The following is a 435301-nucleotide window of genomic DNA, read 5'->3' on the forward strand; positions in this document are numbered from 1 at the left end:
TCGACCAGGAGGCCGGGGCTGCCGCACAGCATCACGCGGTCTTCCTTCGGATCGAGCGGCGGCAGTCCGAGGTCGTCCGTCAGCTTGTTGGTCGCGATCAGGTCGGTGATGCGGCCCATGTTGCGGAACTCCTCGCGCGTCACCGTCGGGTAGTAGAGCAGCTGCTTCTCGACCATCTCACCCAGGAATTCATGCTTGGGCAGGTGGTCGATCACCAGGTCGTGGTAGGCCAGCTCGTCGATCTGGCGCACGCCGTGCACCAGCACGACCTTCTCGTACTTCTCGTAGGTCTCCGGGTCGCGGATGATGCTCATGAACGGTGCGAGGCCCGTTCCCGTGCCGAACAGGTAGAGCCGCTTGCCCGGCAGGGTGTAGTCGATCAGCAGCGTGCCGGTGGGCTTGCGGCCCACGATGATGGTGTCGCCCACCTGGATGTGCTGCAGCTTCGAAGTGAGCGGTCCTTCCTCGACCTTGATGCTGAGGAACTCCAGGTGCTCCTCGTAATTGGGGCTCACGATGCTGTAGGCGCGCAGCAGGGGCTTGTTGTTGACCTTCAGGCCGATCATCGTGAAGTGGCCGTTCGAGAAGCGCAGCGCCGGGTCGCGCGTGGTGGTGAAGGTGAACAGTCGGTCGGTCCAGTGGTGGACGCTCAACACACGTTCTTCGCTGAATGCACTCATAGGAATCAGGGCTGGTTGTGGACGAAAAAACGCGCACGGACGGGGTGCGCGGTGACGCGGAGCCGAACACCGTCAGTCTGCCGCAACCCCTCGATTGTCGGCGACACCTGAGAAAACACCATTGCAAGCATCGGGTCTGTTTGCTACATTGACTTCATGTAGCGATCACCACATGAAGTTGTAGTGAATACTACACAAAGCGAAGTTCCAGCACAAGAGCGCCCTCCGGCCCATTTGTTGCACCCCGCCGCCACGAATTTCACGGGAAGCCCGCGATGACCGAACACACCAAGACAGACGGATTGCCCGGCATGGACATGCCGGTGCTACCCGAGGCCACGGGCCGCTCGGCCCCGCGCAACGAGCGCATGAGCACCAGCAAGGTCGAGTGCAACGCCTGCCCGGTGCTGTGCCAGATCTCCGAGGGGCGCACCGGCGCCTGCGACCGCTATGCCAACCGCGAGGGCGTGCTGGTGCGGGTCGATCCGGTGCTGCTGCTGCGCCGGGAGCTGGTTGGCGAATCGCCGGCGCTGGTGCCCTTCGCGCGCCCGGCGGCCGAGCCGGCCGCGCCCGGCGCCGAGCCCGACTGGAACGGCGATCTCCTCCATGCCGACGAGGTCTTCGTGACCGGCGTGGGCTCCTCCACCACCTACCCCGACTACAAGCCGGCGCCCTTCATCGTCGCCTCCAAGGCGCAGGGCGTGGACATGGTGACGGTGGTGACCGAGGGCATCTTCAGCTACTGCAGCTTCAAGGTGAAGATCGACACCGATCGCTTCCTCGGCGCCGAGCAGGCCAACGTGCGCTACCGCGGCGAGGTGGTGGGCCATGTCACCACCGCGGAGTACGGCTCGCAAATGCTGTCGCTCGGCGGCGTGCATCACCTGACCGGCGGCAGCAAGAAGGAAGGCCGGATGACGGTCGAGCTCATGCAGCTGCTGGGCAACAAGAAGCCGGCCGAATGCGTGATCGACGGCGGCGCCAGCATGGTGATCCAGGCCGGCCGGGCCCCCATCGTCAATGGCGTCGAGGAAAAGCGCATGCGCGTGGGCTGCGGCTCGGCGGCAATCGGCATCTTCGCGCGCCAGCTCTTCGGCCAGGCCGACGAGGTGGTGGTGGTCGACGACCACATCACCGGCGTGCTCACCGAGCACCAGGCCGGGCGCTGCCTGGACATGGCGCCCTCGGGCATCCAGATGCGCGGGCGCAAATCCACGCCGGGGCGCTACTTCCAGGTGGCCAATCCGGGCAACGGCTGGGGCGGCACCGACATCGACGACCCGCTCTCGATCATCGAGGGCTGGGAGGAGGGCGTGGCCCGGCCCGGCCTGCGCCTGCTGATGACCTCCACCACCGGCGAGCACGCGCAGTGGTACGTGCTCGACGATGCGCTCAAGCCGGTCGAGCAGCCGATGCCGGCCGAGGTGCGCCGGGTCGTCGAGCGCATCGGGGAGAACTGCGAGCCCTCGATGTGCACCGTGCTCTTCCTCGGCGGTGCCGGCGGGTCCTTGCGCGCGGGCGTGACCGAGAACCCGGTGCTGCTCACGCGCGCCATCAAGCGCGCGCTGGTCAACGTGACCTGCGGCGGCGCACCGGCCTACGTGTGGCCCGGCGGCGGCATCACCGTGATGGCCGACGTGCTGCGCATGCCCGACAACAGCTTCGGCACCGTGCCCACGCCGGCCATCGTCGCGCCCATCGAGTTCAGCATGCGGCGCGAGGACTACGCCGCGCTGGGCGGCCACATGGAGCATGTGTTTTCGCTCGAGCAGGCGCTGGCCCGCGGCGCCTGGCAGAACGACGGCGCACCGCTGGCGCGCCAATGGCGTCGCATGGACGATGCCAACCCGTGGCCGCTCGGCCGTCCGCCCATGCTCGGCTGATCGGGGTTTCCATGACGGCCCAACGCAGCGCTCTCGAGGGAGGCCGCTGGCATTTCAACCACGGCCCGATCGACATCGTGGCCGAGGCGCATGGCGACGAGGTGGAGGTCGCGGTCGCCCACGAGCATGCCTGGCGGCGCTTCGGCACGGTGCTCGACGAACTGGTGGGCGAGTTGCGCCTGCTGCGCCAGCCCGTGGGCGAGACCTGTGCGCTGCAGGGCCCGATCGCACGGCGCATGTGGCAGGCCTGTGCCCCCTTTCGCGCCGGCTTCATCACGCCGATGGCCGCGGTGGCGGGCGCCGTCGCGCAGGAGCTGATTGCCTTCTACCAGCGAGAGGGCATCGAGCGTGCGTGGATCAACAACGGCGGGGACATTGCCTTGCACCTTGCGCCGGGCCAGTCGGCGCGCGTCGGCCTGTTCGCCGACCTGGCGCGCTTCGACCTCCGAGATGGCGGGCCGCTCACCACCGACGGCCAGTTCGAGCTGCGCGCCGAGATGCCCGTGCGTGGCGTCGCCACCAGCGGCTGGCGCGGCCGCAGCTTCTCGCTGGGCATTGCCGACAGCGTGACCGTGCTCGCGGCGACGGCGGCCGAGGCCGATGCGGCCGCCACGGTGATCGCCAACGCGGTGAACGTGGAAGACGCGGGCATCCATCGCCGCCCGGCCGGCGAATGCAAGGACGACAGCGACCTCGGCGACATCCCCGTGACGGTCGATGTCGAGACGCTCGCGCCCGCGCAGGTGCAGCGCGCACTGGAGGCGGGCGCTGCCCGTGCGATGGCCCTGCAGCGCTCGGGGCTGATCGGGTCGGCCATGCTGGTTTGTCAGGGGCAATGGCGCCTCGTGGAGCCTTTAAGCTCGCCTGCGTCCGGCATTTCCGCGCTCGTGAATTCGCCGCAGGCCGCGGCAGTTGGTTCAGTATTTGCTTAACGAAAAGCAGGACCCTTCGATGATCGATATACGCCGTGTTTTCACCCAGGTCGAGACCATCTACCACGAGTTCGGCCCGCGCGCAGCGACGCCGCTGGTGCGCGGTGCGATCAGTGCGGTGCTCGCCAACCCCTTCGCCGGCCGCTACGAGCCTGACATCCTGCCGATGATGAGCCTGCTCGATCCGGTGGGCCTCGACATGGCGAAGCGCCTGCACGCGGCCATGGATGTGCCGCTTGCGCGCATCGCGACCTACGGCAAGGGCGCCATCGTCGGCGCCGCCGGCGAGCTGGAGCATGGCGCGCTGTGGCACGTGCCGGGCGGCTATGCAATGCGGGAGCTGCTGGGCTGGAAGGGCGATCGCGCGGCCTACACCGCCGGCACCGTGGACGAGAAGAAGACCGGGCAGCCGGGCAATGCGCTCTCGATCGTGCCCTCGACCAAGAAAGTGGGGCCGCCGGGCGCGACGCTGGACGTGCCGCTCACCAACATCAACGCCAGCTATGTGCGCGGCCAGTTCGACGCCATCGAAGTGCGCGTGCCCGGTGCGCCGGCGTCCGACGAGATCGTCTTCATCCTCGCCATGAGCACCGGCTACCGCGTCCACGAGCGCGTGGGCGGACTGCGCGCCGAGAACATCGCCAAGTGGGACGGATTGAGATGACCCACCCCCGTTGCTTGCTCACTTCGTGTAGCCGCCTCCCCCCTCGAGGGGGCAACACCAGCGGCCCGGCCCTTCGCCGGGCTCAGGACAGGCCAAGCCCGGTTCCGCGGTGTTCCCCGAACAAGCATCGCTGCGCTCGCTGCAGCAAGTGACAGAAACAGGAGATACAGATGCCAGCCAACATCCGCAAGCTCGTCGTGCAGCTCGACGAAACCCGCAAGGAAATGGGCAAGACCATCGAGCCGCCCACGCGCCGTGCCGTGGCCATCGCCGTCATCGAGAACCCGTACGCCGGCCGCTACAGCGAATCGCTCGACGAGCTGATCGCCATCGGCGAGGAGCTGGGCGCGCTGCTGGGGCAGAAGGCCGTCCAGGCGCTGGGCATCGAGCCCGCCCGGGCGCAGAGCTACGGCAAGGCCGCGATCGTCGGCGAATCCGGCGAGCTGGAGCATGCCGCTGCCATCCTGCATCCCAAGCTGGGCGCGCCGCTGCGCCGGGCGGTCGAGAAGGGCGCTGCGCTGGTGCCTTCGGCCAAGAAGCGCGGCACGCTGGGCACCGCCATCGACGTGCCGCTGGGCCACAAGGACGCGGCCTTCGTGCGCAGCCACTTCGATGCCGTGGAGGCGCGTGTGTCCGATGCGCCCCGCGCCAACGAGATCGTCGTGGCCGTCGCCGTGACCGACAGCGGCCGCCCGCTGCCGCGCATCGGCGGACTGCAGGTCTCCGAAATCAAGGGCGAAGACGGACTTCGTTGAGCCGACACGCCACCTTCCCGATTTTTCACCGTTCGACCCCAAGGAGCTTTTCCATGAATCCCCTGCGTCATGTCTTCAGTGCGGCCGCCGTCGCTTCGCTTGCTGCCACCGCGCTCGTCCCCGCGCATGCGCAGGGCGTGATCAAGATCGGCGAGATCAACAGCTACAAGGCGCAGCCCGCCTTTCTCGAGCCCTACAAGAAGGGCATGGAGCTGGCGGTCGACGAGATCAACGCCGCGGGCGGCGTGAACGGCCGCAAGATCGAGCTCATCAGCCGCGACGACAACGCCAACCCCGGCGACGCGGTGCGCGTGGCCGAGGAGCTGGTTTCGCGCGAGAAGGTGGACCTGCTCGCCGGCACCTTCCTGTCGAACACCGGCCTGGCGGTCACCGACTTCGCCAAGCAGAAGAAGTTCTTCTTCCTGGCCGGCGAGCCGCTCACCGACAAGATCACCTGGCAGGGCGGCAACCAGTACACCTTCCGCCTGCGGCCAGGCACCTACATGCAGGCCGCGATGCTGGTGCCCGAGGCGGCCAAGCTCAAGAAGAAGCGCTGGGCCGTGGTCTACCCCAACTACGAGTACGGCCAGTCGGCGGTGGCGGCCTTCAAGAACCTGCTGAAGCAGGCGCAGCCCGACGTGGAGTTCGTGGCCGAGCAGGCCACGCCCCTCGGCAAGGTCGACGCCGGCAGCGTGGTGCAGGCGCTGGCCGATGCCAAGCCCGATGCGATCTTCAACGTGCTCTTCGGCGCCGATCTCTCGAAGTTCGTGCGCGAGGGCAACACGCGCGGCCTCTTCAAGGACCGCGAGGTGGTCAGCGTGCTGACCGGCGAGCCCGAGTACCTGGACCCGCTGAAGGACGAGGCGCCCAACGGCTGGATCGTGACGGGCTACCCGTGGTACGGCATCACCACGCCCGAGCACAAGAAGTTCGAGCAGGCCTACCAGGCCAAGTTCAAGGACTACCCGCGCCTGGGCTCGGTCGTGGGCTACAGCATGATCAAGTCGGCCGCAGCCGGCATCGCCAAGGCCAAGAGCACCGACACCGACAAGCTGGTCGCCGCTTTCAAGGGCCTGCAGGTCGACACGCCCTTCGGGAAGATCAGCTACCGGCCGGAAGACCACCAGTCGACCATGGGCGCCTTCGTGGGCCGCACCAAGAACGAAGGCGGCAAGGGCGTGATGGTCAACTACGTGTACCTCGACGGTGCCGATCCCAAGTACCAGCCGCCGGTCGAAGAGCTGAAGAAGTCCCGCGCCAACGACTGACCCACAGGCGGACGAGTCATGAGTTTTTCAGGTTTCATCGTCCAGCTCCTCAACGGGCTGGCGAGCGCGTCCTCGCTGTTCCTGGTGGCGGCGGGGTTGTCGTTGATCTTCGGCGTCACGCGGATCGTGAATTTCGCGCATGGCTCGTTCTTCATGGTCGGAATCTACGTCGCCTACACGCTGGTCGAGCGGCTGGGCACCGGCTTCGGCTTCTGGCCGGCGCTGGTCGTGGCGGCGTTGGCGGTGGGCGTGCTCGGCGCCTTGATCGAGGTGGTGCTGCTGCGCCGCATCTACAAGTCGCCCGAGCTGTTCCAGCTGCTCGCGACCTTCGCGCTGGTGCTGGTGATCAAGGACGCGGTGCTGTGGCTCTGGGGGCCCGACGAACTGCTGGGGCCGCGTGCGCCAGGGCTTTCCGGCTCGGTCGCCATCCTCGGGCGCCAGTTCCCGTCCTATGACCTGTTCCTGATCGTGGTCGGCCCGGTGGTGCTGGGCCTGGTGTGGATGCTGCTCACGCGCACCCGCTTCGGCACCCTGGTGCGCGCCGCCACGCAGGACCGCGAGATGGTCAGCGCGCTGGGCGTCAACCAAGCCTGGCTGTTCACGGCCGTGTTCGCCCTCGGCGCCATGCTGGCGGGCCTGGGCGGCGCGCTGCAGCTGCCGCGCGAGCCGGCCACGCTGGAGATGGACCTCAACACCATCGGCGCCGCCTTCGTCGTGGTGGTGGTGGGCGGCATGGGATCGATCCCCGGCGCCTACGCGGCCGCGCTGCTGATCGCCGAGATCAAGGCCATCTGCATCTGGCTGGGCGTGGTCGATGTCTTCGGCGTCAGCGTGTCCTTCTCCAAGCTGACGCTGGTGGTGGACTTCCTCGTGATGGCGGTGGTGCTGGTGTGGCGTCCCTGGGGCCTCTTCGGCCGGCCGCAGGCGCCCAGCCGCTACGTGGGCATGCAGGAGGAGCCGCTGCGCCGGCCCGGCAGGACCTACCTGGTGGCCGCGGCCGTCTTCGGCCTGGTGCTGGCGGCGGTGCCGATCTTCACCGCCGACTCGCCCTACACCACGGTGCTGATGATCGACCTGATGATCGCCGCGCTGTTCGCCACCAGCCTGCACTTCATCATGGGCCCGGCCGGCATGCATTCCTTCGGGCATGCGGCCTACTTCGGGCTCGGCGCGTACGGCGCCGCGCTGCTGGTGCGCACGAGCGGCATGCCGATGGAGCTGGCACTCGTCCTTGCGCCGCTGGTGGCGGCGGCCGGCGCCTTCGTCTACGGCTGGTTCGCGGTGCGGCTGTCGGGCGTGTACCTCGCGATGCTGACGCTGGCCTTCGCCCAGATCACCTGGGCCGTGACCTACCAGTGGGACACGTTCACCGGCGGCAGCAACGGGCTCACCGGCGTGTGGCCGGCGGCCTGGCTCTCGGACAAGCGGGTGTACTACTGGCTCACGCTGCTGCTGGTGGCGCTGGGCGTGCTGTGGCTGCGGCGCGTGTTGTTCTCGCCCTTCGGTTACGCGCTGCGCGCGGGCCGCGATTCGGTGCTGCGCGCGGACGCGATCGGCATCGACGTCAAGCGCATGCAGTGGGCTGCCTTCGTCATGGCCGGCGCGGCGGCGGGGCTGGCGGGAGCGCTCTATGCCTTCTCCAAGGGCAGCATCTCGCCGGAGTCGCTGAGCGTGGGCAAGTCGGTCGACGGGCTGGTGATGGTGTTGCTGGGCGGCATCCAGACGCTCGCAGGGCCGGTGGTGGGGGCCGTGACCTTCACCTGGCTGCATGACACGGTCGCGCGCAACACCGATTACTGGCGCGCGATGCTGGGCGGAATCATCCTGCTGCTGGTGCTGCTGTTCCCGCAGGGAATCGCCGGCTTTGCGAAGCAGCTGTTCGACAGGCGGCGGCATTCGAAGGATCCGGCCGAACTCAAGGAAGCCAAGGCATGAGCCTTCTCAAAGTCACGGAACTCGGCAAGTCCTTCGGCGGCGTCAAGGCCGTCGACGGCATCAGCTTCGAACTCGCCCCCGGCGAGCTGCTGGCGCTCATCGGCCCCAACGGCGCCGGCAAGTCCACCACTTTCAACATGGTCAACGGCCAACTGAAGGCCGACCGCGGCTCGATCCTGCTCGATGGCCAGGAGCTCGTGGGCCGCAAGCCGCGCGAGATCTGGCGCATGGGAGTGGGCCGCACCTTCCAGATCGCCGAGACCTTCGCCTCGCTCACGGTGGTGGAGAACGTGCAGATGGCGCTGCTCTCGCACGACCACAAGCTCTTCGCGACCTGGCGCCGCGCCGCCGACCACAAGCGCGAGGAGGCGCTGGCCCTGCTCGACCAGGTCGGCATGAAGGCCCAGGCCGACCGGCCCTGCAGCGTGCTGGCCTACGGCGACGTCAAGCGCGTCGAGCTCGCGATCGCGATGGCCAATTCGCCCAAGCTGCTGCTCATGGACGAGCCCACGGCCGGCATGGCCCCCAAGGAGCGCAACTCATTGATGGCCCTGACAAAGCAACTCGTGATCGACCGCGGCATGGCCGTGCTCTTCACCGAGCACAGCATGGACGTGGTCTTCGCCTATGCCGACCGCATGATCGTGCTGGCGCGCGGCCGCCTCATCGCGCAGGGCAAGCCGCTGGAGATCCGCGACCATCCCAAGGTGCAGGAGGTCTACTTCGGCAGCGGCAAGACCTTCGAGAAGATCGCCGAGAAGGCGGCCGCGGTGAACGCGGCGGTGGGAGAGCACGCATGAGTTCGCACGAGATGCTCCTGGAAGCCAAGGCGCTCTGCGCCTGGTACGGCGCCGCGCAGATCCTCTACGACGTCGACCTCGAAGTGCGGCGTGGCGAGGTGGTCGCGCTGATGGGCCGCAACGGCGCCGGCAAGTCCACCACGCTCAAGGCGCTGATCGGCATGCTCACCAAGCGCCGCGGCGCGGTGCGCTTTCTGGGCCACGACCTCTCCAAGTGCGAGCCGCACCAGGCCGCCAAGCTGGGCCTGGGCTTCGTGCCCGAGGACCGGCGCGTGTTCACCGACCTCACGGTGATGGAGAACCTCGAGGTGGGCAAGCAGCCCGCGCGCCGCTGGGCCGACGGCAGCGAGGCGCCGCTGTGGACGCCCGAGCGCCTGTTCACGCTCTTCCCCAATCTCGGCGAGATGCCGCAGCGCGCCGGTGGGCGCATGAGCGGCGGCGAGCAGCAGATGCTGACCGTCGCGCGCACGCTGATGGGCAACCCCTACCTCGTGCTGCTGGACGAGCCCTCCGAGGGCGTGGCGCCGGTGATCGTCGAGCAGATGGCCAACATGATCCTCGAGCTCAAGGCGCAGGGCGTGAGCATCCTGCTGTCGGAGCAGAACATGCACTTCGCCGAGCTGGTCTCCGATCGCGCCTACGTGCTGGAGAAAGGGCAGATCCGCTACCAGGCCTCGATGGCCGACCTGGCGACCAACGAGGAAGTACGGCGGGCCTACCTGTCCGTCTGAGCCAGAGCTTTTTCATCAACGAGGAGCGAACACCATGCACAACACGCACCGCAGAATCTTTCTCCAATCCGCCGCGGCATTGGGTCTGGCCGGCCTTTCGGCGCCGCTGTTCGCGGCGGCGAAGATCAGGCCTTCCGACAGGTCGGCGCTGATCGTGGTCGATGTGCAGAACTGCTTCGTCGACGGCGGCACGCTGCCGGTCAAGGGTGGCGCCGATGTGGTGCCGGTGATCAACAAGCTCTCCACCGCGTTCCAGAACATCGTGCTCACGCAGGACTGGCACACCCAAGGCCATGCCTCCTTCGCGAGTTCGCATCCGGGGCAGAAGCCCTTCAGCAGCATCAAGCTCGGCTACGGCAACCAGGTGCTGTGGCCCGACCACTGCGTGCAGGGCACGGAAGACGCCGCGCTGCACAAGGACCTGAAGCTGCCGAGCGCGCAGCTGATCATCCGCAAGGGCTACCACAAGGGCGTCGACAGCTACTCGGCCTTCGAGGAGGCCGACCGCAAGACGGCCACCGGCCTGGGGGGCTATCTCAAGGCGCGCGGCATCAAGACCGTGTTCGTGACCGGCCTGGCCACCGACTTCTGCGTGGCCTGGACCGCGCTCGATGCGCGCAAGGCGGGCTTCGAGGCCTATGTGATCGAGGACGCGACGCGCGCCATCGACCTGAACGGCTCGCTCGCCAAGGCCTGGAAGGAGATGCAGACCAAGGGCGTCAAGCGCATCCAGTCCACGGACATCGAGATCAGCGCCTGAGGAGCCCGCGCGCGCAATGCAGGAACTCGCACTGAAGGTCAACGGACGCGAGCGTGCGCTGTCGGTCCCCGAGGCAGCCTCGCTGCTGCACGTGCTGCGCAACGACCTCGCGCTCAACGGCCCCAAGTACGGCTGCGGGCTGGGCCAGTGCGGCGCCTGCACGGTGTGGGTCGACGGCGTGGCGGCGCGCGCCTGCGTGATCCCGGCGCATGGCGTGGCGGGCCGCGCCATCACCACGCTGGAAGGGCTCGGCTCGCGCGAGAAATGGCATCCCGTGCAACGGGCCTTCGAGGAGGCCCAGGCCGCGCAATGCGGCTACTGCCTCAATGGCATGGTGATGCAGGCCGCCGCGCTGCTGGCGCGCGAGCCGCACCCCGGCGGCGAGCGCATCCGCGCCGAGCTCTCGGGCAACTTGTGCCGTTGCGGCACGCATGTGGAGATCCTGGCCGCGGTGCAGTCTGCGGCCGAGCGGTTGGCAAAGGGCGAGCCCTCGTGAGCGCCGCCCGGCCGGCCGAAGGCGCTCGCAGCGCAGCCGAAGGCGAGGGTCGCCGATGACCCGGCGCGCCGAACAGCCGCGCACTCGCAGCGACTTCCTGAACGCCCGGGACGTCCTGGTGGTGGTGCGCGAGACGCCGCCCGCGCCGCCCGCAGCCAATGGCCAGCCCGCGGTGGTTGCGGGCAATCCCGCCGAAGGGCCCGAGATCCTGCTCGCGCTGTGGAGCGACGGCAGCGCGACTGCGCTGAACGGCCACGTGGACCTGGGCACCGGCATCCGCACCGCACTGGCCCAGGTGGTGGCCGAGGAGCTCGACCTGCCGCTGTCGCAGGTGCACATGGTGCTCGGCGACACGGCACGCGCGCCCAACCAGGGCGCGACCATCGCCAGCGCCTCGCTGCAGATCCACGCCGTGCCGCTGCGGCTGGCGGCGGCGCAGGCACGCGCCTGGCTGCTCGCGCAGGCTTCGGAGCGCTTCGGCGTGCAGCCTTCGCTGCTCGAGGTGCGCGAGGGCCGCATCCATGCCGGCGAGGACCCGGCCTTCAGCGTGCCCTTCGGCGAGCTGGTGGCCGGCACGCGCACCGTGCTGCAGCTGGACGGCGCGGCCCGGCTCAAGGACCCGAAGGACTACCGGCTCGTGGGCACTGCCGTCCCGCGCGTCGACATCCCCGCCAAGCTGGCGGGCGAGACGGTGTTCGTACACGACATGCGCGTGCCCGGCATGCTGCACGGCCGCGTGGTGCGCCCGCCCTACGCGGGCGCGGACCACGGCGACTTCATCGGCAACACGCTGGAGTCGGTCGACGAGTCGTCCATCGCCCACATTCCCGGCATCCGCGCCGTGGTGGTGATTCGCGATTTCGTCGGCATCGTGGCCGAGCGCGAGGAGCATGCGGAACAGGCGCTGCGCGAGCTGCGGGTGCGCTGGAAGGCCTGGCCGGGGCTGCCCGCACTCGATGACCTCGAAGGCGCGATCCGCGCCAACCCCGCGACACAGCGCCTGCTGGTCGACGAGGGGCGGGTGGACGAGGCACTCGCCAACGCCGCCCAGCCGATGCTGCGCACCTATGTGTGGCCCTACCAGATGCATGCCTCCATCGGCCCCTCGTGCGCGCTCGCGCACTGGCAGCCGGAGGGCGAGGCGGGCGTGCAGCTGCGCGTGTGGGCCGGCTCGCAGAACCCGCATGTGCTGCGCGCCGATCTTGCGAAGCTCATGGGCCTGGAGGACCTGGCGGTCGACGTGGTGCGCATGGAGGCCGCCGGCTGCTACGGCCGCAACGGCGCCGACGACGTGGCGGCCGACGCGGCCCTGCTCGCGCGCGCGGCCGGCGCGCCGGTGCGCGTGCAGCTCGCGCGCGAGCAGGAGCATGCGTGGGAGCCCAAGGGCGCCGCGCAGCTGATGCAGGTCAACGGCGGCCTCGACGCCGAGGGCGGCGTGGCGGCCTACGACTTCGAGACCTCCTATCCGTCGAACGGCGCGCCGACGCTGGCGCTGCTGCTGACGCGCACGGTCGAGCCGGTCGCGCAGGCCTTCGAGATGGGCGACCGCACCGCGCGACCGCCTTATGCCTACGAGAACCTGCGGGTCAAGGTCAACGACATGGCGCCCATCGTGCGCGCCTCCTGGCTGCGCGGCGTCTCGGCGCTGCCCAGCTCCTTCGCGCACGAGTCCTACGTCGACGAGCTGGCGACCGCGGCCGGCGTGGACCCGGTGGCCTTCCGCCTGCGCCACTTGCGCGATCCGCGCGCGGCCGAGCTGGTGCGCGAGACCGCGCAGAAGGCCGGCTGGCGCATGCGCACCGGGCCGCAGGAGGATGCCGACGGCGATCATCCTTCGAGGCCCGCCGATGCACGCGTGGGCCCGGGCGGCGACGTGCTCTTCGGCCAGGGCTTCGCCTACGCCCGCTATGTGCACAGCAAATGGCCCGGGTTCGGCGCGGCCTGGTCCGCCTGGGTGGCCGACGTCGAGGTGCACAAGAGCACCGGCGAGGTCCACGTGCGCCGCGTGGTGGTGGGCCACGACGCGGGGCTGATGGTGAACCCGGCCGGGGTCGAGCACCAGATCCACGGCAACGTGATCCAGACCACCAGCCGGGCCTTGAAGGAGCGCGTGCAGTTCGCGCCGCCCGCGCAGCCGTCCGGCGGCGAGACGCGGCCGGGCGTGCTGCCCGCGGGCGTGGTCGCGAGCCGCGAATGGGGCAGCTACCCGATCCTCAGCTTCCGCGAGGTGCCCGTGATCGAGGTCGTGCACATGCAGCGGCCGGGCGAGCCGCCGCTGGGAGCGGGGGAGTCGTCCTCGGTGCCGGGGACGGCGGCGATCGCGAATGCGATCTTCGATGCGACGGGCGTGCGCTTCAGGGCGCCGCCGTTCACCCCGGAGGTGGTGAGGGCTGCGCTGAATCCGCTGGCGTCTCCCGAGGCGCAGAAGGCCCCGCCGGGGGAGGGCGGCGGTGGGGGCAAGCGGGCGGTCGATGGTGGCGCCGTCGCGCCCCCATCCCAGCCTTCTTTCGGAGGGCGAAGGAGCAAGACCGAGGCGCCGTGGCCCCGAGGACGCGGTCTTCGGGCCACGGCCAGTGCCCTCGTCGTCGGCGGCCTCGGCCTCCTCGCGGGCCTCTTGGGCTGGCGCTCCACCATCGCCCCCGTCAGCCTGAGCGCCCCCGTCTACAGCCAGGCCACCATCGACCGCGGCCGCACCCTCGCCGCGCTCGGCGATTGCGCCGTCTGCCACACCGCCCCCGGCGGCACGCCCAATGCCGGCGGCCGCGCGATGGACACGCCCTTCGGCACCATCCATACCACCAACCTCACGCCCGACCCCGACACCGGCCTCGGCCGCTGGTCCTTCAGCGCCTTCCAGCGCGCGATGCGCGAGGGCATCTCGCGCGATGGCCACCATCTTTACCCGGCCTTCCCCTACACCGCCTTCGCCAAGACCAGCGACGACGACCTGCAGGCGCTCTACGCCTACTTCATGTCGCTTCCGCCCGTGCAGGCGCCCACGCCGGAGTCCGCGCTGAAGTTCCCCTTCGGCATCCGTCCGCTGATGGCCGGCTGGAACGCGCTCTTCCACGATCCCGCCCCCCTGCAGCCCAACCCGGGCCAGAGCGCCGAATGGAACCGCGGCGCCTACCTGGTCAACGGCCTGGGCCACTGCGGCGCGTGCCACACCCCGCGCAACGCCCTGGGCGCGGAGAAGGGCGGCAGCGCCTACCTGTCGGGCGCGATGGTCGAGGGCTGGGAGGCGCCCGCACTCACGGGGCTGTCCTCGAAGTCGGCCGTGCCGTGGAACGCCGAATCGCTCTACCGTTACCTGCGCAACGGCCACAGCCCCCAGCACGGCACGGCCGGCGGCCCGATGGCGGAGGTGGTGCGCGAGCTGGCCCAGGTGCCCGACGCGGACGTCCGCGCCATGGCCACCTACCTGGCCTCCTTCAACGCCCCTACCGGCGAGACCGAGGCCCAAGCGCAGGCGCAACGCGCGGTCGCCACCGCCGCCGCGCGCCAAGGCCAGCTGCTCGGCCCGGCCCAGCGCCTGTTCGACGGCGCCTGCGCCGCGTGCCACCACGACGGCAACGGCCCCACGCTGCTCGGCGCCAACGTGCCGCTCGCGCTCAACAGCAACCTGACGAGCGCGCGTCCCGACAACCTGCTGCGCACCATCCTCGACGGCGTGCGCGAGCCGGCCACGCGCGACATCGGCTTCATGCCCGCCTTCCGCGAGGCACTCGGCGATGCGCAGATCGCCGAGCTGGCCGGCTACATGCGCGCGCGCTTCGCGCCGCAGGAGCCGGCGTGGAAGGACCTGCAGTCGGCGGTCGCGCGAATTCGAAGCGGCGAATGACGACGGCCGACCGGAACGCAAAGGTTTCGGGAACGACGCGAGAAAGACATACAGAATGGTCGTCCTGAATTCCTTTACGCCTTTCGCAAAGCCTTCGCGTCCTCGGCGCCCGGTACCCCATTTCTTGGAGACAACATGCCCCAGCCCCTTTCGCTCGCTACCAGCCTTCCCCGCGATGCCGGGCGCGCCGCACTCATCGGCCGCCTCTGGCAACCCGATGTCGGGCCCACGCCGGTGGTGGTGCACGAAGGCGGCCTGCACGACCTGACGCGCCTCGCACCCACCACCAGCCAGTTGCTCGAGCTCGACGATCCCGTCGGACTGGTGCGCCAGGCCCTGCGCGACAACGACGCGCCGCGCATCGCGGCGCTCGACGTTTCGCTGGCCAACAGCGACGACGCCGCGCGCGATCCGGAGCTGCCGTGGCTGCTCGCGCCCTGCGATCTGCAGGCCGTCAAGGCCAGCGGCGTGACCTTCGTCGCCAGCCTGCTGGAGCGCGTGATCGAGGAGCAGGCGCGCGGCGATGCCTCCCGGGCCGAGACCATCCGCGCGGCGCTCGGCGGCGTGCTGGGCGACAACCTCGCGGGCATCGTGCCCGGCTCGCCGCAGGCGGCCCAGGTCAAGGAGGTGCTGATCGCGCAGGGCGCCTGGTCGCAGTACCTCGAAGTCGGCATCGGCCCCGATGCCGAGATCTTCACCAAGGCGCCGGTGCTGTCGGCGGTGGGTACCGGTGCCGACGTCGGCATCCATTCCGGTTCGGTCTGGAACAACCCGGAGCCCGAGGTGGTGCTGGCGGTCGACAGCCGCGGCCGCACCCTGGGCGCGGCGCTGGGCAACGACGTCAACCTGCGCGACTTCGAGGGCCGCAGCGCGCTGCTGCTGGGCAAGGCGAAGGACAACAACGCCTCCTGCGCGATCGGCCCTTTCATCCGCCTGTTCGACACGCATTTCGGCATCGACGACGTGCGCCGCATCACGGTGGCCCTGCGCGTCGCCGGGCCCGAGGGCTTCGTGCTCGAAGGATCGAGCTCGCTCGCGCAGATCAGCCGCGACCCGCTGGACCTGGTGTCGCAGGCGATCGGGCCGCATCACGCCTACCCGGACGGGCTGATGCTTTTCCTCGGCACCATGTTCGCGCCGACCCAGGACCGCCATGGCCCGGGGCAGGGCTTCACCCATGTGGTGGGCGACCGCGTCACCATCTCGGCGCCCGAGCTCGGCGCGCTCGAGAACCGCGTGGTGCATGCCGACCAGGCCGCGCGCTGGTCCTTCGGCATTGGCGCGCTGATGCGCAACCTGGCGGGGCGCGGCCTTCTCTAGCAACCAGATAGCAATAAAATCTAGCAACCGGAATACAATAAAACCTAGCAGTCAGTTTCAATCAAACCTGGCACTCGGCTGAGGCTGGCTCCGGGCGCAAGCAAGCAGGCGGAAATCATGGCAACGACCCGGCCTTCCAGCATCCGCGCGGCCACTCCCGCGCAGCGGCGCTTGGCTGCGGGCCTGGAAGCCTTGCACGCGTTGCAACAGCAGGGGCAGTCCGTCTTCAACACGAATGCGTTCTCGCGGGCCGACCGTGAAGCGCTCGTTGGAGCCGGGTACCTCCAGCCCGTGATTCAGGGTTGGTACATGTCCGCCAGCCCTTCGGCGAAGGCCGGCGACTCGACGCCATGGATCGCCGGCATGAAGGACTTCATTGCCGCCTATTGCAACGCCAGGTTTGGCGCGGACTGGTGCGTGGCCGCGGACTACTCGCTGAAACTGCACGCCGGCACCACGTTGTTGCCTCAACAGGTCGTCGTTCACGCGCCACTCGGCAAGAACGGCGTACTGGCCTTGCCGAACGGCTTCTCGCTCATGGACTACCAGGCGAGAGATTTTCCGGCGCCGGACCGGCGCGACAGCGTCGGCAACATCCGCACGATGACGCTGCCCCAGGCGCTCCTGAAGGCGCCCGAGAACTTCTTCAGGGCCTGCGCCCAGGATGCGCAGGTTGCATTGCTGTCGATCAGCGACGCATCGGAGCTCAGCCGTCTGCTCGCGGAAGGCAATCACCGCACGATCGCCGGTCGCCTGGCCGGTGCCTTCCGCGCGGTGGGCCGTGACGCCATTGCGGACGACATCGTCGGATTCATGCGCGCGCTGGGCAACCAGGTCGTCGAATCGAACCCGTTCGAGAGTTCGCCGCGAATCGTTCCAGGCGATCGCATCGAGTCGCCCTATGTCTCTCGATTGCGGCTCATGTGGGCTTCGATGCGCGAGGACGTGGCCCATGCCTTCCCGCGCAAGGAGCCGGGACTTCCGAGGGACATTCCGGCGTTCATGCAAGCCATCGAAGATGTCTACGTCACCGATGCCTACCATTCCTTGTCGATCGAGGGCTACAGAGTCACGCCGGAACTGATCCGTCGCGTGGCGAACGGGGACTGGAACGAAGACGCCCACGAGCAGGACCGGCAATCGAGAGACGCGATGGCGGCGCACGGCTACTGGCTGGCGCACAACGAAGTCAAGGCGACCATCCAGAAGATCTTCGCGGGTGCAAATGCAGGCGACGCCCTCAAACGGGATCACGGCGCCTGGTTCCGAGCCATGTTCTCGCCGAGCGTGACAGCCGGACTTCTCGCGCCGACCGACCTCGCCGGCTACCGTGGCCATCAGGTCTACATTCGCAACGCCCAGCACGTACCTCCGCCGCGCGAAGCGGTGCGGGAGATGATGCCCGTACTGTTCGAGTTGCTGCGCGAGGAGCCATCGGCCGTGGTGCGTTCGGTGCTGGGCCATTTCATGTTCGTTTTCATCCACCCGTACATGGACGGCAATGGACGGCTTGGGCGCTTCATCATGAACACGATGCTGGCGTCCGGCGGATTTCCCTGGACGGTGCTGCGGCTGGAAGACCGCGAGCGCTACATGTCGGCGCTGAACGCAGCGAGCAGCCAGGGCGCCATCAAGCTCTTTGCAGAATTCGCCGCTCAGAGCATGGCCGATGGCAAAAGAAGGGTGCGGACCGACGCGCCAGGGCCATGAGGCAGGTTTGCCGAGCCCCGCGGTGACCGCGCACCACATCCGCACCTTCGGCATCCAGCACAGCAGATAGCGGAGCCCAGTAAGACAATTTCCTCAAGGGTTTCTTCCCGAACGGGCCAGGGGCAAGGTTGGTAACAATTGTTCACAACTGTGCCGCGCATTTTCAGCCCGGCCCCTCTTGGAAGAGCCCATGAAAACCGTGCGAGTTCTCTGCTGCGCTGCTGCGCTCGTCCTGAGCGCCGCGAATGCAACAGCCCAGATCCTGATCGGCCAGTCCGCCGACATGTCGGGGCCCGTCGCGGCCAGCGTGAGGGAGACCATCGCCGGCTCGCAACTGGTCATCGACCACGTCAATGCACAGGGCGGCATCCACGGCGAGAAGGTCGAGGTGATCCGCCTGGACGACGGGCTGGACCCGAAGCGCTCGGCGGAGAACTCACGCATCCTGATCGAGGACAAGAAGGTTCTCGCGCTGCTGCTCAACCGCGGGACGCCCAATGCGCTGGCCGTCATTCCGCTGCTCGACAAGAGCGGCACCCCGCTGATCGGGCCGTCCACCGGTGCCATGTCGCTGCACAAGCCGGTGCAGAAGCTCGTGTTCAACGTCCGCTCCACTTACCAGCGCGAGGCCGAGAAGGCGGTCCTGCATCTGCACACCGTGAGCATGCAGCGCATCGCCGTGGTCCAGGCCGACGACTCCTTCGGCAAGGATGCGATGGAAGGTGCGATGAAGGGCTTCGACAAGGCGGGCCTGAAGCCGGTCGTGCTGGCGCTGGCCGATCGCAACAAGCCCGACTACGCCACCATCGTGCCCAAGCTCACTGCCGCCAACGCGCAGGCCGTGCTGTGGATCGGCTCCGGCACCGCCGTCACCGAAGGCATCAAGGCGCTGCGCGCGGCGGGTTCCGCGGCGCAGGTCATCACGCTGTCGAACAACGCCGCCTCGGGTTTCATCAAGGAGCTGGGCAACGCCAGCGGCGGCGTGGTGGTCATGCAGGTGCTCCCCTCGGAGCGCGCGATGGCGCATCCGCTGATCAAGGAGGCCTCGGACCTGGCCAAGGCCAAGGGCGACATCGAGCTCTCGCCGGCGCTGCTCGAAGGTTTCGTCGCCACCAAGGTACTGGTCGAGGCGCTGCGCCGCACCGGCCCGAAGCCGACGCGCGCCAAGCTGCTTGCGGTGCTCAACGACTTCCGCTACGACACGGGCGGTGGGCTGGAGGTGGCTTACTCGCCGCAGGATCACACGGGGATTGACTACGTCGACCTGTCGATCATCAGCGGGGGGCGGTTCAAGCGCTGAGTTGTCGCGTGCGTTGTTTCATGCCGATGCACGCGCGAACGAGGAAACATCGGCAAAGGATCGGCAACTGCAGGTCCCACGCTCAGGCGCCCACCTGCAACGCACGCCGGTACTGCACCGCCTCCGCCACATGCCCCGCCTGCACCGTGCCGGCGCCGGCCAAGTCGGCGATCGTGCGGGCCAGCTTGAGCGCGCGATGGGTGCCGCGCGCCGACCAGCCCAGCCGCGACGCCGCCGCATGCAGGAACTGCAGCGCGGCGGCATCGAGCTGCGCGTGGCGGTCGATCTCCGCGCCTTGCAGCGCCTGGTTGGCCTTGCCCTGCCGGCGAATGGCGCGCTCGCGGGCTTCGACCACGCGTACACGCACCTCGGCGCTGGCTTCGCCCGCGGGGGTGTCCAGCAATTCGGTCGCCGGCAGTGCGGGCACCTCGATGTGCAGGTCGATGCGGTCCAGCAAAGGCCCGCTGAGCTTGCCCTGGTAGCGCGCCACCTGGTCCGGCGTGCAGCGGCAGGACTTGAGCGAGGAGCCGAGCCAGCCGCAGGGGCAGGGGTTCATGGCCGCCACCAGCTGGAAGCGGGCCGGGAACTCGGCACGCCGCGCCGCTCGCGCGATGGTGATGTTGCCGGTCTCCAGCGGCTCGCGCAGCGCCTCGAGCGCGCTGCGCTGAAACTCGGGGAACTCATCGAGGAACAGCACGCCGTTGTGCGCCAGCGAGATTTCTCCCGGCCGGGGCGGCGAGCCGCCGCCCACCAAGGCCACCGCACTGGCGCTGTGGTGCGGGCTGCAGGTCGGCCGCACGCGCCAGCGCTCGACGGCAAAGCGGCCCTGCAAACTGGCCACGGCGGCGCTCTCCAGCGCCTCGTCCACGCTCATCTCCGGCAGGAGGCCGGCGAAGCGCTGGGCCAGCATCGACTTGCCGGAACCCGGCGGGCCCACCATCAGCAGGCTGTGCTGGCCTGCCGCGGCGATCTCCAGGGCGCGTCTCGCACCCGCATGACCCTTGACCTCCGCCAGATCGGCGACGGCCGCCGGCGGCCCGGCGGGGGCGGGCAATGCCCGGTGCCAGCCATCGTCCGCCGCCTCGCCCGGCGCCGGTCCGCCCGGCAGGAACTGCCGCACCACATCGAGCAGGTGGTCCGCACCGTAGATCTCGGCACCGGGCACCAGGGCGGCCTCGCGCGCGCTTTCGGCCGGCAGCACCAGCCGCGTCGCGACGCCGCGGCCATGCAGCGCCAGTGCCATCGCCAGTGCACCACGCACGGGCCGCAGATGCCCTGACAGCGAGAGCTCCCCCGCGAACTCGTGGCCGGCCAGCCGTGCCGCCTCGATCTGCCCGGCGGCCGCCAGGATGCCCAGCGCGATCGGCAGGTCGAAGCGGCCCGAGTCCTTCGGCAGGTCGGCCGGCGCCAGGTTGACGGTGATCCTCTTGTTGCTCGGGAATTCGAGGCCGGCGTTCTGGATGGCGGCGCGCACGCGCTCGCGCGCTTCCTTCACCTCCACATCGGCCAGGCCCACCAGCGTGAAGCTGGGCAGGCCATTGGCCAGATGCACCTCGACCGTGACATTCGCCGCTTCCAGGCCCAGCAAAGCACGGCTTTGCACCAAAGACAGACTCATTTTTCTCCCTTTTCACCAAGATGGTGCAACCATCATTCGTTCATGCGTCTCCATGCACCTCTCTCAGGCTCCGCGGCTCGCGGCTGCGAGATTTGGCACGCTCCCTGCTTTGAAGCGGTATCCAACCATTTCAAAACCGACCGAGGAGTCTCCCGATGATGCACCGTAAAACCGCGTCCGCCTTGGCAGTGGCCGCTTTGGCAGCCCTTCCAATGCTGGCGAGCGCCCAGCTGACGGGGAACGTTTCCCTGACCAGCAACTACAAGTTCCGGGGCCAGGACCAGGACGTCCTCGGCAGCGGCGGCTTCGCCAAGACCAAGGGCTTCAAGCCCGCCATCCAGGGCGGCTTCGACTATGCGTTCGGCGAGAGCGGCTTCTACATCGGCAACTGGAACTCCAGCGTCAACTGGCTCAACGGCAACAGCATCGAGAGCGACATCTACGGCGGCTACAAGTTCAAGGCCGGCGTGTTCGACCTCGACTTCGGTGTCCTCAGCTACATCTACCCGGGCAACGCCCGCGGCAACACCACCGAGCTGTACGGCGCAGCCACCTATGCCAACGAGGCCGTCGGTTCCTTCACCTTCAAGTACTCGCACACCGTCTCCAAGGACTACTTCAACTACGCCGGCGAGCGCGACGGCTCGGGCCTCAAGGGCCGCAACACCGGCTACTTCAATCTCGCCTACACCAAGGAGATCGTGCCCAAGGTCACGCTGAAGGCGGCGGTGGGCTACACGCACATGAGCAGCGACATCCGCAGCCTGGGCTACAAGAGCTACGTGGACTACAACGTGGGCGCCTCCTACGACTTCGGCAACGGCCTGTCGCTGGCCGGCTCGGTGCAGGGCGCCAACAAGAAGAGCTCGTACCTGCTGGTGTCCAGCCCGGGCATCGACGTGGGCTTCGGCCCGGTCGGCCAGCAGACCTGGTCGCCCAACAAGGCGCGGTTCATCGTTACGCTGACCAAGACGCTCTGACGCGGCCACGCGTCCCGTCCCGATCCATCCTGAGGAGAAACATCGTGAAATCTGTGGGGGAAACATCATGAAGCTGGTCACAGCCATCATCAAACCATTCAAGCTCGACGAAGTGCGCGAGGCGCTTTCGACGATCGGCGTGCAGGGCATCACCGTGACGGAGGTCAAGGGCTTCGGTCGCCAGAAAGGCCACACCGAGCTCTATCGCGGCGCCGAGTACGTGGTCGACTTCCTGCCCAAGGTCAAGATCGAAGCCGCCGTGGCCGACGATCTGGTCGAGCGCGTGATCGAGGCGGTCGAGAGCGCCGCGCGCACCGGCAAGATCGGCGACGGCAAGATCTTCGTCTACGACCTCGAGCAGGTCGTGCGCATCCGCACAGGGGAAACCGGCCGCGAAGCCCTTTGACTTCGAGGCACGAAAGAAAAGATCCAATGAAAAAACTGCTTGTCTCTCTCGCCCTCGGGCTGAGCGTGCTCGTCGCCGGCACCGCCGGCTTTGCCCAGACCCCGCCGGCGCCGGCCGAAGCGCCTGCTGCCTCGGCCCCGGCTGCGGCCGCGCCGGCGGCACCCGCCGCAGCGGCTCCGGCCGCCCCGGCCGCCGCAGCGCCCGCCGCCGATGCAGCGGCGGCAGCGCCCGCGCCTTCGTTCAACAAGGGCGACACCGCCTGGATGCTGCTGTCGACGCTGCTGGTCATCATGATGACCATCCCCGGCCTGGCGCTCTTCTACGGCGGCCTGGTGCGCAGCAAGAACATGCTGTCGGTGCTGATGCAGATCATGGTCACCTTCTCGATGATCGTGGTGCTGTGGCTGATCTACGGCTACAGCCTGGCCTTCACCGAAGGCAATTCCTTCATCGGCGGCTTCGACCGGCTCTTCATGAAGGGCATCTTCGACTCCGCCACCGGCACCTTCGCGCCGGCCGCGACCTTCAGCAAGGGCGTCTACATCCCCGAGCTGCTGTTCGCCGCCTTCCAGGCCACCTTTGCCGGCATCACCTGCTGCCTGATCGTGGGCGCCTTCGCCGAGCGCATCAAGTTCTCGGCCGTGCTGCTCTTCATGGCGCTGTGGTTCACCTTCAGCTATGCACCGATCGCGCACATGGTCTGGTTCTGGATGGGCCCGGACGCCTATGCCAACAAGGACGTGGTCGACGCCATGAACGCCAAGGCCGGCCTCATCTGGCAATGGGGCGCGCTCGACTTCGCCGGCGGCACCGTGGTGCACATCAACGCGGCCGTCGCAGGCCTGGTCGGCGCCTTCCTGATCGGCAAGCGCATCGGCTACGGCCGCGAAGCCTTCACGCCGCATTCGCTGACGCTCACGATGGTCGGCGCGTCGCTGCTGTGGGTGGGCTGGTTCGGCTTCAATGCGGGCTCCGCACTCGAAGCCGGCACCAGCGCCGTGCTGGCCTTCATGAACACCTTCTCGGCCACGGCCGCGGCGGTGCTGGCCTGGTCCATCGGCGAAGCGCTGATGAAGGGCAAGGCCTCGATGCTGGGTGCCGCTTCCGGCGCCGTCGCCGGCCTGGTGGCCATCACGCCGGCAGCCGGCAACGTCGGCCTCATGGGCGCGATCATCATCGGCTTCGTCGCCGGCTTCGCCTGCCTGTGGGGCGTCAACGGCCTCAAGCGCATGCTCGGCGCCGACGACTCGCTGGACGTGTTCGGCGTGCACGGCGTGGGCGGCATCGTCGGCGCATTGCTGACCGGCGTCTTCAACACCCAGGCGCTCGGCGGCCCCGGCCTGGTGGGCGACTGGGTCACGGCGGGCATCGTCTCCAACGGCATCGGCACGCAGGTCTGGATTCAGCTCAAGGCCGTGCTGCTGACCGTCGTCTGGTCCGCCATCGTCTCCTTCGTCGCCTTCAAGATCGTCGACCTCACCGTCGGCCTGCGCGTGAGCGAAGAGGAAGAGCGCGAGGGCCTGGACATCTCGTCCCACGGCGAAACCGCCTACAACCGCTGAGGCGAATGCGGGCCGCGACGCGCGGCCCGCATCCATCGACTGCAAGAACAATTCAAAGCAAGAGTCTCCTTTGGATGTTCGGCCCGCAAGCGCCCCGGCGCGAGCGGGCCTTTTTTTTGGCTAAGCTGCCGGCATGTGGACCGCCCTCGACGACAGCCTCTGCCAGCTCGGCGAATCGCCCTTCTGGCACCCCCATGAGCGCTCGCTCTACTGGCTCGACATTCCGGGCCGCGCCGTGTTGCGCACCCGCGGCGAGATCGCGGGCAAGCCGACGGTCGAGCGCTGGAGCCTGCCGACCGAGCCCGGCTGCATGGCGCCCGCGGCCCGCGGCGGCCTGGTGATCGCACTGCGCGACGGCATCTACCGTGCGCGCAAATGGGGCGGGGCGCTCACCGTTCTCGCGCACGTGGACCACGACGCGCGCAGCATGCGCTTCAACGACGGCAAGTGCGACGCGCAGGGCCGCTTCTGGGCCGGCACGCTCAACGAGGCCAAGGACCGCGCCAGCGGTGCGCTCTACTGCCTCGATGCGCGCGGTGGCCGCGCGCCGCAGCTGACCCGCATGGCCGAAGGCGTCACCACCGCCAACGGCCTGGCCTTTGCGCCCGGTGCCGACGCGATCTACTGGGCCGACACCGCCGCGCACTGCGTGAGCGTGTGGGATTGGGATGCAAAGGCCAATCGACTCGCGCGTCCCCGCGTCTTGCGCCAGTTCGAAGCCAAGCCAGAGGGCTGGCTCTCGGCTTCCGCGAAGCGCTACCAGGGGCGGCCCGATGGCGCCACCGTCGATGCCGAGGGCTGCTACTGGGTCGCCATGTTCGAGGGCGGGCAGTTGCTGCGCTTCTCGGCCTTGGGCGAACAGCTGTCGGCGCTGCCCGTGCCGGTGCAATGCCCCACCATGCCCTGCTTCGGCGGCGACGATCTGCGCACGCTGTTCGTCACCAGCGCGCGTCGCGGGCGGCCTGCCGATGAACTCGAGCAGAGGCCGGCTTCCGGCCAGGTGATCGCGATGCGCGCGGAAGTGTCAGGGCTGCCCGTCCATTTCTTCGCGGAATGAAGCCGGCAGTGGGCGCTACCATCGCCCACATGGATCCAGCCCTTCGCCAGATCGCCGAGCGCATTCGCGCCGCCGCCGCCGAGCGCACGGTGCTGCGCATCCGTGGGGCCGGCACCAAGGACTTCTATGGCGAGCCGCCGCGCGGCGAGCCGCTTTCCACCGGCGAGCTCCGGGGCCTCGTGAGCTACGAACCCAGCGAGCTCGTGGTCACCGTGCGCACCGGCACGCCGCTGGCCGAGCTCGAAGCGGCATTGGCGGCGCAGGGCCAGTGCCTGCCTTTCGAACCGCCGCGCTTCGAGGAAGGGGGCACGGTCGGTGGCATGGTCGCCGCGGGCCTCAGCGGCCCCGCGCGCGCCAGCGTCGGCGCCGTTCGCGACTACGTGCTGGGCGCCCAGCTTCTCAACGGCCGCGGCGAGCTGCTCAGCTTCGGCGGCCAGGTCATGAAGAACGTCGCCGGCTACGACGTCTCGCGCGTGCTGGCCGGCTCGCTGGGCGTGCTGGGGCTGATCGCGGAAGTCAGCCTGAAGGTGCTGCCCGTGCCGCCGGCCGAAGCCACGCTGGTCTTCGAATGCCACCAGGCCGATGCGCTGCGCCTGCTCAACGGCTGGGGCGGTCAGCCGCTGCCGCTCGATGCCAGCCGCTGGACGCATGAGCAGGGCCAGGGCCGGCTTTGGCTGCGCCTGCGCGGTGCGACCGCCGCGGTGGCGGCGGCCTGCACCCGCCTCGGCGGCGAGCGGCAGGACGATGCGCAGGCCCGCAGCGACTGGGAGGCGGCCCGCGATCACCGGCTGCCCTGGTTCGACGCGCGCCAGGGCCAAGAGCTGTGGCGCCTCTCCGTCCCGCAGACCGCGCCGGTGCTTCCGCTGGAGGAGCCGCCGCTGATCGAGTGGCATGGGGGCCAGCGTTGGTATCGGGTGGTGCCCGGCGAGGGCGAGCGGCTCAGGGAAGCGGCCCGTTCCGCGGGCGGGCATGCAACCTTGTTCAGAACCGCCGACGGCGCCGGCACCGCGACGCGCCGCTTCGATGCCCTGAGCACGCCGCTCAAGCGCATCCACGAGGCGCTGATGCGCGAGTTCGATCCCCATGCCGTGTTCGATCGCGCACGGCTCTTCCCCCCAGCTTGAGATGCAAACCGAACTCGCTCCCGAATTCAAGGGCACGCCCGATGGCGAAGAGGCCGAAGCCATCCTGCGCAAGTGCGTGCACTGCGGCTTCTGCACGGCCACCTGCCCGACCTACCAGCTGCTGGGCGACGAGCTCGACGGCCCGCGCGGGCGCATCTACCTGATCAAGCAGGTGCTCGAAGGCAAGACGCCGACGCGCAGCACGCAGCTGCACCTGGACCGTTGCCTCACTTGCCGCAATTGCGAGAGCACCTGTCCGAGCGGCGTGCAGTACGGGCACCTGGTCGATATCGGCCGCAAGATCGTCGACGAGAAAGTGCAGCGGCCGCCGCTGGAAGGGGCGCTGCGCTGGACGCTGAAGGAGGCGCTGCCCTCGCCGCTCTTCGGTCCTGCGATGAAGCTCGGCCAGTCGGTGCGCGGCCTGCTGCCGGCCAAGCTCAAGGCCAAGGTGCCGGCGCCGCAGCCCGCCGGGGCGTGGCCCACGCGCAGTCATGCGCGCAAGATGCTGATGCTCGCCGGCTGCGTGCAGCCCTCGATGGCGCCCAACATCAACAGCGCGACCGCGCGCGTGCTCGATGCCGCGGGCATCGAGGCGGTGATCGCGCCAACCGCCGGTTGCTGCGGCGCGGTGAAGTTCCACCTGAACGACCAGGAGGGCGGCAAGGCGCAGATGCGCGCCAACATCGATGCGTGGTGGCCCTATGTGGAAGAAGGCGCGGTGGAAGCGATCGTGATGAACGCCTCCGGCTGCGGCGTCACCGTGCGCGAGTACGGGCATGTGCTGCGCGACGAGCCGGCCTACGCGCAGAAGGCCGCGCGCATCGGCGCGCTGACGCGCGATCTGAGCGAGCTGTTGCCCGAACTGGTGCCGCTGTTGAAGGACCGCGTCAAGGCGCCGCCGGGCGTCTACGCCTACCACCCGCCGTGCACGCTGCAGCACGGGCAGAAGCTGCGCGGCGGCGTCGAGGTGAATCTGCGCGCGCTCGGCTTCGACATCCAGGTCGCGAAGAACGAGTCGCATCTTTGCTGCGGTTCCGCCGGCACGTACTCCGTGCTGCAGCCCGAGCTGGCCTATGCGCTGCGCGATCGCAAGCTGGAGCACCTGGACCAGCTACGGCCCGCTGGCATCCTCTCGGCCAACATCGGCTGCATCACGCATCTGCAAAGCGGCAGCGGGCTGCCGGTGCGGCATTGGGTGGAAGTTTTTGACGAAGCACTGCGCTCCTGACTGCGTTTATCCGAACTGCCCTTGAGTCGTCGCAGCCCTCAGCGGAGTCAGCGCACCGGTGTGATCTTGCGGATCGCGTGGTTGCCCGCCTCCGAGACGTAGACATTGCCGCTGGTATCGATCGCGAGAGGAGGTGACGCATTCCGTTCTGTCAGCGCAACGGACTGATCTTGCGAACGCTGTAATCGTCGAGCACGTAGACGTTGCCGCTGGCATCCACGGCGACGTCCAGCGGATCATCAAACTGGGCTGTGGCGCCGAGGCCGTTTTCCGAGCCGCTCGTACCCGAGCCGGCAAGCGTGGAGACAACGCCGTTCGGTGTGATCTTGCGCAGCTTGTTGTTGCCGGAGTCCGCCACGTAGACATTGCCGCTGGCGTCGATGGCGAGACCCCATGGGTAGTCGAATTGCGCGGCGACGCCGGTGCCATCCGCGAAGCCTCTCGTCGAGCCGGCCAGCGTGGTGACGACACCATCGGGCGTGATCTTGCGAATGCGGTGGTTGGAGGCGTCGGCCACATAGATATTGCCCATGGCGTCGACCTTGAGCGCATTCGGCCGGTTGAACGAGGCAGCCGCACCTTGGCCATCGGCGTCCCCTCGGCTCCCGGAACCGGCCACGGTGGTGACCGTTCCGTTCGGCGTGATCTTGCGGATCATGTGGTTGTCATAGTCCGCGACATAGACATTGCCGCTCGAATCGACCGCCAACCCTGACGGTCCGTTGAATTGGGCATCGGCACCGGTGGCATCGGCCCAGCCCTCCGTGGAGCCGGCCATGATGGACGCATCGCCGTTCGGCGTGATCTTGCGTATCACGTCGTTGTCGTAGTCCGCGACGTAGACATTGCCGCCGGCATCCACGGTCACGCCAACGCCGTAGCCGGGCACCGTCGAACCGGCCAAGGTCGTGACCTCGCCGGTCGGCGTGACCTTGCGAACCACGAAGTTGTCAGTGTCCATCACATAGATGTTGCCGTTGCCGTCCATCGCCATGCTTTGCGGGCTGTCGAACCCTGCTGCACTGCCCGTGCCGTCGGCCGAACCCGTCACCGAAGAACCCGCCAAGGTCGAGACCAGCGCCTGCGCTTCGGCGCAGGACACCGAGACATTGCTGACGTCAGCGACGGCGGTGCCATTGCCGTTGGCCACCTGGCAGGCTTGCCACAGAGGCTGGGAGGCGATCGTCACTGCGTAGCCGGTATTGAAGGTCACGGGCGCCGCGAAGCTGAAGGCCCCATTGGCTGCCAGCGTCAGCGCGTCGCCTGCGTTGTTCAGCAGGACCAGCTTGCCGTTGGCGGGCAGTCCTGTGAGCGAGCCGCCAATGACGTAACTGGGAGGGGTCGCACCGGGCGCCGCCGGAGTCTCGGTCGAGGGCGGCGTTTCGGTCGAAGGCGGGTTTGTCGGCGACGTGGGCGGCTGGGCCGTCGAAGGGTCTGCGGATGCGCCCGCCAGGGAAGCCCCGAGCCCGCAGCCTCCGCAACCGCCATCGCCGCCTCCGCCGCAAGCAGCCAAACACAAGGAGAAGATGGCCGCGGCAAGGATGCGGAGTGGCAGGGCGCGATAACTGATCATGGGTTTGTTCGAAGGCATGGGGTCGGCGCCGACTTTGCTGATGCGCGCGGCGCCAAGGCGAAATTCGAAGTGTGGCGAGCGGGCGCGGATTGCTTGCGGTCTTGCGACAATTCGTCAGATTGGCGTGCGTGAGCGGCGCGTGCCCAGCGACGGTTTGATCGCACAAGCGAAGAAGCGCTGGTCCGACCCGGGCCGGGTGGCAGCGCGGCACGATACGCATGTCTTCACTTCGGGAGCAAGAACATGCTCAACCGCCCTCTCCACACCCTGTTCTGCGGCGCTGCGCTCGCATGCGCCTGCGCCGCGGGGACGCTGGCGTCGCACGCGCAGACCGTGGACCCCGGCACCGGCACGCTGCCTGCGATGAAGGTGCAGGGCAACGCGCGCTTCGCCTGCGGCGGCATCGGATCGGACGAGTCCAACGCCATGCGCGCCGCGATGAAGGATCATCCGCTCGCGCTGCTGTTCGCGCGCGCCGGCGGCGAGTACCTGGCCAACGTGGAGGTCACCATCAAATCCGCCGGCGGCGACACCGCGCTCGAGATGCGCGCCTCCGGCCCCGTGTGCCTGGTCGACCTGCCGGCGGGCCGCTACACCGTCGAGGCCCGCACCGAGGGCATGACCAAGACGCACACGGTCATGGTCGGCCGCGGCTCGCAGACCGCGGATTTCCGCTTCTGAGCGAAGCGGCTCAGGACGCCAGCGCCGCCTCGATGTCGCGCGTCATCGAGGCCGGCGTGTCCAGCGGCGCGTAGCGCTTGATGACGCGCCCGTCCTTGCCGACCAGGAACTTGGTGAAGTTCCACTTGATGGCCGTGCTGCCCAGCAGGCCCGGCGCTTCCTTCGCCAGCCACTTGTAGAGCGGCGTGGCGCCGGGGCCGTTGACCTCGATCTTCTCCATCATCGGGAAGCTCACGCCGTAGTTCTGCACGCAGAAGGCGCCGATCTCCTCGTTCGTGCCCGGGTCCTGGTTGCCGAACTGGTTGGACGGGAAGCCGAGCACCGCGAGGCCTTTTCCGGCGTATTTCTTGTGGAGCGCCTCCAGGCCCTCGAACTGCGGCGTGAAGCCGCACTTGCTCGCGGTGTTGACGATCAGGAGCACCTGGCCCTTGTACTTGGACAGCGGCACCTCGCTGCCGTCGATCTGCCGGGCCTCGAAGTCGTAGATGCTGGTCATGATGGCTTGTCCTCCAGGATGCGGGACTGCCGATCATCCTCGCCGCCGTTCGATCGCGCAAACGAGGACCACAGGGCCGCCAGCACGATCAGTGCGCCGCCGGTCCAGATGCGGGCATCCAGCGTGGCCGCGCCCAGCGCCACCGAGGAGACGCTGGCGAACAGCACCTCCGACAGCATGATCACCGCGGTGGCGCTGGCGGCCAGGCGTGCGGCGCCGTACTGCAGGCAGACGTTGGCGAAGACGAAGCCCACGCCCAGCAGCGTCGCCCAGCCCGCCCACCCTGCCACCGCCGGAGGCTGCAGCGGCGGCGGTGCGATGGCGCCGAGCGCGCTGCCGGCCGTCGCGGTGAGCCCCGCCACCAGCGCGCAGCCGGCGAACATGGCGAGCGCGCGCGATTCGCCGGGCGCCGGCCGCAGCCGCCGCAGCAGGATGTTGGCCAGCGCGAAGCTGAAGCCGGCCGCCACGCCCAGCCAGTCGGGCAGGCTCGCCGGCACCGGCCAGTCGGTCCCCGGCGTCTTGAGCACAACCGCCACGCCGGCGAGCGCGAGCGCCATGCGCGCGAGTGCCGAGGCGCTGGGCCGCTCGCCGAGAAAGATCCAGGCCAGCAGCACGCTCCACAAAGGCATCAGGTAGAACAGCAGCACCACCCGCACCACGTCGCCTTGCGTCACGGCCCAGTTGAAGCCCACGTTGGTGAAGCCGGCCGCCAGCCCCAGGAGCCACAGGCCCGGCCACGTGGCGAAGGCTCGCCACGCATCGCGGCGCAGCCATCCCATGGCCACGACGATCAGCGCGTAGATGAGTGCCGTGGCCCACACGGGATGCAGGCCATGCGCCTCCATCTGGCGGAAGGGGAACCAGGAGACGCCCCAGACGAAGGCGTTGAAGACGAGCGCGAGAGCGGGCAAGGCAAGGGCTGGTTCAGTGGTGCTTGTCGCTGCGTGCGATCGCGAGCAGGTGCTCCACCTCTTCCGGAAAGCGCTGCAGGTTGTTGCGATGCCAGCGCTTGATCAGCCACATGAAGCCCGCCACCACCAGCCCGAAGGCGGTGATCGCCGAGTAGGCCGAGAGGCCCAGGCCGGTGCAGGCGCTGTAGAAGGCACCGAGGATCAGGATGCAGGCCTGTTCGTTGAAGTTCTGCACCGCGATCGAGCGGCCGGCACCCATCAGGTTGTGGCCGCGGTGCTGCAGCAGCGCATTCATCGGCACCACCAGGAAGCCGCCCAGACCGCCCAGCAGGATGAGGAAGGGCACCGCGATCCAGATGTTGCCGATGAAGTTCATCCCGATCAACAGGATGCCCATGCTGATGCCCAGCGGGATCACGCGCGTGGCCATGTCCAGGCGCATGCGCATCGACGCCACCACCGCGCCCACGGCGGTGCCGATCGCCACCACGCCGGTCAGCGATGACGCCTGCGCCGTGCTGTAGCCCAGCGCCAGCGAAGCCCAGGCCAGCACGATGTACTTGAGGTTGCCGCCGGCGCCCCAGAACAGCGTGGTGGTCGCCAGCGAGATCTGGCCCAGCTTGTCGCGCCACAAGCGCGAGTTGCAGTGCCAGAAGTCCGGCAGCAGCGCCAGCAGATTACGCAACATGCCTTGCTGCGCATTGGCGCGCAGCGGCCGCATCTCGACGCCGGTGTCAGGGATGCGCGTGTTGAACCAGGCCGCGATCATGTAGACGAGGATCAGTGCGGCAATCGCGGCCTCGGGCGGGGTGTCGATGCCGGTGTCGATCAGCGGCAAGTCCAGCCCGAGCAGGCGGGTCGACAGTGCGTGCCCCACCAGCTGCCCGCCGAGCACGATGCCCAGGATGATCGAGGCGATGGTCAGGCCTTCGATCCAGCCGTTGGCCTTGACCAGCTGCGAGGCCGGCAGCAGCTCCGTCAGGATGCCGTACTTGGCCGGCGAGTACGCCGCCGCACCCAGGCCGACCACGGCGTAGGCCCAAAGCGGATGACCGCCGAACAGCATCATCACGCAGCCCACCACCTTGATCGCATTGCTGATGAACATCACGCGGCCCTTGGGCAGCGCGTCGGCGAAGGCGCCGACCAGCGGCGCCAGTGCCACGTAGAAGATGGTGAAGATCGGGACCAGCGCCGCGCGCTGCCACTCGGGCGCGCCGCCGCTTCGCATCAATTCCACCGCCGCAACGAAAAGCGCGTTGTCGGCCAGCGACGAGAAGAACTGGGCCGACATGATCGTATAGAAACCGCGCTTCATCGATGGGCTGGCTGGCCAGGAGTCGGGCTGCTGGCAATAGTTGAAATTGGCCGCGGTACTGGCGGAAATGCGCGGTTATAGCATGGGGGTGCAATGTCAAAATGAGGTCGCGCCCCATGCTTTCCGGGTGTTTGTCCTCATGTCCTGATCGGGTTTCACCTTGCCTCGTCCCATCCTCGCCACCATCCACACCGCCGCCCTGGCCCACAACCTCGAGCGCGCGCGCCGCGCTGCCGTCGACGCCCGCGTCTGGGCGGTGGTCAAGGCCAATGCGTACGGGCACGGCATCGAGCGCGTCTTCGAGTCCTTCCGCGCGGCCGACGGCTTCGCGCTGCTCGACCTGGCCGAGGCCGAGCGCGTGCGCGCCCTGGGCTGGCGCGGGCCCGTGCTGCTGCTCGAAGGCGTGTTCGAGCCGCGCGACCTGGAGCTGTGCTCGCGGCTGGAGCTCTGGCACACGGTGCACTGCGACGAGCAGATCGACATGCTGGCCGCCCACAAGACGCAGGTGCCGCAGCGCGTGTTCCTCAAGATGAATTCCGGCATGAACCGGCTGGGCTTCTCGCCCGAGCGCTTCCGCGCCGCCTGGACGCGGCTCGACGCGCTCCCGCAGGTCGACGAGATCTCGCTGATGACCCACTTCAGCGACGCCGACGGCGCGCGCGGCGTGGCCCACCAGCTCGAGGTCTTCGAGCGCGTCACGCGCGACCTGCCGGGCGAGCGCACGATCGCCAACAGCGCCGCCACCCTGCGCCATGCCGCCACCACGCGCGCCGACTGGGTGCGCCCCGGCATCCTGCTGTACGGCAGCGCGCCCGACTTCCCCGAGCACGATGCGGCGCATTGGCAGTTGCAGCCGTCCATGACGCTGTCGACGCGGCTGCTCTCGGTGCAGACGCTGGCCCCGGGCGACACCGTCGGCTACGGCTCGCGTTTCACCGCCGAGGGCCCGCTCACCATCGGCGTTGCCGCGGTCGGCTACGCCGACGGCTATCCGCGCCATTGCGACACCGGCACGCCGGTGCTGGTGAACGGCGTGCGCACGCGCATGGTCGGCCGGGTCAGCATGGACATGATCACGGTCGACCTCACGCCGGTGCCCGATGCCGCGTTCGGCAGCGAGGTCACGCTGTGGGGGCGCGCCTCGAACGGGGCCGTGCTCCCCATCGACGAGGTGGCACGGTCGGCCGGCACCATCGGCTACGAGCTGATGTGCGCGGTGGCGCCGCGCGTGCCCGTCGCGGTGGACTGAGGCAAGCGCAGGCCGCTTGAAGATCCTGTCCAACTGGCGCTCGGTGCGCCTCTGGGAAACGCAGGTCGAGCGCGACTTGTCGTTCCGCGGCGGCACGCGCCCGGCCGGTGGAGGCCACGGCGCCGGCGACCTGGAGCCGACCGACGCCTCCGCGAGGGCGCAGGGATCTGGGTTCGAGCGCGTTGGTTGTGTTGAACTGCGAACACAACCAAGTAACAAGCGCAGCGAAGGCGTTGCACGAGGTGCCGCTTGCCGGCACGCGTCTCAAGCGGCCGGGTACAGGCCGTGCATGCGGGCGTGCAGCCGCGCGAGGCCGAACAGTGCGTCGGTGAAAGGTATGTGCACGCCGGTCAGATCGCCGAGTTCCTTCACGACGCCCACCAGCGCGTCGAGCTCCACCTGGCGCTGGGCTTCGACATCCTGCAGCATCGAGGTCTTGAAGGCCCCCAGCTTGCGCGTGACCGCGTGCCGGTCCTCGGGGCTCTCGGCGATCGGCACGCCGATGCGCTCGCCGATCTCGCGCGCCTCCAGCATGATGGTCGAGATGAAGCCGCGCACCAGTTCGTCGTTGAGGATGAGGTCGGTGGTGGCGCCGGTCAACGCGCTGATCGGGTTGACCGTCATGTTGCCCCACAGCTTGTACCAGACGTCTTTCTGGATCCGAGGCGAGAGGCGGGCCTCGAAGCCGGCCTGCTCGAGCAGCGCTTCGAGCCGCTGCGCCCGCGGCGTGGCCTCGCCCGAGGGCTCGCCGATGATCAGGCCGTTGCCGAAGTGGTGCCGCACCACGCCCGGCGCATCCAGCGAACAGCTCGCATGCACCACGCAGCCGATCACATGCTGCGCGGGGATGGCGGCGTCGATCTTGCCGCCCGGGTCCACCGCCTCCAGCTGCGTGCCGGCGAGCGGGCCGCCGAAGCCGCCCTGCAGGAACCACCAGGGCACGCCGTTCATGGCAGTCAGCACGATCGTGTCGGGACCGAGCAGCGGCGCGATCTGCGCGGCGACGGCCGGCAGCGCCGGTGCCTTCACTGCGATCACCACCAGGTCCTGCGCGCCCAGGTCGGCCGGGTCGGCCACCGCATTGACCGCGAAGCGCATGCGCTGGTCGCCCCGCATCACGCTCAGCCCATCGCGCTGAAGCGCCTCCAGCGTCGCGCCGCGTGCCACCACATTGAGCCGGCTGCCGGCCTGCGCGAGGCCGGCGCCGATCCAGCCGCCGATCGCGCCGGCGCCGTAGATGCAGACTTTCATCGCTGTTCGCTCAGTGCTTGTAGGAATCGTCGATGCGATCGACCTGCCGCACCAGCGCGTCGAACACGTCCTGCCCGCCGCCGTGCTTCGGGTTGAACTGCAGCGCATCGCGCGTGCACTTGCGCGCGATCTCTTCCGAGACGGGGATGGGCGTGCCCATCGACAGCGTCGCCATCTGGATCTCGCAGGCGCGCTGCAGCGTCCAGAGGATGGCGAAGGTCTGCGGCAGCGTCTGGCCCCAGGCCAGCAGGCCGTGGTTGCGCAGGATCACGGCAGGCTTGTCGCCGATGCTCTTCAGCAGCCGCGGCCCTTCGTCGGCATGGATGGTGATGCCTTCGAAGTCGTGGTACGCCACCATGCCGTGCAACTGCGCGGTGTAGAAGTTGGTCTGCTGCAGGCCGCCCTGCAGGCAGGCCACCGCCACGCCGGCGGTGGTGTGCGTGTGCATCACGCAATGCGCATCGGGCAGGCCGTCGTGGATCGCGGCATGCACGGTGAAGCCGGCCGGGTTGACCGGGTGGCGCGAGCCGTCCAGCACCTTGCCCTGCAGGTCGATCTTGACCAGGTTGCCGGCCGTGACCTCGCTGTAAAGCAGGCCGAAGGGGTTGATGAGGAACTGCTTCTGCCCGCCCGTCACGCTGTCGGGCAGCCGCACCGTGATGTGGTTGTAGATCATCTCGGTCCAGCCCAGCATCGCGAACACGCGGTAGCAGGCGGCCAGCTGCAGGCGGGCCTCCTGTTCGTCGGGATGGATGGCGGGGCGGGCCGCGGCGGCGGCCGGGGTGGCGAGCGGAGTATTCATCGAGCAGTTCCTTTGGGAGTGGGCTATTGCTCCGCGGTGAACCCGATCTGCTTCACGATCGGCGCCCACTTGGCGGTGTCTTTCTTGAGCAGTTCCGTCAGCTCGCCGGGCGACGAAGACATGGCCTCCAGCCCGAAGGTGGCCAAGCCGTCGATCACGTCCTTCTGGGCCAGCGCCGTCTTCATCGCCGCATTGGCGCGCGCCACCACCTCGGGCGAGGCCTTGGCCGGCAGCAGGAAGGCGAACCATTCGCTGTGCGTGACGTTCTTGATGCCCTGCTCCTCGAAGGTCGGCACATCGGGCGCGAAACGGCTGCGCTTGGCCCCGGAGACGCCGAGGATGCGCACCTTGCCCGAGGCCAGGTGCTGCGTGATGTCGCCGATCGGCCCCGACACCGCCGCCACGTTGCCGCCCAGCAGGTCGAGCATGGCCGGCTGCGTGCCGCGGTAGGCGGCGTGCTTGAGATCGACGCCGGCGTTCTTGCCCAGGAGCGCGCCGATGAAGTGCGGCGTGGAGCCGGCCGCGGGCGAGCCGTAGTTGGCGCCGGCCGGGTTCGTCTTGGCCCAGGCCAGGAACTCGGGCACCGACTTCACGCTCGCCGGCACGGCCGGGCCGACCGCGAAGCCGAAGTCAAACTGGCAGGCGATCGTCAGCGGCGTGAGGTCGACCAGCGGGTCGTAGGGCAGCTTCTTGTAGATGTGCGGATAGATGGTGAGGATGGAAGTCGGCGTCTGCAGGATCGTCGCGCCGTCGGCCGGCTGGCCCTTGACGTAGGTGACGGCGATCTGGCCGCCCGCGCCGGTGCGGTTCTCGACCACCACGGCCTTGCCGTAGTCGGGCTGGAGGCGGCTCGCGACGCGGCGGCACAGCGTGTCGGAGGTGCCGCCGGCGGCAAAGCCGGTGATCAGGCGCGCGGTTTCCAGAGGCTGGGCCTGTGCGAAGGCCTGCTGGCCCAGGCTGGCGAGCAGCGCCGAGGCGCCGGTGGTCTGCAGCAGGTGGCGGCGGGTGAGGGTCATGATGAGCTTGTCTCCGTGTGAGTGCTTCAGGATTCGTCGCGCAGCCAGGTGACTGCGCCCGAATGGGTGACGGCGCCCTGGTGGCTGGGGCGCACGGTGAGCGCATATTTTTCCAGCAAGCCGGTATGCCGCACCCCCGCGTTTACCTGACGTTGCGCCAGCCTCGCGGCGATTTCCTGGTGGCTCAACTCGACGCCGATGCTGCGGATGTCTGCGCGTGCGTCGATGGCGACGATGTCGCCGTCGCGCAGCGCCGCGATCGGTCCGCCTTCGGCCGCCTCGGGCCCCGCGTAGCCGATGCACAGGCCGCGCGTCGCGCCCGAGAAACGGCCGTCCGTCAGCAGCGCCACCTTGTCGCCCATGCCCTGGCCGTAAAGCAGTGCGGTGATGCCCAGCATCTCGCGCATGCCGGGGCTGCCCTTGGGCCCTTCGTTGCGGATGACGATCACGTCGCCGGCCTGGTAGCGGCGGTTCTGAACGGCGGCCTGCGCTTCTTCCTCCGACTCGAAAACGCGCGCCGGTCCACGGTGTACCAGCGTCTTCAGGCCTGCAGTCTTGAGCAGGGCTCCGTCGGGACACAGGTTGCCCTTGAGCACCGCGAGGCCGCCGTCGCGCGTGATCGGATCGCCGGCCTTTCGCACCACGCGGCCGTCCGGCGCCGGCGCATCGGCGACTTCCTCGGCCAGCGTGCGGCCGGTGAAGGTGAGTGCATCGCCCTGCAGGAAGCCCTGCTCCAGCAGCGTGCGCAGGATCACGCCGGCGCCGCCGATGTAGTACACGTCGCGCGCCAGGTACTGCCCGCCCGGGCGCAGATCGGCGATGAGCGGGGTGCGCGCGAACACCTCGGCCACGTCGTCGAGGTGGAACTTGATGCCCGCCTCGTGCGCGATCGCCGGCAGGTGCAGCGCCGCGTTGGTCGAGCCGCCGGTGGCCGAGACCAGCGCGCAGGCGTTCTCCAGCGCCTGGCGCGTCACGATGTCGCGCGGCAGCGGGCCTTCGCCCATGACGGCCTTCATCAACTGCTTCGCCGCGCGGCGCATCAGCGGCGCGCGTTCGCTGAACACGGCGGGCACCATGCTGGAGCCGATCGGCGCCAGGCCCAGCGCCTCGGACACCATGCCCATGGTGTTGGCGGTGAACTGGCCCGCGCAGGCGCCGGCGGTGGGCAGGCAGGCGCGGCTCATGGCGTCGAGCTCCTCGTGCGTGGCGTCGCCGGCCAGCACCTTGCCGATGGTCTCGTAGGTGTCGACCACGTTGAGGTCGCGCCCGTCCGGCCCGGGCATCTGGCCGGGCAGCGCCGAGCCGCCATGCACGAACACGCCGGGCACGTTGCAGCGGACCATGCCCATCATCAGCCCCGGCAGGTTCTTGTCGCAGGCGCCGATGGCGAAGATGCCGTCCCACTGGTGGCCGCGTGTCGAGGCTTCGACGCTGTCGGCGATCAGCTCGCGCGAGATCAGCGAGAAGCGCATGCCCGAATGCGCCATCGTCAGGCCGTCGCTCACCGACACCACCGGGCATTCGTGCGGCGTGCCGCCGCCTGCATAGATGCCGGTCTTGGCATGCTGCGCCTGCTCGCGCAGGTTGAGGTTGCAGGGGCTCATCTCGCCGCCGGTGTGGAACACGCCGATGTGCGGGCGTGCGATGTCCTCCTCGTCCTGGCCCAGCCCATGCAGGAAGCTGCGCGTGGTGGCGCGGATGGTGCCCTCGCGGATGATCGCGGAGCGGAAGCGCTTGGGATCGCTCATGGCCGATGGACTCAGTAGGTGCCGCCGCCCGATGCCGGCTTCGCACCGCCCTTGAAGCGCGCGGCCAGTGCATTGGTGCTGCGCACCAGCAGGTTGGTGTCGAGGCCGACGGCGACGAAGAGGGCGCCCAGCTCCAGGTATTTCTGCGCGAGCGTCTCGTCCGGCGTCAGGATGCCGGCGGCTTTGCCGGCGCGCTGGATGCGGGCGATCGCGTCCTCGATGGCCGCCTGCACCTCGGCGTGGTTCGAGTCGCCGACATGACCGAGCGAAGCCGACAGGTCGGCCGGGCCGATGAAGACGCCATCGACCCCCTCGACGCCGGCGATTGCATCGAGGTTCGCCAGCGCTTCGCGCGACTCCGCCTGCACCAGCAGGCAGACCTGTGAGTTGGCCTCCCTGGCATAGCCCGGGTAGCGGCCCCAGCGCGAGGCGCGCGCCCCGCCCATGCCACGGATGCCCTGCGGCGGATAGCGCATGGCGCGCACGATGGCCTGCGCCTGCTCGGGGGTGTCGACCATCGGCACCAGCAGGGTCTGCACGCCCAGGTCGAGGTACTGCTTGATCAGCGCCGTGCCCCCGTCGCCGTGCCCCACCGGCACGCGCGCGATGGCGTTGACGCCCGGATAGGCCGCGATGGCCTGCGCCTGCTGCAGCACGCTGCGCAGGCCGTTGGGCGAATGCTCGCCGTCGATGAGCAGCCAGTCGAAGCCGGCGCCGGCGCAGATTTCCGCGCTGTAGGCGTCGGCGAGGCCGAGCCACAGGCCGATCTGCGCGCGCTTCTCGACCAGGGCTTGCTTGAAGGGATTCGTGGGAGTTTGCATGGGTGTTCTTCTTCAGACGAAACGAAAGGCGATGGAGCCCAGCGGACCGTAGTCCGCATGGAAGGTGTCGCCGGGCTTGGCATGGGTGGGCCGGGTGAAGGACCCGCCGAGCACGACCTCGCCGGCCTCCAGGCATTCGCCCCAGGGCGCAAGCTTGTTGGCCAGCCAGGCCACGCCGGTGGCCGGATGGTTGAGCACGGCCGCGGCCAGGCCCGACTCCTCGAGCACGCCGTTCTTGTAGAGCAGCGCGCCGACCCAGCGCAGATCCACCGCGTCGGGCTTGACCGGCCGCCCGCCGGTCACGATGCCGGCATTGGCCGCGTTGTCGGCGATGGTGTCGAAGACCTTGCGCATGGCGCCGGTCTCGCGGTCGAACTGCTCGATGCGCGCGTCGATGATCTCGATGGCCGGCACCACGTAGTCGGTGGCCGCCAGCACGTCGAAGAGGCTGACGTTCGGGCCTTGCAGCCGCTTGCCCAGGACGAAGGCGAGCTCGACCTCGATGCGTGGCGCGATGAAGCGGGTGAAGGGAATGTCGCCGCCCTGCTCGAAGAACATGTCGTCCAGCAGCGTGCCGTAGTCCGGCTCGGTGATCTGGCTGGCCTGCTGCATGGCGCGCGAGGTGAGGCCGATCTTGTGGCCGCGGACCACGCGGCCCTCGGCCAGCTTGGATTTGACCCATTCGCGCGAGATGGCGTAGCCGTCCTCGATGCTCATCTCGGGAAAGCGCTTGGAGAAATGCTCGACCTGCACGCGCGACTTCTCGCTCTCGTGCAGCTCTGCCGCGAGTTGCTGGATCAGCTTCTTGTCGAGCATGTCAGGGCTGCTGAAAAAGAGAATGCAGGTTGCCGCATTTGCCGTCGTACACCTGGCCGGGGCTTTCGTCGATCTGCAGGGTGATGCCGACGCGGCGCTTTGCGAGCAGGGGCTCGACGTGCCGTTTCAACCGTTCAAGCAACGCATCGCCGACGCGCTTCTTCACCGCGTCGGAACGCCCCGTTGCCATGCGCAGGTTGAGGTAGACGAAGCCATGCTCGCCCGAGCCGTCGGCCACCGCGCAGTGCGCGGCCGGATAGGCCAGCACCCGCGTGCCGCCGACCGGGAAGACGGGGCGCTCCTGCTCGTCGCGCTGCGCGAGCATGGTGTCGGCCAGGGCGCGGCACAGCGCCGGCATGTCGGCGTCGGCTTCGACGTCGGGCGTGTAGAGGATCACGAGATGGGGCATGGCGGCGTTCCTCAGGCGGTCGCAGGCAGCGGCGTGACCGGGAAGATCGCATTGATCTGTCCGGTGCCCGAGCTGCCGAAATACGGCGTGACGATCTCCGCCGGCGCGGTGTAGCGGTCCCACCCCAGCAGGCCCAGCAGCATCGCGGTGTCGTGCATGTCGCCTTCGCCCCAGCATTTGTCGGCATACATCGGCAGCATGCCGACGAAGGTCTTCCATTCGCCGGCCTCCCACAGCTGGACCACGCGGCGGTCGACCTGCTCGAGGAAGGGGTCGTAGACCTTGTGCATGAACTCGGGTGCGCGGCCGTTGTCGGCGAAATGATGCGACAGCGAGCCGCTCGCGAACACCGCCACCGTGCCCTCGTAGCGCTCCTCGATGGCGCGGCGCACCGCCAGGCCGAAGCGGCCCGACTCGGTGAGGTCGTGCCAGTCGCACCAGCCGCTGACGCTGATCACCTTGTAGTGCTGGTCGGCGTTCATGTAGCGCATCGGCACCAGCGTGCCGTATTCGAGCTCCAGCGTGGTGTCGCTGTGGGCGCGGCTCTTCACGCCCATCTCGTTGGCCACGTCGGCGATCAGGTGGCCCAGCGCCGGGTTGCCCGGATAGGCGAAGGGCATGTTCTTGATGAAGTGCGGCAGTTCGTTGCTGGTGTAGGTGCCTTCGAACTTCGGGCCGCAGTTGATGTGGTATTCGCTGTTGACCTGCCAGTGCACGTCGAAGACCACGATGGTGTCGACGCCGAGTTCGCGGCAGCGACGGTCGATTTCCTTGTGGCCGTTGATCGCCGCCTCGCGGCAGCCGAAGTTCGGGCCGGGAAACTCCGACAGGTACATCGAGGGAACGTGCGTGATCTTGGCGGCGAGTGCGAGCGTGCCCATGGTCAGACTCCCCAATGCGGGATGTGATGCGACCCGAGCGACACCGCGACGTTCTTCGGCTCGCAGAAGACCTCGTAGCTCCAGGTGCCGCCCTCGCGCCCCGTGCCCGAGGCCTTGGTGCCGCCGAAGGGCTGGCGCAGGTCGCGCACGTTCTGGCTGTTGACGAAGCACATGCCGGCCTCGACCGCCGCCGCCACGCGATGCGCGCGGCCGATGTTCTCGGTCCAGACGTAGCTGCTCAAGCCGTACTGGATGTCGTTGGCCAGGCGGATCGCATCGGCCTCGTCCTTGAAGGGGATCAGGCAGGCGACGGGGCCGAAGATTTCTTCCTGCGCGATCTTCATGCGGTTGTCGACGTCGGCGAAGACCGTGGGCGCAACGTAGTTGCCGCGCCGCACGCGATCGGGCAGTTGCGGCACCTCGAGCCCGCCGCACAGCAGCGTCGCGCCTTCCTTCGGCCCGAGCTCGATGTAGCTGCGCACCTTGGCCAGGTGGGCCTGCGAGATCATCGGCCCGACGACGGTCTTTTCGTCCAGCGGGTCGCCGACCGCGATGCGCTTCGCGCGCGCGGCGAACTTCGCGGCGAAGTCGGCATAGATCGACTGCTGCACCAGGATGCGCGAGCCCGCGGTGCAGCGCTCGCCGTTGTTGCTGAAGATCATGAACAGGGCCGCGTCGAGCGCACGATCGAGATTCGCGTCTTCGAAGATCACGAAGGGGCTCTTGCCGCCCAGCTCCATGCTGAACTTCTTCAGGCCCGCGCTCTTGACGATGCGGTTGCCGGTGGCGGTCGAGCCGGTGAAGGAGATCGCGCGCACGTCCGGGTGCGCGACCAGCGGCTCGCCGGCCTCCTTGCCGTAGCCGTGCACCAGGTTCAGCACGCCGGGCGGGATGCCGGCTTCGAGCGCCAGCTCGCCCAGGCGCGCGGCGGTCAGCGGCGAGAGCTCGCTCATCTTCAGCACCGCCGTGTTGCCGAAGGCCAGGCAGGGCGCCACCTTCCAGGTGGCGGTCATGAAGGGCACGTTCCACGGCGAGATCAGCGCGCACACGCCGACCGGGTGGAAGAGCGTGTAGTTGAGGTGCGTCTCGGTCGGGTAGGTATGGCCGTCCACCCGCGTGCACATCTCGGCGAAGTAGTAGAAGTTGTCGGCCGCGCGCGGCACCAGCTGCTTGCCGGTCTGCGCGATGACCTGGCCGCAGTCGTTGGTCTCGGTCTGCGCCAGCTCGGGCACGTGGGCGGCGATCAGGTCGCCGAGCTTGCGGATCAGCTTCGCGCGCTGGGGCGCGGGCAGGCCCGCCCATTTCGGGAAGGCCGCCTTGGCGGCGCCGACCGCGGCGTTGACTTCCGCCTCGCCGCCGGCGGCGACCTCGGCCAGCACTTCCTGCGTGGCCGGATTGACGGTCTCGAAATAGTCGGCGCCGGCGACCGGCTTGCCGTCGATGAGGTGATCGATCTTCATGGGGCTTTCAATCCAGTTTGATGTCGCGCGCCTTGATGAGGGCGTGCCACTTCTTGCGTTCCGCTTCGGTGTAGCGGGTCATCTCGGCGGCGTCGGCGGGCGTGGGGTCCCAGCCGGCATCCTGCAGTTTCTGCCGCACGCCGGGGTCGTTCATGGCCTTCATCAGATCCGCGCCGAGGCGGGTCTGCACCTCCTTCGGCGTGGCGGCCGGCGCCACCAGTCCTTGCCAGGCGTAGGCCTCGACGGCGGGGAAGCCGAGCTCCCTGGCCGTCTGCACGTTGGGCAGCTGCGGCATGCGTTCGCCGGACATCGCGATCAGCGGGATGGCCTTGCCCGCCTTGACGGCGCTCACGCCGCTGGGAAGGTCGAGCACCATCAGCGGCACCTGGCCGCCCATCAGGTCCTGCAGGGCCGGCGCACCGCCCTTGTAGGGCACGTGCAGCACCGACACGCCCGCCTCGCGCTGAAACAGCTCCAGCGCCAGGTGATGCGGGCTGCCCAGGCCGGGCGTGGCGACGCTGTACTTGCCGGGCGAGCGCTTGAGCTCGGCCAGCAACGCCTTCGCGTCGGCAAAGCCGGCGTTGGGAGCGGCCGTGATGACGAGCGAGGAACGGCCCATCATGCCGAGCAGGGCGAAGTCCTTCTCGGCTTCGTAGGGCAGCTTCTTGTAGAGCGCCGGGTTGTAGACCAGCACGCCGTTGTCGGCCGAGAAGACGGTGTAGCCGTCACCCGGCGAGCGGGCGACGTGCTCCGAGGCGATGATGGCCGCCGCGCCGGGACGGTTGTCGATGACCACCGGCTGGCCCAGCTGCTGTGAAAGCTGCGCGCCCGCCGTGCGCGCAAGAAAGTCGGTGCCGCCGCCCGCCGGATACCCGACCACCCAGCGCACCTGCTTGTTCGGGTAGGGCTGCGCGGGCGCATCGAAGGCGAGGAGCGAAGCGGCCAGCGCGAGCAGCGCCGCGGCGAAGCGGAAAGTCCGGGTCATGCCTTGTCTCCTGGTTGTGTTGTCACCGGCAGTCGCTGCGAGTTCACGCCTTCTCAGGCCGCAGCGATGGTGTTGCTCAGTGCGCCGATGCCTTCGATTTCCGTCACCACCACGTCGCCGGGGCGGCAGTCCACCACGCCGTCGGGCGTGCCGGTGAGGATCAGGTCGCCGGGCGCGAGCGTCATGAAGCCCGAGAAGTACTCGATGAGGAAGGGCACGTCGAAGATCATGTCCTTCGTGCTGCCCGACTGCGTGAGCTTGCCGTTGACGGTGGTCTGCAGCGCGAGCGCCATCGGGTCGGGCACGTCCTGCGCGTCCACCAGCCAGGGCCCGATGGGCGTGCAGGTGTCGCGGTTCTTGACCCGCAGGTTCGGGCGATACCAGTTCTCGAGGTAGTCGCGGATCGCGTAGTCGTTGGCGACCGTGTAGCCGGCGATGTGGTCGTAGGCGTCGGCGCGGCGCACGTTCCGCGCCGTCTTGCCGATCACGACCACCAGCTCGCATTCGTAGTGCATGAAGGACACCTCGGGCGGGCGCCGCGTCTTCTGGCGATGGCCGATCAGCGTGCTCTGGCCCTTGACGAAGACCAGCGGCTCCTCGGGCGCCTTGAATTCGAGCTCCTTCGCGTGGTCCGCGTAGTTGAGGCCGAGCGCGAGGATGGTGCGGGGGCGCGGCGTCGGTGCCAGCGGCGGCAGCCACAGGGCGTCGTCGAAGGCGATGCTGCGGCCGTCGGCCAGCAGCAGCCGGCCGTCGCGTTCAGTCGCCGTCTGCTCCACGCCTTCGAAGGCGATGCGTGCGTGCTTCATGCAGCTTCTCCCACCAGCGTGTTGGCCAGCGTCTCGAAGCCCGGCGCACTGATCTCGATGCGGTCGCCGGGCCGCGCCGGCGGGCGTCCGGCATCGCAGCCCAGCATCAGCACGTCGCCGTGTGCCAGCGTCATGAACTCGCTCACGTCGGCCAGCAGCTGCGAGGCGTTGCGCACCAGTTGCGAGAAGTCGATCGACTGGCGCAATGCGCCGTTGATGCGCACTTCGAGCCTGAACGCGGCCGGGTCGGCCACCTCCTGCGCGTCGCGCATCGCGGGGCCGATACCGAGAAAGCCGTCCACGCACTTGAACTTGACCGGCGGGCGGAAGAAGCTCGCGTGCGGGATCGACAGGTCGTTCATCGGCACGAAGCCTTCGACATCGCCGTCGGCGCCGATCACCATCGCGATGGTGGCGCCGACCTCGACCTCGGGCACGCGTGCGGGCACCACGATCGCGCTGCCGTGCGGGCTCCAGGTGTTGGCCGTCTTCACGTACAGCACCGGCGCTTTCGGCGGAGCCTTGTAGGGGGGCTGCGTCATCTGGGGCGCCAGCGCCTCGACTTCCGCGCGGAAGTTGAGCAGCACGCCGTAGACGGTGCCGGTGGGGAGAAAGCTCATGGTTGTTCCAGTTCGATCACTTCGTCGAGCAGCACATAGAGCTGCGACAGCTTCTGCTTGCCCAGCGACTTCTCCATCCAGGCGTAGTGCGCCTCGATGCTTTCCGAGAGCTGCTGGACCATGCGCGTGCCCTTGGGCGTGGCCTCGACCACGGTGCGGCGCTGGTCGGCGGGATCGCGCGCGCGGCGGATCAGGCCGTCGCGCTCCATGCGCGCGAGCACGCCGGTCAGGCTGGGGCCGAGGATGAAGGCCTCGCGCGCCACGCGGCCCGTCTCCACCATCCCATGTTCGCCCAGCACCCGCAGCACGCGCCATTGCTGGTCGCTCAACCCATGCTCGCGCAGGCTGGGCCGGGTGTGCGCCATGACGGCTTCGCGCGCCTGCAGCAGCAGGCGGGGCAGGTTGCGGTGGACGAAGGGAGTGCTCATGAAGGGCTCGATTATTTAACATGTTAAATTTTTTGCAAGACCTCTTCGGGGCTGCCTTTGCCGGGTTTTCCCGTAGGCCGGACGCGGGCCGTCGACGCCCGCTCCCTACACTCGGGCGATGGCCAAGGAAAAATCACTCTTCGTCTGCTCCGAATGCGGCGGCACCAGCCCCAAGTGGCTGGGCCGCTGCCCCAGCTGCGGCGCCTGGAACACGCTGATCGAGCAGGTGGCGGCCACGGCGCCCGGCGGCGGCAACAACCGCTTCGGCGCACCCTACGCGTCGCTCGCCGGCACCGCCGAGCTGGCGGTGCTGTCGGAGATCGAAGCCAGCGAGGTCGCGCGCACGCCCACCGGGCTCGACGAACTCGACCGCGTGCTGGGCGGCGGCATCGTCGACGGCGGCGTCACGCTGATCGGCGGCGACCCCGGCATCGGGAAGTCCACCCTCCTGCTGCAGGCAACCGATGCCCTGCAGCGCGCGGGGCGGAACGCGCTCTACATCACCGGCGAGGAAAGCGGTGCGCAGGTGGCAATGCGCTCGCGGCGCCTCGGCCTGGAGCTGTCGCAGGTGCAGGTGCTGGCCGAGATCCAGCTGGAGAAGATCCTGGCCACGCTGGACGCCACGCGCCCGGCGATCGCGGTGATCGATTCGATCCAGACCGTGTATTCGGACCAGCTGACCTCGGCCCCCGGCTCGGTGGCACAGGTGCGCGAATGCGCGGCGCACCTCACGCGCTTCGCCAAGGCCAGCGGCACGGCGGTGGTGCTGGTGGGCCACGTGACGAAGGAGGGCGCACTGGCCGGCCCGCGCGTGCTGGAGCACATGGTCGACACGGTGCTGTACTTCGAAGGCGACACCCATTCCAGCTTTCGCCTGGTGCGCGCCATCAAGAACCGCTTCGGTGCGGTCAACGAGATCGGCGTCTTCGCGATGACCGAGCGCGGCCTCAAAGGCGTGACCAATCCCAGCGCGATCTTTCTGAGCCAGCATGCCGAACCGGTGCCCGGCAGCGTGGTGCTGGTCACGCTCGAAGGCACGCGGCCGATGCTGGTCGAGATCCAGGCCCTGGTCGACAACGGCGGGCCCAGCCCGCGGCGACTGTCCGTGGGCCTGGACCGCGACCGGCTCGCGATGCTGCTGGCGGTGCTGCACCGCCATGCGGGCGTGGCCTGCATGGACCAGGACGTGTTCGTCAATGCGGTGGGCGGCGTGCGCATCAGCGAGCCTGCCGCCGACCTGGCGGTGATGCTGGCCATCACCTCCAGCCTGCGCGGCAAGCCGCTGCCCAAGGGCTTCATCGCCTTCGGCGAAGTCGGGCTGGCCGGCGAAGTGCGGCCGGCGCCGCGCGGCCAGGAGCGGCTGCGCGAGGCGGCCAAGCTGGGCTTCAGTGTGGCGGTGGTGCCCAAGGCCAACGCGCCGCGCAAGGGCGCGAAGGAGATCGAGGGCCTGACGATCCATCCTGTGGAGCGCATCGAGGAAGCGATGAACGTGGTGCGCGGCCTCGACTGAACCGTCGGCCCCCCCGCCGATGCGCCGACGGGTGAGCCAGCCCCGCTTCGACGGAGGCGACAATGCGGCCCATGAATTTCGGCAAAGTTTTCGTGCCTCTCGCAGGCCTGCTGCTGCTCGGCCTGGCCTATCGCGCCTACGGCTGGCCGGGCGTCGCATTCGCGGGCGGCGCCATCGTCATGTTCCTGCTGATGCACTTCAATCGCACCATGCAGGTCCTCAAGCGCGCAGCCGACCGGCCCATCGGCACGGTGCCGAGCGCGGTGATGCTCAACGCCAAGCTGAAGCCCAAGCTGACCCTGCTGCACGTGATCGCAATGACGCGCGCGCTCGGCGAGCAGCGCACGCCGAAGGACGCGCAGCCCGAGATCTACCGCTGGACCGACAACGGCGGCTCCTGGGTCGACGCCACCTTCGTCGATGGCAAGCTGACCGAATGGACGCTGGTGCGGCCGCAGGCGCCCGACGAGGACGCGGCGCAAGCAGCCGATGCGCCGAGCGCCGATGCGGTGAAGCCGGGCGCAGCCGACGCGCTGCGCCCCCCCGTCTAGAAAGGCGCCGACTCGTCGGCCAGCTCTTCGCTGGCGGGCACGGCGGCCTTCGGTGCTGTCGGCTCGGCCGGCGCCGCCCCCAGCTGCATCTCGCCGCCCAGCGCCTCGATCAGCTCCGGTACCAGCTGCCCGAGCTCGCCGGTCGCGATCGCGGCATCGGCATCGAAGTTGTCTTCCTTGGCCGAACCCGGCGCATCGTCGAGCGTGCCCTCGAGGAACACGATCTTGCGCAGCTGCATGCCCTCCGTCAGCTCGAAGGACACGCGGTCGTCCCAGGTCATCGCCAGGCGGGTGGGGCGCTTGCCGTCGGCGATGTGCTGGCGCACCTCGTCGATGTCCAGCGGGTGCTTGGCGTAGCGCACCACGGCCTTCGACTCGTCGGTGGCCTTGAGCTCGCATTCGCGGTCGATGGTGAAGCCCGCCGGCGGCTCCTGCGTCGACAGCCAGTCGGACATGGCGACGGCCGGCTCCACCTGGGTGTTGATCTGCGCCACCGCGAAGCCTTCCAGCGCCTTCACCAGGCTGGTCACGACCTCGTCGGCGCGTGCCGCGTTGCTGGCGTTCACCACCAGCCGGCGCGCGGCCGGATCGATCCAGACGGCGATGCGCACATGGCGCGTGAAGGCCAGCGGCAGCAGCTCCTGCGTGATGTCTTCCTTGAGTTCCTTCTTCTCCTTCTTGCCCGGCTTGCGGCCGGTGGTCGCCTCGATCTGCGCGGCGCGCTCCTCGACCTTGCGGCGCACCACGGAGCCGGGCAGGGTCTTGCTCTCGATCATGTATTCGAGCAGCCACTGGCCGCCGACGGATTCGACCAGCGGCCCATGGTCCTCGCCGCGGGGCTCGACCCAGCCGGCGGCCTTCTCCTGCGATGGGCTGCAGGGCACGAAGCGAGAGGCATCCAGGCGCTGCTCGACGTCGGTGAGCGTTTGCGACCAAGTGGATTCGATGCGATAGACGATGACGTTCTTGAAGACGGACACGGAAACCCTTTTCCTGGCTGTTTGGCAAAGCCGAGCATTGTCGGCGGGACGAGCCCGGCCCGCGCCGTAAAATCGCAAGCTTTTGCGACTTCCCTTCCCCAAAAGGACAAAGACATGAGCGCGCTGCCCCCCGCACTGGACGATCGTGATGGAAAGATCTGGATGGACGGTGATCTCGTGGACTGGCGCGAGGCCAAGATCCACGTGCTGAGCCACACGCTGCACTACGGCTGCGGCGCTTTCGAGGGGGTCCGCGCTTACAAGACGGTCGACGGCACCGCGATCTTCCGCCTGGCCGAGCACACCGAGCGCCTGTTCAACAGCGCCAAGATCCTGCGCATGAAGATCCCCTTCACGCCCGAGCAGCTCAACGAGGCGCAGAAGCAGGTGGTGCGCGCCAACAACCTGGAGAGCTGCTACCTGCGGCCGCTGGTGTGGATCGGCTCCGAGAAGCTGGGCGTGAGCCCCAAGGGCAACCGCATCCACGCGATGGTCGCGGCCTGGGCCTGGGGCGCCTATCTCGGCGACGAGGGCATGAAGCGCGGCATCCGCGTCAAGACCTCCAGCTACACGCGCCACCACGTCAACATCACCATGACGCAGGCCAAGGCGGTGAGCAACTACAGCAACTCGATCCTCGCCAACATGGAGGCGCTGGACGACGGCTACGACGAAGCGCTGCTGCTCGACGCATCGGGTTTCGTGAGCGAAGGCGCGGGCGAGAACATCTTCGTGGTCAAGGGCGGGGTGATCTACACGCCCGACCTGTCGGCCGGCGCGCTGAACGGCATCACGCGCAACACCATCCTGCACATCTGCAAGGACCTCGGCATCGAGGTGGTGCAGAAGCGCATCACGCGCGACGAGGTCTACATCGCCGAGGAAGCCTTCTTCACCGGCACCGCGGCCGAGGTCACGCCGATCCGCGAGCTCGACCGCATCGAGATCGGCCGGGGCTCGCGCGGCCCCATCACCGAGAAGATCCAGAGCGCCTTCTTCGACATCGTGAACGGCCGCAATCCCAAGTACGCCCACTGGCTCACCAAGGTCTGAGAGAAGAAGATGAGTGCCAACGCCGTGATCGAACTGTCGGGCCAGGACCTGAACCACCAGGGCGGGGTGTTCTGCCCGAATCCCAAGGCCAACATGAAGCTGTGGAGCGCGCATCCCAAGGTCTACCTGGACGTGGCGCGCACCGGCGAGGCCAAGTGCCCTTACTGCGGCACGGTCTACAGGCTCAAGGCCGGCGAGGCGCTGGCGCATCGCCATTGAGGGCGGGCGCTGCCCGGCGGCGCGGCACCAGCCCGCGCCACGAATCCCCCGGTTCCTGCGCCAGCCGCAGGTAGACCGACGACATCGACGGGGCTGAGCCCAGCCTCTGCATCGTCCCGACCGAACTGATGTTGATCGCTCAGCGCGATCGGCTGCGCCTGGCAGCGCGCAAACCCTGGGCATGCGGCGCAGACGCACACGCCGCCGCCGTCGCACGAGTTCGCAAGCCCGCAGGAGTGCCGCCACGACGAGAGAAACTTGGGTTAGTCTCCGCGTCCTCGCACGCAAAAAAAAAGGAAAGGCGGACGCGAAGCGGCGCCGATCCATCCAATCAGGGAAATCTCATGCATCGCTCGTCCAGCCACCCGAACCTCGTCATTCGGCGACCGCTCTCGGCCGAGCCGCCACTCCCGTTGCGGCCGCGGTTGAACCCTCTGCTGCCCATCGAAGTGCAGCATCGGGTCGTCTTCGAGCAAGAGGAAGGCTCGCTCGACGTCGTGGAAGGGACGGGCAAAGCCTCCATGCGCTTGCCAAGCGGGTGGAGAGACAAGCAGGCCCTCCTGTCCGTGATCGAAAAGGTGAAGGGCGGGCAAGATGTCTGGATCTCCGCGGAAGCGCTTCACCTGCGCGGGCCTCGGGCGCGGCACATCCTGACCCGGCTGGCCGTGGTGTTGCGGGTGCTCCGCGCCCTCGATGTGTCGGATGAGAAGGCAGCCCTGGACATCCTCCGAGCCACACCGTCGTTGATGGTGGACGCGGCGAAGCAGCCTGTGAAACTCACCCTTTATGAGCATGGCGCGCGCTTGAAAGGGGATGCTCGGTGGCTTCAAAGCCTGATCGCGGACTTGGCGTGTCATTCCCCCTCGCTCGCCTGCCGCATCTTCTTGAACCTGCTGGACCACAGAGCGCGATGGACGCTGTTGTCCCACCATCCCTCCACCTTCGATGCGCTGGTGGCGCGTGTCGAGAACAAGGAAGACCAGGAAGCGTTGCAGGCCTACTTCGAACGTGGGTTGACGTCTGAGATGAGCAAGCCCCGCGGTGCTCGATACATTGCAGTTTGGATGGTGCGCTGCCCTTCATGGGCGGAAGCTTCGCTCAACGGCATCTGGTCGATGCAGAGTGATGAATCCAAAGAGAAATGGCTGAAAGACTACCCCGCGCTCAGCGAAATCTTGGCTCGATGGATGGAGTCTTGTTCGCAGACGTCGGGTGTGGGCATCGACGACGTTGACCGGCAGCAGCCACTGAAAATTGATCTCATCGGGCTTCCGAATCAAGTTAGGCAAGACATCCGCAACCATTTCACGCAGATCTTGCGCATCGCGCCAACCCGAGACAGCGTTCAACCCAGGCACAGCGCGCAAGTCCTGAGTGGCGCGAATATCCGGAAAGAGCAATTCGGCGTGGCGCTGAAGAAGTGTGGTTTGCTTCCTGGCAAGGCAGAGCGGCAGGAGACGCGGCTTTTCTTTCATTGCGCGCTTTCTGCCGTCTCCGCTGAGATGAAGACGACTCAAGTGGTGGAAAGTGAACCGCTTGAGTGGCTGCTGTCCCAACTTTTCAAGGAATTTGCTCGTGACTTCTCTGTCATAGCCTCCTCTGCCCTCGCACATCTGGTGGCTTTCCCATTCACCAAACAGCTGGCATTGGACGGGCAGTCGGGAGACGGGGCTGTTGAGTTTGCAAGCCGACTGCACGTCTGCCAGATTGTGCGCCGCATGATCGGCTGGTGTCATGCAACTCCGGACTTTCAATCAAGACTTCGGCTGCGGAAGGAAGTGAAGGACGAACTGGCAGTGATGGCTGGCGAGGATCCGTTCGTGTGGCTGGCCCCGACCGGTCAGAAAGATGGTTTCACAGAGGCATCATGGAAGGTGCAGTTCCTGTGGCGTGACGAATGGCTGAAAGACAAGGGCATGCCGATCGATGACCATCACCGGTGTATCGAGACGGCAGCCATTCTCAATGCCGCTCTTGACCAGGAGGCTGGTGACGGAATCCAGGAGCAGGACATGGATGACATCGTTTTCTACGTCTTGAAGGACAAGTCTCCCGAGTGGCTCCATTCATTGCTGACGTTGAAATTCATGTGCACCGCGCGCCCAGCCTACAGACGCTTGGTCGCTTGCCTCGCTCTCAAGTGCGCAAATACTGCCTGTGTTGCTGGAGACGAAACGCGGGCGACTGAGTTCATCGCCATGCTTTGCAGATCCCCGTTCTTGTTTGACGATGATCTCGAGAGGGTGGCGTGGTCCGTGACGGCAGTTGTGGCGATCAGCCTCAAGGCCATCAAGCAGCTGCAGAAAGCATTGTCCTCCGATCCGCGCGGGTTGAAACGGATGTATCTGTATCTGTGGACGTATTGCCTTGCACATTCGGAGCAACCCGATCATCGTGATTGGGTGGCGAAGACCGTTGGCTACCTTGATGCCTTGGCCAAGGAGCCCGATTTCGGGTATCTGAAGGAGAGCAGTGCCAAGGTGATGGGCCTCTTTGAGCGGCACAGGTCCGATCCACGGCGCCACGAATCGACGGTCTTGATGTCGCAGGTCGAGGAACAAGAGGGAGGGGCCTTCATGCGATCGTCACCCTCCTGGGAAAACACGGAGCTCCTGTCCGCGCTCAAACGGATCAAGGGTGTTCGGGGTGAACCGTGGATCTCGGGCGGGATGCTTCACGTCCGAGGCTCGCGCGCGGGGTACGTCCTGGGCCGCCTGGCCTTCGTGTGTGAGATGCTTTCCGCCTTGGGTGTGCGGAATGAAGAGGAAGCCCTGCATGTGCTTCTGCGCACGCCAACGTTGATGGTGCAAGCGCGAGAGCCGGGGGTGAAACTCACCGTAGCGGACGGCCGGCCTTGTTTGACAGGGGACGTTCAATGGCTGCAAGCCGTGATCCTCGACCTGGCGGGCCATGCCCCATCCCTGGCTTGCCTTGCGTTCTTGTGCATGACACCCGAGGGCCAATGGACGATGTTGAGCAAGTACTCGCCCACGTTCGACGTGCTGACAGTGCGAATCGACAACGAAGTGGATCGGGAATTGTTGCTTGCCCATTTTTATTCGGGATTGATGTCCGAGTTCGAGAAGGACAGCGATGCGCGACGCATTTCGGTGTGGATCGCGCGCTGTCCTCCGTGGGCGGAAGCGTCGCTTGGTGACCTGTTGAGCAAGCACGGCAAGCAGCACATGGCAGACCAATGGTTCGAGACCGGCGCTTCCGTGACGGCGGCGCCCATTGATGAAGTGAGCCGGTCGTTGAAACCCGATCCCGAGGCGTTGGTGGCTCGTTATCAGCCCGACACCATTCTCGAGCGAGTGCGTAGCGCCAAGTACCCGCAGGAAGGCGGGCTCGCCTGGAGGACCGGCGTGCGCTACATCCGTCACCAGTTCCACGAGATCTTGCGCGGTGCGACCGATCGCGCGCTGCGGTATGGCAACGCCGTGGAGACCATCAACTGTCTTCGGCGTGAGAACCAAGCGGAACTGTTTTTCAGTTGTGCGTTCATCGTTTTTTCCTCCAGTCTGAAGAATGAAGCAGCGCAAGTTGACGCCCTGGATTGGCTGCTGGATCGGCTCTACAAGAACTACGCTCGGCATTTTTCCGCAGCAGCATCCCATGCATTCGCCCGGCATCTGCCCTTGCTGCTGCAGAAGGATCGTTCGCGGCTGTCGGCCTCTACGCCGAGATATGCGTTGCAACTGCCTTGGCAAAGTAAATCCTTGGCGATTCCTTTTGCACAGCTCGATCATGCGACCCAGCTTCTGGCTCAGATGATTGCCCGCTGTCGCGCAGACCGCGCGTTTCAGTTGCAGCTCCAACTGCGGGAAGAAGTGAAGCAAGGACTGATCGCGCTCTTCCCAAGTGCAAGCACCAGCGAGCTGTTGGCGTCACTCGCTCCGGCAGGGTTCCAGGAGGCGTCGTGGAAGGTTCAGCTCCTGTGGCGTGACGATTGGTCAGTTCCAAAGCCCGTGTTTCCGCCCTTGCAGAAAACTCCCCAGATTCTCGATTCGACTGCCGACATTCTCAAGAACGCTCTCGATCAAGGGGGAGGCAAGATCCCAGAGCGTGACATGGACGACATCGTTGCCTACCTCCTGAGCCGCGCGTCTGACGATTGGATCAAGTGCTTGCTTGAAAAATACCCGAAGGACAAAGAATATCGAGAGCTGGTGGTTTGCCTCGTCGTCAAGCGCGCCAGCAGTGCCTATGGAGCAAAGGACTCGCGGGCCACCGGGCTCATCGCACTGCTTTGTGAATCCAAGATCGTGACGGGCAATGATCTCCGTGTCGCGGCCAGGTACATGATGGGGCTCTTCGCAATCCAGCAGCAAGCAATCGAAGTGTTGCTTAGAGAGCTGTCGCGCAGTAATCGTGCGCAGCAACGGGCGTGTTTCTGGATCTATTGCCTTCTGAGTTCAAAGCCAGCTGATCAAGGTGGCGGCATGGCCGATACCTTGAGACAACTCGGCGTTACGTTCGAGGGCTGCGAGTTCACGCATCTGACAACGAGTGAACGTATCGAGGTAACGGAGTTCCTCAAGAAATACAGGTCCGAAAAGGGAAAGCTGCCGAAATGAATTGCGGTTGTGCGCTCGCTTGAAGCACGCGGCACCAAGTTCCCGCGCTGGATGCATCGCCTCAAGCCTGCCCAGGCGACCGCGCATCGCCACTGACGGCGGGCGCTGCACGGCGGCGCGGCACCAGCCCGCGCCACGAATCCCCCGGTTCCTGCGCCAGCCGCAGGTAGACCGTCGACACCCATAGCAGGCTGAGACCGATCTGCGCATCCCGCAGCGCCGAGTTCGCATTCGTCGCGATCAGCGCAATGAGCTGGGCGGCGAAGGCGTAGCGGCCGTACAGGTCGTCGCGCCGCCAGGCCACCCAGACGCCCGTCAGCATGATCGCCAACAGAGTCAACGCCCCCGGAATGCCGGCCTGAGAGCCCATCCACAAGAAGTCGTTGTGCGGCATGTTGTAGTCGGCCAGCAGCTTGGGCCCGCGCAGGTGCCACTGCTCGGTCCAGCCGCCGATGCCCCAGCCGGTGAAGGGCCGGTCGAGGATCATTCGGCCGGTGTCGCGGTACATGTAGTAGCGCACCACCCAGCTGCCCTCGGAGACGGCGCCGGCCTGCGCCTGCTCGAGCTCCTTCACGCCGAGCTCGAACTTCTGCTGCACTGCCGGCGAGTTCCACAGGCCGACGGCCACGATGGCGCCGCCGGCAATCAGCACCAGCGCCAGCACCTTGAGCCGCCCGCGCCATTGGTGGACGCAGGCCGCCGGGATGACCAGCAGCAGTGCCAGCAGCGAGGTGCGCGAAGGCAGGCTGAAGGTGATGATCACGATCACGGCCAGCGTCACGGCAAAGGCCGGCAATGCGCGCAGCGGCCGATGCTCCGACAGCGCCTGCAGGCCGAACACGGCCGCGGTCGCGCCCAGGATGGTGAAGAGCAGCGCGTTGCTGATGGACTTGTTGCCGATCAGGAAGATCACGCCCCGCCAGACCTCCAGGATGGGGAAATACATCTTCAGGGCGACCGCCACCCAGAACATCGCGATCAGGACGATGTTGAAGAGGGCCATCAGCAGGAAGCCGCGCACCGCCCAGATCGCCTCCTCGCGCGTGAGGGCCAGGGCCATGAGCACCGTGGCTGCAATGCGCAGCCCGTGCGCCAGGTTCGAGGGCGTCTGCGGATACTGCGGCTCGAGCGCCAGCACCACCAGCGTCCACACCACGTAGGCCGCCACCGGCCACCACACCGGATTGCTGCGCAATCGCTGCACGCGCTCGCGCCAGCCGCCGGCTGCGAGCAGGGCAGCGAGCAGCAGCAAGGCCGCGAGATAGGGAACGCCGACCGGCATGAACACCGTCAGCCCCCAGAACATGGCTGCGAGGCGGACGAGTTGCGATCTCTGCATGGGGGCGGATTCTAGGGGCGCTGCCTCAGCGCTTCCTGACTCGGCTGCTCAGGCGCCGCCGCCTGGCCATGGCGACGCGCGATGCGCTCCCCCCTGACGATCAGCGGCTATTTCGCCCTGCCCGGTCGCGCACCGTGTCGGAGCGACTGCGACGCCCCGATCCCTGTCCTTCGTTGGATCAGTTCGGCAGCGCGATCACGAAGCTGGCCCCGCCGCCCGGCCGGTCCTCGCAGCGCACGCTGCCGCCGTGCCGCTCGGTGATCGACTTCACCAGGGCAAGCCCGAGGCCCACGCCGCCGTTGCGCTCGCTCGCGCCCGGCAGGCGGTAGAAGGGCTCGAAGATGCGATCGCGCAAAGCGGCCGGGACGCCCGGGCCGCGGTCGTTGACGCGGATCTCCGCTGCGCCGTGCCGGTTGCCGAGCTCCACGCTGATCTCGCCCGCGCCATACCGGCGCGCGTTCTCGAGCAGGTTGCGGATCGCGCGCCGCAAGAGCCGCGGCACGCCGCGCACGGTGAGCGCGTCGCTGCTGGCGTTCTCCGCCACGTCCAGCTCGGCATGGACGCGTGCGCATTCTTCTGCCGCCAGGCCGGTCAGGTCCACCGTCTCGATGGTGCCCATGTCGGCTTCCTTGGCGTCCAGCCGGCTGGCCAGCAGGATCTCGTCGATCAGCTGGTCGAGCTCGGCGATGTTGCGGGCGATCTCGTCGCGCGCGGTCGGGCTGGGCCGGTCGCTCATCAGCTCCAGGCCCATGCGGATGCGAGCGAGCGGCGAGCGCAGCTCGTGCGAGGCGTTGGCGAGCAGCGACTTGTGCGAGCGCACCAGTTCCTCGATGCGAGCCGCGGCGGCATTGAAGCGTTGCGAGAGGTCGGCCACTTCGTCCTGCCCTTCCTCCATCACGCGCGCCGACAGGTCGCCTTCGCCCCAGCGCTGCACGCCGCGCTGCAGCGCCTCCAGCCGCTTGGTGAGCCGCCGCACGATGGGGTAGACGCCCAACGCCACCGCCATGCCGACCAGCGCCACCATCCAGCCCAGGCCGAAGGGCGTGCGCCAGGCCGCGAGGCCGCTGCTGCCTATGGGCCGCGCCCGCGGAGCGACGCGCAGCGACATCGAGCGGCCGTCCTCGAGCGTCACGTCGAACTCCAAGCCCTGGCCGGGCACGCGCACCGCGCTGCCGCTGCCGATGGCGCGGTCCTTGGCGTCGAGCACCACCACCTCGCGCGGCACGATCGACAGCCGCTCGCGTTCGTTCTCGGCCGCCTCCCGCACGATCCAGTTGGCGCACAGGGTGAGGATGAACACGCCGCCCACCACCGCCAGCCAGATGCGGACGTAGAGATGGCGGCGGTACAGGTTGAGCAGCATGGCGCCCCGCCTCCTAGTCTTGCTGCTTGGCGAAGACGTAGCCGACGCCGCGCACGGTCAGGATGCGCTTGGGATTCTTGGCATCGGCCTCGATCGCCGCGCGGATGCGGCCCATGTGCACGTCGATCGAGCGGTCGAAGGCCTCCAGCTCGCGGCCGCGCACGGCTTCCATGATCTGGTCGCGCGTGAGCACGCGGCCGGCGCGCTCGGCCATCGCGACCAGCAGATCGAACTGGTAGGAGGTGAGGTCCGCCAGTTCCCCGCCGACGGTCACGCTGCGCGCGTTGCGGTCGATCTCCAGCGTACCGAAGCGCATCACGGCGGCGGGCGCCGCTTCGCTGCCGCCTTCGCTGCGCCGCCGCAGCACGGCACGGATGCGTGCCAGCAGCTCGCGCGGCTCGAAGGGCTTGGGCAGGTAGTCGTCGGCACCGATCTCCAGGCCGATGATGCGGTCCATCGGGTCGCCCTTGGCGGTGAGCATCAGCACCGACACCTTGGCAAGCGCATGGTTGGGCAGGGCGCGGATGCGGCGGCAGATCTCCAGGCCGTCGGTGTCCGGCAGCATCAGGTCGAGGATCACGAGGTCGGGCGAGCGCTGCTGCAGCATCTCCAGGCCGCTGGCGCCGTCGAGGGCGTGGTGGAAGCCGAAGCCCGACTGCGTGAGGTACTCGCCCACCATCTGGGCCAGGCGGGCGTCGTCTTCGATCATCAGGAGTTGGGGTGTGCTCATCAGGGTCCTCGGCCGGCGCTCACGCCGCTTTGTTCGGCCCGGCAAGAGGCCGGGGAATGCTGAAGCCTAGCGTCGCCGCAGGGCGACAACCAGGCTTGAAGGGTCCGTAAAGTTGGCGTAAACCTCGCAGCCGCGCGTATCCATGGGTGTCAGGCCGGGGCGAACAGCATGGGCGTCGTGCCGATGTCGGGCGGCGCGGCACCGCTGCGTTCGGCCAGGGCGGCGCGCAGGGCCCGGCTGTCCAGGCCCGGGTGCTCGCCATCCGCGCGTTGCAGGATTTCGGCGGCAAGCACCTGCAACTGCTCGGCCGAGGCCCGCAGGCGCGCCTGGAAGGCAGCGTCGTCCAGCCTGTCGCCCAGGCTTCTGTTGAGCTCGGCGAACCACGGCAGCGCGGCCTGGTCCAGCATCACGGCCGGGTTGCGCCTGGCGCTTTGCTTCGACCAGGCGCGCAGGAAGTCCTGCATCGCGAAGTTCAGGCGCTGGCAGTGCTGCAGCTCCTCGCGCAGGCTGCCCAGCAGCGCCAGGTCGGTCAGCCGCTGCTGGAAGAAGATCTGCGAGAGCACGCCCCAGTAGTAGGTGTAGTCCCAGATCACCTTCACCGGCAGCACCTCCGGGTCGCCGAAGAGCGCGTATTGGTCGGTGTAGAGCGCGAGCGTGCTTTCGTAGAAGGAGTGATAGATCTGGTCGTAGAGCCGGGCGCGCGCCTCCACCGAACGGCCGGCGCGGTCGTGCGCGACCAGGTCGGCGATGTAGGTGTTGCTCATCGCGATGAAGTCGCTGCCCGGCGAGTAGAAGGGGTCGAGGAAGAGCCCCGCCTCGCCGGTCAGTGCCCAGCGCTGTCCCGAGAACACCTGCTTGCAGCCGTAGGAGAAGTTGCGGAAGAAGGCGAAATCCTGCAGCAGGTGGCGCTTGCCGTCGAGCTCGTCGTAGAGGCGCGGCTGCCAGGTGCGGAACCAGTCCATCGCCTTGTCGAAGCTGTCCATGCTCTCCAGCGGATGCTGCCGCGGGTCGGCCACGATGCCGACCGAATGCGAGCCCGAGGCCAGCGGGATCAGCCAGACCCAGTAGCCCGTGCCGACCAGGTGGTTGGTCGACAGCCAGCGTGCCTGCGGCTCGCAGCGCGCGCGCCACTCCGCGCTGTCGGACCAGTGGTCGATCGTGATGCGATCGCCGATGCGGAACCAGACCGCGTTGCAGAGATGCGCGTTGGGCTGCGCGAGCCCCAGCTTGCGCTTGAGCAGCCCGGCGCGGCCGCAGGCATCGACCAGCCAGCGGGCCTGGACGTCGTGCGTTTCGCCTTCCCGGGTCCATTCGAGCCGGTGCGGCGCGTCGCCGTCTTCGGCCAGGTCGATGCGGCGCACCAGCGCCCCGTCGATGAAGCGCACGCCGGCGCGCGTGGTCTCCTCGGCCAGGAAGTTCTCGAAGATGCCGCGATCGATCTGGTAGCTGGGCACCGAGAGGTAGCGGCTCGCGCCGATCTCGGTCACCTGGTCGATGTCGCGCCGCCCCTCGCTGAAGAAGAAGCGGAAGCCGAACTTGCGCAGCTGGGCCCCCTGCAGGTGGGCTTTCAGGCCCAGCACCGTGTCGAAGTAGTGCGCGCCGATCTCCACCGAGGACTCGCCGACCTTGTGCGCGGCATGCGGCACCGGATGGGGGCGGCGCTCCAGCACCAGCACGTCGATGTCCTCGAAGCGCCGCTTGAGCTGCAGCGCGAGCGTGAGCCCCCCGAGCCCTCCGCCCATGATGACGACATCGTGGTGGGAGAGCTTCGTGTTCATGGCCCGATCAGCCCTGCGGCTCCAGCCGCAGCCGCAGCGCCAGGCGGGTGCCCAGCGGCAGATCGAGCGATTCCGCTTCGGCGCGTGCCAGCGCTTCGTAGAAGGGCAGCGCGTCGGCCATCGCGTTGGCCTTCAGCGCCGCCGCTGCATCCGACAGCGGGCGCTGCGGCGCCGGCTCGCCCGCGACCAGCGACCACTCGATGGCGGCCACCGTGCGCTCGCTGCGCGCGGGCGCGATCACCAGGGCCACGGCCAGCAGTTCGCGGCTCTTGACCACCGAGCCCAGTGCGCCGACCGACGGGATGTCGAAGCCGGCCAGCAGCACCGCCTGCCGGTCGGCAGCGCATTGCGTCGCGGCTTCCAGCAGGCCGGCCGCGAAGCTGTGCTCGTAGGCCGCCAGCGAATTGCTCGCGGCCGTGCAGCCGGTCCCGATGGTCCAGTAGCCGACCGCGGCGTTGTGCACCGAGTTGTGGAACTTGATCGGCGACAGCAGCTTGGGGTCGCTCGCGAGCGTGGCGGACATGTAGTCGTTGATGCCCAGGTCGCCATGCGCCGAGGCGAACACGCAGGGCAGGTCCTTCGCCGCGCGGCCCGAGGCCTCGACCGCGGCGGCCGCGACTTCGAGCGCGAGCGCGACCGTGTCGGGGGCGCGCCGCCGTTCGGCCGGCGCCAGCATCTGGGGCGAGGGCCGCTTGGCCGGTGGATCGGCCGGCGCCGCCTCGCCGCGGAACACCGCGCGGGCGCTGTGCCAGCCGGGCAGCGTGGCGGCCCAGAAGGCCGGGCCTTCGATGAACAGCGTGGGCATCCTCGCGCTCATAAGGCCACCTCCGTGCTGCGCGCTGCGGTGCTGTTCGAGTCGGGTGCGGCCGGGCGTCTCATGCTGCCGCCCCCTTGCCGAACACCAGCGCGCAGTTGTTGCCGCCGAAGCCGAAGGAATTGGAGAGCGCGTAGCGCACCTCGCCGTGCGCCGGCTGCAGCCGGATCTGCGGACCGCAGCCGGGATCGGGCACGGTGGTGTTGACGGTGCCCGGCATCAGCCCGCGCTCGATCGCCAGCAGGCTGATCACCGCCTCGACGATGCCGGCCGCGCCCAGCGTGTGGCCGGTGAAGCCCTTGGTCGAGCTGGCATGGGTGCCCGGCGGAAAGCGCCGGGCCACCAGCGCGCCCTCGACCTCGTCGTTCTTGGCGCTGGCCGTGCCGTGCATGTTGATGTAGTCGATGGCCTCGGCCGCCAGGCCGGCGCGCGCCAGCGCGTCGTCGAGCGCCCGCTCTGCGCCCAGGCCTTCGGGGTGGGGGGTGGACATGTGGTGGGCGTCGCTCGCCTCGCCGTAGCCCAGCAGCTCGAGCCGGCCCGGGCCGCGCTCCAGCAGCGCGAAGCCCGCCGCCTCGCCCAGGCTGATGCCGCTGCGCTCGGCGTCGAAGGGGCGGCAGGGCTCGGGCGAGACCAGCTCGAGCGAGTTGAAACCGAACAGCACGCTGCCGCACAGCGTGTCGACCCCGCCCACCACGGCCGCGTCGACCAGGCCCAGGCGGATCAGCCGCTCCGCCGAGGCGAAGACCTTGGCGCTGGAGGAGCAGGCCGTGGAGATGGTTTCGGCCGGCCCTTCGAGGCCCAGCGCTTCCTGCACGAACATCGAGAGCGAGTGCGGCGTGTGGACGCGCGGCCGGCGCTGATCCTCGGGGAAACTGCCGTCTGCGTCGAGTTGCGTGTAGGCCAGCTCGGTCTCTCCGATGCTCGAGGTGGAGGTGCCCAGGATCAAGGCGATGCGTGCCGGCCCGTAGCGCTTGCGCGCGGCCGCCACCGCCTCGATGAAGCCGTCTGCCTGCAGCCCGAGCCAGGCCAGGCGGTTGTTGCGGCAGTCCCAGGACGCCAGGTCTTCGGGCAGGTTCGCTTCTTCGAGGCCGTCGACGCGGCCGATCCAGGTGGGCAGCGGCGTGGCGCCGAAGTCGTTGGCGCGCAGGCCGCTTTTCGATTGTTCGAGCGCGCTGAGCAGAGGGTCCTTGCCGACACCCACGGCCGAGGTTGCGGTGAAGGCGCTGATCTGGAGAGGAGGGATGCGGGAGGGCAGCACGGTAAGCGTTGATGCAGGACGTGAAAAGCGTTACAGCCTACCAGCTACTTCGCCGATCGCGGGGCGTGAATGTCCTACGGCGCTGTCAGGACAAGGTGCCCAGGTGCGCCTGGGCCGCCTCGGCGAGCCGGCGGTCGAAAGTGGCGAGCGGCGCCCGGAGCTCGGCGGCCAGCCAGAGATAGGCGGCGTCGTAGGCGGAGAGCCCGTAGCGTGCCGCCAGCTCGTACTGGGCAACCAGGTCGACGGGATGAAGGTCGATGTCGGAGGCGGCGTAGTCGCGCAGCGCCTGCGCGAACGCCTCGGCCGGCCCGCCTTTTTGCCCCTTCTTGAGAGCCACGCTCACGATCTCGTGGTCGAGCAGGTTGGGTGCGTGCAGGCTTCGGCCGACCAGCCGCGCCAGGGCTTCGTCGCGCGCCGGCTCGTCGAAGAGGATGGCGCTCAGTGCGCTGCAATCCACCACGATCGGCGGGCGCACGCTGAAAGCGGCCGGCGGCTCGGCGACGTAGAAGGCCGGGGCCGGTGTGCTCATCGGGCGTCGCGCTCGGCCCGAATGATGTCGACCGCGTCGGGGCCGCCCCGAACGGGTTTCGGGAAGCGCCCCCGGTGCTCGGCCGCGATCTGCTCAATGGTCTTGCTGCCGCGGCGAAAGATCGGTCGACCGCCCCAGCCTGCGCCGACGATGGCTGGCCGCGGAGCGGGTGCCGGGATTGGCTCCGACTCGAAGGCGGCCTGCTCGATGATGGCCATCAACTCGCCCTGCAGGGAGCGGTGGTTGCGCGCCGCGCGTTGCCGCAGCCGCTCAGCCACGCTGTCGGGCACATCCTTGACCGAGAGATTTGCCATGATTGTCTCCAAAATGGAGCCATTATGGCGCCATTGCGGAGCTTATGCCAGCCCGCTGCGCTTGTACCTTTCTCGCCGCCAGCCCCACCAGCAGCAGCACCGGCACACCCAGCGCCGCCGTGGCGGTGAAGAAGGCGTGGTAGCCGTAGGCGTCCACGAAGGCGCCGGAATACCCCGCGATGAACTTGGGCAGCAGCAGCATCAGCGAACTGAACAGCGCGTACTGCGTGGCGGAGTAGCTGACGTTGGTCAGGCTCGACAGGTACGCGATGAAGGCGGCCGAGGCGATGCCCCCCGCCAGGTTGTCGGCCGAGACCACCAGCACCAGCGCCGTCAGGTCGTGCCCGCGCGAGGCCAGCCCGGCGAACAGCAGGTTGCTGGCCGCGCTCAGCACCGCGCCCAGCATCAGCACCCGCATCACGCCCAGCCGCATCGAGAGCACCCCACCCACGAAGGCGCCCGCCAGCGTCATCACCACGCCGTAGATCTTGCTGACGGTGGCCACCTCGTCCTTGGTGAAGCCCATGTCGACGTAGAAGGGGTTGGCCATGATGCCCATCACCACGTCGCTGATGCGGTAGACGGCGATCAGCGCCAGGATCAGCGCCGCCTGCCAGCGGTAGCGGCGGAAGAAGTCGGCGAAGGGCTCGATGAGCACCCCCTCCAGCCATTCGGCCGCGTTCTTCGCCTTCGGCAGCGCCACGCGCGCCGGCTCGGGCGAGAGCAGCACCGTCAGCACGCCCACCGCCATCGAGGCGGCCATCGCGAGGTAGGCCGTCTTCCAGGCGCCGTCCTGGTAGCCGGCGCTGCCGGCGAGCTCGGCCCAGGCCGCGATCCACAGCACGCCGGCGCCGGCCCAGATCATCGCGAGCCGGTAGCCGGTTTGATAGGCCGCCGCCAGCGCGGCCTGCTTGCGCGTGGCCGCCGATTCGATGCGGAAGGCATCCAGCGCGATGTCCTGCGTGGCCGAGCCGAAGGCCACCAGCAGGGCGCACCACACCAGCGGCGCGAGCCCGGCCCGCGGATCGTTGAAGGCCATGCCCACCAGCCCGGCCATGACGGTCAGCTGCGCCAGCAGCAGCCAGCCGCGGCGCCGGCCGAGCAGCGTGGTCAGCGGCGGCACCGGCAGCCGATCCACCAGCGGCGCCCACACCCACTTGAAGCCGTAGGCGAGCCCCACCCAGCTCAGGTAGCCGATGGTGGTGCGGTCGATGCCGGCCTCGCGCAGCCGGAAGCTGAGCGTGCCCAGCACCAGCAGCAGGGGCAGCCCCGCGGAGAAGCCCAGCGCGAGCATGCGCAGGGTCGCGGGTTCGAGGTACACCTTGAGCGCATCGCGCCAGGGCAGGGCGGGGGGAGTCTGGTCAGCCGGGGGTAGGGGCATGAAGGAAGGTCTTTGAGGCTCTCTTATTATTCCCGCATGTGCCTGCACTGCCCCTCCCGCTCCGGCCCCTTGCAGGGTCGGCGTGCCTTTCTCTTGGCGGCCGCCGCCGCTGCGGCCACGCCGGCGCTGGCCCAGGTGGAGGTCGGCAAGTCCTCGGTGGCGCGCAACCTGGTGCCGGCCGAGAACGTCGAGCAGGCCGGCGTGCAGCAGTACGGCGAGCTGCTGAAGCAGGCCCAGGCCAAGGGCGCACTGGCCGGCGAGGGCAATCCGCAGCTGCAGCGCCTGCGCACGGTCGCGGCCCGCATCATTCCTTTCGCGGCCCGGTGGAACGAGCGTGCCGCGCGCTGGAAGTGGGAGATCAACCTGATCGGCAGCAAGCAGATCAACGCCTTCTGCATGCCGGGCGGCAAGATCGCCTTTTTTACCGGCATCCTCGACCAGCTCAAGCTCACGGACGACGAGGTCGCAATGGTCATGGGCCACGAGATGGCGCATGCGCTGCGCGAGCATGCGCGTGCGCGCCTGGCCAAGAGCGCCGGCACCGGCGCGGCGCTGTCGATCGGCGCCCAGCTGCTGGGCCTGGGCCAGGCCGGCGACCTGGCCGCGCGGGCCGGCACGCAGCTGCTCACCCTCAAGTTCAGCCGCAGCGACGAGACCGATGCCGACCTGGTCGGGCTCGAATTGGCCGCGCGCGGCGGCTACGACCCGCAGGCCGCGGTCTCGCTGTGGAAGAAGATGGGCCAGGCCTCCAAGAACCAGGGCGGGCTGAGCTTCCTGTCGACGCACCCGAGCGGGCCGGATCGCATCGCCAAGCTCGAGGCCAACGTGCCCAAGGTCGAAGGGCTGTATCGCGCAGCGAAGCGGAGCTAGATCGCGTTCCCGGGCTTCCCACTTCGCCTTTGCAGGATCGGGCAAGAAGCGCCCCCGAATCGGCTACCGCCTGCAGCCGCCTCGTTCCTAGACTTCGTTCCTGGCCTCGCCGCACTTGCGCCGGGGGCCTTCATCAAGGAGCGCAGCATGCCGGGAATCCAGGAACAAGTCGTCGCCATCACGGGCGCCAGCAGCGAGGTCGGTGCGGCCGCCGCCAGGCTGCTGGCCGGGCGCGGTGCCAAGGTGATGCTGGGCGCGCTCGGGATCGGACGGCTGTATGCGCTCGCCCGCGAGATCGTCGAGGCCGGCGGCTCGGCGCACTACCAGGCGCTCGACGTCACGCAACCCAAGAGCATGCAATGCTTCATCGACGAAGCCACGGAGGTCTTCGGCCGCGTCGATGTGATCCTCCATGCGGGCTCGCCCGCCCCGGCGATCTGCACGCGTGAGTGGATGAGCGGCCGGCGGCACATCGCCATCTCTCCCGAGGCCATCGCGGACGCGATCGTCCTCGCGATCGAGCACCCTGCGGGCGTGCACCCAGGCGAAGTCAAGCGCTCCCCCAGGCTCGCGCTCATGTAGTCGCCACGGCCTGCCGACCGAGCCGCACATGCGGGCCCGGCTCGGCCCGGCTGCACGCACAAGCCCGTATTCACGAAGTAGCCCGCCTACCGCGGGGCCGATTTTCGGCCCCGATCCCGTTGGCACACACCTTGCATCTCATCTTGTACACAAGACAGGATGCTTGATGATGGTGCATGAAACAGCTTCGCCTCGCGGCAAGGCACCGGCAACGGACGGTGAAGCGGCTGCCGCGCTGGCCTGGATCGCGCGCATCGATCCGCCGCTGGCAGGCGCCCTGCACGGCCCGCTCGCCGGGCTGCGCTTCGCGGCCAAGGACAACATCGACGTCGCCGGTGTCCCGACCACTGCCGCCTGCCCGGCCTTTGCGCGCACGCCGGCCGCGCACGCGCATGTGGTGCAGCGGCTGCTCGATGCCGGTGCAAGCCTGGTCGGCAAGACCAATCTGGATCAGTTCGCTTGCGGCCTCAACGGAACGCGCTCGCCCTACGGCGCCGTGCCCAACAGCTTCGATGCGGGCTATGTGAGCGGTGGATCGAGCTCCGGCTCGGCCTACGCGGTCGCCACAGGCGAGGTGGACTTCGCGCTCGGGACGGACACGGCGGGCTCGGGCCGCGTCCCGGCCGGGCTCAACAACATCGTCGGCCTCAAGCCCTCGCGCGGCCTGATCAGCGCGCGCGGCGTGGTGCCGGCCGCGCAGAGCGTCGACTGCGTGTCGATCTTCGCGCCGACCGTGGGCCTGGCGGTGCGTGTGCTGCAGGCCGCGATGGGCTTCGATGCCGAAGACCCCTACGCGCGCCGCCTCGCGCTCGCCACGCGAGCGCTGCCTGCGCGCTTTCGTTTCGGCGTGCCGAGCGCGCCACGCTTCTTCGGCGATGCGCTGTCGGCCGCGGCCTTCGAGCGTTCGCTTGCGCAGATGCGGGCCCTCGGCGGCACGCCCGTCGATGTCGACTACGCGCCGCTCGCCGAGGCGGCGGCGCTGCTCTACGACAGCGCGCTGGTGGCCGAGCGCTATGCCGCCGTGCGCAGCTTCTTCGACGGCAACGAGGAGGCGGTCATCGAGCCGGTGCGCAGCATCCTGGCCGCCGGCCGGCGCTACAGCGCAGCGGACTTCGTCGATGCCCGCGCAAGGCTCCAGGCACTGGGCCAGCGCGCGGCCACGATGTGGGGGGACATCGACCTGCTGCTGGTGCCCACCGCGCCCGCGCATTACACGGTCGAGGCGATGCGCGCGGCACCGGTCGCGCTCAATCGCAACCTCGGCGAATACACCAACTTCGTCAACCTCCTCGACTATGCGGCCCTCTCGGTGCCCGCCAGCCTGCGCGAAGACGGGCTGCCTTTCGGCATCACGCTGATCGGGCCCTGCGGCAGCGATCTGCAACTGGCCGAACTGGGCCAGCGCTTCCACCACGCCACCGGCCTGCCCCAGGGCGCCACGGGCCGACCGTTGCCGGCGCCCGAAGCGCTGCCGCTGGCAGGGCCCGAGCCGCTGGTGAAAGTCGCCGTCGTCGGCGCCCATTTGTCGGGCATGCCCTTGAACGGCCAGCTCGTCGAGCGCGGCGCCACGCTGCTGGCCCGGACCTCCACCGCGCCGCAGTACCGGCTCTATGCGCTGCCCGGCGCGGTGCCGCCCAAGCCCGGGCTGGTGCGCGTGGCGCCGGGGCAAGGCGCGGCGATCGCGATCGAGGTCTGGCAGATGCCGCTCGCGCACTACGGCAGCTTCGTCTCGCTGATTCCCGCACCGCTGGGCATCGGCACGCTCGGCCTGGCCGATGGCAGCAGCGTGCAGGGCTTTCTCTGCGAAGCGCTGGCGCTCGAGGGCGCCGAGGACATCACGCATCTGGGCGGCTGGCGCCGCTACATCGAATCCCGTCAAGCTTCACAAGGAGTTCCCTCATGAGCACACCCCGACCGACCGCCGGCACTTCGCGGCGACGCGTGCTGCAAGCCGGCGCGGCAGGCATCGCCGCCCTGGCCGCCCCGGCAGTGCTGGCCCAGGCCGCACCCAAGATCCGCATCGGCTACTGGCCGGTGGCCGCCGGCCTGCCATTCTTCGCCTCGGTGGACCGCGGCTACTTCAAGGAAGCCGGGCTCGAAGTGGAGCCGCTCAAGTTCGCCGGCGCGCAGCAGGTCATGGAGGCGATGCTCTCGGGCCGCTCCGACGGCAGCTCCAACGGCACCGGCTCGGCCAACCTGGCCATCGGCGAGATCGCGCAGCCGGGGCTCTTCAAGATCTTCTGCACCAACCCGAGCAATGCCAAGTTCGTGCTCGACGAATTCATCGTCGCCAAGGACAGCCCGGTCAAGAGCATGGCCGAGCTCAAGGGCAAGAAGGTGGCCTCCGGCCCCGGCATCCAGAACATGACGCTGTGCAAGACCATGCTGGAGCGCGCCGGCGCCACGGGCGCCGCGGTGTCGGAGCTGCCGATCGGCCAGCACGTGGCCGCACTGGTGGCGGGCCAGGTCGACGCCTGCTACACCCTCGAGCCCACGGGCACCGTGGGCCGCATGAACGGCACCACCCGCGTGCTGGAGGCCGGCGTCGTCGCCAAGTACATCCTCGGCGACCCGATGGCGCCCTGGCACGGCGGCGCCGCGAGCCTCACGAGCGAGTTCATCAAGAAGAACCCCGAGGCGGCGAAGAAGTTCATCGCCGCCTATGCGCGCGGCGTCGACCTGGTGCGCACCAAGCCGGAAGAGGCGCGCACGCACATGAAAGGCTACACCGCGATCGAGGGCGCGCTCACCGCCGAGGTGCCGCTGGCCTCCTACATGCTCTACAACGAGTTCAAGCCCAGCGACCTGGCCCATTTCCAGAAGTTCTACGACCTGTTCACCGAGAAGGGCATCTTCGAGAAGAAGGTGTCGGTGGACGGGTTGATCTACCGGGGCTGAACATGGCCGACGCGAACCCCGGTCCCGCAGCCGGCACGCCCTGGTCGCCGCCCGCCGGCGGCGCCCCCGCGCCGGCGGCAACGAAGAAGTCATCCTGGTCCCCGTGGCTGCCGGCCATCGGCCCCATCGTGCTCTTCATCGTCTGGGACCTGGTGGTGCGCCTGGGCTTCATCAAGCCCATCCTGCTGCCGACGCCGGCTGACACGCTCGCCGCGCTGATCACCGGCCTCGCGGGCGGGCCCTTGCTCACCGACTTCGCGGTCACGGTCTGGCGCACCCTGCAGGCCTTCCTGATCGCCGCGGCCATCGGCGTGCCGCTGGGTGTGCTGCTGGGCAGCAACGAGCGCGCGTATCGCAGCGTCGAGTTCCTGATCGACTTCTTCCGCTCCACGCCCTCGTCGGCGCTGATCCCGCTGTTCCTGCTGATCTTCGGCGTGTCGGACATCAACAAGGTGGCGATCGCGGCCTTCGGGGCCCTGCTGATCGTCGTCTTCAACAGCGCCTACGGCGTGATCAACGCGCGCAAGCAGCGCGTGATGGCGGCGCGGGTCATGGGGGCCTCGCGCTGGCAGATCTTCAAGGACGTGCTGGTGTGGGAGAGCCTGCAGCCTTCTTTCGTGGGCCTGCGCTCGGCGGTCTCGATGGCGCTGGTGATCGTCATCGTGGCCGAGATGTTCATCGGCTCCGACAACGGCCTGGGCCACCGCATCATCGACGCGCAGCAGGTGCTCAACGTCAAGAGCATGTATGCGGCCATCCTGGCGGCCGGGGCGCTGGGCTATGCGCTCAACATCCTTTTCCTGCTGGCGGAGCGCCGCATCGTGCATTGGAGCGGACGATGAGAGCCGTCAACGACACCGTCATCAACGGCCCCGTCTACGCCGACGTGCCCACGCCCGCCTTTCAGCCCGGCCCGGCCGGCACGCACATCACCATCCGTGGCCTCACCAAGTACTTCGCCGGCTGGCCGCTGTACGAGAACTTCGACCTCGACATCCCGAAGAACCGCATCGTCTCTGTCTTCGGCCCCAACGGCTGCGGCAAGTCCACGCTGATCAACATGATCGCGGGACTGATCCCCATCGATGCGGGCGAGATCCTGTTCGACGGCAAGTCGCTGAAGGACACCAAGATCGGCTACGTGTTCCAGAACTACCGCGAGGCGATGTTCCCGTGGATGCGCACCATCGACAACATCGCCTATCCGCTGAAGCTGGAAGGGCGCTCCAAGGCGGAAGTCGACCGCCGCATGGCGGAGCTGGTGGCCTCCTTCGACGTCAAGTTCGACCTGCACCGCTACCCCTACGAGCTCTCGGGCGGTCAGCAGCAGACCGCCTCGATCATGCGGGCGCTGGCACCGAACCCGGAGGTGCTGTTCCTCGACGAGCCCTTCTCGGCACTCGACTTCGAAATGACGCTGTTCATCCGCGAGAAGCTGCAGGAAGTCTTTTTGCAGACCGGCACCACCATGCTGCTGGTCTCGCACGACCTGGAGGAGGCGGTCTACCTGGCCGACCGGGTGCTGCTGCTCACCAAGCGGCCGACCCGGGTGGCCGAGATCCTCGAGTACGGCGATGCCCGGCCGCGCACGCTCGAGACGCTGAGCGCCCCCAGCTTCATCGCGACGAAGAAGCTGAGCCTCGAGATCTTCCAGCGAGAAGTGAAGAGATGAGCTCGGCTCCAGGCTTCGCGCACGCGTTGCTGCCGCGGGCAACGCCATCGGCCCGGCAAATCGGCTCCGCAATGTTCCTGGCACGGTCCTCGCGTAGGTGATGCCAACGAGACGAGAGGAGCGCCATGACACCGAAGCAGATCGAGGCCTTTGTCGATGCCGCCGCAGCCGCGCTGGACCTGCGCTTGCAGCCGGACCACCGCGCAGGCGTGCTGCGCTACTTTGCGCTCGCGGACGAATTCGCGGCCATCGTCGAGGCCGTGCCGCTCGGTCTGCACGACGAGACGGCGGTGCACTTCTCGCCCGTGCCCCCGTCGGAGCTGCGCGAATGACGCCGGCCGCGCTGCTGTTGCAGGATGCCGCGGCGATGGCGCAGGCCGTGCGCTCGGGCGCCGTGAGCGCGGTCGCGCTGGTGCAGGCCAGCCTCGAGCGCATTGCCGCCACCGACGCGCGCGTCAATGCCTTCACCGATGTGGTTCGCGAGCGTGCCCTGCGGCGCGCCCGCCAGGTCGACGCCTCTCTGGCTTCCGAGCACGGCGTGCGAACGCGCGAACTGCCGCTCCTGGGCGTGCCCTTCGCGGTCAAGAACCTGTTCGACATCGCCGGCCTGCCCACCTTGGCCGGCTCGAAGATCGAGCGCGAACGCGAGCCGGCGCGCAGCGATGCCACGCTGGTGCGCCGCCTCGAGAGTGCCGGCGCGGTGCTGGTGGGCGCGCTCAACATGGACGAGTACGCCTATGGCTTCACGACCGAGAACAGCCATGTCGGAGCCACCCACAACCCGCACGACCTGGATCGCATCGCAGGTGGCTCCTCGGGCGGCTCGGGGGCCGCGGTGGCGGCCGGCCAGGTGCCGCTGGCGCTGGGCTCCGACACCAACGGCTCGATCCGAGTGCCGGCCTCGCTCAATGGCGTGTTCGGGCTCAAGCCCACCTTCGGCCGGCTGCCGCGCACCGGCAGCTACCCCTTCGTCTCCAGCCTCGACCACCTCGGCCCCTTCGCGCGCACGGCGCGCGACCTGGCCCTGGCCTACGACGCGATGCAAGGTCCGGAGCGCCTGGCCCCGCGCGATCCCGGCTGCGCGCAGCGCCCCGTCGAGGCGGTCGTCACCTCGCTCTCGCGCGGCGTGCAGGGCCTGCGCATCGGCGTGCTGGGCGGCTGGTTCCGGCAGCGCGCCCTCCCCGAAGCGCTGGCCGCGGTCGATGCCGTGGCGGTGGCGCTGGGCGCGGTCCGCACCGTCGAGCTGCCGATGGTGGAGGCCGGGCGTGCCGCCGCCTTCCTCATCACCAACGCCGAGGGCGCGGCACTGCACCTGGACGACTTGCGCAGGCGCCCGCAGGACTTCGAGCCGCTGTCGCGCGACCGCTTCCTGGCCGGCGCGCTGCTGCCGGCGGCCTGGGTGGCGCGCGCGCAGCGCGTGCGCCGGCTCTACGCGCAGCAGGTGGCACGCGTGTTCGAGCGCTTCGACATCCTGCTGGCCGCGGCCACGCCTTGTGCCGCGACGCCGATCGGCGCGGAGTGGATCGAGTTCAACGGCCAGCGCCTGCCGCTGCGCGCCAACATGGGCGTGCTGACCCAGCCGATCTCGTGCGTCGGCCTGCCGGTCTGTGCGGTGCCGGTGTGGGGCGCGCATGCGCGCCTGCCCATCGGCGTGCAGGTCATCGGCGCGCCCTGGCGCGAGGACCTGGTGCTGCGCGTGGCCGCGGCCCTCGAATCGGCCGGCGTGGTGCAAGCGCCGGTCGCCAGGCTGGGATGAGCGAGCCCATGGCGACACCCGAGATCAACCTCCCCGATGTGCTGGCCGAAGTCACCGCCGCCTTCGCGCGCTACGAGGATGCGCTCGTTCACAACAAGGTCGAGGTGCTCGACGAACTGTTCTGGAACAGCCCGCTGACACTGCGCTACGGCGCCACCGAGAACCTCTACGGCTACCAGGCCATCCAGGCCTTCCGTGCATCGCGCCCTGCGCAGGGCCTGGCGCGCGAGCTGCTGCGCACCGTGATCACCAGCTACGGCCGCGACTTCGCCACCGCCAATTGCGAGTTCCGCCGCGAAGGCGGCACGAAGACCGGGCGCCAGAGCCAGACCTGGATGCGCACCGATCAGGGCTGGCGCGTGGTCGCCGCCCACGTGAGCCTGCTCGCCTGAAGCGCTTCTCCGAATCCCCAGCCACCCCTCACCACTTGGAGCACACCATGAGCCAGTTCAACCGCCGCGATTCCCTCAAGTCCCTCGCCGCGCTCGCGTCGGCCACCACCCTTGGCGGCTGGAGCGCGCTGGCCCAGGCGCAGAAGCCGCTGACGGTGGGCGTGATCTACGTCGGCCCGCGCGACGACTACGGCTACAACCAGGCGCACGCGCAGGCCGCGGCCGAGCTCAAGAAGCTGCCGGGCATCAAGCTGGTGGAAGAAGAGAACGTGCCCGAGACCGCGGCCGTGCAGAAGACCATGACCGGCATGATCGCGCAGGACGGCGCCAAGCTGCTCTTTCCCACCTCCTTCGGCTACTTCGATCCGCACATCCTCGCAGTCGCGCCCAAGAACCCCGACGTGCGCTTCTCCCACTGCGGCGGTCTGTGGGCCGAGGGCAAGCATCCGAAGAACGTGGGCAGCTTCTTCGGCTACATCGACGAATGCCAGTATCTCAACGGCGTGATCGCCGGCCACATGACCAAGAGCAACAAGATCGCCTTCGTCGCGGCCAAGCCCATCCCGCAGGTGCTGCGCAACATCAACGCCTTCACCATGGGCGCGCGCTCGGTCAAGCCCAACATCACCTGCAGCGTGATCTTCACCGGCGACTGGTCGATGGCCGTGAAGGAAGCCGAGGCCACCAACAGCCTGGCCGACCAGGGCTGCGACGTGTTCACCATGCACGTGGATGGGCCCAAGGTGGTGGTCGAGACCGCCGCCAAGCGCGGCAAGATGGTCTGCGGCTACCACGCGAGCCAGGCCAAGCTGGCGCCCAACGCCTACCTGACGGGGGCCGAGTGGAACTGGCTCACCGCCTACAAGACCGCCATCGAGGCGGCGCAGTCCGGCAAGCCTCATCCCAACTTCCTGCGCGGCGGGTTGAAGGAGGGCTATGTGAAGACCTCGGCCTACGGGCCGATGGTGAGCGATGCCGCGAAGAAAAACGCGGAGGACATCAAGGCCAAGATGCTGGCCGGCAGCTTCGACATCTTCCAGGGCGGGCTGAAGGACAACAAGGGCGCGGTCGTCATTCCGGCGGGCAAGGCGCTCAAGCAGACGGACCTCGAACTGGAAAAGATGAACTACCTCGTCGAGGGGGTGGTGGGCTCGGTCGGCTGATCTTCATCGCGAGCCCCGACATGCACAGCGCATTGAAGGAAGCGGCCCTGCCGGTGTTCGCCATTGCGGCGGCGCTGCTGCTGTTCGGCGTCTTCGTCTGGTTCGCCGGCGCCAGCCCGCTGGAGGTCTGGGTGATTCTCTTCAAGGGCGCCTTCGGCGACTGGTTCTCCTGGCAGAACACCTTGCAGCGCGCCGCGCCGCTGATGCTCACCGCGCTGTGCGTCGCGATCCCCGCGCGCGCCGGGCTGGTCATCATCGGCGGCGAGGGCGCGGTGGTGCTCGGCGGCCTGGCCTGCGCGGCCCTGCCTTATGTTCTGCCGCTGCCGCCCAACATCGCCGGTTCGCTCGCGCTGTGCATCGCCGGTGCCGTGGCAGGCGCGCTGTGGATCGCCCTGGCCGGCTGGCTGCGCCAGTACCGCGGCATCAACGAGACCATCAGCAGCCTGCTGCTGGCCTATGTGGCGATCGGCCTCTTCAAGCACCTGGTCGAAGGCGCGCTGCGCGACCCGGCCAGCCTCAACAAGCCGGCCACGCGCTCGCTCGCCGAAGGGCTGGCGATCGGCGGCATCGGCGGCTCGGACGTGCATTGGGGCCTGGTGATCGGCATCGTCGCCTGCCTGGCTTCGGGGCTCTGGCTGCGCGCCACCGTTTCCGGCTTCGCGGTGCGGGTGGTGGGCGGCAACCCGCGCACCGCGCAGCTGGTGGGGCTGCCTGCCGGCCGGCTGATCCTCGCGGCCTGCGGCCTCGGCGGCGCCTGTGCGGGCGTGGCAGGCGCGGTGGAGGTGGCGGCGGTCCATACCAACGCCAATGCCTCGCTGATCGCCGGCTATGGCTATGCGGGCATCCTGGTGTCCTTCATTGCGCGGCACAACCCGGTGGCCGTCATCCCGGTGGCCATCTTGTTCGGCGGCTTCGGCGCGGCCGGCAGCCTGCTGCAGCGGCGCCTGGGCCTGCCGGATGCCTCGGTGCTGGTGCTGCAGGGGCTGGCCTTCGTGCTGATCCTGGCGAGCGAGGGGCTGCGCATGGTCGACTGGAGGGCCTTGGCCCGGAACCGGATGCCGCCAGCCCCCGAGCCCCAGTTGCGCAAGGAGCCCGCATGACGGCAGACCAGTGGGTCGCGCTGGTGGCCGGCATCGTCGGCGGCGCCTTGCGCGTCGGCGCGCCCTTCTTGTTCGTGAGCCTCGGCGAATGCCTGACCGAGAAGTCGGGCCGCATCAACCTCGGCCTCGAAGGCGTGCTGGTGCTCTCGGCAATGGCCTCCTTCGGGGGAGCCTGGCTCACCGGCTCGGCCTGGCTGGGCGTGCTGATCGGTGCGACCTGCGGCGCACTGCTGGCACTGCTGCATGGCCTGCTGTGTTCGCTCGACCGCGTCAACGACGTGGCGACCGGCATCGCGCTGATGCTGTTCGGCACCGGGCTCGCCTTCTACCTGGGCAAGCCGCTGATCCAGCCGCAGGCGCCGCAGCTACCGGCCATCCCGCTGGGCAACTGGAGCGAGAACCCGGTGGTGCGCTCGGCGCTGCAGGTCAATGCGCTGGTGCCGCTGGGCATCGTGTTGGCCATCGTCCTGTGGTGGGCCTTCGCGCGCACGCGCATCGGCCTGCTGGTGCGCATGGCGGGCGACTCGGCCAACGCGACACGGGCGCTGGGCTATTCGGTGACGCGGCTGCGCATCGCGGCGACGACCGCCGGCGGCTTCATCGCGGGGCTGGGCGGCGCCTCGCTCACGCTCTTCTACCCGGGCAGCTGGAACGAGGGCATCTCGAGCGGGCAGGGGCTGATCGCGGTGGCGCTGGTGATCTTCGCGCGATGGAGCCCGCTGCGCTGCATCGGCGCGGCGCTGCTCTTCGGCGGCGCCGGTGCGATCGGGCCGGCGCTGCAATCCATCGGCGTGGGCTGGGGCTACCACCTCTTCAACACGGTGCCTTACGTGCTCACGCTGGTCATTCTGGTGCTGACCTGCAAGCCGGGCAGCGTGGCCGCCGGCACCCCCGGCGAGCTGTCGTCCACACGTTGATGCGAGGCATCGATCGATGAGCACTGAACGCTTCGTTTCCGCCAATCCCTATCGCTGGCCGTACAGCGGCGCGCTGCGGCCCGACAACACGGCCCTGATCGTGATCGACATGCAGACCGACTTCTGCGGCAAGGGCGGCTATGTCGACGTGATGGGCTACGACCTGTCTCTGGTGCAGGCGCCGATCGAGCCCATCGCCCGGACGATGGCGCGCATGCGCGCGCTGGGCTTCCACGTCATCCACACGCGCGAAGGCCACCGGCCGGACCTGGCCGACCTGCCGGCCAACAAGCGCTGGCGCTCGCGCCAGATCGGTGCCGGCGGCGTGGGCATCGGCGACGACGGCCCGTGCGGGCGCATCCTGGTGCGCGGCGAGCCGGGCTGGGAGATCATTCCCGCGCTGGCGCCGCTGCCCGGCGAGGTGGTGATCGACAAGCCCGGCAAGGGCTCCTTCTACGCCACCGACCTCGAGCTGGTGCTGCGCACGCGCGGCATCGAGAACCTGGTCCTCGCCGGCATCACCACCGACGTCTGCGTGCACACCACCATGCGCGACGCCAACGACCGCGGCTTCGAATGCCTGCTGCTGTCGGACTGCACGGCGGCGACGGACCACGGCAACCATCTCGCGGCGCTGAAGATGATCACCATGCAAGGCGGCGTGTTCGGCGCGCATGCCGGCTCGGCCGCGCTGCTCGATGCGCTGGCCGCGATGTAGCAGGGAGCCTTGCTCATGCTCGATGCCATCCAGCAGCAGCAGCCCATCGGCGCCTTGCCCGCCGCCGGCGGCGCGCTCGCGCTCGACACCTACCGCCTGACCAAGCGCTTCGGCGACTTCACCGCCATGGACGGCGTGAGCATGTGCGTCGAGCCCGGCAGCGTGCATGCGCTGCTCGGCGAGAACGGCGCCGGCAAGAGCACGCTGGTCAAGTGCGTGGCGGGCTACCAGCGCGCGGAGGAGGGCAGCATCCTGATCGACGGGCGCGAGCAGGAGATCGCCAATCCGGTGGTGGCGCGCGCCCTGGGCATCGGCATGGTCTACCAGCACTTCACGCTGGCGCCGGGCATGACGGTGGCCGAGAACCTGCTGCTGGCCGGCGGCCGGACGCCGGCCGTGATCGACTGGAAGCGCAAGCGCGCCGAGCTCGAGGAATTCCTGGCGAGCACGCCCTTCCGGCTGAACCTGGACCTGCGCCCTTCGGAGCTGGCGGCCGGCGAGAAGCAGAAGCTGGAATTGCTCAAGCAGCTGTACCTGAAGCCGCGCCTCCTGATCCTCGACGAGCCGACCTCGGTGCTGACGCCGCAGGAGGCGGACGAGGTGCTGGGCCATGTGCGCGCCTTCGCGCAGAGCGGGCTGTGCACGGTGCTCATCATCACCCACAAGTTCCGCGAGGTGACGGCCTATGCCGACAGCGTGACCGTGCTGCGCCGGGGCAAGGCGGTGCATCACGGCCGCGTCGACCAGACCGACCCGGCGCGCCTGGCGGCCGCGATGATGGGCGAAGGCGAGGCGCTGCCGTCCGAGGGCGACAGCGCGGTCGCCGTGCCGGCGGGCCCTGCGCAACCCGCCATGCGCGCCGATGCCCGCGTGGCCCTGCAGGTCGATGCCCTGCGCGCGCAGGGGGACCGCGGCACGCTGGCCGTGCATGACCTGAGCCTCGCGGTGCGCGCAGGCGAGATCCTCGGCGTGGCCGGCGTCTCCGGCAACGGCCAGCGCGAGCTGGTCGAGGCGCTGGTCGGCCAGCGCCCGCGGCTGGGCGGCGAGGTGAAAGTGATGGGCGAGCCCTATGCCGCGCGCCGCGCGGAGAACCGCCGCCTGAAGGTGCGCAGCCTGCCCGAGGAGCCGCTGCGCAATGCCTGCGTGGGTGACCTCAGCGTTGCCGAGAACATGGCGCTGCGCGACTTCGACCAGCCGCCGCTGGCGCGCGCCGGCGTGCTGAACTTCGCGGCCTGGCGCAGCCGTGCCCGCGAGTGGATCGCCGAGTACGGCGTGAAGACCCGCGGCGAGGGCGCGCCGATCCGCAGCCTCTCGGGTGGCAATGTGCAGCGCGCGGTACTGGCGCGCGAGTTGGCTGGAGAGATCAACGTGCTGATCGCCGCCAATCCGGTGTTCGGGCTGGACTTCGCGGCCGTGGCGGAGATCCATGGCCGCATCCGGCAGGTGCGGGCGCGCGGCGGCGCGGTGCTGCTGATCAGCGAGGACCTGGATGAACTGCTGGAGATGGCGGACCGGATCGTGGTGATGAGCGAGGGGCGGATCGTGTTCGAGACGGCGGCGGCAGCAGCGCAGCGGCACGTGCTGGGGGCGCACATGGGCGGGGGGCATCACGCATGACGGTCCCGATTCGTCCCCTTGGAGAAATACCGGAGTCCACATGCGGATAGACGCCAACCCTTTCGTCTTCGAGTGCGACATCGCCCGCACCGCCCTCGTCATCATCGACATGCAACGCGACTTCATCGAACCCGGCGGCTTCGGCGAGACCCTGGGCAACGATGTCTCGCTGCTCCAGGGCATCGTCCCCGCGACGCAGTCGGTGCTCCACGCCTGGCGGGGAAAGGGCGGCCTCGTCGTCCATACGAGAGAAGCCCACCGCCCCGACCTCGCCGACTGCCCGCCATCCAAGCGCAATCGGGGCAATCCGAGCCTGCGCATCGGCGACCCCGGCCCCATGGGCCGCATCCTGGTGGCCGGCGAGCCCGGCAACCAGATCATCGACGCGCTCGCGCCCACCGAAGGCGAGATCGTGATCGACAAGCCCGGCAAGGGCGCCTTCTATGCGACCGGCCTGCAGTCCCTGCTGCAGCAGCGAGGCATCCGCAGCCTGGTCTTCATGGGCGTCACCACCGAGGTCTGCGTGCAGACCAGCATGCGCGAGGCCAACGACCGGGGCTACGACAGCCTTTTGCTGGAAGACTGCACCGAGAGCTACTTCCCCGCCTTCAAGGCCGCAGCGCTGGAGATGGTCCGCGCCCAGGGCGCCATCGTCGGCTGGACCGCGCCGAGCCGGCAACTGCTCGCCGCCCTCGGTGATCGGGACAGGCCCTAACATCTTCGCCGTGCCCACCTCCATCAAGACCCGTACAGCTCCTGCCCGACCCGCATCCGAGGATGCGGCATTCCGCACCCGCGCCGACGAGGTCTACGCCCAGCTCAAGCGCGACGTTGCCGAGTTCAGCCTGGTGCCGGGCGACCGCTTCACCGAAAGCGAGATCAGCGAACGCCTGGGCGTCTCGCGCACGCCGGTGCGCCAGGCGCTGTTCCGGCTGCAGCAGGAGGGCTACGTCGAGGTGCTGTTCCGCAGCGGCTGGCGCGTGCTGCCCTTCGACTTCGACCAGTTCGAGCAGCTCTACGACCTGCGCATGGTGCTGGAGACCACTGCAGTGCATCGCCTCTGCGAGAGCGGCCATCGCGTCGATCGCAGCCTGCTCGACAGCTTGGCCGGCATCTGGCTGGTGCCTGCGGCGCAGCGCAGTGCAGACACCGTGCAGGTCGCGCAATGGGACGAGGAATTCCACTGCGCCCTGGTGGCTGCTGCCGGCAATGCCGAGATGGCGCGCGTGCACCGCGACGTGACCGAGCGCATCCGCATCATCCGGCGGCTCGACTTCACCCAACAGCCGCGCATCGACGCCACCTACGAGGAGCACGCCAAGATCCTCAAGGCCATCCGCAGCAACCGCGGCGAGCAGGCCGCAATGCTGCTGCGCGCGCACATCGAGACCAGCCAGGCCGAGGTGCGCAAGATCACGCTGCATCAGGTGCACATGGCGCGGCAGGCCATGCGCAAGTGAAGACGGAGAGTCTTACTCTGCGGTGATGCCGCCACGTTGAACGACGCTCGCCCAGCGCTGCGCGTCCTTGGCCATCAGCTCCTTGAACGCGCCAGGCGTCGAACTCGCCGGCACCATGCCCTGCGACTCGAAGGCGGTCGCAACCTCGGGCTGCTTCAGCACAGCGGCGATCTCCTTGTTGAGCCGCGCCACCACGGCGTCGGGCGTGCCCTTGGGGGCCAGCACGCCGTACCACATGTCGACATTGCCGCCCTTGATGCCCGCCTCGGCCAGCGTCGGCACGTCGGGCAGCTGCGCCAGCCGCTTGTCGCTGCCGGTCGCGATGGCCTTCAGCTTGCCGGCCTGGATGTGCTGCAGCGCCACGTGCACCGGCAGGAACATGTAGTCGATGCGCCCGCCCAGCAGGTCGGTCACCGCTCCGGCCGTGCCCTTGTAGGGCACGTGCAGCATCTCGGTGCCGGTGCTCTGCAGCAGCATCGCCATCGACAGGTGGTGCGGCGTGCCGACGCCGGGCGTGGCATAGGTGAGCTTGCCGGGGCTGCCCTTGGCCGCGGCCACCACCTGCGCCACCGACGTGGTCTTCTGCACGTTCGGGTTGGTGACGAGCAGTAGCGTGCCCCAGGAGGTGAGGGAGACCGGCGTGAAGTCGTTCAGCGGGTCATAGGCGAGCGACTTGTAGAGGCTCTTGTTCATCACCAGCGTGTTGACCTGCACCAGCAGCGTGTAGCCGTCGGGCTTGGCGCGCGCCACTTTCTCGCTGCCGATGTTGCCGCTGGCGCCTGCTACGTTGTCGACCACCACCGGCTGGCCCAGCACGGCCGGCAGCCGGGCCGAGAGCTGGCGTGCGATCAGGTCGATGCCCGTGCCGGGCGTGTAGGGCACCACCAGCGTGATCGGCTGGTCGGGCCAGGCCTGGGCGGCCGCGGCGCTGGCCGCCAGCAGCAGGGTGGCGAGGATCTTCTTGAAGGAACGCATGTCTAGTCTCCGTAGGCCTTGTGGTTTCAAAGATAGGAAGGTCGCGCCTTCAGAGCGGCCGGGTCGTAGCCCGCGATGCGCTTGTAGTTGTCGGAGATGGCTTGCAGCTCCGCGGTGCTGACGACGTCCTCCAGCCGCTCGAAGCGCTTGCCGCCGGTGCGCTGGAACACCTCGCGCAGGATGGCATCGGGCGGGTTGCTGCGGTTGGTCAGCACCACGTTGGTGGTGGCCTGCACGCGCACGCGGTCGTAGTCTTCCAGCGCCTCGGTGCCCACGCCCAGCCGGCGCAGCGCGCCGGCCAGGTAGCGCGCATCGATGATGGCCTGGCCCGCGCCGTTGGAGCCACGCGGCACCATCGGGTGCGCAGCGTCGCCCAGCAAGGTGAGGCGGCCATGGGTCCACCGCGGCAACGGGTCCTGGTCGACCATCGGGTATTCGAGGATCGCGTCGGAGGAGCGGATCAGCGCCGGCACGTCCAGCCAGTCGAAGTGCCAGTCCTCGAAGGCGGGCAGGAAGTCCTCGAGCCGGCCGGGCCGGCTCCAGTCCTGCAGCGCGGGTTGCGGCGCATGGATCTCGGCCACCCAGTTGACGAGCTGGTTGCCTTCGGCGTCGACGTCGTTGCGGATGGGATAGATCACCATCTTGCCCTGGTCCAGCCAGCCCGCACGCACCATGCTCGCGCCCGAGAGGAAGGGCTTGTGCTTCGCGGTGCCGCGCCACATGTTGACGCCCGAGTAGCGCGGCGCGCCTTCGTTCGGATAGAGCTGCTTGCGCAGCACCGAGTGGATGCCGTCGCAGCCCACCGCCAGGGCGGCGCGCACAGAGGGCAGCGCCGAGCCGTCGGGCGCCGTGAAGCGGGCCGTCACGCCGGTGGCGTCCTGCTCGACGCCGGCGCAGCGGTGGCCGCAGATCACGCTGTCCGCGCCCAGCCGTTCGCGCACCGCATCCAGCAGCACGGTGTGCAGGTCGCCGCGATGGATCGAGTACTGCGGCCAGTCGTAGCCCGCGGCGGTGCCCGCGGCCTCGCGGAACACCAGCTGGCCATGGGAGTTGAAGAACACCGCCTCCTGCGTGCGCACGCCCACTGCGTCGAGCGCCGGCAACAAGCCCAGCTCGCCGAGCTCGCGCGCCGCATGCGGCAGCAGGTTGATGCCCACGCCCAGGGGCTTCAGCTCGGGCACGGCTTCGTAGATGCGGCAGGGGATGCCGGCCTGGTGCAGGCTCAGCGCCAGGGTCAGGCCGCCGATGCCCGCGCCCAGCACGATCACTTGGGTCGAGGTCTCGCTCATGTCTCCGGTCTCTCTTTACGGGAAAAACCGGATTAGACCGGGCTGTAGCTCATATTGGAAATTTAGATGTCGTATGGATTTATCATGATCTCCCATGAATCTGTCCATGCGCCAGATGCGCGCCTTTCTGCACGTGGCGCGCATCGGCAACTTCACGCGCGCGGCCGAGCGGGCCCACATGACGCAGGCCGGGCTCAGCACCCTGGTGCGCGAAATGGAACGCCAGCTGGGCGCCCGCCTGTTCGACCGCACCACGCGCATGGTCAGCCTCACCACGGCCGGCCGGCGCCTGCTGCCGGTGGTGGAGCGCGTGCTGGGCGAACTGGACGAGGTGACCGGCCGGCTGGGTGCCGAGGGCGACGCGGCACGCCAGACGCTGCGCATCGCGGCCACGCCGCTGGTGTCCTCGAACCTGCTGCCGCAGGTCTTCGGTGGTTTTCGCGAAAGCCATCCGCGGATCAAGCTCAAGCTCTTCGATGCCGACCTGCGCGACGTGGAGGCCATGGTGCTGGAGGGCGAGGCCGACATGGGCCTGGGCTTCTTCTTCAAAGCCGCAGCCGGGCTGGAACGCATGCCGGTGGGTCATTTCCAGCTGATGCGCGTGGCGCCTTCCGAGGCTGACCCAGCGCCACCCATCGGCAGCGTCCCCTGGTCTTCGCTGCGCGGCGCGCAGCTGCTGGGCCTTCCGCCCGGCAACCCGATCCAGAAGCTGATCGACGGCCACCTGGCAGCCGTCGGGGCGGCCGATGCCGAGCGCCCGGCCTTCAACTTCTTCGGCACCCTGATCTCGATGGTGGAGGCCGGCTTCGGCAGCGCCGTGATGCCGACCTTCGCGCTGGCGGCCTGCCGGCGCCACCGCTTGCGCACGGACCTGCTGGTCAAGCCGAAGGTGGGACTGGACTTCTACCGGATCACGCGGCGCGGCGTGCAGGAGACCGAGGCGATGCAGGCCTTCTGCAAGACCTTCGTGAAGGCGCTGCCGGCGCTGTCGCGATAACGCCGCTCAGGTCAGAGCGTGATGTCGTAGTCGACCGTGATCGGCGCGTGGTCGCTGAACTTGATGGTCTTGAAGATCTGCTCGCGGCGCGCGAGCTTCGCGATGGCCGGCGTGGCCAGGTGGTAGTCCAGTCGCCAGCCCACGTTCTTCGCGTAGGCCTGGCCGCGATTGCTCCACCAGGTGTAGGCCTCGTCGGTGGTGTCGGGCTTGAGCATGCGATAGACGTCCACCAGGCCCGCGCCCTCGGCGCCCTCGTCGAGCAGCCGCGTCATCCAGGCGCGCTCCTCGGGCAGGAAGCCGCTGTTCTTCTGGTTGCCGCGCCAGTTCTTGAGGTCGATTTCCTTGTGGGCGATGTTGATGTCGCCGCACAGCACGAATTCGCGCTCGCGCTTGAGTGCGATCAGGTGCGGGAAGAAGCCCTTCAGGAAGCGGAACTTCGCTGCCTGCCGCTCCTCGCCCGAGGAGCCGCTCGGGAAATAGCAGCTGATCACCGACAGCTTTCGCTGCGGGGTATCGAAGCGCAGCTCGAGGTAGCGGCCCTCTGCGTCGAATTCCTTGTCGCCCCAGCCGACCGTCACCTCGCTGGGCTCGTGCTTCGTGTAAACCGCAGTCCCGGCGTAGCCCTTCTTCTCCGCAAAATGGAAGTGGCCCTTGAGCCCGGCCATGGCCTCGAAGCGGCCTTCGATGTCGCTCGCCTGGACGCGGATCTCCTGCATGCAAATACAATCCGGCGCCAGTTCGGCCACCCAGTCTGCGACGCCCTTGGTCGCAGCCGAGCGCAGGCCATTGAGGTTGAGGCTGGTGAGTTTGAACACGAGGACGTTCCCGATGGCTGATGAGATGGCGAAAACAGAAGTGGGCGCGCTGGCCCAGGAATTCGTGCAGTTCGCGCTCGAATCCGGGGTGCTGCGCTTCGGCCAGTTCAAGACCAAGGCCGGCCGCATGAGCCCCTATTTCTTCAATGCGGGGCTGTTCGACGATGGCGCCAAGCTCGCCCGGCTGGCGGCATTCTATGCAGACCGGCTGATCGCCAGCGGCCTCGAATTCGACATGATCTTCGGCCCGGCGTACAAGGGCATTCCGCTGGGCGCCACGGTGGCGGCCGAGCTGGCCCGGCGCGGCCGCAACGTGCCTTTTGCCTACAACCGCAAGGAAGCCAAGGACCACGGCGAGGGGGGCACGCTGGTCGGTGCGCCTCTCTCGGGCCGGGTGCTGATCGTCGACGACGTGATGTCGGCCGGCACTGCGGTGCGCGAGTCGATCGCCGCGATCCGCAGCGCCGGCGCCACGCCGCATGCCGTGGCCATCGCGCTGGACCGACAGGAAAAAGCAACAGAGAACGGCGTCGACGTGGACCACAGCGCTGTGCAATATGTCAGACAACAGCTTGGAATGCAGGTCGTCGCGATCGCCACGCTTGACGACTTGTTACAGTATCTGTCGGGACGCGCGGACGACGAGCTGAGCGCCCACCGGCAGGGAGTGCTGGACTATCGGGCGCGCTACGGCGCGGGTTGATCAACCTCGGAAAGGTCGACATTGGCGCGCATGCAGTACATCCGCATCGGGTCCCTGGGTCTCCTGCTGCTCACTGCGGGCGGCGCGCTCCATGCCCAGCAGGCCGCCGCCGGTCCCGGCATCTACACCTGCACCGACGCACGCGGCCGCACCATCACGGCCGACCGGCCGATCGCCGACTGCGCCGACCGCGAGCAGCGCGAGCTCAGTCCCAGCGGCAATGTGCGGCGCAGGCTCGAACCCACCTACACGGCGCGTGAGCAGGCCGAGCGCGAGGATCGCGAGCGCCAGGCGCAGCTGCAGGCGGCCCGGCTGCTCGAGGAACGCCGGCGTGAACGCGCGCTGCTGATCCGCTATCCCAACGCGGCCGCGCACGACCGCGAGCGGGCCGAGGCGCTGGTGCAGATCGATGTGGTGATCAACGCCGCCCGCAAGCGGCTGAGCGAGCTGGCCGAGGAGCGTCGCAAGATCGACGACGAACTCGAGTTCTACGCCAAGGACGTGACCAAGGCTCCCGATTCCCTGCGCCGCAAGTTCGACGACAACAGCAAGAGCATGACGGTGCAGAACCGTTTCATCGCCGACCAGGACGACGAGAAGAAGCGCGTGAACGCGCGCTTCGACGAGGAGCGCACCCGCCTGCGGCCGCTGTGGGCCGGCAACGCGCCGGCCACCTCCACGCGCTGACCGCTAGCCGAGCTTCGCTTTCAGCAGCGCGTTGACCTGGGCCGGGTTCGCCTTGCCCTGGCTGGCCTTCATGACCTGGCCGACCAGCGCATTGAAGGCCTTTTCCTTGCCGGCGCGGTATTCGTCGATGTTCTTCTGGTTGGCCGCCAGCACGGCTTCGACGATCTTCTCGAGCGCGCCGGTGTCGCTCATCTGCTTCAGGCCCTTGGCGTCGATGATCGCGTCGACCTCGCGGCCTTCGCCGGTCCACAGGGCGTCGAAGACCTGGCGCGCGGCGTTGTTCGACACGGTGCCGTCGCCGATGCGCCCGAGCAGGGCTGCGAGCTGGGCGGCCGTGACCGGCGCCCGGGCGATGTCGATGTCCTGCAGGTTCAGCCGGCGCGCGATTTCGCCGGTGATCCAGTTGCTCGCGAGCTTGGGCGCGGCGCCCGCGCGCACGGCCTCCTCGAAGTAGCGGGCCAGCGCCGGGCTCTGGGTGAGCTGCGTGGCGTCGTAATCCGACAGGCCATGCTCGCGCACATAGCGCTCGGCCATGGCGCGCGGCAGCTCGGGCATCTCGCTGCGCACGCGCTCGATCCATTCCGGCGCGATCGCCAGCGGCGGCAGGTCGGGGTCGGGGAAGTAGCGGTAGTCGGCCGCGTCTTCCTTGGTGCGCATGGCGCGGGTCTCGCCGGTCTCGGGATCGAACAGCACGGTGGCCTGCTGGATCGCCCGGCCGTCTTCCAGCTCGCCGATCTGCCAGCGGATCTCGTAGTCGATCGCCTGCTGCATGAACTTGAAGCTGTTGAGGTTCTTGATCTCGCGCCGCGTGCCCAGCTTCGCGCCGGGCCTGCGCACCGAGACGTTGGCATCGCAGCGGAAGCTGCCTTCCTGCATGTTGCCGTCGCAGATGCCGATCCAGGTGACGATCTTGTGGAGCTCGCGCGCATAGGCCACGGCCTCGGCGGTGGAGCGCATGTCGGGCTCGGTCACGATCTCCAGGAGCGGCGTGCCCGCGCGGTTCAGGTCGATGCCCGACTGGCCGACGAAGTCCTCGTGCAGCGACTTGCCGGCGTCTTCTTCCAGGTGGGCGCGCACCAGGCGCACGGTTTTCTTCTCGTCACCGAGGAAGAAGCTCACCGAGCCGCCCTGCACGACCGGGATCTCGTACTGGCTGATCTGGTAGCCCTTGGGCAGGTCGGGGTAGAAGTAGTTCTTGCGCGCGAACACGCTGCGCGGCGCGATGTGCGAGCCCAGCGCCAGCCCGAGCCGGATGGCGCGCTCGACCGCGCCCTTGTTCATCACCGGCAGCGTGCCGGGCAGGGCCAGGTCGACGGCGCAGGCCTGGGTGTTGGGCTCGGCGCCGAAGGCGGTGGAGGCGCGGCTGAAGATCTTGCTCGCGGTCGAGAGCTGGGCGTGCGTCTCGAAGCCGATGATGACCTCGTAGCCTTGCACCAGCGGGCCGGTCGGGCGGCCTTCCTGCGCTTTTTCGAAGGAGATGGCAGCACTCATTTCAAATGAATCCGGTTTGTTCGGGGAACAGGCATGGGGGAGAGCTCATTCAAAGCCCTCCGGCGTGCGCTGGTGCCAGTCGGTCGCCTGCTGGAAGCGGTGCGCGGCGTTCAGCAGCTTCGACTCGCCGAAATAGTTGCCGATCAGCTGCAAGCCGACCGGCATGCCGCCGTCGAAGCCCGCCGGCACGCTCATGCCGGGCAGGCCGGCCAGCGAGGCGGGGAGGGTGAAGATGTCGGCCAGGTAGTCGGCCACCGGATCGCCGCCATGCTCGCCCAGCTTCCACGCGACCGTCGGCGCGGCCGGGCCGGCGATCAGGTCGCACTGCGCGAAAGCCTGCTGGAAGTCGTCGGCGATCATGCGGCGCACCTTCTGCGCCTGCAGGTAATACGCGTCGTAATAGCCGTGCGACAGCACATAGGTGCCGATCATGATGCGGCGCTTGACCTCGTCGCCGAAGCCTTCCTCGCGCGTCTTGGCGTACATGTCGGCCAGATCGCGGTAGTTCTTCGCGCGATGGCCGAACTTGACGCCGTCGAAGCGGCTCAGGTTCGAGCTGGCCTCGGCCGCGGCGATGATGTAGTACACGGGAATGGAGAGCTCGGTGCGCGGCAGCGTGACCGCCACGCGCCGGGCGCCCAGCTTCTCGTACTCGGCCAGCGCGGCCTCGACGGCGGCGCGCACGCCCGGCGCCACGCCCTCGCCCAAGAACTCGCGCGGCACGCCGATGCGCAGGCCTTCGAGCGAATCGCCCAGGGCACGGGTGAAGTCCTCGGCCGGCGCGTCGAGCGAGGTCGAATCGCGCTCCGGGTCGGGGCCACACAGCGCCGAAAGCATCAGGGCGCAGTCCTCGGCCGAGCGGGCGAAGGGGCCGGCCTGGTCCAGGCTGGAGGCGAAGGCCACCATGCCGTAGCGCGAGGCGCGGCCGTAGGTGGGCTTGATGCCGGTCACGCCGCAGAAGGAGGCCGGCTGGCGAATCGAGCCGCCGGTGTCGGTGCCGGTGGCGGCCGGCACCAGGCGCGCGGCCACCGCGACCGCGCTGCCGCCGGAGGAGCCGCCCGGAATGCGCGCGCCGTCCCAGGGGTTGCGCACCGGGACGGCATGGTCGAAGCCCACGGCAGGCACGGCCACGTTCTCGTTGGACGAGCCCATCGCGAATTCGTCGCAGCTGAGCTTGCCGAGGTTGACGGCGCCGGCCTCGGCCAGCTTGCGCACCACGGTGGCGTCGAAGGGCGAGCGGTAGCCGGCCAAAATGCGCGAGCCGGCGGTGGTGGGCAGGTCTGCGGTGGTGAAGATGTCCTTGTGCGCAATCGGTACGCCGGCCAGGGGCGGGGCGTTGCCGGCGGCGAGATGGGCGTCGGCCGCGCGGGCCTGGGCCAGGGCGAGGTCCTCGTCGAGGGCCACGAAGGCGCCGAGGTCCTGGTGTTGCCTGATCCGGGCCAGCTGATGCTGCGCAGCCTCGACCGCCGAGACCTTGCGCTCGCGCAGGGCGCGGGCCATTTCGGCCACGCCCATCTGGTGCAGTTCGCCGCTCATTCGATCACCCTCGGCACCAGGAAGAGCCCGTTCTCGACGGCAGGCGCGCTGCGCTGGTTGAGCTCGCGCCGGTTCGGCTCGCTGGCCACGTCCTCGGCCAGTCGCAGCGTCACGTCCTGGATGGCCGCCACCGGGTGGGAGAGCGGCTCGACGCCGGTGGTGTCGACGGCGCGCATGCGCTCGACCAGCTCGAAGAAACCGTTGATCTGGCCGAGCATGCGTTCGCTCTCGTCCGGCGCGAGTTCCAGCCGGGCGAGCGAGGCGATGCGCGCGATATCTGAAGAAGTGAGGGACATCGGAATGAGCGATGGAAAAGCAGGGCCCCGCGCGTGGCCGAATTGGCGGAAATTGCACGTCGGCGGGGGTCGCCGAAGGCGGGATGCGGAGGGGATTCGGGTATTATCCCGCCTTTGCCGCAACCCCCGCGAACGCGCCGGCATTTGCTGCAAAAACGTCCATCCATCCCGTCTAAAAACGACCCATCAAGAGGGCGACGACATGCCGACGCGCATGCCGTGCTCCAGAGGATTCCAGAATGTTCGGAGCTTTCCGTCGGTACTTCTCGACCGACCTCGCGATCGACCTCGGCACCGCCAACACCCTGATCTTTGCCCGCAACAAGGGCATCGTGCTCGACGAGCCCTCGGTCGTCGCCATCCGCCACGAGGGCGGGCCGCACGGCAAGAAGGTGATCCAGGCGGTGGGCCGCGAAGCCAAGGCCATGCTCGGCAAGGTGCCCGGCAACATCGAGGCCATCCGCCCGATGAAGGACGGCGTGATCGCCGACTTCGTGATCACCGAGCAGATGATCAAGCAGTTCATCAAGATGGTGCACCCGCGTTCGCTGCTCACGCCGAGCCCGCGCATCATCATCTGCGTGCCCTGCGGCTCGACCCAGGTCGAGCGCCGCGCCATCAAGGACGCGGCCGAGGCGGCCGGCGCCACCTCCGTCTACCTGATCGAGGAGCCCATGGCCGCCGCCATCGGCGCCGGACTGCCGGTGTCGGAAGCCAGCGGCTCGATGGTGGTCGACATCGGCGGCGGCACCACCGAGGTGGGCGTGATCTCGCTGGGCGGCATGGTCTACAAGGGCAGCGTGCGGGTCGGCGGCGACCGCTTCGACGAGGCCATCATCAACTACATCCGCCGCAACTACGGCATGCTGATCGGCGAGCCGACGGCCGAAGTCATCAAGAAGAGCATCGGCTCGGCCTACCCCGGCTCCGAGGTCAAGGAGATGGAGGTCAAGGGCCGCAACCTCAGCGAAGGCGTGCCGCGCAGCTTCACCATCAGCAGCAACGAGGTGCTGGAGGCGCTGACCGATCCGCTCAACAACATCGTCTCGGCCGTCAAGAATGCGCTGGAGCAGACCCCGCCCGAGCTGGGCGCCGACATCGCCGAGCGCGGCATGATGCTGACCGGCGGCGGCGCCCTCCTGCGCGACCTCGATCGCCTGCTGGCCGAAGAGACCGGGCTGCCGGTCCTGGTGGCGGAAGACCCCTTGACCTGCGTGGTGCGCGGCTGCGGCATCGCCCTCGAGCGGATGGACCGCCTGGGCAGCATCTTCACCAGCGAATAAATGTTGCTCGCCCCCAGGCCGCGCGCACTCCGTGTCGCGCTCCCCCCGGGGGCGGCGCCGGCGGCCCGGCCCTTCGTCGGGCTCAGGACAGGCTCCTTCGTCGGGCTCAGGACGGGGCGAGGCCGTTCCCGCGGCACCCCCGCAACAGTTCGGCTCGTGGCATAAAGCAGCATGCCGCTCGGCACCCTCGACCGCACTGCGCCGCCCCTGTTCAACCAGGGGCCCTCGGCGCTCAGCAAGCTGATCTTCTTCAGCGCGCTGGCGCTGTTCCTGATGGTGGCCGATGCCCGCTTCAACATCGTGCAGCCGCTGCGCGCCGGGATCGGGGCGGTGCTCTATCCGATCCAGTGGCTGGCCCTGAAGCCGGTGCAACTGGCCCTGGGCGGCGGCCGCTACCTGGAAGACCTGCAGACCGCGCAGGCCAAGGAGGCCGAGGCACGCAAGGCGCTGGCGCTGCAGTCCGAGCGCGCGAGCCAGGCCGACACCCTCGCGCAGGAGAACGCCCGGCTGCGCTCGCTGCTCGAGTTGCGCCAGATCACGCAAACCCCGGGCCGCGCGGCCGAGGTGCTCTACGACGCGGCCGATCCGTATACCCGCAAGCTGGTGATCGACCAGGGCCTGGCCAACGGCATCGCACCCGGCTCGCCGGTGATCGACGAGCACGGTGTGGTGGGCCAGGTCACGCAGGTACAGCCCTTCACCAGCGAGATCACGCTGGTGATCGACCGCGACCTGTCGATCCCGGTGCAGAACGTGCGCACCGGCGCGCGCAGCGTGGCCTTCGGCGATGCCAGTGCCCATGGCGGCGGGCTGGAGCTGCGCTTCACGGCCGCCAACGCCGATGTGCAAGAGGGCGACCTGCTCACCACCAGCGGGGTCGACGGCGTCTACCCGCCGGGGCTGCCGGTGGCGAAGATCGACCGCATCGACCGCCGCGCCGACTCCGCCTTCGCCCGCATCCACTGCCTGCCCATGGCCCATGTGACGGCCGCGCGCTATGTGCTGGTGCTGGCGCCCACCGCCAATCAGATGCCCAAGCCGGCGCCGCCCGCGGCAGCCGACACCAGCGTGGCGGCGAAGAAGAAGGCCGACAAGGCCGGCGCGAAGGGCGACAAGGCCGGGAAAGCCGACAAGCCCGACAAGCCCGCCAAGGCAGAGAAGAAGGAGGGCCGCGCCCCATGATCATGCGCCCCGGCCACCAGCAGCTGCTGCTGCCGGTCAACCCCTTGTTCCTCTGGACCAGCCTGATCGTGGCGCTGCTGATCAACATGGTGCCGCTGGGGCGTGCCGCCTGGCTGCCCGACCTGCTGGCGCTGGCCATCGTCTTCTGGAGCGTGCACCAGCCGGCGCGCATCGGCATCGGCGCGGCCTTCATGTTCGGCCTGCTGATGGACGTGCACCAGACCGCCCTGCTGGGCCAGCATGCCCTGTCCTACACCACGCTGGGCTTCTTCGCGATCATGGTGCACCGCCGGTTGCTCTGGTATCCGCTGCTTTCGCAGGCGCTGCAGGTGTTGCCGCTGTTCGCGATCTCGCATCTGATCGAGGTGGCGATCCGCATGCTCGGCGGCGGCATCTTCCCCGGCTGGGGCTTCCTGGTGGCGCCGGTGGTCGAGGCGTGCCTCTGGCCTTTCGTGACCCTGCTGCTGCTGGCGCCGCAACGGCGCGCCCCCGAACCCGATGCCAACCGGCCCTTGTAACAGCCCGGCCGCCGCCTTGTCCCGCGTCGGCGGTCAGCGTAGGCTTCGCGCGCCATGACCGAACTCCGCAACGTTGCCGCCGACCTCGCGCGCTTCAGGCGCCGCGTGCTGGTGATCGGCCTGGTGGTGCTGGTCGCCTTCGGGCTGCTGTGCGCGCGGCTCTTCTTCCTGCAGGTGGTGCGGCACGAAGACCTGGCGGAGCAGGCCGAGAGCAACCGGACGGCGGTGGTGCCGGTGGTGCCCAACCGCGGCCTCATTCTCGACCGCAACGGCATCGTGCTGGCCTCCAACTACTCGGCCTATACGCTGGAAATCACGCCCTCCAAGGTCGGCAGCCTGGAGGACACCATCGACAGCCTGGGCGAGGTGGTGGAGGTCTCGCAGCGCGACCGCCGCCGCTTCAAGCGCCTGCGCGAGGACTCGCGCAGCTTCGACTCGATTCCGATCCGCACCCGCCTGAGCGACGAAGAGGTCGCCCGCTTTGCCGCCCAGCGCTACCGCTTTCCCGGCGTCGAGATCAAGGCGCGGCTGTTCCGCAACTACCCCAACGGCGAGCTCGCCGCCCACGTGCTCGGCTACATCGGCCGCATCAACCAGCGCGAGAAAACCGCGATCGAGGAGTGGAGCGAGGAGGACCAGGCCAACTACAAGGGCACCGACTACATCGGCAAGCTGGGCATCGAGCAGAGCTACGAGAAGACGCTGCACGGCCACACCGGCGTCGAGCAGATGGAAACCTCCGCCGGCGGCCGGGCGGTGCGCCGCCTGGGCAGCCACCCGGCGACGCCGGGCAACACCGTCCAGCTCTCGATCGACATCAAGCTGCAGAAGCTGATCGAGGACATGTTCGGCGAGCGCCGCGGCGCCCTGGTGGCCATCGACCCCAACTCCGGCGAGATCCTGGCCTTCGTCTCCAAGCCGACCTTCGACCCGAACCTGTTCGTCGAGGGCATCGACGGCGAGAGCTGGGCGGCGCTGAACGAATCCATCGACAAGCCGCTCCTGAACCGCGCGCTGCGCGGCACCTACCCGCCGGGCTCCACCTACAAGCCCTTCATGGCCCTGGCCGCGCTGCAGCTCAACAAGCGCGCGCCCAGCGTGGTGGTCAACGATCCAGGCTTCTACACCTTCGGCGGCCACACTTTCCGAAGTCACGAGGGCGGCCTGGGCGGCGTGGACATGCACCGCGCGATCCAGATGTCGAGCAACACCTACTTCTACTCGCTCGCCGTCGAGATGGGCGTGGACACCATCCACGACTTCATGAAGCCGCTGGGCTTCGGCCAGATCACCGGCATCGACGTGCACGGCGAGGTGCGCGGCCTGCTGCCCAGCACCACCTGGAAGCGCGAGGCCTACAAGCGCCCGGAAATGAAGAAGTGGTACCCGGGCGAAACGGTGTCGCTCGGCATCGGCCAGGGCTACAACAACTTCACCATGCTGCAGCTGGCCGTGGCCCAGGCGACGCTGGCCAATGGCGGCACCAAGTACCGGCCGCACCTGGTGAAGGCCGTCAAGGACACGGTCACCGGCGAGGTCACCGAGCTCGTGCAGCCGCCGGGCGAGAGCCTCGGCTACCAGCGCAAGCACGTCGACCTGGTGCGCAACGCCCTGGTGGCGGTGAACAAGGGCGGCACCGGCACGCGCGTGTTCGCCGGCGCGCCTTACACCTCTGCGGGCAAGACCGGCACGGCCCAGGCCGTGGCGTGGGGCCAGAACACCAAGTACAACGCCAAGGCGCTGGAGGAGCACCAGCGCGACCACTCGCTGTTCGCGGCCTTCGCGCCGGCCGAGGCGCCGAAGATCGCTATCGCCGTCATCGTCGAGAACGCCGGCTTCGGGGCGGCGGCGGCGGCGCCCATCGTGCGCCGGGCGTTCGACTACTGGCTGGCCGACCAGTACCCCAACGAGCAGGACCTGGCGGCCGTGCAGGTCGGCAAGGCCATCGCGCCCATGGGCAAGCCGCGCGTGGCCAGCGAGATGCCCTGGCCGCCCGTCGTGAGCGGCGCCGCGACCGCGCCCTGAACCGCATCGCGGGTTAACCCGGAGTGTTCGAGGGGGATTAGTCCCTCGTGTAGGCTCGCGCCCTTTGTAAACAATCGTTACCAACGATATCGATCCAACACGAGGTCGGAAAGGGTTTATGGACTCCGGGAACCAAGGCGAGCGCCGCTTCGCGCGTTGGCGCGCCGCCTGTGCGGCTGCATTTCTGTCGGCGAGCGCCTCATGGGGCGCGGCGGCCGAGCCCATCGTCGTCGGGCAGGTCGCGCCGTTCACCGGCCCGCAGGCGGTCACCGGCCGGGCCATCCACGCCGGCGCGAAGCTGTACTTCGACGCCATCAATGCCAAGGGCGGCGTGCGTGGCCGGCCGCTCAAGCTGGTGACCCGCGACGACGGGCAGAAGGCGGAGGAGAGCGTGCGCCTGACCCGGGAGATCATCGCCGCCGAATCGCCGGTGGCCTTGATGGGAATGGTAGGCACCACCAACCTGGAAGCCGTCGCCAAGGACGGTGTGCTGGCACAGAAAGGTGTCGCGATGATCGGCGCCGTCTCCGGCGCGAGCAGCGTGGCGCAGGCGCCGGGCATCTACGTGGTGAAGGCGAGCTATCGCGACGAGGTCGCGCGACTGTTCAGCCAACTCGCCGCTGTCGGCGTGCAGCGTGTGGGACTGGTCTACCAGGACGATGGCCTGGGCCAGGATGTGCTGGCCGGCGCCGAGGCGGCCGCCAAGGCCCATGGCATGCAACTGGTGGTGCGCGCCGGCTACCCACGCAACACGGTGGCGGTCGAGAAGGCCGTGGCCGAGATCGCCAAGGCCAAGGTGCAGGTCGTGTTTCTCGGCGCGACCACCGCGGCGGGCATCGAGTTCGTCAAGCAGTACACGGCCGCGGGCGATGCCGGCAGCATGCTTTACGGCCTCTCGATCATCGACACCGACGCGCTGCTCAAGGCGCTCGGGCCCGAACGGGCGCGCGGCTACGCCTTCTCGGTCGTCCTGCCGCAGCAGGGGGACCGCGCCGTGGTGCGCGAGTACCTGCAACTGCGCCAGGCGTCGAAGGACCCGGATCTTTCGGCGCGCTCGATGGAGGGCTTCATCGCCGCCAAGGCGCTGGTCAAGGTGATGGAGGGCGCCGGCACCCTCAGCGCGGCCGGCGTGGGCGCCGCGCTGGCCTCCGCGAAGGCCGTGGACGTCGGCGGCTATGTGCTCGACTTCAGCGCCCGGGGGCAGACGGCCTCGCACTACGTGGACTTCGCGATGTTCGGCGCCAGGGGCAAGCTGGTTCAGTAAGGCGTGGCGCGCGGGCCACGCCCCAGATGGAGGCGCTCTTTGCCCTGTCGGTGCGGAGCTCGGCGAAGGGGCCGCGCCGATCGGCAAAAGAAAAGGCGCCGACCAGCGGCGCCTTGATCAAAAAAACAGCATCTCGTGCGGATGCCTTGTCTATAGCGTGTTCTAGTTCTTCGGCAAGTGTCTCCTCGGTCCCCCGCGCTGCGGGCAGGCCCGTTTGCGAGTGGCTGGACTTTAGGCGGACGCACCGTGCCAGTGCATCGGGGATTACCCGCCGTCTGAAACACCCGGAAACAAGCTGAGGCTACGAGCCGGCGGCGGCCTCGCGAATCCAGCCGGCCGCCTTCTCCGCAATCATCAAGGTGGGGCTGTTGGTGTTGCCGCTGGTGATGACGGGCATGGCGCCCGCATCGACCACGCGCAGCCCGGCAATGCCGCGCACCCGCAGTCGTGAATCCAGCACGGCCATCGGATCACCGTCCGCGCCCATCCGGGTGGTGCCCACCGGGTGGAAGATGGTCGTGGCGATGTCGCCCGCGAGCCGCGCCAGCTCCTCGTCGCTCTGATATTGGAGGCCGGGCCTCCATTCTTCGGGCCGGTACTTCGCCAGCGCGGGCTGGGCCGTGATACGGCGCGTGACACGCAGCGAATCGGCCGCCACCTTGCGGTCCGCCTCGGTGCTCAGGTAGCAGGGTGCGATCGCCGGCGCATCCGAGAAGCGGTGGCTCTTGATCTGCACCGTGCCGCGGCTGGTCGGGTTGAGGTTGCACACGCTCGCGGTAAAGGCCGGAAAGCTGTGCAGCGGCTCGCCGAAAGCGTCGAGCGAGAGCGGCTGCACGTGGTACTGGAGGTTGGGCCATTCGTGCTCGGGCGAGCTGCGGGTGAAGGCGCCGAGCTGCGAGGGAGCCATGCTCATCGGGCCGCTGCGCTTGAGCAGGTATTCGAGGCCGATCCTGGCCTTGCCGTAGTAGGACGAAGCCAGCATGTTGAGCGTGGGCGCGTCCTTGATCTTGTAGACGGCGCGGATCTGCAGGTGGTCTTGCAGGTTGGCGCCGACGCCCGGCGCGTCGAGCATCACCTCGATGCCGTGCCGGCGCAGCAGCTCCGCCGGCCCGATGCCCGAGAGCTGCAGGATCTGCGGCGAGCCGATGCTGCCCGCACACACGATCACCTCGCGCGTCGCGTGGGCGACGACCATCTCGTGGCCGTCCCAAACCTGCACGCCGCTGCAGTGCTTGCGGCCGTCCGGCCCGGTGTCGAGCAGCAGGCGCGACACCTGCGCGCCCGTCCACAGCTCGAAGTTGGGGCGGCCGTAGCAGGTGGGCCGCAGGAAGGCCTTGGCGGTGTTCCAGCGCCAGCCGTTCTTCTGGTTGACCTGGAAGTAGCCCACGCCCTCGTTGCTGCCGCGGTTGAAGTCCGTCGAATGCGGAATGCCGGCCTGCTGTGCCGCCTGGGCGAAGGCATCCAGGACGTCCCAGCGAACGCGCTGGCGCTCGACCCGCCACTCGCCGCCGGCGCCGTGCAGTTCGTCGGCGCCGAGATAGAAGTCCTCGTGCTGCTTGAAGGCCGGCAGCACCTGGTCCCAGCGCCAGGTGTCGTCGCCGGTGAGCGCGGCCCACTGGTCGTAGTCGCGCGACTGGCCGCGCATGTAGATCATGCCGTTGATGGAGGAGGAGCCGCCCAGCGTCTTGCCGCGCGGATAGCGCAGGCTGCGCCCGTTGAGGCCGGCGTCGGGCTCGGTCGTGTAGAGCCAGTCGGTGCGCGGGTTGCCGATGCAGTAGAGGTAGCCCACCGGGATGTGGATCCAGTGGTAGTCGTCCTTGCGGCCGGCCTCGATCAGCAGCACGCGCCGGTTTTTGTCGGCGCTCAGGCGGTTGGCCATCAGCGCGCCGGCGGTGCCGGCGCCGACGATGACGTAGTCGAAGGTGGTGTCGCTCATGGTTGCTTGCTGCCTCCGTAGCCCGCCTCGCGCTGGTGGCGAAGGGCGAGGATTTCCATGCGATGGCCGGCGGGGTTCTCGCGGTACAGCGCGATGTAGCCGGTGCGGCCGCGGGAGATCACCAGTTCGCGCAGGCCTCGCGCGGTCGGCCGCCCGATCGCCGGGTGGCGCTTCAGGACCAGGGCGGCGTCGAAGATGAGCTCTGCGGTTGCCATGGCTGCGGCGCCATCGGTCTGCGCGGGAACGCCGGTCCGGCGATCGAGATCGGCGAGGGCCTGCGCCGAGAAGACGATCGGGCTCACGGTCGGCGCGTCGCGGACTTCGCGCTCGCGGCTTTCAGCGCCCGCGGCCTGCTCGACCTCGATGTGCCGGGGCGAAGCTTCGCCTCGACGTGACGTCGCACCTCGGCCAGGTCGTAGACCGGTCCGCCGGCGTCGATGTCCGCGGCCGCGGCTTCGGCCGATGCTTCGAATCCGGCGCGCGCCTCGAGTCGTTCGATTTCGCTCTCGAGCGTGCTCACCATGAATGCGTGCGTCGAGACCCTGCGCTCGGCGGCGAAATGATGAATGCGTTCTTTCAAGGCGTCGGGCAGCTTGAGGGAGGTGGTGGACATGGCGCCTCCGTGAATCATGGCATGGTGTCACCATGGTAACACCGCGCAAAGCAGCCCCGCGCGGCAGTCCATGGCGCAGCCGCCTACGCCGCCGCGCGGAGATCGGACGTCGCAGCGTCAATCGCCGCGGTTACGATGTCGCGATCTCCGCCCTGCAGAAGCAATCACCCTCCATGCCGATCGAGTCGCCGCCGCCCGCTCACGCGCAAGACGCGCACAGCAGGCGTCCCCGCGTCGAGCAACGCGAGGAGGCCGGCAGTCGCTGGGCGGTCGCCAGCGGTTGCTGGACCGCAATGGCCATGTCTTCCCGGACCAGCTGGGATGCGCTCGAGAAGAGCCTTGCGGGCACACCGGCGCAGGACGGCCGGGCCTGGGACCTGCGCCCGATCGACCAGCTCGACCACATCGGTGCCCAGCTGCTGTGGAACCACTGGCAGCACGCATGGCCGGCGCGGCTGGAGATGGAATCGCAGCACAAGGCCGTGCTCGACCAGGTGGCGCAATACACCTGCCGCCCGCCGGCCGAGCCGGCCAAGACGCTGGCCGAGCGCCTGCACGACTTCGCCCACATCGGCCCGCGCATCATGTTCGTGGCGCGCGACTTCCTGCGCCTGATCGGCCAGCTCACGCTGGACATCGGCAAGCTGCTGCGCGCGCCGCATCGTGCACCGTGGCGTGACTTCTCCGGCCACCTCTATCACTTCGGCGCCACCGCGCTGCCCATCACCGCGCTGGTGGGCCTGCTGATCGGCGTGGTGCTGGCCTACCTGACCTCGCAGCAGCTGCGCCAGTACGGAGGCGAGGCCTTCATCGTCAACATCCTCGGCCTGTCGCTGATCCGCGAACTGGGGCCGGTGCTCGCGGCGGTGCTGATCGCCGGCCGCTCGGGCTCGGCCATCACCGCGCAGATCGGCGTGATGCGGGTGACCGAGGAGCTCGACGCGATGCGCGTGATGGGCATCCCGCACGGCTTCCGCCTGGTCATGCCGCGCGTGCTCGCGCTGGCCATCGCGATGCCGCTGATCAGCATGTGGACCTCGATGGCGGCGCTCTTCGGCGGCATGATCGCGGCCGATCTCACGCTCGGCATCGGGCCGGCCTATTTCGTGACGGCGCTGCCGCGCGCGGTGCCGCTGGCCAACCTGTGGCTGGCGATGGGCAAGTCGGCCGTGTTCGGCGTGCTGATCGCGCTGATCGCCTGCTACTTCGGCATGAAGGTCAAGCCCAACACCGAGAGCCTGGGGCGCGGCACCACCTCCTCGGTGGTGGCATCGATCACGGTCGTGATCCTGGTCGATGCGCTGTTCGCGGTGCTCTTCAAGGGCGTGGGGTTCAGGGCATGAATGGAAGCAACGGCAACGGCGAAGCGGTGGTCGAGATCCGCAAGCTCTGGACCGTGTTCGAGTCGCCCGACGGCGACCAGGTGGTGCACCGCGACCTCGACCTCACGATTTACCGTGGCGAAGTGCTGTCGCTGGTGGGCGGCTCGGGCACCGGCAAGACCGTGCTGCTGCGCCAGATCCTCGGCCTGGAGCATCCCGACAAGGGCGAGGTCTCCGTGCTCGGCCACCCGCCCGGGCGCATGAGCGCCACCGGCGCGGCCCAGGTCGGCATGCTGTTCCAGCACGGCGCGCTGTTCTCGGCTTTCAGCGTGCTCGACAACATCGCCTTTCCGCTGCGCGAGCTCAAGCTGTTGCCGGAGGAGCTGATCCGCGACGCCGCGCTGGTCAAGCTGCAGATGGTCGGCCTGGAGCCGCAGCAAGCGACCAAGAGCCCGGCGGACCTGTCGGGCGGCATGATCAAGCGCGTGGCGCTGGCACGCGCGCTGATCATGGACCCGCCCCTGCTGCTGCTCGACGAACCCACCGCGGGGCTGGACCCCGAGAGCGCCGACGGCTTTTGCGACCTGTTGCGCGGCCTGCACCGCGAGCTCGGGCTCACGGTGGTGATGGTCACGCACGACCTCGACACGCTGTTCGACCTGAGCACCCGCATCGCGGTGCTGGCCGACCAGCGCGTGATCGTCGCCGGCACCGCGCGCGACGTGATCGCCTATCCGCATCCCTTCATCCACGAGTACTTCCTCGGCGGCCGCGGCCAGCGCGCCATGGAGGCCCTGCACGAAGGCGCGCCCTCGGCGCTCGTCGCGGGGCGCCCCGGCGCGCGCCCGGTCCCATCCACTGAAAGGTAGCTGCCATGGAAAACAAGGCCCATGCCATCGCTGCCGGCGCCTTCGTGCTCGGCCTGGCCGCTGCGCTGATCGCGCTGGTGTTCTGGCTCACGCGCGACAACACGGTGCGCAACGTCTACGAACTGTCCACGCGCGACGCCGTCAGCGGCCTCCAGCCGCAGGCCATGGTGCGCTACCGCGGCATCGCCGTCGGCAAGGTGTCGCTGATCGACTTCGACCCCAAGGTCAAGGGCAATGTGCGGGTGCGCATCACGGTCGACCAGCGGGTGCCGCTCACCACCTCCAGCTACGCCACCCTGGCCTACCAGGGCGTGACCGGCCTGGCCTTCATCGCGCTGGACGACAAGGGCGAATCCCAGACGCCGCTGTCGCCCAACAACGACGACCCGCCGCGCATCCCGCTCAAGCCTTCGGTGCTGGCCCAGCTGCAGGAGCGCGGCGAGGCCATCATCGGCCAGATCGAGGAAGTGACGAAGCGTGCGAACACCCTGCTGGGCGACCCCAACCAGAAGCGCATCGCCGATGCGCTGGAGAGCATCGCGCAAGCCACGGCCAGCGCCAACCAGCTCACGCGCTCGCTCGACAACACGGTCAAGAACGGGCTCAACCCGGCGCTGGCAGCGCTGCCGCCGCTGATCGAACGCACCAAGGACACGATGGGGACGGTGAAGGCCGCCGCCAGCGACGTTTCGCGAGTGGCCAACAACGCCAACACCACGGTGACCCGCCTGAACGCCAAGGACGGCCCGGTGGAGCGCCTGAGCGACGGCACCCGCGCGCTGGCGCAGGCAGTCGATTCCTTCAACGCCGCCACCCTGCCGCGCGTGAACCGCGTCGCCGACGACACATCGCGGGCGGTGCGCCGCCTGGGCCGCACGGCCGACAGCATCAACGACAACCCGCAATCGCTGCTCTTCGGCAACGGTGGGGTGGTGGCGGGGCCCGGCGAGCCCGGCTTTTCCGCACCGGCCGCGCGCCCTTGATCGTGACGAACATGAAGAACAACGCACACCCGCATTCGCGGACGCCCGCCCGGCGCCTTCCGATCCTTGCCGTTCTTGCCGCAGGCGCGGCGCTGCTCGCAACGGGCTGCGGCGCGCTGCCCGACAAGCCCGCCCGCGCGACGCTCTACGACTTCGGCCCCAATCTCGCGGCAGCCGCGCCGGCATCGCCGAACCCCGCGGCACTGCCGCCGATCGCGCTGGCCGAGATCGACGCCAGCACGCGACTCGAGGGCACGCAACTGCTCTATCGACTGGGTTACGCCGATTCCAACGAGCTGCGCCCCTACGGCCAGGCGCGCTGGAGCCTGGCGCCGGCCCAGTTGCTGCACCAGCGGCTGCGCGATGCGCTGGCCAGGCGCCGCACGGTGCTCGGCCCGGAGGAGAGCGCCACCATCGCGCGCACCGAAGGCCGGGTGCCCGACACCCTGCGGGTTTCGCTCGAGGAGTTCAGCCACTACTTCGAGTCGCCGGCCTCGAGCGTGGGCCTGGTGCGCTTGCGTGCCACGCTGATCCGAGGCGGCAGCGGCGGCGACCGCGTGCTGGCGCAGCGCAGCTTTGCGCTGCAGCGGCCGGCGCCGAGCGCCGATGCGGCCGGCGGCGTCAAGGGGCTCGCCGCAGCGAGCGATGCGGCGGTGGCCGAGCTCGTGGCCTGGGTGGACCAGGCGCGCTGACACACCCCAGGCCGGCCATGGTCCGCATCGGCCTGATTTCCGACACGCACGGGCTGCTGCGGCCCGAGGCGCTGGCTTTCCTGCAGGGCTGCGATCACATCGTGCATGGCGGCGACATCGGCGAGCCGCGCATCCTCGCGCAACTGGCCGCGCTGGCGCCGCTGACGGCGGTGCGCGGCAACAACGACAAGGGCGCCTGGGCCGGCGCCGTGCCCGCCACCGCGCGGGTGGATCTCGCGGGACTGTGCGTCTACGTGCTCCATGACCTCGCCGAGCTGAAGATCGATCCGGCGGCGGAGGGCGTTCGCGTGGTGGTGTACGGCCATTCGCACCGGCCCAAGGCCGAGGAGCGGGCGGGCGTCTGGTACGTCAATCCCGGCAGCGCCGGACCGCCACGCTTCCGGCTGCCGATCTCGGCGGCCGAGTTGCGCGTGGACGACGGCCTCGTCACGCCGCAGCTCGTCGAGCTGGTGAAGCGCTGACCGCGGTCAGTGCGTGCGCGCCAGCGCCGGGAACAGGGTGGAAAGGCCGTCGGCCATCACCTCCACCGACAACGCCGCGAGGATCAGGCCCATGAGCCGGGTCATCACGTTGATGCCGGTCTTGCCGAGCACCCGCGCGATCGGGTCGGCCAGCGAGAAGATGACGCCGGTCACCAGCCCGACCACGACGCCGTAGCCCACCAGGATCGCGAGCTCCCAGACATGCTGCGTCTTGTCGGCATAGATCACCATCGTCGACATGGTGGCCGGTCCGGTCAAAAGCGGGATGGTCAGCGGCACCACCGCGATCGAGGCGCCCAGCGACGCCTTGATCTCCGCGGCGCGGATCTCCTCCTCGTTGCTCTTCGATTCCGCCGGCTGCGCGTTGAGCATGTTGAGCGAGCTGATCAGCAGCAGCATGCCGCCGCCCACCTGGAAGCTGGCGATCGAGATGCCGAAGAAGGCCAGCAGCTGCAGGCCGAGCAGCGCGCTGATCGCGATCACCACGAAGGCGCTGAAGGCCGACACCCAGGCCGTGCGCTTGCGCTGCGTCTCGGTGTAGCCCTGCGTGTAGTGGATGAAGAAGGGCACGATCGCCAGCGGGTTCACGATGGCCAGCAGCGTGATCATCGGCTTGACCAGGTCCATGGCGGGCGTGGCCATCAATGCCCGCCCGGCCGATCGAAGGCCATTGAGCGACCCCTCGGGGGGCAGCGAACGAAGCGAGCGTGGGGGCCCATCATCGTCCCCCGGTAATGTCCAGGAAGGTGCCGGTGACATAGCTGGCCTCTTCGGTCAGCAGCCAGACGATGCCGTTGGCAACCTCCTGCGCGCTGCCGGTGCGCTTCATCGGCACGGAGGACGCGAGCTGGAAGGCCCGGTCGGGCATGCCGCCCGAGGCGTGGATCTCGGTGTCGATGAGGCCGGGCCGCACCGCGTTGACGCGGATGCCTTCTTCCGCGACCTCCTTGGCCAGGCCGATGGTGAAGCTCTCGATCGCACCCTTGCTCGCCGCGTAATCGACGTACTGGCCCGGCGAGCCCAGGCGCGCCGCGGCGCTGGAGAGGTTGACGATGGCGCCGCCGCTGCCGCCGTGTCTCGTGCTCATGCGCCGCACCGCCTCGCGCGCGCAGACGAAGCTGCCGATCACGTTGATGCGGAGCATGCGCTCGAGCCGCGCCACGGTCATTTCGTCGACGCGCGCCTGCACGTCGACCACGCCGGCGTTGTTGACCAGCGCGCCGAGCGGACCGAACTTGGCGTCGACTTTCTCGAACATCGCCTTCACCTGCGCCTCGTCGCCGACGTCGGCCTGCACGCTCATGGCGCGCCCACCCTGGTCGCGGATCGCGCGCACCACCTCGTCCGCGGCCAGGGAATTGCTGGCATAGTTGACCGCCACCGCGAAGCCGCGCTGCGCGGCGAGCAGCGCAGTCGCGGCGCCGATGCCGCGGCTGCCGCCCGTGATCAAGAGCACCTGTTCCAAATCCCGCCTCCTGCACGAAAGCCGTGCCTCAGTTAAAACCGTCGACGTCGATTACATCATCGAGGAGAGGCCCGTGACCCGCAGCGTCGATTACTACTTCACGCCCCAGAGTCCCTGGACCTACCTGGGGCACGCGCGCTTTGCCGCGATCGCCAAGGCCGCCGGCGCCACCGTGCGCGTGCGGCCGGTCGATTTCGGCGCCATCTTCCCCGTCTCCGGCGGCTTGCCGCTGGGCAAGCGCGCCCCGCAGCGCCAGGCCTACCGGCTGGTCGACCTGGCACGCTTCTCGCGGCACCTGGACATTCCCCTCAACCCGACGCCGAAGTTCTTCCCGGTCGCGGGCGACGACGCCGCCAAGCTGATCATCGCGGTCGACCTGCACGACGGCTGCGAGGCCGCGATGAAACTGTGCGGCGCGGTCTTCGCCTCGGTCTGGGTGAAGGAGTGCAACATCGCTGACCCGAAGGTGCTGGAGGCGCTGGCCGCCGAATGCGGACTCGCTGCCAAGCGCATCGAGCAGTCGCAGAGCCAGACCGTGCAGGAGCGCTACGAGGATTACACGCAGCAGGCCATCGACGCCAAGGTATTCGGCGCACCCAGCTACGTGATCGACGGCGAGATCTTCTGGGGCCAGGACCGGCTGGATTTCGTCGCGCGCGCTCTGAACGCGCATTGAACAACACCCCCCACTCACCATGACAGGAGCATGACCATGGGCCAATTCATCGATCTCACCGCCAAGGATGGCTTCAGCTTTCCCGCCTACGTGGCAGAACCCGCGGGCAAGCCCAAGGCCGCGGTGGTCGTCGTGCCGGAGATCTTCGGCGTCAACTCGCACATCCGCTCGGTGGCCGACGGCTATGCGGCCGAGGGCTATCTCGCCGTCGCGCCATCGACCTTCCACCGCGTCAAGCCGGGCGTCGAGCTCGGCTACAGCGAGGAGGACATGAAGGCGGGCTTCGCGCTGAAGACCGCCGTCGAGGCGCTGCCGGCGCCCGGCGTGCTGCAGGACATCCAGGCCGCGGTCGAGTACGCGGCCCGGGGCGGCAAGGTGGGCATCGTGGGCTACTGCTGGGGCGGCCTGTTGACCTGGCGTGCCTCGGCGAAGGTATCGGGCCTGTCGGCCGCGGCGCCCTATTACGGCGGCGGCATGACCACGCCGGAAGAAAGCGCCATCAGCCCCAAGGTGCCGGTGCTGGCGCATTTCGGCAACAACGATCACTGGATTCCGCTGGACACCATCGAAGCGTTCAAGAAGGCACACCCCGAGGTGGAGGTGCATGTCTACGAATCGGGCCACGGCTTCAACTGCGACCAGCGCGGCTCGTACAACGCCGAGGCGGCCAAGCTGGCACGCGAGCGCACGCTGGCCTTCTTCGCCAAGCACCTGGGTTGAGGAGGGTATCCCCGTGCGTGTTGCCGTGGCCCTGCTCGCGGCTCTTGCATGTCTCGGGGTGCAAGCGGCCGACTACAGCGGACCCCTGTTCGACACGCACCTGCACTACAACCAGGAAGCCTGGGACGGAAACACAGGCCCCTATCCGCCGGCCGAGGCGCTGGCGCGGATGCAGCGCAACGGCGTGAAGGCCATCATTGCCAACTCGCGGCCCAATGCGGGCACGCAGACGCTGGCGGCAGCGCGCGAGACGCGCGAAGCCGGCGTCACGGTGGTGCCTTTCGTGCGGCTCTACCGCAATCGCGACGACTACGGCAACTGGTTTCGCGACGAGAGCATCCACGACATGGTGCAGTCCGAGCTGGCCCGCGGCACGGCCGGCGGGCCATACCGCGGACTGGGCGAATTCCATCTCTACGACAGCGCGAACGCCAACGGCCCGGTGGCGCGCAAGCTGATCGTGCTGGCCGAGCAAAAGAAGCTGGCCGTGCTCGCGCATGTGGACGATGCGGCGATCGACCTGCTGATGGCGCATGCGCCGTCGAAGGGGCAATCGCTGCGGCTGATCTGGGCGCATACCGGCATCGGCGGGCCGCCGGTGGCGCGGGTGCAGGCACTGCTGGAGCGCTACCCGCTGCTGATGGGCGAGCTCTCCTATCGGCCGGGCCTGACTTGCGAGGGCGGCATGCTCTGCCCCGAATGGCGAGCGTTGATCCTCAAGTTTCCCGATCGCTTCGTGGTCGGCTCCGACACCTGGGTCAACCAGCGCTGGAGCGCCTACGACGAGATCATGGGCGCTTACCGCCGCTGGCTCGGCGAGTTGCCGCCGGAGGTGGCGCAGCGCATTGCCTGGGGCAACGCGGCGGGGCTGTTCGGATTGCGCTGAGCGGCCGTGGTGCGCGGCGCCGGATTGTTTCGATCCAGGAAACGCCGTGTCTCTTTTCCAAGTTATTTCTCGAGGGTCTTCGACCGGACACTTCGTCGCACAGGCCAGCCTACGCGAGCCTGGTTTGAAACCGCCTCCGACGAACCCAAGGACCCGAAATGAAGACTTCTCACATCCTCGCCGCCGCCGCGCTCTCCTTTCTGGCCGCCGCCGGTGCCCATGCGGAAACCTACCAAGGCGTGCAAGCGCCGGTGTCCGCGGTGAGCCGCGCCGACGTCGAAGCCGAAGCCGCTCGCACGGCTTCTGCCCCCAACCAGAACGTGGTGCGCGGCTCGCGCGGCGCGGAGCCCTTCAAGGCGGTCGCCAACCGCGACGCCGTCTACGCCCAGGCGGTTGCCACCGCCAATGCGCCGGACCAGAACGTGACCGGCGGCTCGCGCGTCAACAGCCGCGTGATCTCGACCATGCCCAACCGCGCCGACACGTTGCAGCAAGCGCAGAAGCAAGTCGCTCCTGCGGCCAAGTAATCCGCACCGGCCCTTCGGAAGAACCGGGCAGCGCGCGAGCGCTGCCCGGTTTTCTTTTGGCCTATCGGTTCCTCGCGAGAAAGCGCTTGCGCCAGAACACGACGACAAGCAGCAGTGCGATCGAGGCCATCGCACCCATGGCGATCCAGAAGCCGCTGGCCTTGTGCACCAGCGGGACGAACTCGAAGTTCATGCCGAAGATGCCGGCGATGAGGTTCAGCGGGAGGAAGACCGCGGTGAGCACCGTGAGCACCCGCATGATGTCGTTGGTGCGGTGGCTCTGCACGCTGAAATGCAGCTGCACCGCGGTCTCGGCGTTCTGCTCGAGCCGCCGCACGTGATGCACCACGCGCTGGATGTGCTCGAGCACATCGCGGCTGCGCACCATGATCAGCTCGCGATCGCGCGACTCGGCCGTGCCCTCGGGCGCCGGCAGGGTCTCGAAGGCATCGATCCAGTCCTGCACCGCGGCGCGCTGGTCCTCGCAGATCTCGTCCAGGTGGTGCAGCGCCTGCCGCGCCTGCATCAGCGCGCTCCAGTTGGTGAAGTGGCTGCGGGGGTCGATCAGCTCGGCCTGCCAGTGGTCCAGCTGCCGGGTCAGGTCGCGGCGCAGGTCCAGGTAGGCGTCGACGATCAGGTTGATCACGCGCAGCATCAGGTCGGCAGGACTCGCCGGCATGCGGGTCGAGACGGCGCGCACGTCGAGCGCGGGCGGCGCGGTGCCGCCGCGCGCATCGGGCGTCCCCGCGTTCAGCAGGCGGGCGGCGAATGCGTCGCGCACCGCGCCCTCTTCCGGATGCACCGACAGCAGCACGCGGTCGAAGACCGCGAAGCCGACCGGCCGGGTGTCGATTCGCCGCAGCACCGGCGGCCCGCCGCGCGGCAGGCCGGACTCGGCGCCTGCCGAGCCCGCGCCATTGCCGGCGGCGAGCCGGCGAAACACCAGCATGTCGTACTGGGAGGTGTAGTCGTAGCGAGACGGCAGCTGGTCGTTGAGCAGGTCTGCCACGTGAAGGTCGACCAGGTGCGTGCCGCAGAGCGCTTGCAGGGTGCCTTGCACCTCGGCGAGCGTGCTGCGCAGTTCGTCGCGCGTGAGCGACAGCCATAGATAGCCCGCACAGGCGCCGGGCGCGGCCATCGGCGCCAGAGCCGGATGCTCGGTGACGCGGGTGCCGCTGATCTCGAAGATGCGCATGCAGACGGTCCTGTTGTTCTTCTGGAGAGAGGCGGCCCGCGCCCGGGGGCCGTCCTGAAGCCGCGGCCTAGCGCTTGGGCAACAGGCGCGCGGCGTCGAGCGCGAAGTAGGTGAGTACGCCGTCGGCGCCGGCGCGCTTGAAGGCCAGCAGGCTCTCGAGCATCACGGCATCGTGGTCCAGCCAGCCGTTCTGCGCCGCGGCCTTGAGCATCGCGTACTCGCCGCTGACCTGGTAGGCGAAGGTCGGTACGCGAAATTCATCCTTCACGCGGCGCACGATATCCAGGTAGGGCATGCCGGGCTTCACCATCACCATGTCCGCGCCTTCCGCGATGTCGAGGCCGACCTCGCGCAGCGCCTCGTCGCTGTTGCCCGGGTCCATCTGGTAGACCTTCTTGTTGCTCTTGCCGAGGTTGGCGGCCGAGCCCACGGCGTCGCGGAACGGGCCGTAAAAGGCGCTCGCGTACTTGGCGCTGTAGGCCATGATCCGGGTGTGGATCCGGCCGGCCGATTCGAGGGCGCCGCGGATCGCGCCGATGCGGCCGTCCATCATGTCGCTGGGTGCCACGATGTCGACGCCGGCCTCCGCCTGCACCAGCGCCTGCTTCACCAGCACCTCGACGGTCGGGTCGTTGAGGATGTAGCCGGTTTCGTCGAGCAGGCCGTCCTGGCCGTGGCTGGTGTAGGGGTCCAGCGCGACGTCGGTCATCACGCCCAATTCGGGGAAGCGCGCTTTGAGCTGCGCCACCACCCGCGGAATCAAGCCATCGGGGTTGAAGGCCTCGTCGCCGGCCGGGGTCTTGAGGCCGGCGTCGATCACCGGGAACAGCGCCATCACCGGAATGCCCAGCGAGAGGCATTGCTCGGCCACCGGCAGCAGCAGGTCCAGGCTGAGCCGCTCGACCCCGGGCATGGACGACACGGCATCGCGCCGCTTCTCGCCTTCCTGCACGAACACCGGATAAATGAGATCGTGGGTGTTGAGCGTGTGCTCACGTACCAGGTTTCGCGTGAAGACGTCCCGGCGCAGCCGGCGCGGCCGGCCCGAAGGGAAGGGGGCGTGGAGGGTCATGCCGAAAATTGTGCCCCAAGTGCATTTGCGCCACGGTGAAAGCTGAGGATTGCTCGATTTAGTAATACCTTTGGGCTACCGAATCTACAAAAATGCGGCAGAAAATTTAGAACTCGCTTGATCGTACGTAATGCCTTTGCTAAATTCCGCGGTGGGCGGCTTGCCGCTCCCCGCTTTTCCTCCCTGAGCGGGTGCCTTGATGTGTGACAGCAAAAGGGCTTCCCAGCCCGGCGTTTTGGCGCCGGGCTTTTTTTTGCCCTGGCGGTCGGCCGGTCTGCGAAAGGGCCCCACTAAACTGCCGCCATGCTCTGGGTCAAGTCACTGCACATCGTGTTCATCGCCAGCTGGTTCGCGGGGCTGTTCTACCTGCCGCGCATCTTCGTGAACCTGGCCATGGTGGCGCCGGAGTCGGTGGCCGAGCGCGCCCGGCTGATCCTGATGGCGCGCAAGCTGTTCCGCTTCACCACCTTTCTGGCCGTGCCGGCGATCGGCTTCGGCCTCTGGCTCTGGCTGGGCTATGGCATCGGGCGCGGTCCCGGCAACGGCTGGATGCATGCGAAGCTGGCCCTGGTACTGGGGGTTGTCGGCTACCACCATGGGTGCGGGGTGCTGCTGCGCAAGTTCGTGGCTGGACAGGACCGGCGCGGCGAGGGCTGGTACCGCTGGTTCAACGAGGCGCCGGTCTTGCTGCTGCTGGCGATCGTGGTGCTGGTCGTGGTCAAGCCCTTCTGAGCGGTGGCCACGCAGCAGCACAAGTCCGCGGCCCTGCCCCTGGCCTTTGCCTATGCGGCGCTGATCGTCTACGCCAGCCTCTATCCCTTCGCCGACTGGCGCGACCAGGGCATCGCCCCATGGTCCTACCTGGCGGCGCCCTGGCCCAAATACTGGACCGGCTTCGACTTCGGCGTGAACGTGGCCGGGTACCTGCCCCTGGGCTTCCTGGCGGCGATCGCCGTGTTGCGCACGCAGCCCGGCATCGGAGGGGTGCGTGCGGCGCTGGCCGCGACAGTGATCGGCGCCGCCGTCGCCTTCGTCATGGAGACGCTGCAGAGCTATCTGCCGGCACGCATTCCGTCGAATGTGGACCTGGGTCTCAACAGTCTCGGCGCGCTGGCAGGCGCCGTGCTGGCGGCAGCGCTCGAGCGTCTGGGCGCGGTGGCGCACTGGCATCGCACCCGCTCGAACTGGTTCGTGGAGGATTCGCGCGGCGCGCTGGTGCTGCTGGCCCTGTGGCCGATCGCCTTGCTATTCCCGGCCGCGGTCACCTTCGGGCTGGGCCAGGTGTTCGAGCGTCTCGAGGCCGCCATCTCCGAGTGGCTGCTGGACACGCCCTTCATCGACTGGATGCCGGTGCGCCAGTTCGAGCTGGAGCCGCTGGTGCCGGGCGTCGAGCTGCTGTGCGTGGCGCTGGGCGCGCTGGTGCCCTGCCTGCTGGCATTCCTGGTGACGCGGGCAGTCGCGCGCCGGGCCGTGTTGATGCCGCTGGTTCTGCTGAGCGGAGTGGCGGCTTCCGCGCTCTCGGCGGCGCTGAGCTATGGGCCCGAACACGCCTGGGCCTGGCTGAGCCTGCCGGTGCAAGTCGGCATTGCGGCCGCGTTCTTCTTCGGCGTGCTGCTGTTGCCTGCGTCGCGCCGCCTGTGCGCAGCCCTGCTGCTGGTCGCGCTCGTGGTGCACCTGAGCCTGCTCAATCAGGCACCGGAAAGCGCCTATTTCGCCCAGACCCTGGCCACCTGGGAGCAGGGGCGCTTCATCCGCTTCCACGGACTGGCGCAATGGCTGGGGTGGCTCTGGCCCTTCGCGACGTTGGTCTACGTGCTGGCGGCCTTGTCGCGTCGCGCCCGGGCCTAGCCCCTTTGCGGAGCGCGGAGGCGGGTGCTCAATAGAATCAGCCGATGCCCACCTCCAGCACTGCGCCGCCGCGCGGCTATTACGGCCGCCACATCTTCTTCTGCCTAAACGAGCGCAAGAACGGCGAGGAGTCCTGCTCGCAACACAACGCGCAGCAAGGCTTCGACCGATGCAAGAAGCGCGTCAAGGAGGCGGGGCTGGCCGGACCGGGCCATGTGCGGGTCAACAAGGCCGGCTGCCTCGACCGATGCGCGGGCGGGCCGGTCGCGGTGGTCTACCCCGAAGCGGTCTGGTACACCTTCGTCGACGAGGAGGACATCGACGAGATCGTCGATTCGCACCTGCGCGACGGCAAGGTGGTCGAGCGCCTGCTGTTGCCGCCCGACGTGGGGCGCTGAGATCATGAATTCGCAAACCGAGAAGATCCAGATCCAAGGCGCAGCCGGCGCGATCGCCGTGTTGCGCGATGGCGCGGCCGACGGCGTTCCGGCGCGCGGCGTGGCGGTTATCGCCCATCCGCATCCGCTCTTCGGCGGCACCATGGACAACAAGGTCGTGCAGACGGTGGCGCGGGCCTTCGTCGCCTGCGGCTGGGCCGCGGTGCGCTTCAACTTCCGCGGCGTGGGCGGCACCGAGGGCGTGCACGACGAGGGCCGCGGCGAGCGCGAGGACATGCTCCAGGTGATCGAGCAGTTGGCGCCCGAGGGGCCGCTGGCCATCGCCGGCTTCTCGTTCGGCGCCTTCGTGGCGAGCCGCGCGGCCGAGCAGCTGTGGGCGCGGCGGGACATCCGCCAGCTGGTGCTGGTCGGCACCGCTGCAGCGCGCTTCTCGGTGGCGACCTTGCCCGCCGAGGCGCATGAGCGCACGCTGGTCGTGCACGGTGAGCAGGACGACACCGTGCCGCTGGGCGCCGTGCTCGATTGGGCCCGGCCGCAGTCACTTCCTGTTACGGTCGTTCCCGGGGGTGGCCATTTCTTTCACGGACAATTGCCGCTGCTCAAGGGTCTGGTCATCCGCCATCTGCGTGCGGGCTAGTTTTCGTCTCTCTTCGCATCTCCATGAATCGTCTTCTCGGCGCGCTGCGCGCCTTCGCAGCGGCTGCCGCCGCATCCTTCTGCCTCATCGCCGCGGCCCAGGTCCCACAAGCTCCCGAAGTCGCTGCACGCAGCTACCTGCTGCTGGACGTGACGGCCAACCAGGTGCTGGCGCAGAAGGACATCGATACGCCGGTCGAACCGGCCTCGCTCACCAAGCTGATGTCGGCCTACCTCGTCTTCGACGCCCTCAAGGCGAAGAAGATCAGCCTGCAGCAGACCCTGCCGGTCAGCACCCGTGCCTGGAAGATGCCCGGCTCGCGCATGTTCATCGACCCGAAGATGCAGGTGCCGGTGGAAGACTTGATCAAGGGCCTGATCGTGCAGTCGGGCAACGACGCCACCGTCGCCCTGGCCGAGGGCGTGGGCGGAACGGTGGAGCATTTCGTCGAGCTCATGAACGAGCAGGCCAAGGCGCTCGGCATGAAGAACACCGGCTACAAGAACCCCGAGGGGCTGACCGCGCCGGGGCATACGACCACCGCGCGCGACCTGAGCATCCTGGCGACGCGGCTGATGCGCGACTTTCCCGAGTACGTGCATTACTACTCGATCAAGAAGTACCGCTACCCGGGCACCCCCTCGACCAACGACACCAACCGCAACCTGCTGCTGTTCCGCGACCCGACCGTCGACGGCCTCAAGACCGGCCATACGGATGCGGCGGGCTACTGCATGATCGTGACCTCGAAGCGCGATTTCCCGAACCTCACCGGCGGACGGCGGCTGCTCTCGATCGTGCTCGGGGCGACCAGCGAGAACGCGCGGGCCAACGAGTCGCAGAAGCTGCTGAACTGGGGCTACACCGCTTACGACGCGGTGCGCCTGTTCGACGCCAACCAGGCGGTCGCCACCCCGCCGGTCTGGAAGGGCAAGGAGAACACCGTCAAGCTCGGCCGCACCGAGGCCATCGTGGTGGCGGTGCCTGCCGGCTCGGCGAGCAAGATCAAGACCCAGGTGGCGCGCCCCGATCCGCTGGTGGCGCCTTTCACCCGCAACCAGCCGATCGGCTCCCTCAAGATCACGCTTGCCGACCAGCCGGTCGCCGACGTGCCGCTGGTCGCGCTCGAGCCGGTGGAGCAGGCCGGCATCCTCGGCCGCGCCTGGGATGCTGTGCGCCTCTGGATCAAGTAGCGCCGCGGTCAAGCCTATAGGCAGTGCTATACTCGCGGGCTTTTCGGAAAAATCCGAAGGGTTTCACGTTTTCGTCATCTCCCGGTTTCCTCATGTCACGGTGAGGGGTTCGACCGGGGTGTTTTTTGGACTTATTCATTCATGCCAACCATCAATCAACTGGTGCGTCAGGGTCGCGAGGTCGAGAAGATCAAGTCGAAGAGCCCTGCCATGCAGAACTCGCCGCAACGCCGCGGCGTCTGCACCCGGGTCTACACCACGACCCCCAAGAAGCCGAACTCGGCGCTGCGCAAGGTCGCCAAAGTGCGCCTCACCAACGGCTTCGAGGTCATTTCCTACATCGGCGGTGAAGGCCACAATCTGCAGGAACACAGCGTGGTGCTGGTCCGCGGCGGTCGTGTCAAGGATCTGCCCGGTGTGCGCTACCACATCGTGCGTGGCTCGCTGGACCTGCAGGGCGTGAAGGATCGCAAGCAGTCGCGCTCCAAGTACGGCGCGAAGCGTCCCAAGAAGGCTTGAGCCTTCGAATGTTCAATCGGTGTTCGGCGCGCCTGGCGGGTGCATCGAACGAAGTGACCCACTGTCGGGTCGAGTAAGTGAGAACTCTCGTCGGTTCTCGCGGTGTCTCGGCAAGAGGCGCCAACTGAAGCAAAGAGGTTAGAAAAATGCCACGTCGTCGCGAAGTCCCCAAACGTGAAATCCTGCCGGATCCCAAGTACGGCAATGTCGAGCTGTCCAAATTCATGAACGTGATCATGGAAGGCGGCAAGAAGGCAGTGGCCGAGCGCATCATCTACGGTGCCCTCGACCAGATCGAGAAGAAGAACCCGGGCAAGGACCCGCTCGAAGCCTTCACCATTGCCATCAACAACGTCAAGCCGATGGTCGAAGTGAAGTCGCGCCGCGTCGGCGGCGCGAACTACCAAGTGCCCGTGGAAGTGCGCCCGGTGCGTCGCCTGGCGCTGTCGATGCGCTGGATCAAGGAGGCTGCCCGCAAGCGTGGCGAGAAGTCGATGGCCCTGCGACTCGCCAACGAACTCATGGAAGCCACGGAAGGTCGCGGCGGCGCCATGAAGAAGCGCGACGAAGTGCACCGCATGGCCGAAGCCAACAAGGCCTTCAGCCACTTCCGCTTCTAAGAGCCCGTCCTCAAATCAAGTACTGGCTGGAAGCCCGACCCACCGTGTGGTGGGCGGGCTTTCATCCGTTAATGGAGTAATTTCATGTCCCGCAAGACCCCCATCGAGCGCTACCGCAACATCGGTATCTCTGCGCACATCGACGCCGGCAAGACCACCACCACCGAGCGCATCCTGTTCTACACGGGTGTGAACCACAAAATCGGTGAAGTGCACGACGGTGCTGCCACGATGGACTGGATGGAGCAGGAGCAAGAGCGCGGTATCACCATCACCTCGGCTGCCACCACCTGCTTCTGGAAGGGCATGGCGCAGAATTTCCCCGAGCACCGCATCAACATCATCGACACCCCGGGCCACGTCGACTTCACCATCGAGGTCGAGCGCTCGATGCGCGTGCTCGACGGCGCCGTGATGGTTTATGACGCCGTGGGCGGCGTGCAGCCCCAGTCGGAAACCGTCTGGCGCCAGGCCAACAAGTACAAGGTGCCGCGCCTCGCTTTCGTCAACAAGATGGACCGCACCGGGGCCAACTTCCTGCGCGTGCGCCAGATGATGATCGACCGCCTGAAGGCCAACCCGGTCGTGATCCAGATCCCGATCGGCGCCGAGGACAAGTTCCAGGGCATCGTCGACCTCGTGAAGATGAAGGCCATCATCTGGGACGAGGACAAGGGCGTGACCTTCACCTACGGCGAGATTCCCGCCGACCTGCTCGACGTCTGCAAGGAGTACCACGAGAAGCTCGTCGAGGCCGCAGCCGAGTCCAGCGAAGAGCTGATGAACAAGTACCTGGAAGGCGAAACGCTGTCCGAGGAAGAAATCAAGAAGGCCATCCGCGCGCGCACCATCGCCGGCGAGATCCAGCCGATGCTGTGCGGCTCGGCATTCAAGAACAAGGGCGTGCAGGCCATGCTCGACGCCGTCGTCGAATACATGCCCGCGCCGACCGACATTCCCCCGGTCGCCGGCACCGACGAGGACGAGGCGCCGGTGGTGCGCAAGGCCGCCGACGAAGAGAAGTTCTCGGCCCTCGCGTTCAAGCTGATGACCGACCCGTTCGTGGGCCAGCTCACCTTCGTGCGCGTGTACTCGGGTGTGCTGTCCAAGGGCGACAGCGTCTTCAACCCGGTGCGCGGCAAAAAGGAGCGCATCGGCCGCATCGTGCAGATGCACGCCAACAATCGCGAAGAAGTCAGCGAAATCCGCGCCGGCGACATCGCCGCGTGCGTGGGCCTGAAGGAAGTGACCACGGGCGAAACCCTGTGTGATCCGGATGCCGTCGTCACGCTCGAGCGCATGGTGTTCCCCGAGTCGGTGATTTCGCAGGCTGTCGAGCCCAAGACCAAGGCCGACCAGGAAAAGATGGGCATTGCCCTGCAGCGCCTCGCGCAGGAAGACCCCTCGTTCCGTGTCAAGACCGACGAGGAATCGGGCCAGACCATCATTTCTGGCATGGGCGAACTGCACCTCGAAATCATCGTGGACCGCATGAAGCGCGAGTTCGGCGTGGAGGCCAACGTGGGCAAGCCGCAAGTGGCGTACCGCGAGACCATCCGCAAGACCGTCGAAGAAGCCGAAGGCAAGTTCGTGCGCCAGTCGGGCGGCAAGGGCCAATATGGCCACGTCGTGCTCAAGATCGAGCCGCAGGAAGCCGGCAAGGGCTTCGAGTTCGTCGACGCCATCAAGGGCGGCGTGGTGCCCCGCGAGTACATCCCCGCGGTGGAAAAGGGCGTGCAGGAAGCGCTGACGCAAGGCGTGCTGGCCGGCTACCCGGTGGTGGACGTCAAGGTCACGCTGCACTTCGGCTCGTACCACGATGTGGACTCGAACGAAATGGCCTTCAAGATGGCCGCCATCTTCGGCTTCAAGGAGGGTGCTCGCAAGGCCAGCCCCGTCATCCTCGAGCCGATGATGGCCGTGGAAGTCGAGACGCCTGAAGACTATGCCGGCAATGTGATGGGTGACCTGTCGTCCCGCCGCGGCATGGTGCAGGGCATGGATGACATGGTCGGCGGCGGCAAGACCATCAAGGCCGAAGTTCCGCTGTCGGAGATGTTCGGCTACTCGACCACCTTGCGTTCGATGTCGCAAGGCCGTGCCACCTACACGATGGAGTTCAAGCAGTACGCGGAAGCCCCGCGCAACGTTGCCGAAGCCATCGTCGCTGCACGCACCAAGTAAACGTGCGTCCCCAGGAGGGCGAGAGCGGCCTGGCCGTTCTCGTTCTCGCCTCAGTTCTGTCTGCGATCCTGTGCCCTTCGTTGCCCGTGGCGAAGGAATCAGCAACAGGATGCAGACGTAAAACCAACACACGGGCGCGCTCTTTCAAGGATTGAAAATGGCAAAAGGAAAATTCACCCGCACGAAGCCGCACGTGAATGTGGGCACGATCGGTCACGTGGACCACGGCAAGACCACCCTGACGGCGGCCATTGCCACGGTGCTGTCGAGCAAGTTCGGCGGTGAAGCCAAGGCCTACGACCAGATCGATGCGGCGCCCGAAGAAAAGGCGCGCGGCATCACCATCAACACCGCGCACGTCGAGTACGAGACGGCCAACCGCCACTACGCCCACGTCGACTGCCCCGGCCACGCCGACTACGTCAAGAACATGATCACCGGTGCCGCCCAGATGGACGGCGCCATCCTCGTGTGCTCCGCTGCCGACGGCCCCATGCCCCAAACGCGCGAGCACATCCTGCTGGCGCGCCAGGTGGGTGTGGGCTACATCATCGTCTACCTCAACAAGTGCGACATGGTCGACGACAAGGAGCTGCTGGAGCTCGTCGAGATGGAAGTGCGCGAGCTGCTCGACAAGTACGAGTTCCCCGGCGACGACACCCCCATCATCCACGGCTCGGCCAAGCTGGCGCTGGAAGGCGACAAGGGCGAGCTCGGCGAAGGCTCCATCATGAAGCTGGCCGAAGCCCTGGACACCTACATTCCCACCCCCGAGCGCGCCGTGGACGGCACCTTCCTGATGCCCGTGGAAGACGTCTTCTCCATCTCCGGGCGCGGCACGGTGGTGACCGGCGCTGTGGAGCGCGGTGTCATCAAGGTCGGCGAGGAAATCGAGATCGTGGGCATTCGCCCGACCCAGAAGACCACCTGCACCGGCGTGGAAATGTTCCGCAAGCTGCTCGACCAGGGCCAGGCCGGCGACAACGTCGGCGTGCTGCTGCGCGGCACCAAGCGCGAGGAAGTCGAGCGCGGCCAGGTGCTGTGCAAGCCGGGCTCCATCAAGCCCCACACCCACTTTACCGCCGAGGTGTATGTGCTGAGCAAGGACGAGGGCGGGCGCCACACGCCGTTCTTCAACAATTACCGTCCGCAGTTCTACTTCCGCACCACCGACGTGACCGGTGCGATCGAGCTGCCCGCGGACAAGGAGATGGTCATGCCCGGCGACAACGTGTCCATCACGGTGAAGCTGATCAACCCCATCGCCATGGAAGAAGGCCTGCGCTTCGCCATTCGCGAGGGCGGCCGCACCGTGGGCTCGGGCGTCGTGGCGAAGATCCTCGACATCTGATCGAACGCAAAGGAAGCATCATGGCCACCAAGCAAAAAATCCGCATCCGCCTGAAGGCGTTCGACTACAAGCTGATCGACCAGTCGGCTGCCGAGATCGTGGACACTGCCAAGCGCACCGGGGCGATCGTCAAGGGCCCCGTGCCCCTGCCGACCCGCATGAAGCGTTTCGACATCCTGCGTTCGCCGCACGTCAACAAGACGAGCCGCGACCAGTTCGAAATCCGCACGCATCAGCGCCTGATGGACATCGTCGATCCGACCGACAAGACCGTGGACGCGCTGATGAAGCTCGATCTGCCGGCCGGAGTCGACGTCGAGATCAAGCTGCAGTAAAAAGCCACACCGGCTTTGTAGGAATAGGCCCGCCCGCGGAAGCGCTGGTGGGCTTATTTTTTGACTTGTGAATGTGGCATCCTTCGTCGACGGCGATCGGCCGGGCATGGATGCTCTGTGGGGTGACAGATCATGAAGACTTGGTTCCTGCGGAGCTCGGCAGTCGTTGCCGTAGTCGTGCTCGGCGCATGCGGCGGTGGGGGTGGCGGCGGTGGCGGCTTCTTCCCGATCGCGGGCTTGCCGGCTGCAACAACCGTGACCTTGAACGGCAACGTGACTTTTGATTCTGTGCCCAACACCACCGGTGGGCTGAATTACGGCAACCTGAGCGCCAAGCCCGTTCGTGGCGCCGTCGTCGAAGTCCTCGATGCCAATGGAGCCGTGCTGACCAGCACTGCCACCGATGGCAACGGCGCTTATTCCGCCACCGTGCCCGCCAACACGACCATCAGCGTGCGCGTCAAGGCCCAGATGCTGCAGACCGGCTCCGGGGCGAGCTGGGATGTCAGCGTGCGCGACAACACCCAGAGCGATGCCCTCTACTCGATGGCCAGCGAGAGCTTCTCGACCGGTGGCGCGGCGGTGACGCGCAACGTCCACGCACCCTCCGGCTGGAACGGCTCGAGCTACGGCTCGGCCCGCGTCGCCGGCCCGTTCGCAGTGCTCGACACCGTTTACGCGACCCAGACCAAAGTCCTGTCGGTTGCATCGAACACCGCATTTCCGCCGCTGCGCGTTTACTGGAGCGTCAACAATGTGCCGGCTTCCGGTAATCCCGCGATCGGCCAGATCGGAACGACCTTCTTCACCAGTTCGAGCGCGGCGGGTGCAGTGCGTGCCATCTACGTGCTGGGCAAGGAGAACGTCGATACCGACGAATACGACAATTCGGTGGTGGCACACGAATGGGGGCACTACTACCAGTCGGCGTTCAGCCGTGACGACTCGCCCGGCGGCAGTCATTCGTTGAGCGAACTGCTGGATCGCCGCCTGGCCTTCTCGGAGGGCTGGGGGAATGCGTGGTCGGGCATTGCCCTGGCACGCAGCAACTACACGGATTCGACCGGAGCGAATCAGGCCCTTGGGTCCAACCTCGATCTGACCACGGGAACGACGTCCAATCCCGGCTGGTTCCGAGAGGCCTCGATCCAGTCCATCTTCTGGAATCTCAACAGCCAGGTCGGCTTCAAGCCGATCCACGACGCGCTCACCGGCTCTTTCAAGACGAGCACGGCGGTGACCTCGATCCATCCCTTCTCCGTGGCCTTCAATGCCGCGGCACCCGGGAGTGCCTCGGCGCTGAACGCACTGTTGGTTGGACAAGGCATTGCGGTACCGAACAATCAATTTGCCGATAACGAGACGAACAGTGGCGGACTCGGCAGCTTCGCTCTCCCCATGTACAGGACGGCGACGCTTGGTGTCGGTACGCAGGCTTGCGTGACGAACCAGGCCGATCCGGGCCGTGCGGGCAACAAGCTCGGCAGCTACGCCTACTTGCGCTTCACCGCCCCGGCACAACGCAACTACAGTGTCACCATCGCGGTCGCCGGCGGCACTCCCGGCACTGACCCGGATTTCGTGGTCTACCAGGGGCGCCGCGCAGGTCAGGGACTTTCAACGGCCGTCGGCAGCGAATCGGGCGCTGTGAGCCTGTCCGCCGGCGAGGCCGTTCTGGCGCTCAACGACTTCAACAACGTGTCGGCGAACACATGCTTCACCGTCACCATCAATTAAGGAGCACAGCCATGCGTGCATCTCGCAGCCTCGGGGCCGTGGTCATTGCGGCGCTGGCCATGGGCGTGTCCTTGCAGGCCTGTGCCCACAATCCAAAGCCAGGGCAGGCCGCTCCCAAAGGGATGACGGCCGCGCCGACGAAGCCGGGCGGCTCGGGCATCGCCGTTCAGTACCGCATCGACGGCACGCCGCAGGCCGGTAGCGCGGTCCCTGTCGTGCTGAGCTTCGACGGCGTCAGCGATCCTGCTGGCGGAACGGTCAAGCTGAGCGCCGACGGCGGCCTGGCCATCGGCGGCTCGGCCGGCCCGCACGCCTTGCCGGCCGGTAAGACCTCGACCCTGACCGTTCAGGTCATTCCCGACGCCGATGGCACGGGCTACCTGCATGTGTTCACCACCCAGAACGGCGCGACCAGCGCGACCTCGATCGCCGTCCAAGTCGGCAAGGCGCCTTCCGCCATGCCTGCCAGCAGCGGGCTGAAGCAGACGCCCGAAGGCGACAAGATCATCTCGATGCCGGTGAAGTGACGAGCCCGGCCCGCCAGGTCGGCCGGCGGCTTGCGCGTTCGAACTATCGCGGGCTATAATCTGCGGCTCTGCCCAACTTGCGCCTTCCAGGTGCCTTTGGCGCAGAGCTTTATCAACCTTCTTCCGCATACCAAACGCTGTCGCCAATTGAAGTGACAGCGGCGGGAGTTTTGGAGAAAAACCATGAGTCTGAGCAACTCCCTCGGGTTGCTGGGCCGCAAGGTGGGGATGATGCGTCTCTTCACCGATGACGGGGATGCCGTTCCCGTCACGGTGGTGGATGTGTCCAACAACCGTGTGACCCAGATCAAATCCCAAGAGACCGATGGCTACGTCGCACTGCAAGTGACGTTCGGCTCGCGCAAGGCGTCGCGCGTCACCAAGCCCGAAGCAGGTCATCTCGCCAAGGCTGGCGTCGAAGCCGGCGAAATCATCCAGGAATTCCGCGTCACCGCCGATGCGGCCGCCCAGCACAAGGCTGGCGGCGCCATCGTCGTGAGCAGCGTGTTCACGGTGGGCCAGAAGGTCGACGTGCAGGGCACCTCGATCGGCAAGGGCTACGCCGGCACCATCAAGCGCCACAACATGAGCTCGCAGCGCGCCTCGCACGGCAACAGCCGTTCGCATAACGTGCCGGGTTCCATCGGCATGGCGCAGGATCCGGGTCGCGTGTTCCCGGGCAAGCGCATGACGGGCCATCTGGGCGACGTCACCGTGACCACCCAGAACCTCGACGTGATCCGTATCGACGAAGCGCGCCAGCTGCTTCTGATCAAGGGCGCGATTCCCGGTGCCAAGGGTGGCTTCGTCACCGTGCGCCCGGCCGTCAAGGCCAAGCCCACGCCGGCGGCCTAAGGAGCAAAAGAAATGCAACTCGAACTCCTGAACGAACAAGGCCAGGCTGCGTCCAAGTACGACGCGCCCGAGACCGTGTTCGGCCGTGACTACAACGAAGACCTGGTCCACCAGGTCGTCGTCGCCTATCAGGCCAATGCCCGCCAGGGCACGCGCGCTCAGAAGGACCGCGAGCAGGTCAAGCACTCGACCAAGAAGCCGTTCAAGCAAAAGGGAACGGGCCGCGCCCGTGCCGGTATGACTTCCTCGCCGCTGTGGCGCGGGGGTGGCCGCATCTTCCCGAACATGCCTGACGAGAACTTCTCGCAGAAGATCAACAAGAAGATGTACCGCGCCGGCATGGCGTCCATCTTCTCGCAGCTCGCCCGCGAAGGCCGCATCGCCGTGGTCGATTCGATCAAGGTCGACTCGCCCAAGACCAAGGCACTGGCTGCCAAGTTCAAGGCGATGAACCTCGAGTCCGTGCTCGTGATCGCCGAGGAAGTCGACGAGAACCTGTACCTGGCCTCGCGCAACCTGATGAACGTGCTCGTGGTCGAACCGCGTTACGCCGATCCGGTGTCGCTGGTCCACTACAAGAAGGTGCTGGTCACCAAGGGCGCCGTCGACAAGCTCAAGGAGATGTTCGCATGAGCCGCATGAATCCCACGCCTCAGCAGCGTCAGTTCGACGAAGGTCGGCTGATGAACGTGCTGGTCGCACCGATCGTGTCCGAGAAGGCCACGATGGTCGGCGAGAAGTCGAATGCAGTCACTTTCAAGGTGTTGCAGGACGCCACCAAGCCCGAGATCAAGGCGGCCGTCGAACTGATGTTCAAGGTCGAAGTGAAGGGCGTGTCGGTGCTCAACACCAAGGGCAAGACCAAGCGCTTTGGCAAGTCGGTCGGCCGCCGCGACAACGTTCGCAAGGCCTACGTGACGCTCAAGCCTGGTCAAGAGCTCAACCTGGTCGGGGAAGGCGCTTAATCATGGCCGTCATCAAGATGAAACCCACTTCGCCGGGCCAGCGCGGCGCGGTGAAGATCTCGCGGGACCACCTGTACAAGGGTGCGCCGCACGCAGCGCTTCTGGAGCCCCAGTTCCAGAAGGCCGGCCGCAACAACAACGGCCACATCACGACACGCCACAAGGGCGGCGGCCACAAGCACCACTATCGCGTGGTGGACTTCGTGCGCAACAAGGACGGCATCCCGGCCAAGGTCGAACGCATCGAGTACGACCCGAACCGCACCGCCCACATCGCGCTCGTGTGCTACGCCGACGGCGAGCGCCGCTACATCATCGCCCCGCGTGGCCTGGAAGCCGGCGCGACGCTGCTGAGCGGCTCGGAAGCGCCGATCCGCGCCGGCAACACGCTGCCGATCCGCAACATCCCCGTGGGCTCCACGATCCACTGCATCGAGCTGCAGCCCGGCAAGGGCGCGCAGATCGCCCGCTCGGCCGGCACCTCGGCCACGCTGCTGGCCCGTGAAGGCGTCTACGCCCAGGTCCGCATGCGCTCGGGCGAAGTGCGCCGCGTGCACGTCGAGTGCCGCGCAACCATCGGTGAAGTCGCCAACGAAGAGCACAGCCTGCGCCAACTCGGCAAGGCCGGTGTGAAGCGCTGGATGGGTATCCGCCCGACCGTTCGCGGCGTGGTGATGAACCCGGTCGATCACCCGCACGGCGGCGGCGAAGGGAAGACGGGCGAAGGCCGCCATCCTGTCGACCCCTGGGGCAATCTCACCAAGGGTTATCGCACCCGCAACAACAAGCGCACGCAGGTCTTCATCGTGTCGCGTCGCAAGAAGTAAGGGACAGCACAATGACTCGCTCTCTCAAAAAAGGTCCCTTCGTCGACCACCACCTGGTGGCCAAGGCCGACAAGGCCGTGACGAACAAGGACAAGAAGCCGATCAAGACCTGGTCGCGCCGCTCGATGGTCCTGCCCGAGTTCATCGGCCTGACCATCGCCGTGCACAACGGCAAGCAGCACGTGCCTGTCTACATTACCGACCAGATGGTCGGTCACAAGCTCGGCGAATTTGCGCTCACGCGCACGTTCAAGGGGCACCCCGCGGACAAGAAAGTCCAGAAGAAGTAAGGAACGACCATGTCTGAAACACGTGCAGTCCTCCGCGGCGTCCGCCTTTCGGTCGACAAGGGCCGTCTGGTCGCCGACCTGATCCGCGGCAAGAAGGTCGATCAGGCGCTCAACATCCTGCAGTTCACGCAGAAGAAGGCCGCCGTGATCGTGAAGAAGGTGCTGGAGTCGGCCATCGCCAACGCCGAGCACAACGACGGTGCCGACATCGACGAGCTGAAGGTCAAGACCATCTACGTCGAGCAAGGCGCCACGCTCAAGCGCTTCACCGCGCGCGCCAAGGGCCGCGGCAATCGCATCAGCAAGCCGACGTGCCATGTGTACGTGACGGTCGGCAACTAAGAAGGCCTGGAAGAATATGGGACAGAAGATCCACCCCACCGGCTTCCGCCTCTCGGTGAGCCGCAACTGGTCCAGCCGTTGGTACGCGAGCAACCGCGACTTCGCGGGCATGCTGGCCGAAGACATCAAGGTGCGCGAGTACCTGAAGAAGAAGCTCAAGAACGCGTCCGTGTCGCGCGTGCTGATCGAGCGCCCTGCCAAGAACGCGCGCATCACGATCTACTCGGCACGTCCGGGCGTCGTGATCGGCAAGAAGGGCGAGGACATCGAGAACCTGAAGCGCGAACTGGGCAAGCAGCTGGGCGTGCCGGTCGCCGTGAACATCGAGGAAGTGCGCAAGCCTGAAATCGATGCACAGCTGATCGCCGACAGCATCACGCAGCAGCTCGAGAAGCGCATCATGTTCCGCCGTGCCATGAAGCGCGCCATGCAGAACGCCATGCGTCTGGGTGCTCAGGGCATCAAGATCATGTCGGCTGGCCGCCTGAACGGCATCGAAATCGCTCGCACCGAGTGGTATCGCGAAGGCCGCGTGCCGCTGCACACGCTGCGCGCCGACATCGACTACGGGACCTCCGAAGCCAAGACCACCTACGGCGTCATCGGCGTCAAGGTCTGGGTCTACAAGGGCGACACGCTGGGCCGCAACGACCTGCCGGTCGTCGAGACCCCGCGTCCCGAAGAAGAGCGCCGCCCGCGTGGCCCGCGCCGTGACGGCCGCCCCGGCGACCGTCCGGGCTCGGACCGTCGCGGCCCCCGCGCCGGTGCCCGCGGCCCAATGGGCGGCAATGTCGCCCCGGCCGATGGCAGCGACAAGCCCGCCGAAGCTACCGGCGCACAGCCGGGTGCAGACTCGAAACCCGCCGTTAAGCGCGTCCGCAAAGCCGCGCCCGCTGCAGCAGCGGACGGCTCCAAGACCGAGTGATCGGTCTTAGAACTACGGAGTAACAAACATGCTGCAACCTGCACGCAGAAAGTTCCGCAAGGAACAGAAGGGCCGCAACACCGGCATCGCGACCCGCGGCAACGCGGTGTCCTTCGGTGACTTCGGCCTCAAGTCGATCGACCGCGGCCGCCTGACGGCGCGCCAGATCGAAGCCGCCCGTCGCGCGATCTCGCGTCACGTCAAGCGGGGTGGCCGCATCTGGATTCGCGTGTTCCCCGACAAGCCGATCTCCACCAAGCCTGCCGAAGTGCGGATGGGTAACGGCAAGGGCAACCCCGAGTACTACGTGGCCGAAATCCAGCCCGGCAAGGTGATCTACGAGATCGTCGGCGTGCCCGAGGAACTCGCCCGCGAAGCGTTCCGCCTGGCTGCCGCCAAGCTGCCGCTGCGCACCACCTTCGTCGCGCGCCAGCTCGGCGCCTGATCGAGGAGAACACTCATGGCAACACGTAAGAAGAAGGACGCGGCGGCTTCGGCCAAGGTGTCGAAGGCCGCAACGCTGCGCGACAAGGACGTCGCCGCGCTGCAGACCGAAATCAAGGATCTGCAGAAGGCCCATTTCGGCCTGCGCATGCAGAAGGCCACTCAACAGCTGTCGAACACAGCCACGCTGCGCGTCACCCGTCGTGACATCGCGCGTGCCAAGACCATTCTTGCGCAGAAGCAGCAAGAAGCCGCCAAGTAAGGAGTGAACATGACGGAAGCTAAAAAATCCCTCAAGCGCACCCTGATCGGCAAGGTGGTCAGCGACAAGCGCGAGAAGACCGTGACGGTGCTCGTCGAACGCCGTGTGAAGCACCCGATCTACGACAAGATCGTGATCCGCTCGAGCAAGTACCACGCCCACGATGAAAAGGGCGAGTACAAGATGGGCGACATGATCGAGATCACCGAGAGCCGGCCGATCTCCAAGTCGAAGAACTGGGTGGTGACCCGCCTGGTCGAGAAGGCCGTGCTGGTCTGATCGCACAGCGGCAACGCAGCCACAGCGAAAGCGGCCCACAATGTGGGCCGTTTTTCTTTTTCAGGAGCACTTTCCATGATCCAAGTCGGCGACACCCTTCCTTCCGCGACCCTGCAGGAGTATTCCGAGGTCGAAGGCGAAGGCTGCAGCATCGGGCCCAACCCGGTCGACGTGAGCAAGGCCGCTGCGGGCAAGACAATCGCGATCTTCGGCCTGCCTGGCGCCTTCACGCCGACTTGCTCGGCCAAGCACGTTCCGGGCTATGTGCAGAATTACGAGGCGCTCCAGGCAGCGGGCGTCGACGAGATCTGGTGCGTGAGCGTCAACGACGCCTTCGTCATGGGCGCTTGGGCGCGCGACCAGAAGACCGGCACCAAGGTGCGCATGCTGGCCGACGGCAGCGGCGCGTTTGCAAATGCGACCGGACTGACGCTGGACCTGACGGCCCGCGGCATGGGTGTGCGTAGCAACCGCTATTCGATGCTGGTGAAGGATGGCAAGGTCGCCACGCTCAACGTCGAAGGGCCCGGCAAGTTCGAGGTCAGCGACGCCGAGACGCTGCTGAAGCAGGCGCGCGGCTGAGCCTTCCCCGGCTCAGAGATCGACCTTGAGGTAGTGCGCCCCCGGAATGGGGTTGTGATAGTAAGGCGGCACCTCGACGAAGCCCAGGTCTTCGTAGAGGGCCCGGGCCGATTCCATGTCGTCCAGCGTGTCCAGCAGCACGCAGGCATAGCCGGCGCCACGCGCCACATCCAGCATGGCCTCCGCCATCTGGCGGCCGAGCCCGAGGCCACGGAAGGCGGGGCGCACATAGAGCCGCTTCATCTCGGCGGCATTGGGATAGTCGGCCGTGTCCAGGGGGCGCAGCGCACAGCATCCGGCCACGTAGGCCTTGCCGCCCTGCGCGCGCCGGATGATCGGGGCGTCGATCGGCGGCGCGGCCGCACCCCGGCGCTCGGCATCCGCCAGCGCCAGCAGCAGCGCGCCGCGCGGCTCCGCATAGTCGCCGGGCAGCGAGGCCAGTTCCTCGTCGAAGTTCTGGAAGCAGAGGTCGATGTTCAGCGAGGCGGCGTAGTCCCTGAAGATCGCTCGCGTCGCCTCCAGTTCGTGCGCCTCGTCGGGCGTCACCAGCACGATGTCTGGCGTACCTTCGAGCGGAAGCGGGCGGGAGACGGAAAGGCTCATGCTCTGAGCGACGCGATCCACGCCGCGAAGGCGGCGCAGGCCGCGAACACCGCCAAGGCCAGCAGGCGCGACGCGGCGTCGTCGCGGCTCGGCGCAGCGCGGCCGTCCGCGACCAGCTTGTCGCCGGAGATCATCGGCCGCACCAGCCGATGGCCCTTGACCGCCACATAGAAGATCACTGCCAGCACGTGCAGGCTGACCAGTGCGATCACGATCCACTTGCCCAACAAGGTGTGCCAGCCCGTGGCCAGGCTCACCGTCGCGCCCGAGACGAAACGCGTGAGCGGCCCCGCCGACATGACTTCGTCGTCGGCCACGAGGCCCGTCGCCACCTGCAGCGACAGGATTGCCAGCAGCGCGAACACCGAGAAAGCGCCCAGCGGGCTGTGCCCGATGAGATGGTCCGGATGAGGGCGCCCGCGCAGGTAGTTCATCACCGAGCCGGGCGAATAGATGAAGGAGGCGAAACGCGACCAGCGTCCGCCGACGAAGCCCCAGATCACGCGAAACAGCAGCAGCGAAAGCACCGCGTAGCCGATCCGGAAATGCCACTCCATCACCCCGCCGAAGCCGGTCGCCAGCTGGCCGATCACCGCCACCGTGAGGGTCCAGTGAAACACGCGCGTCGGGAGGTCCCAGACACGCGTGCGGATCGCGCTGGCGTCGTCCAGGCTCGCGGGGCGCGTGGCGGACTCAAGGGCGGGGGGCATCGAGGAGAGGCTGGGCGCGAAGCGTCGGAAGGCGCAGATTAGCAAAGTCGGCGCCGCCGCGCCTACGGGTTGTCGCTATGCATGAGGCGCCGTCCCCCCACCCTAAACTGGCCCGCGCCGCCATTCCCGCGGCGCTGCTCCCCCACAACAAGGAACCACGATGAATCGCTTTGCCTCGTTGACCCTGGCCGCGACCGGCGCCGTGCTGTGCCTGCCGGCCCTGGCCCAGTTCGCCAAGACCGAAGATGCCATCAAGTATCGCCAGAGCGCGATGTTCATCCAGAACTATCACATGAGCCGCCTGGGGGCCATGGCCAGCGGCCGCGCGCCCTACGATGCCGCGAGTGCGGCGGCGAACGCCGATGTGGTGGCGGAGATCTCGAAGCTGCCCTGGCTCGGCTTTGCGCCCGGCACGGAAGGCGGCAAGGCCAAGCCGGAGATCTGGAAGGAGCAGGCAAAGTTCAAGGAGCTCAGCGACAAGCTCATCAGTGAGACCGGCAAGCTGCAGGCTGCATCAAAGGCGGGCAACCTGGACGCGCTCAAGACCGCGGTCTCGGCGGTGGGCGAGACGTGCACGTCCTGCCACGACAGTTTCCGTCGCAAATAAAGCAAGGAGCGCGGCCGAATGACGCCGCCCCGCTGCCGGCCTACGCTTCGGCCAGCAGCTTCTCGATCAGCCGGTGCAACTCGGCAAAATCGGGCTCGCCGACGTAGCGCTTCACGATCTCGCCGCGCTTGTTGACGATGTAGGTGGTGGGCGTCAGCTTCACGTCGCCCCAGGCCTGGGCCACCGCGCCGGTGTTGTCGATCGCCACCTTGAAGGGCAGCTTGCGCGTTTGCGCGAAGTTCACCACGTAGCTGGGCGGGTCGTAGCTCATGGCCACCGCCAGCGTGTCGTACCCGCGGTCCTTGTACTTGTCGTAGGTGGCGATCACCTTGGGCATCTCGGCCACGCAAGTGACGCAGCTGGTGGCCCAGAAATTGACGAGGGTGACCTTGCCCTTGAGATCGTCCGTGCTCTTCTTGCTGCCGTCGAGCAGCACGAAGGTGGAGGCCGGCGCGGCCGACACGCCCGAATCGAGGTACACGCCGACGCCGACAGCCAGGGCGATGGCGATTGCGGCGGCGGGGACGAGCTTTTTCATGGGCCAGCGGTGGAGCAGAGCGGGGGGATTTTAGTTCCGTAGGACGGGCCGCGCCTGCCGGAGGGCCTTCCGCAGCAGGGTGCGCGGAGGAGCGGTTCGATAATCGGCCTCCGATGCCCCTTTCGTTCCGTTCCCGATGGGCGCCGCTCATCGTCTTCACAGCGGCGCTCGGCGCTTGCAACCCCGTTTTCAACTGGCGCGAAGTCCCGATCGCGGACGATGGCCTGGTTGCGTTGCTGCCTTGCAAGCCCGACCACGCCACGCGCAACCTGCCCCTTGGCGGCGGCAGCGCATCGGTGGTGGTCGACATGACAGGCTGCGAGGCCGGAGGCGCCACTTTCGCAGTGGCCCATGCCACCGCCGAAGACGCCGCCCAGGCCGACGCGTGGATGCGCGCCTGGCGCGCCGCCACCCGCAGCCAGCTGTCCGGCGCCGCGATCGTCGAGACGCCGGCCACGCTCCCCCGAGCCGCGGTCTCCCCGGCGCCGGTGCGCTTCGAGCTGCCGCAGCAGCAAGGCGCGGGCGGCCCGGCGCCTGCCCAAATGCTCTGGTTCGCCCAGCAGCGGGCCGGCAAAGTGGCGCTCTATCAGGCGACCGTGCTGGGCCGCCCCGCATCGGCCGAGGCACCGGGCGTCTTCTTCGAAGGGCTGCGGCTCCCATGAGCTGCCGGGCGAGCGACCTGCTCACGGGGCACGGGCGCTGTGCGGCGGTCTTCCTCGCTTTTGCCTTCGCCTACTTCCTCTCCACGCTGATCCGCGCCATCACCGCCACCCTCTCGCCCACGCTGACGGCGGAATTCGAGCTGCACGCGCGCGACCTCGGCCTGCTGGCCGGCGGCTACTTCCTGGGCTTTGCCTTCACCCAACTGCCCATGGGCACCTGGCTCGACCGTCATGGTCCCAAGCGGGTGATCCTGTACTTCCTGTCGGCCGCCGTGGCCGGCTGCCTGCTGTTCTCGGCGGCGACCCAGTTCTGGGTGTTGATGGCGGCACGTGTGCTCACCGGCGTAGGCGTCAGCGCCTGCCTGATGGCGCCGCTGACCGGCTATCGGCGGTGGTTCGATCCGCCGCTGCAGCTGCGTGCCAATTCGTGGATGCTGATGGTCGGTTCGCTGGGGCTGGTGGGTGCCACGCTGCCCGTGCGCCTGCTGATGCCCATCACGGGATGGCGGCCGCTCTTCTGGTTGCTCGCCGCCGGGCTGCTGCTCGCCATGCTGTTGATCGCGTGGGCCGTGCCTGCGTGGCGCCCGGCCGGCGGCGAGGCCTCTGCGGCCCCTTCGGACGGGGGCTATTCCGCCGTCTGGCGCGATCCCTTCTTCCGCAAGCTCGTTCCCCTCGGCTTCTTCAACTACGGCGGCTTCGTCGCCATGCTGACGCTCTGGGTCGTTCCCTGGCTCACCCGGGTGGCAGGCTATGCGCCGCACGAGGCGGCCGATGCGCTGTTCCAGATCAGCATCGCGATGCTGGTCACCTACTGGCTGTGGGGCGTCGCCACGCCCTGGCTCGCGCGCCGCGGCGTCCCCACCGACCGGCTGATCGGCTGGGGCCTGCCGTTCAGCATGCTGGCACTGGCCGCCATCCTGGTGCTCGGTCCGGCCGCGGGCACGCTGGCCTGGATGGTCTTTCTCTGCGGTTCCACCGTCGTCGCCCTGGCTCAGCCCGCCGTCGCCATGGCGCTGCCCCCGGCTCTGGCCGGACGGGCGCTCTCGGCGTACAACCTCGTGGTGTTTCTCGGCGTTTTCGTGGTTCAGTGGGGTGTCGGCCTGCTGGTCGACCTGTTCGGCCGGGCCGGCTTCGATGCGCCCGGCGCTTTCCGGGGCGCACTGGGGCTGTTCCTGGGATGCTGTTTGTTATCTTATTTCTACTTCCTTTGGGCGCCCCCGCATAATCGACGAACAAGCCCCTGACCCGCATGAACAGCATTTTCATCGTCGCCCACTCGCCGCTTGCCCAGGCGTTGCGGCAATGCGCGCTGCATGTGTTCCCCGACAGCGAATCCTCGATCGCGGCGCTCGACGTCCTGCCCAACGTCTCGCCCGACGAAACCCTGGCTGCCGCGCGCATCACCCTGGCCCAGCTTCAGCACACGCCGCGCTCGCAGGTGCTGGTGCTGGCCGACGTGTTCGGCGCCACCCCTTGCAACGTGGCGCAGAAGCTGGTCGACGGCGTGCGCTCGCGCCTGGTGGCCGGCGTCAACCTGCCGATGCTGCTGCGTGCCGTAAGCTACCGCAATGAACCGCTGGAGACGCTGGTGCAGCGCGCGCTCACCGGCGGCACTGCGGGCGTGATGCAGGTGGCGGTGGCGGCGCCCCAGAACCAGGCAAGAAGAAAGCACAGTGATCAAGAAATCCGTGACCATCAGCAATAAGCTGGGCCTGCATGCACGGGCCTCGGCCAAACTCACCAAGATCGCGGGCAGCTATCCATGCGAGGTCTGGCTGGCGCGCGGGGACCGCCGCGTCAATGCCAAGAGCATCATGGGCGTGATGATGCTGGCCGCGGGCGTCGGGGTGACGGTCGACGTCGAGACGGACGGCGAGCAGGAGCAGGAAGCGCTCGACGCCATCGTCGCATTGATGAACGACAAATTCGGGGAAGGCGAATAGAGATGGCTCACCTCCAGGCTTTCTCGCCTTCGATCGGCGCGCTGCCCGCGCTTTCGTCCTGAGGGTGCAGCCATGACCTTCGCTGTCCATGGCTTGCCTGTCGCCCGTGGCATCGCCATCGGACGCGCGGTGCTCGTCGTGTCGAGCCGCATCGACGTCGCTCACTACTTCATCAAGCCGGAAGAGGTCGAAACCGAGATCGACCGGGTGCGCATCGCGCGCAACGCGGTCGCCGAGGAACTCCAGAAGCTGCAGGCCAGCGTGGCGCTGATGGGCCCCAACGATGCGCCGCACGAGCTCGCCGCGTTGCTCGAGGTGCACCTGATGCTGCTGCAGGACGAGGTGCTCACCAGCGGCGTCAAGCACTGGATCGTGGAGCGTCTCTACAACGCCGAGTGGGCGCTGACCACCCAGCTGGAGGTGGTCGCGCGCCAGTTCGACGAGATGGAGGACGAATACCTGCGCGAGCGCAAGGCCGACCTCGAGCAGGTGGTCGAGCGCCTGCTGCACCGCATGAAGGGCACGGCCGCAGTGCTGGCGCCGACGCCGCCGCGGCGCAAGCGCACCGACGAGGACGACGACAGCGATCCCACCGCCCGCGATGCGATCGACGCTCCGCTGGTGCTGATCGCCCACGACCTCTCGCCGGCCGACATGCTGCAGTTCAAGAAGAGCGTGTTCGCCGGCTTCGTCACCGACGTGGGCGGGCGCACCTCGCACACCGCGATCGTCGCGCGCAGCATGGACATCCCGGCCGTGGTCGGCGCGCGCAGCGCCAGTCAGCTGGTCCGGCAGGACGACTGGGTCATCATCGACGGCGATGCCGGCGTGGTGATCGTCGATCCCTCTCCCATCATCCTGGCCGACTACGGCTTCAAGCAGCGCCAGGGCGACCTCGAGCGCGGGCGTCTGGCGCGCCTGCGCCACAAGCCGGCCGTCACGCTCGATGGCCAGAAGGTCGACCTGCTCGCCAACATCGAGATGCCCGAGGACACGCTGGGCGCCGTCAAGGCCGGCGCGGTCGGCGTCGGCCTGTTCCGCAGCGAGTTCCTGTTCATGGGCCGCGAGGCCCAGCGCCTGACCCGCCTGCCCGACGAAGAAGAGCAGTACCAGGCCTACAGGCGCGCGATCGAGGGCATGCAGGGCATGCCGGTCACCATCCGCACCATCGACGTGGGCGCCGACAAGCCGCTGGATGGCCGGGCCGTGCGCGACGACGAGGCGCACCTCAACCCCGCGCTCGGCCTGCGCGCCATCCGCTGGAGCCTGGCCGACCCCGCGATGTTCCTGACCCAGATCCGCGCCATCCTGCGGGCGGCCGCGCATGGCGAGATCCTGATGCTCATCCCCATGCTCGCGCACGCCAGCGAGATCCGCCAGACGCTGGCGCTCATCGACTTCGCGCGCGCCGAGCTCGATCACCGCGGCGTGGTCCACGGCAAGGTCAAGCTGGGCGCCATGATCGAAGTGCCGGCCGCGGCGCTGACGCTCAAGATCTTCCTCAAGCACTTCGACTTCCTGTCGATCGGCACCAACGACCTGATCCAGTACACGCTGGCCATCGACCGCGCCGACGAATCCGTGGCCCACCTCTACGATCCGGCCCATCCGGCCGTGCTGCGCCTGGTCGCCGAGACCATCGCCGAGTGCCAGCGCCAGGGCAAGGGCGTCAGCGTGTGCGGAGAGATGGCCGGCGACGTCGCCTTTACGCGGCTGCTGCTGGGCATGGGCCTGCGCAGCTTCTCGATGCACCCCTCGCAGATCCTCGCGGTCAAGCAGGAGGTGCTGCGCGCCGACACGAGCAAGCTCGAGGCCTGGACGCAGCAGGTGCTCGAGGCCGACGACCCGGCCGCCCTGCTGGCGCCCGCGGCCGCGCCGCAATAAAACGAAACACGCCGAAACTGCCGCGAAAGGACTTCGCGGCCGCCGGCTCGCACCATCGAGTCTCCCTGATCGATCCCGATCGCACTGCAAGGAAGACTCTCATGAAAACCTGGTTCAAACGTTCCCTCTTCGGTTTTGCCGGCGCCGCGCTGCTCGCCGGCAGCTTGGCCGGCTGCTCCAGCTATCGCCACGGTTGGGGCGGCGGCTCCGAGCAGGACCGCGCCGAATTCCGCGCCCGCATGGTCGAGCGCGTGGGCAGCAAGCTCGACCTCGACGCCACGCAGAAGCAGAAGCTCAACGTGCTGGCCGAGAAGATCCAGGCCCAGCGCCAGGCGCTGCGCGGCGGCGGCGACCCGCGCTCGGAATTCCGCGCGTTGTTCGCCGGCGCCAAGCTGGATCAGGCGCGGGCGAAGAAGCTGGTCGAAGACAAGACCGCCGCCATCCAGTCCGGCAGCCCCGAGGTCATCGCAGCGGCCGCTGACTTCTTCGACAACCTCAACCCGGCGCAGCAACAGAAGGTGCGCGAATTCATGGAACGCGGTCGCCGCTGGCATCGCCATGGCTGATCTGTCTGCACCAGGGCTGCGGGCCGCGAGGGTGCTCGCCAACCCGCCCTGGGCCGGGCCGGCGGCCGACGCCCGGAACGCCTTGCCCGGCGCCACGCTGGGCGGGGTGCGCATCCTGCTGCGCCTCGAAGGCCTGGCCGTGCTCGCAGCGGCGGTGGCTGCCTACATGCATCTGGGCGCCGGCTGGGGGGCCTTCGCCATGCTGTTCCTGCTGCCCGACCTGAGCTTCCTCGGCTACCTGGCCGGGTCGCGCGCGGGTGCCATCGCCTACAACGCGGCGCACTCGTACATCGGCCCGGTCGCCCTGCTGGGGCTGGGCCTGGCCGGCGACGCATCCGTCGCGCTGGCGCTGGGGCTGATCTGGAGCGCGCACATCGGCCTGGATCGCGCGCTGGGCTACGGTCTCAAGTACGGCAGCGAGTTCGGCGCCACCCATCTCGGCCGCATCGGCCGAGCGGACCCGTGGTGAGCCCGGCGCCGCGGGACCGCGACGGGCTGCGGTCCCGCGGGCCGGCGCTGCGATGGCCGCCGGCCTGATCACCGGCCTGCTCTTCGCCGCTAGGCACAATCACGACCGCATGCACCGCATCCTGCTGATCGACGACGACGAGCACCTGGCCGCGCCGCTGGCGAGCTACTTCGCGCGCTTCGACTGCGTGCTGGAGAGCGCCCAGCGCCCCAGCGAGGGCCTGGCCAAGCTGCGGGCCCACGCTTACGACGCCGCCATCCTCGACGTCATGCTGCCCGAGATGGACGGCTTTGCACTGTGCCGCGAGATCCGCAAGGAGAGCGACATCCCGATCGTGATGCTGACCGCCCGCGGCGACGTGATGGACCGGGTGGTTGGCCTGGAGCTCGGCGCCGACGACTACCTGCCCAAGCCCTTCGAGCCGCGCGAGCTGGTGGCGCGGGTGCAGACCATCCTGCGCCGCCAGCGTGCCATGCCGGCCGCGGCGCCCGCGCAGCGCCGGGTGTTCGAGGGCCTCTCGATCGACCTCGACCGGCGCGAGGTGCTGCGCCAGGGCGAGCGCGTGGAGCTGACCGGCACCGAGTTCGAGCTGCTGGCCCTGCTCGCCGACCCGCCCGGCAAGGTCTGGAGCCGCGACGACATCCTGAACCGCCTGCGCGGCCACGAGGCCGAGCTCTATACCCGCGCCGTCGACATCGTGGTGAGCCGCCTGCGCAAGAAGCTGGAGCCGCTGGACTGCATCAAGACCCTGCGCAACGCCGGCTACATGCTCGCAGTCGGCAAGAGCGATCCGTGAACCCGAATCGCCGGCATCCGCACCGCCACTGGCGCCACCGCTGGCGGCATTCGCTGCGGCTGCGTCTGATCACCGTCTTCGTGCTGCTTGCGATGGCCATGGCGGCGGTGTTCCTGGGCGGCATGCAGCGCGCCTTCTCCACCGGCTGGCGCGGCGCCGCGCAGCCGCTGGTCGGCGACTACATGGACCGCCTGGTGGCCGAGCTCGGCACGCCGCCCGACGTGGCGCGTGCCGAGGCGCTGGCCACGCGGCTGCCGATCTCCATCCGCATCGAGGGCCCGGTGGTCAACTGGGACTCGCATCCGCAGCGCCGTTGGCGCAGTCACGGGCCGGGCAGAGGCGACTGGCTCACGCGCAGCACCGCCGACGGCCATCGCGTGACTTTCGGCCTCGGCACCCTGCCGTGGCAGCGCGAGCCGCACGGCATCGGCTGGATCACGCTGGCGATGCTGCTGGCCCTGATCGTGATCGCCTACGCCTACGTGCGCCGCCTGCTGCGTCCGCTGGACGACATCCGCGCGGGCGCCGAGCGCTTCGGCCGCGGTGCCTTCGACCAGCCCATTCCGCTGCGCCGGCGCGACGAACTGGGCGACCTGGCGCAGCGCATCAACACCATGGCGCACGACATCCGGGGCATGCTCGACGCCAAGCGCGCGCTGCTGCTGGCGCTGAGCCACGAGCTGCGTTCGCCGCTCACGCGCGCGCGCCTCAATGCCGAGCTGCTGCCCGCCACGCCCGAGGGCGAGGCCGAGCGCGCCGCGCTCTTGCGCGACCTGGCCGAAATGCGCGACCTGATCAGCGACCTGCTCGAGAGCGAGCGCCTTGCCAGCCCGCATGCGGCGCTGCAGCGCGAGCCGGTCGACGTGGCGGGGCTGGTGCGCGAGGTGGTGGCCGAGCATCCCGAGGGCGGACGCGTCGTGCTCGACATCGCCGAGGGCCTGCCGGCGTTGCCGGCGGACCGTCTGCGCATTCGGCTGCTGGTGCGCAACCTCCTCGAGAACGCGCTGCGCTACGGCGGCGATGCGCCCGAGCCGCCGCGCATCGCCTTGCGCGCGGAAGGGCAGGGCGGCATCGCGCTGGAGGTGCGCGACTTCGGCCCCGGCGTCGATGCCGATCAGCTCGAGCACCTGACCGAGCCTTTCTACCGCACCGACAGCGCCCGCCAGCGCGCCACCGGCGGGGTCGGGTTGGGCATGTACCTCTGCCGCCTGGTGGCCGAGGCGCATGGCGGCTCGCTCACCGTGCGCAACGCCCACCCGGGCCTGGCGGTCAGCGCCGTGCTGCCTGCCGCCTGAACTCGCCGGGGCTGCAGCCCGAGCGGTCGCGCAGCGATGGCGCTTGCCGGCTGTCGCCTGCGCTACCGCCGCGCCTCGCGGCCGGGGCTACGATGCCTCCCCCGTACATCCCCAGGCAGGAGAGATTCCCATGAGCAGCACCCTCAGCAATCGCCAGGTCCGCCTCGCCAAGCGCCCCGAAGGCGCGGCCACCCGCGACAACTGGCAGTTCACCACCGAGCCGGTCGGCGAACCGGCCGAGGGCGGCGTCCTGGTCAAGATCCTGTCGCTCTCGCTCGACCCCGCCATGCGCGGCTGGATGAACGAGGGCAAGAGCTACATCCCGCCGGTGGAGATCGGCGCCGTCATGCGTGCCGGCGGCGTCGGCCGCGTGATCGCCTCGCGCAACCCGGCCTTCGCGGTCGGCGACACCGTCTACGGCACGCTGGGCGTGCAGGAGTACATCCTCATCCCGCAGGAAGACATCAAGCGCAACGGGCTCGTCAAGATCGACCTGCGCGCCGGCTCCATCACCCAGTGGCTCAACGTGCTGGGCATGCCGGGCATGACCGGCTACTTCGGCCTGATGGACATCGGCGAGCCCAAGCCCGGCGAGACGGTGGTGGTGTCGGGCGCCGCCGGCGCGGTCGGGCAGACGGTGGGCCAGCTGGCCAAGATCAAGGGCTGCCGCGCCGTCGGCATCGCCGGTGGCCCGGAGAAGTGCGACTGGGTGGTCAAGGAACTGGGCTTCGACGCCTGCATCGACTACAAGGCCGGCCCCTCGGCCGTGCGCGACGGCCTGAAGACGCACTGCCCCAAGGGCATCGACATCTACTTCGACAACGTCGGCGGCGAGATCCTCGATGCCGTGCTGGCCCGGCTGGCGCGCGGCGCGCGGATCATCATCTGCGGCGCGATCAGCCAGTACAACAACGCCAACAGCGCTCCTGCGCAGGGCCCGAAGAACTACCTGAGCCTGCTGGTGAACCGCGCGCGCATGCAGGGCATGGTGGTGTTCGACTACGCCGACCGCTACCCCGTCGCCGTGGCCGAGATGGCCACCTACCTGAAGGACGGCCGAATGAAGAGCCGCGAAGACGTGGTCGAGGGCATCGACACCTTTCCGGAGGCGCTGACGCGGCTGTTCACGGGGCAGAACTTCGGCAAGCTCGTGTTGCAGGTGGCGAAGGACTGAGCCGGGCCGTCAAGCCCGGATCCGCGACCCCATCATCGCCGCCGACAGGATCAGCAACGCCGCCAGTGCGATGGTCCAGCTCAGCGGCCGCTGCGTGACCAGCATCAGCAGGGCCGTCGAGGCCAGCGGCGTGATGTAGCTCAGGATGCCGATCTGCCGCGCGTCGCCGCGTTTGAGCGCCATGTCCCACAGGAAGAAAGCCGCGCCCAGCGGCCCCAGCCCGCACAGCCCCACCAGCAGCCAGTCGCGCGCCGAGAGCGATGCTTGCGGTTCCAGCAGCGCATGGCAGGCGAGCGCCAGCGCGCCGGACACCAGCCCGAACAGCCCGATGGCCGTGGTCGGGAAGGCGGCCACCCGCTTCGTCCATAGCGAATAGCTGGCCCAGATGAAGGCCGAGCCCAGCGCGGGCAGGAAGCCCCAGTAGCCGGCATCCGTGGCCGCCGGCCCGGCATTGCGCGCGCCGAGGATCGCGATCGCGGCCCCCGCGAAGCCCAGCAGCGCTGCCGCCAGGTGCAGCGGGCGCAGCGACAGCCCCGGCAGCAGCGCCGGCGCCAGCACGACCATGAAGAGCGGCCACAGGTAGTTCACCAGGTTGGCCTCGACGGGCGGTGCGTGGCGCAGTGCGATGAAGAGCAGGAAATGGAAGCCGAACAGGCCGTAGATGCCCAGCGCGAGCGTGCGCGCCGGCACGGCCCACGCCTGGCGATTGCGCAGCACCGCCGGCCAGCTCATCGCGCTGCCGATCATCAGCGCGAGCCCGGTCAGGAGGAAGGGCGGCAGGTGCGAGAGCGACGTGCCGAGCGAGGCGAGCGTGCCCCAGAGGGCAATGGCAGCGAGGGCGTACAGCGTGGCGGCGGACATGCGCCCGAGCTTAAGCGGCGGGCTCGTCGCGAAACGACGGCGCATCGTCGGGAAACGACGGTCTTCAGCGCTTTCGAAGGGCCGCGGTGAGCGCGGAGGGCGAGCGGTAGCCGGTGCGGCGGGCCGTCTCTGCGACGCTCATCCCGCCCGTGCGCAGCTGCCTGGCCTGCAACAGCCGCTGGCTTCGCAGCCATTGCATGGGTCCCATGCCCTGCTCGTCACGGCAGCGCTGGGCGAACTGGCTGGGGCTCAGGCACGCGACCGCCGCGAGGTCGGCGACGCTCAAGGGCCGGTGCCAGCGCGCTCGTGCCCACGCGGCGAGGGCCGGCCAGTCGATGGCGCGCCGGCGGCCGTTCGGAACCTGGGGCCCCCAGGCCTCCAGCAGCAGCGCCGGTGCGTGATGCAGCGCGGCCGGGGGAGGGGAGGTCTGCGTCACGCACAGCGCGAGAAAGCGCGCCAGCGACAGGAGCTGCGGCGCCATCGGCGTACGTCCGGCGCACTGGGCCCACAGGTCCTGGGTGGTGTCGAGCACGAGGCATCGGCTGCCGGCGCGCGATTCGAAGTCGTGGCGCTCGCCGGGCGTCACCACCCAGCCATCGCCGGCGCCGACGCGGCGGCCGCGTCCCTCGACCTCCAGTTCCAGCACGCCCTCGACGCCGACCAGCACCTGGAAGTGCTCATGCGCATGGCTGCCGCGCGCGGCGTCGTAGCGCCGCAGCGACAGCGCGGTGGAGAAGGGGGCGTGTGCGGGCATGGCTGGCTATTCTCCGCGCGCGGCCGCTGCCTGTCATCCGAGCCGCAGCAGCAGCGCGGAGGCAGCGCAGACCAGGAAGAAGGGAATGCTGATGCGATGGAATTCGCGCAGCCCGTGCGGCACCTTCGCCAGCCGCAGCGCGATCAGGTTGGCCAGCGAGCCCAGCACGCAGCCGAAGCCGCCCACGCTGACGCCGGCGGCGAGCGCGGGCAGGTCGTGCACGTAACGGTCGAGCAGGATGGCGGCCGGCACATTGCTGATGAGCTGCGAGACGCCGATGGCGGCCAGGTAAGCGCGCCAGCCCTGGCCGATCGGCCACTGCTGCAGCAGCGCGGCGACCGCCGGCAGCTCGGCCAGCTGGCGCAGGTCCACGAACATCAGCGCGATGATTGCGAGCAGCGCCCAGTCGATGCCCAGCAGCACGCGCGGGTGCAGCAGCAGGAAGGCGCCGAACACCAGGCCCAGGCCAGCCGCCAGCCAGCGCTGGTCGAGCGCGATCACGAAAGCGATGAAGAGCAGGGCCGACAGCGCCAGCAAACGCGGCTGCACCGGCTCCGCATCGCTCGCGAACTTGAGCTGGATCTCCACGCGCGGCACCAGGAAGCGCACCGCGGCGAAGAGCCAGAACAGCATCACGGCCACGGTCGGCGCCATCATGCCCATGAAGCCCAGGAAGCTCTCGCCCGAGCGGTGCCAGAGGTACAGGTTCTGGGGATTGCCGATCGGCGTGAGGGCTGAGCCTGCGTTGACGGCCAGCGCCTCCAGCACCACCAGGCGCGCCAGCGGCAGGTGGGCTTGCGCCGCCAGCACCCTTGTAAGCGGCACCAGCAGGAACAGGCTCACGTCGTTGGTGACCAGCGCCGAGAGCCCTGCGGCGGTTGCGACGAGGAAGAAGACCAGGTGCCGCAGTTCGGTGGTGCGCGCGAGCAGCCGCGCGGCGACCGACTGCAGCATGCCGCTGCGTTCGACGCCCTGCGTGATGGCGAGCAGGCCGGCCAGGGCGCCCACCGTCTGCCAGTCGACCAGCTGCAGATAATCCAGCGGCGCACGCGGCCGCACCAGGACGAAGACCACGGCCACCGCCAGCAGCACCCACAGGAGGCCGTGGCCGCCGCCATGCTCGGCCGTGGCGGCCTCGGCTTCAGCCGGCGTCGCGCTCACGCAGCTCGCGCTTGAGCACCTTGCCGATCGCGCTGCGCGGGAGCCCGTCGATCAGGTGCAGGCGCGCGAGCCGCTGCGTCTTGCCGAGTTGGGCATTGGCCCATTGCAGCAGCGCCTCGGCGGAGGTTTCGTCGCCGGCGCGCCGCACCACGAAAGCCACCGGCGTCTCGCCCCACTGCTCCGAGGGCACGCCGACCACCGCCGCCTCGGCCACCGCCGCGTGGCCGCGCAGCACGGCTTCGAGGTCGCTCGGATAGATGTTGAAGCCGCCGCTGATGATCATGTCCTTCTTGCGGTCGAAGAGGGTGAGGAAGCCCTCCTCGTCGAAGCGGCCGATGTCGCCGGTGCGGATGAAGCGCTTGCCCGCCGGGTCGAACCACTCGGCCTCGCGCGTCTTCTCGGGCTGGCGGTGGTAGCCGACCATCATGCCGGCCGAATGGCCCACCACCTCGCCGGCCTCGCCGCGCGCGACCTCGCGGCCCGATTCATCGATGAGGCGGATGTCGCTGCCCTCGGCCGGCTGGCCCACCGTGTGCAGCTTGTCGGGATGCAGGTGCGCTTCCAGGATGCAGGTGCCGCCGCCCTCGGTCATGCCGTAGAACTCGACCAGGCCGCCGGGCCAGCGCTTCAGCACATCGGCCTTGAGCGCAGCGCCGAAGGGGGCGCTGGTGCTGAACTTGAAGCGGAAGCTGGAAAGATCGTGCTTGTCGAAGTCCGGATGCGCCATCAGGCGCTGGTACTGCACCGGCACCAGCATCGTGTGCGTCACGCGATGCCGCTCCGCCAGCGCCAGGTAGCCCGCGGCGTCGAACTTCGGCATCAGCAGCACGCAGCCGCCGTAGGCGAGGGTGGGGAAGAAGACCACCAGCGTGGTGTTGGAGTACAGCGGCGTCGACAGCAGCGTCACGGTGTCGGGCCCGTAGCCGTACTTCGCGCCGCGCTGAACGTGGGCCCAGCGCATGCCGTGGCCTTGCACGATGCCCTTGGGCTCGCCGGTGGTGCCGGAGGAATAGATGATGTTGAAGGGCCAGGACGGCTGCGGCTCGACGGCTTGCGCACGCGTGCCCGCCGGCGCCAGCCAGGCCTCGAAGTCCTGCCCGGCCGTGGAGGCGTCGAGCGCGACGCGCGGGATGGCGTCCTTCGCCGGCGCGCCGATCACTTCGGCTGCCGCGGCATCGAGAAAGAGCATGCGTGCCTGCGCGTCGTCGATCATCCGTGCGAGGCTGGCAGGCGTGGAGCCGGGCGCCAGCGGCGCGACCGCGATGCCGGCGCGCAAGGCACCGAGGAAGAGTGCGGCGTAATGCGTGCTCGAGGCGGCGCAGATCGCGATGGCATCGCCTGCCCGAAGGCCGTCGCGCTGCAGGCTCGCGGCCACGCGGTCCATCAGCGCATCGAGTGCGCCGTAGTCCAGCGTGCGTTGGGGATCGGCGAGCGCGGTGCGGGATGCAGCTTCCTGCGCATGCAGGCGGATCAGATCGGCGATGACGCCGAACTCGCGTGCCATCGCGGCGTCGATCGCGCTCATCCGCGGGCTCCCGTCAGACGCCGGCGGCGTGTGCCTGCTGGTCGGCGTGGTAGCTGCTGCGCACCATCGCGCCCACCGCGGCGTGGCTGAAGCCCATCTTGTAGGCCTCTTCCTCGAACATCTTGAAGGTGTCGGGATGCACGTAGCGCCGCACCGGCAGGTGGCTGCTGCTGGGCGCCAGGTACTGGCCGATGGTCAGCATGTCGATGTCGTGCGCGCGCATGTCGCGCATGACCTGCAGGATTTCCTCGTCGCTCTCGCCCAGGCCGACCATGATGCCGCTCTTGGTCGGCACCGTGGGATGCAGAGCCTTGAACTTCTTCAGCAGGTTGAGGCTGAACTGGTAGTCGCTGCCCGGACGCGCCTCCTTGTAGAGGCGCGGCGCGGTCTCGAGGTTGTGGTTCATGACGTCCGGCGGGGCAGCCTTGAGAATCTCGAGCGCGCGGTCGTCGCGGCCGCGGAAGTCGGGCACCAGGATCTCGATCTGCGTTTGCGGAGAGAGCGCGCGGATGTTGCGGATGCAGTCCACGAAGTGCTGGCTGCCGCCGTCGCGCAGATCGTCGCGGTCCACGCTGGTGATCACCACGTACTTGAGGCGCAGCTTGGCGATGGTGTTGGCGAGGTTGAGCGGCTCGTCCTTGTCCAGCGGGTCGGGCCGCCCGTGGCCTACGTCGCAGAAGGGGCAGCGTCGCGTGCACTTGTCGCCCATGATCATGAAGGTGGCCGTGCCCTTGCCGAAGCATTCGCCGATGTTGGGGCAGGAGGCCTCTTCGCAGACCGTGTGCAGGTTGCTCTCGCGAAGGATTTGCTTGATCTCGTAGAAGCGCGTGCTCGGACTGCCGGCCTTGACGCGGATCCACTCGGGCTTCTTGAGCACCTCGCCTTGCACCACCTTCACCGGAATGCGCGAAAGCTTGGCCGCGGCCTTCTGCTTGGCCAGCGGGTTGTAGGTGGCGGGGCCTTGGGCGTCGCGGACGACTTCGGGGGTGCTCATGGGTGCGTGGGCGGGACTCAGGGCGCGAGGTAGATGGCGAGCTTGCTGGCCAGCACCTGCGCGGCTTCGTCCCAGGTTGTTTGAACGCCGATTGTAGAAAGGTCCACGGTTTCCAGGCCAGGGTAGCCGCAAGGGTTGATGCGGGAGAAGGGTTCGAGGTCCATCGCGACATTGAGCGCGACGCCGTGGTAGGTGCGGTGGCGGGTGATCTTGATGCCGAGGGCGGCGATCTTGCCCAGGCCCGCGAACGGGACCGCGGCAGCCTCCAGCCGTGCATGCGAGAACGGATCTTCCAGTCGAACGTAGATCCCCGGCGCACCCGATACGCGATGTCCGGTGACGCCGAAATGCGCCAGCGTGCGGATCACCGACTCCTCGATGCGATACACATACTCCTTGACGTAGTAGCCCGCACGCTTGAGGTCGATCAGCGGATAGGCCACCACCTGTCCCGGCCCGTGGTAGGTCACCTGCCCGCCGCGGTCGGTCTGCACCACGGGGATGCCGCGGGGGTTCAGCACGTGGTCGGCCTTTCCGGCCAGGCCCTGCGTGTAGACCGGCGGATGCTCGCAGATCCACAGCAGGTCGGCCGATTCCGGCGTGCGGCCCTGCGTGAGGCGCTGCATCGCCGCATAGGTGGGCGCGTAGTCGACGTGGCCGAGCCAGTCGACCTCGAGCGTCACAGCACCACCTTGACCATCGGATGCGCGGTCAGCGCAAGATAGATGGCGTCCAGCTGCTCGCGGCTGGTGGCGGTCACCGTGATCGTCACGCCCAGGTAGTTGCCGGCCTTGCTGTTGCGCAGCTCGACGGTGCTGGCGTCGAAGGCGGGGTCGAATTGCTGGGCGATCTGCGTGATGGCATACACGAAGCCGTCGGCCTTGGCGCCCATCACCTTGATCGGAAACTGCGAGGGGTACTCGATCAGCGATTCCTTGCGCGCGTCGATCGAGGTGTCGGAAGGGGGGGTGGTCATGCTGTCACTCCGTGGTCGTGCGCGCTGCGTTGCTTGGCGCGCTGGTAGCCGGCGTCGATGGCCTGGAAGAGCGGGCCCGTGCGGCCCGTGCCGATGGGCTGGCCGTCGAGCGTGACGACCGGCAGCACCTCCTTGGTGGCCGAGGACAGCAGCAGCTCGTCGGCGCCGAAGACCTCGTCGCGCGCGATGCGGCGCAGCGAGAAGGGGATGCCGGCCTCGCCGCAGATGCGCTCGATCAGGCCATAGCGGATGCCCGCGAGCACCAGCTCGTCTTTGGGAGGGCCACTCACCGCGCCATCCTTCACCACCCACACGTTGCTCGACGAGGCCTCGCTCAGCCAGTCGCCGCGGAACATGATGGTCTCGGCCGCGCCGGCCTCCACGCTGATCTGCCGCGCCAGCACCGCCCCCAGCAGGCTGGTGCTCTTGATGTGCGCCTTCTGCCAGCGGAAGTCCTGCGCGCTGACGCAGGCCACGCCCCTGGCGCGCACCGCGTCGGGCACCGGCTTCATGGGGTTCAGCATCACGAACACGGTGGGCGTCAGCCCCTGGGGCATCGCGTGCTCGCGCGGTGCGACGCCGCGCGTGACCTGGATGTAGAGCGCCTGCACCGCGGCGCGCTGCTCGGCGGGGCTCGCCTCGACCAGGCGCATCGTGATCGCGTGCCAGGCCTCGCGCGTGAGCGGGTTGGCGATGCGCAGCTCGGCCAGCGAGCGGTCCAGCCGCGCCATGTGTTCCTCGAAGCAGAAGGGAGCGCCGCCATACACCGGCACCACTTCATAGACGCCGTCGCCGAAGATGAAGCCGCGGTCCAGCACGCTGATCTTGGCCTCGCGCAGCGGCGTGTAGTCGCCGTCGAGATAGCAGAGAGAATCGGGGAGGGCTTCGGCGATCGGGTGCATGAGGGATTATGGTGGGGGCGACTCCTTGCTTTCCAACACATGCCCGGGCGCCCGCGTGATCGGCAAGGACGTTGACAAACCTGACGGGAACCTGGCGGAGGGCCGTGGGTTTCTACTTATAATCAGCGGCTTTGTAGAATTTCTGGGTCGTCATCCGGGCTTCATTCGATATGAAAACAATTGCCCGCGATGCGCATGTTCATGAGGACGCGCAAGACCCGGACGCCGACTTCAAGCCGCTGACTGCCGAGGAGGCCCAGCGGCTGCGCGAGCGGAAGCCGCTGATCTCGCCATGGCGAGTGATCGCGATCCAGGTCGTGGCGGGGCTGCTGGTGGCATTGGCCGCCTGGGGCTTGTCGGGGAGGCAGAATTTGGGGTGGTCCGCCGGATACGGCGCACTGGCGGTGGTGATTCCCTCCGCGGTGTTCGCAAGAGGACTGACGGGGAGGTTTTCTTCGCTGAATGCGGGCACTGCGGTGCTCGGGTTCTTCTTGTGGGAAATGGTCAAGCTGGTCTTGTCGGTGGCGATGCTGCTCGCCGCGCCGAGACTGATAACGGAACTGAGCTGGCCGGCGATGCTGGTCGGCTTGGTGGTGACAATGAAGGCGGCCTGGGTGGCGGTAATGCTGGCGCCCAAACGCCCGAAAATTTAAAGACGAGTAACGGATGGCTGCTGAAAACGCTGCGGAACATGGTCAGACCGCTGGTGAATACATCGTTCACCACTTGACCCATCTTCAAAGCTCCAAGCCGGCAGGTGTTGCCGATTTCTCGGTTTTCAACTTCGACTCCCTCTTCTTCTCGATCGTGCTCGGCGTGCTCGGCTGTTGGCTGCTCTGGCTGGCGGCGCGCAAGGCGACCTCGGGCGTGCCAGGCCGCTTCCAGGCCGCGGTCGAAATCCTGGTCGAAGTGGTCGATCAGCAGGCCAAAGGCATCGTTCACAATGCTCAAAGCCGCAAGTTCGTCGCGCCGCTGGCGCTCACGATCTTCGTGTGGATCTTCATGCTCAACGCGATGGACCTGCTGCCGGTCGATCTGCTGCCGGCGATCTGGGCCAAGATCTTCGGTGCCGCCGGCCACGACCCGCACCACGCCTACCTGCGCGTCGTGCCTACGGCAGACCTTTCGGTGGCGATGGGCATGTCGGTTTCCGTGCTCCTGATCTGCCTGTACTACAACATCAAGATCAAGGGTGCCGGCGGCTGGGTGCACGAGCTCTTCACCGCGCCCTTCGGCAACAAGATCTGGCTGTACCCCTTCAACTTCGCCATGCAGATCATCGAGTTCGTCGCCAAGACCGTCTCGCATGGCATGCGTCTCTTCGGCAACATGTATGCCGGTGAGCTGATCTTCCTGCTCATCGCGCTGATGGGCGGTGCCTTCACGCTGTCGGCCACCGGGGTCTTCCTGGCGCTCGGCCACATCATCGCCGGCACGGCCTGGGCCATCTTCCACATCCTGATCATCACGCTGCAGGCCTTCGTGTTCATGATGCTGACGCTGGTGTACGTGGGCCAGGCCCACGATCACCACTGATTCGCGTTCCTGCGTCTTTTTCCGTTTTCGTTTTTTCTTTTTCTCTTCAACCAAAGTCCTTAGGAGTCATCATGGAAGTTATTAGCTTTGTCGCCCTGGCCGCCGGCCTGATCATCGGTCTGGGCGCCGTGGGCGCTTGTATCGGCATCGGCATCATGGGCAGCAAGTACCTCGAGTCGGCCGCCCGCCAGCCCGAGCTGATGGGTGAACTCCAGACCAAGATGTTCCTGCTGGCCGGTCTGATCGACGCCGCGTTCATCATCGGTACCGGTATTGCGCTGTGGTTCGCCACCGCCAACCCCTTCCTCTCGCAGATCGCCAACCTGCCGAAGTAATCGAGCGCAGGCTTCTCGTCGAAACCGCTGCAGACCTTTCTTCCTCATGAAGAACGGCGCCGGATTTCAATCCCAAAGAGAGGGTGAAAAGTGAGCATTACCGGTACCCTGATCGTCCAGATGATCGTGTTCCTGATTCTTGTCGGGTTCACGATGAAGTTCGTGTGGCCGCCGATCGCCAAGGCGCTGGATGACCGTGCCCAGAAGATCGCCGAAGGCCTGGCCGCAGCCGACAAGGCCAAGGTCGCGTTGTCGGAAGCGGACAAGCGGGTGGAAGTCGAGCTGGGCAAGGCGCGCAACGAGTCCGCGCAGCGCCTGGCCGATGCCGAACGCCGTGCGCAGGCCATCGTTGAAGAGGCCAAGGCCCGCGCCACGGAAGAAGGCAACAAGATCGTGGCGGCTGCCCGCGCCGAAGCCGAGCAGCAGGCCGTGAAGGCGCGCGAGGCGCTGCGCGAGCAGGTGGCCGTCCTGGCCGTCAAGGGCGCCGAGCAGATCCTGCGCAAGGAAGTGAATCCGGCCGTGCACGCCGATCTGCTTTCCCGCCTGCAGACTGAACTCTGAAACGGACGCCATGGCTGAACTCGCCACCATTGCACGCCCCTACGCCGAAGCGCTGTTCAAGGCGTCTTCGTCGGACCTCGCCGGCGCCGGCGCATGGCTCGAGAGGGTCGCGGCCATCGCCGCCAATCCCGAGCTGCAACAGTTCGCCGACAACCCCAAGGCCACGCCCGAGCAGGTGCTGGGCGTGATTGCCGGCGCCAACGGCGCCGCGCTGCCGCCGGCGGCCAACAACTTCCTGATGGCGCTGCTCGAGAACGGCCGCTTCAGCGCGCTGCCGGAGATCGGCAGGCAATTCCGGGCCCTGGCCAATGCGCAGAGCGGCTCGTCCGATGCGGTGGTGTACAGCGCCTTCCCGATCGACGCTTCCTCGCTCAACGGCGTGGCGGCCGCGCTCGAAAAGCGCTTCGGCCGCAAGCTGCAGGTCACCGTCGAGCAGGACCCGTCCCTGATCGGTGGCATCCGCGTGGTGGTGGGTGACGAGGTGCTCGACACTTCCGTCAAGGCGCGCCTCGAACAAATGAAAGTTGCGCTGGCAGCCTGAGGCCGCCAGCCCCCTCAACGAAAGAAGGAAAGAGTCATGCAACTCAATCCCGCAGAAATTTCCGAGCTGATCAAGAGCCGCATCGAGGGTCTTGGCGTCAGCGCGAACATCCGCAACGAAGGCACCGTGGTGTCGGTGACCGACGGCATCGTGCGCGTGCACGGCCTGTCGGACGCGATGCAAGGCGAAATGCTCGAGTTCCCGCCTTCCGCGGACGGCACGCCGTCCTTCGGCCTGGCGCTGAACCTCGAGCGCGACTCCGTCGGCGCCGTGATTCTGGGCGAGTACGAGCACATTTCGGAAGGCGACACCGTCAAGTGCACGGGCCGCATCCTGGAAGTGCCGGTCGGCCCCGAACTCATCGGCCGCGTGGTCAACGCGCTGGGCCAGCCGATCGACGGCAAGGGACCGGTCAACGCCAAGATGACCGACGTGATCGAGAAGGTCGCCCCGGGCGTGATCGCGCGGAAGTCGGTGGACCAGCCGATGCAGACCGGCCTCAAGTCCATCGACTCCATGGTGCCGATCGGCCGCGGCCAGCGCGAGCTGATCATCGGCGACCGCCAGACCGGCAAGACCGCGGTGGCGATCGACGCGATCATCAACCAGAAGGGTCAGAACATGACCTGCGTCTACGTCGCGATCGGCCAGAAGGCTTCGTCGATCAAGAACGTGGTGCGTGCGCTGGAGCAGGCCGGTGCGATGGACTACACCATCGTCGTGGCCGCCTCCGCCTCCGAATCGGCTGCCATGCAGTACGTGAGCGCCTATTCGGGCTGCACGATGGGCGAGTACTTCCGCGACCGCGGCCAGGATGCCCTGATCGTCTATGACGACCTGTCCAAGCAGGCCGTGGCCTACCGCCAGGTGTCGCTGCTCCTGCGCCGCCCGCCAGGCCGCGAAGCCTACCCCGGCGACGTGTTCTACCTGCACAGCCGCCTGCTCGAACGCGCAGCCCGCGTGAACGCCGACTACGTCGAAGCCTTCACCAAGGGCGAAGTCAAGGGCAAGACCGGTTCGCTGACCGCGCTGCCGATCATCGAGACGCAGGCCGGCGACGTGTCCGCCTTCGTGCCGACCAACGTGATCTCGATCACCGACGGCCAGATCTTCCTGGAGACCAACCTGTTCAACGCCGGCATCCGCCCCGCCATCAACGCCGGTATCTCGGTGTCGCGCGTGGGTTCGTCGGCGCAGACCAAGGTCATCAAGAGCCTGTCGGGCGGCATCCGTACCGACCTCGCGCAGTACCGCGAACTCGCGGCCTTCGCGCAGTTCGCCTCCGACCTCGACGAAGCCACCCGCAAGCAGCTCGACCGCGGCGCCCGCGTGACCGAACTGCTGAAGCAGCCCCAGTACAGCCCGCTGCCCATCTCGCTGATGGGTGCCTCGCTGTTCGCGGTGAACAAGGGCTTCATGGACGACCTGGACGTCAAGAAGGTGCTCGCCTTCGAACACGGCCTGCACCAGTTCCTCAAGTCCAGCCACGGCGCGCTGCTCGACAAGATCGAGCAGGCCAAGGCGATCGACAAGGACGCCGAGGCCGAGCTGACGACCGCCGTCACGGCGTTCAAGAAGTCGTTCGCCTGATCGGCCCAAGGAGTTAATCCATGAGCCCCCACGCTCGCATTTGCTCGCTGCCCCCCGAGGGGGTGCGTACCTCCTTGAGGCGGCTCGGCGGAGGTACCAATGGCAGCTGGTAAGGAAATCCGCGGCAAGATCAAATCGGTGGAGAACACCAAGAAGATCACCAAGGCAATGGAAATGGTGGCCGCGTCGAAGATGCGCAAGGCGCAGGAACGCATGCGCGCCGCCCGCCCCTACAGCGAGAAGATCCGCAACATCGCAGCCAACCTCGGCCAGGCGAACCCGGAGTACACGCACGCCTTCATGAAGGTCAACGACGTGAAGGCCGCTGGCTTCATCGTCGTCACGACCGACAAGGGCCTGTGCGGCGGCATGAACACCAACGTGCTGCGCGCCGTGACGTCCAAGCTGCGCGAGCAGCAAACCGCCGGCGTCGCTGTCGAGGCGGTGGCCATCGGCAACAAGGGCCTGGGTTTCCTCAACCGCATCGGCGCGCGCGTGGTCTCGCATGTCACCCAGCTGGGCGACACGCCGCATCTCGACAAGCTGATCGGCCCGGTCAAGGTGCTGCTCGACGCGTATGCCGAAGGCAAGCTCAGCGCGGTCTACCTCTGCTACACCAAGTTCATCAACACGATGCGCCAGGAGTCGGTGGTCGAACAGCTGCTGCCGCTGGCCGCGGATTCCTTGAAGATGGAAAAAGGCCAGCACTCGTGGGACTACATCTACGAGCCCGATGCGCAGAGCGTGATCGACGAACTGCTGGTGCGCTACGTCGAGTCGCTGGTGTACCAGGCCGTGGCCGAGAACATGGCCTCGGAACAGTCGGCGCGCATGGTGGCCATGAAGTCCGCCACCGACAACGCGGGCAACGTGATCGACGAGCTCAAGCTGGTCTACAACAAGACCCGCCAGGCCGGCATCACCAAGGAGCTGTCGGAGATCGTTTCGGGCGCTGCGGCGGCCGCAGGCGTTTGAAGGCCTTCGGTCCCTCGACCTCAACCAGATTTAGTTTTTATCGGAGCAGATGATGGCTCAAGCAAATACAACGCAAGGCAAGATCGTTCAATGTATCGGCGCCGTGGTCGACGTGGAATTCCCGCGCGACCAGATGCCCAAGGTGTACGACGCCCTGCAATACGAGGGCGGCACGCTGACCCTCGAAGTGCAGCAGCAGCTCGGCGACGGCGTGGTGCGCACCATTGCACTCGGCTCGTCCGACGGCCTGCGCCGCGGCCTCGTCGTGACCAACACCGGCAACCCGATCACCGTGCCCGTGGGCAAGGCGACCCTGGGCCGCATCATGGACGTGCTCGGTCGCCCGATCGACGAGCGCGGCCCGGTCGGCCAGGAAGTCACCGCTTCGATTCACCGCAAGGCGCCGGCTTACGACGAGCTCTCGCCCTCGCAGGATCTGCTGGAAACCGGCATCAAGGTGATCGACCTGGTCTGCCCCTTCGCCAAGGGCGGCAAGGTGGGCCTGTTCGGCGGCGCCGGCGTGGGCAAGACCGTGAACATGATGGAGCTCATCAACAACATCGCCAAGGCTCACTCGGGCCTGTCGGTGTTCGCCGGCGTGGGTGAACGCACCCGCGAAGGCAACGACTTCTATCACGAGATGTCCGATTCGGGCGTGGTCAACCTCGAGAACCTCGGCGAGTCGAAGGTGGCCATGGTCTACGGCCAGATGAACGAGCCCCCGGGCAACCGTTTGCGCGTGGCGCTGACCGGCCTGACCATCGCCGAATCCTTCCGCGACGAAGGCCGCGACGTGCTCTTCTTCGTCGACAACATCTACCGCTACACGCTGGCCGGTACCGAAGTGTCGGCGCTGCTGGGCCGCATGCCTTCCGCCGTGGGCTACCAGCCGACGCTGGCCGAGGAAATGGGCCGCCTGCAGGAGCGCATCACCTCCACCAAGGTGGGCTCGATCACCTCGATCCAGGCCGTGTACGTGCCGGCCGACGACTTGACCGACCCGTCGCCCGCGACGACCTTCGCCCACCTGGACTCCACCGTGGTGCTGTCGCGCGACATCGCTTCGCTGGGCATCTACCCCGCCGTGGACCCGCTGGACTCGACCTCGCGCCAGCTCGACCCGCACGTGGTCGGCGAAGAGCACTACAACGTGGCCCGCGCCGTGCAGGGCACGCTGCAGCGTTACAAGGAACTGCGCGACATCATCGCCATCCTGGGCATGGACGAACTGGCGCCCGACGACAAGCTGGCCGTGGCCCGCGCCCGGAAGATCCAGCGCTTCCTGTCGCAGCCCTTCCACGTGGCCGAGGTGTTCACCGGTTCGCCCGGCAAGTACGTGCCACTGGCCGAGACCATCCGCGGCTTCAAGATGATCGTCAACGGCGAAGCCGACCACCTGCCGGAGCAGGCTTTCTACATGGTGGGCGGCATCGACGAGGCCTTCGAGAAGGCCAAGAAGGTCGCCTAAGGCGGCTGCATAGGAATCCAGATGGCAAACACCATTCACGTCGACGTGGTCAGCGCCGAGGAGTCCATCTTCTCGGGCGAGGCCAAGTTCGTCGCGCTGCCGGGTGAAGCCGGCGAGCTCGGCATCTATCCGCGCCACACGCCGCTGATCACGCGCATCCGTCCCGGTGCCGTGCGCATCGAGACGGCCAACGGCGGCGAGGAATTCGTCTTCGTGGCCGGCGGCATCCTGGAAGTGCAGCCCAACACCGTCACCGTGCTGTCCGACACCGCCATCCGCGGCAAGGACCTCGACGAAGAGAAGGCCAACAAGTCCAAGGCCGCGGCCGAGGAAGCGCTGAAGAATGCCAAGAGCGACATCGACATCGCCCTGGCCCAGTCCGAGCTGGCCGTGATGGCCGCTCAAATTGCGGCGCTGCGCAAGTACCGCCAAAAAAAGTAGCTCTCCTCCAGGCTCCGCGCGGACAGGCCAAGGCCGGTTCCGCGGTGTTCCACCAACCACAAGGCCGCCTTCGGGCGGCCTTGTGCTTTTGGTTTGTGCGTTCTGTTTGGTCTTTATTAGGCCGAAGTTCAATCTTGTTCGGCTGAAGCCCTGCGCCTAGTATTCGCCTTCGATCCGGACGCCGCGTCTGCCCGGATTCAAGACGAACAACGGAGACAAGCGCTTGGCACCCTGGAGCGGCCTCACTGCCGACGAGATGGCGCTGCTGGAAACGACCTTCTGGTCTGCCGGCGGCTCGCGCCATGCCATGGCCGAGCGGCTGGGCTTCTCCAAAAGCAAGGCCAATGCGCTGATCGCCGGACTGGTCGAGCAGGGCCTGCTGGCCGAAGCCGGCCTGCAGCGCTCCTCCGGCGGGCGCCGCGCCGAGAACCTTCAGCTGCACGAGGGCCTCGGCGTGCTGGTCGGCGTGGACATCGGCGCCACCAGCCTCGACGTGGCCGTGCTGCGGCCCGACCTGAGCGTGCTGGCCCAGCATGCCGAGCCGGCCGACGTGCGCGAAGGCCCCGGCGTGGTGCTGGCCCGCGTGCGCGTGCTGATGCGCGAACTGCTGGCCCGCTGCGGCTTCGGAGCGAAGCAGCTGATCGGCATCGGCATCGGCGTGCCTGGCCCGGTCAACTTCGAGATCGGGCAACTCGTGAACCCGCCGCTGATGCCGGCCTGGGACAGCTTCTCGATCCGAGACTACCTGCGCGAGGACTACGCGGCCCCGGTCTTCGTCGACAACGACGTGAACCTGATGGCGCTGGGCGAGCTCTGGCGCCTCCGGCGCTCGCTCTCCAACTTTCTCGTCATCAAGGTCGGCACCGGCATCGGCTGCGGCATCGTCTGCCACGGCGAGGTGTACCGCGGCGCGGCCGGCTCGGCCGGCGACGTGGGCCACATCTGCGTCGACCAGGAAGGGCCGCTGTGCCACTGCGGCAACCTGGGCTGCGTCGAGGCGATGGCAGCCGGCCCGGCCATCACGCGCATGGCGATGCAGGCGGCGGAAGCGGGCGAGAGCCGCGCGCTGGCCGAGCGGCTGCGCGCACAGGGCCGCATCGACGCGGTCGACGTCGGCCAGGCCAGCCGCGCCGGCGACGCGGCGGCGAATGCCATCGTGCAGCGGGCCGGCCAGCTGATCGGGCAGATGCTGGCTTCGATCGTCAACTTCTTCAATCCCTCGCATGTGTTCATCGGCGGCGGCATCACCCACATCGGGCCGCTGTTCCTGGCGGCGCTGCGCCAGAGCGTCTACCACCGGTCGCTGGCGCTGTCGACGCGGCACCTGGAGATCCAGTACACGCCGCTGGGCGCGCAGGCCGGCCTCGTCGGTGCGGGCGTGCTGGCGATGCACGAGACGCTCAAGGTCCGGGGGGTCGCGCCGTGACCACGCCGACCCCGAGGCGCAGCGTCGCCGTCGAGTTCGACCAGGTGGTGAAGGCCTTCGGACCGGTGCAGGTGCTGCACGGCGTGAGCTTCTCGCTGGAGCCCGGGCGCGTCTATGGCCTGCTCGGCGAAAACGGCGCCGGCAAGTCCACGCTGATGAAGATCCTGGCCGGCTACGAGCCGATCACCGGCGGCACGGTGCGCGTCAACGGCGAACCGCAGGTCTTTGCCAGCTCGCGCGAGGCCGAGGCGCTGGGCATCGTGCTCATCCACCAGGAGTTCAACCTGGCCGAGGACTTGAGCGTGGCGCAGAACATCTTCCTCGGCCACGAGAAGAAAAAGGGGTTCTTTCTGGACGATGCGGCGATGGAGCGGGACGCCGCCGCCGCGCTGGCACAAGTCGGCCTGAAGGTCGATCCGCGCACCAAGGTGCGCCGCCTGATCGTGGCCGAGAAGCAGCTGGTCGAGATCGCCAAGGCGGTCTCGCGCCACGCCCGCCTCCTGATCATGGACGAGCCCACCGCCACGCTCACGCCCGGCGAGACCGAGCGCCTGTTCCGCCTGATCGCGCAACTGCGCGCCGACGGCGTGACCATCGTCTACATCTCGCACAAGCTCGACGAGGTCGAGCGCGTGACCGACGAGGTGATCGTGATGCGCGACGGCCGCTTCGTCAGCCGAGCGCCCACCGCCGAGCTCACGCGCCACCAGATGGCCAACCTGATGGTGGGCCGCGAGGTGGCCGATTTGTACCCGCCGCGCGACCCGGTCACGGCGGCGCATGCGCCCGCGATGCAGGTGCGCGACTTCAGCGTGCCCGGATGGGCCGACAGCGCCAGCTTCGAAGTGCGCCCCGGCGAGATCCTGGGCTTCGCCGGCCTGGTGGGTGCCGGCCGCACCGAGCTCTTCGAGGGCCTGTTGGGCCTGCGCCCCGTCAGCGGCGGCAGCGTCGAACTCGGCGGCAAATCCGTTCAGCTGCGCAATCCCCGCGACGCCGCGCACCACGGCCTCACCTACCTCAGCGAGGACCGCAAGGGCAAGGGCCTGCACGTCCACCTGGGCCTGCGCCAGAACCTCACGCTGATGGCGTTGGAACGCTATGCGCAGCCCTGGCTCAAGCCCGAGGCCGAGCGCAGCGCGTTGGCCGCCGCGGTGAAGGACTTCGGCATCCGCACCGGCGACCTCGATGCGCGCGCCTCTTCGCTCTCGGGGGGCAACCAGCAGAAGCTCGCGCTTGCCAAGGTGCTGCAGCCCCAGCCCAAGGTGGTGGTGCTCGACGAGCCCACGCGCGGCGTCGACATCGGCGCCAAGCGCGACATCTATTTCCTGATCCAGCGGCTGGCCCGCGAGGGGCTCGCCGTGATCGTCGTCTCCTCCGAGCTGATGGAACTGATCGGCCTGTGCCACCGCGTCGCGGTGATGCGCGCAGGCCGGCTCGTCGCCACGCTGGACGCCGACCAATTGACCGAAGAGGAGCTGATCGCCCATGCCACCGGAACCGCAGCAAGCCACGCCTGAGGCCGCGGGCGCCATGCACCGCAGTGAAACCCGGCCGCGCTGGACCGAGCGCCTGCACGGCCTCGGCCCGGTCATCGGCCTGGTGCTGCTGTGCATCGCGGGCACGCTGCTCAACAGCGACTTCGCCACGCTCGACAATGCGATGAACGTGCTCACCCGCACCGCCTTCATCGGCATCATCGCGGTGGGCATGTGCTTCGTGATCATCTCGGGCGGCATCGATCTCTCGGTGGGCTCGATGGCCGCGCTGATCGCCGGCTGCGTGATCATGTTCATCAACGCCATGGGGCCGGCGCTCGGCTCGCCGCTGCTGGCGGTGCTGCTCGGAGCGCTGCTCGCGGTGGTGCTGGGCGCCGTCTTCGGGCTGGCCCACGGCCTGCTCATCACCAAGGGCCGCATCGAGCCCTTCATCGTCACGCTCGGCACGCTGGGCATCTTCCGCGCCTACCTGACCTACTTCGCCGACGGCGGCGCGCTCACGCTGGACAACGAGCTGTCCGACCTCTATGCGCCGGTCTACTACGCGAGCCTGCTGGGCGTCCCGGTGCCGGTGTGGGTGTTCCTGGTCGTCGCGGTGATCGGCGGCCTGATCCTCAACCGCACCGCCTACGGCCGCTATGTGCAGGCCATCGGCTCGAACGAGCAGGTCGCGCGCTACGCCGCCGTGGGCGTCGACGGCGTGAAGATCCTCACCTACGTGCTCCTGGGCGTCTGCGTGGGCATCGCGACCCTGCTCTACGTGCCGCGCCTGGGCTCGGCCTCGCCCACCACCGGCCTGCTGTGGGAGCTGGAAGCGATCGCCGCGGTGATCGTCGGCGGCACCGCGCTCAAGGGCGGCGCGGGCAGCATCACCGGAACCGTGATCGGCGCCATCCTGCTCTCGGTCATCAGCAACATCCTCAACCTCACGAGCATCATCAGCGTGTACCTCAATGCCGCGGTGCAGGGCTTCGTGATCATCGTGGTCGCTTTCCTTCAACGAGGCCGCCGTTGACGCGGCCGTCCGATTTCGTGTCACTGAACTTTTTCAACCAAGGAGACAAGTCAATGAAGCATCTCACCCGACGCATCGCACTCACCGCGGTCGCCGCTGCCGCGCTCGGAGCCATTCCGGCGCTTGCAGCGGAGAAAGTGAACCTCGGCGTCTCGATTCCGGCCGCGACGCACAGCTTCATGGGCGGCATCAACTACTGGGCCAACCAGGCGAAGAAGGACCTGGAGAAGGAGCACAAGGACCTCAAGATCACCATCAAGACCGCGGCCAACGCGCCCGAGCAGGCCAACCAGCTGCAGGACCTGTCGACGGTGACCAAGATCAACGCGCTGGTGATCTTCCCCTTCGAGTCGGCCGCGCTGACCAAGCCCGTGGCCCAGGTCAAGGCCAAGGGCACCTACGTCACCGTCGTCGACCGCGGCCTGACCGACACCAGCGCGCAGGACGCCTACGTGGCCGGCGACAACACCGCCTTCGGCAAGATCCCGGCCGAGTACATCGCCAAGAAGCTGGCCGGCAAGGGCGAGATCGTCGCCTTGCGCGGCATCGCGACCACGCTGGACAACGAGCGCATGGACGCCTTCAACGGCGTGCTCAAGAACTACCCCGACATCAAGCTGCTCGATGCCAAGTACGCCAACTGGAACCGCGACGACGCCTTCAAGGTCACGCAGGACTACCTGACCCGCTTCAAGAAGATCGACGCCATCTGGGCGGCCGACGACGACATGGCCGTCGGCGTGCTCAAGGCCATCGAGCAGGCCAAGCGCGACGACATCAAGGTCATCTTCGGCGGCGCCGGCGCCAAGGGCATGGTCAAGACCATCCTCGACGGCAAGGACCCGCGCATCCAGGCCGACGTGAGCTACTCGCCCAAGTTCATCTACGACGCCATCAAGCTCACGGCCGAGGCGCGTCTCAAGGGCGAGAAGCTGCCGGCGACGACGATCATTCCCTCGGTGCTGATCACAAAGGAAAACGCCAAGGACTTCTACCACCCCAACTCGCCTTTCTGAGGTTCCGATGCCGGCGACACGAAAGCTGCGCTATGCCATGGTCGGCGGCGGGCGAGACGCCTTCATCGGCGCGGTGCACCGAAAGGCGATCGCGCTCGACGGGCAGGCCGAGCTCGTGGCCGGCGCGCTGTCGTCCAGCGCCGAGAAGGCGAAGGCCTCGGGGCGCGAGCTCTGGCTGGCCGACGACCGCAACCACGGCGACTGGCGAGCCCTGCTGGACGACGAGCTGAAACGCCCCGAGGAAGAACGCATCGACTTCGTCTCCATCGTCACGCCCAACCACCTGCACTTCCCGGTGGCGCAGGCTTTTGTCGAGGCCGGCTTCCACGTGGTGTGCGACAAGCCGCTGGTGCACACCGGTGCGCAGGCCGATGCGCTGGTGGCGGCCGTGGCGCGGCAGGGCACGGTGTTCGCCGTGACCTACAACTACACGGGCTATCCGATGGTGCGCGAGGCGCGCGAGATCGTGAGCAGCGGGCGGCTCGGCGAGATCCGCAAGGTGGTCGTCGAATACAACCAGGGCTGGCTCGCCACCCAGCTCGAGAAGGAAGGCAACAAGCAGGCGGCCTGGCGCAGCGACCCCGCGCGCAGCGGCGCGGCGGGTGCCATCGGCGACATCGGCTCGCATGCCGAGAACCTGGTCGCCACCGTGACGGGCCTCGAGATCGAAAGCCTGTGCGCCGACCTGAGCGCGCTGGTGCCGGGCCGCGCGCTCGACGACGACGGCAGCGTGCTGCTGCGCTTGCGCGGCGGGGCCCGCGGCGTATTGATCGCGTCCCAGGTCAACACCGGGCTGGAGAACGACCTGCGCCTGCGCGTCTCCGGCACGCTGGGCACGCTGGTCTGGCGCCAGGAGCAGCCCAGCGAGCTGCTGCACCTGCCGCATGACGGGCCGCGGCGCGTGCTGACTCGTGGCGCGCCGTGGCTGGGCGAGCCGGCCCGGCGCGCGAGCCGGCTGCCCAGCGGACATCCCGAGGGCTTCATCGAGGCCTTCGCCAACGTGTATGCCGGCGTCGTGGCCGATGTTCGCGCGCGACTCGCCGGGGAGCAGGCCGACGCGCTGGAGGCCGACTACCCCCGCGTGGAGGACGGCGCGCGCGGCGTGCGCTTCATCGAGCGCGTGGTGGCGTCGGCCGGGAGCGAGGCGAAGTGGACGGCTTGGTGAGCCCTCGATCTGCAAGAAGCACCTTCGCCAACCGCGCGAGAGCGGCTTCGGCCGTCGGCTCGACGGCCGTCGAGCAGGCCAGCATCAGGTTCAGGCGCTGGCCCAGCCCTTCCACCATCACGCCGCTGTCGCGCTCCCGCGTGAGGCCCCGTGCATCCTGCGTGCATGCCATGGCCGCGCAGACCCGGCTTGCATAGCTGCCCGCCGGCACGCCGTAGACCACCACGGGCTTGCCCAGTGCAACCGCGAAGCCGACCTCGAACACCGTGCCCGAATCCGGCTCGAGGCCGCGGAAGTCCATCAGGTTGGCAATGACGCCGTCGGCCTGCCGGATGAGCGCGATGTTGCCCTCGTAGATGCGGCGCGCGCGCTCGTCGTCGCTGCCCGCGAAGTCCGCGCCCAAGCCGTCGTCCGAGGGCTCGACGCCCTCCAGGTCCAGGCGCTCGCACGCGGCTTTCAGGTCCCGGTAGATCCGTTCGCAGTCGCGAAAGAAGATGTCCGGGCCGGCAAGGTAGACGCGAGGCCGGGGAGGTCGGGGCTGGTGCATGGTCGCGTTCGTCGTCGGCAACGGTTCACGGGGAAGGGCATGCATTGTCCGGCACGAACGAGCCGGGCGCACGTGCGCCGAAGGCTCGTAGGTCCGGTCCCACAGCAATAACGTCCTTGCGCTGCCGACCCGGCATTGCGAGCGAAATCACCATTCACCATCCGCCCGTGGTTGCTGCTGCATCCGCGGCGCGCACGGACGGTGCTTCGTTGTGAAGGGGAGATGTATGGACGCTGAGAACATGCAAGTCCTATGGGTGCTGGCGATCATCGTGGTTCTTGCCCTGGTCGCGCTGGCCGCCTATTTGTTCTACCGAAAGCGCCAGTCGGGCCTGCTCGCGGCACGCTTCGGCGACGAGTACGAGCTCGCCCTCAAGCAGCATGGCAGCCGGGCCAAGGCAGAAGCCGAGCTCCGGCAGCGCGCCGCGCGGGTCGAGCGCCTGAACATCGTTCCCCTCGCAGCGGGCGAAGCGGCGCGCTTCAGCAGCGCATGGAACCGGGTGCAGGCCGAGTTCGTCGACAACCCGACCGGCGCGGTGACGCAGGCGGACCAACTGGTGCGCGAGCTGATGCAGAAGCGCGGCTATCCGATGGGCGACTTCGAGCACCGCGCGGCCGACATCTCGGTGGACCATCCGGCGGTGGTGAGGAACTACCGCGCGGCGCAGGCCATTCACGCCCGTACCTTGAGCGGCGAAGTCGAGACCGAGGAGCTGCGCAAGGCCGTGGTGCACTACCGTGCGCTGTTCGATGAATTGCTGGAAGTCCGCGTGGAGGACCCGCAGCGAGGCATGCCGGCCAAGCCGGTGGAGGCACGATCATGATCTTCGATACCAAGCGGAACGAGCGGAAGGAGCGGGACGTCGTGGCCCGACCCACGCAGAGCCGGAATGTGGATGCCGGCGTTGTGCCCGACGACATTGCGCCGGACGATCTCGAGCGCCCGGTCGCACAGCAGCCGCCGCAGCGACACGAACCGGAGCCGTCGCAGCTGTCACAGGCATCGCAGGCGGCACGGCAGCCTCAGCAGCCGCCCGTGGAACAGCGGCCGCAGCCGCCGCGCATGGCGCAGCCCGATGGCGCCGACGAGTCGCTGGCGCCGCTTTTCACGCCCGAGGCAGCTCGGGATTTTCGTGCCAGCTGGGATGCCGTGCAGATCGGCTTTGTCGACGACCCGCAGCGGGCCGTGCGGCAGGCCGACGAGCTGGTTCGGCAGATGCTGCAGAACCTGTCGCAGACCTTCTCGCAGGAGCGAGCGGGGCTGGACGCGCGCGGCGACGACGCAGTGGCCGATGCCGCTTCGACAGAGAAACTGCGCGTGGCGCTGCGTCGCTACCGCGCCTTCATGCAGCGGCTGCTCTCGCTGTGAGCCGGAGATCGTGATGGCGCAAAGAAGAACCGAAGCCGGCTCGCCGCCGCGCGAACTCGGCAAGGCCCCCGGCAACAAGCCCTTTCTGCGGCAGCGAGTCGGGCCTGCCGCGCCGAAGCGGCGCTCTTCCGAAGGCGCGAGCACCGGCCGCAGCGCCAGGTCGACGGCCGGCGGCGCCGCCGGCCAGCTGACCGCAAAGGACTGATCACTCGGCGCGGATGTCGTTGTCCTTCACCACCTTGCCGAGCAGCGCGTAGTAGTCCTTGGTCAGCGCGGCCAGCTGCTCGGGCGTGCCGCCGCCGGCATCGTCGCCGCGGTCCGAGATGGTCTTCTGTACGTTCGGGTCTTTCAGCGCGCTGTTCATCGCGGTGTTCACCTTCTTCACGATGTCCGCATTCAGGCCCGGTGGGCCGTACAGGCCGATGAAGGAGATGACCTGGAAATCCTTGATGCCCTTTTCGGTGGCCGTGGGCACGTCGGGAAAGGCCGGCACCCGCTTGGCCCCCGTGGCCATCAGGGCCTTGAGCTGGCCGGACTTGAGGAAGGGCGCGACCACCGAGGACGCGTCGAACATGCAGGGCACGCGGCCGGCGATCAGGTCGGTCATGGCCGGCGCGCTGCCCTTGTAGGGCACGTGACTCATCTTCGGCTTGCCGATGCGCTCGCGGAACAGCTCCATCGTGGTCTGCACCAGGCTGCCCGGCCCGCCCGAGGCGTAGTCGACGGTCTTGCCTTCCTTGTCCTGCGCCTTCACCCAGGCGATGAAGGCGTCGAGGTCCTTCACCGGCAGGCTCGCCGGCACCACCAGCATGAGCGAGGAGGTGAGCAGCAGGCCGATGGGCGTCATCTTGAGCGGGTCCGCCACGGGCGTGTTGCGGTAGGTGTGCGGGTTCAGCACCATGTTGCTGCCGTTGCCCACCAGCAGCCGGTAGCCGTCGGGCGGGGACTTCGCCACGTAGTCGGTCGCGATGTTGCCGTTGACGCCCGCCTTGTTGTCCATCACCACCGGCTGGCCCAGGCTGGCCTGCATGCCCGCGGTGAGGATGCGTCCCGCGAAGTCCGTCTGCCCGCCCGGCGGATAGCCCACCACCAGCGTGACCGATTTGGTGGGCCAGGCTCCTTGAGCTCGAGCGAGTTCGGGAAGCAGTGCGGCCCCGAGGCCGCCGAGGCCAAGTTGCAACAGGGCGCTGCGGCGCGACACAGGGACATCGGGCGCGATCGGCATCATGTTCTCCTCAGGACCTTGGCAAGGTCGGCGGGGCCATCATAGGAGTGCGCCGGATGCGCCACAAGGGCGGCATTGCCATGTCCCCGGGATCTTGCTGCGCGGCGTCGGCGCGCTCCTACGTGCCTCGGCGGCCTGTCCGATCCCGGGCATCGATGTCCGCCGCTCGCCGAGTCTCGGCCCGGCTTCGTAGGGTAGTCCCTCCACGAGCCTGAAAGGAGATCCGCATGAGCAAGCCGCAAGACCCCAAGAGCCCCGACATCCAGGGCGAAGGCAACTACGAGGCAACCCGCCGCTACGACAAGGCCACCACGGACTTCGTGCAGTCGGGCAAGGTCGACCAGGCGGCACGCGATGCGCGTCCGAAGAGCGAGGCCGAGGCCGAGGAGATGAAGAAGGCCGAGCAGGAGGGCAAGTCGCACGCGAAGGGCGAGGACCCGGCGCTGCGCAAGGGCGCGTCGAAGTGAGGGCAGGGGCCGCGCGCCGAAGGGCCGGCTTCGGCCCGGGCGGGCGGCATCCGCCCCGTGAGGCCACAATCCGGCCATGACCGAGCACGAGTTCTCCAACCCCTACACCCACGGCTTCGCCCGCTTGGCCGTGGCCGTGCCGCGCAACCGGGTGGCCGACCCGGTGTTCAACACCGCCGAGACCCTCCGCCTGTACCGCGAGACCGCGGCCGACGGCGCCGTGCTGGTCGCCTTCCCGGAGCTGGGGCTGTCGGCCTACACCTGCGACGACCTGTTCCACCAGGCCGCGCTGCTCGATGCCTGCGAGCGCGCCCTGCTGGAAATAGCCGCCGCCTCGAGCGGCATCGGCGCGATGGCCGTGGTCGGCCTGCCGCTGCGCGTGGACCATCGCCTCTTCAACTGCGCTGCGGTGGTGGCGGATGGCCGGGTCCTGGGCATCCTGCCCAAGACCTACCTGCCGAATTACGGCGAGTTCTACGAGGGCCGCCAGTTCAACGGCTCCGACACCGCGCTCGCGACCGAGGTCGTGCTCGGTGGCCAGCGCATCCCCTTCGGCTCCGACCTGCTGTTCCAGTCGCGCCAGCTGCCGCTCTTCAAGCTGCACGTGGAGATCTGCGAGGACGTGTGGGTGCCCATCCCGCCCTCCAGCTATGCCGCACTCGCGGGCGCGACGGTGCTGGTCAATCTCTCGGCCTCGAACATCACCATCGGCAAGTCGGACTACCGGCACCGGCTGGTGAGCCTGCAGTCGGCGCGCTGCCTGGCGGCCTACCTCTACACCTCGGCCGGCATCGGCGAGTCGACCACCGACCTGGCCTGGGACGGGCAGGCGCTGATCTACGAGAGCGGCGACATGCTGGCCGAGAGCGAGCGCTTCCGCAACAGCTCGCACTTCGTGGCGGCCGACGTGGACCTGGAGCGCCTCTCGCGCGAGCGCATGCGGCAGAACAGCTTCGGCACCTCGGTGCACAAGCACCGCGAGGCGCTGTCGGGCTGGCGCACGGTCGAGTTCGAGCTGCCGGTGCCGTCTCGGGTGCCGCACGGCCTGCTGCGCCAGGTGGCGCGCTTTCCGTACGTGCCCTCGGATGCGGCCACGCGCGACGCGCGCTGCAGCGAGGTCTTCAACATCCAGGTGCAATCGCTGGTGCAGCGCATCGAGGCGGCCCGCATCGGCAAGCTGGTGATCGGCGTTTCGGGCGGCCTCGATTCCACCCACGCGCTGCTGGTGTGCGCGCAGGCCATGGACCGGCTGGGCAAGCCGCGCTCCGACATCCTCGGCTTCACCATGCCCGGCTTCGCGACCACCGGCCGCACGCTGGCGCAGGCGCACCGGCTGATGACCAGCATCGGCTGCACCGCGCGCGAGATCGACATCCGGCCCAGCTGCCGCCAGATGCTGGAGGACCTGGGCCATCCCTTCGCCGAGGGCCAGCCGCAGTACGACATCGCCTTCGAGAACGTGCAGGCCGGCGAGCGCACCAGCCACCTGTTCCGGCTCGCCAACTTCCACGGCGGCATCGTGGTGGGCACCGGCGACCTGAGCGAGCTGGCGCTCGGCTGGTGCACCTACGGCGTGGGCGACCACATGTCGCACTACAACGTGAACGCGAGCGTGCCCAAGACGCTGATCAAGCACCTGGTGCATTGGGTCGAGACCACGAAGCTGCTCGGTGACGAGGGCAGCTCCGTGCTGCGCGACATCCTCGAGACCGAAGTCAGCCCTGAGCTGATCCCGGCCGATGCGCCGGCCGCGGGCGAGGGCGCCTCGGCCCAGCCGGGGCAGCGCACCGAGGACACCATCGGGCCCTACGAGCTGCAGGACTTCCACCTCTACTACACGCTGCGCTACGGCTTCAGGCCGAGCAAGGTCGCCTTCCTCGCGCATGCGGCCTGGGGCGACCGCACGCGCGGCCGCTGGCCCGACGATTTGCAGAAGGAGCGCAACGAGTACGGGCTGGCCGACATCAAGCGCCACCTCGGCACCTTCCTCTTCCGCTTCTTCAAGACCAGCCAGTTCAAGCGCTCCTGCGTGCCGAACTCGCCCAAGGTCGGCTCGGGCGGCTCGCTGTCTCCGCGCGGCGACTGGCGCGCGCCCAGCGATTCGGAAGCCGAGGTGTGGTTGGAAGACCTGAAGCGCGTGCCGGCCTCCTGAAAAGCCGGGCCTGCGAGGCGGATTCGCCGACGAGGCCCTGCATCGTTCGGCCTCAGGTGCTGTGCGCCGGGTTGCGTGTCTTGCGGACGTGTGAGAGCGCCGTGCCGCGGCCCGCCTTCAGGTGCCATTCGATGTCCATGGCGCGGCTGCCGACGGCGCGCACGGCCTCGCGCAGCCGGTCGTGCGTCACGTCGAGCCGGCGCGACCATTTGTCGAGCTCGCGGGCGCTGCTGATGTCGATGCGTTCGGGCGGAGCGCCGCTGCGCACGCCGTCTGCCGGGGTCTTCATGGCTTCGCTCCTGTGCGCCTGTGTTTGGCGGGATGCCCACCGTAGGAGCCTCGGCTCCGCGGCGCTGTAGGAGATCAGCCATCGGGGTTGCCCGCCAAGCCGAACAAGCCGGCCGATCAACTTGTCCGAAATGCCGGCCGCGCGCGGCAAGCAGGACGGCCAAACCCAGGGCCGTGCGCGCGACCCGGGCCTACATGCGCGCCGGGTAGGGCAGGGCTAGCATGGCTTGGCCATGCCTGCCGAAGACCTCGTCATCGCTCGCCCCGAAGGCCTGTACTGCCCGCCCGGCGATTTCTACATCGACCCGTGGCGGCCGGTGGACCGCGCCGTCATCACCCATGCGCACTCGGACCACGCGCGGCTGGGCCACGGGCATTACCTGGCGCACGACGACAGCGCCGGCACGCTGCGCGCGCGGCTGGGCGACATCACCCTGCAGACACTGCCCTACGGCGAGGACATCGACCATCGCGGCGTGCGCCTGTCGCTGCATCCGGCCGGCCACGTGCTGGGCTCGGCGCAGGTGCGGCTCGAGCACGAAGGCCGCGTGTGGGTCGCCTCGGGCGACTACAAGACCGAGCCCGACGGCACCTGCACGCCCTTCGAGCCGGTGCCTTGCGACACCTTCATCACCGAATCCACCTTCGGCCTGCCGATCTACCGCTGGCCGACGCAAGCCGCGCTCTTCGCCGAGATCGACGACTGGTGGCGCGCCAATGCGGCGCAGGGGCGCGCCTCGGTGCTCCTGTGCTACGCCTTCGGCAAGGCGCAGCGCATTCTGCACGGGGTGGACGCGGGCATCGGGCCGATCGTCGTGCACGGCGCCCTGGAGCCGCTGAACGCGGTTTACCGCGCTGCCGGGGTGGCGCTGCCGCCCACGCTGCGGGTGAGCGATCCGGGCGTGAATGCCGCGTTGCTGAAGCGCGCGCTGGTGCTGGCGCCCCCTTCGGCGGCCGGCACGCCCTGGATGCGACGCTTCGGCCAGTACTCGGATGCCTTTGCCAGCGGTTGGATGCAGTTGCGCGGGACGCGAAGGCGCCGCGGCGTGGATCGCGGTTTCGTGATGTCGGACCACGCGGATTGGGCAGGGCTGCACCAGGCCATTGCCGGGACCGGCGCCGAGCGCGTGTTCGTGACGCATGGGAGCGTGGCCGTGATGGTGCGGTGGCTGAGCGAGAGCGGACTGGATGCGCGCGCCTTTCGGACCGAATACGGCGATGAGGACATGGAGGGGGTTGGAAATACTCCGAGCCCCGATCCCGAGCTTTCTCCGGAGGAGGAGCCAGAGCCGGACGCAGAGGGGGCCACGGGGCAAGAGGAAGCAGCCGGGCCATGAAGCAGTTTGCCGCGCTGTACCGCGAGCTCGATGCGAGCACTTCCAACCTCGCGAAGCAGGCGGCGCTGCAACGCTATCTCCAGGCCGCCGCACCGGCGGACGCTGCCTGGGCCGTGTACTTCCTGGCCGGAGGCCGGCCGCGCCAGCTGGTGCCGACCAAGCTGCTGCGGCTGCTGGCCCAACAGGCCGCCGGCCTGCCGGAGTGGCTGTTCGACGAGAGCTACGAGGCGGTCGGCGACCTGGCAGAGACCCTCTCGCTGCTGCTTCCGCCGCCCACCGAGGCACACGATCTGAGCCTCGCGGCGTGGCTCGAGCAACACTTGCTGCCTTTGCGCGGAATGCCGCCCGAGCAGCTCTCCGATGCCCTGCGCGCCCAGTGGCGCCAGCTCGCGCCGGAGGAGCGCCTCGTCTACTTCAAGCTCATCACCGGCGCTTTCCGCGTCGGCGTGTCGCGCCTGCAGGTCACCCAGGTGCTGGCAACGATCAGCGGCCTCGACCCCAAGCGCATCGCGCAACGCCTCATGGGCTACACCCACATCACGGGCCGGCCGCGCGCGGCCGACTTCGCGGCGCTGATCGCGCCCGAGAGCAGCGGCGAGCAGGACCGCCAGACCGGCGGGCAGCCTTATCCCTTTTTCCTCGCGCATCCCTTCGCGCTGCCGGTCGAGGAATTCGATGCGGTGCTGGGTGCGCCCTCGCAGTGGCTGGTCGAATGGAAGTGGGACGGCATTCGCGCGCAACTGGTGCGGCGCGCCGGCCAGGTGTGCCTGTGGTCGCGCGGCGAGGAGCTGGTGACGGACCGCTTCCCAGAGTTGGCCGACATGGGCGGCACCTTGCCCGAGGGCACGGTGCTCGACGGCGAGATCGTGGTCTGGCGGCAGGATCGCGTGCAGCCCTTCGCCGAGCTGCAGAAGCGCATCGGCCGCAAGACGCTGACGCCCAAGCTGCTGCGCGAGATCCCCGTGGTGCTGCTGGCCTACGACCTGCTCGAATGGGAGGGCCGCGACCTGCGCGCGCTGCCGCTGCAGGAGCGGCGCGTGCTGCTCGACGAACTGGTCGCGACGGCGCAGCATCCCTCGTTGATCGCGAGCCCGATGCTGCATGGCGAGAGCTGGCAGCACCTCGCACGCCAGCGCGAGTCCGCGCGGTCCATGGGCGTGGAAGGCATGATGCTCAAGCAGCGCCACGCGGCTTACGGTGTCGGCCGCACCAAGGAGGTGGGCCTGTGGTGGAAGTGGAAGATCGATCCGCTCTCGGTCGATGCCGTGCTCATCTACGCGCAGCGCGGCCACGGCCGGCGCGCGAGCCTCTACAGCGACTACACCTTCGCGGTGTGGGACGCGCCGCCCGAGGTCGAAGGACGCAAGCTCGTGCCCTTCGCCAAGGCCTACTCGGGCCTGAGCGATGCCGAGATGGCGCGGGTCGATGCGATCGTTCGCCGCACCACCATCGAGAGCTTCGGGCCCGTGAGGAGCGTGACGCCCACGCTGGTCTTCGAGCTCGGCTTCGAGGGCATCGCGCGCAGCACGCGGCACAAGAGCGGCATCGCGGTGCGCTTCCCGCGCATGCTGCGCTGGCGCGAGGACAAGCCGGTGGAAGAGGCGGACAGCCTGCAAACGCTGGCAGCGCTGTTGCCGGAAGCGGCATCGACATCGCCATGAGCAAGAGCGCGAGCCGTCTCGATGACTGGTTCGCCTCGCGCGGCTGGCAAGCCTTCGGCTTTCAACGCCGCGTCTGGCAAGCCCTCGCCGAAAACCGCTCCGGCCTGCTCCACGCCACCACCGGCGCCGGCAAGACCTACGCCGTCTGGCTCGGCGCGCTGCAGGCCTTCGCCATCGCGGCCCGGAGCAAGACGCCGCCGCCGCTGACCGTGCTGTGGCTCACGCCGATGCGTGCCCTGGCCGCCGACACTCTGCGTGCGCTGCAGCAAGCCCTGGACGCCCTGCAGCCCGACTGGAGCGCCGGCGCCCGCAGCGGCGACACCACGTCGGCCGAGCGCAGCGCGCAGGACCGGCGCCTGCCGACGGTGCTGATCACCACGCCCGAGAGCCTCTCGCTGCAACTCGCGCGCACCGACGCGAAGGACGTGCTGGGCTCGCTGCGCCTGGTCGTGGTGGACGAATGGCACGAGCTCATGGGCAACAAGCGCGGCGTGCAGGTGCAGCTCGCGCTGGCACGGCTGCGCCGCTGGAATGCGGGGCTCTGCATCTGGGGCATGTCCGCCACGCTGGGCAACCTGCAGGAGGCGATGCGCACGCTGCTGGCCGGCGGCGAGGGTGTGCTGGTGCAGGGCGAGCTGCCCAAGCAGTTGCGCATCGACTCGCTGCTGCCCGGGCGTGCCGAGCGCTTTCCCTGGGGCGGGCACCTGGGGCTCACGATGCTGCCGCAAGTCATCGAGGAGATCGCCGCCAGCGCGAGCACGCTGGTCTTCACCAACACGCGTTCCCAGTCCGAGATTTGGTACCAGGCGCTGCTCGAGGCGCGGCCCGAGTGGGCCGGGCAGATCGCGCTGCACCACGGCTCGCTGGACCGCGCGGTGCGCGAGTGGGTCGAGCTGGGCCTGAAATCCGGCGCGCTCAAGGCCGTGGTCTGCACCTCCAGCCTGGACCTGGGCGTGGACTTCCTGCCGGTGGAGCGCGTGCTGCAGATCGGCTCGCCCAAGGGCGTGGCGCGGCTGCTGCAGCGCGCCGGCCGCTCGGGCCACGCGCCGGGGCGGCCTTCGCGCATCACGCTGGTGCCCACGCACAGCATCGAGATCGTGGAGGGCGCGGCCGCGCGCGAGGCCGTGGCGCGCGGCCACATCGAGGAGCGCCGCTCGCCGGCGCAGCCGCTGGACGTGCTGGTGCAGCACCTGGTCACGGTCGCGCTCGGCGGCGGCTTCGTGCCAGACGACCTCTACGCGGAGGTGCGCGGCACCGTCGCGTATGCGGGGCTGTCCCGCGAAAGCTGGCAGTGGTGCCTGGACTTCGTGGCGCAGGGCGGCCTTTCGCTCGCCGCCTACCCCGACTATCGCCGCGTGGTGCCCGACGCCGAGGGCGTCTGGCGCGTGCCCGACGCGCGGCTGGCGCGCCGCCACCGCATGAACATCGGCACCATCGTCAGCGATGCCAGCATGGCGGTGCAGTACCTGCGCGGCGCAAGGATCGGCAGCGTGGAGGAGAGCTTCGTCGCTCGCATGAAGCCGGGCGACTGCTTCCTCTTCGGCGGCCGGCTGCTGGAGCTGGTGCGGGTGCACGACATGACGGCCTGGGTGCGGCGCGCCAGCGGCCGCAAGCCCTCGGTGCCGCGCTGGAACGGCGGGCGCATGCCGCTGACCAGCACCCTGGCCGATGCCGTCGTGCGGCAGCTGGCGCTCGCGGATGCCGGCCGCTTCGACACGCCCGAGCTGCAATGCGTGCGGGCGCTGCTCGAAATCCAGCAGCGCTGGTCGGCCTTGCCCACGCCCGATACCCTGCTGGCCGAGCGGCTGAAGACGCGCGAGGGCTGGCATCTGTTCCTCTATCCCTTTGCGGGGCGGCTGGTGCACCTGGGCCTGGCCAGCCTGGTCGCCTGGCGCCTCGCGCAGCACCAGCCGCGCACCTTCTCGATCGCGGTGAACGACTACGGCTTCGAGCTGCTCTGCGCGGCCGAGCTGGATTGGCCGTCGCTGCTGCCGCAGGTGCTGGCGCCCGTGGACGAGTCGCAGCTGCTGCACGAGGTGCTCGCCTCCCTCAATGCGACCGAGCTGGCGCGCCGGCGCTTCCGCGAGATCGCGCGTGTCTCGGGCCTGATCTTCCAGGGCTATCCCGGCGAGCGGCGCAGCAACAGGCAACTGCAGGCCTCGTCCTCGCTGTTCTACGAGGTGTTCCGCAAGTACGACCCGGCCAACCGCCTGCTGCAGCAGGCCGAGGAGGAACTGCTCGCGCAGGAGCTGGAGATCGGCCGGCTGCGCGCCGCCCTGGCACGAATGGCCTCGCAGCAGCTGGTGCTGCAGGCGCCCCAGCGGCCCACGCCCTTCGCCTTTCCGCTGATGGTGGAGCTCTTTCGCGAGAAGCTGTCGAACGAGAGCGCTGCCGAGCGCATCGCACGCATGGTCGCGCAGCTGGAGCAAGCCGCAGGCGGCACCGCCGAGGCGGCCGACCCCGAGCGCGTGCGCAAGGCGCTGGCCTTCGAGCAACCCGTCGAAAACGGTGAGGCCGGCACGCAGCAAGGCGCAGTGCGCCGGACTGCACGCGGACGCGGAAAAAGTCCCGGACGCGCGGGTGCGGCGTGACAATTTGCGAGTTTTCGCGGCGCGGGCTTCATGGACACTCGACGCGTGCATGCCGCATCCCCATCCTGCCGGCTCGAAGTTGCCGGCGAATCCATCGAACTCCTCCCCGAGCGGGCGGTCTGGTGGCCCTCTTGCGAAGTGCTCTTCGTCGCCGATCTTCACCTGGGCAAGGCGGCCAGTTTCCGCGCGCTGGGGCAGCCGGTGCCGCACGGCACGACCGCGCAGAACCTGACCCGGATCGAGCGCCTGATCGCGCAGCACCGGCCTCGCGAGCTCGTCGTGCTCGGCGACTTTCTGCATGACGCGCAGGCGCGCACGCCGCAGCTGCTGGCAAGCCTCGAATCCTGGCGCGAACGCAACGCAGGGCTTCGCTGCACGCTGGTACGCGGCAACCACGACACCCGCGCCGGCGATCCCCCGCCATCGCTGTCCTTCGACATCGTCGACGAGCCCTACCTGACCGGCCCTTTCGCCGCCTGCCACCACCCCCGGCCTCATGCCACGCATTTCGTGCTCGGCGGCCACCTCCATCCTGTCTGCAAGCTGCATGGCAGCGGACGCGACAGCCTGCGCATGCCCTGCTTCGTGCGCGAGGAACGGCGGCTGATCTTGCCGGCCTTCGGCGAGTTCACCGGCGGATGGCTGATGGAGCCCGTGCCCGGCCGACGCTTCTATGGCATCGGCGGCGATGCCGTGTGGCCCTTGCCGGCCTGAGATCCGCATCACTTTCTTCATGCCACAAGCCCGCACGCCCCCCCGCCGCAACGATCTGCGCGAACACGCCATCGACCTGATGGTGCAAGCGGCTCCCCTGGCCGGCATGAACCGCGCCGAAGCGGAAGTCGTGATCGACGTCATGAAGCCCTTGCACGTGCTGGCCGACACGCTGCTGTTCGAGGAGGGCGACGCGGACGACAACGACTACATGGTGCTGGTGCTGGAAGGCCAGCTGCGGGCCGTGAGCAGCGCCAGCATTCCCGACGGCGAAGTCGTGATCACGGTGGTCGGCCCCGGCAGCCTGCTGGGCGAGATGGGCGTGATCGACGGCGGGCCGCGCTCGGCCAGTTGCACGGCGCTCACGGACGTCAAGCTGGGCGTGCTCTCGCGCGAGGCGCTGCTGGGCCTGATCGACAGCCATCCGACGGTGGCGGCCCGGATGATGCTGGGCATCTCCGCCGTGCTCGCCGGACGGCTGCGCGAGGGCAACCGCCGCCTGCGCACGCTGTCTCAGGTGTCGCGCGCGCTGCAGCTGGAGCTGGACGCGGTCCACGCGGTCAACCGACGGCTGCTCGAAGAGCAGGTCGGGCGCTGAGCCGGTCGTCCGGCGCCCCTACATCACCACCGGCTCGTTCGGCAGTTCGTTGCGATCGGGCGCGCCCTCGGCCAGCGGGAAGTGCGCGACCAGCAGCGCCGAGACTTCCTCCAGCGCGTGGGTGATGCCGTCCTCGAAGCGACCTTCGCGGAAGGCCGCGGCCATGCGCTTCGCCATCGCCGCCCATTCTTCCGCATTCACATGCGCATCGATGCCGCGATCGGCCACGATCTCGATCGCGTGCTCGGCCAACAGCAGGTAGATCAGCACGCCGTTGTTGTACGCGGTGTCCCACACGCGCAGCTTTCCGAACAGGGTGATCGCGCGCTCGCGCGGCGCCGCGCCTCGCCGAATGTAGGACCACGGCAGCCCGGCCTCGATGCAGATGCGGACTTCGCCGCTGTGCCGGCGCTCGCTGGCGGCGACGCGGGCGCCCAGGCGCTGCAGGGCCTCGGGCGGCAGCGCGCGCTGCACGTCCGCCGCATCGATCCAGCGATGGCGCCACAGGCGCAGCAGCCTGGAGAAGAGGGATGGGGTTGCCATGGCTACCAGTCTCCCGAGGCGCCGCCGCCACCGAAATCGCCGCCCCCGCCCGAGCTGAAGCCCCCGCCCGACGAAGAAGACCCACCGCCCCAGCCTCCGCCACCGAATCCGCCGCCCAGGCCGCCCGCAGCCGTCCCCCAGCCGCCGCGGCCGCCGCGCCGCCCGGCGCCGGCACCGAAGGCGCCCGACAGCAGCGTGAAGAGCAGGGCCGCGAGCCCGGCCAGCACTGCGATGACGAGGCTCGCGGTCAACACCATCACGACGGCGCCCGCCACGCCGCCCAGCGCCAGCGGGCCCAGCACCTTGCCGAGGATGGCGCGCGCGATCGGCGCGCCGATCAGCACGCCGAAGAACAGGAACACCGCCAGGTCGCCCCAGTCGAAGCCCCGCTCCTCCTGGCCGCCGCCGAAGTCGCCGCTTTTCGCATCCACCTCCGGCAGCGCCTCGCCCTTGACGCGCGCGATCAGCTGGTCGGCCGCCGCATCGAGTCCGCCCGCGAAGTCGTTCTCGCGGAAGCGCGGCTTCATCGCGAAGTCGATGATGCGGGCGGCGGCGATGTCGGGCACCGCGCCTTCGAGTGCCTTGGCGACCTCGATGCGCATCTTGCGGTCGTTCTTGGCGACGATCACCAGGATGCCGTCGCCCACCTCCTTGCGGCCGATCTTCCAGGCATTGCCGACGCGGTTGGCAAAGCTCGCGATGTCCTCGGGCGCGGTGGTCGGCACCATCAGCATCACGATCTGCGATCCCTTCTGCTGCTCGAAGGCGGCCAGCTTGGCTTCCAGCGCCTCGCGCTGGGCGGCGTCGAGCGTGCCGGTCTGGTCGATCACCCGCGCGCCGAGCGGCGGCACCGGCAGCAGGTCCTGGGCCCACGCGCCGGCCAGCGCGCAGGCCATCAGCAAGAGGGCTGCCAGCGCGCGCCGGATGCGGGCGGCTGTCATCGCCAGGCTTACTTCTTCGGTGCGCCGAAATCGACCGTCGGCGGCGCCGAGATCTGCGTCTCGTTCTGCACGCTGAAATTCGCCTTGGGGTCGTAGCTGAAGATCTTGGCGGTGATGTTCGTGGGGAAGCTGCGCGCCAGCACGTTGTACTCCTGCACCGTCTGGATGTAGCGGTTGCGCGCCACGGTGATGCGGTTCTCGGTGCCCTCCAGCGTCACGCGCAGGTCGCGGAAGGCCTGGTTGGCCTTGAGGTTGGGGTACTGCTCGGCCACCACCATCAGGCGCGACAGCGCGCTGGAGAGCTCGCCCTGCGCCTGCTGGAACCTGTTGAAGGCCTCGGGGTTGTTGAGCGTCTCGGGCGTGACCTGGATCGAGGTGGCCTTGGCACGCGCCTCGATCACCTTGGTCAGCGTCTCCTGCTCGAAGTTGGCCTCGCCCTTGACCGTGGCCACGATGTTGGGCACCAGGTCGGCGCGGCGCTGGTATTGGTTGAGGACCTCGCTCCAGGCCGACTTGCTGGCCTCGTCGAGGCGCTGGAAGTCGTTGTAGCCGCAGCCCGAGAGCGCGAGCGCCGCGAGGAGGACCAGGAGCCAGCGTTGCACGATCTTCATGTCGAAGCCTCTTCGTCGTTCTTTCGAAAAGGCGAAGTTAGCATAGGCCGATGGCGGTCGACCCTTTCCAGGCATTGCAGGCCGCGAACCGCGCGGCTCCGCCGGTGCGCCGCGACGAAGGCACGCTGCTGATCGCCGGCGCCACCGGGGCCCTGGGCCACGAACTGGTGCGGCGGCTGGCCGGCCGGCATCGCTTCGAGCACACGCGCGTGCTGGCGCGCGAGCCCATCCGCGACGGGCTGCGCGGCGTCGAGACCCTGCTGGCCCCGGGCCCCGACATCGCCCAATGGCCGCGCACGGCGGCCGATGCCGCGCTGGTCTCGTTCGAGCCGCCGCGCCTCTACTACGACCGCGAGCGCGCGCTGTGGACGCCCGAGCCGGCGCAGCTGCCCATTCTCGCGAGCTGGCTGAAGGCTTCCGGCGTGCGCACGCTGGCCGTCGTGCAGCCCCACGACCAGGGCCGCTTGCCCGAGGCGCTCAAGCGCGGGCTGGCCAGCCTCGACGAGGAGGCGGTGGTGGCGCTGGGCTTCGAGCGCGTGATCATCGTGCGCTCGGCGCGCAAGCCTGCCGCCGCGCGCTTCGCCAATCCGGCCGAGCGGCTGGCGGCCTGGATGCTGTCGATCGCCCGCTTCATGGTGCCTGCCAGCGAGCAGCCGGTGCGCGCCGGCAAGGTGGCCGAGCTGGTGGACGTGGCGCTGCGCATCGCGCCGCCGGGCGTGCACGTGGCCGCGCCCGAGCTGGTGTGGCAGGCGGCGCAGGGCGAGCTCCAGGCGGTGGCCGAGGCGTGGCTGGCGGGTCTGCGGAGCTGATGCGCCGGCGACCGGGGCCTTCACGCACCCGAGGCAAAATCCGGCATCCCAAGCCGCAGCCACCATGCCCAAGACCAAACTTAGCGCCGCCGCCCTGGCCGGCACTGCCGACGATGTCGAGGCGACCTTCTACGAGTCCCTGCAGCGGGGCGACATCGATGCGCTGATGGCCTGCTGGGCCGACGAGGACGAGGTGTTCTGCGTGCATCCGGGCGGCCCGCGGCTGGTGGGCACCAGCGCGATCCGCGCGGCCTTCGAGCAGATGTTCGCCAACGGCGCGATCCATGCCACGCCGGCGCACGTGCGCCGGGTGGAGTCGCTGGCCAGCGCGGTGCACAACGTGCTGGAGCGCATCGAGGTGCTGACGGCCGAGGGCCCGCGCCATGCCTTCGTGCTGGCCACCAACGTCTATCACAAGACCGCGCAGGGCTGGCGCATGGTGGCCCACCACGCGAGTCCGGGAACGGTTCATGCGCCCGACGAGTCCGACGGGATACCGCAGACCCTTCACTGAGCCGATGCAGTACGTTGCGCCACTCTGGCTGCCGGGCGGCAACCTCCAGACCATCTGGCCCGCGCTCTGGGCGCGCCGGGTCGAGGCGCCGCTGCCGGCCTACCGACGCGAGCGCTGGACCACCCCGGACGGCGACTTCATCGACGTGGACTTCCTCGCGGCCGAAGGCGAGGGGCCAAAGACGCTGCTGGTGCTGTTCCATGGGCTCGAGGGCTCGTCGAAGAGCCACTATGCCGAAGCCTTCGCGGCCCACGCGCAGTCGCGCGGCTGGGACTACGCGGTGCCGCACTTTCGCGGCTGCAGCGGCGAGATCAACCTGGCGCCGCGGGCCTACCACTCGGGGGATTTCGAGGAGGTGGGCTGGATCCTCGCGCGCCTGCGGGACCGCCATGTGGGCCCGATGCTTGCCGCCGGCGTTTCGCTGGGCGGCAATGCGCTGCTGCGCTGGGTCGAAGAGGCTGGCGCCGAAGCCTCGAAGGTGGTGAGCGCGGCGGCGTCGATCAGCGCGCCGCTGGACCTGGCGGCCGGCGGCGCGGCCATCGGGCAGGGCTTCAACCGGCTGGTCTATACGCGCATGTTCCTCGCCAGCATGAAGCCCAAGGCGCTGGCCAAGCTGGCCCAGCATCCGGGCCTGTTCGATCGCGCGCAATTGCTGGCGGCCTCGGACCTGCATGCCTTCGACAACGTGTTCACCGCGCCGCTGCACGGCTTTCGCGACACCGACGACTACTGGCGCCGCGCCTCGGCCAAGCCGCACCTGGACGCGATCCGGATCCCGGCGCTGGTGGTGAACGCGACCAACGATCCCTTCGTGCCGGCCGCCAGCCTGCCGCGCCCGGAGGAGGCGGGCCGCCACGTCACGCTGTGGCAGCCGGCCCATGGCGGCCACGTGGGCTTTCCGATGGGGCGGCCGCCGGGCCATGTGCTCGGCATGCCCGAACGGGTCGGCGACTGGCTGGCCCGGCACCTCTGAGCGGCGCACGCGGCGTCGTCCGATGGCGCGGCGCCATGATCCGCGCCAGAATCCGCGGCATGGACGACATCGTCAAACAGGCGCTCGCCAAGTGGCCCAACGTGCCGCACTGCTACGGCTGGCTGGGCCTCGATGCGCGCGGCAACTGGTACCTGCGCGACGACCGCACGCAGGCCGCGGGGGCCTTTCCCGCCGCCAAGGGCTCGCGGCTCGAGCACGAGAAGCTGATCGACTTCATCCAGCGCAACTACGAACACGACGAGCAGGGCCAGTGGTTTTTCCAGAACGGGCCGCAGCGCGTGTACGTGGAGCTGGAGGCCGCGCCCTGGGTGTGGCGGATCGGCGAGGATTTCTCGGTGCGCTCGCATGCGGGCGGCCCGGTCGAACCCTCGGCCTGCCTGGTCGACGAGCAGGGCCGGCTCTATTTGGTCGCGCCGCCCGGCCTGGGCCTGGTGCACACGCAGGACGTGGGTCATGCGGCCGAGGCCATCGAGCAGGGGCGCTGGGTGCCGGAGAGCGTGCGCGCGGAGGAATTGCCCGCGCGCTTCGGCCATGTCATGAGCCCGGCCGCGGGCCGTCCCGTCCAGGCCGCGCAGTGAAGGAAAGCGCAGGCCCATAAAAAAAGAGCCCGCATGCGGGCTCTTTTGTCGCAGGGGCCGAAGCCCCGATCACGGCTTGGCAGGCGCCGCGGCCGGCGCCGCTGCTGCTGCATTCGAGGCCGCAGCATCCGGTGCGCCTGCGGTCGCCGGACGGTCCGGCACCGGGAACTTGGCGCCGCCGGAATTGGCCAGGTAGACCACCGCACGGCCGATCTCGACGTCTTCGAAATCGCCGCCGCCCTGCGGCGGCATCGCGCCCTTGCCCTTGAGCGCGTGCTCCAGCAGCGTGGCGTAGCCCTGGCCGATGCGCGGGCCCCAGGCCGCGGCGTCGTTGAGGTGAGGAGCTCCGGGGATGCCCGGTGCGCCGTGGCAAGCCACGCACTGGGCCTTGAACACCGCCTCGCCGGCGGCCAGCGGCCGGTTGGCGTCGCGGATCTCGATCGAGCCGACCTTCTTGAGGCGCTCGGCGGTCTCGCGGTCGCGTTCTTCCTTGGACACGCCGTAGAGCGCCATGCCGGTGCCCTGGACGTCGCCTGACGGATGGTTGGCCGAGGTCACGTACGAGACCAGCCCAACGATGATCAGGATCGGCGCGATGAAGGAGAAGAAGACCGCCAGCAGCAGTTGTTTGGGGTTCTTGATCGGGCCCGTGTGGGCGTCTTCTGTGGCCTGGTAGTGCGCGTCGTCGCTCATTGGGTCCTCAGTGTGGGGGCTCGTCGGGGGCTTTTTCTAATCAACCGGCGATTATAGAGAGGCGCCCGAAAGCGCCCTCTGACGGTCCTCGCCCGCTCAGCGCGTGGCCCATCCGCCGCCCAGCGTCTTGTACAGCACCACCTGGTTCTGCAGCTGCGCGAGCTGGATCTGCACCGCGGCTTGCTGCGCGCCGTAGAGCGAGCGCTGGGCGTCGAGCAGGTCCAGCGCGCTGGCGATGCCGTTGCGGTAGCGCAGGTCCGAGAGCTTGTAGCGCACTGCCTCGGCCTCCGACTGCGCGCGCAGGGCGCGCAGCTGCTCGCCGAGGGTGGCGCGGCCGGCGAGCGCGTCGGCGACTTCGCGGAAGGCGGTCTGGATCGACTTCTCGTACTGCGCCACCGCGATCTCGCGGCCGGCCTTGGCGGAATCGAGCCCCGCCCGGTTGCGGCCGGCGTCGAAGATCGGCACCGTCAGCTGCGGCGAGAAGGCCCAGGCCTTGGTGCCGCGCTCGAACAGGTTCGAGAACTCGTTGCTGGCAGTGCCGATCGAGGTGGTCAGCGTCACGCGCGGGAAGAAGGCCGCGCGCGCCGCACCGATGTTGGCGTTGGCCGCGATCAGCTGCTGCTCGGCGGCACGGATGTCCGGCCGCTCCCCCAGCAGGTCGGAGGGCAGGCCGGCTGGCAGCTCCGCCATCGGCGCGACCGCATCCAGGCCGCGCGCGCCGCCCTCGGTGGCCTCCGGCGGCACCGGCGCGCCGAGCAGCAGGGCCAGAGCGTTCTCGTCCTGCATGCGCAGGCGCCGCTGCTCCGCATAGGAAGCCCGCGCGGTCTCGGCCAGCGAGTCGGCCAGGCGCAGGTCGATCTCCGAGACCACGCCGCTGTCGAAGCGCATGCGGGTGAGCTTCTGCGATTCCTCGCGGGTGGTCAGCGTCTGGCGCGTGAGCGCCAGCAGCTCGTCGTCGGCGATCAGCGTGAGCCAGCCGCTGGCCACGGCGCTGATCAGGCTGATCTGCGTGGCCTTGCGCGATTCCTCGGTGGCGAGGAACTGCGCCAGCGCCTGTTCCTTGAGGCTGGCGACGCGGCCGAAGAAGTCGAGCTCCCAGGCCGTGATGCCGAGGTTGACCGCGTAGCTCGACGCCACGCTGCCGCCCAGCCCCAGCGCCTGCAGGGGGTTCGGGCTGGAGCGCGAGCCGCTGGCCGAGAGATCGACCGCCGGGAACTGCGCCGCGCGCTGGATCTGGAATTGCGCGCGCGCCTGCTCGATGTTGAGCACGGCCACGCGCAGGTCGCGGTTGTTGGCCAGGGCGGTCTCGATCAGCTTCGCCAGCCGCGGATCGGTGAAGTAGTCCTGCCAGGCCAGCGTCGAGGCCGGCGAGGGGCTCGTGGCGGCGGGCTGCGCGCCCGGGTAGCTGGCCGGCACCGGCGCCGCGGGGCGCTCGTAGGTCGGGATCAGCGAGCAGCCGGCCAGCATCAGGGCTGCGGCGCCGGCCAGGACGGTGGAAACGAAGCTCTTCTCAATCATGGGCGGGGCTTTCTTCAATGCCTGCAGCCTGGGCGTGGCGCCTGTCGACCTCGTGCTGCCGGTCGCTGCCCTTGAACAGGCTGCGCACCACCACGAAGAACACCGGCACGAAGATCACGGCGAGCGCCGTGCCGGTCACCATGCCGCCGATCACGCCGGTGCCGATCGCGCGCTGGCTCGCCGAGCCCGCGCCCGAGGCCAGCACCAGCGGCAGCACGCCGAGGCCGAAGGCCAGCGAGGTCATGATGATCGGCCGGAACCGCAGGTGGGCGGCGGCCAGGGCCGACTCCACCACCCCGCGGCCCTGCGCCTGCAGGTCCTTGGCAAACTCGATGATCAGGATCGCGTTCTTCGCGGACAGGCCGATGATGGTGATCAGGCCGACCTGGAAGTACACGTCGTTCGAATAGGCGCGCATCAGCGTCGCGAGCAGCACGCCCAGGACGCCCAGCGGCACCACCATGATCACCGACAGCGGGATGGTCCAGCTTTCGTACAGCGCGGCCAGGCAGAGGAACACCGCCAGGATCGAGAAGACGTACAGGATGATCGCCTGCGCGCCCGCGAGCTTTTCCTCGCGCGACTGGCCCGTCCATTCGTAGCCGAAGCCCGGGGGCAGCTGTGCGGCGAGCTTCTCAACCTCGGCCATCGCGGCGCCCGAGCTGTAGCCCGGCGCGGCCGAGCCCGAGATGCGGATCGCCGGATAGCCGTTGTAGCGCACCGTCTGCTGCGCACCCGTCACCCAGCGCGTGCTGGCGAAGGCCGACAGCGGCACCGGCTCGCCCCTGGTGTTGCTGGCGTTGAGGCGCAGCAGGTCGTCCGGCTGCATGCGCGCCGGCGCATCGGCCTGCACCACCACCCGCTGCAGCCGGCCCTGGTTCGGGAAGTCGTTCACGTAGGTCGAGCCCAGCGCCGTCGACAGCGTGGTGTTGATGGCGTCGAAGCTCACGCCCAGCGCGTTCGCCTTGTCGCGGTCGATGTCGATCTGCAGCTGCGGTGCGTCCTCCAGGCCGTCCGGGCGCACCTGCGTCAGGAGCGGGCTCTTGCCGGCCATGCCCAGCAGCTGGTTGCGTGCGTTCACCAGCGCCTCGTGGCCGGCTCCGCCGCGGTCCTGCAGGCGGAAGCTGAAGCCGCTGGCATTGCCCAGCTCGGGAATGGGCGGCGGCGACAGCGGGTAGATGAAGGCGTCGCGGATGCCCGACAGCCCACCGAAGGCGCGGCCGGCCAAGGCCTCGGCCGAATGGGCAGGGTCGTGCCGCTCCTTCCAGTCCTTGAGCGTCACGAAGGCGAGGCCGGCGTTCTGGCCCTGGCCCGAGAAGCTGAAGCCCAGCACGCCGACCATGCTCTCCACCTCGGGCTGCTTCAGCATGTACTTCTCGACGTCCTGCATCACCGACAGCATGCGTTCCTTGGTCGCGCCCGGCGGCAGTTGCACGTTCACGATGAGGTAGCCCTGGTCCTCCTGCGGCAGGAAGGAGGTGGGCAGTTGCCGGTACACCAGCACCACCGCGCCGATGATGGCCGCGTAGATCAACAGGTAGCGCGCCGCGCGCTTGAGGATGCGCGCCACCAGGCTCTCGTAGCCCTTGGCGGTGCGCGCGAAGCCGCGGTTGAACCAGCCGAAGAAGCCGCGCTTCTCGTGGTGGTGGCCGGCCTCCACCGGCTTCAGCAGCGTGGCGCACAGCGCCGGCGTGAGCGACAGCGCCAGGAAGGCCGAGAAGCCGATCGAGGCCACCATCACCGCCGAGAACTGCCGGTAGATGTTGCCCGTGGAGCCCGCGAAGAAGGCCAGCGGCACGAACACCGAGATCAGCACCACCGTCACGCCGATGATGGCGCCCGAGATCTGGCGCATCGCCTTGCGCGTGGCCTCGAGCGGGGAGAGGCCTTCCTCGCTCATGATGCGCTCGACGTTCTCCACCACCACGATCGCGTCGTCCACCACGATGCCGATCACCAGCACCATGCCGAACATGGTCAGCACGTTGATCGAGAAGCCCAGCGCCAGCAGGACGCCGAAGGTGCCCAGGAGCGCGATCGGCACCACCACGGTCGGGATGAGCGTGTAGCGCCAGTTCTGCAGGAACAGGAACATCACCAGGAACACCAGCGCCACCGCCTCGAACAGCGTCTTCACCACCTCGGTGATGGAGATGTTCACGAAACGCGAGCTGTCGTAGGGAATGGTCCACTTCACGCCCTGCGGGAAGTAGCGCTCCAGCTCGGTCATCTTGGCGCGGATCGCCTTGGCCGACTGCAGCGCGTTGCCGCTGGGGGCGAGCTGCACGCCGATGCCCACCGCCTGCTCGCCGTTGAGGCGCGCCGAGGTCGAATAAGCCTGGCCGCCGAGCTCGATGCGCGCCACGTCCTTGAGCCGCACGGCCGAGCCGTCGGTGTTGGCGCGCAGCACGATGTCGCCGAACTGCGAGGTCGTGGTGAGCTGCCCGTTGACCACCACCGTGGCCGCGATCGCCTGGCCCGGGACGTTGGGCAGGTCGCCGATGGTGCCGGAGGAGACTTGCGCGTTTTGCGCGCGGATCGCGGCGTTGACCTCGGCCGCCGACAGGTTGTAGCCCTGCAGCCTGGCCGGGTCGATCCAGATGCGCATCGCACGCTCGGTGCCGAACAGCTGGGCCTGGCCGATGCCGGCCACCCGCTGCAGCTCGGGCACCACGTTGCGCGATGCGTAGTCGCCCAGCGCCGTCGTGTCGATCGCCGGGTTGTCGGAGGACAGCATCGTGAACAACAGGAAGTTGTTGCGCGACTTGTCCACGCGCACGCCCTGCTGCGTCACCGCCGCCGGCAGCCGCGGCGTTGCGCGCGACAGGCGGTTCTGCACGTCCACCTGGGCGAGATCGGCGTTGGTGCCGGTCTCGAAGGTGATGGTGATGGTGCCGGTGCCGTCGGCCTGCGCCACCGATTCCATGTAGATCAGGCCGGGGGAGCCGTTCATCTCGCGCTCGATGACCGAGAGCACGCTGTCCTCCAGCGTCTGGGCCGAGGCGCCGGGATAGGCGACGTTGACGACGATGGCCGGCGGTGCCACCGGCGGGTACTGCGCGATCGGCAGCTGCGTGATGGACACGGCGCCCACCACGATCACGAACAGTGCGATCACCCACGCGAAGATGGGCCGGTCGATGAAGAACTTTGCCATGCGGGCGCGCTCCTTACGGCTTCGCGGCCGGAGCCGAGGGAGCGTTCGCGGGGGCAGCCGCGGCCGCGGCGGATTGAGGCGCCGGCGCCGTCCACGGCACCGCCTTCACCGGCGCGCCGGGCGGCATCATCATCAGCTTCTGGAAGCCGTCGACCATCACCTGCTCGCCGGCCTTGAGGCCTTCGGTCACCACCCACTGGTTGTTCTGGGCCGCGGTGATCTTCACCGTGCGCTTGTGCATCTTGCCTTCGGCATCGACCACGGTCAGCGTGTCGCCCTGCTGGGTGCGCGTGACCGCCTGCTGCGGCACCGTGATCGCGTTGGTGGCCTGGGCTTGTTCCACCTTCACGCGGACGTAGAGCCCGGGCAGCAGCTCGCCCTTCGGGTTCGGCACCTCGGCGCGCAGCGTGACCTGGCCGGTGGTCGAGTCGACCGTGAGGTCGGAGAACAGCAGCTTGCCGGGCAGCGCGTACTCGGTGCCGCCTTCGAGCTCGATGCGCACGCTGGCGGCGTCGCCGCCGCTCGCGCGCTTGAACTGGCCCGCCTCCATCGCGCGGCGCAGCTTGAGCACCTCGTTGGCCGATTGCGTGAAGTTCACGTACATGGGGTTGATCTGCTGGATCACGGCCAGCGCAGTGGCGTCGCCCTGGCCCACGAGCGCGCCTTCGGTCACCAGCGCGCGGCCGATGCGGCCGGAGATCGGCGCCGTGACGCTGGCGTAGCCCAGGTTGATCTTGGCCGTCTGCACCGAGGCGCGGGCCACCGCGATGTCCGCATCCGCCGTCTTCGCGGCGGCCACCGCGTTCAGGTATTCCTGCTTGCTGACCGCGTTGGCTTCCACCAGCGGCTTGTAGCGCTCGGCCAGGGCCTTGGCCTGCACCGCATTGGCCTCGGCGCGTGCCAGGCCGGCCTGCGCGCTCTGTGCGGTGGCCAGGTAGGGCGCGGGGTCGATGCGGAACAGCGGCTGGCCGGCCTTCACGTCGCTGCCTTCGCGGAACAGCCGCTCCTGCAGGATGCCGGCCGCGCGGGCGCGCACCTCGGCCACGCGCGAGGCCTCGAGCCGGCCGGGCAGCTCGGTCAGCAGGCCGACGTCGGTCGGCGTCGCCACCACCACCCCCACCTCGGGCGGCGGCGGTGCCCCGCCGCCGGCACCGCCGCCCTTTGCGCCGGCGGCCGGCGCTTCGCTCTTGCCGCAAGCGGCGAGCGACAGCATCGCGGCGGTTGCGAGGGCGGCAAAGGTGGTGCGGCGCGACATGGACAACAACGAATGACGCGGGACATGCAGGAGAGGCATGCGATTCCTTTGAAGCAGAGACGGGGAACGGCGCGTGGTCGCAGCGAGTGCCTATAGCAATACGGCGAGCCTGGCCATCAGGAGGGACCCGAGTTTACATACATTCGTGAATGTATAGTCACAACCCTCACGAGTTCGGTTGTTTTACAAGTTTCGAGTCAAAGGAGCAAAGTGGTCCGTCGTACCAAGGAAGAGGCGCTGGCGACCCGGCATCGGCTGCTCGATGCCGCGGAGGTGCTGTTCCAGTCTCGAGGTGTTTCGCAGACCACCCTGCAGCAGATCGCGCAGGAGGCCGGCGCCACGCGTGGTGCGATCTACTGGCACTTCAAGGACAAGCCGGACCTCTTCAACGCCATGATGGAGCGCGTCACGCTGCCGCTGGAGTCGGCCACCCGCGAGGCCAGCGCGGCCAACGATGACCCGCTGGCCGCGATCGAGCAGGTGATGGTGCAGGCTTTGAGCCTGATGACCACCGATCCCCAGGTGCGGCGGGTCTTCGAGGTGGCCACACTCAAGGTCGAGTACACGGACGAGATGGCCCCGGTGCTGCAGCGGCATCGCAGCGCCCGGAATGAATGCGTGGCGGACTTCGTGCATGCGCTGCAGCATGCCGCGAGCCGGGCGGGAATCGAGCTGCCCATACCCGCGAAGACTGCAGCGTACGGGCTGCATGCGGTGATCAGCGGGCTGATCCAGGACTGGCTGCTGGAGCCCGGGGCGTTCGATCTCGTGCCGGCGGGGCGGCATCTGTTCAACGTCTACCTTGCAGGGCTGGGGTTCGAGCGCAGGCCGGGGGTGGGCGCGGGGGCGGGGAACTGCAAGGGGGCTGCGTGATCAGTGATAATGGCGGGCTTCGGCCGCTGGGCCGGAGACCCATCTCGCTGTATTTCAATGGATAGAATTCGGCCCTCCGAAGGCTGAGATCCAGGTTCGATTCCTGGCGGCGGGACCAGAACATCTGCCCGGAAGTTCTCACATCCTCTCAAAACCCGCATGCTGCAAGGCTTCGCGGGTTTTTTGTTGTCCCGCGTAGTCTCGCAACTTAGCATGACATCTCGCGGAAGTACCGTTACTTTTGACGGTATCTCCCGAGGTACCGAAGTCGAGATACCGTTTGGAGGCGGGAATGATGGCACTCAATGACACTTTCGTTCGGCAAGTGAAGCCCACGGGCAAGACTGCTGGCGACAAATACGCCGACGGCGGCGCGATGTACCTGTTGGTCAAGCCGGCTGGGAAGTACTGGCGCATGGACTACAGCCATGGTGGCAAGCGCAAGACGCTGGCGCTGGGCGTTTACCCGGCGGTGTCGCTTGCGAAGGCACGCAAGCGGCGTGAGGAGGCGCGGGAACTGCTGGCAGATGACATCGACCCTGGTGCGGCGAAGCGCGACGAGCGCGTCGCAAAGCTGGAGGCCGCGGCTCACACCTTCGAGGTGGTCGCGCGCGACTGGTTGGACAAGACTTCCAACAAGCGCGCCGGGGTCACGCGCGCAAAAATTACGAATTGGCTTGAGAAGGATGTGTTTCCCTACATTGGGAGGATGCCCATCGCGACCATCAAGGCCAAAGACGTGCTCGACAAGGTGGCTCGCCGGATGGAGGCGCGGGGCATTCACGAGAGCACGCATCGTATCGTGCAGATTTGCTCACAGGTGTTCCGCTATGCCGTAGCTACCGGCGTGGTGGAGCGCGACGTTACAGCCGATCTTCGCGGCGCGTTAGCGACCGTTGAAAAGACCAACTACGCTGCCATCACCGAACCCGGACGGGTGGGCGCCTTACTGCGCTCGATCTACAGCTACCCGGGCCACAAATACACACTGGCAGCCCTCAAGCTGTCACCCATGGTCTTCGTTCGCCCGGGTGAACTACGCGCAGCGGAGTGGAGCGAAGTAGATTTGGACGCGGCAGAGTGGCGCATCCCTGGCGCGAAGATGAAGATGGGCGTCGATCACATCGTGCCGTTGTGCACCCAGGCGGTGGAGTTACTTCGCGATCTGCATCGCGCGACCGGCCACGGGCAATATGTGTTCCCGAGTCTGCGCACTGGCGAGCGATGCATGAGCGAGAACACAGTCAACGCGGCCCTCCGTGGAATGGGCTACGCGAAGGACGTGATGACCGCCCACGGGTTCCGGGCCACGGCCCGCACCCTCATGGATGAGGTGCTGGGCGAGCGCGTTGACCTGATCGAGCACCAGCTCGCGCACACCGTCAAGGACCCGAACGGGCGCGCCTACAACCGCACGACACACCTGCCGGCCCGCCGGGAAATGATGCAGCGATGGGGTGACTATCTCGACAGGCTGCGTGCCTGCAACGTTGTAAGCCTGCCGACGGTGAATCGTGCTGTCAGTGCAGAGGAGTAAGCATGATCGCCAGGAACGTGACCAACGTGTTTCACCTTCACGCGCGTGCGGCAGAGCAGACGGCGCAGGAGGTCTTCCAGAGCGAGCCGCTGTTGACGAAGAGGTGGATCGATGGCGTAGAAGCGACGATGCAGTCTGCCGACTTCGCAGTCGAGCGGCGCCTAGCGCTCGCGATGTGTGCGATGGATGGTCAGTGGTTCGAGCAGATCGCCGGCCTCCCGCGGGAGGCGGCGTTGGGTGTCGCGGCAAATGCGGCCGGGATGCAGGCCCACGTCGAGGCCCGTCGGTCGCTCGCGCACGTGATCGAACGTGCGCATGCGCGCGTGATGATCGGGTTGAACGTCCGCAACGATGCGGCGGAACTGGTCGCCGCCGGTCAAGGCGCCTGACCTCGTGTACGAAGAAAACGCCCGCTGGCTTGCCACGGTGATTCGCCGCGAGGCCGACCCGCTGGCCGCTGACGTGTCCGGGAAGCTGGCGCTGCTTCGCGCCCAGTATGTCGGACGAGGCGACGCCGGAATGATGGACCTGATCCGCCGGGCCGAGGATGCTCGCGCCGCGGCTCTGCAGGCAGCTGACGTGGCATTTCTGCAGAGCCTGATCGACGGCACCGCCGACTACTTCGCTGACGACCTCTACGACCGCCTCGAACCGCTGTATGCCAAGTACGAGAACGACCCGGCGATGCTGGCGATGTTCAACAACGCCGCGACGGTCTACGGCGACGCCGTGGTGGCCGCAGCGCAGTGGGCAATGGCCGGGCTCGATGCACTGGACGCGCTCGGCAGGGCAATGGGCCGCAAGTGGTGGGAATGACAGACCGCAAATCGCCGGCAGACTTGCTGCGCGCTGTTGACGCGCGCCGCGACCGCGACCCGCTGACGACAGCCCTTGCGAAGGCTCTGCGCCACCAACTCGCGATCAATGAGCGCGCACAGGCCGAGGGCGCGGACATGACGGCGACGGCGATCCATTTCGCCGACTACGCCAACCAGATGCAGGAATGGGTGTTTGACGAAGCAGTTCGCCTCGTGAAGCACGCGCGCAAGCAACTACGAGCGGCCGGCTGCACCGCGGATGTGCTCACGCCCTCGCTCCAATCCCTCGACGACCTTCTGCATGAACTCCGGCTTCGCGCTGTACCGAACGACAGGTGGGTAAAAGCACATCTTGGAAAGAGCGCCACCACCGGCAAGGCGCCGCCGGTCGCTCCGCGCGCTCCCGGGGTAAGGCTGACACAGCAGCGCCGGGCGGCGCTTAGCCTCATCGAAGACGCAGAGCGGCGCGGAGAGCCACTGGCGGCCGACGAACTCAGGAAACTCTTGAACGCGAGCAACAGCGCGCACCGCCAAACAGCTCGGAACATGGGCGCTGACCTTGTGAAGAGCGGGTTCGCTCGAATGGACGACACCGGCCGACTATTTTTGCTTCTGGCGAAATAACGAATTTTAATTTCGCCATCCTGGATGCAAGGCTGGTAACGAATCTCTTGCTATTAAAAAGATAGCATCTTCCGGATTTAAAAAATTGGCCAGCCCGGCGACGGGCGGCAGACCGACAGTCACTCCCAAGCCGCCGCTTGAACACAAGCGGGGCTACAGGAGTGAATATGGCAGCAACCACCAAACCGCAGGAGCCCCGCACGCCGGCGTGCTCCGTCCGCCCCAAGGGCGGCGCCGACTTCCTCGGCATCGGCCTCTCGACTTTCTGGCGCTGGAGCCGCGAACGCCACGACTTCCCGAAGGGCATCCGCTTGAGCGCCCGTGCCGTTGTCTTCAACCTCGATGAACTGGCCGCGTGGCGCGACGCGCAGGCCGCGAAGTAGGGGACGCGATGCTCACGTGGAACGACCCTCAGCCGACGCCGAACATTTCGGCGGCGCAAAAAAAGGCAGCCACCCCTTGCGGAGCGGCTGCGAAAGTGACGATGGATCGCCACGCCCCCCGGCGTGACAGCGGCATTGTCGAAGCTGGCGGCGCCTCGAACCCGCCCACCTTTTCCGAAGCAAAGGCCCACGCCACGCTGCAGGCGCGCTTCGCGCTCCACGGTTGGCAACTCGATCCCGATCCCGGCATCGACGGCCGCATGCGCTACATCGTCACGCGCTGGGGCCGCATGCGCGTCCTGACCAACATTTACGACGTGCGTGCGCTGCTGGCGCAGATCGGTGGTGCGCAATGACTCAGGACAAATTCACGGCCGGCGCCGCCCAGCGCAAGCGCATCGTGCGGCTGCTGCGCAAGCGCCCGCGCACGAGCTACGAATTGCGCCGGGCCGGCTGCTACCAAGCCCCGACTCCTGTTTTTGAACTGCGCGGCGAAGGGTTCGACATTCAGACGACTCGCGTGATCGTGGTCGATCTTGACGGCTTCTCGCACGTCGGTGTCGCGCTCTACACGCTGGTCGCGGAGCCGACGGTGAGCATGCAATGAGCATCCTCGTCATGAGCCGTGTGTGGCAGGAATCCAGCCACTCCGGTGCACACCTGTTGATGCTGTTGGCCGTTGCCGATTTCGCCGACGACCAAGGTCGCGCATACCCTAGCGTGGCGACCCTCGCACGGAAGTGCCGCGTGAAGGCGCGCGCCGCGAACTACACCATCAGGGATTTGAAGGACAGCGGCGAACTGGAAGTGAAGCTGGGTGCCGGGCCGCGCGGAACCAACATGTACCGCGTCTTGCTGGATCGCCTCGGCGCTGGTCGCGAGGACCGCGAACCCCTGCATCCCGTTGCACCCCTGCAATCTGTTGCGCCCCTGCACCCGGTTGCACCCCTGCAGGAGAGTGCACCCCTGCAGCCGGGTGCGCAGACCCCTGCAACCGGGTGCATGTCCCCCCTGCAACCGGGTGCAGACAAACCGTCATTGAACCATCAGGAACCGTCAGACGATAAATACACGCATGTCGGCAACCCTGACGTTCATGAGCCGCAGGCCGATGGCGGCGCGCTCCCGAAGGCCGCCCGGAAGCGGCGGGCAGCTTCGCAGTTCGTGACTGCCGAGCAACTGGTGGCCGACGGGGTCCAGCAGAAGCACGCCGAGGACTGGCTGGCGATCCGCGCGGCCAAGAGGTCGCCGCTGACAGCAACGGCGTGGGAAGCCACGAAGGTCGAAGCAGCGAAGGCCGGCATGTCGATCGACGAGGCCGTGAAGCTCTCTGCTGTTCGCAGTTGGGTCGGGTTCCGCGCCGAGTGGGTCGAAGAGTCCGGCCGCCCCGGTTCCAGCCTCACCGAGCGCCGGATCGCAACGATGCGCGGCCTGACCGGCGCCGTCGAGCGCCGCGTCGCAACGATGGCCGGCCTCAAGAACTTCGGAGGAAGCCGCGCCGACCGCCGCGCTGCTACGCGCGCCGAAATGCTTGGCACTGGAGAAAGTCGTGCCGAGCGCCGCGCCGCCCACCTTGCCGACCTTATCGGCGACGACGAGCCCGGCGGTGTCATCGATGTCGCCGGCCGCGTAGTCGGCTGAACCCTACCAGCACCCGACGCCATGAACTTCCCGACTGCTTCGCTTCAGTTCGCACCCATCCCCGCGCAACCCCACTCGCGCCTCGCCGCCGCCGCCATGACCTCACTTGCTTCCGCCCCCATCGCCACCCCCGCCGCCACGCCCGTCGCCGAAACGGGGGGCACCGATCGCGATCATGACCTCGCCGCCCCTGGCCCGCACTTCGCCGGCCTGCTCGCGCCTGCTGGCCGCTCGGCCCTTGTTGATGAACTCGACGAAGCGGGCGACATGCAAGAGGCTGGCCGTGCCCAGTTCATGACCGACCGGGGGCTCACGGCGAAGGTGCTGGGCCACAGGATCGTGATGGCCCGGGAATTGAACGGCCTGTCGCAGACCGAACTCGCGAGGACGCTCGGCTACAAGAACAGCGCGCAATTGAGTCAGTGGGAGCAATGCAAGCGCCCGCCGACGATCGCGGGTCTGATCGCGCTTAGTGATTCGCTCGGAGTGAGCCTGGACTACCTTGCAGGCCGCAGCGACGATCCCGAGCGCGACGTGCGTGCGGTACGCCGCAATGCCTGCCTGCGTGCAGTGCGCACGGCCCTGACGGCTGCAGCCGAGCGGATCGCGGACGCATTCGACACCGACGAGCGCGTGGTCGGCGCAGGCGTCACCGACATCAGGGCGCTTCTGCACGCCGTCGAAACGTGCGTGGCACGGGCCGGTCGCCTGCGCGCTGGGTACGGCGGCAAAGAGGAAATGCTCGACGCGATCGACAGCTTGGAAGGCGCTGCGCTCAAGGTCCGCATCCGCCAGGCACAACACGACGACGAGGACGCCCAGCAGCGCGCCCGCCTCGCAGAACTGGCGGCGAACGACCCGAACGGCGCAGCCTGAGCGCGCTCGCTCGATTCGGAAAAAGACCCATCGTTGATTTACTTGTGTGGCGAAAACTCGACGGTCATGAATCAAACAGATCAAAACACAGCACCCGACTTGGAGCCGCTGATCGACGAAGAAGAACTCGCGCGCGTTCTCGATGTAGCCGACGGCACGCCCGGAAACTGGCGCCGCGCCAAACCGCCCCGTGGCCCGGTGTACATCACCGTCGAGGGCGTGATCCGGTACGCGCCTGCAGATGTGCGCTCCTACCTCGCGTCGCGCCGCCGGCAGACCAGCGAATCCGAGGCAGCCGCGTGATGCTCGACTTCTTCCGCTCGATCCGCCAGCCCGGCTTCACGAAAGCCACCGCGAGCCCCGTGGCTGCCTCGAAATCGCCTTCGGTACCCCAGCGCCACGTCAAACCCCAATCGGCCCTCTACGCGCACGCCAACCACATGCAAGCACCGACCATGTTCGCCCTGACCGACTCGCCCCTGACCCGCTCCGACCTCACCACGGCCCAAGCTGACGCCATGGACGCGGCATTCCGCTCTCCCGCGGTCCAGCGCGCCGCAGCGGCTGTGCGCTTCAAGCTGCAACGTCTGATTGATCTGGCCGGTTACCGGGCGGAAATCAATCGCGCTGTCGCCAGCATCGACCCGGACGGCCTGACCGCCGCCGTTGTCATCGCCGGGCTGAACCAGCGTGCCGAGGAACTCGACGACTTGGCCGAATCTTCGAGGGATGACCATGCTCGCCACGATGCCGCCAGTAAGGCCTGCATTAGCCGCCGCGCGCCCCTGCGCAATGCCGTGAGCAACCGCCTGAGCGCGCTGCAGGTCGAGTTTGATGCGCTGGTTCGCGAGGCCGAAGCGCTACGCCAGCCGCCGGTCGGCTTCGCGAACGCCGCGGAATCGCGCCGGCTGCTGCTGCAGCAAGCAGGATTGGACGCAGATCAGATCGCTGCGCTGAACGTCGGCGCGGCCGGCCCGAGCCGCGAGGAACGCCGCGAGCACGTCCAAGCGCGGATCGCCGAGATCAAGACGGCCATGGAGCCCCTGCGCAAGTTCGGCGAGACGGGCGACGAATCCCTCTTGGCCGACATGCCCGAGTTCGAGGCGCTGATTGCCGCGCGCCGGGCCGTCGAGGCCACCCTGAATTTCTAAAGTAGAAAAGTTTAGAAAATGGCAACGACACGAGGCCGCCCGAAGGGGCAGGCAAAAACTGGAGGCCGCAAGGCTGGCGCCCAGAACAAGGCGACTGCTGACGTCAAGGCCTTGGCTCAGGAGTACACCGGCACCGCCATCAGCACCCTCGCTGATATCGCCACCAACGGCAAAGCCCCGGCAGCTGCTCGCGTGTCGGCCAGCGTGGCATTGCTTGACCGCGGTCATGGCAGGCCCAGGCAGGCCGTCGAGGTCGCGGCTTTCGATCTGACGGACGAGCGCGCAATCGACTTGGTGAAGGTCATGCAGCAGGCTCAGGAGCGTCAGGCGGAAGTCCGCGCGCGTCGTCGTGCCAAGGGCATGGACGGAGAGTGACGATGCCGCACTCTGACTACCCCGTGGCTCTGGTCGAGGAAGCCGAGGCGGCCATGGCCCGCACCGGCAATCTCCAAGCCGCCTGCAAAGAACTTGGCGTCGATCCCCGCACCTTCCTGCCCATGATGATCGAGCGCGATCGAAAATCCATTGTTCATTGCCATGGCGCGCGGCCGGAAGGCGTATTTGTGGCGTGACGTGCAACCGTGGGCGCCTGTTCAATGACCGCTCCACGCATCAAGGTCGGCAACACCGAACAGGCGCTCCGGCGCATTCGCGAGGCTGATCTGACCCGTCGGCAGGGGGCAACCACGATCCTCTCGCCAACGGCCGTTCAGGGCACCACGTCGCCGGCCAAGGTGCTGATGACGACGATCGATGGCGCGGCCCGCCCCCTTACCTCTGACGACTTGGCGCGGTTCCGCGCGCGCATCGCCGAGGTTGGCACGAACTTGCGCGCCGGCATCACCGCGCGCGAGGCCATCGCCATGAGTCGGCCGATCGAACTCAAGCGCGCCCGCGACGAGATTCGTTTCGCGGTCGTGGTGCTCATGCGCGGATCAACGCTGCGCCTCGCTACGGACTCTGGGCCGGCAAGCAAGGTGGCTCGGCATCTCGTCGAAGTGGACTTCCCGAGCTTCACCGCCGCAGTGGCCCGCCCCTCGACGCCGCAGCAGGCCGCCGCGTGGCTGGTGGCCGAGACGCCGATCCGCTGGGACTGCAGTTGTGAAGCGCACACTTTTTGGTTTCGCTACCTCGCGAGCGTCGGTGGCTGGGCATATGGCCGCAAGGAAACCGGCTTCCCGAAGATCAGGAACCCGCAATTGACCGGCGCCTGCTGCAAGCATTCCGTGAGGGCGCTCGATAGCCTTTCCTCGCTGCTGGTGCGCCGCAGGATCGCCGAGGCCATCGAGGGCCCGCGCAAGCAACTTGATCGACCGGGGCCGCCCAAAGTCATCACCGTCCGTGCCACGCAGGCGCAAGCCGACAAAGCCACCGAGCGGAAGACCTCGCGCCGCATCGTGGCGAACCCCGTCCAGCGCGGCGCCAAGCTACCGCCGCCGGCCAGCGCTGCCGACATCCGCGCGGCCATGGCCACATACACCGGCCGCAGCGACCCCAATTCAGCCGCCATCGCCCGCGCGCTCCAGGCGCTTCTCGCGCAGCAAGAAAATGCTCGTGCCTGACATCGCGAAGCACCTTGAGCATGCCGCTCGGCTTCGCACGTTGGTCGCCATTGGCCGCGCCAGCCGCCGCCACCAATCCACCAATCAACCCGGAGCAACACCCGCCATGCAACCCGAAACCTATCCCGAGCGCGCCCCCGACGACCAAGCGCGGGCTCTCGCCGCTGAACTGCTGCAGAGCGTCGCTCTCAACGCCGACGGCCAGCCCTTCGACGACAACAACCCTGACACGTGGGCCGAAGCAGACGCTGCCGAGCCTGAGGTTGTCCGCCTTGGCTCCGCGCGCTTTCGCGTGATCGACTGCGATCCCATTGCACTGGCGATTGCGGCCGGCGCGATCGAAGCGGATTCGCCGCCGACCATGTGCCTGCTGGTGGTGTTCGCTGACGACGAAGGTGCGCCGCAGCCGGCCGTGGGCCAGTACGTGAACGTCGCCACCGATGAGCCGGGCGTGAGCGTCTTGTTCCGTGTGTGGGTCGCCTATGCCAACCTGCACGACCCGGTGGCACCCGACTTCGGCACCGAGGCGCAGCGCGATCCTGCGCTCGACGCGCTGCAGCCCGGCGAGGCACTGCTGGTGCAGGTGCTGCCCAAGGAAGAAAGCGAGGCCGGCCAGTGATCCACGACCAATTTGCACGGCAGACCGCCGAGATCGAGGCTCTGTTGGCCCGCTCGCGCGTGACCACGGCGGCGGTGGCAGCGCAGCGGGCCATGCACGCCGCGGGAGCACCGTATGGCGCCACGCGCATTGCGCCGTGCCGTGTCGATCCGGCGCTGCCGCCCGCGCCGCGCCGTGATCGTTTCATGGACGCGCTCGTCGTCCGCCTGCGCACGAGGGGTTGAATAGGGCGACCATCTTGAAACACGATGCGCAGGGCTTTCTCATCGGCCGAGTTGCTCGGCGGCAATCGCGACCTGCTGCGCGGCCACCAGGCCAGCATGTCCCTCTGGAAGGGCGTCCGCTCCGACGTGTCGGCGATCGTCCGAGCGATCGGCGTGCAGACGCAGGTCGCCGCGCGCTCGCGCCAAGCCTGAAAGGCGACGAGAGGTTCACCCCCGAGCGGCAGGACCGAATCTTCGTGGAGTACCTGACGGGCAAGAAGCGTCCGCAGATCCCGGGCTATATCAAGGGCGCGCATGACAACCTCGCGAGCGCGCAGCTGGCCGGCGCTCAGGAATGGGCGTCCATCGCCGGCCTAAGACTGGCCGGAGCTTCTACGCCGGCAGCGGCAACAACCACGCGGCATATCGGCCGACAAGTTCGCGGGGGGGCCGAACATTGTCCGGGCCAACTACAAGGCACTGATCACGCAGGGCGTTGATTCGGGCGTCCCGTGTTCCACTGCGCTTCTTAGCAGCTCGTCGTCGCCTATTTCGTGGCCGTCCGTGCCGACAGGCGTCTCCGCGAGCGTGCTGCCGGCAGTCCCGCTGAGCATCTCGCCTCTACCGGCCGACAGCTTGCCGACGGCCGTGAATTCAGGTGCTGGCGGCGGGCGCAGAAAGGTGGGAGTTACTGTGAGAAGCGAGATCAGGCAAAACTTGCCGGACCGCAGCGTTGCGCAGGTCATGACGGGCGGGATCGGCGAGGTGTAGCGCGGCCACGCGCGCTGATGTTCATCTTCCACCAGCGTTGCTTGACGAACCGTGTCAATCCGCATTGCGGTAGGTAATCGCTTATCGCGGAGATAGACACGGCCGACGGTGGCCGTTTACAGTGCGCGCCCATGACCTGTTCCCTCGCCCTTGCCCTTCCAGGCCTCAGTCTCGTCGCGGCTGATACTCGGATTTCCCTGTCGATTCCTGGCGTCGACGAGATAGTGCGCAATGACGGCCCGATGGACTATCGCATCGAAGTAGGTGGAGGCGCGTTTGAGACTGTCGTCGCTTTTCACTCAAGGAAGATTCGGCGGATCGGTCGCGCCTGGGGTACGTTTGCCGGCGACTTTCTGATGGGGCGGGCAGCGCTGTCTCTGTTGGCTGCGCGACAGGTTGACGAGTTCGGATCGGCCCGCGATATTCTGATGGATTCGTATTCCGAACTTTCGCGCGAAAGCAGAATTTTGGGCTTTCCAGAAGCGCAGTCGCGATCGACCGCCGTCATGGTCGCGCCATTCGACTCGGGGTCAACGTGGTCGGTCTGCTTTGACGTGCACCGCGCTGGCGCAACAAGAACAACCGGCGATTTCGCGATTAACTTGCCGCCGGATATTTCACCGATTGAAGCTAATTCGACACGGGCCGCGTTGGAGACTCAACTGGCACAGGCTAACAATCTACCGGCCATGATAAGAGCTACAGCAGGTGCGCTTGCTAGGGCAGCGCTCCACGCCGCAAGTTGTAGTCCGGTTGCTCAGATCGGCCTGACCGTGAACATGCGGGGAAGAGGCGTCGTCTCGCACTATGTGAGCGCGGAGGCGACGACGCTTCGGGACGCCTCAGATGTCGATGTACTCGGCCTGCTGGGCCCGTCATGCTGACTTGTTCCTCCAGAGAACTGCATGCGGCCTGCCGTCACGAAAAGTATTTGCCTTCAACTTCGAATCTATTGGGCTTGGGTGCGGTGATTGCGTCGAGATTTTCGCGCTCGCCGCGGCGCTGTTCGACGGTACGACCTCAGTATCGGTTGGACGAGACTCGAGCGATGAGATCTCCGTCAGTGCGCAATGGCGTCACCCTGCGCAGGGCATGGACCATGATGGGCAGCGCACCAGATACCCCCTCAATTTGGGCAAGCCCAGAAGAAGTGACGCTGACATACACGCCTTCTCCCCACACGACGTCCTGCCCGACATCCACTGGTCCACCGTCGCGCCACCAAACGACCCTTGCAACTACCGCGCCTGATTGGTCTAGATAGACCAGCCAATTGTCTGGGTGGGTACGCCAGCCTAGCCGGCTCATCCATAGTGGGCAAATGATGAGTTGATGGGGCGGCACCTCCGGTATAGCGCTGTAGGAGAAACTGCGCACGATCGTCAGTGCCCGCTCGTCGGTTAGGGGGCAGACCCCATTGGCCCAAACAGCTTTGGGAAGCAGCTCAGCCCACTCGGCAAGAGCCTCTTGATCGCCGACTTCCAGGAATGGGGCGCGGATCCTCTCAAGCCAGTAGCTGGCTCGATGAACTTTGCGGATCTCGAAGGAGGAGATTTCGGCGATCACTTTCTCCCCGGGCACGCCCAGTGGGCCAACATCGCTCTCAACCCTCCGAACCCATTCCTCTTCATTATCCTTGTCCCTCCAACTGCTCTCAATCAGAGGGAGCCTTGAAATGAGCAGCGGCCTTGATACTGGCGCAATCAGAGGCAGCGTTGGCGCCGGGTAGTTCATCAAATGCAGCAAGAACGGTGCTTCATGCGCACCGATCATTCCTGCACGCCGCATCTCGCCAGCGACGCGCCGCAAGGCGCGCGCGGCTACCACCACATGCGGTCGCCAGAAAGGCATCCGCATTTCGAGCCGGTGCAGGTCGGTCCTGAGCTTGCTTGTGGCCGTCTTTCCAAAAGCGGCAAGGCCACCCCATTGTTCGATGAACATCCTGGCGCGGTGCCGGACATGCGCTGGACCTACGCCTCGCCGAGCCAAGGAGTTGACCAGCGCAGAGAACATTGCGGTCCACCCCAAGTGGTTTTCGACGCGCATTGCGCCGGAGTCTTGATCGGACAGATCCGGCGACTCGAAGCCTTCGTCCTCGTCTTCCAGAATGAGGCTGTAGAACGCAGGCAGCTCACTTGGAGTCATCGATATCGGGCGACCCCAGCGGCCCGACACGATGGTCGCGGCCTCCGCCACGGCATAGTCGAGGTGGTCCACAAGGGCAGCCAAGGTATCGCCGAGGACGCTTGCCAACGTCTCACGACTGTCCCGCAACAGCAACTGCATGGCTTCCGCAGGTTCGTCCGCATCGCCGGCCAGCAGTGCGCGGACCAGGTGAGCGAAGATGGCCTGACCCCCCGAGATACCGTTGACGCGCTGCGCGCCGACGTGCACGTGCTTCTGTAGTTCCGACAATGGAATAGCCAGCGCCCACCGAAAGATCGCCGCGATCATTTCCTCGTCGGTCATCGCCGGCACCGCTGCCTCGAACGCCCGACCGATGAAGTGCTCGCGGGTTGTGGCGAGCTGCTCGGCCAGCTCATCCCACACAGCGGCCCAATCGGGCGCCTGCGCGATGACGGGCAGGATGTCCTCGATCTCCAGAATGACAGAGGTGATTGATTCGCGGCCGGCCGCCAACGAGCCAACGAAGTTCTCGAAGGCTTGAGGATGGATGCCGGCGCCGTCGAGCTTCACGCGGGCGCGGAAATAGCGCAGAGTGCCGCCGCCCGTCCAGCTGGTCCAGGTGGCAGCGTCATCGGGTACTGCTTCATACTGGGCCACCAGCTGCCGGGCATATTCCGCGTGTCCGGCATTGAGGGCCAGGTCGACGAGAAGGAATCGAGAGCGGGTTTCCGCTTGCAGCACCGGCCACCGCTCGAACAACTCGCGGGCCGCTTCAAACCCGGCGGACGGAGCCACCCGATCGAACGCGCGCGGAGCCTCGTAGCCCAGCCCGTTGGGGTCGCTCTCGTGCTCGAACGCGGCCTTCAATTCGGCGAGGGTCGTAAGCGCGTCGTACTTCATCGCGGTGTACGTGTGTCGCGGGGGCGGCGATTCCGCTTTCCACCGTGCTGCCGCATCGTCCATCGCTGCGCTGGTGCAACCACGTTTGCGTGCGGCAGCGCTTAGCTTTTGCAGCAGGGTGCCACGCTCGTGGGTCCTGCTTTCCGCCTCGATGGCCGCGCGTAGCATGTCGACCAGCGCGGCGACTTCGACTTCCGTCGCTGCGGCGACAGCCGCTTCGATGAATTCGCCCAGATGGCTTTCGCGAAAGTGCGGCTCCATGTAGAAGGGCACTGCTAACGAACACCATGCGATTCCGCAGGCCATCGCCAAGTCCGGTCGGCGCTTGACTACGCCCAGCAGCAGTGCATCCACGAGGTTGGGCCAGCCGATCACACCGCGATCCGACAGCGTGCGAGCGGCCGCCATGCCGGTCGCCGCATCCTGCATGGCTGCTTCCGCGATCAACACAGAGGCGATGCGGTAGGCAGCGGAGCTGCCTTCGGTGTCCATCATGCCGTCCAACTGGCGCATCAGAAAGGCAACGCGCTCCCCACGGCGTGCCGGGTCAGCCGAGTTAGCGTGCGCCAACAGGTCCAGCCAAGTGGCGTACTGGGGGTCTTTTTTTGGGGCGAGGGCGTAGCCCAGACTTTGCCCGTGCACCTGGTACAGCAGCGCGCGGGCGCGTGAAAGGTTGCCAACCTGCGCGAATGCGATCGCCAGGGCCGCGAGGCCATCGAGCTGTTCACTGGGTGTGTTTTCCCGCAGCGATGCGACCAGCAGTTCCAGTCTGCGCGACGCCTCTTCCGAGTCGCCATTGGCCCGATAGATCGCGACGGCGACCTCCCTTCGCAGGTTTGCGCGAATACCGTTGTTTTCCGCCGGCGCCTCGAACGCGCGATCGAACTCGGCCAGCGCGAGCGCGAACTCCTCCTCACCGCACAGCGCTGCGGTCTGGATGAGTGCCCGGCCCAAGACGGGCGTGGCGATCACGATCTGCTGCATCGGGAAGAACTCGTCGCTTCCTCCAGGTTTCGCTTGTGCAAGGTACGCCAATGCCCCGCGCGCGGCACGTGCGACCTCGCCTCGGGCGATGGCGTCGCCGCCGTTGGTCAGGGACTTGCCTAGCAATATGCCGATGGCGTTGGCATGCACCTGCAGGGGCCGCAGCACGGGTCGTTTGGAGGGCGCTACAACGGCCACTGGCCGGCCGAGTTGCGTGGCGAGCTGAGCATGCTCCATCACCGCGCGCGCCATGTGCGCGGGCACGCCGTCGTCGAACTCGTTGTCCAGGGCGGAGATCGCGGGAACGCTGAGACCATCGAAGATGGCGCGTGCCATATCCATCTCGCCCGCGCCCGCCGCGATTAGAGCCGCGTCGCGGCGCCAGGCGTTCGGAACTTGCGAAAAGTTATCGTGGGCAGCCGCTTGGCGCAGCAGCGCCATACCCAGCGCACGCGAATTCTGCTTATGTGCACGCAGGCCGGCGTGGACCAGCAGGTCCGGCAGCAGGTCCATGTCTAGGCCAAATTGCCTGCTGATTTCGCCCGCGTCGGCGTCCGGACGCGCGGCTGTGATCGCTAGGACAACCTCATATCGCAGATTCGCGGCGAGCTCTCCCTCGGCATCATTGCGCTCGCTGGCCACTTGGCCGAGCCCGGCGATCGAAAGACGCTCGATCCCCTGCTTGATCTGCTCGATATCCCTGAAATGGAACACCCGTCGCGCCCACTGGGTGAACTTGGACTCGTTGTGTTGAAAGCCCTCGTTGTCGAGGCGGCCGGTGAGCAACTGCTGCAGCGGCTCCAGCTTGTCGAACAGAACCTTCGCGCGGGCGTCCTCGCCGGCGGCAAGCAGCGCATCGACGACTAGGTAGCCTTCGCTGCCGTACTCCTCCGCGAATGTCTGCGCAGCGTCGATGTCGCCCACGGCCAGCAAGGCCTGCGTGAGGCTCGTGGCATATTCCAGCGCGGTCGATCGCCGGCCGACCTCATCGCGGGCCAGCAGCAGCCGTATGGCGACCGTCGCATCGTGCGTCGCCTTGACGGCGCCCAGCGCTAAGCGAATGTCCGCCTGCAACTCGTTGAAGGGGCGTCCCTCGGCCAGCTGACTCCGGAATCGTGCCGGCTGCGCCAGCTGCAGCACGGCAGCGTTCTCGTGCGCGCGCGCGAGGTAGCGCAACTCCAACCAGCGCTGCGGCGTGTCCGCAGGTGCGGCTCGGGCGAGGCTTGCCAGTACACGGTACACCTGCGCGGAGTAGTCCGTGTCCACCTTGCCGAGCCGGAACCGCCGCTGCTCCAGGACGAACAGCCGGAAGCTGTTGTGAAACACACTCCAACCCAGCGAATTTTGGGTCAGTAGATGGCGGGCGGACTTGAGCGCGCGCTCGATGGCTGACTCGGAGATCGTCTGGGCCAGAAGTTCCAGCGGCATCGGTCCTTCGGCGCGAGCAATGTAGCCCAGCACGTCCCGCGCCTCATCGTCATCCTGGATGTCTCGCCAAGCCGACTGGTAGACGGTCTCGATGTCGCCCGTAAAGATCATGGCGCCGTCCAGCACGGCTTTGCGCCCCTGCGCGTCGGCATCACGCAGCGCCTCGATGAGGTAGCGCGTGACCAAGGGATGACCATGGGACAGTTCGAACACTCGGTCGCGGGGTATGGCGGGATCGAGCGCGAGCAGGTCGGCCATGCGATGGACGGCCTCGCGACTGAGGGGCGAGACGAGAACCTTGCGGCTGACCGCATCGGCTTGATCCCGCACCGCGGGCTTCAGATCTTGCAGATCGAGCCGCTGGGTACCCAGCACAAAAAGAACCCCTTCCGGGATGGATTCGGGCAACGGTAGTTCGGCGAGGAACGAGCGCTGCGGCTTTTCCTCGCGCGAAACGTGGTCCAAGCCGTCGATGACGATCAGCGTGCGCAACCGGTCCCTTTGGTATCGCTCGCCCGCCTGCCGTAGGAGCGTGCCGAACTGCTCGCGCCGCTGATGCAGTGTGTCGTCTCGAAATCGCACGCCTGCCAGTCCGCCGTTCTTGAGCTGAATGGCGATGTCCTCGAGGAAGTCATCGGCTTCACCGCGTCCCACGCCCTGACCCACGTCAGGAACGTAGGCTAGATAGCGCACCACGAGCACTCCGGGTTCCGTCGCAAGGGACGTTTGCAGCAATGTGGACTTACCGGCGCCCGGCGGGCCGACGAGGGCGACATAGCCGTCCTCTGCGCCCCGAATGGCCCGACGCAGCGCTTCCTCGGTGATTGCGTTGCGCTGCACGTGCGCTCCGATCGGGAAGAGATGGCCGTGGCGCGTGATTGCACTGTCGCGCCACCTAAGCTCATGCAGCAGCTCCGCCCGTGTCCAGCAGTCCTTGTCACGTGGATCGGCTACAAGCTGGGGCAACAGCTTCGAGATCTCGTTGGAGAGCCGTGCACCTTCTGCTGAGAGCCTGTGGAGTTGCACAAAATCGGCCGCCGAGCCGTGCAGTAGGCGAAATCCCTGTAGGAATTGCTCGAAGGTGGAGTCGTCCAAGGCGGAGGCGGTGCACAAGGAATTGATAAGGGTTGCCCACCGCGACACGCGCCATTCAGAGAGGGGCCGCCCCGGATGCTGCTCGAACTCGGCAAGGAAAGCCGCGCTATGGCCGCCGATGCCCGTGCCCACCATGTCGCTAGCAGAGGGGTAGTCGTTGGTGATGAGCCGAATCTCCACCGCCTCATTGGGGTGGACACGCTTCAATGACTGCCAAGCATCGGCGAGGGGTTTGAGCAGCCCGTTCGCGCCCATCAGAAGCGTGCCGAGAGTGAACCTGTCTGCGAAGCGAGATGTCTTGAACTGGTGACCGATAACGCGGCCAGCGAAGCCGAGGACCAGGTCGTCCGCGATGCCGGCGGCTCGGTAGGCTAGACCTACCCAGAGGAGATCGCCGCGCTCCAGCTCAGCGTAGATCGCCGCGGCCGCCGATTGGTACTGGCGTCCGTAACCGCGCTGCGCCCGTCGCTCGCCTTCTGCTGGAGGCGTAGCTGCCCTAGTCCCAATCGCTGGGATGGGTGCGGGCGTGTCGGGTCCTTCCGGTACTTCCTGCATTCGAACGTCGCCTGCATTCGCAGGAAATTTGCAATCCAGGCCTCATTGTCTGTGACCAACGAGGGCTACATAGCGAGGACAGGCCACAGCCGGGGGCGTCAGCCGCCAAAGGCCCGTGGGGGGATGCTCGGTCGCAGCGGTGCGTAAGGGTGATGTCGACGCCGACGACCGAAGCCCGCGTACTCAGGTTCTACTGAGGCTAGCGATTTCGTCAATGACGTGCGAGAACCGCGCTTGCTGATCTACAGTGAAGGTGCGCGCCTTAACAGTGTGAAGACCCTCGTCGTTCGGGTCCGACAGCCCCGTCGTGTCCATCAGAGAATCCAGCTCGCGGATGCAGTCCTGAAGGCTCGCGTCCAACGTTGATCGAATGACCCGGTCAAGGCCAAGAGAGGCTTCTGCCATCGCCGTGGCGATGCTGCTTATTTCGCCTTTGACGTGCGGAAGCATGAGAGCCGAGCGGGCGGACGCAAACTTTTCGGAGAGGTAGGACATTGGTCGAGTGGGTGAATGTTGCAGCTGCCGCGGTCGAACGCGTGGCAGAAAAACCGCGGCCACGTTGACGTCGGACTGAGCGGTGGACGTGACCTCGAGGATCGGCGGAGCCGACCCGCATTCATTTTGCCAGAGCCAGCCAATCGGCCCGGACTCCAAAGCCCAGCGAAATCGGGGACGACCTTCCGACTCAGAAGGCGTTGCTGCAGTATTCACGACCGCCAGCGACGCACGATCGACTAACAGCCATGCATGTCAAAGCGGAGACTATCAGCTTTACGGTCAAGAGTTTCACAAAACGTTTTGCCGTCTTTAATTCCGCGGAGGTCGTCGAGCGAAAAGACAAGCAGGTAGACGCCATCACGATCAAAGCGACTTTGAATCTCTCTAAGGGCATCGGCGCCGGAATCGACCCCGGTTACCCCGTTCTTGGAAAATATCACACCTACCCTAGCCTTGCACTTATCAAGCTTTCCCATGAAATCGCGCACCGGGCCGACGCCAACAGGTTTGCTCCAATTTTTACACTCAACGAGGCAATAGCGCCCAAGTTCTTCGAACAAAGGAATGGAACCTCTTGAACGGTCATACTCAATGACAAGATCGATTTCGCTGCTGCGGGTCTGCAAATTGCTGTACTTGCAACGAAGTGAGGGGACGCTATCGAAGAGAAAATGGGCTAGAGCTTCAAGCGACCTCCCTTTTTCTTTATTTGTTGCGGCCCCCTCAACTAGTTCAATTAAGTCAATGAGCACCGCGTCCATCTGAGTTTTTTCAGGAGGTGACGGCGACTGTCCGCTGCGCTCGAGGACACGCAGGATTTCGCCTGCCTGCTCAGAAGATAGCACTCTAAGGTCAAAGTGCTTTGCTTCATCGCCTGACAACAGTATCAAGGTCTCCGGTGAGAGAATAACCCCTGTGTGGCACTGGAAGGCATCAAGATAACGGCGCACTTGGGCGATCCAATCGCCAACGTTGCGCGGCTTCCCCGTCTTTAGCTCAAGGACAACCCAAGGCTTTGATTCAATCGAATTCGAAAGGACCACGTCAGCTTTGAACCGACTACCTCCATATTCGTAAAAGGTCTCCTGTTCTGCATAGTCAAGAAGCTGTACAAGCCGCGGAACGAACTTTTGCGCGAAGTCGATCTCTCGCTCAAACCTCTCATCAGGCAGGTGGCGCAACAGGCGAATCAACTGTTCTTGCGACTCGTGCAAGTAACGCTTGAGGCGTGGTGGGCCCGACGGCGGAATAACGATTCTGCCGTCCCGTTCAAGCTCTGCAGCTCGCTCTTTTGTGAAGCGCCAGGATCGACCCTTCGGAGGTACCTTCCCATGCCACTCGTACCTCAACGAGGGCCGTTCAAACGGCACGGTAACTTCCACAAGTGAATACGGCCCTCTCGGATCGTTGTCCGGATTCTTGTATCTATCTTCTCGAGTGTGTTTTTCGTTATTCATTGAATCGACTCAATTAACAGGCTTTCGGATTATTAAATGAGCGGTTGAAGAGCACGGTTTCCCGCTCTGCGCCATTTTGATAGGGAATTGCAGTGCGAAAGCGCCTCGTCGCCTCGCAGACTGGCGCAGCTCACGTTGCGCGGTCGCCCCTACGGCCAACCAGGCGCGCACGGGCCGCACGCTGCGCGCAAATTCTCCTCAATTGACATTGACGATCGAATAGAAGCGCGTATGCAAGACCGTGAACATGGTTCACCGCACGAGAATATGAAGCGATTAGCCCCGCGCAGAGCATTGCAATAATCATGGGCAGGATCGCGGTTATGAAAAAGCTGCCATTGCTTGCCTCAAATCCTTTTTGAATGAGGTACGCTGTAAACGCCCAGATTGCGCCCGTGATCCACCAAAGCCCCGAAATTCTACGTTGAGTTCCCGCGGCGGCGTGGCCTATGAAGAACTGCACCGGAGCTATATCCGATTCGCTCAAATCGATCAGGGCGGGGCACCGTGCCTTTGCAAATGCCAGGTCGGATGCGCTCCAACCTGAGAAGCCGAGGGCGCTAGGCCGTGCAAGAACAAAGCATAAAGTCAGCAGGCATGACCAAGCAAGAAAATAGGAATCGAGTTCCTTGGCTGGAATCCAACCAGTCGGCTTCGCGATCCAATACGTCGCCGCCGCACTGAGGAGAAAAAGAGAAAACCACGAAAGAAGCGCCAGAAGACTCGGGCGCGCTGCGCTCATTGTGAGTTCCATTGGCAGAGACTGATTCAAGATCCAGCCAAAGACTGGGCTGTTACTTTGGACCGAAGTCGGCCTCCCTCGGGCGATCGCATGTTCGCAAGCTTTCAGAAGGGCGATGGCGATCTGAAATGGCTGCGTCGCCGGAGTTGAATGGGCTGTGGAGATCATGCCTGAGAGCTTGCCTTGGATGCGGAGCGTGGTAGTAGTCATCAACAGAGAGCCGAAACGAAGCTCTTCACGTTCTAAATGCTGAGCATTCACAGCAGTGCTGATATAGCTTTAGCCTGTGTGAGGAAGATTTCGATACGGGCTGATGCATGACCAGCAGGCCGCGCCTTCAGATAGGCGCCCACGTGGTGAACCGCGTTCGGTCCTCGCTTCAATCTGGTGTGGTGAAGCGCCCCAGCTTCGAGAGCCGTGTTCATCGCCTCAAGTGACCTGCTGCTTCGATGGGCAATGTGGTTTCGAATTGCGATGAAAACATTGATAGTCGCCCTCTGAGCTGCATTGAGACTAACAATGCCTGCCGCGTTAGGAGGTGTCAGCCAAACGTCGGATGCATCTTTCAGTGCGGAGTAATTGCTAAATGTTATATTATTACCAAATCTGTCTATTAACTCGATAATATCGGATTTTTTGAGATGCTTGGGAATTGACAGCGTTGCGAAGTTTTTATAAATGCGCAATTGCTTGGCTGTCATTTCCGATTCGATGGCATCTCTCAGGTGAATCGCAAATCTCGACGAATCACGATTGATGTAGGCTACGATGAGGTCGCTGACAAATCCTTCCCATAATACCGCGGTGGCCAGAAATGTGTTCTCTACGAGAAACGACATGTCCTTATCCGAGGTCACCAAGCCGCTGGCGGTGGTATAAAAGGCTTCTACGTCGACCACACTTGCAGCAAAATCCGACTTGACGTCGGTTGGTTTCATTTTTCTCAAATTAACTCCACTGCATCACTTGTAAATGCGCATGCCCGCTATTGACATAAATGGACTAAATCAGGCTCTTTCTCAAGTTGGATCATGGGCCAACGTGCTTCAAGCTAATTCGCTTTCCGTCGATCCGATCGAGGATTGAGTTACAAGGCCCGCCATGCTTGCGAAGTGCTCCGGATCGCATACGCGAATGAGAGAAAGCACCTCTTGGAGAATTGCTGGAGTCTCCGACAACATTGACGGATCATGGTGGGGTTCGGCTATTTGATCAAAATGAGAATAAGTATGGAGAAACCTAAGGATTCGGATCTTCTTAGAAGCGTCATAATCAAGGCTCTCTAATTTTTGGAAGAGTTCGCCTGGTTTATTGGGAACTCGAAATGCTAGAAAAGCTTCAAGAAGTCGTCTGGCGATGTTGGGTATGGCGTAATAAGCTTCAAGGCCAGGCACAGAGGCTTTGTTTGCTTCATCGTAGATCCGTTTGAAAAGGTAATGGTATTCAGACTCGTACTGGTGCAAAAAAGGGTCAAGAATATCGAGCTTTGCAGTTCTCACGCCCCCGATAAACTCTGTCGCCAGCATGTAAAACTGTGCCGGATGTTGACTCAGATCTTTCTTTCTCTGGCCAGGCAGGCCGTAATACCAATTTCTCACTTGGCGGAAGAACGCAAAGTTGTGCGTCAGGACGAAGAGCTGGCCAGCCGCTGCAGTCCTCTGCTTCATGACGCCGAATGCGCTGAACAAAGAGTTTGCGTCAAGGCTCGATACTGGATCGTCGATGACGACGACGCCGTTTTCTAAGTCGAAATCCGTATCTTTGAGGGACTTCAGGAAGTAGAGGAACGCAAGCGCCGTGCGCTCGCCATCGCTGAGGTGTGTGGCTGGATGGCCGCCGCGCGTGATTCGATACCCGTTTTGCTCAACTTCAAATCGAAGTTCATCGCGGCCGAGGTAGGTCGCGACTTCTTGATTCAATTCTTCAGCCGGCCGACGGTGTTGTCGTACCTGACGCTCTAGGTCAATAATTAAGGGTTTGAGTTTTGCCGCCTGTTCACGAGCTGTCACAGCTTGACTGCGCGCATAGTCCGCGGTCTTCGATTTTTTCTGCCATTCCGGTAGTGCTTTGAGTATTTCATCTTTCGCCAACTCTGCACGTGCCGTCTTGACTTCGGCATCGAAGCTGTCGGTGTGTTTATTGTGCTGGTCTATGATTCGCCTCATGTGGTCAAACGCCGTCTTGCCAATGACAACCCCTAGCGCGGCGGCGCCAGTCAGCAAGACTCGGAAGAAGGTGTCAATGCCGCTGGCCGGCTCGGTGCCTTTGGTGATGAAGCGAGAAAGCTCAAAGCGCCTAAATGGATCGTTGCGCTTTGCCTCCAATGCTTTCAGCAGAACATCTAACGACATTCGGACGACGCCTGCTTGCTGAGTCCACGCGTTTGCCGCCCGCTCATATTCCGGGCGCAGGTTTGCATACAGAGCTTCCTTGGGTGGAAGACGAAGTGCCTCAGCAAAATCTTGAGCTTTTGTGACCTCGCGGCCCAAGTTATCAATGTCGGACTGGAACTTCCTAAACTGGTCGTTGAAGTGCGCTTCGAGTTGCCTGACACGTAGCTCAGGCAGGGGCTGATCGCAAAATCGGCATTCGCTCGACGCATGCTCACCACTGTGCAAATCGAGGCCGCTACTCACCCACGCGGCAACGGCTGGGCTGTCGGCCAGTTCATTTATGACCGACGAGACGACAGTTCGTCCGAGAATTGCGCCGGTGCGTGTGAACAGGTCGGCAAAATCAGGAAAGCTGATTGCGGGCTGGATGACCTTCTCCATCACCTTGCCATCCTTCGTCGCGAGATACTGTTGACGCTGGTCGTCTGCCAACCTTTTGGGCAGCGGCGAGGTGTTGTTAAGGCCCTGCACCGCCGCCTTGAAACTGGCAGCGTTGTAGTTGTTGTACGGGCCACCCCCGGCTACCGTGAGTAGATTCTTTATTCCTTTTGCTTCCTCAGCGCTGAAAGCGTCAAGGGCGTTGATTGCGGCAGACCTTTTGCTATCCCAACGCGATTCAGCCTCGATCTGGCCGCTCAGCTCCTTCTTTAGTTCCTCAATGCGCTTCTGTTTTTCCACGCTGTGTTCGCCTAGATAGAACACGGGCGGAAACTGTTGACTTGGCGTCTCGAAGATGTTGCGATCGACGGTGTCGCGGTTGAACGTCCGCACCGGAGGCAGCGCCGCGCTGGCAAAGTCCACCCCCGACACGCGCGTCTGGTCGATAAGTACTTCAACTTCGCCTTCGGTCAGCGGGGCCCTTCGCTGGATATGGCGAAATACGTTCGAGAGCGTAGTCTTGCCAGCGCCGTTCCATCCGTAGACGACGTTGAAGCGCGCGAAATCCGTTAGACCAGCAGCGGGCCAGGCGAAGTCGCGAAAGATTCTGTAGCCCTTTGCCTTGTGCAGCCGCGTGATCTTCATGTTGTTGTCACCTCTTCGTGCTTGAATTCAGGTCTGGTGTGGATCCTCAGCGAGCTTGTGCCTGGTGATGTGACAAGGGCTGTTCTGCTTGACTTGAGCGGGTGTCGCGAAGAGGCGGGCAGCGATAGGGAAGTGAGAATTAAGACGGCTCACACTCGCGACGTCTTCTCTGCTGCAGACTGCATAGCAGAGCCGGCCATCAAAGCTGGCCGATCTTGTTCAGCGCATCAGACAGACGCTCGGCTCCAACGATGGGGTTGTTCTCGAACACCATCATGTAGCGATAGTCTCGTCCCGCCTTGGACTCCCACAGCTTTCCCAACTTCAGCTTCAGCTCGGAGTCGGTGTTGTCGCGATCGTCTCCCTTGGTCTCCAAGGCGATGATTCGACCCGCCTTTGTCTTGACGACGAAGTCGGGATAGTGGTTCAGAAATCCGTTGATCCTGAACCCTTTCCCACGAGACAGATTGCGGTGCCACCACTGCACGCTGTCAAGGTTCGCCACATCATTGATCAGCCGCCGCTCGAAGCTACCCATCGCAGCCTCGGTGACGTAGAGGCTCTTCGGTACCGCTGACGCATTCGCGCTCGGCGTGATCGACTCCGGCAGGGCAAAGCTCGGCTGAATGGCAATTCGGTCAACGTCCAGCACGTCGCCGAACGTCTTCAACGCATGTGCATTCGCCAGCGTGGTGATCTTCTGCTTGATCTTGCGGACGTAGGCGACATCGCGCTCGATGCAGTCGCGAAGCTGCTCGGTGTTCATGCTGCTGACAACGCGACGGATGTACTCCTTCACCTCGGGGTCGGTGATCGGGTACATGTTGCCGACCAACTCGGCCAGGCGGCTCACCATGTTCATCACCTGGCTGTCGAGCGGCAACCCCAGCAGGTAGCTCGTAAACTTCGCTCGCTCGCGCGCAGCAAGCTTGAATGCGCGCGGAGCATAGTTCTCGTCGCCCAATTGTTCGAGATCGACTCGGTACACCTCTGTCTCGACATCCTCGAACGAGATCGTGGCATCGCCCTGAGACAGCTTGAAGTCCTTCAGCAGTTCCTCGCGCTCGAACAACTGAAACGGTTGGTCGTCCTCGAAGAAGCCACCGTTCGACACCTTGATGAAGAACTGAGGAAGGCGCAGCGTCAACACTTGTTCTCGGAACAGGTCCTTTATCCGGTGACGGTTGATCTTGTCTTCCAACTCCGGTGAGACTTGGTCGTCGCTGGCCTGAGCCTTCGCCTCGAACGCTTGGTTTTCGACGAGGGCACGGGCTTTGACTGCAGCCACGAAGGCTGCGCCCGCGGAGGCGCTGCCGGTCAGGGCGCCTTGCTCGTCCGTGCCGCTCGTTGAGACGGCCGCATCTCTGGCGACGGCTGCGACCTCCCAGTCAGGGGAGACGGCGCTCACATCGAGGTCGACGCTGGCCTCCGGGGCCTCGGAACTCGGCTGCTCGAACAAGCCGCCTAAGATCTTCCCCGCGGATGACGGCTGCGCAGGGGCGTCCGCTTCCACGGCGTCGATGGTGCGGTAGTCGTGATCGGAGAAGCCGGCGCGGTTGAGGCCCTTCACCACGCTTTGAAGCGTGTCCATAAAGCGGTTGCTGGCGGTGAAAACGTAGGAAAGGTTTAGCAAGTCATTGCCGTGCTGCTGTACATGGGGCTTGCGCAGGACGCGGCCGAGGATCTGCTCCACGTCGACCGCCGAAGACTTGTCAGCCAAAGATGCCAAGATGTAGGCGAAGGGGCAGTCCCAGCCTTCTTTGAGTGCATTGACCGTGATGATGAAGCGCACATCGCAGTCGCGGCTCATCAGATCGACGCCCTTGAGTTCGTTGATCTCGGCGGTCTTGATCTTGATCTGCTCGGCGGGAATCTTCAGCTCGACCAGCTTGTCCCGAATCTTCTCGAACGTGGTGTTGTCGTCGTCGGTGCGAGGCTGTGCCTGAAATAGCACGATAGGGCGAATGTGCTTCCCGCCCGCTGCCTCTTCCTGCTTGGCAATGTCTTCTAGTTGCCGCCGCAAGATCAGCGCCGACTCGATCACTTCGGCTCGACTGCTGCGGTTGGCGACGATCACCGGCAGCTTCACCATGTGCTGCTTCTTCAGCGCCAGGGCATCCACGTAGCTGATGACGTTGCTGTTGTTGCGAGGCGTGGCGGTCAGGTCGAAGATGAGATCCGGGTTCAGGTTCTTCAGCATCTCCACGGATAGATTGCTTTCGGCGTTATGGCTCTCGTCGACCACAACGACCGGCCGAAGGCGCCGAATGACGTTGATCAGCGCGGATGCGTCATGCTCCGGCAGCAGCCAATCGCTCGCGTCCCCCTGATCGGGCTGGAGGAAAGAAGCCAAATTGCCGTTCTCCTGAAAAATCTTCCGGTCTTCCTTGTTCTTCGCCCGCAGTGAGTCGAAGCTCATCACGACGATCGAAAGTTGCTCCTGCGCCGTGTCATACGAGAAGCCGGCGCCCATCAGCAGATCGCGCTTCTCGTACACCCCCACCCGATGGCGAAACAACTGGTCAAGCCGCTTGCGGTAGGGATGCTCCGGGCTGCTTAGCGCCTTCACGGTCTGATCGAGGATGGTCAGCGACGGTACCAGCCACACGACCATCTTCGGCCGATTCGGGCTGCGTTTTCCTAGCGCGGTGAACACGGTGTCGAGCGCGTTCACCGCGATGAAGGTCTTCCCTCCGGCCGTGGGCACCTTGGCGCAGATATGCGGCACGCCGGGAACATTGTTCTTGTATGGGTCCATGCCCGAATGGCCGCCGTCGCTGCCCACCCGAACGCCCTTGCTGGCCCAGTAATTCTTGAACGCTTGGGCAAGGTTCGGCGTGCTGTCGAGCACATCGAGGTAGCCGGCCAGGTCGCTCAGCACGCGGGCTTGATAGTCCTTGAGTTCCACTGTGTTCTGCTCTCGTTGGTGCTCAGAAGCGCGTGATGTCGCGAGGAATCTTCTTGAAGATGATGCCGTGCTTGGTCATGAAGGCCGGCGACAACAAGCACCGGTCCGCGTAGATGATGACCGTGGCGGGCTTGCTTGCGCCCGTGCTGCCGCCAAATCGCAGGGTGGCGAGGAAGTCCATGTCGAGGCTGGTGGCGCGATCGGGCTCGTAGTGGAAGATCCACGCCATGTCACGGTTCAACCCCAGCAGGAAAGGGCTGTGAGGATTCTGCGGCGTCGACCGGTCATCGGTCGGAATGCCCTCGCTGTAGGCGACGTAGCCACGAATGGCCTCTGTGCCGACGGCCTCGTTGAGGTTGTCGTCGGGCAGGAACATAGGTTCGCCGACGGTGAAATAGTCAAAGCCGCCGCCCGTGCCCGGAGTCGCCTTCGAGCCTTCGCCGTAGCCGGTCATCACCCGGCGAACTCGTTCTGCCGTCAACGTGTCCGCGTAGCCCTCGGTCTCGACCATAATGAAGCGGCGCGTCCCGGCATCCTGAGCGTTCAGCTTCAGAACGGCATGCCCGGTAGTTCCAGAACCTGCAAAAGAGTCGAGCACGATGTCATCGGGAGACGCGGCGATTTGGATAACCCGCTCGATTAAGGCGCTCGGCTTTGGGGTGTCGAATGAAGCCGCTCCGGCAAAGATCGCGCGCTGTTCGTTCTTGGATGTTCGATTGCTGCCGACGGCCTCTTTGGTCCAGAGCGTGCGGGGCACGAGGTCGGCCACCTCGTTCAAGTAACGCTTGATGCTCGGCCTGGCTTCACCTTTTGGCCCCCACCAGATCCGGCCATCCGCATCAAGCTCCCTCAGCTTTTCCTCAGACACGCGCCAGTAGCGCCCGGCCGGCGGCGAGAACTCCCGACCACTCGGGCCTGTCACCGTGTACCTGCCCTTTGAGTAGGGCTTGTTCGCGAACGGGTCGCCGGCAATCCAGGGCCCGCGTTCATCCTCATCCGGGTTCGCGTAGATTGCGTCGGACTCTTCGGTGCGCGGCAGGCGGGCGGGGGTCCAATCGGGCTTCTTGGAGTACACGAGGATGTAGTCGTGGTCCGTGGAAAACTGTCGTGCCGAGTTTCTGGGGGAGTCGGCCTTTTCCCAAATAACCGTTGTTACGAAGTTCGCGCCGCCGAAGACCTCATCAAGCAGCGGGCGAAGCAGCCCGGACGCGTTGTCGTCGATCGATACCCAGATGGAGCCGTCGTCGTGCAGCAACCGGTGCAGAAGCTTCAGCCGCGGGTACATCATGCACAGCCACTTGTCGTGCCGCGATAGGTCTTCGCCCTCCTTGCCGACCACCTGGCCAAGCCAGCGCGTCATCTTCGGGTCGTTGACGGCATCGTTGTAGACCCAGCCCTCATTGCCCGTGTTGTACGGCGGATCGATGTAGATGCACTTCACCTGGCCCTCGAACTCGGGCAGCAGGCTCTTCAGGGCTTCGAGGTTATCGCCGTGGATGATCCGGTTGTCAGTGCTGTTGGTGGGCAGGTCATCCGGTGCGCGAAAGGTCGATACTTTGTTGAGTACGCGGAACGGTACGTCATGGTGATGATTGACGACTTTGTCTTTCCCTACCCAGGTCAGTGTTGGCATGTTCGGTTTGAAGCGATTTAGTTCTTATGGGCGAGTTCCTGCGAACCCTGCCGACTACCGATCATCGCAGCTCAGCACTTCAGGTCGAAGAACTGCTTACGGGCCATGTAGAGGTCATCGTCGGCGCGAGCCTTCGCCTCGCCCCAAGCGCGCTCTACTTGGGCTTTCAGCGCCGGGACGAGGCTATCGAGTCGGGCGCATTGCTGTTGATCCCCGCCCGGCAAGTTGACTCGGCGCCGCAGCACGCTCATCTCGTCATGAGATCGGCCGTGCAGCGGGCGTGTCGCGTTGTCGAGTGACGTGGTGAACTCGTCGCGCTGGACCTCGCGGCCCTTGCGCAAGGCACCGCCCATCTTGTCCGCGCCCTGCGTCGGCGTCGCGTCGATGACCTTCGCGCCGACACACGGCGCGTCTGAGTAGGCGACCTTGCCGTTCGTCTCGCAGCGATAGACGTGCTGCTGGGCGGCAGCCGAGGCCACCGCAGTGACGAGAAAAAGGCACGATAGCGTGAGCTTCATGCCGAGTATTGTGGCGTCAGGCAATCGATCAAGACGAGCCGACCCCGGGGAGGATTTCACGATTCTGGAGACGCTTCGAGCGCCCGCGATTTGCCATAGAGCCGTCCGAGCCGCTCAATGAAAAAGCCCGCACCGGGCGAGCTCGCGGGTCGGCAATGGCGGTTCACGCCATCAAGCGCAACACGATGATGCGCGTGGCCCCGCGGCGGCGATTGCTGCCAAGGCCGTGAGCAGCAGCCGGGCGGCAAGAACACGCGCCACCGCTCCGCAAGCGGGCCTGCTGGGGGCATTCGTGGGGTGCCCCTTCGTCATTTCGCAGCATGCTTGGCCACGGGGAACATGTCACCCGGTGCGAGGTTGGCCGACCCGCCGCTACTGCCGCCGCACGCTGCGACTCGCTCAGGTGCGGCCTGCCATTGAAGCAGCCGCCCCCCGGGCAAATCGTTCCGGCCGACTCGCATGCGTGCGACCTCATAGTCGCTAGCAGGAGCGATATTGAAGCCCTCCCAGCTTGTTTCGGATCTTCCCCAATATCAGAGCTTTTCGATTCGAAATCCCGTGCTACTGCACGCTTTGCAACGCGCTTCAATTTTTGTGTGTTCCGAGCTCATGTGTGCCCTTCGGGTGGGATTGGCGGGTTCGCCTCCGCGATTCTGAAGTTCCGCCGGGCGTGGAGGCTGGACGGCGCCTACGCTGATACTGGCCGCCAGCCGCGCATGCGGCAGACGATGCAATACTGTATAAAATAACAGTATGTAGATACGATTGCCGACATGGACGACACGCCTGTTGATCTCTGGATTGCGGCCTGCGCGCATCGCCTGCTGCAGCATTGGCGCAGGGTCGATCCGCTCGATCTCGAAGCCGTTGCAGCAGACCTTTGGCGCGATCCGCGGCTGCGCGCGATGACACCCGCAGAGGCGGCGGTCGATTGGCTCGGGCCCGTTGCGACTTCAGTTCAGCAGCGTAGTTCGGGGCCTGGGCAAGACTAAGCTACGGTCAGTTACCATCGAGAAAGCTACGCGCGGGCTCGTAGCCTTCTCCGCCATCGCAGAGTTAAACCAGAACAACGTCATGGACCGCATCGAGTCGATCAATCGGGACCGCATCCGCTGGTGCGCGGCCGACCGTGGCGTCTCGCTTGACGATCTGGCGGCCGAGGCGGGCGTGCCGACAAAGGCACTTGCCAAACTCATGGAAGATGGCACGGGGCTGACCTTTGCCCAGTTGCGAAAGCTGGCGGACTACTTCGGCCGCGGTGCTTTGTTCTTTCTGGACCAAGGCCCGGTCGATGAAAACCGAGTTCACTCGGTCCAGTACCGCACGCTGACCAACCAAAAGCCTGAGATATCGAACGCTGTTCGCAAGCTGATCGAGCGTGCTGAGCGTCAGCGCGAGCTGTACCTCGCACTGCGTGAAGAGCTTCATGCCGACGACTACCCGATCTTCAGGCCGATCAACGTTAGGGCCGATCAACCGGCCGCCGCTGCTGCTGCTGTCCGTGCGTGGCTAAACCTCGAACAGGCAAACACCTTCGACGCGTTTAGGGCTGCTGTCGAGGCCAAGGGAATCTTGGTCTTCCGCAGCAATGGTTACGCTGGGCGCTGGCAGATCGCGAAGGACAGTCCAATATTGGGCTTCAGCCTGTACAGCGACGTGTGCCCCGTCATCTTCGTCAAGAAATCGCGATGGGAGACGCAACAGACGTTCACGCTCATGCACGAGTTGGGGCACCTGATGCTCCATCGCGCCAGTTCGATTGACGACGATGCCGACATGCATTCGCGCCACGGGCACGAGCGCGACGCTAACGCATTCGCAGGGAATCTCTTGGTTCCTGATGCACGGTTGGCGCAAGTCCGTGACGACGAACGACCGGGCGCAGTCGAGCAATTCGACACGTGGCTGGCGCCGCACCGTCAGCGATGGGGCGTGAGTGGCGAAGTGATTCTTCGTCGCCTTTTGGATGCTGGCCGCCTTTCGCGTGACAGCTACACCGCGTACCGAAACCACATACGCGGCTTGAACTTCGATGATGACGAAGCCGGGGGCAGTCGTGCCTACCGGCATCGCGAGCCCAAGCACATCTTCGGCGACATGTTCGTCGGAACGGTCCTGAACGCGCTCGGCGCGCGCCGGATCACCGCGACCAAGGCGTGTTCGTACTTGGATGGATTGAAGCTCTCGGACCTGCACACGTTGGAGCGGCACGTTGCTGGTGCTTGACGCCTCCTCTGCCGTGTATGCCTGGGACAACTATCCCACCGGTCTATTCCCGAGGCTCTGGGCCTATCTGGCCGGGGAGATTCACGCCGCGCGCATCCAAATCCCGTTCGTGGCGCTGGAGGAGACCACCCACGTTTCGCCTGACTGCGGCGCATGGCTGCGTGCGGCCGGCATCATCGTGCTGTCGGTCACCAATGCCGTCACGCTGGAGGCGAATCGCATCAAGGGCTTGATCGGCGTCGTCGGCGACGACTATCACCCTAACGGCGTGGGCGAAAACGACCTACTCATCATCGCGACGGCGCGCTGCAATCAGCACGAACTCATCAGCAATGAGAGCGTGCAGCCGGCGTTGCCGGTGGAAACGCGCCGCTACAAGATTCCGGCCGTGTGCAACATGGGCGGAGTGACCGTGCCGTGCCGCTCGTTCCTCGACTTCATCAGGCGGTCGGGTCAAGTCTTTTGACACGCGGGTCCGGACAAGGCCGGCAATGCCCGCCAAACATGGCCTGGTTTGAAGACGGGCCGTTTCGCTCGTCGACATCCCGAACTAGACGTCGGATGGATTCCACTGTCCTGCCGACGCATCGGCCCAAAGCGCACAATAGTCCCGCGTCCTCTCGCGTTGCTTCAGAACGACGCGAAGAGATTTCGCGGTACTTTTAACGGTATTTGTTTCGCGAGGTGTCATAGAATCGAGCGGCAATGCGGCTTGCGGGAGGATTTGTGATTCCTGGCGGCGGACCAGACACAAGACCGAAAGCTATCAAAAGCTTCCGGTCTTTTTCGTTGAGTGCGTTCCAATCAAGCGCAGCTCTACAGCGGGTGCATGTAGGAGCGGGCCCCGCAGGGATCACAGCGAGAGCGCACTTGCGCCCTGCCCCGTTTTGCGGAAGTGTCTTCTGCATTTCGTGGAATGCCCGTGCTTGCCTGCACGAAGAAGCCGGTGAGAGCCCGGGCGCGGCAGCCCGCCGGCAGCCGGGCATCCGCCTTGCTCGCAGGCGCAGCACCACCACCAGCCTGGAAGCCAGAAAGATGAAGGAAAGCAGAGCGCGATCTGAGCACCTCGGCCCTCCGGGTCGCGCCGTCGAGCCGAGGCCCGAGCCGGCCCTGTCGGAAGCGGGCGTTGCCCGCGCCTACAGGCGCCTCGCGCCGGTGTACGACCTGCTGTTCGGACAAGTGCTCGAGCCCGGACGACGCCGCATGGCGGAGGTCATCCGCACGCTGCAGCCCGCCTCGCTGCTGGAGGTCGGTGTCGGCACCGGGCTCGCTCTGGCGCACTACCCGACCACTTCGCGGATCGTGGGCATCGACCTGTCCCACGAGATGCTCGAGCGGGCGCGCGAACGGGCACGCGCTCTGCCGGACCACAAGATCACCATCGCGTACATGAACGCCGAGCGCACGAGCTTTGCGGATGGAAGCTTCGACTGCGTCACCTTGCCCTACGTGCTGTCCGTCACGCCCCGGCCGGCCGAGCTGGTGCGCGAGATCCGCCGGATATGCAAGCCGGATGGAACCATCGTCGTGCTCAACCATTTCAGCGGAAGCAGGTTCTGGTCGCTCACGGAGCGGGCCTTTCGTTCCGCCGCCGAACACGTCGGCTTTCGTTCCGACTTCCGCTACGAGGAGCAGATCCTGTCCCACGATTGGCAAGTGGCCAGCATCGCGTCGGTCAACCTGCTCGGCCTCTCGAAGCTCGTCGTGCTGAAGAACCGCAGGTCCTAGGCGCACGGTAGGAAAGTACCGACCGCGAGTGGCGGTGGCTGCCCGCGCCGGCGCGCAGCACTTGGGCCTCAGATAGCGCCATTGGGCAGAGCTACGGAGGTGATTCCATGCGCGCAAAAGTTCGTTTCCTCGGCCACCCGGTGCACCAGATGCTGGTGGTCTTTCCGCTCGGGCTGCTCGCCACCGCGGTGGTGTTCGACATCATCTACCTGGCGGCCGGCAGGCAGATCATGGCGGCCGTTTCCTACTGGATGATCGCGGCAGGCCTCGTGGGCGGGCTGCTCGCCGCGCCTTTCGGCTTGATCGACTGGCTGAGCATTCCGGAAGGCACCCGCGCCAAGCGCATCGGCGCAGCGCACGGAGGCGGCAACGTGCTCGTCTTGCTCCTGTTCGCCACGAGCTTCCTGCTGCGCGACACGAACTATGCCCCGCAACTGGGCCAGATCGTCTGGGCCTTCGCAGGTGCCGCGATCGCCCTGGTGACGGCCTGGCTCGGCGGCGAACTGGTGGACCGGCTCGCGGTCGGCGTCGACGAAGATGCCGGCCTGAACGCGCCCAGCTCGCTCCACAGCAGGCACGCAACGGTCGGCAAGTAACGAACGATCCGCCGGCCGGTCCTGGCTCACCGCGCCCGGGCAGCTTCGTCACCCCGGGCTGCCTCGGCTTCCAAGGGCTCGATCCGCCATTGGATGCGCATCTTCAGCGTCTCTCCCGGCGCCAGGGTGCGCAATCCGGGCCGGCCTTCCAGATGAAAGGCATCGATGGGCTGCGTGATCGGCTCGAAGCAGAAGGCGGGGCCTTCGGTCGGCCGATACATCAGGCAGTAGTGGTGCGCCGCGCCGCCGTCCTCGATGAAGTCCGGCATGGCCAGGCTGAGCTGCAGGCGGTGCTCCGGCCATTCGATGCGCGCCTCGCCGCCCCAGCCGGTGTAAGCGTTGTCCACGAAACTGCCGAAGGCCGGTGCGCCTCGCCCCAGGTCCCAGTCCTGCGGGATCTGCTCGGTGTGCCGCGTCGGCAGCGGGTCGCTGCCGCAGAGCCAGACGCCCTGCACCGGCGCCACGATGCGCGTGGCGGCCGTTCGCATGAACCAGGGATGCACCCCCAGGCCGTAGGGCATCGGCGACGGGCCCAGGTGCCGGACCTCGAGCGTCTGGTCCAGGCCATCCTCGACCAAGCGAAAGTGCTGGCTCGCCTGGTAGTGGTACGGGTTGCCGTCGAAGTGCCGCGACTGCAGCGTCATCGTCGCGGTGTCATCGGCCAGGCTGTCCAGCTGCCAGGCCTGCAACCAGCCGTCGCCGTGGATCGGATACGGCTCGCCCGCACGATTGGGCCGCATCGGATGAAACTCGCCCGCCGCCTCGAAGCCCCCGCCGCTGATCCGGTTGGACCAGGGCACCATGGGGAAGGAAGCCATGCGGTAAAGATCGGCCGTGGCGCCGTCCCAAGGCCGCCACAGGTCCAGCAGGCCCTCGGCGCGCTCGAGCTGCCAGGCGGCCGCGCTGCCGCCGAGGGAGGGCACGAGGCCCAGGCGCTGGCGACCGTGCCGCAGCCAGACGATGGGGTGTGAAGCGTCCGCAACCATGCTGTCAGCCGGCAAAACGAAAGGCCGGCAACCCCGGGCTGTCGACCTCGATCGCGAACAATCCGCCCGCCAGCGGCTCGGCCACGCATTGCGCCTCGTCCAGCCCCACCTTGGCCGAGCTGATGTACAGCGTGCGCAGCTCGGGCCCGCCGAAGGCGCAGTTCGTCACCTGGCTCACCGGCAGCTCGACGCGCGCCAGCTCGTCGCCGCTCAGCGGATGGTGGCAGCTCACGCAGCTGCCCGCCCAATGCGCGATCCAGATGCGGCCCGCCGCATCGGTGGTCATGCCGTCCGGGAGACCGTCGCCGCGGGCGAAGCGCAGCCAGAGCCGCCGATGGGCGAGGGTGCCGCGCTCCGGGTCGACGTCGTAGGCGAGGACGGCGCCCTTGACCGTGTCGTTGAAGTACATCGTGCGGCCGTCCAGCGACCAGGTCGGTCCGTTGGTCACCGCGAAGCCGCTGTCGTGCTGCGTGCATTGGCCGTCGGGGTCGCAGCGGTACAGCGCGCCGCTCGGGGCCAGGCAGTCGAAGTCCATGGTTCCGCCCCAGAAGCGGCCGCGCGCATCGCACTTGCCGTCGTTGAAGCGGTTGCTGAGCAGCTCCGGCTCGGGCCGCTGCAGCCACTGCGGCCCGGCGCCGGCGGCCGCCGGATCGAAGAAGGCGAAGCCGCGCCGCAGCGTGACGATCAGGCCGGGCGCGTTTTCGCGCTCGGCCAGCGCCGAGATCTCCTCGTCGAAGCGCCATTCGTCCTGCTTGCCGCTGGCCGGATCGAAGCGCCACAGCCGCTTCTCCAGGATGTCGACCCAGTAGAGCGCCTGCTCGCGCACGGACCACAACAGCCCTTCGCCGAGGCTCGCGCCGGCGGGCCGGATGCAGCGCAGCGCGCCTTCGAAGCGCGGAGCGGTAAATGTCGTGGAAAGACCCATGCATGTCTCCGATCCAAGTCTGGCGGGCCACTGCGGACCCTTGACGCGCCGCATCGTAGCAAGGCATATTGATAAGCGAAAGCCTGCAATTGCGTATATATCGATACTCAATTTGCAATGTCAAATCACCAGGAGACCTTCTTGACCGCCACCGCCCGGCGCGCCGACGCGCCTGCTTTTTCCACTTACCCCAGCCTGCGCGACAAAACCGTCTTCGTGACCGGGGGCGGCAGCGGCATCGGCGCCGCGATCGTCGCCGCCTTCGCCGAGCAGGGCGCGCGGGTCGCCTTCGTCGACATCGCGGAGGAGGCCAGCGCCGCACTCGCGCGGCAGATCGGCGAGGCCGGCCACCGCGCCCCCTGGTGGCGCACCTGCGACGTGCGCGACATCGCTGCACTGCAAGCCGCCATCTCCGACGCCGCGCGCGAGCTCGGCGACTTCGGCGTGCTGGTCAACAACGTCGCCAGCGACGACCGCCACACGCTCGAATCGGTCACGCCCGAGTACTACGACGAGCGCATGGCCATCAACGAGCGCCCCGCCTTCTTCGCCATCCAGTCCGTGGTGCCCGGCATGAAGCGGCTGGGCGGCGGCTCGGTCGTCAACCTCGGCTCGACCGGCTGGCAGGGCAAGGGCGGCGGCTATCCCTGCTACGCCATCGCCAAATCCTCCGTCAACGGCCTGACGCGCGGCCTGGCCGTGGGCCTGGGGCGCGACCGCATCCGCATCAACACCGTCTCGCCGGGCTGGGTCATGACCGAGCGCCAGGTCCGCCTGTGGCTCGACGCCGAGGGCGAGCAGGCGCTCGCGCGCAACCAGTGCCTGCCCGACCGCCTGCAGCCGCACGACATCGCCCGCATGGTGCTCTTCCTGGCCTCCGACGACGCAGCGATGTGCACCGCGCAGGAATTCAAGGTGGACGCCGGCTGGGTCTGAGGCAGCTCAGGCGTCGACCTCCAGCCGACGCCCATAGACCGTCAGGCTCGCCGCCTTCAGCGCCCGCATCATCACCTTGGCCGCCGGCGACAGCAGCCGGTCCGTGTGGGTGATGATGCCGAAGGCATCCATGTGGCAGGGCACTGCCACCGGCAGCACCGTGCCCAGCCCGTGCGCGGCGTAGTAGCGCGCCACGTCGGTCGCCAGCACCGCGAGCATGTCCGACTGCTGCAGCATGCGGGTGATGAAGAGCAGGGCCGAGGTCTCGATGACGTTGATCGGCGGCGCCAGGCCTTCCTCCCGGAACATCAGCTCGAAGCGGTGCCGCAGCACGCTGCCCGAGGGCGGCACGATCCAGCCCGCACCGACCAGGTCGCGCAGCGTCAGCCCGGTCATCGCCAGCAACGGGTGCCCGGGCCGCACCAGTGCCGACACGGGCTCCTCGGTCAGCGGCTCGTAGTGCAGCTTGGCCTTGTCGTGCTCGGCGGACAGCCGCGCCACCAGGATGTCGAGCTTGCCCTGCTCGAAGCGCTCCATCAGCACCGCGCTGGTCTCGATCTCCAGCGCCACGCGCAGGTTGGGCTGGTCGCGCTTGACGATCGCGATGGCGGGCGGCATGAGCGTCAGCCCCGGCGCGGTGATGGTGCCCACGCTCACCTGGCCGAAGCGCCCGGCCTTCAGCGCCATGAGCTCGTCGTGCGCCTCGTTGAGGCTGGCCAGCGCCATGCGCGCGTGGCGGATCATGCTCTCGCCGTACCACGTGGGGCGCATGCCGCGAGGCAGGCGCTCGAAGAGCGGCACCTCCAGCACGTCCTCCAGGTCCTTGAGCAGCTTGGAGGCGGCCGGCTGGGTCATGTTCAGCACCTGCGCGGCGCGGTGGATGTTGCCTTCCTCCGCCAGCGCGACCAGCAGCAGCAGTTGCCGCGTCTTGAGGCGAGCACGGATGAACCAGTGCGTGTAGTTCGTCATGGGGTTTTCCTGAATCCTGTTTCCGGTATCGATTCGATCCAAATCTTCATTGGAAAGATATCAGTGCGATTCCTACACTCCGCCGCACCTTCCGCAACAAGTCCAGGAGCCCTCACGTTGAAGCGCAGTCCCGAAGTCCAGCTCAGCGCGCGCCATTACATCAATGGCCGCTGGGAGACCGGCGTGACCAGCGGGCAAAGCATCAATCCCTCGGACCTGCGCGAAACGGTGGCCGAGTACGCGCGGGCCGACCGCAGCCAGACCGAGCAGGCCGTGCGCGCCGCGGCCGACGCCTTCCGCGCCTGGAGCATGACCACGCCGCAGCGCCGCGCCGACGCACTCGACCAGATCGGCAGCGAGATCCTGGCGCGCAAGGACGAGCTGGGCCTGCTGCTGGCGCGCGAAGAGGGCAAGACCCTGCCGGAAGCCGTCGCCGAAGCCGCGCGTGCCGGGCAGATCTTCAAGTTCTTCGCCGGCGAGGCGCTGCGGGTGGGCGGCGAAAGCGTCGCCTCGCTGCGCCCGGGCGTGCACGTGGACATCACGCGCGAACCCGTGGGCGTGGCGGGCCTCATCACCCCCTGGAACTTCCCGCTGGCCATTCCCGCGTGGAAGATCGCGCCGGCGCTGGCCTGCGGCAACGCGGTGGTGTTCAAGCCCTCCGAGCTGGTGCCGGCCTGCGGCTGGGCGCTGGCCGAGATCATCGGCCGCGCCGCCCTGCCGGCGGGCACCTTCAACCTCGTGATGGGCAGCGGGCGCGAGGTCGGCCAGGCGCTGATCGAGCATCCGCTGGTGGATGCACTGAGCTTCACCGGCTCCGCCGCGACCGGCGAGCGCGTGCTGCAGGCCGCGGCCGCGCGGCGCGCCAAGGTGCAGCTCGAAATGGGCGGCAAGAACCCGCTGGTCGTGCTCGCCGATGCCGACCTGGAGCTGGCGGTGGACTGCGCGGTGCAGGGCGCCTTCTTCTCCACCGGCCAGCGCTGCACGGCATCGAGCCGCCTCATCGTCGAGGCGCCCGTGCACGATGCCTTCGTCGCGCGGCTCAAGCAGCGCATGGCCGCGCTGAAGGTCGGCCATGCGCTCGAGCCCGGCGTGGACATCGGCCCGGTGGTCGACCGCGCGCAGCTCGAAGAGAACATGGCCGCCATCGCGGCCGCGCGCGAGGAGGGCGCCGAGCACGTCCACGGCGGCGACCTGCTGCAGCGCCCGAGCGAGGGCCATTACATGAGCCCGGCGCTGTTCCTCGCCCGGCCCGACCACCGCATTGCCCGCGAGGAGGTCTTCGGCCCCGTGGCCTGCGTGCTGCGCGCCGACGATGCCGAGCACGCGCTGGCACTGGCGAACGACACGCCCTTCGGCCTGTGCGCCGGCATCTGCACCAACTCGCTGCGCCATGCGATGCACTTCCGCCGCCATGCGCGCGTGGGCATGACGATGGTCAACCTGCCCACGGCCGGCATCGACTACCACGTGCCTTTCGGCGGCCGCAAGGCCTCGAGCTACGGCGCGCGCGAGCAGGGCCGCCATGCGGCCGAGTTCTACACCACCGTGAAGACCGGCTACATGCGGGCATAGAAGTTCCAGGAGGGAAGCGCTGCCGCCCACAGCAAGAGCCGAAGGCCGCAGCCATCTCAGTGCGTTTCGATGTTTAAACCATACCAACCAGGAGACAGCAGCATGAAACTGAACCGCCGCACATTGACCACCGCCATCGCCGCCGCTTCGCTGGCCGCGCTTCTGCCGGCCACGGCGCTCGCGCAGAAGAAGATCGTCCTGGGCTTCAGCCAGGTCGGCGCCGAGAGCGAATGGCGCACCGCCAACACCGAGTCGATCAAGTCGGCCGCCAAGGAGGCCGGCATCGAGCTCAAGTTCTCCGACGCCCAGCAGAAGCAGGAGAACCAGATCAAGGCCATCCGCTCCTTCATCGCGCAGAAGGTCGACGTGATCGCCTTCTCGCCGGTGGTCGAGTCGGGCTGGGAGACGGTGCTGCGCGAAGCCAAGGCCGCCAAGATCCCGGTGGTGCTGACCGACCGCTCCGTCAACACCAAGGACGATTCGCTCTACGTCAGCTTCATGGGCTCCGACTTCGTCGAGGAAGGCCGCAAGGCCGGGCGCTGGCTGGTCGAGAAGATGAAGGACCAGAAGGGCGAAGTCAACATTGTCGAGCTGCAGGGCACGGTGGGCTCGGCCCCCGCGATCGACCGCAAGAAGGGCTTCGAGGAGATCATCAAGGCCGACCCCAAGTTCAAGATCATCCGCTCGCAGACCGGCGACTTCACCCGCGCCAAGGGCAAGGAGGTGATGGAGGCCTTCCTCAAGGCCGACGGCAAGAAGATCAATGTGCTCTACGCGCACAACGACGACATGGCGATCGGCGCCATCCAGGCCATCGAGGAGGCCGGGCTGAAGCCGGCCAAGGACATCACCATCATCTCGATCGACGCCGTGAAGGGCGCCTTCGAAGCCATGATCGCCGGCAAGCTGAATGTCTCGGTCGAATGCAGCCCGCTGCTGGGGCCGCAGCTGATGGCCGCCGTGAAGGACATCAAGGCCGGCAAGCCGGTGGCCAAGCGGATCGTGACGGAGGAAACCATCTTCCCGATGGAAGTTGCCGCAAAAGAGTTCCCCAAGCGCAAGTACTGAAATGTGGCGAAGGCGCGCGGCCCTGCTGCGCGCCCGCCGGACAACCCCAGGAGACCCAGCCCATGAAACGCAACTTCCTCAAATCCACCCTGGCCATCGCGGCCCTCGCCATCGTCGGCACGGCCGGCTTCTCCCTGCCCGCCCAGGCCCAGGACAAGGGCCCGATCGCGATCTCGATGCCGACGAAATCGTCGGCCCGTTGGATCGCCGACGGCTCGAACATGGTCAAGTACTTCAAGGAAAAGGGCTACAAGACCGACCTGCAGTACGCCGACGACGACATCCCCAACCAGCTCGCGCAGATCGAGAACATGGTGACCAAGGGCTCGAAGGTGCTGGTGATCGCGGCCATCGACGGCACCACCCTGTCCGACGTGCTGCAGAAGGCTGCCGACAAGGGCGTGAAGGTCATCGCCTACGACCGGCTCATCAAGGGCTCGAAGAACGTCGACTACTACGCCACCTTCGACAACTTCCAGGTCGGCGTGCTGCAGGCCCAGTCGATCGAGAAGGCGCTCGACCTCAAGTCCGGTAAGGGCCCCTTCAACATCGAGCTCTTCGGCGGCTCGCCGGACGACAACAACGCCTTCTTCTTCTACAACGGCGCGATGTCGGTGCTCGACCCGTACATCAAGAGCGGCAAGCTGGTGGTGCGCAGCAAGCAGATGGGCATGGACAAGGTCGGCACGCTGCGCTGGGACGGCGCGGTGGCGCAGTCGCGCATGGACAACCTGCTGTCGGCCTACTACAGCAAGGACCGCGTCGACGCGGTGCTGTCGCCCTACGACGGCCTGTCGATCGGCATCCTCTCCTCGCTCAAGGGCGTGGGCTACGGCTCGCCGCAGCAGCCGATGCCGATCGTGTCGGGCCAGGACGCGGAAGTGCCCTCGGTCAAGTCGATCCTGCGCAAGGAGCAGACCTCCACCGTCTTCAAGGACACGCGCGAGCTGGCGAAGGTCACGGTCGCCATGGTCGACGCCATGCTGGCCGGCAAGACGCCCGAGGTGAACGACACCAAGACCTACAACAATGGCGTGAAGGTGGTGCCTTCGTACCTGCTGAAGCCGGTGAGCGTCGACGCCTCGAACTGGAAGCCGGTGCTGGTCGACAGCGGCTACTACAAGGAAAGCCAGATCAAGTGAGCGTGCGGCACGGCGGGCGGGCTCTGCCGCCCGCCGCTGCAAAAAATCCGTTCACGCTGAGCTTGTCGAAGCGCCGCGCGGCGCTTCGACCGGCTCAGCCCGAACGGTTCTTGTTGATCGAACGTAATTCCGTATGAGCGACGACGCCATTCTTCTGGAGATGCGCGGCATCACCAAGACCTTCCCCGGCGTGAACGCGCTGGACAACGTCAACCTCGCCGTGCGCGCGGCGCAGATCCACGCCGTGGTGGGCGAGAACGGCGCCGGCAAGTCCACGCTGATGAAGGTGCTCAGCGGCGTGTACCCCTGCGACTCCTACGCCGGCGAGATCCATTTCGACGGCGAGCTGCGGCGCTTCCGCGGCATCGCCGACAGCGAGGCGCTGGGCATCATCATCATCCACCAGGAGCTGGCGCTGGTGCCGCTCTTGTCCATCGCCGAGAACATCTTCCTCGGCAACGAGACGGCGCAGCGCGGCATCATCGACTGGAGCGAGGCCTGGCGCCGCACCGGCGAGCTGCTGGCCAAGGTGGGCCTGAAGGAGCGGCCCACCACCCTCGTCACCGACCTGGGCGTGGGCAAGCAGCAGCTGGTCGAGATCGCGAAGGCGCTTTCCAAGCGCGTGCGCCTGCTGATCCTGGACGAGCCCACCGCCAGCCTCAACGAGAGCGACAGCGACGCGCTTCTGGCGCTGCTGCTGGAGCTCAAGGCGCAGGGCATCGCCTCGATCCTGATCTCGCACAAGCTCAACGAGATCGCCAAGGTCGCCGATGCCATCACCGTGCTGCGCGACGGCAGCACCGTGGAGACCATCGACTGCCGGCGCGAGCCGATCAGCGAGGACCGCATCATCCGCGGCATGGTCGGGCGCGACATGGCGCACCGCTACCCGCTGCGCACGCCGCGCATCGGCGAGCGCGTGCTGGAGGTCAGCAACTGGCGGGTGCACCACGCGCTGCACGCCGACCGCGAACAGATCAAGGGCGTGGACCTGCACGTGTGCCGCGGCGAGATCGTCGGCATCGCGGGGCTGATGGGCGCCGGGCGCACCGAGTTCGCGATGAGCGTGTTCGGCCGCTCCTACGGCCAGCGCATCAGCGGCACGGTGCGCATGCACGGCAAGGAGGTCGACGTCGGCACCATCCGCAAGGCCATCGACCACGGCATCGCCTACGTCACCGAGGACCGCAAGGGCGCCGGCCTGGTGCTGGAGGAAGACATCCGCACCAACATCAGCCTGGCCAACCTGGAGGCCGTCTCGAATGCGATGGTGATCGACGAGGCACGCGAGTACAAGGTGGCCAGCGACTACCGCAAGGCGCTGCGCATCCGCAGCGCCGATGTCTACCAGCAGGTGGTGAACCTGTCGGGCGGCAACCAGCAGAAGGTGGTGCTGAGCAAATGGCTCTTCGCCAAGCCGGAGCTGCTGATCCTCGACGAGCCGACGCGCGGCATCGACGTCGGTGCCAAGTACGAGATCTACACCATCATCGACCAGCTCGCCGGCGAGGGCAAAGGCATCCTGATGATCTCTTCCGAAATGCCGGAGCTGCTGGGAATGTGCGACCGGATCTATGTGATGAACGAGGGACGCTTCGTCGCCGAATACCCGGTGGCGGAGGCCTCGCAGGAGCGCATCATGCGCGCAATCGTGAACTCGGGAGGTGGCATCCATGGCCAATGAATTGCAGGCGGCCGAGGCCGTGCCGAACCTGGAGGGCGCGGCCGCGAAGGCCACCATTCACCCGGGCTTCCTGAAGAGCAACCTGCGCGAATACGGCATGCTGATCTCGCTGGTCGCGATCATGGTGCTGTTCCAGGTGCTCACCGAGGGCACGCTGATGCAGCCGCTCAACCTCACGAACCTGGTGCTGCAGAACAGCTACATCGTGATCATGGCGCTGGGCATGCTGCTGGTGATCGTGGCCGGCCACATCGACCTGTCGGTCGGGTCGGTGTGCGGCTTCATCGGCGCGCTGGCGGCGGTGCTGATGGTGGAGTACGAGTGGCACTTCGTCCCCACCTTCCTCGCCTGCCTGATCGCGGGCGGCGCCATCGGCGCGGCGCAGGGCTGGTTCGTCGCCTACTTCCGCATCCCGTCCTTCATCGTCACGCTGGCCGGCATGCTGGTGTTCAAGGGGCTGTCGCTGGCGCTCCTGGCGGGCCAGTCCGTCGGACCTTTCCCGGTGGCCTTCCAGCGGCTGAGCTCGGGCTTCATTCCCGAGGCGCTGGCCACCGACGGCCCGCGGCTGACCTCGCTGCTGCTGGGCGCGCTGGCGGCGGCGGCACTGGTGTTCTTCAAGCTGCGCGGGCGCGCCCAGCTGGCGCGGCACGGCATGGAGGCGGAGCCCTTCGCCTTCTTCCTGCTGAAGAACGTGATCTTCGCGGCCATCATCCTGTTCTTCAGCTGGCTGCTGGCCTCGTACAAGGGGCTGCCCAACGTGCTGATCGTGATGGCGGTGCTGATCGTGGCCTACGACTTCGTCACCACCCGCACGACGGTCGGGCGCCGCATCTACGCGCTGGGCGGCAACGAGAAGGCAGCGCGGCTGTCCGGCGTCAAGACGCAGCGCCTGGCCTTCCTCGCCTTCGTCAACATGGGCGTGCTGGCCGCGCTCGCGGGGCTGGTGTTCGCGGCGCGCCTCAACACCGCCACGCCCAAGGCGGGGCTGGGCTTCGAGCTCGACGTGATCGCGGCCTGCTTCATCGGCGGCGCCTCGGCCTCGGGCGGGGTGGGCAAGGTGATGGGCGCGGTGATCGGCGCCTTCGTGATGGGCGTGATGAACAACGGCATGTCCATCCTCGGCATCGGCATCGACTACCAGCAGGTCATCAAGGGGCTGGTCCTGCTGGCGGCGGTGTTCGTCGACGTGTACAACAAGAACAAGTGAGGGCCACGGCCATGCAGCCTGTCCTGGCGCTCGAGGGGATTCGCAAGCAGTTCGCCGGCGTCGACGCGCTGCGCGACGTGCAGCTGCGCCTGTACCCGGGCGAGATCCACGCGCTCATGGGCCAGAACGGCGCGGGCAAGTCGACCCTCATCAAGGTGCTGACCGGGGCCTTGCCCTCCGGCGGCGGCACGATGCGGCTGGACGGCGAGGCGATCCACCCGGCCTCGCCGCTGGAGGCGCAGAAGCTGGGCATCAGCACCGTCTACCAGGAGGTCAACCTCTGCCCCAACCTCTCGGTGGCCGAGAACGTGTTCGCCGGCCGCTATCCGCGGCGCGGCGCGGCCGAGGGCTTTCGCATCGACTGGTCGGCGGTGAACCGGCGTGCGCGCGAGCTGCTGGCGCGCATCGGGCTGGACATCGATGTGGCGCGCCTGCTGTCGAGCTACCCGGTGGCGGTGCAGCAGATGGTCGCGATCGCGCGCGCGCTGGGCGTGTCCTCGAAGGTGCTGATCCTCGACGAGCCGACCTCCAGCCTGGACGAGGACGAGGTCCGCAAGCTCTTCGAGGTGCTGCGCCGGCTGCGCGACGAAGGGCTGGCGATCGTGTTCGTCACCCACTTCCTGAACCAGGTGTATGCGGTGTCGGACCGCATCACCGTGCTGCGCAACGGCGCATGGGTCGGCGAATGGCGGGCCAGCGAGCTGGGCCCGCAGGCGCTGATCGCCGCCATGCTGGGGCGCGAGCTGGCAGCGCAGTCGGCACGGCCGGCGGCGCTGCCGGCCGTGGCCATCGATGCGCCCGCGCTGCTGGAGGTGCAGGGACTGGGCCAGTCGGGCCAGCTGCAGCCGGTGGACTTGCGGGTGCGCGCCGGCGAGATCGTGGGCCTGGCCGGCCTGCTGGGCGCCGGACGCACGGAGCTCGCGCGTCTGCTCTTCGGGCTGGAGGCGCCGGATCGCGGGCAGCTGCGCATCGACGGCGAGCTGGTGCGCTTCGCGAGCCCCGCCGACGCGATCCGCCACGGGCTCGCGCTGTGCCCGGAAGAGCGCAAGACCGACGGCATCGTGGCCGAGCTGTCGCTGCGCGAGAACATCGCACTCGCCTTGCAGGCGCGGCTGGGGGCGCGCCGTTTCCTGTCGCGCGCCGAGCAGGCTGCGCTGGCCGAGCGCTACGTGACCGCACTGGACATCAAGGCCGCGAGCGTGGAGACGCCCATCGGCCTGCTCTCCGGCGGCAACCAGCAGAAGGCCATCATCGCGCGCTGGCTCGCCACCGAGCCGCGGCTGCTGATCCTCGACGAGCCGACGCGCGGCATCGACGTGGCCGCCAAGCAGGAAATCATGACGCAGATCCTGAGCCTGGCGAAGGCCGGCATGGCGGTGCTCTTCATCTCGTCGGAGATGAGCGAGGTGGTGCGCGTGGCGCATCGCATCGTGGTGCTGCGGGATCGCGCCAAGGTGGGCGAGCTGCCCGCCGGCAGCAGCGAAGACGAAGTCTGCGAACTGATTGCGGCCACGCCATGAGCTGCCGGGCCGTTCCCCAGGCGAATAGCACCAAGCCAAAGGCGAAGGTATCCCAGTGAGCACCACTCCCTCTTCCAACTTCCTTGCGACGGCATTTCGCCACCGGCTCGCGTGGCCGCTGCTCACGCTGTTGCTGCTGCTCGCGCTCAACGCGGTCTTCAACCCGGGCTTCCTGCACCTCGAATGGCGCGACGGCCATCTCTACGGCAGCCTGATCGACATCCTCAACCGCGCGGCGCCGCTGGTGCTGGTGTCGCTGGGCATGACGCTGGTGATCGCCACGCGGGGCATCGACATCTCGGTGGGCGCGGTGGTGGCCATCGCCGCGGCGCTGGCGGCCTGGATGATCGGCGGCTCGGTCTCGGGCAACGTGAGCCGCTTTCCGATGCCGGTGGCGATCGCGGCGGCCATCGGCATCGCACTGGTGTGCGGGCTTTGGAACGGCCTCCTGGTCGCGCGCGTGGGCATGCAGCCCATCATCGCGACGCTGATCCTGATGGTGGCCGGGCGCGGCATCGCGCAGCTCATCACCGGCGGGCAGATCATCACCATCTACTACCAGCCCTTCTTCTTCCTCGGCAGCGGCTACCTGCTGGGCCTGCCCTTCTCGCTCTTCGTGGTGGGGCTGGTCTTCGTCCTGCTCTACCTCGCGATCACGCGCACCGCGCTCGGCCTGTTCATCCAGGCCGTCGGCATCAACCCGACCGCTGCGCGCGTCGCCGGGGTGCAGGCGCGGCGGCTGGTGGTGGGCGCCTATGCCTTCTGCGGCGCCTGCGCGGGCGTGGCCGGCCTGCTCATCAGCTCCAACGTGAAGAGCGCCGACGGCAACAACGCCGGGCAACTGCTCGAGCTCGACGCGATCCTCGCCGTCACGCTGGGCGGCACGGCGCTCACGGGCGGGCGCTTCAGCCTGGTCGGCAGCGTGATCGGCGCGCTCATCATCCAGACCCTGACCTATGCCATCTATTCGCTGGGCGTGCCGCCCGAGATCAACCTGGTGGTGAAGGCGGTGGTGGTGTTCGCGGTGATGCTGATGCAGTCGCCGGAGTTCCGCGGCACCCTGGGCAACCTTGTGCGGCGCCCGGCGCTCGAGGGAGCGGAAGGATGAGCGCCGCACGGCCGCCCGAAGGCGCGAAGGCCCCCTCGGGGGGCAGCGCAGTACACGAAGTGACAAGCGTGGGGGTCCTATGAGCGCGGTGATGGACAAGCGGGAAGCGGCCGCCACCGGAACTGTGCCGGGCGCCGCCGATCGGCCGCGCTTCAACCCCAAATACCTGCCGCTGGCCGCCACCGTCTCGCTCTTCGTGACGATGGCCGCGCTCGGCTCGGTGCTCTACGACGGCTTCTTCTCGGCCCAGGTCTTCCTCAACCTGCTGATCGACAACGCCTTCCTGATCGTGGTGGCGATCGGCATGACCTTCGTGATCCTCTCCGGCGGCATCGACCTGTCGGTGGGCTCCGTGATCGCGCTCACCACCATGGTCTCGGCCTCGCTGGTGGAAAAGCATGGCTGGAATCCGGCGGCGGTGATCCCGCTCGTGCTGCTGATGGGCACCGTCTTCGGCGGGGTGATGGGCGTGCTGATCGAGCGCTTCCGGCTGCAGCCCTTCATCGTCACGCTGGCGGGCATGTTCCTCGCGCGCGGACTCTGCTACCTCATCAGCATCGACTCGATCAGCATCACCAACGAGTTCTATTCCTCGGTCTCGCAGCTGCGCATTCCGGTGGGCTTCGACGCCTCGCTGTCGATCAGCGCAGTGATCGCGCTCGTCGTGCTGGCCGTCGCGGTCTTCATCGCGCACTGGACGCCCTTCGGCCGCACCGTCTATGCGATCGGCGGCAGCGAGCATTCGGCCATGCTGATGGGCCTGCCGGTGCGCTCCACGCTGGTGGGCGTGTATGCGCTGTCGGGCTTCTGCTCGGCGCTGGCCGGCGTGATCTTCACCTTCTACATGCTCTCGGGCTACGGCCTGCACGCGATGGGGCTGGAGCTCGACGCGATCGCAGCCGTGGTCATCGGCGGCACGCTGCTGACCGGCGGCGTCGGCTACGTGGCGGGCACGCTCTTCGGGGTGCTCACGCTCGGGATCATCCAGACCTTGATCGCCTTCGACGGCACGCTGAGCTCCTGGTGGACGCGCATCGTGGTGGGCGCCTTGCTCTTCTTCTTCTGCCTGCTGCAGCGCTTCTTCACGGCGCGCGCGCCGCGGCGCTGAGTTCCTCGCTTTTTTCCATTCCCCGTTCCCAAGAAAGCCCGCCTCATGCCGGATGCTCCCAAGAAACTACGTTCCGCCGAATGGTTCGGCCCGGCCGACAAGAACGGCTTCATGTACCGCAGCTGGATGAAGAACCAGGGCATCCCCGATCATGAATTCGACGGCCGCCCGATCGTGGGCATCTGCAACACCTGGTCGGAGCTCACGCCCTGCAACGCGCACTTCCGCAAGATCGCCGAGCACGTGAAGCGCGGCATCTCGGAGGCGGGCGGCTTCCCGGTGGAGTTCCCCGTGTTCTCCAACGGCGAGTCGAACCTGCGGCCCACCGCGATGCTCACCCGCAATCTCGCCAGCATGGACGTGGAAGAGGCGATCCGCGGCAACCCGATCGATGCCGTGGTGCTGCTCACCGGCTGCGACAAGACCACGCCCGCGCTGCTGATGGGCGCGGCCAGCTGCGACATCCCCGCCATCGTCGTGACCGGCGGCCCCATGCTCAACGGCAAGCTCGAGGGGCGCGACATCGGCTCGGGCACCGCGGTGTGGCAGCTGCACGAGTCGCTCAAGGCGGGCGAGATCGGCCTGCACCAGTTCCTCGCGGCCGAGGGCGGCATGTCGCGCTCGGCCGGCACCTGCAACACCATGGGCACGGCCTCCACCATGGCCTGCATGGCCGAGGCGCTGGGCACCTCGCTGCCGCACAACGCCGCGATTCCGGCCGTCGATGCGCGCCGCTACGTGCTGGCGCAGATGTCGGGCGCGCGTGCGGTGGCGATGGCGCGCGAGGGGCTGACGCTGTCGAAAATCCTCACGCGCGAGGCTTTCGAGAACGCGATTCGCGTCAACGCGGCGATCGGCGGCTCGACCAACGCGGTGATCCACCTCAAGGCCATCGCGGGACGCATCGGCGTCGAGCTGGAGCTGGAGGACTGGACGCGCATCGGCCGCGGCACGCCCACCATCGTCGACCTGTTGCCCTCGGGGCGCTTCCTGATGGAGGAGTTCTACTACGCGGGTGGCCTGCCTGCGGTGCTGCGCCGGCTCGGCGAGGCGGGCCTGCTGCCGCATCCCGGCGCGCTCACCGTCAACGGCCACTCGCTCTGGGACAACGTGCGAGAGGCGCCGAGCTACAACGACGAGGTGATCCGACCGCTCGACCGGCCGTTGATGGACGACGGCAGCATCCGCATCCTGCGCGGCAACCTGTCGCCGCGCGGCGCGGTGCTCAAGCCCTCGGCCGCCACGCCCGAGCTGCTCCAGCATCGCGGGCGCGCGGTGGTGTTCGAAGACTTCGACCACTACAAGCAGCGCATCGGCGACGAGTCGCTGGAGGTCGACGCCAGCTCGGTGCTGGTGATGAAGAACTGCGGCCCGCGGGGCTACCCCGGCATGGCCGAGGTCGGCAACATGGGCCTGCCGCCCAAGCTGCTGCGCCAGGGCATCAAGGACATGGTGCGCATCTCCGACGCCCGCATGAGCGGCACCGCCTACGGCACGGTGGTGCTGCACGTCGCGCCCGAGGCGGCGGCCGGCGGCCCGCTCGCGGCGGTGCGCGACGGCGACTGGATCGAGCTGGACTGCGAGGCGGGCCGGCTGCACCTGGACATCAGCGACGAGGAGCTGGCGGCGCGCCTCGCGGCGCTGGCCGCGCCGGCCGAGGCGGTACCTGCGCCCGCGAAGGCGCGAGGCGGCTACCAGCGCCTGTACATCGACCATGTGCTGCAGGCCGACGAAGGCTGCGATTTCGACTTCCTGGTGGGCTGCCGCGGGGCCGAGGTGCCGCGGCACTCCCACTGATCCCACCCCACTCCTGGACCCTTCATGACGCTCGACAACCCCCGCCACCGCGGCATCTATCCGGTCGCGCCCACCACTTTCACCGAATCGGGCGAGCTCGACCTCGCGAGCCAGAAGCGCTGCATCGACTTCATGATCGATGCCGGCTCCGACGGCATCTGCATCCTGGCGAACTTCTCCGAGCAGTTCCTTTTGTCGGACGAGGAGCGCGAGGTGCTCACGCGCACCGTGCTCGAACATGTGGCGGGCCGCGTGCCGGTCATCGTCACCACCACGCACACCAGCACCCGCGTCTGCGCCCAGCGCAGCCGGCGCGCGCAGGACATGGGCGCTGCCATGGTGATGGTGATGCCGCCCTACCACGGCGCCACCTTCCGCTGCATCGAGCCGCAGATCCAGGCCTTCTACGCCGGCATCTCGGACGCCATCGACATCCCCATCATGATCCAGGACGCGCCCGCGAGCGGCACGCCCTTGTCGGCTTCCTTCCTTGCGCGCCTGGCGATGGAGATCGAGCACGTGGCCTACTTCAAGATCGAGACCGCCGGTGCGGCCTCGAAGCTGCGCGAGCTGATCCGCCTGGGTGGCCAGACCATCGAGGGGCCATGGGACGGCGAGGAGGCGATCACGCTGCTGCCCGACCTGGATGCCGGCGCCACCGGCTCGATGACGGGCGGCGGCTATCCGGATGGCATCCGCCCCATCATCGAGGCGCATCGCAACGGCGAACGCGAGCGCGCGTATGCGCTCTACGAGCGCTGGCTGCCGCTCATCAACTACGAGAACCGGCAGGCCGGCTTCCTGGCCGCGAAGACGCTGATGAAGGAGGGCGGCGTGATCGCCTGCGAGGCGCCGCGTCAGCCGTGGCCGGCATTGCATCCGGAGACGCGCAAGGGCCTGATCGAGACGGCGAAGCGGCTCGATCCCATGGTGCTGCGCTGGGGGCGTTGACGGGGGAGCGTGCCGCGCTAGCATGAGCGCGAAAGGCTTCGCGATGACTTATCAGCTTCACTACTGGCCCACCATCCAGGGCCGCGGCGAATTCGTGCGGCTCGCGCTCGAGGCGGCCGGCGCCGAATACGTCGACGTTGCGCGCCAGCCGGCCGAAAAGGGCGGTGGGGAGTCCGCGCTGGCGCGGCGTTTGAGCGATCCCGGGAATCCGCGCCCTTCCTTCGCGCCGCCCTTCCTGGTGGACGGCGATGTGGTGGTCGGCCAGACTGCTGCGATCCTGCTCTACCTGGGCCCGCGCCTGGGCTTGGCCGGCATCGGCGAGCGCGACGGGCTGTGGACGCACCAGCTGCAGCTCACCATCGCCGACGTGGTGGCCGAGGCGCACGACACGCACCACCCGATTTCCGTCGGCGACTACTACGAGGACCAGCGCGAGGCCGCGCAGGCGCGCGCCAAGTGCTTTCGCGAGGAGCGCATTCCCAAGTACCTCGACTGGTTCGAGCGCGTGCTGCAGCGCAATCCGGCGGGGGACGTGCATCTGGTTGGAGACAGCCTGACCTATGCCGATCTGTCACTGTTCCAGCTTGTGGCGGGGCTGCGCTATGCCTTTCCCAAGGCGACGGCGCGCGCATTGGCGCGCACGCCGGCGGTGGAAAAGCTGCATGCCAATGTCGCCCGGCGGCAGCGGGTGCGGGAGTACCTGCAGAGCGCGCGGCGGATTGCGTTCAATGAGGAGGGGATCTTCAGGTGTTATCCGGAGCTGGATGGTTGAGCGGCGTGGTGGGTGTGCATTCGACGGGCCCTGAAGGACTGCTGTTTGCTACTCGTGCTTTGTCCGCCGTCATTGGCCGCATGCTCGCAGAGGGGCTGCGGCCGTCATCAGCTTGGGATTGCGAGTACGGGGCTCACGGTCCGGAAGGGGGCAACGCGTGTTGTGACTGCCAAGGTGCGGGATCGTCCGGCGGGTCCAGCTTGAAGGTAATGGGCTGACGGAGCACCACCTTGACGGGTGTGCCACGGTACGTGTGAGGCCGGAATTTCCATTGGCTGACCGCGGTGACTGCCGCGTCTGCCAAGAGTTTGTGTGGCTCGCCGATAACGGTCGTCCGAGCGACGTTGCCGAGCTCATCAACCTCCATCTCGATGATGACTCTTCCCTCGATGCCTGCTCGCCTTGCCTCCCGCGGATATGGGGAGGGCGCTCCGTGCAAGATTCGAGTTGGCTGGTCCAGGCCCGGCCGGTCCTTCCACGGTGGGTACTCCGTCGCGAGGGCCGCTGAAGCCTGCTCAAAGCTCAGGAACTCGGACCCCCCTATCGAATACCTCGGAGGTTTGGTTGAGCAGCCAACCAACGTGGCGGCGCACAGGCCAGCGGCGAGAAGTGTGCGCAACGGAATCCGGATCGATACACGGCGATCGGATGGCATCGACGTGCGCGATCTCGATGCGTGCGCTGGCGATGCAGCGAAATTCTTCTTTTTCATGGGGCCCCTGTTTTTGGTGCCGCGGACTGTAGCCGAGCCAGGAGCGATCAAAAACTCGTTTTTTGTCGCGCAAAGGTTACCCGCTCGCCTCGAGCGTGCGCGACGCAAGACTCACAAGGGGCTCGTCAAATGTGAATCGCCTTCAGTGTGTGAAGTGGCCGCCGAGGCGGAAATGAAGCCCGAAGACCCGAGTCAGCGCTCGTTTTCGCGCAGCCGCAGCGCCAGGTCGTAAAGCGCATTGCGCGGCGCGCCGCTGATCTCGGCCGCGAGCCGCACCGCACTCTTCAGCGGCAATTCGCCCAGCAGCAGGCGCAACACGCGCTCGCCTTCGGCGCTGTCGTCAGGGGCGGCGAGCAGGGGATGCAGTACCAGCGCGAATTCGCCGCGCGTGCGGTCGCGGCTGGCCGCCAGCCAGGCGGGCAGCGCTTCGGCGGCCATCGTGGCGATCTCCTCGAATTGCTTGGTGAGCTCGCGCCCCACCGTCACACGCCGTTCGCCCAATGCGGCGAGCGCGCGCGCGAGGGCCTCGATGCGATGCGGCGCCTCCAGCAGCAGCACGCTGCGCGGCTCGGCGGCGAGCGCCTGCACCGCGGTGTCGCGCTCGCCGGCCTTGGCAGGCAGGAAGCCGGCGAAGACGAAGGCGCTCTCGGCCTCGCCGCCCGCGACGAGGCCCGCTGCCGCGATCAGCGTGGTCACGCTGCTGGCGCCGGGCAGCGGCAGCACGCGCAGGCCGGCCTCGCGCACGGCGGCGGCCAGTCGCGCGCCGGGGTCGCTGACGCCGGGCGTGCCGGCATCGCTGACATAGGCAATGCGCTCGCCGGCGGCAAGGCGCGCGACCACGCCCTGCGCCGCCACGGCTTCGTTGTGCTGGTGCAGCGCAAGGAGCTGCGCCGAAGGCCGCTCGATGCCGTAGGCGCGCAGCAGGCTCTGCGTGTGGCGCGTGTCCTCGCAGGCGACCGCATCGACGATCTGCAGCACGTGGAGGGCCCGCAGCGTGATGTCGGCCAGGTTGCCGATCGGCGTGGCGACGACGTAGAGCGCGCCTTCGGGATAATGCTGCGCGCCCGCGGCATCGCGAGCGGCCAGCAGGGCCGCGGCGAAGGAGGCGGGGACAAGGGAGGTCAAGCGTGTTTCTCCAGAACAAGAAGGTGGCCGGGGCCACCACCAAGCAGCGCGGCGATGCGGCCGAGGCGGCCGCCCTCGCACATCTTGAGGCAGCCGGCCTCGTGCTGGTCGCGCGCAATTATCGAACCCCGGGCCGCGGCGGCGGCGAGATCGACCTGATCATGCGCGACCCGCGCGACGGCACGCTGGTGTTCGTCGAGGTGCGCCAGCGCGCCGGTGCGAGCCATGGCGGCGCGGCCTCCAGCATCACGGGCGTGAAGCAGCGGCGCATCGTATTCGCGGCGCGGCACTACCTGAGCCGGCTGCGCACGCTGCCACCCTGCCGCTTCGACGTCGTGCTGGTGGAAGCGCGCATCGAATGGATCCGGGCCGCCTTCGAAGCGTATTGATATCGTCCGGGAACCCTGCCCGCCCACCGAACTCAAGGGGGGCAATAACCTTTTGTTGCGCCACCCGCAGTTATCATCCCGCCCCATGCTCGAGCAACGGATCCAGCAGCACTTCATCGACAGCGCAGACCTCAAGTACCAGGCCGGCCCGCTTCTCAGCAAACCGATCTCGCAGGCCATGCAGGCCCTGCTCGCCTGCGTCACCAGCGGCGGCAAGATCCTGGCGTGCGGTGCGGGCGTCTCGGGCCTGCTGGCGGCGCAATTCGCCGCGCAGTTCGTCGGCCGCTTCGAACGCGATCGTCCCGGCCTCGGCGCCATCGCGCTGCCGCTCGATCCCATCGACCCCGCCGCCGACACCGCAGAGGTCGGCGACCCCGACCGCTTTGCACGCCAGGTGCGCGCACTGGGGCAGGGCGGCGACGTGCTGCTGGCCCTCAGCGCCAGCGGCCAGTCGGCGGCCGTGCTGGCCGCCGTGGAGGCGGCGCACATGCGCGACATGACCGTGGTGGCACTGCTGGGCAACGCCGCAGGCAGCGGCGCCAGCAACAGCAATCCCGGCGGCGCGGTCGGGCGCGCCCTGCGCGAAACCGATGTCCAGGTCTGCGTACCGCACGAGCGCGCGGCACGCATCCACGAAGTCCACCTGCTCGTGCTGCACTGCCTGTGCGACGGCGTGGACGCCCAGTTACTCGGAGAACAGGAAGGTTCCATATGACGACGACATCCCTCCGGCGCCTCGCGCTGGCCCTGGCCGCGGGCGCCACCTTGGCCGCCGGCCTCTCCGCCTGCGTGCCGCTGGTGGTCGGCGGCGCCGCGGTGGTCGGCGCCGGCATGGTGGCGACGGACCGCCGCAGCTCGGGCGCACAGGTCGACGACCAGGGCATCGAGCTGCGCGCGAGCGCGCGGGTGCGCGAGATCGCCAACGACCAGATGTACGTCAGCGTCACCAGCTACAACCGCCAGGTGTTGCTGACCGGCGCCGTGGGCAACGAGGCCGACCGCCGCCGGGTCGAGGACGTGGTGCGCCGCGTGGACAACGTGCGCTCGGTGGTCAACGAGCTGACGATCGGGCCGCCGAGCACCTTCCAGCAGCGCTCCAGCGACACCTTGATCGTCGGAAAGATCAAGGCCTCGCTGCTCGACGCGAAGGACGTCTTCGCCAACTCCTTCAAGGTCGTCGTGGACCGCGGGACGGTCTACCTGATGGGCCTGGCCACGCGCCGCGAGACCGATCGCGCCACCGACATCGCGCGCGGCGTGTCCGGCGTGGAGAAGGTGGTGCGCGTGGTCGAGATCGTCAGCGAAGCGGAGCTGGCCGGCCAGGCGCAGCAGGGCGGCACCGGCTCAGCGCCGGGCTCGCGCGTGCCGCTGCCCCCGATGGAGCCGCTCCCGCCCGCCGGTTCGTCGCAGCCGTCCGGCGGTGCGATCGCCACCCCTGTCAGGTAGGCGAATCCAGGAACACCGCGGAACCGGCCCTGAGCCCGACGAAGGGGCCTGTCCTGAGCCCGGCGAAGGGGCTTGTCCTGAGCCCGGCGAAGGGCTGGGCCACTGGTGTTGCCCCCGGAAGGGGGTGGGCGGCTACACGAAGTGAGCCAACCTGGGGGAGAGCTTATTTCAGCCGCGTGATCAGGCTCGACGTGTCCCAGCGCCGCCCGCCGGCCTGCTGCACGTCGGCATAGAACTGGTCCACCAGCGCGGTCACCGGCAATTGCGCGCCGTTGCGCCTGGCCTCGTCGAGCACCAGGCCGAGGTCCTTGCGCATCCAGTCGACGGCAAAGCCGAAGTCGAACTTGCCCTCGATCATGGTCTTGCCGCGGTTGTCCATCTGCCAGCTCTGCGCGGCGCCCTTGCCGATCACGGCGAGCACCTCGTTCATGTCCAGGCCGGCACGCCGGCCGAACGCGATCGCCTCGGACAGGCCCTGCACCAGGCCGGCGATCGCGATCTGATTGACCATCTTCGCGAGCTGACCGGCGCCGCTGTCGCCGAGCCGGGTGACGGCGCGCGCGAAGGCGGCGATCACCGGCCTGGCACGCTCGAAGGCCGCCGCATCGCCGCCGCACATCACGGTCAGCACGCCGTTTTGCGCGCCGGCCTGGCCGCCGGAGACCGGGGCATCGATGAACTGCAGGCCGCGTTCGAGCGCGGCTTCAGCCAACTCGCGCGCGACGTCGGCCGAAGCGGTGGTGTGGTCGACGAAGACCGCGCCTCGGGCCATGCCGGCGAAGGCGCCGTCCGCGCCCAGCACCACCGAGCGCAGGTCGTCGTCGTTGCCGACGCAGCTGAAGATGATGTCGGCACCGGCCGCGGCTTCGCGCGGGGTGGGCGCGTGGCGCAGGCTGCCCTTGGCCTGGGCGCCGAACTCCTGCTGCCAGGCGGCGGACCTGGCAGCCGTGCGGTTGTAGACCGCGACGCTGTGGCCGGCCAGGGCGAGGTGCCCGGCCATGGGATAGCCCATCACGCCGAGGCCGAGGAAGGCGACCTTGTGCGCCGGGATGGGGTCGTAGGTTTTGGGGTGGAGGCTGCTCATGAGGGCGAGCTTATCGCCCCTGGCCGCCTCCCCGCATTCAGACGATCGCGAAGTGCTCGGTGCCCGCGGAGAGATCGGTGGTGCGCGCGCGCTGGCTGTTGAGCTTGATCTGCAGCCGCAGGTCGTTGGCGGAGTCGGCGTTGCGCAGCGCATCCTCGAAAGAAATCATGTTGGTCTCGAACAGGTCGAACAGCGCCTGGTCGAAGGTCTGCATGCCGAGGTTGCGGCTCTTCTTCATGATTTCCTTGATCTCGCCCACCTCGCCCTTGAAGATCAGGTCGCTGATCAGCGGCGTGTTCAGCAGGATCTCCACCGCGGCGACGCGCCCATGGCCGTCCTCGGTAGGAACGAGGCGCTGCGAAATCAACGAGCGCAGGTTCAGCGACAGGTCCATCAGCAGCTGGGCCCGGCGCTCCTCGGGGAAGAAGTTGATGATGCGGTCCAGCGCCTGGTTGGCGCTGTTGGCGTGCAGCGTGGCCATGCACAGGTGGCCGGTCTCGGCGAAGGCCACGGCATGCTCCATGGTCTCGCGGTCGCGGATCTCGCCCATCAGGATGACGTCGGGTGCCTGGCGCAGCGTGTTCTTGAGCGCGGCCTCCCAGCTGTCGGTGTCGATGCCGACCTCGCGCTGCGTCACCACGCAGTTCTTGTGCGGGTGCACGAATTCGACCGGGTCTTCGACCGTCACGATGTGGCCGAAGGAGTTGTCGTTGCGCCAGTCGATCATCGCGGCCAGCGTGGTCGACTTGCCCGAGCCGGTGGCGCCCACCAGGATGCACAGGCCGCGCTTGGACATCGCCACGTCTTTCAGCACCTGGGGCATGCCCAGCCCGTCGATGGTGGGCAGCGTGGCCGGAATGGTCCGCAGCACCATGCCCACCTTGCCCTGCTGCACGAAGGCGTTGACGCGGAAGCGGCCGATGCCGGTGGGCGAGATCGCGAAGTTGCACTCCTTGGTGCGCTCGAACTCGGCGGTCTGCCGGTCGTTCATGATCGAGCGCGTGAGCGCGAGCGTGTGCTGCGCGCCCAGGGCCTGTTGCGACACCTTGGTGACCTTGCCGTCGATCTTGATCGCGGGGGGGAAGTCGGCGGTGATGAACAGGTCGCTGCCGTTGCGGCTCACCATGAGCTTGAGCAGTTCGTTGATGAACTGGCTGGCTTGATCGCGTTCCATGTCGGTACTCCGGTGCGGGCAGGCTCGTTCAGCCTGGGAAATTCTCGGGAATCTTCGCCTTGCCGCGCGCCTCGGCGGCCGAGATGACATTGCGCCGCACGAGGTCCGTGAGGCACTGGTCCAGCGTCTGCATGCCCTGGCCGCTGCCGGTCTGGATCGACGAGTACATCTGCGCCACCTTGCCCTCGCGGATCAGATTGCGGATGGCCGAAGTGCCCAGCATGATTTCGTGCGCCGCCACCCGGCCTTGCGCGTCCTTGGTCTTGCACAGGGTCTGCGAGATCACGGCCTGCAGCGACTCGGACAGCATGGCGCGGATCATTTCCTTCTCCTCGCCGGGGAACACGTCGATGATCCGGTCGATGGTCTTGGCGGCCGACGAGGTGTGCAGGGTGCCGAACACCAGGTGGCCGGTCTCGGCCGCGGTCATCGCGAGGCGAATGGTTTCCAGGTCGCGCATTTCGCCGACCAGGATCGCGTCCGGGTCCTCGCGCAGCGCGGAACGCAGCGCGTTGGCGAAGGACAGCGTCATCGGCCCGACCTCGCGCTGGTTGATCAGGCACTTCTTCGACTCGTGCACGAACTCGATCGGGTCTTCCACCGTCAGGATGTGGCCGTACTCGGTCTCGTTGAGATAGTTGATCATCGCGGCCAGCGTGGTGGACTTGCCCGAGCCGGTCGGGCCGGTCACCAGCACCAGGCCGCGGGGCTTGAGCGCGAGGTCGCCGAAAATCTTGGGGGCGTTCAGCTGCTCCAGCGTGAGGATCTTCGAAGGAATGGTCCGGAACACCGCCGCCGCGCCGCGGGCCTGGTTGAAGGCGTTCACGCGGAAACGGGCGAGGCCGTCGATCTCGAAGGAGAAGTCGACCTCCAGGAACTCTTCGTAGTGCTTGCGGTGCGTGTCGCTCATGATGTCGTACACCATGGCATGCACCGCCTTGTGGTCGAGTGCGTCGACGTTGATGCGCCGCACGTCGCCGTGCACGCGGATCATGGGGGGCAGGCCGGACGACAGATGCAGGTCCGAGGCCTTGTTCTTCACGCTGAAGGCAAGCAGTTGGGTGATGTCCACGAAGTTCCTCGGTGACGTTTTGATACGTTTTGACGATTATGACGATGATTGGTGACAAGCTCCAGCAAGTTCGGGCCCGAATCGTGACGGCATGCACGGCAGCCGGACGAGACCCGGCGAGCGTGCGCTTGCTTGCGGTGTCCAAGACCTTCCCGGCGGAGGCGGTCCGCGAGGCCCGCGCCGCCGGCCAGATTGCCTTCGGCGAGAACTACGTGCAAGAGGGGGTGGGCAAGATCGAGGCCTTGGCCGATCTGCGCGCCGGGCTCGAATGGCACTGCATCGGCCCTCTGCAGAGCAACAAGACGCGGCCGGTGGCGGCGCATTTCGACTGGGTGCACAGCATCGACCGGCTCAAGATCGCCGAGCGCCTGGCCGAGCAGCGGCCGGCGGAATTGCCGCCGCTTCAGGTCTGCCTGCAGGTCAATGTGGACGCCGGCGCCAACAAGTCCGGCGTGCCCCCGGCCGAAGCATTGGCGCTGGCGCGGGCTGTTGCGGCCTTGCCACGCTTGCGGCTGCGCGGGCTGATGGCCATCCCCGAGCCGGCGCCGGACTTCGAGACGCAGCAGGCGTTGTTCCTGCGCGCCGCGGCCGTCTTCGAGGAGATGCGCGGCGCGGGCCTCGAGGTCGACACGCTGTCGCTGGGCATGTCCGCGGACCTCGAGGCGGCCATTGCGGCCGGCAGCACGATGGTGCGCATCGGCACCGCGATCTTCGGCGCGCGCTGAGGCGGCGGAGAGGCGGGCAACGCGGCCCCGTTTGCCGCAAGCGCATAAGGCCCAACGCATCGCGCATAGCCCATGGCGAAGGGCCGCGGGCAGGACTATCGTGCGCGGCATCCCAACAACGCCTGGAATGCCATGAGCGCCGATTTGTCCTACGTCCATCCGACCCCCAACAGCCCCTGGGGCACCTACCTGTCGCAGGTGGACCGCGTGGTGCCCTACCTGGGCGAGCTGTCCCGCTGGGTGGAGACGCTCAAGCGCCCCAAGCGCGCGCTGATCGTCGACGTGCCGATCGAGATGGACGACGGCAGCATCGCCCACTTCGAGGGCTACCGCGTGCAGCACAACATGTCCCGCGGCCCGGGCAAGGGGGGCGTGCGCTTCCATCCCGACGTCACGCTGGAGGAGGTGATGGCCCTGTCGGCCTGGATGACGGTCAAGACCGCCGCGGTGAACCTGCCCTACGGCGGCGCGAAGGGCGGCATCCGCGTCGACCCGAAGAAGCTCACCCACAAGGAACTCGAGCGGGTGACGCGCCGCTACACCAGCGAGATCGGCATCATCATCGGCCCGCAGCAGGACATCCCGGCGCCCGACGTCAACACCAACGCCCAGGTCATGGCCTGGATGATGGACACCTATTCGATGAACGTCGGCGGCACCGCCACCGGCGTGGTCACTGGCAAGCCGCTGCACCTGGGCGGCTCCCTGGGCCGCGTGAAGGCGACCGGCCGCGGCGTGTTCGTCACCGGCCGCGAGGCGGCGCGCCGCCTGGGCCTGGACCTGCGCGGCGCGCGCATCGCCGTGCAGGGCTTCGGCAACGTGGGCTCCGTGGCCGCGGAGTTGTTCGCCGAGGCCGGCGCGAAGATCGTCGCGGTGCAGGACCACACCGGCACCATCGTCAACGCCAACGGGCTCGACCTCAAGACGCTGCTGCCGCTGGCGCGCACCGAGGGCGTGGTGGGCTTCAAGGGTGGCGACGTGATCGCCAACGAGTCCTTCTGGGACGTGGCCTGCGATATCCTCATCCCCGCGGCCCTCGAAGGCCAGCTCACCGCCGAACGCGCGCAGAAGACCCAGGCCAGGCTCGTGCTCGAAGGCGCCAACGGCCCGACCGTGCCGGCGGCCGACGACATCCTGGCCGAGCGCGGCGTGCTGGTGGTGCCCGACGTGATCTGCAACGCCGGCGGCGTGACGGTCAGCTACTTCGAGTGGGTGCAGGACTTCTCGTCCTTCTTCTGGGACGAGGACGAGATCAACCAGCGGCTGGACCGCATCATGATGAACGCGCTCAACCACATCTGGGACACGGCCGACAAGCACAGGATCACCCTGCGCACCGCGACCTTCGCGGTGGCCTGCGAACGCATCCTGATGGCGCGGCAAGAGCGCGGCCTGTACCCGTGAACCTGGCGCCCGACCTGGCCCATCTCGAGTCGCTGCTGGCCGATGGCCGGCGCAGGCTGCTCGGCCTGGTCGGGGCGCCCGGTTCGGGCAAGTCGACGCTCGCACGCGCGCTCGAGCAAGCCCTTCCGGGACGCGCGCAAGTGGTGCCGATGGACGGCTTCCATCTCGCGCAAGTGGAACTGCAGCGGCTGGGCCGGGCCGAGCGCAAGGGCGCGCCCGACACTTTCGACAGCGCAGGCTACGTGGCGCTGCTGCGGCGCTTGCGCGGGCAGCGGGCGAACGAGATCGTCTACGCGCCCGAGTTCCGGCGCGAGATCGAGGAGCCGGTCGCCGGCGCCATCGCCGTGCTGCCGCAGACACGGCTTGTCATCACCGAGGGCAACTACCTGCTGCTGCAGGAAGACGCATGGGCCGAAGTCGCGCCGCTGCTCGACGAGGTCTGGTTCGTGGAGGTCGACGACGCGCTGCGCGTGGAGCGGCTGGTGCGGCGCCACCAGCAGTTCGGCCGCAGCGCCGCGCAAGCGCGGGCGTGGGTCGCGCAGACCGACGAGCCCAACGCGCGCCGCATCGCCGCCACGCGCGAGCGGGCGCATCGCACGATCCGCATCGGCGACTAGGCCGGGAACGCGCGGAGTGCGGCGGCGTCCAATCGGGGCACCGCAAGTCGGCAAGCGCCGCTAGCATTCCGCATCTCCGACATCGGCTTCTTCTCATGCGTCCTCCCCTTCCGCACGCAGCCGTCGCGCTGCTGTTCACGCTTGTTCTCGCCGGCTGCGGCGTCACCTCTGCGAAGCGCGTTTCCTACGATCCCGAGGAATTCGATTCGACCACCACCCACACGCGCAGCTTTCGCGCGAGCCAAACCGAGACCTGCGAGGCGGCGCGCCGCGCGCTGCTGAGCCAGGGCTACCTGGTGACTGCCGCCAACGCCGACCTGGTGGCGGGCCGCAAGAGCTTCCAACCGGCCAGCGAAGTGCATGTGGAGGTCGAACTGCGCGTGGTGTGTGCGCGCGACAGCGGCGGCGCGAGCACCATCGCCTTCGCCAGCGCGCTGCAGGACCGCTACAGCCTCAAGAAGACCAACAACTCGGCCAGCCTGGGCGTCGGCGCGCTGGGTTCGCTGTCGCTGCCTTTCTCCTCGAGCGACGATGCCCTGGTCAAGGTGGCCAGCGAGACGCTGACCGAGGAGCGCTTCTACGACCGCTTCTTTGCTCTGATCGATCGCTTCCTCGTGCCCGAGGCGGTGCAGAGCACGCCGGTCGCGCCGCCCGCACTGCCCGCGCCCAGCAACGAGGCCCCTCTGCGCGAGGTGCCGCTGTCGCCTTCGCGGGGCTGACTCGGGTTCAGCAGAGGGGGACGGAGCGCGCCGCGTAAGCGGGCAGGCCGGTCAGGCCGCAGAGCCGTTGCATCACGCCGTAGCCTTGCGCCAGCGCGGCGGCGTAAGTGGCGAAAGGCCGATCGGCGCGATGCAGCGCCTCGAAGCGGCCGTCGTGGCGCACGTCCTCGTGGATCACCCAGTAGTAAGAGCCATCGAAGGGTTGTTCCACCAACAGGCCGATCTTCCTCACATCCATGTCTTGCTCCTCGCTCTGAAACTCAAAAGTAGTACTTAAGAATGTAAGACTATGTGACTCATTCCGGGCGCTGAAAAGTTCACGCTTCGCCGCCTTTTGCGGCGCCTGAACGTCGTCACTCACGCTGATTGACTTCCCCGTTGCGCTGTGGGACGGTGTACCAACTGCTTGTGCATTGATCTCACCACCCCCACAAGGAGCAAACCATGCTGGGAAACAAGGAAGCCGTCGCGAACCTCGCGGTCAAGGACCTCGGCCGGGCCAGAAAGTTTTACGAAGAAACGCTGGGGCTGACGCCGATCGAGACGGAGGGCGACGACATGGTCGTCTTCCAGAGCGGCGTGTCGACGCTCAACGTCTACTGCTCGAAGTACGCGGGCACCAACCAGGCGACCGCCGTCACTTGGTCCGTCGGCGACGAGATCGAAGCCGTGGTCAGCGAACTCAAGGCCAAGGGCGTGCGATTCGAGCACTACGACATGCCCGATATGCGGCTCGAAGGCGACATCCACGTCGCGGGCGAGATGAAGGTCGCATGGTTCAAGGACCCGGACGGCAACATCCTCAACCTCATTAACCGGTAAAACGAAATCAAAGGTTCTAAACGCATGCGGGATCGCGTTGTCGCGCGCAGTGTTTTGTTTTCTTCGGTGATTTATTCACTCCCGATTTCGAGAGCACGGCCCATACGCTTCGCTCATCTTGTTCCTTGATGGAGATCCCCTTGATCCCCTGCCACCAGAAACGCGCATTCGAAGATTGGGCCCGCAGCCTGGAAGAAAGCAACGCCGGCACGCTGCCGGACACCGGCCAACCCCTGGTCTCGTCCACCGAATGGGCGCGGCTGGAGGACGTGGCCGTGCAGCGCAGCCTGGGCCTCTCGGTGCGCGTGTTCCCCAGCGCGTTCGCGCGCCTCGGCTGACGCGCCCTCAACGCACCAGCGTCGACTTGCCGAACAGGCTCTCGATCAGCTCCACCGCCACTTCCGCCGTGCGGTTGCGCACATCCAGCGCGGGGTTGAGCTCGACGACGTCGAGCGAGGCCAGGCGGCCGGTGTCGGCGATCATCTCCATGCACAACTGCATCTCGCGCCAGGTCGGCCCGCCACGCACGCCGGTGCCCACGCCGGGCGCGTAGTCGGGGTCCAGGCAGTCGAGGTCGAAGCTCACGTGCAGGTGGGTGTCCTCGCCGACGTCCTGCAGCGCCTCGGTCATGGTGGTGCGCATGCCGTGCTCGTCGATGTGGCGCATGTCGAAGACATTCAGGCCCAGCGCGCGGATCGCCGCCTTCTCCTCCGCGTCGACGCTGCGGATGCCGATGAAGCGGATTGCATCGTGCTCCAGCGCCGCGGCCTCGCCGCTCCAGCCGCTCAGCGCCTGCGGCCCGTGGCCCAGCAGGCAGGCGACCGGCATGCCGTGGATGTTGCCGCTGGGGCTGGTGCGCTCGGTGTTGACGTCCGAATGCGCATCCAGCCATAGCACGCGCAGCTTCTTGCCGCGCCGGCGCGCATGCCAGGCGATGGCGCTGATGGAGCCGATCGCGAGGCAGTGGTCGCCGCCCATCAGCAGCGGCAGGTGGCCGGCGCCCATCGCCTGGTCGACCGCCTCGTAGACGGCGCGGTTCCAGGTGACCACTTCGGACAGGTGGCGCAGGCCGTTGGCCGGCTCGGTCCAGGGCGTGGCCGGGCCCGCGAGGTTGCCGCGGTCCACGATCTCGAAGCCCAGGCGCGAGAGGGTGCCGGCGATGTCCGCCACCCGCAGCGCGTCCGGCCCCATGCCGGCGCCGCGCACGCTGGCGCCGATGTCGGTGGGGGCGCCGATCAGCTCGACCGTGGTGAAGGTGCTCATGAGCGAATCTCCGGGTGAGATCAAGCGTGGGCCGGGACCAGGCCGCGCCGCAGCCGGCCGCTCGCAGTGTCCACGATGAAAACCAGCACGAACATGGCGCCGATCACGGTCGCCGACTGCGCCTGCTGGAACAGCGAGAGATGAAAGTACAGCATCTGCCCCAGCCCGCCGGCGCCGACGAAGCCGAGCACGGCGGCCATGCGGATATTCATCTCCCAACGGTACAGCGCATAGGCCAGCCATTGGGGCCAGGCCAGCGGCAGGCTGCCGTAGGCGAAAGCCGCGATCGCGCCGCTGCCGGCGTCGCGCAGCGCGCGCTCGGGCGTGGGCGGCACGTTCTCCAGCGTCTCGCCGAACAGCCGGCCGAACACGCCGCTGGTGTGCAGCGCCAGGGCCAGCACGCCGGCGAAGGGGCCGAGCCCGGCCGCCAGGACCATCAGCGCCGCCCACACCAGCTCCGGCACGCTGCGCAACAGATTCAGGGTCAGGCGCGAGGCCTGCCGCAGCGCCGGGCCGAAGCGGCCGGAGGCGGGCAGCGCCAGCGCGGCGCCGCCCAGCATCGCGAGCAGCGTGCCCAGCGCCGAGACCGCGAGCGTCTGCAGCGCGCCCCAGGCGATCTTGGCCAGGAAGTCCGGCGACAGGTCGGGCGGGAAGAACTCGGCCACGAACTTCCCCATCGAGGCGAGCGACTCGCGCGCCGCGAGGACGCGGAAATCGATGCCGAGATAGAGGAAGCTGGCGACCACCCCGAGCAGGATCGCGGCGCCGGCCAACACGCAGCCCAGGCAGGGTCCGGCGGCGCGGGCGCGTTCGGTGGCGGTGGGGCGGGTCGGGTTCATGCCAGCCACTTTCGCAACAGGGCGCTCAAGGCGTCTGCCATCAGCACCAGCAGCAGGAAGACGATCAGGATGCTGCACGCCTCGCCGCCGTTGAGCATCTTCATCGACTGGTCCATCAGCTGGCCCAGCCCGCCGGCGCCGACGAAACCCATCACCACCGAGGCGCGCACCGCGCACTCCCAGCGGTAGACGGTGTAGGAGGCCAGTTCCTGCGCCGAGCCCGGCAGCAGGCCGTAGCACAGCGCGGCGACCCGCCCGCTGCCGGCCTCGAGCAGCGCCCGTGCGGGCCGCGTGTCGCCCGACTCGAGGATCTCCGCGTAGACCTTGCCGAGCATGCCGCCGTAGGTGATCGCCAGCGCCAGCACGCCGGCGCCCGGTCCCAGGCCGAAGGCCCGCACCAGCAGCAGCGCCCACACCAGCTCGGGAATGGCGCGCAGCACGGTGAGAACGCCGCGCACGGCCGTGCGCATCGCCTGCCCGCGCCATCGGCCGGGGGCCGGGCCGATGCGCGAGATCGACAGCGACCGTGCCGCCGCAAAGGCCAGCGGCACCGCGAGCACGAAGGCGAGCGCCGTGCCGGCGGTCGCCATCGCGAGGGTCTGCAAGGTGGCATGCGCCAGCAGGCCGAGGAAATCGGCCGACAGCGCCGGCGGCAGGAAGCCCGCCAGGAAGCCGCCCATCACGCGCAGGGTGCCGGACGCCAGCAGTGCCTGGGGCTTGAACTCGGCGATGACCAGCATCGGCCACAGCACCACCAGCCCGAGCAGCAGAGCGCCCAGGCGCCGGCGGGCGAGCGGGTCGCGCAAGTCGGCCGGGCGCCCTTGACCCCTCTCGGGTCGCCCCACGCTTGGCGCTTCGTGTGGGGCGGCGCTCATCGGCAGGCGGTGGGCAGCGGGCGCGCGCGGGCGCCCTCGAGATCGAAGCCGTGGGCCTGGGTCGGCAGCACGCTGCCCTCGGTGGCGTAGAGCTCGTGCAGCATGCCGGGGCTGACCTCGGCGGCCGGCGCGTCGAACACCACCACGCCGGCACGCAGCCCGACGATGCGGTCGAACCACTTCAGCGCCAGGTCCACCGCGTGCAGCGATGCGACCAGCGTGGCGCCCGTGGCCTGGCTCTGTGCGACCAACTCGCCCACTGCCAGGTCCGCCAGCGCCGGGTCCAGCGCCGACACCGGCTCGTCGGCCAGCAGCAGCTCGGGCGCCTGGTAGAGCACGCGCGCCATGCCCACGCGCTGCAGCTGGCCGCCGGAAAGCCGGTCGCAGCGGTCGAACAGCCGGTCGGCCAGGTCAAGCCGGGCCAGCACGGCCTGCGCGCCGGCGATGTCGGCCGGCACCAGCAGCGAGGCCAGCGCGCGCCCGCCCGACCAGGCGCCCAACCGGCCCGCCAGCACCGCGGTGATCACGCGCAGGCGCGGCGGTATCGGCGGCGCCTGGTGGATCAGCCCGATGCGCGCGCGCAGCGCCTTCAGCGGCCGCGCGCGCAGCTGCCAGGGCCGCGCGCCCAGCAGCTCGACGCGGCCTTCGCCGGCGCGCAGCGCGGTCGCGGCGATGCGCAGCAGGCTGGTCTTGCCGGCGCCCGAGGGCCCGATGACGGCCACGCGCGCACCCCGTGCGACCCGCAGCGTCACCCCTTGCAGCGCACGCTGGCCGTTGGCATGGACCAGGCCGACATCCTCCAGCGCCAGCGCGGCTTCGGCGATCACGGGCGCGGCCCGCCTACTTGATGAGCCCGGCCGCTTTCGCCGCCGCCTCGATGCCGTCGTAGTTCGAGACCTGGGTGGGAATGAACTTCGAGGCGCGCTGCAGCTCCAGGATTTCCTTGTGCGCCGGATTGGCCGCGTCGAGCTTGAGAAAGGCGTCGGCCAGCTTCTTGGTGATCGCGGCGTCGAGGCCCGGGCGCACGGTCCAGTTGTAGTCGTAGTAGGGCGCGGTGGTCGCGAGCACGCGCACCTTGGCGGCGTTGGGGTTGGCCGACTCGACGAGCTTGTCCATCACCGAGGCGTTCAGCACGCCGGCCTCGGCCCGGCCCGAGGCCACGAAGGCCACCGTCGCATCGTGCGCGCCCGAGAAGGCGACGGTCTTGAAGTCCTTCTCCGGATTGATGCCGGCCTGCGCCAGGAAATGGCGCGGCATCAGGTGGCCCGAGGTCGAGGACGGCGCGCCGAAGGCGAAGGTGGCGCCGCGCAGGTCGGACAGCGTCTTCGCCTTGCTGTCGGACGGCACGATGAACTTGCTGGTGAACTTCTCGTCCTCTGCGCGTTGCACGATCGGCACCGCCGCACCGCCGGTGCGCAGCTTGGCCTGCACGAAGGTGAAGCCGCCGAGCCAGGCCAGGTCGATCTTGTTGGTGGCCAGGCCGTCGACGACGGCGGCGTAGTCGGTGACGGGCGTGAACTGCACGTCGAGGCCGGTCTCTTTCTTCAGGTACTCGCCCAGCGGCTTGAACTTGCGCTGCAGTTCGGTCGGCGCCTCGTCGGGAATGGCCGAGACGCGCAGCGTCGTGGCGCTCTGCGCATGCACGGGCAGGCCGGCGGCCAGGCCCAGCAGGCAGAAGAGGGTGGTCTGGAGGAACTGTCGTTTCATGTGGGGCATACCGAAGGAAAGAGGCCGCAGTTTAAGGAGCCGCGGTCCGGAAGCCGGCGAAGACATCGTTGCGGCCGGGCTGGAAGAAGTTGCGCAGGCGCAGATCGTGCAGCCGCGCGTGGGTGGCGAAGGCGCCGCCGCGCAGCTCCCGGTGGTCGCCGAACCACGGAGCCGAGTAGTCGCGGTAAGGGCCGGGCGCGAAGCCCGGGTAGGGCGTGAAGGTGCTGGCGGTCCATTCCCACACGCTGCGGCCCCAGGTGAAGGCGGGCTGGCTGGCGGCGGCATGCTCCCATTCGGCGGCCGTGGGCAGGCGACGGCCGGCCCAGCGCGCGTAGGCTTCGGCCTCCCAGGCGCTGACGTGGACCACCGGCTGGTCGGGGTCGAGCGGCAGCCAGCGGTCGAACCAGCGGATCTCCCATCGCTGCGACATGCGACGCCAACGCGCGGGGTGGCTGCGGGGCTGCGTCGCGCGCCAACGCCCCGCCTCGCCGGGCCAGAAGGCCGGATCGGCGTAGCCACCGGCTTCCACGAAGCGCAGGTAGCGGCCGGCGCTGACCGGCGCGGCGTCGATCTGGAAGGCAGCCAAGGCGACGGGATGCTCGCCGAGCTCGTTGTCGAAGGCGAAGCCGCCCCGGGTCGCCGGCCAGCCGATGCGGGGCTGCGCAGCGGGCAGCTCGATGCAGGGTGCGTCGGCCAGGTGCGGCAGGCCGGCCAGGCCGGCGGGCGCGGGGTAGCCCAGGGTGGCGCGCAGCCAGGCAAAGGCCTCGTCGTGCATGTCTTCGTGGAACAGCGCGAGGCGATGGAAGTACAGGGCTTCGTCGCTGTCCTCGCATTGGGCCAGCGCGGCCAGGCAGGCGTCGAGCTGCGTATCGAGGCGCGCGGCGATCTCGTCGCGCGTGGGCAGGGCCACGGACCAGCGGACGATGTGGGCCAAGCGGGCCGAGTCGAACAGGGCGTCCGGCCCGGCGATGCGCGCCGGTGCGCTGGCCTGCACATGGCCGCGCTCGTCGACCGCGTGAGGACCGCGCAGCACCCAGAATTCGCCGAACCAGGCAAGGTGCGACAGCTCCCAGGCGACCAGGTTCACGCCGGCCTGGCGCGGCACCTGCCATTGCGCATCGCTCAGGTCGAAGGTCCAGGCGCGCGTGCGTGCGCGGCATTCGCGCAGCGCGGCCGCGAGCGCTTCGCCGGCGAGGGTGCGTGCGTCAGCCATGGCGATGCCGCTTTGACAGAATGTGCCGATGCGCAAGAAGCCCCATGTCCTGATCGTCTCGCCGGCACTGGCAGATGCCAACAATGGCAACTGGCGCACCGCCTCGCGCTGGAGCCGGTTCCTGGAGCCCGTCGCCGAGGTGGAGATCGCGCGCGGCTGGGACGGGGCGCCTTGCGACGCGATGATCGCGCTGCACGCGCGCCGTTCCGCCGAGGCGATCGCGCAGTTTCGCGCGGCGCGACCGGCAGCCCCGATCGCGCTGGTCCTGACCGGCACCGACGTGTACCGCGATATCGAGGAGAACAAGGCCGCGCAGCATTCGCTCCAGTGTGCCAGCCAACTGGTGGTGCTGCAGCCCGATGCGCTCGAGCGCCTGGGCCCGGCCGAGCGCGCAAAGGCCCGGGTCATCCTCCAGTCGGCCGCCCGGCTGCGCAAGGGTGCGGCGGTCCGCAGCTTCAACCTGGTGGCGGTCGGGCATCTGCGCGACGAGAAGGACCCGCTCACCCTGATGAACGCCGCGCGCCGGCTGCCCGCGGCAACGCCGGTCCGGATCGTCCACATCGGCGATGCGCTGGCGCCGGAGCTCGGCGAGGCGGCGCGCCGCACCATGGCCGAATGCCCGCACTACCGCTGGTTGGGCGGGCTCCCGCCCGACGTCACGCGGCGCTGGATCGCGCGCAGCCGCGCGCTGGTGCACATGAGCCGGATGGAAGGCGGCGCGCAGGCGGTGATCGAGGCCGTGCGATCGTGCGTGCCGGTGCTGGCCAGCCGCATCGGCGGCAATCTGGGGCTGTTGGGCGAGGACTACGAGGGCTGCTTTCCCGTCGGCGACGACGCGGCGCTCGCGGCGCTGATGGAACGCTTTGCCGCCGAGCCCGGCTTCGCGCGGCGACTGGCGGCGCAGTGCGCGCTGCGCGAGCCGCTTTTCACCCCGCCGGCCGAACGTGCAAGCGTGCGGCGCCTGCTGAGCGATCTGCTCGCGCCACCATAATCCGCAAGACCCGGAAAGGCCCCACCATGAACGACCGAAGCACCGTCCCCGCCCTCCGTCTCACCAGCTTCTCCCACGGCGGCGGCTGCGGCTGCAAGATCGCGCCGGGCGTGCTGTCGGAGATCCTGCGAAACAGCGGCAGCGGCATCATCCCGCCCGAGCTGCTGGTCGGCATCGAAACCGCCGACGACGCCGCGGTCTACCGCCTCAACGACGAGCAGGCGCTGATCGCCACCACCGACTTCTTCATGCCGATCGTCGACGACCCCTTCGACTTCGGCCGCATCGCCGCGACCAACGCCATCAGCGATGTCTACGCCATGGGCGGCACGCCGATCATGGCGCTGGCCCTGGTGGCGATGCCCGTCAACCAACTGCCGCTGGAGGTGATCGGCGAGGTGGTGCGCGGGGGCCAGGCGGTGTGCCGCGAGGCCGGCATTCCGATCGCGGGCGGCCACACCATCGACTCGGTCGAGCCGATCTACGGGCTGGTCGTGATGGGGCTGGTGCATCCCAAGCGGGTCCGGCGCAACGCCGATGCGAAAGCCGGCGATGTGCTGGTGCTCGGCAAGCCGCTGGGCGTGGGCGTGCTGTCGGCGGCGCTCAAGAAGGAGAAGCTCGACGCCGAGGGCTATGCGCAGCTGATCGCCAACACCACGCGGCTCAACAAGCCCGGCATCGCGCTGGCCGCGCTCGAGGGCGTGCATGCGCTGACCGACGTGACCGGCTTCGGCCTGGCGGGCCACACGCTCGAGATGGCGCGCGGCGCCGGGCTGCAGGCCGTGATCGACTGGCCGCAGGTGCCGCTGCTGCCCCGTGTCGAAAAGATGGCGACCGAGGGCTTCGTGACCGGTGCCTCCGGCCGCAACTGGGCCGGCTACGGGGCCGAGGTGCGGCTCGATGCCGCGCTCCCGCCGGTGGCGCAGGATCTGCTGAGCGATCCGCAGACCTCGGGCGGGCTGCTCGTGAGCTGTGCGCCGGACTGCGTGCCGCAGGTGCTGGCGCTCTTCCACGAACAGGGCTTCGAGGCCGCCTGCGTGATCGGCCGCATGGAGGCCGGGCCCGCCGGCCTGCGCGTCAACGCGTAGCGGCGGCGGCCGCGCCGCGGCGCGCCGGTGCCTTGCGCGCGGCGGCGGCCTTCGCGGGCGGGGCCTTGCGCGCCGGTGCCTTGCGTGCCTTGGGCTTCGCAGGCGCCTTTGCTTCGACCGGCGCGGGCTGTGACGGCGGCTTGGCCCCTTCCGCGCCATGCGCAGGTTCGAGTGCCTTGACGCGCGCCAGGATCTCGCGGTGCTCGACGAGCAGGTAGTCCGCGATCACGTCCACGTCGGGCACCGCGCGGCGGCATGCGATCAGGCCGAAGTCCAGGCTGCCGTTGTAGCTTTGCACCGTCATGTTGAGCGCCATGCCGTGGGACGGGATCGACACCGGGTAGTAGGTCAGGAGCTTCGCACCCGCGAAGTAGAGCGCCGCCTGCGCGCCCGGCACGTTGGAGATCACCACGTTGGCCACCGGCGGCAGCCGGTCCGCCAGCCGCGAGCGGCCGTACATCGAGGCCAGGCCCGACATCAGCCAGGGCGCGCCGAAGGAGGGGAAGTCGGTGGGGATCGCGGCCTTGATGTTGCCCATCAGGTTCTTGGCCGCAGTGGAGGACTCGTGGATGCGCTCGATGCGCTCGATCGGATCGGCCACGTCGGTCGCCAGCGTCATCACCGTCATCGACACCTGGTTGTTCGACGAGGTGTCGCCCGGCGCGCGCAGCGTCACCGGGATGGCCGCGGTCATCGGCTTCTTCGGCAGCTTGCCATGGTCCGCCAGGTAGCGGCGCAGCGCGCCGGCGCAGATGCCCATCACCACGTCGTTGAGGCTGGCGCCCAGCTTCTTGCCGGCCTGCTTGACTTCGGCCAGCGGGATCGAGCGCACGGCGTAGGCGCGCTGGTTGGTGATGGCCACGTTGAGCGGCGTGCGCGGGCCCAGCAGGTTGAGGTTCTTCGGCTGCTGCCGGAGGCTCGCGCCCTCGCTGCGGGGCTGCGGCACGATCAGGCTCTGCACCGCGCGCGCCATGTCGGGGAAGGTTTTCACCAGCTTCACGTACTGCTGCAGCGTGTTGCTCAGCGCCGCGCCGGCCAGCTCGGCCACGCCCAGCTGGTAGCGGTTGCTCCGGCGCGCTTTCTGGCGCGGTGCCTTGACCGGCTCGGGATGCGGCTCCAGGCTCATGATGGCCTGCGCGAAGGCGCTTCCGGCCTGCCCGTCGATGCCTGCATGGTGAACTTTCGAATACATCGCGACCTTGCCGCCCTGCAGCCCGTCGATCACGTAGAACTCCCACAGCGGGCGGCTGCGGTCCATCAGCGTGGAGTGCAGGCGGCCCACGTACTGCTCGAGCTGGCGCAGCGTGCCGGGCCGCGGCAGCGTGACGCGGCGCACGTGGTAGTCGAGGTCCACGTCCTCGTCCTCCACCCACACGGGGTTCGACAACTCGAAGGGCATCAGCGCGAGCTTGCGCGTGAAGATCTCCGACAGGTGCATGCGGCTCGCCACGTGCGCCTGCACATCCTCGTAGTAGTCGCCCTCGTAGTCCGCAGGCAGCTCCAGCAGGTGCAGGCCGCCCACATGCATCGGCGTCTCGGGTGTCTCGGTGTGCAGGAAGGTCGCGTCCAGGCCGCTCAGGTGTTTCATTCGGATGGTTCCCGTATTGTCGTGCGCGCGTGGTGCGCGATGGGCAGCGAGGGAAAATGATCCGCAATGCGCGAAGGCCCCGATAGCGGGTAAGCCCGGGGCCCGGGTGGACCGAACGGCACCCTGCCCGTCGTAGCATCGCGGGGCTTTGAAGAAATTGGGGCAGTTGGCCTAACTATCCGACGGATCTAGTTTTCAAGGCCTAGGGCTTTGCGAAGAAGATGAGGCCATCGCGTCGGAACCATGACGCGAGTGATGGCGGGATCGGTTCCCGGTGTCATGTGTCCCATCCCACTTCAAGGAAATCATCATGTCCACGCAAAACTTCTCCAGCGCCGCTCTCCACGTGGTCGGCCAGTACAACGACGCCGGCAAGACCCTGGTCGGCGCCTACCGCGCGGGCGCCCATCGCCTGCTGAACGGCGCAGCCTCGCGCACCAGCGAATTTCTCAACGCCCGCCAGCTGCCGCTGGTGAACGAGACGCTCAAGGCCCGCCTGATCGGCGCGCAGGAGAAGGTCAACGGCTTCCTGGCCAACCGCCTCGACATCGACACCGGCCGCGTCGTCGCCGTGATGGACCGCATCGCCGGCACCACCACCAGCGGCATCGAGACGGTCGCCAACGCCGCCGCCCGCATCGAGTCGCCGCTGGGCAGCTCGATGCTGCAGGCCCTGGGCAGCCTGCACCAGCCGATCGCCACCGTCTCGGTGCAGATCGCCGATCGCATCGCCGCCGGCGCCAGGCAGATCGAGAGCCGCGTGGCGGGCAGCACGGAGGAAGCGACGCCGGTCAAGACCGTGAAGGCCAAGGCCCGCTCGGCCGTGCGCCGCACCGTGCGCACCGCGCGCAAGGCGGCCTGAGCCCCGAGGCGGGGCCGGCCGCCTTTCCAATTGACCTGTCCTGGAGCAACGCATGGCGACTCGCCGCGATGAAACTGTCAGCGTGAAGAAGAAGGCGGCTGCGGCCGGCAAGAAGGCGACGCCGGCCAAGAAGGCGGCGCCGGCCAAGAAGGCGGTCCCGCGCAAGAAGGCGGCGCCGGCCAAGAAGGTCGCCGCACAAGATCAAAAGGCCGGCGCGCAGGGTTTGCTGCGCGCCGGCCTGAAGGCCTTGGGCAACGTGCGCGACGACGTGGTCAAGCGCCAGACCAACGTCATCGAGAGCCTGCTCGGCATGAGCCCGCCCAAGGGCGATGCGCCGCAGCGCGGCTTCGGCCTCGAGAGCTTCGGCATCCGCAAGTTCGAGGACGTCTTCGACCAGCGCGTTGCCGCCGCGATGCAGCGGCTGGGCATGCCGACCGCGCAGGAGATGCAGGCCCTGCGCGATCAGATGAAGCTGCTGCTCGAACGCCTGGAGCGCATCGAATCGGGACAGCGCAAGCGCTGAGAGGCTACACAGAGACCGAGCCCAGAGCCCGTGGCCAGCATCAATACGCGCGAACGCATCCTGCAGACCAGCCTGGCGCTGTTCAACGCGCAAGGGCTCGCGGCCGTGTCCACGCACCGGATCGCGGCCGAGCTGGAGATCAGCCCCGGCAACCTGCACTACCACTTCAAGGCCAAGCAGCTGATCGTCGATCGGCTGTTCCGGCGCTTCGAGGAGCAATTGGAACTGCTCAACGCGTCCTCCGGCACCGTCCGCGCCATCGACGACCTGTGGCTCGCGCTGCACCTGCGCTTCGAGGCCATCGATGCCTACCGCTTCGTCTACCGTGACATGGCCTTCCTGGCGGGCGAGTACCCGGCGCTCGGCCAGCGGGCCCAGGCCCTCACGGCGCAGAACCTGCTGGCCGCGCAATCGCTGTGCGAGGCGCTGCGGGCCGCGAGTGTCATCCAGGCGACCGCCGAAGAAGCGCAGATGCTCGCGCTGCAGATGGTCTTCACCACCACCTGCTGGCTCTCCTTCGAGCGGCTGGTGCCGGGACGCGACGCCTTGCAGCAGGCCGACCCGGGGCTGGCAGCCTTCTACACCCTGACGCTGGTTTCCCCCTATGTTTCCCGCGATTCGAGGGCTTACCTTGATTACTTGCGCGGCAAATACCTCAAATAGGCGAACGTGCCATCCAGCGGCCCCGGAACTGCCGCGGAGCCAGGGTCACCCATAACGACGACAAAGGAGATATTCATGATGGCAGCCACCCAAGACCCCATCGATCCGCCTTCGCGCCTGCTGCTGCTGGCCGAAGGACGCGCCCTCTGGGAGGCCGGTGCGGCCCTGGCCCTGTGGCCTTTGCTGCAACTCGCGCCGCGCGGCGACGGCCATCCCGTGCTGGTGCTGCCCGGCCTGGTGGCCAGCGACATGTCGACCAAACTGCTGCGGCGCTACCTGCAAGGCCGCGGCTACGACGCCCATGGCTGGGGCCTCGGACGCAACTTCGGCCCGCGCGATGGCATCGAGGACGGCATGATCGCCAAGCTCGAGGCCCTGCATGCCGAGAGCGGCCGCAAGGTCAGCCTGATCGGCTGGAGCCTGGGCGGCGTCTATGCCCGCCTGCTCGCAGCGCGCCATCCTCAGTGGGTGCGCAGCGTGGTCACCTTGGGCAGTCCTTTCACGGGCAGCTCGCGCGCCACGAATGCATGGCGCATCTACGAGGGCGTGAGCGGCCAGAGCTCCGAAGACCCGCGGCGCATGAAGCATGTGCGCCCGACGCCGCCGGTGCCCACCACTTCCATCTTCAGCCGCAGCGACGGCGTGGTTGCGTGGCGCTGCAGCGTGGAGGCAGCCGGGCCCCGATCGGAAAACATCGAGGTGATCGCCAGCCACCTGGGCCTGGGCGCTCATCCGGCGGTGCTCTATGCGCTGGCGGACCGCCTGGCGCAGCCGGAGGGGCAGTGGAAGCCTTTCGATCGCAAGCTGTGGGGCCCGCTGGTGTTTCCGGATCCGGGGCGGCCGGAATAGGGCGTGGCGGCGGCGCGAGAATCGCACCCCTTCGACTTCGCAGGCCAGCCCATGACACGCAGACTCATCAGCTCCGGCTCCACCTTCGAGCAGGAAATCGGCTATTCCCGCGCCGTGGTGGACGGCGACTGGGTCTTCGTCTCCGGCACCACCGGCTTCGACTACGCGAGCATGACCATCCGCGACGGCGTCGTGGAGCAGGCCGAGCAATGCCTGCTGAACATCGGCGCGGCCCTGGCCGAGGCCGGCGCCTCCTTCGCCGATGTGGTGCGCGTCACCTACGTGCTGCCCAGGGCGGACGACTTTCCCGCCTGCTGGCCCGTGCTGCGCCGGTACTTCGGCGAGTCCAGGCCGGCCGCGATGATGATCTCGGCCGGCTTGGCGGACCCGCGGATGAAGATCGAGATCGAGGTCACGGCGCGCAAGCGCACCTGAGCCGCGCGAGCCTCAGTTGCCGGCCCACACGTCCAGCACGTAGCGCTTGTCCGCGATCATGCGCTCCAGCCAGGCCTCGCCGTCCTGCCCATGCTCGCGCGCGATGTCCGACAGCGCGCGCCGCACGTCCGGCTCCATGCGGGAGCCGTCGCCGCACACGTAGACGATCGCGTCCTGGCCCAGCAGGCGCCAGACCTCGGCCGCCTGCTCGCGGATGCGGTCCTGCACATAGACCTTGCGCTCGCCGGCGCGCGAGAAGGCGGTGTGGAGCCGCACCACGCCGCGCTCGGCCCAGGCGTTCAGCTCGTCGGCGTAGATGAAATCCTGCTCCGGATGGCGGCAGCCGAAGAACAGCAGGGCCTCGCCCGGCGCCGTGCCCTTGGCGATCTGTGCCTCACGCTCCTGCAGGAATCCGCGAAAGGGCGCGAGCCCGGTGCCGGGGCCGACCATGATGAGCGGCCGCTGCGGGTCCTCGGGCAGCCGGAAGCCCTCGGCCGTGGTCTCGCGCACCACGCCATGCACCAGTTCGCCGGCCTCGGCACGCGCCAGGTAGTTGGAGCACACACCCTCGAACGTTCCCAGGCCCGAGCGCGCCGGCCCGGAAACCACGCCCACCGTCACGCTGCAGCGCCCGCCATCGACGGCCGGCGAGGAGGAGATGGAGTAGTAGCGCAGCGACAGCGGCGACAGCATTTCCAGGAACACCGCAAAGGGCGGCTGGCAGGCGGGGAACTCTTCCAGCAGGTCGAGCACCGACTTGCGCTTGTGCAGCACCTCGCTCTTGTAGAGCGCGGCCGAGGCCTCGTCGGCACCCGACAGGGCCTCCAGCTTGGGCCGGGTGAAGGGGCATTGCGCATGGCTCGCGAGCTGCGCGATCTGCTTGCGCGTGGCCACGTCCTGCAGCTCGACGTAGTCGCCGAGCAGGCGGTCGACCGCGATCACCTCGTCCACCGGCAGGGCGGCCTTGCGCCCCGGCGCGGCCTGCAGCCGCACGTGGGCCTTGCGGTCGAAGCCGAAGCGCGCCATTGCACGGTCCACCTGCGCCGCGCCGTTGCGCGGCACCACGCTCAGGTGGTCGCCGGCGCGATAGCTGACGCCTTCGGGAAGCTGCAGCTCCACGTGCCGGGTGGAGCGGCCGTTGTCGACAAGGTCGCCGCCCCTCTGCAGCTCGCGGTTCTGCAGGATGCGCATGCCGACCGCGCCCAGCGCATCGACCAGCCCGTTCTTCTGCGGCGGCGGCATCTCTTCCAAGGTGTAGAGCGGCTCGCTCTGCAAGGGCGCCGAATCGGTCGCCTTCAGCTCGAAGGTCTTCGCGAGCTGCGGCCACAGCGCATCGCTCCAGTCTTGGAAAGCGCCGTCCATGTCCTCGCGCGCGTCGCCTTCGCCGCGCACGTGGATGCACGTCGCGCCCAGCGCTGAAAGGCGCTCGTCGATGCGCCGCGGCACGGCCTGGTAGGTCGAGGCCCAGTCGGTGTTGCCGCAGCCGAAGACGCTGAAGCGCACGCCCTTGAGCGAATCGTCGGCCTGATCCAGCCAGCGATGGAACTCGGCCGCATTGTCGGGCGCCATGCCGTTGTACGAGGCGCAGACGATGGCCACCGCGCCCTCGGCAGGCAGCCGCTCGGCGTAGTCGTCGAGCGAGGCGAGCTGGGTGGAATAGCCGCGCATCTCGGCAGCTTCCGTCAGCTGGCGCGCCAGGTCCTCGGCACTGCCGAGGTTGGAGCCCTGCAGCACCAGCAGCGGGGTGCCGTGGCGTGCGGCCTGCGGTCTCGGGGCAGCGGGCCGCTCGGCCGCGGTTTGCACCGGCTGCGCGACGGCCGCGTCGCCGCGCGAGCGCGTGGCCGGATCGCGCGGCACCGCACGGATCTTGAATCCCTCCGGCTTGATCGTGAGCGCCTCGCGGATCTTCAGCTTGTAGCCCGTGTGATCGACCAGGTCGAAGCGCTGCAGGATCATGCCCAGCGTCAGCACCGCCTCCTGCAGCGCGAACTGCCGCCCGATGCAGGCGCGCTGCCCGTTGCCGAAGGGCTTGAAGGCGTTGACCGGCCGCTCCCGCTCGGCCTCGCGGCTGAAGTGATCGGGGTTGAAGCGATCCGCGTCCTCGCCCCACACCGACTTGTCGCGGTGCAGCGCGAGCGCATGCATGATCACCATGTTGCGCTTCTTGATGGTGTACCGGCCGCCGATCGTCGTGTCTTCCTTCGCGGCCATCGCGATCGCCGGTGCGGTCGGGAACATGCGCAGCGATTCCTTCAGCACCTGCAGCACGTAGACCAGCCGATTGACCTGCGCGTAGGTGGGCTTCACCGCAGGGTCGGGGCCGAACACATGGTCGACCTCGGCCCGGGCCTTGGCCATCGCCTCGGGGTGGTTGAGCAGGAAGTAGAGCGCGAAGGACAGCAGGCCGCTGGTGGTCTCGTGCCCCGCGATCAGGAACTCGATGCACTCGTCGCGGATCTGCCGGTCGTCCAGGCGCTCGCCGGTCTTCTTGTCCACGCCGGCGATCATGTAGCTCAGCAGGTCGGGCTTGGTCGCGATGTCGGCCCCGCTTTGGCGCCGCTCCTGGATGATGTCCTCCACCATCTTGTGCATGAAGCGGATGTCCTTGCGCTGCTGGGCCAGCTGCTTCTTGAGCATCAGCTCCTCGAGCGGGATGCCGCGCCGGTTCTGCACCGTCTCGAGCGTGCGCACCATCGCGTCGACGAAAGGATGAAAGCCCTCGCGGTAGAAGGAGTTGAAGCGGTAGCCGAAGCCGCACAGGCCGATGGTGTCGAGCGTGAGCGCGGTCATGTCGCGCACCACGTCCACCTCCTCGTCGAAGTTCAGGCGCTCCCACTTGGTCACCAGCTGCTCGGCGATGTCCAGCATCATCGGGTGGTAGGCCTGCATCGCGCGCTGGCTGAAGTTGGCCAGGAGGATGTTGTGCGGCTTCGACCAGGTCGACTCGTGGGTGTCGGAGGTGAACAGCCCGTGCGAGAGCGCACGCAGCCGTCGCAGCGTGCCCTTGGTGCTCTTGTCGAAGCGCTTCTCGTCGCACAGCTCGTCGACCAGCGCGGCCGAGGACACCACGATCACGGGCATGCCCGGCATGTCGAGCCAGTAGATCTCGCCCAGGTCCTGCGCGATCTTCCACATGTCGAGCACCGGCGACTCGGAGCCGATCGACAGGATATTGCCGACGAAGGGTTTCCGCGCGGGATGCGGGATCGGGTAGAGCGGGTTCTTGCCTGCCATGGTGTTCTACAGCCTCCATCGCCCCTCTGCGGACGACATCGCAGTATCCCGATGCCGCCACGCCCGGCAGGCAGGGCTATCCCTTAGCGCGGAAGCATCACGATGCAGGCCGCACCATCTTGCATTCCGTTCCCTGCGCCAGCTCGTTGCCGGTATAGACCGCGTCGGTGCGGAAGCCGTAGTTCGTGCCTTCCCAGCCCACCTTGACCGCCTTGCCGTCCACGGGCGCGATGGTGTTGACCACCTGCGGCAGCAAGAGCTGATGGTCTTCGGCGCGCATGCGCACCGGGCCGACCACCGAATCGAAGCGCGTGTCTTCCAGCGCGCGTGCCACCTTGGTGGTGTCGGTGCTGCCCGCCTTGTCGATGGCCGCCGCCAGCAGGCGCGGGGTGAACTCGATGCGGGGCGCCAGGAAGTCCTTGCCGGTCTTGGCCTTGTAGGCCTTGGCCAGCGCGTCGGCCTTCGGCGAGTCGGCCTGGCCCGGATGCCATTCGGCCACCCAGGTCAGCTGGCCCAGCTTGGCCTGGGACACCGCGAGCACCGTGCCCGGCACCGAGCCGGCGCTGTGGTTGAAGTAGCGCAGGTTGTAGCCGGCATCGCCGGCGGCCTTGAGCAGGAGCGTCATGTCCTGGCCCCAGTTGCCGGTGATCACCGTGTCGGCCCCCGCTTGCTTCACGTTCGCGAGGTAGGGCGAGAAGTCCTTCACGCGCCCGATGGGGTGCAGCGCCTCGCCGACGAACTGGACGTCGGGCCGCGCCAGGCCCACCAGCTGGCGGCCGTAGCTGGCCCACTGCTTGCCGTGCGCGTAGTCCTGGTTGAGCAGGTAGGCCTTCTTGATGTCCGGCGTCTTCTTGATGTAGTTGGCCAGCGCCTTCATCTTCATCGCCGTGTTGGCCTCGGTCTGGAAATGCCAGAAGCTGCATGCCTTGCCGGTCAGCTCGGGGTCGATCGACGAGTGGTTGAGGACGATGAGCTCCTTGCCCGGGTTGCGCTGGTTCCAGCGGTTGACCGACTGCACCAGTGCCGCCACCACCGAAGAGCCCGAGCCGCCGGTCACGATGGCCTGGGCCCCCTGGTCGATCGCGGCCTGCAGCGCGCTCTGGCTCTCCTGCGCCGAGAGCTTGCTGTCGAACTGCAGCAGCTGCAGCTTCGTGCCGCCGAGCACGCCGCCCTTGGCGTTGATGTCCTCGATCGCGTACTGCGTGTGCGTGAGCATCAGCTCGCCCACGTTCGCGAAGGGGCCCGAGAGCGGGTCGATGTAGGCGATCTTGTAGGTCTGCTGGGCCTGGGCCGAGCCGGCCGCGAGCAGCGCGGCGGCGGCCAGCGGCGCGAAGGCGAAAGAGAACCTCATGGCTTGTCTCCGGGAGTAGGTGGAAGAAAAAAGAAGGGCGCAGCGCCGGTGCTCAGCCGTCGCGCTCGCGCAGGCCCAGCACGCGCCATGCGAGCTGCGCCAGCTCGGCCACCACCTCGTCCGGCGTGAGCCGGCCCTCGGGCCGATACCAGCTGTAGAGAAAGCCCGGCAGGCTGAGCGCGGCCAGCGCGGTGATCTTGGTCTCGCGGAAGTCCAGGTCGCCGTCGCGCCGCGCTTCCTCGAGCAGAGGGCAGAGCCGATCGTAGAAATGGTGGGCCAGCTTCTTCTGCGCGGCGATGTACTCGGGCCGGTACACCTGCGGCTCGCGGTAGGGGAAGAAGGCGCAAGGGTGGTGGGCCACCGTGGCGCGGATCAGGCGCTCGATGCCCTCCTTGACCTTCTCGACCGCGGGCCGCGGATCGCCTTCGGCGAAGTCCAGCGAGGTGAAGCAGTCGACCGCGGGTTGCCACGAGAGCGTCTCGAAGATCTCCTGCTTGTCGCGGAAGTAGTAGTAGACGAAGGGCTTGGTGACTTCGAGCGCGCGCACGATCTGCGCCATGGTCGTGTTGGCGTAGCCCTGCGCCGCGAAGAGCTGCGCGGCCGCCTGCAGGATGCGCTCGCGCTGCACGTCGGTGCCCGCGGTGGCGGCACGCTGGCGGCCGGTGCCTTGCGGCAGGTCGGTGCGCTCAGAGGGTTTGTGCGGTGTCGCCGAGGTTATACCCATGGGTAGGATTGTTGGAGCACCATGCGGCCATGGCAAGCGGCCAACCCTATCGATAACCCTGTGAGAGTGACGCCATGGAGACAATCACCGCGCTTCCCGATCGCCCCCAGCAGCCCCTGCACGAGTACCTGCGCACGCATGCGCGCGAGCGCGGCGGCCATGCGGCCTGCGTCTGGTACGGCCATGCAATGAGTTATGCCGAGCTCGATGCCGCCAGCGATGCCTTCGCCGCGCGGCTGCAGGCCATCGGCGTGCAGAAGGGTGAGCCGGTGGTGCTCTTTCTCAACAACTGCCCGCAGTACCTCGCCGCGCACTACGGCATCCAGAAGATCGGCGCCATCGTGTGCCCCAGCAGCCCGCTCAACAAGGAGCACGAGCTGGCCTACCAGGTCGAGGACCTGAAGTCGCGCGTGATCGTCGCGGCGGCCTCGCTGCTGCCGGTGGTGGACAAGGTGCGGGCCCGCAGCGCGCTGGAACACGTGTTCGTGGTGCACTACGCCGACCTGCTGCCGCAGGCCCCCACGCTCGACCTGCCCGCCGATCTTGAGGTGGCGCGGGCCGGCACGCGAAGCGTGCCCGCAGGCTGCGAGGACTTCCTCGCCGTCATGGGGAGCGGCGCGCGACCCGCGCCCGTCGCGCTCTCGATGGACGACGTCGCCCTGATGACCTACACCTCGGGCACCACCGGCCTGCCCAAAGGCGCGATGCTGAGCTACGCCAATGCGCTCTTCAAGACGCGCGCCGCGGCCGATTGCAACGGCGTCGCCGGCAGCGACGTGCTGCTGTCCGTCGCGCCGCTGTATCACATCGCCGGGATGCTGATGGGCGTCAACGTGCCGGTGCTCACCGGCGCCACCTCGGTGCTGCTGCACCGTTTCGAGCCGCGCGCGGTGCTGCAGGCCATCGAGCGCTACCGCGTCAGCTGGTGGTACAGCATTGCGCCGATGAACGTCGCCTGCATGCAGGTGGAAGGCATTGCGGGCTTCGACCTGTCCAGCCTGCGCATGAACCCGGTCACCAGCTTCGGCATCACCTTCACCGAGCCGCTGGCGGCGCAATGGCGCGGCTTCGCGAAGCACTGCATTTCCTTCGAGGCGGCCTACGGCCTTTCGGAGACCCACACCTGCGACACCTACACGCCGCACCATGCGCCGCGCTGGGGCACGCAGGGGGTGGCGGTGCCTGGCGTCACGATCCGCATCATCGACCCCGAGACCGGCGCGGACCGGCCGGCGGGCCAAGTCGGCGAGATCGTCCTCATCAGCCCCGGCTGCTTCAAAGGCTACTGGAACAAGCCCGAGGCCACCGCCGCCACGCTGCGCAAGGGCTGGGTGCACACGGGCGACATGGGCAAGCTCGATGCCGACGGCTACCTGACGTTCATGGGCCGCTTCAAGGAAATGATCAAAGTCTCGGGCTACAGCGTGTTCCCCGAGGAGGTCGAGACCATCCTCGTCAAGCATCCGGCCGTGGCGCAGGCTGCGGTCATCGCCGAGCCCGACGCGGAGAAGGGCGAGGTGGTCAAGGCCTTCATCGTGCGCAAGCCCGGCGCAGCGCTCGAGGCCGAGGCGCTGGTGGCCTGGGCGCGCGAGAACATGGCGCCGTACAAGGCGCCGCGCGCGGTGCGCTTCATCGATGCGCTGCCGACCACCGGCGCCGGCAAGGTGCTGCGCCGGCTGCTGAAAGACCATCCCTGAAAGGTCCCGCGTTGTTCAAGAAGATCCTTGTGGCGAACCGCGGCGAGATCGCGGTGCGGCTGGTGCGCGCGCTGCGCGATCTGGCCATCGCGAGCGTGGCCGTGCATGCGAAGGACGATGCCGCTGCACTGCACGTGCAGCTGGCCGATGCCGCCGTGCCGCTGGACGCGACCGGCCCCGCGGCCTACCTCGACGGCGCTGCGTTGATCCAGATCGCGTGCGCCCAGGGCTGCGATGCGGTGCATCCGGGCTACGGCTTCCTGAGCGAGCGGGCGGATTTCGCGCAGGCATGCGCCGATGCGGGACTCTGCTTCGTCGGCCCGACGCCCGGCCAGCTCGCCCTCTTCGGCGACAAGGCGCGCGCTCGCGCGCTGGCACAGCAGTGCGATGTGCCGGTGATGCCGGGCAGCGCCGGGGCGGTGACGCTGGCCGAGGCGCAGGCCTTCTTCGCGGCGCAGCAGGCGGAGGAGGCGGCGGCCGGCGGCAACGGGATCGACGCCGGACCCGGCGTCATGGTCAAGGCCATCGGCGGCGGTGGCGGCCGCGGCATGCGCGCCGTCCTGAACGCGCACGATCTGCCCGAGGCGCATGCACGCTGCATGTCCGAGGCCAAGGCGGCCTTCGGCGTGGAGGGCGTGTACGTCGAGCGCCTGATGCGCAATGCGCGCCACATCGAGATCCAGGTGCTGGGCGACGGCCACGCGGTCGCGAGCCTCGGCGAGCGCGAATGCACGCTGCAGCGGCGCTTCCAGAAGCTGGTCGAGATCGCGCCCAGCCCCTCGCTGTCGCCGGCCCTGCGCGAGCGCCTCGTGCAGGCCGCACTGCGCATGGCGAAAGCCGTGGGCTACCGGGGCCTGGGCACCTTCGAATTCCTGGTCGACGAGCACTCGGCGAGGCTGCCCTTCGTCTTCATCGAGGCCAATCCGCGCCTGCAGGTCGAGCACACGGTGACCGAGGCCGTCACGGGGCTCGACCTGGCGCAGCTGCAGATCGGCGTCGCGGCAGGGCAGTCGCTGGAAGCGCTCGGCATCGAGGCCGACCGCAGTGCCGCGCAGCGCGGCTTCGCGGTGCAGTGGCGTCTCAATGCCGAGACGCTCGACGCGCAAGGGCAGGCGCGACCGGCCGGTGGGCGCTTGTCGCGCTTCGACCTGCCGGCAGGGCCCGGAGTGCGCGTCGATACCCACGGCTACGCCGGCCTGGCGCCTTCGCCGCACTACGACACGCTGCTCGCCAAGCTGATCGTGCATGCCGCCTCGCCGCGCTTCGATGATGTCGTGCGGCGTTCGCTGCGTGCCCTGGAGGAATGCCGCATCGAGGGTGTCGCGACCAATCTGGCGTTGCTGCGCGCGATCGGCGAGCGCCCCGAATTCGCCACGCAGAAGCTGCACACGCGCTTCGTCGAGGCGCATCTTTCCGACCTGCTCGCAGCGGCCTCGCGTCTGGATGCGTCGGCTGCGAGGGCGGCCCACGCGCCCGCGATCGAACTGAACGCAAAGGCGTCGCAGCAGGACGAAGACGAGGACGGCCTCGTCGTCAAGGCGCCCATGCCGGCCCGCCTGGTGCAGTTCGAAATCGCGGTGGGCGATGTGCTGCCGGCCGGCGCGCAACTCGGCGTGCTCGAGGCGATGAAGATGGAGCATCTGCTGCACGCCCCCGCGGCCGGCCGCGTGATCGCGCTGCTGGCCGCGCCCGGCGACTACCTGGTGGAGGGGCAGTCGCTGCTGCGGCTCGAGGCAGTGGAAGCACAGGCCGTCGAAGCCGAATCGCAGGGCGAGCAGGACCTCGATGCGATCCGGCCCGACCTGCAGAAGGTGATCGATCGCCACGCCTTCACCCTCGATGCGAACCGCGGCGCCGCGGTCGCGAAGCGCCACGCCCAAGGCGGCCGTACCGCGCGCGCCAACATCGCGGACCTGTGCGACCTGGCCGAGACGCCCGGCAACTTCAGCGAATACGGGGCCCTCGCGGTCGCCGCGCAGACACGCCGCCGCACGCTCGAGGACCTGATCGCCCACACGCCGGCCGATGGCATGGTGACCGGCATCGGCAGCGTCAACGCCCGCCGGTTCGGCCCCGAGAAGTCGCGCTGTGTCGTGATGGCATACGACTACACCGTGCTCGCCGGCACGCAGGGCATGCGCAACCACCACAAGACCGACCGCATGCTGGGCATCGCGCACCAGCTGAAGCTGCCGGTGGTGCTGTTCGCCGAAGGCGGCGGCGGGCGCCCGGGCGACACCGACATGCCGATCGTCGCCGGCCTCAACAACCACACCTTCAGCCAGTTCGCGGCGCTCTCGGGCCAGGTGCCGGTGGTCGGCATCGTGCATGGGCGCTGCTTCGCCGGCAATGCGGCGCTGCTGGGCTGCGCCGACGTGATCATCGCCACCGAGGCCAGCAACATCGGCATGAGCGGGCCGGCCATGATCGAGGGCGGCGGGCTCGGCACCTTCGCGCCCGAGCAGATCGGACCCAGCGGCGTGCAGTCGCGCAACGGCGTGATCGACATCCTCGTGAAGGACGAGGCCGCGGCGGTGGCGGCGGCGAAGCAGTACCTCGCGTACTTCCAGGGGGCGACGAGCGATTGGCGGTGCGCCGACCCGCGTGCGCTGCGCCACGCGGTGCCCGAGAACCGGCTGCGCGTCTACGACGTGCGCGCCGCGATGCGCGGCGTGGCCGACACCGGCTCGCTGCTTGAACTGCGCGCGGGCTTCGGCAGCGGCATCGTCACCGCGTTGGCGCGCATCGAGGGCAAGCCGGTGGGCTTGCTGGCGAACAACCCGCACCACCTCGGCGGCGCCATCGACGTCGAGGCCGCCGACAAGGCCGCGCGCTTCATGCAGCTGTGCAATGCGCACGGGCTGCCGCTGATCGCCCTGTGCGACACGCCGGGCTTCATGGTCGGTCCCGAGATCGAGGCGCAGGCGCAGGTGCGCCATGTGTGCCGCATGTTCATGGTGGCCTCGCACCTGCGCGTACCCTACTTCGCCGTGGTGCTGCGCAAGGGCTACGGCCTGGGCGCGCAGGCGATGACGGCCGGGGGCTTCGATGCGCCGGTCTTCACCGTCGCCTGGCCGACCGGCGAATTCGGCGCCATGGGGCTGGAGGGCGCGGTGCGGTTGGGCTTCCGCAAGGAGCTGGAGGCCGCGGCCGAAGGGCCCGAGCGCGATGCCTTGTTCAAGAAGCTGGTCGCGCAGCAGTACGCGAACGGCGAGGCGATCCACATGGCGCAGACGCTGGAGATCGACGCCGTGATCGACCCCGCCGACACCCGCGCCTGGCTGGTGCGCGGGCTCGCGTCCGCCGCAACGGCGCAGCGGCCGGCCACCCCCTACGTCGATACCTGGTAGCGCCTCGTCCGACACCGGCCGGGACGAGGCTTGCATACACTGGCTCGCTTGCGCAAGGACCTGGTTTCACGACGACGCTTCGCCCAGGCCGGGCTCGCGCGCTGCGCGGGCCTGGGGCTGCTTGCCGTCATGCCGTTTCCTCTCGGCGCGCAGCCGAAGCCGGCACAAACGCCGCGCTGGGCCGCCAGCTGGGCTTCGGCACCGCTCGACTACATGCCCGCGCCGCTGTTCCCGGGCTTGCCGGCACTGCCCGCCAGGCCGCAGCATTTCGACGGCCGGAGCCTGCGCCAGCAGATGGTGTCTGCCCTCGGCGGCGAGGGCATGCGCGTGCGTTTCTCGAACCTGTTCGGGCGCCGGCCGCTGCGCATCGTGGATGCCAGCGTGGCGTTCGCCGCCGGCGTGGACGCGGTGGCGCCGGCCAGCCTGCAGCGGCTGCGTTTCGGCGGTCGCACCGGCATCACGATCGCGCCGGGCCGCGAGGCCTGGAGCGATGGCGCGCGGCTCGCGGTCGAGCCCGGCCAGGCGGTGGCGGTGAGCTACCAGGTCGAGGCGGGCACTCCCTTTGCCACCATGCACCCGCTGGGCGCCACGGTGATGGTGCCCGGCGCTGCGGTGATGCGCGCGAAATGGCCCGGTGCCGTCCCCTCGCCGATCAACCACGTCGTGACCGGCCTGGACGTCGCGGTGCAGGCCACGCCGCGCGTGGTGGTGGCCTTCGGCGACTCGATCACCCAGGGCACGAGCAACGGCGAGGCGCTGCCCGCGAGCTACCCGGACCGGCTGGCCGCGCGCCTGCGCGAGCAGCCCGGCGGCCATGGGGCCTTCGCGGTGATCAATGCCGGCATCGGCGGCAACCGGCTGCTCGTGGACGGCACGGGCCCGCGCGGCATCGAGCGCTTCCGGCGCGACGCGCTCGAACAGAGCGGCGTGACGCATGTGCTCATCCTGATCGGCATCAACGACCTCGGCGTGAGCCTGCCGGTCGCCATGCAGGGGCTGTCGCCGGCCTTCCGGCCGGCCAGTGCCGAGCAGCTCGCGGCCGGGCTGCAGCAGTTGATCGAGCAGGCGCGCGCCCGCGGCGTGAAGGTGCTGCTGGGCACGATCACGCCCTTCAAGGGCGCGGCCTACTGGAGCGAGGAGAAGGAGCTGCGCCGGCAGGCCCTGAATCGCTGGGTCCGCGGCCGCCAGGACGTCGATGGGGTGGTGGACTTCGACCAGGCGCTGCGCGACCCCGTCGATCCGGCCGCGATGAAGCCGCTCTACGACAGCGGCGACCACCTGCACCCCGGTCCGGCCGGCTACGCCGCAATGGGCGATGCGATCGACCTGCGCGAGCTGCGAGAGTAGGCCGCAGGACGCAACAAAAGGCGACAGAGCTTTACAAAAAGCTTCGGGCTGGGCTTACAAGGGCTTCACATGGCCCAGGGAGGATGAAGGCTCCTCCAACAACTCATGAGGGGTTCCCCATGAAAAAACTCGCGATCTCTTTTGCTGTAGGTGCTGCGTCGCTTCTGTCGGCGGGGACGGCCGTGATGGTGGTCCCGACCACCGCGCAGGCGCAGCCGGCGATCGTCATCCAGACGCCGCCGCCTCCGCCGCGCAGTGAACGCGTGCCCCCGCCGCGCCGCGGCTACGTGTGGGCACCGGGCCACTACGAGTGGCGCAACGGACGGCATGTGTGGATCAACGGCGGGTGGGTCCGCGCGCGGCCTGGCTATGCCTACCGTGCGCCCGAATGGCGTGAGCGCGACGGGCGCTGGGAATACAACCGCGGCCGCTGGGACCGCGATCGCGACGGCGTGCCGAATCGCTACGACCGTGACCGGGACAACGACGGCGTGCCGAATCGCCGTGACCGTGATCGGGACAACGACGGTGTCCCGAATCGCTATGACAACCGGCCCAACAATCCCAACCGCAGCTGATGTGAGCCGTTGACAACGAACGCCCGCTTTCGCGGGCGTTTTTTTTGGGCTAGGCTTCAGCGAAGCACGCCGAACGCCAGCGGCATCAGGAGCGCCGCCAGCACGACCTGCAGACCGAGCGCCAGCCCCGCGTAGGCCCCGGCATCCGCGTTCACATGCAGCGCACGCGCGGCGCCGATGCCATGGGCGGCGGTACCCAGCGCGAAGCCGCGTGCCGCGAAGCCGGTGGGATCGGTGCCGATGCGCAGGGCATCGAAGAGGTACTTGCCCGAGAGCGCGCCGATCATGCCGGTGAGCACCGCGAACACCGCCGACAGCGCCGGGATGCCGCCGATCTTCTCGGAGATGCCCATCGCCACCGGCGCGGTGACGGACTTGGGCGCAAGCGAGAGCACCACGTCGTGCGGCAGTCCCACGGCCCAGGCCAGGGCCACGGCCGAGGCGCTCGCGGCGATGCCGCCCAGCAGGGCGGCGAGCAGCACGCGGCCGAAGCGCGCCTTGAGTTCCGCGCGCCGCTGCCACAGCGGCCACGCCAGCGCGACCACGGCCGGCCCAAGGAGGAAGTGGATGAACTGCGCGCCCGCAAAGTAGCTGGGGTAGTCCACGCCGGTCGCGAGCAGGCCGCCGGCCAGCACGATCACCGACCACAGCACCGGATTGGCCCAGGGCGCACTGCCCAGCCGCGCATAGGCCGCGCTCGCGAGCAGGTAGGTCACCAGCGTGGCCGTGAGGCCGAAGAGCGGCGTGGCAGAGAGATAGATCCAGAGCTCGACGAAGCGGGGCATGGGATCAGCGCTCCGCCTCGTGCCCGCGCCGGCGGTCGGGCCAGTAGAGCACGGTTGCCGTCACCGCCAGCCCGATCCAGGTCGACAGCACGATCACGAACAGCATGCGGCCGCCGTATTGCGCGAGCAGCCCGAGGTGCGTCATCACGCCCACGCCGACCGGGATGAAGAGCAGCGACAGGTGCGAGAGCAGGAAGTTCGCGCATTCGGCCACCGGCTCGCGCACGAGCTCGAACCGGAGCGCGGCGAGCAGCAGCACCAGGCCCAGCACCGGGCCGGGCAGCGGAAGCGACAGCCCGCGCGACAGCAACTCGCCGATCGATTGCAGGGCCAGAAGCCAGGCGAGGCCGCGCAGTCCCTTCATCGTCAGAAGCGCGGCAGGTCCGCGTGCGGCATCCGTCCCGCGCGGAACACCTGCTTGCCGTATTCCGCGCAGCGCTGCAGCGTCGGGATGGTCTTGCCCGGATTGAGCAGCCCCGCCGGATCGAAGGCGCGCTTGACCCCGAACATCTGCTCGTTTTCCTCGGCCGTGAACTGCACGCACATGCTGTTGAGCTTCTCGACGCCCACGCCGTGCTCGCCCGACACGGTGCCGCCCATGGCGACGCTGGTTTCGAGGATGTCGGCACCGAAGAGCTCGCAGCGGTGCAGCTCGTCGGGGTCGTTGGCGTCGAAGAGCACCAGCGGGTGCAGGTTGCCGTCGCCCGCATGGAACACGTTGCAGCAGCGCAGGCCGTACTTCTTCTCCATCTGCTGGATGGCCAGCAGGATGTCGGCCAGGCGCTTGCGCGGGATGGTGGAGTCCAGGCACATGTAGTCGGGGCTGATGCGGCCCGAGGCCGGGAAGGCGTTCTTGCGGCCACTCCAGAACTTCAGGCGTTCTTCCTCGCTGGTGCTCACCGAAATCGCGGTGGCGCCGGCCGTCCGCAGCACCTCGCTCATGCGCGCGATCTCTTCCTCCACCTCTTCCGGCGTGCCGTCTGATTCGCACAGCAGGATCGCCTCGGCCTCGAGGTCGTAGCCGGCGCGCACGAAGTCCTCGACGGCGGCGGTCATGGGCTTGTCCATCATCTCCAGGCCGGCGGGAATGATGCCGGCGGCGATCACCGCGGCCACCGCGTCGCCGGCTTTGCGCACGTCGTCGAAGCTGGCCATGATGCAGCGCGCCAGCTGCGGCTTGGGCACCAGCCGGACCGTGACCTCGGTGGTGACGGCGAGCATGCCCTCGCTGCCGACCACCAGGGCCAGCAGGTCCAGGCCGGCGCAGTCCAGCGCCTCGCTGCCGAACTCGACCGGCTCGCCCTCGGCGGTGAAGCCGCGCACGCGCAGCACGTTGTGCAGCGTCAGGCCGTACTTGAGGCAATGCACGCCGCCCGAGTTCTCGGCCACGTTGCCGCCGATGGTGCAGGCGATCTGGCTGGAAGGGTCGGGTGCGTAGTAGAGGTTGAAGGGCGCAGCGGCTTCGCTGATCGCGAGGTTGCGCACGCCGCACTGGACCACCGCGGTGCGGCTGACCGGGTCGACCTTCAGGATGTCGTTGAACTTGGCCAGCGAGAGCGTCACGCCCATCGCATGCGGCATCGCGCCGCCCGAGAGCCCGGTGCCGGCGCCGCGCGCCACCACCGGCACGCCCAGCGCGTGGCAGGTCTGCAGCACGGCCTGCACCTGCGCCTCGGTCTCGGGCAGGGCCACCGCCAGCGGGCGCTGGCGGTAGGCGGTGAGGCCGTCGCATTCGTAGGGCGTGGTGTCCTCGGCTTGCCAGATCAGCGCATGGGCGGGCAGCCGCGCCTGCAGCGCGCGTACCACCTCGGCCTGGCGTTCCGAAGCCTGGAGACCTTCGCGCTGGGTGCTTGTCGTGGGCGCGTTCATGGAGCGACTCTAAGGCAAGCAGCGCGGCCTGCGCTACTTGAAGACGACGGTCCGGTGCCCGTTGAGCAGCACCCGGTGCTCGCTGTGCCACTTGACGGCGCGGGCCAGCACCTGCGTCTCGGTGTCGCGGCCGCGGGCAGTCAGGTCCTCCACCGTGTCGGTGTGGTCCGCGCGCTCCACGTCCTGCTCGATGATCGGCCCCTCGTCGAGATCGGCCGTCACGTAGTGCGCGGTGGCGCCGATCAGCTTCACGCCGCGGTCGTGCGCCTGGTAGTAGGGCTTGGCGCCCTTGAAGCTGGGCAGGAAGGAATGGTGGATGTTGATCGCTCGGCCGGCGAGCTGGGTGCAAAGATCGTTGCTCAGGATCTGCATGTAGCGCGCCAGCACCACCAGCTCGGCGCCCTCGGCCTCGATGATCTCCAGCTGCTTCGCCTCGGCCTGCGCCTTGGTGGCGGCCGTCACCGGGATGTGGTGGAAGGGCACGTTGTAGCCGGCCGCCAGCTGGTAGAAGTCGCGGTGGTTCGACACGATGGCGCGCACGTCGATCGAGAGCAGGCCGCTCTTCCAGCGGAACAGCAGGTCGTTGAGGCAGTGGCCTTCCTTGCTGACCAGGATCACCGTCTTCATCGGCTCGGCCGCCACGTGCAGCTTCCAGCGCATCCCGAAGCTCTGTGCCAGTGCGGCGATCTGCTCGCGCAGCGCGGCCTCGCCATGGTCGGCGCAGGCGAAGCGCACGCGCATGAAGAAGAGGCCGGTGCCGTGGTCGTTGTACTGCGCCGCTTCTTCGATGTTGCCGCCGCGCTCGAGCAGGAAGCCGGACACGGCGTGGACGATGCCGGTGCGGTCGGGGCAGGAAAGGGTGAGGATGTACGCGGGGGTCATAAGGGGCAGGATTGTCGCAGGGCTGCCGAATCTCGCGCCCGGTGCCAAAATGCCCTTCCCCCCAGCGTCCACCCTGCAGGAGCGAATAGATGGCCTACAACGACTTCAGCATGGACAACCAGTGGTTGCCCTTCACCCCCAACCGCCATTTCCGCAAGGACCCGCGCGTCTTCGTGGCGGCCGACGGCATGGAGTTCACCACGCACGATGGCCGCAAGGTGATCGACGGCATTTCCTCGCTGTGGTGCGTGGGGGCGGGCCACAACCGCAAGCCCATCAACGAGGCGATCAAGAAGCAGCTGGACACGCTCGACTACGCCACGGCCTTCCAGGTCAGCAACGACAAGGCCTTCAAGGCGGCCGAAGCGATCGCCGCCATGGCACCCGGCGACCTCAACAAGGTGCTGTTCTGCAACTCGGGCAGCGAGGCAGCCGATACCTCGTTGAAGGTGGCGCTGGCCTATCACCGCGCGCGCGGCGAAGGGCATCGCAATGTCTTCATCGGTCGCGAGAAGGGTTACCACGGCGTGGGCTTCGGCGGCATGTCGGTGGGCGGCATTCCCGGCAACCGCAAGGTCTTCGGCTCGGCCTTCCTGCCGCGGGTCGACCACATGCGCTTCATCCACGATCCGGTGAACCATGCCTACATCCACCACCAGGACCCGGTGTGGGCCGAGGACGCGCTGGCCGACCTGGAGCAGCGCATCCTGCCGCTGCACGACCCGAGCAACGTGGCCGCGATCATCGTGGAGCCGGTGGCGGGCTCGGCCGGCTGGTATTTGCCGCCAAAGGGCTACCTGCAGAAGCTTCGCGAGATCTGCGACAAGCACGGCATCCTGCTCGTCTTCGACGAGGTCATCACCGGGTTCGGGCGCATGGGCACCAACTTCGCTTCCGACTTCTACGGCGTGGTGCCCGACATGCTGAACTTCGCCAAGTGCGTGACCAACGGCGTGATCCCGCTGGGCGGCGTGATCTGCCGCGACAAGCTCTACGACGCGATGATGAACACCTCCGCGCCCGAGCACGTGGTGGAGTTCTTCCACGGCTACACCTACTCGGGCCATCCGGTGGCCTGCGCTGCGGCGCTCGCGACGCTCGATCTCTTCGCCAAGGAGAAGCTCTTCGCGCGGGCGGGCGAGATGGGCCGCGTGCTGGGCGATGCCTTCCACGGCACCTTCAAGGGCCTGCCCAACGTGATCGGCATCCGCAGCCTGGGGCTGGCGGCGGCGGTGGAGTTCGCGCCGATCGCGGGCGCGACGGGCAAGCGGGCCTACGACATCTTCCTGGACTGCTTCCACAAGGGCGCGCTGGTGCGCCCCGCCGGCGACGTGATCGTGATCGCGCCGCCCTACGTGGTCGAGAAGTCGCACATCGACGCGCTGGTCAACACGCTGGCGGATTCGATCCGCAAGAACGCCTGAGCAAAGCCCAGGCGGCCTAGCCTGGGGGGCGGGTCTGTGCCCGCAGCGTTGCGCAGTGGTCCTTCTCGGGCAGCGCGGGCGTCTGCCAGACGGCGTCGAAGGCGCCCGGCGGGCGCTGCGGGTCGGAGGCGGCGCCGGCCTGAAGCGCAACCGTCTTCACCGCGAGGTCGCTGGGCAGGTGCTGCGGCACGCCCAAGGCCTTGGCACTGTGGCCGGCACCGCTCACCAGCAACACCGTCTTGCCCGGCACGCGAGCCTTGAGGAGGGTCTGCGCCATGGCGCGGTCGCGGGCGATCTGGATGCGCGTCATGGGGCCGATCTGCGACTCGGGCAGCAAGCGGCAGTGGCCCTCGCGCACCGCCTCCTGCTGGGCCTTGAGCGCCTCGGCGCCGAGCTGCGCGTCGAGCGAAACGTCGGCCATTGCATCCTTCATGCGCGCACGCGGGAGGTTGGCCCCGAGCACGGGCACGCCGGCGCGCACCGCGGCCATGACGACCGGGCCGTAGGCGCTCCAGGGCCAGGCCTTCTCGTTCCAGCCCAGGGCGGCCTGCACCTGGGCGTCGGTGGCCGTTGCGCCCAGGTGGGCGGTGCTGCCGCCTTCTTCGGCCATCTCGATGACCAGAGCCGCCAGCCGCCCGCGCGCCACGAGCGCCTCCACGGTCTCGCGTTCGATCGCCTGGTGTTCGGGGGCGTCGTGCTGTTCGCCCAGGAGCAGGGCATCGGCCGGCAGCAGTGCCATGGCGCGGCGGGCGACCGGCGCATCCGCCAGTGGCCGGGAAGACGCGCAACCCGCGAGCATGGCCACCGCCAGCAGTGCGGCCGGCCAGGCGGGTGAGAAAAGGGAGCGACGCGGCATCGGGCCATACTACGCGAGGGCGGCCGCGCCGCGTCGCCATCCATCGCCTCTTCCTCCCGTCCGTGCCTCCGTTTCGATTGACGCTGCGCGTCCTTGCCACTCTCTTGCTTGCGCTCGCGGCCGCAGGTGCCTGTCTCGCGTTGCACACCCCGCTGCCCTGGATGATCGGCCCGCTGCTGGCGGTGTCGCTGGCCTCCATCGCCGGCGCGCCGACCGCGAGCTACACGCCGCTGCGCAATGCCGGTCAATGGGCGATCGGGATGGCGCTCGGGCTCTACTTCACGCCGCAGATGGTGGGGCTGGTGGCCGGGCTGTGGTGGGCCATCGTGCTGGCGATCGTCTGGGCGCTCGGATTGGGTTGGCTGTTCGCGCAGGGCTTGCAGGCGCTTCATGCGAAGCGTATGCCCCATGTGCCAATGCGTTCAATGAGAGCCACGACTTACTTCTCGGGCGCGATCGGCGGTGCGTCCGAGATGACGCTGCTGGCCGAGCGGGCGGGCGCACGCACCGATCTGGTGGCCGCCGCCCACAGCCTGCGGCTGGTGCTGGTCACGGTGGCGATTCCCTTCGCCATGCAATGGAGCGGCCTGCACGGGCTCGAGCTTCATGCCGCGGGGCCGCGCGAGGTGCTTTGGAGCGGGCTGGCGCTGCTCGTGCTGGCGACCGGCGTGGGTGGGGTGGCGATGCGGCTCGCGGGGCGCACCAATCCCTGGTTCATCGGCCCATTGCTGGTGTCCATGGGCTTTGCCGTGGCCGGCCAGCCGCTGTCGGCGGTCCCCGCGTGGCTGTCGAACGCAGCGCAGCTGGTGATCGCAGTGAGCCTGGGCGTGCGCTTCAGCCGCGAGTTCCTGCACACGGCGCCGCGCTGGCTGGCAACGGTGGCGCTGGGAACCCTGGGGATGATCGTGCTGTGCGCCGGCTTTGCCTGGCTGCTGGCCTGGGGGACCGGGCTGCATGCGGCGACGCTGATTCTCGGCACCTCGCCCGGCGGCATCGCCGAGATGGCGATCACTGCCAAGGTGCTTCAGCTGGGAGTGCCCGTGGTGACGGCGTTTCAGGTGTGCCGGCTGGTGGCGGTGCTGCTGATCGTCGGGCCGCTGTATGGCCGCTTGTACGGAGCGGGGAAGAAGCTTCAGTGAACCAGCACGGGCGTGTGGGCGAGCTCGGCGTAGCCTTCGAGCGTGTCTTCGACCTCTTCCTGGGTCGGCGTGTTGAGCTGCCACGCGGCGATCTGCTGCTGGAACAGCTCGGCCCAGGAGCCGTCGAGATACACCTCCTTGCCGGAGCGCTTGTCCACGATCTCGAAACCATGGCGGGCCAGCACGGGAATGTTCGGCGCCACCGGCGTGTCGCCTTCGGTCGGCTGTACGTGCACGACGACGAAGGATTCGGAGTCGTAAAGCATTTGCATGGCGGGTCCAGTGAGGATGTCTAAGGCCTTCATGGTCGTTAGATAGCACTTACCGCGCCAGTTTCAATATGCACTGTTGTTTTGTAGGCACGCACCGTTATTTTTTGTGCATTTTTTGGCTTCAGGGGCGGGCGTTCCGGGCATCGCGCAACTGGAAATCCGCGAAATCGCCATTGGCCTGGGTTTGCCTGATCCGCACGGGCAAATAGCCGAGTTCGGGCGCGATCCAGAGCTCCACCTTGTCGTCGTAAGGCTTGCGCGGGTTGCGCGTGAGCTTGCGGGCGTTGAACTCGCCGGCCGGCAGGTTCAGGTGCTCGTCGTCCTCGACCTTGAAGATCCAGAGGTCGGCATCGCGCGGACCGACGGTCTGGATCGCGAAGGCCGCGCCGGGCGGATAGCGCGCTGGATCGCCGGCCATCAGCGCGCCGAGCTGCAGGATCACGCTGAGCCGGTCCTGCGCGCCGGGCAAGAGCGGCACGCTCGGCGCGTTGTTGCTGAACACCACCTGGGCCTGCTCGCGCATGAAATGCGCGGCCACCTCGCTGCGGCGCGTGTCCGAGAAGCGCGCGGGCTCGATGCCGCCGGGGCCGATCACGCCCTTGCTGTGCTGGCTGCGAAGGGTCTTGAAGAGGAAATTGAGCGAGAGCTGGGCGTCGTACTGCTGGCCGTCCTGTTGCCAGATCAGCTTGCCGAACACGCCCTGCATCGGTGCGGCGCCGATCTGGCCGGTGACCGCGAAGGCGAGCTGCACCGAGCCGGGAATCTGCATCGGAGCCGGCGCTTCCGCCTGGCCCGCAGCAGCCCCGCTGCCCGCTGCCCCTGCCGGTGCGGCGCCGGTGCCTGCGGCATCGCCCGCGGCGGCCGCGCCTGGAGCGGCTTCGGCGGCGGGCGGGTCTGCCGGCGCCTGGGCCGCAGCGGGCGCCGTCTGCTCGGGCGCCGGGCTTTCGGTGGGCGCCGGACTTGGGGCCACAGGGGCGGGCGGCCGCGCCGCCGGCCGGGGTCGCGGGGGCCTGGGTGCAGGCGGCTTCGCTGCGGCGGGCGGCCGTGGCGCTGCTGCGGGCTCGGGCGCCGGCGGCGCGATCACGATGGTGCGCGTGATGAACTTGCCGGCCAGCGGCGAGGGACGCGGCCCCCCCGCCAGGGGAGCCAGCGCCAGCAGGGCCAGGTGCGCGAGCAGCACGGCGCCCGCCAGCAGCGCCAGCGCGCGCCAGGGCGGGCGCGGGACGCTGGGCAGGGCGGGAGCGGCGGGACGCAGGTGCATCGGGAGTGGATCGGAGGCTGCTGCCAAGGTTCAGCTCGGTACACTGCCGCCCGTCCAACCAGTTTAGTGGCAGCGGTGCCGTGCCGGCATCGCGCCCGCCTCATCCATGAAACTCGCCACCCTCAAGGACGGCTCGCGCGATGGCCAGCTGGTCGTCGTCTCGCGCGACCTGGCCAGCGCCCACTACGCCACCGGCATTGCCGATCGCCTGCAGCAGGCGCTCGACGACTGGGGCTTCGTCAGCCCGCAGCTGCAGGATCTTTCGGACGCCCTGAACGCCGGGCGCGCCCGCCACGCCTTCCCCTTCGACCCCGCCCAATGCATGGCGCCGCTGCCGCGCGCCTACCAGTGGGCCGACGGGTCGGCCTACCTCAACCACGTGGAGCTGGTGCGCAAGGCGCGCAACGCCGAGGTGCCCGAGAGCTTCTACACCGACCCGCTGATGTACCAGGGCGGCAGCGACGACTTCCTCGGCCCCTGCGACCGCATCGTGGTGGCGAGCGAGGCCTTCGGCATCGACTTCGAGGCCGAGATCGCCGTGATCACCGGCGACGTGAAGATGGGCGCCACGCCCGCCCAGGCGCTCGACGGCATCCGCCTCGTGATGCTGGCGAACGACGTGAGCCTGCGCAACCTGATCCCGAACGAGCTGGCCAAAGGCTTCGGCTTCTTCCAGAGCAAGCCGGCCACCGCCTTCAGCCCGGTGGCCGTCACGCCCGACGAACTGGGCGAGGCCTGGCAAGGGGGGCGGGTGCACCTCACGCTGCAGAGCAGCTGGAACGGCCGCAAGGTCGGCATGTGCGACGCCGGCGAGGAGATGACCTTCCACTTCGGCCAGCTGATCGCGCACATCGCCAAGACGCGCAACGTGCGCGCCGGCAGCATCGTGGGCAGCGGCACGGTGAGCAACAAGGGGGTCGAGAAGAACGGGCGGATGGAGTGGCCCAAGGGCTACAGCTGCATCGCCGAGAAGCGCTGCATCGAGACCATCCAGGATGGCCAGCCGTCCACCGAGTTCATGAAGTACGGGGACACGATCCGCATCGAGATGAAGGGGCGGGACGGGCAGTCGATCTTCGGGGCGATCGATCAGGAAGTGGCTGCGCCCTGATCGCCCGGTGCCGCCGGATCGGCTTGGCCGACGTGGCTGTCCGCGTGGCGGAAGAGACGGTCGCTGGTGGTGACGATGTGCTCGCGTCAACGAGACGTGTCGCAAACTTTTTATTTCGACGACACATCAACCCGGCGCGCCGCGCAGCAAGTCCTTCAAGCTCCGTATCCCCAACCGCCGAAACGCCCGGTATTGATGGGTCCGCACCGTGGTGAGCTCGACCCCGATCTCGCGCGCCGTTTCCTTGGCGGTCCGGCCGGCCAGCAGGTGGCCGATCACCTCGCGCTCGCGCAGGCTCAGCGCCAGCAGGCGGGTGCCCAGGCTGGGCTCGGCCGCCTCGCGCGCCGCCATCGCGCTGCGGCCGTGGGCGAGGGTCGCGTCGGCGAGCAGGGTGGCGTGGGCCTCGAGCAGCGCGAAGTCCCGCGCATCGAACTCCGCTTGCGCGAGGCTGCGGTAGAAGCTCACGGCCGTGCGCTGGCCGGTAGGCAACAGCAGCAGCACCGAGGCGCGCTCGCGAATGCCCACGTCGCCGTAGCAGGCGGCGCGGTAGGCCGGGTCCGCCACCTCCTCGGCGACCTGGTGGCCCATCCAGAGCTGGGGCCGCTTGGGCAGCTTGCGGCCGGCGAGCCACACCATGTTGGGATCGAGCCGGTCGAAGCGCTGGGCCACATAGCGCTCGGCCGTGCGCTCTGCCGTGCTGCCGTAGCTGCTGGCGGCCGATACGGTCTCGATGCGGCCGCTGGCGCTCACGGCGAAGACGGTGCAGAAGGTGACCGGCAGCACCCGGTGCAGGGCGCTCAGGTAGCTGGCCGCCAGGTGCGGCGTGCCGATGCCGGCGAGCACGCCGCTGACCACGGGGGCCGCGAGCGTGTGCTCTTCGGCGCTGCGCAAGGGCCAGCGTCTCATGGGGGTCTCAGGGTTATCACTTCGTACGAAGTTAGGACATCGGCGCTCCGAAGGCATCGGGACAATCCCTTCGCATGAACACCGCTGTCCTGCCCCCACCGGCCGCGCGCCCCGGCGATGCCGCCACCGGCCCCCTGCCGCCCGCGGCGGGCGAGCTGCCGCCGCCGGTCGGCGATTTCCGCTACACCCGCTTCGCACCCATGCTGCCGCCGCTCCAGAACGGCGCCGAGGTCGGCCGTCATCCCGTCGTGATCGCCGGCGGCGGCCCGGTCGGCATGGCGCTGGCGCTGGGCCTGGCCAACCACGGCCTGCGCAGCGTGATCCTTGAAGCCGACGACACGGTGTGCGTCGGCAGCCGGGCGGCCTGCGTCTCGCGCCGCAGCCTGGAGATCGTCGAGCGCCTGGGCGCGCTGCCGGCCTTCCTGGCCAAGGGCCTGGCCTGGACCGGCGGGCGCAGCTTCTACAAGACCGAGGAGGTGTTCCGCTTCGAGATGCCGCACGACGCGCGGCAGAAGCTGCCGCCGATGATCAACCTGGAGCAGTACTACATCGAGCAATACCTGCTCGACGAGATCGTGCGCCGCAACGCAGCGGCGCCGGGGCTGATCGACATCCGCTGGGGCACGGAGCTCGCCGGCTTCACGCAGGATGCCGAGGGGGTGGTGCTGCAGGCGCGCAATGCCCTGGGCGCATACACCTCGAGTGCGCAATGGCTGGTGGGCTGCGATGGCGGCCAGAGCTTCGTGCGCAAGTCGCTGGGCCTCAACCTGGAGGGGACGGCCTACGAAGGCCGCTACGTGATCATCGACATCGAGCTCCACAGCACCCACCCGACAGAGCGCCGCGCCTGGTTCGACCCGCCGTGGAACCCCGGCTCGACGGTGCTGATGCACCGCCAGCCCGACGACATCTGGCGCATCGACTACCAGCTGCGCGCCGGCCAGAGCACCGAGGAGGCGCTGCAGCCCGCGGCGGTGGCCGAGTTCGTGCAGCGCCACCTCGACGCCATCGGCGAGGGCCACCTGCCCTGGAAGACGGTGTGGACCTCGGTCTACCGGGCCGGCGCGATGACGCTTTCGAGCTACCGCCACGGCCGCGTGCTGTTCGCAGGCAATGCCGCGCATGCGATGCCGATCTTCGGCGTGCGCGGGCTCAACTCCGGCTTCGACGACGCCGACAACCTGGCCTGGAAGCTGGCGCTGGTGGCGCGTGGCGTGTCGGACGCGTCGCTGCTCGACAGCTACTCGCAGGAGCGCATCGCCGCCTTCCACATCAATGCAGAGAGCGCGATGCGCAGCACCGAGTTCATGTCGCCGCCTTCGCGCGGCTTCGACCTGCTGCGCGAGGCGGCGCTGTCGCTCTCGGGCGCGCAGCGCGGCATCGCGAACCTGATCAACCCGCGGCAGACGCAGGCCGTGAGCTACGAAGGCTCCGCGCTGTCCAGCGAGAGCGACGAGCTGCCGGCCGGCCCGCGGCCCGGCGAGACCCTGCCCGAGCAGTCGCTGGCGCCCGGGCTTCATCTCACCGACTGGGTCGGGTCGCACTTCACCGTGCTCGTGCTCAACATCGATCGCCCGGACGCCGGCTTCGAAGCCGAGCTCGCCGCCGCGCAGGCCGGCCCCCTGCGGCCGGTACTGCGCGTGTTGCCGCCCGCTGCAGAACATGCCCCGGTGTTCGAGGCGCTGGGCGCAGGGCAAGGCGCGGTCTATCTGCTGCGGCCGGACGGCCATGTGGCCGCGCGCTGGCGCCGCGTGCCGCCGGGTGCCTTGGCCCAGGCGCTCGCGCGTGCATCGGCGCTCGCCGCCCAAGGAGATCGCATGGGCCGCCGGGCCGCTCCCCAGTCGAACAGCACCGCAGCCGAAGGCGAAGGTACTCCAGTGAGCGCCGCCCGGCCGCCCGAAGGCGCTCGCACCGCAGCCGAGGGCCAAGGTATTCCAATGACTGCCGTCCTCACGCTCGAAGCCCGCGACCGGCTCTACGCCGAATGCGCCAACGCCATCAGCGAAGCCGGTGCCGAGCGAGAATCCCTCTTCCTCTCGCGGCTCGTCCTGCTGCTGTTCGAGCAGATCGGCGACGAGGCACGTTGCCGTGCCGCACTCGCCGAAGCGCTGCGCGAACTGCCGGTGCCTTCGCTGTCCGCAGTACCGGCCGATGCCGGAACGGATTGATTCCCTCGCTCACCGAATCACAAACCCAGGAGACTTCATCGATGGACCGCAGAACCCTGCTCACCACCCTCGCCGCCACCGCGGCGGCCGGCGCCGCACCGTGGGCGCGCGCGCAGAACTACCCCGAGCAGCTCATCAAGTGGGTGGTGCCCTATCCGGCCGGCGGCGGTACCGACGTCATCGCGCGCACCCTGGCCGAGGCCATGCGCCAGCCGCTGGGCCAGCAGATCGTGATCGACAACCGCCCCGGCGCATCGACCAACATCGGCGCCGACCTGGTCGCCAAGTCCAAGCCCGACGGCTACACCATCATGTCGGCCGACAACGCGGTGCTGGCTTTCAACGAATACCTGTTCAGCAAGCTGCCCTTCAACCCCGAGAAGGACTTCAGCTACATCGGCGCGATCGGCAAGTTCCCGCTCGCCCTGGTGGTGCACCCGGACTTCCCGGCCAAGGACTTCAAGGCCTTCCTGGCCTACGTGAAGGCCAATCCCGGCAAAGTGAACTACGCCTCGCCGGGCAACGGCTCGCCGCACCATCTGGCGATGGAGATGTTCAAGAACCGCACCGGCACCTTCATCACGCACATCCCTTATCGCGGGGCCGCGCCGGCGATGGCGGACGTGATGGGCGGCCAGGTTCCCTGCATGTTCCTCGACCTCGCCTCGGGCCTGCCGATCATGCAGGGGCAGAAGGTGCGCGTGCTGGCCATCGGCTCGGCCGCGCGCTCGAAACTGCTGCCCGATGTGCCGACACTGGCAGAAGTGGGCGTGCCCAACACCGAGGTGTTCGCCTTCCAGGGCATCCTGGGCCCGGCCGGCCTGCCGGCGCCGGTGGTGAGCAAGCTCAACACGGAACTCAACCGCGCCTTCAGCGTGCCCGCGGTTCAGAAGCGCTTCAGCGACTTCGGCATGGAGGCGATGCCGGGCACGCCGCAGCAGTTCGCGGCGCTCTCGCGCGCCGAGTCGAAACGCTGGGGGCCGATCATCAAGTCGGCCGGCATCAAACTCGATTGAGAACTCGAAGGCCTACCTTGCGTAGGCTTTTCGGGAGCCGTCCTCGAAGACCTCGTCGTCGCGCTCCAGCTTTCCGTCTTCGTCCCAGCTGCGTTCGCGCGTCACGCGGCCCTTGTCGTCGTAGCTCGACTCCGCGCGCAGCTTGCCGCTGTCGTTGAAGCGCTGGTGCAGGCCGATCGGGACCTGGCGGAAGCGGCTCACGACGGCGAAGCGCCCCAGCGCGGCGCGCTCGCCGTTGTCGTGGAACTCGGTGACCTCGACCGTGCGCGCCTCGGTGCCTTCGCCGTAGACCGCCTTGCTGCGCGGCTGGCCGTTGAGGTAGTAGCTCTCGTCCGACAGAGGTTCGCCGGCGGCGCTCCAGCGCTGGTCGCGCACGAGCAGGCCCTTCTCGGAGAACTCCTGCTCGCGCCGCTTGATCGCGCCGCGCTCGAGCAGCAGGTAGACGATCTCCCGGCGCTTGACGCCCTCGGACGACCAGCGCCGCTCGAGGCGCTGAGTGCCGCTGATCTCGTCCTGCATCGAGGGCTTGCCGTTGTCGTAGAGCTCCTCGCTGCGCACCCGCTTGCCGGCCAGGTAGGCGAGCCGCGTGCGCAGGGTGCCCTTGCCGTCGAACAGCTCGACCTGCGAGGGAGTGCTGCCGACGAAGCCGCACAGCCGCGCATCGTCGGCCGCCGGCGCCAAGAGGGGCTTGTCGCCGCAGCGCAGGCCGGACAGCTGGCCGCGCTCGGTGAACTCGGCGTAAGCGCGCTCGCCGGGCTCGGCGTAGAAGGTGGCGCGGCGCAACTGCCCGTTGGGATGAAAGCTGCGCGTGAGGCCGGTCTCGTGGCCGTCGTCGTACACCGCCTCGCGCAGCAGCCGGCCGGTGGCCGGCAGGAACTCGCGCGCGGGGCCTTCCATGTTGCCGCGGGCGTTCACGCTGTGCTCCTTCAGCAGCTTGCCCTTTTCGTAGTGGCGCACCAAGCCCATGAAGACGCCGTTCTGGAGCTGCTGCTCGCGCACCAGCTCGCCGCTGTCGCGGTCCGTGCAGCGCATCAGGCCGGTCTTGCCGGCCGTGGTGTTGCCGTTGGCCGGATTCACGCTCTGGCCGTTGAGCTCGCAGTCCTGCACCGCCTGCGCGCCCAGCGGCAACAGGGCGAGCAGCGCGGCTGCGAGAGCGGCCGGACGCGGGAACATGGGCGACATGGATTCAGGTGGCGTAGACGGTGTCCAGCGAGCGGAAGCCCTTGACTTCGATGGGGTTGCCGAACGGGTCGCAGAAGAACATCGTCCATTGCTCGCCCGGCTGGCCTTCGAAGCGCACCTGCGGCTTCAGCACGAACTCGGTGCCGGCCGCTTCCAGTCGCGCGGCCAGGGCCTGCCAGTCGGGCAGCTCCAGGATCAGGCCCAGATGAGGCATCGGCACCATGACGTCGCCCACATGGCCGGTGCGCGCGGTGGCGAAGGGCTCGCCCAGGTGCAGCGAGATCTGGTGGCCGAAAAAGTCGAAATCGACCCAGGTGTCGGTGCTGCGGCCTTCGGCACAACCGAGGCGGTTGCCGTAGAAGCGCCTTGCCTCGTCGAGGTCGCGGACGTTGAAGGCGAGGTGAAATATGCTGCGCATGCGAAGAGCATAGCGGCGTGGCCGCCGTCCCGAAACCTGTGGATACAAACACCATGAGCGCGCCTCCCGACACCCCCGATCCGATCACCCAACTCCTGCACGCCGACCGCCGATTCGGCGCCGAGCAGGGCGGTGTCCACATGGCCGTGAACCCCTCGGTGCAGTATGGCTATGAGCGGGTGGAGGACCTGATCGGCGTGTTCCAGGGTCGTCTGAAGAACCGCTTCAACTACGCGCGCCAGGGCACGCCGACCACGGCCGCGCTGGAGTCGAAGATCACGGCATTGGAGGAGGGCGTGGGCACAGTGTGCTTCGCGACCGGCATGGCAGCGGTGTCGGCGGTGTTTCTGACCCTGCTGCGCGCGGGCGACCACCTGGTGGCGAGCCGCCACCTCTTCGGCAACACCCACAGCGTGCTCGGCACCTTGCAGGGCCTGGGCATCGAGGTGAGCCTCGTCGACGCCGCCTCGGCCGATGCGGTGGCCGCCGTGCTGCGGCCCGGCACGCGCATGGTCTTCGTCGAAACCATCGCGAACCCGGGCACGCAGGTGCCGGACCTGCCGGGCATCGGCCGGGTCTGCGCCGAGCGCGGGCTGGTCTACGTGGTGGACAACACCATCAGCTCGCCCGCACTGTTCCGGCCCCGGACGGTGGGCGCCAGCCTGTCGCTGAACTCCCTGACCAAGACCATCGCCGGCCACGGCAATGCGCTCGGCGGTGCGGTGACCGACACCGGTCTTTTCGACTGGCAGGCCTGTCCCAACATCTTCGAGGGCTATCGCCAGGGCGACGCGAAGCAGTGGGGCCTGACGCAGCTGCGCAAGAAGGGCCTGCGCGACCTGGGCGGCACCCTCAGCGCGGACCATGCCCACCGCATCGCCGTGGGCGCCGAGACCCTGGCGCTGCGGGTGGCGCAGACCAGCGCGACCGCGCTGGCGCTGGCCCGCTTCCTGGAAGCCCACCCGGCCGTGGCGCGCGTGTACTACCCGATGCTCGAATCGCATCCGCAGCATGCGATGGCGCGCACACTGTTCGGCGCGGGTGCCTGGCTGCTGTCCTTCGAGCTGCGCGATGCGGCGGCCTGCATCCCGGTCATCAATCGGCTGCAGATCCCCGTCAAGGCCACGGGCATGGGGGACACGCGCACCCTGATCATTCCGGTCGCTCCCACGATCTTCTGGGAAGCCGGGCCGGACAAGCGCGCCGAGATGGGCATTGCGGAAGGATTGATCCGCGTCTCGGTCGGCCTGGAGCGCGAGAGCGAGCTCATCGCCGATTTCGCGGCGGCGCTGGACGGCTGAGTGGAGCCCTGCGCCACGCCGCCTGGACGAACTCGACTCGGGCCGGGTCGGCGCCCAGGCCAACGAACCGACGCAGGCCTGGGCGGGCTGAGGCCGCGCCAAGCCGCCGAGACCTCATCTCCCCGATAATCGCCACCCCATGTCCTGCCTGCGCCACGCCCACCACCTCGGCCGCCTCGTGCTGCTGTGGTTCGCGCTGTCGCTGGGCGCGGCGATCGCCTCGCCGATCGTGCATCCGCAGACGCTGGAGCTGGTGTGCTCCAGCGCCGGCGCCGTCAAGGCGGTGGTCCAGACCGAGGACGGGGCGAAGGAACTGGGCGCCACCCACATGGACTGCCCGCTGTGCCTGCTGACCGGCGCGCCGCCGCCGAAGCGGGTCGCGACGCTGGCGCATCCCCTCCCGCTGGGCCACGCGGTCCGGCCCATCCCGGCCGCGCGCATTGCCGCAGCCACCGCGGCCCCGCTGCCCGCCCGCGGGCCGCCCGCGCTCTGAGGTTGCCGTCGATCTCGTAGCGAGCCTGCGCCCCTTCCGGCGCGTGCTTGCGGATCTCCTTGCAATGCACCGGCGCTCCGAGGCGCCGAGGAGCGCTTTCCATGAACAAGAAAACCGTGCTGTCGCTCGCCGTGGGCGCAGCTTTCCCATGGCTGGCCGGGCCCGGGCTCGCCCAGACCCCTTCGGCCGCTGTCGACGAGCAGGCGCCCGAGCGCATCAAGTCGCTCGGCGTGGTGACCGTCACCGGGGGCCAGCCGACCTCGCTGCCCGCGCAGATTCCCACCACCATCGAAGGCGTGACGCGCGAGGAGATCGAAACCCGCGTCAACGCCACCGACAGCGAGGACGCGCTCAAGTACCTGCCCAGCCTCCTGGTGCGCAAGCGCTACATCGGCGACTACAACCACGCCATCCTGTCGACCCGCGCCTCGGGCACCGGCAACAGCGCGCGCTCGGCGGTCTATGCGGACGGCATCCTGTTGTCCAACTACCTGGGCAACGGCATTGCCAACGGCACGAACTACGCGCCGCGCTGGGGCCTGGTCACGCCCGAAGAGATCGAGCGCGTGGACGTGATGTACGGTCCCTTCTCCGCCGCCTACCCCGGCAACTCGGCCGGCGCGGTGGTCGACTATGTGACGCGCATGCCGACGAAGCTCGAAGCGCATGTGAAGGCCGGCTACTTCTCGCAGCCTTTCGCTCTGTACGGCACGCACAAGACCTTCGACGGCTGGCAGAGCAGCGCCTCGCTGGGCAGCAGGAGCGGCGACTGGTCGTGGTGGATCGACATCAACCGCACCGACAGCCGCGGGCAGCCGTTGACCTTCACCACCGCCACCGTCGCCTCGGGCGCGCCGGGCCGCGGCGGCCCACCGGTCTTCGGCGCGGTGCCGGGCCTGAACACCACCAATACCCCGTGGTACATCCTGGGCACCGGCACGGCGTACCACACGGTGCAGGACCATGCCAAGCTCAAGCTGGCCTACGACTTCTCGCCCACCGTGCGTGCCACCTACACACTGGGCTGGTGGCAGAACAGCTCGGAGGGCCGGCCCGAGAGCTATCTGGTCAATGCTGCCGGCCAGCCCGTCTACAGCGGGCCGGTCAACATCGGCGGGCGCAGCCATACGCTGGCACCCACCGCCTTTCCCCTGACCAGCGACCGCCAGACGCACTACATGCACGGCCTCTCCGTCAAGAGCAACACGCGGGGCGAGTGGGACTGGGAGGTGGCGGCCAGCCTGTACGACTACGCCAAGGACCAGCAGCGCGCGCCCACGGTCGCGCTGCCCCTGGCTGCCGTCGGCGGCGCCGGCACGCTGCAGGACCAGGACGGCACCGGCTGGAACACGCTGGCCGCCAAAGGCACCTGGCGGCCGCAGGGCATGGGCGGCGCGCACATCGTCGACTTCGGCATCGGCCGCGATGCATACCAGCTCGCCATCGCAAGGAACAACGTGCTGGTCAGCTGGCTGGACGGGCCGGTCCTGCCCCAGGCCTTGGTCAGCCATGTGGGCGGCCGCGCGCAGACGCAGAGCGCCTGGGTGCAGGACAGCTGGGGCTTCTCGCCGCGATGGAAGGCCGTGCTGGGCCTGCGCTACGAGCACTGGCAGGCCAAGGACGGCTTCACCGCCACGGCAGGCAGCTCGCAGGTCTACGCCGCGCGCAGCGAATCGGACCTGTCGCCCAAGGCCGCGCTCGCCTGGCAAATGTCCAAGGACACGGTGCTCAAGGCCTCGGTGGGTCGCGCGGTGCGCTACCCGACCGTGGGCGAGCTCTACGGCGCGACTTCGGGCGGGGCGCTGTCCTTCATCAACGACCCGAACCTGAAGCCGGAGAAATCGTGGACCGGCGAGCTCTCGGCCGAGAAGGACCTGGGCAATGGCCTGGCGCGCGCCACGCTGTTCCACGAGACCACCCAGGATGCGCTCTACAACCAGCTCATCGCCAACTCGACCGTTTCGCGCGTGCAGAACATCGACAAGGTGCGCACCACCGGCCTGGAGCTGGCCTACACCGGGCAGGACGTCTTCATCAAAGGGCTGGAGCTCGGCAGCAGCCTCACTTACGCCGATTCGAAGGTCGTGGCCAACGCCGCCTTTCCGGCGAGCGTGGGCAAGCGGCAGCCGCGCGTGCCGCGCTGGCGCTCCACCGTCTACGCCACCTACAAGCCCGATGCGCGCTGGGCCTTCACCGTGGCGGCGCGCTACAGCGGCCGCCAGTACTCGAACCTGGACAACAGCGACGTCAACGCCGATGCCTACTTCGGCGCCAGCAGGTACTTCACGGTCGACCTGCGGGTCGTCTATCGCATCGACAAGCGCTGGTCGGCCGCCTTCGGCATCGACAACGCCAACAACGAGCAGTATTGGAATTTCCACCCCTACCCCCAGCGCACCTACAGCGCTGAACTCCGCTTCGACCTTTGATTCACACTTGCCCAATAGGAGCCATGCCATGAACGACAAGCCATTCTTTTTTCGCCGGGGCCTCGCCGCCGTTTTTCTGCTCGCGGGGGCTGCCGGCGCGCTGGCCCAGGCGCCCTTGCCGGGTGCTGCCGCCGTCGATGTGCGCGATGCGTGGGTCCGCGCCTCGGTGCCCGGCCAGAGCGGCACCGGCGCCTTCATGAAGCTCAAAGCACCCGCGGACGCGCGACTGGTCGGCGCGTCCACGCCCGTGGCCGGCGTCGCCGAGGTCCACGAGATGAAGATGGAAGGCGACACCATGCGCATGCGTGCGGTGGAGGGCGGGCTCGCGCTGCCGGCCCGGCAGACCGTCGAGCTCAAGCCCGGCGGTTATCACCTGATGCTCATGGACCTGAAGCAGCCCCTGGCCAGGGACAGCACCGTGCCGCTGACGCTGCGTTTCGAGGACGCCAAGGGGCAGAAGAGCACGCTCGACCTGAAGGTGCCGGTGCTGGCCGGACCCGTCGCGCCCGCGAGCGGCGCGCACAAGCACTGAGAGGCCCCAGGGCCCTGCGCATGGAGTAAGCTGCCCGGACACAAAAACCCCCTCGCAGGAGACCGCCCCATGAGCGACGCCAAGCCCTTCGCCTTCAGCCAGTTCGTTCCGGGATTCGACTTTCTCCAGAGTCTTGCGAGCGGCGCGTCGGGCGGCGGGAACAGCGCCGTGCCGGGCATGCCGAGCCTGTCGAGCTGGGTTGCGCCGACGCTCAGCGTCGAGGAGGTCGACAAGCGCATCCAGGAGCTCAAGACCGTGCAGTACTGGCTGGAGCAGAACGGTCATGCGCTCAAGGCCACCATCCAGGCGCTGGAGGTGCAGAAGATGACGCTGTCCACCCTGCGCGGCATGAACCTGCGCATGGAAGATCTGGCGAACGCCTTCACGCGGTCGGCCGCGACGCCGCCGGCCCCGGCCGCCTCGGCGGCACCCGCACCTCGCGCGCAGGCGCCCGAGCCTGAACCCGAACCCGAACCGGAAGAAGCCGCCGAACCGGAAGAAGCCGCCGAGCCGGAGGAGGCGGTCGAAGTGCCGGCGCCCAAGCGCGCCGCCAAGGCCAAGCGATCCAACGGCCCCGCCGCGCCGGAGGCCGCGAATGCCGGCGTGGTGGACCCGCTTCAGTGGTGGGGGGCGCTCACGCAGCAGTTCCAGCAGATCGCCAGTTCGGCCCTGAAGGACGCCTCGCAGATGAAGGTGCCCGCCGCGGGCCAGCCGCTGGCGGAGGCGGTCGGCCAGGCCACGGGCGCGGCCGCGCGCACGCCGGCACGCAAGACGGCGACTGCCGCGAAGAAAGCGCCGGCCGCGGCCAAGAAGACGACGAGCGCCAAGCGAACGCGCCAGCGCTGATTTCCAACCACGTTGCCGGGGAGTCCGAGTCCATGAAGCTGTTTCCCACGGGCCACGCCACCCATCCCCAATGGCGCATGGCAGCCGGGCTGGTGCTCGCGCAACTCCGGGCGCAGATGGCGCTGCCGGACTATGCGCACTCGCCCACGCTCGGCCTGCTCTACATCACGGATCACTATGGGACCGAGGCACAGGAGATCCTGGATCACCTGGGTGCCGAGCTGCCCGAGATCACCGACTGGTCGGGCACCGTCGCTGTCGGCATCTCGGCCAACAACGCCGAGTACATCGACGAGCCGGCGCTGTCCGTCATGCTGTGCATGCTTCCGAGCGACCAGTACCGCGTGTTCTCGGGCGTGGCGCCGCTGGCCGGCTCGGAGATGAGCGGCTTCGCGGCTCACACGGCGCTGGTGCATGCCGACCCTGGCACGCCGGACCTCACCGAGCTGGTGGCCGAGATGGCCGGGCGCACAGATACCGGCTACCTCTTCGGCGGCCTGTCCTCGGGCCGGGGCGACGCCCTGCAGTTCGCCATCGGCGGCAACGGCAACATCCGCGGCCATGGCGCCGCGGGCGGCGTGTTCTCGGGAGGGCTGTCCGGGGTGGTCTTCGGTGAGGGCGTTCGCCTGGTGTCGCGCGTCACCCAGGGCTGCCAGCCGGTGTCGCGCGAGCGCGAGATTACCGAGGCCGAGGGCAACCTGCTGCTCAGGCTAGACGGCGAGCCGGCGCTGGACGTGCTGCTGGCCGAGCTGCGCGTCTCGCTGGAAGCACCGCAGGAAGCGATCGAGGCGGTGCGCGGCACTTTGGTGGGCCTGGTCGACGCGGGCAGCGACGGCATCCGGCGCACCGGCGACCTGGGCGCCGACGTGCTGGTGCGCCACATCATCGGTCTCGATCCCACGCGCCGCGGCATCGCGATCGCCGATGTGGCCGAGGCCGGCATGCGCATGAGCTTCGTGCGCCGCAACGCACAGGCGGCGCGCGCCGACCTGATGCGCATCTGCGCCGAGATCCGCGAGGAGCTGGAGCCGCAGGAGCAGACGCTCGCCACCGCGCGTGCGGTGGCGGCCGGCGAGGCCGAGGCCGCGCCCCATCCGGCGCGCCGCATCGCGGGCGCGGTGTACGTGAGCTGCTCGGGGCGCGGTGGCCCGCACTTCGGTGCGCCCGGCGCCGAGTTGCAGATCGTGCGCCATGCCCTGGGCGATGTGCCGCTGGTCGGCTTCTTCGCCGCGGGGGAGATCGCGCGGCACCACCTGTATGGCTATACCGGCGTGCTGACGGTGTTTGCAGCGAACGACTAGCGCAGAAAGCGCTCGGCCAGGAGCACCCAGTAGGCCGCGCCGATCGCCACGTTGCCGTCGTTGAAGTCGTAGCCGGGGTTGTGCACCATGCAGGCGCCGTGGCTGTCGCCTTCGCCGTTGCCGATCAGCAGGTAGCTGCCGGGCACGCGTTCCAGCATGAAGGCGAAGTCCTCGCTGCCGGGCAGCGCCGGGCCCTGCAGCGTGACCCGCTCGGGGCCCAGCAGTTCCAGCGCCACCTCGCGCGCGAAGGCGGTTTCTTCCGGCGTGTTGACCAGCACGGCATAGCCGGGCCGCCAGTCGATGCGCGCCTGCACGCCGAAGCTCTCGGCCTGTGCCGCGATCAGCGCCTTGATGCGCTGCTCGAGCCTGACGCGGACCTCGCGGTCGAGCGCGCGCACGCTGAGCTCCAGCGTGGCGCCCTGCGGGATCACGTTGTTGGCCTTGCCGGCGTGGATGGCGCCCACCGTCACCACCGCCATCTGCAGAGGGTCGATGTTGCGAGACACGATGGTCTGCAGCGCCAGCACGATGCTCGCCGCCGCCACGATCGGGTCGGCCGTGCGATGCGGCATTGCGCCGTGGCCGCCGACGCCCGTGAGCGTGACGGTCGCGTAGTCGGAGGAGGCCATCGCCGGCCCGTCGCGCAGCGCCAGCCGGCCCTGCGGCAAGCCGGGCATGTTGTGCATCGCGAAGATGGCATCGCAGGGGTATTTGTCGAACAGCCCCTGCTCCATCATGCGCAAGGCGCCGCCGCCGCCCTCCTCGGCCGGCTGGAAGATCAGGTTCAGCGTGCCGGAAAAGCGCCCGCGCTCGGCCAGGTGGTGCGCGGCGGCGAGCAGCATCGCGGTGTGGCCGTCATGGCCGCAGGCATGCATCACGCCGGCGTGGCTGCTCGCGTAGGCGAGGCCGGTGCTTTCGTCGATGGGCAGGGCGTCCATGTCGGCGCGCAGGCCCAGGCGGCGTTCGCCGTCGCCGCGCACCAGCCGTCCGACCACGCCGGTGCCGCCGAGGCCGCGTTCGACCTGGTAGCCCCAGGCTTCGAGCCGCTCGGCGACCAGCGCGGAGGTGCGGTGCTCGTCGAAGCCGAGCTCGGGATGGCGGTGGATGTCGCGGCGGATGTCGATGAAGGCATCGGCCCGCGCGTGCAGGTCTTCGAGGAGCGTGCTCATGATTCGGCTTACTGCGGTTGCAGGTGGATGGACTTGGCGATATCCCGGTAGCGCGCGGTCTCGGCCTCGAAGAACTTGGTCGATTCGGCCAGCGACATCGGTGGCGACGCGACCTGAGTCTGGGCCGCGAGCTGCGTGCGCACCGCAGGGTCCTTCAGGGTCGCGCCGATGGCCTTGTGCAGTTTCTGCACGACGTCCTCCGGCGTGTTCTTCGGCACCATGAAGCCGCTCCAGATCTTGTAGCTCAAGTTCTTCAGCTCCTTGCCTTCGCTCGCGGTGGGCACGTTCTTCAGCAGCTCGGAGCGCTGGGTGCCCAGCTGCCCGATGACCTTGAGCCGGCCCTGCTCGGCCAGCGCGCCCATGGCCGCGCTGTAGACCAGCACGGCGAAGTCGACCTGCCCGCCGCCGAGGTCCTGCAGCAGCGGCGCATTGCCCTTGTAGGGTGCGTGCATCAGCTTGATGCCGGCATCCTGCTGCACCTTCTCCAGGATCAGGTGGTAGAGCGAGCCGACGCCCACGCTGCCGTAGGAGAGCGGCTGGTCGGTCGATTTGCGGGCCAGCGCGATCAGCTCGTCCACGCTGTTGGCCGGCAGGTCCTTGCGGGCGACGAACACCATCACCGCATCGGCCACCGGATGCACCAGGCGAAAGTCCTCGGTCTTGAGCTTCACGGCCGCATTGGCCAGCGGCGAGAGGATCACCTCGTTGGCAGAGCCCTGGAAGATGTAGTGGCCATCGGGCGGCGCCGCCAGCACCTTCTGTGCCGCCATCGCACCGCTGACGCCGCCGAGGTTCTCGACCAGCACCTGCTGGCCCAGCTCCTTGCCCAACGGGGTGGCAAAGATGCGCGCCAAGGCATCGGACGGCCCGCCGGCAGGATACGGGACCATCAGGGTGACCGGCTTGGCGGGGTAGCTCTGGGCGAAGGCCGCGCCCACGGCCAGCAACAGGCCACAGGCGAGGAGATGCGAACGCTGGAAGAACGATGTCATCGGTGGAACTCCGGGTGGGGCGCCGGCGCGATTGCCGGATGCGGACGAATGCTAGGAGCGGGTACTGTTGACGTCCAATGCATTGTTGGCTGCATTAGCATGAGTTCAATGCAGCTCTTCGCAGGCCTTCGCCATGACGCTGGTCCAACTCAGGCATCTGATCTCGCTGGCCCACACAGGCTCCTTCAGCAAGTCCGCGCAGGCCTTGCATCTGACCCAGCCGGCCCTGAGCCGCAGCATCCGTGCGCTGGAGGATGAGCTCGGCATGCCACTGTTCGACCGCGTGGGCCGCAGCAACGAGCTCACCGCCTTCGGCCGCGAGGTGCTGGAGCGCTCGCGCCACCTGGTCTCCGAGGCCGACGAGCTGCGCGACAGCGGCCGGCGGCTGCGTGAAGGGGAGGGCGGCACGGTGCGCATCGGCATGGGCTCCGGCCCGGGCGCGATGCTGATGACGCCCTTCCTGATGCACATGGCGAAGCATCACCCGAGGATGCGCGTGGCGGTGGCGCGCGGCGGCACAGATTTGCTCGTGCAGTCGCTGCGCGAGCGCAGCCTCGATGCGCTGGTGGTCGATGCGCGCTCGCTGGAGCCGGCGCCCGATCTCGAACTCGGCCTGGTGCGCGAGATGCGCGGTACCTTCCTGTGCCGCCGCGGCCATCCGCTCGCGCGGCTGCGTTCCGTGGCTTTCGAGGCGGTGCAGCGCTACCCGATCGCCTCCACGCCGCTGAGCGACGAGGTGGCGCGCACCCTGGTCGAGGCCTACGGCCCGCAGGCGCATCCCGCGCACTGCGTGACCCTGCAATGCGAGGAGGTCCCCAGCCTGGTGGAGGTGGTGCGCCAGAGCGATGCGGTGCTGCTGGCCATCCGCGCGGCGGCGCCCGGCCTGGTCGAGCTGAAGATGGATCCGCCGATGGATGGCGTGGCGCGCTTCGGCCTCGTCACCCTGCGCCGGCGCACCGAGGCGCCGGCGCTGGCCATCCTGCGCGCGCTGATGCAGGCGCTGATGCGCGACTGAGCCTCAGGCGCCGGCAAAAGCGAAGTCGACCTCGGGCTTCAGCCCGCTCACGATGCGCGCGATCGATCTCCCCGAGCCGCAGGCGTGGGTCCAGCCCAGCGTGCCGTGGCCGGTGTTGAGGAACAGGTTGGGCAGGCGCGTGCGGCCGATCAGCGGCACATTGCTGGGCGTGGCGGGACGCAGGCCCGTCCAGAACTGCGCGCGCGACGTGTCGCCGGCACCGGGGAAGAGCGCTTCCACGCGCCGCACGATGGCCTCGCAGCGCACGCGATTGAGGTCGCGGTCGTAGCCGTTGAGCTCGGCCGTGCCCGCGATGCGCAGCCGGTCGCCGCTTTCCGAGGTGTAGCGCGAGAAAACCAGCTTGTACTCGTCGTCGGTCAGCGAGACCTGGTGTGCCTTCGTGGCGTCCTTCACCGGCAGCGTGACCGAGTAGCCCTTGGCCGGGTAGATCGGCAGCCGGATGCCCAGCGGCGCGGCGTAGAGCGGCGACAGCGAACCCATCGCCAGCACGACGGCATCGCCGCGGATGCGCTGGAAGCGGCCCTCGCTGTCGGTGGCCTCCACGTGGTCGATGCGCCCGCCCGCCTCACGCAGTGCGGTGACGGTGTGGCTCATGAGGAACTGCACGCCGTCGGCCGCGGCCAGCGCGACCAGCTCGCGCGCGAAGCGGTTCGCATCGCCCGACTCGTCCTCGGCCGTGTAGGTGGCGCCGGCCAGCTGGGGCCGGATGTGGGCCAGCGCCGGCTCGATGCGCACCGCCTCGTCGGCCGAGACCACGCGGCGCTCGCAGCCGAGGGCCCGCATCTGCTCGGCCGGCTTGAGCGCGCCGTCGAACTCCTTCTGCGTGGTGTAGAAGTGCAGGATGCCTTGGGTGCGCTGCTCGTACTGCAGTCCCTTGTCGCGGCGCAGCTGCTGCAGCAGATCCCGGCTGTAAGTGCCCAGGCGCACGATCTGCTCGATGTTGCGGCGGGTGCGCGCCGGCGTGCATTCGCGCAGGAAGGCCAGGCCCCAGAGCCACTGGCGCAGGTCGCCGCGCAGGCGGAAGAGCAGCGGCGCATCTTCCTTGCCCAGCCATTGCAGCAGCTTGAGCGGTGCGCCGGGATTGGCCCAGGGCTCGGCATGGCTCACCGAGATCTGGCCGCCGTTGGCGAAGCTGGTTTCGGCGGCCGGCTTGGCCTGCCGGTCGATCACGGTCACTTCGTGGCCGAGTTGGCGGAGGTAATAGGCCGAGGTGACGCCGAGCAGGCCGGCGCCGAGAACGATCACGCGCATTGCAGGAACCTTTCAGGTTGCAACGCTCGGACGCGACGAAAGCAATGGAAGCTCGTGAAAAAGAAAAAAGCAACCGGCGCACGCGTCCGAGTTGCCGCTCCCCCTGTCCTCGGTACCTGAGAGATTCATCCGCTGCGCCCGCAGCGGACTTGCTCCTTCGGTGCGTCGCGTGGCGCGACGGCTCTCCAGACGGCTTTGACAGTTGGTGCAGTACAGGCTCGTGGTTGCGAGCCGACCTGAGCGTTTATGGGAGTTTGCGCCTTCGGTGGGGCCGCCTCGCAGCGGCCCGCTCTCCTGCAGTGGGGCGGATTGTAGGCGGCCCGGGCCATGTCACCAAGCGTGGCTGCGGGTGCCCTGCCGCCTCGATCTCGATCGCCTCAGGCCCGGCGAAGTCGGGTGAAGAGCTCGAACTCCCAGTTGCGCATGCCCAGCAGCAGCGTGTAGCCCTCGCGCTCCTTGGGCGAGAGCTTCTGGTCGGTCTGGTGCTGCTGGGCGAAATCCTGGGCCACGCGTTGCAGGCGGTCGAGGAAGGCCGGGGCCAGGCTCTTGCTGATCGAGCCGTGCACCAGCAGCAGGCCCTCGGCCGGCCCGTCGAAGCCGCCGCGGTAGTAGTCCAGCACCACGTTTTCGCGGAAGAAGTCCATCACCGGCCCGTGGGGGCGCCAGCGGAAGGTCTTGGCGAGCTTGAGCCGGTAGCGGTTGAGTGGTCGCAGCTCGATGATGCCGATGCGGTCCAACTGTGCCAGGTAGCCGATGCATTCGGCCTCGCTGATCCGGTAGGCGGCGACGATCTGCTCCAGCGTCCACTGGCTGAGCACGCAGATGGCCAGGAGCAGCAGCTTCTTGTCCTTGACCACCGCCTTTTCCTGCTCGAGCGTCAGCTCCTTGAGCAGCGGCTGTGCATCGGCGACGCGCCGCGCCAGTTCGGCGAAGTCGATTTTCAGCGCCCGGCAGATCGCATCGACCCGCGTGAGCGGCATGTCGCCCTTGGCGAGCATGCGCTTGACGCTGGACTCGGCCATGTCCAGCGACTTGGCGAGGTCCGCATAGGTCATGTGGGCGGTCTTCAGCTCGTTCTTGAGAGCCTGGACGAGGTCGATGGTGGTGCTCATGGATCGGGTATTGGTTTTCGATACCGGCGGGCGTGAAAAAGTACTCCGTATCGATTCTCGATGCTCCTTCGGAGGTTGACAACCTACATTCCGCCGCACCGACCTCTCACCGGGAACCGCCATGCCCCTCACGCTCCTCTCCCCCCGCGAACGTGTTCTGTTCTTCTTCTTCGCCTTGCTTCTGCTGCTGGCAGTCGCCGGGCCATCGCTGCCTTCGCCGGGGACGGGTGGCGCCCCCTTTGCCGATGAGCGCGACTGGTTCGGCCTTCCCCACGCGATGGACGTGCTGAGCAACCTGCCCTTCGCGGCGCTGGGCGTCTGGGGCTTGCGCTGGCTCCACTGGCACGACCAGGCGCACGAGCACGTGCAGGACGCGGTGCCGCTGCACCACGCGGTGGCCCAGCCGCCCGTCAACCTGCTCGACTGCGCCTGGATGTTCTTCGCCGGCCTGGTCATCACGGCCGCCGGCTCGGCCTTCTACCACCTGCAACCCGACGCCCTGCGCCTGGCGGCGGACCGTGCCGGAATGACGGTGGCCTTTGCCGGGCTGATCGGCTGCGCTGTCTGCGAAAGGGTGAGCGCGCGCGCCGGCTGGCCGGCGGCCTGGTTCGTGCTCGGCTCCGGCTTGCTGGCGGTGGCCGTCTGCCAGGAAACGGGCAACGTGATGCCGTGGGCACTGGTCCAGTTCGGCGGCATGCTGCTGGTGCTCGTGCTGGCGCTCGTCCGGCAGCCCGCACCGGGCGCCATCGGCCTGCGGCTGGGCTGGGTGATCTTCTTCTATGCGCTGGCCAAGCTGTTCGAGCTGTCCGACCGTGCCATCTACGAGGCAACGCATCACCTGCTGGCCGGCCACAGCCTCAAGCACCTGACGGCGGCATTGGCGGCGCTGCCCGTGCTTCACGCTCTGCAGGCCATGGGCCGCCAGACGCTGCGGCACAATCCGGGCGCGGCCGCCGTGACGGCCTGAAGGAGCCCGCCAGGGCGATTCGAATGACGACACCCGCCGACGCCTCCGTTGCATCCAGCGCGCCCACGCCGAACGCGCACGCCAACCAGTTCGCCCTGCTCGGGCAGCGGCGCTTCGCACCCTTCTTCTGGACGCAGTTCGCAGGGGCGGCGAACGACAACCTGTTCAAGTTCGCCTTCACGGTGATGGTCACCTACCAGCTGCAACTGAGCTGGATGCCGCCCGCGATGGCGGGGCTGGCGATCGGCGCGCTGTTCATCCTGCCCTTCCTGCTGTTCTCGGCGACGGCCGGGCAGCTCACCGACAAATACGACAAGACGAAGATGATTCGCTTCGTCAAGAATCTCGAGATCGCGATCATGGTGCTGGCCGCCTGGGGCTTCATGCGCGCCGACGCGGTGCTGCTGCTGGCCTGTGTCTTCCTGATGGGGCTGCATTCGACGCTCTTCGGGCCGGTCAAGTTCGCCTACCTGCCGCAGGTGCTCGATGCGCGCGAGCTCACCGGCGGCAACGGCATGGTCGAGATGGGCACCTTCATCGCCATCCTGCTGGGGCAGGTGGCCGGCGGCCTGTTGGTCGCACTTCCGGGCATCGGCCACACGACAGTGGCCGTGGCTTGCCTGCTGCTGGCGCTGGTGGGGCGGGGCGTGGCGCAGGCGATTCCGCGCATTCCGGCGACCGATCCGGGCTTGTTGATCAACTGGAATCCGGTCAGCGAGACCTGGCGCAATCTGCGGCTGGCGCACGGCAACCTGGTGGTGTTCCGCTCCCTGTTGGGCATTTCGTGGATGTGGTTCTTCGGCGCCGTCTTTTTGAGCCAGTTCCCGAGCTTCGCCAAGGAGGTGCTGCACGGCAACGAGCAGGTGGCCTCGCTGCTGCTGGTGGTGTTCTCGATCGGCATCGGCATCGGCTCGCTGCTGTGCGAGACGCTCAGCCGGCGTCAGGTGGAGATCGGCCTGGTACCGCTCGGTGCGATCGGCATGAGCGTGTTCGCCATCGACCTGTACTTCGCATCGCGTGGCCTGTCGGCTGCCAGCGAGATGGGCTTGACCGGTTTCCTGGCCCAGCCGGCCCACTGGCGGGTGATGGCCGACCTGGGCCTGCTGTCGCTCTTCGCCGGACTCTACAGCGTGCCGATGTACGCACTGATCCAGCTGCGCAGCCAGCCCACGCACCGCGCACGCATCATCGCCGCCAACAACATCCTCAATGCCCTCTTCATGATCGCCAGCGCGGTGATCGCAGGCGCGCTGCTCAAGGCCGGCTTCACGATTCCGCAGATCTTCCTCTTCACCGGCATCGCCAACGCGGTGGTTGCCTTCTACATCTTCATGTTGGTGCCGGAGTATCTGCTGCGCTTCTCCGCCTGGCTGCTATCGCACGTGGTCTACCGCTTCGACGTGAAGGGGGAGGAGCACATCCCGGCCGAAGGTGCCGCCGTGCTGGTTTGCAACCATGTGAGCTTCATCGACGCCGTGCTGCTGATGGCCGCCAGCCCGCGGCCGATCCGCTTCATCATGGACCACCGCATCTTCCGCGTGCCGGTGCTCGGCTGGCTGTTTCGCTTGGCCAAGGCCATTCCGATCGCATCCCAAAAGGAAAACCCGACGGCCTATGAGGCGGCTTTCGCCAGTGCCGTGCAGGTGCTGCGCGAGGGCGATCTGCTCGCCATATTCCCCGAGGGCGCCATCACGCGCGACGGCACGCTGCAGCCCTTCAAGGGTGGCGTGATGAAGATCCTCGAACACGCTCGCGCCGAGGGCATCGACGTGCCGGTGATCCCGATGGCGCTGACCAACCTCTGGGGCTCCTATTTCAGCCGCATCGAGGTGCGCGACGGCGAGCGCGTGGCGATGGTGCGTCCCTTTCGGCGCGGCTTCTTCAGTCGGGTCGGGCTCCATGTCGGCAGCGCGATGGCGCGCGCCGAGGTGCAGCCGGAGGTCCTGCAGCGGCGCGTGGGCGGGCTGCTGACCGGCCAGCCGAGCTGATGTTCTTTTTGCCCGACGGCTTCTGGCATTCGATCACCTGGTTCGGTGACAGCGGCTTCCTGCTGCCGGTCGCAGCGTGGATTGCCGTGTGGCTGGGCGTGCGGACGGTCACGCGGCCGATCGCATGGCGTTGGCTCGTGCTGTTCGGTTCGGCGGGTGCTCTGGTGGCGGCTTCCAAGATCGCCTTCATGGGCTGGGGTATCGGCAGCGCGATGCTCAACTTCACCGGCATCAGCGGCCACACCATGCTCTCGGCCAGCGTCTGGCCGGTGGCCTTCTGGCTGGTCGCCGCGCACTGGGAGCCTCGCGTGCGCGCCTCGGCTGCCACATTCGGCTGGGCCTTTGCCGGGCTCATCGGACTGTCGAGGCTGGCGATCTATGCCCATTCCAAATCGGAAGTGGCGGCCGGGTTCGCGCTGGGCGCCGCCGTCAGCGCGCTCTTCCTGTGGCGGCAGTATCACCGGCCGCCACGCCTTCACTGGGTCCTGCTGTTGATCAGCATCGTCTCGCCGCTGCTGTTCCTGCGTCCCGGAACGCCGGCGCCCACGCAGGACGCGCTCGGGCTGCTCGCCGTGCGGCTCGCCGGCACCGAGCGGCCCTTCACGCGCGAAGACCTGTTGCGGCGCCGGCAGCGCATCGGTATCGATTGAAGATACCCGGGGCGGCGAGAGCCGCCACCAGTGCAGGAATTTGAACCCCGCAGCGAAGGCGCGAACCATCATCCGCGCACCTTCACTACGCCGCGAGGCATTCATGCAACCCACTACACCCACCGTCTCCATCCAGCGCGATACCCGAGCCTGGCAGGTCCAAGTCTGGATCTCCTTCGGGCTGGCCGTGTTCCTCTGCGCCACCGGCCTCGGCTGGCTGCCGGGGCAAGCGCTGGATCGGGCCTTCATGGTGATGGGCTACGTGTTCTGCCTGTCGGCAGCCTTCGTGCTGGCGAAGTTCGTGCGCGACAACCAGCACGGTGCAATCCCCGGCGCAGGCGACACGCCGATGTGGAAGCTGGTGGTCTGGGGCGGCTTCTTCACCGCCATGAGCCTGACCGGCTGGGGCCTGCTGCGCATGGACATCAGCGAGACCTACAAGGCCTTCCTCGGCGTGAGCTGGATGTTCCTGATCAGCAGCGCCTTCACGCTGGCCAAGACCCTCCGAGACCGTCACGAGGCCGACCTCGTCGAAGCGCGCCTTCAGGGCCGACGCGAAGCCCGCGCCGAAGCAGGCCGCGGCGAATGACGGCGCACCGACTTCAAACCCCTCATTCCGGAGAACACATCATGAAGAAGTCCTTTGTCACGGCGTTGATCGCAGCCTGTGCTGCACTGGCGGGCGTTGCCGCCCCGCTTCAGGTTCATGCGCAGAGCGAGGCCTCGGCCGCGATTTCATTGCTGCCTGTGGCCTCGGTCGTCGGGACCGCCTCGCTGGCCGGCAGCGCGGCGAGCGCGGTGGTGGCCTTGCCGGCGGCGCTGTCGGTGGCTGGGTCGACGCTCACCGTGGTGGCGGTCGAGGCCTCGGCGGACGGCACCGTTTATCTACTGGAGCGTGCATCCGACGGCGCCCGCGCCAGCGTCAAGGTGCTGGGCCGTGCCGTCCATGGCAGCGCGGTCGTGGCCGGCACCGTGGTGACGGTCAGCGTGATCGGTAGCGGGATCGTGCTGTCGGCGGCCGGCGAGGTGCTGGCCTTCGTGCCCAACGCGATCGGCCGCGCGCTGCTCTACAACGAGAGGCTGTCGTGAAGCGCATCCCCACCAACTTCGGCAACTACGAGATCGAGTACCGAAGCCGCGTGCCGCGCGTAGGTCGCGGATTGCGGTCGATGATGCACCTGATCGCAGCCGCGCTGGCGGTGGTGCTGGCCGGCCTGTTCCTGTTTCCGCTCAACGCGCACGCCGGCCGCTCCTGCGAGGAACACCGGCCGAATGCGGCCACGATCATCAAGGGCCTGGAGCTCGCCCAGCGCACGGCGCAGCAGCTCGACGCCAGCGGCGCTCAGGTGGTGCTGCTGGCGCGCGCGGGGCAGGACTTGGGCAAGTACGGGCTGCGCTACTCGCATATGGGCCTGGCCTACAAGACCGAGGCGGGCGCCTGGCGCGTGGTGCACAAGCTGAACCAGTGCAACACGGCGACAGCGGGGGTCTACCGCCAGGGGCTGGGCGAGTTCTTCCTCGATGACTTGTGGCGCAACGAGGCCGCCTGGGTGGTGCCTGCACCCGCCGTGCAGGCGCAATTGAGGACGGCGCTCGAAGAGTCGCCCGCGCGCATCACGCGGCTGCACATCCCCTCCTACAGCATCGTGAGCTATGCCTGGGGCGACAGGTACCAGCAGTCGAACCAGTGGGCGATCGAGACGCTGGCCGCGGCCATGGAGCCCGCGACGATCCGCACGCGCGGGCAGGCGCAGGCCTGGCTGAAGTTCAAGGGTTACGAGCCCACCACGCTCAAGCTCGGGCCGCTAACGCGCTTGGGCGGCCGCGTCGGAGCGGCCAATGTGTCCTTTGACGACCATCCCAACGAGAAGCGTTTCTCCGACCGCATCGAGACCGTGACGGTCGATTCGGTCTTCGCCTGGATGCCGAGGGCGGGACTCGGCGCGGCGCCAGTGACGCTGCGTCTATGAGGTCGCGGGCGCGCACGCCCGCCGATCACAGCCCGCGGGAAGACCAGCTTGCAGGGCGACTGAGCAAGACGCTGTGGCAGCGATGCCTTTAAATCGGCACCTTTGATGAACCGGAGCAACTGAATGAGCAGCAAGTCCCTGCGCCTGTCGGAGAAGTGGTTCCGCCGCGGCCTTTGGGTGGTGGCCCTGGTGTTCGCCACCTTCCTGATCGGACTCGGCAGCACGATCGTCGGCGACCTGCCGCGGGTGGAGCGCACGCTGACGCTCGACGACTTCATCGACCGCCCGGCGGCCGAGCCGCTGCGCCAGACCATCCGGACCAGCCAGCGCACCGAGCAGGAGGCCACGCGCGAGCGCGAGCAGGCCGAGCTGGCGCTTCTGGCCGCGCAGCAGGCCAGCCGCACTTCGCGCGAGACCTTCGGCAACTGGCTGGCGACGCGGCGCGTGACCGCGCAGCCCGACCAAGACACCGAGCTCATCGCCCGCACCAAGGCGCTCGATGCGCTGAAGACCAAGGAGAACGAAGCCGAACGCGACGTCGGGGCACAGCGCCAGATTGCGCTCGATGCCCGCCAAGCGCGCCAGAGCGCGCAAGAAAAGCTCGCCGTCCTCGAGGAGGCGGCGCGGAAGGCGCTCCAGGCGGAGAACCGGCGCGTCGAACTGCGTGTGTTCGCCTACCGACTGGCCCTGACCCTGCCGCTGCTGGTGATCGCGGGCTGGCTGTTCGCGAAGAAACGCAAGAGCACCTGGTGGCCCTTCGTATGGGGCTTCATCTTCTTTGCGCTGTTCGCCTTTTTCGTCGAGCTGGTGCCCTACCTGCCGAGCTATGGGGGTTATGTGCGCTACGCGGTCGGCATCGTGCTGACCGTGCTGGTGGGACGCTATGCGATCGTCGCGCTCAACCGCTACCTCGCGCGCCAGAAGCTTGCCGAGGCGCAGCCCGACACCGTCCGGCGAAACGAGCTGAGCTACGACACCGCGCTGGCTCGCCTGGCCAAGAGCGTCTGTCCGGGTTGCGAGCGGCCGGTGGATCTCAAGAACACCGAGATCGACTTCTGCCCGCACTGCGGCATCGGCCTGTTCGACCACTGCCGCGCGTGCAAGGCACGCAAGAGTGCCTTCTCGCGCTTCTGCCATGCCTGCGGGACCGTCGCGGCATCGCCCCCGAGCGATGGCCTGCCGCCGCTTCAGGTCCAGCCGGCGTCCACCACGTAGTCCTGTGCGCTGCACATCCTCGAATCGTCGGCCGCAAGGAAGAGTGCCATGCTGGCGATGTCCTGCGCCATCACGCGGCCCGGCAGGCATTGGGCGGCGTCAATCTGGATCTCGGACTCGGGCTTGACCCACAGCTTCAGCTGGCGCTCGGTCATCACCCAGCCCGGCACGATGGAATTGACGCGGATGTTGGCCTTGCCGAGGTCGCGTGCCAGCGAACGGGTAAGCCCGCGAGCGGCGGCTTTGCACGCCTGGTAGACCGGGTAGCCGGCGCCCTTGATCATCCAGCTGATCGAGCCGAAGTTGATGATCGATCCGCCGCCGGCTGCGCGCATGTCGTCCGCCACGGCCTGCGCCGCGAAGAACTGGTGCTTGAAGTTGATCGCCACCAGCGCATCGAAGTCCTCGCTCGTGATATCGGCCATCTCGTGGCGGCGGTCGTTGGCGGCGTTGTTGAGCAGCACGCGGATCGGCCCGTAGCGCGCACGCACCGCGGCGATGGCCGCCTGCAGCGCGGCAACATCGGTGACGTCGCACGCATGGAACAGCACGGCGTTGTCGCCTTGCAGCTTGGCCGCCAGTGCCTGGCCAGCCGCGACGTCGATGTCGCAGAAGCCGACATGCGCGCCTTGCGCATGGAAGGCGCGCACCAGCGCTTCGCCGATGCCGGTGGCACCGCCGGAGATGAAGACGCTGCGACCGGCGAGCGATGGATAGCGCGCCGAGTAGGGAGAGTTCGTTGCCGTCATGATCGGGGTCCGTGCGAGTGGAGGAGCTGCCGCGGTGGGCGCGGCCGAGTGATTCTCTACGTCGCGGCGGGGGCGCGCCAGTCCGCGCGCAAGTCCTCGCGCGTGCGGCGTATGGCTTAGGTCGTGTTCCCGCGGGCGCGGCTTGTGGCTACGCTCCATGCATTCGATACGAGACTTGCAGCCATGTTCAGCCAGCTCCTTCGCCGCCACGCCGCTGCCGGCCTTTACCTTGCCTCCGTTGCCGCCGCCTTGTTGTCGGCGGCGAGCCTGGTCGCCTATGCAAAGGAGCCGGACGCCATCCTTCTGTTCGCGCCCAGCGGCACGCCGCCGGCCTCCGAGACGACAGGCGCCGCGGAGTAGCTCAGATGCCGCGCGCGCGGTCGGCCTTGAACTGCGCGCGGAACTGCGAATAGGCGCCCGCATCGATCGCCGCGCGGATCTCGCGCATCAGGTTCAGGTAGTAGTGCAGGTTGTGGATGGTCGTGAGCATCGGCCCGAGCATCTCGCCGCAGCGGTCCAGGTGATGCAGGTAGGCGCGGCTGAATCCCTCGCGCCCGCCCTCGTTCCACGGCACGCCCGAGGCGCCCGCGCAGGCATGGCAGCTGCAGCTTGGATCGATCGGCTGCGGGTCGTTCTTGTGGCGCGCATTGCGCATCTTCAGGTCGCCGAAGCGGCTGAAGAGGGTGCCGTTGCGTGCATTGCGCGTGGGCATCACGCAGTCGAACATGTCGACGCCCTGGGCCACCCCTTCCACCAGGTCCTCGGGCGTGCCGACGCCCATCAGGTAGCGTGGCTTGTGGGCCGGCAGCCGGTGCGGCGTGTGCGCCATGATGCGCAGCATCTCCTCCTTGGGCTCGCCGACGCTGACGCCGCCGATCGCGTAGCCAGGGAAGTCGAGCTCGACCAGCTGCGCCAGCGACTCCTCGCGCAGGTTCTCGTACATGCCGCCCTGGACGATGCCGAAGAGGGCATTGGGATTGGCGAGGCGCGCGAATTCGGCCTGGCAACGTCGGGCCCAGCGCAGGCTCAATTCCATCGACGAGCGTGCCTCGGCCTCGGTCGTGATGTGGCCTCGGGTGTCGTAGGGCGTGCACTCGTCGAACTGCATGACGATGTCGCTGTTGAGGATGGTCTGGATCTGCATCGAGACCTCTGGCGTGAGGAAGAGCTTGTCGCCATTGACGGGCGAGGCGAACTTCACGCCTTCCTCGCTGATCTTGCGCATCGCGCCCAGCGACCAGACCTGGAAGCCGCCGGAGTCGGTGAGGATGGGCTTGTCCCATCTCTCGAACCGATGCAAGCCGCCGAAGCTCGCCATCACGTCCAGGCCTGGACGCATCCAGAGGTGGAAGGTATTGCCCAAGATGATCTGCGCGCCCATCTCTTCGAGGCTGCGCGGCATCACGCCCTTGACGGTGCCGTAGGTGCCCACGGGCATGAAGATCGGCGTCTGCACCACGCCATGATTGAGGGTGAGGGTGCCGCGGCGCGCGTGGCTGTCGGGATCGGTGGCGAGGAGTTCGAAATTCAGCATGCGTTGTCTCTTGGTCGGTTCGCCCGGGCCAGCAGCATCGCGTCGCCGTAGCTGAAAAAGCGGTAGCGCTCGCGAATGGCGTGGGCGTAGAGCGCCATGACGCGCTCGTAGCCCGCGAAGGCGCTCACCAGCATCATGAGCGTGCTCTTGGGCAGGTGGAAGTTGGTGACGAGCAGGTCCACGTGCGCAAAGGCGAAGCCCGGCGTGATGAAGATGCGGGTGTCGCCGCTGGCTTCGCCGCTCTTGGCCCACGATTCGAGCGTGCGCACGGTGGTGGTGCCGACGGCGACGACTCGGCCGCCCCGCGCCTTCGCCTCGGCGATCGCGCGCTGCGTCGCCTCGGGCACCTCGTAACGCTCGGCATGCATCTGGTGCTCGGCGATGTTCTCGGTCTTGACGGGCTGGAAGGTGCCGGCGCCCACGTGCAGCGTGACGCTGGCGCGTTGCACGCCCCGTGCCTGGAGCTCGGCAAGCAGTGCCTCGTCGAAGTGAAGCGCCGCCGTCGGCGCAGCCACGGCGCCGGGCACGCGGGCGAACACGGTCTGGTAGCGGCGCTCGTCCTCCTGCGAGTCGGCATGCTCGATATACGGCGGCAAGGGCACATGGCCGCAGCGCGCCATCAGCGCGTAGGGGTCCTCGCCCGTGGGGCTGTCGAAGCGCAGGCGGAACAGCGCACCTTGCTCGTCGGGCCAGCGGCCCAGCAGCGTCGCCTGGAAGCCGCCCGTCATGGCGAGCACGGTGCCCACGGGCGGCTTCTTGCTGACCTTCATATGGGCGACCACCTCGTGGTCTTGCAGCACGCGCTCGACCAGCAGCTCGAGCTTGCCGCCGGTGGGCTTCTCGCCGAAGAGGCGCGCCTTGACCACGCGGGTGTCGTTGAAGACCAGCAGGTCGCCCGCGCGCAGCAGCGAGGGCAGGGCCTTGAAGATGCGGTCGGCGGGCGGTTCCGCCGTGCCGTCGAGCAGGCGCGAGGCGCTGCGCTCGGCGGCGGGATGCTGCGCCACCAGCTCGGGCGGCAAGTCGAAATCGAAATCGGAAAGGGTGAAGGCGCGCATGAATCTTGAGGGCCGGACGGGCCCGTGCCAAGGAGGCGAGGGAAAGGGAAGGGAGGCCGAAGAGGCGGGCAGAATTGTCCCATGCCCGCCGCCGCCAAGTCCCTGCCCCCGGAAAAGCCTGTCGAGGCGCCGGGCGCCGGCCTGAGCGCGGTGCAGCGCGCGCTGCGCAAGCTGGGCCTGGTGCGCGACATCGACTTTGCCCTCTACCTGCCGATGCGCTATGAAGACGAGACCCGCATCGTGCGCCTGGCCGACACGCGCGATGGCGAGATGGCGCAGATCGAGGCGGTGGTGACCGAGAGCGAGGTCGTCTTTCGACCCCGCCGCCAGCTGATCGTGACGGTGGACGACGGCAGCGACACCTGCCAGCTGCGCTTTTTCAACTTTTATCCGTCGCAGCAGAAGCAGCTGGCGGTCGGCGCGCGGGTGCGCGTGCGCGGCGAGGTGCGGGGCGGCTTCGTCGGCCGGCAGATGATGCACCCGAACGTCAAGGCCGCGGGCACCGAGCTGCCCCAGGCGCTGACGCCGGTGTACTCGACCGTCGCCGGCCTGCCGCAGCCGGTGCTTCGGCGCGAGGTGCGCTCCGGCCTGGCGCGGGCGGTGCTCGACGAGACCATTCCCCCACGGTTCGCGCCGCAGGGGGCGTGGGATCTGCGGCGCGCGTTGCATTTTCTGCACTACCCGGCGCCCGACGTCGCGATGGCCACGCTGGAAGACCGCAGCCATCCGGCCTGGCAGCGGCTCAAAGCCGATGAACTGCTCGCGCAACAGCTGTCGCAGCTGCAGGCGAGGCGGGCCCGAGGTGCGCAGCGGGCGCCGGTGCTGTCGGCGGCTGCCTCGTCGAATTCGCTCGGCCAGGCGCTGCGGGCCGTCCTCCCGTTTGCGCTGACCGGCGCCCAGCAGCGCGTGGTCGAGGAGATCGTCCGCGACCTCGCGCGCGAAGTGCCGATGCACCGGCTGCTGCAGGGCGACGTGGGCTCGGGCAAGACCGTGGTGGCGGCGCTCGCAGCGGCGCGCTGCATCGATGCGGGCCACCAGTGCGCGCTGATGGCGCCCACCGAGATCCTGGCCGCGCAGCATTTCGGCAAGCTGGTCGGCTGGCTCGATCCGCTGCTGGCCGAGCGTGGCCTGCGGGTGGCCTGGCTCACCGGCAGCCAGAAGAAGAAGGAGCGCGACGCGATGTCGGCAGCGGTCGAGAACGGCGAGGCCGCGCTGGTGATCGGCACGCATGCAGTGATCTCGGAGAAGGTGCGCTTCCGCCAGCTGGCGCTCGCCATCATCGACGAGCAGCACCGCTTCGGCGTCGCCCAGCGCCTGGCGCTGCGCGGCAAGGCCGGGGGACAGCTCGAGCCGCACCTGCTGATGATGAGCGCCACCCCGATCCCACGCACCCTGGCGATGAGCTACTACGCCGATCTCGATGTTTCCACCCTCGACGAGCTGCCGCCGGGCCGCACGCCCATCGTCACGAAGCTGGTGGCCGAGCACCGGCGCGACGAGGTCATCGACCGCATCCGGGTCCAGCTGGAACAGGGCCGGCAGGTCTACTGGGTCTGCCCCCTCATCGAGGAGAGCGAGGCGGTCGATCTGCGGAACGCGACCGAGACGCGCGACGAACTGGCGGGCGCGCTCGGCGAGGAAGTGAGCATCGGGCTCCTGCATTCGCGCATGCCGACCGCCGAGAAGCAGGCGGTGATGGAGGCCTTCACCGCCAACCGGCTGCAGGTGCTGGTCAGCACCACCGTGATCGAGGTCGGCGTCGACGTGCCCAATGCTTCGCTGATGGTGATCGAGCATGCCGAGCGCTTTGGCCTCTCGCAGCTGCACCAGCTGCGCGGCCGGGTCGGGCGCGGCGCGGCGGCCTCGGCCTGCGTGCTGCTCTACGCGCCGAACGAGGGCGGCCGCGTCGGCGAGGCCGCCCGGGCGCGGCTCAAGGCCATGGCCGAGACCAGCGACGGTTTCGAGATCGCGCGGCGCGACCTCGACATCCGCGGCCCCGGCGAATTCCTCGGTGCGCGCCAGTCGGGCGCGCCGCTGCTGCGTTTTGCCGACCTGAGCACCGACGTCCTGCTGCTCGACTGGGCGCGCGAGCTCGCCCCCCGCATGCTCGACCGCCACCGCGCGCTGGCCGAGAGGCACGTGGACCGATGGCTTGGCAGCAAGGCCGAATACCTCAAGGCGTGACCAGGCAAGCCGGCCAGCGAAGCGAGGCCCGTTCATGACAAGCCCGGGGGCGAGCAATAATTGACGAAAGCTATGACCCTCACGGAACTCAAATACATCGTTGCGGTCGCGCGCGAGAGGCATTTCGGCAAGGCGGCCGAGGCCTGCTACGTATCGCAGCCCACCCTCTCGGTCGCGATCAAGAAGCTGGAGGACGAGCTCGAGGTCAAGCTCTTCGAGCGCAGCGCGGGCGAGGTCACGGTCACGCCGCTGGGCGAGCAGATCGTGCAGCAGGCCCAGAGCGTGCTCGACCAGGCCGCCAGCATCAAGGAGATCGCCAAGCGCGGGAAGGACCCGCTGTCGGGGCCGCTCAACCTGGGCGTGATCTACACCATCGGCCCCTACCTGCTGCCCGACCTGGTGCGCCAGAACATCGCGCGCACACCGCAGATGCCGCTGGTCCTGCAGGAGAACTTCACCGTCAAGCTGCTGGAGATGCTGCGTTCCGGCGAGATCGACTGCGCGATCATGGCCGAGCCCTTCCCGGATACCGGGCTCGCGGTGGCGCAGCTGTACGACGAGCCCTTCATGGCGGCGGTTCCCGTCCATCATCCGCTGGCCGAGCGCGAATCCGTGAGCTCCGACGAGCTCAAGAAAGAGACCATGCTGCTGCTCGGCACGGGTCACTGCTTCCGCGACCACGTGCTCGAGGTCTGCCCGGAATTCGCCCGCTTCTCGAGCGATGCGGAGGGCATCCGCAAGAGCTTCGAGGGCTCTTCGCTGGAGACCATCAAGCACATGGTGGCCGCCGGGATGGGCGTGACGCTGGTCCCGCGCCTGTCGGTGCCGGCCGATGCGCTCAAGCCCCGGGCTGCGAAGGGGCGCGGCAGGGAGCCCGAGCAGATCGTGCGCTACCTGCCGGTGCGCGACCTCCAGGGCGGCGAGCCGCCGACACGCCGCGTCGTGCTGGCCTGGCGCCGCAGCTTCACGCGCTACGAGGCCATCGCGGCCCTGCGCAATGCCATCTATGCCTGCGAGCTGCCGGGCGTCAAGCGCCTCTCGTAGCGGAGATGACGGCTCGTAAGGCGCTCCCTCGGCACACGCCATTCGAACGGACTTCGACACAATCGCTGCGATAGAGCGCGGCTGTTGCGAAGAACGCCCTCGGCTCCTAAAGTTTCCTCCAGTTCAACAACCTCGAAGAAAGAACTTTCGCCATGGCCAAAGTCGACAAGAAATTCAAGTCCGCCGTCGCCAACGCACCGGTTGCTTCCGCCGGCAAGTTGCCCAAGAAAGGCGACGCACGGGTGGCCCAGGAGTCGGGCAGCCGGAATGCGCCGATCATCAACATCGGCATCGACCGCGAGGACCGCGCCGCCATCGCCGAAGGTCTGAGCCGCGTGCTGGCGGACACCTACACGCTCTACCTCACCACCCACAACTTTCATTGGAACGTGACGGGCCCGCACTTCAACTCGCTGCATGCGATGTTCATGGCGCAGTACACCGAGCTGTGGGGCTCGACCGACGTCATCGCCGAGCGCATCCGTGCGCTGGGCCACTATGCACCGGGCTCGTATGCCGAATTCAGCAAGATTGCAACCGTGCCCGACGTGCCCAGGGACCCGCCCAAAGCGATGGAGATGGTGCGCATCCTGGTCAAGGGCCACGAGACCGTCTCGCGCATCGCGCGCGAGTTCATCCCGGTTGCCGAGGAGGCCGGCGACGACCCGACCGCCGACATGCTGACCGCACGCTGTACGGTGCACGACCAGACGGCCTGGATGCTGCGCTCGCTGCTGGAGGACTGAGCCGCTTCGCTCGGCACGAGCCCCGGTCCGGGCGGGCTTTCTCTTTGCGGTGGCGCAAAATTGCGGCATGTCCGCCTCCACCGCCCTCGCTCCTCGCGGCCGCCTCTCGCTTTACCTGGACCTGATCCGATGGAACCGGCCGGCCGGCTGGCTGCTGCTGCTGTGGCCCTCGCTGGCTGCGCTGTGGTTCGCGGCCGGCGGTTTCCCCGGCTGGCACCTGGTCACGGTCTTCGTGCTCGGCACCATCCTCATGCGCAGCGCCGGCTGTTGCATCAACGACGTGGCCGATCGCGATTTCGATCGGCACGTCAAGCGCACTGCCCAGCGCCCCGTTACCAGCGGAGCCGCGTCGGTCAAAGAGGCACTGGTTGTCGGGGCAGTGCTCGCGCTGGCGGCCTTTGCGCTGGTGCTCACGACCAACCGTGCGACGGTGCTATGGTCCTTCGCGGCGTTGGGCATCACGCTGGTCTACCCCTTCGCCAAGCGCTTCGTTTCGGTCCCCCAGGCGGTGCTGGGCATTGCCTTCAGCTTCGGCATTCCGATGGCTTTCGCGGCCGTGCAGTCCTCGGTGCCGGCCTTCGCCTGGTGGCTGCTGGCGGGCAACCTGTTCTGGGTGCTGGCCTACGACACCGAATACGCCATGGTCGATCGCGACGACGACCTCAAGATCGGCATGAAGACCTCGGCCATCACCTTCGGCCGCTTCGATGTGGCCGCGGTCATGGCGAGCTATGCGATCTTCCTGGCCGTGTGGGCTGCCGCCGGCGCGAGCCGACAGTTGGGTGCCGTCTTCTACGCCGGCATCGGCCTCGCGGCGGTGCAGGCGCTGTGGCACTGGCGGCTGATCCGCGAGCGGACGCGGGAGGGCTGCTTCAAGGCCTTCCGCCTCAACCATTGGCTGGGCTTCACCGTGTTTGCCGGAGTCGCGGCCGGCTATCTGCTGGCCTGAATCCGCAGGGCCGCTGGCTCAGGCGCGGCCGAACTCCTCGCCCAGTTCCGCCGCGCGCTGGTGGGCGGCGCGGATCGCGATCTTGAATTTCGCCTTGACATCGGCGTTCTCGAGCGAGGTGATGGCGGCGTGGGTGGTCCCCCCCTTGGAGGTCACGCGTTCGCGGAGCACGGCGGGCGGCTCGGTTGCATCGTTCGCCAGGATCGAGGCGCCGGTGAAGGTGCCGACGGCCAGCCGGTGCGCCTGCTCGGGTGTGAGACCGAGCTCGATGCCGGCCTCAGTCATGGCCTCGATGAAATAGAAGACGTAGGCGGGCCCCGAGCCGGAAACCGCGGTGACCGCGTCCAGCGCGCTCTCGGCCTCCACCCAGAGCAGCTCGCCGGTGGCCTCCAGCACCTGCTCCACCTGCTTGCGCCCTGGCGCATCGACGGCCGGCCGCGCGTACAGGCCTGTCATGCCCTTGCCGACCAGCGCCGGCGTGTTCGGCATGGCGCGTACCACCTGCTCGGTGCCGAGCCAGCGCGCGATGCTGTCGGAGGGTATGCCGGCGGCGACGCTGAGATGCAGCGCGTTCTTTGGCAGCCCCCGGACGGCCTGCGCGGCTTGCGCAAAACTCTGCGGTTTGACGGCCCAGACCAGCACCCCGCAGCGTTCGAGCGCTGCGCCGGCCTCGGCCTGCGCCATGATGCCGAAGTCGTGCCGCAGCCGTTCGCGGGCCTCGGCCTGGGGTTCGACGACCTCGAAAGTGGCGGCCGGTACCTGTCGTTTGATGAGCCCGCCGATGATGGCACTGGCCATGTTGCCGCCGCCGATGAAGCCGATCGGCGGCAGGGGAGCCCGCTCCTGGCGGGGCAGGAAGGTGACGGCGATGTTCATGATCTGTCCAGTGAATTCAAGGCTGTGGGCTGCGGGGCCTGCAGCAGATTGAAATTGTCGCCGCTTGCCACTGTCGCAAAATGGCTGCCGCGCGGCCACTGTGGACGAGCCCAATCCCGAGCCCCGGCGACTTCGCAATAACTAGTCCTCATCGATAAATTTCGAGAAGCAGGTACTCACCTTGCGCACATTCAGGCTGGCGCGCGATGGCGCCCAGTCTAGCCACGGCGCGGAAGTCCGGGCGCGGCGCAACAGGGGCGTTTGACAGCCAAGCGGCGCCTATGCAACAATCGCGGGCTTCGCTTTTCCAAAGGCGAAAAATAGCGATAGAGCTTCTGCCCAACGGAGACGCACCGAAGTGGTTTCGATGCGAGGACGACGGGCCCAAGACTGACCGCAAGCTGCTTCCGGCATTTCGGGGGCGGCGTTCGGTACAAGTTGGGAATACACGAAATGATCCAAACTGAATCCCGGCTCGATGTGGCCGACAACACGGGCGCGAAATCCGTCCTGTGTATCAAGGTGCTCGGCGGCTCCAAGCGGCGTTATGCCAGCGTGGGCGACGTCATCAAGGTCAGCATCAAGGAAGCCGCTCCGCGTGGTCGCGTCAAGAAGGGCGAGATCTACAGCGCAGTGGTGGTCCGTACCGCCAAGGGCATCCGTCGCGCCGACGGCTCGCTCGTCAAGTTCGACGGCAACGCCGCCGTTCTGCTCAACGCCAAGCTGGAGCCCATCGGCACCCGCATCTTCGGACCGGTCACGCGCGAGCTGCGCACCGAGAAGTTCATGAAGATCGTGTCGTTGGCACCCGAAGTTCTCTAAGGACAACTCGCCATGAACAAGATTCGCAAGGGCGACCAGGTCATCGTGCTGGCCGGGCGCGACAAGGGCAAGCGCGGCACGGTGTCGCTGCGCAAAGATGACTCGCATGTGGTCGTCGAAGGCATCAATCTGGTCAAGAAGCACACCAAGCCGAACCCGCTCAAGGGCACGACCGGTGGCATCGTCGAGAAGGCCATGCCGATTCACCAATCCAACGTGGCGATCTTCAATGCCGCGACCGGCAAGGCCGATCGCGTGGGCATCAAGGTCACGGACGGCAAGCGCGTGCGCGTCTTCAAGTCCAGCGGCGAAGAAATCAAGGCCGCCTAAGGGGTACTCACATGGCACGTCTCCAACAACACTACCGCGAAAAGATCGCGAAGGACCTGACCGAGAAGTTCGGCTACAAGTCCCCCATGCAGGTCCCGCGCCTGACCAAGATCACGCTCAACATGGGTGTGGGTGAAGCGGTCGCTGACAAGAAGGTGCTCGACAACGCCGTGGCCGATCTGACCAAGATCGCCGGCCAGAAGCCTGTCGTGACCAAGTCGAAGAAGGCCATCGCCGGCTTCAAGATCCGCGAGAACCAGCCGATCGGCTGCATGGTCACGCTTCGCGGCGTGCAGATGTATGAGTTCCTGGACCGTTTCGTAACCGTGGCGCTGCCGCGCGTGCGCGACTTCCGTGGCATCTCCGGCCGTGCCTTCGATGGCCGCGGCAACTACAACATCGGCGTGAAAGAGCAGATCATTTTTCCCGAGATCGAGTACGACAAGGTCGACGCCCTGCGCGGCCTCAATATCAGCATCACGACCACGGCCAAGACCGACGAAGAAGCCAAGGCGCTCCTCGCGGGCTTCCGTTTCCCGTTCAAGAACTGAGGTGACCTGTGGCTAAAGTAGCTTTGATCGAGCGCGAGCTCAAGCGAGAAAAACTGGTCGCAAAGTACGCCGCCAAGCACGCGGAACTGAAGGCGATCGCCAACGACGCGAAGAAGAGCGACGAAGAGCGCGCAGCTGCCCGCCTGGGCCTGCAGAAGCTCCCGCGCAATGCCAACCCGACGCGCCAGCGCAACCGCTGCGAAATCACCGGTCGTCCCCGCGGCACCTTCCGCCAATTCGGTCTGGCCCGCGCCAAGATCCGTGAACTGGCCTTCAACGGCGACATTCCCGGTGTCACCAAGGCCAGCTGGTAAGCCAGGCAGGAGCAAAGAACATGAGCATGAGTGATCCCATTGCCGACCTGCTGACGCGTATCCGCAACGCGCAGATGGTGGCGAAGCCAACGGTGTCGGTCCCGTCTTCCAAGGTGAAGGTCGCGATCGCACAGGTGCTGAAGGACGAGGGCTACATCGACGGTTTTCAGGTCAAGACCGAAGCCGGCAAGAGCGAGCTTGAAATTGCGCTGAAGTATTACGCTGGCCGTCCGGTCATCGAGCGCATCGAACGCGTGAGCCGTCCCGGCCTGCGCGTCTACAAGGCCAGCGCTGCGATCCCGCAGGTGCAGAACGGCCTGGGCGTCGCCATCGTCACGACCCCCAAGGGCGTGATGACCGACCGCAAGGCTCGCGCCAGCGGCGTTGGCGGCGAAGTGCTGTGCTACGTCGCCTGACCGAGACATCGAGGAGAACACTGAAATGTCCCGAGTAGGAAAAATGCCGGTCGCCATCCCCGAAGGCGTGGATGTCGCGATCAAGGAAGATCAGATCAGCATCAAGGGCAAGGGCGGCGCGCTCAGCCTGCCGCTGAATGCGCTGGTGAACATCGTCAACAAGGACGGCAAGCTGAACTTCGAGCCCGCCAACGAGTCCAGAGACGCGAACGCGATGAGCGGCACGGTGCGCCAGCTGGTGAACAACATGGTGGTCGGTGTGACCAAGGGCTTCGAGAAGAAGCTGAACCTGATCGGCGTGGGCTACAAGGCCCAGGCGCAAGGCGCCAAGCTGAACCTGCAGGTCGGCTACTCGCACCCGGTCGACAAGCTGATGCCGGAAGGCATCACGGTGGCTACGCCCACCCCGACAGAAATCGTGATCAAGGGTGCCGACCGCCAGCGCGTCGGCCAATTGGCCGCTGAGATCCGAGCTGTTCGTCCGCCCGAGCCCTACAAGGGCAAGGGCATCCGCTACGCGGACGAGAAGATCGTGATCAAAGAGACCAAGAAGAAATAAGGGGCAGCAAAATGATGTTGACCAAGAAAGCACAGCGTCTTCGCCGCTCGCGCCAGACCCGCATCCGCATTGCGACGCAAGGCGTGGCGCGCCTGACGGTGAACCGCACCAACCTGCACATCTACGCCGCCGTCATCTCCGACGACGGTACCAAGGTGATCGCCTCCGCCTCGACCGCGGAAGCCGAGGTGCGCACCTCGCTGGGTGGTTCCGGCAAGGGTGGCAACGCCGCCGCGGCCACGCTCATCGGCAAGCGCATCGCCGAGAAGGCGAAGGCCGCCGGTGTCGAGAAGGTTGCCTTCGACCGCGCGGGCTTCGCCTACCACGGCCGCGTCAAGGCGCTGGCCGATGCGGCCCGCGAAGCCGGCCTGCAGTTCTAACCGGACACGAGATTCAACATGGCAAAGATTCAGGCAAGAACGCAAAGCGAAGGCCCCGAAGACGGTCTGCGCGAGAAGATGATCGCGATCAACCGCGTCACCAAGGTGGTGAAGGGTGGTCGTATCCTCGGTTTCGCAGCACTTACCGTAGTTGGTGACGGCGATGGCCGCGTCGGCATGGGCAAGGGCAAGTCCAAGGAAGTGCCGGCCGCAGTGCAGAAGGCGATGGAAGAAGCCCGTCGCAATCTCGCGAAGATCTCGATCAAGAACGGCACACTGCACCATCGCGTGACGGGCCATTGGGGCGCTGCTTCGGTGGTCATGATCCCGGCGCCCAAGGGTACCGGCATCATCGCCGGTGGCCCGATGCGCGCGGTGTTCGAAGTGATGGGCATCACCGACATCGTCGCCAAGAGCCACGGTTCGTCGAACCCCTACAACATGGTCCGTGCCACGCTGGACGGCCTGCGCAACTCGACGACGGCTTCCGAAGTCGCAGCGAAGCGCGGCCTGACCGTCGAGCAACTCTTCGCCTGAACGGGAGCATCGACATGACGACGCAACAACAGACGCTTAAGGTGCAGCTGGTCAAGAGCCCGATCGGCACCAAGCAATCGCATCGCGACACCGTGCGCGGCCTGGGCCTGCGCAAGCTCAACAGCGTGAGCGAGCTGCAGGATACGCCCGCGGTGCGCGGCATGATCAACAAGATCAGTTATCTGGTCAAAGTGCTGTAAGAGAGACGGATATGGAACTCAATGGCATCAAGCCGGCAGCGGGCGCCAAGCACGCCAAGCGCCGCGTCGGCCGCGGCATCGGCTCCGGGCTGGGCAAGACCGCCGGCCGCGGTCACAAGGGTCAGAAGTCCCGCGCAGGTGGCTTCCACAAGGTCGGCTTCGAAGGCGGCCAGATGCCGCTGCAGCGCCGCCTGCCCAAGCGTGGCTTCAAGTCGCAGTCGCTCAAGTACAACGCCGAAGTCACCCTAGCTGCACTCGAGAAGCTCGGGCTGGCCGAAGTGGACCTGCTCGCGCTCAAGCAAGCCGGCCTGGTGGGCCAGATCGCCAAGGTGGTCAAGGTCATCAAGTCGGGCGAGCTGACCAAGGCCGTCAAGCTGACGGGCATCGGCGCGACGGCCGGCGCGAAGGCCGCGATCGAAGCGGCCGGCGGCAGCGTGGCCTGATCGCAAGCGAAAGAAGGTCATAGTGGCAACGAACGCGGCGACGCTCGCAAAGACAGGCAAGTTCGGCGACCTGCGTCGCCGACTCGTCTTCCTGCTGCTCGCCCTCGTGGTCTATCGCATCGGAGCGCACATTCCGGTGCCGGGCATCAACCCGGACCAACTGGCGCAGCTGTTCCAGGGCCAGCAAGGCGGCATCCTGAGCCTGTTCAACATGTTCTCGGGGGGCGCGCTGTCGCGCTTCACCGTGTTCGCGTTGGGGATCATGCCGTACATCTCTGCGTCGATCATCATGCAATTGATGACCTACGTGGTGCCGACCTTCGAGCAGCTGAAGAAGGAAGGCGAGGCAGGCCGGCGCAAGATCACCCAGTACACCCGCTACGGGACCCTGGGCCTGGCGCTATTCCAGTCTTTCAGCATCGCGGTGGCGCTGGAATCTTCCGCAGGCCTGGTGATTTCGCCCGGCTTCGGCTTCCGCCTTACGGCCATGGTCAGCCTGACGGCAGGTTCCATGTTCCTGATGTGGCTCGGCGAGCAGATCACCGAGCGCGGTCTGGGCAACGGCATCTCGATCCTGATCTTCGCCGGCATCGCGGCTGGCCTGCCGAGCGCAATCGGCGGCCTGCTGGAGCTGGTTCGCACCGGGGCCATGAACGTGCTCGTTGCGCTGTTCATCGTCGCCGTTGTGATCCTGGTCACCTACTTCGTGGTGTTCGTGGAGCGCGGTCAGCGCAAGATCCTGGTCAACTACGCGCGCCGTCAGGTTGGGAACAAGGTCTATGGCGGCCAGTCCTCGCACCTGCCGCTGAAGCTGAACATGGCCGGCGTGATCCCGCCGATCTTCGCGTCCTCGATCATCCTTCTGCCGACCACAGTCGTGAGCTGGTTCAGCACGGGCGACAGCATGCGCTGGATCAAGGACATCGCGAGCGCGCTGACACCGGGCCAGCCGATCTACGTGCTGCTCTACGCCGCTGCGATCGTGTTCTTCTGCTTCTTCTACACGGCCCTCGTGTTCAACAGCCGCGAGACCGCCGACAACCTGAAGAAGAGCGGCGCGTTCATCCCGGGTATCCGCCCGGGTGACCAGACCGCGCGCTACATCGACAAGATCCTGGTTCGTCTGACGCTGGCGGGCGCGGTGTACATCACCTTCGTCTGCCTGCTGCCGGAGTTCCTGATTCTGAAATACAACGTGCCGTTCTATTTCGGCGGCACCTCTCTGCTGATCATCGTGGTGGTCACGATGGACTTCATGGCCCAAGTGCAGAACTACATGATGTCGCAGCAGTACGAATCCCTGCTAAAGAAAGCCAATTTCAAGACTTCCTAGCAGGCGAAGTGAGATGTCGAAGGACGATGTCATCCAGATGCAGGGCGAGGTTCTGGAGAACCTTCCGAATGCGACCTTCCGGGTCAAGCTGGAAAACGGACACATCGTGCTGGGACATATTTCCGGAAAGATGCGGATGCACTACATCCGCATCCTTCCAGGTGACAAGGTCACCGTCGAGTTGACGCCCTATGACTTGAGCCGGGCGCGCATTGTGTTTAGGGCGAAGTGAGTCGCCGGGTTGAACAGAGTTTTAGGAGAGTGAAATGAGAGTTTCGGCTTCGGTCAAGACCATTTGCCGCAATTGCAAGATCATCCGCCGCAAAGGTGTCGTGCGCGTGATCTGCACCGACCCGCGCCACAAGCAGCGCCAGGGTTGAGCTAGAGATTTAAGAGGACGCACATGGCACGTATTGCTGGCATCAACATTCCGCCGCACAAGCACGCTGAGATCGGCCTGACCGCCATCTTCGGCATCGGTCGCACCCGCGCCCGCAAGATCTGCGAAGCGAGCGGCATCGAATACTCGAAGAAGATCAAGGATCTGACCGACGCCGATCTCGAGAAGATCCGCGACCAGATCGCGCTCTTCACCATCGAAGGCGACCTGCGCCGCGAGACGACGATGAACATCAAGCGCTTGATGGACATTGGTTGCTACCGCGGCTTCCGTCACCGTCGCGGGCTGCCCATGCGCGGCCAGCGCACGCGCACCAACGCCCGTACCCGCAAGGGTCCGCGCAAGGCCGCGCAGTCCCTGAAGAAGTAAGGATAGACAAGCATGGCTAAAGCTCCTGCCAACAACGCCGCACAGCGCGTTCGCAAGAAGGTCCGCAAGAACGTGGCGGACGGCATTGCGCACGTGCATGCCTCGTTCAATAACACGATCATCACGATCACCGATCGCCAGGGCAACGCCCTGTCGTGGGCGTCGTCGGGTGGCCAGGGTTTCAAGGGCTCGCGCAAGTCGACGCCCTTCGCTGCACAGGTCGCTTCCGAAGTCGCCGGCCGCGCTGCGGTGGAACAAGGCATCAAGAACCTCGACGTCGAGATCAAGGGCCCGGGCCCAGGTCGCGAGTCGTCGGTGCGCGCCCTGGCCGCGCTCGGCATCCGCATCAACTCGATCGCCGATGTGACGCCGGTTCCGCACAACGGCTGCCGCCCGCAGAAGCGCCGTCGCATCTGAGGCGAAGGCCTTTGGCGCAGCCAGCTTCCGGGCCGGCTGCGCGTTTTGCTTTTTCAACAAGCCCACCGCTATCGGCACGCCGCTGATGGCTCCCGCAGTACCCTGCGGTAGATGACACAAAGGAAGATCAAGTGGCACGCTATCTCGGCCCCAAGGCCAAACTCTCCCGCCGCGAAGGCACCGACCTGTTCCTCAAGAGCGCCCGCCGCTCGATTCAGGACAAGGCCAAGTTCGACTCCAAGCCCGGCCAGCATGGCCGCACCTCGGGCCAGCGCACTTCCGACTTCGGTCTGCAACTGCGCGAGAAGCAGAAGGTCAAGCGCATGTACGGCGTGCTCGAGAAGCAGTTCCGCCGCTACTTCGAGGAAGCTGATCGCCGCCGTGGCAACACTGGCGCCAACCTGCTGTTCCTGCTCGAGTCGCGCCTGGACAACGTGGTCTATCGCATGGGCTTCGGCTCCACGCGCGCCGAAGCGCGCCAGCTGGTTTCGCACAAGGCGATCACGGTGAACGGCCAGTCGGTCAACATCCCGTCGTACCTCGTCAAGACCGGCGACGTGATCGCGGTGCGCGACAAGTCTAAGAAGCAGAACCGCATTGCCGAGGCTCTGCAACTGGCCCAACAAGTCGGCATCCCTGCCTGGGTCGAAGTGAATGCCGACAAGGCCGAAGGCACCTTCAAGAAGGTGCCCGATCGCGACGAGTTCGGTGCCGACATCAACGAATCGCTGATCGTCGAACTGTATTCGAGGTAACAGGCGACAAGGTGCCGCCTGCCGGCGGCCCGAACTTTTGATTCTTGTTCCCTGCCGCGGCATCGCGGCCGGGCACTTCACCAGCCTTACCGGTGTAACGAGCCGGGGGTATTGAGAGGAAGTCTGCATGCAAACCACCCTGTTGAAACCCAAGACCATTCAGGTCGAGCAACTGGCCCCCAACAAGGCCAAGGTCACGCTCGAGCCTTTCGAGCGAGGCTACGGCCACACGCTCGGCAACGCGCTGCGTCGCGTGCTGCTGTCCTCGATGGTGGGTTACTCCGCCACCGAAGTGACGATCGCCGGCGTGCTGCACGAGTACTCGTCCATCGATGGTGTGCAGGAAGACGTCGTCAACATCCTGCTGAACCTCAAGGGCGTGGTGTTCAAGCTCCACAACCGCGATGAAGTCACGCTGAGCCTGCGCAAGGACGGCGAAGGTGCCGTCACCGCGTCGGACATCCAGACGCCGCATGACGTCGAGATCATCAATCCCGACCACGTGATCGCACACCTGTCGCAAGGCGGCAAGCTCGACATGCAGATCAAGGTCGAGAAGGGCCGCGGCTACGTGCCAGGCACCATGCGCCGTTATGCGGATGAGCCGACCAAGTCGATCGGCCGCATCGTGCTCGACGCCTCCTTCTCGCCAGTCAAGCGTGTGAGCTACACCGTCGAGAGCGCCCGCGTCGAGCAGCGCACCGACCTGGACAAGCTGCTGGTCGAAATCGAGACCAACGGCGCCATCACCGCGGAGGACGCGGTCCGTGCTTCGGCCAAGATCCTGGTCGAACAGCTCGCCGTGTTCGCGCAGCTGGAGGGTGGCGAGCTCGCCGCCTTCGACCAGCCCGCCCCGCGCAGCGCCCAGCAGTTCGATCCGATCCTGCTGCGCCCGGTCGACGAGCTCGAGCTCACGGTCCGCTCGGCCAACTGCCTCAAGGCCGAGAACATCTACTACATCGGTGACCTGATCCAGCGCACCGAGAACGAGCTGCTGAAGACCCCGAACCTGGGGCGCAAGTCGCTCAACGAAATCAAGGAAGTGCTCGCCTCCCGCGGCCTGACCTTGGGCATGAAGCTCGAAAGCTGGCCGCCGGCCGGCTTGGACAAGCGCTAAGCTCTTCTAGCAAACGGTGAACGCACAGTACCTGATACGGCTGTGCGCATTGATAAGGAAAGGAACTCACCATGCGTCACGGACACGGACTCCGCAAACTCAATCGCACCAGCTCGCACCGCTTGGCGATGCTGCAGAACATGATGAACTCGCTCATCGAGCATGAGGTCATCAAGACCACGGTCCCCAAGGCCAAGGAACTGCGGCGCGTCATCGAGCCGATGATCACCCTGGCCAAGAATCCGACGGTCGCCAACAAGCGCCTGGCCTTCAACCGACTGCGTGACCGCGACAGCGTGGTCAAGCTGTTCGGCGAGCTGGGGCCGCGCTACCAGGCACGTCCAGGTGGCTACACGCGCATCCTGAAGATGGGCTTCCGCGTAGGTGACAACGCGCCCATGGCCTTGGTCGAACTGGTCGATCGTCCTGAAATCGCCGATACCCCTGCCGACGAGCAGGCCGGCGAAGAATAAGCTATAATATTAGTCTGCCGCGCGATGGAGCAGCCTGGTAGCTCGTTGGGCTCATAACCCAAAGGTCGCAAGTTCAAATCTTGCTCGCGCAACCAATCTTTTGCGAATTCGAGTTGTTCGCAATTAATAAAACGCCCACTTTCGAGTGGGCGTTTTTGTTTTTGCAGCACGCACAAATCGAGCTGCATTCGCCTCGTGTCCCCACCCGCCGCGGCGCCGGTTTTCGCGAATGGCAGCCCTCGTGTTCTACGAAGAAAAAACTACTCTTTCACCTTGGCGCATGGCCTTAAACGACCAGCGGATGTGACAAAAGTCATGGATTCGGGCCCATACAATGTGTAACACTTGGGCAGCAAAATGCTCAGCAATGGAAATTCCATGAATGCTGGGATAAATAGAATTTCATGACTGATCCTTCGATTTCACGCGATCTGGTTGAAAACGCGATGGATGCCGTCCAGCGGGTCGTTCACCACGTTTTCGAAAACCAGCCCGCCGTCCCGTTCCACCCGACGACCGACCTTCTTTCGCTGGACGAGAATGAACAGGAACAGATTCGCCGCGGAGAGGACGCCAATTACCGCGGCAGGCCGACGATGTCTGCGCTCAGTTTCTGCCTGACTTCGGCCATTTCATTGCTGGCCATTGCGCATTCATTGGTGGACCAGCCGGACGTGCTCTCCCCGATCGAGCGCGACCAGCTGTGGAAGAAGCTGGCCGCGGAGACGAAGGTTGCCGGGCGTGCCGCCTACCGGGCGGCACTCATCCTGTCGGACCCTGGCGCCGAGAACGGCGCCTACCTGTAGCGGCCGCCGCCGCAGGTCAGTCCGGCACGACGGCCGTGACCTCGATTTCCACCTTCGCGCGCTCCTCTACCAGCGCGGCGACCTCAACGCAGGTCATCGCAGGGAAGTTGCGTCCCATCGCATCCCGGTAGACCGGCCCGAGCTCGCTCAGGCGCCGGTTGTATTCGTCGCGGTCGGTCACATACCAAGTCATCCGCACCATGTGCTCGGGGCCGGCTCCGCCCTCGCGCAGGATCTCGGCGATGTTGCGCAACGCCTGGCCGGCCTGCTCGATGAAGTCGTCCGAGACGAATTGCTGTTGCCCATTCCAGCCGACTTGTCCGCCGACGAAGACCATCGTGCCGCGCGCGGCGACGCCGTTTGCGTAGCCTTTGGGAGGGGCCCAGCCGGGCGGTTGCAAGAGTTTGTTCATGATGTCATCTGCCTCAGTTTGAATCGTTGGAGCTTGCCGGTTTCGGTGCGCGGCAAGCCGGCGACGAACTCGATCTCCCTTGGGTACTTGAAGGGTGCGATGGTGGCCTTGACGTGCTCCTGCAGCGCCTTGACCAGAGCCGCATCGCCGGTATGACCGGGCTTGAGCACGCAGAAGGCCTTGACGATCATCCCGCGCTCCTCGTCCGGCTTGCCGATCACGCCGCACTCGGCGACGGCGGGGTGCTTGAGCAGCGCGTCCTCGACCTCCGGCCCGCCCACGTTGTAGCCGGCCGTGATGATCATGTCGTCAGCGCGCGACTGGTAGAAGAAGTAGCCGTCCTCGTCCTGCACGAAGGCATCGCCGGGGTAGTTCCAGCCCTTCTTCACATAGTCCGCCTGGCGCGGGTCGTCGAGATAGCGGCAGCCGACCGGGCCGACCAGCGCCAGCTTGCCGACCGTGCCGCGCGGCACCTCCTTGCCCTCGTCGTCCACCACTTTGGCGGTGAAGCCGGGGACCACCTTGCCGACCGCTCCCCGCCGCACTTCGTCGCCGGCCGCCGAGATGTAGATGTGGAACACCTCGGTCCCGCCGATGCCGTCCAGCATTTCGATGCCGGTGGCGTCCTTCCACAACTGGCGCGTCGCATCGGGAAGCGCTTCGCCGGCGCTCACGCTGATGCGCAGCGTGGGCAGGCCCAGTGCCTTCGCAAAGGGCGCCATCTGCCGATAGAAGGTGGGCGCGGTGTAGCAGATCGTGGCGCCGACATCGCGGATGGTCTTGACCATGCTTTCCGGCGTGTAGGGCCCATCGTTGAAATAGACCGAGGCGCCGGCCCACATCGGGAAGATCAGCAGGCCGCCCAGTCCGAAAGTGAAGGCCAACGGCGGCGAGCCGAGCACGATGTCCTCGCTGCGGGCGCGCAACACGTGGCGCGGCCAGGTCTGGCACATCGCGAGCACGTCGCGGTGGGTGCTCACCGGCGCTTTCGGCTTTCCGGTGGTGCCGGAAGTGAAGGCCAGCAGGGCGATATCGTCGGCGGCCGTAGGGCAGGCCCTGAACACGCCGCTCTTGGCGGCTGCGCGCGCCTCCAGCGAGTCGGGCGCCTCCGGCTGGTTGAAGGCAATCAAGGTCTTGAGCACGGGGTGGGCCTGCTGCGCACTCCGAAGCTCATCGAGCAGCCGACCGTCGCACAGCGCGACCACGGGCTGCGCCTTCTCGATGATGTCGCCCAGCTCCTTGGCACGCAGCAGCGGCATCGTGGCGACTGCGATCAGCCCTGCTTTCACCACCGCGAGCCATCCCAGCGCCATCGCGATCGAATTGCCGCCCCGCAGCAGCACGCGATTGCCCGGCACCAGGCCCAGGTCCTCCACCAGCACCTGCGCGATGCGATTGACTTCCGTGGCGGCCTCGGCATAGCTCAGCGTGCGCGCGGGCGAGCGCAGCATCGGCCTGACGGCCCACGGCCTGGAAGCGGCCTTGTCCAGCAGTTCCTCCACCAGGTTCAACTGGTCCGGCAACTGCAACTCGGGCAGGTCATAGCGCAACATCGGCAACTGCTCGGCGGGCGGCAGCCGGTCGTGGACGAATCGATCGACTTGCGCGCTCATGACACGCTCCGCAGCACCGACTTGCCGATGATCAGCTGCTGCACTTCCGTCGCACCCTCGTAGATGCGCAGCGAGCGGATGTCGCGGTACAGGCTTTCGACCTTGGTGCCCACCTTCACGCCCAGGCCGCCGTGCATCTGAAGCGCCATGTCGATCACGCGGCTCGCGTTCTCGGTGGCGCACATCTTGGCCATCGCGGCGGCGGCCGTGATGTCGCCGGCCGGCGGCGTGCCGCGGCTTTCGCCGTCATCGCGCATCCAGGCGGCGCGGTAGGTGAGGAGCGCCGCGCTGTCGATCAGCGCGGCCATCTCGCCCAGCTTGGCCTGCGTGAGCTGAAAATCGGCCAGGGTCTGCCCGAACATGCGGCGGCTGCTCGCATGGCGCACGGCTTCCGCCAGGGCGCGTCGCGCCATGCCGAGCGCGGCGCCGGCGACCGAGGCGCGGAAGATGTCCAGCGTGCGCATCGCGAGCTTGAAGCCGCCGTTCACCTCCCCGAGCTGGGCTTCGCGCGATACCGTGCAATCTTCGAAGCGCAGTGAGGCGAGCGGATGCGGCGCCATCACTTCGATATGCGCGGAGGTATCGAGTCCCGGTGTGTTCGCATCGACGACGAAGGCGCTGATGCCGCGCGATCCGGCTGCCGGGTCGGTCTTGGCGAACAGGCAATAGAAGTCGGCGATGCCGCCGTTGCTGATCCAGGTCTTCTCGCCATCGAGGCGCCAGCCCTGCGGGGTCGCAACGGCCTGCATCGCCATCGCACCGACGTCCGAACCGGCCTCCGGCTCGCTCAGCGCGAAGGCCGCGATCTTGTCGCCGCGCGCCACGGCGCCCAGGTAGTCGCGCTGCTGCGCGGCGCTGCCTGCGAGCGTGATCGCGCCGCTACCCAGGCCCTGCATCGCAAAGGCGAAATCGGCCAGCGGCGAATGGAAGGCCAAGGTTTCGCGCAGCAGCACCAGCGCGCGCGAGTCGAGGCGCTCCAGCGCGCCGCCCGAGGCCGCCGGCACGCAATAGCGCAGCCAGCCGCCCTGGCCGAGTCGTTTCACCCAGTCGCGGCAGGCGGCGCGATCGTCTCGCTCGTCCACCGATTGCGCCGCCGCCCAGGGCAGCAGATCGCGCGCCAGCGCGCGGTGCGCGTCGTCGAAGAAGGGAAGCGCCAGATGCGCCGTCGAGGGGGGAGTTGCGGATGCAGCCATCGTGTCAGTCCCCGCCGAACACCGGCTTGCGCTTGGCCGCGAAGGCCTCGAAGGCGCGCTTGAAGTCCTCGGTCTGCATGCAGATCGCCTGCGCCTGGGCTTCGGCCTCGATCGCCTGGTCGATGGTCATGGCCCATTCCTGCGAGAGCATGGTCTTGGTCATGCCGTGCGCGAAGCTCGGGCCTTCGGCCAGCTTGCGCGCCATGGCGGCGGCGGCCGGCAGGAGTGCATCGCTTTCGTGCAAGGCATTGAAGAAGCCCCAGGCCTCGCCCTCCTGGGCCGTCATGGCGCGCCCGGTGAACAGCAGCTCCGAGGCGCGGCCCTGGCCGATGACACGCGGCAACAGCGCACAAGCCCCCATGTCGGCACCGGCCAGTCCGACGCGCGTAAACAGGAAGGCAGTATTCGTGGCCGGCGTGCCGTAGCGCAGGTCGCAGGCCAGCGCGATCATCGCCCCGGCACCTGCGCACACGCCGTCGATCGCGCCCACGATGGGCTGCGGGCAGTGGCGCATCGCCTTCACCAGGTCGCCCGTCATGCGGGTGAACTCCAGCAACTCCGGCATCCGCATCTTCGTCAGCGGGCCGATGATCTCGTGCACATCGCCGCCCGAGCAGAAGTTGCCGCCCGCGCCGGTCACCACGATCGCCTTGACGTCGGTCGCGAAGTTCAGCGCGCGAAACAGGTCGCGAAGTTCGGCATAGGAGTCGAAGGTCAGCGGGTTCTTGCGCTCCGGCCGGTTCAGGGTAATCGTGCCGACGCCGGCCTCGAAGGCCCAGCTGAAGTGCTCGGCCCGGTAGGCGGATTGCGGTTCGAATTGCGCATGCATGGGATTGCCTGCGCCGATGTAGTGCTTCATAGGGCCTCCGCCAGTTGCTGATGGGAATGCTGCTTGACCTTGCCGAGCAGCTTGTGCAGCTGCGCGATCTCCTTGGCATTGAGCGCCGCGAAGGCGTCGACGATCCATGCCTCGTGCTGCTGCGCCATGTCGTTGAAGAGCCGTCGCCCGCGCGCCGTGAGCCGCACGCGCCAGGCGCGGCGGTCGCCCTCGACGTCGACGCGCTCGACCAACCCCTCGGTGACCAGCTGGTCGGTGATGCCGGTGACGTTCCCGCCGGTGACCATCATGCGGCGTGACAGCTCGTTCATCTTCAGCCCGTCCGGCGCGCGCTCCAGCTGCGACATCAGGTCGAAGCGGGGCAGGGTGGTGCCGAACTGCTCGCGCAGCTCGTTGCGCACCTGCTTCTCGATCAGCTGGGTGCAGGTCAGGAGGCGCAGCCAGAGCCGCAATTCCTCCGGGTGCTCGCTGTGGCCGCGTGCTTCGAGGTCCATGTTATTGCTCCTCTTCGGAATTGCGCGGCGCGGCGCTCGTGGCCATTGCGGCGGCGAGCTGCTGCTGCTTGGCAAGCTCGCGGTACAACTGGTCGCGGCCGCTCAGGTACTGCTTGGGCCAATCGATTTCGCGGGCCTGCAGCTTGGCCGTTTCGTGCAGGGTCCAGGCCGGGTCGGCCAGGTGCGGGCGCGCAATCGCGCACAGATCGGCGCGGCCCGCGGCGATGATGCTGTTGGCCTGGTCGGCATCGGTGATGGCGCCCACCGCGATGGTCGAGATGCCCACCTCGTTGCGAATGCGGTCGGCAAAAGGCGTCTGGTACATGCGCCCGTACACCGGCTTGGCAGCGCGGGTGGTCTGGCCCGAGGAGACGTCGATGAAGTCGCAGCCGGCCTCCTTGAACAGGCGCGCCACCACCACCGCATCGGCATCGGTGTTGCCGCCGGGCGCCCAGTCGTGCGCCGAGATGCGCACGCTCATCGGCTTGTCCGCCGGCCAGGCCGCGCGCATGGCTCGGAACACCTCGAGCGGGTAGCGGCAGCGGTTCTCGAGGCTGCCGCCGTACTCGTCGGTGCGCAGATTGGTCAACGGGCTGATGAAGGACGCCAGCAGGTAGCCGTGCGCGCAGTGGAGCTCGAGCCAGTCGAAGCCGGCCTCCGCCGCGCGCCGCGTCGAAGCCACGAACTGGTCGCGCAGCGTCTCCATCTGCTCGTGCGTCATCGCGGCCGGCAGCTGGTTCTGCTCGCCGTAGGCCAGCGCGCTTGCGGCCAGCAGCGGCCAGTTGCCTTGCGGCAGCGGCTCGTCCATCTCTTCCCAGCCCAGCTGGGTCGAGCCCTTCGGGCCACTGTGGCCCAGCTGCATGCCGATTTTGGCGGTGCTTTGCGCATGCACGAAGTCGACGATGCGCTTGAAGGCGGCCGACTGCGCATCGTTGTAGAGGCCGGTGCAGCCGGGGGTGATGCGGCCTTCGGGCGTGGGGCTGGTCATCTCCACGAAGACGATCGCCGCGCCGCCGAGCGCGCGTGCGCCGAGGTGCACGAGCAGGAAGTCCTGCGGCACCCCGTCCACTGCGCTGTAGGTCGCCATCGGCGAGACCATGATGCGGTTCTTGAGCGTGAGGCCGCGCACCTTCAGCGGCATCAGCATGGGCAGCCGCCTGGCGGCGCTGTCTTCGGCCACGATGGGTCCGCTCCCTGCCTGGCCCTGCCCCTCGGAGGCGGAGGAAAATCTGCCGGACAGCCACTGCTCGTAGCCGCCCAGCCACTGCGTGTCGCGCAGCCGCAGGTTCTCGTGGCTGATGCGCTGCGAACGCGTCAGCAGCGAATAGGCGAACTGCTCGACCTCCATGGCCGTGTACCGCTTGACGTTCTCGAACCACTCGGTCGAGTTGCGCGCCGCGTTCTGGATCTTCAGCACCTCGACGCTGCGCCGCGCCTCGTAGGCCTCGAGCACGGCATCGACGTTACCCCCGCCCGAGAACTCGTTGCACAGGTCGATCGCGTCCTCGAGCGCGAGCTTGGTGCCCGAGCCGATCGAGAAGTGCGCGGTGTGCGCCGCGTCGCCCATCAGCACCACCGGCACGCTCTTGCCGCCCACGTCGATGCGGTGCGTCCAGCGCTTGCAGATCACGCGCGGGAAGCGAATCCAGTTGGCCGAGCCGCGCAGATGGGTGGCGTTGCTGATCAGCGCGTGGCCGCCCAGGTACTTCCCGAACATCTTCTCGCAGAAGGCGATCGCCTCGGGCTGCTCCATCTGGTCCAGCCCGTGCGCCTTCCAGACTTCCTCGGGCGTCTCGACGATGAAAGTCGAAGTCTTGTCGTCGAACTGGTAGGCATGGGCCTGGAACCAGCCATGCTCCGTCTCTTCGAAGGCGAAGGTGAAGGCGTCGAAAGTCTGGTGCGTGCCGAGCCAGACGAAGCGGCACCGGCGCAGGTCGACGTCCGGCTCGAAGACCTCGGCATAGCGCTGGCGGATGCGGCTGTTGAGGCCGTCGCTGGCGATCACCAGGTCGGCGTTGTACTGGGCGGCCAGTGCCTGGTCGTCCGTCACATCGGTCTCGAACACCAGCTTGACGCCCAAGGCCAGGCAGCGCTCCTGCAGGATGTTGAGCAAGCGCTTGCGCCCGATGCCGCAGAAGCCGTGGCCGCCCGAGCGCACCTGGCGGCCCTTGAAGAAGACCTGGATATCGTCCCAGTGGTGGAACTCGTTGCCGATCAGTGCCGCGGTCGGCGGGTCGGCGGCGCGGAGGTTGTCCAGCGTCTGGTCGCTCAGCACCACGCCCCAGCCGAAGGTGTCGAAGGGGCGGTTGCGCTCGACCACCGTGACCTCGAGGCCCGGCTGCCTGGCTTTCATCAGGAGCGCGAAGTAGAGACCGGCAGGACCGCCGCCGATACACAGGATGCGCTGGAGGTTGGGTGCGAAGCTATTCATGGATCAATAGTTTAGACCTAAACAATTTGATGTCAACACCGAGGAGGGCTTTCCCTGAGGGTCGGTTGACGACTCTGCGCGTGCTGGCAAGAATGGCTCCATGCCGACTCTGATGCCAAGCTCCATGCCAAGCCTGATGCCGAAGATCGAATCGCAGCTCTCCGACCTGCCGGTCCCCCTGACCCTCCAGTTGCCCGACGGCCGCAAGGTCAGCCGGCCCGGATCGCGCATCACGCTGGCCTTCTCGGACTGGTCGGCGCTCGCCAAGCTCGGCGCGCGGCAACTCGGCGCCATCGGCGAGGCCTACGTGGAGGGCAAGGTCCAGATCCAGGGCGCCATGCGCGACCTGGTCGACGTGACGGTAGGACTGCTCCCACGCAATCCCGCGGAAATCACCCACGGCTGGTGGAGCAAGCTGCAGCGGCAAGCGCGCTCGCGCGGCTCGCATTCGCTCGGGAAGGACGCGGAGCAGATCGAGTTCCACTACGACGTGTCGGACGACTTCTACGCGCTCTGGCTGGACCCGCGCCGCGTCTATTCGTGCGCCTATTTCCGTGAAGACGGCATGACGCTCGCCCAGGCCCAGGAGGCCAAGCTCGACCACATCTGCCGCAAGCTCATGCTGCAGCCCGGCGACCGCTTCCTGGACATCGGCTCGGGCTGGGGCGCGCTGCTGCTGTGGGCGGCCGAGCATTACGGCGTGGACGCGACCGGCATCACGCTGTCGAAGAACCAGCACGCATACGTCACGCGGCTGATCGAGGACAAGGGCCTCTCGGGCCGCGTGCGCGTCGAGCTGCGCGACTATCGCCTGCTCGAAGATGACAAGCCCTTCGACAAGATCGCTTCCGTCGGCATGTTCGAGCACGTGGGCAGCGCCAACATGGGCACCTACTTCCGCAAGATCCACGCCCTGCTCAAGCCCGGCGGCCTGGCCATGAACCACGGCATCACCTCGGGCCAGCTCGACTATGCGCAGCTGGGCGCCGGCCTGGGCGACTTCATCGAGAAGTACATCTTCCCGGGCGGCGAGCTGCTGCACGTCACCCGGATCCTGCGCGAGACCGCCGCCGCCGGGCTCGAGATGGTCGACACCGAAAACCTGCGGCCGCACTACGCGCGCACGCTGTGGCACTGGTCCGACGCGCTCGAGGCCCGCTTCGACGAAGCGCGCGAGGTCCTCGTGCGCACCGGCGGCGCGGAGAAGGCCGAACGTGTCCTGCGCGCCTATCGCCTGTACCTGGCGGGCTCGGCGATGAGCTTCGAGCAGGGCTGGATCGCACTGCACCAGATGCTGTCCACCAAGCCCGACGGCAAGGTGAAAGAGCGGCCCCTGCGCGGGGCACAGTCGGTGTACCCTTTTGTCCGCGACTACATCTACAAGTAAAGCGAGGCACTACCCATGCTGTACCGATTCAAATCCCGCGCCAGCCCTCCCTTCGTGATGCTCGAGACGCACGCGCGGCAGTTGTTCGACATCATCGGCAAGGCGCCGGCGCCCAAGGGCGTCATCACGGGCGAGCAGATGCCGGCGGCCATCGCCGCGCTCGAGTCCGCCATTGCGCGCGAGGGGCGCAACACCCACAACTACGACGACTATGCCGTCGAGGGCCACGACAACGAGGCCGAGAAGCAGCACATCGGGCTGCACCAGCGCGCCGTGCCCTTGCTGCACATGCTCAAGGCGTCACTGGCCGACGGCAAGGACGTGACCTGGGAGGTTTAGCTCGCCGCAAGGCGAGCCAGCCTCGGGCTTAGTCCACCTTCGCGCCCGAAGCCTTCACCACCTTCGCCCACTTGATGTGCTCGCTGTCGATCAGCTTGGCGAACTCGGCCGGCGTGTTCCCGCTCGGGATCGCTCCCTGGGCCTGCAACTTCTCCTTGATGGCGGGCGTTCCCAGCGACTTGGCCACTTCCTGCTGGATGCGGTTGACGATCTCCGGCGAGGTGCCGGCCGGCGCCAGCAGGCCGAACCACGAGCTCGCCTCGTAGCCCTTGAGCGCGGGGCCGCCGGCCTCCTCGACCGTCGGCACGTCGGGCAGGGCCGGCGAGCGCTGCGAGCTGGTCACGGCCAGGGCCTTGAGCTTGCCGCCCTTGATCTGCTGCATCGACGAAGGCAGGTTGTCGAACATCACGTCTGCATTGCCGCCCACCAGGTCGAGCAGCGCCGGGCCCGAGCCGCGGTAGGGGATGTGCGTCATGAAGCTGCCCGTCATCGTCTTGAAGAGCTCGCCGGCCAGGTGGATCGAGGTGCCGCTGCCGCTCGATGCCATGTTGAGCTTGCCCGGGTTGGCCTTGGCGTACTTGATGAAGTCCGCCACGCTGTTGATGTTGAGCGCCTTCGCCTTGTCGGCGTTCATCTCCATCACGTTCGGCACCGCGGCCACCAGCGTGATCGGCGTGAAGTCCTTGATCGGGTCGTAGGGCAGCTTGGGATAGAGCGCGCGGTTGATGCCGTGCGTGCCCACGGTGCCCATCAGCAGCGTGTAGCCGTCGTTGGGTGCCCTGGCGACGATCTCGGCGCCCACGTTGCCGCCGGCGCCCGCGCGGTTGTCGACGATGAACTGCTGGCCGAAGGCCTTCGAGAGCTCCGGCGCCACGGCGCGCGCCAGGATGTCGGTGGTGCCGCCCGCCGCGAAGGGCACGACGATGCGCACCGGCTTGTTCGGCCAGGCGCCCTGCGCGCCCGCGGGACCCGCGGCCAGCAGCAAAGTGGCGGCGGCGGCCGCGGCGAGCGCGCCGCGGCGGGAAACGGAAGAAGAATGTCTCATGTTGTGATCCTGTGAATGCTTGGCGCCGTGTTGTACATGCCGCGGATGACATCCGCCGCAGGGAATAACCCCGTGTTCATGCCGGCGCGACGCAGGCGCCCTGCATGCGTTCGGCGAAGCCCTGCTCGCGAAAGCGTTCCACGACGAAATCGACGAAGGCGCGTGTCTTCGCCGGCAACAGGGTGCGGCTCGGATAGTAGATGGAGATCGGCCCCGCATCGGCCCACCAGCCCGGCAGCACCCGCCGTAGCGCGCCGTTCTGCAGCCAGGCCAGCGCGAAGGGCATCGGCAGCAACGCAATGCCCAGCCCCATCGCGGCGGCGCGGCACATCGCCTCGGGGTCGTCGAAGACCAGGCGCGGCTTCGGCTCCACAGCCACTTCCTCGCCGGCCTCGTTGTGCAGGCTCCAGGCACCCACGCGCCCGGTTGCGGAGGAGCGCCGGAGGATGCCGTCGAAGCCCACGAGGTCCGCCGGATGCACGGGCACCGGCCGCACGGCCAGGTACTGGGGCGCGGCCACCGCGACCACCCGGATGCGACCCAGCTCGCGTGCCACCACGCCGGGCGTGAGCGGAATGCCGCCGCCGACCGCGGCATCGAAGCCCTGGCCGATCAGGTCCACCGGGCGGTTGTCGAAATGCCAGTCCGGCAGCACCGCCGGATAGCGCGCCAGGAAGTCGCCCAGCAGCGGCACCAGGTACTCCCGCCCGAAGGCCTGGCCCATGCTCACCTTGAGCGTGCCGGCCGGCTGGCCGTCGGTCCCGGCCGCCCCTGCCATGGCATTGGCCAGCGTGCCCAGCGCGCCGGAGATCTGCCCCAGAAGCCGTTCCCCGCCTTCGGTCAGCGCAAGCTTGCGCGTGCTGCGCTGGAACAGGCGCAGGCCCAGGCTCTTTTCCAGGCGGGCGACGTTCTTGCTCACCGCCGCCGGTGTCAGGCCCAGCTGCCGCGCTGCGGCGGAGAAGCTGCCCGTCTCGGCGCTGCGGACGAAGGACTCGAGATGGCTCAGGGGCTGCATGGGCGGATTCTCAACCCAAAGTTGAAATTGATAGGGCTGGCCGGCGACTACCGCAAGCGCAATCGAAGGCGGACACTGGAGACATCGCAACACACTTCCCAAGCCAACCATGACCCAAGCCACTTCTCCCAAGCCCGTCCTCGTCGGCAAGGCTGCCTTCGTCACCGGCGGTTCGCGCGGCATCGGCGCCGCCATCGTGCGGCGCCTCGCCGAGGACGGCGCCGCCGTCGCCTTCAGCTATGCCAGCAACGATGCCGCAGCCAAGGACCTGGCCGCAAGCATCGAAGCCGCAGGCGGGCGCGCGCTCGCGCTGCGCGTCGACAGCGCCGATGCGAATGCACTGCGCGCCGCAGTCGACCAGGCCGCGCAGACGTTCGGCAGGCTCGACATCCTGGTCAACAACGCAGGCGTTCTCAAGCTCGGCGCCGCCGACGAGATCTCGCTGGAAGACTTCGACCTCACGCTGAACGTCAACGTGCGCGCGGTCTTCGTCGCCATCCAGGCGGCGCTGCGCCACCTGGGCGAGGGCGGCCGCATCATCAACATCGGCAGCACCAACGCCGAGCGCATGCCCTTTGCCGGCGGCGGTGTCTACGCCATGAGCAAGTCCGCCCTCAGCGGCCTCGTGCAAGGCTTCGCGCGCGATCTCGGACCGCGCGGCATCACGATCAACAACGTGCAGCCCGGCCCCGTCGACACCGACATGAACCCGGCCGACGGCCCGATGGCTTCCACCATGCATGGGTTCATGGCCATTCCCAGACATGGCCGCGGCGCCGAGATCGCCGGCATGGTGGCCTACCTGGCCGGCCCGGAGGCCGGGTTTGTGACCGGGGCGAGTCTCAACATCGATGGCGGCTTTGCGGCCTGAAGATGTAGCGCTACGCCTTCGACGTCGTTGCCGTGGTCGGCACCGACTCCGCCCATCTTCTCGAGCGTCGGATCCAGCCATGAAAGGGTTGCTGACCCGGAACTGGAGCGGGGTCAGTGTTACTCAGTTTTCGCGACAACTCAACTCAGAGAAAGGCGAAAGCGATGCCGCACGACTATTTGGCCGGTGAACTGGACCGTTTGACTTCGACAGTATCTTCGCGTGGCGAGGATGCTGCCGTCCAATGGGCCAGGACCGAAATTTGGGGTGAAGACTTCCTGCTCACTCGTCAGCCGCTATGGCCCGAGGGGACATTGATCTACGCGCACCGTCCGATTGCCGGGGATGCGCAACGCGCGGCCCTGATGCAGGCAGCGCTCGAAACCAACCTGGGCATCGTGCATCCCGCAGGCCCGACCTACTGCATGGAGGCTGAAAGCGACCAGCTCGTGGCGGTGCTCAGGATCTCGTACGACCACGCCCACGCCGGTGACGTGCTCGCGCGCATGGAGGGCGTCGCACGGCAGTTCGGCGCGTGGACCGCGGCGGGTCTGCTTCAGTCCATGTGAAGGGGAATCATGACGAATTTCACATCGGCCTATCAGCCTCCAACTCTGCATGGTGGACAGCCCCGCATCTCGAGCAACCTCGAAGTCCCCTTGCCGCAGAAACCACGCGCTGGCTTCAGCGAATGGCCGCAGGGCGTCGTCAAATCGAAACGGGCGAAAAGCCCGGAGCACCTTCCACCAAAGACTATCGCCTCCATCCAGAAGGCGCAGATCAAGGCGGGCGTGCGCCTCGAAGACGTGCAAGGCGCCCATCAAGAGCCGCCGCCGGTGACGAGTGCCGGCTCGCGCGCGGAGCCCGGTTGGGGCGAATGGATCGCTTCGTGGTTCAACGCGTCGCAGCCGCCCGAGGTCGCCGAGACCGCTGCGCAGCCGCTCGACAAGCTTTCCGCCCGACCCACGCGTGCCGGCATCCTGACGCCAAAGATAGACATGCCACCGGACCTCCCCGTGAATTCCGCGGAGAACGAAAGGGTCTGGGTCGAGGTCCTGCAGAAGCTTTTTGAACCCGGCAACGTGCATGTCCTTCCCCTGCCGCCCTTCACCTCGCCCTTTGTCCGAAATGTCGCGACCAGCGCTCCCGACGGTACGCTGGTCACGTCGGAGATCCGAGGAAAAGAGTCGCTCGAGCTGAACCAGGACCTGACGCGAGACGCGGTCGAGGAATACGTCCGCAGTCTCGGCTTGCGCGTCGTGCGTCTGTCGAGCCAGACCAATTTTGCGAATGTCGAATATGTCGAGTCAAAAGATGCGCTGATCATTGCCCACTCCAACATCGCCGTGCTCAGGGATACCAAGGAGCTTGAGGAAGTGTTCGGCTCCCCAAAGTACGTCCTGCAGGTCTGGCTCGATCTCACCAAGAAGAACGGCGACCACTCCAGGTGCTACGACCTCGATCTCGCATTCCACGTGGCGATGAACGCGCATGGAAAGCCTGTCGCGCTGTTGCACTCCGACTGTTTGAAAAACGACCGTGGCCTCCCTGACAACGTGTTGACTGGCAACAAGTTTCGCCAGGAGCTCGCCAAGCTGGGATTCCTTGTTATCGATATTTCCAAGGAAGACCAGCTTGCCCTGGCGACACAATCGGTGTCGAACCCCGATGAGCCCGGCAAGCTGCTTTTGACGCGGGACCGCATCCCGCCGTCGCTCGTGCAGGAACTCGCCGACGCCGGCGTCGAGGCAGTTCCGCCCAACAGTGGGAAACTGATCGGCTACAACGGGAAGGAGCTCCCGCTGTTCGGACTGCACTGCCTGACCGTGAACATCCGCGTTCCCATCGAGGAGGAGGAGCCCAAGGACGGACTTTGAGGAGGCGGGGCGCCGTGTCCGCTCAGCGGCCCAGTGCCCGGGCCGCCTCGGCAATCCGCTCGACGCCCACGCGCGATTGCGTTTCGAGCACCGGCGCATAGCCCACCGGAATGCGCGGCGCGCCCAGGCGGGCGATGCGGCAGCCGGTGGCTTCCGCCGCGCTGGCCGCGATCTCGGCGCCGAAGCCGGCCGCTTGCACCGCCTCGTGCACCACCAGCAAGCGCCGCGTGCGCGCACACGAGGCCAGCACGGTCTCGCGATCCCAGGGCCACAAGGTGCGCAGGTCGAGCAGCTCGACCGCGATGCCTTCGGCCGCGAGCGCGTCGCAGGCGGCGCTGCAGGCCTGCAGCTGGCGACTCCAGCTGACCATCGTCAGGGCATCGCCCCGGCGCAGAGTGGCGGCCTTGCCTAGCGGCACTTCGACCGATTCGTCCACCGCATCGCGCAACGCCCACAGGTTCTTGTGCTCGATGTAGACCACCGGGTCCCCACACTGCAGCGCCGAGCGCAGCAGCGAGTGGTTGTCCTGCGGCGACGATGGGCACACCACCACGACGCCAGGCAGATGCGCGAACCAGGCTTCCAGCGACTGCGAATGCTGCGCCGCCGATGCATCCCAGATGCCGCCCGGCATGCGCGCCACCAGCGGCACCCGGCCCTGGCCGCCGAACATGAAGCGGTTCTTCGCGGCCTGGTTCACCAGCTCGTCCATGCCGCACAGCGCGAAGTCCACCACGCGCATCTCGACCACCGGGCGAAGGCCTGCCAGCGCCATGCCCACGCCGGCGCCCATGATGGCGGCCTCCGAAATGGGCGTGTCGATCACGCGCTCCACGCCGAAGCGCTGCTGCAGGCCCTTGTACTGGCCGAAGATGCCGCCGCGGCCCACGTCCTCGCCGAGCACCACCACGCGGGCGTCGGCTTCCATCTCGCGCTGCACGGCCAGCGCCGCGGCCTCGGCGTAGCTGAGCTCCTTCACCGTGCCTGCGGCCGCGCGGCCGGGTGCCATGTCGCTGCTCATGTCCATTGGCCGGCTCCGGTGCTCTGCACATCGGTGAAGGCGGCCGCAGCCTCGGGCCAGGGCGCGGCATCGGCTGCGGCGAGGGCCGACTCGACCTCCGCCAGCGCCTCGCGCTCGATCGCATCGAGCAGAGCGGGCGCCGTGCCCTCGGCCAGCAGGCGCGCGCGTGCGCGTGCGAGCGGATCGGTTTCGAGCGCTGCGGCCAGCTCGGCCGGATCGCGGTAGGCCGCCGGGTCGACCGACACGTGTCCCTTCACGCGGTAGGTGAGGGCGTGCAGCAGCCGCGGCCCGCAACCGGCGCGCACCTCGGCCACCAGCGTGCCCGCCGCGGCATGCACCGCGAAGACATCGTTGCCGTCCACGCGCGTCGCCGGGATGTCCATCGCCTCGGCGCGGGCCGAGGCGCCGTCGCCGGCCGTCATCGGCCCGCTGGCCGTGGTCGCGCTCCACTGGTTGTCCTCGCAGACGAAGAGCACCGGCAGGCCGTAGACGTGCGCCCAGTTCAGCGACTCCAGGAAGGGCCCGCGGTTGATCGCGCCGTCGCCGAAGAAGCACACGGTGATCGCCGCCTTCCCCTGGAGCTTCTGTGCATGCGCCGCCCCCACCGCGATCGGCAGCCCGGCCGCGACCACCCCGTTGGCGCCCAGCATGCCCACCGAGAAGTCCGCGATGTGCATGGAGCCGCCCTTGCCGCCATTGAAGCCGCTGGCCTTGCCGAAGAGCTCGCACATCATGCGCGTCAGGTCGGCGCCCTTGGCCAGCGTGTGGCCGTGGCCGCGGTGCGTGGAGGTGAGGTAGTCGGTCTTCGCCAGGTGGGCGCAGACGCCGGCGGCCACCGCCTCCTGGCCGGTGGACAGGTGCAGCGGGCCGCGCACCCGGGCAGCGCCCGCCGCTTCCTGCCCGTAGGCGCTGACGCCGCCCTGGCTGGCCGCCTCGGCGGCGTTCTCGAAGGCGCGGATGCGCCGCATCGTTCGGTAGAGCGCCAGGCGCTCGGGCTCGGATCTTTGGGGGTTCATCTCGACTCCAGCGCAGGGCAGGGCTGCGCCTGGCGGGCCATCGTATCGGCCGCGGCCGTTGGGGCCGAGCGGGCTAACCCGGGCGCTCGCCGCGGGGCCTCAGTCGCCCCGGCTGTCCTGGTCCCAGCTGCGCAGCCGACGGTAGAGCGTGCCGCGCGACACCCGCAGCTGGCGCGCCGCGTGCGAGATATTGCCGCCGTGCGCGGCCAGCGTGTCCTCGATCAGCTTGCGGCTGTGGCTGCGCAGCGTGCCGTCGACGCCGGGAAGCGTTTCAGTGGCAGCGGGCGGCTGGGTGGTCTCGATGGCGGGCGGGCTCGCGTCCGCAATGCCTGCCATGCCGACCGCGTGCCTGAAGTCCACCCCGTCGCGCGCCTGCAGCCGCGCCTGCATCCACACGCCCAGCCCGCTCGCCAGCCGTACCGGCTGCGCTGCCTCGCGCCGACCCAGGCGCAGCAGCGTGGGGAGGTCCAACCCGAGCAGGCGTTCCACGTCGCGCGGCCCCGATGGGGGCAGCCGTCCGACGAGGCGCGCCGCGGCCGTGTTGAGCCAGGCCACGCTCCCGTCCGGCGCCACGCCGGCCAGCGCCTCCAGCGGCGTGCCCAGCAGCGCCGGGCTGGCCTGGAAGCGCAGCACCAGCCGGTCGGCCGATTGCGCCAGCAGCAGCCGGTTCTCGATGGTGGTGGCATAGAGCGCGACCATCGAAGCGGCATCGAAGCCGAAGGGCCGCGACTCGACCGTGACGTCGAGCACCGCGGCCAGCCGGCCGTGGATGTCGTGGATGGGCGCCGCCGCGCATTGCATCTCGCGCAGGTAGTCGAAGTAGTGCTCGGCGCCGTCGACCGTGCAGGCCTGCCCGGTGCACGTGACGATGCCCGGCGCCGTGGTGCCGACCACGCTCTCGGCGATGTTGACGCCCAGGCGCGCGGTCTTGTGCAGGATCGGCTGCTGCGCTGCCGACGGGTTGTGCGTGACATGCACGATCACGCCCTGCGCATCGGTCAGCAGCACGCGCGAGCCGGTGCCGGTGAGCGAGTTCTCCATGCTCGCCAGCTCGGCGCGCGCGGCGTCGAGCAGCTCGCGGTTGCGGTTCAGCGTGGCATGCAGGCGGCTGGGCGTGACCGCGTCGAAAGCCACCAGGCGCCGCCGGTCGGTGTGGGCGCGGGTGCAGCGCATCCACGACTGGATCACCGCCTCGCCGACCAGCCCCGAGGGGCGCACCCCTTCCTCGAAGAACTGCTGACGCGCCAGCGCCACGCGCTCGGCGCGCGTGCTCGAGAACAGCTGTCGCGGCGCGCCTGGGGCGCTGCGGCTCGGGGACTGGGGCATGGCCTTCTCCTCGTGTGGGCGCCTCGGGAAGCGCATCGAATTTGTTCCGCAATGGAACAGTCGCGCGCTAGGGAAATCCCGAAGGTGAACAAAGTTCCTGCGCGAACGATCCTTCGCTTGATAAGGACACTGGAGACGACACGATGAACAAGCTCCACACCGCGCTGGCGCTCGGCGCGCTGCTGTGCCTGGCTGCCATGCCCGCCGCGGCCCAGGACAAGGGCTCGCCCGATCACATCAAGGCCGCCACCGGCCGCGTCGACGGCGCCTTCATCCGCGCCAACGCCGCGAAGACGCCCGACTGGCCCAGCTACGGCCTCGACTATGCCGAGACCCGCTTCAGCAGGCTCGACCAGATCAACGCCGGCAACGTCAAGGACCTCGGCCTGGCCTGGTCGTACAACCTCGAGTCCACCCGCGGCGTCGAGGCCACCCCGCTCGTGGTGGACGGCATCATGTACGTCACCGCTTCCTGGAGCGTGGTGCATGCCGTCGACGTGCGCACCGGCAAGAAGATCTGGAGCTTCGATCCCAAGGTCGACAAGTCCAAGGGCTTCAGGGGCTGCTGCGACGTGGTCAACCGCGGCGTCGCGCTTCATCAGGGGAAGGTCTTCGTCGCGGCCTACGACGGGCGTCTGATCGCGCTCGATGCCGCCACCGGCCAGCCGGTCTGGGAGAAGGACACCATCGTCGACCGCTCGAAGTCCTACACCATCACCGGCGCACCGCGCGTCTTCAAGGGCAAGGTCATCATCGGCAACGGCGGCGCCGAGTACGGCGTGCGCGGCTACGTCTCCGCCTACGACGCGAACACCGGCGAGCAGAAGTGGCGCTGGTTCACCGTGCCGGGCGATCCATCCAAGCCCTTCGAGGACGCCTCCATGGCCAAGGCCGCCAAGACCTGGGACCCTTCGGGCAAGTATTGGGAGGCGGGCGGCGGCGGCACCGCCTGGGACACGCTGGCGTTCGACCCCGAGCTCAACCTCATGTACGTGGGTACCGGCAACGGTTCGCCCTGGGCACGCAGCAAGCGCAGTCCGAAGGGGGGAGACAATCTCTACCTGGCCTCGATCGTCGCGCTCGACCCCGACACCGGCAAATACGTCTGGCACTACCAGGAGACCCCGGGCGACAACTGGGACTACACCTCGACCCAGCCGATGATCCTGGCCGACCTCAAGATCGACGGCAAGCCGCGCAAGGTGATCCTCCATGCGCCGAAGAACGGTTTCTTCTTCGTCCTCGACCGCACCAACGGCAAGTTCATTTCGGCGAAGAACTTCGTCGACGTGAACTGGGCCACCGGCTACGACAAGAACGGCCGTCCCATCGAGGTCGCCGCTGCGCGCCAGAACGAGAAGCCCGGCGACAGCATCCCCGGCCCCTTCGGCGCGCACAACTGGCACTCGATGTCCTTCAATCCGCAGACCGGCCTGGCCTACCTGCCGGCGCAGAACATCCCGTTGAGCCTGATGGACGACAAGGCCTGGAAGTTCAATGAAAACATGCCGGCCCGTCCCCACGCCGCGCTGGGCTGGAACACCGCCATGTTCATCAACGCAGAGCCGCCCAAGAGCAAGCCCTTCGGCCGCCTGATCGCCTGGGACCCCGTGGCGCAGAAGCAGGCCTGGGCCGTCGAGCACGTGTCGCCCTGGAACGGCGGCACGCTGACGACGGCCGGCAACCTGGTGTTCCAGGGCACGGCCGACGGGCGCCTCGTCGCCTACGACGCCAAGACCGGCGAGAAGCTCTGGGAGACCGCCACCGGCACCGGCGTGGTCGCTGCGCCTTCGACCTACATGGTGGACGGCAAGCAGTACGTCTCGATCGCGGTGGGCTGGGGCGGCGTCTATGGCCTGGCCGCGCGCGCCACCGAGCGGCAGGGCCCCGGCACGGTCTACACCTTCGTGGTGGGCGGCAATGCGCCCAAGCCGGAGTTCGTGCAGTACCGCATGGACAAGCTGCTGCAGGGCGTGAAGTACGACCCGGCCAAGGTGCCCGACGGCACGCTGCTCTACGTGAGCAACTGCGTCTTCTGCCACGGCGTGCCGGGCGTGGACCGCGGCGGCAACATCCCGAATCTGGGCTACATGGATGCGAGCTACATCGAGAACCTCGACAAGTTCATCTTCAAGGGGCCGGCCATGGAGCGCGGCATGCCCGACTTCACCGGCAAGCTGAGCGCCGACGACGTGGAGAAGATCAAGGCCTTCATCCAGGGGACGGCCGATGCGATCCGGCCGAAGTAGGGGGCGTGCCTCCGCTGGCCCGCAGGGCTACGGCTGCAGCAGCGCCATGCAGTAGCTGTCGTGGTAGTGGCCGTCGATCCGGAACGCGTGGCGCATGAACCCTTCGGTCTCGAAGCCGAATCGTTCATAGAGTGCCTTGGCGTTCGTGTTGTCCGCGCGTACCGTGAGCTCGATGCGCGTGAATCCCCTGGACCATGCCGCAGCGATCGTCGCCTGCATCAACTTCGCGCCGATGCCGCGCCCTCGAGCGGAGGGAATCAGGCCGATGCCCAGGGTTGCGACATGTGATCTGGCCTCGCCGTGCGTCGGCAATATGTCGCACCAGCCCACGACCTGTCCGTCGACCAATGCGACGAGTTGGCATCCGGCCCCGGCGATGACGGAGCGATAGAAGGCGAATGCCTCCTCTTCGGAGGGTGCCTGCGTAAAGGCAAGAAAGCGCTTCTCGCGCGCGACTGCATCCAGTGCAGCGCGCACGCCTTGGAAATGCGCCTCTGCGACGGGCTCGATTGACAGGGTCATGATTCGATTCTGCCGCCGGGGCAGAGCGCCTTCATCATGAACGCCGGATACAAGCCCTTCGTGTGCCTGTCGATGCGGCCGAACGCCTCGCAGCCGCGCATCGCTTGGAAGCTCCGCGCCTGCCATTCGAAGGTCTTGCGCTGTGCGCTGTGCGCGCCCAGATGCTTCGCCGTGGCTTACCGTCCGGGCCCGCCGCCACCGCCGCCGCCGCCCGGTCCTCCGCCGCCGCCAGCACCGGCACCTCCAGGCCCGCCACCGGCGCCACCACCGCCGGGTCCGCCTCCACCCGACCCGCCGCCGGGGCCCCCACCACCAGCGCCGCCACCACCGGCACCACCACCGGCACCACCACCAGCACCGCCACCGGCACCACCGCCGGCACCACCGCCGGCACCGCCGCCAGCACCGGCACCAGCACCGCCGCCGGCACCACCACCGGCACCGCCACCAGCGCCGCCGCCGGCACCGCCACCAGCACCGCCACCAGCACCGCCACCGGCACCGGCACCGGCACCGGCACCGGCACCAGCACCGGCACCAGCACCAGCACCAGCACCGCCACCGGCACCACCTCCGGCACCGGCACCGCCGCTACCACCCGCCCCACCATCACCCCCCGCGGAAGCCCCGCCCCCACCGGCGGCGAAAACCAGACGGTCGTTGTAGCCAAAATTCGACCCCTTGGAATTCCCCGTACCCAGAGAGCCGGCAGCCGCCCGAGATGACTGTGCCGTCGACCCCGCCAGCCGGGCGTTCACGCAGGCAACTTCCCCGAACGGGTTGTAGCGGTCGCATTGGCTCGGAGCCATCGGGCCCCGCGGCAGGGCAGCCTGAAGCTGCGGAGCCGGGACCGCGCGCGGCCGGGCCTCGACGGTCGCCGGCCGCGGCGGAGCCATCGGCTGCTGAATCGGTGGCTGCTGAACCGCCGCGGAAACCGCGCTGCCGCTCGTGTCTTGAACCTGGGGCTCGGCGGTGCTCGCCGGCTCGGCGACTCTCGTAGGCTCGGCGGTTCGGGCAGGCTCGATCGGCCTCTGAAACTCATTCTTCCTCGCGGGCGCGGGTGAGCGAGCCCTGGCGGCCTCGACGGTCGCCGGCCTGGGCAACGGCGCCGGCACCGCTTCGGGCGGCGCCGCTGCCGGCTCGGCGGCTGGCGCGGCCGCCGCCGTCTCGACTGGCGAGGCAGAAGGTGCCGGAGCGGGATCTTCCTGCACTTGCTCCTGCAGTCGCGGCGCAGGCGTTGCCGGCTCGGCGACCCGAGCCTCCGATGCCTGCGGCGGGTCGGGCTCGCGCCTGGCTTCGATCACCGGCGCGGCCGGCGGAGGAAGCGTGGTGGCCGGCAAAGGAAGCGTCGCGGCCGCCGTCCGGCTCTCCGGCTCGGTCGTCGGCTGCTGCACAGTTGACGCCGGAAGAGACGGCGCCTGGTTTTGCATCGCCGAGCGGCCGAGATACCAGAGCACGAAGGCGCCATGCGATACCGCGAGCACCAGCAGCAGCCACACGATGGACGCATCGACGCCCGGCGGCACTGGGATTCCCAGCACGCGCCGAGCCGTCCTGCTCCCGCGCGACTTGCGCACCGGAGGCCATTCGTCCAGCGCGAGGTGCGGTTCCGGCCGTCCGTTCGGCTCGCCGGTCGCCGTCTCCGCGGGCTCCGCGACGCCGGGCGGCAAGAGCTTGCGCGCGCAATGCCGGCAGTACTGGGCGGTATCCCTGTTGAGCGTCTGGCACCCCTCGCAGACCCGCGTCAGCTGGTGCGGCGGGATGGCCGGCCCGGGCGGCTGCCAGTCCGTCCAGTCGGGCTGCGCTGGTGACGTCGTCCGCGACAACCCTGGGGCGCCGGCTTGCAAGGGCTCGTTGGCGGCGGGATTGGCGTGATCGAAGGCCGGCGAGCGGATGGCGGTCTCGCGCATTTCGCTGGCGGGCTGGCTGGCCTTGTCTCGCATGGCAGCGGGGTGGTGGGCGCCTACCAGCTGATGCCGAACGCCGTCGCGCCGGCCAGCGAATTGATGACGAGCCAGAAGGCAGCCAGGTCCCATGTCCACGCGTGCCCTTGCCTGGGCGCTTCCCGCAACTTGGCGGGTGGTTCCGCCGGGTCGCCGGCAGGTTGCTGCTCGGCATAGAACGCCGGCAGCTTGTGCGAACAGCCCTTGCAGAATCGCGCGGCGCCGAGATTGATGGTGCTGCACGCTTCGCAGACTTCCACCGAGACGGCGCCTGTTCGCACCATCGCCAGATCGATCAGGCTGCCGAAGGCGACGTCCGAAAGGCCCGGCTGGCGGGCGAGGGCGGTCGAGCTCATGGCTGCTCTCCTTGTGAAGGATGGGTGGGCGGCGGCCTCCGCAGCCGGCGCTCGAGCCTTTGCTCCGCGATTGCCAGCCTTGCGAACTTCAGTAGCTGCTCGTCCGTCGGTCCCGGCCCGGACCCGTCGAGGTACCTCCCGAAAGCCGCGGCAATGCTGGCCTGCACGGCTTTCCTCGCGTCCGCCGCCGCGACCCACGCGCTGCGTGCCTTCTTCTCGCGCGGCTCCCACGACGTCTGCATGGACGTCCAGGCGTACCGCGGGACGCCGTTCGCGCGACGGCTGCGCGAGGCGGCCGAGCTCTTCTGATGTGTGACAGGCTTTGACATTTTTTCCTTGAAGCATCGGCCGCTTGGCATGTGAAAACTTCACATCGAATAATGCGCTTGTCTTATAGTCAGACCCAGCTTTTTGTAAGACGGTTACGCATGTCACTGTCCATTTGGTAACTGGGCGTCAATGCCTGTCATCTTCTGCACTGGGGAGCATCGTGTCGCATAGGACTTTGCGGGCTTTGTTCGAGATCAGGTTGCGCTGGTCCGACGAAGTCCTTCAGGAAGGCGCTGTCCCGTACGGCAGCCTGTGGCTTCCCGACATTCCCCGCAACCGAGATCAACTCAACGAGGCCATGGCCTTGGGCAACCGGCTTTATGGCGACAAAACGCACTGGATCGAGCAGCGCCAGGCCTGACGAAGGCGGCGCCGCCGCGCACGTCGAGGCTACCGGCTCCGTCGGCGAGGGCCCCATCGGCTGGGCGCTTCAGGCCTGCGCGCGCGTGATGCGGCCCATCATTCGGCTCGCGCTGGCGCTTGGCCTCAAGCACGCGAACCTCGAGCTGATGCTGCGCGAACTCCTCATCGACGAGGCGCGCCGCGCATGGCTCGCCAAGGGCGTGGAGCCCAACCTCAGCCAGATTTCGGTGACCACCGGCCTGAACCGCAAGGCCGTGACGGCCAAAGTGCGCGAGGCAGAAGAACCGCTGCCGCACACGGAGATGTCGGCCGCGGCCAAGACGCTAACCCTATGGCTGCAGATGTCCATCGACGACCCGGCCCTGGTGAGCTTGCCGATCGCGGCAGAGGGCGAGGCGGCCACCTTCGAATCCGTGGCCCGGCATGCCAGCCGCGGCAATGTGCATCACCGCACGGTCCTCGATGAGCTGGTGCGCCTGAACATGGCGATCGAGCGGGCAGGCCGCGTCGAGTTGAACGCCGCCGCCTTCGTGCCGGCGACGGATCTGAAGGGCATGCTCGCCTTCCTCGGCGACAACGCACGCGACCATCTGCTGGCCGGCGTGGCCAACACCTTGGGCGCGTCTGCACCCCTGCTCGAGCGCTCGGTGTTCGCCACCGGCATTTCGGTCGAGGATTGCGAGCGGATCCACCAGTTGGCGCGGCAACGCTGGAGCGCGCTGCACCATGAGCTGACGCGTGAGATGACGCGTGCATTCGAGGCGGCCGACAACACGGCCTCGGGGCGCATCCGCGTCGGCATTTACACCTACTACGAAGACGCGGCGGAAGTGGCAAAAGCTTCCGTGGCGACGTCCTCGAAACGATCGGACAGAAAAGCATGAAGTACGCATCCCTGCGCGCCGGCCTGCTGGCGCTGTCGACCGCGCTGCTGCTCTCGTGCGGCGGTGGTGGCGGCGGCGGTGGCGGCGGTGTGGCCGTCGGCGGCACCGGCGTGGCCGGGTCGGGCGCGGTATGGAGTTCGCTCGACGGGAGCAGCCCGGCTGGCGGCGGCGGCGGAGATGGCCAGGGTGGCGTCGGCTCGGGCGGCTCGGACGGAACGGCCTCCGCCCCCGGCGGCACCGGCTCGGGCGGCACCGGGACCTCCACTGCAGCGGGCGGCGGCGGCGACGGCGGCGTCGGCTCCGGCGGCACGGGCGTGAGCACCGCCGATGCGTCCGGCGTCGGCGCGGTCGACGGCTCGGGCAGCATCATCGTCAACGGCCTGCGCTACAACACCGACACCGCGGTGCTGAACGTCGAGGACGCGCCTGCCTTGCAGCTGGGCATGAGCGCCAAGGTCACCGGGCCGGTCAACGCCGACTTCACCAGCGGCATCGCCCGCAGGGTCGATTCCGCCGCCGATCTGCGCGGCACGCCCTCTTCGGTCGATCTCGCGCAGGGCAGCTTCGTGATCCTCGGCACCACCGTGACCACCGACGAGGCCACCGTGTGGGCCGATGCCGCCGGCCTCGCGGCCATCCCGCCGGGCGCCACGCTGCAGGTGTGGGGCCTGCCGGGGGCACCGGGCATCCTGCGGGCCACGCGCATCGAGCAGCGCGGCCCCTCCGCGGCCATCCTGACGGGCACGGTGCAAAACCTCGATCCCCTGCGGCACACCTTCACCCTCGGCGGCTTCACGGTCGACTACAGCGCGGCGGTGCTCTCCGGCAGCCCGGATGGCAGCGCGCTGGCCGATGGCACGCTGGTGCGCGTGCGCGCCAACACCGTGCTGCCGGGCCGCTTGCCCGCCACCCTCGTGCAGTGGTGGTATCCGGTGCCGAGGGCGAACGCCACGCCGGTGCAGCTCGCCGGCCTCGTGACCGACTACGCCGGGCTGGGGTCCTTGCGCGTGCTCGGCGTTCCGGTGAACGCCGCTTCGGCGCAGATCACCGGCGGGCTGGCCAGCGCGGTCGGCAACGGCGTCAAGGTGCAAGTCGGCGGCATCATGTCCAACGGCATCCTCCAGGCTTCCAAGCTCAGGATCCGCCACGTGCCGGGCGCCGGCGGACCCGCGTCCTTCACCCTCATCGGCATCGTCGGCAACTTCGCCTCGGCCGCGAGTTTCCAAGTGAAAGGCCAGCCCGTCGACGCCAGCGGCCCGGACGTGGTGTTCGTCAATGGGACGGTGGCCAACCTCGGCAACGGCGTCAACGTCAACATCGAGGGGTCGCGGGTGGTGAACGGCGTGCTCGTCGCCACGCGGGTCAGCTTCGAGTGAGGACAGGCGCGTCCGTGTAGTGCCTTCGCTCGCAGGGATTCACCGGATGGCCCGGGCTGAAGTGCCTCGCCATAGTTAGTTCGCTGCTCGAACTAAGGCGTGTGCAAACCAGCGCACGCACAACGAACCCGGAGACCTGCACATGAAGAAGCCGCTTCGCGCCCTGGGCGCCCTGGCCCTCGGCCTTTCCGCGATCGCCGCCTGCGCCCAGACCGTCGTCGGCGTGAGCTGGTCCAACTTCCAGGAGGAGCGCTGGAAGACCGACGAGGCCGCGATCAAGGCCCAGCTGGAGAAGCTGGGCGCGAAGTACATCAGCGCCGACGCCGGCGGCTCGCCCGAGAAGCAGCTGGCCGACATCGACGGCCTGATGTCCAAGGGCGCCAAGGCGCTGATCGTGCTGGCGATGGACAAGGACGCGATCCTGCCCGCGGTCAACAAGGCGGTGCGGCAGAAGGTGCCGGTGGTGGCCTACGACCGGCTGATCGAGACGCCCGGCGTCTTCTACATCACCTTCGACAACGTCGAGGTCGGCCGCATGCAGGCGCGCGCGGTCTACAAGGTGCAGCCCAAGGGCAACTACGTGTTCATCAAGGGCTCGCCCACCGACCCGAATGCCAACTTCCTGCGCGCCGGCCAGCAGGAGATCGTGGCCGAGGCAGTGAAGAAGGGCGACATCAAGATCGTGGGCGACGAGTACACCGATGGCTGGAAGCCCGAGGTGGCGCAGAAGAACATGGAGCAGATCCTCACCAAGGCCGGCGGCAAGGTCGACGCGGTGGTGGCGGCCAACGACGGCACGGCGGGCGGCGCGGTGGCGGCGCTCAGCGCCAAGGGCATCCGCGGCATCCCGGTGTCGGGGCAGGACGCCGACTTCGCGGCGCTCAACCGCGTGGCCCTCGGCACGCAGACGGTGACGGTGTGGAAGGATTCGCGCGAGCTCGGCCGCGAGGCGGCGAGCGCCGCCATCGCGCTGACCCAGGGCAAGACGCCGGAGAAGGCGGCCACCTGGAGCGGCGGCGAGAAGAAGGTCGCCATCTCCTCGCGCCTGCTGACGCCGGTGCCGATCACGCGCGACAACCTCGACGTGGTGGTCAAGGAAGGCTGGATCAAGAAAGACGAGCTCTGCAAGGGCGTCTCCGGCGACAAGGCCCCGGCGGCCTGCAAGTAGCGCGCACGCAGAGCGATGAGCGAATCCCCGGGGCTCTGGCGCCGGAGCGGCGTCGACCTGCGCCTGCTCCTGATGTGCGCGCTGCTGGCGATCATGGCGGTCGTCTTCCACTGGCTCTCGGGCGGCATCTTCCTCACGCCCGAGAACCTCTACAACATCGCGCAGCAGACCGCGGTGGTGGGCATCGTCTCCACCGTGATGGTGCTGGTCATCGTGGCCCGCCACATCGACCTCTCGGTCGGCTCGGTGATGGGCTTCGTCGGCGTGCTGGTGGCCTACCTGCAGTACACCTCGGGCTGGTCCTGGCCGGCCTCCTGCCTGGCGGGACTGGCGGTGGCGCTGCTGGTCTCGCTCTACCAGGGCGGGCTCACCGCGATGCTGGGCGTGCCCTCCTTCGTGGTCACGCTGGGTGGGCTGATGTCCTTCCGCGGCGCCGCCTTCCTGGTGGCCGACGGCAAGACGCAGCCGGTCAACGACGAGTTCTTCCAGCGCCTGGGCGGCGGCTACGACGGCGGCATCGGCACCACGGCCACCTGGGCGCTGGCCGCGGGGGTGGCGCTGGTGCTGTTCGCGCGCATGCTGCAGCAGCGCCGCGCGCGCCAGCGGCACGAGATGCCGGTGGAGCCGCTGTGGCTCGACGCCCTGCTCACGGCGGTGCCGGTGGTGGTGGTGTTCGCCTTCGCGGCGACCATGAACAGCTACCAGATCTCGTCCAAGACCGAGCCGCAGGGCATTCCCGTTCCCGTGCTGATCTGGGCCGTGGTGGCGGTGGTGCTGTCCTTCATCGTCCACCGCACGCGCTTCGGGCGCTACGTGTTCGCCATGGGCGGCAATCCCGATGCCGCGGCGCTGGTGGGCATCCCGGTCAAGCGCGTGACCTTGCTGCTGTTCGCGCTGCTCTCGGTGCTGGTGACGGTGGCGGCCGTCGTCTCGATCGCGCGGCTCAACGCCGGCACCAATTCGCTGGGCTCGGGCATGGAGCTCTACGTGATCGCGGCCGCGGTGATCGGCGGCGCGGCACTGGCCGGCGGCAGCGGGTCCATCTTCGGCTCGGTGCTGGGCGCGCTGATCATGCAGTCGCTCGACAGCGGCATGCTGCTGCTCGACGTGGCGATCGGCAAGCGCATGGTGATCATCGGCCAGGTGCTGATCGTGGCCGTGGTGTTCGACGTGCTGTACCGAAAGCGCTTCGGGGAGGCTCGATGAGCGCGGCTCCTCCTCTCGTCGAGCTGCGCGAGATCCGCAAGTCCTTCGGCGGCGTGAAGGCGGTCGATGGCGTCAGCGTCAACCTCTACCCCGGCGAGGTCGTCGCAGTGCTGGGGCACAACGGCGCCGGCAAGTCCACGCTGATGAAGATGCTCGCAGGCGCCTACCCCGTCGACGCCGGCGAGATGTGCATCGCGGGCCGGCAAGTCCACATCCGCACGCCCTCGGAAGCGCAGGCGCAGGGCATCGAGACCATCTACCAGACCCTGGCCCTGGCCGACAACCTCGACGCCGTGGCCAACCTGTTCCTGGGGCGCGAGAAGCTCACGCCCTGGCGCACGCTGGACGACCACTTCATGGAGAACGAGGCGCGCAAGGTCTTCCGCCGCCTCAACAAGAACTTCACCAACATCCGCGTGCCGGTGCGGCGCCTCTCGGGCGGCCAGCGGCAGGTGGTGGCGATCTCGCGCGCGCTCTACTTCAACGCCCGCATCCTGATCATGGACGAGCCCTGCGCCGCCCTCGGGCCGGAGGAGACGGCGATGGTCGGCGCGCTGGTCAAGCAGCTGAAGGCCGACGGCGTGGGCATTTTTCTGATCACGCACGACATGCCGGATGTCTTCGGCCTGAGCGACCGTCTCGCGGTGATGAAGAACGGGCGCCTGGTCGGCACCTACCGCACCGCCGACGTGAACGAGGACGAGGTGCTCGGCATGATCATTGCGGGCAAGCGGCCCGAGGGGAAGGCGCAGGCCGAGCACGCTTCGGGATGACGACCCTCGGCGACCAGCAACTGGTCAAGCGCATCAACCGCAGCGTGCTGCTGCGCCTGCTGCGCGCCAGGCCGGGCCTCTCGCGAGCGAGGCTGGCGGACGAGAGCGGGCTCACGAAATCCACCGTCAGCCTGCTGGTGCGCGAACTGCTCGAAGACGGCTGGCTGCATGAAGCCGATGCCGCCGTGGCCGACGGCCTCGGGCGGCCCTCCATCCCCTTGCAGATTCACGCCGGCGTGCGGGCCCTGATCGGCGTCGAGATCGCGGTCGAGACCTTGCGCGTCGTGTCCGTCTCGCTGCTGGGCGAGCTGCTCCATTCGGAGGCCCAGCCCCTGCGCGAGCAGGCGCCGCGCGCCGTCTGCGTGCAGGTCGCAAGCATGGTGGCCGCCGCGCACCGGCATCTGCTCGCCACGGGCCTGAGCGCCTCGGGCATCGGCGTCGGCGTGCCCGGGGCGGTGGACGACGCGACCGGCCAGGTCCGCTTCGCGCCCAACCTCGGTTGGCGCCGGGTGAGCTTGCTGCCCGGCCTGGTCCAAGCGCTGGCGCGGGAGGGCATCGAAGACGTGCCGGTGCAGCTGCAGAACGACGCCGATGCGGCGGCGCTGGGCGAATACGAGTTCGCCGGCGGCGAGGGCGCGGACCCGCTGGTCTTCGTGAGCTGCGACGTCGGCGTGGGCGCCGGAGTGGTGCTCAACGATCGCCTTTTCACCGGCGCGCACGGCATGGCCGGCGAAATAGGCCACACCATCCTGCAGGTGGACGGGCCGCTGTGCTCCTGCGGCCGCCGCGGTTGCGCCGAGGCCTTCCTCGGCTCGCGCGTGCTCGGCGGCAGCGCCGATGCCGCGCCGCGCGGCGCGGCCTTCCTGGGCGTGCTGCTTCAGAACCTGTGGGTCACCTTCGAGCCGCGCGCGATCGTGGTCGGCGGCCACTCATGCCAGGCGCATCCGCGGCTGTTGCCCGGTGCGATCGAGGTGGTGCGGCGCTATGCCGGGAGTGCCGGCATGCAGGCGCCGGTGGTGCGCGGTGCGCGCCATGGAGAGTGGGCGCCGGCGGTCGGAGCGGCGGCACTCGCATTGCACGAGTACCTGCGGCCGCTCCATCCCGATTCGAAGGCGCGGCGCGCGCGCGCCGCAGCCTCCGCCAAGCTGCATCAGTCCGCGTAGACCCCCGCCGCCTTGATGATCGGGCTCCACTTGGCGATCTCGGCGGCAACGAACTTCTTGTGCTCGGCCGGCTCGACGCGGCTGTCGCTGGCGACCACGGCGCCCAGGCCTTCCTGCTTCTTGATGAAGTCCGGGTCTTTCAGCGCGACCTTGAGCGCGTCGTTGATCTTCTTGGTGACGGCCGGCGGCGTGCCCTTGGGCGCGTAGAGGCCGTGCCAGATCGTGACCTGGAAGTCCTTCAGCCCCGATTCCTGCAGCGTGGGCAGGTCCTTGAGCAGCGGCGTGCTCAGGCGCTTCGAGGTGGTCACGGCGTAGGCCTTGACCTTCTTGGCCTCGATCTGCGGCGAGGTGTTGGTGGTCTGGTCGCACAGCAGGTCGATCTGGCCGCCGATCAGGTCGGTGATGGCGGGGGCCGTGCCCTTGTACGGCACCGGCGTCATCTCGGTCTTGGTCGCGCTCTGGAACAGCAGGCCGCACAGGTGCGAGGCCGAGCCCACGCCCGCGTTGCCGAGGTTGATCTTGCCCTTGTTCTCGGCGAGCCAGGCCGTCAGCTCCTTGTAGTTGTTGGCCTTCATCGTGGGCTTGGCGATCAGCGTCATCGGCACGTCGTTGACGATGCCCAGGTACTCGAAGTCGCTCTCGACCTTGAAGGGCACATTGCGCACCAGCGTCGGGACGGTCGCCATGCCGATGTGGTTCAGCAGCAGCGTGTAGCCGTCGGGTGCGGCGCGCGCCACCTTGGCGGCGCCGATGGAGCTGCCGGCGCCGGGCACGTTGTCGACCACGATGCTGACGCCCAGTGGCTTGCGCAGGGCCTCGGCCAGGTCGCGCGCCACCCGGTCGGTCGGGCCGCCGGCGGCGAAAGGCACCACGATGCTGATGGGCTTGCTGCCCGGGAAGTCCTGGGCATGGGCGCCTGCGGCTGCGGCGGCAATTGCCGTGAGGACGAGCAGTTTCTTCATGATCTCTCTCCGTGTTCAATCCAAGTCAAGGGGCCGCGATCTTATCGCCCGCCGTTGGGCGGCGACTACCGAAATGCCCTTAGGAAATCTTCCGCGACGTTTCCTCCCGCCGGCCTATCGGTCCCGCGTGCGGTTGTAGACCGGGCCCGGGCCGACCGCGATCGGCGGGCCCGCGTCGTTGGCCGCCCAATTCGGCGTGCGTGCCGACTCGTAGAGCGGGCCTGGGCCCGGCGCGATCGGCGGTCCCGGGTCGTCACGCCCCGATGACGAACTGCCCGGCGAGCTGAAGTTGTAGACCGGCCCGGGACCGGGTGCGATCGGCGGCCCGCCATCGCCACGGATCGAAGCGGTCGCGCGCGGCGTTGCTTCCACGGGCACCGGGCGGCGGCCGATCGGCGTGCCGGGATCGTCGCGGGTCCAGCCCGGCGGGCGGATCCACGGCGTTGCAGGTGCGGCCGCAACCGGCGGCTCCGGATCGCTCCAGGCCGCCGTGCGCGGCTGCCGAACCACCGGAGGCGGCTCGTCGCGCTTGCGTTCCGGCGCCGCGGCCGAGGCGGTGCGGGGGGCCGGCGCTGCCGCGGGCGGCTCCGTCCGCGCCGCTGCCGGCGAAGGCGGTGCGGACTTCTCCGGCGCGGCCGACTTCGCGAGTGCGGCCTGCTTCTCGGGCGTGGCGGCCGCGGGCGCTGCCGCCTTGGCGGACTCTCGCCTGGACGGGCCCGGCGCAGCAGGAGCTGCCGGCGCAGGCACCGACGACGCCTGCGAAGGCGTCGTGGCCGAGCTCGAAGTCGCCGTGCTCGGAGCCGCCGGCGCCGTCGGCGGCTCGTCCGAAGCCGGCTTGCGGTCCTCCAGCGTCAGCGCCGCCGTCACCTGGTTCAGGAAAGGCGGGTCCGCCAGCTGGCGCGTGACATACAGATACCAGCCGATGAAGCCGATCCCCATCGCCAGCCCCAGTAGCGCCAGGCGCAGCCAGAAGCCCGCCGTTTCCGCCGGCAGCAGCGCCAGCGGATCGTCGCGGCGCCAGACGCGGGCCGAACGGGCGGGCGCGCGCGGGTGCGCCTGGTTGAGGGTCTCGAGGGCCGAGGGTCCCGTGGCCACGAAACCGGGCAGGCGGCGCGCGCAGCCGATGCAGAACTTCGCGTTCTCCCGGTTCTCGCTTCCGCAAGCCCCACAAAGGACGGGCATGGATGAATTCCTCCGTAATCGCCAGAAGCCACCCACTGTCCACGCGAACGCGTGCCTGTCTGTCGGCCGTTTCCTACCCAATGCTTCGGAGATTGGCGCTTGCCAGCCGTCCGCACCACCGGCGCCCCCCCGTTGTGGCGGATCGCCTTGGCTTGCAGGTGAGCGACCCCACACTTGCCGATTTGTCCGACACGGGGAGGCGACACAGGCCCATCCGTCGGCGCGCGGAGGGCCTTAGCGTGAAATCTCCACTTGCATGAAAGGACCTCCCATGATCAAACGCCAGCTCGAGGGCATGAAGGTTGCCATCCTCGTGACGGACGGCTTCGAGCAGTCCGAGATGATCGAGCCGCGCCGCGTGCTCGATGCCGCAGGCGCGGACACCAGCCTTGTATCGCCAAAGAAGGGCGAAGTGCGCGGCTGGAAACACCACACGCCGGCCGACCGCTTCGAGGTCGACATCCCGCTCCAGCAGGCGGCAGCCCACGAGTACGACGCATTGGTCCTGCCGGGCGGCGTCATGAACCCCGACGCGCTGCGCATCGAGGAACAGGCTGTGGCCTTCGTGCGCGATTTTGTCAAGGCCGGCAAGCCCATCGCCGCGATCTGCCACGGCCCATGGACCTTGATCGAGGCGGACGCCGTCAAGGGACGCACGATGACCTCGTGGCCGTCGTTGCGCACGGACCTGCAGAACGCAGGCGCCAAGTGGGTCGACCTGGAGGTGGTGGCCGACGGGCCGCTGATCACGAGCCGCAAGCCCGCGGATCTGCCGGCTTTCAACAGGGTGATGGTGGAAGCGTTCGCCGGCGTGCACGCGCACGCCTGAGGCCGCGAGTGCGATCGACAAAGGCCGAAGCTACTTGTAACTGCGCGCGTCCTCGATCACCTTGCCGTCGTTGGGCAGGCTGCCGGGCTCCATCAGCTCGACCTCCCCGCGCAGCTTGGTGACATCACGCACCGCCTCGGCAACGCGGCGGGCGAGGCCCTCCGGCTCCGAGGCGCATTCGAGCCTGAGCGTCATGCGGTCCTCGCCCATCTCGCCCTCGACCACCAGCCGTGCGCGTTGCACCTCGGGAAAGCGCCGCGCGATCTCCGCCACCTGGCTCGGATGCACGAACATGCCGCGCACCTTGGTGGTCTGGTCGGCCCGGCCGAGCCAGCCCTTGATGCGGGTGTTGGTCCGCCCGGTGGGGCATTGGCCCGGCAGCACGGCCGAGAGGTCGCCGGTGCCGAAGCGGATCAGCGGGTAATCGGGGTTGAGCGTGGTGACGACGATCTCGCCCACCTCGCCCTCGGGCACCGGGTCGCCGGTGCCGGGGCGCACGATCTCGACGATCACGCCCTCGTCGAGCACCAGGCCTTCGCGTGCCGCGGTCTCGTAGGCGATCAGGCCCACGTCGGCCGTCGCGTAGCACTGCAGGCCGGTCACGCCGCGTTCGGCGATCCAGTCACGCAGGCTGGGCGGAAAGGCTTCGGCCGAGACGAGCGCCTTGGTCAGCGAGGCCAGGGCGATGCCCCGCTCGGCCGCTTTCTCGAGGAGGATCTTCAGGAAGCTCGGCGTCCCGGTGTAGCCCGCGGGCTTGAGCTCGGCGATCGCGTCCACCTGCTGTTCGGTTTGACCGGTGCCGGCCGCGAACATCGTGCAGCCCAGGGCGCGCGCCCCGCTTTCCATGATCGCGCCCGCCGGCGTCATGTGGTAGCTGAAGCTGTTGTGCACCAGATCGCCGCTGCGAAAGCCCGCGGCATGGAGCGCGCGTGCCGTGCGCCAGTAGTCGCTCGCCTCGCCTTCGGGCTCGTAGATGGTGCCGGGGCTGGCGAACACGCGCAGCATCCGCGGGCCGAAGCGAATGGCGGAGAAGCCGCCGAAGGCATCGCGCGCGCGCTCGGCCTTCTGCCGCTCCAGCAGCTCGTGCTTGCGCGTGACGGGCAGCCGGGCGAGCGCCTCGCGGCTGGTGATGTCAGCGGGCTTCACCCCGTCGAGGATGTTCGCGAAGGCGGGAGCGGCGGTCTGGGCCTGGGCAATCTGCTTCGGCAACGCAGCCAGCAAGTCCTGCTCGCGCTCCGCCGGGTCGCGCACCTCCAGCTTGTCGTAGAACGCCGTCATGCCAGCCACCTCTTGCGGCGCTTGTAGCTCTTCACGTCGCGGAAGCTCTTGCGGTCCGCGCCGCCCACGCCCAGGTAGAACTCCTTGACGTCCTCGTTCTCCCGGAGGCTGTGCGCCTCGCCGTCCATCACGATGCGGCCGTTCTCCAGGATGTAGCCGTAGTCGGCATAGCGCAGCGCCATGTTGGTGTTCTGCTCGGCCAGGAGGAAGGTCACGCGCTCCTTCTGGTTCAGGTCCTTCACGATGCCGAAGACCTCCTCCACGATCTGCGGTGCCAGGCCCATCGAGGGCTCGTCGAGCAGCACCATGCTGGGGTTGGCCATCAGCGCGCGGCCGATGGCGCACATCTGCTGCTCGCCGCCCGAGGTGTAGGCCGCCTGCGAGGTGCGCCGCGTCTTCAGGCGCGGGAAGTAGGCGTAGACCTTCTCCAGCGTCTGCGCCACTGCGGCCTTGCCGTCGGTGCGGGTGTAGGCGCCGGTCATCAGGTTGTCCTCGATGGTGAGGTGGGCGAAGCAGTGGCGGCCCTCCATCACCTGGATCAGCCCGCGCCGCACCAGCTCGGCCGGCGACAGCGCCTCGATGCGCTCGCCGCGCAGCGTGATGTTGCCCTTGGTCACCGCGCCGCGTTCGCCCGCGAGCAGGTTCGAGACCGCGCGCAGCGTGGTGGTCTTGCCGGCGCCGTTGCCGCCGAGCAGCGCCACGATGCCGCCCTCGGGCACCTGGAGCGAGACGCCCTTGAGCACCAGGATCACGTGGTTGTAGATGACTTCGATGCCATTGACGTCGAGGAGGATGTCGGCTTGCTTCATGGTTGTGTGTGGAGCATTTGGAAGCCCGGCGGCGCCGCGCTTCCAGATGCCGGCTCCGCAGAGCCGGGATCGTTCACGCCTCGTTCAGGACTGGCAGTCTTCCGGCGGCCGCGCGCTGAGCTTCTTCTCGGCCGCGTACTTGGCCGCGGTGGAGCGCACCAGCGGCTTGATCACCTGCTCGTCGCCCTGCAGCCAGTCGGAGGTGAAGTTCCACTTCGTGCCGTCCCAGGTGTGGATGCGCGCCCACGACGCCCCCATGTGGTCGGTGCACGAGGTGCTGATCGGCCGCATCACGCCGGCGAAGCCCAGTGCATCCAGCTTGGCCTGCGTGAGATTCAGGTTCTCCAGGCCCCAGCGCACCTGCTCGCCGGTCACGACCTTGCCCTTGCCGAAGCGTTCCTGCGCGGCGCGGATGCCTTCCACGCCGAGCATCGCGCTCATCGCGCCGCGCATGTAGAGCACCTGGCCCACCTCGGTGCGCGGGCCGGTGCCCTGGCCCTTGTCGTGCACCATGGTCAGCACGTCCTTGACCAGCTTGGACTGCGGCTCCGCGCCGTGCTGCATGGTCACGGCGTTGTAGCCCTTGGCGCCGTCGCCCACGTCCTTCACGTCGGGCTCGGCGCCGGCCCACCACACGCCGTACATCTTCTCGCGCGCATAGCCGGTGGCCTGGGCTTCTTTCAGCGCGGTGGAGTTCATCACGCCCCAGCCCCACAGCAGCACGTAGTCGGGCCGGTTCTGGCGGATCTGCAGCCAGGTGGCTTTCTGCTCCACGCCGGGTGCGGTCACGGGCAGCAGCTGCAGGTCGAAGCCGTGCAGCTTGGCGCGCTCCTGCAGCAGCGGGATGGGCTCCTTGCCGTAGGGGCTGTCGTGGTAGACCAGCGCCAGCTTCTTGCCCTTGAGCTTGTCCAGGCCGCCCTCCTTCTTGGCGATGGCCTGCAGGATCGCATCGGAAGCCACCCAGTAGGTGCCGGCGATCGGGAAGTTCCACTTGAACACCGTGCCGTCGGCGCTCTCGCTGCGGCCGTAGCCGATGGTCACCACCGGGATCTTGTCCACCGGCGCCTTTTCGGTGATGGCGAAGGTCGCGCCGGTCGACAGCGGCTGCACGAACGAGGCCCCCTTGCCCTTGAGCCGCTCGTAGCATTCCACGCTGCGCGCGGTGTCGTAGCCGGTCTCGCACTCCTCCCAGCTGAGCTTGACCCCGTTGAGGCCGCCGCGGGCGTTCACCAGCTTCAGGTAGTCCACATAGCCATTGGCCCACGGCGCCCCGTTGGGCGCGTAGGCGCCCGTGCGATAGGACAGCACCGGGATGAACTGCTCCTTGGTCTGCGCGACGGCGGCCAGGCAGGCCATGCATGCGGCTGCTGCGATGATGGAATTGACGAGTCTCATTGAATGTCTCCTTGAATCGGTTCTTGGGTGCGGGGGACTCTGCGAAGTGCGAAATTGCGGTACTGCGATATCAATAAGGGAAGGGCCACAGCCGAAGCTTCTGCTTGGCGGTGGACCACAGCCGTGCCAGCCCGTGCGGCTCCACGATCAGGAACCAGACGATCAGGCCGCCGAAGATCATCAGCTCGGCATGCGCGATGCCCGCGGTCGAGATCTCGATGCCGAACAGCCCGGCCAGCAGCGGCAGGAACTGGTTGAGCGCGATTGGCAGGATCACGATGAAGGCCGCGCCGAAGAAGCTGCCCATGATCGAGCCCAGCCCGCCGATGATCACCATGAAGAGCAGCCGGAAGGAGTAGTCCACCGAGAAGGCCGAGGGCTCCCACGCGCCCAGGTAGATGAAGGCCCACAGCGCGCCCGCCAGCCCGATGATGAAGGAGCTCACGGCGAAGGCGCTGAGCTTGGCGTACATCGGGCGGATGCCGATCACCGCGGCGGCCACGTCCATGTCGCGGATCGCCATCCACTCGCGCCCGATGGCGCCGCGCACCAGGTTCTTGGCCATCAGCGCGACCAGGGCCAGCACGACCAGGCAGAACAGGTACTTGCTCACGGCGCTCTCGATCGGCAGCCCGAACACCTGCAGGTTCGACACCGCCACCGAGCCCGAGGGCGTGTCGAGCGTGAACCACTTGATGCGCAGGAACATCCAGTCGGCGAAGAACTGCGCCGCGAGCGTGGCGACTGCCAGGTACAGGCCCCGCACGCGCAGGCTCGGCAGCCCGAACAGGATGCCGAAGACGGTGGCGCACAGCCCGCCGAGAATCAGTGCCGGGATCAGCGGCATGTTCGGAACGCGGGCGAAGAAGTTGTAGGCGCCGTAGGCCCCCACCGCCATGAACGCGCCCGAGCCCAGCGAGATCTGGCCGCAGTAGCCCACCAGGATGTTCACGCCCACCGCGGCCAGCGAGAAGATCAGGAAGGGGATCAGGATGGCGCGGAACAGGTAGTCGCTCGCCAGCAGCGGCACGCCGACGACGGCGAAGGCCAGCAGCAACATGATGAACACCCGGTCCTGCAGGATCGGGAAGATCTGCTGGTCGGCGCGGTAGCTGGTCTTGAACTGGCCGTTTTCGCGGTAGAGCATGTGAAATCCGATGGTCCTGAGCTTTGTCGAAGGGTCACACGCGATCGATGATCTTTTCGCCGAACAGCCCCTGCGGCCGGAACAGCAGGAACAGGAGCGCGAGCACGTAGGCGAACCAGATCTCGATGCCGCCGCCCACCAGCGGCCCGAGGTAGACCTCCGACAGCTTCTCGCCGACGCCGATGATCAGCCCGCCGAGGATGGCGCCGGGCACCGAGGTCAGCCCGCCCAGGATGACGACCGGCAGCGCGCGCAGCGCCACCGTGGCCAGCGAGAACTGCACGCCCAGCTTGCTGCCCCAGATCATCCCGGCCACCAGCGCCACCACGCCCGCCACGCACCACACGATGACCCAGATGCGCGCCAGCGGGATGCCGATGGACTGCGCGGCCTGGTGGTCGTCGGCCACCGCCCGCAGCGCGCGGCCGGTGCCGGTCTTCTGGAAGAACAGCGACAGCAGCGCCACCAGCGCGGCGGCGATGGCGGCGGCGATCAGGTCCTCCTTGTTCAGCAGGATGCCGCCCTGGAACGCCGACTCGAAGGCGAAGATCGGCTCCTTCGGCATGCCGATGTCGATCTTGTAGATGTTGCTGCCGAAGATCGTCTGCCCGAGTCCGTCGATGAAGTAGGTGATGCCCAGCGTCGCCATCAGCAGCGTGGCGCCTTCCTGGTTGACCAGGTGCCGCAGCACCAGCCGCTCCACCAGCCAGGCCACCGCGAACATCAGGACGCCGGCCAGCGCGAAGGCCGCGAGGTTGGCGAACCAGCGGTTCTCGATGCCCGTCCACTGCGGCACCCACTCGGCGAAGCGCGCCATCGCCAGCGCGGCGAACAGCACCATCGCACCCTGCGCGAAGTTGAAGACGCCCGAGGCCTTGTAGATCAGCACGAAGCCCAGCGCGATCAGCGAATAGAGCATGCCGACCATCAGGCCGCCGAAGAGGGTTTCGAGAAAAAAGCCCATCAGTGTTCCGTCCCGAGGTAAGCCCGGATCACGTCCTCGTTGTTGCGCACTTCGAGGGGCGTGCCGTCGCCGATCTTCTTGCCGTAGTCGAGCACCACCACGCGGTCCGAGATGTCCATCACCACGCCCATGTCGTGCTCGATCAGCACGATGGTGGTGCCGAACTCGTCGTTCACGTCGAGGATGAAGCGGCTCATGTCCTGCTTCTCCTCCACGTTCATGCCGGCCATGGGCTCGTCCAGCAGCAACACCTGCGGCTCCATCGCCAGGGCGCGGCCCAGGTCCACGCGCTTCTGCAGGCCGTAGGGCAGGCGGCCCACCGGCGTCTTGCGGTGCGGCTGGATCTCGAGGAAGTCGATGATCCGCTCGACGGATTCGCGCTGCGCGATTTCCTCGCGCTCCGCCGGGCCCCAGCGCAGCGCCTGTGCGAGCAGGCCGCTCTTCATCTTGAGGTTGCGCCCGGTCATGATGTTGTCGAGCACGCTCATGCCCTTGAACAGCGCCAGGTTCTGGAAGGTGCGTGCCACGCCCATCTCGGCCACCTGGCGCGAGTTCATGTGCCGGAAATGCTGCCCGCGGAAGGTGATCGAGCCCTGCTGCGGCTGGTAGACGCCGTTGATGCAGTTGAGCATCGAACTCTTGCCCGCCCCGTTGGGGCCGATGATGGCGCGCACCTCGTGCTCGCGCACGTCGAAGCTGATGTCGGTCAGCGCCTTCACGCCGCCGAAGGACAGGCTGATGTTCTGCACGTCCAGGATCACCTCGCCCGGGGATTTGCGCGCGCCGCCACCGCCCGCCGTTCCTGCCGAGCCGGTCGAAGCACGGTCCGGGAGCACGGCTTCGACAAGCTCGGCCCGAACGGTTGCAGTGGGTAGAGCTGTCGCCATCATGCCGCCACCTTCATTTGCGCGAAGCGCTTGGCTTCGACGATCTTCAGCGTGGCGTTGACCACGCCCGTGCGCCCGTCCTCGAACTTGACCTGCGTCTCGATGTACTGCTCGGTCTTGCCGCCGTAGAGCGCATCGACCAGCACGCGGTACTTCTCCGCGATGAAGCCGCGCCGCACCTTGCGGGTGCGGGTGAGCTCGTCGTCGTCGGGGTCCAGCTCCTTGTGCAGCACCAGGAAGCGGGCGATCTGGGTGTCGGCCATGCCCTCCTCGGCGGCCAGGTCGGCATTGACCTTCTCCACGCATTCGGCGACGAGTTGCAGCACCTCGGGCTTGCCGGCCAGGTCGACATAGCCGCCGTAGGGCAGGCCGCGGCGCTCGGCCCAGTTGCCCACGGCCTCGAAGTCGATGTTGATCGCCGCGCAGACCTGCTCGCGACCGTTGCCGAAGCACACGGCTTCCTTGATCTGCGGAAAGAACTTGAGCTTGTTCTCGATGTAGTTGGGCGCGAACATCGCGCCGTTCGAGAGCTTGCCCACGTCCTTGGCGCGGTCGATGATGCGCAGGTGGCCTTCGGCGTCGATCACGCCCGCATCGCCGGTGTGGAAGTAGCCCTCGGCATCGAGCACCTCGGCCGTCGCATCGGGCCGCTTGTAGTACCCCTGGAGCACCGAGACGCCGCGCACCAGCACTTCGCCGTCCGGCGCGATGCGCAGCTCGATGCCGGGCGCCGCGCTGCCCACGGTCTGCAGCTTCACCTTGCCGTCCTGCTGCAGGCACACATAGGCGCAGGTCTCGGTCTGGCCGTAGAACTGCTTGAGGTTGACGCCGATCGATCGGTAGAAGCGAAACAGGTCGGGCCCGATCGCCGCGCCCGCGGTGTAGGCCACGCGGATGCGGCTCATCCCCAGCACGTTGCGCAGCGGCCCGTAGACCAGCAGGTCGCCCAGGCCGTAGAGCAGCCGATCGCCCAGGCCCACCTTCGCCCCGTTCAGGATGTCGGCGCCCACGCGCTGCGCCAGCGCCATGAATTTCGCGTAGAGCCAGCGCTTGGGCGCCGCCGCGTCCTCCATGCGGATCGACACGGCCGTCAGCAGCCCCTCGAAAGTGCGCGGCGGGCCGAAGTAGTAGCTGGGCCCGATCTCGCGCATGTCGTTCATCACCGTGGCCGAGGACTCCGGGCAGTTCAGCGTGAAGCCGCCCACCAGCCATTGCGCCACCGAGAACAGGTGGTCGCCGACCCAGGCCATCGGCAGGTAGCTCATGATGTTGTCGGCGGGGCCGAGCCGGTCGGTCTCGACGCCGCCGCGGCCCGCCGCGATAAAGCTGGCGTGCGTCTGGCACACGCCCTTGGGCCGGCCCGTGGTGCCCGAGGTGTAGAGGATCACGGCGACATCGCCGGGCTCGACGCCGTTCAGGCTTTGCTCGAAGAAAGTCGGCTGCGCGCCGTCGAAGGCGCGGCCCAGCGCGCGCAGGGCTTCGTAGCCGAGCAGGCCGGGCTGCTCGTAGTGGCGCAGTCCCCGGGGGTCGTCGTAGACGATGTGGCGCAGGCCTGCCTTGCCCTGGGCCGCCAACAGCTCGCGGCATTCCAGCAGCTTGTCGACCTGCTCCTGGTCCTCGGCAATCACGAAGTCGATGGCCGCGTCTTCCAGCATGAAGACCATCTCGCCCGCCACCGCGTCCTGGTACAGCGGCACCGGCACGCCGCGCAGGCTCTGCGCCGCCACCACCGCCATGTACAGGTGCGGCCGGTTGGCGCCGACGATCGCCAGGTTGTCGCCCGGCTTGAAGCCCAGGCTGGCGAGCCCGCAGGCGAGCTCGCGCACCTCGCGGGCGACGGCCGACCAGCTCCAGGTCTGCCAGATGCCGAGGTCCTTCTCGCGCACGGCCGGCGCGTCGGGCTGGCGCTGCGCGTGGGCCAGCAGCAGGCGGGGAAAGGTATTGGCGTTGATTTGCACGATGGGCGGACTTTAGAACCGCGCTTGTCGCCAGCTTGTCGTTTCAACGACAATCCTAGGGACAGTACTCCCCGGAGTTTCCCGATGAGTCACGGCAATTCCACCGGCACTTCTTCCTTGCGCGAGCGCGTGCGGTCCGCCACCGCCGAGGAGTTGCAGAACATTCCCTGGCTTCACACGCTCACGCCCGCCGAACGCCGCCGCGCGGAGACCGCGGTGGTGGTGGGCGACGCCGAACCCGGCGAGCTGGTGTGCCGCATCGGCCGCTCGCCCACCTTCTGGTTCGGCGTGGTCGAGGGCCTCTTGAAGATGAGCAACGACAACGCCGACGGCACCTCCATGACCTACAGCGGCCTGCCGCCGGGCGGCTGGTTCGGCGAGGGCACGGCGCTCAAGCGCGAGCCCTACCGCTACAACATCCAGGCGCTGCGGCGCAGCGTGGTGGCGGGCCTGCCGGTGGATGATTTCCACTGGCTGCTCGACCACTCGATCGGCTTCAACCGCTTTGTGATGAACCAGCTCAACGAGCGCCTCGGCCAGTTCATCGCCGCGCGCGAGGCCGACCGGCTCAACGATCCCGATGCGCGCGTCGCGCGCAACCTGGCGGCGCTCTTCAACCCGGTGCTTTTCCCCGGCGTGGGCGAACTGCTGCGCATCACGCAGCAGGAGCTGGCCTACCTGATCGGCCTCTCGCGCCAGCGCGTCAACGAGGCGCTGCGCACCTTGCAGGCCGCGGGTGCGATCCGCGTCGAGTACGGCGGGCTGCGCGTGCTCGACCTCGCGGCCTTGCGTGCGGGCGGAGTGGCGGGCAGGGGGTGATGAGGCGATCACGCCTCGGGTGCCCTTTCCGGCAGGGGAATGCCCGGGTCGCGGACGATCGCACGGCGCACCAGCTTGTCGAGGGCGTAGGGGCGCAGGTAAGCGGCCGTCTCCTCGACCGGGCAATGCAGCCAGTCGTCGATCCAGGCCTCGCGCAGGAACACCACGCGGCGCTGCGAGGGCTGCTCCACCGCCGGCAGCGTCAGCAGCGCGAAGCTCTCGACGCACTCGCCGTCGGGGGCGCGCCAGCCGTTCCACAGGCCGGCCATCGCCAGCGGCTGGCCGTCGTTGCGGGTGACGCGCACCACCGTGTCCTGGCTGTCGCCGCGGCGGTACAGCGCATCGGCCAGCACCACGCAGCGGTGGCCGCGCTTCCAGGGCTGGTAGAAGTTGCGTTCGCTCGCGGCCGTTTCGCCCCTGGCCTCGAAGGTGTGGGGGTAGTCGCGCTCCTTGGCGAACAGCGGGATCAGGCCCCAGCGGCCCTCCGCCGCCTCGAAGCGCGCGGTGAGGGCGCTGCCCTCGCGGTCGCCCCGCGGCCGTCGGATGAAGACGCCCTGCCCACCCGGCCTGACCACCGAGGGCTGCGCGGGACTGGCCAGGCCGAAGCTCTCGGCAAAATGCGCGTCGCTTGCAGGCTCGTACTGGATGGGCATCGGCTGAATGTAAGAAGCGGCCTCGCGCTTCGTCAATCCGCCGATAGCATGCGAGCCACACGGCATATCCGCCGCCAATGACGCATTTCACGAGAACCGCCATGAATTCACACGCACTCACCATCATCACCGGTGCCTCGCGCGGCCTGGGCCGCGCCATGGCCGAGCAACTGCTGGCCCGGCCCGGACAGCGCCTGCTGTGCATCTCGCGGCAGGCCGACGAGCAACTCGCCGCGCGCGCACGCGAAGCAGGCGCCGAACTCGAACAATGGCAGCAGGACCTGGCGGACCCGGTGCAGGCGGCGGCGCGGCTCGCGGAATGGCTGCAGGGCCTGGATGGGCAGGCCTTCGACAGCGTCGCTCTGATCAACAACGCCGGCGTTGTCGGCCGCGTCAGGCCGCTGTCGCAGGCGGTGGCGGCCGAGCTGTCGCAGGCGCTGCGCGTCGGGCTGGAGGCGCCGCTGCTGCTGACCTCCGCCTTCCTCGGCGCCACCCGTGGCTGGCGCGGCGAACGCAAGGTGCTCAACATTTCCTCGGGCCTGGGCCGCAACGCCATGGCCAGCCAGGCGCCGTACTGCGCGGCCAAGGCGGGTATGGATCATTTCTCGCGTGCGGTGGCGCTGGAGGAGGAAGCGCTGGGCAGCGGCGCGAAGATCGTCTCGCTCGCGCCCGGCGTGATCGACACCGACATGCAGGTGCAGCTGCGCGGGGCGGAGGCCGAGATGTTCCCTGACCGCGCGCGTTTCGAGCGGCTCAAGGCCCAGGGCCAGCTTTGGTCGCCCGACGAGGCGGCGGCGAAGGTGCTGGCATATCTGGAGCGTGCGGACTTCGGCAGCAAGCCGGTGGCCGACGTCCGCGACGCGTAAAACTCGGAGCCCTAAGGGCCGGGCCGCCGGTGTTGCCCCCCCCGTGAAGGAGTGGGCGGCTACACGAAGTGAGCCAACCTGCGGGAGAGCCTATTCAATCGTTGCGCCCGACGCCTTCACGATGTCGCGCCACTTCAGGTAGTCGGTCTTCAGCAGCGTGCCGAACTGCTCCGGCGTCATGCCTTGCGGCTCGGCGCCCTGGGCGATGATCGCGGCCTTCATCTCCGGCGTGGCCAGCAGCTTGTTCACCTCGGCGTTCAACGTGGCGACGACCTCCTTCGGCGTTCCAGCGGGCGCGAAGAGACCGTACCAGGTGCTGACGTCGAAGTCCTTGTAGCCCAGTTCGGCCACGGTGGGCACTTCGGGCACCGAGCTGCTGCGCTTGGCCGAGGTCACGGCGAGGGCACGCAGCTTGCCCGACTTGATCTGCCCCATCGCCGAGGGCAGCGAGGACACCATCAGGTCCACGTTGCCGGCCAGCACGTCCATCATGGCCGGGTTGGAGCCCTTGTAGGGCACGTGGCGCATCTTGATGTTGGCCGCGCTCTTGAAGATCTCGCCGGCCAGGTGGATGGTGGTGCCGTTGCCGGGCGAGCCGTAGGTGATGGTGTCGGGCGCGGCGCGGGCGGCATCGACCACGTCCTTCAGCGTCTTGAACTTCGACTAGGTGCGCGTGACGATCACCACCGGCGTGTAGGCCACGTGGGCCACCGCCGCGAGGTCTTTGGTCGGCTCGTAGCTGAGGTTCTTGTAGAGCCAGGGCGCGACGACCATGTTGTCCTTCTGGCCCATCACGATGTCGTAGCCGGTGGGCGCGGCGCGCACCGCTTCCGCGATGCCGATGGTGCCGCCGGCGCCGGCGCGGTTGTCGGGCACCACCGTCCACTTGCTGACCTCGGTCAGCCTGGTGGCCACCAGCCGCGACAGGATGTCGGTGCCGCCCCCAGGTGGGAAGGGCACGATGAGGCGCACGGGCTTGGCGGGATAGGGCTGGGCCTGCACGGCGGCGAAGGCCAGTGCGAGGACGGCGGAGGTCAGCAGCTTGCGGATCATGGGGTGTCTCTTCGTTCAGGCGCAGCCTGAAGGCTGCGCACGGGCCGGCAGTGTGCCGGATCGGGGGCGACGAAGGGTACGCGATTCGAGATGCCGCCCTTGCCCAAGGGCGATGGAAGGGTGCGTCTGTCGGCGGCGCGCCTGCGCCTCAGTGCACAGTCCGTGCCCCGCCGCTGCCTCGCGCATCGTTGCGCCGCTGCAGCGCCGCAATGCCGGCCATCATGGCCGCGCCGTAGGTGGGCATCGGCCCCGCGGCGGCGTCGATGGGGCGGCAGTCGTTGCCGTCCTGCTTCTGCAGCACCCAGTAGAAGTGGCCGGCAATCGGTTCGTCCACGATGAGTGCGATGGCTTCCGTTTCCATGTGATTCCTCGTCGTTCAGTCCATGCGCCGGTTGTACGCAGGCTCGGCACGAACGGCTAGCGAGGAATTCACAAAGCGGCACGCCCTGCGCCACAAAGGGGCGGCGAGTGTGCAAATGCGCACGGCGCGGGTGTCGTTTTTACGCCTTCTTTACGGCCGGCCGCCGACTCTGTTCCCCATCTTTACGTGCCTCTCGCGAGACTGCCTGCACGTGCTTCGCATGCAGGAGTTGAAAGATGGATCTCGTTTGGATCGCCGCCCTCGCGGTGTTCTGGGTCGTCATGGCGCAGGCGGTCATCGGCCTCGGCAAGCTCGACGCGCCCAAGGGAGAGGCTCCATGATCGGCCTCGATGTGCTCTATGGGTTCGCCGGCCTGCTGGCCGTGATCCTCTTCGCCTACCTGGTGTTCGCGCTCATCTGCGCCGAGGAATTCTGATGAATCAAGCTCTCCCCCAGGTCGGCTCACTTCGTGTAGCCGCCCACCCCCTCACCGGGGGCAACACCAGCGGCCCGGCCCTTCGCCGGGCTCAGGACAGGCCAAGGCCGGTTCCGCGGTGTTCGCTGGCGAAGGCATTCCACTGCGGAGGCCACTTCCGTGAATAGCGCTGCCTGGACCCTTCTTGGTTTGTTCCTCGTGGTGCTGGGCCTGCTCGCCTGGCCGCTGGGCCGCTGGCTCGCGGCGTTGTGCGAAGGCCGGCTGCCCAGCTGGATGCAGCGCGCCGAAGCGCCGCTCTACAAGCTCGCCGGCGTGGACGCCGAGCGCGCCATGCAATGGCATGGCTATGCGCTCTCGCTGCTGGCCTTCAATGCCGTCGGCGCCTTCGCCGTCTACGGCCTGCAGCGCTTGCAGCACCTGTTGCCGCTGAACCCGGTCGGCATCGGCGCGGTGCCGCCCGACTCGGCCTTCAACACCGCGGTGAGCTTCGTCTCCAACACCAACTGGCAAGGCTATGCCGGCGAGTCGACCATGAGCTATCTCACGCAGATGCTCGGGCTCACGGTGCAGAACTTCTTTTCCGCCGCCACCGGCATCGCGGTCGCCTTCGCGCTGGCGCGCGGCTTCGCGGCGCGCAACACGGACGGCAAGGGCTTCGTGGGCAACTTCTGGGTCGACGTGACCCGCATCACCGCCTGGCTGCTGCTGCCGATCGCGTTCGTGATCGCCATGGTGTTCGCGGGCCAGGGCGTGATCCAGAACTTCGACACCTACAAGACGGTGACCACGCTGGAAGCCACGGCCTACCAGAACCCCAAGCTCGACGCCGCCGGTCAGCCGCTGAAGGATACGGCCGGCAACGCGGTGACCGAGGACGCGAGCACCACCACCCAGACCCTGGCCATGGGCCCGGTCGCCTCGCAGGAGGCGATCAAGATGCTGGGCACCAACGGCGGCGGCTTCTTCAACGCCAACTCGGCGCACCCTTTCGAGAACCCGACGGCGCTCGCGAACTTCGTGCAGATGATCGCGATCTTCCTGATCCCGGCCGCGCTGTGCTTCGCCTTCGGCCGCGTGGTCGGCGACCCGCGCCAGGGCTGGGCCATCCTCGCGGCGATGACCGTGCTGTTCGTGCTGGCCGTGACCGCGGTGATCCCGGCCGAGCAGGCCGGCAATCCGCTCCTGCCGCCGCTCGGCGTCGACCAGGCGGCCAGCGCGCTGCAGGCCGGCGGCAACATGGAAGGCAAGGAAGTGCGCTTCGGCATCGACGCCTCCGCGCTCTTCGCGGCCGTCACCACCGCCGCCTCCTGCGGCGCGGTCATCGCCATGCACGACTCCTTCACGCCGCTGGGCGGGCTGGTGCCGCTGGTGCTGATGCAGCTCGGCGAAGTGGTGTTCGGCGGCGTCGGCACGGGTCTGTACGGCATGCTGATCTTCGCGGTGCTGGCGGTGTTCATCGCCGGCCTGATGATCGGCCGCACACCCGAGTACCTCGGCAAGAAGATCGAGATCCGCGAGATGAAGCTGAGCTCGATCGTGATCCTGGTCACGCCGATACTCGTGCTGGCCGGCACGGGCGTGGCCGTCATCGCCGACCCCGGCAAGGCGGGCGTCGGAAACCCGGGCGCCCATGGCTTTTCCGAGATCCTCTATGCCTTCGCCTCGGCCGGCAACAACAACGGCAGCGCCTTCGCCGGCCTCTCGGCCAACACGCCCTTCTACAACGCGATGCTGGCGGTGGCGATGTGGTTCGGCCGCTTCGGCGTGATCGTGCCGGTGCTCGCCATCGCGGGCTCGCTGGCCGCCAAGAAGCGCCTGCCGGTCACGGCCGGCACCATGCCCACGCACGGCCCGCTTTTCGTCACGCTGCTCATCGGCACCGTACTGCTGGTGGGCCTTCTCAACTACGTTCCGGCGCTGGCCCTGGGCCCGGTCGTCGAACACCTGATGCTGTGGAAGCCTTGACGAGATGCAGATGAGATCGTCCCTTCCCCTCTTCGACGCCTCCCTGGTACGCCCCGCGCTATGGGCCGCCGTCGCCAAGCTGGACCCGCGCGTCCAGTGGCGCAACCCGGTGATGTTCATCGTCTACATCGGCAGCATCCTCACGACGCTGCTGTGGGTGCATGCGCTGAGCTTCCCGGGCGACACCGGCATGGCGCCGGCCTTCGTACTGGCGATCTCGATCTGGCTGTGGTTCACCGTGCTTTTCGCCAACTTCGCCGAGGCGCTGGCCGAAGGCCGCAGCAAGGCGCAGGCCGCCTCGCTGCGCGGTCTGCGCAAGGACACCTGGGCCAAGAAATTGGTCGAGCCGTGTCACGGCGGCAAGTGGCTGCCTTTGCAGGCACCCGAGCTGCGCCGCGGCGACGTGGTGCTGGTCGAGGCCCATGACGTGATCCCGCTGGACGGTGAGGTGATCGAGGGCGTCGCCTCGGTCGACGAAAGCGCCATCACCGGCGAATCGGCGCCGGTGGTGCGCGAGTCCGGCGGCGACTTCTCGGCCGTGACCGGCGGGACGCGCGTGCTGTCCGACTGGCTGGTGGTGCGCATCACGGTCAACCCGGGCGAGTCCTTCCTCGACCGCATGATCGGCATGGTCGAGGCTGCCAAGCGCCAGAAGACGCCGAACGAGATCGCGCTCACCATCCTGCTGGTGGCGCTGACGCTGGTGTTCCTGATGGTCACCGTCACGCTGCTGCCGTACTCCATCTTCAGCGTGGGCGCGATGAACGCGGGCACGGTGGTGCCGCTGACGGCGCTGGTGGCGCTCCTGGTGTGCCTGATCCCGACCACCATCGGCGGCCTGCTGTCGGCCGTGGGCGTGGCCGGCATGAGCCGCATGATGCAGTCCAACGTGATCGCGACCTCGGGCCGGGCGGTGGAGGCGGCGGGCGACGTCGATGTGCTGCTGCTCGACAAGACCGGCACCATCACGGTCGGCAACCGCCAGGCCAGCGCCTTCCTGCCGGCGTCCGGCGTGGTGCAGCAGCGGCTGGCACGCGCCGCGCTGCTGGCTTCGCTGGCGGACGAGACGCCCGAGGGCCGCAGCATCGTCGAGCTGGCGCGCCGCGGCGGTGTCGACGAGGCAGCGGCCGAGAGCACGCGATTCGTGCCCTTCACCGCGCAGACCCGCATGAGCGGCGTGGACCTGCCGCCCGCACCCGACCGCCTCGACGCAGACCACGTTCCGCTGCGCAAGGGCGCGGTCGACGCCGTGCGCCGCCATGTGGAAGCGCTCGGCGGGTCGATGCCGCCCGAGGTCCTGCGCGCCGCCGACGAGGTTGCACGCCGCGGCAGCACGCCGCTGGCGGTGGCCGAGGGCCACCGGGTGCTGGGCATCGTCGAGCTCAAGGACATCGTCAAGACCGACATCCGCGAGCGCTTCGCCGAACTGCGCCGCATGGGCATCCGCACCGTGATGGTCACGGGCGACAACAAGCTCACGGCCGCCGCCATCGCGGCCGAGGCCGGTGTCGACGACTTCCTGGCCGAGGCAACGCCCGAGGACAAGCTGGCGCTGATCCGCGAGTACCAGTCCGAAGGCCGCCTGGTCGCGATGACGGGCGACGGCACCAACGACGCGCCCGCGTTGGCCCAGGCCGACGTGGCGGTGGCCATGGGCACGGGCACGCAGGCTGCCAAGGAGGCCGGCAACATGGTCGACCTCGACTCCAACCCGACCAAGCTGCTGGAGGTGGTGGAGACCGGCAAGGCGCTCCTGATGACGCGCGGCTCGCTCACCACCTTCTCGATTGCCAACGACGTGGCGAAGTACTTCGCCATCATCCCGGCGATCTTCGTCTCGACCTATCCGCAGCTCTCGGCGATCAATGTGATGCGGCTGGCCAGCCCGTCGTCGGCCATCCTGTCGGCGGTGATCTTCAACGCGCTGGTCATCGTGTTCCTGATTCCTCTCGCGTTGAAGGGCGTGCGTTACCGGCCGGTGGGCGCCGCCGCGCTGCTGCGCCGCAACTTGGCGATCTACGGCCTGGGGGGCCTGGTCGTTCCCTTCATCGGCATCAAGCTCATCGACTGGCTGCTGGTTGCCATCCACCTGGTCTGAGGAAGCCATCTCCATGTTCAAGTTTCTTCGCCCCACCCTCGTGATCTTCGTGCTGCTGAGCGCGCTGACCGGGCTTGTCTACCCGCTGGCCGTGACCGGTGCCGCCCAGGCGCTGTTTCCGGCGCAGGCCGAGGGCAGCCTGGTGCTGCGCGGCGGCAAGCCCGTGGGCTCCTCGCTGATCGGCCAGAACTTCAGCGATCCGGCGCACTTCTGGGGCCGTCCCTCGGCCACCGCGCCCATGCCCTACAACGCGGGGGCTTCCAGCGGCTCCAACCAGGGGCCGCTGAACCCAGCGCTCGCCGAGGCGGTCAAGCGCCGCGTCGAGGCACTGCGCGCGGCCGATCCCGGCAACGCGCAGCCGGTGCCGGTGGACCTGGTCACGGCTTCGGCCAGCGGGCTCGACCCGCACATCAGCCCGGCCGGGGCGCGCTACCAGGCGGCGCGCGTGGCGCGGCTGCACAAGCTGCCGCCCGATCTCGTCGGAAAGCTGATCGAGGATCACACCGAGCGGCCGCTGCTCGGCCTGCTCGGCGAGCCGCGCGTGAACGTGCTCGCGCTCAACCTGGCGATCGACGCAGCACGCTGAGCCGGCCCGTGACCGATGCCTGGCTTCATGCCCTCTGCGCGCTGGCGGCCTTGTTCATTCCGCTGGGCTTTGCGTGGTTCATGGTGTCGCGCGCCGCGCGCCGGAGCCGTCGAAGGAAGAGGCCGATGCGATAACCTGATGCGTTGGCCTGCCCCATGAACGACGCCGCCCGCCCGGACCCCGACGCCCTGCTGGCCGAGCTGCGCGCGCAGGAAGCGCAGGCGCAGCGCGGCAAGCTGCGCATCTACTTCGGCGCGAGCGCGGGCGTCGGCAAGACCTGGGCGATGCTGAGCGCCGCGCAGCGCGAGCGCGCGAGTGGGCGTGACGTCGCGATCGGGGTCGTAGAGACGCATGGCCGCAGCGAGACCGCGGCGCTGCTGGCCGGTCTGGAGCTGCTGCCGGTGCGCGAGGTGCCCTACCGCGGCCGCATGCTGGCCGAGTTCGATCTCGACGGTGCGCTGGCGCGCAAGCCCGCGGTGCTGCTGGTCGACGAGCTCGCACATTCCAACGCACCCGGCTCGCGCCACGCCAAGCGCTGGCAGGACGTGCAGGAGCTGCTGGCAGCCGGCATCGAGGTCTGGTCCGCGCTCAATGTCCAGCACCTCGAAAGCCTCAACGGCACCGTGGGCGCGATCACCGGCGTGCGGGTACACGAGACCGTGCCCGACACGGTGCTCGACGAAGCCGACGAGGTGGTGCTGGTCGACGTCACGCCCGACGAGCTCACCGCGCGGCTTGCGGCCGGCAAGGTCTATCTGCCCCAGCAAGCCGAGCGCGCGGCGCAGAACTTCTTCCGCAAGGGCAACCTCATCGCGCTGCGCGAGATCGCGCTGCGGCGCACCGCCGAGCACGTGGAGGACGACGTGCGCGGCTGGCGCATCGAGCAGTCCGGGCGCGGCGGCGAGGCGGGTCCGCCGGCCTGGAACACCTCCGGCGCGATCCTCGCCTGCGTGGGCCCGCACGAGGGCGCGGGCCAGACGGTGCGCACCGCGGCGCGGCTGGCGGGCCAGCTCAACGTGCGCTGGCATGCGGCCTACGTCGAGACGCCGCGCCTGCAACGGCTGGAGGCAGCGCAGCGCGACCGCATCCTGGCGGTGCTCCAGCTCGCCGAAGCGCTGGGCGCCGAGACCGCGGTGCTGACCGGCCAGAACGTGGCCGAGGCGCTCGCGGCCCAGGCCCGGCGCCTGAACTGCGCCACGCTGGTGGTCGGACGGCCGGAGCCGGCGCAGGGCTGGCGAAGGGCGTGGCCGCGGCGCGTGCTGGCGCGCGAGCTGGCGCGCCATGCGCCGGGCATCGACATCGTCGAGGCGGCGCGCGCCGACAGCTCGCGCCGCCTGGCCGCGCCGCGGCCGGGCCGGCGCGGCGCCTCCGACGTGGAGGACAGCGACCGCCCGCACGCGCGCTGGCCCGGCTACGCCTGGGCCGCCGCCAGCAGCGTCGCCGTCACGCTGCTGGCCACGCCGCTGGCGGGCAGGCTGGAGCTCGCGAACATCGTGATGCTGTTTCTGCTCGGCGTGGTCGGCGTGGCGATGCGATTCGGCCGCGGGCCGGCTGCCTTCGCGGCGCTGCTCAACGTCGCGGCCTTCGACTTCTTCTTCGTCTCGCCGCGCCTGTCCTTCGCGGTCAGCGACGTGCAGTACCTGCTGACCTTCGTGGTCATGTTGGGCGTGGGCCTGCTGGTCGGTCAGCTCACCGCGGGCCTGCGCTTCGCGGCCGGCGTCTCGACCAGCCGCGAGCGGCGCGCGCAGTCGCTGTTCGAGCTCACGCGCGAGCTGTCGGCCGCACTCGAGACCTCGCAGGTGGTGCAACTGGGCGCGGACGCGGTGCAGGGCCATTTCGGCGGGCGCGCGATGGTGCTGGTGACCGATGCGAACGATCGCCTGGTGGTCCCCGCCGAGCCGCCACCCGGCTTCGATCCGAGCGTTGCCGACTGGACCCTCCGCCAGGGCCAGCCCGCCGGCCTGGCCACCGCCACGCTGTCGGCTCAACCCTGGCACTACGTGCCGCTGAAAGCGCCGATGCGCGTGCGCGGCGTGCTCGCGCTGGAGCCGGCACAGCCGCGCTGGCTGATGATCCCGGAGCAGGCGCAGCAACTCGACACGCTGGCGCGGCAGATCGCGATCGCGCTTGAGCGGGTGCACTACGTCGACGTCGCCCAGCAGGCCGTGGTCGAAATGGAGTCGGAGCGCCTGCGCAACGCCTTGCTGGGCGCGATCTCCCACGACGTGCGCACGCCGCTGACGGCGCTGATCGCGCTGGCCGAGTCGCTGCAGGCGCCGCACGGCGCCGGCGAGGTGGACCGCCCGGCCGTGGCACGCGCCATCGTCGTGCAGGCGCACCAGCTGCACGCGCTGGTCAACAACCTGCTGGACATGGCGCGGCTCGAAAGCGGCATCGCCCGCGGTGCGGTCCAGCTGCGGCGCGAATGGCAGTCGGTCGAGGAGGTGGTGGGCGCGGCGATCCGCGCGGCGCGGCCCGCGCTCGGCGAGATGGAGGTGCGAACCGAGCTGCCGCCCGACCTGCCGCTGGTCGAGTTCGATGCGGTGCTGATCGAGCGCGTGCTGGTCAACCTGCTGGAAAACGCCGGCAAATACGGTGCGGCGCCGGTCGTGGTCAGCGCGCGCACCACCGAGCGTTCGTTGCTGCTCGGCGTGCGCGACCACGGGCCCGGGCTGCCGCCGGCGCTCAAGGGCCGCGAGCAGACCCTGTTCGACAAGTTCACGCGCGGCCAGGCCGAGTCGGCCACGCCCGGCGTGGGCCTGGGGCTGGCGATCTGCAGGGCGGTGGTCAGCGCGCACGGCGGCGAGATCACCGCGGCCAATGCGGTGGAGGGCGGGGCCGAGTTCACGGTGACGCTGCCGCGGCGCGAGGCTCCGTCGGCCGAGGAGACGGTGTGAAAATCCGGGCCCCCTCCCGATTCCCCGAGCCATGCCCAGCCCCACCGCCATCGTGATCGAAGACGAGCCCCAGATCCGGCGCTTCGTGCGCGGTGCGCTGGAGGCCGAGGGCTGGCTGGTGCACGAGGCCGGGACGCTGCGCGACGGGCTGGCGGCGGCCGGCACGCGGCAGCCCGATCTGCTGGTGCTGGACCTGGGCCTGCCCGACGGCGATGGCGTGGCGCTGATCCGCGACGTGCGCGGCTGGTCGGGCGTGCCGATCATCGTGCTCTCGGCACGCACCGACGAGGCCGACAAGATCGCCGCGCTCGACGCCGGCGCCGACGACTACCTCACAAAGCCCTTCGGCACCGGCGAGCTGCTGGCCCGCGTGCGCGCCAACCTGCGCCGGCCGCGCACGGCCAATGGGGGCGAGGAGGCCGAGCCGGTATTCCGCTTCGGCGAAATCGAGGTCGATCGCACGGCCCGCCTGGTACGGCGCGCCGGCACCGAGGTACACCTCACGCCCACCGAGTACCGGCTGCTCTCGGTGCTGGTCGCCAATGCCGGTCGCGTGCTCACGCAGCGCCAGCTGCTGCGCGAGGTGTGGGGCCCCTCGCATGCCGGCCAGAGCCATTACCTGCGCATCTACATGGGCCACCTGCGGCAGAAGCTGGAATCCGATCCGGCGCAGCCGCGGCACTTGCTGACGGAGACCGCCGTCGGCTACCGGCTGGTACCCTGAGGGCCTCGCTCACTCTGCGGTCGTCGGGCTGATGATGGCGCGCACCCGCGCCACGCTGTCGGCCGGGAAGCCGCCTCGCTTCGCATGTTCGCGGATCATCTCGTCGTTGGGCGCGACGTAGACGCAGTAGAGCTTGTCGTCGGTGACGAAGCTCTCGACCCAGTTGATCTCGGGCCCGAGTTCGTGCAGGACGCCGTTGGATTTGATGGACAGGGCCTTGAGGTCGCGCTCCGACAGCTTGCCGGCGCCCGGGAGCGTGCGTTCGATGACATAGCGGGGCATGGTGTGTCTCCGGTGAGGGTAGCCAAACGGTTTTCCAGTATGGCCGCTCGCGTGTCGAATTGCGATGTGCCATCCGGCCTGCGGGTCGGCAGCGGCTCTGTCGAATGGCGGACAATGGCGCGCCGCCTCGCCAGCCTCCGCCCCATGCCCGACAGCCCCGAACCGACCCGACTCAACAAGCGCATGGCCGAGCTCGGCCTGTGCTCGCGCCGCGAGGCCGACGACTGGATTGCGCACGGCTGGGTCAAGGTCAACGGGCGGGTCGCGGAAATGGGTCTCAAGGTCGGCCCTGCCGACCGCATCGAGGTCGATCGCAAGGCGCAGAACCAGCAGCAGCAACAGGTCACCATCCTGCTGCACAAGCCCATGGGCTATGTCAGCGGGCAGGCGGAGGACGGCCACGAGCCCGCCGTGGTGCTGATCAACCCGCGCACGCACTGGCGCGAAGACCCGAGCCGCCTGCGCTTCTCGCCGCCCCAGCTGCGCGGCCTGGCGCCGGCCGGACGGCTGGACATCGACTCGGTGGGCCTCTTGGTCCTCACGCAGGACGGCCGCGTCGCCCGGCAGCTGATCGGCGAGGACTCGGGCATGGAGAAGGAATACCTGGTGCGCGTGAGCTACGGCGAGGTGGCGCAGAACCCGCAAGCCACCTTCCCGCGCGAGCAGCTGCAGCGCCTGCGCCATGGGTTGAGCCTGGACGGCCAGCCGCTCAAGCCGGCGCTGGTCGACTGGCAGAACCCCGAGCAGCTGCGCTTCGTGCTGACCGAGGGCAAGAAGCGGCAGATCCGCCGCATGTGCGAGCTGGTCGGGCTCAAGGTGGTGGGTTTGAAGCGCATCCGCATCGGGCGCGTGGTGCTGGGGCATCTGCCGATCGGGCAGTGGCGTTATCTCGGTCCGCACGAGCGCTTCTGAGGAAGCCTGACGCTCAGGTTTTGCTCCCCTCATGACACGCTAAGAATCCGCGTGTAGCCTTCATTGCTTCGCGAAAGAGGAGGCGCCGTGCGCACGCTGCTGGTGGAAGACGACGAGATGATCGGGAGCAGCCTGCGGCATGCCCTCGAAGGCGCCGGATGGTCGGTCGACTGGGTGCGCGACGGCGCGCTGGCGCAGAGCGCCTTCGCCGACGGCGGCTACACCTGCGTGCTGCTCGACCTCGGCCTGCCCAAGCAGGACGGCACCGAGGTGCTGCGCCGGGCGCGCGAGCGCGGCGACACCACCCCCGTGCTGGTGCTCACCGCGCGCGACGGCCTGGAGGACCGCATCCAGGGCCTCGACCTCGGCGCCGACGACTACCTGCTCAAGCCTTTCGAATTCCGCGAGCTGCTGGCGCGCATGCGCGCGGTGATCCGCCGCCGCGACGGCGCCGCGCACTCGGTGATCGGCGGCACCGGGCTGCAGCTGGACCTGACCACGCGCGAAGTGCTGCGCAACGGCACGCGCGAGGCCCTCACCGCGCGCGAATTCGCGCTGCTGCATGCGCTGCTGGAGCGGCCCGGCGCCATCCTGTCGCGCGAGCAACTGGAGAACCGCATCTACGGCTGGGGCGAGGAGGTCACCAGCAACGCGGTCGACGTGCTGATCCACGGCATGCGGCGCAAGCTCGGGCCCGATGCGATCCGCAACGTGCGCGGGCTCGGATGGCGGGTGGCGGCAGCAGCATGAAGAAGATGAATCCGCGCCCCTGGTACATGCCCTGCTCGCTGCGGGCCAAGCTGCTGCTGTGGCTGGTCTCGCTGCACCTGATCGCGGCCGGCGTCACCGGCTGGGCTTCCTACATGAGCTACGGGCGCATGGTCCACACCTTCATGGACGACCAGATGCAGCTGCTGGCCAACTCCTATGCGGCCAACGACAGCACGCCGGCGCTGCTGCCGCTGGCGGACCAGAGCGTCTTCAAGTGGGGTTCCTTCATCGTCCAGATCTGGAGCCCCGACGGCCGCCTGCTGGCCAGCTCCTGGCCCAAGCTCGCGGTGCCCCTGCAGGCCGAGCCTGGCCTGCGCAACGTGCGCACCGGCGCCGGCAGCGACGAGAACTGGCGCGTCTACACCGCCGAGGCCGGCCCGCGCGCGAACCAGCCGCGCGTGCAGATCGCACAGAGCGGCAGCTTCATGCGCCATGAGGTCGCCCACCGCGCCCTGTTCGCGGCGCTGCCGATCGCGTTGCTGCTGCCGGTCTCGCTGGCGGTGCTGTGGCTGGTGGTGTGGCTCAGCTCCTATTCGCTGCACGCGGTGGCGCGCGAGGTGGCGGCGCAGGACGAGCGCAGCCTCTCGGAGCTCTCGCTGACGCGCGTGCCGGACGAGATCGCGCCGCTGGTGAGTTCCTTCAACAGCCTGCTGGCGCGCCTGCGCGATGCCTTCGCCGCCCAGCGCCGCTTCGTGCAGGACGCCGCGCACGAGCTGCGCACGCCGGTCGCCGCCATCGGCCTGCAACTGGAGAACCTGCGTGCGCACGTTCCGCCCGGCGATGCCGCCGATCGCTTCGCGCAGCTCGAGGCCGGCGTCACCCGCGCCCAGCACCTGATCGAGCAGCTGCTGCGCCTGTCGCGCCAGGAGAGCGCCGCGCCCGCGGCGATGGCCGAGCCGGTGGACGTGGCCGCGCTGCTGCGCGAGAGCCTGGGCCAGCTGATGGTGGTGGCCGACCGGCGCCGCATCGACGTCGGCTTCGACGGCACGGTGACGCCGGTGGTCAGCGCCCCCGCGGCCGAGCTGCGCAGCGTGTTCGACAACCTGATCGACAACGCCCTGCGCCACGCGCCCGAGGGCGGGGTGGTCGACGTGCGCCTGCACGAGGTGCAGGGCCAGCCGGTGGTGGACGTGGTCGACAACGGACCGGGCATCCCGCCGGAGTTCATGACGCGCGTCTTCGACCGCTTCTTCCGCGTGCCCGGCACCTCCGCCGGCGGCAGCGGCCTGGGCTTGGCGATTGCGCGCACCGCAGCCTTGCGCCACGGCCTGCGCATCGCGCTCAGCAACCGCAGCGAGCAGGAGGAGGGCGGCACCGGGCTGATCGCCCGGGTCTACCTTCCGGCTTGAGAAGGCATCCCGCGAGCGTGCCGTGACGATGCAGGCGAAAGTGTTAAAAAAATGAAGAAGTTGGCTTGTTACTTTGTGTTTAACTAGGCACAATGTATTACATGCAACATCACTCCGACTCCCAAGCTCAGTGGTCGTCGAACGGCCTTCTCCGCCTGCTGCGAGCCACGCTGCCGCCACCGGGCAAACGGCGAGCGCGGGCCCAGCGGGCCGAGCTGGATCTGCCGCCCCAGCGCCTCGACAGCGAGCAGCTGTCGGCGCTCGCGCAGAAGTGGCGCCGGCGTCTGGAAGAGGGCGACCAGGGCGCGGAGTCAGTGGCCATGGCGCTGGAGCAGTTGGCCGAGCGCCGCGCCGGTGAAAAGCGTTCGCGGATGCAGGCGGTCGGCCGCCGGCTCTCGGAGCTGATGCAGCTGAGCTGAAGCATGGCAATCTCCGCCCCGGCGGATTTTCGGGAAACCAAGACCATGAAGACCCAAACCGAAGCAATTTGCGAAGGCTACGACGTGGATCTGTCCGGCCCCGGCCGTCCGCTGGGCGCGCGCGGGCACTACCCCAAGTACGAGGTCATCCCGCTGCTGACGGACATGGAGGCGGAACTGCTCAACACGCTGGGCCTGATCCGCCAATTGCTGGTCGAAGGCGCGCCCACGCCCGAGGCGCGACGCGGCGTGGTCCACGCCATCGACGGCCTTCTTTCCGTCGCCCGCGCCTGAATTCGAGGCGCTGCCGAGGGGCTAAGACTCGGCTAAGTTTTCGCTAACGATCGGCTCAGTGTGGCTGCCTAGAGTGCATCCCAGGTCAGCCGAGACGCATGTCGCACCCGGCGCGAGACCTGCCAGTCACCCCGGAGTTCATCGCCATGCAAGCCTCCCTGAAGTTCCTCGCCGTCACCACCCTGAGTGCCCTCGCGGGCCTGGCCTCGGTGGCCGCCCAGGCCGAAAGCTACGACGGCGTGCTCACGCACGCTTCGGCCCTGAGCCGCGCCGACGTGGATGCGGAAGCCGTCCGCACCGCCTCCGCCCCCAACCAGAACGTGGTGCGCGGCTCGCGCGGCGCGGAGCCCTTCAAGTCGGTCGCCGATTCGAAGGCCGTCTCGCAGGAGGCGATGCGCGCGGCCGCGGCGCCGGACCAGAACGTGTCTTCCGGCTCGCGCGTGAACAGCAAGGTCATCTCGACGATGCCGCATCCGATGGATGTGCGCACCTCCAACGCCAACGGCGGCAACCGGCTCTGATCCGCCGCCGACCCGGCACGGAACGCAGATGTCGCAAGCGGCTTGGGATCGAAGCACCATCGGCGGCCCCGGGGCAGGCGCCGCCCGCCGCCGCATGCTCGGCGCGGCAGCTCTCGCGCTGGCCGCGGGTTTTGCCAGTGGCGCCATGGTGGCGCAGCCCCAAGCGGCTGCGACGGCATCGGCGGCGTGCCGGGCAGGGGACGCGTGGCATGCATGGCATGACCCCGAGACATCGCCGCCTTCGCGCGGCGCTGAGGTCAGCCTGCCCTAAGTCCGGCTTCATGTCGGGCTGCTCGTAGGCAGCTGGTACTCGGCGGTGGCTGGGCTGTAGGCGGCGACCTACAGGCTTTTGTAGGACTTGGTTGGCGCGTTCGAACGCGCCGTGGCTCGCGCGGGCGCGCTCTTGTAAAGTTCTCGGTTCGCCCAAGGTGGCGCCTTTCACCTGTTTCCAACCGAGTCATGACGCTTTCCAAGACCAAACTTCCCTTCCAGGCCGAAGTCGCGCAACTGCTTTACCTGGTCACGCATTCGCTCTACTCCAACAAGGAAATCTTCCTTCGCGAGCTGATCTCGAACGCCTCCGACGCCTGCGACAAGCTGCGCTTCGAGGCCATCGACCGGCCGGCGCTCTACGAGGACCAGCCCACGCTGGAGGTGCGCGTGTCCTTCGACCCGGCCGCCAAGACCCTCACCATTGCCGACAACGGCATCGGCCTGTCGCAGCAGGAAGCCATCGACAACCTGGGCACGATCGCCAAGAGCGGCACCAAGGAGTTCATGAGCAAGCTCTCGGGCGACCAGAAGGCCGACGCGCAGCTGATCGGCCAGTTCGGCGTGGGCTTCTATTCGGGCTTCATCGTGGCCGACAAGATCACCGTCGAGTCGCGCCGCGCGGGCCTGCCGGCCGAAGAAGGCGTGCGCTGGGTCAGCGCCGGCGCCGGCGACTTCGAGGTCGACGCCATCACCCGCCCGCAGCGCGGCACCAGCGTCACGCTGCACTTGCGGGATGACGCCGGGGAGTACCTGAACCTCTGGAAGCTCAAGTCGATCATCTCCAAGTACTCCGACCACATCTCCCTGTCCATCCTGATGGAGAAGGAAGAGTGGAAGGAAGGCGAAGACAACAAGGGCGGCCAGATGGTCAAGACCGGCGAGTGGGAGCCGGTCAACCAGGCCAGCGCGCTGTGGAGCCGGCCCAAGAAGGACATCAGCGACGAGCAGTACGTCGAGTTCTACAAGAACATCAGCCACGACTTCGAGGCGCCGCTGGCCTGGAGCCACAACCGGGTGGAGGGCAACACCGAGTACACGCAGCTGCTCTACATCCCGGCCAAGGCGCCGATGGACTTGTGGAACCGCGAGAAGCACGGGGGCGTCAAGCTCTACGTCAAGCGCGTCTTCATCATGGACGACGCCGAGGCGCTGCTGCCGACCTACCTGCGCTTCGTCAAGGGCGTGATCGACTCGGCCGACCTGCCGCTCAACGTGAGCCGCGAGCTGCTGCAGGAAAGCCGCGACGTGAAGGCGATCCGCGAGGGCAGCACCAAGCGCGTGCTCGGCATGCTCGAAGACCTGGCGAAGAAGCAGCGCAAGACCACCAGCAGCGGCGACGACGGCAAGCTCGACATCGGCTCCGGCGAATCGGTGCCCGCGCCCAACCCGGCCGACGGGGTGACCGACGTGGTCGACAAGAACGCCGACACCACCCTGGCCGCCGAGGCCGCGGCCGAGTACGGCGACGAGTCGGGCAAGTACGCCAAGTTCTATGCAGAGTTCGGCGCCGTGCTGAAGGAAGGCCTGGGCGAGGACTTCGGCAACCGCGAGCGCATCGCCAAGCTGCTGCGCTTCGCCTCCAGCACCAGCGACACGGTGAGCGTCGGCTTCGCCGACTACAAGGCGCGCATGAAGGAAGGCCAGGAGGCGATCTACTACATCACGGCCGAGACGCCGGCCGCGGCCAGGAACAGCCCGCAGCTCGAGATCTTCAAGAAGAAGGGCATCGAGGTGCTGCTCATGACCGACCGCGTCGACGAGTGGGCGCTCAACTACCTGACCGAGTTCGACGGCACGCCGCTGCAGAGCGTCGCCAAGGGCGCGGTCGACCTGGGCAAGCTGCAGGACGAGGCCGAGAAGAAGGCGGCCGAGGAAGCGGCCGAGTCCTTCAAGCCCATGCTGGAGCGTCTCAAGGAAGCCCTCAAGGACAAGGCCGAAGACGTGCGCGTCACCACCCGACTGGTCGATTCCCCGGCCTGCCTGGTGGTGCAGGACGGCGGCATGAGCACCCAGCTCGCGCGCATGCTCAGGCAAGCCGGCCAGCCGGCGCCGGAAGTCAAGCCGGTGCTGGAGGTGAATGCCGAGCACCCGCTCGTGAAAAAGCTGGAGGGCTCGCCGCACTTCGAAGACCTGGCGAACATCCTGTTCGACCAGGCCTTGCTCGCCGAGGGCGGCCTTCCGGCCGACCCTGCCGCCTATGTGCGGCGAGTGAACGCACTGCTGGTCTAGGCGGGGACCCGAGGCCGCGCCGCCGGCCGGCCCGAATCCCGCACACGGGGGCGATCCATGAACGCCGAGCCTTGTGTCGTCGATCTCTCGGGCTTCGACCTGCGCAGCCCCGGCCCGGCCTTCTACGAGAACCCCTACCCCTGGTATGCGGCGCTGCGCGAGGAATCGCCGGTGCGCCGCATGCCCGATGGCTCGCTGCTGCTCACACGTTATGCCGACTGCGTGGCGGTCTACAAGGACACGCACGCCTTCAGCTCCGACAAGCGCGCCGAGTACGCGCCCAAGTACGGCGTCGGCAGCCCGCTCTACGAGCACCACACCACCAGCCTGGTGTTCAACGATCCGCCGCTGCACACGCGCGTGCGCGGGCTGATCGCCGGGGCGCTCACGGCGCGCGCCATCGAATCGATGGAGGAAGGCCTCACCCACCTTGTCGCTGGCCTGCTCGACCGCATGGAAGAGCGGCAGCACGCCGGCGGGGAGGTGGACCTGATCGAGGACTTCGCCGCCGCCATTCCTGTCGAGGTCATCGGCAACCTGCTGGGCGTGCCGCGCGAGGAGCGAGGCCCGTTGCGCCACTGGTCGCTCGCCATCCTCGGCGCGCTGGAGCCGCAGCCCAGCGCGGCGCAGCTGGACGCCGGCAACCGCGCGGTGACGGAGATGGTGGCCTACCTGCGCGGGCTGGTGCAGGAGCGGCGCCGGCACCCGGGCGACCCGGCGCACGACGTGCTCACGCGGCTCATCCAGGGGGAGGAAGCTCCTTCGGCAGGCTCAGGACAGGTCCCTTCGACGGGCTCAGGACAGGCTCCTTCGGCAGGCTCAGGACAGGATCGGCTCAGCGAGAACGAGCTCTGCCAGAACTGCATCTTCATCCTCAACGCCGGGCACGAGACCACCACCAACCTGATCGGCAACGGCCTCGTCGCGCTGCTCGAATGGCCTGAGGAAAAGCAGCGGCTGCTGGACGATCCGTCGCTCATTCGCGGCGCCATCGAGGAGTTCCTGCGCTTCGAAAGCTCCAACCAGCTGGGCAATCGCATTGCCACCGTGGCGACAAGCGTGGGCGGCATCGAGGTGCAGCCCGGCACGCGGATCACGCTGTGCATCGGCGCGGCGAATCGCGACCCGGCGGTGTTTGCAGAGCCGGACCGGCTGGACATCACACGCTCGCCCAACCGGCACCTGGCCTTCGGCTCCGGCACGCACCAGTGCGTCGGCATGAACCTCGCGCGACTGGAAGCGCGCGTGGCCATCGCTGCTTTTCTGGCGCGCTTTCCGGACTACCGGCTGTGCGGGCCGGTGGTGCGCGGCGGGCGCGTGCGCTTTCGTGGCTATCTCAAGGTGCCGCTGAGCCTGGGGTTGCCCATCGAGTCTTGACTGCTGCTCAAGACCTGCCGCCGAGGTGAAAGGCTGTCGAGGCGAGAAGGAACCGTCGAGAGCGTCGAGTTACATAGGAATGATCTTTGTCGTCCTGTGTACCCCATGAATGAATTCGAACTTCGCAGCCTGCTTGCGGATGTAGGCACTGAACTCGGCCATGCCGACCGCTACTTGCTGGCGGACCTTCGCCACACCGTCGTCGACGACGTCGTCGTGGATGTCATTCACGACCCGCAATTCGACCCCAACCGTCTCATTCTGCATTTCGACATGGGCGAGTTGCCTGACTACAAGCCGCTCGTTGCCATGGAGCGCCTGTTGCGGCTCAACTTGCTGAGCGGGAGCAAAACCACCGGCGTCTTTGCGCTGGCGCCGTCCACCTCGCAGGTTGTCTACGCCGTGCACTTCTTCGAGCCGCAGCGCAGCACGCCGCGGGCCGTGGCCGATGCACTGCGCGAGCATGCGCAAAAGGCCAAGCACGCGGAAGAACTCATGCGTGCGGAGGTGGCCGAGGCATGAAAAGTGACAGCACTCGCCTTCAGTTTCCTTCGTCGATATTGAACCTGGATGTGGACAACGCGCCCGCAGAGAAGAAGCAGCGCCAATTGCAACAACCTCAGTCACCGGCGCTGATCCAGGACCAATGTCCCGACGTTCCGCTTGATGTGCCCGCAGCTGCCACGCTAGTCGAGCAGGAAACATCGATCACGCAGGGGCGACCCGGCTTGACGACCGTACCGGCCTCGGTGAAACAGCTTCTGTCCCAAGTCGGAACACTGGACAAGTTGGAAGCCGCCTTCAAGCTGCTGGATGACTCTTCGATCCACCCCCTGACAGGCGAACTCTCCGGCGCCCTCGCAGCACTGTGCATGCGGCTCGCGTTCCCGCACCCTGATGTCCTGTGCCGGATGCTCCGGCAACTGCTGATGCCCAGCCACGTCCACGAGCAACACCTGGCGGCCCTGGAAGCCATCTTGGCGGGCGCCAACAATCTTCCCCTGCCGGCGCTGCGAGCCGTCGTCTTGCTGCTCCAGGAGACGCACAAAAGTACTGAAGCCTGGCCGGACAAGACTGAGGAAAAGTTCGACGTGCTGTTCAGCAGCTATCTCCAACGCCAGGCGATGGAGGGCGCGGTCAGCCCCCTGTCAGAGTCGACGGACGCATCCGCTGCGCTGCTGAACCAACCGCTCGAGTTTGGCGATCCCAGGGTGCTCGACGCCACCGAGTCCAACGGGCCGGCCTGCCCGGGCGTGCAAAGCTCGCTCCTGCATCAGGTCCAGCAACCCTTTTCGGATGCGCTTCCCAAATTGTTGTGCAGCGACGTGGGTGGTCTGATCATCGGCTGGATCAAACCAGATCTGGAGCTGCTGCCCCCGCAAACGGGCGTTTCCTTAGCGAAATCGCAAGAAATCCTGGGGACCATGTGGCTGGTGAACAAGCAAATTTGTAGCCGAATGAAAGGGCAGTGGTATCCGGAGTGGGCGGCGCTTGCGTGGTGCTTCAAGCTGAACAGCTTTGAACGAACGCCATGGGCGGGTCTCATGGGACTCGTCAATCTTCGACAGGCACTTGTGAAACTGATCTCCCCGGACCCCCAAACCGCCGTGGTACTGGAAAACTGGCCCAACGCCCTCCAAGTCCGGATCGACATTCTTATAAGGCGCTTGACCTCATCCATGCCCCTGGATGTCGAGATGTCTCTCGTGGACCAGCTCTTCGGCGAACTGGCTCAACTTGGCGACTCGAAAAGAAAAAGTGAATGCGAATTCGTCGACCTCAAGCATTTTGTGCGACTCGTGATCCTGGCAGCCCTGCGCAGACCGCACCACCGACGGGACGCGATCGTTCAGCACGTCTGCGATGCCCTGAACTCGTCAAAAGCAGTGCCCCCCGAGCAATTCGCCGAGTGCCTGGTCGAGCTTTGCATTGCCTACCACGACTATCCCCAAACATTCCCTGCCATGAAGGCCAAGTTGGAGTCCCTGGCCGGCGAGCATCCAGCCGTTAAGCCGCTGGAGGCCCGACTGGATCGCGTCCTCAGTTTCCTGCGGGCACCGGCGATGGCGTCAGAAGAACTGATGGCGACAATGCTCGAATACCTGAGCACCGCCGTTTTCTGGACCCTGTCGGAATTCAGCGTGCTGCTGAAGTTGGCCGATCGCGCGGAAGGAGCGCCACTGCCCCAGCCTTTGCAGGGCGCGCTCGAAGATGCCGTTGCGGCCTTTATCCTGCACACGTGCTGGCTCGACAAGAACCGTGTTCATCCCGACGGCGTCTTCTTTATCGGCCCTGCGTTCAGCTTGACGGAAATTGCGCTGATAAGAAAGCTTCCCATCGGACTCTTGGTACGTGTGTTCCCGCGGCTGGACGCCCGGGTCAAGTTGATGCTCACGATGCAGAAGCACCGATTCGATCCAAGCTGGCTCCCGCTCCTCAGCGCCCTGGCAGAAGACGAAGATCTCCCGCGCGAGGACCGCTTGATCGTCGTGAAGCACTGGCTTCAGCCGTTTGCTGAAGATCCGGGCAACCAGTTTCGCAAGCAACTGGACTCCATGGTCGAGGCGCTCACAACCTGACCAACAACTCGGCAATGATGCATTCCTTGACCGCGCCTGTGGGTCGCGCAATGGCGAGGATTCCCGTCCGGCAGCTCACCCGTACAGCGGCTCCTCCGCCATCGCCTCGCACTGGTCCTGCAGCATCTGGATCTGCTCCTTCCAGTAGTCGCTCGAACCGAACCATGGGAAGTTGATCGGGAAGATCGGATCGCGCCAGCGTCGCGCGAGCCAGGCGCTGTAGTGGATCTGGCGCAGCGTGCGCAGCGGCTCGATCAGCGCCAGCTCGCGCCGATCGAAGGGGCGGAACTGCTCGTAGCCCTCGAGCAGGCCGCTGAGCTGCGCGGTGCGCTGGGCGCGGTCGCCCGACAGCAGCATCCAGAGGTCTTGCACCGCGAAGCCGGTGCGCGTGTCGTCGAGGTCGACGAAATGCGGGCCGCCGTCGGGGCGGTCGGTGGGCGTCCACAGGATGTTGCCGGGGTGGACGTCGCCGTGCAGCCGCAGCTTCTGCAGCTCGGTGTAGGTGTCGGCGCCCAGCGCGGTGAGCGCGATCATCTCGAAGGCCTCGCTGCAAGCCTTTTCCCAGTCGCGCTGCACGTCCAGCGGAATCATCTCGTGCTCGAGCAGCCAGTCGCGCGAGGCGAGGCCGAAGCTCTGCAGGTCGAGCGCCGGGCGTTCGACGAAGGGCCGCGCCGCGCCCACCGTATGGATGCGCGCCAGGAAACGGCCCACCCATTCGAGCACCTCGAAGTCGTCCAGCTCCGGCTGGCGCCCGCCGCGGTAGGGGCTCACGCTGAAGGCGAAGCCGCCGTGGTGGTGCAGCGTCGCGCCCTCCAGCGCGAGGGGCGCGATCGCCGGCACCTCGGCCGCAGCCAGTTCGGCCGAGAAGCGGTGCTCCTCGGCGATCTGAGCATCGCTCCAGCGCCCCGGCCGGTAGAACTTGAGCACCACCGCGCGGCCGTCCTCCAGGTGGGCCTGGTAGACGCGGTTCTCGTAGGAGTTCAGCGCCATCAGCCGGCCATCGCCATACAGGCCAAACCCGGCGAGCGCGTCCAGCACCACGTCGGGCGTGAGCGATTCGTAGGGATGGGCGCCGGCGGCTTTCTCTTGCTCTGCGGAAGTCATCCGCCCATTGTCGCTACCTGGAGAGCGACAGGATATGTCCGACGCGCGGATCGCCCCGGCCCGACAGCACTTGCGCATAGGCGGCCTGCACCGCCTCGGCGCCATCGTGGTGCTCCGCCGTCAGCCAGGGCGTCGCGGGCTGCGCCACCTTCGCGAGGAAGCCCTGCCAGGCCTGCACCATGCGCTGGCCGAAGCCGTCGGCGCCCCATTCCTCGGTGCGCTTCTTGATCTGGGCCGGCGCGAAGAAGAAGGCGGCGCGCGGGCCCGGCAGGTCCTTGGCCGTCCCGGCCGGCGCGAGCTGCTCCACGTGCGTGCCCCCGATCACGCAGTCGTGGCGCAGCTGAGGGAAGCGCGTGTGGATCGCGCGCCGCAGCTCGCCGTTGCCGGCGAAATCCACGTACACGCAGGGCACATCCGCCGCGACCTGGTCGAGCTCCTCGTAGGCCAGCACGCGGTGGTAGCAGCCCAGGCTCTGGCAGAAGGCCTTGTTGGCCGCCGAGGTCAAGCCGACCACCTCGATGCCGGGTCGCTGGTGCATCTGGAAGGCGGTGCCGTAGGCCGTCTTGCTGGACGCGCTGGAAAGCAGGGCGATGCCCGGCCGCGCGCCGAAGAAGTCGTTGTCGTCGAAGAAGTCGTCGATGAGCCAGGAGGTGATGAAGAGCGGGCGCAGCAGGGCCTGCAGGTCTTCGGAGTCGGGGGTGTAGAGCGGGTCGCGCGCGCAGCGGAAATACTGGTTGTAGACGGCCGGCAGGGCCGCGCGGTGCGACGTGCCGTCGGCGAAGCGCGCGGGCGAGAGCCGCTCGGGCGCCAGCACCACGCTGGAGGCCATCGGCACGTAGCCGTAGAGCCGCTCGCCCACCGCCACGCCCGGATGCAGCGACTGCACGACCGAGGCGAAGCCCCAGACCGGGATGCAGCCCCAGCCTTCCTCCCCGGTCGGGAAGAACTGCCAGTAGTTCATCGACTCGCCGAAGGCGGCGTAGGTGATGTTGTTGGACGTGAGCGCGAACCGGTCGATGCGCAGGCGGACCTGGCCCTCGGCCAGTGCTGCGTCTTCGATCGTGCGCACACGGGTGGAAGAAAGATCGTCCTTGCGGATCAGCAGCTGGGTGGTGGTGCTCATGAAAGCCACCTTAGCGCGAAGCCGCGTCCGCTGCATGAAAAAAGCCCGGCGCCGCGTCACCTGGGTGACGCGGCGCCGGGCCGTGCAGGCTGAGGCGAGGCGCTATCAGGCGATCGCGAGCTCGACCTCGATGTTGCCGCGGGTGGCGTTCGAGTACGGGCAGACCTGGTGGGCGGTCTCGACCAGCAGCTTCTTCTGCGCGTCGTCCAGGCCCGGCAGCGTGATCGCGAGCTTGACCGCGATGCCGTAGGCCTTGCCGCCATCCGTCGGGCCGAGCGAGACGCTGGCGTCGACCGCCACGTCTTCCGGCACCTTGACGTTGATCTTCGGCGACACCGCCTTCATCGCACCGATGAAGCAGGCCGAGTAGCCGACAGCGAACAGCTGCTCGGGGTTGGTGCCGGGCTTGCCGGAGCCGGGCGGGTTGAGCTTGACCTCCAGCGCGTTGTCGCTGGACTGGCCGGCACCGCCGTCGCGGCCGCCTGTGGTGTGAGACTGGGCAGTGTAGAGGACCTTGTCGAGCTGCTTGACCATGATGATTCCTTCGGGTTGGTGGTTGCGGGAAAAAATGCTTCGATGCCGAAGCGGTGGGGGAACGAGAAAAGACAAGAACCTAGGCGGCCGCCTTCACGCGGTCGCGCAGTTGCTGGATCTGATGCGTGAGCGCCACCAGCTCTTCGATCGAGCACTGGCTGGCGGCCATCAGGCAGGCCGGCACGGCAGCCGCGCGCGCCTTGAGCCGGCGCCCGGCGGCCGTGAGGCTGACATGCACGCGGCGCTCGTCGGCCACGTCGCGGATGCGCGCCACCAGGCCGTTGGCCTCGAGGCGCTTGAGCAGCGGCGTCAGCGTGCCCGAATCGAGCGACAGGCGCTCGCCCAGCTCCGACACCATGAGGCCGTCACGCTCCCATAACACCAGCATCACAAGATACTGGGGGTAGGTGAGGTGGAGCTTGTCGAGCAGCGGCTTGTACAGCTTGGTCATGGCCAGCGAGGCGGAATAGACCGCGAAGCACAGCTGGTTGTCGAGCTGGAGCATCTCGTCGGCGGTGGGGGCTTTGGAGGGCATGGCTGAATTGTAGTACTCAATTAAGTTGTGTGCAAGTTAATTGTTCTTCTTCTCCGGCCCCGCCTTGGCCCTCCCCGGACAGGGGGGAAGCAACGCGTCAGCGTCCGCTGAAGCGGGCAGGCCTTTTCTCGATGAACGAACGCACCCCTTCCGCCGCATCCTCGCTGTTCGCCAGCCGCTGCTGCACCGGAATGAAGTCCTCCACCGCCGCCAGCGGCCCCTGCTCGATGGCCTTGATCACATTCAGCCGCGTCGCCACCACCGCCAGCGGCGCCTGGGCGGCAATGCGCTGCGCCAGCGCCAAGGCTTCGTCCAGCTCCTCCCCCGCCGGCACCACCCGCTGCACGAAGTTCAGGCGAAAGGCCTCGGCGCTGTCGAATTCGTCCGCCGTCAGCAGGTGCAGCATCGCGTTGCCCAGTCCCGCGCGCTCGGCCATGCGCAGCGTCGCGCCGCCGGTCGCCATGATGCCGCGCTGCACCTCCATCTGGGAGAAGCGGCAGTTGTCCGCCGCCACCACGATGTCCGCGCCCAGCATCAGCTCGATGCCCACCGTGAAGCAGATGCCCTTGACTGCGACCACCATCGGCTTCGTGCGGCGGCGGTAGTTGGGCAGCCCGAAGTCGTGCGGCTCCACCAGGCCCTCGGGGGTCGCCTTCTCGCCGCGCTTCATGAATTCGGCCACCGCAGGCAGATCGAGGCCCGCCGTGAAGTGATCGCCGAACGCATGCAGCACGCCCACGCGCAGCGCGGGATCGTCGTCGAGCCGCGTGTAGGCCTCGGCCAGCTCGCGGAACATCTTCGGCGTCCAGCCGTTGCGCTTGGACGGGCGGTTGATGCCGATCAGCAGCACATGGTCGAGCACCTGGGTGTCGATGCAGCCCTCGGGCGGGGGTGTGGTGGGGATGGCGGTCATGGTGCCTCCGCGTTCAGTAGGTGTAGACCCCGCGCCCGGTCTTGCGGCCCAGCTGGCCCGCGGCCACCATCTCCTTCAGCAGCGGGCACGGCCGGTACTTGGAATCGCCGAACTGTTCGAGGTACACCTCCATCACGGCCAGGCACACGTCGAGCCCGATCATGTCCGCAAGCGCCAGCGGCCCGATCGGCTGGTTGCAGCCCAGCTTCATGCCCGCATCGATGTCCTCGGCCGTGGCCAGCCCTTCGGCCAGCACGAAGAAGGCTTCGTTGATCATCGGCACCAGGATGCGGTTGACCACGAAGCCCGGCGCGTTCTTCACCGTGATCGGCGACTTGCCCAGCGCCACGGCCAGCGCCTTCACCGCGTCGTGCGTTTCGTCGCTGGTCAGGTAGCCGCGGATGATCTCCACCAGGGCCATCATCGGCACCGGGTTGAAGAAGTGCATGCCGATGAAGCGGTCCGGCCGCGAGGTGGCGGCGGCCAGCTGGGTGATCGAGATCGAGGAGGTGTTGGAGGCGATGATCGCCTCGGGCGCCAGCATGGCGTCGATCTGCTTGAGGATCTTCAGCTTGAGCGCGTGGTTCTCGGTCGCGGCCTCGATCACCAGCTGGGCGGCCTTCAGCTCTTCGTAATTCGTCGAGCCCTTGATCAGCGCCAGCGCCGCATCCTTCTGCTCGGTGGTGAGCTTGTCTTTCTTGATCAGCCGGTCGAGGCTGCCCGCCACCGTGGCGAGGCCCTTGTCGACCGCGGCCTGCGCGATGTCGACCATGACGACGTTGACGCCCGCGACGGCGCAGGCCTGGGCGATGCCGTTGCCCATCGTGCCGGCTCCGATGATGCCGACGGTCTGGATAGCCATGTGAGATGCTCCTTCAACTGAAAGCTGCGATTGTGGAACAGCGCGCGCGCCGCACGTGTAGCCGCCGGTGACATCCGCGGTGATTTAAAGTGCCGGGCTTCCCCCTTTTCACCGCCATCACTCCCATGACCACCCTCGGCACGCCCCTTTCCCCCACCGCCACCCGCGTGATGCTGCTCGGCGCCGGCGAGCTCGGCAAGGAGGTGCTGATCGCGCTGCAGCGCCTGGGCGTGGAGACCATTGCGGTCGACCGCTACGACAACGCCCCCGGCCAGCAGGTGGCGCACCACGCGCGCACCATCGCGATGAGCGACCCCGAGCAGCTCAAGGCGCTGATCGAGGCGGAGAAGCCCCAGCTGGTGGTGCCCGAGATCGAGGCCATCGCCACGCCCATGCTGCAGCAGCTGGAAGAGGCCGGCACGGTGCGCGTGATCCCGACTGCGCGCGCCGCGCGCCTCACCATGGACCGCGAAGGCATCCGCCGCCTCGCGGCCGAGACGCTGGGCCTGCCCACCAGCCCCTACAAGTTCTGTGATTCGCTGGCCGAGCTGCAGGCGGCGATCGACGGCGGCATCGGCTACCCCTGCATCGTCAAGCCGGTGATGAGCAGCTCCGGCAAGGGCCAGAGCAAGATCGACGGCCCCGCCGACGTGCAGAAGGCCTGGGACTACGCGATGGCCGGCGGCCGCGTGAGCCACGGCCGCGTGATCGTCGAGGGCTTCATCGACTTCGACTACGAGATCACGCTGCTGACCGTGCGCGCGCTCGGGGCCGATGGCGCGGTGCAAACGCAGTTCTGCGAACCCATCGGCCACGTGCAGGTCAGCGGCGACTACGTCGAGAGCTGGCAGCCGCACCCGATGTCGCCCGCCGCTTTGGAGAAAGCCCAGCGCATCGCCCGGGCCGTGACGGCCGATCTGGGCGGCCAGGGCCTGTTCGGCGTCGAGCTCTTCGTCAAGGGCGAGCAGGTCTGGTTCAGCGAAGTGAGCCCGCGGCCGCACGACACCGGCATGGTGACCATGACCACGCAGTGGCAGAACGAGTTCGAGCTGCATGCCCGCGCCATCCTCGGCCTGCCGGTGGACACCACGCTCAAGAGCGCGGGCGCCAGCGCGGTGATCTATGGCGGCGCGGATGCCCAGGGCATCGTCTTCGATGGCGTCGACCATGCGCTGCAGGTGCCCGGCAGCGAGCTGCGCCTGTTCGGCAAGCCCGAAAGCTTCGTCAAGCGGCGCATGGGCGTGGCCCTGGCGCGTGCCGGCGACATCGAGACCGCGCGCCGCAACGCCAAGGAAGCCGCCGCGCGCGTCAAGCCGCGCGCTGCCTGAACCCCCACTGAAAGGAGTCCCGCCATGCTGCACCCCGACGCCCAGGCCTTCATCGATCTGCTCATCGCGCGCAAGGTGCCGCCCACCCACACGCTGACGCCGGCCGATGCCCGCAAGCTCTACCGCGAGCGCCGCGCCGTCGCGCAGCCCGAACCGGGCGAGGTGGCCGAAGTGCGCGAGCTGAGCGCGCCGGGCCCGCATGGCGCGATCCCCTTGCGCTACTACCGCCCGCTCGGCAGCGCGAGCGATGCCGCGTTGCCGGTGCTGGTCTATTACCACGGCGGTGGCTGGACCATCGGCGACCTCGACACGCACGACACGCTGTGCCGCGAGCTGTGCAATCTCTCGGGCTGTGCGCTGGCGGCGGTCGACTACCGCATGGGGCCGGAGCACCGCTTTCCCGCGGCGGTCGACGATGCGCTGGCCGCCACGCGCTGGGTACACGATCAAGCGTCGGCGCTCGGCGTCGATGCGAGCCGCCTCGCGATCGGCGGCGACAGCGCCGGAGGCAACCTCGCGGCCGTGGTCGCGATCGCGGCGCGCGATGCCGGCGACCTGCCCATCGCCTTCCAGCTGCTGATCTATCCCGCCACCGACATGCGCTGCGTGCACGCGTCGCACACCACCAATGGCCAGGGCTATGTGCTGACCAGCGACAGCATCCGCTACTTCCACGATCACTACATCGCCGATCCGAAGCACGACCTCGACTGGCGCGCCTCGCCGCTGCTGCACCCCGACCTCTCGCGCCTGCCGCCGGCCCTGGTGCTGACCGCCGGCTACGACCCTTTGCGCGACGAAGGGATGGACTATGCGCGGGCCCTGACCGCGGCCGGCAATCGCGCGGCTTACGTCTGCTTCGAGCGGCAGATCCACGGCTTCATCACCATGGGCCGGTTGATCGATGAGGCGAATGCGGCGGTGTCGATGTGTGCGGCCGAAGTACGGCGCGCGCTGGGAAGCAGATCGGCGTACTGATCGGGAGGGTCCGCATGGCGGACCCGCTCCGGGCCCTTTCGTGTCGAAAGGTTGACCGTACCGGGCACTGGGTGAATCTTGGCGGCATGGAACGATTCGCGCGCTCGTGCCACCAATCCAAGATTTCGCGAGACACGCGAAACGCTTTCACAAATCAGGGCAAGACACACATGGAACGACTTTCCTCTCGAGGGACGGGCGCGAGCACGCGTAACGTCATCACATTGACCGCAGCCGAAACGACCGAGCCTGGCGACTTGAAGACCAACCTCGCCGTGACGCTCAAAAAAACTCAGCATGACAGCTCCCTCGAATTCGATCTGCTCATTGGCGTCTGCACCACCAAGGACGTCACCGACGATCAAAGACTGACTCTGAGCGCGCTGCGCGAGATTCTGGCGAACACGACCGCGAAGAGTCTGTGCATACAGGGAAAGATCGACGAGCATGGATGGGAAGCATTGGTCAAGGCAATGCCGGACAAACTCTCCATCGAGACCCTGACGCTATCGCAAGTACCTCTCGACCGTTCCAGCAGCAAGCTGTTGTTCATGGCGCTTGGCCGGATGCCTGCGCTGAATTGCCTGTCCCTTGAAAGTGTTGAATTCGACAATGGCTTTTTCTTCGGCCACTTCGACCTCCTCGATCACTTCGATCAAACGGACTGCCCGAATATGCCGCTGCTCGCGACGCTGAATGTCGTTGCCACATCCAACCCGAAAGTCAGCGTCACTCCGCTCCTGCTCAAGATCCTTGCGGCTTGCGAGCTCCTAAGGCTGAGTATCAAAGACTATAGGGGAATCTCTCTCGACGGGCACGCAAGGCTGGCCAAAGCCCTCATCAAGCAACCCCGGCTGAAATCCTTGCGGTTGAAGATCGCGAGGCGCGAAACCCCGGAGCAGTTCGAACGCTATTTGGAGTTCCTCTGTGGCAAGACGCCACTTGCTGTTCTGGACCTGAGTGGTTGCAGTATCGGAACACGCACTTTCAACCCGTTGCTCAAAGCGCTGTCGCAAAATCAACCCACCTTGAGGAGTCTGTCTCTGAGCGGGTGCTGGCTCGCGCACAATCCAAATTGCAAGGAGCCGATCAGCATCGACATCTTGCCCTTGGCTGAGATGAGCAGCCTTCAGCATTTGGATCTAAGTCACAACTCCCTTCCACCGCGCACCACGGCGGCGTTGCTCGACGAACTGAAGAAGACGACCTGCCTCACGACCTTGAATCTGGACGGAAACTGGGTCGGGCCACTAACCATTTCTGCGATGGCGTCCCTGCTACAGGAGAACAAAACGCTCCTTCGCCTTTCGTTCGAGCCCTCTGTCATGCAAAAGTACTTGGGCTACACCGATGAAGTGATGGAGCAGCTAACCCAGGCCATGGAACGCAACCAGTCGTTGCAGGAGCTCGATGTCCATCGGATGCGCTTCCCGGATACCTACAGCGGTAGCCTGACCACTGCGCTCAAGCGCAACAAATGGCTCGTCATGCAAAACGCCATGCAGTTCGGGGTGAGCCTTGTGCTGAACAATACGAGAGGAACGAGATCCGAATTCCCGAGCGAACTTGTCAAACTCGTCTCCGAGCAGGGGTTGTCCAAGAACGACGCCTTGCAGGTGTCTTCGGTCACCAGAGAAGCCTGGGCGTGGCGGCAAAAGTTCCTGCCAGGAAATGGCTCTTCGGAGTGATGTCTGGCGACAAGATCTGACGACTTAACTGCACGCATCAGTCGTTGTTCCTCTCGCACCGCCGCGCATTGACCAGGCAGCGCGCATAGTCCGGATCGTGCTTCAGCAGGAACATCGCTCGCGCCGCGACCGCGGTGTCCGCGAAGTCGCTGAACAGCCCGTCCACGCCGGCCTCGTAGAACGCGAGGTACTCGTTGACCGGGTTGCCCTCGAAGCTACCCGTCAGCCGCTTCTGTTCGTTGCGGAAGGTGTAGGGGTGCACCAGCAGCCCCAGCTTGTGCGCGTCGGCGATCACGTTGGTGGGCGGCAGCAGCACGCGATCGCGCTCATCGACCACGCCGTCGCCCGTCACGTCCACGCAGGCACCGTTCTGCACCGACTTGCAGGCGCTGGGAATCAGGTAGGGCTTCCAGGGACCGATGCCGTCCGCATAGCCCTTCACCTCCTGCAGGCCGCGCGGCGTCAGCAGGTCCGCGAACAGGCCGTCGCGGTTCGACACCACCCAGTCGTAGGGCTTGTCATAGGGCTTGGTGAAGTCGAGCGAGCCGTCGGGCTTGACGTCGTTGGCGTCCACCAGCTGGATCAGGCGCACGCTGGTCTTGGTGCGCAGGTAGCGCAGGTTGGCCGTCTCGAAGGACTGGATGAAGACCGGCGCGTTGCGATGGTTCCAGCCGGCCCTGCTGAGCACGCCGAGCAGCCGGTCCTCCAGCGGCAGGCCGATGCTCTGGTGGTAGGTCGGGTGCTTGGTCTCGGGATAGATGCCGATGCGGCGGTCCTCCTCGCGCGACTTGCGCTTGGCCAGCTCGATCACCTCGGCCAGCGTCGGGATCTGGAACTTGCCGTTGAAGGACGGGTCGCGTTCCGGGAAGGACTGCACGGCGCGCAGCTGCTTGATCTCGGCCAGCGTGAAGTCGCTGGCGAAGAAGCCTTCGGTGGCAACGCCGTCGAGCATCACCGTCTTCCGGCGGTCGGCGAACTGCGGCAGGCTCTTGACGTTCGTGGTGTCGATCAGGTTGGGCTCGTGGCGCGCGATCAGGTGGCCGTCCTTGGTGGCGACCAGGTCGGGCTCGATGTAGTCGGCGCCCAGCTCGATGCCGAGGGCATAGGCTTCCAGCGTGTGCTCGGGCAGGTAGCCGTTGGCGCCGCCGCGGTGGCCGATGACCAGGGGCGCATTGTCGGCACGCCGGCGGGCGCCCTCGTCGTGCGCGGCGGCAGGGGCGGCGGCCGTCAGCAGCAGACCCACGGCCAGCAGGGCGGAACAGAGGCTCTTCGGACGGTTCATAAAAAGGTTCTCCTCGTGATGTGGCTGAACGACGGTATGCGGCCTTCGTGACAACTGAGTGAAGCGAACTGCGGACAGTGGACAGGGGAGCCGATGCGTCCGCACAGCAGGGCGCTGCACGCGCGGATTTTCGGTTGAATGGAACGATCTAGCCACTGCCGTCACCAACAAAGTCGCCGCGATGGATGCGAGACACTTTCATCAGTCCCTCTACGAGATACATATCATGGAAAAGACCAGCTCGCGATACACGTCCACTCGGTCTCGCCCGCCCGCTACCAAATCGGTTGATTGGAAGGTCGGGCTCAGGTTGAAGTTTTCGCCCCATCAAATTCCCGATGAGTTGGAGAAGTTGATCAATGACTACATCGAACACAAGGTCCCTCCCGGTCAAATGCCAGGCCACGTGAGTTCTCTGGTCTGCGAATCCATGAGAGCGAAGGAGGTCGAAGGACTGCGCGCCATCCTGACGAATGAGGACATGGAGAGTGTCTTCAATGAGCGCAGGGAGAGTCTCTGCATATGGGGTCCGGTCGAGGTGAGTGGATGGCAAACCCTGGCCAAGGCCATACCAGACGGCTTTTCTCTCAAGTCGGTGAAGCTGGAGGGGATGGTGCTGGACGAAGAAATGGCAAAACATATGCTTGATGCACTGAGTCTGATGACTCAACTTGATAGCTTGGTGCTGAACGTAGTCGTGGTGGAGATGGCCGGACACACGGCCGCGCAGAAGGCCCTGGGAAAGATGGCGGGGCCGAACTTGAAAATCCTGGAGATCCAAGCGATCGGCAGCCGAGATCGCCCTGACTTTGACTGCAACGCCCTTCCGCTCCTGCTCAAGCTGTGCGGGAACAATTCTGAGGTCACGACGCTGCACCTGAGCGCTTGGAATGCAAAGAACTACCAGTACTACGCGCTGTTCGACGTCCTGCTCAAGGGCGCTGTTACGGACCTTCGATTCCGCAACATTCCCGCCAACGACATGGACCCTCCTGATCTGTCGCCGATTGCCAGAATTCCAAATCTGCTAAAGCTGGATCTCAGCGGGAGCTCCCTGCAACCCTACTCGATGGAATCGTTGCTCGTCGCGCTGAAAGAAGAAGAGAATCGCCTCGAAAAACTGGATTTGAGCGGGAACCTGGTTAGGGAACAAACTGTCATCGCGCTGGCGTCGCTGCTGGAGTCACACAAAACACTCCAGTGGCTCGAGTTCAATAATCCCCGGGATGACGTGACTTGCCAGCCGCGGTCGTGGACACCAGAGGAACTTAAGGTGCTGATCAAGGCGCTGCAGACGAACACCTCGTTGCTGCATTTCGATATTGGCATGTCCGACCATCCCTTGCTCCAGTTGGCGCCCGAATTGCTGGCGCGCAACAATAAATGTTTAGGTGACCCTCTGTAGCAGACCTCTGAGCGCAGCCCTGGGGAAAATCCCCGGACCGCCGCGCGCTCAAGGCCGACCCACGTCGCTACGATGGCCCTCGCGCGCTGCCGGTTCTGGTCGCGTGCCCCGACATAGGAGCAAGGTGCATCGTGGCAACCAGGCAAACGACGACAGCACTGCGCGGCAGCGGCGGGCGGCTCATGTGGCTCGGCCCCTCGCGCGTGTTCTACGCCGGCCTGCTGGGCGCCACCTCGCACCGCAGCCTGGGCGGCCACGGGATCTATGTCTCCCCCACCGGCGAGCCGCTGCGCATGCGCGTGGCCGGCGGGGCGTGGCGCAGCGGCGAACTGCTGGTGGTGCCGGCCCGCGTGTCGCACCAGGTGGCGACCGAGCACCCCCTGGTCCTCAACCTGCTGCTCGAATCGGAATCGATCGATCCGGCGTGCCTGCCATCCTTCCTGCGCCACTGCGGGCCCGTCGAAGCGCCCGCCTTCGCGCAGCGCGTGCGCGACGGGCATGCGCATCTGCTCGCCCTCGGGCGCCCCGAAGGCGCAGCGCGCTTCCCAGATTTCGACGAGCTCTTCTTCGGCGCACCGCTCGCCCAGCCCGCGCTCGACACCCGCATCCGCCAGGTGATCGATCGCATCAACGCCGACCCCGCCGCGCCCAGCCCGGCCGACGCGTGCGCCGCCGCGGTCGGCCTGTCCTTCTCGCGCTTCCTCCACCTGTTCAAGCAGCAAACCGGCGTCACCTTCCGCGCCTTCCGCGCCTGGAAGCGCGCGCGCAGCCTGCTCTACCACGTCGACCAGCCGGCCAGCCTCACCGACATCGCGCTCGACACCGGCTACCCCGACTCCACCCATTTCAGCCACTCGATCCGCCAGGTCTACGGCCTGCGCCCCAGCGACATCCTGGCCGGCTCCCGCCGACTCGCGGTCCATCGCTGAGGCGGCGCCGGGGCGTCCGGCCCCGGCATGCGGGTCAACCCTCTGCGCCTCGGGGCAGGCGGCCGATATAACGCGCCAATCCCATCCGAGGCCCCGTTGCTTCAAATCCTCCAACTCCTGCTCTCAGGCATTGCGCAAGGCTGCATCTACGGCCTGATCGCGTTGGGGTTCGTGTTGATCTACAAGGCCACCGAGACGGTGAGCTTCGCCCAGGGCGAGCTGATGATGCTGGGCGCCTTCTGCGCCTTTGCCGGCATGTCGCTGGTGGGCTTGCCCTTCTGGCTGGCGGCGCTGCTGGCCATCGCGGCGATGGCGGCTTTCGGCGTGCTGCTCGAACTGGTGGTGATCCGGCCCATCCTCGGCCAGCCGCAATTCTCGATCGTGATGCTGACCATCGGCATCGGCTACGTGGCGCGCGGGCTGATCACCATGATCCCGGGCATCGGCACCGACACGCACTCGCTCGCCGTGCCCTACAAGGACGAGATCTGGAAGATCGGCGCGCTGGTGGTCAACGTGGAGCAGGCGGTGATCATCGTGGCCACCGCCATCCTGTGCGGGCTGCTCTATGCGATGTTCCGCTACAGCAAGCTGGGCATCGCGATGCAGGCCGCTTCGCAGAACCAGCTGGCGGCCTACTACATGGGCATCCCCGTCAAGCGGCTCAACGGGCTGGTGTGGGGGCTGGCGGCCGCGGTCGCAGCCATCGCGGGCATGCTGCTCGCGCCCATCACCTTCGTGCACGCCAACATGGGCTTCATCGGGCTCAAGGCCTTTCCGGCGGCGGTGGTGGGCGGCTTCGGCAGCCTGCCCGGCGCGATCGTCGGCGGGCTGGTGATCGGCATCGTCGAATCCTTCGCGGGCTTCTACCTGCCCGACGGCTTCAAGGACACGGCACCCTACATCGTGGTGCTGGTGATGCTGATGGTGAAGCCCAACGGCCTGTTCGGCGAGAAGCTCAGCAAGAAAGTCTGAGGCCCGACCCATGCGCTACATCTTCAAGACCAGCTACGCGCAGGACATCGCGCTGGCCAAGCACGGGGGCCACGTGTTCTGGTACGGCCTCCTGGGCGCGCTGCTGATCGCCGCGCCCTGGCTGCTGCCCGAGTACTGGCTCGCGCAACTGACCTTCGTGCTGATCTACGGCATCGTCGGCCTGGGGCTGATGCTGCTGGCCGGCTTCACCGGGCAATTCTCGATCGGGCATGCGGCCTTCCTGGGGACGGGCGCCTACACGCAGGCGGTGCTGGCCAACGCGGGCGTGCCCTTTCCGCTCGCGCTGGCGGCCGCGGCGGCGCTGTCGGCCGCGGTCGGCGTGGTGGTGGGGCTGCCGGCGCTGCGGGTGAAGGGCATCTACCTGGGCATCGCGACGCTGGCCTTCGGTTTCATCGTGGAGGAGGTCTTCGCGCGCTGGGAACGCGTGACCGGCGGCAACTCGGGGCTGCACGTGAAGTCGCCCAAGCTCTTCGGACTGGACATCAGCTCCGGCGAGAGCTTCTACATCGTGTGCCTATTGGTCGCGGTGCTGTGCACCTTCGCGATCCTGAACCTGCTGCGCTCGCCCACCGGCCGCGCCTTCGTCGCCATTCGCGACTCGGAGATTTCGGCGCAGAGCATGGGCATCCACCTCGCGCGCTACAAGACGATGTCCTTCGCCATCTCGGCCGCGCTGGCAGGGCTGGGCGGGGCGCTCTATGCCCACAAGCTCAGCTTCATCTCGCCCGAACAGTTCAACATCCTGCAGTCCATCGACCTGCTGCTGATGGTGGTGATCGGCGGGCTGGGCTCGGTGCATGGCGCCTTCCTGGGCGCGATCTTCCTGATCGCCATGCCGCAGCTCATCTCGCTCGGCAAGGACTGGCTGCCGCCGGTGATCGGCCAGGCGCCGGGGCTGCAGGGGCTGGTCTACGGGCTGGTGCTGATCGGCTTCGTGCTCTTCGAGCCGCTGGGGCTGTATGGGCGCTGGCTCAAGATGCGCACCTACCTGCAGCTCTTTCCGTTCTACCGCAAGGGCTTGTTCAAGCGGCAGAAGTCCTTCACCAAGTCGGACCGCCTCCGATGACGACGGCCCCCCGGCTTGCAACTTCGTCTGCTGCGCCGCCCCCCGAGGGGGAGCGCCGGCCGCCTCGGGGCGGCCCGGCGGCGGCCGGCGAAGTCCTGCTGTCCGCCAAGGACCTGAGCGTGCGCTTCGGTGGCGTGCTCGCGGTCAACAAGGTGAGCTTCGAAGTGCGGCGCGGCGAGGTGTTCACGCTGATCGGACCGAACGGTGCCGGCAAGACCACGGTCTTCAACCTGATCAGCCGCATCTACACGCCCACCACGGGCGAGATCCTGTGGCATGCCGAGGGCGCCGCGCCGATCGTGCTGACCGAGCACGCGCCGCACGAGATCGCCGCGCTGGGAATTGCGCGCACCTTCCAGAACATCGAGCTTTTCGAGCATGCGACGGTGCTGCACAACCTGCTGATCGGCCTCCACACGCACCGCCGCACGGGCTTCTGGAGCGAGGTCTTCTTCACCCCCGGCACCAGGCGCGCCGAGATCGAGGCGCGCGAGAAGGCCGAGCGCGTGATCGAGCTGCTGGACCTGCAGCATCACCGCGACGCGATGGTGGCGGGGCTGCCCTACGGCGTGCGCAAGGTGGTGGAGCTGGCGCGGGCGCTGTGCACCGAGCCCAAGCTGCTGCTGCTCGACGAGCCTTCGTCGGGCCTCAACGTCGAGGAGACGGCGGACATGGCCTTCTGGATCCAGGACATCCAGCAGGAGCTCGGCATCTCGGTGCTGATGGTGGAGCACGACATGTCGCTGGTGTCCAAGGTGTCGGACCGCGTGCTGGCGATGAACATGGGGGAGGCGCTGGCTTCGGGGACGCCGCGCGAGGTGCAGTCGGATGCGCGGGTGATCGAGGCCTATCTGGGCGCCGTGGACGATCTGAGCAGCTTGAGGAGGGGGGCGCCATGAGCGACGACAACACCGTCCTCCGGCTGCTCAACGTCGAAAGCGCCTACGGCCCCATCAAGGCCATCCGCGGCGTCAGCCTGAAAGTGCGCCAGGGCGAGATCGCCACCGTGCTCGGCTCCAACGGCGCCGGCAAGACCACCATCCTCAAGACCATCTCCGGCATCATCGATCCGCGCAAGGGCAGCATCGAATTCGAGGGCCGCAACATCACGGCCCAGGACCCGGCCCACATCGTCCAGCAGGGCCTTTGCCACGTTCCCGAGGGCCGCGAAGTCTTCCCGCTGCTGTCGGTCAAGGACAACCTGCTGATGGGCGCCTACACCCGCAGCGATCGCGACGGCGTCGCGCGCGATATGGAAACCGTCTACGGCTACTTCCCCATCCTGCGCGAGCGTGCCACGCAGCACGCCGGCCTGCTCTCCGGCGGTCAGCAGCAGATGCTCTCCATTTCGCGCGCCATCATGGCCGCGCCCAAGCTGATCCTGCTCGACGAGCCCAGCCTGGGCCTCTCGCCCAAGCTCACGCGCGAGATCTTCGAGATCGTGGTGCGCATCAACCGCGAGCGCGGCACCACCATCCTGCTGGTCGAGCAGAACGCCAACATGGCCCTCAACGCGGCCGACTACGGCTACGTGCTGGAGAACGGCCGCATCGTGATGGAAGACACCTGCGAGCGCCTGCGCGAGAAGGAGGACATCAAGGAGTTCTACCTCGGCCTCAAGGACCAGGGCGTGCGCGGCGAGCGGCGCTGGAAGAAAAAGAAGACCTGGAGGTGAAGGCCATGCAGGGACTCTGGGACACCGCCCACATCCATCCGTGCAACGACGTCGTCGTGCCCGGCGACACCATCCCGGCCGTCTTCTGGAACGCCGTCGCCGCGCGCGGCGACCAGGTCTGGATGCGTCAGAAGGAATTCGGCATCTGGCGCAGCTGGAGCTGGCGGCAGACCGCCGAGGCGGTACGCGAGATCGCCGGCGGCCTGATGGCGCTCGGCTTCGCGCCCGGCGAATGCGCCTCCATCCTCGCCAACACGGCGGTCGAATGGGTGCTGGCCGACCTCGCCGTGCTCAGCTGCGGCGGCGTCGCCAACGGCATCTACCCGACCGATGCCGCTTCCCAGGTGCAATACCTCTGCGAGGACTCGCGCAGCACCGTGCTCTTCGTCGAGGACGACGAGCAGCTCGACAAGGCCCTGGAGGTGCGCGCCCGGCTGCCCTTGCTGCGCAAGGTGATCGTGTTCGACATGAAGGGCTTGCGCGACCTCGACGACCCGGGCGTCATGAGCCTGGAGGCCCTGCGCGCCCTCGGCCGCGAGCACCTGCAGGCCCACCCGCAGGACCTCGGGCAGCGCATCGCCGCCTGCCGCCCCGAGCAGCTCGCCATCCTGGTCTACACCTCGGGCACCACCGGCAAGCCCAAGGGCGCCATGCACTGCCACCGCGGCCTGGTCCATACCATGCGCGGCTACAACACGCTGGCCGCACAGGACGAGCGCGACGAGCGCATGTGCTTCCTGCCGCTGTGCCACATCGCCGAGCGCCTGGGCGGCGAGTACTTCGCGATGTACACGGGGGCCATCCTCAACTTCGTCGAGAACCCCGAGACGGTGCCCGAGAACGTGCGCGAGATCGCGCCCACCGTCTTCACCGCCGTGCCGCGCGTCTGGGAGAAGTTCTATTCGGGCGTGATGATCGCCCTCAAGGAGGCCAGCGGCCTGCAGCAGGCGGCCTACGGCTGGAGCATCGGCGTGGGCAGCGCCATCGCCGAGCGCGTGCTGGCGGGCCGGCCGGTGGGCGCTCTATTGCGCTTCAAGTTCCGCCTGGCGCGCTGGCTGGCGCTGGACAACGTGCGCAAGCTGATCGGCATCCACCGCTCGCGCCTCCTGGTCACCGGTGCGGCGCCGATTTCGCCCGAGCTGGTCAAGTGGTATCTAGCGCTGGGCATCCCCATGCTCGAGGTCTGGGGCATGACCGAGACCTGCGGGGCGGCCACCGGCGTGCCGGCCGGGCGCATCAAGCCCGGCTCCATCGGCCCGGCGGCGGCCTACAACGAGGTGCGCGTCGACCCGGCGACCGGCGAGATCCTGGTGCGCGGCACCAACGTCTTCATGGGCTACCTCAACCTGCCGGAGAAGACTGCCGAGACCATCGATGCCGACGGCTGGCTGCACACCGGCGACGTCGGCAGCATGGACGAGGACGGGTATTTCCGCATTACCGACCGGATGAAGGACATCATCATCACGGCAGGGGGCAAGAACATCACGCCCAGCGAGCTGGAGAACGAGCTCAAGTTCAGCCCCTACATCACCGACGCCGTGGTGATCGGCGATGCCAGGCCCTACCTGACGGTGATCGTCATGATCGACCAGGAGAACGTCGAGAAATTCGCCCAGGACCACGACGTGCCTTTCAGCAACTACCAGAGCCTCACACGCGCCCAGGAAGTGCAGGACCTGATCCAGGGCGAGATCGACCGCGTCAACGCCAAGTTCGCCCGCGTCGAGCAGATCAAGAAGTTCTTCCTGCTCGAGACCCAGCTGAGCGCCGAGGACGAGGAGCTCACCCCGACCATGAAGCTCAAGCGCAAGCTGGTGCAGACCAAGTACCGCGAACGCATCGACGCCATGTACGCCTAGTTATTTGCAACCGAGGAGACCACGCTATGAAGATCCAGGCTTTGATCCCGCTGGCCGCGACGGCCGGTCTCGCACTGAGTGCCGGCCTGGCCGGTGCGCAGTCGCAGGGCGTCACCAAGGACGAGATCCGCATCGGCACCATCCAGGATTTGTCGGGCCCGCTCGCCGGCTTCGGCAAGCAGGCGCGCAACGGCATGCAGCTGCGCGTGGACGAGCTCAACGAGCAGGGCAACGTCCACGGCCGCAAGCTCAAGCTCTTCGTCGAGGATTCGGGCTACGACCCGAAGAAGGCGGTGCTGGCCGCGCAGAAGCTGGTCAACCAGGACAAGATCTTCATCATGGCCGGCCACATCGGCACCGCCCAGAACATGGCGGCGATGCCCGTGCAGTTCGAGAAGAACGTGGTCAACTTCCTGCCCATCACCGCGGCACGCGAGATGTACGAGCCGCACCACAGGCTCAAGTATTCCTTTGCCGCCACCTATTACGACCAGATCCGCCTGGCGCTGCCCAAGATGATCAAGGAGAAGGGCGCCAAGAAGGTCTGCACCATCTACCAGGACGACGAGTTCGGGCTCGAGGTGCAGCGCGGCGCCGAGGCCGGCCTCAAGGCCGCGGGCATGGAGCTGACCGAGAAGACCTCGTACAAGCGCGGCGCCACCGATTTCTCGTCGCAGGTCGCGAAGATGAAGGCCGCCAACTGCGACCTGGTGGTGCTGGGCACCATCATCCGCGAGACCATCGGCACCGTGGGCGAGGCGCGCAAGACCGGCTTCAACCCGACCTTCCTCGGTTCCAGCGCGGCCTACACCGACCTCATCCACAAGCTGGGCGGCAAGGCCATGGACGGCATCTACGCCACCCACACGGCGCAGCATCCGTACCTGGACGAGGCCTCGCAGCCGATCCGCTTCTGGGCCAACAAGTACAAGACCAAGTTCAACGAGGACCCGACGGTGTTCTCGGTCTACGGCTACACGATCATCGACGCCTTCATCAAGGCCGCGCAGAAGGCCGGACCCAACCTCACGACCGACAGCTTCGTCAAGGCCATGGACACCATGACCTTCGAGCCCGACATGTTCGGCGCGCCGAAGAGCACCTACACCGCCACCAAGCGGCTGGGCAACGATCTGTCGCGGCTGTCGCAGATCGTGGATGGCAAGTGGAAGGTGATGTCGGATTACGTCGCGCCCTGAGGGTGGGGCGCGGCCAGGCCCGATGCGGTGTAGGAGAATCAAGGCCCCCGAAAGAATTCATTTCCCCCACCGAGCATGACCGCAGCAAGCCTGGACGAGCTGTTTGCCGAGAACCATTCGCTGCCCTCGGTCCCGAAGGTGGTTCGCGACCTGATCGAGGTCCTGAGCAACGACAACGCCACGCTGTCGCAAGTGGCCCGCAAGATCGACGTCGACCAGGTGTTGACGGCCAAGATGCTGCGCCTGGCCAATTCGCCCTTCTACGGCGTGCGCCGGAAGATCTCCACGATGGAGGAGGCCATCCGGATGCTCGGCCTGTCGGCGATCCGGACCCTGGTGATCAGCTCCAACCTCACGGGCACCTTCAAGAAGGTCCCGCACGTGGACCTGCCGGGCTTCTGGCGGCACAGCCTGCGCGTCGCCTCCGCGGCCCGGCACCTGGCCGCCGAGTCCCGCGCCGTCGACCCGAACCTCGCCTTCACGGTGGGCAGCATGCACGCGATCGGCCACCTGATCATGTGCATCGTCATGCCCGAGGAGATGGGGCCGCTCAACGCCTCCTGCCCGATCGACACCGTGAAGCGGCTGGGTGCGGAGGAGCAGGCCTTCGGCTACCACTTCGGCGACGTCAGCGCGCGGCTGGCTTCGCGCTGGAATTTCTCCGACGAGTTCGTCACGGCGCTGGACGGCTTCGCGCGGCCCATGCGCGTGCAGCCCTTCGATCCCTTGTCCGGCATCGTGCATCTCGCCGTCTGGCGAGTGGCGGTGGATCGCCAGGAAGACCCGGAAGGCCCAGGCTGGCCCGCCGAGGTGGTCGATGCCCTGGGGCTGTCGCGCGAGAAGCTGCAGCAAATGCCCACGCCGGCCGAACTGGCGGCGGATCTCGAATTGATGATCGCCTGAAGCCGGGCGCCGGATTTGCCGCTAAGGCTGCTCGCTCGCGTCGAAATCCAGCTCCACCTTCGCCCCGTTCGGGTCATGGCAGAACAGCTGCCAGGTCCCCGCGCCGGCCTGCTGCCGCAGCTCGTACTTCGTGCCGCTCTCGTCGAAGCGGGCTTTCACTGCCCGCAGGTCGCGCGCGGTGAAAGCCATGTGGTCGATCACGCCCGTGCGCTGCGCCGGCACCGGGCGGCCGAAGTAGAGATGCACCAGCGCCTGCGGTCCTTCGCCGTAGAGCCAGGCGCCGGCAAAGCCGAGGTCCGGCCGGTGGCCGACCCGCAGACCGAGCAGGCCGGTGTAGAAGTCCAGCGTCTTCTTCTCGTCCTCCGCGGTGACGGTGAAGTGGTTCATGCCGACGATCATGGGATGGCTCCTTCCGGGTTGTTCAGGGCCGCAGCACCAGCGCGCCGAGGGTGGCGCGCGATTCGAGGCGCGCGTGCGCCTGCGCCGCGGCTTCGAGCGAATGGCGTTCGATCGGCGGCAGCTGGATGCTGCCGTCGGCCAGCGCATCCCACACCCGCTGCGCCCGCTCGGCCAGCTGCGGCTGGGTCGCCACGTAGTCGAACACCACCGGCCGCGAGAAGCTCAGCGACTTGGCGACCAGCGCATCGGGCGGCAGCGGCGCCAGCGGGCCGCTGGCCTGGCCCAGGCTGATCCAGTGGCCGCGGCGGGCCAGGGCCGCCAGGTTCTCGTCGCGGGCCGCATCGCCCAGACCGTCGACGAGCACGTCGGCGCCGCCGCAGGCGCGCTGCACGGCATCGGCGAAGCGGTAGTCGCGCGTCACGATCACATGCTCGCAGCCATGCTCGCGCGCCACGCGGGCTTTTTCTTCGCTGGAGACTGTGCCCAGCACCGTCGCGCCCAGCCGGCGCGCCCAGGCGCACACCAGCAAGCCCACGCCGCCGGCCGCCGCATGCACCAGCAGCCGCGTGCCGCGCTGCACCCGGCCCAGGTCGCGCAACAGGTAATCGGCGGTGATGCCCTTGAGCAGCAAGGCGGCCGCCACCTCGTCCTCGATGGCCGCAGGCAGCCGCACCACCCAGTCGGCGGGCACGCAGCGCACGCCGCAGTAGGCGCCGGGCAGCGGGCCCAGGTAGGCGACGCGATCGCCCGGCAGCAGCCCGCCCACCTGCGGCCCGACATCGAGGACGCTGCCCGCGGCTTCCATGCCCGGCACCAGCGGCAGGGCCGATGGAATCCAGCCGCGCCGCAGGTAGATGTCGATGAAGTTCACGCCGATGGCGCGCTGCCGGATGCGCACCTCGCCCGCGCGCGGCGCCGGCGCCTCGCCCTCCTGCGCTCGCAGCATCTCGGGCCCGCCATGGCGCTCGACCACCATGCGGCGCGTGGGCAACGGCAAGGCTGCCGGCATCGGCTCGGCCAAGCCGGGGGGGCGCAAGTCGCCACCCTCGCGCAGGTAGCGCCGCAGGTTCTCGAAGCCCGCCTCGTACACCCCCTGCGCCACCATGTCGCGCAGCTCGCGCTCCCGGCCGGGCGGCGTCGCAAAGCTCGATTCCCAATGCCAGAAGGTGCGGTTGCCGTCCGTCACGGGCTTCAGCGTGACGGTGGCCACGTAGCGCTGCAGCGGCACCGTCGCCTCGACGATGCAGTAGGTGCTCTTGTGCTCGCGGTCCGACAGCGTCAGCAGTTGCTCGCGGATGCGGTTGCCGTCGCGCAGCGTGAAGCTGCGCACGCAGCCCACCTGGTCGCTGCGCTCCCCGCCCTCGATGCGGCTGGCCTCCACCACCTCGTGCCACTGGTCGTGGCTGTTGAAGTCGCGCAGCACCGCCCAGACGCGCTCGATCGGCGCGTCGATGATGGTCGAGCGGACGACGCGTTGCAGCATCAGGCCTCCCGCCGGGCCGCCCCCAGGGAGGCCTTGTGGAGGCGCAGCGAATGCACGAAGCGATGCGCGTGGGGGCTCATCAGCCGCGCCCGAAATGCCGCTTCAAGGCATCGAAGCCAGCCTGGAAAACCCCCTGGCCGATCGTCTCGGCGAGCTCCCGCTCGCGCCCCTCCTCGCAGTCGAACTCCGCGCTCCACTCCGCGAAGCAGCGCGCCCCGTCCGTCACCGGCGTGAGCTTGAGCGTCGCGACGTAGTTCGCCACGCCCATCGGGCTCTCGAGGATCTCGTAGCTGCAGCTGTATTCGTAGTCCGACAGCGCCAGCAGCCGCTCGCGGACGGTGCCGCCGTCCTTGGCATGGAATTGCCGGATGCAGCCCACGCGGTCGGCCGGCTGCCCGTTCTCGATGCGGCTGTCCGCGATCGACGGGTGCCATTGCGGCAGGCCGTTGAAGTCGCGGATGCGCGACCACACGGTGTCGGCGCCGGCATCGATGACGCTGGAAACATAGACCTGCACCATCCGTCATTCCTTCTTCTTCGCGCCGCCCGAAGGCAGCGCCGCCTGCGTGCCGGCGGGCTCGCCCACCAGGCGCTGGATGTCGCCGCCCTCGATGCCGATCTCGCGCAGCAGCTGGTCCACCAGCGGCGCCTGGGCGCGGAAGCGCAGCGCCGAGTTCACCAGGCCGTCCGCAAAGCCGCCGTTCGACTCGCCGTTGGGCACGCCGCCGTGGCCGCCGCCGCCCAGCCCTTCCACATGCAGGATCTTGATGCCCTCGATGCGCTCCATCGGCCGCACCGACTCGCGGATGATGGCCTCGGCCTTCTCCACCAGCTTCATGCGCAGCGCCGACATGCGGGCCTCGGGCGACAGCATGTTGTGCGCCTCGTTCATCATGCGCTGCGCTTCGGCCTCGATCTCGGCGCGCACGCGGATCGCCATCGACTTGATCTTGTCGGCGTCGGCATCCGCCTCGGCCTGGGCGCGCAGCGCGGCCCCCCGGTCGGCGCTGGCTTCCTTCTCGGCCTGCGCGGCAGAAGTCAGCCGCAGCGCGTCGCGCTCGGCCGCCTGCGCGGCGGCGATCAGCTCGATGGCCTTCTTGCGCTCGGCCATCTCCACCTCGCGCGCGGTGAACACCTTCTCTTCCGCCGAGACCGCCTGCGCCCGCGCGGACTCGGCCTCGGCCTGGGCCTCGCTCTGTGCCTTGCTCTCGCGCGCCACCGCAATCGCGCGCTGCTGCTCGGCCAGCTCCAGCGACAGCCGGCGCTCGATCTCCGCGCCCTGGATCGCGCGCTCCTTGGCGATGCGCTCCTCCTCGACGGTCTGCTCGGCCCGGATGCGGGCGGCGTCGATGCTCTGCTTGGCCGCGATCTGCGCGCCCTCGGCATCCTGCTCGCGCTGGGCGCGCTCGGTCGCCAGCTCGGCGCGCTGGCGGGCGCGCGCGATCTCCACCTCGCGCTGCTGCGAGAGGCGGGCATGCTCGCCCTCGCGGTCGATCTCCAGCGAGAGCTTCTCGGCCTCCAGGTTCTTGTTGCGGATGGCGATCAAGGTGTCCTGCTCGACGTCGTTGCGCTGCTTCTTGCGGCGCTCGATCTGCTCCGTCAGGCGCGTCAGGCCCTCGGCGTCGAAGGCGTTGCTGGGGTTGAAGAACTCCATGCCGGTCTGGTCCAGCTGCGTGAGGGAGGCGGCCTCCAGCTCCAGGCCGTTCTTGGTCAGGTCCTCGGCCACCGATTCGCGCACCCGCTTCACGTAGGCGCCGCGCTTCTCGTGCAGCTCTTCCATGGTCATCTCGGCGGCGGCGGTGCGCAGGGCATCGACGAACTTGCCCTCGACCAGCTCCTTCAGCTGCTCGGGTTCCATGGTGCGCAGGCCCAGGGTCTGCGCGGCCGCGGCCACCGCGTCGGGATGGGCGGCCACGCGCACGTAGAACTCGGCGATCACGTCCACCCGCATGCGGTCCTTGGTGATGAGCGCCTTGTCGCGGCCGCGGCTCACCTCGAGCCGCAGCGTGTTCATGTTGACCGGAATCACGTCGTGCACGATGGGCAGCACGAAAGCCCCGCCGTCGAGCACCACCTTCTGCCCGCCCAGGCCGGTGCGCACGAAGGCGCGCTCCTTCGAGCTGCGCAGGTAGAGCCAGTGCAACAGCCAGACGGCGAGCGCGACCACGATCGCGACGACGATCAGGCCGAGGATGAAGCCGCCGAATTGAGAACCTGACATAAGGGTCGTCTCCAGTTATCGCGTGATCTGAACGAAGCGCCGCGTGGTCTCGGTCAACGCGGTCTCGGTGGGCAGCCGCTCCATCGAGCTGGCGCCGTAGAAGCCGTGGCAGTCGGGGCAGCGCGACAGCACATGCCGCGCGTCATCGGGCGTGGCGATGGGCCCGCCATGGCACAGCACGATGGCCTCGGCGTTCACCGCATGCGCGGCCGCCGCCCAGGCGTTGATGCGCGCCACGCAGTCGTCCAGCGTGAGCGCCGTCTCCGCGCCGATGGCGCCGCCGGTGGTCAGGCCCATGTGGCACACGATGATGTCCGCGCCGGCCGCGGCCATGGCGCGCGCGTCGGCCTCGCCGAACACATAGGGCGTGGTCAGCAGGTTCATTGCATGGGCACGCGCGATCAGCTCGACCTCGAGCCCGTAGCCCATGCCGGTCTCCTCCAGGTTGGCGCGGAACGTGCCGTCGATCAGCCCCACCGTCGGAAAGTTCTGCACCCCCGAGAAGCCCAGGCCCACCAGCCGGCGCAGGAATTCCTCCGGGATCATGAAGGGGTCGGTGCCGTTCACGCCCGCCAGCACCGGCGTGTGCTTCACCACCGGCAGCACCTCGTGCGCCATCTCGCACACGATCTCGTTGGCATTGCCGTAGGCCAGCAGCCCGGCGAGCGAGCCGCGGCCGGCCATGCGGTAGCGGCCGGAGTTGTAGATCACGATCAGGTCGATGCCGCCCGCCTCCTCGCATTTGGCCGACAGGCCGGTGCCGGCGCCGCCGCCGACGATCGGCCGGCCGGCAGCGATCTTGGCGCGGAAGCGTTCGAGCAAAGTGGTGCGGGCGATGCGGGGCATGGTGGTCAGGCGCGTCGTGCGCGCGGGGTGGTCGTCGAGAGCTCGTGCCAGGCGCCGACCAGCGCGTCGGCGAAGGCCTCGTCGTTGATGTGCAGGGGCAGGCGCTGCAGCTTGCGATCCGTGCCGGGCCGGAAGCCCTGCTCGATGGCGGCGAAGAGCGCGCGGTCGGCCTCGGGGTCGTGGAAGGGCTGGCCGGGGCGGTCGATCGCCGACACGCCGCCTTCGGGGATCAGGAATCGCAGCGGTCCGCGCATGGCGTTGAGCTTGGCGGCGATGAAGAGGCCGATCGCCTCGCACTCCGCCGGCGTGGTGCGCATCAGCGTCACCGTCGGGTTGTGCCGGACCAGCTTGCGCGCGCGGAAGCGCTCGGGCACGCTGTCCCAGGCGCCGAAGTTCACCATGTCCAGCGCCCCGCAGGAGCCCACGTAGGGCAGGGCATGGCGCGCGAACACGTCCAGGCGCGTGGGGCCGGCCGAGAGCACGCCGCCCGCGATCTCGTCGGCGATCTCGGTGGTCGTGACGTCGATCACGCCCGCGAGCAGGCTCGAGTCGGCCAGCTTCTCCATCGACTGGCCGCCCACGCCCGTGGCATGGAAGACCAGGCAGTCGTAGGACGCCTCGAGGTGCTTGGCGACGGCCTGCACGCAGGGCGTGGTGACGCCGAACATGGTCAGGCCGAGCGCCGGCTTGCTCTCGGCCGAGACGAGCGGCGGATGCGCGATCATCCCCGCCAGCGCATGCGCCGCATTGGCCAGCACGCGCTCGCTGATGCGATGGATGCCCTGCACGTCGGTCACCGAATACATCATGCAAATGTCGCTCGGCCCCACGTAGGGCCGCGTGTCGCCGCTGGCCATGGTCGACACCATGACCTTGGGCACGCCGATCGGCAGCGCGCGCATGCCCTGCGTGGCCATCGAGGTGTTGCCCGAGCCGCCGGCCGCGATGAGGCCGCCCAGGTCGCGACGCGTGCGCACGAAGGCCTCGAAGGCCAGCGCCATGGCGGTGGTCGCGCTGCCGCGGTCGCCGCTGAAGACGGCCGTTTCGCCCTGCGGATGGTGGCGCGCCACCTCGCGCGGATGCACGCTGGCCGGCGAGGTTCGGCCGGAGGTCGAGAGATCCACCGTGACCACGCGCAGGCCCAGCCGCTCCAGGCACTGGCGCAGGAAGAACAGCTCGCGGCCCTTGGTGTCGAAGGTGCCGGCGACATAGGCGGCACGGGTGCTGCCGGCCGCCACCGGAAAGTCGAAGAGCCGCCCGGCAGCACGGTCCTCCGATTCCGTGCTCCCTCTCCCGCTCGCGGGAGAGGGTTGGGGTGAGGGCGAGGCCGGTGGCGCCGCACGCGAGATATCCACCACCGGCGCCGCCGCGTCGCCCGCATTCCAGCGCGTGAACCCGCGCACCGTGCGCGGCGCCGGTGCATCCAGCGAGGGCACGCCGTCGCCATGCGCCCGGCGCACCGTGTAGACCTGCGGCGCCGCCGCCTCGGCCGCCGCCGGGGGCGCCACCACCTCCTCGTGCCCGTTCGAGCGCACCCCCAGCAGCCGCTCCTGCAGCGCCTGGTCCGCCGCGAGTTGCGCGGCCGGCATTTCCTGCGCGATGCGCCCGTTGACCATCACGCCGATGCGGTCGGTCACCGACATCGCCACGCCCAGGTTCTGCTCGATCAGCAGCACCGCGATGCGGCCCTCGGCCGCGAGATCGCGCAGCGACTGCGCCACCTGCTCCACGATCATCGGCGCCAGGCCTTCGGTCGGTTCGTCCATCACCAGCAGCCGAGGCTCCAGCAGCAGCGCGCGGCCGATCGCCAGCATCTGCTGCTCGCCGCCCGAGAGCTGGGCCCCGCCGTGCCCGCGCCGCTCGGCCAGCCGCGGGAACAGGCCGTAGATGCGGTCCAGCTCGCGCCGCCGGCGCGCCACCAGGCGCAGCGTCTCGTCGACCGTGAGCGAGGGCCACACGCGCCGTCCTTGCGGCACGTAGGCGATGCCGCGCCGCGTGATCTCGTGCGGCGCGAGCCCGAGGATCTGCTCGCCCCCCAGCAGGATGCTGCCCCGGGCCGGCACCAGGCCGGTGATGGCGTTGCACAGCGTGGTCTTGCCCATGCCGTTGCGCCCGACGATGCCGAGCACGCCGCGCTCCAGCACCAGGTCGACGCCCTGCAGCGCATGGGCGCGGCCGTAGAAGACGTCGAGCGCCGCGATGGCGAGCAGCGGCGCGCCGGTGGCGCCGATGCGGCCGGCCTCCTCGCGGTGGCGCTCGAACCAGGCCATCAGTGGTGGCTCCCCATGTAGATCGCCTGCACCTCGGCATCGGCCTCGATCTCCCGCGGGGTGCCGGTGCGGAGCTGGCGGCCGTTGTGCATCACGGTCACGCGCTCCACCACGCGCAGGGCGATCTCGAGGTCGTGCTCGATCAGCACGAAGCTCATGTGTGCCGGCAGCGAGCGCAGCAGGGCCACCAGTTCGCGGCGCTCCGCCGGCGACAGGCCCGCGGCGGGCTCGTCGAAGAGGATCAGCCGCGGCGCGCCGGCCAGCGCCATGCCGATCTCGAGCTGGCGCTGCTGCCCGTGCGCGAGATTGGCGACGCGCTCGCCGGCGATGTGGGCCAGCCGCGTGCGCTCCAGCAGGTCCTGCGTGGCCAGCGTCGAAGCATGTCCGGCGCCGGCGCGCGCCAGGCTGAAGCGTCCGTTGCCCACGCCGCGCACCGCCAGGAACAGGTTGTCGCGCACCGTCAGGTCGCGAAACAGCAGCGAGGACTGGTAGGTGCGCCGCAGGCCCTTGCGGATGCGCTCGTGCGGCGGCAGATCGGTGATGTCCTCGCCGAAGAAATGGATGCGGCCGGCGGTGGGCGGAAAGTCGCCGGTAATGGTGTTGAAGAGCGTGGTCTTGCCTGCGCCGTTGGAGCCGAGGATGGCGTACTTCTCGCCCGCGGCCACCGTGAGCGACACCCCGTCCACCGCGCGCAGCGCGCCGAAGGCGCGCGTCACGCCGCTGAGCACCAGCGCGTCGCCCGAGGCGAGCGGCACGTGCGCCACCGCCCCGCCCCGCGGGAGCGCGGCGGTGCCGGTGCGCAGCGTGGTGACGGAGGCCACCCTGGTTTCTCCCTCAGGGGCAGGCCGGCACGTCGCGCGAGCCGATCTTGAATTCCTCCTTCTTCATCCCCAGCAGCTGGTCGACGTTGTCGATCTTGCTGTGCACCTTGTTGAAGAGATTGCCCTTGTCGTCCTTCACCACCTCGGTCACGAAGGTGGTGCCGATCGCCTGCCGGTTGGCGTCGAGCTTGACGTCGCCGTTCGGCGTCTTCAGGGTCATCTTCGACAGTGCCTCGCGGTACTTGGCCTGGTTGCCGGAGAGGTCGCCCTTCACCGCCTCCAGCCCGTCCAGCGCCGCCTTCATGTTGACGTAGTACACGTAGGCGAACAGGCTCGGGCTCGGGAAGCCGCCCGCCGACACCGGATAGGCCTTCTGGTAGTCGGCGACGAAGGCCTTCCAGTCCGCGCCGTCGTAGGCGTCGGCCAGCGGGCCGGCCGACAGCGTGCCCACCAGCGACTCGCGCCGCTTGCCCTTGTAGTTCAGCACGTCCTGGCTCACCGTGATGGAGCCGCCCAGCATCGGCTTGTCGCCGCCGGCGTTCTCGTACTGGGTGAGGAAGTTCACCGCGTCGGCCCCGCCGAGCACCACCAGCAGCGCGTCCACGTCCTTCGGGATCTTGGCGATCACGGAGGAATAGTCCTTGCCGCCCAGCGGCACCCAGGCCTTCTCGGGCACCTTGCCGCCGGCGCGGCAGTACTCGGTCATGAAGCCCTGCACCTGCGAGTAGGGGAAGGCGTAGTCTTCGGCGATCACCATCACCCGCTTGTAGCCCTTGGCCATGGCGGCCTTGCCCAGGCCGATCATCCACTGCGCGCCCTCGGTGTTGAAGCGGAAGAAGTTCGGGCTCGGGTTGTCCAGCGTGGTCGCCTGCGCGCCGGAGGCGCCGTTGATGAAGGTCACCTGCGGCTGCGTCTTCGAGTAGTCCTTGACGGCGATGCCTTCGCCGCCCGACAGCGGGCCGACCATGATGTCGACCTTGTCCTGCTCGACCAGCTTGCGCGTGGCGTTGACCGCCACGTCCGGCTTGGCATCCGAGCTGGCCTTGATGATCTCGATCTTGCGGCCGGCGACCGTGCCGCCGCGCTGCTTGACCGCCAGCTCCGCGCCGCGCATGCCGTCCGCGCCGCCGGCCGCGAACGGCCCCTCCAGCGTGGCCAGCAGGCCGATCTTCACGGGCTGGCCCTGCTGCGCCCATGCGCCACCCACCAGCGCCGCCAGGGCGGCCGCACCCAACATCGAACGAACCCAGAGTCGCTTGTTCACGTTCACGGTTGTCTCCTTTGGTTGGAAGTCATGCCTGGCCTCGATCCGAGGCGCGAGCGCAGCGCCGCCCACAGTCCGAGCAGGCCGTCGGGGGAAAACAGGACGATCGCGAAGAACACGCCGCCGATCAGGAGGTTGAAGCGCTCGCGGTCGATCAGGTCGATCGCGAAGGTCTGCAGCAGCACGAAGACGATGGCGCCGAGAAAGGCGCCCATGGGGTGCCGCATGCCGCCGAGCACCGCGACGACGAGGATGTTGATGAGCCAGGAGATGCTGACCGAGCCCGGCGTGATCAATCCGTTGTACCAGACCAGCAGCACGCCCCCCACCGCCGCCAGCAGCCCGGCCAGTGCATAGGCCGCCACCCGGTGCGCGACCACGTGGTAGCCCAGCGCTTCCATGCGCCGCGGGTTGTCGCAGATGCCCTGCAGCGCGATGCCGAAGGGCGCGCGCACCACCCAGCGCACCAGGAAATAGCCCGCCATCGCGCAGGCCAGGCAGAGGAAGTAGAAGGGCACCGGGTCGCGCCAGGCGACGCCGAGCACCTTCGGGGGGTAGATCTCGCGCAGGCCCTGGAAGCCGTTGAACACGCTGTAGTTCTGCAGCACCAGGTAGTAGAAGGCGACGCCGATCGCCAGCGTGATCATGATCGTGTAGATGCCTTCGGTGCGCACCGAGAGCCAGCCGATCAGCGTGGCGCAGAGGGTGGCGATGGCCAGTGCGAAGGGCACCGCCACCCACCACGGCCAGCGCATCGCGATGTCGGCGCCGCTGCTGCTGGTGCCGAGCACCGCGAGCGCATAGCCGGCGATGCCGGCGACCGTCATCTGCGCCAGCGACACCATGCCGCCGTAGCCGCCGAGGAAGGTGAGCGAGAGTGCGATCAGGCCCAGCACCAGCGACTGCGCAGCGACCTGGAAGGTGATGAAGGGCGTGGCGACGAAGGGGAAGACCAGCACGAAGACGAGCACGGCGAGGTGATGGGGCCGGACCGTGCGGCGCAGCGCGGCCAGCCAATCGAGGCGGGCGGGTGCCGGCGCGGGCAGGGCCGCCGGCGCGACGGGCGCGAGCGGAAGCGCCTGTGCGCCCGAGCGCATCGCGCGGCGCCATTGGGCGGCGCTCATAAGGCAACCTCCGCGCGCCGCGCTGCGGTGCTGTTGGACCTGGGAGCGGCCCGGCGTCTCATGCCGCCGCCCTCCCCATGATCCCGCGCGGCCGGAAGGCCAGCACCAGGATCAGGATCACGAAGGTGAAGACCACGCTGTACGTCGGCGCATAGGCCAGCCCGTAGGTCTCGGCCAGCCCGAGGATGGCCGATCCCAGCGCGGCGCCGGGCACGCTGCCCATGCCGCCGACGATCACCACGATCAGCGAGGCCAGCAGCAGCCGGGTGTCCTCGCCCGGCACCATCGACAGCTCCACCGCGCCGATCACCCCGCCCAGGCCGGCCAGGCCGGCGCCGAGCATGAAGGTGATGGCGAACACCATGTTCACGTTCACGCCCGAGGCGGCGAGCATGCCGCGATCGTCCACGCCGGCGCGGATCATCATGCCCACGCGCGTGCGCGTGAGCAGCCACCACAGGCCCAGGCCGATGACGATGCCGAAGCCCAGCAGGGCCAGGCGATAGGCCGAGTAGGCATTGATCAGCGGGATGCCGCGGATCGGCCCCCGCAGCCAGGCCGGAGCCTCCATCTGGTGCACCTGGCCGGTGAAGACCCACAGCAGCACGTCGGCGATGACGATGGACAGCGCGATCGTCACCAGCGTCTGGCGCAGCTCCTGCCCCTGCATGTGGCGCAGCACCAGCAGCTGGATCAGCAGTCCGCCGAGCGCGGCCACCGCGAAGCCGGCGGCCAGCGCGAGGAGCCACCAGCCGGTGTGCTCCGAGACCACGAAGGCGACGTAGCCGCCCAGCAGGTAAAGCGAGCCGTGCGCGAGGTTCACGTTGCGCATCAGGCCGAAGACCAGGGTGAAGCCGCTGGCGACGATGAAGTAGAGCGAAGCCAGCGTGAGGCCGTTGAGCAGGGTCACCAGGTACAGGCGCGCGTTGTCCGCGAGCGCCCAGGCCGAGAACACGGCGATCGGGCCGCCGACCAGCAGCCAGACGAGCCAGCGTGCGGTCCGGCTCGCTGGAGTACGGCTCATGCGGCGTGCTCCCAGGCCCGCTGCGAGGCGATCTCCGGCGCCTTGGCGAACTCGCCGTCCTTCATCACCGCGAGGATGCGCTTCGGATCGCGCAGGATCGCGAGGTTGGCCAGCGGGTCGCCATCCACCAGCAGCAGGTCGGCCAGGTAGCCGTCCTGGATGGTGCCCAGCTCGTCGCCGCGCTTCATGATCTGGCCGCCGTAGAGGGTGGCGCAGCGGATCGCCTCCATCGGCGTGAAGCCCAGGTAGCGCACGAAGAACTCCAGGTCGCGCGCGTTCTGGCAGTGCGGCGTGAAGGCGAAGCCGTAGTCGCCGCCGGGCAGGACGCGCACGCCGCGGCGGTGCATGGCCTTGAGCGATTCGAGGGCGGCGTCCCATTCGACCTGGTAGCCCATCGCCACCGCCTTCTCGTGCGTGATGCCGTAGGGCTCGGCCTCGTGCAGCATGGCGTAGAGGATGGCGATGCCGGGGGCGACGAAGACGCGGTCCTTGGCGGCCTCCAGCATGTCCAGCGTTTCCTCGTCGGTAAAGCTGGCGTGGTAGATCACCTCGATGCCATGGCGCAGCGCCTGCTTGACCGAGGCGGCCGAGCGGGCGTGCGCGGTGCCGCGCTTGCCGCGCACGCGGACCTCTTCCATGGCGGCGGCCACCTCGGCGTCGCTCATCCAGGTGGTGTCGGCCGGGGAGTCGGGCGTGAAGTTGTCGCCCGAGAGGTTGAGCTTGATGGAGTCGACGCCGTACTTGAGGAACATGCGCACGACCTTGCGCATCTCGTCGGCGCAGTTCACGTTGACGCCGAAGCTGAACTCGGGGAAGGGCAGGTGCGGCAGGGTCTCGTCGCCCAGGCCGCCGGGGACGGTGATCTCCTGGCTCGCGGCCAGGTAGCGCGGGCCGGGGATCTGGCCGGCGTTGATGGCGTTGCGGATCACCACGTCCAGCCGCGGCTTGGCGCAGGCGGCGCCGACGCAGGAGGTGAAGCCGGCTTCGAGGTAGCGCCTGGCGACCTTGGCGCACCACAGCACGTGCTCCTCCAGCGGCATGCGCTGGATCGCCGAGAGCGTGGCGGCGTCGTTCCAGGAGAAGTGCGTGTGGGCCTCGCACATGCCGGGCATCAGCGTGGCGCCGGCGCCGTCGACCACCATCGCGCCGCCGGGTGCGATCGGCGCGGTGCTGCGGCCCACCTGGCGGATGCGGTTGCCGCGCACCAGCACGCTGCCGGTGTAGGGGTTCTGGCCGGTGCCGTCGAGGATGCGGACGTTGGTGAAGACGACATCGCTCATGAAAGTCTCCCGTGTTGCTCCCAGCGCGTCGTGTGCGAACGCCGCACCGGCGGCGCGCGGTGGAACTCGCCGTCCTTCATCACCGCCAGGATGCGCGCCTTGTCCTGCAGCACCGTGATGTCCGCCAGCGGATCGCCATCGACCAGCAGCAGGTCGGCGAGATACCCTTCGCGCACGTAGCCCAGCTGCTTGCCCATGCGCATCATCGGCCCGCCCCACGCGGTGGCCGACAACAGGGCCTCCATCGTGCTCATTCCCACGTACTTGACGAAGTACTCCAGGTCCTTCGCGTTGGTTCCGTGCGGCGTCCACGCAAAGCCGTAGTCGCCGCCCGGCAGGATGCGGATGCCCCGCTTGCGCATCGCCCGCATGCTCTCCACCGCGGCCTCCAGCTCGCGGTGGTAGCCCATGCGCCGCGTCACCTCGGGCGTCAGGCCCCACTGGCTCGCGTGGTGGCAGGTGTTGATGAGCCAGGCCAGGCCCGGCGCGATGAAGTGATCGAACTTGTGCGCCTCGAGCAGGTCCAGCGCCTCCTCGTCGGTGAAGCTGGCGTGATAGATCACCTCGATGCCGTGCTTCACGCACTGCTTGATCGACCAGGTCGAGCGCGCATGCGCCGCCACCCGCTTGCCCCAGGCCTTGGCCTCCTGGACGCACACCGTGACTTCTTCCTCGGTGAACTGGCTCATCTCGCTCGGCATGCCGGTGATCGATTCGCCCGAGAGATTGATCTTCAGCGAATCGACGCCGTACTTGGCGAACATGCGCACGCAGCGGCGCATCTCCTCGGCACCGCTCACCACCGCGCCGAAGGCGAACTCGGGCTGCGGCAGGTGCGGCTGCGTGGTGTCGCCCAGGCCGCCGGGCACGGTGATCTCCTGGCTCGCCGCCAGATAGCGCGGGCCGACGATGGTGCCGTCGTTGATCGCGTTGCGAATCACCACGTCCAGCCGCGGCTTGGCCGCCGCGGCGCCGACGCAGCTCGTCCAGCCCATGTCCAGGTAGCGCTTGGCGACCTCGGCGCACCACAGGATGTGCTCCTCCGGCGGCATGCGCTGGATGGCGTCCAGGCTGGGCTGGTCGTTCCACGAGAAGTGCGTGTGCGCCTCCACCATGCCGGGCATCAGGAAGGCGCCGGCGCCGTCGATCAGCTGCGCGCCCATGACCGGCGCCGCGTGCTGGCCGTAACCCGTCTTGACGACGCGCGCGATGCGGTTGCCCTGCACCAGCACGTCGCCGGTGAAGGGCGCCTCGCCGCCGCCGTCGAAGACGCGGACGTTGGTGAACATCACGTCGGCCATCGGTTCAGCTCCTTGCGTTCGCGGCCAGGAAGTCGCTCAGTTCGCGCTGGCATTCCTCCGGCCGCTCGACGGGCGTCCAGTGGCCGCAGCGCGACAGCACCACCACGCGCTTGCTGGCGGCGTTGTGCAGCCGGTCAGCCATCGCGCGCACCGACTGCGGCGGCGCCACGCCGTCCTCGTCGCCGGTGACCAGCAGCACCGGCGCCTCGATGCGTTCCACCGCCGCGCCCTGCGCGCCGGCCAAGGCCTCGCAGCTGCGCGCGTAGGCCTCGCCGTCCTGCCGCATCAGGCTTTCGCGCACGAAGGCCACGGCGAGCGGCAGGCGCCGGCGCGTGTCCGCGGAGATCGCGGCCTGCAGCAGCCCTTGCGTGATCTCGTGCATGCCGGCCGCGCCTTCGCGGGCCTTGGCGGCACGCGCCTTCATCGCCGTGCGCGCGGCCTCCGGCGGTGCGATCAGCGGGCCGAAGAGTGCCACGCTGGCCGCCAGCTTCGGATGCGCCGCGGCAATGTGCTGGCAGACGATGGTGCCCATCGAATGACCCACCCAGTGGGCCCGTGCGATGCCCAGGCGCTCGCAGACGCGCAGCAGCGCCTCCATGTAGCGCTCGATCGAGAGCTCGCCCTCGGCCCGCTGCGAACGGCCGCTGCCGGGGAGGTCGACGCGGACCACGCGATGCCGCGCCAGCGCCGGCATCAGCGGCGTGAAGCTGTTGGAGCTGCCGCCCAGGCCGTGCACGCACACCACGGCCGGGCCGTCGCCTTCTTCTTCCACCGCCATGCGGTCGATCAGCTGGAATGACATCGTCGGGCGGCCTACTCGAAGGCGTTCTCGATGACGCCCACGCCATCGACCTCGATGCGCACCACGTCGCCGGACTTCAGCCACTGCGGCGGCGTCTGCCCCATGCCCACGCCGGCCGGGGTGCCGGTGGCGATCACGTCGCCCGGATACAGGGTGATGCCGCGCGAGCAGGTCTCGATCAGCGTGGGGATGTCGAAGATCATGTCCTTCGTCTGGCCGTCCTGGCGCAGCGCGCCGTTGACCCAGCCGCGCACGCGGGTGGCGCGGCCGTCGAGTTCGTCGGCCGTGACGATCCACGGCCCCATCGGGCAAAAGGTGTCGAAGCTTTTGCCGAGCGACCATTGCTGGTGCCGCATCTGCACGTCGCGCGCGGTCACGTCGTTGACCACCGTGTAGCCGAACACGTGGTCCATGGCGCGCGAGCGCGGGATGTCGCGTCCGCCGCGGCCGATGACCACCGCCAGTTCCGACTCGTAGTCGATCTGCACCGAGGTGGCGGGCGAGGGCAGGCGCACCGCATCGCGCGGGCCGATCACGCATTCGCCCAGCTTGCCGAAGACGATGGGCCAGGGGTCGCTCTGCGGCATGCTTTCGCGGAACACGGTGCCGGCGAGCTCGCTGGCATGCGCGTGGTAGTTGCGGCCGACGCAGAACAGGCTGCGCAGCGGCCGTGGCAGCGGCGCGCGCAGGGCGAGGACTTCGACCGGCAGCCGCGCGCCGGCAGGCGAGGGCAGGGATTCGCCGCGGGCGAGCGCCTGGATCAGGGGAAGGGTGCCGAGCGAGGCGTCGCGCCATGCGAGCGGCGTGGCTTCGCGCCCGTCGGCCGAGATCGTGCCCACGTGCTCGCTTCCGCCCCAACTCCAGCTGGCCAAGCGCATCGCCTTTGTCTCCGGCTCGTCTCGTGGTCGTTGCCGCTCGTGCCGGCTGCCGCGAGATCAGGGAACTTAGCTTTATGAGACTTGCGTCTCAAATCGGGATCGGTGCATCATACGTGCCGACCTCGGACCTTCACAAGCAAGCCCGGCCCTTCGGCACTCCGTAATAACCCCATGGCGCAACTGAAGCACAAGCTGAGCGAACCGCCGGTGCCGCCCGAGCGCGGCGTCAAGGCGGCCACCTTCAAGCTGCTGCTCGACACCGCCATGGACATCATCCGGCAGAGCGGCCACATCCCGTCGGTGGCGGAGGCCGCGGCGCGCTCGAAGGTCTCGCGCGCGACCGCGTACCGCTATTTCCCGAGCCGCAGCGCGCTGGTCACCGCCGTCATCGACAGCTCGCTGGGGCCGGTGCGCAAGCTGGCCTCCGACAACCCCAGCGGCCGCGAGCGCGTGCACGAGCTGTTCCTGCAGACCTTCCCGCGCTTCAAGGAATTCGAGGCCCAGTTGCGCGCCGCGGCGCAGCTCTCGCTGGAGCAATGGGGGCTGGAGCGCGCCGGGCTGCTGGAGGAAGAGCCATACCGGCGCGGGCACCGCGTGCGCATCCTGGAGCATGCGATCGAGCCGCTGGTGCCGCAGCTGCGGCCGGACGTGCGCAAGCGGCTGCACCATGCCCTGTCGGTGGTCTACGGCATCGAGCCCTACGTGATCCTCAAGGACATCTGGGGCCTGCACGACCGCGAAGTGGAGCGCACCGCGCTGTGGATGGCCGACGCGCTGATCGATGCCGCGTTGCGCGAGTCGGACCAGAAGCCCGCGCCGCGCGGCAGGCCGAAGCCCAATGGCGCGAGGGTGCCGGCGGCGGCCGGCGCGAAGCGGCGCTGAAGTGGCCGAAGTTCAGCCGGAGTTGCGCCCGAAGATGACCGAAGCCACGCCGTCGCCCGCCTGGTACGACGCCCAGTACAACAACCGCGCGCGCATTCCGGAGCATCCGGAGATCCTTGCGCACTGGGCCGAAGCCTCGGCCCGCGCCTACGAGCGGCCGGGCTGGGTGCTCGACGTCGCCTATGGCGAGGACCGCAGCGAGCGCCTCGACGTGCTGCCTGCCGAGCGGCCCGGCGCGCCGGTGCTGGTCTACATCCACGGCGGCTACTGGCGCGCGCTCGACAAGCGCGACCAGAGCTTCGTGGCCCCGCCTTTCGCCGACGCGGGCGCGATGGTGGTGCTGGCCAACTACGCGCTGTGCCCGGCGGTCACCCTCGAGCGCATCGTGCTGCAGCTGGTGCAGGCCCTGGCCTGGGTGCATCGGAATGCGCGCACGCACGGCGGCGACCCCGGGCGCATCGTGGTGGCCGGCCATTCGGCGGGTGGGCACCTGGCGACGATGCTGCTGGCCTGCCACTGGAAGGCGGTCGCGCCGGATCTGCCTGCGGACCTCGTCAAATCGGCGCTGTCGATTTCAGGTCTCTACGAGCTCGAGCCGCTGCGGCATGCGCCCTTCCTGGCCGCCGATCTCGGCCTCGATGCGGCAAGGGCGCTGCAGCTCAGCCCTGCCGCCATGCCCGCTCCCTCGCAGGGCTCGCTGGCGACGGTGGTCGGCGGCGACGAGAGCGAGGAGTTCCATCGGCAGGCCGGCCTGATCGGTCGTGCCTGGGGCTCGCGGGTCATTGCGGCGGAACGGGTGCCCAGGCGCAACCACATGGACGTGCTGAACGAGCTGGCGCAGCCGAGTTCGCGGACGTTCCGGCTGGCTCTGGAGCTGCTGGGTCGAGGGTGATCCCTTGGTAGCACAACAGTGCTACAGTGGTCGCTTTCCGGGAAGCCAACATGTCGACGACCACCATTCGCATCGAAGACGATCTGAAGGCACGCATTGCTACCGCTGCCGAGCATGCGGGAAAGAGCGCGCACGCCTTCATTGTCGAAGCGATCTCCCAGAAGGTGGAACAGATCGAGGCAGAGGAGGAACTGCACCAGCTGGCGCAGAAGCGTTGGGCCAAAGTGCTGCAAACCGGCAAATCGATTGCCTGGGACGATGCCAAGGAATACCTGGTTGCGCGGGCCGCGGGACGGCCGGTGGTACGACCATCGGCGCGCAAGATGCGTGGAGCCTGAAGAACTCGATGACGCGGATCGAGCTCGCGCCGGAGGTCCTCGAAGATTTCGATCGGATCGTCGATCATTTGCTGCGCCACGAGGTCGAGGACATCCCGGCCCGCATGGCCGGCATCGTTCAGGCGCTGGACATCCTGGCGCACAGTCCCCTGATCGGCCGACCCGCCAAGGCAGGTCGGCGCGAGTTGCTGATCGGGCGAAATGCTCGCGCGTACGTCGCGCTCTATCGATTCGTTCCTGAGATCGATACGGTCTTCGTGCTGGCATTGCGCAGCCAGCGCGAATCGGGGTTCAAGCGGCCGGCGCCGTGAGTCGCCGCCATGCGGACCAGCAAAAAGGCCGCCTTCAAGGCGGCCTTTGCGTTCGGAAAACGCGGCGGAACCGGGCTGCCTCAGTCTTCGACAAAGGCCTCTTCGCGCTTCGCCTTGATCGACGGCAGCAGCACGATCCCCAGCAGCAGCAGCGCGGCGACCAGCAGGCCCGCCGACAGCGGCCGCGACACGAACACGCTCCACGTGCCGCGCGACAGCAGCAGCGCGCGGCGCAGGTTCTCTTCCATCATCGGGCCCAGGATGAAGCCCAGCAGCAGCGGTGCCGGCTCGGTGCGCAGCTTGAGGAAGAGGTAGCCGACAAAGCCGAAGATCGCGACCATCCACACGTCGAAGGTGTTGTTGTTGGTCGAGTACACGCCGATGGCGCAGAACAGCACGATGGCCGGGAACAGGAACTTGTAGGGCACCGTCAGCAGCTTGATCCACATGCCGATCAGCGGCAGGTTCAGGATGATCAGCATCGTGTTGCCCAGCCACATGGAGGCGATCAGGCCCCAGAACAGCTCCGGGTTGCTGGTCATCACCTGCGGGCCGGGCTGGATGTTGTGGATGGTCATCGCGCCCACCATCAGCGCCATCACCGCATTGGGCGGGATGCCCAGCGTCAGCAGCGGGATGAAGGAGGTCTGCGCGCCGGCGTTGTTGGCGGATTCGGGCGAGGCCACGCCGCGGATGTTGCCCTTGCCGAAGGCGATTTCACCGGGGCGCATCGCGATCTTCTTCTCGAGCGCATAGGCTGCGAAGGCGGCCAGCAGCGCGCCGCCGCCGGGCAGGATGCCCAGGGCCGAGCCCAGCGTGGTGCCGCGCAGCACCGCGGGCGCCATGTTCTTGAAGTCCTCCTTCGTCGGCCACAGGCCCTTGACCTTGGAGGTGAAGACTTCGCGCTCGTCGTCGGGCTGCGAGAGGTTGCCGATGATCTCGCCGTAGCCGAACACGCCCATGGCGATCACCACGAAGCCGATGCCGTCGGTGAGCTCGGGGATGTCGAAGCTGAAGCGGGCCACGCCCGAGTTCACGTCGGTGCCGACGATGCCCAGCAGCAGGCCCAGCACGATCATCGCCACCGCCTTGAGCAGCGAGCCCGAGGCCAGCACGACGGCGCCGATCAGGCCCAGGACCATCAGCGAAAAATACTCGGCCGGGCCGAACTTGAAGGCCAGCTCGGTCAGCGGCGGCGCGAACGCGGCCAGGATCAGCGTGCCGACACAGCCCGCAAAGAAGGAGCCCAGGCCGGCTGCCGCGAGCGCGGGCCCGGCGCGGCCTTGCCTCGCCATCTGGTAGCCGTCGATACAAGTCACCACCGAGGACGATTCGCCCGGCAGGTTGACCAGGATGGCGGTGGTGGAGCCGCCGTATTGGGCTCCGTAATAGATGCCCGCCAGCATGATCAGCGCCGACACCGGCGGCAGCGCATAGGTGGCCGGCAGCAGCATCGCGATGGTGGCGACGGGGCCGATGCCCGGCAGCACGCCGATCAGCGTCCCCAGGATGCAGCCGATCAGGCAATACAGCAGGTTGGTGAAGGTGAAGGCGACGCCGAAGCCGGTCGCCAGGTTGTGGATCAGGTTCATGGCGCTCTCGTCCTCAGCCGGAAATGAAGGTGGGCCAGACCTGGATCTGAAGCTTGAGCGCCCAGATGAAAGCCACGTAGCTGCCGGCCGCCAGGATCGTCGCGAGGACCAGCACGTCGCGCAGCTTGAAATGGGCGCCGGCCATGCTGGAGATGATGGTCAGCGCATAGATCGCGAGGATCATGCCCATGGCCGGCAGCCCGATGGAGGGCAGGCCGCCGAGCAGCACGCCGAAGGCGAGATTGGCGCCGAGCACGTAGGCGAGCGGCTTCCACGCCCACTTGCCGATCTTCTCGCCGTCGACGGTCTCGACCACGAGCGCCTCGAACATGATGGCGGCTCCCAGGACCGCCAGCAGGATGCCCAGCATGAGCGGGAAGTAGCCCGGCCCCATGCGGGCGCCGTCCCCGATGTTGTAGCTGGTGGCGCCGATGGCGAAGGCGCCGCCCACCGCCGTGAACATGACTCCCGAATAGAAGTCGGCCTGACTCTTGATGCGCATGTCTCAACCCTCGTTGTGGAGCTTTCGAGGGTCGTTCGCGGCGGCTGACCGCCGGCTGACCGGTGCCGTACGGACTTCCACGTAGCGGGGCGCGGGGTCGGCGGAGGGCGGCGGTCTTGCTCCCTCTCGCCTTGGGGAGAGGGCTGGGGTGAGGGCAGCGGAGGTGGCAACCGGCGCGCGTCATCCACGGCCCGGTGCCCTCACCCCCACTCTCTCCCAGAGCGAGAGGGAGATGGAGTCAAGCGGGCGGCCGCTTCGCGATCCCCATCGTCTTCGCCAGGATGCCCAGCATCACCTCGTCCGCCCCGCCGCCGATCGACGCCAGCCGCCCATCCCGGTACAGCCGCGACACGCGGTTCTCCCAGGTGAAGCCCATCCCGCCCCAGAACTGAAGGCAGGTGTCGGCCACCTCGCGCGTGAGGCGGCCGCACTTGAGCTTGGCCATCGAGGCCAGCGCGGTCACGTCCTCGCCCTGCACATGCAGGTCGCAGGCGCGGTAGGTCAGCGCGCGCAGCGCCTCGACCTCGGTCTGCAGTTCGGCCAGCTTGAACTGCACCCACTGCTGGTCGGCCAGGGTGCCGCCGAAGAGGCGGCGCTCCTGCGCCCATTCGATGGTGTCGCGGATGCAGTCCTCCATCGGCTCGAGCGAGCTGGCGGCGCACCACAGGCGCTCCTCCTGGAACTGCTGCATCTGGTAGACGAAGCCCTGGCCCTCCTCGCCGATGCGATAGCGCTGCGGCACGCGCACCTCGTCGAAGTAGATCAGGCCGGTGTCGCTCGAATGCATGCCGATCTTGCGGATCTTCTTCGCCTTTTCGATGCCGGGGCTGTCCATCGGCACGATGACCAGCGACTTGTTGCGATGCGCGGGCCCGTCGCCGGTGTTCACCAGCATGCACATCCAGTCGGCCTGCAGGCTGTTGGTGATCCACATCTTCTGGCCGCTGACGAGGTAGTCGCCGCCATCCTTGCGCGCGCGGCTCGTGAGGCCCGCCACGTCGCTGCCCGCGCCGGGCTCGCTGACGCCGATGCAGCCCACGGACTGCCCCGCGATCGCCGGGGCCAGGAACTCGCGCCGGAGCGCGTCGCTGCCGAAGCGCGCCAGCGCCGGCGTGCACATGTCGGTCTGCACGCCGATGGCCATCGGCACGCCGCCGCAGCGCACATGGCCCAGGGCCTCGGCCATCGCCATCGCGTAGGAGTAGTCGAGGCCGGCGCCGCCGTAGTCCTCGGGCTTGTTGAGTCCCAGCAGGCCGAGGGCGCCGAGCTTGCCGAACACCTCGTGCGCGGGGAAGCCTTCCGCCGCTTCCCATTCGTCGACGTGCGGGTTGATCTCCTCGTCGATGAAGCGCCGCAGCGTCTTCTGGATCTCGAGGTGCTCGTGGGTGTACTGCATGCCCCACTCTAGGCGCGGCCCGCGGCGAGCCGCTTGCGCCAAGTGGCTATGCGTGGCGCGGCGAGACCGCCTTGCGGGGCTCGTCCAGCGCGCGCCCGGTCACCACCCAGAGGATGAAGATCAGCACCGCGCCGGCCGTGCCGAACACGCCCAGGCCGAGGTTGCTGCCGCCAATGCTCAGGCTGCCGGGCGGCGTGGGCGCGGTGCACACCATGGTGGCGGCCGTCATGCCCACGTAGTGCATGGAACACACCGCCACGCCCATCACCGCGGCGGCGACCACCTGGTGCGTCAGCTCGGTCAGGTTGAAGGCCAGCCACAGGGCGGAGGCCGCCGCGATGATCGCAATGGCCACCGAGCCGGCCACGATGCCCCAGTCCAGGGTCATCGCCGCGCGCAGGCTCATCGCGTACATGCCCATGTAGTGCATCACGCAAACGCCCAGCCCGGCGAGCAGGCTCCCCATGACCCAGCCCTTGCTGTTGAAGCGCTTGCCGCCCGCGAGGTAGAGCGCCAGGCCGGAAATGACGATGGCCGCCACCAGCGAGACCACCGTCAGCGGCAGGTTGTAGGCGACCGGCACCGGCAGGCGATAAGCCACCATGCCGATGAAATGCATCGACCAGATGCCGATGCCACCCAGGGCCACCGCACCGCCGGCGAGCATCGCGAGGTCCACGCTGCCGTCGCTGCGCACCATCTTGCGCGTGCACAGCAGCGCGAGCAGAGAACCGAAGAAGGAGATCACGTACGACAGCGCGACGGTGCCCATGGCGTAGGTGGGGTTCAGCACTTGACCGACGAGAGGGTCCATGACTTCTTTCCTTTTCGACGAGTGGAGAAAGACCGGCTCCTGGATGGGAGAGCCGGCGTGATGCCCGGAGACATCACGAGTCTGTTACATGTGTTGCCGCAAGTAAATTAAGCGCTTGTTACTCAAAGGCGGGCGCGAGCGTGACTTTGTTCCGCTTTTCCGGCCGGCGATCAGCGCTGCGGTCGAATCCTGTAGAGCGCGTTGTTGCGGTCGGCCGAGAAATAGATGCTGCCGTCGGCACCCACCGCCACGCCGGTCGGCACATAGGGCGGCGGCATTCCCGGCCCGCCGGGCAGTCCGATCGGCAGGTTCTCGGCCACGGTGCGACGCGCGCCGTTCGCCGGATCGATCTCGACCAGCCGCCGTGCCGCGCTCTCCGCGACGATGAAGCTGCCCCAGGGCGTCTGGGCCAGGCCTTCGGGCAGCGCCAGCCCGTCGGCGACGACGCGCAGCGGCGCACTGGCGTCCAGCGGGATGCGCGTGAGCTTGCCCGCGGCCTCCGTGAGGTACAGCGCGCCGTCGCGGCCGAGCACCATCTGCACCGGCCCTCCCAGGCCGCTGGCGACCAGCTGGCGGTTCTCGAACTTAGGACCGCTCGCGCGCGTCACGCTGCCGGTGGCGAGCTCGGCATAGACCAGGCTGCCGTCGGGCATCGGGATCGCGTCCACCGGCGCCTTCAGGCCGTGCAGCACCGCGGTGGTCTTGAAGCTCTTGCGGTCCACCAGCTGCACCGAGCCGGTGAACCAGGAGGACAGCGCGATCGTCGATGCCGACAGGCCCACGCCGAAGGGGTAGTCGAGCTCCGGCTCGCGCTGCATGCGGAAGATGTCGCGCACCTCGCCGGTCTGCGCATCGACCTGGCGGAAGCCGAAGATGTCGGCCACGAAAAGCGTGCCGCCGTCGATCTTGAGGCCCGCCGGCACGGCCAGCTTGCCGCCGGTCAACAGCCGCGAGGTGCCGGTCTCCGGCTCGAAGGCCTCGATGGAGTTGTCGGCCATGTTCGAGACGTAGATCGTCCCCTCGGGCGCGATCGCGAGGTTGTCGATGGAGGGCTTGAACTGCCTGGCGACCGTCTTGCGGCCGCTGGCCAGCTCGACGCGCACCAGCTCGCCGCTGCGGGTGTCGACCACCCACAGGTTGCCCTTGCCGTCCAGGTTGGCCGCGGCCGGAATCCGGAAGCCCTCTGCGATCACCGTGAGCCGGCCGTCCGCCGGGTCGATCTTCACCACCTGGCCCTTGAACCACAGCGGCCCGTAGAGCAGGCCGTCCGGCCCGACCTCGAAGCCGTTGAAGCCGCCCATGTCCTTCTTGATCAGGCGCGGCGGCTTCTGGCCGGCGACGTCGATCTCCCACAGCGCGTCGCCGAGGAAGACCTGCGAGGCGTAGAGCTTGCCGTTGCGGCGGTCGAAGTCGAGCGAGTTGATGCCGGGCAGGTCCTTGGCGAGCACGCGCATCGGCGCGCCGTCGTTTTCGCGCAGGCGCACCTGGCCCATCAGGTAGTTGGTCCAGGCCAGTTCGCCCCTGGGGCCGATCGCGACGTCGTCGGACTGGCCGTCGGGCGCATCGATCAGCACCCGCGCGGCGCCGGTGCTGCGGTCGACCTGCCACAGCTGGCTGCCGACCACCGTGCCGGCGAGCAACCGGCCCTGGCGGTCGATGGCGAGGCCATGGACGCCGGAGAAGGAGGAGGGCGCGACCAGCGCCTCGGGCGGCCCCCACGCCGCGGGGCGGCTGGGCGGGGCGGCGGCGGTGCGCAGAGGAGCCGGCGGGGTGCAGGCGCAAAGGGCGAGCACGCAAGACAGCAGGGCAGCGGCGAAGGCACGTGGCACTCTGGACTCCTCGTATTTCTCAAGACGCCAGCAGGCGCTCCTGCGCGATCACCAGCAGCCCGTCCATGATCAGGCTGTCGACCTGCTCGAAGTTCCCGTTCATGCTGGGCGCCATCTTCCAGGCCGCGCCGCCCGTCATGTAGCAGGCCGGCTCGGCGCCGCAATGGGCGCGCACATGCTGGACCATGCGCTCGATCGCACCGGCAATCGCATAGGTGCCGCCGCTGGTCAGCGCATCGCTGGTATTGGTGGGGAATTCGCACACTTCGCCGGTCGGCACGTGCAGGCCCGCCGTGCCCGACTCGAGCGCGCGCAGCATGATGCCGTGGCCCGGCAGGATCAGGCCCCCCAGGAACTTGCCATGAACGTCCACCGCCTCCACCGTGACCGCGGTGCCGATCATCACCACCACCATCGGCCGCGCAGGCCCCTGGGAGAGCATGCGGTGGCGCGCGCCGATCATCGCGACCCAGCGGTCGGCGCCCAGCCGCGTGGGGTGGTCGTAGCCGTTGACGATGCCGGCCTCGGCGGCGCTGGACACCACCCAGCGCGCGGCGCAGTCGAAGCGCTCGGTCAGCTGTTCCTCCGCGCGCCGTCGCACGGCATCGCCGGCCACCACGCAGCCCAGCATCGAGGCGGGGGCGGGCAGCTCGGCCCACGGCCCTTCGGCAAGCCGTTCGATGTGGTCCAGGAACTCGGCGCCATGGGCCATCAGCGACGCGCCCGGCCGGGCCGCATCGTAGAGCGACCACTTGAGCCGGGTGTTGCCGATGTCGATCGCAAGGAATGCCATGCGCGGCATTATTGCGATTTGTCTTCCCGGATGGTTGCGATTGCGACTGCGGCCTACGCGTGCCCGTCACGCCATGCCATTACAGTGGCCTTCCCCTCAACCGGCACAAGGAGAACCCCATGGGATTGCTGAGTTTCATCAAGGAAGCGGGCGAAAAGCTGTTCGGAGGCTCTTCGGCCCAGGCCGCGGAGCCCGATGCCAACAAGGTGGCGGGTGATGCCATCAAGACCTACATCGAGACCCAGAACCTCGGCCTGACCAACCTCGAGGTGAGCTACGTCGCCGCCGAGGGCCTGGTGACGCTCAAGGGCAACGCGCCCTCGCAGGAAGCCAGCGAGAAGGCCTCGCTCGCGGCCGGCAACGTGGCCAACGTGACCAAGGTCGACAACCAGCTGGTCGCGCCCGCGGCCGACCCGGCGCAGTACCACGACGTGGTGAAGGGCGACACGCTCTCGGCCATCTCCAAGAAGTACTACGGCGACGCCAACAAGTACAACGCCATCTTCGAAGCCAACAAACCGATGCTGACGCACCCGGACAAGATCTACCCGGGGCAGAAACTCAGGATTCCGCCGCAGAAGTAGGCGGGGGCGTTGACCTTTCGATCGAGCCGCCTAGTTCTGCTTCCACGGCAGCCCGCGCAAGCGCCACCCGCCCTTGCGCCCGCGGTGCCCTTCCGCGTCGGCATCGCCCTCGAAGCCCTCGAGGATGTTGTAGGCCTCGAAGCCCAGCTCGGTGGCCCGCCGGGCCGCTGCAATGGAGCGCACGCCGCTGCGGCACAGCATCAATGCCTTCTTGCCGGCCGGCACGGCGGCGCGCAGGCCGGTGTCGAAGCCGGGGTTGAAGGCCATGCCGGGCCATTGCTTCCAGGCCAGGCCGATGGCGCCCGGCACATAGCCCACCCACTCGCGTTCGGCGTCGCTGCGCACGTCGACCACGACGGCGTCTCCGTTCGTCATCCACGCGTGGGCCAGTTCGGGCAGCACGTCGCCGGCATAGCCCTCGGCGGGCCGGACGGCCTGCTGTTCACCGGCCGGTGCGTTGCCCGCGCCCGCCGGGATCTGGACTGCTTGAGTCATAAGGCTGTGTTCCTTCAAAGTCGCTAGGGTTTTTCAGGGTTAGTGCGTAGGAGTGCCCCGGTCGGATCGATGATTTTTCACTAGTTCGTGAAAACCCTCTTTGTCACGCTTGTTCACATGTCCAAAGATGGAAGCCTGGGGTTTTTTCCAGTCCACTTACGGAGTCACACGCAATGACAGACACCAAACCGAACCGCCGCCGCAGCCTGCTCAAGGGCGCCGCCGTGGCGGCCGGCGCCATGTCCGCACCCATGGTCAGCATGGCGCAGACCACATCGTTCCGCTTCCAGAGCACCTGGCCGGCGAAGGATATCTTCCACGAGTACGCACAGGATTTTGCCAAGAAGGTCAATGACATGGCCGGCGGCCGTCTCAAGATCGACGTGCTGCCGGCCGGCTCCGTGGTGCCGGCTTTTCAGCTGCTGGATGCCGTGGCCAAGGGCACGCTCGATGGCGGCCACGGCGTGGTGGCTTACTGGTACGGCAAGAACTCGGCCCTCGCGCTCTGGGGCTCGGGTCCCGGCTACGGGATGGACGCCAACATGGTGCTCGCCTGGCACAACTACGGCGGCGGCAAGGCGCTGCTGGAGGAGATCTACAAGGGGCTCAACCTCGACGTGGCTTCCTATCTTTACGGCCCCATGCCGACCCAGCCGCTGGGCTGGTTCAAGAAGCCGGTCGCCAAGGCCGAGGACATGAAGGGCCTGAAGTTCCGCACCGTGGGCCTGGCGGTGGACGTGTTCACCGACATGGGCACGGCGGTCAATCCGCTGCCGGGCGGGGAGATCGTGCCGGCCCTGGACCGCGGGCTGATCGACGCGGCGGAGTTCAACAACGCCTCCAGCGACCGCGTGCTCGGCTTCCCCGACGTCGCCAAGAACTGCATGCTGCAGAGCTTCCACCAATCCGGCGAGCAGTTCGAGATCCTGTTCAACCGGGCCAAGCTCAATGCGCTGCCGCCCGAGCTGAAGGCGATCATCGAATACGGCGTGCAGGCGGCCAGCGCCGACATGAGCTGGAAGGCGATCGAGCGCAATTCGGCGGACTACGTCGAGCTCAAGAAGGCCGGCGTCAAGTTCTACAAGACGCCCGATGCGATCCTGCGCGCACAGCTGGCCTCGTGGGACAAGACGGTGGCCAAGAAGGCGACCGAGAACCCGATGTTCAAGAAGGTGCTCGACTCGCAGAAGACTTTCGCGGAACGCGCGGGCCAGTGGTACAACGACTACACCGTCGACTTCAAGATGGCCTACAACCATTACTTCGGCCGCCAGCCCAAGAAGTCCTGAAATCCAGGATCCACCAGCGAGGGGCACCGGGGGGTGCCCCTCTTTTTTCGAGGCTCTGCAGGAATCTTCATGCAATCCATTCTGTTGAGGGTCGATCGCTTCTCGACCTGGATCGGCAAGACCTTCGCCTGGTGCGCGGTGCTGCTCACCGTGCTGATCAGCTGGGAGGTGTTCTGCCGCTACGCGCTCAACCGGCCGCACGCCTGGGTGCTCGATCTGCAGATCATGCTGTACGGCACCCTTTTCATGACCGCCGGCGCCTACACGCTCGCCAAGAACGGCCATGTGCGCGGTGACGTGCTCTACGGCTTCTTTCGACCGCGCACGCAGGCGACCATCGACCTGACGCTCTACATCCTCTTCTTCCTGCCGGGC

At 67.9% G+C, this 435301-nt stretch carries 436 protein-coding genes, 2 tRNA genes, 3 pseudogenes and 2 riboswitches (2 of these 443 only partly in view); of the genes and pseudogenes, 275 read left to right on the forward strand and 166 right to left on the reverse strand.

Translation table 11 applies throughout. The features are described from left to right. Window positions 1–680 carry the 5' portion of a ferredoxin--NADP reductase gene (locus AC3A6Y_RS05015; protein ID WP_487867120.1) on the reverse strand. The gene continues 94 nt to the left of window position 1, outside the view, so the window shows 680 of its 774 coding nt (coding positions 1–680); it begins with the start codon at window positions 678–680; the stop codon falls past the left edge of the window. A gap of 275 nt (window positions 681–955) precedes the next feature. On the opposite strand from AC3A6Y_RS05015, the gene AC3A6Y_RS05020 reads away from it, so the two are divergent. The 14 genes from AC3A6Y_RS05020 (at window position 956) to AC3A6Y_RS05085 (ending at window position 19075) form a co-directional block, all read left to right on the forward strand. After that, the gene (locus AC3A6Y_RS05020; protein ID WP_487867121.1) at window positions 956–2563 is read left to right on the forward strand and encodes a 6-hydroxynicotinate reductase; all 1608 of its coding nucleotides are present in this window, start codon (window positions 956–958) and stop codon (window positions 2561–2563) included. 11 nt (window positions 2564–2574) lie between these two features. Beyond that, a complete protein-coding gene (locus tag AC3A6Y_RS05025; RefSeq protein WP_487867122.1) occupies window positions 2575–3495 on the forward strand; it encodes a UPF0280 family protein in 921 nt (306 codons plus the stop codon). A 19-nt stretch (window positions 3496–3514) separates the two neighbouring features. Next, window positions 3515–4159: an amino acid synthesis family protein gene (locus AC3A6Y_RS05030; RefSeq protein WP_487867123.1), complete on the forward strand. Its 645-nt coding sequence runs from the start codon at window positions 3515–3517 to the stop codon at window positions 4157–4159. A 170-nt stretch (window positions 4160–4329) separates the two neighbouring features. After that, window positions 4330–4914: an amino acid synthesis family protein gene (locus AC3A6Y_RS05035; protein WP_487867124.1), complete on the forward strand. Its 585-nt coding sequence runs from the start codon at window positions 4330–4332 to the stop codon at window positions 4912–4914. A 53-nt stretch (window positions 4915–4967) separates the two neighbouring features. Continuing rightward, window positions 4968–6182, forward strand: coding sequence for an ABC transporter substrate-binding protein (locus tag AC3A6Y_RS05040; RefSeq protein ID WP_487867125.1), 1215 nt, complete (start codon window positions 4968–4970; stop codon window positions 6180–6182). Between the two features lie 18 nt (window positions 6183–6200). Then, window positions 6201–8117, forward strand: coding sequence for an ABC transporter permease (locus tag AC3A6Y_RS05045; protein ID WP_487867126.1), 1917 nt, complete (start codon window positions 6201–6203; stop codon window positions 8115–8117). After that, a complete protein-coding gene (locus AC3A6Y_RS05050) occupies window positions 8114–8917 on the forward strand; it encodes an ABC transporter ATP-binding protein (RefSeq protein ID WP_487867127.1) in 804 nt (267 codons plus the stop codon). The genes AC3A6Y_RS05045 and AC3A6Y_RS05050 overlap by 4 nt, the downstream gene beginning before the upstream one ends. Beyond that, window positions 8914–9648: an ABC transporter ATP-binding protein gene (locus tag AC3A6Y_RS05055; RefSeq protein ID WP_487867128.1), complete on the forward strand. Its 735-nt coding sequence runs from the start codon at window positions 8914–8916 to the stop codon at window positions 9646–9648. The genes AC3A6Y_RS05050 and AC3A6Y_RS05055 overlap by 4 nt, the downstream gene beginning before the upstream one ends. Before the next feature lie 34 nt (window positions 9649–9682). After that, window positions 9683–10408, forward strand: a complete 726-nt coding sequence (gene pncA, locus AC3A6Y_RS05060) for a bifunctional nicotinamidase/pyrazinamidase (protein WP_487867129.1) — start codon at window positions 9683–9685, stop codon at window positions 10406–10408. A gap of 16 nt (window positions 10409–10424) precedes the next feature. Then, window positions 10425–10904, forward strand: a complete 480-nt coding sequence (locus tag AC3A6Y_RS05065; RefSeq protein ID WP_487867130.1) for a (2Fe-2S)-binding protein — start codon at window positions 10425–10427, stop codon at window positions 10902–10904. Between the two features lie 55 nt (window positions 10905–10959). Further along, entirely contained in the window at window positions 10960–14745 is a 3786-nt protein-coding gene (locus AC3A6Y_RS05070) for a molybdopterin cofactor-binding domain-containing protein (protein WP_487867131.1), read from the forward strand. A 135-nt stretch (window positions 14746–14880) separates the two neighbouring features. Beyond that, window positions 14881–16065 carry a fumarylacetoacetate hydrolase family protein gene (locus tag AC3A6Y_RS05075; RefSeq protein ID WP_487867132.1) on the forward strand — a complete coding sequence of 395 codons (1185 nt, stop codon included), beginning with the start codon at window positions 14881–14883 and terminating at the stop codon, window positions 16063–16065. Between the two features lie 117 nt (window positions 16066–16182). Then, complete coding sequence (locus AC3A6Y_RS05080) at window positions 16183–17775, forward strand: Fic family protein (protein WP_487867133.1); 1593 nt, start codon at window positions 16183–16185, stop codon at window positions 17773–17775. 190 nt (window positions 17776–17965) lie between these two features. Beyond that, the gene (locus AC3A6Y_RS05085; RefSeq protein WP_487867134.1) at window positions 17966–19075 is read left to right on the forward strand and encodes an ABC transporter substrate-binding protein; all 1110 of its coding nucleotides are present in this window, start codon (window positions 17966–17968) and stop codon (window positions 19073–19075) included. A gap of 82 nt (window positions 19076–19157) precedes the next feature. Here AC3A6Y_RS05085 and AC3A6Y_RS05090 read toward each other — a convergent pair whose 3' ends face one another. Continuing rightward, on the reverse strand, window positions 19158–20693 hold the full coding sequence (locus AC3A6Y_RS05090; RefSeq protein ID WP_487867135.1) for a YifB family Mg chelatase-like AAA ATPase: 1536 nt from the start codon (window positions 20691–20693) through the stop codon (window positions 19158–19160). A 158-nt stretch (window positions 20694–20851) separates the two neighbouring features. On the opposite strand from AC3A6Y_RS05090, the gene AC3A6Y_RS05095 reads away from it, so the two are divergent. From AC3A6Y_RS05095 to glcF, 6 genes are all read left to right on the forward strand, one after another. After that, window positions 20852–21673, forward strand: coding sequence for a TorF family putative porin (locus AC3A6Y_RS05095; protein WP_487867796.1), 822 nt, complete (start codon window positions 20852–20854; stop codon window positions 21671–21673). A 67-nt stretch (window positions 21674–21740) separates the two neighbouring features. Then, window positions 21741–22079 (forward strand): P-II family nitrogen regulator, encoded by a 339-nt coding sequence (glnK, locus tag AC3A6Y_RS05100; protein ID WP_309960609.1) that lies wholly within the window; start codon window positions 21741–21743, stop codon window positions 22077–22079. Between the two features lie 26 nt (window positions 22080–22105). After that, window positions 22106–23641 (forward strand): ammonium transporter, encoded by a 1536-nt coding sequence (locus tag AC3A6Y_RS05105; RefSeq protein ID WP_487867136.1) that lies wholly within the window; start codon window positions 22106–22108, stop codon window positions 23639–23641. A 133-nt stretch (window positions 23642–23774) separates the two neighbouring features. Then, on the forward strand, window positions 23775–24698 hold the full coding sequence (locus AC3A6Y_RS05110) for an SMP-30/gluconolactonase/LRE family protein (protein ID WP_487867137.1): 924 nt from the start codon (window positions 23775–23777) through the stop codon (window positions 24696–24698). Window positions 24699–24727: 29 nt separating this feature from the next. Beyond that, entirely contained in the window at window positions 24728–25822 is a 1095-nt protein-coding gene (gene glcE, locus AC3A6Y_RS05115) for a glycolate oxidase subunit GlcE (RefSeq protein ID WP_487867138.1), read from the forward strand. Between the two features lies 1 nt (window position 25823). After that, the gene (gene glcF, locus AC3A6Y_RS05120; RefSeq protein ID WP_487867139.1) at window positions 25824–27050 is read left to right on the forward strand and encodes a glycolate oxidase subunit GlcF; all 1227 of its coding nucleotides are present in this window, start codon (window positions 25824–25826) and stop codon (window positions 27048–27050) included. Between the two features lie 151 nt (window positions 27051–27201). On the opposite strand, the gene AC3A6Y_RS05125 is transcribed toward glcF, so the two are convergent. Beyond that, window positions 27202–28623 (reverse strand): NHL repeat-containing protein, encoded by a 1422-nt coding sequence (locus AC3A6Y_RS05125; protein ID WP_487867140.1) that lies wholly within the window; start codon window positions 28621–28623, stop codon window positions 27202–27204. Between the two features lie 243 nt (window positions 28624–28866). On the opposite strand from AC3A6Y_RS05125, the gene AC3A6Y_RS05130 reads away from it, so the two are divergent. After that, complete coding sequence (locus AC3A6Y_RS05130) at window positions 28867–29304, forward strand: carboxypeptidase regulatory-like domain-containing protein (RefSeq protein WP_487867141.1); 438 nt, start codon at window positions 28867–28869, stop codon at window positions 29302–29304. Between the two features lie 10 nt (window positions 29305–29314). Here the strand turns inward: AC3A6Y_RS05130 and AC3A6Y_RS05135 are convergent, their stop codons facing one another. Genes AC3A6Y_RS05135 through lplT form a run of 3 tightly spaced genes read right to left on the reverse strand, consistent with a single transcriptional unit; the run spans window position 29315 to window position 32029 of the window. Beyond that, window positions 29315–29800: a glutathione peroxidase gene (locus tag AC3A6Y_RS05135; protein WP_487867142.1), complete on the reverse strand. Its 486-nt coding sequence runs from the start codon at window positions 29798–29800 to the stop codon at window positions 29315–29317. Then, the gene (locus AC3A6Y_RS05140; protein WP_487867143.1) at window positions 29797–30711 is read right to left on the reverse strand and encodes a DMT family transporter; all 915 of its coding nucleotides are present in this window, start codon (window positions 30709–30711) and stop codon (window positions 29797–29799) included. Before AC3A6Y_RS05140 ends, AC3A6Y_RS05135 begins: the two co-directional genes overlap by 4 nt. Window positions 30712–30724: 13 nt before the next feature. Then, window positions 30725–32029, reverse strand: coding sequence for a lysophospholipid transporter LplT (gene lplT, locus AC3A6Y_RS05145; RefSeq protein ID WP_487867144.1), 1305 nt, complete (start codon window positions 32027–32029; stop codon window positions 30725–30727). 160 nt (window positions 32030–32189) lie between these two features. On the opposite strand from lplT, the gene alr reads away from it, so the two are divergent. Further along, the gene (gene alr / locus AC3A6Y_RS05150; protein WP_487867145.1) at window positions 32190–33278 is read left to right on the forward strand and encodes an alanine racemase; all 1089 of its coding nucleotides are present in this window, start codon (window positions 32190–32192) and stop codon (window positions 33276–33278) included. A 264-nt stretch (window positions 33279–33542) separates the two neighbouring features. On the opposite strand, the gene AC3A6Y_RS05155 is transcribed toward alr, so the two are convergent. Genes AC3A6Y_RS05155 through hpaR form a run of 13 tightly spaced genes read right to left on the reverse strand, consistent with a single transcriptional unit; the run spans window position 33543 to window position 45321 of the window. Continuing rightward, a complete protein-coding gene (locus AC3A6Y_RS05155; protein WP_487867146.1) occupies window positions 33543–34529 on the reverse strand; it encodes a 2-dehydropantoate 2-reductase in 987 nt (328 codons plus the stop codon). Between the two features lie 10 nt (window positions 34530–34539). After that, a complete protein-coding gene (locus AC3A6Y_RS05160; protein WP_487867147.1) occupies window positions 34540–35331 on the reverse strand; it encodes a class II aldolase/adducin family protein in 792 nt (263 codons plus the stop codon). 23 nt (window positions 35332–35354) lie between these two features. Further along, window positions 35355–36347 (reverse strand): Bug family tripartite tricarboxylate transporter substrate binding protein, encoded by a 993-nt coding sequence (locus AC3A6Y_RS05165; RefSeq protein WP_487867148.1) that lies wholly within the window; start codon window positions 36345–36347, stop codon window positions 35355–35357. Between the two features lie 26 nt (window positions 36348–36373). Continuing rightward, window positions 36374–38095: a dihydroxy-acid dehydratase gene (gene ilvD, locus AC3A6Y_RS05170; protein ID WP_487867149.1), complete on the reverse strand. Its 1722-nt coding sequence runs from the start codon at window positions 38093–38095 to the stop codon at window positions 36374–36376. An 11-nt stretch (window positions 38096–38106) separates the two neighbouring features. After that, window positions 38107–38916: an aldolase/citrate lyase family protein gene (locus AC3A6Y_RS05175; protein ID WP_487867150.1), complete on the reverse strand. Its 810-nt coding sequence runs from the start codon at window positions 38914–38916 to the stop codon at window positions 38107–38109. 12 nt (window positions 38917–38928) lie between these two features. After that, on the reverse strand, window positions 38929–39732 hold the full coding sequence (gene hpaH, locus AC3A6Y_RS05180) for a 2-oxo-hept-4-ene-1,7-dioate hydratase (RefSeq protein WP_487867151.1): 804 nt from the start codon (window positions 39730–39732) through the stop codon (window positions 38929–38931). A 1-nt stretch (window position 39733) separates the two neighbouring features. Continuing rightward, entirely contained in the window at window positions 39734–40141 is a 408-nt protein-coding gene (locus AC3A6Y_RS05185; RefSeq protein WP_487867152.1) for a 5-carboxymethyl-2-hydroxymuconate isomerase, read from the reverse strand. Between the two features lie 11 nt (window positions 40142–40152). Continuing rightward, the gene (hpaD, locus tag AC3A6Y_RS05190; protein WP_487867153.1) at window positions 40153–41022 is read right to left on the reverse strand and encodes a 3,4-dihydroxyphenylacetate 2,3-dioxygenase; all 870 of its coding nucleotides are present in this window, start codon (window positions 41020–41022) and stop codon (window positions 40153–40155) included. A gap of 2 nt (window positions 41023–41024) precedes the next feature. Continuing rightward, window positions 41025–42482, reverse strand: a complete 1458-nt coding sequence (hpaE, locus tag AC3A6Y_RS05195) for a 5-carboxymethyl-2-hydroxymuconate semialdehyde dehydrogenase (RefSeq protein WP_487867154.1) — start codon at window positions 42480–42482, stop codon at window positions 41025–41027. 7 nt (window positions 42483–42489) lie between these two features. Continuing rightward, window positions 42490–43467, reverse strand: a complete 978-nt coding sequence (locus AC3A6Y_RS05200) for a Bug family tripartite tricarboxylate transporter substrate binding protein (protein ID WP_487867155.1) — start codon at window positions 43465–43467, stop codon at window positions 42490–42492. A 53-nt stretch (window positions 43468–43520) separates the two neighbouring features. Then, window positions 43521–44273: a fumarylacetoacetate hydrolase family protein gene (locus AC3A6Y_RS05205; RefSeq protein WP_487867156.1), complete on the reverse strand. Its 753-nt coding sequence runs from the start codon at window positions 44271–44273 to the stop codon at window positions 43521–43523. After that, window positions 44270–44893, reverse strand: coding sequence for a fumarylacetoacetate hydrolase family protein (locus AC3A6Y_RS05210; protein ID WP_487867157.1), 624 nt, complete (start codon window positions 44891–44893; stop codon window positions 44270–44272). Before AC3A6Y_RS05210 ends, AC3A6Y_RS05205 begins: the two co-directional genes overlap by 4 nt. Then, window positions 44890–45321 (reverse strand): homoprotocatechuate degradation operon regulator HpaR, encoded by a 432-nt coding sequence (gene hpaR, locus AC3A6Y_RS05215; protein ID WP_487867158.1) that lies wholly within the window; start codon window positions 45319–45321, stop codon window positions 44890–44892. The genes AC3A6Y_RS05210 and hpaR overlap by 4 nt, the downstream gene beginning before the upstream one ends. Window positions 45322–45439: 118 nt before the next feature. Between hpaR and radA the strand changes: the two genes are divergently transcribed. Both radA and AC3A6Y_RS05225 read left to right on the forward strand, forming a co-directional pair. Then, window positions 45440–46831 carry a DNA repair protein RadA gene (gene radA / locus AC3A6Y_RS05220; protein WP_487867159.1) on the forward strand — a complete coding sequence of 464 codons (1392 nt, stop codon included), beginning with the start codon at window positions 45440–45442 and terminating at the stop codon, window positions 46829–46831. Window positions 46832–46893: 62 nt separating this feature from the next. Continuing rightward, entirely contained in the window at window positions 46894–47382 is a 489-nt protein-coding gene (locus tag AC3A6Y_RS05225) for a glycerate kinase (RefSeq protein WP_487867160.1), read from the forward strand. Here AC3A6Y_RS05225 and AC3A6Y_RS05230 read toward each other — a convergent pair. Beyond that, entirely contained in the window at window positions 47379–48362 is a 984-nt protein-coding gene (locus AC3A6Y_RS05230; RefSeq protein WP_487867161.1) for a recombination-associated protein RdgC, read from the reverse strand. The genes AC3A6Y_RS05225 and AC3A6Y_RS05230 overlap by 4 nt on opposite strands. A gap of 114 nt (window positions 48363–48476) precedes the next feature. Here AC3A6Y_RS05230 and AC3A6Y_RS05235 point away from each other — a divergent pair, with 114 nt between their 5' ends. The 3 genes from AC3A6Y_RS05235 to AC3A6Y_RS05245 all read left to right on the forward strand — a co-directional run bounded on the left by AC3A6Y_RS05235 (window position 48477) and on the right by AC3A6Y_RS05245 (window position 54211). Beyond that, complete coding sequence (locus AC3A6Y_RS05235; RefSeq protein WP_487867162.1) at window positions 48477–49415, forward strand: branched-chain amino acid transaminase; 939 nt, start codon at window positions 48477–48479, stop codon at window positions 49413–49415. Between the two features lie 9 nt (window positions 49416–49424). After that, window positions 49425–49634: a zinc-finger domain-containing protein gene (locus AC3A6Y_RS05240; RefSeq protein ID WP_487867163.1), complete on the forward strand. Its 210-nt coding sequence runs from the start codon at window positions 49425–49427 to the stop codon at window positions 49632–49634. Window positions 49635–50059: 425 nt separating this feature from the next. Continuing rightward, window positions 50060–54211 carry a hypothetical protein gene (locus AC3A6Y_RS05245; RefSeq protein WP_487867164.1) on the forward strand — a complete coding sequence of 1384 codons (4152 nt, stop codon included), beginning with the start codon at window positions 50060–50062 and terminating at the stop codon, window positions 54209–54211. A gap of 61 nt (window positions 54212–54272) precedes the next feature. Here AC3A6Y_RS05245 and AC3A6Y_RS05250 read toward each other — a convergent pair whose 3' ends face one another. The 9 genes from AC3A6Y_RS05250 to AC3A6Y_RS05290 form a co-directional block, all read right to left on the reverse strand. Beyond that, entirely contained in the window at window positions 54273–55550 is a 1278-nt protein-coding gene (locus AC3A6Y_RS05250) for an O-antigen ligase family protein (protein WP_487867165.1), read from the reverse strand. Between the two features lie 178 nt (window positions 55551–55728). Continuing rightward, entirely contained in the window at window positions 55729–56913 is a 1185-nt protein-coding gene (locus tag AC3A6Y_RS05255) for a sensor histidine kinase (protein ID WP_487867166.1), read from the reverse strand. Window positions 56914–56926: 13 nt separating this feature from the next. Continuing rightward, window positions 56927–57643 (reverse strand): response regulator, encoded by a 717-nt coding sequence (locus tag AC3A6Y_RS05260; RefSeq protein ID WP_487867167.1) that lies wholly within the window; start codon window positions 57641–57643, stop codon window positions 56927–56929. 149 nt (window positions 57644–57792) lie between these two features. Beyond that, window positions 57793–59421, reverse strand: a complete 1629-nt coding sequence (locus tag AC3A6Y_RS05265) for an NAD(P)/FAD-dependent oxidoreductase (protein ID WP_487867168.1) — start codon at window positions 59419–59421, stop codon at window positions 57793–57795. Between the two features lie 7 nt (window positions 59422–59428). Then, window positions 59429–60238 carry a beta-ketoacyl synthase chain length factor gene (locus AC3A6Y_RS05270; protein ID WP_487867169.1) on the reverse strand — a complete coding sequence of 270 codons (810 nt, stop codon included), beginning with the start codon at window positions 60236–60238 and terminating at the stop codon, window positions 59429–59431. Window positions 60239–60296: 58 nt separating this feature from the next. Beyond that, a complete protein-coding gene (locus AC3A6Y_RS05275) occupies window positions 60297–61490 on the reverse strand; it encodes a beta-ketoacyl-[acyl-carrier-protein] synthase family protein (RefSeq protein WP_487867797.1) in 1194 nt (397 codons plus the stop codon). Window positions 61491–61578: 88 nt separating this feature from the next. After that, the gene (locus AC3A6Y_RS05280; protein WP_487867170.1) at window positions 61579–62022 is read right to left on the reverse strand and encodes a type II toxin-antitoxin system VapC family toxin; all 444 of its coding nucleotides are present in this window, start codon (window positions 62020–62022) and stop codon (window positions 61579–61581) included. Beyond that, entirely contained in the window at window positions 62019–62336 is a 318-nt protein-coding gene (locus tag AC3A6Y_RS05285; protein ID WP_487867171.1) for a FitA-like ribbon-helix-helix domain-containing protein, read from the reverse strand. The genes AC3A6Y_RS05280 and AC3A6Y_RS05285 overlap by 4 nt, the downstream gene beginning before the upstream one ends. Before the next feature lie 22 nt (window positions 62337–62358). Next, window positions 62359–63717 carry an AmpG family muropeptide MFS transporter gene (locus AC3A6Y_RS05290; RefSeq protein WP_487867172.1) on the reverse strand — a complete coding sequence of 453 codons (1359 nt, stop codon included), beginning with the start codon at window positions 63715–63717 and terminating at the stop codon, window positions 62359–62361. A gap of 36 nt (window positions 63718–63753) precedes the next feature. Here AC3A6Y_RS05290 and AC3A6Y_RS05295 point away from each other — a divergent pair, with 36 nt between their 5' ends. The 16 genes from AC3A6Y_RS05295 to AC3A6Y_RS05370 all read left to right on the forward strand — a co-directional run bounded on the left by AC3A6Y_RS05295 (window position 63754) and on the right by AC3A6Y_RS05370 (window position 78862). Next, window positions 63754–64587: a M48 family metallopeptidase gene (locus AC3A6Y_RS05295; protein ID WP_487867798.1), complete on the forward strand. Its 834-nt coding sequence runs from the start codon at window positions 63754–63756 to the stop codon at window positions 64585–64587. 147 nt (window positions 64588–64734) lie between these two features. Continuing rightward, the gene (locus AC3A6Y_RS05300; protein ID WP_487867173.1) at window positions 64735–65169 is read left to right on the forward strand and encodes an SDR family NAD(P)-dependent oxidoreductase; all 435 of its coding nucleotides are present in this window, start codon (window positions 64735–64737) and stop codon (window positions 65167–65169) included. Window positions 65170–65335: 166 nt separating this feature from the next. Further along, window positions 65336–67072 carry an allophanate hydrolase gene (gene atzF, locus AC3A6Y_RS05305; protein WP_487867174.1) on the forward strand — a complete coding sequence of 579 codons (1737 nt, stop codon included), beginning with the start codon at window positions 65336–65338 and terminating at the stop codon, window positions 67070–67072. Further along, window positions 67069–68067 carry an ABC transporter substrate-binding protein gene (locus AC3A6Y_RS05310; RefSeq protein ID WP_487867175.1) on the forward strand — a complete coding sequence of 333 codons (999 nt, stop codon included), beginning with the start codon at window positions 67069–67071 and terminating at the stop codon, window positions 68065–68067. The genes atzF and AC3A6Y_RS05310 overlap by 4 nt, the downstream gene beginning before the upstream one ends. A gap of 2 nt (window positions 68068–68069) precedes the next feature. Beyond that, window positions 68070–68909: an ABC transporter permease gene (locus AC3A6Y_RS05315; RefSeq protein WP_487867176.1), complete on the forward strand. Its 840-nt coding sequence runs from the start codon at window positions 68070–68072 to the stop codon at window positions 68907–68909. Next, window positions 68906–69739, forward strand: a complete 834-nt coding sequence (locus AC3A6Y_RS05320; RefSeq protein ID WP_487867177.1) for an ABC transporter ATP-binding protein — start codon at window positions 68906–68908, stop codon at window positions 69737–69739. Before AC3A6Y_RS05315 ends, AC3A6Y_RS05320 begins: the two co-directional genes overlap by 4 nt. A gap of 125 nt (window positions 69740–69864) precedes the next feature. Further along, window positions 69865–70071: an AtzG-like protein gene (locus AC3A6Y_RS05325; RefSeq protein WP_487867178.1), complete on the forward strand. Its 207-nt coding sequence runs from the start codon at window positions 69865–69867 to the stop codon at window positions 70069–70071. After that, window positions 70068–71495, forward strand: a complete 1428-nt coding sequence (locus tag AC3A6Y_RS05330) for an AtzE family amidohydrolase (RefSeq protein WP_487867179.1) — start codon at window positions 70068–70070, stop codon at window positions 71493–71495. Before AC3A6Y_RS05325 ends, AC3A6Y_RS05330 begins: the two co-directional genes overlap by 4 nt. Before the next feature lie 8 nt (window positions 71496–71503). Then, window positions 71504–71887 carry an oxalurate catabolism protein HpxZ gene (hpxZ, locus tag AC3A6Y_RS05335; protein WP_487867180.1) on the forward strand — a complete coding sequence of 128 codons (384 nt, stop codon included), beginning with the start codon at window positions 71504–71506 and terminating at the stop codon, window positions 71885–71887. Window positions 71888–71934: 47 nt separating this feature from the next. Beyond that, entirely contained in the window at window positions 71935–73050 is a 1116-nt protein-coding gene (locus AC3A6Y_RS05340; protein WP_487867181.1) for a BMP family ABC transporter substrate-binding protein, read from the forward strand. A gap of 20 nt (window positions 73051–73070) precedes the next feature. Then, window positions 73071–74150: an ABC transporter permease gene (locus tag AC3A6Y_RS05345; RefSeq protein ID WP_487867182.1), complete on the forward strand. Its 1080-nt coding sequence runs from the start codon at window positions 73071–73073 to the stop codon at window positions 74148–74150. Then, window positions 74147–75067, forward strand: coding sequence for an ABC transporter permease (locus AC3A6Y_RS05350; RefSeq protein ID WP_487867183.1), 921 nt, complete (start codon window positions 74147–74149; stop codon window positions 75065–75067). The genes AC3A6Y_RS05345 and AC3A6Y_RS05350 overlap by 4 nt, the downstream gene beginning before the upstream one ends. A 16-nt stretch (window positions 75068–75083) precedes the next feature. Then, complete coding sequence (biuH, locus tag AC3A6Y_RS05355; protein ID WP_487867184.1) at window positions 75084–75785, forward strand: biuret amidohydrolase; 702 nt, start codon at window positions 75084–75086, stop codon at window positions 75783–75785. Between the two features lie 15 nt (window positions 75786–75800). Next, the gene (locus tag AC3A6Y_RS05360) at window positions 75801–77402 is read left to right on the forward strand and encodes an ABC transporter ATP-binding protein (RefSeq protein ID WP_487867185.1); all 1602 of its coding nucleotides are present in this window, start codon (window positions 75801–75803) and stop codon (window positions 77400–77402) included. A gap of 40 nt (window positions 77403–77442) precedes the next feature. Continuing rightward, window positions 77443–78117, forward strand: a complete 675-nt coding sequence (locus tag AC3A6Y_RS05365; RefSeq protein ID WP_487867186.1) for a cysteine hydrolase family protein — start codon at window positions 77443–77445, stop codon at window positions 78115–78117. Between the two features lie 10 nt (window positions 78118–78127). After that, window positions 78128–78862 (forward strand): GntR family transcriptional regulator, encoded by a 735-nt coding sequence (locus tag AC3A6Y_RS05370; RefSeq protein ID WP_487867187.1) that lies wholly within the window; start codon window positions 78128–78130, stop codon window positions 78860–78862. Between the two features lie 12 nt (window positions 78863–78874). Here AC3A6Y_RS05370 and AC3A6Y_RS05375 read toward each other — a convergent pair whose 3' ends face one another. Together AC3A6Y_RS05375 and AC3A6Y_RS05380 are read right to left on the reverse strand one after the other, a co-directional pair. Next, a complete protein-coding gene (locus tag AC3A6Y_RS05375; protein WP_487867188.1) occupies window positions 78875–79837 on the reverse strand; it encodes a tripartite tricarboxylate transporter substrate binding protein in 963 nt (320 codons plus the stop codon). A gap of 26 nt (window positions 79838–79863) precedes the next feature. Continuing rightward, on the reverse strand, window positions 79864–81126 hold the full coding sequence (locus tag AC3A6Y_RS05380) for a flavin-dependent oxidoreductase (protein WP_487867189.1): 1263 nt from the start codon (window positions 81124–81126) through the stop codon (window positions 79864–79866). A gap of 94 nt (window positions 81127–81220) precedes the next feature. On the opposite strand from AC3A6Y_RS05380, the gene AC3A6Y_RS05385 reads away from it, so the two are divergent. Next, window positions 81221–82123 carry a LysR family transcriptional regulator gene (locus tag AC3A6Y_RS05385; protein ID WP_487867190.1) on the forward strand — a complete coding sequence of 301 codons (903 nt, stop codon included), beginning with the start codon at window positions 81221–81223 and terminating at the stop codon, window positions 82121–82123. An 11-nt stretch (window positions 82124–82134) separates the two neighbouring features. Here AC3A6Y_RS05385 and AC3A6Y_RS05390 read toward each other — a convergent pair whose 3' ends face one another. Beyond that, a complete protein-coding gene (locus AC3A6Y_RS05390; RefSeq protein WP_487867191.1) occupies window positions 82135–82938 on the reverse strand; it encodes an exodeoxyribonuclease III in 804 nt (267 codons plus the stop codon). 25 nt (window positions 82939–82963) lie between these two features. Between AC3A6Y_RS05390 and pyrE the strand changes: the two genes are divergently transcribed. Both pyrE and AC3A6Y_RS05400 read left to right on the forward strand, forming a co-directional pair. Continuing rightward, the gene (gene pyrE, locus AC3A6Y_RS05395; RefSeq protein WP_487867799.1) at window positions 82964–83641 is read left to right on the forward strand and encodes an orotate phosphoribosyltransferase; all 678 of its coding nucleotides are present in this window, start codon (window positions 82964–82966) and stop codon (window positions 83639–83641) included. 30 nt (window positions 83642–83671) lie between these two features. Then, window positions 83672–84328, forward strand: coding sequence for a DUF4124 domain-containing protein (locus tag AC3A6Y_RS05400; RefSeq protein WP_487867192.1), 657 nt, complete (start codon window positions 83672–83674; stop codon window positions 84326–84328). 3 nt (window positions 84329–84331) lie between these two features. Here AC3A6Y_RS05400 and gatB read toward each other — a convergent pair whose 3' ends face one another. Genes gatB through gatC form a run of 3 tightly spaced genes read right to left on the reverse strand, consistent with a single transcriptional unit; the run spans window position 84332 to window position 87651 of the window. Next, window positions 84332–85819: an Asp-tRNA(Asn)/Glu-tRNA(Gln) amidotransferase subunit GatB gene (gatB, locus tag AC3A6Y_RS05405; protein WP_487867193.1), complete on the reverse strand. Its 1488-nt coding sequence runs from the start codon at window positions 85817–85819 to the stop codon at window positions 84332–84334. Window positions 85820–85864: 45 nt separating this feature from the next. Further along, entirely contained in the window at window positions 85865–87355 is a 1491-nt protein-coding gene (gene gatA / locus AC3A6Y_RS05410) for an Asp-tRNA(Asn)/Glu-tRNA(Gln) amidotransferase subunit GatA (protein WP_487867194.1), read from the reverse strand. After that, a complete protein-coding gene (gene gatC, locus AC3A6Y_RS05415; RefSeq protein ID WP_487867195.1) occupies window positions 87352–87651 on the reverse strand; it encodes an Asp-tRNA(Asn)/Glu-tRNA(Gln) amidotransferase subunit GatC in 300 nt (99 codons plus the stop codon). The genes gatA and gatC overlap by 4 nt, the downstream gene beginning before the upstream one ends. A gap of 239 nt (window positions 87652–87890) precedes the next feature. Here gatC and AC3A6Y_RS05420 point away from each other — a divergent pair, with 239 nt between their 5' ends. The 5 genes from AC3A6Y_RS05420 (at window position 87891) to AC3A6Y_RS05440 (ending at window position 93923) form a co-directional block, all read left to right on the forward strand. Further along, window positions 87891–88934: a rod shape-determining protein gene (locus AC3A6Y_RS05420; protein WP_106560937.1), complete on the forward strand. Its 1044-nt coding sequence runs from the start codon at window positions 87891–87893 to the stop codon at window positions 88932–88934. 171 nt (window positions 88935–89105) lie between these two features. Further along, window positions 89106–90116 carry a rod shape-determining protein MreC gene (gene mreC, locus AC3A6Y_RS05425; protein ID WP_487867196.1) on the forward strand — a complete coding sequence of 337 codons (1011 nt, stop codon included), beginning with the start codon at window positions 89106–89108 and terminating at the stop codon, window positions 90114–90116. Next, window positions 90113–90634 (forward strand): rod shape-determining protein MreD, encoded by a 522-nt coding sequence (mreD, locus tag AC3A6Y_RS05430; protein WP_487867197.1) that lies wholly within the window; start codon window positions 90113–90115, stop codon window positions 90632–90634. Before mreC ends, mreD begins: the two co-directional genes overlap by 4 nt. Before the next feature lie 54 nt (window positions 90635–90688). Beyond that, a complete protein-coding gene (gene mrdA, locus AC3A6Y_RS05435; protein ID WP_487867198.1) occupies window positions 90689–92659 on the forward strand; it encodes a penicillin-binding protein 2 in 1971 nt (656 codons plus the stop codon). Between the two features lie 118 nt (window positions 92660–92777). Next, window positions 92778–93923 (forward strand): ABC transporter substrate-binding protein, encoded by a 1146-nt coding sequence (locus AC3A6Y_RS05440; RefSeq protein ID WP_487867199.1) that lies wholly within the window; start codon window positions 92778–92780, stop codon window positions 93921–93923. Between the two features lie 301 nt (window positions 93924–94224). On the opposite strand, the gene AC3A6Y_RS05445 is transcribed toward AC3A6Y_RS05440, so the two are convergent. Genes AC3A6Y_RS05445 through AC3A6Y_RS05455 form a run of 3 tightly spaced genes read right to left on the reverse strand, consistent with a single transcriptional unit; the run spans window position 94225 to window position 96472 of the window. After that, window positions 94225–95859: a GMC family oxidoreductase gene (locus AC3A6Y_RS05445; RefSeq protein WP_487867200.1), complete on the reverse strand. Its 1635-nt coding sequence runs from the start codon at window positions 95857–95859 to the stop codon at window positions 94225–94227. After that, window positions 95856–96161, reverse strand: a complete 306-nt coding sequence (locus AC3A6Y_RS05450; RefSeq protein ID WP_487867201.1) for a type II toxin-antitoxin system RelE/ParE family toxin — start codon at window positions 96159–96161, stop codon at window positions 95856–95858. Before AC3A6Y_RS05450 ends, AC3A6Y_RS05445 begins: the two co-directional genes overlap by 4 nt. After that, window positions 96158–96472, reverse strand: a complete 315-nt coding sequence (locus AC3A6Y_RS05455; protein WP_487867202.1) for a hypothetical protein — start codon at window positions 96470–96472, stop codon at window positions 96158–96160. Before AC3A6Y_RS05455 ends, AC3A6Y_RS05450 begins: the two co-directional genes overlap by 4 nt. A 173-nt stretch (window positions 96473–96645) precedes the next feature. Between AC3A6Y_RS05455 and AC3A6Y_RS05460 the strand changes: the two genes are divergently transcribed. From AC3A6Y_RS05460 to AC3A6Y_RS05480, 5 genes are read left to right on the forward strand one after another with little or no spacing between them, the layout of a single operon-like run. Beyond that, the gene (locus tag AC3A6Y_RS05460; protein ID WP_487867203.1) at window positions 96646–97815 is read left to right on the forward strand and encodes an MlaE family ABC transporter permease; all 1170 of its coding nucleotides are present in this window, start codon (window positions 96646–96648) and stop codon (window positions 97813–97815) included. After that, complete coding sequence (locus AC3A6Y_RS05465; protein ID WP_487867204.1) at window positions 97812–98663, forward strand: ABC transporter ATP-binding protein; 852 nt, start codon at window positions 97812–97814, stop codon at window positions 98661–98663. Before AC3A6Y_RS05460 ends, AC3A6Y_RS05465 begins: the two co-directional genes overlap by 4 nt. A gap of 5 nt (window positions 98664–98668) precedes the next feature. Continuing rightward, window positions 98669–99646, forward strand: a complete 978-nt coding sequence (locus tag AC3A6Y_RS05470) for an MlaD family protein (RefSeq protein WP_487867205.1) — start codon at window positions 98669–98671, stop codon at window positions 99644–99646. A gap of 11 nt (window positions 99647–99657) precedes the next feature. Beyond that, window positions 99658–100338 (forward strand): ABC-type transport auxiliary lipoprotein family protein, encoded by a 681-nt coding sequence (locus AC3A6Y_RS05475; protein WP_487867206.1) that lies wholly within the window; start codon window positions 99658–99660, stop codon window positions 100336–100338. 17 nt (window positions 100339–100355) lie between these two features. Continuing rightward, a complete protein-coding gene (locus tag AC3A6Y_RS05480) occupies window positions 100356–100820 on the forward strand; it encodes a metallophosphoesterase family protein (protein WP_487867207.1) in 465 nt (154 codons plus the stop codon). A 6-nt stretch (window positions 100821–100826) separates the two neighbouring features. On the opposite strand, the gene AC3A6Y_RS05485 is transcribed toward AC3A6Y_RS05480, so the two are convergent. Together AC3A6Y_RS05485 and AC3A6Y_RS05490 are read right to left on the reverse strand one after the other, a co-directional pair. Beyond that, complete coding sequence (locus AC3A6Y_RS05485) at window positions 100827–101483, reverse strand: MarC family protein (RefSeq protein ID WP_487867208.1); 657 nt, start codon at window positions 101481–101483, stop codon at window positions 100827–100829. A gap of 76 nt (window positions 101484–101559) precedes the next feature. Beyond that, the gene (locus AC3A6Y_RS05490) at window positions 101560–102306 is read right to left on the reverse strand and encodes an SDR family oxidoreductase (protein ID WP_487867209.1); all 747 of its coding nucleotides are present in this window, start codon (window positions 102304–102306) and stop codon (window positions 101560–101562) included. Between the two features lie 73 nt (window positions 102307–102379). On the opposite strand from AC3A6Y_RS05490, the gene AC3A6Y_RS05495 reads away from it, so the two are divergent. From AC3A6Y_RS05495 to AC3A6Y_RS05510, 4 genes are all read left to right on the forward strand, one after another. Continuing rightward, the gene (locus tag AC3A6Y_RS05495; protein WP_487867210.1) at window positions 102380–102982 is read left to right on the forward strand and encodes a DsbA family protein; all 603 of its coding nucleotides are present in this window, start codon (window positions 102380–102382) and stop codon (window positions 102980–102982) included. A 36-nt stretch (window positions 102983–103018) separates the two neighbouring features. Next, the gene (locus AC3A6Y_RS05500; RefSeq protein ID WP_487867211.1) at window positions 103019–103702 is read left to right on the forward strand and encodes a dienelactone hydrolase family protein; all 684 of its coding nucleotides are present in this window, start codon (window positions 103019–103021) and stop codon (window positions 103700–103702) included. 13 nt (window positions 103703–103715) lie between these two features. After that, window positions 103716–104588, forward strand: coding sequence for an amidohydrolase family protein (locus AC3A6Y_RS05505; protein WP_487867212.1), 873 nt, complete (start codon window positions 103716–103718; stop codon window positions 104586–104588). Window positions 104589–104746: 158 nt separating this feature from the next. Beyond that, window positions 104747–105115, forward strand: coding sequence for a DUF4148 domain-containing protein (locus AC3A6Y_RS05510; RefSeq protein WP_487867213.1), 369 nt, complete (start codon window positions 104747–104749; stop codon window positions 105113–105115). Between the two features lie 61 nt (window positions 105116–105176). On the opposite strand, the gene AC3A6Y_RS05515 is transcribed toward AC3A6Y_RS05510, so the two are convergent. Continuing rightward, on the reverse strand, window positions 105177–106310 hold the full coding sequence (locus AC3A6Y_RS05515; protein WP_487867214.1) for a magnesium transporter CorA family protein: 1134 nt from the start codon (window positions 106308–106310) through the stop codon (window positions 105177–105179). A 67-nt stretch (window positions 106311–106377) separates the two neighbouring features. Next, window positions 106378–107382 (reverse strand): porphobilinogen synthase, encoded by a 1005-nt coding sequence (gene hemB / locus AC3A6Y_RS05520; RefSeq protein WP_487867215.1) that lies wholly within the window; start codon window positions 107380–107382, stop codon window positions 106378–106380. Window positions 107383–107685: 303 nt separating this feature from the next. On the opposite strand from hemB, the gene AC3A6Y_RS05525 reads away from it, so the two are divergent. The 23 genes from AC3A6Y_RS05525 (at window position 107686) to AC3A6Y_RS05635 (ending at window position 124502) form a co-directional block, all read left to right on the forward strand. Further along, window positions 107686–108114 carry a CopD family protein gene (locus tag AC3A6Y_RS05525; RefSeq protein ID WP_487867216.1) on the forward strand — a complete coding sequence of 143 codons (429 nt, stop codon included), beginning with the start codon at window positions 107686–107688 and terminating at the stop codon, window positions 108112–108114. 3 nt (window positions 108115–108117) lie between these two features. After that, the gene (locus tag AC3A6Y_RS05530; protein ID WP_487867217.1) at window positions 108118–109230 is read left to right on the forward strand and encodes a VanZ family protein; all 1113 of its coding nucleotides are present in this window, start codon (window positions 108118–108120) and stop codon (window positions 109228–109230) included. Between the two features lie 44 nt (window positions 109231–109274). After that, window positions 109275–109628 (forward strand): (2Fe-2S) ferredoxin domain-containing protein, encoded by a 354-nt coding sequence (locus AC3A6Y_RS05535; RefSeq protein WP_487867218.1) that lies wholly within the window; start codon window positions 109275–109277, stop codon window positions 109626–109628. A 4-nt stretch (window positions 109629–109632) separates the two neighbouring features. Next, complete coding sequence (locus tag AC3A6Y_RS05540; protein ID WP_487867219.1) at window positions 109633–110265, forward strand: alpha/beta hydrolase; 633 nt, start codon at window positions 109633–109635, stop codon at window positions 110263–110265. 23 nt (window positions 110266–110288) lie between these two features. Continuing rightward, complete coding sequence (locus AC3A6Y_RS05545) at window positions 110289–111458, forward strand: D-alanyl-D-alanine carboxypeptidase family protein (RefSeq protein WP_487867220.1); 1170 nt, start codon at window positions 110289–110291, stop codon at window positions 111456–111458. Between the two features lie 141 nt (window positions 111459–111599). Beyond that, window positions 111600–111977, forward strand: coding sequence for a 30S ribosomal protein S12 (gene rpsL / locus AC3A6Y_RS05550; RefSeq protein WP_028249584.1), 378 nt, complete (start codon window positions 111600–111602; stop codon window positions 111975–111977). A gap of 146 nt (window positions 111978–112123) precedes the next feature. Further along, a complete protein-coding gene (rpsG, locus tag AC3A6Y_RS05555) occupies window positions 112124–112597 on the forward strand; it encodes a 30S ribosomal protein S7 (protein WP_077002363.1) in 474 nt (157 codons plus the stop codon). A gap of 84 nt (window positions 112598–112681) precedes the next feature. Then, the gene (gene fusA, locus AC3A6Y_RS05560) at window positions 112682–114781 is read left to right on the forward strand and encodes an elongation factor G (protein WP_487867221.1); all 2100 of its coding nucleotides are present in this window, start codon (window positions 112682–112684) and stop codon (window positions 114779–114781) included. Between the two features lie 157 nt (window positions 114782–114938). Next, window positions 114939–116132, forward strand: coding sequence for an elongation factor Tu (tuf, locus tag AC3A6Y_RS05565; RefSeq protein WP_487867222.1), 1194 nt, complete (start codon window positions 114939–114941; stop codon window positions 116130–116132). Window positions 116133–116152: 20 nt separating this feature from the next. Next, entirely contained in the window at window positions 116153–116467 is a 315-nt protein-coding gene (rpsJ, locus tag AC3A6Y_RS05570; protein WP_028250951.1) for a 30S ribosomal protein S10, read from the forward strand. 132 nt (window positions 116468–116599) lie between these two features. Continuing rightward, window positions 116600–118204 (forward strand): hypothetical protein, encoded by a 1605-nt coding sequence (locus tag AC3A6Y_RS05575; protein ID WP_487867223.1) that lies wholly within the window; start codon window positions 116600–116602, stop codon window positions 118202–118204. A gap of 11 nt (window positions 118205–118215) precedes the next feature. Continuing rightward, window positions 118216–118731 carry a hypothetical protein gene (locus AC3A6Y_RS05580; protein WP_487867224.1) on the forward strand — a complete coding sequence of 172 codons (516 nt, stop codon included), beginning with the start codon at window positions 118216–118218 and terminating at the stop codon, window positions 118729–118731. A 183-nt stretch (window positions 118732–118914) separates the two neighbouring features. Then, complete coding sequence (gene rplC / locus AC3A6Y_RS05585) at window positions 118915–119586, forward strand: 50S ribosomal protein L3 (protein ID WP_487867225.1); 672 nt, start codon at window positions 118915–118917, stop codon at window positions 119584–119586. Window positions 119587–119598: 12 nt separating this feature from the next. Next, window positions 119599–120219, forward strand: coding sequence for a 50S ribosomal protein L4 (gene rplD, locus AC3A6Y_RS05590; RefSeq protein ID WP_106560604.1), 621 nt, complete (start codon window positions 119599–119601; stop codon window positions 120217–120219). A gap of 5 nt (window positions 120220–120224) precedes the next feature. Further along, window positions 120225–120551 (forward strand): 50S ribosomal protein L23, encoded by a 327-nt coding sequence (gene rplW, locus AC3A6Y_RS05595; RefSeq protein ID WP_487867800.1) that lies wholly within the window; start codon window positions 120225–120227, stop codon window positions 120549–120551. Window positions 120552–120553: 2 nt separating this feature from the next. Beyond that, window positions 120554–121378, forward strand: a complete 825-nt coding sequence (gene rplB, locus AC3A6Y_RS05600) for a 50S ribosomal protein L2 (RefSeq protein WP_028250945.1) — start codon at window positions 120554–120556, stop codon at window positions 121376–121378. Between the two features lie 11 nt (window positions 121379–121389). Next, the gene (gene rpsS / locus AC3A6Y_RS05605; protein WP_062478874.1) at window positions 121390–121668 is read left to right on the forward strand and encodes a 30S ribosomal protein S19; all 279 of its coding nucleotides are present in this window, start codon (window positions 121390–121392) and stop codon (window positions 121666–121668) included. Between the two features lie 9 nt (window positions 121669–121677). Further along, window positions 121678–122010: a 50S ribosomal protein L22 gene (rplV, locus tag AC3A6Y_RS05610; protein ID WP_019657678.1), complete on the forward strand. Its 333-nt coding sequence runs from the start codon at window positions 121678–121680 to the stop codon at window positions 122008–122010. Window positions 122011–122026: 16 nt separating this feature from the next. Continuing rightward, window positions 122027–122935 carry a 30S ribosomal protein S3 gene (gene rpsC / locus AC3A6Y_RS05615; protein ID WP_106560606.1) on the forward strand — a complete coding sequence of 303 codons (909 nt, stop codon included), beginning with the start codon at window positions 122027–122029 and terminating at the stop codon, window positions 122933–122935. 28 nt (window positions 122936–122963) lie between these two features. Next, entirely contained in the window at window positions 122964–123380 is a 417-nt protein-coding gene (rplP, locus tag AC3A6Y_RS05620; protein ID WP_068674864.1) for a 50S ribosomal protein L16, read from the forward strand. Between the two features lie 57 nt (window positions 123381–123437). Further along, on the forward strand, window positions 123438–123641 hold the full coding sequence (gene rpmC / locus AC3A6Y_RS05625; protein WP_106560633.1) for a 50S ribosomal protein L29: 204 nt from the start codon (window positions 123438–123440) through the stop codon (window positions 123639–123641). Between the two features lie 9 nt (window positions 123642–123650). After that, window positions 123651–123920 carry a 30S ribosomal protein S17 gene (gene rpsQ, locus AC3A6Y_RS05630; RefSeq protein ID WP_487867226.1) on the forward strand — a complete coding sequence of 90 codons (270 nt, stop codon included), beginning with the start codon at window positions 123651–123653 and terminating at the stop codon, window positions 123918–123920. A 75-nt stretch (window positions 123921–123995) separates the two neighbouring features. Continuing rightward, a complete protein-coding gene (locus AC3A6Y_RS05635) occupies window positions 123996–124502 on the forward strand; it encodes a redoxin family protein (protein ID WP_487867227.1) in 507 nt (168 codons plus the stop codon). A 12-nt stretch (window positions 124503–124514) separates the two neighbouring features. Here the strand turns inward: AC3A6Y_RS05635 and AC3A6Y_RS05640 are convergent, their stop codons facing one another. Both AC3A6Y_RS05640 and AC3A6Y_RS05645 read right to left on the reverse strand, forming a co-directional pair. Next, complete coding sequence (locus AC3A6Y_RS05640) at window positions 124515–125105, reverse strand: GNAT family N-acetyltransferase (RefSeq protein WP_487867228.1); 591 nt, start codon at window positions 125103–125105, stop codon at window positions 124515–124517. Then, window positions 125102–125815 (reverse strand): cytochrome b/b6 domain-containing protein, encoded by a 714-nt coding sequence (locus AC3A6Y_RS05645; RefSeq protein WP_487867229.1) that lies wholly within the window; start codon window positions 125813–125815, stop codon window positions 125102–125104. Before AC3A6Y_RS05645 ends, AC3A6Y_RS05640 begins: the two co-directional genes overlap by 4 nt. A 160-nt stretch (window positions 125816–125975) precedes the next feature. On the opposite strand from AC3A6Y_RS05645, the gene AC3A6Y_RS05650 reads away from it, so the two are divergent. Continuing rightward, the gene (locus AC3A6Y_RS05650) at window positions 125976–126422 is read left to right on the forward strand and encodes a c-type cytochrome (protein ID WP_487867230.1); all 447 of its coding nucleotides are present in this window, start codon (window positions 125976–125978) and stop codon (window positions 126420–126422) included. Between the two features lie 40 nt (window positions 126423–126462). Here the strand turns inward: AC3A6Y_RS05650 and AC3A6Y_RS05655 are convergent, their stop codons facing one another. Beyond that, window positions 126463–126960, reverse strand: coding sequence for a TlpA disulfide reductase family protein (locus tag AC3A6Y_RS05655; RefSeq protein ID WP_487867231.1), 498 nt, complete (start codon window positions 126958–126960; stop codon window positions 126463–126465). Window positions 126961–127073: 113 nt separating this feature from the next. On the opposite strand from AC3A6Y_RS05655, the gene AC3A6Y_RS05660 reads away from it, so the two are divergent. From AC3A6Y_RS05660 to AC3A6Y_RS05705, 10 genes are all read left to right on the forward strand, one after another. Next, on the forward strand, window positions 127074–127622 hold the full coding sequence (locus AC3A6Y_RS05660; RefSeq protein ID WP_487867232.1) for a hypothetical protein: 549 nt from the start codon (window positions 127074–127076) through the stop codon (window positions 127620–127622). Then, window positions 127619–128866, forward strand: a complete 1248-nt coding sequence (locus AC3A6Y_RS05665) for an MFS transporter (protein WP_487867233.1) — start codon at window positions 127619–127621, stop codon at window positions 128864–128866. Before AC3A6Y_RS05660 ends, AC3A6Y_RS05665 begins: the two co-directional genes overlap by 4 nt. 5 nt (window positions 128867–128871) lie before the next feature. After that, entirely contained in the window at window positions 128872–129327 is a 456-nt protein-coding gene (locus AC3A6Y_RS05670) for a PTS sugar transporter subunit IIA (protein ID WP_487867234.1), read from the forward strand. Further along, entirely contained in the window at window positions 129296–129565 is a 270-nt protein-coding gene (locus tag AC3A6Y_RS05675; protein ID WP_487867235.1) for an HPr family phosphocarrier protein, read from the forward strand. Before AC3A6Y_RS05670 ends, AC3A6Y_RS05675 begins: the two co-directional genes overlap by 32 nt. A gap of 72 nt (window positions 129566–129637) precedes the next feature. Further along, window positions 129638–131449 (forward strand): phosphoenolpyruvate--protein phosphotransferase, encoded by a 1812-nt coding sequence (gene ptsP / locus AC3A6Y_RS05680; protein ID WP_487867236.1) that lies wholly within the window; start codon window positions 129638–129640, stop codon window positions 131447–131449. Window positions 131450–131550: 101 nt separating this feature from the next. Next, window positions 131551–132015 (forward strand): Spy/CpxP family protein refolding chaperone, encoded by a 465-nt coding sequence (locus AC3A6Y_RS05685; protein ID WP_487867237.1) that lies wholly within the window; start codon window positions 131551–131553, stop codon window positions 132013–132015. Further along, on the forward strand, window positions 132008–132484 hold the full coding sequence (locus AC3A6Y_RS05690; RefSeq protein ID WP_487867238.1) for a DUF4260 domain-containing protein: 477 nt from the start codon (window positions 132008–132010) through the stop codon (window positions 132482–132484). Before AC3A6Y_RS05685 ends, AC3A6Y_RS05690 begins: the two co-directional genes overlap by 8 nt. 109 nt (window positions 132485–132593) lie before the next feature. Further along, window positions 132594–133280 carry a response regulator transcription factor gene (locus AC3A6Y_RS05695; protein ID WP_487867239.1) on the forward strand — a complete coding sequence of 229 codons (687 nt, stop codon included), beginning with the start codon at window positions 132594–132596 and terminating at the stop codon, window positions 133278–133280. Further along, entirely contained in the window at window positions 133277–134575 is a 1299-nt protein-coding gene (locus tag AC3A6Y_RS05700; RefSeq protein ID WP_487867240.1) for a HAMP domain-containing sensor histidine kinase, read from the forward strand. Before AC3A6Y_RS05695 ends, AC3A6Y_RS05700 begins: the two co-directional genes overlap by 4 nt. A gap of 130 nt (window positions 134576–134705) precedes the next feature. Next, on the forward strand, window positions 134706–135749 hold the full coding sequence (locus AC3A6Y_RS05705) for an NADP-dependent oxidoreductase (RefSeq protein ID WP_487867241.1): 1044 nt from the start codon (window positions 134706–134708) through the stop codon (window positions 135747–135749). Between the two features lie 9 nt (window positions 135750–135758). On the opposite strand, the gene AC3A6Y_RS05710 is transcribed toward AC3A6Y_RS05705, so the two are convergent. From AC3A6Y_RS05710 to AC3A6Y_RS05745, 8 genes are all read right to left on the reverse strand, one after another. Further along, entirely contained in the window at window positions 135759–136610 is an 852-nt protein-coding gene (locus AC3A6Y_RS05710; protein ID WP_487867242.1) for a DMT family transporter, read from the reverse strand. A gap of 64 nt (window positions 136611–136674) precedes the next feature. Continuing rightward, window positions 136675–137364: a helix-turn-helix transcriptional regulator gene (locus AC3A6Y_RS05715; RefSeq protein ID WP_487867243.1), complete on the reverse strand. Its 690-nt coding sequence runs from the start codon at window positions 137362–137364 to the stop codon at window positions 136675–136677. 33 nt (window positions 137365–137397) lie between these two features. Next, entirely contained in the window at window positions 137398–138525 is a 1128-nt protein-coding gene (locus AC3A6Y_RS05720; protein WP_487867244.1) for an SLC13 family permease, read from the reverse strand. Next, window positions 138506–140029 carry a class I adenylate-forming enzyme family protein gene (locus AC3A6Y_RS05725; RefSeq protein ID WP_487867801.1) on the reverse strand — a complete coding sequence of 508 codons (1524 nt, stop codon included), beginning with the start codon at window positions 140027–140029 and terminating at the stop codon, window positions 138506–138508. Before AC3A6Y_RS05725 ends, AC3A6Y_RS05720 begins: the two co-directional genes overlap by 20 nt. A 34-nt stretch (window positions 140030–140063) precedes the next feature. Next, window positions 140064–141044, reverse strand: a complete 981-nt coding sequence (gene lipA, locus AC3A6Y_RS05730) for a lipoyl synthase (RefSeq protein ID WP_487867245.1) — start codon at window positions 141042–141044, stop codon at window positions 140064–140066. A gap of 17 nt (window positions 141045–141061) precedes the next feature. Then, window positions 141062–141727, reverse strand: a complete 666-nt coding sequence (gene lipB, locus AC3A6Y_RS05735; RefSeq protein ID WP_487867246.1) for a lipoyl(octanoyl) transferase LipB — start codon at window positions 141725–141727, stop codon at window positions 141062–141064. Continuing rightward, window positions 141724–142020 carry a DUF493 family protein gene (locus AC3A6Y_RS05740; RefSeq protein ID WP_487867247.1) on the reverse strand — a complete coding sequence of 99 codons (297 nt, stop codon included), beginning with the start codon at window positions 142018–142020 and terminating at the stop codon, window positions 141724–141726. Before AC3A6Y_RS05740 ends, lipB begins: the two co-directional genes overlap by 4 nt. Further along, window positions 142017–142922 (reverse strand): D-amino acid aminotransferase, encoded by a 906-nt coding sequence (locus AC3A6Y_RS05745; protein WP_487867248.1) that lies wholly within the window; start codon window positions 142920–142922, stop codon window positions 142017–142019. The genes AC3A6Y_RS05740 and AC3A6Y_RS05745 overlap by 4 nt, the downstream gene beginning before the upstream one ends. 170 nt (window positions 142923–143092) lie before the next feature. Here AC3A6Y_RS05745 and AC3A6Y_RS05750 point away from each other — a divergent pair, with 170 nt between their 5' ends. The 14 genes from AC3A6Y_RS05750 to AC3A6Y_RS05815 all read left to right on the forward strand — a co-directional run bounded on the left by AC3A6Y_RS05750 (window position 143093) and on the right by AC3A6Y_RS05815 (window position 156487). Beyond that, window positions 143093–143575 carry an ATP synthase subunit I gene (locus AC3A6Y_RS05750; protein ID WP_487867249.1) on the forward strand — a complete coding sequence of 161 codons (483 nt, stop codon included), beginning with the start codon at window positions 143093–143095 and terminating at the stop codon, window positions 143573–143575. A gap of 13 nt (window positions 143576–143588) precedes the next feature. Then, window positions 143589–144458, forward strand: coding sequence for a F0F1 ATP synthase subunit A (gene atpB / locus AC3A6Y_RS05755; protein ID WP_487867250.1), 870 nt, complete (start codon window positions 143589–143591; stop codon window positions 144456–144458). Window positions 144459–144529: 71 nt separating this feature from the next. Then, a complete protein-coding gene (gene atpE, locus AC3A6Y_RS05760; RefSeq protein WP_019657641.1) occupies window positions 144530–144793 on the forward strand; it encodes a F0F1 ATP synthase subunit C in 264 nt (87 codons plus the stop codon). A 90-nt stretch (window positions 144794–144883) separates the two neighbouring features. Continuing rightward, window positions 144884–145354 (forward strand): F0F1 ATP synthase subunit B, encoded by a 471-nt coding sequence (locus tag AC3A6Y_RS05765; RefSeq protein ID WP_068674811.1) that lies wholly within the window; start codon window positions 144884–144886, stop codon window positions 145352–145354. Between the two features lie 10 nt (window positions 145355–145364). After that, window positions 145365–145895: a F0F1 ATP synthase subunit delta gene (locus tag AC3A6Y_RS05770; RefSeq protein ID WP_487867251.1), complete on the forward strand. Its 531-nt coding sequence runs from the start codon at window positions 145365–145367 to the stop codon at window positions 145893–145895. A gap of 36 nt (window positions 145896–145931) precedes the next feature. Then, entirely contained in the window at window positions 145932–147485 is a 1554-nt protein-coding gene (gene atpA, locus AC3A6Y_RS05775; protein ID WP_487867252.1) for a F0F1 ATP synthase subunit alpha, read from the forward strand. Window positions 147486–147584: 99 nt separating this feature from the next. Next, entirely contained in the window at window positions 147585–148460 is an 876-nt protein-coding gene (atpG, locus tag AC3A6Y_RS05780) for a F0F1 ATP synthase subunit gamma (protein ID WP_487867253.1), read from the forward strand. A 52-nt stretch (window positions 148461–148512) separates the two neighbouring features. Then, a complete protein-coding gene (atpD, locus tag AC3A6Y_RS05785; protein WP_487867254.1) occupies window positions 148513–149928 on the forward strand; it encodes a F0F1 ATP synthase subunit beta in 1416 nt (471 codons plus the stop codon). A 21-nt stretch (window positions 149929–149949) separates the two neighbouring features. Further along, window positions 149950–150369, forward strand: coding sequence for a F0F1 ATP synthase subunit epsilon (locus AC3A6Y_RS05790; RefSeq protein WP_487867255.1), 420 nt, complete (start codon window positions 149950–149952; stop codon window positions 150367–150369). 256 nt (window positions 150370–150625) lie between these two features. Further along, entirely contained in the window at window positions 150626–151795 is a 1170-nt protein-coding gene (locus tag AC3A6Y_RS05795) for an ROK family protein (protein ID WP_487867802.1), read from the forward strand. Then, window positions 151792–153312: a sugar ABC transporter ATP-binding protein gene (locus AC3A6Y_RS05800; RefSeq protein WP_487867256.1), complete on the forward strand. Its 1521-nt coding sequence runs from the start codon at window positions 151792–151794 to the stop codon at window positions 153310–153312. Before AC3A6Y_RS05795 ends, AC3A6Y_RS05800 begins: the two co-directional genes overlap by 4 nt. Then, entirely contained in the window at window positions 153281–154306 is a 1026-nt protein-coding gene (locus tag AC3A6Y_RS05805) for an ABC transporter permease (RefSeq protein WP_487867257.1), read from the forward strand. The genes AC3A6Y_RS05800 and AC3A6Y_RS05805 overlap by 32 nt, the downstream gene beginning before the upstream one ends. Before the next feature lie 53 nt (window positions 154307–154359). After that, window positions 154360–155322 carry a substrate-binding domain-containing protein gene (locus AC3A6Y_RS05810; RefSeq protein ID WP_487867258.1) on the forward strand — a complete coding sequence of 321 codons (963 nt, stop codon included), beginning with the start codon at window positions 154360–154362 and terminating at the stop codon, window positions 155320–155322. 7 nt (window positions 155323–155329) lie between these two features. Continuing rightward, complete coding sequence (locus tag AC3A6Y_RS05815) at window positions 155330–156487, forward strand: Gfo/Idh/MocA family protein (RefSeq protein ID WP_487867259.1); 1158 nt, start codon at window positions 155330–155332, stop codon at window positions 156485–156487. Here AC3A6Y_RS05815 and AC3A6Y_RS05820 read toward each other — a convergent pair. Beyond that, window positions 156432–157034 carry a nucleoside 2-deoxyribosyltransferase gene (locus AC3A6Y_RS05820; RefSeq protein ID WP_487867260.1) on the reverse strand — a complete coding sequence of 201 codons (603 nt, stop codon included), beginning with the start codon at window positions 157032–157034 and terminating at the stop codon, window positions 156432–156434. The two genes, AC3A6Y_RS05815 and AC3A6Y_RS05820, sit on opposite strands and share 56 nt — an antisense overlap. Before the next feature lie 226 nt (window positions 157035–157260). Here AC3A6Y_RS05820 and AC3A6Y_RS05825 point away from each other — a divergent pair, with 226 nt between their 5' ends. Genes AC3A6Y_RS05825 through AC3A6Y_RS05835 form a run of 3 tightly spaced genes read left to right on the forward strand, consistent with a single transcriptional unit; the run spans window position 157261 to window position 158607 of the window. After that, window positions 157261–157857, forward strand: a complete 597-nt coding sequence (locus AC3A6Y_RS05825; protein ID WP_487867261.1) for a hypothetical protein — start codon at window positions 157261–157263, stop codon at window positions 157855–157857. Beyond that, a complete protein-coding gene (locus AC3A6Y_RS05830) occupies window positions 157854–158402 on the forward strand; it encodes a hypothetical protein (RefSeq protein ID WP_487867262.1) in 549 nt (182 codons plus the stop codon). Before AC3A6Y_RS05825 ends, AC3A6Y_RS05830 begins: the two co-directional genes overlap by 4 nt. Before the next feature lie 13 nt (window positions 158403–158415). Continuing rightward, window positions 158416–158607, forward strand: coding sequence for a hypothetical protein (locus AC3A6Y_RS05835; protein WP_487867263.1), 192 nt, complete (start codon window positions 158416–158418; stop codon window positions 158605–158607). Here the strand turns inward: AC3A6Y_RS05835 and AC3A6Y_RS05840 are convergent, their stop codons facing one another. Further along, window positions 158608–159627 (reverse strand): Bug family tripartite tricarboxylate transporter substrate binding protein, encoded by a 1020-nt coding sequence (locus AC3A6Y_RS05840; protein ID WP_487867264.1) that lies wholly within the window; start codon window positions 159625–159627, stop codon window positions 158608–158610. Window positions 159628–159854: 227 nt separating this feature from the next. On the opposite strand from AC3A6Y_RS05840, the gene AC3A6Y_RS05845 reads away from it, so the two are divergent. After that, a complete protein-coding gene (locus tag AC3A6Y_RS05845) occupies window positions 159855–160094 on the forward strand; it encodes a hypothetical protein (protein ID WP_487867265.1) in 240 nt (79 codons plus the stop codon). A gap of 76 nt (window positions 160095–160170) precedes the next feature. Next, complete coding sequence (locus AC3A6Y_RS05850) at window positions 160171–162246, forward strand: NAD(+) synthase (RefSeq protein WP_487867266.1); 2076 nt, start codon at window positions 160171–160173, stop codon at window positions 162244–162246. A 52-nt stretch (window positions 162247–162298) separates the two neighbouring features. Here AC3A6Y_RS05850 and AC3A6Y_RS05855 read toward each other — a convergent pair whose 3' ends face one another. Beyond that, window positions 162299–162535, reverse strand: coding sequence for a DUF3606 domain-containing protein (locus tag AC3A6Y_RS05855; protein WP_487867267.1), 237 nt, complete (start codon window positions 162533–162535; stop codon window positions 162299–162301). A 232-nt stretch (window positions 162536–162767) separates the two neighbouring features. On the opposite strand from AC3A6Y_RS05855, the gene AC3A6Y_RS05860 reads away from it, so the two are divergent. The 5 genes from AC3A6Y_RS05860 to AC3A6Y_RS05880 are packed head-to-tail and all read left to right on the forward strand — an operon-like array spanning window position 162768 to window position 169435. After that, entirely contained in the window at window positions 162768–163871 is a 1104-nt protein-coding gene (locus AC3A6Y_RS05860; protein ID WP_487867268.1) for a ligase-associated DNA damage response exonuclease, read from the forward strand. Beyond that, complete coding sequence (locus AC3A6Y_RS05865) at window positions 163868–165532, forward strand: ATP-dependent DNA ligase (protein WP_487867269.1); 1665 nt, start codon at window positions 163868–163870, stop codon at window positions 165530–165532. Before AC3A6Y_RS05860 ends, AC3A6Y_RS05865 begins: the two co-directional genes overlap by 4 nt. Beyond that, entirely contained in the window at window positions 165529–168123 is a 2595-nt protein-coding gene (locus AC3A6Y_RS05870; protein ID WP_487867270.1) for a ligase-associated DNA damage response DEXH box helicase, read from the forward strand. Before AC3A6Y_RS05865 ends, AC3A6Y_RS05870 begins: the two co-directional genes overlap by 4 nt. 30 nt (window positions 168124–168153) lie before the next feature. Further along, the gene (pdeM, locus tag AC3A6Y_RS05875) at window positions 168154–168837 is read left to right on the forward strand and encodes a ligase-associated DNA damage response endonuclease PdeM (protein ID WP_487867271.1); all 684 of its coding nucleotides are present in this window, start codon (window positions 168154–168156) and stop codon (window positions 168835–168837) included. A 19-nt stretch (window positions 168838–168856) separates the two neighbouring features. Beyond that, window positions 168857–169435, forward strand: a complete 579-nt coding sequence (locus AC3A6Y_RS05880) for a Crp/Fnr family transcriptional regulator (RefSeq protein ID WP_487867272.1) — start codon at window positions 168857–168859, stop codon at window positions 169433–169435. Window positions 169436–169453: 18 nt separating this feature from the next. Here the strand turns inward: AC3A6Y_RS05880 and AC3A6Y_RS05885 are convergent, their stop codons facing one another. From AC3A6Y_RS05885 to AC3A6Y_RS05895, 3 genes are read right to left on the reverse strand one after another with little or no spacing between them, the layout of a single operon-like run. Further along, window positions 169454–169978 carry a TPM domain-containing protein gene (locus AC3A6Y_RS05885; protein ID WP_487867273.1) on the reverse strand — a complete coding sequence of 175 codons (525 nt, stop codon included), beginning with the start codon at window positions 169976–169978 and terminating at the stop codon, window positions 169454–169456. A 2-nt stretch (window positions 169979–169980) separates the two neighbouring features. Beyond that, a complete protein-coding gene (locus AC3A6Y_RS05890; protein WP_487867274.1) occupies window positions 169981–170919 on the reverse strand; it encodes a TPM domain-containing protein in 939 nt (312 codons plus the stop codon). Between the two features lie 8 nt (window positions 170920–170927). Next, window positions 170928–171530, reverse strand: a complete 603-nt coding sequence (locus AC3A6Y_RS05895; RefSeq protein ID WP_487867275.1) for a LemA family protein — start codon at window positions 171528–171530, stop codon at window positions 170928–170930. 50 nt (window positions 171531–171580) lie between these two features. Between AC3A6Y_RS05895 and AC3A6Y_RS05900 the strand changes: the two genes are divergently transcribed. The 4 genes from AC3A6Y_RS05900 (at window position 171581) to AC3A6Y_RS05915 (ending at window position 174425) form a co-directional block, all read left to right on the forward strand. Then, entirely contained in the window at window positions 171581–172339 is a 759-nt protein-coding gene (locus AC3A6Y_RS05900) for a hypothetical protein (protein WP_487867276.1), read from the forward strand. Window positions 172340–172403: 64 nt separating this feature from the next. Further along, window positions 172404–172853 (forward strand): YybH family protein, encoded by a 450-nt coding sequence (locus AC3A6Y_RS05905; protein WP_487867277.1) that lies wholly within the window; start codon window positions 172404–172406, stop codon window positions 172851–172853. A 4-nt stretch (window positions 172854–172857) separates the two neighbouring features. Continuing rightward, window positions 172858–173826, forward strand: a complete 969-nt coding sequence (locus AC3A6Y_RS05910; protein WP_487867278.1) for a YheT family hydrolase — start codon at window positions 172858–172860, stop codon at window positions 173824–173826. Window positions 173827–173885: 59 nt separating this feature from the next. Next, a complete protein-coding gene (locus AC3A6Y_RS05915; RefSeq protein ID WP_487867803.1) occupies window positions 173886–174425 on the forward strand; it encodes a DUF2946 family protein in 540 nt (179 codons plus the stop codon). 69 nt (window positions 174426–174494) lie between these two features. Here AC3A6Y_RS05915 and AC3A6Y_RS05920 read toward each other — a convergent pair whose 3' ends face one another. The 4 genes from AC3A6Y_RS05920 to AC3A6Y_RS05935 all read right to left on the reverse strand — a co-directional run bounded on the left by AC3A6Y_RS05920 (window position 174495) and on the right by AC3A6Y_RS05935 (window position 181087). Continuing rightward, window positions 174495–175118: a c-type cytochrome gene (locus AC3A6Y_RS05920; RefSeq protein ID WP_487867279.1), complete on the reverse strand. Its 624-nt coding sequence runs from the start codon at window positions 175116–175118 to the stop codon at window positions 174495–174497. Window positions 175119–175214: 96 nt separating this feature from the next. Continuing rightward, window positions 175215–176636: an efflux transporter outer membrane subunit gene (locus tag AC3A6Y_RS05925; RefSeq protein ID WP_487867280.1), complete on the reverse strand. Its 1422-nt coding sequence runs from the start codon at window positions 176634–176636 to the stop codon at window positions 175215–175217. Beyond that, a complete protein-coding gene (locus AC3A6Y_RS05930; RefSeq protein WP_487867281.1) occupies window positions 176629–179793 on the reverse strand; it encodes an efflux RND transporter permease subunit in 3165 nt (1054 codons plus the stop codon). The genes AC3A6Y_RS05925 and AC3A6Y_RS05930 overlap by 8 nt, the downstream gene beginning before the upstream one ends. Before the next feature lie 13 nt (window positions 179794–179806). After that, window positions 179807–181087, reverse strand: coding sequence for an efflux RND transporter periplasmic adaptor subunit (locus AC3A6Y_RS05935; RefSeq protein ID WP_487867282.1), 1281 nt, complete (start codon window positions 181085–181087; stop codon window positions 179807–179809). 171 nt (window positions 181088–181258) lie between these two features. Here AC3A6Y_RS05935 and AC3A6Y_RS05940 point away from each other — a divergent pair, with 171 nt between their 5' ends. The 19 genes from AC3A6Y_RS05940 to AC3A6Y_RS06030 all read left to right on the forward strand — a co-directional run bounded on the left by AC3A6Y_RS05940 (window position 181259) and on the right by AC3A6Y_RS06030 (window position 191548). Next, complete coding sequence (locus AC3A6Y_RS05940; protein WP_487867283.1) at window positions 181259–181921, forward strand: TetR family transcriptional regulator; 663 nt, start codon at window positions 181259–181261, stop codon at window positions 181919–181921. Window positions 181922–181964: 43 nt separating this feature from the next. Then, window positions 181965–182039 (forward strand) — tRNA-Arg (locus AC3A6Y_RS05945). Window positions 182040–182216: 177 nt separating this feature from the next. After that, entirely contained in the window at window positions 182217–183458 is a 1242-nt protein-coding gene (locus AC3A6Y_RS05950; protein ID WP_487867804.1) for a tyrosine-type recombinase/integrase, read from the forward strand. A gap of 2 nt (window positions 183459–183460) precedes the next feature. Continuing rightward, window positions 183461–183847, forward strand: a complete 387-nt coding sequence (locus tag AC3A6Y_RS05955) for a hypothetical protein (RefSeq protein WP_487867284.1) — start codon at window positions 183461–183463, stop codon at window positions 183845–183847. Window positions 183848–183851: 4 nt separating this feature from the next. Then, entirely contained in the window at window positions 183852–184274 is a 423-nt protein-coding gene (locus tag AC3A6Y_RS05960) for a hypothetical protein (RefSeq protein WP_487867285.1), read from the forward strand. Further along, on the forward strand, window positions 184271–184900 hold the full coding sequence (locus tag AC3A6Y_RS05965; RefSeq protein WP_487867286.1) for a hypothetical protein: 630 nt from the start codon (window positions 184271–184273) through the stop codon (window positions 184898–184900). Before AC3A6Y_RS05960 ends, AC3A6Y_RS05965 begins: the two co-directional genes overlap by 4 nt. A 167-nt stretch (window positions 184901–185067) precedes the next feature. Further along, the gene (locus tag AC3A6Y_RS05970) at window positions 185068–185283 is read left to right on the forward strand and encodes a helix-turn-helix transcriptional regulator (protein WP_487867287.1); all 216 of its coding nucleotides are present in this window, start codon (window positions 185068–185070) and stop codon (window positions 185281–185283) included. A 101-nt stretch (window positions 185284–185384) separates the two neighbouring features. Then, window positions 185385–185639 (forward strand): hypothetical protein, encoded by a 255-nt coding sequence (locus AC3A6Y_RS05975; RefSeq protein ID WP_487867288.1) that lies wholly within the window; start codon window positions 185385–185387, stop codon window positions 185637–185639. Continuing rightward, complete coding sequence (locus AC3A6Y_RS05980; protein WP_487867289.1) at window positions 185636–185890, forward strand: helix-turn-helix domain-containing protein; 255 nt, start codon at window positions 185636–185638, stop codon at window positions 185888–185890. The genes AC3A6Y_RS05975 and AC3A6Y_RS05980 overlap by 4 nt, the downstream gene beginning before the upstream one ends. Next, entirely contained in the window at window positions 185887–186924 is a 1038-nt protein-coding gene (locus AC3A6Y_RS05985; protein ID WP_487867290.1) for a helix-turn-helix domain-containing protein, read from the forward strand. The genes AC3A6Y_RS05980 and AC3A6Y_RS05985 overlap by 4 nt, the downstream gene beginning before the upstream one ends. Window positions 186925–186945: 21 nt before the next feature. Then, complete coding sequence (locus AC3A6Y_RS05990; protein ID WP_487867291.1) at window positions 186946–187800, forward strand: helix-turn-helix domain-containing protein; 855 nt, start codon at window positions 186946–186948, stop codon at window positions 187798–187800. 99 nt (window positions 187801–187899) lie between these two features. Then, window positions 187900–188103 (forward strand): hypothetical protein, encoded by a 204-nt coding sequence (locus AC3A6Y_RS05995; protein WP_487867292.1) that lies wholly within the window; start codon window positions 187900–187902, stop codon window positions 188101–188103. Next, window positions 188103–188951: a hypothetical protein gene (locus tag AC3A6Y_RS06000; RefSeq protein ID WP_487867293.1), complete on the forward strand. Its 849-nt coding sequence runs from the start codon at window positions 188103–188105 to the stop codon at window positions 188949–188951. The genes AC3A6Y_RS05995 and AC3A6Y_RS06000 overlap by 1 nt, the downstream gene beginning before the upstream one ends. A gap of 18 nt (window positions 188952–188969) precedes the next feature. After that, window positions 188970–189326, forward strand: coding sequence for a hypothetical protein (locus tag AC3A6Y_RS06005; RefSeq protein ID WP_487867294.1), 357 nt, complete (start codon window positions 188970–188972; stop codon window positions 189324–189326). A 2-nt stretch (window positions 189327–189328) separates the two neighbouring features. After that, window positions 189329–189523 carry a DNA-binding transcriptional regulator Fis gene (locus tag AC3A6Y_RS06010; protein WP_487867295.1) on the forward strand — a complete coding sequence of 65 codons (195 nt, stop codon included), beginning with the start codon at window positions 189329–189331 and terminating at the stop codon, window positions 189521–189523. Between the two features lie 24 nt (window positions 189524–189547). Further along, window positions 189548–190513, forward strand: a complete 966-nt coding sequence (locus tag AC3A6Y_RS06015) for a hypothetical protein (RefSeq protein ID WP_487867296.1) — start codon at window positions 189548–189550, stop codon at window positions 190511–190513. Window positions 190514–190619: 106 nt separating this feature from the next. Next, on the forward strand, window positions 190620–191132 hold the full coding sequence (locus tag AC3A6Y_RS06020) for a hypothetical protein (RefSeq protein WP_487867297.1): 513 nt from the start codon (window positions 190620–190622) through the stop codon (window positions 191130–191132). After that, window positions 191129–191356 carry a hypothetical protein gene (locus AC3A6Y_RS06025; RefSeq protein WP_487867298.1) on the forward strand — a complete coding sequence of 76 codons (228 nt, stop codon included), beginning with the start codon at window positions 191129–191131 and terminating at the stop codon, window positions 191354–191356. Before AC3A6Y_RS06020 ends, AC3A6Y_RS06025 begins: the two co-directional genes overlap by 4 nt. A gap of 24 nt (window positions 191357–191380) precedes the next feature. Next, the gene (locus tag AC3A6Y_RS06030) at window positions 191381–191548 is read left to right on the forward strand and encodes a hypothetical protein (RefSeq protein WP_487867299.1); all 168 of its coding nucleotides are present in this window, start codon (window positions 191381–191383) and stop codon (window positions 191546–191548) included. A 257-nt stretch (window positions 191549–191805) separates the two neighbouring features. Here the strand turns inward: AC3A6Y_RS06030 and AC3A6Y_RS06035 are convergent, their stop codons facing one another. Next, window positions 191806–192171: a hypothetical protein gene (locus AC3A6Y_RS06035; RefSeq protein ID WP_487867300.1), complete on the reverse strand. Its 366-nt coding sequence runs from the start codon at window positions 192169–192171 to the stop codon at window positions 191806–191808. A gap of 66 nt (window positions 192172–192237) precedes the next feature. On the opposite strand from AC3A6Y_RS06035, the gene AC3A6Y_RS06040 reads away from it, so the two are divergent. After that, the gene (locus AC3A6Y_RS06040; protein ID WP_487867301.1) at window positions 192238–192990 is read left to right on the forward strand and encodes a hypothetical protein; all 753 of its coding nucleotides are present in this window, start codon (window positions 192238–192240) and stop codon (window positions 192988–192990) included. Window positions 192991–193126: 136 nt separating this feature from the next. Here AC3A6Y_RS06040 and AC3A6Y_RS06045 read toward each other — a convergent pair whose 3' ends face one another. The 9 genes from AC3A6Y_RS06045 to AC3A6Y_RS06085 all read right to left on the reverse strand — a co-directional run bounded on the left by AC3A6Y_RS06045 (window position 193127) and on the right by AC3A6Y_RS06085 (window position 210367). Next, entirely contained in the window at window positions 193127–199195 is a 6069-nt protein-coding gene (locus AC3A6Y_RS06045) for an AAA family ATPase (protein ID WP_487867302.1), read from the reverse strand. Between the two features lie 183 nt (window positions 199196–199378). Continuing rightward, window positions 199379–199690: a hypothetical protein gene (locus AC3A6Y_RS06050; RefSeq protein WP_487867303.1), complete on the reverse strand. Its 312-nt coding sequence runs from the start codon at window positions 199688–199690 to the stop codon at window positions 199379–199381. A gap of 239 nt (window positions 199691–199929) precedes the next feature. Continuing rightward, entirely contained in the window at window positions 199930–201150 is a 1221-nt protein-coding gene (locus AC3A6Y_RS06055) for a restriction endonuclease (protein ID WP_487867304.1), read from the reverse strand. A 130-nt stretch (window positions 201151–201280) separates the two neighbouring features. After that, window positions 201281–202060, reverse strand: coding sequence for a hypothetical protein (locus AC3A6Y_RS06060; protein ID WP_487867305.1), 780 nt, complete (start codon window positions 202058–202060; stop codon window positions 201281–201283). Window positions 202061–202149: 89 nt separating this feature from the next. After that, the gene (locus tag AC3A6Y_RS06065; protein ID WP_487867306.1) at window positions 202150–202830 is read right to left on the reverse strand and encodes a HEPN domain-containing protein; all 681 of its coding nucleotides are present in this window, start codon (window positions 202828–202830) and stop codon (window positions 202150–202152) included. 108 nt (window positions 202831–202938) lie between these two features. Then, window positions 202939–205308 carry an AAA family ATPase gene (locus AC3A6Y_RS06070; RefSeq protein WP_487867307.1) on the reverse strand — a complete coding sequence of 790 codons (2370 nt, stop codon included), beginning with the start codon at window positions 205306–205308 and terminating at the stop codon, window positions 202939–202941. A gap of 199 nt (window positions 205309–205507) precedes the next feature. Further along, entirely contained in the window at window positions 205508–208216 is a 2709-nt protein-coding gene (locus AC3A6Y_RS06075; protein WP_487867308.1) for a DEAD/DEAH box helicase, read from the reverse strand. A gap of 22 nt (window positions 208217–208238) precedes the next feature. After that, complete coding sequence (locus tag AC3A6Y_RS06080; protein WP_487867309.1) at window positions 208239–209849, reverse strand: site-specific DNA-methyltransferase; 1611 nt, start codon at window positions 209847–209849, stop codon at window positions 208239–208241. Between the two features lie 71 nt (window positions 209850–209920). After that, window positions 209921–210367 (reverse strand): DUF4124 domain-containing protein, encoded by a 447-nt coding sequence (locus tag AC3A6Y_RS06085; protein ID WP_487867310.1) that lies wholly within the window; start codon window positions 210365–210367, stop codon window positions 209921–209923. A gap of 773 nt (window positions 210368–211140) precedes the next feature. Between AC3A6Y_RS06085 and AC3A6Y_RS06090 the strand changes: the two genes are divergently transcribed. From AC3A6Y_RS06090 to AC3A6Y_RS06110, 5 genes are all read left to right on the forward strand, one after another. Then, window positions 211141–211359, forward strand: coding sequence for a hypothetical protein (locus tag AC3A6Y_RS06090; protein ID WP_487867311.1), 219 nt, complete (start codon window positions 211141–211143; stop codon window positions 211357–211359). An 82-nt stretch (window positions 211360–211441) separates the two neighbouring features. After that, the gene (locus AC3A6Y_RS06095; RefSeq protein WP_487867312.1) at window positions 211442–212593 is read left to right on the forward strand and encodes a helix-turn-helix domain-containing protein; all 1152 of its coding nucleotides are present in this window, start codon (window positions 211442–211444) and stop codon (window positions 212591–212593) included. Next, window positions 212586–213059 carry a DUF4411 family protein gene (locus AC3A6Y_RS06100; RefSeq protein WP_487867805.1) on the forward strand — a complete coding sequence of 158 codons (474 nt, stop codon included), beginning with the start codon at window positions 212586–212588 and terminating at the stop codon, window positions 213057–213059. Before AC3A6Y_RS06095 ends, AC3A6Y_RS06100 begins: the two co-directional genes overlap by 8 nt. Window positions 213060–213628: 569 nt before the next feature. After that, window positions 213629–214321, forward strand: a complete 693-nt coding sequence (locus AC3A6Y_RS06105; RefSeq protein ID WP_487867313.1) for a class I SAM-dependent methyltransferase — start codon at window positions 213629–213631, stop codon at window positions 214319–214321. Between the two features lie 107 nt (window positions 214322–214428). Further along, the gene (locus tag AC3A6Y_RS06110) at window positions 214429–214917 is read left to right on the forward strand and encodes a DUF2231 domain-containing protein (RefSeq protein ID WP_487867314.1); all 489 of its coding nucleotides are present in this window, start codon (window positions 214429–214431) and stop codon (window positions 214915–214917) included. A gap of 26 nt (window positions 214918–214943) precedes the next feature. Here the strand turns inward: AC3A6Y_RS06110 and AC3A6Y_RS06115 are convergent, their stop codons facing one another. Continuing rightward, window positions 214944–215903 carry an aldose 1-epimerase gene (locus AC3A6Y_RS06115; protein ID WP_487867315.1) on the reverse strand — a complete coding sequence of 320 codons (960 nt, stop codon included), beginning with the start codon at window positions 215901–215903 and terminating at the stop codon, window positions 214944–214946. 4 nt (window positions 215904–215907) lie between these two features. Beyond that, on the reverse strand, window positions 215908–216828 hold the full coding sequence (locus AC3A6Y_RS06120; protein ID WP_487867316.1) for an SMP-30/gluconolactonase/LRE family protein: 921 nt from the start codon (window positions 216826–216828) through the stop codon (window positions 215908–215910). 117 nt (window positions 216829–216945) lie between these two features. On the opposite strand from AC3A6Y_RS06120, the gene AC3A6Y_RS06125 reads away from it, so the two are divergent. Further along, window positions 216946–217764 (forward strand): SDR family NAD(P)-dependent oxidoreductase, encoded by an 819-nt coding sequence (locus tag AC3A6Y_RS06125; RefSeq protein ID WP_487867317.1) that lies wholly within the window; start codon window positions 216946–216948, stop codon window positions 217762–217764. A gap of 6 nt (window positions 217765–217770) precedes the next feature. Here AC3A6Y_RS06125 and AC3A6Y_RS06130 read toward each other — a convergent pair whose 3' ends face one another. Beyond that, window positions 217771–218733: a LysR family transcriptional regulator gene (locus AC3A6Y_RS06130; protein WP_487867318.1), complete on the reverse strand. Its 963-nt coding sequence runs from the start codon at window positions 218731–218733 to the stop codon at window positions 217771–217773. Window positions 218734–218850: 117 nt separating this feature from the next. Here AC3A6Y_RS06130 and AC3A6Y_RS06135 point away from each other — a divergent pair, with 117 nt between their 5' ends. The 11 genes from AC3A6Y_RS06135 to AC3A6Y_RS06185 all read left to right on the forward strand — a co-directional run bounded on the left by AC3A6Y_RS06135 (window position 218851) and on the right by AC3A6Y_RS06185 (window position 232662). Beyond that, complete coding sequence (locus tag AC3A6Y_RS06135; protein WP_487867319.1) at window positions 218851–220305, forward strand: aldehyde dehydrogenase family protein; 1455 nt, start codon at window positions 218851–218853, stop codon at window positions 220303–220305. Window positions 220306–220407: 102 nt separating this feature from the next. Then, window positions 220408–221373, forward strand: coding sequence for an ABC transporter substrate-binding protein (locus AC3A6Y_RS06140; RefSeq protein ID WP_487867320.1), 966 nt, complete (start codon window positions 220408–220410; stop codon window positions 221371–221373). Window positions 221374–221435: 62 nt separating this feature from the next. Next, the gene (chvE, locus tag AC3A6Y_RS06145) at window positions 221436–222515 is read left to right on the forward strand and encodes a multiple monosaccharide ABC transporter substrate-binding protein (protein ID WP_487867321.1); all 1080 of its coding nucleotides are present in this window, start codon (window positions 221436–221438) and stop codon (window positions 222513–222515) included. A gap of 133 nt (window positions 222516–222648) precedes the next feature. Beyond that, a complete protein-coding gene (gene mmsA, locus AC3A6Y_RS06150; protein WP_487867322.1) occupies window positions 222649–224199 on the forward strand; it encodes a multiple monosaccharide ABC transporter ATP-binding protein in 1551 nt (516 codons plus the stop codon). Continuing rightward, the gene (gene mmsB, locus AC3A6Y_RS06155) at window positions 224189–225406 is read left to right on the forward strand and encodes a multiple monosaccharide ABC transporter permease (RefSeq protein WP_487867323.1); all 1218 of its coding nucleotides are present in this window, start codon (window positions 224189–224191) and stop codon (window positions 225404–225406) included. The genes mmsA and mmsB overlap by 11 nt, the downstream gene beginning before the upstream one ends. A gap of 11 nt (window positions 225407–225417) precedes the next feature. Further along, on the forward strand, window positions 225418–226926 hold the full coding sequence (locus AC3A6Y_RS06160) for a sugar ABC transporter ATP-binding protein (RefSeq protein ID WP_487867324.1): 1509 nt from the start codon (window positions 225418–225420) through the stop codon (window positions 226924–226926). 55 nt (window positions 226927–226981) lie between these two features. Then, the gene (locus AC3A6Y_RS06165; RefSeq protein WP_487867325.1) at window positions 226982–228034 is read left to right on the forward strand and encodes an ABC transporter permease; all 1053 of its coding nucleotides are present in this window, start codon (window positions 226982–226984) and stop codon (window positions 228032–228034) included. A 79-nt stretch (window positions 228035–228113) separates the two neighbouring features. Further along, complete coding sequence (gene yjfF / locus AC3A6Y_RS06170; protein WP_487867326.1) at window positions 228114–229142, forward strand: galactofuranose ABC transporter, permease protein YjfF; 1029 nt, start codon at window positions 228114–228116, stop codon at window positions 229140–229142. Between the two features lie 45 nt (window positions 229143–229187). Then, window positions 229188–230939 carry an IlvD/Edd family dehydratase gene (locus AC3A6Y_RS06175; protein WP_487867327.1) on the forward strand — a complete coding sequence of 584 codons (1752 nt, stop codon included), beginning with the start codon at window positions 229188–229190 and terminating at the stop codon, window positions 230937–230939. 24 nt (window positions 230940–230963) lie between these two features. Then, a complete protein-coding gene (locus AC3A6Y_RS06180) occupies window positions 230964–231890 on the forward strand; it encodes a dihydrodipicolinate synthase family protein (RefSeq protein WP_487867328.1) in 927 nt (308 codons plus the stop codon). Window positions 231891–231933: 43 nt separating this feature from the next. Further along, the gene (locus AC3A6Y_RS06185; RefSeq protein WP_487867329.1) at window positions 231934–232662 is read left to right on the forward strand and encodes a glutathione S-transferase; all 729 of its coding nucleotides are present in this window, start codon (window positions 231934–231936) and stop codon (window positions 232660–232662) included. Window positions 232663–232795: 133 nt separating this feature from the next. On the opposite strand, the gene AC3A6Y_RS06190 is transcribed toward AC3A6Y_RS06185, so the two are convergent. Both AC3A6Y_RS06190 and rsmI read right to left on the reverse strand, forming a co-directional pair. After that, window positions 232796–233374, reverse strand: a complete 579-nt coding sequence (locus tag AC3A6Y_RS06190) for an energy transducer TonB (RefSeq protein ID WP_487867330.1) — start codon at window positions 233372–233374, stop codon at window positions 232796–232798. A gap of 192 nt (window positions 233375–233566) precedes the next feature. Further along, window positions 233567–234499, reverse strand: coding sequence for a 16S rRNA (cytidine(1402)-2'-O)-methyltransferase (gene rsmI / locus AC3A6Y_RS06195; RefSeq protein WP_487867331.1), 933 nt, complete (start codon window positions 234497–234499; stop codon window positions 233567–233569). A gap of 2 nt (window positions 234500–234501) precedes the next feature. Here rsmI and AC3A6Y_RS06200 point away from each other — a divergent pair, with 2 nt between their 5' ends. From AC3A6Y_RS06200 to AC3A6Y_RS06210, 3 genes are all read left to right on the forward strand, one after another. Further along, entirely contained in the window at window positions 234502–234888 is a 387-nt protein-coding gene (locus AC3A6Y_RS06200) for a YraN family protein (protein ID WP_487867332.1), read from the forward strand. Window positions 234889–234973: 85 nt separating this feature from the next. After that, window positions 234974–235603 (forward strand): SIS domain-containing protein, encoded by a 630-nt coding sequence (locus tag AC3A6Y_RS06205; RefSeq protein WP_487867333.1) that lies wholly within the window; start codon window positions 234974–234976, stop codon window positions 235601–235603. Next, on the forward strand, window positions 235600–236334 hold the full coding sequence (locus AC3A6Y_RS06210) for a BON domain-containing protein (RefSeq protein WP_487867334.1): 735 nt from the start codon (window positions 235600–235602) through the stop codon (window positions 236332–236334). The genes AC3A6Y_RS06205 and AC3A6Y_RS06210 overlap by 4 nt, the downstream gene beginning before the upstream one ends. A gap of 163 nt (window positions 236335–236497) precedes the next feature. Here AC3A6Y_RS06210 and AC3A6Y_RS06215 read toward each other — a convergent pair whose 3' ends face one another. The 3 genes from AC3A6Y_RS06215 to AC3A6Y_RS06225 are packed head-to-tail and all read right to left on the reverse strand — an operon-like array spanning window position 236498 to window position 239664. Beyond that, complete coding sequence (locus AC3A6Y_RS06215) at window positions 236498–237418, reverse strand: NAD(P)-dependent oxidoreductase (RefSeq protein ID WP_487867335.1); 921 nt, start codon at window positions 237416–237418, stop codon at window positions 236498–236500. 37 nt (window positions 237419–237455) lie between these two features. Next, window positions 237456–238592, reverse strand: a complete 1137-nt coding sequence (locus tag AC3A6Y_RS06220) for a PilT/PilU family type 4a pilus ATPase (RefSeq protein WP_487867336.1) — start codon at window positions 238590–238592, stop codon at window positions 237456–237458. Window positions 238593–238620: 28 nt separating this feature from the next. Then, the gene (locus AC3A6Y_RS06225) at window positions 238621–239664 is read right to left on the reverse strand and encodes a type IV pilus twitching motility protein PilT (protein ID WP_487867337.1); all 1044 of its coding nucleotides are present in this window, start codon (window positions 239662–239664) and stop codon (window positions 238621–238623) included. Window positions 239665–239702: 38 nt separating this feature from the next. On the opposite strand from AC3A6Y_RS06225, the gene AC3A6Y_RS06230 reads away from it, so the two are divergent. From AC3A6Y_RS06230 to AC3A6Y_RS06245, 4 genes are all read left to right on the forward strand, one after another. Continuing rightward, window positions 239703–240389 carry a YggS family pyridoxal phosphate-dependent enzyme gene (locus AC3A6Y_RS06230; RefSeq protein WP_487867338.1) on the forward strand — a complete coding sequence of 229 codons (687 nt, stop codon included), beginning with the start codon at window positions 239703–239705 and terminating at the stop codon, window positions 240387–240389. Window positions 240390–240521: 132 nt separating this feature from the next. Then, window positions 240522–241793 (forward strand): Glu/Leu/Phe/Val family dehydrogenase, encoded by a 1272-nt coding sequence (locus AC3A6Y_RS06235; protein WP_487867806.1) that lies wholly within the window; start codon window positions 240522–240524, stop codon window positions 241791–241793. Then, window positions 241790–242410: a nucleoside/nucleotide kinase family protein gene (locus AC3A6Y_RS06240; protein ID WP_487867339.1), complete on the forward strand. Its 621-nt coding sequence runs from the start codon at window positions 241790–241792 to the stop codon at window positions 242408–242410. Before AC3A6Y_RS06235 ends, AC3A6Y_RS06240 begins: the two co-directional genes overlap by 4 nt. A gap of 95 nt (window positions 242411–242505) precedes the next feature. Next, window positions 242506–243129: a DUF2242 domain-containing protein gene (locus tag AC3A6Y_RS06245; RefSeq protein WP_487867340.1), complete on the forward strand. Its 624-nt coding sequence runs from the start codon at window positions 242506–242508 to the stop codon at window positions 243127–243129. Window positions 243130–243136: 7 nt separating this feature from the next. On the opposite strand, the gene AC3A6Y_RS06250 is transcribed toward AC3A6Y_RS06245, so the two are convergent. After that, window positions 243137–243367 carry a hypothetical protein gene (locus AC3A6Y_RS06250; RefSeq protein WP_487867341.1) on the reverse strand — a complete coding sequence of 77 codons (231 nt, stop codon included), beginning with the start codon at window positions 243365–243367 and terminating at the stop codon, window positions 243137–243139. A 206-nt stretch (window positions 243368–243573) separates the two neighbouring features. Here AC3A6Y_RS06250 and AC3A6Y_RS06255 point away from each other — a divergent pair, with 206 nt between their 5' ends. Together AC3A6Y_RS06255 and AC3A6Y_RS06260 are read left to right on the forward strand one after the other, a co-directional pair. Continuing rightward, entirely contained in the window at window positions 243574–243951 is a 378-nt protein-coding gene (locus AC3A6Y_RS06255) for a VOC family protein (protein WP_487867342.1), read from the forward strand. 140 nt (window positions 243952–244091) lie between these two features. Further along, window positions 244092–244289, forward strand: coding sequence for a hypothetical protein (locus AC3A6Y_RS06260; RefSeq protein WP_487867343.1), 198 nt, complete (start codon window positions 244092–244094; stop codon window positions 244287–244289). Between the two features lie 7 nt (window positions 244290–244296). On the opposite strand, the gene rocF is transcribed toward AC3A6Y_RS06260, so the two are convergent. The 6 genes from rocF to senA all read right to left on the reverse strand — a co-directional run bounded on the left by rocF (window position 244297) and on the right by senA (window position 249848). Further along, window positions 244297–245214, reverse strand: coding sequence for an arginase (gene rocF, locus AC3A6Y_RS06265; RefSeq protein ID WP_487867344.1), 918 nt, complete (start codon window positions 245212–245214; stop codon window positions 244297–244299). Between the two features lie 20 nt (window positions 245215–245234). Next, window positions 245235–246053: a phosphonate ABC transporter, permease protein PhnE gene (gene phnE / locus AC3A6Y_RS06270; RefSeq protein WP_487867345.1), complete on the reverse strand. Its 819-nt coding sequence runs from the start codon at window positions 246051–246053 to the stop codon at window positions 245235–245237. Then, the gene (locus AC3A6Y_RS06275; protein ID WP_487867346.1) at window positions 246050–246859 is read right to left on the reverse strand and encodes a PhnE/PtxC family ABC transporter permease; all 810 of its coding nucleotides are present in this window, start codon (window positions 246857–246859) and stop codon (window positions 246050–246052) included. The genes phnE and AC3A6Y_RS06275 overlap by 4 nt, the downstream gene beginning before the upstream one ends. A gap of 65 nt (window positions 246860–246924) precedes the next feature. Further along, window positions 246925–247755: a phosphonate ABC transporter ATP-binding protein gene (locus AC3A6Y_RS06280; protein WP_487867347.1), complete on the reverse strand. Its 831-nt coding sequence runs from the start codon at window positions 247753–247755 to the stop codon at window positions 246925–246927. A 13-nt stretch (window positions 247756–247768) separates the two neighbouring features. Continuing rightward, window positions 247769–248644: a putative selenate ABC transporter substrate-binding protein gene (locus tag AC3A6Y_RS06285; protein WP_487867348.1), complete on the reverse strand. Its 876-nt coding sequence runs from the start codon at window positions 248642–248644 to the stop codon at window positions 247769–247771. Between the two features lie 22 nt (window positions 248645–248666). After that, entirely contained in the window at window positions 248667–249848 is a 1182-nt protein-coding gene (senA, locus tag AC3A6Y_RS06290) for a selenoneine synthase SenA (protein WP_487867349.1), read from the reverse strand. Window positions 249849–249876: 28 nt separating this feature from the next. On the opposite strand from senA, the gene senB reads away from it, so the two are divergent. After that, complete coding sequence (senB, locus tag AC3A6Y_RS06295) at window positions 249877–250839, forward strand: selenoneine biosynthesis selenosugar synthase SenB (RefSeq protein ID WP_487867350.1); 963 nt, start codon at window positions 249877–249879, stop codon at window positions 250837–250839. A 26-nt stretch (window positions 250840–250865) separates the two neighbouring features. Next, window positions 250866–251927 (forward strand): selenide, water dikinase SelD, encoded by a 1062-nt coding sequence (gene selD / locus AC3A6Y_RS06300; RefSeq protein WP_487867351.1) that lies wholly within the window; start codon window positions 250866–250868, stop codon window positions 251925–251927. Here selD and AC3A6Y_RS06305 read toward each other — a convergent pair. Further along, complete coding sequence (locus AC3A6Y_RS06305) at window positions 251917–253515, reverse strand: WS/DGAT/MGAT family O-acyltransferase (RefSeq protein ID WP_487867352.1); 1599 nt, start codon at window positions 253513–253515, stop codon at window positions 251917–251919. The genes selD and AC3A6Y_RS06305 overlap by 11 nt on opposite strands. Before the next feature lie 310 nt (window positions 253516–253825). Here AC3A6Y_RS06305 and AC3A6Y_RS06310 point away from each other — a divergent pair, with 310 nt between their 5' ends. The 5 genes from AC3A6Y_RS06310 (at window position 253826) to AC3A6Y_RS06330 (ending at window position 256847) form a co-directional block, all read left to right on the forward strand. Beyond that, a complete protein-coding gene (locus AC3A6Y_RS06310) occupies window positions 253826–254377 on the forward strand; it encodes a hypothetical protein (RefSeq protein WP_487867353.1) in 552 nt (183 codons plus the stop codon). Between the two features lie 52 nt (window positions 254378–254429). Next, entirely contained in the window at window positions 254430–254900 is a 471-nt protein-coding gene (locus AC3A6Y_RS06315) for a phasin family protein (protein WP_487867354.1), read from the forward strand. 30 nt (window positions 254901–254930) lie between these two features. Further along, window positions 254931–255563, forward strand: a complete 633-nt coding sequence (locus AC3A6Y_RS06320; protein WP_487867355.1) for a TetR/AcrR family transcriptional regulator — start codon at window positions 254931–254933, stop codon at window positions 255561–255563. A 75-nt stretch (window positions 255564–255638) separates the two neighbouring features. Continuing rightward, window positions 255639–256412 (forward strand): esterase/lipase family protein, encoded by a 774-nt coding sequence (locus AC3A6Y_RS06325; protein WP_487867356.1) that lies wholly within the window; start codon window positions 255639–255641, stop codon window positions 256410–256412. Window positions 256413–256463: 51 nt separating this feature from the next. Beyond that, entirely contained in the window at window positions 256464–256847 is a 384-nt protein-coding gene (locus AC3A6Y_RS06330; RefSeq protein ID WP_487867357.1) for a RidA family protein, read from the forward strand. A 12-nt stretch (window positions 256848–256859) separates the two neighbouring features. On the opposite strand, the gene AC3A6Y_RS06335 is transcribed toward AC3A6Y_RS06330, so the two are convergent. From AC3A6Y_RS06335 to AC3A6Y_RS06345, 3 genes are all read right to left on the reverse strand, one after another. Next, window positions 256860–260081: a bifunctional cytochrome P450/NADPH--P450 reductase gene (locus tag AC3A6Y_RS06335; RefSeq protein ID WP_487867358.1), complete on the reverse strand. Its 3222-nt coding sequence runs from the start codon at window positions 260079–260081 to the stop codon at window positions 256860–256862. 97 nt (window positions 260082–260178) lie between these two features. Beyond that, a complete protein-coding gene (locus tag AC3A6Y_RS06340) occupies window positions 260179–261432 on the reverse strand; it encodes a branched-chain amino acid ABC transporter substrate-binding protein (protein WP_487867359.1) in 1254 nt (417 codons plus the stop codon). 52 nt (window positions 261433–261484) lie between these two features. After that, window positions 261485–262156, reverse strand: a complete 672-nt coding sequence (locus AC3A6Y_RS06345; RefSeq protein ID WP_487867360.1) for a TetR/AcrR family transcriptional regulator — start codon at window positions 262154–262156, stop codon at window positions 261485–261487. Between the two features lie 83 nt (window positions 262157–262239). Here AC3A6Y_RS06345 and AC3A6Y_RS06350 point away from each other — a divergent pair, with 83 nt between their 5' ends. From AC3A6Y_RS06350 to AC3A6Y_RS06365, 4 genes are all read left to right on the forward strand, one after another. Continuing rightward, entirely contained in the window at window positions 262240–263853 is a 1614-nt protein-coding gene (locus tag AC3A6Y_RS06350; protein ID WP_487867807.1) for an AMP-binding protein, read from the forward strand. Window positions 263854–263864: 11 nt separating this feature from the next. After that, window positions 263865–267203 carry a carboxyl transferase domain-containing protein gene (locus AC3A6Y_RS06355; RefSeq protein WP_487867361.1) on the forward strand — a complete coding sequence of 1113 codons (3339 nt, stop codon included), beginning with the start codon at window positions 263865–263867 and terminating at the stop codon, window positions 267201–267203. Window positions 267204–267251: 48 nt separating this feature from the next. Further along, a complete protein-coding gene (locus tag AC3A6Y_RS06360; RefSeq protein ID WP_487867362.1) occupies window positions 267252–268550 on the forward strand; it encodes an SGNH/GDSL hydrolase family protein in 1299 nt (432 codons plus the stop codon). 119 nt (window positions 268551–268669) lie between these two features. Next, window positions 268670–269128 carry a thrombospondin type 3 repeat-containing protein gene (locus tag AC3A6Y_RS06365; RefSeq protein WP_487867363.1) on the forward strand — a complete coding sequence of 153 codons (459 nt, stop codon included), beginning with the start codon at window positions 268670–268672 and terminating at the stop codon, window positions 269126–269128. Window positions 269129–269184: 56 nt separating this feature from the next. Here AC3A6Y_RS06365 and AC3A6Y_RS06370 read toward each other — a convergent pair whose 3' ends face one another. From AC3A6Y_RS06370 to purU, 4 genes are read right to left on the reverse strand one after another with little or no spacing between them, the layout of a single operon-like run. Next, a complete protein-coding gene (locus AC3A6Y_RS06370) occupies window positions 269185–269913 on the reverse strand; it encodes an LrgB family protein (RefSeq protein WP_487867364.1) in 729 nt (242 codons plus the stop codon). Between the two features lie 4 nt (window positions 269914–269917). Then, the gene (locus tag AC3A6Y_RS06375; RefSeq protein WP_487867365.1) at window positions 269918–270277 is read right to left on the reverse strand and encodes a CidA/LrgA family protein; all 360 of its coding nucleotides are present in this window, start codon (window positions 270275–270277) and stop codon (window positions 269918–269920) included. 2 nt (window positions 270278–270279) lie between these two features. Next, window positions 270280–271782 carry an FAD-linked oxidase C-terminal domain-containing protein gene (locus AC3A6Y_RS06380; protein WP_487867366.1) on the reverse strand — a complete coding sequence of 501 codons (1503 nt, stop codon included), beginning with the start codon at window positions 271780–271782 and terminating at the stop codon, window positions 270280–270282. 33 nt (window positions 271783–271815) lie between these two features. After that, on the reverse strand, window positions 271816–272664 hold the full coding sequence (purU, locus tag AC3A6Y_RS06385) for a formyltetrahydrofolate deformylase (RefSeq protein ID WP_487867367.1): 849 nt from the start codon (window positions 272662–272664) through the stop codon (window positions 271816–271818). A gap of 89 nt (window positions 272665–272753) precedes the next feature. Between purU and aptA the strand changes: the two genes are divergently transcribed. Beyond that, entirely contained in the window at window positions 272754–274088 is a 1335-nt protein-coding gene (gene aptA / locus AC3A6Y_RS06390; protein WP_487867368.1) for an omega-aminotransferase AptA, read from the forward strand. A 16-nt stretch (window positions 274089–274104) separates the two neighbouring features. Here aptA and AC3A6Y_RS06395 read toward each other — a convergent pair whose 3' ends face one another. Beyond that, a complete protein-coding gene (locus AC3A6Y_RS06395) occupies window positions 274105–274944 on the reverse strand; it encodes a ChaN family lipoprotein (RefSeq protein ID WP_487867369.1) in 840 nt (279 codons plus the stop codon). Window positions 274945–275084: 140 nt separating this feature from the next. On the opposite strand from AC3A6Y_RS06395, the gene AC3A6Y_RS06400 reads away from it, so the two are divergent. Next, the gene (locus AC3A6Y_RS06400) at window positions 275085–276083 is read left to right on the forward strand and encodes an AbrB family transcriptional regulator (RefSeq protein WP_487867370.1); all 999 of its coding nucleotides are present in this window, start codon (window positions 275085–275087) and stop codon (window positions 276081–276083) included. Here the strand turns inward: AC3A6Y_RS06400 and AC3A6Y_RS06405 are convergent. Both AC3A6Y_RS06405 and AC3A6Y_RS06410 read right to left on the reverse strand, forming a co-directional pair. Beyond that, entirely contained in the window at window positions 276077–276355 is a 279-nt protein-coding gene (locus AC3A6Y_RS06405; protein WP_487867371.1) for a BTH_I0359 family protein, read from the reverse strand. The two genes, AC3A6Y_RS06400 and AC3A6Y_RS06405, sit on opposite strands and share 7 nt — an antisense overlap. Window positions 276356–276476: 121 nt before the next feature. Then, window positions 276477–277616, reverse strand: coding sequence for a DUF3108 domain-containing protein (locus AC3A6Y_RS06410; protein WP_487867372.1), 1140 nt, complete (start codon window positions 277614–277616; stop codon window positions 276477–276479). A gap of 106 nt (window positions 277617–277722) precedes the next feature. Between AC3A6Y_RS06410 and AC3A6Y_RS06415 the strand changes: the two genes are divergently transcribed. Then, complete coding sequence (locus tag AC3A6Y_RS06415; RefSeq protein ID WP_487867373.1) at window positions 277723–278727, forward strand: fumarylacetoacetate hydrolase family protein; 1005 nt, start codon at window positions 277723–277725, stop codon at window positions 278725–278727. A 126-nt stretch (window positions 278728–278853) separates the two neighbouring features. Here AC3A6Y_RS06415 and AC3A6Y_RS06420 read toward each other — a convergent pair whose 3' ends face one another. Further along, complete coding sequence (locus AC3A6Y_RS06420) at window positions 278854–279633, reverse strand: LuxR C-terminal-related transcriptional regulator (protein ID WP_487867374.1); 780 nt, start codon at window positions 279631–279633, stop codon at window positions 278854–278856. 74 nt (window positions 279634–279707) lie between these two features. On the opposite strand from AC3A6Y_RS06420, the pseudogene AC3A6Y_RS06425 reads away from it, so the two are divergent. Together AC3A6Y_RS06425 and AC3A6Y_RS06430 are read left to right on the forward strand one after the other, a co-directional pair. Further along, window positions 279708–281426: pseudogene (locus AC3A6Y_RS06425) on the forward strand (FAD-dependent monooxygenase); the annotation flags it as partial. A gap of 416 nt (window positions 281427–281842) precedes the next feature. Further along, window positions 281843–282817, forward strand: coding sequence for a Bug family tripartite tricarboxylate transporter substrate binding protein (locus AC3A6Y_RS06430; RefSeq protein WP_487867375.1), 975 nt, complete (start codon window positions 281843–281845; stop codon window positions 282815–282817). A 12-nt stretch (window positions 282818–282829) separates the two neighbouring features. On the opposite strand, the gene AC3A6Y_RS06435 is transcribed toward AC3A6Y_RS06430, so the two are convergent. Together AC3A6Y_RS06435 and AC3A6Y_RS06440 are read right to left on the reverse strand one after the other, a co-directional pair. Then, window positions 282830–283990 carry a toxin-antitoxin system YwqK family antitoxin gene (locus tag AC3A6Y_RS06435; RefSeq protein ID WP_487867376.1) on the reverse strand — a complete coding sequence of 387 codons (1161 nt, stop codon included), beginning with the start codon at window positions 283988–283990 and terminating at the stop codon, window positions 282830–282832. A 13-nt stretch (window positions 283991–284003) separates the two neighbouring features. Beyond that, a complete protein-coding gene (locus AC3A6Y_RS06440) occupies window positions 284004–284417 on the reverse strand; it encodes a VOC family protein (protein WP_487867377.1) in 414 nt (137 codons plus the stop codon). Window positions 284418–284470: 53 nt separating this feature from the next. On the opposite strand from AC3A6Y_RS06440, the gene AC3A6Y_RS06445 reads away from it, so the two are divergent. The 6 genes from AC3A6Y_RS06445 to AC3A6Y_RS06470 all read left to right on the forward strand — a co-directional run bounded on the left by AC3A6Y_RS06445 (window position 284471) and on the right by AC3A6Y_RS06470 (window position 291319). Further along, a complete protein-coding gene (locus AC3A6Y_RS06445) occupies window positions 284471–285718 on the forward strand; it encodes a cystathionine gamma-synthase family protein (protein WP_487867378.1) in 1248 nt (415 codons plus the stop codon). Window positions 285719–285857: 139 nt separating this feature from the next. Continuing rightward, window positions 285858–286211 (forward strand): DUF2946 family protein, encoded by a 354-nt coding sequence (locus AC3A6Y_RS06450; RefSeq protein ID WP_487867379.1) that lies wholly within the window; start codon window positions 285858–285860, stop codon window positions 286209–286211. A gap of 101 nt (window positions 286212–286312) precedes the next feature. Continuing rightward, window positions 286313–288640 carry a TonB-dependent receptor gene (locus tag AC3A6Y_RS06455; protein ID WP_487867380.1) on the forward strand — a complete coding sequence of 776 codons (2328 nt, stop codon included), beginning with the start codon at window positions 286313–286315 and terminating at the stop codon, window positions 288638–288640. 28 nt (window positions 288641–288668) lie between these two features. Next, entirely contained in the window at window positions 288669–289172 is a 504-nt protein-coding gene (locus tag AC3A6Y_RS06460; protein WP_487867381.1) for a copper chaperone PCu(A)C, read from the forward strand. Between the two features lie 69 nt (window positions 289173–289241). Further along, window positions 289242–290018 (forward strand): PhaM family polyhydroxyalkanoate granule multifunctional regulatory protein, encoded by a 777-nt coding sequence (locus tag AC3A6Y_RS06465; protein ID WP_487867382.1) that lies wholly within the window; start codon window positions 289242–289244, stop codon window positions 290016–290018. Between the two features lie 32 nt (window positions 290019–290050). Then, complete coding sequence (locus AC3A6Y_RS06470; RefSeq protein WP_487867383.1) at window positions 290051–291319, forward strand: FIST signal transduction protein; 1269 nt, start codon at window positions 290051–290053, stop codon at window positions 291317–291319. Here the strand turns inward: AC3A6Y_RS06470 and AC3A6Y_RS06475 are convergent. Both AC3A6Y_RS06475 and AC3A6Y_RS06480 read right to left on the reverse strand, forming a co-directional pair. Further along, on the reverse strand, window positions 291316–292488 hold the full coding sequence (locus tag AC3A6Y_RS06475; protein ID WP_487867384.1) for a M20 aminoacylase family protein: 1173 nt from the start codon (window positions 292486–292488) through the stop codon (window positions 291316–291318). The two genes, AC3A6Y_RS06470 and AC3A6Y_RS06475, sit on opposite strands and share 4 nt — an antisense overlap. Before the next feature lie 8 nt (window positions 292489–292496). Beyond that, window positions 292497–293480: a tripartite tricarboxylate transporter substrate binding protein gene (locus AC3A6Y_RS06480; RefSeq protein WP_487867385.1), complete on the reverse strand. Its 984-nt coding sequence runs from the start codon at window positions 293478–293480 to the stop codon at window positions 292497–292499. Window positions 293481–293613: 133 nt separating this feature from the next. Between AC3A6Y_RS06480 and AC3A6Y_RS06485 the strand changes: the two genes are divergently transcribed. Beyond that, window positions 293614–294495 carry a LysR family transcriptional regulator gene (locus AC3A6Y_RS06485; RefSeq protein WP_487867386.1) on the forward strand — a complete coding sequence of 294 codons (882 nt, stop codon included), beginning with the start codon at window positions 293614–293616 and terminating at the stop codon, window positions 294493–294495. A 3-nt stretch (window positions 294496–294498) separates the two neighbouring features. On the opposite strand, the gene AC3A6Y_RS06490 is transcribed toward AC3A6Y_RS06485, so the two are convergent. Together AC3A6Y_RS06490 and AC3A6Y_RS06495 are read right to left on the reverse strand one after the other, a co-directional pair. Then, window positions 294499–295767, reverse strand: a complete 1269-nt coding sequence (locus tag AC3A6Y_RS06490; RefSeq protein ID WP_487867387.1) for a D-amino acid dehydrogenase — start codon at window positions 295765–295767, stop codon at window positions 294499–294501. 93 nt (window positions 295768–295860) lie between these two features. After that, window positions 295861–295966: riboswitch (glycine riboswitch) on the reverse strand. A 4-nt stretch (window positions 295967–295970) separates the two neighbouring features. After that, window positions 295971–296074: riboswitch (glycine riboswitch) on the reverse strand. Window positions 296075–296144: 70 nt separating this feature from the next. Beyond that, window positions 296145–296879: a helix-turn-helix domain-containing protein gene (locus AC3A6Y_RS06495; protein ID WP_487867388.1), complete on the reverse strand. Its 735-nt coding sequence runs from the start codon at window positions 296877–296879 to the stop codon at window positions 296145–296147. A 121-nt stretch (window positions 296880–297000) separates the two neighbouring features. Between AC3A6Y_RS06495 and AC3A6Y_RS06500 the strand changes: the two genes are divergently transcribed. From AC3A6Y_RS06500 to AC3A6Y_RS06530, 7 genes are all read left to right on the forward strand, one after another. Further along, entirely contained in the window at window positions 297001–297846 is an 846-nt protein-coding gene (locus tag AC3A6Y_RS06500; RefSeq protein ID WP_487867389.1) for a hypothetical protein, read from the forward strand. A 23-nt stretch (window positions 297847–297869) separates the two neighbouring features. Continuing rightward, window positions 297870–299834 (forward strand): MFS transporter, encoded by a 1965-nt coding sequence (locus AC3A6Y_RS06505; RefSeq protein ID WP_487867390.1) that lies wholly within the window; start codon window positions 297870–297872, stop codon window positions 299832–299834. Then, the gene (locus AC3A6Y_RS06510) at window positions 299834–300484 is read left to right on the forward strand and encodes a phosphatase PAP2 family protein (protein WP_487867391.1); all 651 of its coding nucleotides are present in this window, start codon (window positions 299834–299836) and stop codon (window positions 300482–300484) included. The genes AC3A6Y_RS06505 and AC3A6Y_RS06510 overlap by 1 nt, the downstream gene beginning before the upstream one ends. 103 nt (window positions 300485–300587) lie before the next feature. Further along, window positions 300588–301073, forward strand: coding sequence for a YiaA/YiaB family inner membrane protein (locus tag AC3A6Y_RS06515; RefSeq protein ID WP_487867392.1), 486 nt, complete (start codon window positions 300588–300590; stop codon window positions 301071–301073). A gap of 41 nt (window positions 301074–301114) precedes the next feature. Then, window positions 301115–301573, forward strand: a complete 459-nt coding sequence (locus AC3A6Y_RS06520; RefSeq protein ID WP_487867393.1) for a hypothetical protein — start codon at window positions 301115–301117, stop codon at window positions 301571–301573. Between the two features lie 83 nt (window positions 301574–301656). Next, the gene (locus tag AC3A6Y_RS06525) at window positions 301657–302454 is read left to right on the forward strand and encodes a DUF2145 domain-containing protein (protein WP_487867808.1); all 798 of its coding nucleotides are present in this window, start codon (window positions 301657–301659) and stop codon (window positions 302452–302454) included. Window positions 302455–302577: 123 nt separating this feature from the next. Then, window positions 302578–303669, forward strand: coding sequence for a serine endopeptidase (locus tag AC3A6Y_RS06530; RefSeq protein WP_487867394.1), 1092 nt, complete (start codon window positions 302578–302580; stop codon window positions 303667–303669). Here the strand turns inward: AC3A6Y_RS06530 and AC3A6Y_RS06535 are convergent. Beyond that, window positions 303642–304418, reverse strand: a complete 777-nt coding sequence (locus AC3A6Y_RS06535) for an SDR family NAD(P)-dependent oxidoreductase (RefSeq protein ID WP_487867395.1) — start codon at window positions 304416–304418, stop codon at window positions 303642–303644. The two genes, AC3A6Y_RS06530 and AC3A6Y_RS06535, sit on opposite strands and share 28 nt — an antisense overlap. A 183-nt stretch (window positions 304419–304601) precedes the next feature. Between AC3A6Y_RS06535 and AC3A6Y_RS06540 the strand changes: the two genes are divergently transcribed. Then, window positions 304602–304778 carry a hypothetical protein gene (locus AC3A6Y_RS06540; protein WP_487867396.1) on the forward strand — a complete coding sequence of 59 codons (177 nt, stop codon included), beginning with the start codon at window positions 304602–304604 and terminating at the stop codon, window positions 304776–304778. Between the two features lies 1 nt (window position 304779). Here AC3A6Y_RS06540 and tgt read toward each other — a convergent pair whose 3' ends face one another. Then, window positions 304780–305952 (reverse strand): tRNA guanosine(34) transglycosylase Tgt, encoded by a 1173-nt coding sequence (gene tgt, locus AC3A6Y_RS06545; RefSeq protein ID WP_487867397.1) that lies wholly within the window; start codon window positions 305950–305952, stop codon window positions 304780–304782. Further along, entirely contained in the window at window positions 305946–307007 is a 1062-nt protein-coding gene (gene queA, locus AC3A6Y_RS06550) for a tRNA preQ1(34) S-adenosylmethionine ribosyltransferase-isomerase QueA (protein ID WP_487867398.1), read from the reverse strand. Before queA ends, tgt begins: the two co-directional genes overlap by 7 nt. A gap of 81 nt (window positions 307008–307088) precedes the next feature. On the opposite strand from queA, the gene recG reads away from it, so the two are divergent. The 4 genes from recG (at window position 307089) to ubiA (ending at window position 311930) form a co-directional block, all read left to right on the forward strand. Further along, window positions 307089–309191, forward strand: a complete 2103-nt coding sequence (recG, locus tag AC3A6Y_RS06555; RefSeq protein ID WP_487867399.1) for an ATP-dependent DNA helicase RecG — start codon at window positions 307089–307091, stop codon at window positions 309189–309191. Window positions 309192–309263: 72 nt separating this feature from the next. Beyond that, window positions 309264–310235: a LysR substrate-binding domain-containing protein gene (locus tag AC3A6Y_RS06560; protein ID WP_487867400.1), complete on the forward strand. Its 972-nt coding sequence runs from the start codon at window positions 309264–309266 to the stop codon at window positions 310233–310235. Between the two features lie 152 nt (window positions 310236–310387). Next, window positions 310388–310981 (forward strand): Dps family protein, encoded by a 594-nt coding sequence (locus tag AC3A6Y_RS06565; RefSeq protein ID WP_487867401.1) that lies wholly within the window; start codon window positions 310388–310390, stop codon window positions 310979–310981. A gap of 67 nt (window positions 310982–311048) precedes the next feature. Continuing rightward, window positions 311049–311930, forward strand: coding sequence for a 4-hydroxybenzoate octaprenyltransferase (gene ubiA / locus AC3A6Y_RS06570; protein ID WP_487867402.1), 882 nt, complete (start codon window positions 311049–311051; stop codon window positions 311928–311930). Window positions 311931–311948: 18 nt separating this feature from the next. On the opposite strand, the gene proC is transcribed toward ubiA, so the two are convergent. Then, entirely contained in the window at window positions 311949–312806 is an 858-nt protein-coding gene (proC, locus tag AC3A6Y_RS06575; RefSeq protein WP_487867403.1) for a pyrroline-5-carboxylate reductase, read from the reverse strand. A gap of 453 nt (window positions 312807–313259) precedes the next feature. Between proC and rplN the strand changes: the two genes are divergently transcribed. From rplN to AC3A6Y_RS06675, 20 genes are all read left to right on the forward strand, one after another. Next, a complete protein-coding gene (rplN, locus tag AC3A6Y_RS06580) occupies window positions 313260–313628 on the forward strand; it encodes a 50S ribosomal protein L14 (RefSeq protein WP_068674584.1) in 369 nt (122 codons plus the stop codon). Between the two features lie 12 nt (window positions 313629–313640). Further along, window positions 313641–313958 (forward strand): 50S ribosomal protein L24, encoded by a 318-nt coding sequence (gene rplX / locus AC3A6Y_RS06585; protein ID WP_431274268.1) that lies wholly within the window; start codon window positions 313641–313643, stop codon window positions 313956–313958. A gap of 11 nt (window positions 313959–313969) precedes the next feature. Next, on the forward strand, window positions 313970–314509 hold the full coding sequence (rplE, locus tag AC3A6Y_RS06590) for a 50S ribosomal protein L5 (protein WP_068674580.1): 540 nt from the start codon (window positions 313970–313972) through the stop codon (window positions 314507–314509). A gap of 8 nt (window positions 314510–314517) precedes the next feature. Next, window positions 314518–314823, forward strand: a complete 306-nt coding sequence (gene rpsN, locus AC3A6Y_RS06595) for a 30S ribosomal protein S14 (protein WP_068674578.1) — start codon at window positions 314518–314520, stop codon at window positions 314821–314823. 20 nt (window positions 314824–314843) lie between these two features. Continuing rightward, complete coding sequence (rpsH, locus tag AC3A6Y_RS06600) at window positions 314844–315239, forward strand: 30S ribosomal protein S8 (RefSeq protein ID WP_068674576.1); 396 nt, start codon at window positions 314844–314846, stop codon at window positions 315237–315239. A gap of 25 nt (window positions 315240–315264) precedes the next feature. Then, complete coding sequence (gene rplF, locus AC3A6Y_RS06605; protein ID WP_487867404.1) at window positions 315265–315798, forward strand: 50S ribosomal protein L6; 534 nt, start codon at window positions 315265–315267, stop codon at window positions 315796–315798. Between the two features lie 14 nt (window positions 315799–315812). Then, window positions 315813–316178, forward strand: coding sequence for a 50S ribosomal protein L18 (gene rplR / locus AC3A6Y_RS06610; RefSeq protein WP_487867405.1), 366 nt, complete (start codon window positions 315813–315815; stop codon window positions 316176–316178). A gap of 18 nt (window positions 316179–316196) precedes the next feature. Continuing rightward, window positions 316197–316715: a 30S ribosomal protein S5 gene (rpsE, locus tag AC3A6Y_RS06615; RefSeq protein WP_068674573.1), complete on the forward strand. Its 519-nt coding sequence runs from the start codon at window positions 316197–316199 to the stop codon at window positions 316713–316715. A gap of 14 nt (window positions 316716–316729) precedes the next feature. Continuing rightward, window positions 316730–316915 (forward strand): 50S ribosomal protein L30, encoded by a 186-nt coding sequence (gene rpmD, locus AC3A6Y_RS06620; protein ID WP_057593150.1) that lies wholly within the window; start codon window positions 316730–316732, stop codon window positions 316913–316915. 11 nt (window positions 316916–316926) lie between these two features. Next, the gene (gene rplO / locus AC3A6Y_RS06625; protein ID WP_487867406.1) at window positions 316927–317358 is read left to right on the forward strand and encodes a 50S ribosomal protein L15; all 432 of its coding nucleotides are present in this window, start codon (window positions 316927–316929) and stop codon (window positions 317356–317358) included. A gap of 22 nt (window positions 317359–317380) precedes the next feature. After that, a complete protein-coding gene (gene secY / locus AC3A6Y_RS06630) occupies window positions 317381–318691 on the forward strand; it encodes a preprotein translocase subunit SecY (protein WP_068674567.1) in 1311 nt (436 codons plus the stop codon). Window positions 318692–318704: 13 nt separating this feature from the next. Continuing rightward, entirely contained in the window at window positions 318705–318923 is a 219-nt protein-coding gene (gene infA / locus AC3A6Y_RS06635) for a translation initiation factor IF-1 (RefSeq protein ID WP_086919801.1), read from the forward strand. Window positions 318924–318957: 34 nt separating this feature from the next. After that, window positions 318958–319071, forward strand: coding sequence for a 50S ribosomal protein L36 (gene rpmJ, locus AC3A6Y_RS06640; RefSeq protein ID WP_038201958.1), 114 nt, complete (start codon window positions 318958–318960; stop codon window positions 319069–319071). 23 nt (window positions 319072–319094) lie between these two features. Then, window positions 319095–319460, forward strand: coding sequence for a 30S ribosomal protein S13 (gene rpsM / locus AC3A6Y_RS06645; RefSeq protein ID WP_019653977.1), 366 nt, complete (start codon window positions 319095–319097; stop codon window positions 319458–319460). A 12-nt stretch (window positions 319461–319472) separates the two neighbouring features. Continuing rightward, window positions 319473–319877, forward strand: a complete 405-nt coding sequence (gene rpsK, locus AC3A6Y_RS06650; RefSeq protein WP_009124825.1) for a 30S ribosomal protein S11 — start codon at window positions 319473–319475, stop codon at window positions 319875–319877. A gap of 131 nt (window positions 319878–320008) precedes the next feature. After that, on the forward strand, window positions 320009–320632 hold the full coding sequence (gene rpsD, locus AC3A6Y_RS06655) for a 30S ribosomal protein S4 (protein WP_106556356.1): 624 nt from the start codon (window positions 320009–320011) through the stop codon (window positions 320630–320632). Between the two features lie 127 nt (window positions 320633–320759). Beyond that, on the forward strand, window positions 320760–321749 hold the full coding sequence (locus tag AC3A6Y_RS06660; protein WP_309966792.1) for a DNA-directed RNA polymerase subunit alpha: 990 nt from the start codon (window positions 320760–320762) through the stop codon (window positions 321747–321749). Window positions 321750–321820: 71 nt separating this feature from the next. Further along, entirely contained in the window at window positions 321821–322222 is a 402-nt protein-coding gene (rplQ, locus tag AC3A6Y_RS06665) for a 50S ribosomal protein L17 (protein ID WP_106556355.1), read from the forward strand. Between the two features lie 18 nt (window positions 322223–322240). Next, window positions 322241–322317 (forward strand) — tRNA-Met (locus AC3A6Y_RS06670). 309 nt (window positions 322318–322626) lie between these two features. Continuing rightward, window positions 322627–323028, forward strand: coding sequence for a hypothetical protein (locus AC3A6Y_RS06675; protein WP_487867407.1), 402 nt, complete (start codon window positions 322627–322629; stop codon window positions 323026–323028). A 16-nt stretch (window positions 323029–323044) separates the two neighbouring features. On the opposite strand, the gene AC3A6Y_RS06680 is transcribed toward AC3A6Y_RS06675, so the two are convergent. From AC3A6Y_RS06680 to AC3A6Y_RS06705, 6 genes are read right to left on the reverse strand one after another with little or no spacing between them, the layout of a single operon-like run. After that, the gene (locus AC3A6Y_RS06680; protein ID WP_487867809.1) at window positions 323045–323443 is read right to left on the reverse strand and encodes a RidA family protein; all 399 of its coding nucleotides are present in this window, start codon (window positions 323441–323443) and stop codon (window positions 323045–323047) included. Further along, a complete protein-coding gene (locus AC3A6Y_RS06685) occupies window positions 323437–325053 on the reverse strand; it encodes an AMP-binding protein (protein WP_487867408.1) in 1617 nt (538 codons plus the stop codon). Before AC3A6Y_RS06685 ends, AC3A6Y_RS06680 begins: the two co-directional genes overlap by 7 nt. Next, the gene (locus AC3A6Y_RS06690; protein WP_487867409.1) at window positions 325050–326246 is read right to left on the reverse strand and encodes an acyl-CoA dehydrogenase family protein; all 1197 of its coding nucleotides are present in this window, start codon (window positions 326244–326246) and stop codon (window positions 325050–325052) included. The genes AC3A6Y_RS06685 and AC3A6Y_RS06690 overlap by 4 nt, the downstream gene beginning before the upstream one ends. Window positions 326247–326250: 4 nt before the next feature. Next, window positions 326251–327105: an enoyl-CoA hydratase family protein gene (locus tag AC3A6Y_RS06695; protein ID WP_487867410.1), complete on the reverse strand. Its 855-nt coding sequence runs from the start codon at window positions 327103–327105 to the stop codon at window positions 326251–326253. After that, on the reverse strand, window positions 327102–327578 hold the full coding sequence (locus AC3A6Y_RS06700; RefSeq protein ID WP_487867411.1) for a MarR family winged helix-turn-helix transcriptional regulator: 477 nt from the start codon (window positions 327576–327578) through the stop codon (window positions 327102–327104). The genes AC3A6Y_RS06695 and AC3A6Y_RS06700 overlap by 4 nt, the downstream gene beginning before the upstream one ends. Before the next feature lies 1 nt (window position 327579). After that, window positions 327580–330009 carry a bifunctional salicylyl-CoA 5-hydroxylase/oxidoreductase gene (locus tag AC3A6Y_RS06705; protein WP_487867412.1) on the reverse strand — a complete coding sequence of 810 codons (2430 nt, stop codon included), beginning with the start codon at window positions 330007–330009 and terminating at the stop codon, window positions 327580–327582. A 124-nt stretch (window positions 330010–330133) separates the two neighbouring features. Between AC3A6Y_RS06705 and AC3A6Y_RS06710 the strand changes: the two genes are divergently transcribed. Together AC3A6Y_RS06710 and AC3A6Y_RS06715 are read left to right on the forward strand one after the other, a co-directional pair. Continuing rightward, the gene (locus tag AC3A6Y_RS06710) at window positions 330134–331396 is read left to right on the forward strand and encodes a class I SAM-dependent methyltransferase (protein WP_487867413.1); all 1263 of its coding nucleotides are present in this window, start codon (window positions 330134–330136) and stop codon (window positions 331394–331396) included. A 15-nt stretch (window positions 331397–331411) separates the two neighbouring features. Further along, the gene (locus tag AC3A6Y_RS06715) at window positions 331412–331735 is read left to right on the forward strand and encodes a DUF1840 domain-containing protein (RefSeq protein ID WP_487867414.1); all 324 of its coding nucleotides are present in this window, start codon (window positions 331412–331414) and stop codon (window positions 331733–331735) included. A gap of 28 nt (window positions 331736–331763) precedes the next feature. Here AC3A6Y_RS06715 and AC3A6Y_RS06720 read toward each other — a convergent pair whose 3' ends face one another. Together AC3A6Y_RS06720 and AC3A6Y_RS06725 are read right to left on the reverse strand one after the other, a co-directional pair. Then, window positions 331764–332780, reverse strand: coding sequence for a Bug family tripartite tricarboxylate transporter substrate binding protein (locus AC3A6Y_RS06720; RefSeq protein ID WP_487867415.1), 1017 nt, complete (start codon window positions 332778–332780; stop codon window positions 331764–331766). A gap of 76 nt (window positions 332781–332856) precedes the next feature. After that, window positions 332857–333795 (reverse strand): LysR family transcriptional regulator, encoded by a 939-nt coding sequence (locus AC3A6Y_RS06725; RefSeq protein ID WP_487867416.1) that lies wholly within the window; start codon window positions 333793–333795, stop codon window positions 332857–332859. A gap of 109 nt (window positions 333796–333904) precedes the next feature. On the opposite strand from AC3A6Y_RS06725, the gene AC3A6Y_RS06730 reads away from it, so the two are divergent. From AC3A6Y_RS06730 to AC3A6Y_RS06740, 3 genes are all read left to right on the forward strand, one after another. Continuing rightward, entirely contained in the window at window positions 333905–334666 is a 762-nt protein-coding gene (locus AC3A6Y_RS06730) for an SDR family oxidoreductase (protein WP_487867417.1), read from the forward strand. A 164-nt stretch (window positions 334667–334830) separates the two neighbouring features. Beyond that, a complete protein-coding gene (locus AC3A6Y_RS06735; RefSeq protein WP_487867418.1) occupies window positions 334831–335235 on the forward strand; it encodes a type III secretion system chaperone family protein in 405 nt (134 codons plus the stop codon). A 9-nt stretch (window positions 335236–335244) separates the two neighbouring features. Next, entirely contained in the window at window positions 335245–336543 is a 1299-nt protein-coding gene (locus tag AC3A6Y_RS06740; protein ID WP_487867419.1) for a hypothetical protein, read from the forward strand. A 22-nt stretch (window positions 336544–336565) separates the two neighbouring features. On the opposite strand, the gene AC3A6Y_RS06745 is transcribed toward AC3A6Y_RS06740, so the two are convergent. The 3 genes from AC3A6Y_RS06745 to AC3A6Y_RS06755 form a co-directional block, all read right to left on the reverse strand. Continuing rightward, window positions 336566–337570 carry an alpha-ketoacid dehydrogenase subunit beta gene (locus tag AC3A6Y_RS06745; protein ID WP_487867420.1) on the reverse strand — a complete coding sequence of 335 codons (1005 nt, stop codon included), beginning with the start codon at window positions 337568–337570 and terminating at the stop codon, window positions 336566–336568. After that, window positions 337561–338580, reverse strand: coding sequence for a thiamine pyrophosphate-dependent dehydrogenase E1 component subunit alpha (locus tag AC3A6Y_RS06750; protein WP_487867421.1), 1020 nt, complete (start codon window positions 338578–338580; stop codon window positions 337561–337563). The genes AC3A6Y_RS06745 and AC3A6Y_RS06750 overlap by 10 nt, the downstream gene beginning before the upstream one ends. A 99-nt stretch (window positions 338581–338679) precedes the next feature. Continuing rightward, complete coding sequence (locus AC3A6Y_RS06755) at window positions 338680–339906, reverse strand: helix-turn-helix domain-containing protein (protein ID WP_487867422.1); 1227 nt, start codon at window positions 339904–339906, stop codon at window positions 338680–338682. A gap of 143 nt (window positions 339907–340049) precedes the next feature. Between AC3A6Y_RS06755 and AC3A6Y_RS06760 the strand changes: the two genes are divergently transcribed. Beyond that, a complete protein-coding gene (locus AC3A6Y_RS06760) occupies window positions 340050–342155 on the forward strand; it encodes a PQQ-dependent dehydrogenase, methanol/ethanol family (protein WP_487867423.1) in 2106 nt (701 codons plus the stop codon). A gap of 27 nt (window positions 342156–342182) precedes the next feature. On the opposite strand, the gene AC3A6Y_RS06765 is transcribed toward AC3A6Y_RS06760, so the two are convergent. From AC3A6Y_RS06765 to AC3A6Y_RS06775, 3 genes are all read right to left on the reverse strand, one after another. Next, a complete protein-coding gene (locus AC3A6Y_RS06765; RefSeq protein ID WP_487867424.1) occupies window positions 342183–342632 on the reverse strand; it encodes an N-acetyltransferase family protein in 450 nt (149 codons plus the stop codon). A gap of 79 nt (window positions 342633–342711) precedes the next feature. Continuing rightward, window positions 342712–343347, reverse strand: coding sequence for a hypothetical protein (locus AC3A6Y_RS06770; RefSeq protein WP_487867425.1), 636 nt, complete (start codon window positions 343345–343347; stop codon window positions 342712–342714). 1293 nt (window positions 343348–344640) lie between these two features. Continuing rightward, window positions 344641–344976, reverse strand: coding sequence for a hypothetical protein (locus AC3A6Y_RS06775; protein ID WP_487867426.1), 336 nt, complete (start codon window positions 344974–344976; stop codon window positions 344641–344643). A gap of 153 nt (window positions 344977–345129) precedes the next feature. On the opposite strand from AC3A6Y_RS06775, the gene AC3A6Y_RS06780 reads away from it, so the two are divergent. From AC3A6Y_RS06780 to AC3A6Y_RS06815, 8 genes are all read left to right on the forward strand, one after another. Next, window positions 345130–345285, forward strand: coding sequence for a hypothetical protein (locus AC3A6Y_RS06780; RefSeq protein WP_487867427.1), 156 nt, complete (start codon window positions 345130–345132; stop codon window positions 345283–345285). A 205-nt stretch (window positions 345286–345490) separates the two neighbouring features. Beyond that, a complete protein-coding gene (locus AC3A6Y_RS06785; protein ID WP_487867428.1) occupies window positions 345491–345667 on the forward strand; it encodes a hypothetical protein in 177 nt (58 codons plus the stop codon). After that, window positions 345627–346553: a DUF6502 family protein gene (locus AC3A6Y_RS06790; RefSeq protein ID WP_487867429.1), complete on the forward strand. Its 927-nt coding sequence runs from the start codon at window positions 345627–345629 to the stop codon at window positions 346551–346553. Before AC3A6Y_RS06785 ends, AC3A6Y_RS06790 begins: the two co-directional genes overlap by 41 nt. Continuing rightward, window positions 346550–347929, forward strand: coding sequence for a DUF5666 domain-containing protein (locus AC3A6Y_RS06795; RefSeq protein ID WP_487867430.1), 1380 nt, complete (start codon window positions 346550–346552; stop codon window positions 347927–347929). Before AC3A6Y_RS06790 ends, AC3A6Y_RS06795 begins: the two co-directional genes overlap by 4 nt. Window positions 347930–348071: 142 nt before the next feature. Then, entirely contained in the window at window positions 348072–349097 is a 1026-nt protein-coding gene (gene xylF, locus AC3A6Y_RS06800; RefSeq protein WP_487867431.1) for a D-xylose ABC transporter substrate-binding protein, read from the forward strand. Between the two features lie 15 nt (window positions 349098–349112). Next, window positions 349113–350303, forward strand: a complete 1191-nt coding sequence (locus AC3A6Y_RS06805; protein WP_487867432.1) for a sugar ABC transporter permease — start codon at window positions 349113–349115, stop codon at window positions 350301–350303. Continuing rightward, complete coding sequence (locus AC3A6Y_RS06810; RefSeq protein WP_487867433.1) at window positions 350300–351076, forward strand: ATP-binding cassette domain-containing protein; 777 nt, start codon at window positions 350300–350302, stop codon at window positions 351074–351076. The genes AC3A6Y_RS06805 and AC3A6Y_RS06810 overlap by 4 nt, the downstream gene beginning before the upstream one ends. Continuing rightward, window positions 351073–352239, forward strand: a complete 1167-nt coding sequence (locus AC3A6Y_RS06815) for an ROK family transcriptional regulator (RefSeq protein WP_487867434.1) — start codon at window positions 351073–351075, stop codon at window positions 352237–352239. The genes AC3A6Y_RS06810 and AC3A6Y_RS06815 overlap by 4 nt, the downstream gene beginning before the upstream one ends. Here the strand turns inward: AC3A6Y_RS06815 and AC3A6Y_RS06820 are convergent. Beyond that, window positions 352227–353201: a tripartite tricarboxylate transporter substrate-binding protein gene (locus tag AC3A6Y_RS06820; protein ID WP_487867435.1), complete on the reverse strand. Its 975-nt coding sequence runs from the start codon at window positions 353199–353201 to the stop codon at window positions 352227–352229. The genes AC3A6Y_RS06815 and AC3A6Y_RS06820 overlap by 13 nt on opposite strands. A 114-nt stretch (window positions 353202–353315) precedes the next feature. Next, complete coding sequence (locus AC3A6Y_RS06825; protein ID WP_487867436.1) at window positions 353316–354383, reverse strand: zinc ribbon domain-containing protein; 1068 nt, start codon at window positions 354381–354383, stop codon at window positions 353316–353318. A gap of 271 nt (window positions 354384–354654) precedes the next feature. Here AC3A6Y_RS06825 and AC3A6Y_RS06830 point away from each other — a divergent pair, with 271 nt between their 5' ends. Next, complete coding sequence (locus AC3A6Y_RS06830; protein ID WP_487867437.1) at window positions 354655–355212, forward strand: type 1 glutamine amidotransferase domain-containing protein; 558 nt, start codon at window positions 354655–354657, stop codon at window positions 355210–355212. A 30-nt stretch (window positions 355213–355242) separates the two neighbouring features. On the opposite strand, the gene AC3A6Y_RS06835 is transcribed toward AC3A6Y_RS06830, so the two are convergent. The 7 genes from AC3A6Y_RS06835 to AC3A6Y_RS06865 form a co-directional block, all read right to left on the reverse strand. Then, complete coding sequence (locus tag AC3A6Y_RS06835) at window positions 355243–356490, reverse strand: phenylacetate--CoA ligase family protein (protein ID WP_487867438.1); 1248 nt, start codon at window positions 356488–356490, stop codon at window positions 355243–355245. Further along, window positions 356487–357299 carry an ABC transporter ATP-binding protein gene (locus tag AC3A6Y_RS06840; RefSeq protein WP_487867439.1) on the reverse strand — a complete coding sequence of 271 codons (813 nt, stop codon included), beginning with the start codon at window positions 357297–357299 and terminating at the stop codon, window positions 356487–356489. The genes AC3A6Y_RS06835 and AC3A6Y_RS06840 overlap by 4 nt, the downstream gene beginning before the upstream one ends. A gap of 84 nt (window positions 357300–357383) precedes the next feature. Continuing rightward, the gene (locus tag AC3A6Y_RS06845) at window positions 357384–358694 is read right to left on the reverse strand and encodes an ABC transporter substrate-binding protein (protein WP_487867440.1); all 1311 of its coding nucleotides are present in this window, start codon (window positions 358692–358694) and stop codon (window positions 357384–357386) included. A gap of 70 nt (window positions 358695–358764) precedes the next feature. Next, window positions 358765–359841, reverse strand: a complete 1077-nt coding sequence (locus AC3A6Y_RS06850; protein WP_487867441.1) for a branched-chain amino acid ABC transporter permease — start codon at window positions 359839–359841, stop codon at window positions 358765–358767. A gap of 34 nt (window positions 359842–359875) precedes the next feature. After that, complete coding sequence (locus tag AC3A6Y_RS06855) at window positions 359876–360805, reverse strand: branched-chain amino acid ABC transporter permease (RefSeq protein WP_487867442.1); 930 nt, start codon at window positions 360803–360805, stop codon at window positions 359876–359878. Continuing rightward, window positions 360805–361692: an ABC transporter ATP-binding protein gene (locus AC3A6Y_RS06860; RefSeq protein ID WP_487867443.1), complete on the reverse strand. Its 888-nt coding sequence runs from the start codon at window positions 361690–361692 to the stop codon at window positions 360805–360807. The genes AC3A6Y_RS06855 and AC3A6Y_RS06860 overlap by 1 nt, the downstream gene beginning before the upstream one ends. Then, on the reverse strand, window positions 361692–363650 hold the full coding sequence (locus AC3A6Y_RS06865; RefSeq protein ID WP_487867444.1) for an AMP-dependent synthetase/ligase: 1959 nt from the start codon (window positions 363648–363650) through the stop codon (window positions 361692–361694). Before AC3A6Y_RS06865 ends, AC3A6Y_RS06860 begins: the two co-directional genes overlap by 1 nt. Before the next feature lie 84 nt (window positions 363651–363734). Here AC3A6Y_RS06865 and AC3A6Y_RS06870 point away from each other — a divergent pair, with 84 nt between their 5' ends. Then, complete coding sequence (locus AC3A6Y_RS06870; protein ID WP_487867445.1) at window positions 363735–364469, forward strand: Crp/Fnr family transcriptional regulator; 735 nt, start codon at window positions 363735–363737, stop codon at window positions 364467–364469. Between the two features lie 8 nt (window positions 364470–364477). Here AC3A6Y_RS06870 and AC3A6Y_RS06875 read toward each other — a convergent pair whose 3' ends face one another. Next, a complete protein-coding gene (locus tag AC3A6Y_RS06875) occupies window positions 364478–365122 on the reverse strand; it encodes an SOS response-associated peptidase family protein (RefSeq protein ID WP_487867446.1) in 645 nt (214 codons plus the stop codon). Window positions 365123–365223: 101 nt separating this feature from the next. Between AC3A6Y_RS06875 and AC3A6Y_RS06880 the strand changes: the two genes are divergently transcribed. Beyond that, window positions 365224–365988 carry an SDR family NAD(P)-dependent oxidoreductase gene (locus AC3A6Y_RS06880; RefSeq protein ID WP_487867447.1) on the forward strand — a complete coding sequence of 255 codons (765 nt, stop codon included), beginning with the start codon at window positions 365224–365226 and terminating at the stop codon, window positions 365986–365988. A gap of 90 nt (window positions 365989–366078) precedes the next feature. Here the strand turns inward: AC3A6Y_RS06880 and AC3A6Y_RS06885 are convergent. Further along, window positions 366079–367041: pseudogene (locus AC3A6Y_RS06885) on the reverse strand (Bug family tripartite tricarboxylate transporter substrate binding protein). Window positions 367042–367189: 148 nt separating this feature from the next. Continuing rightward, the gene (locus AC3A6Y_RS06890; protein WP_487867448.1) at window positions 367190–367402 is read right to left on the reverse strand and encodes a hypothetical protein; all 213 of its coding nucleotides are present in this window, start codon (window positions 367400–367402) and stop codon (window positions 367190–367192) included. A gap of 337 nt (window positions 367403–367739) precedes the next feature. On the opposite strand from AC3A6Y_RS06890, the gene kdpF reads away from it, so the two are divergent. The 6 genes from kdpF to kdpE all read left to right on the forward strand — a co-directional run bounded on the left by kdpF (window position 367740) and on the right by kdpE (window position 376108). Then, the gene (gene kdpF / locus AC3A6Y_RS06895; RefSeq protein ID WP_076999652.1) at window positions 367740–367838 is read left to right on the forward strand and encodes a K(+)-transporting ATPase subunit F; all 99 of its coding nucleotides are present in this window, start codon (window positions 367740–367742) and stop codon (window positions 367836–367838) included. Between the two features lie 159 nt (window positions 367839–367997). After that, window positions 367998–369803 carry a potassium-transporting ATPase subunit KdpA gene (gene kdpA, locus AC3A6Y_RS06900; RefSeq protein ID WP_487867449.1) on the forward strand — a complete coding sequence of 602 codons (1806 nt, stop codon included), beginning with the start codon at window positions 367998–368000 and terminating at the stop codon, window positions 369801–369803. Between the two features lie 10 nt (window positions 369804–369813). After that, window positions 369814–371901, forward strand: coding sequence for a potassium-transporting ATPase subunit KdpB (kdpB, locus tag AC3A6Y_RS06905; protein ID WP_487867450.1), 2088 nt, complete (start codon window positions 369814–369816; stop codon window positions 371899–371901). Between the two features lie 13 nt (window positions 371902–371914). Then, window positions 371915–372487 (forward strand): potassium-transporting ATPase subunit KdpC, encoded by a 573-nt coding sequence (kdpC, locus tag AC3A6Y_RS06910; RefSeq protein ID WP_487867451.1) that lies wholly within the window; start codon window positions 371915–371917, stop codon window positions 372485–372487. A gap of 155 nt (window positions 372488–372642) precedes the next feature. Beyond that, window positions 372643–375384, forward strand: coding sequence for a DUF4118 domain-containing protein (locus tag AC3A6Y_RS06915; RefSeq protein ID WP_487867452.1), 2742 nt, complete (start codon window positions 372643–372645; stop codon window positions 375382–375384). A gap of 31 nt (window positions 375385–375415) precedes the next feature. After that, a complete protein-coding gene (gene kdpE, locus AC3A6Y_RS06920) occupies window positions 375416–376108 on the forward strand; it encodes a two-component system response regulator KdpE (protein ID WP_487867453.1) in 693 nt (230 codons plus the stop codon). Between the two features lie 9 nt (window positions 376109–376117). On the opposite strand, the gene AC3A6Y_RS06925 is transcribed toward kdpE, so the two are convergent. Beyond that, entirely contained in the window at window positions 376118–376390 is a 273-nt protein-coding gene (locus AC3A6Y_RS06925; RefSeq protein ID WP_309966700.1) for a DUF4242 domain-containing protein, read from the reverse strand. A gap of 144 nt (window positions 376391–376534) precedes the next feature. Here AC3A6Y_RS06925 and AC3A6Y_RS06930 point away from each other — a divergent pair, with 144 nt between their 5' ends. The 10 genes from AC3A6Y_RS06930 (at window position 376535) to AC3A6Y_RS06975 (ending at window position 387114) form a co-directional block, all read left to right on the forward strand. Next, window positions 376535–377302 carry a pseudouridine synthase gene (locus AC3A6Y_RS06930; protein WP_487867454.1) on the forward strand — a complete coding sequence of 256 codons (768 nt, stop codon included), beginning with the start codon at window positions 376535–376537 and terminating at the stop codon, window positions 377300–377302. Window positions 377303–377389: 87 nt separating this feature from the next. Beyond that, on the forward strand, window positions 377390–378052 hold the full coding sequence (locus tag AC3A6Y_RS06935; RefSeq protein ID WP_309966697.1) for a response regulator transcription factor: 663 nt from the start codon (window positions 377390–377392) through the stop codon (window positions 378050–378052). Then, the gene (locus tag AC3A6Y_RS06940; protein WP_487867455.1) at window positions 378049–379422 is read left to right on the forward strand and encodes a sensor histidine kinase; all 1374 of its coding nucleotides are present in this window, start codon (window positions 378049–378051) and stop codon (window positions 379420–379422) included. The genes AC3A6Y_RS06935 and AC3A6Y_RS06940 overlap by 4 nt, the downstream gene beginning before the upstream one ends. Before the next feature lie 101 nt (window positions 379423–379523). Then, complete coding sequence (locus AC3A6Y_RS06945; RefSeq protein WP_487867456.1) at window positions 379524–379841, forward strand: hypothetical protein; 318 nt, start codon at window positions 379524–379526, stop codon at window positions 379839–379841. Between the two features lie 45 nt (window positions 379842–379886). Then, the gene (locus tag AC3A6Y_RS06950; RefSeq protein WP_487867457.1) at window positions 379887–380135 is read left to right on the forward strand and encodes a hypothetical protein; all 249 of its coding nucleotides are present in this window, start codon (window positions 379887–379889) and stop codon (window positions 380133–380135) included. A 146-nt stretch (window positions 380136–380281) separates the two neighbouring features. After that, window positions 380282–380656 (forward strand): DUF4148 domain-containing protein, encoded by a 375-nt coding sequence (locus tag AC3A6Y_RS06955; protein ID WP_487867458.1) that lies wholly within the window; start codon window positions 380282–380284, stop codon window positions 380654–380656. A 459-nt stretch (window positions 380657–381115) separates the two neighbouring features. Further along, window positions 381116–383158 carry a molecular chaperone HtpG gene (htpG, locus tag AC3A6Y_RS06960; RefSeq protein WP_487867459.1) on the forward strand — a complete coding sequence of 681 codons (2043 nt, stop codon included), beginning with the start codon at window positions 381116–381118 and terminating at the stop codon, window positions 383156–383158. Window positions 383159–383215: 57 nt separating this feature from the next. Continuing rightward, complete coding sequence (locus tag AC3A6Y_RS06965) at window positions 383216–384535, forward strand: cytochrome P450 (protein ID WP_487867460.1); 1320 nt, start codon at window positions 383216–383218, stop codon at window positions 384533–384535. A 105-nt stretch (window positions 384536–384640) separates the two neighbouring features. Next, on the forward strand, window positions 384641–385057 hold the full coding sequence (locus AC3A6Y_RS06970; protein ID WP_487867461.1) for a CesT family type III secretion system chaperone: 417 nt from the start codon (window positions 384641–384643) through the stop codon (window positions 385055–385057). After that, window positions 385054–387114, forward strand: a complete 2061-nt coding sequence (locus AC3A6Y_RS06975; protein ID WP_487867462.1) for a hypothetical protein — start codon at window positions 385054–385056, stop codon at window positions 387112–387114. The genes AC3A6Y_RS06970 and AC3A6Y_RS06975 overlap by 4 nt, the downstream gene beginning before the upstream one ends. A gap of 75 nt (window positions 387115–387189) precedes the next feature. Here AC3A6Y_RS06975 and AC3A6Y_RS06980 read toward each other — a convergent pair whose 3' ends face one another. The 6 genes from AC3A6Y_RS06980 to AC3A6Y_RS07005 all read right to left on the reverse strand — a co-directional run bounded on the left by AC3A6Y_RS06980 (window position 387190) and on the right by AC3A6Y_RS07005 (window position 392185). Beyond that, on the reverse strand, window positions 387190–388218 hold the full coding sequence (locus tag AC3A6Y_RS06980) for a serine/threonine protein kinase (protein ID WP_487867463.1): 1029 nt from the start codon (window positions 388216–388218) through the stop codon (window positions 387190–387192). Window positions 388219–388231: 13 nt separating this feature from the next. Further along, window positions 388232–389341 (reverse strand): DUF2855 family protein, encoded by a 1110-nt coding sequence (locus AC3A6Y_RS06985; protein ID WP_487867464.1) that lies wholly within the window; start codon window positions 389339–389341, stop codon window positions 388232–388234. Window positions 389342–389446: 105 nt separating this feature from the next. Continuing rightward, the gene (locus tag AC3A6Y_RS06990) at window positions 389447–389875 is read right to left on the reverse strand and encodes an organic hydroperoxide resistance protein (protein WP_106559024.1); all 429 of its coding nucleotides are present in this window, start codon (window positions 389873–389875) and stop codon (window positions 389447–389449) included. A 79-nt stretch (window positions 389876–389954) separates the two neighbouring features. Then, the gene (locus AC3A6Y_RS06995; protein WP_487867465.1) at window positions 389955–390410 is read right to left on the reverse strand and encodes a MarR family winged helix-turn-helix transcriptional regulator; all 456 of its coding nucleotides are present in this window, start codon (window positions 390408–390410) and stop codon (window positions 389955–389957) included. Window positions 390411–390507: 97 nt separating this feature from the next. Further along, window positions 390508–391323: a crotonase/enoyl-CoA hydratase family protein gene (locus AC3A6Y_RS07000; RefSeq protein ID WP_487867466.1), complete on the reverse strand. Its 816-nt coding sequence runs from the start codon at window positions 391321–391323 to the stop codon at window positions 390508–390510. A gap of 13 nt (window positions 391324–391336) precedes the next feature. Continuing rightward, on the reverse strand, window positions 391337–392185 hold the full coding sequence (locus AC3A6Y_RS07005; protein WP_487867467.1) for a 3-hydroxybutyryl-CoA dehydrogenase: 849 nt from the start codon (window positions 392183–392185) through the stop codon (window positions 391337–391339). A 125-nt stretch (window positions 392186–392310) separates the two neighbouring features. Between AC3A6Y_RS07005 and purT the strand changes: the two genes are divergently transcribed. The 3 genes from purT to AC3A6Y_RS07020 all read left to right on the forward strand — a co-directional run bounded on the left by purT (window position 392311) and on the right by AC3A6Y_RS07020 (window position 396179). Beyond that, a complete protein-coding gene (gene purT, locus AC3A6Y_RS07010; protein ID WP_487867468.1) occupies window positions 392311–393513 on the forward strand; it encodes a formate-dependent phosphoribosylglycinamide formyltransferase in 1203 nt (400 codons plus the stop codon). Window positions 393514–393537: 24 nt separating this feature from the next. Beyond that, on the forward strand, window positions 393538–394491 hold the full coding sequence (locus AC3A6Y_RS07015) for an alpha/beta hydrolase (RefSeq protein ID WP_487867469.1): 954 nt from the start codon (window positions 393538–393540) through the stop codon (window positions 394489–394491). A 170-nt stretch (window positions 394492–394661) separates the two neighbouring features. Then, window positions 394662–396179, forward strand: a complete 1518-nt coding sequence (locus AC3A6Y_RS07020) for a leucine-rich repeat domain-containing protein (protein ID WP_487867470.1) — start codon at window positions 394662–394664, stop codon at window positions 396177–396179. Between the two features lie 37 nt (window positions 396180–396216). On the opposite strand, the gene AC3A6Y_RS07025 is transcribed toward AC3A6Y_RS07020, so the two are convergent. Further along, window positions 396217–397461 (reverse strand): glycerophosphodiester phosphodiesterase, encoded by a 1245-nt coding sequence (locus AC3A6Y_RS07025; protein ID WP_487867471.1) that lies wholly within the window; start codon window positions 397459–397461, stop codon window positions 396217–396219. A gap of 226 nt (window positions 397462–397687) precedes the next feature. Between AC3A6Y_RS07025 and AC3A6Y_RS07030 the strand changes: the two genes are divergently transcribed. From AC3A6Y_RS07030 to AC3A6Y_RS07070, 9 genes are all read left to right on the forward strand, one after another. Next, window positions 397688–398866 (forward strand): leucine-rich repeat domain-containing protein, encoded by a 1179-nt coding sequence (locus AC3A6Y_RS07030; protein ID WP_487867472.1) that lies wholly within the window; start codon window positions 397688–397690, stop codon window positions 398864–398866. Between the two features lie 131 nt (window positions 398867–398997). Then, window positions 398998–399795: a helix-turn-helix domain-containing protein gene (locus tag AC3A6Y_RS07035; protein WP_487867473.1), complete on the forward strand. Its 798-nt coding sequence runs from the start codon at window positions 398998–399000 to the stop codon at window positions 399793–399795. Between the two features lie 96 nt (window positions 399796–399891). Continuing rightward, a complete protein-coding gene (locus AC3A6Y_RS07040; RefSeq protein WP_487867474.1) occupies window positions 399892–400770 on the forward strand; it encodes a branched-chain amino acid ABC transporter permease in 879 nt (292 codons plus the stop codon). Between the two features lie 10 nt (window positions 400771–400780). Continuing rightward, a complete protein-coding gene (locus tag AC3A6Y_RS07045; RefSeq protein WP_487867475.1) occupies window positions 400781–401857 on the forward strand; it encodes a branched-chain amino acid ABC transporter permease in 1077 nt (358 codons plus the stop codon). Beyond that, complete coding sequence (locus tag AC3A6Y_RS07050) at window positions 401854–402756, forward strand: ABC transporter ATP-binding protein (protein ID WP_487867476.1); 903 nt, start codon at window positions 401854–401856, stop codon at window positions 402754–402756. Before AC3A6Y_RS07045 ends, AC3A6Y_RS07050 begins: the two co-directional genes overlap by 4 nt. Continuing rightward, window positions 402753–403532 (forward strand): ABC transporter ATP-binding protein, encoded by a 780-nt coding sequence (locus AC3A6Y_RS07055; RefSeq protein ID WP_487867477.1) that lies wholly within the window; start codon window positions 402753–402755, stop codon window positions 403530–403532. The genes AC3A6Y_RS07050 and AC3A6Y_RS07055 overlap by 4 nt, the downstream gene beginning before the upstream one ends. Window positions 403533–403537: 5 nt before the next feature. Further along, window positions 403538–405394 carry an AMP-dependent synthetase/ligase gene (locus AC3A6Y_RS07060; protein WP_487867478.1) on the forward strand — a complete coding sequence of 619 codons (1857 nt, stop codon included), beginning with the start codon at window positions 403538–403540 and terminating at the stop codon, window positions 405392–405394. 26 nt (window positions 405395–405420) lie between these two features. After that, the gene (locus AC3A6Y_RS07065) at window positions 405421–406593 is read left to right on the forward strand and encodes an ABC transporter substrate-binding protein (RefSeq protein ID WP_487867479.1); all 1173 of its coding nucleotides are present in this window, start codon (window positions 405421–405423) and stop codon (window positions 406591–406593) included. Window positions 406594–406668: 75 nt separating this feature from the next. Further along, on the forward strand, window positions 406669–407496 hold the full coding sequence (locus AC3A6Y_RS07070) for an HDOD domain-containing protein (protein WP_487867480.1): 828 nt from the start codon (window positions 406669–406671) through the stop codon (window positions 407494–407496). Between the two features lie 21 nt (window positions 407497–407517). On the opposite strand, the gene AC3A6Y_RS07075 is transcribed toward AC3A6Y_RS07070, so the two are convergent. The 15 genes and pseudogenes from AC3A6Y_RS07075 to AC3A6Y_RS07145 all read right to left on the reverse strand — a co-directional run bounded on the left by AC3A6Y_RS07075 (window position 407518) and on the right by AC3A6Y_RS07145 (window position 423209). Further along, on the reverse strand, window positions 407518–407895 hold the full coding sequence (locus AC3A6Y_RS07075; protein ID WP_487867481.1) for a VOC family protein: 378 nt from the start codon (window positions 407893–407895) through the stop codon (window positions 407518–407520). 22 nt (window positions 407896–407917) lie between these two features. Further along, the gene (locus tag AC3A6Y_RS07080) at window positions 407918–409378 is read right to left on the reverse strand and encodes an SRPBCC family protein (protein WP_487867482.1); all 1461 of its coding nucleotides are present in this window, start codon (window positions 409376–409378) and stop codon (window positions 407918–407920) included. 79 nt (window positions 409379–409457) lie between these two features. Continuing rightward, the gene (locus AC3A6Y_RS07085) at window positions 409458–409898 is read right to left on the reverse strand and encodes an SRPBCC family protein (RefSeq protein ID WP_487867483.1); all 441 of its coding nucleotides are present in this window, start codon (window positions 409896–409898) and stop codon (window positions 409458–409460) included. A gap of 3 nt (window positions 409899–409901) precedes the next feature. Beyond that, complete coding sequence (locus AC3A6Y_RS07090) at window positions 409902–411599, reverse strand: flotillin family protein (protein ID WP_487867484.1); 1698 nt, start codon at window positions 411597–411599, stop codon at window positions 409902–409904. Between the two features lie 15 nt (window positions 411600–411614). Further along, window positions 411615–412445 (reverse strand): phosphoenolpyruvate hydrolase family protein, encoded by an 831-nt coding sequence (locus AC3A6Y_RS07095; protein WP_487867485.1) that lies wholly within the window; start codon window positions 412443–412445, stop codon window positions 411615–411617. 5 nt (window positions 412446–412450) lie between these two features. Further along, window positions 412451–413683, reverse strand: a complete 1233-nt coding sequence (locus tag AC3A6Y_RS07100; RefSeq protein WP_487867810.1) for a Tm-1-like ATP-binding domain-containing protein — start codon at window positions 413681–413683, stop codon at window positions 412451–412453. Between the two features lie 525 nt (window positions 413684–414208). Continuing rightward, window positions 414209–414715 (reverse strand): annotated as a pseudogene (locus tag AC3A6Y_RS07105) (ABC transporter ATP-binding protein); the annotation flags it as partial. Next, the gene (locus tag AC3A6Y_RS07110; protein WP_487867486.1) at window positions 414715–415536 is read right to left on the reverse strand and encodes an ABC transporter ATP-binding protein; all 822 of its coding nucleotides are present in this window, start codon (window positions 415534–415536) and stop codon (window positions 414715–414717) included. The gene AC3A6Y_RS07110 and the pseudogene AC3A6Y_RS07105, both read right to left, overlap by 1 nt. 13 nt (window positions 415537–415549) lie before the next feature. Next, complete coding sequence (locus AC3A6Y_RS07115) at window positions 415550–416806, reverse strand: ABC transporter substrate-binding protein (protein ID WP_487867487.1); 1257 nt, start codon at window positions 416804–416806, stop codon at window positions 415550–415552. Beyond that, entirely contained in the window at window positions 416803–417924 is a 1122-nt protein-coding gene (locus tag AC3A6Y_RS07120; protein WP_487867488.1) for a branched-chain amino acid ABC transporter permease, read from the reverse strand. Before AC3A6Y_RS07120 ends, AC3A6Y_RS07115 begins: the two co-directional genes overlap by 4 nt. 58 nt (window positions 417925–417982) lie before the next feature. Then, a complete protein-coding gene (locus tag AC3A6Y_RS07125) occupies window positions 417983–418948 on the reverse strand; it encodes a branched-chain amino acid ABC transporter permease (protein ID WP_487867489.1) in 966 nt (321 codons plus the stop codon). Further along, entirely contained in the window at window positions 418945–420228 is a 1284-nt protein-coding gene (locus AC3A6Y_RS07130; RefSeq protein WP_487867490.1) for a metal-dependent hydrolase family protein, read from the reverse strand. The genes AC3A6Y_RS07125 and AC3A6Y_RS07130 overlap by 4 nt, the downstream gene beginning before the upstream one ends. Further along, window positions 420225–421529, reverse strand: coding sequence for a metal-dependent hydrolase family protein (locus AC3A6Y_RS07135; RefSeq protein ID WP_487867491.1), 1305 nt, complete (start codon window positions 421527–421529; stop codon window positions 420225–420227). The genes AC3A6Y_RS07130 and AC3A6Y_RS07135 overlap by 4 nt, the downstream gene beginning before the upstream one ends. Before the next feature lie 4 nt (window positions 421530–421533). Beyond that, complete coding sequence (locus AC3A6Y_RS07140; protein WP_487867492.1) at window positions 421534–422331, reverse strand: alpha/beta fold hydrolase; 798 nt, start codon at window positions 422329–422331, stop codon at window positions 421534–421536. A gap of 11 nt (window positions 422332–422342) precedes the next feature. Beyond that, window positions 422343–423209: a fumarylacetoacetate hydrolase family protein gene (locus AC3A6Y_RS07145; RefSeq protein WP_487867493.1), complete on the reverse strand. Its 867-nt coding sequence runs from the start codon at window positions 423207–423209 to the stop codon at window positions 422343–422345. 171 nt (window positions 423210–423380) lie between these two features. On the opposite strand from AC3A6Y_RS07145, the gene AC3A6Y_RS07150 reads away from it, so the two are divergent. Genes AC3A6Y_RS07150 through AC3A6Y_RS07165 form a run of 4 tightly spaced genes read left to right on the forward strand, consistent with a single transcriptional unit; the run spans window position 423381 to window position 425632 of the window. Next, window positions 423381–424091 (forward strand): TetR/AcrR family transcriptional regulator, encoded by a 711-nt coding sequence (locus AC3A6Y_RS07150; protein WP_487867494.1) that lies wholly within the window; start codon window positions 423381–423383, stop codon window positions 424089–424091. Window positions 424092–424125: 34 nt separating this feature from the next. Further along, window positions 424126–424983 (forward strand): alpha/beta hydrolase, encoded by an 858-nt coding sequence (locus AC3A6Y_RS07155; protein ID WP_487867495.1) that lies wholly within the window; start codon window positions 424126–424128, stop codon window positions 424981–424983. Window positions 424984–425033: 50 nt separating this feature from the next. Next, window positions 425034–425321, forward strand: coding sequence for a CopG family ribbon-helix-helix protein (locus tag AC3A6Y_RS07160; protein ID WP_487867496.1), 288 nt, complete (start codon window positions 425034–425036; stop codon window positions 425319–425321). A gap of 8 nt (window positions 425322–425329) precedes the next feature. After that, window positions 425330–425632 (forward strand): type II toxin-antitoxin system RelE/ParE family toxin, encoded by a 303-nt coding sequence (locus tag AC3A6Y_RS07165; RefSeq protein WP_487867497.1) that lies wholly within the window; start codon window positions 425330–425332, stop codon window positions 425630–425632. An 80-nt stretch (window positions 425633–425712) separates the two neighbouring features. Here the strand turns inward: AC3A6Y_RS07165 and AC3A6Y_RS07170 are convergent, their stop codons facing one another. The 6 genes from AC3A6Y_RS07170 to AC3A6Y_RS07195 all read right to left on the reverse strand — a co-directional run bounded on the left by AC3A6Y_RS07170 (window position 425713) and on the right by AC3A6Y_RS07195 (window position 432558). Beyond that, complete coding sequence (locus tag AC3A6Y_RS07170; protein ID WP_487867498.1) at window positions 425713–427224, reverse strand: tripartite tricarboxylate transporter permease; 1512 nt, start codon at window positions 427222–427224, stop codon at window positions 425713–425715. Window positions 427225–427237: 13 nt separating this feature from the next. Next, window positions 427238–427726, reverse strand: a complete 489-nt coding sequence (locus AC3A6Y_RS07175) for a tripartite tricarboxylate transporter TctB family protein (RefSeq protein WP_487867499.1) — start codon at window positions 427724–427726, stop codon at window positions 427238–427240. A gap of 238 nt (window positions 427727–427964) precedes the next feature. After that, complete coding sequence (locus tag AC3A6Y_RS07180) at window positions 427965–429122, reverse strand: acyl-CoA dehydrogenase family protein (protein ID WP_487867500.1); 1158 nt, start codon at window positions 429120–429122, stop codon at window positions 427965–427967. A 46-nt stretch (window positions 429123–429168) separates the two neighbouring features. Then, a complete protein-coding gene (locus AC3A6Y_RS07185; RefSeq protein ID WP_487867501.1) occupies window positions 429169–429936 on the reverse strand; it encodes an MHYT domain-containing protein in 768 nt (255 codons plus the stop codon). Between the two features lie 170 nt (window positions 429937–430106). Beyond that, the gene (locus AC3A6Y_RS07190; protein WP_487867502.1) at window positions 430107–431765 is read right to left on the reverse strand and encodes a Vgb family protein; all 1659 of its coding nucleotides are present in this window, start codon (window positions 431763–431765) and stop codon (window positions 430107–430109) included. A 19-nt stretch (window positions 431766–431784) separates the two neighbouring features. After that, window positions 431785–432558: a type III pantothenate kinase gene (locus AC3A6Y_RS07195; protein ID WP_487867503.1), complete on the reverse strand. Its 774-nt coding sequence runs from the start codon at window positions 432556–432558 to the stop codon at window positions 431785–431787. Between the two features lie 119 nt (window positions 432559–432677). Between AC3A6Y_RS07195 and lysM the strand changes: the two genes are divergently transcribed. Further along, a complete protein-coding gene (gene lysM / locus AC3A6Y_RS07200) occupies window positions 432678–433142 on the forward strand; it encodes a peptidoglycan-binding protein LysM (protein WP_487867504.1) in 465 nt (154 codons plus the stop codon). Window positions 433143–433172: 30 nt separating this feature from the next. Here the strand turns inward: lysM and AC3A6Y_RS07205 are convergent, their stop codons facing one another. Next, window positions 433173–433637 carry a rhodanese-like domain-containing protein gene (locus AC3A6Y_RS07205; RefSeq protein WP_487867505.1) on the reverse strand — a complete coding sequence of 155 codons (465 nt, stop codon included), beginning with the start codon at window positions 433635–433637 and terminating at the stop codon, window positions 433173–433175. A gap of 173 nt (window positions 433638–433810) precedes the next feature. Between AC3A6Y_RS07205 and AC3A6Y_RS07210 the strand changes: the two genes are divergently transcribed. Further along, window positions 433811–434926: a TRAP transporter substrate-binding protein gene (locus tag AC3A6Y_RS07210; RefSeq protein WP_487867506.1), complete on the forward strand. Its 1116-nt coding sequence runs from the start codon at window positions 433811–433813 to the stop codon at window positions 434924–434926. A gap of 69 nt (window positions 434927–434995) precedes the next feature. Beyond that, on the forward strand, window positions 434996–435301 hold the 5' portion of the coding sequence (locus AC3A6Y_RS07215; RefSeq protein WP_487867507.1) for a TRAP transporter small permease subunit. 315 nt of this gene lie beyond the right edge of the window; 306 of the gene's 621 nt are visible here — the first part of the coding sequence; the start codon lies at window positions 434996–434998; its stop codon lies off the right edge, out of view.

The sequence above is a fragment of the Variovorax sp. Soil_C_17 genome (genome assembly GCF_057657265.1).

What these genes read in the sequence shown, in the direction of transcription:
- AC3A6Y_RS05020 (WP_487867121.1), top strand. Translation starts at nt 956, where the DNA reads ATGACCGAACACACCAAGACAGACGGATTGCCCGGCATGGACATGCCG.
- AC3A6Y_RS05025 (WP_487867122.1), top strand. Translation starts at nt 2,575, where the DNA reads ATGACGGCCCAACGCAGCGCTCTCGAGGGAGGCCGCTGGCATTTCAAC.
- AC3A6Y_RS05030 (WP_487867123.1), top strand. Translation starts at nt 3,515, where the DNA reads ATGATCGATATACGCCGTGTTTTCACCCAGGTCGAGACCATCTACCAC.
- AC3A6Y_RS05035 (WP_487867124.1), top strand. Translation starts at nt 4,330, where the DNA reads ATGCCAGCCAACATCCGCAAGCTCGTCGTGCAGCTCGACGAAACCCGC.
- AC3A6Y_RS05040 (WP_487867125.1), top strand. Translation starts at nt 4,968, where the DNA reads ATGAATCCCCTGCGTCATGTCTTCAGTGCGGCCGCCGTCGCTTCGCTT.
- AC3A6Y_RS05045 (WP_487867126.1), top strand. Translation starts at nt 6,201, where the DNA reads ATGAGTTTTTCAGGTTTCATCGTCCAGCTCCTCAACGGGCTGGCGAGC.
- AC3A6Y_RS05050 (WP_487867127.1), top strand. Translation starts at nt 8,114, where the DNA reads ATGAGCCTTCTCAAAGTCACGGAACTCGGCAAGTCCTTCGGCGGCGTC.
- AC3A6Y_RS05055 (WP_487867128.1), top strand. Translation starts at nt 8,914, where the DNA reads ATGAGTTCGCACGAGATGCTCCTGGAAGCCAAGGCGCTCTGCGCCTGG.
- pncA (WP_487867129.1), top strand. Translation starts at nt 9,683, where the DNA reads ATGCACAACACGCACCGCAGAATCTTTCTCCAATCCGCCGCGGCATTG.
- AC3A6Y_RS05065 (WP_487867130.1), top strand. Translation starts at nt 10,425, where the DNA reads ATGCAGGAACTCGCACTGAAGGTCAACGGACGCGAGCGTGCGCTGTCG.
- AC3A6Y_RS05070 (WP_487867131.1), top strand. Translation starts at nt 10,960, where the DNA reads ATGACCCGGCGCGCCGAACAGCCGCGCACTCGCAGCGACTTCCTGAAC.
- AC3A6Y_RS05075 (WP_487867132.1), top strand. Translation starts at nt 14,881, where the DNA reads ATGCCCCAGCCCCTTTCGCTCGCTACCAGCCTTCCCCGCGATGCCGGG.
- AC3A6Y_RS05080 (WP_487867133.1), top strand. Translation starts at nt 16,183, where the DNA reads ATGGCAACGACCCGGCCTTCCAGCATCCGCGCGGCCACTCCCGCGCAG.
- AC3A6Y_RS05085 (WP_487867134.1), top strand. Translation starts at nt 17,966, where the DNA reads ATGAAAACCGTGCGAGTTCTCTGCTGCGCTGCTGCGCTCGTCCTGAGC.
- AC3A6Y_RS05090 (WP_487867135.1), bottom strand. Translation starts at nt 20,693, where the DNA reads ATGAGTCTGTCTTTGGTGCAAAGCCGTGCTTTGCTGGGCCTGGAAGCG.
- AC3A6Y_RS05095 (WP_487867796.1), top strand. Translation starts at nt 20,852, where the DNA reads ATGCACCGTAAAACCGCGTCCGCCTTGGCAGTGGCCGCTTTGGCAGCC.
- glnK (WP_309960609.1), top strand. Translation starts at nt 21,741, where the DNA reads ATGAAGCTGGTCACAGCCATCATCAAACCATTCAAGCTCGACGAAGTG.
- AC3A6Y_RS05105 (WP_487867136.1), top strand. Translation starts at nt 22,106, where the DNA reads ATGAAAAAACTGCTTGTCTCTCTCGCCCTCGGGCTGAGCGTGCTCGTC.
- AC3A6Y_RS05110 (WP_487867137.1), top strand. Translation starts at nt 23,775, where the DNA reads ATGTGGACCGCCCTCGACGACAGCCTCTGCCAGCTCGGCGAATCGCCC.
- glcE (WP_487867138.1), top strand. Translation starts at nt 24,728, where the DNA reads ATGGATCCAGCCCTTCGCCAGATCGCCGAGCGCATTCGCGCCGCCGCC.
- glcF (WP_487867139.1), top strand. Translation starts at nt 25,824, where the DNA reads ATGCAAACCGAACTCGCTCCCGAATTCAAGGGCACGCCCGATGGCGAA.
- AC3A6Y_RS05125 (WP_487867140.1), bottom strand. Translation starts at nt 28,623, where the DNA reads ATGATCAGTTATCGCGCCCTGCCACTCCGCATCCTTGCCGCGGCCATC.
- AC3A6Y_RS05130 (WP_487867141.1), top strand. Translation starts at nt 28,867, where the DNA reads ATGCTCAACCGCCCTCTCCACACCCTGTTCTGCGGCGCTGCGCTCGCA.
- AC3A6Y_RS05135 (WP_487867142.1), bottom strand. Translation starts at nt 29,800, where the DNA reads ATGACCAGCATCTACGACTTCGAGGCCCGGCAGATCGACGGCAGCGAG.
- lplT (WP_487867144.1), bottom strand. Translation starts at nt 32,029, where the DNA reads ATGAAGCGCGGTTTCTATACGATCATGTCGGCCCAGTTCTTCTCGTCG.
- AC3A6Y_RS05155 (WP_487867146.1), bottom strand. Translation starts at nt 34,529, where the DNA reads ATGAAAGTCTGCATCTACGGCGCCGGCGCGATCGGCGGCTGGATCGGC.
- AC3A6Y_RS05160 (WP_487867147.1), bottom strand. Translation starts at nt 35,331, where the DNA reads ATGAATACTCCGCTCGCCACCCCGGCCGCCGCCGCGGCCCGCCCCGCC.
- AC3A6Y_RS05165 (WP_487867148.1), bottom strand. Translation starts at nt 36,347, where the DNA reads ATGACCCTCACCCGCCGCCACCTGCTGCAGACCACCGGCGCCTCGGCG.
- ilvD (WP_487867149.1), bottom strand. Translation starts at nt 38,095, where the DNA reads ATGAGCGATCCCAAGCGCTTCCGCTCCGCGATCATCCGCGAGGGCACC.
- AC3A6Y_RS05175 (WP_487867150.1), bottom strand. Translation starts at nt 38,916, where the DNA reads ATGCAAACTCCCACGAATCCCTTCAAGCAAGCCCTGGTCGAGAAGCGC.
- hpaH (WP_487867151.1), bottom strand. Translation starts at nt 39,732, where the DNA reads ATGCTCGACAAGAAGCTGATCCAGCAACTCGCGGCAGAGCTGCACGAG.
- AC3A6Y_RS05185 (WP_487867152.1), bottom strand. Translation starts at nt 40,141, where the DNA reads ATGCCCCATCTCGTGATCCTCTACACGCCCGACGTCGAAGCCGACGCC.
- hpaD (WP_487867153.1), bottom strand. Translation starts at nt 41,022, where the DNA reads ATGGGCACGCTCGCACTCGCCGCCAAGATCACGCACGTTCCCTCGATG.
- hpaE (WP_487867154.1), bottom strand. Translation starts at nt 42,482, where the DNA reads ATGAAGATCGATCACCTCATCGACGGCAAGCCGGTCGCCGGCGCCGAC.
- AC3A6Y_RS05200 (WP_487867155.1), bottom strand. Translation starts at nt 43,467, where the DNA reads ATGACCCGGACTTTCCGCTTCGCCGCGGCGCTGCTCGCGCTGGCCGCT.
- AC3A6Y_RS05205 (WP_487867156.1), bottom strand. Translation starts at nt 44,273, where the DNA reads ATGAAGCACGCACGCATCGCCTTCGAAGGCGTGGAGCAGACGGCGACT.
- AC3A6Y_RS05210 (WP_487867157.1), bottom strand. Translation starts at nt 44,893, where the DNA reads ATGAGCTTTCTCCCCACCGGCACCGTCTACGGCGTGCTGCTCAACTTC.
- hpaR (WP_487867158.1), bottom strand. Translation starts at nt 45,321, where the DNA reads ATGAGCACTCCCTTCGTCCACCGCAACCTGCCCCGCCTGCTGCTGCAG.
- radA (WP_487867159.1), top strand. Translation starts at nt 45,440, where the DNA reads ATGGCCAAGGAAAAATCACTCTTCGTCTGCTCCGAATGCGGCGGCACC.
- AC3A6Y_RS05225 (WP_487867160.1), top strand. Translation starts at nt 46,894, where the DNA reads ATGCGGCCCATGAATTTCGGCAAAGTTTTCGTGCCTCTCGCAGGCCTG.
- AC3A6Y_RS05235 (WP_487867162.1), top strand. Translation starts at nt 48,477, where the DNA reads ATGAGCGCGCTGCCCCCCGCACTGGACGATCGTGATGGAAAGATCTGG.
- AC3A6Y_RS05240 (WP_487867163.1), top strand. Translation starts at nt 49,425, where the DNA reads ATGAGTGCCAACGCCGTGATCGAACTGTCGGGCCAGGACCTGAACCAC.
- AC3A6Y_RS05250 (WP_487867165.1), bottom strand. Translation starts at nt 55,550, where the DNA reads ATGCAGAGATCGCAACTCGTCCGCCTCGCAGCCATGTTCTGGGGGCTG.
- AC3A6Y_RS05255 (WP_487867166.1), bottom strand. Translation starts at nt 56,913, where the DNA reads ATGCTGCTCAACCTGTACCGCCGCCATCTCTACGTCCGCATCTGGCTG.
- AC3A6Y_RS05260 (WP_487867167.1), bottom strand. Translation starts at nt 57,643, where the DNA reads ATGAGCACACCCCAACTCCTGATGATCGAAGACGACGCCCGCCTGGCC.
- AC3A6Y_RS05265 (WP_487867168.1), bottom strand. Translation starts at nt 59,421, where the DNA reads ATGAACACGAAGCTCTCCCACCACGATGTCGTCATCATGGGCGGAGGG.
- AC3A6Y_RS05270 (WP_487867169.1), bottom strand. Translation starts at nt 60,238, where the DNA reads ATGAGCGCGAGGATGCCCACGCTGTTCATCGAAGGCCCGGCCTTCTGG.
- AC3A6Y_RS05280 (WP_487867170.1), bottom strand. Translation starts at nt 62,022, where the DNA reads ATGAGCACACCGGCCCCGGCCTTCTACGTCGCCGAGCCGCCGGCCGCT.
- AC3A6Y_RS05285 (WP_487867171.1), bottom strand. Translation starts at nt 62,336, where the DNA reads ATGGCAAATCTCTCGGTCAAGGATGTGCCCGACAGCGTGGCTGAGCGG.
- AC3A6Y_RS05290 (WP_487867172.1), bottom strand. Translation starts at nt 63,717, where the DNA reads ATGCCCCTACCCCCGGCTGACCAGACTCCCCCCGCCCTGCCCTGGCGC.
- AC3A6Y_RS05295 (WP_487867798.1), top strand. Translation starts at nt 63,754, where the DNA reads ATGTGCCTGCACTGCCCCTCCCGCTCCGGCCCCTTGCAGGGTCGGCGT.
- AC3A6Y_RS05300 (WP_487867173.1), top strand. Translation starts at nt 64,735, where the DNA reads ATGCCGGGAATCCAGGAACAAGTCGTCGCCATCACGGGCGCCAGCAGC.
- atzF (WP_487867174.1), top strand. Translation starts at nt 65,336, where the DNA reads ATGATGGTGCATGAAACAGCTTCGCCTCGCGGCAAGGCACCGGCAACG.
- AC3A6Y_RS05310 (WP_487867175.1), top strand. Translation starts at nt 67,069, where the DNA reads ATGAGCACACCCCGACCGACCGCCGGCACTTCGCGGCGACGCGTGCTG.
- AC3A6Y_RS05315 (WP_487867176.1), top strand. Translation starts at nt 68,070, where the DNA reads ATGGCCGACGCGAACCCCGGTCCCGCAGCCGGCACGCCCTGGTCGCCG.
- AC3A6Y_RS05320 (WP_487867177.1), top strand. Translation starts at nt 68,906, where the DNA reads ATGAGAGCCGTCAACGACACCGTCATCAACGGCCCCGTCTACGCCGAC.
- AC3A6Y_RS05325 (WP_487867178.1), top strand. Translation starts at nt 69,865, where the DNA reads ATGACACCGAAGCAGATCGAGGCCTTTGTCGATGCCGCCGCAGCCGCG.
- AC3A6Y_RS05330 (WP_487867179.1), top strand. Translation starts at nt 70,068, where the DNA reads ATGACGCCGGCCGCGCTGCTGTTGCAGGATGCCGCGGCGATGGCGCAG.
- hpxZ (WP_487867180.1), top strand. Translation starts at nt 71,504, where the DNA reads ATGGCGACACCCGAGATCAACCTCCCCGATGTGCTGGCCGAAGTCACC.
- AC3A6Y_RS05340 (WP_487867181.1), top strand. Translation starts at nt 71,935, where the DNA reads ATGAGCCAGTTCAACCGCCGCGATTCCCTCAAGTCCCTCGCCGCGCTC.
- AC3A6Y_RS05345 (WP_487867182.1), top strand. Translation starts at nt 73,071, where the DNA reads ATGCACAGCGCATTGAAGGAAGCGGCCCTGCCGGTGTTCGCCATTGCG.
- AC3A6Y_RS05350 (WP_487867183.1), top strand. Translation starts at nt 74,147, where the DNA reads ATGACGGCAGACCAGTGGGTCGCGCTGGTGGCCGGCATCGTCGGCGGC.
- biuH (WP_487867184.1), top strand. Translation starts at nt 75,084, where the DNA reads ATGAGCACTGAACGCTTCGTTTCCGCCAATCCCTATCGCTGGCCGTAC.
- AC3A6Y_RS05360 (WP_487867185.1), top strand. Translation starts at nt 75,801, where the DNA reads ATGCTCGATGCCATCCAGCAGCAGCAGCCCATCGGCGCCTTGCCCGCC.
- AC3A6Y_RS05365 (WP_487867186.1), top strand. Translation starts at nt 77,443, where the DNA reads ATGCGGATAGACGCCAACCCTTTCGTCTTCGAGTGCGACATCGCCCGC.
- AC3A6Y_RS05375 (WP_487867188.1), bottom strand. Translation starts at nt 79,837, where the DNA reads ATGCGTTCCTTCAAGAAGATCCTCGCCACCCTGCTGCTGGCGGCCAGC.
- AC3A6Y_RS05380 (WP_487867189.1), bottom strand. Translation starts at nt 81,126, where the DNA reads ATGAGCGAGACCTCGACCCAAGTGATCGTGCTGGGCGCGGGCATCGGC.
- AC3A6Y_RS05385 (WP_487867190.1), top strand. Translation starts at nt 81,221, where the DNA reads ATGAATCTGTCCATGCGCCAGATGCGCGCCTTTCTGCACGTGGCGCGC.
- pyrE (WP_487867799.1), top strand. Translation starts at nt 82,964, where the DNA reads ATGGCGAAAACAGAAGTGGGCGCGCTGGCCCAGGAATTCGTGCAGTTC.
- AC3A6Y_RS05400 (WP_487867192.1), top strand. Translation starts at nt 83,672, where the DNA reads ATGCAGTACATCCGCATCGGGTCCCTGGGTCTCCTGCTGCTCACTGCG.
- gatB (WP_487867193.1), bottom strand. Translation starts at nt 85,819, where the DNA reads ATGAGTGCTGCCATCTCCTTCGAAAAAGCGCAGGAAGGCCGCCCGACC.
- gatA (WP_487867194.1), bottom strand. Translation starts at nt 87,355, where the DNA reads ATGAGCGGCGAACTGCACCAGATGGGCGTGGCCGAAATGGCCCGCGCC.
- gatC (WP_487867195.1), bottom strand. Translation starts at nt 87,651, where the DNA reads ATGTCCCTCACTTCTTCAGATATCGCGCGCATCGCCTCGCTCGCCCGG.
- AC3A6Y_RS05420 (WP_106560937.1), top strand. Translation starts at nt 87,891, where the DNA reads ATGTTCGGAGCTTTCCGTCGGTACTTCTCGACCGACCTCGCGATCGAC.
- mreC (WP_487867196.1), top strand. Translation starts at nt 89,106, where the DNA reads ATGCCGCTCGGCACCCTCGACCGCACTGCGCCGCCCCTGTTCAACCAG.
- mreD (WP_487867197.1), top strand. Translation starts at nt 90,113, where the DNA reads ATGATCATGCGCCCCGGCCACCAGCAGCTGCTGCTGCCGGTCAACCCC.
- mrdA (WP_487867198.1), top strand. Translation starts at nt 90,689, where the DNA reads ATGACCGAACTCCGCAACGTTGCCGCCGACCTCGCGCGCTTCAGGCGC.
- AC3A6Y_RS05440 (WP_487867199.1), top strand. Translation starts at nt 92,778, where the DNA reads ATGGACTCCGGGAACCAAGGCGAGCGCCGCTTCGCGCGTTGGCGCGCC.
- AC3A6Y_RS05445 (WP_487867200.1), bottom strand. Translation starts at nt 95,859, where the DNA reads ATGAGCGACACCACCTTCGACTACGTCATCGTCGGCGCCGGCACCGCC.
- AC3A6Y_RS05455 (WP_487867202.1), bottom strand. Translation starts at nt 96,472, where the DNA reads ATGTCCACCACCTCCCTCAAGCTGCCCGACGCCTTGAAAGAACGCATT.
- AC3A6Y_RS05460 (WP_487867203.1), top strand. Translation starts at nt 96,646, where the DNA reads ATGCCGATCGAGTCGCCGCCGCCCGCTCACGCGCAAGACGCGCACAGC.
- AC3A6Y_RS05465 (WP_487867204.1), top strand. Translation starts at nt 97,812, where the DNA reads ATGAATGGAAGCAACGGCAACGGCGAAGCGGTGGTCGAGATCCGCAAG.
- AC3A6Y_RS05470 (WP_487867205.1), top strand. Translation starts at nt 98,669, where the DNA reads ATGGAAAACAAGGCCCATGCCATCGCTGCCGGCGCCTTCGTGCTCGGC.
- AC3A6Y_RS05475 (WP_487867206.1), top strand. Translation starts at nt 99,658, where the DNA reads ATGAAGAACAACGCACACCCGCATTCGCGGACGCCCGCCCGGCGCCTT.
- AC3A6Y_RS05480 (WP_487867207.1), top strand. Translation starts at nt 100,356, where the DNA reads ATGGTCCGCATCGGCCTGATTTCCGACACGCACGGGCTGCTGCGGCCC.
- AC3A6Y_RS05485 (WP_487867208.1), bottom strand. Translation starts at nt 101,483, where the DNA reads ATGGCCACGCCCGCCATGGACCTGGTCAAGCCGATGATCACGCTGCTG.
- AC3A6Y_RS05500 (WP_487867211.1), top strand. Translation starts at nt 103,019, where the DNA reads ATGGGCCAATTCATCGATCTCACCGCCAAGGATGGCTTCAGCTTTCCC.
- AC3A6Y_RS05510 (WP_487867213.1), top strand. Translation starts at nt 104,747, where the DNA reads ATGAAGACTTCTCACATCCTCGCCGCCGCCGCGCTCTCCTTTCTGGCC.
- AC3A6Y_RS05515 (WP_487867214.1), bottom strand. Translation starts at nt 106,310, where the DNA reads ATGCGCATCTTCGAGATCAGCGGCACCCGCGTCACCGAGCATCCGGCT.
- hemB (WP_487867215.1), bottom strand. Translation starts at nt 107,382, where the DNA reads ATGACCCTCCACGCCCCCTTCCCTTCGGGCCGGCCGCGCCGGCTGCGC.
- AC3A6Y_RS05525 (WP_487867216.1), top strand. Translation starts at nt 107,686, where the DNA reads ATGCTCTGGGTCAAGTCACTGCACATCGTGTTCATCGCCAGCTGGTTC.
- AC3A6Y_RS05535 (WP_487867218.1), top strand. Translation starts at nt 109,275, where the DNA reads ATGCCCACCTCCAGCACTGCGCCGCCGCGCGGCTATTACGGCCGCCAC.
- AC3A6Y_RS05540 (WP_487867219.1), top strand. Translation starts at nt 109,633, where the DNA reads ATGAATTCGCAAACCGAGAAGATCCAGATCCAAGGCGCAGCCGGCGCG.
- AC3A6Y_RS05545 (WP_487867220.1), top strand. Translation starts at nt 110,289, where the DNA reads ATGAATCGTCTTCTCGGCGCGCTGCGCGCCTTCGCAGCGGCTGCCGCC.
- rpsL (WP_028249584.1), top strand. Translation starts at nt 111,600, where the DNA reads ATGCCAACCATCAATCAACTGGTGCGTCAGGGTCGCGAGGTCGAGAAG.
- rpsG (WP_077002363.1), top strand. Translation starts at nt 112,124, where the DNA reads ATGCCACGTCGTCGCGAAGTCCCCAAACGTGAAATCCTGCCGGATCCC.
- fusA (WP_487867221.1), top strand. Translation starts at nt 112,682, where the DNA reads ATGTCCCGCAAGACCCCCATCGAGCGCTACCGCAACATCGGTATCTCT.
- tuf (WP_487867222.1), top strand. Translation starts at nt 114,939, where the DNA reads ATGGCAAAAGGAAAATTCACCCGCACGAAGCCGCACGTGAATGTGGGC.
- rpsJ (WP_028250951.1), top strand. Translation starts at nt 116,153, where the DNA reads ATGGCCACCAAGCAAAAAATCCGCATCCGCCTGAAGGCGTTCGACTAC.
- AC3A6Y_RS05575 (WP_487867223.1), top strand. Translation starts at nt 116,600, where the DNA reads ATGAAGACTTGGTTCCTGCGGAGCTCGGCAGTCGTTGCCGTAGTCGTG.
- AC3A6Y_RS05580 (WP_487867224.1), top strand. Translation starts at nt 118,216, where the DNA reads ATGCGTGCATCTCGCAGCCTCGGGGCCGTGGTCATTGCGGCGCTGGCC.
- rplC (WP_487867225.1), top strand. Translation starts at nt 118,915, where the DNA reads ATGAGTCTGAGCAACTCCCTCGGGTTGCTGGGCCGCAAGGTGGGGATG.
- rplD (WP_106560604.1), top strand. Translation starts at nt 119,599, where the DNA reads ATGCAACTCGAACTCCTGAACGAACAAGGCCAGGCTGCGTCCAAGTAC.
- rplW (WP_487867800.1), top strand. Translation starts at nt 120,225, where the DNA reads ATGAATCCCACGCCTCAGCAGCGTCAGTTCGACGAAGGTCGGCTGATG.
- rplB (WP_028250945.1), top strand. Translation starts at nt 120,554, where the DNA reads ATGGCCGTCATCAAGATGAAACCCACTTCGCCGGGCCAGCGCGGCGCG.
- rpsS (WP_062478874.1), top strand. Translation starts at nt 121,390, where the DNA reads ATGACTCGCTCTCTCAAAAAAGGTCCCTTCGTCGACCACCACCTGGTG.
- rplV (WP_019657678.1), top strand. Translation starts at nt 121,678, where the DNA reads ATGTCTGAAACACGTGCAGTCCTCCGCGGCGTCCGCCTTTCGGTCGAC.
- rpsC (WP_106560606.1), top strand. Translation starts at nt 122,027, where the DNA reads ATGGGACAGAAGATCCACCCCACCGGCTTCCGCCTCTCGGTGAGCCGC.
- rplP (WP_068674864.1), top strand. Translation starts at nt 122,964, where the DNA reads ATGCTGCAACCTGCACGCAGAAAGTTCCGCAAGGAACAGAAGGGCCGC.
- rpsQ (WP_487867226.1), top strand. Translation starts at nt 123,651, where the DNA reads ATGACGGAAGCTAAAAAATCCCTCAAGCGCACCCTGATCGGCAAGGTG.
- AC3A6Y_RS05635 (WP_487867227.1), top strand. Translation starts at nt 123,996, where the DNA reads ATGATCCAAGTCGGCGACACCCTTCCTTCCGCGACCCTGCAGGAGTAT.
- AC3A6Y_RS05640 (WP_487867228.1), bottom strand. Translation starts at nt 125,105, where the DNA reads ATGAGCCTTTCCGTCTCCCGCCCGCTTCCGCTCGAAGGTACGCCAGAC.
- AC3A6Y_RS05645 (WP_487867229.1), bottom strand. Translation starts at nt 125,815, where the DNA reads ATGCCCCCCGCCCTTGAGTCCGCCACGCGCCCCGCGAGCCTGGACGAC.
- AC3A6Y_RS05650 (WP_487867230.1), top strand. Translation starts at nt 125,976, where the DNA reads ATGAATCGCTTTGCCTCGTTGACCCTGGCCGCGACCGGCGCCGTGCTG.
- AC3A6Y_RS05655 (WP_487867231.1), bottom strand. Translation starts at nt 126,960, where the DNA reads ATGAAAAAGCTCGTCCCCGCCGCCGCAATCGCCATCGCCCTGGCTGTC.
- AC3A6Y_RS05660 (WP_487867232.1), top strand. Translation starts at nt 127,074, where the DNA reads ATGCCCCTTTCGTTCCGTTCCCGATGGGCGCCGCTCATCGTCTTCACA.
- AC3A6Y_RS05665 (WP_487867233.1), top strand. Translation starts at nt 127,619, where the DNA reads ATGAGCTGCCGGGCGAGCGACCTGCTCACGGGGCACGGGCGCTGTGCG.
- AC3A6Y_RS05670 (WP_487867234.1), top strand. Translation starts at nt 128,872, where the DNA reads ATGAACAGCATTTTCATCGTCGCCCACTCGCCGCTTGCCCAGGCGTTG.
- ptsP (WP_487867236.1), top strand. Translation starts at nt 129,638, where the DNA reads ATGACCTTCGCTGTCCATGGCTTGCCTGTCGCCCGTGGCATCGCCATC.
- AC3A6Y_RS05685 (WP_487867237.1), top strand. Translation starts at nt 131,551, where the DNA reads ATGAAAACCTGGTTCAAACGTTCCCTCTTCGGTTTTGCCGGCGCCGCG.
- AC3A6Y_RS05690 (WP_487867238.1), top strand. Translation starts at nt 132,008, where the DNA reads ATGGCTGATCTGTCTGCACCAGGGCTGCGGGCCGCGAGGGTGCTCGCC.
- AC3A6Y_RS05695 (WP_487867239.1), top strand. Translation starts at nt 132,594, where the DNA reads ATGCACCGCATCCTGCTGATCGACGACGACGAGCACCTGGCCGCGCCG.
- AC3A6Y_RS05705 (WP_487867241.1), top strand. Translation starts at nt 134,706, where the DNA reads ATGAGCAGCACCCTCAGCAATCGCCAGGTCCGCCTCGCCAAGCGCCCC.
- AC3A6Y_RS05710 (WP_487867242.1), bottom strand. Translation starts at nt 136,610, where the DNA reads ATGTCCGCCGCCACGCTGTACGCCCTCGCTGCCATTGCCCTCTGGGGC.
- AC3A6Y_RS05715 (WP_487867243.1), bottom strand. Translation starts at nt 137,364, where the DNA reads ATGCCCGCACACGCCCCCTTCTCCACCGCGCTGTCGCTGCGGCGCTAC.
- AC3A6Y_RS05725 (WP_487867801.1), bottom strand. Translation starts at nt 140,029, where the DNA reads ATGGCACGCGAGTTCGGCGTCATCGCCGATCTGATCCGCCTGCATGCG.
- lipA (WP_487867245.1), bottom strand. Translation starts at nt 141,044, where the DNA reads ATGAGCACCCCCGAAGTCGTCCGCGACGCCCAAGGCCCCGCCACCTAC.
- AC3A6Y_RS05740 (WP_487867247.1), bottom strand. Translation starts at nt 142,020, where the DNA reads ATGACCACCCCCCCTTCCGACACCTCGATCGACGCGCGCAAGGAATCG.
- AC3A6Y_RS05745 (WP_487867248.1), bottom strand. Translation starts at nt 142,922, where the DNA reads ATGCACCCGATCGCCGAAGCCCTCCCCGATTCTCTCTGCTATCTCGAC.
- AC3A6Y_RS05750 (WP_487867249.1), top strand. Translation starts at nt 143,093, where the DNA reads ATGAAAACAATTGCCCGCGATGCGCATGTTCATGAGGACGCGCAAGAC.
- atpB (WP_487867250.1), top strand. Translation starts at nt 143,589, where the DNA reads ATGGCTGCTGAAAACGCTGCGGAACATGGTCAGACCGCTGGTGAATAC.
- atpE (WP_019657641.1), top strand. Translation starts at nt 144,530, where the DNA reads ATGGAAGTTATTAGCTTTGTCGCCCTGGCCGCCGGCCTGATCATCGGT.
- AC3A6Y_RS05770 (WP_487867251.1), top strand. Translation starts at nt 145,365, where the DNA reads ATGGCTGAACTCGCCACCATTGCACGCCCCTACGCCGAAGCGCTGTTC.
- atpA (WP_487867252.1), top strand. Translation starts at nt 145,932, where the DNA reads ATGCAACTCAATCCCGCAGAAATTTCCGAGCTGATCAAGAGCCGCATC.
- atpG (WP_487867253.1), top strand. Translation starts at nt 147,585, where the DNA reads ATGGCAGCTGGTAAGGAAATCCGCGGCAAGATCAAATCGGTGGAGAAC.
- atpD (WP_487867254.1), top strand. Translation starts at nt 148,513, where the DNA reads ATGGCTCAAGCAAATACAACGCAAGGCAAGATCGTTCAATGTATCGGC.
- AC3A6Y_RS05790 (WP_487867255.1), top strand. Translation starts at nt 149,950, where the DNA reads ATGGCAAACACCATTCACGTCGACGTGGTCAGCGCCGAGGAGTCCATC.
- AC3A6Y_RS05795 (WP_487867802.1), top strand. Translation starts at nt 150,626, where the DNA reads ATGGCGCTGCTGGAAACGACCTTCTGGTCTGCCGGCGGCTCGCGCCAT.
- AC3A6Y_RS05805 (WP_487867257.1), top strand. Translation starts at nt 153,281, where the DNA reads ATGCCACCGGAACCGCAGCAAGCCACGCCTGAGGCCGCGGGCGCCATG.
- AC3A6Y_RS05810 (WP_487867258.1), top strand. Translation starts at nt 154,360, where the DNA reads ATGAAGCATCTCACCCGACGCATCGCACTCACCGCGGTCGCCGCTGCC.
- AC3A6Y_RS05815 (WP_487867259.1), top strand. Translation starts at nt 155,330, where the DNA reads ATGCCGGCGACACGAAAGCTGCGCTATGCCATGGTCGGCGGCGGGCGA.
- AC3A6Y_RS05820 (WP_487867260.1), bottom strand. Translation starts at nt 157,034, where the DNA reads ATGCACCAGCCCCGACCTCCCCGGCCTCGCGTCTACCTTGCCGGCCCG.
- AC3A6Y_RS05825 (WP_487867261.1), top strand. Translation starts at nt 157,261, where the DNA reads ATGGACGCTGAGAACATGCAAGTCCTATGGGTGCTGGCGATCATCGTG.
- AC3A6Y_RS05830 (WP_487867262.1), top strand. Translation starts at nt 157,854, where the DNA reads ATGATCTTCGATACCAAGCGGAACGAGCGGAAGGAGCGGGACGTCGTG.
- AC3A6Y_RS05835 (WP_487867263.1), top strand. Translation starts at nt 158,416, where the DNA reads ATGGCGCAAAGAAGAACCGAAGCCGGCTCGCCGCCGCGCGAACTCGGC.
- AC3A6Y_RS05840 (WP_487867264.1), bottom strand. Translation starts at nt 159,627, where the DNA reads ATGCCGATCGCGCCCGATGTCCCTGTGTCGCGCCGCAGCGCCCTGTTG.
- AC3A6Y_RS05845 (WP_487867265.1), top strand. Translation starts at nt 159,855, where the DNA reads ATGAGCAAGCCGCAAGACCCCAAGAGCCCCGACATCCAGGGCGAAGGC.
- AC3A6Y_RS05850 (WP_487867266.1), top strand. Translation starts at nt 160,171, where the DNA reads ATGACCGAGCACGAGTTCTCCAACCCCTACACCCACGGCTTCGCCCGC.
- AC3A6Y_RS05855 (WP_487867267.1), bottom strand. Translation starts at nt 162,535, where the DNA reads ATGAAGACCCCGGCAGACGGCGTGCGCAGCGGCGCTCCGCCCGAACGC.
- AC3A6Y_RS05860 (WP_487867268.1), top strand. Translation starts at nt 162,768, where the DNA reads ATGCCTGCCGAAGACCTCGTCATCGCTCGCCCCGAAGGCCTGTACTGC.
- AC3A6Y_RS05865 (WP_487867269.1), top strand. Translation starts at nt 163,868, where the DNA reads ATGAAGCAGTTTGCCGCGCTGTACCGCGAGCTCGATGCGAGCACTTCC.
- AC3A6Y_RS05870 (WP_487867270.1), top strand. Translation starts at nt 165,529, where the DNA reads ATGAGCAAGAGCGCGAGCCGTCTCGATGACTGGTTCGCCTCGCGCGGC.
- pdeM (WP_487867271.1), top strand. Translation starts at nt 168,154, where the DNA reads ATGGACACTCGACGCGTGCATGCCGCATCCCCATCCTGCCGGCTCGAA.
- AC3A6Y_RS05880 (WP_487867272.1), top strand. Translation starts at nt 168,857, where the DNA reads ATGCCACAAGCCCGCACGCCCCCCCGCCGCAACGATCTGCGCGAACAC.
- AC3A6Y_RS05885 (WP_487867273.1), bottom strand. Translation starts at nt 169,978, where the DNA reads ATGGCAACCCCATCCCTCTTCTCCAGGCTGCTGCGCCTGTGGCGCCAT.
- AC3A6Y_RS05890 (WP_487867274.1), bottom strand. Translation starts at nt 170,919, where the DNA reads ATGACAGCCGCCCGCATCCGGCGCGCGCTGGCAGCCCTCTTGCTGATG.
- AC3A6Y_RS05895 (WP_487867275.1), bottom strand. Translation starts at nt 171,530, where the DNA reads ATGAAGATCGTGCAACGCTGGCTCCTGGTCCTCCTCGCGGCGCTCGCG.
- AC3A6Y_RS05900 (WP_487867276.1), top strand. Translation starts at nt 171,581, where the DNA reads ATGGCGGTCGACCCTTTCCAGGCATTGCAGGCCGCGAACCGCGCGGCT.
- AC3A6Y_RS05905 (WP_487867277.1), top strand. Translation starts at nt 172,404, where the DNA reads ATGCCCAAGACCAAACTTAGCGCCGCCGCCCTGGCCGGCACTGCCGAC.
- AC3A6Y_RS05910 (WP_487867278.1), top strand. Translation starts at nt 172,858, where the DNA reads ATGCAGTACGTTGCGCCACTCTGGCTGCCGGGCGGCAACCTCCAGACC.
- AC3A6Y_RS05915 (WP_487867803.1), top strand. Translation starts at nt 173,886, where the DNA reads ATGGACGACATCGTCAAACAGGCGCTCGCCAAGTGGCCCAACGTGCCG.
- AC3A6Y_RS05920 (WP_487867279.1), bottom strand. Translation starts at nt 175,118, where the DNA reads ATGAGCGACGACGCGCACTACCAGGCCACAGAAGACGCCCACACGGGC.
- AC3A6Y_RS05925 (WP_487867280.1), bottom strand. Translation starts at nt 176,636, where the DNA reads ATGATTGAGAAGAGCTTCGTTTCCACCGTCCTGGCCGGCGCCGCAGCC.
- AC3A6Y_RS05930 (WP_487867281.1), bottom strand. Translation starts at nt 179,793, where the DNA reads ATGGCAAAGTTCTTCATCGACCGGCCCATCTTCGCGTGGGTGATCGCA.
- AC3A6Y_RS05935 (WP_487867282.1), bottom strand. Translation starts at nt 181,087, where the DNA reads ATGCCTCTCCTGCATGTCCCGCGTCATTCGTTGTTGTCCATGTCGCGC.
- AC3A6Y_RS05950 (WP_487867804.1), top strand. Translation starts at nt 182,217, where the DNA reads ATGGCACTCAATGACACTTTCGTTCGGCAAGTGAAGCCCACGGGCAAG.
- AC3A6Y_RS05955 (WP_487867284.1), top strand. Translation starts at nt 183,461, where the DNA reads ATGATCGCCAGGAACGTGACCAACGTGTTTCACCTTCACGCGCGTGCG.
- AC3A6Y_RS05965 (WP_487867286.1), top strand. Translation starts at nt 184,271, where the DNA reads ATGACAGACCGCAAATCGCCGGCAGACTTGCTGCGCGCTGTTGACGCG.
- AC3A6Y_RS05970 (WP_487867287.1), top strand. Translation starts at nt 185,068, where the DNA reads ATGGCAGCAACCACCAAACCGCAGGAGCCCCGCACGCCGGCGTGCTCC.
- AC3A6Y_RS05975 (WP_487867288.1), top strand. Translation starts at nt 185,385, where the DNA reads ATGGATCGCCACGCCCCCCGGCGTGACAGCGGCATTGTCGAAGCTGGC.
- AC3A6Y_RS05980 (WP_487867289.1), top strand. Translation starts at nt 185,636, where the DNA reads ATGACTCAGGACAAATTCACGGCCGGCGCCGCCCAGCGCAAGCGCATC.
- AC3A6Y_RS05985 (WP_487867290.1), top strand. Translation starts at nt 185,887, where the DNA reads ATGAGCATCCTCGTCATGAGCCGTGTGTGGCAGGAATCCAGCCACTCC.
- AC3A6Y_RS05990 (WP_487867291.1), top strand. Translation starts at nt 186,946, where the DNA reads ATGAACTTCCCGACTGCTTCGCTTCAGTTCGCACCCATCCCCGCGCAA.
- AC3A6Y_RS06000 (WP_487867293.1), top strand. Translation starts at nt 188,103, where the DNA reads ATGCTCGACTTCTTCCGCTCGATCCGCCAGCCCGGCTTCACGAAAGCC.
- AC3A6Y_RS06005 (WP_487867294.1), top strand. Translation starts at nt 188,970, where the DNA reads ATGGCAACGACACGAGGCCGCCCGAAGGGGCAGGCAAAAACTGGAGGC.
- AC3A6Y_RS06010 (WP_487867295.1), top strand. Translation starts at nt 189,329, where the DNA reads ATGCCGCACTCTGACTACCCCGTGGCTCTGGTCGAGGAAGCCGAGGCG.
- AC3A6Y_RS06015 (WP_487867296.1), top strand. Translation starts at nt 189,548, where the DNA reads ATGACCGCTCCACGCATCAAGGTCGGCAACACCGAACAGGCGCTCCGG.
- AC3A6Y_RS06020 (WP_487867297.1), top strand. Translation starts at nt 190,620, where the DNA reads ATGCAACCCGAAACCTATCCCGAGCGCGCCCCCGACGACCAAGCGCGG.
- AC3A6Y_RS06030 (WP_487867299.1), top strand. Translation starts at nt 191,381, where the DNA reads ATGCGCAGGGCTTTCTCATCGGCCGAGTTGCTCGGCGGCAATCGCGAC.
- AC3A6Y_RS06035 (WP_487867300.1), bottom strand. Translation starts at nt 192,171, where the DNA reads ATGCGGATTGACACGGTTCGTCAAGCAACGCTGGTGGAAGATGAACAT.
- AC3A6Y_RS06040 (WP_487867301.1), top strand. Translation starts at nt 192,238, where the DNA reads ATGACCTGTTCCCTCGCCCTTGCCCTTCCAGGCCTCAGTCTCGTCGCG.
- AC3A6Y_RS06045 (WP_487867302.1), bottom strand. Translation starts at nt 199,195, where the DNA reads ATGCAGGAAGTACCGGAAGGACCCGACACGCCCGCACCCATCCCAGCG.
- AC3A6Y_RS06050 (WP_487867303.1), bottom strand. Translation starts at nt 199,690, where the DNA reads ATGTCCTACCTCTCCGAAAAGTTTGCGTCCGCCCGCTCGGCTCTCATG.
- AC3A6Y_RS06055 (WP_487867304.1), bottom strand. Translation starts at nt 201,150, where the DNA reads ATGAATAACGAAAAACACACTCGAGAAGATAGATACAAGAATCCGGAC.
- AC3A6Y_RS06060 (WP_487867305.1), bottom strand. Translation starts at nt 202,060, where the DNA reads ATGATCTCCACAGCCCATTCAACTCCGGCGACGCAGCCATTTCAGATC.
- AC3A6Y_RS06065 (WP_487867306.1), bottom strand. Translation starts at nt 202,830, where the DNA reads ATGAAACCAACCGACGTCAAGTCGGATTTTGCTGCAAGTGTGGTCGAC.
- AC3A6Y_RS06070 (WP_487867307.1), bottom strand. Translation starts at nt 205,308, where the DNA reads ATGAAGATCACGCGGCTGCACAAGGCAAAGGGCTACAGAATCTTTCGC.
- AC3A6Y_RS06080 (WP_487867309.1), bottom strand. Translation starts at nt 209,849, where the DNA reads ATGCCAACACTGACCTGGGTAGGGAAAGACAAAGTCGTCAATCATCAC.
- AC3A6Y_RS06085 (WP_487867310.1), bottom strand. Translation starts at nt 210,367, where the DNA reads ATGAAGCTCACGCTATCGTGCCTTTTTCTCGTCACTGCGGTGGCCTCG.
- AC3A6Y_RS06090 (WP_487867311.1), top strand. Translation starts at nt 211,141, where the DNA reads ATGGACGACACGCCTGTTGATCTCTGGATTGCGGCCTGCGCGCATCGC.
- AC3A6Y_RS06095 (WP_487867312.1), top strand. Translation starts at nt 211,442, where the DNA reads ATGGACCGCATCGAGTCGATCAATCGGGACCGCATCCGCTGGTGCGCG.
- AC3A6Y_RS06105 (WP_487867313.1), top strand. Translation starts at nt 213,629, where the DNA reads ATGAAGGAAAGCAGAGCGCGATCTGAGCACCTCGGCCCTCCGGGTCGC.
- AC3A6Y_RS06110 (WP_487867314.1), top strand. Translation starts at nt 214,429, where the DNA reads ATGCGCGCAAAAGTTCGTTTCCTCGGCCACCCGGTGCACCAGATGCTG.
- AC3A6Y_RS06115 (WP_487867315.1), bottom strand. Translation starts at nt 215,903, where the DNA reads ATGGTTGCGGACGCTTCACACCCCATCGTCTGGCTGCGGCACGGTCGC.
- AC3A6Y_RS06120 (WP_487867316.1), bottom strand. Translation starts at nt 216,828, where the DNA reads ATGGGTCTTTCCACGACATTTACCGCTCCGCGCTTCGAAGGCGCGCTG.
- AC3A6Y_RS06125 (WP_487867317.1), top strand. Translation starts at nt 216,946, where the DNA reads ATGTCAAATCACCAGGAGACCTTCTTGACCGCCACCGCCCGGCGCGCC.
- AC3A6Y_RS06130 (WP_487867318.1), bottom strand. Translation starts at nt 218,733, where the DNA reads ATGACGAACTACACGCACTGGTTCATCCGTGCTCGCCTCAAGACGCGG.
- AC3A6Y_RS06140 (WP_487867320.1), top strand. Translation starts at nt 220,408, where the DNA reads ATGAAACTGAACCGCCGCACATTGACCACCGCCATCGCCGCCGCTTCG.
- chvE (WP_487867321.1), top strand. Translation starts at nt 221,436, where the DNA reads ATGAAACGCAACTTCCTCAAATCCACCCTGGCCATCGCGGCCCTCGCC.
- mmsA (WP_487867322.1), top strand. Translation starts at nt 222,649, where the DNA reads ATGAGCGACGACGCCATTCTTCTGGAGATGCGCGGCATCACCAAGACC.
- mmsB (WP_487867323.1), top strand. Translation starts at nt 224,189, where the DNA reads ATGGCCAATGAATTGCAGGCGGCCGAGGCCGTGCCGAACCTGGAGGGC.
- AC3A6Y_RS06160 (WP_487867324.1), top strand. Translation starts at nt 225,418, where the DNA reads ATGCAGCCTGTCCTGGCGCTCGAGGGGATTCGCAAGCAGTTCGCCGGC.
- yjfF (WP_487867326.1), top strand. Translation starts at nt 228,114, where the DNA reads ATGAGCGCGGTGATGGACAAGCGGGAAGCGGCCGCCACCGGAACTGTG.
- AC3A6Y_RS06175 (WP_487867327.1), top strand. Translation starts at nt 229,188, where the DNA reads ATGCCGGATGCTCCCAAGAAACTACGTTCCGCCGAATGGTTCGGCCCG.
- AC3A6Y_RS06180 (WP_487867328.1), top strand. Translation starts at nt 230,964, where the DNA reads ATGACGCTCGACAACCCCCGCCACCGCGGCATCTATCCGGTCGCGCCC.
- AC3A6Y_RS06185 (WP_487867329.1), top strand. Translation starts at nt 231,934, where the DNA reads ATGACTTATCAGCTTCACTACTGGCCCACCATCCAGGGCCGCGGCGAA.
- AC3A6Y_RS06190 (WP_487867330.1), bottom strand. Translation starts at nt 233,374, where the DNA reads ATGAAAAAGAAGAATTTCGCTGCATCGCCAGCGCACGCATCGAGATCG.
- AC3A6Y_RS06205 (WP_487867333.1), top strand. Translation starts at nt 234,974, where the DNA reads ATGCTCGAGCAACGGATCCAGCAGCACTTCATCGACAGCGCAGACCTC.
- AC3A6Y_RS06210 (WP_487867334.1), top strand. Translation starts at nt 235,600, where the DNA reads ATGACGACGACATCCCTCCGGCGCCTCGCGCTGGCCCTGGCCGCGGGC.
- AC3A6Y_RS06215 (WP_487867335.1), bottom strand. Translation starts at nt 237,418, where the DNA reads ATGAGCAGCCTCCACCCCAAAACCTACGACCCCATCCCGGCGCACAAG.
- AC3A6Y_RS06220 (WP_487867336.1), bottom strand. Translation starts at nt 238,592, where the DNA reads ATGGAACGCGATCAAGCCAGCCAGTTCATCAACGAACTGCTCAAGCTC.
- AC3A6Y_RS06230 (WP_487867338.1), top strand. Translation starts at nt 239,703, where the DNA reads ATGACGATGATTGGTGACAAGCTCCAGCAAGTTCGGGCCCGAATCGTG.
- AC3A6Y_RS06235 (WP_487867806.1), top strand. Translation starts at nt 240,522, where the DNA reads ATGAGCGCCGATTTGTCCTACGTCCATCCGACCCCCAACAGCCCCTGG.
- AC3A6Y_RS06245 (WP_487867340.1), top strand. Translation starts at nt 242,506, where the DNA reads ATGCGTCCTCCCCTTCCGCACGCAGCCGTCGCGCTGCTGTTCACGCTT.
- AC3A6Y_RS06250 (WP_487867341.1), bottom strand. Translation starts at nt 243,367, where the DNA reads ATGGATGTGAGGAAGATCGGCCTGTTGGTGGAACAACCCTTCGATGGC.
- AC3A6Y_RS06255 (WP_487867342.1), top strand. Translation starts at nt 243,574, where the DNA reads ATGCTGGGAAACAAGGAAGCCGTCGCGAACCTCGCGGTCAAGGACCTC.
- rocF (WP_487867344.1), bottom strand. Translation starts at nt 245,214, where the DNA reads ATGAGCACCTTCACCACGGTCGAGCTGATCGGCGCCCCCACCGACATC.
- phnE (WP_487867345.1), bottom strand. Translation starts at nt 246,053, where the DNA reads ATGAACCCGACCCGCCCCACCGCCACCGAACGCGCCCGCGCCGCCGGA.
- AC3A6Y_RS06285 (WP_487867348.1), bottom strand. Translation starts at nt 248,644, where the DNA reads ATGCCCCACATGAAACGACAGTTCCTCCAGACCACCCTCTTCTGCCTG.
- senA (WP_487867349.1), bottom strand. Translation starts at nt 249,848, where the DNA reads ATGGCTGACGCACGCACCCTCGCCGGCGAAGCGCTCGCGGCCGCGCTG.
- senB (WP_487867350.1), top strand. Translation starts at nt 249,877, where the DNA reads ATGCGCAAGAAGCCCCATGTCCTGATCGTCTCGCCGGCACTGGCAGAT.
- selD (WP_487867351.1), top strand. Translation starts at nt 250,866, where the DNA reads ATGAACGACCGAAGCACCGTCCCCGCCCTCCGTCTCACCAGCTTCTCC.
- AC3A6Y_RS06305 (WP_487867352.1), bottom strand. Translation starts at nt 253,515, where the DNA reads ATGAAACACCTGAGCGGCCTGGACGCGACCTTCCTGCACACCGAGACA.
- AC3A6Y_RS06310 (WP_487867353.1), top strand. Translation starts at nt 253,826, where the DNA reads ATGTCCACGCAAAACTTCTCCAGCGCCGCTCTCCACGTGGTCGGCCAG.
- AC3A6Y_RS06315 (WP_487867354.1), top strand. Translation starts at nt 254,430, where the DNA reads ATGGCGACTCGCCGCGATGAAACTGTCAGCGTGAAGAAGAAGGCGGCT.
- AC3A6Y_RS06325 (WP_487867356.1), top strand. Translation starts at nt 255,639, where the DNA reads ATGATGGCAGCCACCCAAGACCCCATCGATCCGCCTTCGCGCCTGCTG.
- AC3A6Y_RS06330 (WP_487867357.1), top strand. Translation starts at nt 256,464, where the DNA reads ATGACACGCAGACTCATCAGCTCCGGCTCCACCTTCGAGCAGGAAATC.
- AC3A6Y_RS06335 (WP_487867358.1), bottom strand. Translation starts at nt 260,081, where the DNA reads ATGGCAGGCAAGAACCCGCTCTACCCGATCCCGCATCCCGCGCGGAAA.
- AC3A6Y_RS06340 (WP_487867359.1), bottom strand. Translation starts at nt 261,432, where the DNA reads ATGAGGTTCTCTTTCGCCTTCGCGCCGCTGGCCGCCGCCGCGCTGCTC.
- AC3A6Y_RS06345 (WP_487867360.1), bottom strand. Translation starts at nt 262,156, where the DNA reads ATGGGTATAACCTCGGCGACACCGCACAAACCCTCTGAGCGCACCGAC.
- AC3A6Y_RS06365 (WP_487867363.1), top strand. Translation starts at nt 268,670, where the DNA reads ATGAAAAAACTCGCGATCTCTTTTGCTGTAGGTGCTGCGTCGCTTCTG.
- AC3A6Y_RS06370 (WP_487867364.1), bottom strand. Translation starts at nt 269,913, where the DNA reads ATGCCCCGCTTCGTCGAGCTCTGGATCTATCTCTCTGCCACGCCGCTC.
- AC3A6Y_RS06375 (WP_487867365.1), bottom strand. Translation starts at nt 270,277, where the DNA reads ATGAAGGGACTGCGCGGCCTCGCCTGGCTTCTGGCCCTGCAATCGATC.
- AC3A6Y_RS06380 (WP_487867366.1), bottom strand. Translation starts at nt 271,782, where the DNA reads ATGAACGCGCCCACGACAAGCACCCAGCGCGAAGGTCTCCAGGCTTCG.
- purU (WP_487867367.1), bottom strand. Translation starts at nt 272,664, where the DNA reads ATGACCCCCGCGTACATCCTCACCCTTTCCTGCCCCGACCGCACCGGC.
- aptA (WP_487867368.1), top strand. Translation starts at nt 272,754, where the DNA reads ATGGCCTACAACGACTTCAGCATGGACAACCAGTGGTTGCCCTTCACC.
- AC3A6Y_RS06395 (WP_487867369.1), bottom strand. Translation starts at nt 274,944, where the DNA reads ATGCCGCGTCGCTCCCTTTTCTCACCCGCCTGGCCGGCCGCACTGCTG.
- AC3A6Y_RS06405 (WP_487867371.1), bottom strand. Translation starts at nt 276,355, where the DNA reads ATGCAAATGCTTTACGACTCCGAATCCTTCGTCGTCGTGCACGTACAG.
- AC3A6Y_RS06410 (WP_487867372.1), bottom strand. Translation starts at nt 277,616, where the DNA reads ATGCACCTGCGTCCCGCCGCTCCCGCCCTGCCCAGCGTCCCGCGCCCG.
- AC3A6Y_RS06415 (WP_487867373.1), top strand. Translation starts at nt 277,723, where the DNA reads ATGAAACTCGCCACCCTCAAGGACGGCTCGCGCGATGGCCAGCTGGTC.
- AC3A6Y_RS06420 (WP_487867374.1), bottom strand. Translation starts at nt 279,633, where the DNA reads ATGAGACGCTGGCCCTTGCGCAGCGCCGAAGAGCACACGCTCGCGGCC.
- AC3A6Y_RS06430 (WP_487867375.1), top strand. Translation starts at nt 281,843, where the DNA reads ATGGACCGCAGAACCCTGCTCACCACCCTCGCCGCCACCGCGGCGGCC.
- AC3A6Y_RS06435 (WP_487867376.1), bottom strand. Translation starts at nt 283,990, where the DNA reads ATGTTCCCGCGTCCGGCCGCTCTCGCAGCCGCGCTGCTCGCCCTGTTG.
- AC3A6Y_RS06440 (WP_487867377.1), bottom strand. Translation starts at nt 284,417, where the DNA reads ATGCGCAGCATATTTCACCTCGCCTTCAACGTCCGCGACCTCGACGAG.
- AC3A6Y_RS06445 (WP_487867378.1), top strand. Translation starts at nt 284,471, where the DNA reads ATGAGCGCGCCTCCCGACACCCCCGATCCGATCACCCAACTCCTGCAC.
- AC3A6Y_RS06450 (WP_487867379.1), top strand. Translation starts at nt 285,858, where the DNA reads ATGTCCTGCCTGCGCCACGCCCACCACCTCGGCCGCCTCGTGCTGCTG.
- AC3A6Y_RS06455 (WP_487867380.1), top strand. Translation starts at nt 286,313, where the DNA reads ATGAACAAGAAAACCGTGCTGTCGCTCGCCGTGGGCGCAGCTTTCCCA.
- AC3A6Y_RS06460 (WP_487867381.1), top strand. Translation starts at nt 288,669, where the DNA reads ATGAACGACAAGCCATTCTTTTTTCGCCGGGGCCTCGCCGCCGTTTTT.
- AC3A6Y_RS06465 (WP_487867382.1), top strand. Translation starts at nt 289,242, where the DNA reads ATGAGCGACGCCAAGCCCTTCGCCTTCAGCCAGTTCGTTCCGGGATTC.
- AC3A6Y_RS06470 (WP_487867383.1), top strand. Translation starts at nt 290,051, where the DNA reads ATGAAGCTGTTTCCCACGGGCCACGCCACCCATCCCCAATGGCGCATG.
- AC3A6Y_RS06475 (WP_487867384.1), bottom strand. Translation starts at nt 292,488, where the DNA reads ATGAGCACGCTCCTCGAAGACCTGCACGCGCGGGCCGATGCCTTCATC.
- AC3A6Y_RS06480 (WP_487867385.1), bottom strand. Translation starts at nt 293,480, where the DNA reads ATGACATCGTTCTTCCAGCGTTCGCATCTCCTCGCCTGTGGCCTGTTG.
- AC3A6Y_RS06485 (WP_487867386.1), top strand. Translation starts at nt 293,614, where the DNA reads ATGACGCTGGTCCAACTCAGGCATCTGATCTCGCTGGCCCACACAGGC.
- AC3A6Y_RS06490 (WP_487867387.1), bottom strand. Translation starts at nt 295,767, where the DNA reads ATGCGCGTGATCGTTCTCGGCGCCGGCCTGCTCGGCGTCACCTCGGCC.
- AC3A6Y_RS06495 (WP_487867388.1), bottom strand. Translation starts at nt 296,879, where the DNA reads ATGAGCACCACCATCGACCTCGTCCAGGCTCTCAAGAACGAGCTGAAG.
- AC3A6Y_RS06500 (WP_487867389.1), top strand. Translation starts at nt 297,001, where the DNA reads ATGCCCCTCACGCTCCTCTCCCCCCGCGAACGTGTTCTGTTCTTCTTC.
- AC3A6Y_RS06505 (WP_487867390.1), top strand. Translation starts at nt 297,870, where the DNA reads ATGACGACACCCGCCGACGCCTCCGTTGCATCCAGCGCGCCCACGCCG.
- AC3A6Y_RS06510 (WP_487867391.1), top strand. Translation starts at nt 299,834, where the DNA reads ATGTTCTTTTTGCCCGACGGCTTCTGGCATTCGATCACCTGGTTCGGT.
- AC3A6Y_RS06515 (WP_487867392.1), top strand. Translation starts at nt 300,588, where the DNA reads ATGCAACCCACTACACCCACCGTCTCCATCCAGCGCGATACCCGAGCC.
- AC3A6Y_RS06520 (WP_487867393.1), top strand. Translation starts at nt 301,115, where the DNA reads ATGAAGAAGTCCTTTGTCACGGCGTTGATCGCAGCCTGTGCTGCACTG.
- AC3A6Y_RS06525 (WP_487867808.1), top strand. Translation starts at nt 301,657, where the DNA reads ATGCACCTGATCGCAGCCGCGCTGGCGGTGGTGCTGGCCGGCCTGTTC.
- AC3A6Y_RS06530 (WP_487867394.1), top strand. Translation starts at nt 302,578, where the DNA reads ATGAGCAGCAAGTCCCTGCGCCTGTCGGAGAAGTGGTTCCGCCGCGGC.
- AC3A6Y_RS06535 (WP_487867395.1), bottom strand. Translation starts at nt 304,418, where the DNA reads ATGACGGCAACGAACTCTCCCTACTCGGCGCGCTATCCATCGCTCGCC.
- AC3A6Y_RS06540 (WP_487867396.1), top strand. Translation starts at nt 304,602, where the DNA reads ATGTTCAGCCAGCTCCTTCGCCGCCACGCCGCTGCCGGCCTTTACCTT.
- tgt (WP_487867397.1), bottom strand. Translation starts at nt 305,952, where the DNA reads ATGCTGAATTTCGAACTCCTCGCCACCGATCCCGACAGCCACGCGCGC.
- queA (WP_487867398.1), bottom strand. Translation starts at nt 307,007, where the DNA reads ATGCGCGCCTTCACCCTTTCCGATTTCGATTTCGACTTGCCGCCCGAG.
- recG (WP_487867399.1), top strand. Translation starts at nt 307,089, where the DNA reads ATGCCCGCCGCCGCCAAGTCCCTGCCCCCGGAAAAGCCTGTCGAGGCG.
- AC3A6Y_RS06560 (WP_487867400.1), top strand. Translation starts at nt 309,264, where the DNA reads ATGACCCTCACGGAACTCAAATACATCGTTGCGGTCGCGCGCGAGAGG.
- AC3A6Y_RS06565 (WP_487867401.1), top strand. Translation starts at nt 310,388, where the DNA reads ATGGCCAAAGTCGACAAGAAATTCAAGTCCGCCGTCGCCAACGCACCG.
- ubiA (WP_487867402.1), top strand. Translation starts at nt 311,049, where the DNA reads ATGTCCGCCTCCACCGCCCTCGCTCCTCGCGGCCGCCTCTCGCTTTAC.
- proC (WP_487867403.1), bottom strand. Translation starts at nt 312,806, where the DNA reads ATGAACATCGCCGTCACCTTCCTGCCCCGCCAGGAGCGGGCTCCCCTG.
- rplN (WP_068674584.1), top strand. Translation starts at nt 313,260, where the DNA reads ATGATCCAAACTGAATCCCGGCTCGATGTGGCCGACAACACGGGCGCG.
- rplX (WP_431274268.1), top strand. Translation starts at nt 313,641, where the DNA reads ATGAACAAGATTCGCAAGGGCGACCAGGTCATCGTGCTGGCCGGGCGC.
- rplE (WP_068674580.1), top strand. Translation starts at nt 313,970, where the DNA reads ATGGCACGTCTCCAACAACACTACCGCGAAAAGATCGCGAAGGACCTG.
- rpsH (WP_068674576.1), top strand. Translation starts at nt 314,844, where the DNA reads ATGAGCATGAGTGATCCCATTGCCGACCTGCTGACGCGTATCCGCAAC.
- rplF (WP_487867404.1), top strand. Translation starts at nt 315,265, where the DNA reads ATGTCCCGAGTAGGAAAAATGCCGGTCGCCATCCCCGAAGGCGTGGAT.
- rplR (WP_487867405.1), top strand. Translation starts at nt 315,813, where the DNA reads ATGTTGACCAAGAAAGCACAGCGTCTTCGCCGCTCGCGCCAGACCCGC.
- rpsE (WP_068674573.1), top strand. Translation starts at nt 316,197, where the DNA reads ATGGCAAAGATTCAGGCAAGAACGCAAAGCGAAGGCCCCGAAGACGGT.
- rpmD (WP_057593150.1), top strand. Translation starts at nt 316,730, where the DNA reads ATGACGACGCAACAACAGACGCTTAAGGTGCAGCTGGTCAAGAGCCCG.
- rplO (WP_487867406.1), top strand. Translation starts at nt 316,927, where the DNA reads ATGGAACTCAATGGCATCAAGCCGGCAGCGGGCGCCAAGCACGCCAAG.
- infA (WP_086919801.1), top strand. Translation starts at nt 318,705, where the DNA reads ATGTCGAAGGACGATGTCATCCAGATGCAGGGCGAGGTTCTGGAGAAC.
- rpmJ (WP_038201958.1), top strand. Translation starts at nt 318,958, where the DNA reads ATGAGAGTTTCGGCTTCGGTCAAGACCATTTGCCGCAATTGCAAGATC.
- rpsM (WP_019653977.1), top strand. Translation starts at nt 319,095, where the DNA reads ATGGCACGTATTGCTGGCATCAACATTCCGCCGCACAAGCACGCTGAG.
- rpsK (WP_009124825.1), top strand. Translation starts at nt 319,473, where the DNA reads ATGGCTAAAGCTCCTGCCAACAACGCCGCACAGCGCGTTCGCAAGAAG.
- AC3A6Y_RS06660 (WP_309966792.1), top strand. Translation starts at nt 320,760, where the DNA reads ATGCAAACCACCCTGTTGAAACCCAAGACCATTCAGGTCGAGCAACTG.
- rplQ (WP_106556355.1), top strand. Translation starts at nt 321,821, where the DNA reads ATGCGTCACGGACACGGACTCCGCAAACTCAATCGCACCAGCTCGCAC.
- AC3A6Y_RS06675 (WP_487867407.1), top strand. Translation starts at nt 322,627, where the DNA reads ATGACTGATCCTTCGATTTCACGCGATCTGGTTGAAAACGCGATGGAT.
- AC3A6Y_RS06685 (WP_487867408.1), bottom strand. Translation starts at nt 325,053, where the DNA reads ATGAGCGCGCAAGTCGATCGATTCGTCCACGACCGGCTGCCGCCCGCC.
- AC3A6Y_RS06690 (WP_487867409.1), bottom strand. Translation starts at nt 326,246, where the DNA reads ATGGCTGCATCCGCAACTCCCCCCTCGACGGCGCATCTGGCGCTTCCC.
- AC3A6Y_RS06695 (WP_487867410.1), bottom strand. Translation starts at nt 327,105, where the DNA reads ATGAAGCACTACATCGGCGCAGGCAATCCCATGCATGCGCAATTCGAA.
- AC3A6Y_RS06700 (WP_487867411.1), bottom strand. Translation starts at nt 327,578, where the DNA reads ATGGACCTCGAAGCACGCGGCCACAGCGAGCACCCGGAGGAATTGCGG.
- AC3A6Y_RS06705 (WP_487867412.1), bottom strand. Translation starts at nt 330,009, where the DNA reads ATGAATAGCTTCGCACCCAACCTCCAGCGCATCCTGTGTATCGGCGGC.
- AC3A6Y_RS06710 (WP_487867413.1), top strand. Translation starts at nt 330,134, where the DNA reads ATGCCAAGCCTGATGCCGAAGATCGAATCGCAGCTCTCCGACCTGCCG.
- AC3A6Y_RS06715 (WP_487867414.1), top strand. Translation starts at nt 331,412, where the DNA reads ATGCTGTACCGATTCAAATCCCGCGCCAGCCCTCCCTTCGTGATGCTC.
- AC3A6Y_RS06720 (WP_487867415.1), bottom strand. Translation starts at nt 332,780, where the DNA reads ATGAGACATTCTTCTTCCGTTTCCCGCCGCGGCGCGCTCGCCGCGGCC.
- AC3A6Y_RS06725 (WP_487867416.1), bottom strand. Translation starts at nt 333,795, where the DNA reads ATGCAGCCCCTGAGCCATCTCGAGTCCTTCGTCCGCAGCGCCGAGACG.
- AC3A6Y_RS06730 (WP_487867417.1), top strand. Translation starts at nt 333,905, where the DNA reads ATGACCCAAGCCACTTCTCCCAAGCCCGTCCTCGTCGGCAAGGCTGCC.
- AC3A6Y_RS06735 (WP_487867418.1), top strand. Translation starts at nt 334,831, where the DNA reads ATGCCGCACGACTATTTGGCCGGTGAACTGGACCGTTTGACTTCGACA.
- AC3A6Y_RS06740 (WP_487867419.1), top strand. Translation starts at nt 335,245, where the DNA reads ATGACGAATTTCACATCGGCCTATCAGCCTCCAACTCTGCATGGTGGA.
- AC3A6Y_RS06745 (WP_487867420.1), bottom strand. Translation starts at nt 337,570, where the DNA reads ATGGACATGAGCAGCGACATGGCACCCGGCCGCGCGGCCGCAGGCACG.
- AC3A6Y_RS06750 (WP_487867421.1), bottom strand. Translation starts at nt 338,580, where the DNA reads ATGAACCCCCAAAGATCCGAGCCCGAGCGCCTGGCGCTCTACCGAACG.
- AC3A6Y_RS06755 (WP_487867422.1), bottom strand. Translation starts at nt 339,906, where the DNA reads ATGCCCCAGTCCCCGAGCCGCAGCGCCCCAGGCGCGCCGCGACAGCTG.
- AC3A6Y_RS06760 (WP_487867423.1), top strand. Translation starts at nt 340,050, where the DNA reads ATGAACAAGCTCCACACCGCGCTGGCGCTCGGCGCGCTGCTGTGCCTG.
- AC3A6Y_RS06775 (WP_487867426.1), bottom strand. Translation starts at nt 344,976, where the DNA reads ATGAGCTCGACCGCCCTCGCCCGCCAGCCGGGCCTTTCGGACGTCGCC.
- AC3A6Y_RS06780 (WP_487867427.1), top strand. Translation starts at nt 345,130, where the DNA reads ATGCTGGCCTGCACGGCTTTCCTCGCGTCCGCCGCCGCGACCCACGCG.
- AC3A6Y_RS06790 (WP_487867429.1), top strand. Translation starts at nt 345,627, where the DNA reads ATGGCGACAAAACGCACTGGATCGAGCAGCGCCAGGCCTGACGAAGGC.
- AC3A6Y_RS06795 (WP_487867430.1), top strand. Translation starts at nt 346,550, where the DNA reads ATGAAGTACGCATCCCTGCGCGCCGGCCTGCTGGCGCTGTCGACCGCG.
- xylF (WP_487867431.1), top strand. Translation starts at nt 348,072, where the DNA reads ATGAAGAAGCCGCTTCGCGCCCTGGGCGCCCTGGCCCTCGGCCTTTCC.
- AC3A6Y_RS06805 (WP_487867432.1), top strand. Translation starts at nt 349,113, where the DNA reads ATGAGCGAATCCCCGGGGCTCTGGCGCCGGAGCGGCGTCGACCTGCGC.
- AC3A6Y_RS06810 (WP_487867433.1), top strand. Translation starts at nt 350,300, where the DNA reads ATGAGCGCGGCTCCTCCTCTCGTCGAGCTGCGCGAGATCCGCAAGTCC.
- AC3A6Y_RS06815 (WP_487867434.1), top strand. Translation starts at nt 351,073, where the DNA reads ATGACGACCCTCGGCGACCAGCAACTGGTCAAGCGCATCAACCGCAGC.
- AC3A6Y_RS06820 (WP_487867435.1), bottom strand. Translation starts at nt 353,201, where the DNA reads ATGAAGAAACTGCTCGTCCTCACGGCAATTGCCGCCGCAGCCGCAGGC.
- AC3A6Y_RS06825 (WP_487867436.1), bottom strand. Translation starts at nt 354,383, where the DNA reads ATGCCCGTCCTTTGTGGGGCTTGCGGAAGCGAGAACCGGGAGAACGCG.
- AC3A6Y_RS06830 (WP_487867437.1), top strand. Translation starts at nt 354,655, where the DNA reads ATGATCAAACGCCAGCTCGAGGGCATGAAGGTTGCCATCCTCGTGACG.
- AC3A6Y_RS06835 (WP_487867438.1), bottom strand. Translation starts at nt 356,490, where the DNA reads ATGACGGCGTTCTACGACAAGCTGGAGGTGCGCGACCCGGCGGAGCGC.
- AC3A6Y_RS06840 (WP_487867439.1), bottom strand. Translation starts at nt 357,299, where the DNA reads ATGAAGCAAGCCGACATCCTCCTCGACGTCAATGGCATCGAAGTCATC.
- AC3A6Y_RS06845 (WP_487867440.1), bottom strand. Translation starts at nt 358,694, where the DNA reads ATGAGACTCGTCAATTCCATCATCGCAGCAGCCGCATGCATGGCCTGC.
- AC3A6Y_RS06850 (WP_487867441.1), bottom strand. Translation starts at nt 359,841, where the DNA reads ATGCTCTACCGCGAAAACGGCCAGTTCAAGACCAGCTACCGCGCCGAC.
- AC3A6Y_RS06855 (WP_487867442.1), bottom strand. Translation starts at nt 360,805, where the DNA reads ATGGGCTTTTTTCTCGAAACCCTCTTCGGCGGCCTGATGGTCGGCATG.
- AC3A6Y_RS06860 (WP_487867443.1), bottom strand. Translation starts at nt 361,692, where the DNA reads ATGGCGACAGCTCTACCCACTGCAACCGTTCGGGCCGAGCTTGTCGAA.
- AC3A6Y_RS06870 (WP_487867445.1), top strand. Translation starts at nt 363,735, where the DNA reads ATGAGTCACGGCAATTCCACCGGCACTTCTTCCTTGCGCGAGCGCGTG.
- AC3A6Y_RS06875 (WP_487867446.1), bottom strand. Translation starts at nt 365,122, where the DNA reads ATGCCCATCCAGTACGAGCCTGCAAGCGACGCGCATTTTGCCGAGAGC.
- AC3A6Y_RS06880 (WP_487867447.1), top strand. Translation starts at nt 365,224, where the DNA reads ATGAATTCACACGCACTCACCATCATCACCGGTGCCTCGCGCGGCCTG.
- AC3A6Y_RS06890 (WP_487867448.1), bottom strand. Translation starts at nt 367,402, where the DNA reads ATGGAAACGGAAGCCATCGCACTCATCGTGGACGAACCGATTGCCGGC.
- kdpF (WP_076999652.1), top strand. Translation starts at nt 367,740, where the DNA reads ATGATCGGCCTCGATGTGCTCTATGGGTTCGCCGGCCTGCTGGCCGTG.
- kdpB (WP_487867450.1), top strand. Translation starts at nt 369,814, where the DNA reads ATGAGATCGTCCCTTCCCCTCTTCGACGCCTCCCTGGTACGCCCCGCG.
- kdpC (WP_487867451.1), top strand. Translation starts at nt 371,915, where the DNA reads ATGTTCAAGTTTCTTCGCCCCACCCTCGTGATCTTCGTGCTGCTGAGC.
- AC3A6Y_RS06915 (WP_487867452.1), top strand. Translation starts at nt 372,643, where the DNA reads ATGAACGACGCCGCCCGCCCGGACCCCGACGCCCTGCTGGCCGAGCTG.
- kdpE (WP_487867453.1), top strand. Translation starts at nt 375,416, where the DNA reads ATGCCCAGCCCCACCGCCATCGTGATCGAAGACGAGCCCCAGATCCGG.
- AC3A6Y_RS06925 (WP_309966700.1), bottom strand. Translation starts at nt 376,390, where the DNA reads ATGCCCCGCTATGTCATCGAACGCACGCTCCCGGGCGCCGGCAAGCTG.
- AC3A6Y_RS06930 (WP_487867454.1), top strand. Translation starts at nt 376,535, where the DNA reads ATGCCCGACAGCCCCGAACCGACCCGACTCAACAAGCGCATGGCCGAG.
- AC3A6Y_RS06940 (WP_487867455.1), top strand. Translation starts at nt 378,049, where the DNA reads ATGAAGAAGATGAATCCGCGCCCCTGGTACATGCCCTGCTCGCTGCGG.
- AC3A6Y_RS06945 (WP_487867456.1), top strand. Translation starts at nt 379,524, where the DNA reads ATGCAACATCACTCCGACTCCCAAGCTCAGTGGTCGTCGAACGGCCTT.
- AC3A6Y_RS06950 (WP_487867457.1), top strand. Translation starts at nt 379,887, where the DNA reads ATGAAGACCCAAACCGAAGCAATTTGCGAAGGCTACGACGTGGATCTG.
- AC3A6Y_RS06955 (WP_487867458.1), top strand. Translation starts at nt 380,282, where the DNA reads ATGCAAGCCTCCCTGAAGTTCCTCGCCGTCACCACCCTGAGTGCCCTC.
- htpG (WP_487867459.1), top strand. Translation starts at nt 381,116, where the DNA reads ATGACGCTTTCCAAGACCAAACTTCCCTTCCAGGCCGAAGTCGCGCAA.
- AC3A6Y_RS06965 (WP_487867460.1), top strand. Translation starts at nt 383,216, where the DNA reads ATGAACGCCGAGCCTTGTGTCGTCGATCTCTCGGGCTTCGACCTGCGC.
- AC3A6Y_RS06970 (WP_487867461.1), top strand. Translation starts at nt 384,641, where the DNA reads ATGAATGAATTCGAACTTCGCAGCCTGCTTGCGGATGTAGGCACTGAA.
- AC3A6Y_RS06975 (WP_487867462.1), top strand. Translation starts at nt 385,054, where the DNA reads ATGAAAAGTGACAGCACTCGCCTTCAGTTTCCTTCGTCGATATTGAAC.
- AC3A6Y_RS06980 (WP_487867463.1), bottom strand. Translation starts at nt 388,218, where the DNA reads ATGACTTCCGCAGAGCAAGAGAAAGCCGCCGGCGCCCATCCCTACGAA.
- AC3A6Y_RS06985 (WP_487867464.1), bottom strand. Translation starts at nt 389,341, where the DNA reads ATGAGCACCACCACCCAGCTGCTGATCCGCAAGGACGATCTTTCTTCC.
- AC3A6Y_RS06990 (WP_106559024.1), bottom strand. Translation starts at nt 389,875, where the DNA reads ATGGTCAAGCAGCTCGACAAGGTCCTCTACACTGCCCAGTCTCACACC.
- AC3A6Y_RS06995 (WP_487867465.1), bottom strand. Translation starts at nt 390,410, where the DNA reads ATGCCCTCCAAAGCCCCCACCGCCGACGAGATGCTCCAGCTCGACAAC.
- AC3A6Y_RS07000 (WP_487867466.1), bottom strand. Translation starts at nt 391,323, where the DNA reads ATGACCGCCATCCCCACCACACCCCCGCCCGAGGGCTGCATCGACACC.
- AC3A6Y_RS07005 (WP_487867467.1), bottom strand. Translation starts at nt 392,185, where the DNA reads ATGGCTATCCAGACCGTCGGCATCATCGGAGCCGGCACGATGGGCAAC.
- purT (WP_487867468.1), top strand. Translation starts at nt 392,311, where the DNA reads ATGACCACCCTCGGCACGCCCCTTTCCCCCACCGCCACCCGCGTGATG.
- AC3A6Y_RS07015 (WP_487867469.1), top strand. Translation starts at nt 393,538, where the DNA reads ATGCTGCACCCCGACGCCCAGGCCTTCATCGATCTGCTCATCGCGCGC.
- AC3A6Y_RS07020 (WP_487867470.1), top strand. Translation starts at nt 394,662, where the DNA reads ATGGAACGACTTTCCTCTCGAGGGACGGGCGCGAGCACGCGTAACGTC.
- AC3A6Y_RS07025 (WP_487867471.1), bottom strand. Translation starts at nt 397,461, where the DNA reads ATGAACCGTCCGAAGAGCCTCTGTTCCGCCCTGCTGGCCGTGGGTCTG.
- AC3A6Y_RS07030 (WP_487867472.1), top strand. Translation starts at nt 397,688, where the DNA reads ATGGAAAAGACCAGCTCGCGATACACGTCCACTCGGTCTCGCCCGCCC.
- AC3A6Y_RS07045 (WP_487867475.1), top strand. Translation starts at nt 400,781, where the DNA reads ATGCGCTACATCTTCAAGACCAGCTACGCGCAGGACATCGCGCTGGCC.
- AC3A6Y_RS07050 (WP_487867476.1), top strand. Translation starts at nt 401,854, where the DNA reads ATGACGACGGCCCCCCGGCTTGCAACTTCGTCTGCTGCGCCGCCCCCC.
- AC3A6Y_RS07055 (WP_487867477.1), top strand. Translation starts at nt 402,753, where the DNA reads ATGAGCGACGACAACACCGTCCTCCGGCTGCTCAACGTCGAAAGCGCC.
- AC3A6Y_RS07060 (WP_487867478.1), top strand. Translation starts at nt 403,538, where the DNA reads ATGCAGGGACTCTGGGACACCGCCCACATCCATCCGTGCAACGACGTC.
- AC3A6Y_RS07065 (WP_487867479.1), top strand. Translation starts at nt 405,421, where the DNA reads ATGAAGATCCAGGCTTTGATCCCGCTGGCCGCGACGGCCGGTCTCGCA.
- AC3A6Y_RS07070 (WP_487867480.1), top strand. Translation starts at nt 406,669, where the DNA reads ATGACCGCAGCAAGCCTGGACGAGCTGTTTGCCGAGAACCATTCGCTG.
- AC3A6Y_RS07075 (WP_487867481.1), bottom strand. Translation starts at nt 407,895, where the DNA reads ATGATCGTCGGCATGAACCACTTCACCGTCACCGCGGAGGACGAGAAG.
- AC3A6Y_RS07080 (WP_487867482.1), bottom strand. Translation starts at nt 409,378, where the DNA reads ATGCTGCAACGCGTCGTCCGCTCGACCATCATCGACGCGCCGATCGAG.
- AC3A6Y_RS07085 (WP_487867483.1), bottom strand. Translation starts at nt 409,898, where the DNA reads ATGGTGCAGGTCTATGTTTCCAGCGTCATCGATGCCGGCGCCGACACC.
- AC3A6Y_RS07090 (WP_487867484.1), bottom strand. Translation starts at nt 411,599, where the DNA reads ATGTCAGGTTCTCAATTCGGCGGCTTCATCCTCGGCCTGATCGTCGTC.
- AC3A6Y_RS07095 (WP_487867485.1), bottom strand. Translation starts at nt 412,445, where the DNA reads ATGCCCCGCATCGCCCGCACCACTTTGCTCGAACGCTTCCGCGCCAAG.
- AC3A6Y_RS07120 (WP_487867488.1), bottom strand. Translation starts at nt 417,924, where the DNA reads ATGAGCGCCGCCCAATGGCGCCGCGCGATGCGCTCGGGCGCACAGGCG.
- AC3A6Y_RS07125 (WP_487867489.1), bottom strand. Translation starts at nt 418,948, where the DNA reads ATGAGCCGTACTCCAGCGAGCCGGACCGCACGCTGGCTCGTCTGGCTG.
- AC3A6Y_RS07130 (WP_487867490.1), bottom strand. Translation starts at nt 420,228, where the DNA reads ATGAGCGATGTCGTCTTCACCAACGTCCGCATCCTCGACGGCACCGGC.
- AC3A6Y_RS07135 (WP_487867491.1), bottom strand. Translation starts at nt 421,529, where the DNA reads ATGGCCGACGTGATGTTCACCAACGTCCGCGTCTTCGACGGCGGCGGC.
- AC3A6Y_RS07140 (WP_487867492.1), bottom strand. Translation starts at nt 422,331, where the DNA reads ATGTCATTCCAGCTGATCGACCGCATGGCGGTGGAAGAAGAAGGCGAC.
- AC3A6Y_RS07145 (WP_487867493.1), bottom strand. Translation starts at nt 423,209, where the DNA reads ATGCGCTTGGCCAGCTGGAGTTGGGGCGGAAGCGAGCACGTGGGCACG.
- AC3A6Y_RS07150 (WP_487867494.1), top strand. Translation starts at nt 423,381, where the DNA reads ATGGCGCAACTGAAGCACAAGCTGAGCGAACCGCCGGTGCCGCCCGAG.
- AC3A6Y_RS07155 (WP_487867495.1), top strand. Translation starts at nt 424,126, where the DNA reads ATGACCGAAGCCACGCCGTCGCCCGCCTGGTACGACGCCCAGTACAAC.
- AC3A6Y_RS07160 (WP_487867496.1), top strand. Translation starts at nt 425,034, where the DNA reads ATGTCGACGACCACCATTCGCATCGAAGACGATCTGAAGGCACGCATT.
- AC3A6Y_RS07165 (WP_487867497.1), top strand. Translation starts at nt 425,330, where the DNA reads ATGACGCGGATCGAGCTCGCGCCGGAGGTCCTCGAAGATTTCGATCGG.
- AC3A6Y_RS07170 (WP_487867498.1), bottom strand. Translation starts at nt 427,224, where the DNA reads ATGAACCTGATCCACAACCTGGCGACCGGCTTCGGCGTCGCCTTCACC.
- AC3A6Y_RS07175 (WP_487867499.1), bottom strand. Translation starts at nt 427,726, where the DNA reads ATGCGCATCAAGAGTCAGGCCGACTTCTATTCGGGAGTCATGTTCACG.
- AC3A6Y_RS07180 (WP_487867500.1), bottom strand. Translation starts at nt 429,122, where the DNA reads ATGCAGTACACCCACGAGCACCTCGAGATCCAGAAGACGCTGCGGCGC.
- AC3A6Y_RS07185 (WP_487867501.1), bottom strand. Translation starts at nt 429,936, where the DNA reads ATGGACCCTCTCGTCGGTCAAGTGCTGAACCCCACCTACGCCATGGGC.
- AC3A6Y_RS07195 (WP_487867503.1), bottom strand. Translation starts at nt 432,558, where the DNA reads ATGGCATTCCTTGCGATCGACATCGGCAACACCCGGCTCAAGTGGTCG.
- lysM (WP_487867504.1), top strand. Translation starts at nt 432,678, where the DNA reads ATGGGATTGCTGAGTTTCATCAAGGAAGCGGGCGAAAAGCTGTTCGGA.
- AC3A6Y_RS07205 (WP_487867505.1), bottom strand. Translation starts at nt 433,637, where the DNA reads ATGACTCAAGCAGTCCAGATCCCGGCGGGCGCGGGCAACGCACCGGCC.
- AC3A6Y_RS07210 (WP_487867506.1), top strand. Translation starts at nt 433,811, where the DNA reads ATGACAGACACCAAACCGAACCGCCGCCGCAGCCTGCTCAAGGGCGCC.